General features: G+C 53.2%; 442 protein-coding genes, 8 tRNA genes, 3 pseudogenes and 2 riboswitches (1 of these 455 only partly in view). Of the genes and pseudogenes, 194 read left to right on the forward strand and 259 right to left on the reverse strand.

Features of this window, described 5'->3' with window-relative positions; genetic code table 11:
* The first annotated feature begins 135 nt into the window (after positions 1-135).
* Genes ABXG94_RS06770 through ABXG94_RS06780 form a run of 3 tightly spaced genes read left to right on the forward strand, consistent with a single transcriptional unit; the run spans position 136 to position 4,441 of the window.
* Complete coding sequence (locus ABXG94_RS06770; RefSeq protein ID WP_353533071.1) at positions 136-843, forward strand: ABC transporter ATP-binding protein; 708 nt, start codon at positions 136-138, stop codon at positions 841-843.
* Positions 840-3,203: an ABC transporter permease gene (locus tag ABXG94_RS06775; protein ID WP_353533072.1), complete on the forward strand. Its 2,364-nt coding sequence runs from the start codon at positions 840-842 to the stop codon at positions 3,201-3,203. The genes ABXG94_RS06770 and ABXG94_RS06775 overlap by 4 nt, the downstream gene beginning before the upstream one ends.
* Before the next feature lie 5 nt (positions 3,204-3,208).
* Positions 3,209-4,441, forward strand: a complete 1,233-nt coding sequence (locus ABXG94_RS06780) for an efflux RND transporter periplasmic adaptor subunit (RefSeq protein ID WP_353533074.1) — start codon at positions 3,209-3,211, stop codon at positions 4,439-4,441.
* A 334-nt stretch (positions 4,442-4,775) separates the two neighbouring features.
* Here the strand turns inward: ABXG94_RS06780 and nrtS are convergent, their stop codons facing one another.
* The 12 genes from nrtS to ABXG94_RS06840 all read right to left on the reverse strand — a co-directional run bounded on the left by nrtS (position 4,776) and on the right by ABXG94_RS06840 (position 15,045).
* The gene (nrtS, locus tag ABXG94_RS06785; protein ID WP_353533075.1) at positions 4,776-5,051 is read right to left on the reverse strand and encodes a nitrate/nitrite transporter NrtS; all 276 of its coding nucleotides are present in this window, start codon (positions 5,049-5,051) and stop codon (positions 4,776-4,778) included.
* Positions 5,052-5,064: 13 nt separating this feature from the next.
* Positions 5,065-6,246: an OsmC family protein gene (locus tag ABXG94_RS06790; protein ID WP_353533076.1), complete on the reverse strand. Its 1,182-nt coding sequence runs from the start codon at positions 6,244-6,246 to the stop codon at positions 5,065-5,067.
* A gap of 1 nt (position 6,247) precedes the next feature.
* Entirely contained in the window at positions 6,248-6,532 is a 285-nt protein-coding gene (locus ABXG94_RS06795; RefSeq protein WP_353533078.1) for a DUF2218 domain-containing protein, read from the reverse strand.
* A gap of 87 nt (positions 6,533-6,619) precedes the next feature.
* The gene (locus ABXG94_RS06800; RefSeq protein WP_353533079.1) at positions 6,620-7,084 is read right to left on the reverse strand and encodes a cupin domain-containing protein; all 465 of its coding nucleotides are present in this window, start codon (positions 7,082-7,084) and stop codon (positions 6,620-6,622) included.
* Positions 7,085-7,097: 13 nt separating this feature from the next.
* On the reverse strand, positions 7,098-7,853 hold the full coding sequence (locus ABXG94_RS06805) for an SDR family NAD(P)-dependent oxidoreductase (RefSeq protein WP_353533080.1): 756 nt from the start codon (positions 7,851-7,853) through the stop codon (positions 7,098-7,100).
* A gap of 14 nt (positions 7,854-7,867) precedes the next feature.
* Positions 7,868-8,689, reverse strand: coding sequence for a glutathione S-transferase family protein (locus tag ABXG94_RS06810; protein WP_353533081.1), 822 nt, complete (start codon positions 8,687-8,689; stop codon positions 7,868-7,870).
* Positions 8,686-10,125, reverse strand: coding sequence for an aldehyde dehydrogenase family protein (locus ABXG94_RS06815; protein ID WP_353533082.1), 1,440 nt, complete (start codon positions 10,123-10,125; stop codon positions 8,686-8,688). Before ABXG94_RS06815 ends, ABXG94_RS06810 begins: the two co-directional genes overlap by 4 nt.
* Before the next feature lie 18 nt (positions 10,126-10,143).
* Positions 10,144-11,502 carry a TRAP transporter large permease gene (locus ABXG94_RS06820; protein WP_502901696.1) on the reverse strand — a complete coding sequence of 453 codons (1,359 nt, stop codon included), beginning with the start codon at positions 11,500-11,502 and terminating at the stop codon, positions 10,144-10,146.
* The gene (locus ABXG94_RS06825; protein ID WP_353533085.1) at positions 11,502-12,041 is read right to left on the reverse strand and encodes a TRAP transporter small permease; all 540 of its coding nucleotides are present in this window, start codon (positions 12,039-12,041) and stop codon (positions 11,502-11,504) included. Before ABXG94_RS06825 ends, ABXG94_RS06820 begins: the two co-directional genes overlap by 1 nt.
* A 19-nt stretch (positions 12,042-12,060) precedes the next feature.
* Positions 12,061-12,822: a glutathione S-transferase family protein gene (locus ABXG94_RS06830; RefSeq protein ID WP_353533086.1), complete on the reverse strand. Its 762-nt coding sequence runs from the start codon at positions 12,820-12,822 to the stop codon at positions 12,061-12,063.
* Positions 12,823-12,953: 131 nt separating this feature from the next.
* Positions 12,954-13,973 carry a TRAP transporter substrate-binding protein DctP gene (gene dctP, locus ABXG94_RS06835; RefSeq protein WP_353533087.1) on the reverse strand — a complete coding sequence of 340 codons (1,020 nt, stop codon included), beginning with the start codon at positions 13,971-13,973 and terminating at the stop codon, positions 12,954-12,956.
* Between the two features lie 61 nt (positions 13,974-14,034).
* The gene (locus ABXG94_RS06840) at positions 14,035-15,045 is read right to left on the reverse strand and encodes a TRAP transporter substrate-binding protein (protein ID WP_353533088.1); all 1,011 of its coding nucleotides are present in this window, start codon (positions 15,043-15,045) and stop codon (positions 14,035-14,037) included.
* Positions 15,046-15,302: 257 nt separating this feature from the next.
* Between ABXG94_RS06840 and ABXG94_RS06845 the strand changes: the two genes are divergently transcribed.
* Entirely contained in the window at positions 15,303-16,055 is a 753-nt protein-coding gene (locus tag ABXG94_RS06845) for a GntR family transcriptional regulator (protein WP_353533089.1), read from the forward strand.
* Between the two features lie 191 nt (positions 16,056-16,246).
* Here the strand turns inward: ABXG94_RS06845 and ABXG94_RS06850 are convergent, their stop codons facing one another.
* Genes ABXG94_RS06850 through pcaD form a run of 6 tightly spaced genes read right to left on the reverse strand, consistent with a single transcriptional unit; the run spans position 16,247 to position 20,802 of the window.
* Entirely contained in the window at positions 16,247-17,305 is a 1,059-nt protein-coding gene (locus tag ABXG94_RS06850; protein WP_353533090.1) for a 3-carboxy-cis,cis-muconate cycloisomerase, read from the reverse strand.
* A gap of 39 nt (positions 17,306-17,344) precedes the next feature.
* Positions 17,345-18,190, reverse strand: coding sequence for a 3-oxoadipate:acetyl-CoA acetyltransferase (locus ABXG94_RS06855; protein WP_353533091.1), 846 nt, complete (start codon positions 18,188-18,190; stop codon positions 17,345-17,347).
* A 56-nt stretch (positions 18,191-18,246) separates the two neighbouring features.
* Positions 18,247-18,867 (reverse strand): protocatechuate 3,4-dioxygenase subunit alpha, encoded by a 621-nt coding sequence (gene pcaG, locus ABXG94_RS06860; protein WP_353533092.1) that lies wholly within the window; start codon positions 18,865-18,867, stop codon positions 18,247-18,249.
* 2 nt (positions 18,868-18,869) lie between these two features.
* On the reverse strand, positions 18,870-19,598 hold the full coding sequence (pcaH, locus tag ABXG94_RS06865; RefSeq protein ID WP_353533093.1) for a protocatechuate 3,4-dioxygenase subunit beta: 729 nt from the start codon (positions 19,596-19,598) through the stop codon (positions 18,870-18,872).
* A gap of 45 nt (positions 19,599-19,643) precedes the next feature.
* The gene (gene pcaC, locus ABXG94_RS06870) at positions 19,644-20,021 is read right to left on the reverse strand and encodes a 4-carboxymuconolactone decarboxylase (protein WP_353533094.1); all 378 of its coding nucleotides are present in this window, start codon (positions 20,019-20,021) and stop codon (positions 19,644-19,646) included.
* Entirely contained in the window at positions 20,014-20,802 is a 789-nt protein-coding gene (gene pcaD, locus ABXG94_RS06875) for a 3-oxoadipate enol-lactonase (protein ID WP_353533095.1), read from the reverse strand. The genes pcaC and pcaD overlap by 8 nt, the downstream gene beginning before the upstream one ends.
* Positions 20,803-20,911: 109 nt before the next feature.
* Here pcaD and pcaQ point away from each other — a divergent pair, with 109 nt between their 5' ends.
* Positions 20,912-21,826, forward strand: a complete 915-nt coding sequence (pcaQ, locus tag ABXG94_RS06880; RefSeq protein ID WP_353533096.1) for a pca operon transcription factor PcaQ — start codon at positions 20,912-20,914, stop codon at positions 21,824-21,826.
* A 14-nt stretch (positions 21,827-21,840) separates the two neighbouring features.
* On the opposite strand, the pseudogene ABXG94_RS06885 reads toward pcaQ, so the two are convergent.
* The 3 genes and pseudogenes from ABXG94_RS06885 to ABXG94_RS06895 all read right to left on the reverse strand — a co-directional run.
* A pseudogene (locus ABXG94_RS06885) lies at positions 21,841-22,182 on the reverse strand (Arm DNA-binding domain-containing protein); the annotation flags it as partial.
* Between the two features lie 244 nt (positions 22,183-22,426).
* A tRNA-Ser gene (locus tag ABXG94_RS06890) sits at positions 22,427-22,516 on the reverse strand.
* A 630-nt stretch (positions 22,517-23,146) separates the two neighbouring features.
* Positions 23,147-23,323 carry a hypothetical protein gene (locus ABXG94_RS06895; RefSeq protein ID WP_353533097.1) on the reverse strand — a complete coding sequence of 59 codons (177 nt, stop codon included), beginning with the start codon at positions 23,321-23,323 and terminating at the stop codon, positions 23,147-23,149.
* Positions 23,324-23,414: 91 nt separating this feature from the next.
* Between ABXG94_RS06895 and ABXG94_RS06900 the strand changes: the two genes are divergently transcribed.
* Positions 23,415-24,329 (forward strand): LysR family transcriptional regulator, encoded by a 915-nt coding sequence (locus ABXG94_RS06900; RefSeq protein WP_353533098.1) that lies wholly within the window; start codon positions 23,415-23,417, stop codon positions 24,327-24,329.
* 3 nt (positions 24,330-24,332) lie between these two features.
* On the opposite strand, the gene ABXG94_RS06905 is transcribed toward ABXG94_RS06900, so the two are convergent.
* Together ABXG94_RS06905 and ychF are read right to left on the reverse strand one after the other, a co-directional pair.
* Positions 24,333-25,259 carry a nucleoside hydrolase gene (locus ABXG94_RS06905; protein WP_353533100.1) on the reverse strand — a complete coding sequence of 309 codons (927 nt, stop codon included), beginning with the start codon at positions 25,257-25,259 and terminating at the stop codon, positions 24,333-24,335.
* A gap of 69 nt (positions 25,260-25,328) precedes the next feature.
* Positions 25,329-26,426, reverse strand: a complete 1,098-nt coding sequence (gene ychF / locus ABXG94_RS06910) for a redox-regulated ATPase YchF (protein WP_353533101.1) — start codon at positions 26,424-26,426, stop codon at positions 25,329-25,331.
* Positions 26,427-26,521: 95 nt separating this feature from the next.
* Between ychF and ABXG94_RS06915 the strand changes: the two genes are divergently transcribed.
* From ABXG94_RS06915 to trpA, 3 genes are all read left to right on the forward strand, one after another.
* Positions 26,522-26,932: a VOC family protein gene (locus ABXG94_RS06915; RefSeq protein WP_353533102.1), complete on the forward strand. Its 411-nt coding sequence runs from the start codon at positions 26,522-26,524 to the stop codon at positions 26,930-26,932.
* An 83-nt stretch (positions 26,933-27,015) separates the two neighbouring features.
* Complete coding sequence (locus tag ABXG94_RS06920) at positions 27,016-27,759, forward strand: alpha/beta hydrolase family protein (protein ID WP_353533103.1); 744 nt, start codon at positions 27,016-27,018, stop codon at positions 27,757-27,759.
* Between the two features lie 68 nt (positions 27,760-27,827).
* Positions 27,828-28,619 carry a tryptophan synthase subunit alpha gene (trpA, locus tag ABXG94_RS06925; RefSeq protein WP_353533105.1) on the forward strand — a complete coding sequence of 264 codons (792 nt, stop codon included), beginning with the start codon at positions 27,828-27,830 and terminating at the stop codon, positions 28,617-28,619.
* 403 nt (positions 28,620-29,022) lie between these two features.
* On the opposite strand, the gene ABXG94_RS06930 is transcribed toward trpA, so the two are convergent.
* Both ABXG94_RS06930 and phhA read right to left on the reverse strand, forming a co-directional pair.
* The gene (locus tag ABXG94_RS06930) at positions 29,023-29,340 is read right to left on the reverse strand and encodes a 4a-hydroxytetrahydrobiopterin dehydratase (RefSeq protein WP_353533106.1); all 318 of its coding nucleotides are present in this window, start codon (positions 29,338-29,340) and stop codon (positions 29,023-29,025) included.
* A gap of 2 nt (positions 29,341-29,342) precedes the next feature.
* Positions 29,343-30,143 (reverse strand): phenylalanine 4-monooxygenase, encoded by an 801-nt coding sequence (phhA, locus tag ABXG94_RS06935; protein WP_353533108.1) that lies wholly within the window; start codon positions 30,141-30,143, stop codon positions 29,343-29,345.
* Positions 30,144-30,260: 117 nt separating this feature from the next.
* Here phhA and ABXG94_RS06940 point away from each other — a divergent pair, with 117 nt between their 5' ends.
* The 4 genes from ABXG94_RS06940 to ABXG94_RS06955 all read left to right on the forward strand — a co-directional run bounded on the left by ABXG94_RS06940 (position 30,261) and on the right by ABXG94_RS06955 (position 33,549).
* The gene (locus ABXG94_RS06940; RefSeq protein ID WP_353533109.1) at positions 30,261-30,722 is read left to right on the forward strand and encodes an Lrp/AsnC family transcriptional regulator; all 462 of its coding nucleotides are present in this window, start codon (positions 30,261-30,263) and stop codon (positions 30,720-30,722) included.
* A 121-nt stretch (positions 30,723-30,843) separates the two neighbouring features.
* Positions 30,844-32,010 (forward strand): alpha-hydroxy acid oxidase, encoded by a 1,167-nt coding sequence (locus ABXG94_RS06945; RefSeq protein ID WP_353533110.1) that lies wholly within the window; start codon positions 30,844-30,846, stop codon positions 32,008-32,010.
* A gap of 114 nt (positions 32,011-32,124) precedes the next feature.
* Positions 32,125-32,742: a hypothetical protein gene (locus tag ABXG94_RS06950; protein WP_353533111.1), complete on the forward strand. Its 618-nt coding sequence runs from the start codon at positions 32,125-32,127 to the stop codon at positions 32,740-32,742.
* Positions 32,743-32,895: 153 nt separating this feature from the next.
* Positions 32,896-33,549: a 50S ribosomal protein L25/general stress protein Ctc gene (locus tag ABXG94_RS06955; RefSeq protein ID WP_353533112.1), complete on the forward strand. Its 654-nt coding sequence runs from the start codon at positions 32,896-32,898 to the stop codon at positions 33,547-33,549.
* 61 nt (positions 33,550-33,610) lie between these two features.
* Here the strand turns inward: ABXG94_RS06955 and ABXG94_RS06960 are convergent, their stop codons facing one another.
* A complete protein-coding gene (locus ABXG94_RS06960) occupies positions 33,611-34,282 on the reverse strand; it encodes an FkbM family methyltransferase (protein ID WP_353533113.1) in 672 nt (223 codons plus the stop codon).
* A gap of 131 nt (positions 34,283-34,413) precedes the next feature.
* Between ABXG94_RS06960 and pth the strand changes: the two genes are divergently transcribed.
* From pth to ABXG94_RS06975, 3 genes are all read left to right on the forward strand, one after another.
* Positions 34,414-35,151 (forward strand): aminoacyl-tRNA hydrolase, encoded by a 738-nt coding sequence (gene pth / locus ABXG94_RS06965; protein WP_353533114.1) that lies wholly within the window; start codon positions 34,414-34,416, stop codon positions 35,149-35,151.
* Between the two features lie 15 nt (positions 35,152-35,166).
* Positions 35,167-35,547: a DUF2237 family protein gene (locus ABXG94_RS06970; RefSeq protein ID WP_353533115.1), complete on the forward strand. Its 381-nt coding sequence runs from the start codon at positions 35,167-35,169 to the stop codon at positions 35,545-35,547.
* Between the two features lie 189 nt (positions 35,548-35,736).
* On the forward strand, positions 35,737-36,147 hold the full coding sequence (locus ABXG94_RS06975; protein WP_353533116.1) for a hypothetical protein: 411 nt from the start codon (positions 35,737-35,739) through the stop codon (positions 36,145-36,147).
* 36 nt (positions 36,148-36,183) lie between these two features.
* On the opposite strand, the gene trpB is transcribed toward ABXG94_RS06975, so the two are convergent.
* The 6 genes from trpB to ABXG94_RS07005 form a co-directional block, all read right to left on the reverse strand.
* Positions 36,184-37,422 carry a tryptophan synthase subunit beta gene (gene trpB, locus ABXG94_RS06980; protein ID WP_353533117.1) on the reverse strand — a complete coding sequence of 413 codons (1,239 nt, stop codon included), beginning with the start codon at positions 37,420-37,422 and terminating at the stop codon, positions 36,184-36,186.
* Positions 37,423-37,494: 72 nt separating this feature from the next.
* Positions 37,495-38,151 carry a phosphoribosylanthranilate isomerase gene (locus ABXG94_RS06985; RefSeq protein ID WP_353533119.1) on the reverse strand — a complete coding sequence of 219 codons (657 nt, stop codon included), beginning with the start codon at positions 38,149-38,151 and terminating at the stop codon, positions 37,495-37,497.
* An 83-nt stretch (positions 38,152-38,234) separates the two neighbouring features.
* Positions 38,235-38,585, reverse strand: coding sequence for a lipopolysaccharide assembly protein LapA domain-containing protein (locus tag ABXG94_RS06990; protein ID WP_353533120.1), 351 nt, complete (start codon positions 38,583-38,585; stop codon positions 38,235-38,237).
* On the reverse strand, positions 38,585-38,869 hold the full coding sequence (gene ihfB / locus ABXG94_RS06995; protein WP_353533121.1) for an integration host factor subunit beta: 285 nt from the start codon (positions 38,867-38,869) through the stop codon (positions 38,585-38,587). Before ihfB ends, ABXG94_RS06990 begins: the two co-directional genes overlap by 1 nt.
* Positions 38,870-38,953: 84 nt before the next feature.
* Positions 38,954-39,094 carry a hypothetical protein gene (locus ABXG94_RS07000; protein WP_353533122.1) on the reverse strand — a complete coding sequence of 47 codons (141 nt, stop codon included), beginning with the start codon at positions 39,092-39,094 and terminating at the stop codon, positions 38,954-38,956.
* 345 nt (positions 39,095-39,439) lie between these two features.
* Positions 39,440-40,501, reverse strand: a complete 1,062-nt coding sequence (locus ABXG94_RS07005) for a LacI family DNA-binding transcriptional regulator (protein ID WP_353533124.1) — start codon at positions 40,499-40,501, stop codon at positions 39,440-39,442.
* An 81-nt stretch (positions 40,502-40,582) separates the two neighbouring features.
* On the opposite strand from ABXG94_RS07005, the gene ABXG94_RS07010 reads away from it, so the two are divergent.
* Positions 40,583-41,764, forward strand: coding sequence for a phytanoyl-CoA dioxygenase family protein (locus ABXG94_RS07010; RefSeq protein WP_353533125.1), 1,182 nt, complete (start codon positions 40,583-40,585; stop codon positions 41,762-41,764).
* A 220-nt stretch (positions 41,765-41,984) separates the two neighbouring features.
* Here the strand turns inward: ABXG94_RS07010 and rpsA are convergent, their stop codons facing one another.
* Positions 41,985-43,664: a 30S ribosomal protein S1 gene (gene rpsA / locus ABXG94_RS07015; protein ID WP_353533126.1), complete on the reverse strand. Its 1,680-nt coding sequence runs from the start codon at positions 43,662-43,664 to the stop codon at positions 41,985-41,987.
* Between the two features lie 270 nt (positions 43,665-43,934).
* Between rpsA and ABXG94_RS07020 the strand changes: the two genes are divergently transcribed.
* Entirely contained in the window at positions 43,935-44,414 is a 480-nt protein-coding gene (locus ABXG94_RS07020) for a GNAT family N-acetyltransferase (RefSeq protein ID WP_353533127.1), read from the forward strand.
* On the opposite strand, the gene ABXG94_RS07025 is transcribed toward ABXG94_RS07020, so the two are convergent.
* From ABXG94_RS07025 to miaB, 11 genes are all read right to left on the reverse strand, one after another.
* Positions 44,411-45,016, reverse strand: coding sequence for a (d)CMP kinase (locus tag ABXG94_RS07025; RefSeq protein ID WP_353533128.1), 606 nt, complete (start codon positions 45,014-45,016; stop codon positions 44,411-44,413). The genes ABXG94_RS07020 and ABXG94_RS07025 overlap by 4 nt on opposite strands.
* Positions 45,017-45,031: 15 nt before the next feature.
* A complete protein-coding gene (gene aroA / locus ABXG94_RS07030; protein WP_353533129.1) occupies positions 45,032-46,384 on the reverse strand; it encodes a 3-phosphoshikimate 1-carboxyvinyltransferase in 1,353 nt (450 codons plus the stop codon).
* Positions 46,385-46,558: 174 nt separating this feature from the next.
* Positions 46,559-47,293, reverse strand: coding sequence for a tRNA (guanosine(46)-N7)-methyltransferase TrmB (trmB, locus tag ABXG94_RS07035; protein ID WP_353533130.1), 735 nt, complete (start codon positions 47,291-47,293; stop codon positions 46,559-46,561).
* 133 nt (positions 47,294-47,426) lie between these two features.
* Positions 47,427-48,608 carry a methionine adenosyltransferase gene (gene metK, locus ABXG94_RS07040; RefSeq protein ID WP_353533132.1) on the reverse strand — a complete coding sequence of 394 codons (1,182 nt, stop codon included), beginning with the start codon at positions 48,606-48,608 and terminating at the stop codon, positions 47,427-47,429.
* Between the two features lie 4 nt (positions 48,609-48,612).
* A riboswitch (SAM-SAH riboswitch) is annotated at positions 48,613-48,661 on the reverse strand.
* 36 nt (positions 48,662-48,697) lie between these two features.
* Positions 48,698-50,209, reverse strand: coding sequence for an apolipoprotein N-acyltransferase (gene lnt, locus ABXG94_RS07045; protein ID WP_353533133.1), 1,512 nt, complete (start codon positions 50,207-50,209; stop codon positions 48,698-48,700).
* Positions 50,196-51,092: a hemolysin family protein gene (locus tag ABXG94_RS07050; RefSeq protein ID WP_353533134.1), complete on the reverse strand. Its 897-nt coding sequence runs from the start codon at positions 51,090-51,092 to the stop codon at positions 50,196-50,198. Before ABXG94_RS07050 ends, lnt begins: the two co-directional genes overlap by 14 nt.
* Before the next feature lie 22 nt (positions 51,093-51,114).
* Positions 51,115-51,615 carry an rRNA maturation RNase YbeY gene (ybeY, locus tag ABXG94_RS07055; protein WP_353533135.1) on the reverse strand — a complete coding sequence of 167 codons (501 nt, stop codon included), beginning with the start codon at positions 51,613-51,615 and terminating at the stop codon, positions 51,115-51,117.
* A 64-nt stretch (positions 51,616-51,679) separates the two neighbouring features.
* Positions 51,680-52,696, reverse strand: a complete 1,017-nt coding sequence (locus ABXG94_RS07060) for a PhoH family protein (RefSeq protein ID WP_353533137.1) — start codon at positions 52,694-52,696, stop codon at positions 51,680-51,682.
* Positions 52,697-52,853: 157 nt separating this feature from the next.
* Complete coding sequence (locus tag ABXG94_RS07065) at positions 52,854-53,168, reverse strand: hypothetical protein (RefSeq protein ID WP_353533139.1); 315 nt, start codon at positions 53,166-53,168, stop codon at positions 52,854-52,856.
* A 12-nt stretch (positions 53,169-53,180) separates the two neighbouring features.
* Positions 53,181-53,762 (reverse strand): OmpA family protein, encoded by a 582-nt coding sequence (locus tag ABXG94_RS07070; protein WP_502901682.1) that lies wholly within the window; start codon positions 53,760-53,762, stop codon positions 53,181-53,183.
* Positions 53,763-53,959: 197 nt separating this feature from the next.
* Positions 53,960-55,282 carry a tRNA (N6-isopentenyl adenosine(37)-C2)-methylthiotransferase MiaB gene (miaB, locus tag ABXG94_RS07075; RefSeq protein WP_353533142.1) on the reverse strand — a complete coding sequence of 441 codons (1,323 nt, stop codon included), beginning with the start codon at positions 55,280-55,282 and terminating at the stop codon, positions 53,960-53,962.
* A 130-nt stretch (positions 55,283-55,412) separates the two neighbouring features.
* On the opposite strand from miaB, the gene ABXG94_RS07080 reads away from it, so the two are divergent.
* Positions 55,413-56,282, forward strand: a complete 870-nt coding sequence (locus tag ABXG94_RS07080) for a hypothetical protein (RefSeq protein ID WP_353533144.1) — start codon at positions 55,413-55,415, stop codon at positions 56,280-56,282.
* A gap of 51 nt (positions 56,283-56,333) precedes the next feature.
* Positions 56,334-56,705 carry a VOC family protein gene (locus ABXG94_RS07085; RefSeq protein ID WP_353533145.1) on the forward strand — a complete coding sequence of 124 codons (372 nt, stop codon included), beginning with the start codon at positions 56,334-56,336 and terminating at the stop codon, positions 56,703-56,705.
* A 35-nt stretch (positions 56,706-56,740) separates the two neighbouring features.
* Here the strand turns inward: ABXG94_RS07085 and ABXG94_RS07090 are convergent, their stop codons facing one another.
* The 3 genes from ABXG94_RS07090 to irrA all read right to left on the reverse strand — a co-directional run bounded on the left by ABXG94_RS07090 (position 56,741) and on the right by irrA (position 58,347).
* Positions 56,741-56,992 (reverse strand): GDCCVxC domain-containing (seleno)protein, encoded by a 252-nt coding sequence (locus ABXG94_RS07090; RefSeq protein ID WP_502901683.1) that lies wholly within the window; start codon positions 56,990-56,992, stop codon positions 56,741-56,743.
* 46 nt (positions 56,993-57,038) lie between these two features.
* Positions 57,039-57,461: a hypothetical protein gene (locus tag ABXG94_RS07095; RefSeq protein ID WP_353533147.1), complete on the reverse strand. Its 423-nt coding sequence runs from the start codon at positions 57,459-57,461 to the stop codon at positions 57,039-57,041.
* A gap of 469 nt (positions 57,462-57,930) precedes the next feature.
* Positions 57,931-58,347 carry an iron response transcriptional regulator IrrA gene (gene irrA, locus ABXG94_RS07100; protein ID WP_353533148.1) on the reverse strand — a complete coding sequence of 139 codons (417 nt, stop codon included), beginning with the start codon at positions 58,345-58,347 and terminating at the stop codon, positions 57,931-57,933.
* Between the two features lie 168 nt (positions 58,348-58,515).
* On the opposite strand from irrA, the gene fabA reads away from it, so the two are divergent.
* Genes fabA through ABXG94_RS07115 form a run of 3 tightly spaced genes read left to right on the forward strand, consistent with a single transcriptional unit; the run spans position 58,516 to position 61,104 of the window.
* Positions 58,516-59,025, forward strand: coding sequence for a bifunctional 3-hydroxydecanoyl-ACP dehydratase/trans-2-decenoyl-ACP isomerase (gene fabA / locus ABXG94_RS07105; protein WP_353533149.1), 510 nt, complete (start codon positions 58,516-58,518; stop codon positions 59,023-59,025).
* 43 nt (positions 59,026-59,068) lie between these two features.
* On the forward strand, positions 59,069-60,301 hold the full coding sequence (fabB, locus tag ABXG94_RS07110) for a beta-ketoacyl-ACP synthase I (RefSeq protein WP_353533150.1): 1,233 nt from the start codon (positions 59,069-59,071) through the stop codon (positions 60,299-60,301).
* Positions 60,302-60,312: 11 nt separating this feature from the next.
* A complete protein-coding gene (locus ABXG94_RS07115) occupies positions 60,313-61,104 on the forward strand; it encodes an enoyl-ACP reductase FabI (protein ID WP_353533151.1) in 792 nt (263 codons plus the stop codon).
* An 82-nt stretch (positions 61,105-61,186) separates the two neighbouring features.
* Here the strand turns inward: ABXG94_RS07115 and ABXG94_RS07120 are convergent, their stop codons facing one another.
* Positions 61,187-61,504: a YciI family protein gene (locus ABXG94_RS07120; protein ID WP_353533152.1), complete on the reverse strand. Its 318-nt coding sequence runs from the start codon at positions 61,502-61,504 to the stop codon at positions 61,187-61,189.
* Between the two features lie 88 nt (positions 61,505-61,592).
* On the opposite strand from ABXG94_RS07120, the gene ABXG94_RS07125 reads away from it, so the two are divergent.
* The gene (locus tag ABXG94_RS07125; protein ID WP_353533153.1) at positions 61,593-62,471 is read left to right on the forward strand and encodes a LysR family transcriptional regulator; all 879 of its coding nucleotides are present in this window, start codon (positions 61,593-61,595) and stop codon (positions 62,469-62,471) included.
* An 82-nt stretch (positions 62,472-62,553) separates the two neighbouring features.
* Here the strand turns inward: ABXG94_RS07125 and ABXG94_RS07130 are convergent, their stop codons facing one another.
* A complete protein-coding gene (locus ABXG94_RS07130) occupies positions 62,554-62,982 on the reverse strand; it encodes an FKBP-type peptidyl-prolyl cis-trans isomerase (protein ID WP_353533154.1) in 429 nt (142 codons plus the stop codon).
* Positions 62,983-63,117: 135 nt separating this feature from the next.
* Here ABXG94_RS07130 and ABXG94_RS07135 point away from each other — a divergent pair, with 135 nt between their 5' ends.
* The 9 genes from ABXG94_RS07135 (at position 63,118) to pdeM (ending at position 72,330) form a co-directional block, all read left to right on the forward strand.
* Positions 63,118-63,804, forward strand: a complete 687-nt coding sequence (locus ABXG94_RS07135) for a haloacid dehalogenase type II (RefSeq protein ID WP_353533156.1) — start codon at positions 63,118-63,120, stop codon at positions 63,802-63,804.
* Positions 63,804-64,652: an alpha/beta fold hydrolase gene (locus tag ABXG94_RS07140; RefSeq protein ID WP_353533158.1), complete on the forward strand. Its 849-nt coding sequence runs from the start codon at positions 63,804-63,806 to the stop codon at positions 64,650-64,652. The genes ABXG94_RS07135 and ABXG94_RS07140 overlap by 1 nt, the downstream gene beginning before the upstream one ends.
* A 42-nt stretch (positions 64,653-64,694) precedes the next feature.
* Positions 64,695-65,897: an endonuclease/exonuclease/phosphatase family protein gene (locus ABXG94_RS07145; protein WP_353533159.1), complete on the forward strand. Its 1,203-nt coding sequence runs from the start codon at positions 64,695-64,697 to the stop codon at positions 65,895-65,897.
* Positions 65,890-66,675, forward strand: coding sequence for an alpha/beta fold hydrolase (locus ABXG94_RS07150; protein ID WP_353533160.1), 786 nt, complete (start codon positions 65,890-65,892; stop codon positions 66,673-66,675). The genes ABXG94_RS07145 and ABXG94_RS07150 overlap by 8 nt, the downstream gene beginning before the upstream one ends.
* A gap of 63 nt (positions 66,676-66,738) precedes the next feature.
* Positions 66,739-67,512, forward strand: coding sequence for a lyase family protein (locus ABXG94_RS07155; RefSeq protein ID WP_353533161.1), 774 nt, complete (start codon positions 66,739-66,741; stop codon positions 67,510-67,512).
* 75 nt (positions 67,513-67,587) lie between these two features.
* Positions 67,588-68,805: a TCR/Tet family MFS transporter gene (locus tag ABXG94_RS07160; RefSeq protein ID WP_353533162.1), complete on the forward strand. Its 1,218-nt coding sequence runs from the start codon at positions 67,588-67,590 to the stop codon at positions 68,803-68,805.
* Between the two features lie 75 nt (positions 68,806-68,880).
* On the forward strand, positions 68,881-69,201 hold the full coding sequence (locus tag ABXG94_RS07165; RefSeq protein WP_353533163.1) for an ArsR/SmtB family transcription factor: 321 nt from the start codon (positions 68,881-68,883) through the stop codon (positions 69,199-69,201).
* Between the two features lie 9 nt (positions 69,202-69,210).
* Positions 69,211-71,622: a ligase-associated DNA damage response DEXH box helicase gene (locus ABXG94_RS07170; RefSeq protein WP_353533164.1), complete on the forward strand. Its 2,412-nt coding sequence runs from the start codon at positions 69,211-69,213 to the stop codon at positions 71,620-71,622.
* A 45-nt stretch (positions 71,623-71,667) separates the two neighbouring features.
* Complete coding sequence (gene pdeM, locus ABXG94_RS07175) at positions 71,668-72,330, forward strand: ligase-associated DNA damage response endonuclease PdeM (RefSeq protein WP_353533165.1); 663 nt, start codon at positions 71,668-71,670, stop codon at positions 72,328-72,330.
* Between the two features lie 66 nt (positions 72,331-72,396).
* Here the strand turns inward: pdeM and folD are convergent, their stop codons facing one another.
* The 16 genes from folD to ruvC all read right to left on the reverse strand — a co-directional run bounded on the left by folD (position 72,397) and on the right by ruvC (position 87,417).
* Positions 72,397-73,287 carry a bifunctional methylenetetrahydrofolate dehydrogenase/methenyltetrahydrofolate cyclohydrolase FolD gene (gene folD, locus ABXG94_RS07180; RefSeq protein WP_353533166.1) on the reverse strand — a complete coding sequence of 297 codons (891 nt, stop codon included), beginning with the start codon at positions 73,285-73,287 and terminating at the stop codon, positions 72,397-72,399.
* 33 nt (positions 73,288-73,320) lie between these two features.
* Positions 73,321-73,626, reverse strand: a complete 306-nt coding sequence (locus ABXG94_RS07185; RefSeq protein WP_353533167.1) for a chorismate mutase — start codon at positions 73,624-73,626, stop codon at positions 73,321-73,323.
* Between the two features lie 55 nt (positions 73,627-73,681).
* Positions 73,682-75,358 carry a formate--tetrahydrofolate ligase gene (locus ABXG94_RS07190; RefSeq protein WP_353533168.1) on the reverse strand — a complete coding sequence of 559 codons (1,677 nt, stop codon included), beginning with the start codon at positions 75,356-75,358 and terminating at the stop codon, positions 73,682-73,684.
* A 208-nt stretch (positions 75,359-75,566) separates the two neighbouring features.
* Positions 75,567-77,495, reverse strand: a complete 1,929-nt coding sequence (gene ftsH, locus ABXG94_RS07195) for an ATP-dependent zinc metalloprotease FtsH (protein WP_353533169.1) — start codon at positions 77,493-77,495, stop codon at positions 75,567-75,569.
* Between the two features lie 94 nt (positions 77,496-77,589).
* The gene (tilS, locus tag ABXG94_RS07200; protein ID WP_353533171.1) at positions 77,590-78,837 is read right to left on the reverse strand and encodes a tRNA lysidine(34) synthetase TilS; all 1,248 of its coding nucleotides are present in this window, start codon (positions 78,835-78,837) and stop codon (positions 77,590-77,592) included.
* Positions 78,828-79,643 (reverse strand): tol-pal system protein YbgF, encoded by an 816-nt coding sequence (gene ybgF / locus ABXG94_RS07205; protein WP_353533173.1) that lies wholly within the window; start codon positions 79,641-79,643, stop codon positions 78,828-78,830. Before ybgF ends, tilS begins: the two co-directional genes overlap by 10 nt.
* Positions 79,644-79,657: 14 nt before the next feature.
* Positions 79,658-80,179 carry a peptidoglycan-associated lipoprotein Pal gene (gene pal, locus ABXG94_RS07210; RefSeq protein WP_353533174.1) on the reverse strand — a complete coding sequence of 174 codons (522 nt, stop codon included), beginning with the start codon at positions 80,177-80,179 and terminating at the stop codon, positions 79,658-79,660.
* A 79-nt stretch (positions 80,180-80,258) separates the two neighbouring features.
* Positions 80,259-81,590: a Tol-Pal system beta propeller repeat protein TolB gene (gene tolB, locus ABXG94_RS07215; protein WP_353533176.1), complete on the reverse strand. Its 1,332-nt coding sequence runs from the start codon at positions 81,588-81,590 to the stop codon at positions 80,259-80,261.
* Positions 81,587-82,573, reverse strand: coding sequence for a cell envelope integrity protein TolA (tolA, locus tag ABXG94_RS07220; protein ID WP_353533177.1), 987 nt, complete (start codon positions 82,571-82,573; stop codon positions 81,587-81,589). Before tolA ends, tolB begins: the two co-directional genes overlap by 4 nt.
* A gap of 117 nt (positions 82,574-82,690) precedes the next feature.
* Complete coding sequence (gene tolR, locus ABXG94_RS07225) at positions 82,691-83,158, reverse strand: protein TolR (RefSeq protein ID WP_353533178.1); 468 nt, start codon at positions 83,156-83,158, stop codon at positions 82,691-82,693.
* Between the two features lie 3 nt (positions 83,159-83,161).
* Positions 83,162-83,836, reverse strand: a complete 675-nt coding sequence (gene tolQ, locus ABXG94_RS07230) for a protein TolQ (RefSeq protein WP_353533179.1) — start codon at positions 83,834-83,836, stop codon at positions 83,162-83,164.
* Between the two features lie 110 nt (positions 83,837-83,946).
* Positions 83,947-84,336, reverse strand: coding sequence for a tol-pal system-associated acyl-CoA thioesterase (gene ybgC / locus ABXG94_RS07235; protein WP_353533180.1), 390 nt, complete (start codon positions 84,334-84,336; stop codon positions 83,947-83,949).
* Between the two features lie 115 nt (positions 84,337-84,451).
* Positions 84,452-85,090, reverse strand: coding sequence for a hypothetical protein (locus ABXG94_RS07240; RefSeq protein WP_353533182.1), 639 nt, complete (start codon positions 85,088-85,090; stop codon positions 84,452-84,454).
* Positions 85,091-85,195: 105 nt separating this feature from the next.
* Positions 85,196-86,224: a Holliday junction branch migration DNA helicase RuvB gene (gene ruvB, locus ABXG94_RS07245; RefSeq protein WP_353533185.1), complete on the reverse strand. Its 1,029-nt coding sequence runs from the start codon at positions 86,222-86,224 to the stop codon at positions 85,196-85,198.
* Positions 86,225-86,227: 3 nt separating this feature from the next.
* Complete coding sequence (gene ruvA / locus ABXG94_RS07250; RefSeq protein WP_353533186.1) at positions 86,228-86,914, reverse strand: Holliday junction branch migration protein RuvA; 687 nt, start codon at positions 86,912-86,914, stop codon at positions 86,228-86,230.
* The gene (gene ruvC / locus ABXG94_RS07255) at positions 86,911-87,417 is read right to left on the reverse strand and encodes a crossover junction endodeoxyribonuclease RuvC (RefSeq protein WP_353534017.1); all 507 of its coding nucleotides are present in this window, start codon (positions 87,415-87,417) and stop codon (positions 86,911-86,913) included. The genes ruvA and ruvC overlap by 4 nt, the downstream gene beginning before the upstream one ends.
* 330 nt (positions 87,418-87,747) lie before the next feature.
* Between ruvC and ABXG94_RS07260 the strand changes: the two genes are divergently transcribed.
* Positions 87,748-87,939 (forward strand): DUF1127 domain-containing protein, encoded by a 192-nt coding sequence (locus ABXG94_RS07260; protein ID WP_353533187.1) that lies wholly within the window; start codon positions 87,748-87,750, stop codon positions 87,937-87,939.
* 67 nt (positions 87,940-88,006) lie between these two features.
* Here ABXG94_RS07260 and ABXG94_RS07265 read toward each other — a convergent pair whose 3' ends face one another.
* The 4 genes from ABXG94_RS07265 to ABXG94_RS07280 form a co-directional block, all read right to left on the reverse strand.
* A complete protein-coding gene (locus tag ABXG94_RS07265; protein ID WP_353533189.1) occupies positions 88,007-88,354 on the reverse strand; it encodes a hypothetical protein in 348 nt (115 codons plus the stop codon).
* Positions 88,355-88,541: 187 nt separating this feature from the next.
* On the reverse strand, positions 88,542-89,411 hold the full coding sequence (locus ABXG94_RS07270; RefSeq protein ID WP_353533191.1) for a 50S ribosomal protein L11 methyltransferase: 870 nt from the start codon (positions 89,409-89,411) through the stop codon (positions 88,542-88,544).
* Between the two features lie 78 nt (positions 89,412-89,489).
* Entirely contained in the window at positions 89,490-90,722 is a 1,233-nt protein-coding gene (locus ABXG94_RS07275) for an MFS transporter (RefSeq protein WP_353533192.1), read from the reverse strand.
* Between the two features lie 91 nt (positions 90,723-90,813).
* Positions 90,814-93,009, reverse strand: a complete 2,196-nt coding sequence (locus tag ABXG94_RS07280) for a primosomal protein N' (RefSeq protein ID WP_353533193.1) — start codon at positions 93,007-93,009, stop codon at positions 90,814-90,816.
* Between the two features lie 88 nt (positions 93,010-93,097).
* Between ABXG94_RS07280 and fsa the strand changes: the two genes are divergently transcribed.
* The 15 genes from fsa (at position 93,098) to ABXG94_RS07355 (ending at position 113,530) form a co-directional block, all read left to right on the forward strand.
* Positions 93,098-93,751: a fructose-6-phosphate aldolase gene (gene fsa / locus ABXG94_RS07285; RefSeq protein ID WP_353533195.1), complete on the forward strand. Its 654-nt coding sequence runs from the start codon at positions 93,098-93,100 to the stop codon at positions 93,749-93,751.
* A gap of 178 nt (positions 93,752-93,929) precedes the next feature.
* Positions 93,930-94,637 carry a DUF484 family protein gene (locus ABXG94_RS07290; protein ID WP_353533196.1) on the forward strand — a complete coding sequence of 236 codons (708 nt, stop codon included), beginning with the start codon at positions 93,930-93,932 and terminating at the stop codon, positions 94,635-94,637.
* Positions 94,634-95,548: a tyrosine recombinase XerC gene (locus ABXG94_RS07295; protein ID WP_353533197.1), complete on the forward strand. Its 915-nt coding sequence runs from the start codon at positions 94,634-94,636 to the stop codon at positions 95,546-95,548. Before ABXG94_RS07290 ends, ABXG94_RS07295 begins: the two co-directional genes overlap by 4 nt.
* A gap of 144 nt (positions 95,549-95,692) precedes the next feature.
* Positions 95,693-96,277, forward strand: coding sequence for an ANTAR domain-containing response regulator (locus ABXG94_RS07300; RefSeq protein WP_353533198.1), 585 nt, complete (start codon positions 95,693-95,695; stop codon positions 96,275-96,277).
* Positions 96,274-97,443, forward strand: coding sequence for an ABC transporter substrate-binding protein (locus tag ABXG94_RS07305; RefSeq protein WP_353533200.1), 1,170 nt, complete (start codon positions 96,274-96,276; stop codon positions 97,441-97,443). Before ABXG94_RS07300 ends, ABXG94_RS07305 begins: the two co-directional genes overlap by 4 nt.
* Before the next feature lie 266 nt (positions 97,444-97,709).
* A complete protein-coding gene (locus ABXG94_RS07310) occupies positions 97,710-99,074 on the forward strand; it encodes a CmpA/NrtA family ABC transporter substrate-binding protein (protein WP_502901684.1) in 1,365 nt (454 codons plus the stop codon).
* Positions 99,075-99,143: 69 nt separating this feature from the next.
* Entirely contained in the window at positions 99,144-100,226 is a 1,083-nt protein-coding gene (locus ABXG94_RS07315; RefSeq protein WP_353533202.1) for an ABC transporter permease, read from the forward strand.
* Between the two features lie 5 nt (positions 100,227-100,231).
* On the forward strand, positions 100,232-101,926 hold the full coding sequence (locus ABXG94_RS07320; RefSeq protein WP_353533203.1) for an ABC transporter ATP-binding protein: 1,695 nt from the start codon (positions 100,232-100,234) through the stop codon (positions 101,924-101,926).
* Between the two features lie 4 nt (positions 101,927-101,930).
* Positions 101,931-104,372, forward strand: a complete 2,442-nt coding sequence (gene nirB, locus ABXG94_RS07325) for a nitrite reductase large subunit NirB (RefSeq protein WP_353533204.1) — start codon at positions 101,931-101,933, stop codon at positions 104,370-104,372.
* Positions 104,369-104,701 (forward strand): nitrite reductase small subunit NirD, encoded by a 333-nt coding sequence (gene nirD, locus ABXG94_RS07330; protein WP_353533205.1) that lies wholly within the window; start codon positions 104,369-104,371, stop codon positions 104,699-104,701. Before nirB ends, nirD begins: the two co-directional genes overlap by 4 nt.
* Positions 104,698-107,310: a molybdopterin-dependent oxidoreductase gene (locus ABXG94_RS07335; protein WP_353533206.1), complete on the forward strand. Its 2,613-nt coding sequence runs from the start codon at positions 104,698-104,700 to the stop codon at positions 107,308-107,310. The genes nirD and ABXG94_RS07335 overlap by 4 nt, the downstream gene beginning before the upstream one ends.
* A 2-nt stretch (positions 107,311-107,312) precedes the next feature.
* A complete protein-coding gene (locus ABXG94_RS07340; RefSeq protein WP_353533207.1) occupies positions 107,313-108,335 on the forward strand; it encodes an NAD(P)-dependent oxidoreductase in 1,023 nt (340 codons plus the stop codon).
* 401 nt (positions 108,336-108,736) lie between these two features.
* Positions 108,737-110,671, forward strand: a complete 1,935-nt coding sequence (locus ABXG94_RS07345; protein ID WP_353533208.1) for a PrkA family serine protein kinase — start codon at positions 108,737-108,739, stop codon at positions 110,669-110,671.
* 7 nt (positions 110,672-110,678) lie between these two features.
* The gene (locus ABXG94_RS07350) at positions 110,679-112,001 is read left to right on the forward strand and encodes a YeaH/YhbH family protein (RefSeq protein WP_353533209.1); all 1,323 of its coding nucleotides are present in this window, start codon (positions 110,679-110,681) and stop codon (positions 111,999-112,001) included.
* On the forward strand, positions 111,998-113,530 hold the full coding sequence (locus tag ABXG94_RS07355) for a SpoVR family protein (RefSeq protein ID WP_353533210.1): 1,533 nt from the start codon (positions 111,998-112,000) through the stop codon (positions 113,528-113,530). Before ABXG94_RS07350 ends, ABXG94_RS07355 begins: the two co-directional genes overlap by 4 nt.
* A 6-nt stretch (positions 113,531-113,536) precedes the next feature.
* Here ABXG94_RS07355 and ABXG94_RS07360 read toward each other — a convergent pair whose 3' ends face one another.
* A complete protein-coding gene (locus ABXG94_RS07360) occupies positions 113,537-115,969 on the reverse strand; it encodes an ATP-dependent helicase (RefSeq protein ID WP_353533211.1) in 2,433 nt (810 codons plus the stop codon).
* A gap of 595 nt (positions 115,970-116,564) precedes the next feature.
* Between ABXG94_RS07360 and ABXG94_RS07365 the strand changes: the two genes are divergently transcribed.
* The 5 genes from ABXG94_RS07365 to hisB all read left to right on the forward strand — a co-directional run bounded on the left by ABXG94_RS07365 (position 116,565) and on the right by hisB (position 121,243).
* Positions 116,565-120,005, forward strand: a complete 3,441-nt coding sequence (locus ABXG94_RS07365) for a pyruvate carboxylase (RefSeq protein WP_353533212.1) — start codon at positions 116,565-116,567, stop codon at positions 120,003-120,005.
* Between the two features lie 268 nt (positions 120,006-120,273).
* Positions 120,274-120,348 (forward strand) — tRNA-Gly (locus ABXG94_RS07370).
* 22 nt (positions 120,349-120,370) lie between these two features.
* Positions 120,371-120,445, forward strand: a tRNA-Gly gene (locus tag ABXG94_RS07375).
* 22 nt (positions 120,446-120,467) lie between these two features.
* A tRNA-Gly gene (locus tag ABXG94_RS07380) sits at positions 120,468-120,542 on the forward strand.
* A gap of 113 nt (positions 120,543-120,655) precedes the next feature.
* Positions 120,656-121,243: an imidazoleglycerol-phosphate dehydratase HisB gene (gene hisB / locus ABXG94_RS07385; RefSeq protein ID WP_353533214.1), complete on the forward strand. Its 588-nt coding sequence runs from the start codon at positions 120,656-120,658 to the stop codon at positions 121,241-121,243.
* A gap of 50 nt (positions 121,244-121,293) precedes the next feature.
* Here hisB and ABXG94_RS07390 read toward each other — a convergent pair whose 3' ends face one another.
* Positions 121,294-121,905, reverse strand: coding sequence for a DUF2306 domain-containing protein (locus ABXG94_RS07390; protein ID WP_353533215.1), 612 nt, complete (start codon positions 121,903-121,905; stop codon positions 121,294-121,296).
* Positions 121,906-122,038: 133 nt separating this feature from the next.
* Between ABXG94_RS07390 and ABXG94_RS07395 the strand changes: the two genes are divergently transcribed.
* Together ABXG94_RS07395 and hisH are read left to right on the forward strand one after the other, a co-directional pair.
* Positions 122,039-122,584 (forward strand): TetR/AcrR family transcriptional regulator, encoded by a 546-nt coding sequence (locus ABXG94_RS07395; protein ID WP_353533216.1) that lies wholly within the window; start codon positions 122,039-122,041, stop codon positions 122,582-122,584.
* A 56-nt stretch (positions 122,585-122,640) separates the two neighbouring features.
* Positions 122,641-123,279 (forward strand): imidazole glycerol phosphate synthase subunit HisH, encoded by a 639-nt coding sequence (gene hisH / locus ABXG94_RS07400; protein ID WP_353533217.1) that lies wholly within the window; start codon positions 122,641-122,643, stop codon positions 123,277-123,279.
* Positions 123,280-123,371: 92 nt separating this feature from the next.
* Here the strand turns inward: hisH and ABXG94_RS07405 are convergent, their stop codons facing one another.
* A complete protein-coding gene (locus ABXG94_RS07405) occupies positions 123,372-124,112 on the reverse strand; it encodes a helix-turn-helix transcriptional regulator (RefSeq protein ID WP_353533218.1) in 741 nt (246 codons plus the stop codon).
* Positions 124,113-124,213: 101 nt separating this feature from the next.
* Here ABXG94_RS07405 and ABXG94_RS07410 point away from each other — a divergent pair, with 101 nt between their 5' ends.
* Both ABXG94_RS07410 and ABXG94_RS07415 read left to right on the forward strand, forming a co-directional pair.
* Entirely contained in the window at positions 124,214-124,750 is a 537-nt protein-coding gene (locus ABXG94_RS07410; RefSeq protein ID WP_353533219.1) for a peroxiredoxin-like family protein, read from the forward strand.
* A 30-nt stretch (positions 124,751-124,780) separates the two neighbouring features.
* Positions 124,781-125,119, forward strand: coding sequence for a WGR domain-containing protein (locus ABXG94_RS07415; protein WP_353533220.1), 339 nt, complete (start codon positions 124,781-124,783; stop codon positions 125,117-125,119).
* Here the strand turns inward: ABXG94_RS07415 and ABXG94_RS07420 are convergent.
* The gene (locus tag ABXG94_RS07420) at positions 125,116-125,511 is read right to left on the reverse strand and encodes a DUF2147 domain-containing protein (RefSeq protein ID WP_353533221.1); all 396 of its coding nucleotides are present in this window, start codon (positions 125,509-125,511) and stop codon (positions 125,116-125,118) included. The two genes, ABXG94_RS07415 and ABXG94_RS07420, sit on opposite strands and share 4 nt — an antisense overlap.
* 138 nt (positions 125,512-125,649) lie before the next feature.
* Between ABXG94_RS07420 and hisA the strand changes: the two genes are divergently transcribed.
* From hisA to ABXG94_RS07435, 3 genes are all read left to right on the forward strand, one after another.
* On the forward strand, positions 125,650-126,372 hold the full coding sequence (gene hisA, locus ABXG94_RS07425) for a 1-(5-phosphoribosyl)-5-[(5-phosphoribosylamino)methylideneamino]imidazole-4-carboxamide isomerase (protein ID WP_353533222.1): 723 nt from the start codon (positions 125,650-125,652) through the stop codon (positions 126,370-126,372).
* A gap of 197 nt (positions 126,373-126,569) precedes the next feature.
* Positions 126,570-127,331, forward strand: coding sequence for an imidazole glycerol phosphate synthase subunit HisF (gene hisF, locus ABXG94_RS07430; RefSeq protein ID WP_353533223.1), 762 nt, complete (start codon positions 126,570-126,572; stop codon positions 127,329-127,331).
* On the forward strand, positions 127,328-127,645 hold the full coding sequence (locus tag ABXG94_RS07435) for a phosphoribosyl-ATP diphosphatase (protein ID WP_353533226.1): 318 nt from the start codon (positions 127,328-127,330) through the stop codon (positions 127,643-127,645). Before hisF ends, ABXG94_RS07435 begins: the two co-directional genes overlap by 4 nt.
* A gap of 85 nt (positions 127,646-127,730) precedes the next feature.
* Here the strand turns inward: ABXG94_RS07435 and ABXG94_RS07440 are convergent, their stop codons facing one another.
* The 4 genes from ABXG94_RS07440 to rlmB all read right to left on the reverse strand — a co-directional run bounded on the left by ABXG94_RS07440 (position 127,731) and on the right by rlmB (position 130,046).
* Entirely contained in the window at positions 127,731-128,159 is a 429-nt protein-coding gene (locus ABXG94_RS07440) for a CoA-binding protein (protein ID WP_353533228.1), read from the reverse strand.
* 202 nt (positions 128,160-128,361) lie between these two features.
* The gene (locus ABXG94_RS07445; RefSeq protein WP_353533229.1) at positions 128,362-128,820 is read right to left on the reverse strand and encodes a YHS domain-containing (seleno)protein; all 459 of its coding nucleotides are present in this window, start codon (positions 128,818-128,820) and stop codon (positions 128,362-128,364) included.
* Positions 128,821-128,916: 96 nt separating this feature from the next.
* On the reverse strand, positions 128,917-129,207 hold the full coding sequence (locus ABXG94_RS07450) for a hypothetical protein (protein WP_353533230.1): 291 nt from the start codon (positions 129,205-129,207) through the stop codon (positions 128,917-128,919).
* Between the two features lie 56 nt (positions 129,208-129,263).
* Positions 129,264-130,046 (reverse strand): 23S rRNA (guanosine(2251)-2'-O)-methyltransferase RlmB, encoded by a 783-nt coding sequence (gene rlmB, locus ABXG94_RS07455; protein ID WP_353533231.1) that lies wholly within the window; start codon positions 130,044-130,046, stop codon positions 129,264-129,266.
* Between the two features lie 134 nt (positions 130,047-130,180).
* On the opposite strand from rlmB, the gene ABXG94_RS07460 reads away from it, so the two are divergent.
* Positions 130,181-130,264 (forward strand) — tRNA-Tyr (locus ABXG94_RS07460).
* 114 nt (positions 130,265-130,378) lie between these two features.
* Here ABXG94_RS07460 and ABXG94_RS07465 read toward each other — a convergent pair.
* The 3 genes from ABXG94_RS07465 to ABXG94_RS07475 all read right to left on the reverse strand — a co-directional run bounded on the left by ABXG94_RS07465 (position 130,379) and on the right by ABXG94_RS07475 (position 133,871).
* Entirely contained in the window at positions 130,379-131,674 is a 1,296-nt protein-coding gene (locus ABXG94_RS07465) for an O-antigen ligase domain-containing protein (RefSeq protein ID WP_353534019.1), read from the reverse strand.
* 1 nt (position 131,675) lies between these two features.
* Positions 131,676-133,133, reverse strand: coding sequence for a GumC family protein (locus tag ABXG94_RS07470; protein WP_353533234.1), 1,458 nt, complete (start codon positions 133,131-133,133; stop codon positions 131,676-131,678).
* 123 nt (positions 133,134-133,256) lie between these two features.
* Complete coding sequence (locus tag ABXG94_RS07475; protein ID WP_353533235.1) at positions 133,257-133,871, reverse strand: response regulator transcription factor; 615 nt, start codon at positions 133,869-133,871, stop codon at positions 133,257-133,259.
* A gap of 248 nt (positions 133,872-134,119) precedes the next feature.
* Here ABXG94_RS07475 and ABXG94_RS07480 point away from each other — a divergent pair, with 248 nt between their 5' ends.
* The 3 genes from ABXG94_RS07480 to ABXG94_RS07490 all read left to right on the forward strand — a co-directional run bounded on the left by ABXG94_RS07480 (position 134,120) and on the right by ABXG94_RS07490 (position 138,671).
* Positions 134,120-135,499: a WecB/TagA/CpsF family glycosyltransferase gene (locus ABXG94_RS07480; RefSeq protein WP_353533237.1), complete on the forward strand. Its 1,380-nt coding sequence runs from the start codon at positions 134,120-134,122 to the stop codon at positions 135,497-135,499.
* A 107-nt stretch (positions 135,500-135,606) separates the two neighbouring features.
* Positions 135,607-136,116, forward strand: coding sequence for a putative pterin-binding protein (locus ABXG94_RS07485; RefSeq protein ID WP_353533239.1), 510 nt, complete (start codon positions 135,607-135,609; stop codon positions 136,114-136,116).
* A gap of 23 nt (positions 136,117-136,139) precedes the next feature.
* Positions 136,140-138,671, forward strand: a complete 2,532-nt coding sequence (locus ABXG94_RS07490) for a hybrid sensor histidine kinase/response regulator (protein WP_353533240.1) — start codon at positions 136,140-136,142, stop codon at positions 138,669-138,671.
* On the opposite strand, the gene ABXG94_RS07495 is transcribed toward ABXG94_RS07490, so the two are convergent.
* Positions 138,672-139,877 carry a polysaccharide biosynthesis/export family protein gene (locus ABXG94_RS07495; protein ID WP_502901685.1) on the reverse strand — a complete coding sequence of 402 codons (1,206 nt, stop codon included), beginning with the start codon at positions 139,875-139,877 and terminating at the stop codon, positions 138,672-138,674.
* A gap of 191 nt (positions 139,878-140,068) precedes the next feature.
* On the opposite strand from ABXG94_RS07495, the gene ABXG94_RS07500 reads away from it, so the two are divergent.
* The 4 genes from ABXG94_RS07500 to ABXG94_RS07515 all read left to right on the forward strand — a co-directional run bounded on the left by ABXG94_RS07500 (position 140,069) and on the right by ABXG94_RS07515 (position 144,327).
* On the forward strand, positions 140,069-141,319 hold the full coding sequence (locus ABXG94_RS07500; RefSeq protein WP_353533241.1) for an oligosaccharide flippase family protein: 1,251 nt from the start codon (positions 140,069-140,071) through the stop codon (positions 141,317-141,319).
* A gap of 1 nt (position 141,320) precedes the next feature.
* Positions 141,321-142,238 carry a glycosyltransferase family 2 protein gene (locus ABXG94_RS07505; protein ID WP_353533242.1) on the forward strand — a complete coding sequence of 306 codons (918 nt, stop codon included), beginning with the start codon at positions 141,321-141,323 and terminating at the stop codon, positions 142,236-142,238.
* Between the two features lie 16 nt (positions 142,239-142,254).
* Positions 142,255-143,253 (forward strand): glycosyltransferase family 2 protein, encoded by a 999-nt coding sequence (locus tag ABXG94_RS07510; RefSeq protein WP_353533243.1) that lies wholly within the window; start codon positions 142,255-142,257, stop codon positions 143,251-143,253.
* A gap of 87 nt (positions 143,254-143,340) precedes the next feature.
* Positions 143,341-144,327 carry a glycosyltransferase gene (locus ABXG94_RS07515; RefSeq protein ID WP_353534022.1) on the forward strand — a complete coding sequence of 329 codons (987 nt, stop codon included), beginning with the start codon at positions 143,341-143,343 and terminating at the stop codon, positions 144,325-144,327.
* Here the strand turns inward: ABXG94_RS07515 and ABXG94_RS07520 are convergent.
* The 6 genes from ABXG94_RS07520 to ABXG94_RS07545 form a co-directional block, all read right to left on the reverse strand.
* Positions 144,286-144,362 (reverse strand) — tRNA-Arg (locus tag ABXG94_RS07520). The genes ABXG94_RS07515 and ABXG94_RS07520 overlap by 42 nt on opposite strands.
* Positions 144,363-144,468: 106 nt before the next feature.
* Entirely contained in the window at positions 144,469-145,050 is a 582-nt protein-coding gene (locus ABXG94_RS07525) for a DUF1190 domain-containing protein (RefSeq protein ID WP_353533244.1), read from the reverse strand.
* A gap of 19 nt (positions 145,051-145,069) precedes the next feature.
* Positions 145,070-146,236 (reverse strand): glutathionylspermidine synthase family protein, encoded by a 1,167-nt coding sequence (locus ABXG94_RS07530; protein ID WP_353533245.1) that lies wholly within the window; start codon positions 146,234-146,236, stop codon positions 145,070-145,072.
* Between the two features lie 98 nt (positions 146,237-146,334).
* Complete coding sequence (locus ABXG94_RS07535; protein ID WP_353533246.1) at positions 146,335-147,282, reverse strand: aldo/keto reductase; 948 nt, start codon at positions 147,280-147,282, stop codon at positions 146,335-146,337.
* The gene (locus tag ABXG94_RS07540) at positions 147,279-148,493 is read right to left on the reverse strand and encodes a UxaA family hydrolase (protein ID WP_353533247.1); all 1,215 of its coding nucleotides are present in this window, start codon (positions 148,491-148,493) and stop codon (positions 147,279-147,281) included. The genes ABXG94_RS07535 and ABXG94_RS07540 overlap by 4 nt, the downstream gene beginning before the upstream one ends.
* Positions 148,486-148,803 (reverse strand): UxaA family hydrolase, encoded by a 318-nt coding sequence (locus ABXG94_RS07545; protein ID WP_353533249.1) that lies wholly within the window; start codon positions 148,801-148,803, stop codon positions 148,486-148,488. Before ABXG94_RS07545 ends, ABXG94_RS07540 begins: the two co-directional genes overlap by 8 nt.
* Positions 148,804-148,943: 140 nt before the next feature.
* Between ABXG94_RS07545 and ABXG94_RS07550 the strand changes: the two genes are divergently transcribed.
* The 8 genes from ABXG94_RS07550 (at position 148,944) to ABXG94_RS07585 (ending at position 155,775) form a co-directional block, all read left to right on the forward strand.
* Entirely contained in the window at positions 148,944-149,723 is a 780-nt protein-coding gene (locus ABXG94_RS07550) for an ATP-binding cassette domain-containing protein (RefSeq protein ID WP_353533251.1), read from the forward strand.
* 7 nt (positions 149,724-149,730) lie between these two features.
* Positions 149,731-150,717 carry an ABC transporter permease gene (locus ABXG94_RS07555; RefSeq protein WP_353533252.1) on the forward strand — a complete coding sequence of 329 codons (987 nt, stop codon included), beginning with the start codon at positions 149,731-149,733 and terminating at the stop codon, positions 150,715-150,717.
* Positions 150,718-150,802: 85 nt separating this feature from the next.
* Positions 150,803-151,714, forward strand: coding sequence for a sugar ABC transporter substrate-binding protein (locus tag ABXG94_RS07560; RefSeq protein ID WP_353533253.1), 912 nt, complete (start codon positions 150,803-150,805; stop codon positions 151,712-151,714).
* Between the two features lie 74 nt (positions 151,715-151,788).
* Positions 151,789-152,814: a zinc-binding alcohol dehydrogenase family protein gene (locus ABXG94_RS07565; RefSeq protein ID WP_353533254.1), complete on the forward strand. Its 1,026-nt coding sequence runs from the start codon at positions 151,789-151,791 to the stop codon at positions 152,812-152,814.
* A 1-nt stretch (position 152,815) separates the two neighbouring features.
* Positions 152,816-153,595, forward strand: coding sequence for an SDR family NAD(P)-dependent oxidoreductase (locus ABXG94_RS07570; protein WP_353533255.1), 780 nt, complete (start codon positions 152,816-152,818; stop codon positions 153,593-153,595).
* 1 nt (position 153,596) lies between these two features.
* The gene (locus ABXG94_RS07575) at positions 153,597-154,268 is read left to right on the forward strand and encodes an RraA family protein (protein WP_353533257.1); all 672 of its coding nucleotides are present in this window, start codon (positions 153,597-153,599) and stop codon (positions 154,266-154,268) included.
* A 48-nt stretch (positions 154,269-154,316) separates the two neighbouring features.
* Positions 154,317-155,219 carry a GntR family transcriptional regulator gene (locus ABXG94_RS07580; RefSeq protein ID WP_353533258.1) on the forward strand — a complete coding sequence of 301 codons (903 nt, stop codon included), beginning with the start codon at positions 154,317-154,319 and terminating at the stop codon, positions 155,217-155,219.
* 118 nt (positions 155,220-155,337) lie between these two features.
* Positions 155,338-155,775, forward strand: a complete 438-nt coding sequence (locus tag ABXG94_RS07585) for an RbsD/FucU family protein (RefSeq protein ID WP_353533259.1) — start codon at positions 155,338-155,340, stop codon at positions 155,773-155,775.
* Positions 155,776-155,818: 43 nt separating this feature from the next.
* Here the strand turns inward: ABXG94_RS07585 and ABXG94_RS07590 are convergent, their stop codons facing one another.
* Entirely contained in the window at positions 155,819-156,130 is a 312-nt protein-coding gene (locus ABXG94_RS07590; RefSeq protein ID WP_353533260.1) for an ETC complex I subunit, read from the reverse strand.
* Between the two features lie 154 nt (positions 156,131-156,284).
* Positions 156,285-156,406: riboswitch (TPP riboswitch) on the forward strand.
* Between the two features lie 114 nt (positions 156,407-156,520).
* On the opposite strand from ABXG94_RS07590, the gene thiC reads away from it, so the two are divergent.
* The 3 genes from thiC to ABXG94_RS07605 all read left to right on the forward strand — a co-directional run bounded on the left by thiC (position 156,521) and on the right by ABXG94_RS07605 (position 161,891).
* On the forward strand, positions 156,521-158,323 hold the full coding sequence (thiC, locus tag ABXG94_RS07595; RefSeq protein WP_353533262.1) for a phosphomethylpyrimidine synthase ThiC: 1,803 nt from the start codon (positions 156,521-156,523) through the stop codon (positions 158,321-158,323).
* Positions 158,324-158,845: 522 nt separating this feature from the next.
* A complete protein-coding gene (gene uvrB / locus ABXG94_RS07600; RefSeq protein ID WP_353533263.1) occupies positions 158,846-161,035 on the forward strand; it encodes an excinuclease ABC subunit UvrB in 2,190 nt (729 codons plus the stop codon).
* 571 nt (positions 161,036-161,606) lie between these two features.
* Positions 161,607-161,891: a hypothetical protein gene (locus ABXG94_RS07605; RefSeq protein WP_353533265.1), complete on the forward strand. Its 285-nt coding sequence runs from the start codon at positions 161,607-161,609 to the stop codon at positions 161,889-161,891.
* Here ABXG94_RS07605 and ABXG94_RS07610 read toward each other — a convergent pair.
* Both ABXG94_RS07610 and ABXG94_RS07615 read right to left on the reverse strand, forming a co-directional pair.
* On the reverse strand, positions 161,888-162,292 hold the full coding sequence (locus ABXG94_RS07610) for a universal stress protein (RefSeq protein WP_353533266.1): 405 nt from the start codon (positions 162,290-162,292) through the stop codon (positions 161,888-161,890). The two genes, ABXG94_RS07605 and ABXG94_RS07610, sit on opposite strands and share 4 nt — an antisense overlap.
* Positions 162,293-162,319: 27 nt before the next feature.
* Complete coding sequence (locus ABXG94_RS07615) at positions 162,320-162,640, reverse strand: antibiotic biosynthesis monooxygenase family protein (RefSeq protein WP_353533267.1); 321 nt, start codon at positions 162,638-162,640, stop codon at positions 162,320-162,322.
* Positions 162,641-162,790: 150 nt separating this feature from the next.
* Here ABXG94_RS07615 and ABXG94_RS07620 point away from each other — a divergent pair, with 150 nt between their 5' ends.
* Positions 162,791-163,456, forward strand: a complete 666-nt coding sequence (locus tag ABXG94_RS07620; protein ID WP_353533268.1) for a hypothetical protein — start codon at positions 162,791-162,793, stop codon at positions 163,454-163,456.
* A 52-nt stretch (positions 163,457-163,508) separates the two neighbouring features.
* Here ABXG94_RS07620 and ABXG94_RS07625 read toward each other — a convergent pair whose 3' ends face one another.
* Positions 163,509-163,745: a hypothetical protein gene (locus ABXG94_RS07625; RefSeq protein WP_353533269.1), complete on the reverse strand. Its 237-nt coding sequence runs from the start codon at positions 163,743-163,745 to the stop codon at positions 163,509-163,511.
* A 287-nt stretch (positions 163,746-164,032) separates the two neighbouring features.
* On the opposite strand from ABXG94_RS07625, the gene ABXG94_RS07630 reads away from it, so the two are divergent.
* Entirely contained in the window at positions 164,033-164,998 is a 966-nt protein-coding gene (locus ABXG94_RS07630; RefSeq protein WP_353533270.1) for a LysR family transcriptional regulator, read from the forward strand.
* A 69-nt stretch (positions 164,999-165,067) separates the two neighbouring features.
* Here the strand turns inward: ABXG94_RS07630 and ABXG94_RS07635 are convergent, their stop codons facing one another.
* From ABXG94_RS07635 to meaB, 5 genes are all read right to left on the reverse strand, one after another.
* The gene (locus ABXG94_RS07635) at positions 165,068-165,499 is read right to left on the reverse strand and encodes a low molecular weight protein-tyrosine-phosphatase (RefSeq protein ID WP_353533271.1); all 432 of its coding nucleotides are present in this window, start codon (positions 165,497-165,499) and stop codon (positions 165,068-165,070) included.
* A 132-nt stretch (positions 165,500-165,631) separates the two neighbouring features.
* Positions 165,632-166,171: a copper chaperone PCu(A)C gene (locus tag ABXG94_RS07640; protein WP_353533272.1), complete on the reverse strand. Its 540-nt coding sequence runs from the start codon at positions 166,169-166,171 to the stop codon at positions 165,632-165,634.
* A 43-nt stretch (positions 166,172-166,214) separates the two neighbouring features.
* On the reverse strand, positions 166,215-166,496 hold the full coding sequence (locus ABXG94_RS07645; protein ID WP_353533273.1) for a hypothetical protein: 282 nt from the start codon (positions 166,494-166,496) through the stop codon (positions 166,215-166,217).
* A 180-nt stretch (positions 166,497-166,676) separates the two neighbouring features.
* Positions 166,677-166,967, reverse strand: coding sequence for a 50S ribosomal protein L28 (gene rpmB / locus ABXG94_RS07650; RefSeq protein ID WP_353533275.1), 291 nt, complete (start codon positions 166,965-166,967; stop codon positions 166,677-166,679).
* A 179-nt stretch (positions 166,968-167,146) separates the two neighbouring features.
* Positions 167,147-168,130 carry a methylmalonyl Co-A mutase-associated GTPase MeaB gene (gene meaB / locus ABXG94_RS07655; RefSeq protein WP_353533276.1) on the reverse strand — a complete coding sequence of 328 codons (984 nt, stop codon included), beginning with the start codon at positions 168,128-168,130 and terminating at the stop codon, positions 167,147-167,149.
* 144 nt (positions 168,131-168,274) lie between these two features.
* Between meaB and hrpB the strand changes: the two genes are divergently transcribed.
* Positions 168,275-170,716 carry an ATP-dependent helicase HrpB gene (gene hrpB, locus ABXG94_RS07660; RefSeq protein WP_353533278.1) on the forward strand — a complete coding sequence of 814 codons (2,442 nt, stop codon included), beginning with the start codon at positions 168,275-168,277 and terminating at the stop codon, positions 170,714-170,716.
* Between the two features lie 44 nt (positions 170,717-170,760).
* On the opposite strand, the gene argF is transcribed toward hrpB, so the two are convergent.
* The gene (argF, locus tag ABXG94_RS07665; protein WP_353533280.1) at positions 170,761-171,666 is read right to left on the reverse strand and encodes an ornithine carbamoyltransferase; all 906 of its coding nucleotides are present in this window, start codon (positions 171,664-171,666) and stop codon (positions 170,761-170,763) included.
* Between the two features lie 4 nt (positions 171,667-171,670).
* Positions 171,671-172,855 carry an aspartate aminotransferase family protein gene (locus tag ABXG94_RS07670; RefSeq protein ID WP_353533282.1) on the reverse strand — a complete coding sequence of 395 codons (1,185 nt, stop codon included), beginning with the start codon at positions 172,853-172,855 and terminating at the stop codon, positions 171,671-171,673.
* Positions 172,856-173,353: 498 nt separating this feature from the next.
* On the opposite strand from ABXG94_RS07670, the gene ABXG94_RS07675 reads away from it, so the two are divergent.
* A complete protein-coding gene (locus ABXG94_RS07675; protein WP_353533283.1) occupies positions 173,354-173,938 on the forward strand; it encodes a GcrA family cell cycle regulator in 585 nt (194 codons plus the stop codon).
* Positions 173,939-173,993: 55 nt separating this feature from the next.
* Here the strand turns inward: ABXG94_RS07675 and ABXG94_RS07680 are convergent, their stop codons facing one another.
* On the reverse strand, positions 173,994-174,764 hold the full coding sequence (locus tag ABXG94_RS07680; RefSeq protein WP_353533284.1) for a prephenate dehydrogenase/arogenate dehydrogenase family protein: 771 nt from the start codon (positions 174,762-174,764) through the stop codon (positions 173,994-173,996).
* A gap of 189 nt (positions 174,765-174,953) precedes the next feature.
* On the reverse strand, positions 174,954-176,885 hold the full coding sequence (locus tag ABXG94_RS07685; protein ID WP_353533285.1) for an AsmA family protein: 1,932 nt from the start codon (positions 176,883-176,885) through the stop codon (positions 174,954-174,956).
* 367 nt (positions 176,886-177,252) lie between these two features.
* Between ABXG94_RS07685 and ABXG94_RS07690 the strand changes: the two genes are divergently transcribed.
* The gene (locus ABXG94_RS07690) at positions 177,253-177,786 is read left to right on the forward strand and encodes a hypothetical protein (RefSeq protein ID WP_353533286.1); all 534 of its coding nucleotides are present in this window, start codon (positions 177,253-177,255) and stop codon (positions 177,784-177,786) included.
* 65 nt (positions 177,787-177,851) lie between these two features.
* Here the strand turns inward: ABXG94_RS07690 and ABXG94_RS07695 are convergent, their stop codons facing one another.
* Together ABXG94_RS07695 and rimO are read right to left on the reverse strand one after the other, a co-directional pair.
* Positions 177,852-178,370, reverse strand: coding sequence for a DUF2478 domain-containing protein (locus tag ABXG94_RS07695; protein ID WP_353533287.1), 519 nt, complete (start codon positions 178,368-178,370; stop codon positions 177,852-177,854).
* Positions 178,371-178,678: 308 nt separating this feature from the next.
* Positions 178,679-180,076, reverse strand: a complete 1,398-nt coding sequence (gene rimO / locus ABXG94_RS07700) for a 30S ribosomal protein S12 methylthiotransferase RimO (RefSeq protein WP_353533289.1) — start codon at positions 180,074-180,076, stop codon at positions 178,679-178,681.
* 157 nt (positions 180,077-180,233) lie between these two features.
* Here rimO and ABXG94_RS07705 point away from each other — a divergent pair, with 157 nt between their 5' ends.
* Positions 180,234-181,823, forward strand: a complete 1,590-nt coding sequence (locus ABXG94_RS07705; protein WP_353533291.1) for a pentapeptide repeat-containing protein — start codon at positions 180,234-180,236, stop codon at positions 181,821-181,823.
* 95 nt (positions 181,824-181,918) lie between these two features.
* Here ABXG94_RS07705 and ABXG94_RS07710 read toward each other — a convergent pair whose 3' ends face one another.
* The 5 genes from ABXG94_RS07710 to ABXG94_RS07730 form a co-directional block, all read right to left on the reverse strand.
* A complete protein-coding gene (locus ABXG94_RS07710) occupies positions 181,919-182,296 on the reverse strand; it encodes a hypothetical protein (protein WP_353533293.1) in 378 nt (125 codons plus the stop codon).
* A gap of 124 nt (positions 182,297-182,420) precedes the next feature.
* Entirely contained in the window at positions 182,421-182,666 is a 246-nt protein-coding gene (locus ABXG94_RS07715) for a DUF6455 family protein (RefSeq protein ID WP_353533295.1), read from the reverse strand.
* Positions 182,667-182,740: 74 nt separating this feature from the next.
* Positions 182,741-183,091, reverse strand: coding sequence for a YigZ family protein (locus tag ABXG94_RS07720; protein WP_353533297.1), 351 nt, complete (start codon positions 183,089-183,091; stop codon positions 182,741-182,743).
* Positions 183,092-183,823: a M48 family metalloprotease gene (locus ABXG94_RS07725; RefSeq protein ID WP_353533298.1), complete on the reverse strand. Its 732-nt coding sequence runs from the start codon at positions 183,821-183,823 to the stop codon at positions 183,092-183,094.
* Positions 183,824-183,971: 148 nt separating this feature from the next.
* Positions 183,972-184,682, reverse strand: a complete 711-nt coding sequence (locus tag ABXG94_RS07730; protein ID WP_353533299.1) for a M48 family metalloprotease — start codon at positions 184,680-184,682, stop codon at positions 183,972-183,974.
* Between the two features lie 138 nt (positions 184,683-184,820).
* Here ABXG94_RS07730 and ABXG94_RS07735 point away from each other — a divergent pair, with 138 nt between their 5' ends.
* The 3 genes from ABXG94_RS07735 (at position 184,821) to ABXG94_RS07745 (ending at position 186,723) form a co-directional block, all read left to right on the forward strand.
* The gene (locus tag ABXG94_RS07735) at positions 184,821-185,063 is read left to right on the forward strand and encodes a DUF8831 family protein (protein ID WP_353533300.1); all 243 of its coding nucleotides are present in this window, start codon (positions 184,821-184,823) and stop codon (positions 185,061-185,063) included.
* A gap of 371 nt (positions 185,064-185,434) precedes the next feature.
* Entirely contained in the window at positions 185,435-186,013 is a 579-nt protein-coding gene (locus ABXG94_RS07740; RefSeq protein ID WP_353533301.1) for a nitroreductase family protein, read from the forward strand.
* Complete coding sequence (locus ABXG94_RS07745) at positions 185,998-186,723, forward strand: EI24 domain-containing protein (RefSeq protein WP_353533302.1); 726 nt, start codon at positions 185,998-186,000, stop codon at positions 186,721-186,723. The genes ABXG94_RS07740 and ABXG94_RS07745 overlap by 16 nt, the downstream gene beginning before the upstream one ends.
* Before the next feature lie 21 nt (positions 186,724-186,744).
* Here ABXG94_RS07745 and ABXG94_RS07750 read toward each other — a convergent pair whose 3' ends face one another.
* Both ABXG94_RS07750 and mce read right to left on the reverse strand, forming a co-directional pair.
* Positions 186,745-187,026, reverse strand: coding sequence for a DUF1467 family protein (locus ABXG94_RS07750; protein WP_353533304.1), 282 nt, complete (start codon positions 187,024-187,026; stop codon positions 186,745-186,747).
* 84 nt (positions 187,027-187,110) lie between these two features.
* On the reverse strand, positions 187,111-187,515 hold the full coding sequence (gene mce, locus ABXG94_RS07755; RefSeq protein ID WP_353533306.1) for a methylmalonyl-CoA epimerase: 405 nt from the start codon (positions 187,513-187,515) through the stop codon (positions 187,111-187,113).
* 144 nt (positions 187,516-187,659) lie between these two features.
* Between mce and ABXG94_RS07760 the strand changes: the two genes are divergently transcribed.
* Positions 187,660-188,376, forward strand: coding sequence for a response regulator (locus ABXG94_RS07760; RefSeq protein ID WP_353533307.1), 717 nt, complete (start codon positions 187,660-187,662; stop codon positions 188,374-188,376).
* Here ABXG94_RS07760 and ABXG94_RS07765 read toward each other — a convergent pair whose 3' ends face one another.
* From ABXG94_RS07765 to aspS, 3 genes are all read right to left on the reverse strand, one after another.
* Complete coding sequence (locus tag ABXG94_RS07765; RefSeq protein WP_353533308.1) at positions 188,377-189,603, reverse strand: DUF1501 domain-containing protein; 1,227 nt, start codon at positions 189,601-189,603, stop codon at positions 188,377-188,379.
* Between the two features lie 11 nt (positions 189,604-189,614).
* Entirely contained in the window at positions 189,615-190,991 is a 1,377-nt protein-coding gene (locus tag ABXG94_RS07770) for a DUF1800 domain-containing protein (RefSeq protein WP_353533310.1), read from the reverse strand.
* Between the two features lie 153 nt (positions 190,992-191,144).
* On the reverse strand, positions 191,145-193,001 hold the full coding sequence (gene aspS, locus ABXG94_RS07775) for an aspartate--tRNA ligase (protein WP_353533312.1): 1,857 nt from the start codon (positions 192,999-193,001) through the stop codon (positions 191,145-191,147).
* Positions 193,002-193,117: 116 nt separating this feature from the next.
* On the opposite strand from aspS, the gene ABXG94_RS07780 reads away from it, so the two are divergent.
* Positions 193,118-194,515: a class I SAM-dependent methyltransferase gene (locus tag ABXG94_RS07780; protein ID WP_353533314.1), complete on the forward strand. Its 1,398-nt coding sequence runs from the start codon at positions 193,118-193,120 to the stop codon at positions 194,513-194,515.
* 4 nt (positions 194,516-194,519) lie between these two features.
* Here ABXG94_RS07780 and ABXG94_RS07785 read toward each other — a convergent pair whose 3' ends face one another.
* Positions 194,520-195,161, reverse strand: a complete 642-nt coding sequence (locus ABXG94_RS07785; protein WP_353533315.1) for an aminotransferase class IV family protein — start codon at positions 195,159-195,161, stop codon at positions 194,520-194,522.
* On the reverse strand, positions 195,116-196,237 hold the full coding sequence (locus ABXG94_RS07790) for an aminodeoxychorismate synthase component I (RefSeq protein WP_353533316.1): 1,122 nt from the start codon (positions 196,235-196,237) through the stop codon (positions 195,116-195,118). The genes ABXG94_RS07785 and ABXG94_RS07790 overlap by 46 nt, the downstream gene beginning before the upstream one ends.
* Before the next feature lie 286 nt (positions 196,238-196,523).
* Between ABXG94_RS07790 and carB the strand changes: the two genes are divergently transcribed.
* On the forward strand, positions 196,524-199,856 hold the full coding sequence (carB, locus tag ABXG94_RS07795) for a carbamoyl-phosphate synthase large subunit (RefSeq protein ID WP_353533318.1): 3,333 nt from the start codon (positions 196,524-196,526) through the stop codon (positions 199,854-199,856).
* A 61-nt stretch (positions 199,857-199,917) separates the two neighbouring features.
* Here the strand turns inward: carB and ABXG94_RS07800 are convergent, their stop codons facing one another.
* The 5 genes from ABXG94_RS07800 to ABXG94_RS07820 form a co-directional block, all read right to left on the reverse strand.
* The gene (locus tag ABXG94_RS07800; RefSeq protein WP_353533320.1) at positions 199,918-200,553 is read right to left on the reverse strand and encodes a hypothetical protein; all 636 of its coding nucleotides are present in this window, start codon (positions 200,551-200,553) and stop codon (positions 199,918-199,920) included.
* A gap of 53 nt (positions 200,554-200,606) precedes the next feature.
* On the reverse strand, positions 200,607-201,464 hold the full coding sequence (locus tag ABXG94_RS07805) for a DMT family transporter (protein WP_353533321.1): 858 nt from the start codon (positions 201,462-201,464) through the stop codon (positions 200,607-200,609).
* A 228-nt stretch (positions 201,465-201,692) separates the two neighbouring features.
* Positions 201,693-203,330: a chaperonin GroEL gene (gene groL / locus ABXG94_RS07810; protein WP_353533324.1), complete on the reverse strand. Its 1,638-nt coding sequence runs from the start codon at positions 203,328-203,330 to the stop codon at positions 201,693-201,695.
* A gap of 51 nt (positions 203,331-203,381) precedes the next feature.
* On the reverse strand, positions 203,382-203,669 hold the full coding sequence (locus tag ABXG94_RS07815) for a co-chaperone GroES (RefSeq protein WP_353533325.1): 288 nt from the start codon (positions 203,667-203,669) through the stop codon (positions 203,382-203,384).
* 144 nt (positions 203,670-203,813) lie between these two features.
* Positions 203,814-204,587: a helix-turn-helix domain-containing protein gene (locus tag ABXG94_RS07820; RefSeq protein WP_353533326.1), complete on the reverse strand. Its 774-nt coding sequence runs from the start codon at positions 204,585-204,587 to the stop codon at positions 203,814-203,816.
* A 108-nt stretch (positions 204,588-204,695) separates the two neighbouring features.
* Between ABXG94_RS07820 and ABXG94_RS07825 the strand changes: the two genes are divergently transcribed.
* On the forward strand, positions 204,696-205,514 hold the full coding sequence (locus ABXG94_RS07825) for a YncE family protein (RefSeq protein WP_353533327.1): 819 nt from the start codon (positions 204,696-204,698) through the stop codon (positions 205,512-205,514).
* On the opposite strand, the gene ABXG94_RS07830 is transcribed toward ABXG94_RS07825, so the two are convergent.
* Complete coding sequence (locus tag ABXG94_RS07830; protein ID WP_353533328.1) at positions 205,511-206,164, reverse strand: DUF2161 domain-containing phosphodiesterase; 654 nt, start codon at positions 206,162-206,164, stop codon at positions 205,511-205,513. The genes ABXG94_RS07825 and ABXG94_RS07830 overlap by 4 nt on opposite strands.
* 224 nt (positions 206,165-206,388) lie before the next feature.
* Between ABXG94_RS07830 and ABXG94_RS07835 the strand changes: the two genes are divergently transcribed.
* Entirely contained in the window at positions 206,389-207,309 is a 921-nt protein-coding gene (locus tag ABXG94_RS07835; RefSeq protein ID WP_353533331.1) for a manganese-dependent inorganic pyrophosphatase, read from the forward strand.
* 44 nt (positions 207,310-207,353) lie between these two features.
* Here the strand turns inward: ABXG94_RS07835 and ABXG94_RS07840 are convergent, their stop codons facing one another.
* Positions 207,354-208,181, reverse strand: coding sequence for a M48 family metalloprotease (locus ABXG94_RS07840; RefSeq protein ID WP_353533332.1), 828 nt, complete (start codon positions 208,179-208,181; stop codon positions 207,354-207,356).
* A gap of 167 nt (positions 208,182-208,348) precedes the next feature.
* Here ABXG94_RS07840 and ABXG94_RS07845 point away from each other — a divergent pair, with 167 nt between their 5' ends.
* The 5 genes from ABXG94_RS07845 (at position 208,349) to ABXG94_RS07865 (ending at position 212,466) form a co-directional block, all read left to right on the forward strand.
* Positions 208,349-209,224: a TIGR01459 family HAD-type hydrolase gene (locus tag ABXG94_RS07845; RefSeq protein ID WP_353533334.1), complete on the forward strand. Its 876-nt coding sequence runs from the start codon at positions 208,349-208,351 to the stop codon at positions 209,222-209,224.
* A 100-nt stretch (positions 209,225-209,324) separates the two neighbouring features.
* Positions 209,325-209,768: a MaoC family dehydratase gene (locus ABXG94_RS07850; protein ID WP_353533336.1), complete on the forward strand. Its 444-nt coding sequence runs from the start codon at positions 209,325-209,327 to the stop codon at positions 209,766-209,768.
* Between the two features lie 264 nt (positions 209,769-210,032).
* Positions 210,033-210,965: a bifunctional riboflavin kinase/FAD synthetase gene (locus tag ABXG94_RS07855; RefSeq protein ID WP_353533337.1), complete on the forward strand. Its 933-nt coding sequence runs from the start codon at positions 210,033-210,035 to the stop codon at positions 210,963-210,965.
* Positions 210,962-211,435: a YcgN family cysteine cluster protein gene (locus tag ABXG94_RS07860; protein WP_353533339.1), complete on the forward strand. Its 474-nt coding sequence runs from the start codon at positions 210,962-210,964 to the stop codon at positions 211,433-211,435. Before ABXG94_RS07855 ends, ABXG94_RS07860 begins: the two co-directional genes overlap by 4 nt.
* The gene (locus ABXG94_RS07865; protein WP_353533340.1) at positions 211,435-212,466 is read left to right on the forward strand and encodes a threonine aldolase family protein; all 1,032 of its coding nucleotides are present in this window, start codon (positions 211,435-211,437) and stop codon (positions 212,464-212,466) included. Before ABXG94_RS07860 ends, ABXG94_RS07865 begins: the two co-directional genes overlap by 1 nt.
* A 10-nt stretch (positions 212,467-212,476) precedes the next feature.
* Here the strand turns inward: ABXG94_RS07865 and ABXG94_RS07870 are convergent, their stop codons facing one another.
* The 4 genes from ABXG94_RS07870 to metZ form a co-directional block, all read right to left on the reverse strand.
* Positions 212,477-213,925 carry a TrkH family potassium uptake protein gene (locus ABXG94_RS07870; RefSeq protein WP_353533342.1) on the reverse strand — a complete coding sequence of 483 codons (1,449 nt, stop codon included), beginning with the start codon at positions 213,923-213,925 and terminating at the stop codon, positions 212,477-212,479.
* 56 nt (positions 213,926-213,981) lie between these two features.
* Entirely contained in the window at positions 213,982-214,371 is a 390-nt protein-coding gene (locus tag ABXG94_RS07875; RefSeq protein ID WP_353533343.1) for a lysozyme inhibitor LprI family protein, read from the reverse strand.
* 16 nt (positions 214,372-214,387) lie between these two features.
* Positions 214,388-215,488 (reverse strand): GTP cyclohydrolase FolE2, encoded by a 1,101-nt coding sequence (gene folE2, locus ABXG94_RS07880; RefSeq protein ID WP_353533344.1) that lies wholly within the window; start codon positions 215,486-215,488, stop codon positions 214,388-214,390.
* Between the two features lie 168 nt (positions 215,489-215,656).
* A complete protein-coding gene (metZ, locus tag ABXG94_RS07885; protein ID WP_353533345.1) occupies positions 215,657-216,844 on the reverse strand; it encodes an O-succinylhomoserine sulfhydrylase in 1,188 nt (395 codons plus the stop codon).
* A 342-nt stretch (positions 216,845-217,186) separates the two neighbouring features.
* Here metZ and ABXG94_RS07890 point away from each other — a divergent pair, with 342 nt between their 5' ends.
* Positions 217,187-217,867, forward strand: coding sequence for a glutathione S-transferase N-terminal domain-containing protein (locus ABXG94_RS07890; protein WP_353533346.1), 681 nt, complete (start codon positions 217,187-217,189; stop codon positions 217,865-217,867).
* Positions 217,868-217,893: 26 nt separating this feature from the next.
* On the opposite strand, the gene ABXG94_RS07895 is transcribed toward ABXG94_RS07890, so the two are convergent.
* The 5 genes from ABXG94_RS07895 to ABXG94_RS07915 form a co-directional block, all read right to left on the reverse strand.
* Positions 217,894-218,496: an inner membrane-spanning protein YciB gene (locus ABXG94_RS07895; protein WP_353533348.1), complete on the reverse strand. Its 603-nt coding sequence runs from the start codon at positions 218,494-218,496 to the stop codon at positions 217,894-217,896.
* Positions 218,497-218,534: 38 nt separating this feature from the next.
* Positions 218,535-219,437, reverse strand: a complete 903-nt coding sequence (locus ABXG94_RS07900) for an EamA family transporter (RefSeq protein WP_353533349.1) — start codon at positions 219,435-219,437, stop codon at positions 218,535-218,537.
* Between the two features lie 78 nt (positions 219,438-219,515).
* The gene (gene ftsY / locus ABXG94_RS07905) at positions 219,516-220,679 is read right to left on the reverse strand and encodes a signal recognition particle-docking protein FtsY (protein WP_353533351.1); all 1,164 of its coding nucleotides are present in this window, start codon (positions 220,677-220,679) and stop codon (positions 219,516-219,518) included.
* 43 nt (positions 220,680-220,722) lie between these two features.
* Positions 220,723-221,403, reverse strand: a complete 681-nt coding sequence (locus tag ABXG94_RS07910) for a hypothetical protein (RefSeq protein ID WP_353533352.1) — start codon at positions 221,401-221,403, stop codon at positions 220,723-220,725.
* A 138-nt stretch (positions 221,404-221,541) separates the two neighbouring features.
* Entirely contained in the window at positions 221,542-223,227 is a 1,686-nt protein-coding gene (locus tag ABXG94_RS07915) for an NAD(P)H-dependent oxidoreductase subunit E (protein ID WP_353533353.1), read from the reverse strand.
* 182 nt (positions 223,228-223,409) lie between these two features.
* Between ABXG94_RS07915 and ABXG94_RS07920 the strand changes: the two genes are divergently transcribed.
* Together ABXG94_RS07920 and ABXG94_RS07925 are read left to right on the forward strand one after the other, a co-directional pair.
* Positions 223,410-224,456: an alkane 1-monooxygenase gene (locus ABXG94_RS07920; RefSeq protein WP_353533354.1), complete on the forward strand. Its 1,047-nt coding sequence runs from the start codon at positions 223,410-223,412 to the stop codon at positions 224,454-224,456.
* A gap of 51 nt (positions 224,457-224,507) precedes the next feature.
* Positions 224,508-224,909 (forward strand): hypothetical protein, encoded by a 402-nt coding sequence (locus ABXG94_RS07925; protein WP_353533355.1) that lies wholly within the window; start codon positions 224,508-224,510, stop codon positions 224,907-224,909.
* Here the strand turns inward: ABXG94_RS07925 and xseA are convergent.
* Positions 224,906-226,396, reverse strand: coding sequence for an exodeoxyribonuclease VII large subunit (gene xseA, locus ABXG94_RS07930; protein ID WP_353533356.1), 1,491 nt, complete (start codon positions 226,394-226,396; stop codon positions 224,906-224,908). The two genes, ABXG94_RS07925 and xseA, sit on opposite strands and share 4 nt — an antisense overlap.
* Before the next feature lie 73 nt (positions 226,397-226,469).
* On the opposite strand from xseA, the gene purD reads away from it, so the two are divergent.
* Positions 226,470-227,732 carry a phosphoribosylamine--glycine ligase gene (purD, locus tag ABXG94_RS07935; RefSeq protein WP_353533358.1) on the forward strand — a complete coding sequence of 421 codons (1,263 nt, stop codon included), beginning with the start codon at positions 226,470-226,472 and terminating at the stop codon, positions 227,730-227,732.
* A gap of 82 nt (positions 227,733-227,814) precedes the next feature.
* Here purD and ABXG94_RS07940 read toward each other — a convergent pair whose 3' ends face one another.
* Positions 227,815-228,582: an FG-GAP repeat domain-containing protein gene (locus ABXG94_RS07940; RefSeq protein WP_353533359.1), complete on the reverse strand. Its 768-nt coding sequence runs from the start codon at positions 228,580-228,582 to the stop codon at positions 227,815-227,817.
* Between the two features lie 14 nt (positions 228,583-228,596).
* Positions 228,597-228,920 carry a 2Fe-2S iron-sulfur cluster-binding protein gene (locus ABXG94_RS07945; protein WP_353533360.1) on the reverse strand — a complete coding sequence of 108 codons (324 nt, stop codon included), beginning with the start codon at positions 228,918-228,920 and terminating at the stop codon, positions 228,597-228,599.
* Positions 228,921-229,201: 281 nt separating this feature from the next.
* Between ABXG94_RS07945 and ABXG94_RS07950 the strand changes: the two genes are divergently transcribed.
* Positions 229,202-229,756 carry a peptidoglycan-binding domain-containing protein gene (locus ABXG94_RS07950; RefSeq protein WP_353533362.1) on the forward strand — a complete coding sequence of 185 codons (555 nt, stop codon included), beginning with the start codon at positions 229,202-229,204 and terminating at the stop codon, positions 229,754-229,756.
* An 88-nt stretch (positions 229,757-229,844) separates the two neighbouring features.
* Here the strand turns inward: ABXG94_RS07950 and ABXG94_RS07955 are convergent, their stop codons facing one another.
* Positions 229,845-231,275 carry a Do family serine endopeptidase gene (locus ABXG94_RS07955; protein ID WP_353534024.1) on the reverse strand — a complete coding sequence of 477 codons (1,431 nt, stop codon included), beginning with the start codon at positions 231,273-231,275 and terminating at the stop codon, positions 229,845-229,847.
* A 394-nt stretch (positions 231,276-231,669) separates the two neighbouring features.
* Here ABXG94_RS07955 and ABXG94_RS07960 point away from each other — a divergent pair, with 394 nt between their 5' ends.
* Positions 231,670-231,999, forward strand: a complete 330-nt coding sequence (locus ABXG94_RS07960) for a hypothetical protein (RefSeq protein WP_353533363.1) — start codon at positions 231,670-231,672, stop codon at positions 231,997-231,999.
* A gap of 178 nt (positions 232,000-232,177) precedes the next feature.
* Here the strand turns inward: ABXG94_RS07960 and hflC are convergent, their stop codons facing one another.
* The 4 genes from hflC to rpiA all read right to left on the reverse strand — a co-directional run bounded on the left by hflC (position 232,178) and on the right by rpiA (position 236,395).
* Positions 232,178-233,050, reverse strand: coding sequence for a protease modulator HflC (gene hflC / locus ABXG94_RS07965; protein ID WP_353533364.1), 873 nt, complete (start codon positions 233,048-233,050; stop codon positions 232,178-232,180).
* Positions 233,050-234,177, reverse strand: a complete 1,128-nt coding sequence (gene hflK, locus ABXG94_RS07970; RefSeq protein WP_353533366.1) for an FtsH protease activity modulator HflK — start codon at positions 234,175-234,177, stop codon at positions 233,050-233,052. Before hflK ends, hflC begins: the two co-directional genes overlap by 1 nt.
* 65 nt (positions 234,178-234,242) lie before the next feature.
* On the reverse strand, positions 234,243-235,598 hold the full coding sequence (gene gor, locus ABXG94_RS07975) for a glutathione-disulfide reductase (RefSeq protein WP_353533367.1): 1,356 nt from the start codon (positions 235,596-235,598) through the stop codon (positions 234,243-234,245).
* An 8-nt stretch (positions 235,599-235,606) separates the two neighbouring features.
* Positions 235,607-236,395: a ribose-5-phosphate isomerase RpiA gene (gene rpiA / locus ABXG94_RS07980; protein WP_353533368.1), complete on the reverse strand. Its 789-nt coding sequence runs from the start codon at positions 236,393-236,395 to the stop codon at positions 235,607-235,609.
* Between the two features lie 222 nt (positions 236,396-236,617).
* Here rpiA and ABXG94_RS07985 point away from each other — a divergent pair, with 222 nt between their 5' ends.
* The gene (locus tag ABXG94_RS07985) at positions 236,618-237,991 is read left to right on the forward strand and encodes an L-serine ammonia-lyase (protein WP_353533369.1); all 1,374 of its coding nucleotides are present in this window, start codon (positions 236,618-236,620) and stop codon (positions 237,989-237,991) included.
* A 1-nt stretch (position 237,992) separates the two neighbouring features.
* On the opposite strand, the gene ABXG94_RS07990 is transcribed toward ABXG94_RS07985, so the two are convergent.
* Positions 237,993-238,814 (reverse strand): lytic transglycosylase domain-containing protein, encoded by an 822-nt coding sequence (locus ABXG94_RS07990; protein ID WP_353533371.1) that lies wholly within the window; start codon positions 238,812-238,814, stop codon positions 237,993-237,995.
* Between the two features lie 377 nt (positions 238,815-239,191).
* Between ABXG94_RS07990 and ABXG94_RS07995 the strand changes: the two genes are divergently transcribed.
* The 14 genes from ABXG94_RS07995 (at position 239,192) to ABXG94_RS08060 (ending at position 252,233) form a co-directional block, all read left to right on the forward strand.
* Positions 239,192-239,404, forward strand: coding sequence for a hypothetical protein (locus ABXG94_RS07995; RefSeq protein ID WP_353533372.1), 213 nt, complete (start codon positions 239,192-239,194; stop codon positions 239,402-239,404).
* 156 nt (positions 239,405-239,560) lie between these two features.
* A complete protein-coding gene (locus ABXG94_RS08000) occupies positions 239,561-239,773 on the forward strand; it encodes a Flp family type IVb pilin (protein WP_353533373.1) in 213 nt (70 codons plus the stop codon).
* A gap of 187 nt (positions 239,774-239,960) precedes the next feature.
* The gene (cpaB, locus tag ABXG94_RS08005; RefSeq protein ID WP_353533375.1) at positions 239,961-240,821 is read left to right on the forward strand and encodes a Flp pilus assembly protein CpaB; all 861 of its coding nucleotides are present in this window, start codon (positions 239,961-239,963) and stop codon (positions 240,819-240,821) included.
* 190 nt (positions 240,822-241,011) lie between these two features.
* Positions 241,012-242,430 carry a type II and III secretion system protein family protein gene (locus tag ABXG94_RS08010; RefSeq protein ID WP_353533376.1) on the forward strand — a complete coding sequence of 473 codons (1,419 nt, stop codon included), beginning with the start codon at positions 241,012-241,014 and terminating at the stop codon, positions 242,428-242,430.
* 18 nt (positions 242,431-242,448) lie between these two features.
* A complete protein-coding gene (locus ABXG94_RS08015) occupies positions 242,449-243,102 on the forward strand; it encodes an OmpA family protein (protein ID WP_353533378.1) in 654 nt (217 codons plus the stop codon).
* 285 nt (positions 243,103-243,387) lie between these two features.
* Positions 243,388-244,656 (forward strand): CpaE/TadZ family protein, encoded by a 1,269-nt coding sequence (locus ABXG94_RS08020; RefSeq protein ID WP_353533380.1) that lies wholly within the window; start codon positions 243,388-243,390, stop codon positions 244,654-244,656.
* 10 nt (positions 244,657-244,666) lie between these two features.
* The gene (locus tag ABXG94_RS08025) at positions 244,667-246,127 is read left to right on the forward strand and encodes a TadA family conjugal transfer-associated ATPase (protein ID WP_353533381.1); all 1,461 of its coding nucleotides are present in this window, start codon (positions 244,667-244,669) and stop codon (positions 246,125-246,127) included.
* A 5-nt stretch (positions 246,128-246,132) separates the two neighbouring features.
* Positions 246,133-247,101, forward strand: a complete 969-nt coding sequence (locus ABXG94_RS08030; protein WP_353533383.1) for a type II secretion system F family protein — start codon at positions 246,133-246,135, stop codon at positions 247,099-247,101.
* A gap of 10 nt (positions 247,102-247,111) precedes the next feature.
* Positions 247,112-248,101, forward strand: a complete 990-nt coding sequence (locus tag ABXG94_RS08035; RefSeq protein WP_353533384.1) for a type II secretion system F family protein — start codon at positions 247,112-247,114, stop codon at positions 248,099-248,101.
* Between the two features lie 43 nt (positions 248,102-248,144).
* Positions 248,145-248,684: a tetratricopeptide repeat protein gene (locus tag ABXG94_RS08040; protein ID WP_353534025.1), complete on the forward strand. Its 540-nt coding sequence runs from the start codon at positions 248,145-248,147 to the stop codon at positions 248,682-248,684.
* Positions 248,685-248,709: 25 nt separating this feature from the next.
* Positions 248,710-249,558: a tetratricopeptide repeat protein gene (locus ABXG94_RS08045; RefSeq protein WP_353533385.1), complete on the forward strand. Its 849-nt coding sequence runs from the start codon at positions 248,710-248,712 to the stop codon at positions 249,556-249,558.
* Complete coding sequence (locus ABXG94_RS08050; RefSeq protein ID WP_353533386.1) at positions 249,558-250,055, forward strand: prepilin peptidase; 498 nt, start codon at positions 249,558-249,560, stop codon at positions 250,053-250,055. The genes ABXG94_RS08045 and ABXG94_RS08050 overlap by 1 nt, the downstream gene beginning before the upstream one ends.
* Positions 250,056-250,161: 106 nt before the next feature.
* Positions 250,162-251,475 (forward strand): DUF8689 domain-containing protein, encoded by a 1,314-nt coding sequence (locus ABXG94_RS08055; protein WP_353534027.1) that lies wholly within the window; start codon positions 250,162-250,164, stop codon positions 251,473-251,475.
* A 65-nt stretch (positions 251,476-251,540) separates the two neighbouring features.
* Complete coding sequence (locus ABXG94_RS08060) at positions 251,541-252,233, forward strand: CDP-alcohol phosphatidyltransferase family protein (protein ID WP_353533387.1); 693 nt, start codon at positions 251,541-251,543, stop codon at positions 252,231-252,233.
* Here the strand turns inward: ABXG94_RS08060 and ABXG94_RS08065 are convergent.
* Together ABXG94_RS08065 and ileS are read right to left on the reverse strand one after the other, a co-directional pair.
* Complete coding sequence (locus tag ABXG94_RS08065) at positions 252,230-252,685, reverse strand: methylated-DNA--[protein]-cysteine S-methyltransferase (protein WP_353533388.1); 456 nt, start codon at positions 252,683-252,685, stop codon at positions 252,230-252,232. The genes ABXG94_RS08060 and ABXG94_RS08065 overlap by 4 nt on opposite strands.
* 107 nt (positions 252,686-252,792) lie before the next feature.
* Positions 252,793-255,723, reverse strand: coding sequence for an isoleucine--tRNA ligase (ileS, locus tag ABXG94_RS08070; RefSeq protein ID WP_353533390.1), 2,931 nt, complete (start codon positions 255,721-255,723; stop codon positions 252,793-252,795).
* Between the two features lie 273 nt (positions 255,724-255,996).
* On the opposite strand from ileS, the gene ABXG94_RS08075 reads away from it, so the two are divergent.
* Positions 255,997-256,410 (forward strand): group III truncated hemoglobin, encoded by a 414-nt coding sequence (locus tag ABXG94_RS08075; protein WP_353533392.1) that lies wholly within the window; start codon positions 255,997-255,999, stop codon positions 256,408-256,410.
* Here the strand turns inward: ABXG94_RS08075 and ABXG94_RS08080 are convergent.
* Genes ABXG94_RS08080 through ABXG94_RS08090 form a run of 3 tightly spaced genes read right to left on the reverse strand, consistent with a single transcriptional unit; the run spans position 256,407 to position 259,263 of the window.
* Positions 256,407-257,426, reverse strand: coding sequence for a YcjF family protein (locus ABXG94_RS08080; protein ID WP_502901686.1), 1,020 nt, complete (start codon positions 257,424-257,426; stop codon positions 256,407-256,409). The two genes, ABXG94_RS08075 and ABXG94_RS08080, sit on opposite strands and share 4 nt — an antisense overlap.
* Positions 257,402-257,851: a GNAT family N-acetyltransferase gene (locus ABXG94_RS08085; protein ID WP_353533394.1), complete on the reverse strand. Its 450-nt coding sequence runs from the start codon at positions 257,849-257,851 to the stop codon at positions 257,402-257,404. Before ABXG94_RS08085 ends, ABXG94_RS08080 begins: the two co-directional genes overlap by 25 nt.
* Entirely contained in the window at positions 257,848-259,263 is a 1,416-nt protein-coding gene (locus tag ABXG94_RS08090) for a YcjX family GTP-binding protein (protein ID WP_353533395.1), read from the reverse strand. The genes ABXG94_RS08085 and ABXG94_RS08090 overlap by 4 nt, the downstream gene beginning before the upstream one ends.
* Positions 259,264-259,403: 140 nt before the next feature.
* Between ABXG94_RS08090 and truA the strand changes: the two genes are divergently transcribed.
* A complete protein-coding gene (gene truA / locus ABXG94_RS08095) occupies positions 259,404-260,183 on the forward strand; it encodes a tRNA pseudouridine(38-40) synthase TruA (protein WP_353533396.1) in 780 nt (259 codons plus the stop codon).
* A gap of 5 nt (positions 260,184-260,188) precedes the next feature.
* On the opposite strand, the gene ABXG94_RS08100 is transcribed toward truA, so the two are convergent.
* Positions 260,189-260,647 (reverse strand): hypothetical protein, encoded by a 459-nt coding sequence (locus tag ABXG94_RS08100; RefSeq protein WP_353533398.1) that lies wholly within the window; start codon positions 260,645-260,647, stop codon positions 260,189-260,191.
* A gap of 369 nt (positions 260,648-261,016) precedes the next feature.
* Between ABXG94_RS08100 and ABXG94_RS08105 the strand changes: the two genes are divergently transcribed.
* Together ABXG94_RS08105 and ABXG94_RS08110 are read left to right on the forward strand one after the other, a co-directional pair.
* Positions 261,017-261,595: a thymidine kinase gene (locus ABXG94_RS08105; protein ID WP_353533399.1), complete on the forward strand. Its 579-nt coding sequence runs from the start codon at positions 261,017-261,019 to the stop codon at positions 261,593-261,595.
* 523 nt (positions 261,596-262,118) lie between these two features.
* Entirely contained in the window at positions 262,119-262,442 is a 324-nt protein-coding gene (locus ABXG94_RS08110) for a DnaJ family domain-containing protein (protein WP_353533401.1), read from the forward strand.
* On the opposite strand, the gene ABXG94_RS08115 is transcribed toward ABXG94_RS08110, so the two are convergent.
* The 3 genes from ABXG94_RS08115 to proC are packed head-to-tail and all read right to left on the reverse strand — an operon-like array spanning position 262,439 to position 264,538.
* Positions 262,439-263,395: a 2-hydroxyacid dehydrogenase gene (locus tag ABXG94_RS08115; RefSeq protein ID WP_353533403.1), complete on the reverse strand. Its 957-nt coding sequence runs from the start codon at positions 263,393-263,395 to the stop codon at positions 262,439-262,441. The two genes, ABXG94_RS08110 and ABXG94_RS08115, sit on opposite strands and share 4 nt — an antisense overlap.
* Positions 263,392-263,730 carry a tRNA-binding protein gene (locus tag ABXG94_RS08120; RefSeq protein WP_353533405.1) on the reverse strand — a complete coding sequence of 113 codons (339 nt, stop codon included), beginning with the start codon at positions 263,728-263,730 and terminating at the stop codon, positions 263,392-263,394. Before ABXG94_RS08120 ends, ABXG94_RS08115 begins: the two co-directional genes overlap by 4 nt.
* The gene (proC, locus tag ABXG94_RS08125) at positions 263,723-264,538 is read right to left on the reverse strand and encodes a pyrroline-5-carboxylate reductase (RefSeq protein WP_353533407.1); all 816 of its coding nucleotides are present in this window, start codon (positions 264,536-264,538) and stop codon (positions 263,723-263,725) included. The genes ABXG94_RS08120 and proC overlap by 8 nt, the downstream gene beginning before the upstream one ends.
* Positions 264,539-264,702: 164 nt before the next feature.
* Between proC and ABXG94_RS08130 the strand changes: the two genes are divergently transcribed.
* On the forward strand, positions 264,703-265,503 hold the full coding sequence (locus ABXG94_RS08130) for an RNA polymerase sigma factor (RefSeq protein ID WP_353533409.1): 801 nt from the start codon (positions 264,703-264,705) through the stop codon (positions 265,501-265,503).
* 23 nt (positions 265,504-265,526) lie between these two features.
* Positions 265,527-266,003, forward strand: a complete 477-nt coding sequence (locus ABXG94_RS08135) for a YybH family protein (RefSeq protein WP_353533412.1) — start codon at positions 265,527-265,529, stop codon at positions 266,001-266,003.
* Positions 266,004-266,052: 49 nt separating this feature from the next.
* Here ABXG94_RS08135 and ABXG94_RS08140 read toward each other — a convergent pair whose 3' ends face one another.
* From ABXG94_RS08140 to ABXG94_RS08155, 4 genes are all read right to left on the reverse strand, one after another.
* Entirely contained in the window at positions 266,053-266,553 is a 501-nt protein-coding gene (locus ABXG94_RS08140; RefSeq protein WP_353533414.1) for a type III secretion system chaperone family protein, read from the reverse strand.
* A 217-nt stretch (positions 266,554-266,770) separates the two neighbouring features.
* Positions 266,771-267,487, reverse strand: coding sequence for an RES family NAD+ phosphorylase (locus ABXG94_RS08145; protein ID WP_353533416.1), 717 nt, complete (start codon positions 267,485-267,487; stop codon positions 266,771-266,773).
* On the reverse strand, positions 267,465-267,845 hold the full coding sequence (locus tag ABXG94_RS08150; protein WP_353533418.1) for an MbcA/ParS/Xre antitoxin family protein: 381 nt from the start codon (positions 267,843-267,845) through the stop codon (positions 267,465-267,467). The genes ABXG94_RS08145 and ABXG94_RS08150 overlap by 23 nt, the downstream gene beginning before the upstream one ends.
* Before the next feature lie 197 nt (positions 267,846-268,042).
* Positions 268,043-268,285 carry an accessory factor UbiK family protein gene (locus ABXG94_RS08155; RefSeq protein ID WP_353533420.1) on the reverse strand — a complete coding sequence of 81 codons (243 nt, stop codon included), beginning with the start codon at positions 268,283-268,285 and terminating at the stop codon, positions 268,043-268,045.
* A gap of 105 nt (positions 268,286-268,390) precedes the next feature.
* On the opposite strand from ABXG94_RS08155, the gene lgt reads away from it, so the two are divergent.
* From lgt to ABXG94_RS08175, 4 genes are all read left to right on the forward strand, one after another.
* Positions 268,391-269,278 (forward strand): prolipoprotein diacylglyceryl transferase, encoded by an 888-nt coding sequence (gene lgt, locus ABXG94_RS08160; protein WP_353533422.1) that lies wholly within the window; start codon positions 268,391-268,393, stop codon positions 269,276-269,278.
* Complete coding sequence (locus ABXG94_RS08165) at positions 269,275-270,327, forward strand: class I SAM-dependent methyltransferase (protein ID WP_353533424.1); 1,053 nt, start codon at positions 269,275-269,277, stop codon at positions 270,325-270,327. The genes lgt and ABXG94_RS08165 overlap by 4 nt, the downstream gene beginning before the upstream one ends.
* A complete protein-coding gene (pgeF, locus tag ABXG94_RS08170; RefSeq protein ID WP_353533426.1) occupies positions 270,324-271,079 on the forward strand; it encodes a peptidoglycan editing factor PgeF in 756 nt (251 codons plus the stop codon). Before ABXG94_RS08165 ends, pgeF begins: the two co-directional genes overlap by 4 nt.
* A gap of 163 nt (positions 271,080-271,242) precedes the next feature.
* Positions 271,243-271,380, forward strand: a complete 138-nt coding sequence (locus ABXG94_RS08175; RefSeq protein ID WP_353533428.1) for a hypothetical protein — start codon at positions 271,243-271,245, stop codon at positions 271,378-271,380.
* A gap of 71 nt (positions 271,381-271,451) precedes the next feature.
* On the opposite strand, the gene ABXG94_RS08180 is transcribed toward ABXG94_RS08175, so the two are convergent.
* Positions 271,452-272,030, reverse strand: a complete 579-nt coding sequence (locus ABXG94_RS08180; RefSeq protein ID WP_353533430.1) for an NAD(P)H-dependent oxidoreductase — start codon at positions 272,028-272,030, stop codon at positions 271,452-271,454.
* A 111-nt stretch (positions 272,031-272,141) separates the two neighbouring features.
* Here ABXG94_RS08180 and ABXG94_RS08185 point away from each other — a divergent pair, with 111 nt between their 5' ends.
* Complete coding sequence (locus ABXG94_RS08185; RefSeq protein ID WP_353533432.1) at positions 272,142-272,729, forward strand: TetR/AcrR family transcriptional regulator; 588 nt, start codon at positions 272,142-272,144, stop codon at positions 272,727-272,729.
* On the opposite strand, the gene ABXG94_RS08190 is transcribed toward ABXG94_RS08185, so the two are convergent.
* Positions 272,730-273,230, reverse strand: a complete 501-nt coding sequence (locus ABXG94_RS08190) for an Lrp/AsnC family transcriptional regulator (RefSeq protein ID WP_353533434.1) — start codon at positions 273,228-273,230, stop codon at positions 272,730-272,732.
* Positions 273,231-273,436: 206 nt separating this feature from the next.
* On the opposite strand from ABXG94_RS08190, the gene trxB reads away from it, so the two are divergent.
* From trxB to ABXG94_RS08205, 3 genes are all read left to right on the forward strand, one after another.
* Positions 273,437-274,378: a thioredoxin-disulfide reductase gene (gene trxB / locus ABXG94_RS08195; RefSeq protein ID WP_353533436.1), complete on the forward strand. Its 942-nt coding sequence runs from the start codon at positions 273,437-273,439 to the stop codon at positions 274,376-274,378.
* 269 nt (positions 274,379-274,647) lie between these two features.
* Complete coding sequence (locus ABXG94_RS08200) at positions 274,648-276,723, forward strand: bifunctional sulfate adenylyltransferase/adenylylsulfate kinase (protein ID WP_353533438.1); 2,076 nt, start codon at positions 274,648-274,650, stop codon at positions 276,721-276,723.
* 111 nt (positions 276,724-276,834) lie between these two features.
* Positions 276,835-277,737, forward strand: a complete 903-nt coding sequence (locus ABXG94_RS08205) for a glycosyltransferase family 2 protein (protein ID WP_353533440.1) — start codon at positions 276,835-276,837, stop codon at positions 277,735-277,737.
* Between the two features lie 91 nt (positions 277,738-277,828).
* On the opposite strand, the gene ABXG94_RS08210 is transcribed toward ABXG94_RS08205, so the two are convergent.
* Positions 277,829-278,056, reverse strand: a complete 228-nt coding sequence (locus ABXG94_RS08210; protein WP_353533442.1) for a DUF1150 family protein — start codon at positions 278,054-278,056, stop codon at positions 277,829-277,831.
* A gap of 2 nt (positions 278,057-278,058) precedes the next feature.
* Positions 278,059-278,472: an Hsp20 family protein gene (locus ABXG94_RS08215; RefSeq protein WP_353533444.1), complete on the reverse strand. Its 414-nt coding sequence runs from the start codon at positions 278,470-278,472 to the stop codon at positions 278,059-278,061.
* Positions 278,473-278,629: 157 nt separating this feature from the next.
* Between ABXG94_RS08215 and ABXG94_RS08220 the strand changes: the two genes are divergently transcribed.
* The 3 genes from ABXG94_RS08220 to ABXG94_RS08230 are packed head-to-tail and all read left to right on the forward strand — an operon-like array spanning position 278,630 to position 280,469.
* Positions 278,630-278,866, forward strand: a complete 237-nt coding sequence (locus ABXG94_RS08220) for a YdcH family protein (protein WP_353533446.1) — start codon at positions 278,630-278,632, stop codon at positions 278,864-278,866.
* 45 nt (positions 278,867-278,911) lie between these two features.
* Positions 278,912-279,400, forward strand: coding sequence for a 5-(carboxyamino)imidazole ribonucleotide mutase (purE, locus tag ABXG94_RS08225; protein ID WP_353533447.1), 489 nt, complete (start codon positions 278,912-278,914; stop codon positions 279,398-279,400).
* Positions 279,393-280,469, forward strand: a complete 1,077-nt coding sequence (locus tag ABXG94_RS08230; protein WP_353533449.1) for a 5-(carboxyamino)imidazole ribonucleotide synthase — start codon at positions 279,393-279,395, stop codon at positions 280,467-280,469. The genes purE and ABXG94_RS08230 overlap by 8 nt, the downstream gene beginning before the upstream one ends.
* A gap of 94 nt (positions 280,470-280,563) precedes the next feature.
* Here ABXG94_RS08230 and ABXG94_RS08235 read toward each other — a convergent pair.
* The 6 genes and pseudogenes from ABXG94_RS08235 to tcuA form a co-directional block, all read right to left on the reverse strand.
* Positions 280,564-281,709 (reverse strand): annotated as a pseudogene (locus ABXG94_RS08235) (alpha-D-ribose 1-methylphosphonate 5-triphosphate diphosphatase); the annotation flags it as partial.
* Positions 281,710-281,781: 72 nt separating this feature from the next.
* Complete coding sequence (locus tag ABXG94_RS08240; RefSeq protein ID WP_353533450.1) at positions 281,782-285,123, reverse strand: error-prone DNA polymerase; 3,342 nt, start codon at positions 285,121-285,123, stop codon at positions 281,782-281,784.
* Complete coding sequence (locus tag ABXG94_RS08245) at positions 285,120-286,586, reverse strand: Y-family DNA polymerase (protein ID WP_353533451.1); 1,467 nt, start codon at positions 286,584-286,586, stop codon at positions 285,120-285,122. The genes ABXG94_RS08240 and ABXG94_RS08245 overlap by 4 nt, the downstream gene beginning before the upstream one ends.
* Positions 286,540-287,094, reverse strand: coding sequence for an ImuA family protein (locus ABXG94_RS08250; protein WP_353533452.1), 555 nt, complete (start codon positions 287,092-287,094; stop codon positions 286,540-286,542). The genes ABXG94_RS08245 and ABXG94_RS08250 overlap by 47 nt, the downstream gene beginning before the upstream one ends.
* Positions 287,095-287,135: 41 nt before the next feature.
* Entirely contained in the window at positions 287,136-288,212 is a 1,077-nt protein-coding gene (gene tcuB / locus ABXG94_RS08255; RefSeq protein WP_353533454.1) for a tricarballylate utilization 4Fe-4S protein TcuB, read from the reverse strand.
* On the reverse strand, positions 288,202-289,587 hold the full coding sequence (gene tcuA / locus ABXG94_RS08260) for an FAD-dependent tricarballylate dehydrogenase TcuA (protein WP_353533455.1): 1,386 nt from the start codon (positions 289,585-289,587) through the stop codon (positions 288,202-288,204). Before tcuA ends, tcuB begins: the two co-directional genes overlap by 11 nt.
* A gap of 78 nt (positions 289,588-289,665) precedes the next feature.
* On the opposite strand from tcuA, the gene ABXG94_RS08265 reads away from it, so the two are divergent.
* A complete protein-coding gene (locus tag ABXG94_RS08265; protein WP_353533457.1) occupies positions 289,666-290,559 on the forward strand; it encodes a LysR family transcriptional regulator in 894 nt (297 codons plus the stop codon).
* On the opposite strand, the gene ABXG94_RS08270 is transcribed toward ABXG94_RS08265, so the two are convergent.
* The 6 genes from ABXG94_RS08270 to ABXG94_RS08295 all read right to left on the reverse strand — a co-directional run bounded on the left by ABXG94_RS08270 (position 290,556) and on the right by ABXG94_RS08295 (position 296,848).
* Positions 290,556-291,530 carry a D-2-hydroxyacid dehydrogenase family protein gene (locus ABXG94_RS08270; protein ID WP_353533458.1) on the reverse strand — a complete coding sequence of 325 codons (975 nt, stop codon included), beginning with the start codon at positions 291,528-291,530 and terminating at the stop codon, positions 290,556-290,558. The two genes, ABXG94_RS08265 and ABXG94_RS08270, sit on opposite strands and share 4 nt — an antisense overlap.
* Positions 291,531-291,533: 3 nt before the next feature.
* A complete protein-coding gene (locus ABXG94_RS08275; RefSeq protein ID WP_353533460.1) occupies positions 291,534-291,725 on the reverse strand; it encodes a hypothetical protein in 192 nt (63 codons plus the stop codon).
* An 11-nt stretch (positions 291,726-291,736) separates the two neighbouring features.
* On the reverse strand, positions 291,737-292,555 hold the full coding sequence (locus tag ABXG94_RS08280) for a universal stress protein (RefSeq protein WP_353533462.1): 819 nt from the start codon (positions 292,553-292,555) through the stop codon (positions 291,737-291,739).
* Entirely contained in the window at positions 292,552-293,652 is a 1,101-nt protein-coding gene (locus tag ABXG94_RS08285; protein ID WP_353533464.1) for a 4-oxalomesaconate tautomerase, read from the reverse strand. The genes ABXG94_RS08280 and ABXG94_RS08285 overlap by 4 nt, the downstream gene beginning before the upstream one ends.
* On the reverse strand, positions 293,649-295,679 hold the full coding sequence (locus ABXG94_RS08290) for a tripartite tricarboxylate transporter permease (protein ID WP_353533465.1): 2,031 nt from the start codon (positions 295,677-295,679) through the stop codon (positions 293,649-293,651). The genes ABXG94_RS08285 and ABXG94_RS08290 overlap by 4 nt, the downstream gene beginning before the upstream one ends.
* An 80-nt stretch (positions 295,680-295,759) precedes the next feature.
* Positions 295,760-296,848: a tricarboxylate transporter gene (locus ABXG94_RS08295; RefSeq protein WP_353533467.1), complete on the reverse strand. Its 1,089-nt coding sequence runs from the start codon at positions 296,846-296,848 to the stop codon at positions 295,760-295,762.
* Between the two features lie 142 nt (positions 296,849-296,990).
* Here ABXG94_RS08295 and ABXG94_RS08300 point away from each other — a divergent pair, with 142 nt between their 5' ends.
* Together ABXG94_RS08300 and ABXG94_RS08305 are read left to right on the forward strand one after the other, a co-directional pair.
* Positions 296,991-297,659, forward strand: coding sequence for a response regulator transcription factor (locus ABXG94_RS08300; RefSeq protein ID WP_353533468.1), 669 nt, complete (start codon positions 296,991-296,993; stop codon positions 297,657-297,659).
* Entirely contained in the window at positions 297,656-299,041 is a 1,386-nt protein-coding gene (locus tag ABXG94_RS08305; protein ID WP_353533469.1) for a sensor histidine kinase, read from the forward strand. The genes ABXG94_RS08300 and ABXG94_RS08305 overlap by 4 nt, the downstream gene beginning before the upstream one ends.
* A 33-nt stretch (positions 299,042-299,074) precedes the next feature.
* Here the strand turns inward: ABXG94_RS08305 and ABXG94_RS08310 are convergent, their stop codons facing one another.
* Complete coding sequence (locus tag ABXG94_RS08310; protein WP_353533471.1) at positions 299,075-299,989, reverse strand: hydrogen peroxide-inducible genes activator; 915 nt, start codon at positions 299,987-299,989, stop codon at positions 299,075-299,077.
* Between the two features lie 100 nt (positions 299,990-300,089).
* On the opposite strand from ABXG94_RS08310, the gene nhaA reads away from it, so the two are divergent.
* Complete coding sequence (gene nhaA / locus ABXG94_RS08315; protein WP_353533472.1) at positions 300,090-301,319, forward strand: Na+/H+ antiporter NhaA; 1,230 nt, start codon at positions 300,090-300,092, stop codon at positions 301,317-301,319.
* 9 nt (positions 301,320-301,328) lie between these two features.
* Here nhaA and ABXG94_RS08320 read toward each other — a convergent pair whose 3' ends face one another.
* The 8 genes from ABXG94_RS08320 to ABXG94_RS08355 all read right to left on the reverse strand — a co-directional run bounded on the left by ABXG94_RS08320 (position 301,329) and on the right by ABXG94_RS08355 (position 308,358).
* Positions 301,329-302,186 carry a hypothetical protein gene (locus ABXG94_RS08320; RefSeq protein ID WP_353533473.1) on the reverse strand — a complete coding sequence of 286 codons (858 nt, stop codon included), beginning with the start codon at positions 302,184-302,186 and terminating at the stop codon, positions 301,329-301,331.
* Positions 302,179-303,342, reverse strand: coding sequence for a DNA cytosine methyltransferase (locus ABXG94_RS08325; protein ID WP_353533474.1), 1,164 nt, complete (start codon positions 303,340-303,342; stop codon positions 302,179-302,181). Before ABXG94_RS08325 ends, ABXG94_RS08320 begins: the two co-directional genes overlap by 8 nt.
* Positions 303,343-303,475: 133 nt before the next feature.
* On the reverse strand, positions 303,476-303,682 hold the full coding sequence (locus ABXG94_RS08330; protein WP_353533475.1) for an NnrT protein: 207 nt from the start codon (positions 303,680-303,682) through the stop codon (positions 303,476-303,478).
* An 8-nt stretch (positions 303,683-303,690) separates the two neighbouring features.
* Positions 303,691-303,858 (reverse strand): protein NnrT, encoded by a 168-nt coding sequence (locus ABXG94_RS08335; protein ID WP_353533477.1) that lies wholly within the window; start codon positions 303,856-303,858, stop codon positions 303,691-303,693.
* A gap of 1 nt (position 303,859) precedes the next feature.
* The gene (locus tag ABXG94_RS08340; RefSeq protein ID WP_353533478.1) at positions 303,860-305,743 is read right to left on the reverse strand and encodes a nitric oxide reductase activation protein NorD; all 1,884 of its coding nucleotides are present in this window, start codon (positions 305,741-305,743) and stop codon (positions 303,860-303,862) included.
* 6 nt (positions 305,744-305,749) lie between these two features.
* Entirely contained in the window at positions 305,750-306,547 is a 798-nt protein-coding gene (locus tag ABXG94_RS08345) for a CbbQ/NirQ/NorQ/GpvN family protein (protein ID WP_353533479.1), read from the reverse strand.
* 2 nt (positions 306,548-306,549) lie between these two features.
* Entirely contained in the window at positions 306,550-307,893 is a 1,344-nt protein-coding gene (locus ABXG94_RS08350; RefSeq protein WP_353533481.1) for a cbb3-type cytochrome c oxidase subunit I, read from the reverse strand.
* Between the two features lie 12 nt (positions 307,894-307,905).
* Positions 307,906-308,358 (reverse strand): c-type cytochrome, encoded by a 453-nt coding sequence (locus ABXG94_RS08355; protein ID WP_353533482.1) that lies wholly within the window; start codon positions 308,356-308,358, stop codon positions 307,906-307,908.
* Between the two features lie 132 nt (positions 308,359-308,490).
* Here ABXG94_RS08355 and ABXG94_RS08360 point away from each other — a divergent pair, with 132 nt between their 5' ends.
* The gene (locus ABXG94_RS08360; protein ID WP_353533483.1) at positions 308,491-308,733 is read left to right on the forward strand and encodes a DUF1858 domain-containing protein; all 243 of its coding nucleotides are present in this window, start codon (positions 308,491-308,493) and stop codon (positions 308,731-308,733) included.
* On the opposite strand, the gene ABXG94_RS08365 is transcribed toward ABXG94_RS08360, so the two are convergent.
* The gene (locus ABXG94_RS08365; protein WP_353534030.1) at positions 308,687-309,385 is read right to left on the reverse strand and encodes a Crp/Fnr family transcriptional regulator; all 699 of its coding nucleotides are present in this window, start codon (positions 309,383-309,385) and stop codon (positions 308,687-308,689) included. The two genes, ABXG94_RS08360 and ABXG94_RS08365, sit on opposite strands and share 47 nt — an antisense overlap.
* A gap of 242 nt (positions 309,386-309,627) precedes the next feature.
* Here ABXG94_RS08365 and nirK point away from each other — a divergent pair, with 242 nt between their 5' ends.
* Together nirK and ABXG94_RS08375 are read left to right on the forward strand one after the other, a co-directional pair.
* A complete protein-coding gene (gene nirK, locus ABXG94_RS08370) occupies positions 309,628-310,842 on the forward strand; it encodes a copper-containing nitrite reductase (protein WP_353533484.1) in 1,215 nt (404 codons plus the stop codon).
* A gap of 14 nt (positions 310,843-310,856) precedes the next feature.
* On the forward strand, positions 310,857-311,582 hold the full coding sequence (locus ABXG94_RS08375; protein WP_353533487.1) for a formylglycine-generating enzyme family protein: 726 nt from the start codon (positions 310,857-310,859) through the stop codon (positions 311,580-311,582).
* Between the two features lie 26 nt (positions 311,583-311,608).
* On the opposite strand, the gene ABXG94_RS08380 is transcribed toward ABXG94_RS08375, so the two are convergent.
* The 10 genes from ABXG94_RS08380 to cobT all read right to left on the reverse strand — a co-directional run bounded on the left by ABXG94_RS08380 (position 311,609) and on the right by cobT (position 322,347).
* Complete coding sequence (locus ABXG94_RS08380) at positions 311,609-312,823, reverse strand: NnrS family protein (protein WP_353533489.1); 1,215 nt, start codon at positions 312,821-312,823, stop codon at positions 311,609-311,611.
* A 128-nt stretch (positions 312,824-312,951) separates the two neighbouring features.
* Positions 312,952-313,878 (reverse strand): carbohydrate kinase family protein, encoded by a 927-nt coding sequence (locus ABXG94_RS08385; protein WP_353533491.1) that lies wholly within the window; start codon positions 313,876-313,878, stop codon positions 312,952-312,954.
* 67 nt (positions 313,879-313,945) lie between these two features.
* The gene (locus ABXG94_RS08390) at positions 313,946-315,424 is read right to left on the reverse strand and encodes a mannitol dehydrogenase family protein (RefSeq protein ID WP_353533493.1); all 1,479 of its coding nucleotides are present in this window, start codon (positions 315,422-315,424) and stop codon (positions 313,946-313,948) included.
* 25 nt (positions 315,425-315,449) lie between these two features.
* Complete coding sequence (locus tag ABXG94_RS08395) at positions 315,450-315,839, reverse strand: SDR family oxidoreductase (protein WP_353533494.1); 390 nt, start codon at positions 315,837-315,839, stop codon at positions 315,450-315,452.
* Positions 315,836-316,840, reverse strand: a complete 1,005-nt coding sequence (locus tag ABXG94_RS08400) for an ABC transporter ATP-binding protein (RefSeq protein WP_353533495.1) — start codon at positions 316,838-316,840, stop codon at positions 315,836-315,838. The genes ABXG94_RS08395 and ABXG94_RS08400 overlap by 4 nt, the downstream gene beginning before the upstream one ends.
* A gap of 12 nt (positions 316,841-316,852) precedes the next feature.
* Complete coding sequence (locus ABXG94_RS08405; protein ID WP_353533497.1) at positions 316,853-317,683, reverse strand: carbohydrate ABC transporter permease; 831 nt, start codon at positions 317,681-317,683, stop codon at positions 316,853-316,855.
* 11 nt (positions 317,684-317,694) lie between these two features.
* A complete protein-coding gene (locus ABXG94_RS08410) occupies positions 317,695-318,561 on the reverse strand; it encodes a carbohydrate ABC transporter permease (RefSeq protein ID WP_353533499.1) in 867 nt (288 codons plus the stop codon).
* A gap of 115 nt (positions 318,562-318,676) precedes the next feature.
* Positions 318,677-319,981, reverse strand: coding sequence for an ABC transporter substrate-binding protein (locus ABXG94_RS08415; RefSeq protein WP_353533500.1), 1,305 nt, complete (start codon positions 319,979-319,981; stop codon positions 318,677-318,679).
* Between the two features lie 115 nt (positions 319,982-320,096).
* Complete coding sequence (locus ABXG94_RS08420) at positions 320,097-321,128, reverse strand: LacI family DNA-binding transcriptional regulator (protein ID WP_353533501.1); 1,032 nt, start codon at positions 321,126-321,128, stop codon at positions 320,097-320,099.
* A 208-nt stretch (positions 321,129-321,336) separates the two neighbouring features.
* A complete protein-coding gene (cobT, locus tag ABXG94_RS08425; protein WP_353533503.1) occupies positions 321,337-322,347 on the reverse strand; it encodes a nicotinate-nucleotide--dimethylbenzimidazole phosphoribosyltransferase in 1,011 nt (336 codons plus the stop codon).
* An 80-nt stretch (positions 322,348-322,427) separates the two neighbouring features.
* Here cobT and cobS point away from each other — a divergent pair, with 80 nt between their 5' ends.
* Together cobS and ABXG94_RS08435 are read left to right on the forward strand one after the other, a co-directional pair.
* Positions 322,428-323,174 carry an adenosylcobinamide-GDP ribazoletransferase gene (cobS, locus tag ABXG94_RS08430; RefSeq protein ID WP_353533504.1) on the forward strand — a complete coding sequence of 249 codons (747 nt, stop codon included), beginning with the start codon at positions 322,428-322,430 and terminating at the stop codon, positions 323,172-323,174.
* A 15-nt stretch (positions 323,175-323,189) separates the two neighbouring features.
* The gene (locus tag ABXG94_RS08435) at positions 323,190-323,972 is read left to right on the forward strand and encodes a hypothetical protein (RefSeq protein ID WP_353533505.1); all 783 of its coding nucleotides are present in this window, start codon (positions 323,190-323,192) and stop codon (positions 323,970-323,972) included.
* A 6-nt stretch (positions 323,973-323,978) separates the two neighbouring features.
* Here ABXG94_RS08435 and ABXG94_RS08440 read toward each other — a convergent pair whose 3' ends face one another.
* Both ABXG94_RS08440 and ABXG94_RS08445 read right to left on the reverse strand, forming a co-directional pair.
* A complete protein-coding gene (locus ABXG94_RS08440; RefSeq protein ID WP_353533506.1) occupies positions 323,979-324,272 on the reverse strand; it encodes an AzlD family protein in 294 nt (97 codons plus the stop codon).
* Positions 324,265-325,008 (reverse strand): AzlC family ABC transporter permease, encoded by a 744-nt coding sequence (locus tag ABXG94_RS08445; RefSeq protein ID WP_353533507.1) that lies wholly within the window; start codon positions 325,006-325,008, stop codon positions 324,265-324,267. The genes ABXG94_RS08440 and ABXG94_RS08445 overlap by 8 nt, the downstream gene beginning before the upstream one ends.
* A gap of 186 nt (positions 325,009-325,194) precedes the next feature.
* On the opposite strand from ABXG94_RS08445, the gene ABXG94_RS08450 reads away from it, so the two are divergent.
* Positions 325,195-325,743, forward strand: a complete 549-nt coding sequence (locus tag ABXG94_RS08450) for a helix-turn-helix domain-containing protein (protein WP_353533508.1) — start codon at positions 325,195-325,197, stop codon at positions 325,741-325,743.
* A gap of 175 nt (positions 325,744-325,918) precedes the next feature.
* Here ABXG94_RS08450 and ABXG94_RS08455 read toward each other — a convergent pair whose 3' ends face one another.
* From ABXG94_RS08455 to ABXG94_RS08475, 5 genes are all read right to left on the reverse strand, one after another.
* Complete coding sequence (locus ABXG94_RS08455) at positions 325,919-326,428, reverse strand: CarD family transcriptional regulator (RefSeq protein ID WP_353533509.1); 510 nt, start codon at positions 326,426-326,428, stop codon at positions 325,919-325,921.
* Between the two features lie 288 nt (positions 326,429-326,716).
* Complete coding sequence (fdxA, locus tag ABXG94_RS08460; RefSeq protein ID WP_353533510.1) at positions 326,717-327,055, reverse strand: ferredoxin FdxA; 339 nt, start codon at positions 327,053-327,055, stop codon at positions 326,717-326,719.
* 50 nt (positions 327,056-327,105) lie between these two features.
* Positions 327,106-327,483: an RNA-binding S4 domain-containing protein gene (locus ABXG94_RS08465; RefSeq protein ID WP_353533511.1), complete on the reverse strand. Its 378-nt coding sequence runs from the start codon at positions 327,481-327,483 to the stop codon at positions 327,106-327,108.
* Positions 327,484-327,549: 66 nt separating this feature from the next.
* On the reverse strand, positions 327,550-330,393 hold the full coding sequence (locus ABXG94_RS08470; protein WP_353533512.1) for a helicase-related protein: 2,844 nt from the start codon (positions 330,391-330,393) through the stop codon (positions 327,550-327,552).
* 21 nt (positions 330,394-330,414) lie between these two features.
* On the reverse strand, positions 330,415-330,969 hold the full coding sequence (locus ABXG94_RS08475; RefSeq protein ID WP_353533513.1) for a tetratricopeptide repeat protein: 555 nt from the start codon (positions 330,967-330,969) through the stop codon (positions 330,415-330,417).
* Between the two features lie 89 nt (positions 330,970-331,058).
* Here ABXG94_RS08475 and ABXG94_RS08480 point away from each other — a divergent pair, with 89 nt between their 5' ends.
* The 3 genes from ABXG94_RS08480 to ABXG94_RS08490 all read left to right on the forward strand — a co-directional run bounded on the left by ABXG94_RS08480 (position 331,059) and on the right by ABXG94_RS08490 (position 334,200).
* A complete protein-coding gene (locus tag ABXG94_RS08480; protein WP_353533514.1) occupies positions 331,059-331,349 on the forward strand; it encodes an SCP2 sterol-binding domain-containing protein in 291 nt (96 codons plus the stop codon).
* Entirely contained in the window at positions 331,349-332,299 is a 951-nt protein-coding gene (locus tag ABXG94_RS08485; protein ID WP_353533515.1) for an alpha/beta fold hydrolase, read from the forward strand. The genes ABXG94_RS08480 and ABXG94_RS08485 overlap by 1 nt, the downstream gene beginning before the upstream one ends.
* Positions 332,300-332,379: 80 nt before the next feature.
* The gene (locus ABXG94_RS08490) at positions 332,380-334,200 is read left to right on the forward strand and encodes a M3 family oligoendopeptidase (RefSeq protein ID WP_353533516.1); all 1,821 of its coding nucleotides are present in this window, start codon (positions 332,380-332,382) and stop codon (positions 334,198-334,200) included.
* 100 nt (positions 334,201-334,300) lie between these two features.
* On the opposite strand, the gene ABXG94_RS08495 is transcribed toward ABXG94_RS08490, so the two are convergent.
* The 3 genes from ABXG94_RS08495 to ABXG94_RS08505 form a co-directional block, all read right to left on the reverse strand.
* On the reverse strand, positions 334,301-335,272 hold the full coding sequence (locus ABXG94_RS08495) for a Gfo/Idh/MocA family protein (RefSeq protein WP_353533517.1): 972 nt from the start codon (positions 335,270-335,272) through the stop codon (positions 334,301-334,303).
* A 120-nt stretch (positions 335,273-335,392) separates the two neighbouring features.
* The gene (rpoH, locus tag ABXG94_RS08500) at positions 335,393-336,289 is read right to left on the reverse strand and encodes an RNA polymerase sigma factor RpoH (RefSeq protein WP_353533518.1); all 897 of its coding nucleotides are present in this window, start codon (positions 336,287-336,289) and stop codon (positions 335,393-335,395) included.
* Positions 336,290-336,661: 372 nt separating this feature from the next.
* On the reverse strand, positions 336,662-337,693 hold the full coding sequence (locus tag ABXG94_RS08505; RefSeq protein WP_353533520.1) for an RluA family pseudouridine synthase: 1,032 nt from the start codon (positions 337,691-337,693) through the stop codon (positions 336,662-336,664).
* On the opposite strand from ABXG94_RS08505, the gene ABXG94_RS08510 reads away from it, so the two are divergent.
* On the forward strand, positions 337,692-337,985 hold the full coding sequence (locus ABXG94_RS08510; RefSeq protein WP_353533521.1) for a DUF6476 family protein: 294 nt from the start codon (positions 337,692-337,694) through the stop codon (positions 337,983-337,985). The two genes, ABXG94_RS08505 and ABXG94_RS08510, sit on opposite strands and share 2 nt — an antisense overlap.
* A gap of 120 nt (positions 337,986-338,105) precedes the next feature.
* On the opposite strand, the gene ABXG94_RS08515 is transcribed toward ABXG94_RS08510, so the two are convergent.
* Positions 338,106-338,182, reverse strand: a tRNA-His gene (locus tag ABXG94_RS08515).
* Positions 338,183-338,330: 148 nt separating this feature from the next.
* Here ABXG94_RS08515 and ABXG94_RS08520 point away from each other — a divergent pair.
* Positions 338,331-338,519: a DUF6324 family protein gene (locus ABXG94_RS08520; RefSeq protein ID WP_353533522.1), complete on the forward strand. Its 189-nt coding sequence runs from the start codon at positions 338,331-338,333 to the stop codon at positions 338,517-338,519.
* Here the strand turns inward: ABXG94_RS08520 and ABXG94_RS08525 are convergent, their stop codons facing one another.
* Entirely contained in the window at positions 338,520-338,984 is a 465-nt protein-coding gene (locus tag ABXG94_RS08525) for an MmcB family DNA repair protein (RefSeq protein WP_353533524.1), read from the reverse strand. It abuts the gene before it with no gap.
* A gap of 128 nt (positions 338,985-339,112) precedes the next feature.
* Here ABXG94_RS08525 and ABXG94_RS08530 point away from each other — a divergent pair, with 128 nt between their 5' ends.
* The 3 genes from ABXG94_RS08530 to ABXG94_RS08540 all read left to right on the forward strand — a co-directional run bounded on the left by ABXG94_RS08530 (position 339,113) and on the right by ABXG94_RS08540 (position 344,001).
* Positions 339,113-339,445 (forward strand): ArsR/SmtB family transcription factor, encoded by a 333-nt coding sequence (locus tag ABXG94_RS08530; RefSeq protein ID WP_353533525.1) that lies wholly within the window; start codon positions 339,113-339,115, stop codon positions 339,443-339,445.
* Positions 339,438-340,277: an SRPBCC family protein gene (locus ABXG94_RS08535; RefSeq protein WP_353533526.1), complete on the forward strand. Its 840-nt coding sequence runs from the start codon at positions 339,438-339,440 to the stop codon at positions 340,275-340,277. Before ABXG94_RS08530 ends, ABXG94_RS08535 begins: the two co-directional genes overlap by 8 nt.
* 559 nt (positions 340,278-340,836) lie before the next feature.
* Positions 340,837-344,001 (forward strand): valine--tRNA ligase, encoded by a 3,165-nt coding sequence (locus tag ABXG94_RS08540; protein WP_353533527.1) that lies wholly within the window; start codon positions 340,837-340,839, stop codon positions 343,999-344,001.
* Between the two features lie 69 nt (positions 344,002-344,070).
* On the opposite strand, the gene ABXG94_RS08545 is transcribed toward ABXG94_RS08540, so the two are convergent.
* The 3 genes from ABXG94_RS08545 to ABXG94_RS08555 form a co-directional block, all read right to left on the reverse strand.
* Entirely contained in the window at positions 344,071-345,468 is a 1,398-nt protein-coding gene (locus tag ABXG94_RS08545) for a M16 family metallopeptidase (RefSeq protein WP_353533528.1), read from the reverse strand.
* The gene (locus ABXG94_RS08550) at positions 345,468-346,826 is read right to left on the reverse strand and encodes a M16 family metallopeptidase (protein ID WP_353533529.1); all 1,359 of its coding nucleotides are present in this window, start codon (positions 346,824-346,826) and stop codon (positions 345,468-345,470) included. Before ABXG94_RS08550 ends, ABXG94_RS08545 begins: the two co-directional genes overlap by 1 nt.
* A gap of 130 nt (positions 346,827-346,956) precedes the next feature.
* A complete protein-coding gene (locus tag ABXG94_RS08555) occupies positions 346,957-348,900 on the reverse strand; it encodes a DEAD/DEAH box helicase (RefSeq protein WP_353533531.1) in 1,944 nt (647 codons plus the stop codon).
* A gap of 272 nt (positions 348,901-349,172) precedes the next feature.
* On the opposite strand from ABXG94_RS08555, the gene ABXG94_RS08560 reads away from it, so the two are divergent.
* From ABXG94_RS08560 to ABXG94_RS08575, 4 genes are all read left to right on the forward strand, one after another.
* Positions 349,173-350,276, forward strand: coding sequence for a pyridoxal phosphate-dependent aminotransferase (locus ABXG94_RS08560; RefSeq protein WP_353533532.1), 1,104 nt, complete (start codon positions 349,173-349,175; stop codon positions 350,274-350,276).
* Between the two features lie 94 nt (positions 350,277-350,370).
* Positions 350,371-350,547: a hypothetical protein gene (locus tag ABXG94_RS08565; RefSeq protein ID WP_353533533.1), complete on the forward strand. Its 177-nt coding sequence runs from the start codon at positions 350,371-350,373 to the stop codon at positions 350,545-350,547.
* A gap of 92 nt (positions 350,548-350,639) precedes the next feature.
* Positions 350,640-351,323, forward strand: a complete 684-nt coding sequence (locus ABXG94_RS08570) for a phosphatase domain-containing protein (RefSeq protein ID WP_353533534.1) — start codon at positions 350,640-350,642, stop codon at positions 351,321-351,323.
* 68 nt (positions 351,324-351,391) lie between these two features.
* The gene (locus ABXG94_RS08575; protein WP_353534032.1) at positions 351,392-353,215 is read left to right on the forward strand and encodes an ABC transporter ATP-binding protein; all 1,824 of its coding nucleotides are present in this window, start codon (positions 351,392-351,394) and stop codon (positions 353,213-353,215) included.
* A gap of 24 nt (positions 353,216-353,239) precedes the next feature.
* Here the strand turns inward: ABXG94_RS08575 and ABXG94_RS08580 are convergent, their stop codons facing one another.
* Positions 353,240-353,917 (reverse strand): TIGR04283 family arsenosugar biosynthesis glycosyltransferase, encoded by a 678-nt coding sequence (locus tag ABXG94_RS08580; protein WP_353533535.1) that lies wholly within the window; start codon positions 353,915-353,917, stop codon positions 353,240-353,242.
* Between the two features lie 67 nt (positions 353,918-353,984).
* Between ABXG94_RS08580 and ygfZ the strand changes: the two genes are divergently transcribed.
* Positions 353,985-354,728, forward strand: coding sequence for a CAF17-like 4Fe-4S cluster assembly/insertion protein YgfZ (ygfZ, locus tag ABXG94_RS08585; RefSeq protein WP_353533536.1), 744 nt, complete (start codon positions 353,985-353,987; stop codon positions 354,726-354,728).
* A 60-nt stretch (positions 354,729-354,788) separates the two neighbouring features.
* On the opposite strand, the gene ABXG94_RS08590 is transcribed toward ygfZ, so the two are convergent.
* The 5 genes from ABXG94_RS08590 to ABXG94_RS08610 form a co-directional block, all read right to left on the reverse strand.
* A complete protein-coding gene (locus ABXG94_RS08590; RefSeq protein ID WP_353533537.1) occupies positions 354,789-355,766 on the reverse strand; it encodes a glycerophosphodiester phosphodiesterase family protein in 978 nt (325 codons plus the stop codon).
* Positions 355,767-355,889: 123 nt separating this feature from the next.
* Positions 355,890-356,999: a TauD/TfdA family dioxygenase gene (locus tag ABXG94_RS08595; protein ID WP_353533538.1), complete on the reverse strand. Its 1,110-nt coding sequence runs from the start codon at positions 356,997-356,999 to the stop codon at positions 355,890-355,892.
* 180 nt (positions 357,000-357,179) lie between these two features.
* Entirely contained in the window at positions 357,180-357,452 is a 273-nt protein-coding gene (locus ABXG94_RS08600; RefSeq protein ID WP_353533540.1) for a type II toxin-antitoxin system prevent-host-death family antitoxin, read from the reverse strand.
* 108 nt (positions 357,453-357,560) lie between these two features.
* A complete protein-coding gene (locus ABXG94_RS08605) occupies positions 357,561-358,031 on the reverse strand; it encodes a DM13 domain-containing protein (protein WP_353533542.1) in 471 nt (156 codons plus the stop codon).
* Between the two features lie 47 nt (positions 358,032-358,078).
* A complete protein-coding gene (locus ABXG94_RS08610; RefSeq protein ID WP_353533543.1) occupies positions 358,079-358,960 on the reverse strand; it encodes a LysR family transcriptional regulator in 882 nt (293 codons plus the stop codon).
* Between the two features lie 87 nt (positions 358,961-359,047).
* On the opposite strand from ABXG94_RS08610, the gene ABXG94_RS08615 reads away from it, so the two are divergent.
* Positions 359,048-359,242 (forward strand): hypothetical protein, encoded by a 195-nt coding sequence (locus tag ABXG94_RS08615; RefSeq protein ID WP_353533544.1) that lies wholly within the window; start codon positions 359,048-359,050, stop codon positions 359,240-359,242.
* Positions 359,243-359,444: 202 nt separating this feature from the next.
* Here ABXG94_RS08615 and efp read toward each other — a convergent pair whose 3' ends face one another.
* Positions 359,445-360,008 (reverse strand): elongation factor P, encoded by a 564-nt coding sequence (gene efp / locus ABXG94_RS08620; protein WP_353533545.1) that lies wholly within the window; start codon positions 360,006-360,008, stop codon positions 359,445-359,447.
* Between the two features lie 215 nt (positions 360,009-360,223).
* On the opposite strand from efp, the gene ABXG94_RS08625 reads away from it, so the two are divergent.
* Positions 360,224-360,544, forward strand: coding sequence for a DUF6280 family protein (locus tag ABXG94_RS08625; protein WP_353533547.1), 321 nt, complete (start codon positions 360,224-360,226; stop codon positions 360,542-360,544).
* A 57-nt stretch (positions 360,545-360,601) separates the two neighbouring features.
* On the opposite strand, the gene ABXG94_RS08630 is transcribed toward ABXG94_RS08625, so the two are convergent.
* From ABXG94_RS08630 to ABXG94_RS08645, 4 genes are all read right to left on the reverse strand, one after another.
* On the reverse strand, positions 360,602-361,177 hold the full coding sequence (locus ABXG94_RS08630; RefSeq protein WP_353533548.1) for a cobalamin biosynthesis protein CobQ: 576 nt from the start codon (positions 361,175-361,177) through the stop codon (positions 360,602-360,604).
* A 21-nt stretch (positions 361,178-361,198) separates the two neighbouring features.
* Positions 361,199-362,218 (reverse strand): hypothetical protein, encoded by a 1,020-nt coding sequence (locus ABXG94_RS08635; RefSeq protein WP_353533550.1) that lies wholly within the window; start codon positions 362,216-362,218, stop codon positions 361,199-361,201.
* Between the two features lie 74 nt (positions 362,219-362,292).
* Positions 362,293-363,681, reverse strand: coding sequence for a TolC family outer membrane protein (locus ABXG94_RS08640; RefSeq protein WP_353533552.1), 1,389 nt, complete (start codon positions 363,679-363,681; stop codon positions 362,293-362,295).
* 54 nt (positions 363,682-363,735) lie between these two features.
* Positions 363,736-364,389, reverse strand: a complete 654-nt coding sequence (locus ABXG94_RS08645; protein WP_353533553.1) for a protein-L-isoaspartate O-methyltransferase family protein — start codon at positions 364,387-364,389, stop codon at positions 363,736-363,738.
* A gap of 141 nt (positions 364,390-364,530) precedes the next feature.
* Here ABXG94_RS08645 and ABXG94_RS08650 point away from each other — a divergent pair.
* From ABXG94_RS08650 to ABXG94_RS08700, 11 genes are all read left to right on the forward strand, one after another.
* Positions 364,531-364,604, forward strand: a tRNA-Cys gene (locus tag ABXG94_RS08650).
* A gap of 73 nt (positions 364,605-364,677) precedes the next feature.
* Positions 364,678-365,898, forward strand: a complete 1,221-nt coding sequence (locus tag ABXG94_RS08655; RefSeq protein ID WP_353533554.1) for a site-specific integrase — start codon at positions 364,678-364,680, stop codon at positions 365,896-365,898.
* A 141-nt stretch (positions 365,899-366,039) separates the two neighbouring features.
* A complete protein-coding gene (locus ABXG94_RS08660) occupies positions 366,040-366,888 on the forward strand; it encodes a BrxR family helix-turn-helix transcriptional regulator (RefSeq protein WP_353533555.1) in 849 nt (282 codons plus the stop codon).
* Positions 366,885-370,292: a DEAD/DEAH box helicase family protein gene (locus ABXG94_RS08665; RefSeq protein ID WP_353533556.1), complete on the forward strand. Its 3,408-nt coding sequence runs from the start codon at positions 366,885-366,887 to the stop codon at positions 370,290-370,292. Before ABXG94_RS08660 ends, ABXG94_RS08665 begins: the two co-directional genes overlap by 4 nt.
* Positions 370,292-371,812: a type I restriction-modification system subunit M gene (locus ABXG94_RS08670; RefSeq protein ID WP_353533557.1), complete on the forward strand. Its 1,521-nt coding sequence runs from the start codon at positions 370,292-370,294 to the stop codon at positions 371,810-371,812. Before ABXG94_RS08665 ends, ABXG94_RS08670 begins: the two co-directional genes overlap by 1 nt.
* Before the next feature lie 2 nt (positions 371,813-371,814).
* Positions 371,815-372,984, forward strand: a complete 1,170-nt coding sequence (locus ABXG94_RS08675; protein WP_353533558.1) for a restriction endonuclease subunit S — start codon at positions 371,815-371,817, stop codon at positions 372,982-372,984.
* 78 nt (positions 372,985-373,062) lie between these two features.
* Positions 373,063-373,548, forward strand: a complete 486-nt coding sequence (locus tag ABXG94_RS08680) for a hypothetical protein (RefSeq protein WP_353533560.1) — start codon at positions 373,063-373,065, stop codon at positions 373,546-373,548.
* Complete coding sequence (locus tag ABXG94_RS08685) at positions 373,541-374,461, forward strand: DUF5655 domain-containing protein (protein WP_353533562.1); 921 nt, start codon at positions 373,541-373,543, stop codon at positions 374,459-374,461. Before ABXG94_RS08680 ends, ABXG94_RS08685 begins: the two co-directional genes overlap by 8 nt.
* Before the next feature lie 2 nt (positions 374,462-374,463).
* A complete protein-coding gene (locus tag ABXG94_RS08690; protein WP_353533563.1) occupies positions 374,464-375,444 on the forward strand; it encodes a GIY-YIG nuclease family protein in 981 nt (326 codons plus the stop codon).
* Between the two features lie 47 nt (positions 375,445-375,491).
* On the forward strand, positions 375,492-377,171 hold the full coding sequence (locus tag ABXG94_RS08695; protein ID WP_353533565.1) for an AAA family ATPase: 1,680 nt from the start codon (positions 375,492-375,494) through the stop codon (positions 377,169-377,171).
* The gene (locus ABXG94_RS08700) at positions 377,171-378,109 is read left to right on the forward strand and encodes a hypothetical protein (protein WP_353533566.1); all 939 of its coding nucleotides are present in this window, start codon (positions 377,171-377,173) and stop codon (positions 378,107-378,109) included. Before ABXG94_RS08695 ends, ABXG94_RS08700 begins: the two co-directional genes overlap by 1 nt.
* Positions 378,110-378,131: 22 nt before the next feature.
* Here ABXG94_RS08700 and ABXG94_RS08705 read toward each other — a convergent pair whose 3' ends face one another.
* The 4 genes from ABXG94_RS08705 to ABXG94_RS08720 form a co-directional block, all read right to left on the reverse strand.
* Positions 378,132-378,764 (reverse strand): recombinase family protein, encoded by a 633-nt coding sequence (locus tag ABXG94_RS08705; RefSeq protein WP_502901687.1) that lies wholly within the window; start codon positions 378,762-378,764, stop codon positions 378,132-378,134.
* A gap of 182 nt (positions 378,765-378,946) precedes the next feature.
* Positions 378,947-379,351: a hypothetical protein gene (locus ABXG94_RS08710; protein WP_353533568.1), complete on the reverse strand. Its 405-nt coding sequence runs from the start codon at positions 379,349-379,351 to the stop codon at positions 378,947-378,949.
* Positions 379,351-381,087: a DNA polymerase gene (locus ABXG94_RS08715; RefSeq protein WP_353533569.1), complete on the reverse strand. Its 1,737-nt coding sequence runs from the start codon at positions 381,085-381,087 to the stop codon at positions 379,351-379,353. The genes ABXG94_RS08710 and ABXG94_RS08715 overlap by 1 nt, the downstream gene beginning before the upstream one ends.
* 14 nt (positions 381,088-381,101) lie before the next feature.
* The gene (locus ABXG94_RS08720) at positions 381,102-381,653 is read right to left on the reverse strand and encodes a hypothetical protein (RefSeq protein ID WP_353533570.1); all 552 of its coding nucleotides are present in this window, start codon (positions 381,651-381,653) and stop codon (positions 381,102-381,104) included.
* Positions 381,654-382,630: 977 nt separating this feature from the next.
* Between ABXG94_RS08720 and ABXG94_RS08725 the strand changes: the two genes are divergently transcribed.
* A complete protein-coding gene (locus ABXG94_RS08725; RefSeq protein ID WP_353533571.1) occupies positions 382,631-382,804 on the forward strand; it encodes a hypothetical protein in 174 nt (57 codons plus the stop codon).
* A 358-nt stretch (positions 382,805-383,162) separates the two neighbouring features.
* Here the strand turns inward: ABXG94_RS08725 and ABXG94_RS08730 are convergent, their stop codons facing one another.
* The 14 genes from ABXG94_RS08730 to ABXG94_RS08795 form a co-directional block, all read right to left on the reverse strand.
* Complete coding sequence (locus tag ABXG94_RS08730; protein ID WP_353533572.1) at positions 383,163-383,573, reverse strand: universal stress protein; 411 nt, start codon at positions 383,571-383,573, stop codon at positions 383,163-383,165.
* A 50-nt stretch (positions 383,574-383,623) separates the two neighbouring features.
* Complete coding sequence (locus ABXG94_RS08735; protein ID WP_353533573.1) at positions 383,624-385,405, reverse strand: thiamine pyrophosphate-binding protein; 1,782 nt, start codon at positions 385,403-385,405, stop codon at positions 383,624-383,626.
* On the reverse strand, positions 385,405-386,814 hold the full coding sequence (locus ABXG94_RS08740; RefSeq protein ID WP_353533574.1) for an aldehyde dehydrogenase family protein: 1,410 nt from the start codon (positions 386,812-386,814) through the stop codon (positions 385,405-385,407). Before ABXG94_RS08740 ends, ABXG94_RS08735 begins: the two co-directional genes overlap by 1 nt.
* On the reverse strand, positions 386,795-387,709 hold the full coding sequence (locus ABXG94_RS08745) for a sugar phosphate isomerase/epimerase family protein (protein WP_353533575.1): 915 nt from the start codon (positions 387,707-387,709) through the stop codon (positions 386,795-386,797). The genes ABXG94_RS08740 and ABXG94_RS08745 overlap by 20 nt, the downstream gene beginning before the upstream one ends.
* Positions 387,710-387,778: 69 nt before the next feature.
* Positions 387,779-388,993, reverse strand: coding sequence for a Gfo/Idh/MocA family protein (locus ABXG94_RS08750; protein WP_353533576.1), 1,215 nt, complete (start codon positions 388,991-388,993; stop codon positions 387,779-387,781).
* Positions 388,986-389,660, reverse strand: a complete 675-nt coding sequence (locus tag ABXG94_RS08755) for a hypothetical protein (protein WP_353533577.1) — start codon at positions 389,658-389,660, stop codon at positions 388,986-388,988. Before ABXG94_RS08755 ends, ABXG94_RS08750 begins: the two co-directional genes overlap by 8 nt.
* Positions 389,650-390,846 (reverse strand): Gfo/Idh/MocA family protein, encoded by a 1,197-nt coding sequence (locus ABXG94_RS08760; RefSeq protein WP_353533578.1) that lies wholly within the window; start codon positions 390,844-390,846, stop codon positions 389,650-389,652. The genes ABXG94_RS08755 and ABXG94_RS08760 overlap by 11 nt, the downstream gene beginning before the upstream one ends.
* Complete coding sequence (locus ABXG94_RS08765) at positions 390,836-391,660, reverse strand: citryl-CoA lyase (RefSeq protein ID WP_353533579.1); 825 nt, start codon at positions 391,658-391,660, stop codon at positions 390,836-390,838. The genes ABXG94_RS08760 and ABXG94_RS08765 overlap by 11 nt, the downstream gene beginning before the upstream one ends.
* Positions 391,657-392,514, reverse strand: a complete 858-nt coding sequence (locus tag ABXG94_RS08770) for a shikimate dehydrogenase (protein ID WP_353533580.1) — start codon at positions 392,512-392,514, stop codon at positions 391,657-391,659. Before ABXG94_RS08770 ends, ABXG94_RS08765 begins: the two co-directional genes overlap by 4 nt.
* Entirely contained in the window at positions 392,511-394,394 is a 1,884-nt protein-coding gene (locus ABXG94_RS08775) for a bifunctional sugar phosphate isomerase/epimerase/4-hydroxyphenylpyruvate dioxygenase family protein (protein WP_353533581.1), read from the reverse strand. Before ABXG94_RS08775 ends, ABXG94_RS08770 begins: the two co-directional genes overlap by 4 nt.
* A gap of 3 nt (positions 394,395-394,397) precedes the next feature.
* On the reverse strand, positions 394,398-395,693 hold the full coding sequence (locus ABXG94_RS08780; RefSeq protein ID WP_353533583.1) for a TRAP transporter large permease: 1,296 nt from the start codon (positions 395,691-395,693) through the stop codon (positions 394,398-394,400).
* Positions 395,690-396,250 carry a TRAP transporter small permease gene (locus ABXG94_RS08785; protein ID WP_353533584.1) on the reverse strand — a complete coding sequence of 187 codons (561 nt, stop codon included), beginning with the start codon at positions 396,248-396,250 and terminating at the stop codon, positions 395,690-395,692. The genes ABXG94_RS08780 and ABXG94_RS08785 overlap by 4 nt, the downstream gene beginning before the upstream one ends.
* A gap of 31 nt (positions 396,251-396,281) precedes the next feature.
* On the reverse strand, positions 396,282-397,295 hold the full coding sequence (gene dctP, locus ABXG94_RS08790; RefSeq protein ID WP_353533585.1) for a TRAP transporter substrate-binding protein DctP: 1,014 nt from the start codon (positions 397,293-397,295) through the stop codon (positions 396,282-396,284).
* A gap of 98 nt (positions 397,296-397,393) precedes the next feature.
* Positions 397,394-398,479, reverse strand: coding sequence for a Gfo/Idh/MocA family protein (locus ABXG94_RS08795; protein WP_353533587.1), 1,086 nt, complete (start codon positions 398,477-398,479; stop codon positions 397,394-397,396).
* 202 nt (positions 398,480-398,681) lie between these two features.
* On the opposite strand from ABXG94_RS08795, the gene ABXG94_RS08800 reads away from it, so the two are divergent.
* A complete protein-coding gene (locus tag ABXG94_RS08800) occupies positions 398,682-399,335 on the forward strand; it encodes a GntR family transcriptional regulator (protein WP_353533588.1) in 654 nt (217 codons plus the stop codon).
* 343 nt (positions 399,336-399,678) lie between these two features.
* Here ABXG94_RS08800 and ABXG94_RS08805 read toward each other — a convergent pair whose 3' ends face one another.
* The gene (locus ABXG94_RS08805) at positions 399,679-400,566 is read right to left on the reverse strand and encodes a hypothetical protein (protein ID WP_353533589.1); all 888 of its coding nucleotides are present in this window, start codon (positions 400,564-400,566) and stop codon (positions 399,679-399,681) included.
* Between the two features lie 1,467 nt (positions 400,567-402,033).
* On the opposite strand from ABXG94_RS08805, the gene ABXG94_RS08810 reads away from it, so the two are divergent.
* Entirely contained in the window at positions 402,034-403,497 is a 1,464-nt protein-coding gene (locus ABXG94_RS08810) for an aldehyde dehydrogenase family protein (RefSeq protein WP_353533590.1), read from the forward strand.
* Between the two features lie 43 nt (positions 403,498-403,540).
* Positions 403,541-404,869 carry an alpha/beta hydrolase family protein gene (locus ABXG94_RS08815; RefSeq protein WP_353533591.1) on the forward strand — a complete coding sequence of 443 codons (1,329 nt, stop codon included), beginning with the start codon at positions 403,541-403,543 and terminating at the stop codon, positions 404,867-404,869.
* A gap of 35 nt (positions 404,870-404,904) precedes the next feature.
* On the opposite strand, the gene ABXG94_RS08820 is transcribed toward ABXG94_RS08815, so the two are convergent.
* The 14 genes from ABXG94_RS08820 to ABXG94_RS08885 all read right to left on the reverse strand — a co-directional run bounded on the left by ABXG94_RS08820 (position 404,905) and on the right by ABXG94_RS08885 (position 421,325).
* On the reverse strand, positions 404,905-405,699 hold the full coding sequence (locus ABXG94_RS08820; protein ID WP_353533593.1) for an IclR family transcriptional regulator: 795 nt from the start codon (positions 405,697-405,699) through the stop codon (positions 404,905-404,907).
* A 65-nt stretch (positions 405,700-405,764) separates the two neighbouring features.
* Positions 405,765-407,105, reverse strand: coding sequence for a TRAP transporter large permease (locus ABXG94_RS08825; RefSeq protein ID WP_353533594.1), 1,341 nt, complete (start codon positions 407,103-407,105; stop codon positions 405,765-405,767).
* 40 nt (positions 407,106-407,145) lie between these two features.
* Positions 407,146-407,637: a TRAP transporter small permease gene (locus ABXG94_RS08830; protein ID WP_353533595.1), complete on the reverse strand. Its 492-nt coding sequence runs from the start codon at positions 407,635-407,637 to the stop codon at positions 407,146-407,148.
* 60 nt (positions 407,638-407,697) lie between these two features.
* Entirely contained in the window at positions 407,698-408,762 is a 1,065-nt protein-coding gene (locus ABXG94_RS08835; RefSeq protein WP_353533596.1) for a C4-dicarboxylate TRAP transporter substrate-binding protein, read from the reverse strand.
* A gap of 109 nt (positions 408,763-408,871) precedes the next feature.
* Positions 408,872-410,392 (reverse strand): class I adenylate-forming enzyme family protein, encoded by a 1,521-nt coding sequence (locus ABXG94_RS08840; protein ID WP_353533597.1) that lies wholly within the window; start codon positions 410,390-410,392, stop codon positions 408,872-408,874.
* Positions 410,393-410,411: 19 nt separating this feature from the next.
* On the reverse strand, positions 410,412-411,416 hold the full coding sequence (locus ABXG94_RS08845; protein ID WP_353533598.1) for an NAD(P)H-dependent flavin oxidoreductase: 1,005 nt from the start codon (positions 411,414-411,416) through the stop codon (positions 410,412-410,414).
* A gap of 12 nt (positions 411,417-411,428) precedes the next feature.
* Positions 411,429-412,208, reverse strand: coding sequence for an oxepin-CoA hydrolase, alternative type (locus ABXG94_RS08850; protein ID WP_353533599.1), 780 nt, complete (start codon positions 412,206-412,208; stop codon positions 411,429-411,431).
* Entirely contained in the window at positions 412,205-413,353 is a 1,149-nt protein-coding gene (locus ABXG94_RS08855) for an acyl-CoA dehydrogenase family protein (RefSeq protein WP_353533600.1), read from the reverse strand. Before ABXG94_RS08855 ends, ABXG94_RS08850 begins: the two co-directional genes overlap by 4 nt.
* Positions 413,354-413,366: 13 nt before the next feature.
* Positions 413,367-414,563, reverse strand: a complete 1,197-nt coding sequence (locus tag ABXG94_RS08860) for an acyl-CoA dehydrogenase family protein (protein WP_353533601.1) — start codon at positions 414,561-414,563, stop codon at positions 413,367-413,369.
* A gap of 10 nt (positions 414,564-414,573) precedes the next feature.
* A complete protein-coding gene (locus ABXG94_RS08865; protein WP_353533602.1) occupies positions 414,574-415,752 on the reverse strand; it encodes an acetyl-CoA C-acyltransferase in 1,179 nt (392 codons plus the stop codon).
* A gap of 11 nt (positions 415,753-415,763) precedes the next feature.
* Complete coding sequence (locus tag ABXG94_RS08870; protein ID WP_353533604.1) at positions 415,764-417,851, reverse strand: 3-hydroxyacyl-CoA dehydrogenase NAD-binding domain-containing protein; 2,088 nt, start codon at positions 417,849-417,851, stop codon at positions 415,764-415,766.
* A gap of 214 nt (positions 417,852-418,065) precedes the next feature.
* Positions 418,066-418,851, reverse strand: a complete 786-nt coding sequence (locus ABXG94_RS08875; RefSeq protein ID WP_353533605.1) for an oxepin-CoA hydrolase, alternative type — start codon at positions 418,849-418,851, stop codon at positions 418,066-418,068.
* Between the two features lie 175 nt (positions 418,852-419,026).
* Positions 419,027-419,686 (reverse strand): OmpW/AlkL family protein, encoded by a 660-nt coding sequence (locus ABXG94_RS08880; protein ID WP_353533606.1) that lies wholly within the window; start codon positions 419,684-419,686, stop codon positions 419,027-419,029.
* A gap of 232 nt (positions 419,687-419,918) precedes the next feature.
* Positions 419,919-421,325, reverse strand: a complete 1,407-nt coding sequence (locus ABXG94_RS08885) for a coniferyl aldehyde dehydrogenase (protein ID WP_353533607.1) — start codon at positions 421,323-421,325, stop codon at positions 419,919-419,921.
* A gap of 119 nt (positions 421,326-421,444) precedes the next feature.
* On the opposite strand from ABXG94_RS08885, the gene ABXG94_RS08890 reads away from it, so the two are divergent.
* Positions 421,445-421,762 (forward strand): 2Fe-2S iron-sulfur cluster-binding protein, encoded by a 318-nt coding sequence (locus tag ABXG94_RS08890; protein ID WP_353533608.1) that lies wholly within the window; start codon positions 421,445-421,447, stop codon positions 421,760-421,762.
* A 2-nt stretch (positions 421,763-421,764) separates the two neighbouring features.
* Here ABXG94_RS08890 and ABXG94_RS08895 read toward each other — a convergent pair whose 3' ends face one another.
* On the reverse strand, positions 421,765-424,515 hold the full coding sequence (locus ABXG94_RS08895) for a winged helix-turn-helix domain-containing protein (RefSeq protein WP_353533609.1): 2,751 nt from the start codon (positions 424,513-424,515) through the stop codon (positions 421,765-421,767).
* A gap of 119 nt (positions 424,516-424,634) precedes the next feature.
* On the opposite strand from ABXG94_RS08895, the gene ABXG94_RS08900 reads away from it, so the two are divergent.
* The 4 genes from ABXG94_RS08900 (at position 424,635) to ABXG94_RS08915 (ending at position 429,058) form a co-directional block, all read left to right on the forward strand.
* Positions 424,635-425,120: a styrene oxide isomerase gene (locus ABXG94_RS08900; RefSeq protein WP_353533610.1), complete on the forward strand. Its 486-nt coding sequence runs from the start codon at positions 424,635-424,637 to the stop codon at positions 425,118-425,120.
* Between the two features lie 39 nt (positions 425,121-425,159).
* Positions 425,160-426,062: a metal-dependent hydrolase gene (locus tag ABXG94_RS08905; RefSeq protein WP_353533611.1), complete on the forward strand. Its 903-nt coding sequence runs from the start codon at positions 425,160-425,162 to the stop codon at positions 426,060-426,062.
* Positions 426,063-426,113: 51 nt separating this feature from the next.
* The gene (locus ABXG94_RS08910) at positions 426,114-427,733 is read left to right on the forward strand and encodes a long-chain fatty acid--CoA ligase (RefSeq protein ID WP_353533612.1); all 1,620 of its coding nucleotides are present in this window, start codon (positions 426,114-426,116) and stop codon (positions 427,731-427,733) included.
* Between the two features lie 107 nt (positions 427,734-427,840).
* Entirely contained in the window at positions 427,841-429,058 is a 1,218-nt protein-coding gene (locus tag ABXG94_RS08915) for an NAD(P)/FAD-dependent oxidoreductase (protein WP_353533613.1), read from the forward strand.
* Between the two features lie 321 nt (positions 429,059-429,379).
* On the opposite strand, the pseudogene ABXG94_RS08920 reads toward ABXG94_RS08915, so the two are convergent.
* From ABXG94_RS08920 to ABXG94_RS08950, 7 genes and pseudogenes are all read right to left on the reverse strand, one after another.
* Positions 429,380-430,232: pseudogene (locus tag ABXG94_RS08920) on the reverse strand (IS3 family transposase); the annotation flags it as partial.
* A gap of 93 nt (positions 430,233-430,325) precedes the next feature.
* Entirely contained in the window at positions 430,326-431,072 is a 747-nt protein-coding gene (locus ABXG94_RS08925) for an SDR family NAD(P)-dependent oxidoreductase (protein WP_353533614.1), read from the reverse strand.
* A gap of 16 nt (positions 431,073-431,088) precedes the next feature.
* Positions 431,089-431,955 carry an SDR family oxidoreductase gene (locus ABXG94_RS08930; protein WP_353533615.1) on the reverse strand — a complete coding sequence of 289 codons (867 nt, stop codon included), beginning with the start codon at positions 431,953-431,955 and terminating at the stop codon, positions 431,089-431,091.
* 44 nt (positions 431,956-431,999) lie between these two features.
* Positions 432,000-432,392: a cupin domain-containing protein gene (locus tag ABXG94_RS08935; protein WP_353533616.1), complete on the reverse strand. Its 393-nt coding sequence runs from the start codon at positions 432,390-432,392 to the stop codon at positions 432,000-432,002.
* Positions 432,393-432,476: 84 nt separating this feature from the next.
* Positions 432,477-433,913: an aldehyde dehydrogenase gene (gene aldA, locus ABXG94_RS08940; protein ID WP_353533617.1), complete on the reverse strand. Its 1,437-nt coding sequence runs from the start codon at positions 433,911-433,913 to the stop codon at positions 432,477-432,479.
* Between the two features lie 157 nt (positions 433,914-434,070).
* Positions 434,071-435,375, reverse strand: coding sequence for an NAD(P)/FAD-dependent oxidoreductase (locus ABXG94_RS08945; protein ID WP_353533619.1), 1,305 nt, complete (start codon positions 435,373-435,375; stop codon positions 434,071-434,073).
* A 68-nt stretch (positions 435,376-435,443) separates the two neighbouring features.
* Complete coding sequence (locus ABXG94_RS08950) at positions 435,444-436,166, reverse strand: IclR family transcriptional regulator (protein WP_353533620.1); 723 nt, start codon at positions 436,164-436,166, stop codon at positions 435,444-435,446.
* 259 nt (positions 436,167-436,425) lie between these two features.
* On the opposite strand from ABXG94_RS08950, the gene ABXG94_RS08955 reads away from it, so the two are divergent.
* The 3 genes from ABXG94_RS08955 to ABXG94_RS08965 all read left to right on the forward strand — a co-directional run bounded on the left by ABXG94_RS08955 (position 436,426) and on the right by ABXG94_RS08965 (position 439,606).
* Complete coding sequence (locus ABXG94_RS08955; RefSeq protein ID WP_353533621.1) at positions 436,426-437,430, forward strand: taurine ABC transporter substrate-binding protein; 1,005 nt, start codon at positions 436,426-436,428, stop codon at positions 437,428-437,430.
* Positions 437,431-437,534: 104 nt separating this feature from the next.
* On the forward strand, positions 437,535-438,341 hold the full coding sequence (locus ABXG94_RS08960; RefSeq protein ID WP_353534034.1) for an ATP-binding cassette domain-containing protein: 807 nt from the start codon (positions 437,535-437,537) through the stop codon (positions 438,339-438,341).
* Positions 438,338-439,606, forward strand: a complete 1,269-nt coding sequence (locus ABXG94_RS08965; RefSeq protein WP_353533622.1) for an ABC transporter permease — start codon at positions 438,338-438,340, stop codon at positions 439,604-439,606. Before ABXG94_RS08960 ends, ABXG94_RS08965 begins: the two co-directional genes overlap by 4 nt.
* Positions 439,607-439,919: 313 nt before the next feature.
* Here ABXG94_RS08965 and ABXG94_RS08970 read toward each other — a convergent pair whose 3' ends face one another.
* From ABXG94_RS08970 to ABXG94_RS08980, 3 genes are read right to left on the reverse strand one after another with little or no spacing between them, the layout of a single operon-like run.
* Complete coding sequence (locus ABXG94_RS08970; protein ID WP_353533624.1) at positions 439,920-441,068, reverse strand: CaiB/BaiF CoA transferase family protein; 1,149 nt, start codon at positions 441,066-441,068, stop codon at positions 439,920-439,922.
* Positions 441,069-441,071: 3 nt separating this feature from the next.
* Complete coding sequence (locus ABXG94_RS08975) at positions 441,072-442,241, reverse strand: CaiB/BaiF CoA transferase family protein (protein ID WP_353533625.1); 1,170 nt, start codon at positions 442,239-442,241, stop codon at positions 441,072-441,074.
* 14 nt (positions 442,242-442,255) lie between these two features.
* Positions 442,256-443,065, reverse strand: a complete 810-nt coding sequence (locus ABXG94_RS08980) for an IclR family transcriptional regulator (protein ID WP_353533626.1) — start codon at positions 443,063-443,065, stop codon at positions 442,256-442,258.
* A 419-nt stretch (positions 443,066-443,484) separates the two neighbouring features.
* Between ABXG94_RS08980 and ABXG94_RS08985 the strand changes: the two genes are divergently transcribed.
* The 9 genes from ABXG94_RS08985 to ABXG94_RS09025 all read left to right on the forward strand — a co-directional run bounded on the left by ABXG94_RS08985 (position 443,485) and on the right by ABXG94_RS09025 (position 454,043).
* Entirely contained in the window at positions 443,485-444,600 is a 1,116-nt protein-coding gene (locus ABXG94_RS08985) for an ABC transporter substrate-binding protein (RefSeq protein WP_353533628.1), read from the forward strand.
* Positions 444,601-445,317 carry an SDR family NAD(P)-dependent oxidoreductase gene (locus ABXG94_RS08990; protein ID WP_353533630.1) on the forward strand — a complete coding sequence of 239 codons (717 nt, stop codon included), beginning with the start codon at positions 444,601-444,603 and terminating at the stop codon, positions 445,315-445,317.
* A gap of 12 nt (positions 445,318-445,329) precedes the next feature.
* Entirely contained in the window at positions 445,330-446,352 is a 1,023-nt protein-coding gene (locus tag ABXG94_RS08995) for a zinc-binding dehydrogenase (protein ID WP_353533632.1), read from the forward strand.
* Positions 446,353-446,378: 26 nt separating this feature from the next.
* On the forward strand, positions 446,379-448,010 hold the full coding sequence (locus ABXG94_RS09000; protein ID WP_353533633.1) for a GMC family oxidoreductase: 1,632 nt from the start codon (positions 446,379-446,381) through the stop codon (positions 448,008-448,010).
* A gap of 1 nt (position 448,011) precedes the next feature.
* On the forward strand, positions 448,012-448,968 hold the full coding sequence (locus ABXG94_RS09005; RefSeq protein ID WP_353533634.1) for an ABC transporter permease: 957 nt from the start codon (positions 448,012-448,014) through the stop codon (positions 448,966-448,968).
* 64 nt (positions 448,969-449,032) lie between these two features.
* The gene (locus ABXG94_RS09010; protein ID WP_353533635.1) at positions 449,033-450,070 is read left to right on the forward strand and encodes a sugar ABC transporter substrate-binding protein; all 1,038 of its coding nucleotides are present in this window, start codon (positions 449,033-449,035) and stop codon (positions 450,068-450,070) included.
* A gap of 55 nt (positions 450,071-450,125) precedes the next feature.
* Positions 450,126-451,097: an ABC transporter permease gene (locus ABXG94_RS09015; protein WP_353533637.1), complete on the forward strand. Its 972-nt coding sequence runs from the start codon at positions 450,126-450,128 to the stop codon at positions 451,095-451,097.
* A complete protein-coding gene (locus tag ABXG94_RS09020) occupies positions 451,097-452,599 on the forward strand; it encodes a sugar ABC transporter ATP-binding protein (protein ID WP_353533638.1) in 1,503 nt (500 codons plus the stop codon). Before ABXG94_RS09015 ends, ABXG94_RS09020 begins: the two co-directional genes overlap by 1 nt.
* 10 nt (positions 452,600-452,609) lie before the next feature.
* A complete protein-coding gene (locus ABXG94_RS09025; protein WP_353533639.1) occupies positions 452,610-454,043 on the forward strand; it encodes an aldehyde dehydrogenase family protein in 1,434 nt (477 codons plus the stop codon).
* Between the two features lie 235 nt (positions 454,044-454,278).
* Here the strand turns inward: ABXG94_RS09025 and ABXG94_RS09030 are convergent, their stop codons facing one another.
* Positions 454,279-455,038, reverse strand: partial view of an ABC transporter permease gene (locus ABXG94_RS09030; protein ID WP_353533641.1) — the 3' portion only. The gene runs 269 nt beyond the window's last position; only the last 760 of its 1,029 coding nucleotides appear in the window; its start codon lies off the right edge, out of view; its stop codon occupies positions 454,279-454,281.

Consider the following 455,038-nt stretch of genomic DNA (forward strand, 5'->3'; position numbering starts at 1 on the left):
GCCATTCAATGTCGAGGTTGCCAAACGCAAAGCCCACCGAGGGTGGACATATAGCGACATTGACATGTTTGGCATTGAGACCTTTACTTTCAGTCACGAGAAGTCAAAACCGAACAGCTCGGTGGCACAGATAAAATGACGCAAAACACATTTTCGACCAGAGGATTGACCAAAGTATATGGCGAAGGACGCTCAGCAGTGCACGCGCTGCGTGGTGTCGATTTGGACATTCCACAAGGAGAGATTGTCGTCCTGTTGGGGCCGTCGGGCAGCGGGAAATCCACATTGCTAAATATCATCGGCGGTCTGGACCAGGCGACAGATGGGCAGGCTTTTTTTCAGGATCAGGACTTGTCGCTGATGAGTGACAAGCAACTGACCCGTTATCGCCGTGACCACGTGGGGTTTGTGTTTCAGTTTTACAATCTTATGCCCAGTTTGACGGCGCGGGAAAATGTTGAGCTCGTCACAGAAATCGCGCGGGACCCGATGGATCCGGATAAGGCGCTGGAATTGGTTGGGCTGCGCGAAAGGGTTGATCACTTTCCGGCACAATTGTCGGGTGGCGAACAACAGCGTGTGGCGATTGCGCGCGCGGTTGCAAAGCAGCCAACGGTGCTGTTTTGTGACGAACCAACTGGCGCGCTGGACAGCGGCACCGGTCGCTCTGTTTTAAACGTCTTAAAAGACGTGAATGAAAAGCTAGGTGCCACAGTGTTGATCGTCACCCATGCAGCCAGCCAAGCCGCGATGGCCGACAGGGTAATTCATTTTGCAGATGGTGGCATTCGCGACATTGTGAAAAACCACACAAAACGAACCCCAGAAGAGATTGAGTGGTGAGCCCGCTGGATCATAAATTGCTGCGCGATTTGTGGCACATGAAAGGTCAGGTTATTGCCATTGGCCTGGTGATCGCCTTTGGGGTCGGCATGTTGGTGATGATGACGGGCCTCGTGACATCTTTAAACGAAACCCGCACGGCCTATTACGAGCGGTACCGACTGGCCGATATTTTTGCACCTGTCACACGCGCGCCCAACCGGCTGACCACCCGTTTAAGCACCATTGACGGGGTGCGCGCAGTAGAGCCACGCGTCAATGGTGGGGCACTGATTGATTTGCCAAATGTCGATTTACCGGTGCAAGCGCGCGCTGTGTCCTTACCAGACCTGCGCATGGCCCGTCTAAACGATGTGTTTCTGACCAGCGGCCGGATGATCGACAGCGACCGCACCGCAGAGATATTGCTTTTGCAGTCCTTTGCCAAAGCCCATGGGTTGCGGCCCGGCGATCAGTTACATGCCACAATGAATGGAGCACGACGCAGTTTTGACATTGTTGGGCTCGCCCAAAGCCCCGAGTTTCTGTACACAACCGCCCCCGGCGAAATGATCCCAGATGATGCGCGCTTTGGTGTGATCTGGATGAGCCGCTCTGCCCTTGCCGCAGCCCATGACATGGAGGGAGCCTTCAACGAAATCTTGTTGTCACTGTCGCGCGGTGCAAATGAAGCTGCGGTTTTGGATGCGGTAGACCGGATTTTAAAACCCTATGGCGGCACCGGAGCCTTTCCACTGGCAGATCAGATGTCCAACAGATTTGTCAGCGAAGAAATCGGCGGCTTGTCTGCGGCAAGCACCAGCGTGCCGCCGATCTTTTTGGCTGTGGCCGCGTTTTTGCTTTATATCGTCGTCAACCGGATGGTGCAGTCTGAACGCGAAGAAATCGGTCTGATGAAGGCCTTTGGCTACAGCAATCTTGAAGTTGGAACGCATTATTTCAAATTTGTGCTGGTGATTGCAGTGGGTGGGGCCTTGGCCGGATGCTTGATGGGCATCGCCGGTGGTCGGGCTCTTATTCAGGTCTATATCACCTATTTTAAATTTCCGTTTCTGGTGTTTCAGCTTGACCCGGCATCATTTGTGATTGGCTTTGGCGTCAGCATTTTGGCAGCCTCTGTTGGCGGCATTTTGGTTCTGCGCAACGTTTTTGCACTGACCCCTGCCGCGGCGATGCGCCCGCCTGCCCCCGCCGATTACAGCCGCACGGGTCAATTTGGTCAGGCGTTGAATGCTTGGCTGGATCAGCCTTCGCGCATGGTGCTGCGCCGCCTGATGCGACAACCAGGCCGGATGTTTGGGGCGATGATCGGCATCGCCTGTGGCATGGCCCTCAGTGTTTCTATGATCACGATTTATGCTGGATTTGACCGCACGATTGACCTGACATTCAACGTTCTGGACCGCAGCGATGCGACTGTAAGTTTCAATCACGCAGTGTCAGAGTCCGCAATATTTAGCCTGCGCCGCATGCCTGGCATGGCTTTGGTCGAACCGGTGCGCCACGTGCCCGCCGTGCTTTACCATGGACGCCACAGCTTTCGCGGGGTGGTCACTGGACTGACGCCCAAGGCGCGGCTACGGCGGGCTTTGGACGCAAACCTTACAGAGATCCCATTGCACAATTCGGGCATTGTGTTGTCGACGGCTTTGGCCGATCTGCTGCAAATAGGCCCCGGCGACATATTGACCGTTGATGTGCGCGAAGGGCGGCAGCCGGTGTTGCACATCCCGGTCACGGCCGTGGCTGAAAGCCTGCTTGGGTCTCCATCTTATATGGATCTTGCCGCGCTCAATCGTGCTTTACGCGAACCAAACCGGGTCTCTGGCGCGTATCTATCGCTTGACCAAACCAAAGCGCAAACCATCTTTGAACGGCTCAAAGACATGCCAACGGTCGCCGGCGTCAGTCTGAAATCGCAGGCCGAAGTGGCGTTTCAAACCCTGATGAACACCGGTGCCGGTGCCATTCGGTATGTTATGGGGCTGATCGCCTTTGTGATCACTTTTGGCATTGTTTATAATGCCGCTCGGATTGCCTATGCAGAGCGGTCTCGTGATCTTGCCAGCCTACGGGTCATCGGATTTTCCCGTTCAGAAACCGCTTTTGTACTGCTTGGCGAGCTGGCGGTTGTGACGCTCGTCGCTTTGCCGATTGGCGGTATCCTCGGTTATTATCTGTCCTTTTTGATTGCGGCTGGGTTTTCTAGCGAGCTGTACCAAATCCCCGCCATTTTTGACCCGGCCAGCTATGGGTTTGCTGCCATGGTGGTGATCGGCGCAGCTGTGATTTCAGGTTGGCTTGTGAAACGTGATATTGACCGAGCAGATCTTGTCTCGGCTTTAAAAACAAGGGAGTAGAGGTCATGGCCAAAGCAAAAAAACGGTCCAGACTGATCCTAACCGCGGTCTCCGCCCTTTTGGTTATCGGGACTTTGACGGCGGCTTTTTGGCCCAAGCCACTGTTGGTTGATATGGGCGTGGTCACACGTGAGAAATTACAATTAACCATCGCCGAAGAAGGCCGGACACGGGTGCGTGACGCCTATGTGGTTTCCACCCCAGTTGCGGGGCAACTGCAACGGGTCAGCGTACAACCCGGCGATCGGGTTGTACGTGGCGAAACCGTTGTTGCCCATATGCGGCCTACCAATCCCTCTGCGCTTGACGTGCGCACCCGCGAACAGGCACAGGCCGCTGTGACCGCAGCCGAAGCGGCCCTGCGGGTCGCCCGCGCTGATCTGAATGCGGCGCTGGCAAACCGCGACCTGAGCCAAGCAGAGCTTGCCCGCACAGAGCAGCTTGTAAAACGCGAGATTTCGAGTGATGCCGCGCTTGATCGCGCCCGCCAAGCTGCGCGGGTAACAGCGGCCAATGTCGATACAGCCGAAGCCGCAATATCCATGCGCGAAGCCGAAATCACCAATGCCCGCGCGCAGTTAATTGGCTTTGACAACCCCAGACTTGCCTCCTCGCTTGGCACGGCCTCTGACGATATCCCGCTTTATGCTCCGACCGATGGGCGGATCTTAAGAGTGGTGCAGCAAAGCGAAACATCGTTGCCTGCTGGTGCCCCCATCATGGAGATTGGCAATATTGAAAATGATCTGGAGATCGTGGTCGAATTGCTCTCGACAGACGCAGTTCAGGTGACGATTGGTGACCCGGTGCTCATAACCGATTGGGGTGGTGCAACCAAATTAAATGGCGAAGTGATCCGGGTAGATCCCTTTGGCATCACGCAGTTCTCCGCACTTGGCGTGCAAGAACAACGGGTCAACGCGGTGATTGGATTTGCCAGCAAACCGCAGGATTATACCGGGCTTGGGCATGGGTTCCGCGTGGAAACCCAAATTGTGGTCTGGCAAGAGCAGGATACTTTGGTGGTGCCCGCCAGCGCACTTTTTCGCAATCAGGATCAATGGGCTGTCTTTGTGGTCAAAGAAGGCCGCGCCGTGTTGCGCCCCGTGGAAATTGGACCAAACAATGGTTTCAAAGCGCAGGTTCTAAATGGTGTCGCAAACGAGGAACACGTTATCCTCTACCCAGCCTCCGGCCTCTCTCAAGACATGCGAGTGGCGGAACGGGTGATCAATTAGATCTGGCATTAATGATAAAACAGCTTAGTCGCGAGGGGGCAACCAAGGGGCAACAAAAAGCCAGAAAACTGTGACCCGACTTGCCATTTAAGCGGGCGATATTTGTCAAAATCGATCTTATTATTTACCGTCGGCACACAAATATTCCACCCCGCGAAACCACAATGGCACTCAAGGTGTCAAAGCGATTTTCGGTCTGTGAAAGTATTGGCGGAGACGAAGGCCTCCAAGCCTACCATTAAGGCGAAGCCGTTGGGCTGCCCGACGAATTGACTGGGATGCGGAGGTAAAAAAACAACCGAGATTTCCTAGTCGGCCATAGGCTGGTCTCCTCTCAACGTTTGCTTGGTAAACGATCTCCCTCAACGGATTGCATACTTTCGCGCACCGCTAGGACTGAAGAATAGGTCGACACGCAATATGGCACCAAGAACGTGAGTGCGATTTTGAGATATGTTGCCAAATCAATATGGCCTGAAAGCAATCGATCTCCGTGGTTCAAAAAGGCAAGCACAACGCCAACGACTGAGGCGACACGAACGGCACGCACAGCTACCGTTCGTGTCGTAGCAATGGCAAAGAACCCATTCTTAGATTTGGAAATCGTCATTATTTCCAAGCTCTTATACCCGTTTGACCCGCAGCTTAGTTTTCAAATCAGTGCGGCAGAAGGCGTGTAGGAAACAAGTCTGTTCAGAGATATCCAGCATCTCTTGAGCGATTTCATCAGACTCAGAGGTCAGCAGATAGACATGTGTTTCGATAGGGTCCGCCTGCCCTGCTTTTCCGGTGCCCCCAGATGCGCCTCCAAGAGAGAAATGTGTGTCCTGAACGATACGGTAGTCCGGCAGATCCAGCTTCAGCATACTCACAAAGCGTCCGAACTGGGTCATAAAGCAGAAACCAATACCCGCAGAAATGAGGGAATTGGCATCCGGCGCACGCCCATCTTCTGATGACAGAAAACGAAAGGATGTCCCATACGGAGAATATTGCATCTGCTGGATATCCTTGACCCCATCTTCACGCAACACCGCCACAGCACCGATATTCAACCGGCGATCTTGTTCGGCGGCCAAGGAAGACGCGCCCGCTGAAGTACCCAAAACAACATTTTTTTTCGGGGTCGGGCCTATGGGTTCCATATGCAGCAGATCATCAACCGTAGCGTCGGATTTGGCAAAGTGGTTGCCTGGGTCAGGAAAGAGCGACACGTCCAACTCTGCAACATTGGCAGTTGGCAGTTCTTGTCCGTTTTTGCCGAGCTTAAAGAGACTTTCCAATTGGCCGCGCATCAGCCCGTTCAAAGGCGATGCGTGAATTGCGTTCATTAGGAAAGTATTAAGTTCGCCATCCGGCAAGTCGCAGTCAATTTCTACGAGTAGCTCTACAGGCTCTGCCCCGCCAACCATGGTCCGCTTCGGCATAGAGCCTTTCATCGTGTAGTAGTTGTCTTGGATCAGTTTCAGTTTGCGGATTTCCACGCCCTGCAATTCAGCTAGTGCAATGATTTCGTTCATGTAACTTGCGACCATGCCTGACGATAAGAAAGCCAAAGGGCATGGCGCAGCGTCATGACCGTTCAGATAAGGGCCTTCATCGCTGACAAGGCGCCAAGTTTGGCCGGTTTTGGCAGAGCGAACAAGTGCTTCTTTCTGAAATCCACTCAGGCTGCGAACCCAGGTACGAAGTGCGTCCCCCTTGCGATTTTCGGGTGCGTCGATGCTGACTTCATCCGCATTTGCGACTTTAAAAAAGGGAGGAAGGTCACTGGTCCCGATCATATCTTCGCCGATTTTGGCCATCTCAGTTACTCCATTTGATTTGTAAGTCTTCACGAAACGCAAACCGTGTTAGGTGGCTGGACATCACTTGCTGTAGTTTGGCCAGGGCTTCAGCGTCTTCTGCGCGAAGAACCATCACCAGTTGGTCTGCCTTTGCAATCATTTCAGCGCTTCCAAATGGAAACAGGATCTTCCCCTCATGCGAGGAAAACACCACATCAATTTTGTGGCCAAAATGCTTGCACAACTGCTGAAGGTATCCGCTGGCATTGGGCGTAGTAATTTTTGCCGATGAAACGTGTTTCATAGGTTTCTCCGAATTTAATTGCGCTGAGTCGTGTTTGATCAGCGACTTGGAATTGAAGCCAACCCAACAAGGCTTAGCCCGGTGAGACTAGCGTGCTGGAACTGGTCCAACATTCACGATGTCGTATTTCTTGTTTAGTGCAGCCACTTTTGCATTGTTCTCAAAATCTGCGTCGCTGAATTTGACAAGCTCTTCGAGGTACTGATCAAAACCAGATGGCTGGTAGATCATCAGCATGCGTGCAGCGTCGCAGCCTTCAGATATGATGCAAGCGTGTTCGACCCCGGGCGGAACATGAAGACAGGTCCCTAGCGCTGCTGTCATCCAGTCTCCGTCAATGTAAAAATCGACCGAACCTTCTAATATATAAAAGGTCTCAGCATGGTAACAATGCAAATGAAGACCCAACTTGAAATTGGCTTCCAAGTTGTCCTCCATCAGAGTGTAATGTCCGCCGGTATCTGCGGACGAGACTTTGACAAATGTGTGGTCTGCGGACCATTCGTAATTTGTCCCGCCACCCGCCGGAACATATGAATATCGCTTGCTCATCACCTGCATCCGATCAGAGGTTTACTTTGCCACCGTCCACGTTCAACGTCTGGCCCGTCACAAAATTGCTGTCTGGCGTGATCAGGTACATAAGCGACCCTAGCAGGTCTTCAGGCAGCATTTCACGCTTTATCGAACGAGACTGGACAGTTGGCGCGCGCGCCGGATCAAAGCCAGCGTGGCCCTGAAGCGCTTCACTTTCAGTCAAACCCGGTGCAATCGCATTAACTTGGATGTTCTTGTCTCCAAGCTCGCGACCAAAGCAGCGGGTCAACGCAATGACCGCCCCTTTTGATGCGGTGTAATGCGACAAACCAGGAGGACCGTAAAAGAAGGTCCCTGAAGCAATATTAACAATTTTGCCACCGCCGGCTCGTAACATAGCTGGGACGACCGCCTTGGTTGCCTGATGCACACCACGAGCGTTTACGAGCATAACTTTGTCAAATTCGTCATTGTCGATCTGCATAAACGGTTTTGGTTCAAGCGCTGCAAAAATAGATGCGTTGTTGACGAGAATATCTAGCCTACCAAATTCCTTTTCGGTAGCTTGGACCATGGTGGCAAGGTCATCGTCCGAAGTGATGTTAACGTTTAATCCGATCGCAGAACCGCCCGTGCTTTTGATCGCCGCAACTGTGTCTGCGGTATCCAACACATCCGTGACCACAACATTTGCACCTTCTTCAGCCATGCGAGTGGCCATCACTGCGCCGATTCCGCGAGCTGCGCCGGTGATGACAGCAGTTTTTCCTTCTAGGCGTCCCATAACATCCTCCAGTCTCAAATTTCGATTTCAAGAATTTTGGCGACCTCGGGCCAGCTTTTGGCACCGTTTTCGCGTAAATCATTCGTCAAGTCTTCAGGCACCCAATCCAGGAAACACTTCTTGAAGTTAGGCAGAGCTTCGATGCGCGAAAACCAGTTTTCAACATTCGGCAGCCGGCCGTTCTCCCACATATCTCGCATCGACATCATTGCGAGGCGGTTCACGTATGGGGTCATAGCCACGTCGGCAATCGAGAATTTATTTCCAACCAGCCAGTCGCTACCATCACTCAGCGCATCTTCCATCTTATGCAGATAGGTGTCGTAAAGTCTTACCTTTTCGGTGGCCCCAGTTGCTTTGAAACCATAACGCGTGAACCCATCTTTTTGACTCTTCCAATCCGACGTCACAGAAATTGGTGGCGTTGAGGCAAGGAACTTTTTCACGCCATCTTCGCCCAAGTTCTTCAAAACCGTATGACGATGTGAACAAACGAAAGTCATCGCACCGCAGGCTGGGTGCAGATCTTCATCAACCGCCTTGGTCCAATAGCGAACTTGTGCATATTCCCATGGGTCAGACGGATGCATCGGGTTTTCAGGCACGATGTGATCTAGATACTCACAAATAACGGTGGAATCCGTTATCACAGTTTCATTATGGACCAACGTTGGAACAACTGCCTTTGGATTGAGTTTCATATACTCAGGATCAAACTGTTCACCTTTTAGAATATCGATATATTTGCCATCCCAATCGATTCCCTTCTCGTCCAAAGCAAAGCGTACTTTTGCAGCGCAAACCGAGGAACCGTGGTGATAAAGTGTAAAAGTCATAGCTGCACCGTAACCCATTTCAGTTCTGTCATTGCTTCCATATCGGCATCCGTGCCCTCCCGCCCAACACCGGATTCTCCGTTGCCTCCAAATGGCACATGCGCCTCGTCATGGATGGTCGGCCCATTTATGTGGCACATCCCAGCACCAATATTTTGCGCAAAATGGAAAGCTTTATTGATGTCTTTGGTGAAGATCGCCGAGGACAGGCCGTACTCTGAATCATTTGCCTTTTCGAGCCCTTCCTCATAGCTATCAATTGGATAGATGGAGCTCACAGGTCCAAAGGTTTCGCTTTTGCAAACCGTCATTTCTTCGGTCACGTCGGTCAAAAGCGTTGCCTGACAACGATTGCCTTCCCAATTGCCACCGGCAACGATATTCGCACCCTTAGCAACCGCATCTTGGATGTGATCGGCCACTCGCTTCCGCTGTCTCTCGGAGATAATTGGAGCAATAACAGTCTTTGGGTCACGAAGATCACCCATTCCAATTTTGGTTGCCACCATTGAAAAACGCTCGACGAACTCGTCATAGAGTGGACGTTCTACATAGAAGCGACTTGAGCCTATGCAGGCTTGGCCAGCAAACATGTAAATCGAACGCGCAGCGAGTGGCACTACTTCATTCAAGTCCGCGTCCGCGAGAATTACGGTTGGGCTTTTACCCCCTAACTCCAGCGTGTTCGGTGTCTTGTTCTTCGCACAAATCTCATTAATGTGCTGACCGACAACTGATGACCCGGTGAAGGTCACAAAATCCACGTCCTTATGCCCCGTCAGATCGTCGCCGATTTCGTGCCCAAAGCCCGTGACGACATTGTACGCGCCGGGTGGAAAACCGGCTTCGGCCACGATCTCAGCAAAGAGAACTGTTAGATGCGGTGCCATTTCGGAAGGGAGATGTACAACGGTATTTCCCACTGCCAGAGCATTAGCCACTAGCCGGGTGGTTTTAATCAATGGTACGTTGAACGGCGTGATGACAGCCACTACACCAAGCGGCTCTCGAATAGACATTGAAAACTTGCCCGGAGCATCAGAAGGAATGGTCTCCCCACGCACATTTCGGCAGATACCCGCCGCTGCACGGATCATAGTCAGGCCCTTGTCAAACTCAAACATGGCCTTTTGGAACGGAGAACCAATTTCATCCACAAGGCAGTTGATGAGTTCATCTTTGCGCTGTTCCATGATTTCTGCAACGCGGAGCAACCAAAGTTCGCGCTCTTTGGGCAGGGTTTTCTTATATCCTGGGAACGCCTCTTTTGCAGCTCCCACCGCTTTGCGCATATCTGCACTGCTCCCTTTGGCCGCAAGAGTATAAAGCCTGTCATCCAGCGGGTTTAAATCCTCAAACGTTGCACCATCTTCGGCATCGACCCACGCGCCACCAATAAAGTGTTGAAGCGAGGTAATTGTTGTTTTGGTGTCCATTTTTAGCTCCTAGATTTGCTATCCGCCGACAACGGCTTGCGGTAAGAACAGCGCGATTTGCGGGAAGAGGATGAGAAGACCAATCATCGCAACCATGGCGAACCAGAAAGGCCAGATTCCACGGAAGATGTGGCTCATGGGCACATCCGGGGCGATGGACTTCACAATGAAGACGTTGATTCCAACGGGCGGGCTGATCATGCCCATCTCGAGCACGATTACCACGATGATGCCGAACCAGATCAGGTCCCAGTCCAGGGCAACGGCGATTGGGATCACCACCGGAATGGTCAACACCAGCATAGCCATGGCTTCAAGGAACATGCCAAGAAACATATAGATTAGAACGACGATCAAAAGAATGCCGATTTCACCAATTGGAAGCGACGTCAGAATAGTAACCAATTGGGCGGGTAGTTCCGTCAGTGACATGAAAGGAATAAACACGAATGCACCGATGATGATCATGAAGACGGTTGCAGTTGCATTCATCGTTTCAACGATCACAGCCTTTGAAGCTTTCCATTTCAATGAACGGCGCCAAGCGGCCACCAGAAAGGTGAAAAAGGCACCAACCGAAGAAGCTTCAACAGGTGTAAAGAAACCCGTGTACATGCCGCCAATGGTCACGAGAACTACTGCGATAATTGGAACGGCACGCCACAATGAAGCGATTCTTTCTGCACGATCAAAGCGTTCACCACGCGGACCGGCCTCAGGATTGCGCACCACAACGAAATAGATCGCTCCGATGAACAGCAGGGTCAAGATGATGCCTGGGAACACTCCTGCCATGAAGAGCCGTCCAATCGATTGCTCTGTCAGCACCGCATAGATGATCATGCCCCCTGAAGGAGGGATCAAAAACCCCAGTGTGCCCCCTGCTGCAACAGAGCCAGTGGCGAGGCTATCGGAGTATTTATAACGTTTCATTTCCGGTAGAGCCACACGACCCATGGTGACTGCAGATGCCAGTGACGATCCCGAAAGCGCCGCAAATCCAGCACAGGCGGCGATGGTTGCTGAAGCTAAACCGCCACGCAAGTGGCCCATCCAACGATATGCTGCTGCGAACAAGTCGTTAGACATGCCAGAAACGCCTGCTAAGTTCCCCATCAGTATGAACATCGGGATAACCAATAGGTTATAGTTTGAAGCAGCCTCAAAGGTTTCACCAGCTATATTGGAGTATGCGACTTTAAATCCGCGCGCCCAAGCCTGGTCTTCAGCCATTCCCACGGCGATAAACTTGTTTGCGTTGGCTATGATTGTGCCAACAAATCCGACGCCTAGCATCGACAGCGCAACGGGCATCCGAAGTGCCAAAAGAACAAAAAGGCTCAGCAGGCCCAATAGGCCTAGAAGCGTCATGCTAATCACAGTTCGCCCTCCCCAATTTTCAATTTCACGACCTGGTCAGACTGCATTAGTTGCCAGATATCGAGCACCAGCACCAAGGCATAGAACGACGACGAGGCCGCTAGAAGGTAGTAGAATGGTTCAAACGAGATCAGAAGCTGCTGAGTGGTTTCGCCAAAGCGCACGGCGTTTTGACCAGCGTGCAATAGTTGTTGTGCCATCACGCAAAGAAGTCCAAAGCCAAGTAGCTTGACTGCTATCATGGACCATTTTGCGAAGCCTTTGGACATGCGCGCCTCAAGTACTTCTATCTCGATATGGGCCCCGGTTCGCGCTCCTAGAGGGATGGACAGCGCCACTATTACGACAAGCGACAAGATCAAAAGATCCTCTGCACCGACAATAGGAGAGTTCAGCGCCTTGCGCATGATCAGGACGTTCCAAACCGAGAAGCCAGTCATGAACACAAGGGTCAGCCCGCCACAGAACAGGGATACCCAAGTCAAAACTCGGTCAAGTTGCTCTATTAAGGGAAATTTTTCGATTTCGCTCGACATAAGTGCCTCGATTTCTTGGTCAAACTTGAGAAAAGTCAGGACACCACTTTAGGACGCCTTGTTGATAGCTTTCTTTGGTTTGGAATGCTGCAGCCCACTTTTGGACATTCGGAAATTTCCCGAAGTCATACCCACAGGCGTCGATAACGAAGTGGAGTGGGATCCACGAAATATCTGCCAGTGTAAACTGGTCGCCCATAATCCAATTGCGACCCTCCAAGGTCATTTCGAGCTTGGCAAAACACGCTCCCAAAATCGCCTTGGCTTTGTCGAAATCACTGGTACTGAAGCTTTTGTCTCCAGAGTGTTTGTCATGAAACTCTTTCAGTTCCTGATTCTTTTGTAGCGCGTCGTATTTTGCTTGTTCTTCCGCAGTTTTCTTAATCTTTGCGGCCATTTTTGTTGCATAAACGTATGGCTTGCACGCTGGCACGTGTATCGCTGCCGCTAAATGCAACCACTCCATCATTTCGTCATTGTTTTCAGCGCGCAACGAGGGCTCCGGATAGACATCATCCAGGTAGTCAATAATATCATTTGACTCGATGTGAACCACGCCGTTGTCGATCAAAGTCGGCACCAAACCATTCGGGTTAATACCAAAATACTCTTCGGTTATGTTCTCCTTTTTCAGTAGATCGAGATGATGACTTTCCCAATCCAGTCCTTTTTCGATCAAAGCTATCCGTACTCTCATTGAGCAATTTGAAATCGCACCGTGATAAAGGTGCAGCCCCTCAAAAGACTCTACCGATTTGTTTGAAGGAACAATAACGACCATTGCAGAACTCCCTTTCAGAATTGCCGTGCATGACACAAAAACATCTTGGAACTGGATTGCTTACAATCCGACGCCAAAAAGTTATTGGCGGATAGGTGCCGCGCTGTAACCCGCGACACCATTCCGGTACGCTACTGGTTCAGCGCTCCATATATTTCTCTAGCGTTAGAAACACCGCGCGAGGCGTAGTCGGCATAGATTTGTTCCATGCCCGCGGCGGCAGCGGCTTCCATTTTGGCGCGCTCCTCCGCCGAAACCTCGATCCACTCGACATTGAGCTTTCCTTCTGCGATCCGCTCGTCTTTCCACTTCAAGGCCGATTCATCCGCGTCTTGAAACGAGCGAGCGAGCTCAATCGAAAACGGCAATCCAGAAATTTCATCGATAATCGCTCTATGCGCGTCACTTAGATTTTGGTAACGCTCTTTGTTCATCACAAAAAAGACCGGATTGAATGTGGCTGGAGTGTTGACGACGGCAAAGTCAGCCACCTCATCAAGATTCCAGGGCGGCATGATATTGTTTATCGAAGAAATAGCTCCATCAATCGTTCCAGTGCTAAGCGCAGTGTAGTGTTCGGTTGGATCTAACTGAACAGGTACCGCCCCCATCCCCTTTATTACCGGCGCAGTCATCGCAGCCCAGGGTACGATTTTGGCCCCCTTCATACCTTCGATTGTAGAGACATTTTTGGTAGAGATTATCATCCCACCAGCGGGGTTTCCAACGGCAAGAACTTTCACGTCGGACCATTCGTCCGCCATGTGTTCTTCGAAGATGGTCCACATCCTCTCAGTAGAATCGATCGCATCAACCGCCTTTCCAGGCAAGATTGCCAACATCGTCTTTGGAAAGATCGTGGGTGTCGAAGCTGCAATTCCAAAAGTGATGTCCGCCACCCCTTCGACCGCGCGCTTGTATTGTTGCGTCGGGCCCGCACCAAGCTGTCCTGCGGGGTACAACTTCATGGTAAGCGTCCCCCCGGATCGTTCTTCGATCTCTTTTTCAAACCATGCCAACGCACCCGTTACAGTTTCATGACTTGGCGGTACAAATGTTGCCACGCTCAGCTCTTCAGCCTTTGCAGTTAAGCCAGTCAAGCTTAAGGTGCTGATCAAGGCTACAGTCAGCCCCAGATTGTTGAGTGTCATTGTATAATCCTCCTTCAGATAGCGCGCCGAGAGCCAAGCTCGGGACACAATACTTGGTGATCTACTGGTTAAGCGCTCCGTAGATTTCTTGAGCATTTGAGATCCCGCGCTTCTTGTAGTCGGCGAAGATGACCTCTAGCCCATCGGCAACAGCGGCATCCATTTTGGCGCGCTCTGCTTCTGAAACCACAATCCACTCGTAGTTTTTGCCGGTTGTTTCGGAGATGATCTTCTTGGACACCTCATCAGCCCCATCAAAGCTTTTCGCAAGTTCAAGCGACATAGGAAGGCCCGCCAACTCGTCGATTATCGCTCGATGCCCATCAGACAAGCTCATGTAGCGCTCTTTGTTCATCACGGCATAGGTCACAGCGAAAGACGTAGGTACGTTTTCTACGACATACCCAGAAACATCCCAGAAATTCCAAGGCGCAGTAATATTGTTGTAAGAGGCCGTGGTCGCATCAATAGTGCCAGTGCTTAGTCCGGTATACATTTCTGTAACGGGCATCTGCACAGGAACAGCACCCAACGCCTCGATGATTGGAGATGTCATCGCGGCAAAAGGCACGATTTTCGCACCCTTCATACCATCCAGCGTGGAGACATTCCGTGTTGCAGCAAGAAGACTGCCCGCAACGGTTCCAACTGCCAAAACCTTCACATCACTATATTCGTCTGCCAGGTGCTCATCAAAAATATTCCATATCGCACGGGTCGACTGATCTGCTGTATCAGCTGTCCCCGGCAGAATGCCCAGCATGGTTTTTGGGAAGAGCGTCGGCGTATACGCAGAAACACCGAAAGTGATGTCTGCGACGCCTTCTACAGCACGTTTATACTGTTGAACCGGGCCGGCCCCCAATTGACCTGCAGGATAGAGCTTCATGGTCAATGTGCCACCAGAGCGGCGCTGAACTTCTTCGCCAAACCATTTGAACATTCCGGTATTTGTATGATGTTGCGGCGGCAGGAAAGTTGCGACGCTAATTTCTTCACTTACAGCAGTTTGCGCAGTAACGCTCAGGCCCAATGCCAGCGTAACATTCAGTATAAAACGCGAAAGTTTCATTGTTGTCCTCCCTAGGGGTAAAGCGAGCCGCATTCCGTCTTGGGATCCCATCACAAATCAAGATTCCCAATTTTTTCGACTCACATCGAATGCTAGCGAGTTAACACGATTATGGGATCCCAAATCAAGGAAAAACTTCGAATAACTGTGATATTTACCGTTAAAATATCATTTCAGGATCCTTTAATGAGCGAGAAACCCGTTATGTAACTGCGTATTTCCAACATATTCAACCTCTTGACTTTGGGATCCCATGCATGATGAATGACAACATGGAATCTATTGACACAGCACTCGCCACGCGCATTCGGCGTGACATTATGATGGGCACCTTCGACGAAGGAGGTCGCCTATCTGAAGCACGACTTAGCGAAATCTACGAGGTTTCGCGTACACCAATTAGACTGGCTTTACGCATATTAGAGCGCGAGCGCCTCATCCGCCGAGGTGAAGGACGCGGCTATACAGTCGTGAGCCCGACCGTGGAAGAGATTCTACAAGCAGTACAGGTCCGCGGACACTTGGAAAGTCTCGCAGCACGCCTTATGGCGCAGTCCGAGACTCGCTGCCAGCACCTGCCAAACATGGCAAAAGCGATTGAGACAATAGATATCGTACTTAGAAATGGCCTATTAGGCGATTCCGCCAAACGTGAAGCTCAGGCAGCTAACAGGGTCTTTCATACTTCAATCTTAAATGCCTGCGAGAACGACTACGTGGGCTTTGCCTGCGAGCAGATCAGTCACTTGCCCATGCTTGCAGCTGGATCCATGGTCTTCGATCGCACCACAATTCAATCTTCAGATCCAATGGAGAGTGGGCTGTTCAGGCTCCATCTTGGAAATGCGCAACACCAGGTGATTTATGAGGCAATTGAAAAAGGTGATGCGGTTCGTGCAGAAGGTATGATGCGAGAGCATTCACACACAATGGTGGACTATATCCGTACCTTTGAACGGAAAGACGACAGCCTAACAGTTGCGGACTTGGTTGCATACTCAGAGGGCTAATCCACAATTACACTCATGTATATTGTGGCCAAATCCTCTTTTGGGACGAAATATCGACGCAAGGTCGCTCCATTGATGATTTTTTTCCCTTTGTCTGCGAAAAAAGCCGAAAGATCACTGAAGCTCAATGAGCTTTCTTTAGGTTATTAAGCTTACAAGACCAACTGGCTACCTCATAAGATTTTAAATGGCTACGACCCAACGCGAGAAATCTCGTCCAACTGCGAAACCGCAATCTGCAGCGCCCTGCCCGTAGTGCAAACCATGGCAGGGAGAACCATCCACTCCAATGTCCATGCGCTGCCCGAACGCTCCTGTTCGTGGATCAATGCATTGTGCATAAGAGCAAGCTGTCCAGCATTGTATTGCGCCAGAGCGATTAACATCTCGGCTTTTACTGGGTTTTGTTTATGCGCCATGGCAGAGCTTGTTCCGCCACCTGATTGGGTGATTTCCTCAATGCCCTGCTGTGCCATAAGACATATGTCTTGACCGATTTTCCCAAGACTCCCAGTGACCAGGGACAGCCAGCCTGCGTAGGCTACAAATCGCGTTCTATCATTGTGCCAAGCATAGCCTGGGTCCGTGAGCCCGAGCCTATTTGCCAAGTCGGCACCAATTTCCACCACCTTATCACGGTTGGCGCTCCGGTCCCCTGTAGCACCACCGAATTGCAGGACTTGCAAATCACTCCGCATACCTGCCAGGCTATCTCTGTGCCGATAAAGCGGAATGACCCAATTCTCCAGGCGGTGTCTCACTGTGATTGGTAGAGCGGCCTGCATGCGAGTCCGCCCCATCAGGCTATTGTTGCCTTGAGACTCAATTAGGCGTTCAATACCTGCAATCGCGGTTTCTAGCCGCGCTGTAAATGTGTCGTTCACTTCTTTCAACGCGAGCACCGTCGCAGTATCAATCAAATCCTGAGAAGTACTCCCGACATGCACCGCCGGGGTCAAATCAGCCCCTACATGCTTTCTAAGCTGACGCAGGAACTCTGGAACCGGAACACCGTCGATGGGACTAGCCACCTTGATGGCATTCATATCCGGCGAAAAGCTGTGCATCTTTTTTATCGCAGCCTTCGCGGTACTGACATCCACAGCACCACTCGCAGCAAGTGCTTCACTCAGAGCAATCTCAAAAGCTAAAAAGCGCGCGAAGGTCCGCCCTGTTTCGAACACTGCTGTCACTTCGGGGTCTTCAAAAAGGGAAGAGAAAAATAGATTGGATTGAGTCAGCGGATTCACAAGGTACTCCGAGGTTGTCTGCCCGATAGTCAGGGAAAATCAGGGATTTGTCGAGTTAGGTTGTGGAAGGCCCAAAATGTCCCGAGCCTGTCGCCAACTGGCAACGGGTCGTTTGTATTGATTACAGAACTCAGTGACGCGCTTGACCAGAGCAGCATTTGATGGTGCAAGCCGATCCTTATCAATCCGAACATTGTCTTCCAATCCCGTCCGGCAGTGTCCGCCTTCAGCAACGCACCATTCATTAACGGTAATTTGATGACGTCCTATCCCCGCAGCACACCACTCTGCCCCAGGAGATAGTCGATTTACGGTTTCAATGAAGAAGTCAAAGGACCGTCGATCAACGGGCATAGCGTTTTTTACACCCATTACAAATTGGATATATAAATCCCCTGGTACACGCCCGTCCTTGTTCATCTGTGCTGCCTGATGGATGTGGCTCAGGTCAAAAGCTTCGATCTCCGGTTTGACGTTGTGGGTACGCATTTCGCTGGCCAGCCAATCCACCAGATCAGGACTATTCTGGTAAACCCGTGTAGGAAAATTGTTAGACCCAACCGAAAGCGAAGCCATATCAGGCCCCAATGGCAACATGCCACCTCGTTCTTGGTTAGCACCTGAACGACCTCCTGTCGAAAATTGGATGATCATACCGGGGCAGTGTTTCTCCAGTCCCTCTTTTAGGCGCGCAAACTTTTCCGGATCTGACGTTGTGGACTGATCGTCGTTGCGCACGTGAGCGTGTACGATACTTGCGCCCGCTTCAAAGGCTTCCTGAGTAGATTCAATTTGCTCATCAATGGTGATCGGAACCGCAGAATTGTTTTCTTTACGGGGTAATGAGCCCGTAATTGCACAGCAGATTATGCAAGGTTTCGTCATGTCACGTGTCCTGTTGGTTAGCGACGTCATACCTAAATGGCACAACGTCGAATTTTTTAAATATCAAAGAAAACAGTTTCGTCTTTGCCCTGCAGCCTAATGTCAAAACGATATACGATTTCGCCGTCGCGCTCTGAACGCTTAGCGATCAAAGTCGCCCGCCGGTGTTCCCACTCAATGATGTTCAGCACAGGGTCTTCCGAGTTTGCAGCCACTTCATCCGCAAAATAGACGCGAGTATTCAGGCCGATATTAATGCCGCGCGCGACAATCCACAGGTTGATGTGCGGCGCTTGTATTCCGACATTGCGCCCCCGCGTGCGGCCTGGCTTAACCGTCTCAAAAGCCCATTCACCGGTCTCGAAATTGGTGATCACACGTCCCCAGCCCCGAAAGCCCTCTTCCACTTCGCCACCACCTTCTGGGTGCGCGTAATGACCGTTGCAATTAGCCTGCCATGCCTCTAGCAAAACATCTTTAACCGGGGCCCCCATGCCGTCAAACACGAGACCTTCTACTCGGATACGCTTGCCTTCTGCATTCGGCCCGGCAATGTCCCAACCCAGCTCTTGCTCATAGATATCGAACCCAGCAGCACCTGGAGCCAAGCCGATATGTACATATGGACCCGCAGTTTGAGAGGGGGTTTCCTTGAGATAACCAAGTTTTTGTACCATGATTAGTTCCCCTCCAAACGGTTTTCAAAGAGCGTGGAACGTCGGCCGCGCAGGACAATATCAAATTTGTAGGCAATCGAATCCAGCGGGATCGTTGCGTTGAGATCCAACGCGGCAACAAGGCTGTCACGACCATCTTGCGAAGGAATGGTTTTCACAATCGGACACTTATCCAACAGCGGATCACCTTCGAAATAGCATTGCGTGATTAGCCTCTGAGAAAATGCAGTACCAAAGATCGACATGTGAATGTGAGCCGGTCTCCAATTGTTTACCCAATTGCGCCATGGATAGGCTCCCGGTTTCACGGTGCGGAAAAAATAGAACCCATTTTCGTCAGTCAGTGTCCGACCGCAACCACCAAAATTTGGGTCAATCGGTGCAAGGTAAGTGTCTTTCTTGTGACGATAACGCCCACCCGCATTTGCCTGCCAAGCCTCCACGAGGGTATTGGGGACTGGGCGACCATTCTCATCAAGCACACGTCCGTGTAATATGATACGTTCACCAATCGGGCTTTCACCGGGTTTCGCGTAGTTCAGGATCAAATCGTTGTCGATGGGGTTAATGTCGTTGTGACCAAAGACCGGCCCAGTGATTTCGCTTACCGAATTTTGCAACGAAATCATCGAGTATTGCGGCGACCGCGCTACGGAGGTCTTGTAATCAGGGGTAAGAGCGGCAGGCTGCCTTTCTCTGTCCCTCTGGTAGAATTCGCCCATTGTTGACATAAGCGGGGTCTCCTTTTTTGCTGGGGGGATAGCGCGTTTCCTTGGCTATTCATTTTCCAATTCGGCGTAGGTTTTTTTCGCCAGTTTCAGCGCGTGGTTCGCGCGTGGAACGCCTGCGTAAATTGCAACGTGTTGAAAGGCCTCCAAAACGTCTCTTTTACTTGCACCTGTTCGTGTACAAGCGCGGATGTGCATTGGAATCTCTTCGAAATTCCCAAGCGCCGCCAACAAAGCCAATGTCAACATTGACCGTTCGCGCTGGCTTATTCCGTCGCTTGCCCAAACCGTTCCCCAAGCACTTTCAGTGATCAGCGTTTGAAACGGTACATCAAAATCCGTCTTCTGCAATTCCGCACGATCAACATGGGCATCACCCAAAACAGTGCGGCGAGTTTTCATGCCCAGTTCGAGCCGTTCAGACATGTCCGTTCTCCTTTAGGAAATTTGTCAAAATTGCCGCATATTCGGCGGGCTTTTCGACGCATGGCAAATGGCCAGCGCCCTCAATGGTACGAAAAGACGCGCCTTCGATCATAGCAACGGTGCCCTCGACCAGATTAGCTGGACTAGCACCGTCCACCGAACCGGCAATGCCAAGGGTCGGCTGTCTAATCGCCCGCGTCTGGGCACTCAGATCGGCAGCCGCTATTGCATGACAGCAGCCGATATACCCCTCCTTTGGGGTTCGAATTAGCATATTGCGCCATGCGTTCAGTTCGTCATCACGTCTGAATTCCTCTGAGAACCAACGTTCTAGAATTGGCCCAGCTAAGGACTCGACACCTCCTTCTTGAATGGCTGCAATGCGGTCGTTCCACATTTGCTGGTCGCCCAACTTGGCCGCAGTGTTAGACAACACCAAGGCAGAAATTAGATCGGGTCGCCGCACCGCCACGACCTGCCCAATCATACCGCCGATAGAAAGCCCTACGAATGCGCAGCCTGAAATGCCAAGTTGATCCAAGAGATCCACGGCATCATTTGCAAGCTCATCCATAGAATAGGGAGATGGCAAACAATCAGACAAGCCGTGCCCACGTGTATCAAAACGGATCACTCTCAAACCACCTGGCAGCAGTGCCACGACCTTGTCCCACAGCTTCAAATCCGTTCCCAGGGAGTTTGAAAAAACCACAGGAAATCCGGTTTCAGGGCCCTCAATTCGGACATGCAATGCCAAATTTTGCAATTTTACGATTTGCATTATGTATCCTCAATGGTTGGGCTCTATCCTCCGTCCAGAAATTAACATATTGCATTTCGCAACAAAAATGACTTATTGTGCCATTTAGTTTCCCTTTTGAATAACTAAAATGATCGATCGCCGTATTAAATTCCGCCACATCCAGTGTTTCGTTGAGATAAGCCGGCTCAGGAGTATGAAGTCGGCTGCAGAGCGATTGCTTTTGACCCAACCTGCAATTTCCAAAACCCTTAAAGAGTTGGAGACGTTGCTTGGGGCTGATCTAATGACCCGCAGCCGAGCCGGAATTTCGCTGACGAAACAGGGGGAAGTATTCCTGCACTTTGCCGAGATGAGCCTTGCCGCCTTGCAACAGGGGATGGATGGCGTGGAAAGAGAGGGCGAGGCTAGATCCGCACGAGTCAAAGTGGGTGTACTACCCTCGGTTGCGGCTCGCTTGATGCCGCTGGTGGCGCAGGAGTTTTCGGAGCTTTCAAACAGCAGTAGGTTGGAAATCTCGGATGGCCCGGTTAGTTATCTAATTCAAAAACTGCGGAATGGTGAGCTAGATCTTGTGGTTGGACGTCAAGCGCCTCCTGACACGATGAAAGGGATCGCATTTACGCAGCTTTACAACGAGACCGTCGATTTTGTAGTGCGTCCAAAACACCCACTTCTGCAAGCCCCCGATCTCGCCCGTATCGGTGAATGGCAAGTGATCTATCCCTCAGAACACTCGGCCATAAGACCGCTTGTTGAGCGGTATTTGATTGCCAATGGCGTAGGCGAACTTCCAAACAAACTGGAAACAGTTTCAGGCGCATTTGGGAGAGTATATACACCAAGAAGCGACGCCGTTTGGATCATTTCGTCTGGTGTTGTTGCAAATGAAATCGATAATGGAATGCTTTGCCGCCTACCATTTGATACGACTATGACAAATGGTCCAGTCGGATTGATGATGAAAGCCAGCACAAACCCGTCCTCCGAACAAAAGATTTTCTCTATAGCTGTCGATAATATTGTTCGATCGCAAGGTTTATAGATAGTTGCACAACCTTACGTCGGCTGTTGATGCACCTTCAATTGGCTGCCAATCTTGGGAAACGCATAGTCAAGCAAGGTGTTGTTCCATAGCTGCCCATGCTTGGCGTTTTTACATGTAGGCATTCGATCCATATGCACCTGCTCTTCAAAGGTCGGCACCTCTTGGCGGGCATTGAAGCGCGAATTCAAACCTTGCTTTGCCATGCTCCGATATTCCAGCGCGCGTTCTCTTGCTTGGTTGATCGTGACAATATCCGCACCACCCAAACCAAAATCCGTGCGCAATGGAGCACCCTTCCTATTTTTCTGCCCTTTAACGACCACGCGCACGATCCAACGACGAGCCGCGGATGGATCAACGACAAGCTACTATCCATTGCTGTCGCCATGTGGCCCCGGTCCAAGATTCTCTGCTAGCTTCTTTGTTAGCTTTCTGCCCAGCGCCGCCAATCGACGTGCCACCTTTCATAACACACAATGAAGGCGTAGCGAGGCGACCGAATAAAATCCAGCAAGCCTTAAATAAGGCGATCGTTCAGGAAATACTGAGGTTTAGGCTATTCAAAGCAGCCTCACAAAACCTCAGAAAAAGTGTGGGTGGCGGAGACGAAGGGATTCGAACCCTCGATACCGTTTCCGGTATACTCCCTTAGCAGGGGAGCGCCTTCGACCACTCGGCCACGTCTCCGCTGACCCGTATATTTAGCAAACCTCCGAGAAACAAGGGACTTTTTACAAAATATTTGACCCTTTCGAAAATAGCCATTTTCCCGCGAATTCGATGGGAGTTAATTCAAATAACTCGCAAATTTAGCGCAATGGCCGCGCGGTCAGTTTATGGGTATTTTGGCTCAAACCACCTCCCATACAGAGCGACGGATTCTTGATTCTCCATAAGCACACGGCCAGGCAAAATTGCGGTCCATTACCGTCAACGCAAATGCTATCCGCAGTTATAGGGCAACGCGCGTGTCAGTCCGGAACGGCACGCTCAAAGTGAAACTCCTAAGGTTTCATCACGTCATATTTCACACCGATCTAAGGGTGACGCCCCACACAACAGTAGGCCCAATTAACCTGCAATTGCACGAGGCGTCATCGCGCTATTCCCAAAGGAATGAAGCGATCAGCAAATGTTTTACACTGGGGGATGCGATGACGATCCAGGGCAAAGCATTCGCCTTTAGGTAAAGTATCACAATGATACTTCAATGCAAAGCTGAAATAGCCACTTTTTCAGGCCGTAAATGTGTAGATGGGCAGGAATCCAGGCGCAGAAAAACTAGGACGTGAAATAGAAGTCCACGACCTTAAAATCTCAAGAATCTTCTTCCTCCAAACTGCGCAATGCAGCTTCGAGGATAAACTGAGTGGCCGAAAACTCATTTTCTTTGGCGCACCCAATCGAATATTCTATCAAATTTTTCAAGGCTTCCATGTCCGCAGCACGCTCGTCTTCAGCGCTGCAAACCAGCCTAATTTGATCTTTGAGCATAAGCCCTATTTTCTACAGTGCCAGGGAATGACTGTGTGTTAAACTTACTCTGGCAAGCAGCATCAATCCATCGAGAATCGCAAGTAAATGCATGAATAATCTAAATGTATATAAACTCGACGCCCATACCCTACGGATCTTTCTAAAGGTCTGTGAGTTGCAATCTGTAAGCCGCGCCGCAGAACACTTTGACCTCAACCAATCCACGGTCAGCAATCTGCTTGAACGTTTGCGGCAGATGCTGGGTTACAAACTGTTTGAAAAAGCGGGCCGCAATATTGTGCCTACCGAGAATGCTAAAAACCTGATCCCCCGTGCTGCGCGCATCGTGTCCGCCATCGAAGGGCTTCCAGAAACTGGCATTTATGATCCGCTCGAAGACACGCGTCCCATAAGTATTGCCGCCAACCTCAATTCGATGATGGGTGCGCTGCAAACCATTCGCGATGCCATTTGGGCGATTAATCCCGACCGTCATGTTCATTTTGTCGAAATGGGTAGCCGCGACCAGATGGAAGGCGTTCTGGAATCGGGGACTGCTGATGTACTTATTGCGGTGCGCGTAGCCAAATACCCGCCGGCTCTGCAATCACAATCGCTGTTTCGAGACCAGTCTGTGGCCTTTTATGATGCGGAGGTGCGCACCGCGCCCGACACAACTGAAGCGTATTTTTCTGCGCGCCACGGTGTTTTGGACTTTGGCGGCTATGTGCGCAGTTCCGTTGCCAATGAACTTAAGCGGCTGGAGGGGCACCGCAATATCGTGTGCTCTGCGTCAAATGCATCGGTACTGGCCGAAATGATGCGTGGCACTGATCTAATATCCAGCATGCCGAGTCGGTTGCGGCACGACGTTTTTAAGGGTTTTTCCTATTGCGCCCTGCCCCTTTTAAGCAACGTTCAGCTTGAGTTTGACCTGCTTTGGCACAAGCGAAACTCTGACAGTTCACGCCACAAATGGTTGCTAGGCATCATCCAATCGCTTGATCTTACCCAAGATCAATAGGCTTTAAGCCAGGCTTGCCAATCGCTCTAGAAACAGGTCTTTGACCTTTTTTGACGCCACAGAGGTGTATACTAAACTTGCTGGGCGTTTGTCCCCGGCATCCAGCGTTGCACCAATTGTTTCCCCCGCACAAGACACCGATATTTTTACCCGGTGCCCGTCAAATAAATCAGGGTGCGTACAGGCGATGACCGCAGCCGGATCATGCAGGCTACAGCCCTCGAACTTGCCAACGCTGGCATAGAACTTCAGATAAAAATGGCTCATGTCCTGCAGCATGCCGCCCAGTTTTGGCGCCGCTTGGGCAATCGCCTCAAAGTCTTGGGCGGTACACAGTATTTGATGCGTGACATCCAAACCCACCATTTCAACCTGCGCATCAGAGGCAAAGACAATTTCAGCTGCATGCGGGTCATGATAGATATTGGCCTCGGCGTGAGGGGTGATATTGCCACCTTCGCGGTAAGAGCCCCCCATTAAGACAATGCGATCTACATTGGTGGCAAAGTCCGGGTCCAGCTGCAGGGCTTGGGCGATGTTCGTCAACGGCCCAATTGGGCACACCACCAGTTCGCCCTTGTGTTCACGTGCCATGCGGCACAGAAATTCGGCGGCAGTTTCACCAATTTGCTTACCTTTTGGCGTTGCGGCCGGAATGTCACCGAACCCTGCATCTCCGTGCACGTGCGACGAGGGTTTAAAGGGGGGCATCGCGAGTGGTGTATGCGCCCCAGCAGCAACCGGAGCATCAACGCCGGCCGCTTCAAGCAGGCGCAGCGCGTTGCGCGTGGCGGTTTCAACGGTCACATTGCCAAAGATAGAGGTCAGCCCTAAAAGTGCGATGTCCGGCGCTGCGGCTGCATAGAAAATAGCCATCGCATCATCAATGCCTGGGTCCGTATCGATGATCAATTTGGTGACTTTGCGCATACCCTACCTCATTAAATGCAAAAGAGAGGCACAATGGCCTCTCTCATTAAACCATAGTTTCAACAAAACCTATGTGTTGAACAAGAAATGCATGACGTCCCCGTCCTGCACAATATAACTTTTGCCTTCTGCGCGCATCTTGCCCGCTTCTTTGGCACCTTGTTCGCCATTAAAAGAGATAAAGTCATCATAGGCAATGGTTTCGGCGCGAATAAATCCACGTTCAAAATCACCATGAATAACACCCGCCGCCGCTGGGGCGCTGGTGCCCTGACCGATGGTCCAGGCGCGCGCTTCTTTGGGGCCAACCGTGAAATATGTCTCTAGCTTCAAAAGCTCGTGCCCAGCGCGGATCAACCGATCCAGACCTGCTTCTTGCAAGCCCATTTCACCCAAAAACATTTCGGCTTCTTCTGGGTCCAACTGGCTGATTTCTTCTTCGATTTGGGCCGAAATAATCACATGAGAGTTGCCCTGTGCGGCAGCCATTTCGGCAACCGCTGCGGAATGTGCGTTGCCATCAGCCGCTTCAGATTCCCCAACGTTACAAACATACAATACAGGTTTAGTCGACAAAAGTTGCAGACCTTTCCAAAGCTTTTCATCCTCTGGGTCAATCTCACATGTGCGCGCTGGTTTTTCGTTTTCAATGGCCTCTTGCGCCATCGCCAACAGGCGGTCTTGCTCTTTGGCTTCTTTGTCATTGCCCTTGATCTTGCGCACCAGACCCTGACGGCGTTTCTCAATGCTTTCCAAATCAGCCAGCATCAATTCGGTCTCGATGGTTTCCGCATCGGCCACCGGATCAACGCGATCATCCACATGGGTCACGTCGTCATCGTCAAAACAGCGCAGCACATGCGCAATCGCATCGGTTTCGCGAATGTTGGCCAAGAATTGGTTGCCCAGACCCTCGCCTTTGGATGCGCCTTTGACCAGTCCAGCGATATCGACAAAGGTCATGCGGGTTGGGATGATCTGTTTGGAACTGGCAATGGCCGCCAGCTTTTCCAAACGATCATCAGGCACAGCCACGTCGCCAACGTTTGGTTCGATTGTGCAGAACGGGAAATTCGCCGCCTGCGCAGCAGCCGTTTTGGTCAATGCATTAAATGTCGTAGATTTCCCAACATTCGGCAGACCGACAATACCAACTTTAAAGCCCATCTCGGCCTCCAATCACATGTTCGAGCCGCTTCTAGGCAGTGTTGGGGCCTGACGCAAGTCGTGTTACCCTTGCAGCATTCAAATTGGAGGCCGTCATGTCGTTCACACCCTATATCTTTTTTAACGGAAACTGCTCTGAGGCGATTGATTTCTACGCAGATGTCTTTGGCGCGGATAATGTTTTGAAAATGCCTTTTTCAGAGGCCCCGCCCGAGGTAGGCCTGCCTGCTATTGATGACCGGTTGATGCACGCACAAATCGATGTTGGCGACACAACGCTGATGTGCAGTGACAACCCCGAAGGCATGGAACACCCAGCGCAGACCGGCATCGCAGTTGCCCACCAAACCAAATCCGTAGCCGAAGCGAAAACCAAATTCGAAAAGCTATTAGACGGCGGAGAAGTCACTATGCCTTTTGAAGCCACATTCTTCTCTTCAGGCTTTGGCATGTGCAAAGACAAATTTGGCACCCATTGGATGATCATGGTGGACGACGAAGCCTAAAGGACCGACCAAGAATGAACTTTAGGGACTGGCGAGGCATCTGTGCCGCAGCAATTTGTTTCGCCGTGCAGACAAGTGGCGCTATGGCTCAATCCATTGCGCCAATACCCTATGTATTTGGGCAAGGTGACACCATCTCTGGCGCTCAGGCACTTATTTTGCAGATGTACGGCCCATCATCGCAGTGCAAAGCAATGCGCCCCACCGTCGTTTGGTTTGGCACCGCGCCGCAGGGCACAGATGCGTTGAACACTGAACCAAGGACGCTTTCAAAGGAACTGGTGCAGCAAGGCTATAATCTCGTCGTCCTTAATGAACTTAAAGGCCATGTTGGCAACTCTGATGCTGCCAAAGACGCCTTATTCTGGTTGTCTGAAAATGCAGCGACGCTTTGCCATGATCCTAACAAGACCATCCTTTGGGGAAAAAACATGGGCGCTGATTTAGCGCTTGAAACGGCCTATGCAAAAGATCTGCTATCCCGGCTTTATCCTGCCCCTATTGCAGTGGTGGCGATCTCTTCTGCCGGGATTCGCCACAGCCACCTAAGACGCGGCGACCCTGCCCTGTTTCTGGTACAGGGCAGCAAGTCGAAAACCCTGCCGCCACCCGACGCCAAAGCCCTAGCCAAAGCCGCACATAGCCGCGCCATTCCGGTTCATTCACACCAAATCATCGGTGGCGATGCCTCCAGCCCGCATCTGAATGTCTTTGATGTCCGCCTGATCAACCGCCCACTGATCGACCACATCCAGTTGTTTCTAGAGGCCGCGATTGACCGCAAACCCTATAAATCGCGTGCGACCCAGTCCCAAATCCCGAAATAGTCACTGCCGGGATTGATTTTCAGCCGTTCATCCGGCACATCGGGCAAGACGTAATAAAGGAATGCCCGATGACACGCATCGATGCCAAATTTGCCGAATTGAAAGCCGCCAACAAAAAGGCATTTGTGTCCTATGTCATGGCCGGTGACCCCAGTTATGACGTGTCGCTAGAAGTGGTCAAAGGTCTGCCTGCCGCTGGCGTTGATATCATCGAGCTTGGCCTGCCTTTCACGGACCCCATGGCAGATGGGCCAACCATCCAGCTTGCCGGGCAACGCGCCCTTGGCGCAGGCATGACCTTGCAGCGCACCTTGGATCTGGCAACAGAATTCCGCAAAACAGATGACACAACACCGATTGTTCTGATGGGCTATTACAACCCGATTTATAATCGCGGCGTCGAAAAATTCCTGGTCGACGCCAAAGCTGCGGGCATTGATGGTTTGATTGTTGTGGATCTGCCACCCGAAGAAGACGAAGAGCTGTGCATTCCCGCCCAGGCCGCAGGCCTGAACTTTATCCGTCTTGCCACCCCAACAACCGACGACAAACGCCTGCCCAAAGTGCTGCAAAACACCTCTGGCTTTGTCTACTATGTCTCTATTAATGGCATCACCGGCTCTGCCGAAGCCCAAGCCACCAATGTTGGCCCCGAGGTCGCGCGCATCAAAGCATCTACCGATCTGCCAATCATTGTGGGCTTTGGCATCAACACGCCCGAGAAAGCTGAAAACATCGCCTCTGTCGCAGATGGCGCAGTTGTTGGCTCGGCCATCGTCAGCCAAATCGCAGCAGGCAAACCGGTAGCCGAAATACTAGATTTCGTGAAATCCCTAGCAGATGGCGCGCATCGAGGGTAAGCACAGCGTTTACTCAAAAAATCACGGATCGTGGTTCTTTTGCGAACGACCGCTTCGAGCCGAATTTGACAGTTTGATGCCTCGCATCCCTAAAGAAATTACTGAAACCATTAGAATTACAATGAACGCCTTATGGAATGCCTGAATGACACATCTTGGCCAGTGGTTTTGTATTGGTGTCTCGCAATTGTGACCACGTATGTTGTTGCAAAGCATAATCGATTTGGCTTCAAGGATGCTCTTCTTGCCGCGGTTGGGATTCGGAAGTTCGAGAGAAACTTGATAATCTATCTTCTCGCAGCAGCGACGATATTGTTACCGTTGGCCTCAATTTATTGGGTCATAACATCGTGTGGAACCTAACAGGCTAAGCGACGCTCTGTCCGCAAAGCAGCCCCGCTCTTCACCCAACCAAAGCCTCCAACCGCATCGCGCACAGAAAGTCGTTTTCGGTCAATCCACCGGCCTCGTGGCTGGTATAAACCACCTCACAATAGCCCCAGCCAAAGCTGATATCAGCGTGATGGCCCATTTTGTCAGAATGCCAGGCCACCAGGTTTGCCATCTGTGTGGCCTTGGCAAAGCCCTTAAATTCGAACCGCTTAAAAATAGTTGTCTCGCGCACCGCCCAGCCCGGCAATCCAGCCAATCCTTCTTGCACCATGTCATCACTTAAAACGCCGCTGCCTTCTGCGCAAGGCACACATTCTGTTTGGGTCATTCTTAAGACGCTTTCTTTTCAATTGGGGGATACAGGGGGTCAAACAGCCCTTTGGCCTGAGCGTGTTTGATATCGGCCATCAGATCACGATCTGCCGCTGCAAAAAGATCATCCAAATTTTCGATGACAAAATACACAGGCTGATGAATATCAATCCGGTAAGGCGTGCGCAAAATATCTATGACATCAAAGGGCCGCAGCACTGGCGCGCCAGATAAAACCGCATGCGGCAACTCGGTTTTAGAAGATGCCAGACCTGACCCAAGCGCCTTAAGCTTGCCAGCCTCTCGGGTCAGACCAAATTCAATGGTGAACCAATACAGCCGGATCAGCCAACTATAGTCTTGTTTTTGCGCCTTTAAACCTGCCAGACCAATCGCATGGGAAAACCCTGCAAACCGCGAATCTGTCAGCAACGGTGTGTGCCCAAATATTTCGTGAAAAATATCCGGTTCTTCGATGTAATCAAAATCCTCGCGCGAGCGGATAAACGAGGCCGCCGGAAACGTCCGATCTGCGAGCATGCCAAAAAAGGTTTTAAACCCAATCAGCGCGGGCACCGGGTCCACTTTCCAACCGGTTTCGCGCATCAGTACCGCGGAAATGTCCGGGCATTGCGGCACCTTGTCTTTGGGCATGTTCAAGGTAGCCAAGCCTTTCAGATAGGGTTTGGCCATATGGGCCTGCACCGGCCCCTGTTGGGCGGCATAAAGATCTCGCCACACCGCGTCTTCCGCAGCGCTATAGGCGATATACCCAGATGCATCCGGGGTCTTTGCTGAATACTTTGTTGATTTTGGCATGTCGCGTCTCCTTGCCTTATGGTCGGCCACCAACGCAGAAAAATCCGCCCCAATCGGTTTGAAAAACCCAGGTTTTAAGGTATGATTACGTTAAATTTAACAAATTATTGGTAAAAAATGCCCCAACTTGAACAGAAAGACCGTGAAATTTTGCGGGTACTACAAACGGACGGAAAAATCAGCCTTCAAGCGCTTGCAGAAAAAGTCAACCTGAGCTCGTCCCCGTGCTGGCGCCGCGTCAAACGCATGGAGGAAGCGGGATTAATCGACCGCTATGTCGCCATATTGAACCCCCGCGCCCTTGGCTTGCACGCCCAGGCCTATATGCACGTCAGCCTGCTGGATCATACCGAAGCCACCATCGAGGCCTTTGACCGCTTTGTACAAAACGAACCGCAGATCATCGAATGCGCGTCTATTACCGGCTCTGACGATTATATGCTCAAGGTTGTTGCAGAGGGGCCCGAGGCACTGGAAACCTTTATTATGCAACGGGTTTTGCGTCTGGGGCTGGTGCGTAGCTCACATACGAATTTTGTTTTGCGCAGGACCAAATCGAGTTCGGCGTTGCCGGTGTGAGTTGGTCAAAACCCGCCCAACGAGGCAGTCACCACAGCCAAAATCCCCTCCGCAAACTTGGGTATTGCACTTTAGGTCGTAAATTGGTTAATAAAGATTACCAATACAGAGAGTTTACCCCATGCCAGTCATCACCTGCATTGACGATTTAAAGAGAATCTACGAACGCCGTGTCCCACGAATGTTTTATGACTACGCGGAATCCGGCAGTTGGACCGAGCAAACCTTCCGCGAGAACACCTCAGATTTTGAAAAGATCTATCTGCGCCAACGTGTAGCAAAGGACATGACGGGTCGCAGCACGCACTCTCAGATGCTTGGCCAAGATGTCGCCCTACCCGTGGCGCTTGCGCCCGTTGGGTTGACCGGCATGCAATCTGCAGACGGTGAAATCAAAGCCGCAAAAGCCGCTGAAAAATTCGGCGTGCCCTATGCGCTTTCAACCATGTCGATATGCTCGATCGAAGATGTCGCCAGCCATACAAACAAGCCGTTTTGGCTTCAGGTCTATACGCTCAAAGACGATGACTTCATGCAACGTCTGTTTGACCGCGCCAAAGCCGCGAAATGTTCGGCGGCGGTTATCACCGTGGATCTGCAGCTTTTGGGTCAACGCCACAAAGATCTTAAAAACGGCCTATCCGCTCCGCCAAAACTGACCGTGAAATCCATGGCCAACCTTGCAACCAAGATTCCATGGGGGCTGCAAATGCTGGGCACAAAACGGCGCTTTTTTGGCAATATTGTTGGACATGCCAAGGGTGTCAGCGATCCGGCCTCGCTCAGCACATGGTTTGCCGAAGCCGCCGATCAGGCGCTTGACTGGGATCGTATTCGGGTGTTTCGCAAAATGTGGGACGGCCCGCTCATCATCAAGGGCATCATTGATCCACGCGACGCGATCCAAGCCGTGAATGTCGGCGCAGACGCCATAATCGTTTCCAACCATGGAGGCCGCCAATTGGACGGCGCTCTCAGCTCGATCCGGGCACTGCCTGCCATTTTGGACGCAGTTGGCGACAAGATCGAAGTTCATATCGACTCTGGCATCCGCTCTGGACAAGACGTTCTAAAAGCCATTGCCATGGGGGCCAAGGCCGCCCATATCGGCCGCGCCTATATCTATGGGCTTGGGGCCATGGGCGAAGCTGGCGTCACCAAAACCCTCGAGCTGATGCACAAAGAGTTTGATACCTCTATGGGACTGTGTGGCTGCAGAACTGTGGATCAGCTCAGCCGCGATATTTTGATGGTTCCCAAGGGCTTTGAGGGCGACTGGCAAGACTAAATAAACGGCCAGCAGCGGCGTGAATACCAAAGGGTGCGGGATCCGCACCCTTTCTCCTTTGACACCATCACATGCAGTGCCATACTTGGATCAAACTGGCAGGCGATCGGATCTATGCAAATCTATTTCAAACAGAATCTGGCTTTTTTGGCGACACCAAAAACCGGGTCAACTGCCTATGAAATGACCCTGCGCAAACACGCAGACATCGTCTTTGCAAAGCGCCGAAAACATATGACCGCCGGTCAATTTCAACGCAAAATGACCCCGTTTCTTGATGATTTCTATGACATTGCCCCAGAACGTCTGGCTGTAATGCGCCACCCAATCGAACAAATTCGCAGTTGGTATCGCTATCGCACTGCCCCCAAAAGCGGGCGTCAGGATGCCAGCACCGCAGAGCTTAGCTTTGACAGTTTTGTCATGGCGGTTCTGCAAGACCCGCAACCAAAATTTGCCGCGATCGGCAGCCAATATGGATTTTTATCCATGATGGATGGCTCGGTGCCATTGCATCATCTGTTTGCTTATGAATCGCAGCCCCTCTTGCGCAGCTTTCTGGAAAACCGCTTTGAAGAAAAACTGACTTTTTCTGACAAGAATGTATCGCCACCCAAACCCGCGCCGCTTTCTCCAGAAGTAGAACAAAAACTGCGCCAGCATCGCGCGCCTGAATTTGCGCTTTATGACCGCATTCTTCAGGCAGATGGCCATCTGCGCCCGCAAAGCTGACATCACCGAAAAAAAAGGCAGCATTTTAGGTCAAATCAGCACTTTTTCAGCTATTTTGCATCTTCCAAGATCAGCGAATCTAGGCTATGGCCAGCGCTTCACGTGGGGTTACAGCCTTGGAGGAACCCCACCCTAACATATTGGAGAATTCAAATGGCTGGACAGATCCCTGATCTACACGCCGAAGTCCGTACGGGGACAGGCAAGGGCGCCGCTCGTCAGGCACGTCGCGATGGCATGGTTCCTGGTGTTGTATACGGCGGCGACGCTGAACCACTGGCAATCAACATCCCTTTCAACGTTCTGTTGAAAAAACTGAAGCAAGGCCGCTTCTTGTCAACGCTTTTCAACCTCAAAGTTGAAGGCGAAGAAGATGTACGTGTGATCTGCCGTAACGTGCAGCGCCACACTGTAAAAGACCTGCCAACACACCTCGACCTGCTGCGCCTGCGCCGCACATCGAAAATCAACCTGTTTATTCCGGTTGAATTCATCAACGACGAAGAAGCACCTGGCATCAAAAAAGGTGGCGTTCTGACCGTTGTACGTAACGAAGTTGAGCTGCGTGTGACTGCGGGCGATATCCCAGAGAAGCTGGTATTTGACCTGACAGGCAAAGACATTGGCGACACCATCACCATCTCGCAGATCGAACTGCCAGCTGGTGCCAAGTCGACAATCGACCGTGACTTTGTCATCGCGAACCTCTCTGCACCTTCCAGCCTGCGTTCTGCAGATGACGAAGATGATGCGGATGCGGCAGAAGCAGATGCACCAGAAGCAGAAGCAGCGGCAGAAGACGCATAAGCGTTCCTGTCTTTGTCCAAAAAATCAAGAACGGCTCCAAGACAATGGGGCCGTTTTTTTGTCAGGCCCGCATAAACCCCAACGTGCGGCCACGCGACGAAACCGGGTCATAGGTCAGCCCCGAGGCCGACATGCAATCCACGATCTGTTTGACCGTTGCGGGCGCATATTTGCGCGGATGCAATTCAAGCACCACAAAACGCACGTATTTGGGCCAGGGCGTTGAAAACAGCGCCGCCTCGCCGCCCTCGACATCCAGCATTACAAATCTTGGGCGATGCATTTCCAACAAGGCCCCGATTGGCAATGCAGGCACTGAAACCATGTCCGTATGGCTTTGCCCCTCGTCCAGAACAGATCCGCCCCAAAACAACGCACCGGCGCGAAAGTTGACCACCAAATCGCGGTAAGCATCTCCGACGACTGCCCCATGTATCACCTTGACCTCGCCCAATTCATTTTGGTTCAGGTTGTTTTGCAAAGGCGCAAGCATCTGCGGGTTGGCCTCAACCGAGATCACATTCTCTGCGCCTGCAGTCTGGGCACAAATCGCGCTGACAAACCCAAGCCCTGCCCCGATCTCTAGCACCCGCATTCCAGGCCGAATGCGTTGTCGCGCAGCATGGGCTTCAGAGCCTTCATACTCGCCCGCCAGTATCTTTTCTTCAATGGCCGTCCCCTGCAGCCAGTCCGGCAATTCAAGACGAACGCCTGCTAAATTATGCACACTCACTTGCTCGCTCCGTCTCACAGCAATGTTGTTGTCGCTCTTTTGACGCTTATCAACCAACGGCAACAATTGCACTTTTTTGACCTGCGGCATAGGTTGCGTCACACTGCAGTTGCACTAGAGAATGATCAAAGATGAAACTTTTTGTCGGCCTGGGAAATCCAGGTCCAAAATACGCTGGCAATCGCCACAATATCGGCTTTATGGCTCTGGATCGCATTGCCGAAGACCACGGGTTTGCCCCATGGCGTAAAAAGTTTCAGGCCGCAGTGACCGAAGGGAAATTTGGCAGTGACCGGGTTGTACTGCTCAAACCTGAAACCTTTATGAATTTATCAGGTCAAGCGGTCGGCGAAGCCATGCGGTTTTATAAACTCGACAGCACTGATGTGGTGGTATTTCATGACGAATTGGATCTTGCACCGGGCAAATGCCGGGTGAAATCTGGCGGCGGGCATGCCGGCCACAACGGGTTGCGCTCAATTCACCAACATCTGTCACCACATTATGACCGGGTGCGGCTGGGCATCGGCCATCCGGGTCACAAAGACAAGGTGGCCGGATATGTGCTGCGCGATTTTGCCAAGGCAGATCAGGACTGGCTGGATGACCTTCTGCGTGGCATCAGCGATGGGGCCAAACACCTTGCCAAGGATGATCCCGGCAAGTTCATGAATGCAGTGGCCCTACGCGTCGCGCCTCCTCGGTCTTCAACGGGCACCGAGCGCAAAGCGGCCAAGGGGCCGCAAAAAGAAGTCAAAGCAACAGACGCGCCTAAAAAGCCCAAAAGTCAAAAGCCTGAAATACCGGTCGTGTCTGACCCCGAGGATACGCGGACATCGATGCAGAAATTGATGGACAAATTCCGGTAACCGCAAAGGAACACCATGCAGAAAGACCCAAATATCAACGTTTTTGGCACAGCGCTTAGCATCTGTTCTGCTGATCCCCTCACCGGGTATTTCCGCGACGGCCAATGCAACACCTGCGCACAAGACCAGGGCAACCACACCGTTTGCGCAGTGATGACGGCTGAATTTCTGGCTTATTCCAAATACGTCGGCAACGACCTGACAACGCCCCATCCGGAATTCAATTTCCCCGGCCTGAAACCGGGTGACAGTTGGTGCCTCTGTGCAGGACGCTTTTTGCAGGCCTATGACGAAGGCTGCGCACCTCAGATCAACCTAACAGCGACCCACAAGCGCGCCTTAGAGGTTGTTTCTCTTGAGATTTTACAGGCTTGCGCCGTTGTTGGCCCTGCCTAACGGGCGTGATGTTCACCCAAGCCAATAAGGCCTTTGACGAAGCACACGCTCGTTTCTAGGGTCCGAAAGCCCAAATATACAGCCGAAATTCACCAATTCACCCATCTCTCGCCACAAACACGTCAACAACTTTAAGTATATTTCTCTCAAGCACAGTAATTTGGAAGTGTTTTATAAGAGAGACCCATTATGTATTTTGAGCATTTGAACCAAAAGCAACATCGACCCAGCCTTGGCGACATCCTTAGAAAACTTGTCCATAAAGAAACCGATTGGCGTCCCAAGGACATGAATGGCGCAGTGCTTCAGCGGATCATGACCAACATCGGCGCACGCCCTCAGGCCACGTACCAAATACGCTCTATGGCGCGGCTGTTTGGACTGAATGCCCAGCAACTTTCCACGCCCAAACTGCGTGCTGAAACCCTGGCGCAAAACTGCAGCGCATGCACCCTGGCCAAGACCTGTTTTCGCACGAAAACTGGTGCGCCGGATACAACGCCAAACATTGCCCCGCAAAAGTGTCCGAATTTTAAGACTTTTCAAACCCTTGCCCGCGATAGCGGTTCACGCACGGCCATTCACAACAAGCTGGTTTAGAAAAACGGGCCTTTGGCCCGCTTTAATGACCAGTCTCTATTCCGCGTCGCTCATGTCAAAGCCAAGGTGCCGTGCGACGGTGAAAATATCCTTGTCGCCGCGGCCACACATATTCATCACCAAGATATGATCTTTTGGCAAAGTAGGCGCCAATTTCATCACATGCGCCAAAGCGTGGCTTGGTTCCAGTGCCGGAATAATGCCTTCGGTACGGCAGGAAAACTGGAATGCCTCTAGCGCTTCTTTGTCGGTGATCGCCACATATTGCGCGCGACCAATCTCATGCAGCCAAGCGTGCTCTGGTCCGATACCCGGATAATCCAGCCCCGCAGAAATCGAGAAGCCCTCTTGGATCTGGCCATCATCATCCTGCAACAGATAAGTGCGGTTGCCATGCAGCACGCCCGGACGGCCCCCGGTCAACGAAGCGCAATGCTCCATTTTCTGGTTCACGCCTTTGCCACCTGCTTCGACGCCAATGATATTGACGCTGTCATCATCTAGGAACGGAAAGAACAGCCCCATGGCGTTTGACCCGCCACCGATGGCCGCAATCACGGTATCCGGCAAACGGCCTTCGCCTTCTTGCTCTTCCAACTGCCAACGGACTTCTTTGCCAATGATCGCTTGGAAATCCCGCACCATCGCCGGGTATGGATGCGGCCCAGCGACAGTGCCAATGCAATAAAACGTGTCGTCGACATTGGTCACCCAGTCGCGCAATGCATCGTTCATCGCATCTTTCAGCGTGCCTCGACCAGAGGTCACAGCGACAACTTCAGCACCTAACAAACGCATACGGAACACGTTTGGGGCCTGACGCTGCACATCATGCGCGCCCATATAGACGACACATTTCAGGCCAAACTTGGCACAGACCGTAGCCGTGGCAACACCGTGCTGCCCTGCCCCGGTTTCTGCAATAATGCGGGTTTTTCCCATGCGTTTTGCCAGAATGATCTGACCCAACACATTGTTAATCTTATGCGCGCCCGTGTGGTTCAGCTCGTCGCGCTTTAGATAGATTTTCGCGCCACCCAGCTCTTCGGTCATACGTGGGGCAAAATACAGCGGGCTTGGACGGCCCACATAGTGTTTCCACAAATCATCCATCTGCGCCCAGAACGTTGGGTCGGTCTTGGCCTTTTCGTATTCTGCTTCCAGATCCAGGATCAAGGGCATCAGGGTTTCGGACACAAACCGCCCGCCAAAGTCACCAAAGCGGCCCTTTTCATCGGGACCATTCATGAAGCTGTTGAAAAGATCGTTGGCCATGTATGCCTCTTGCTAAAACTGTTGCCATTTGTCTTAGGGCGCTTAACCCCAAACTTCCATCCCAAAGTGTATTTATAACTTAGGAACCGGCTTTTCTTTGGCTGCGGCGACAAACGCGCGGATCAGATCTGCGGACTTCTTACCCGGCGCACTTTCCACACCCGAAGAAACGTCCACCTGCCGCGCGCCGGTCATTTGCACAGCAGTCGCCACGTTCTCTGGCGTCAGCCCCCCGGCCAGCATCCAGGGACAGGGCCAGTATTTGCGGTTCACCAAGCGCCAATCAAAAGCCAGACCGTTGCCACCGGGCAAGTCGGCGTTTTTTGGCGGCTTGGCATCCACCAGCAATTGATCCGCAACGCTGCCATAGACATCAATCTGCGCAACATCAGCTTGATCAGCAATACCGATGGCTTTCATCACAGGCAGCCCATAGCGCGCCTTAACCTCGATCACCCGCTCCGGGCTTTCTGCCCCATGCAATTGCAGCATATCTAGCGGCACGCGCTCGCTCAAGGCATCCAGAAAAGCGTTATCGGCGTTCACCGTCAAAGCCACTTTGGCAACACCGATCGGCACCTCTAAAGCCAGCGCACGCGCTTGCTCGACAGAGACATTGCGCGGTGATTTTGCAAAGAACACAAACCCAACATAGGCAGCCCCCGCCTCGGTTGCAGCCACAACATGATCAAGCGTGCGCAATCCGCAAATCTTTACTCTGGTATCCATAACTCTGGCATCCACTGGGTTTTCTTAAACGCAAAACGCCCCGGATCATCTCCGGGGCCGCATGACGATCAATGTGTCTGGATTTAGCTGGCTTCTTCTAAAAGCACCAGCACCTCGTCTTTGTCCTCGGCGCGCGCGCCCTTGAGGCGACGCACCTCACGCTGGGTGGTTTTCAACGAGCGTTCAGCGCGTCCCGCTGCGGCACGGTGCTTATGCTCCCGCATCCACTCCCAGAAAAAGCCGATCAACAGTCCCGCCACGATGCCAGCAAAGATCACAACAAATAACGGCAAGCTGATGGAATAGCCTAGCCCCAAAAGTTCTGCCAATGGTTCCGGCAGCAAGTTCAACGTGACCATTCCCCGGTTGGCCAAAGCCACCGAAACCAGCACCACGCCAAGTGCCGCCAAAAACCCATATCTGATGTAACGCATTACGCTTTTCCGTTCAGCCGATCTCTAAGAAGTTTGCCGGTCTTAAAGAACGGCACATGTTTCTCGTCAACCTTAACAGCTTCGCCGGTGCGTGGATTGCGACCAACCCGCGCATCGCGCTGTTTCACAGAAAAAGCACCAAAGCCGCGCAGCTCTACCCGGTCGCCACGCGCCATCGCATCGGTGATCTCTTCAAAGATGGAATTCACAATCCGCTCAACATCACGTTGATATAGGTGCGGGTTCTCATCGGCAATTTTTTGAATCAATTCTGATCGGATCATCGACAGCTTCTCCCCAGAGCAAAGCGGTTACTTTTTACATTTATCTTGCCAAAATATAGGGACAAAGTGGTGAAAACGGAAACACTAAGATCCGCCAAACCCCTGATTTACCGCACTAATGTGGAAAAACACCCCAGATTGGGCAAAGCGACGCCGATCCTGCGCCATTCCTTCTGCGAGCGCAAACAACGCCGCGATGCAGAAAGTGCTGTGATTCGCGGTCATTCAAATCGTTCTCTAGGTGGCCATTTACCGTTCTCGCGCTCCCATCAGCCCCTGGGCATCCCCTGAATGCGACATGAAATATGTGGCGGCAACGGCGATGGCCCAGCGCCATTAACCTCATTGGCCCCCGTGAGCACGCAACCCTACAATGGCGCTTGGCGGCTGAACTTCGCCTATCAGCAGGCGGTATCGCAGGGAGCGTTCGTTGGGGAAACCTAACGCCAAAAGAAAAAGCTTACCCCACTTAGCACACTGAATTGGGTCAAAAATGCTGGTTTCTGTGAATCTTCGCAGCCTTTACTGTGGCTTAATACCAACGGCAGCTATGCGGGACAAAGCGGTAGCTCAGTACGTGCTCGCGGACGTCCGCTTTTGGAAACGCCTATTGAAAGGTGGAATATTCTCGGGAGTGACAACCTGAATATGAGACATGGTTGTTTGAGGTGGCATGACCATGAGCTTGTGATGATGCAAGAAAGCTTGGAACACGTTGAGTAAATCCACGCGCAGATCATGGTGCAGTACAAAACTAAGTCGCCCATCTTCGATGAGCCGTATATTTTCGTTATCCAGATCGTGGGCGACATATATGTCAGGCAGTGACCCGTTCTGGTCGAGAGCACGCAAAATCGCCGAGTTACCGCCGCCCATCGAATATACGGCACGTACTTTGTTCAGACCTGCAACAACACTTTGCATGATGCGTGATGTTTCACCATATACGCCGCTGCCCCCACTTGCATCTATGATGCGTAGGCTTGGGCACAGCCGGACCAGAGTCGCCTTGAACGCAACTTCTCGTTCTTCCTCTCCCAAAAAGCGATCACTGCTTCTTGATATCAGGACCGTTCCGTCACCGTCGCAGATTGTTTTCGCAATCAGGTAGGCTGCTGTACGACCTGCGCTTTGATTATCAAGGCCGACATAGGCAAGGCGCTTTGTCGTGTTCAGGTCAGTGACCAACGTAACAACAGGAATGCCTGATGCGATCAATTGATCCACAGCTGCTCGGATGGCCGGCAAATCACGCGCCTTGATGCAAACGCCGTGGCTGCCCCGTTTGGCGATGCGCGACAAAGCGGCGGTGGCATCATCTTCCGTCATGATCTCTTGGGCCTGGAACCTTGGACGGCACACGGCGTTTCCAATAGATGACAAAACTTGTTCCGCAGCTTGCTGGACTTCTCGGCTAAAGCGCGTTGGTGCTTCAATCACAAAGTCGAAAAACAGACGCCGCCCACGGGCGGCCAATTGCGCCTCTTGGCCCTCAAGTTCTGAAATGGCAGCGGCAACACGTGCCTTGGTTTGCGGACTGACATTGGCACGATTGTTGATCACGCGATCGACTGTCGCGGTGCTGAGCCCCGACTGTCTGGCAACTTCTTTGATGGGAAATCGATGCGTCATTTGATGTGTTTCTGATTTGTTTTGATGGTTTAATCAAGGTCTCGATGTTGCACACTCAGTGAAACAAAGGGAGATTGTTCTATGAACGACCATATCGAAACCGAACTCGGGTATTTTGATAGCGCGGCATGTGACCTCAATGTGTTCACTGCGCTTATCGATCAAACGGCCAACTCATCAACCGTTTCGCACGCCGAAGACATTCAAAAGAATGTCCCAATCTATGATATGTCCGGGCTACGTCCGTCGCTTGAGGATAAAGAGCAACGTCGCGCTATCATGGCCGAATGGGCGCATGTTCTTAGGGCGGGCGCAGGTGTTCTCGTTCTGCGCAAGGCCTATGAGGATACTACCGTTCTGGATGAGGCCACTGCGATCTATGAACAGATCATTGCCACCGAAAAGTTGGCGAGCGGTGGCGGCGGTGACCACTTCGCAGCATCGGGATCCAATGACAGGATATGGAATTCCTTGCAGAAACTCTGCGAAGAAGCCCCAGAGGTGTTTTTGCGTTACTTTGCCAACACCTCCATCGCTGCAGCCTGCGAAGCCTGGCTTGGTCCAAACTATCAAATGACTGCGCAGATTAATCTAGTTCATCCCGGTGGTGCAGCTCAGCAAGCTCACCGAGACTATCATCTCGGCTTTCAGACGGCTGAAATCAGTGCGGAATATCCCGCACATGTTCATGATCTTTCGCCTGCTCTGACGCTACAAGGAGCCATCGCGCATTGTGACATGCCGATTGAAAGTGGCCCGACGAAACTTTTGCCATTCTCACAGCTCTACCGCGCGGGCTATGCCGCGTGGAGACGAGATGATTTCAGGGCGCTGTTTGAAGAGCGATACATTCAATTGGCACTCGCAAAAGGGGATGCTCTTTTCTTCAACCCAGCGCTCTTTCATGCGGCGGGCGCAAATTCGAGCCGTGACATTCACAGAATGGCCAATTTGCTGCAAGTATCTTCAGCATTCGGGCGTGCCATGGAAACGGTAGATCGCACAAAGATGTGTAAACTGCTGTATCCTCATGCGTTGGCCGCACACTACAACAGCACGTTAGGCGTTTCAAACCTGAGGGCTGCAATCGCTGCGTCCGCAGAAGGATATTCATTTCCGACCAATTTAGATCGAGATCCTCCAAAGGGCGGCCTTGCTCCCGAAACACAACAAGCGCTGTTTGGGCGCGCGCTGGCTGAGGATTTTGATCTTCAGAGATTTGACGCGGTTCTAGAAGAGATGCGCATCAAACAATTACCATAGCGTTACACTACTTAAACAGAAATATCTGACGAATTTTTGGAACCAGACTTGCAGAGCGGCCATTCGCCGCTCCGCAGAAATCCGGCAATGTGGGCTCAAACCAGACATTGCTATGCGCGCCGTGCATTAGCAGCCTAAACAGCGAGCCCAGAGAACTTACAAAAAAGCCCCGCTTTCTCAAGCGGGGCTTCAATTTTTCAAGCGTCAAGCAATCTAAAGATTACTCGTCACCTTTCAGGGCTGCGCCCAGGATGTCACCCAAAGATGCACCAGAGTCAGAAGAACCATACTGTTCGACGGCTTCTTTCTCTTCTGCAATCTCACGTGCTTTCACAGACAGACCCAGACGGCGTGTTTTGCCATCTACGTTGGTCACGCGCACGTCAACTTTGTCGCCAACATTGAAGCGCTCTGGACGTTGGTCCGCACGATCACGGGCCAGATCAGAGCGACGGATGAAGGATTTCATGCCTTCATAAACCACTTCGATGCCGCCATCTTCGATCGCAGTCACTTCAACAGTCACGATAGAGCCGCGCTTCACGCCGCCTGTCGCTTCTGCGAATTTGTCACCGCCAAGGGCTTTGATCGACAAAGAGATACGCTCTTTTTCAACGTCAACTTCAGACACAACCGCTTTGACAACATCGCCTTTGCGGAAGTTCTGGATGGCGTCTTCGCCGCGCTCGTCCCAAGAAATATCAGACAGGTGAACCATGCCGTCGATTTCGCCAGGCAGACCGATGAACAGACCGAATTCAGTGATGTTTTTAACTTCACCTTCAACTTCGGTGTTCTCTGGGTGTGTTTCTGCAAACACTTCCCATGGGTTGCGCATAGTCTGTTTCAGACCCAAGGACACACGACGTTTTGCACCGTCGATTTCCAGAACCATAACTTCGACTTCTTGCGAAGTGGAAACGATTTTGCCTGGGTGTACGTTTTTCTTGGTCCAAGACATTTCGGACACGTGAACCAGACCTTCAACACCTGGCTCCAGCTCAACAAATGCACCGTAATCGGTGATGTTGGTGACGCGACCAGTGTGTGTGGATTCCAGTGGGTACTTGCCCGCAACCAGATCCCATGGGTCGTCCATCAGCTGTTTCATGCCCAAAGAGATACGGTGTGTCTCTTTGTTGATCTTGATGACCTGAACCTTAACGGTTTCACCGATCGACAAGATCTCAGATGGGTGGTTCACACGGCGCCATGCCATGTCGGTGACGTGCAGCAAGCCATCAACGCCGCCCAGATCAACGAATGCACCGTATTCAGTGATGTTCTTAACAACACCGTCAACCGCATCGCCTTCTGCCAGCTTGCCGATAACTTCAGCACGCTGTTCTGCACGAGACTCTTCCAAGATCGCACGACGGGACACAACGATGTTGCCACGACGACGGTCCATTTTCAGGATTTGGAATGGCTGCTTCAGACCCATCAATGGGCCCGCATCTCGTACGGGACGTACGTCGACCTGAGAACCAGGCAAAAACGCAACTGCGCCACCCAGATCCACAGTGAAACCACCTTTGACGCGGCCAAAGATCGCGCCTTCGACGCGTGCATCGTCTGCGTATGCTTTTTCCAGGCGGTCCCAAGCTTCTTCACGACGCGCCATCTCACGAGAGATAACCGCTTCGCCGCGCGCGTTTTCAGCGGCGCGCAAGAAGACTTCTACTTCGTCGCCAACAGCAACTTCAGGAGCTTCACCAGGATTTGCGAATTCTTTAAGCTCAACGCGGCCTTCCATTTTATAACCGACGTCGATGATGGCCTGACCCGCTTCAATCGCGATGATCTTGCCTTTAACAACGGAACCCTCTTGAGGGGTGTCCATTTCGAAGCTTTCATTCAGAAGGGCTTCGAAGTCCTCCATAGATACGTTTTGAGCCATGAGGTCTCATGTTTCCTTTACAAATCGTTTTATCTGGCCGCGCGGTTGTCTCCGCCGGTCTTGGTTAATGCCCCATTTTTGGGACGAATTGGTCCTGACGATACGCAAAACAAAGAGGGCCGGTTTACCCCAGCCCTTGCTCGTTCTCTTTATTCCGCGGCTGTATCGCCGTTTCGACAGGCGCTCTATAGCTCCAAACCCCTTGTAACGCAAGGTGCAAGAACCAAATTACAACGGCTTCAAAACTTTCAACCGCACCTTAGATCGCCTATGCATCAAAGCCATAGCGACTTTGGAAAGCCCAGCTTTATGCCCGTACATCAACAGCAAGACTCACCCAAGGTTCTAAAGCTTGGCGCGGCCGATGTTTTGCCCCTGCGACAGGCCGTTCTTTGGCCCAATCACCCAATTGCATTCAGTAAGGTGACCGGAGACCAAGACGCGTTGCATTTCGGCATTAAAAAGGACCAAGCCCTTGTGTGTGTCGCGTCGTTGTTTTGGCACGATGACAGCCTCAGGCTGCGCAAATTCGCGACCCACCCAGATCATCAGGGCCAAGGATATGGCAGCGCAATGTTAATACACCTCGTGGCGCTGGCGCGGAATTTGCAAGCCCAGACATTCTGGTTTGATGCCCGCCAGTCCGCGCTTGGATTCTATGAGCACCATGGGTTTCAAGCCACAGGAGATATCTTTTATAAACAAGATATCGCCTATCTACGTATGTCCCGCAGGCTAGACGTCCGTTAGATTGCCGACGATACCTGCCGCACAGCCGCGGCAATTGCCGCCGCAATATCCAGATCGGTGGTATCAATCAAAACCGCATCCTCTGCCGGTTTCAAAGGGGCCTCAGCGCGAGTCATATCACGCGCATCACGGGCTTTGACATCTGCCAAAACATCCGCACGCGTCACATCTCCATCTTTGGCCGCCAGTTCCAAATACCTGCGTTCGGCGCGCACTTCTGCGCTGGCTGTCACAAACAGTTTCACCTGCGCCTCTGGGCAAATCACGGTGCCAATGTCGCGCCCATCCAACACAGCCCCGCCGGACCGCTGCGCAAAGGCGCGTTGAAAATCCACCAAAGCGGCACGCACCTCAGCAATCACCGCCACTTTCGAGGCGGCCTGTGCCACCTCTGCAGACCGCAAGTTTGACGCATCCAGATCTTCGGCTTGCAGGCTTTGCGCCGCTGCTATCGCTTCAAATCCCGCCAAGGTCTTGGCCCCAACAGCGCGGTACAATAGGCCCGTGTCCAAATGCGCAAAGCCAAAATGCGCCGCAACCGCCTTGGAAATCGTGCCCTTACCGGCCGCCGCAGGCCCATCAATTGCAACTGTAATACTCATGACAACCCGCTAATTTCAGCTTTCAGAGCGCTCAACCCGCGCCCCAAGGTCCGCCATCAACCTTTCAAAAATCGGGAAAGATGTGGCTATTGGCCCGCCATCATCCACGCTCACCGGATTTTGTGCTGCCATGCCCAAAATCATAAAGCTCATGGCAATACGGTGATCAAGCTGGCTGGCACAGGTCGCCCCACCCGGCACATTGCCATGGCCCAGACCTTTGACAACCCACCAATCATCGCCTTCTTCTACGGTCACCCCATTGGCACGCAGCCCCTTGGCCATCGCATCAATGCGATCAGACTCCTTGACGCGCAATTCCTTGACACCCTTCATCACCGTGTCGCCCGCCGCAAAGGCCGCCACCACAGACAGCACCGGGTATTCATCAATCATAGAGGCCGCACGGGTCGGATCAACGGCAATCCCTTTCAGGTCCGGCGAAAACTTCGCGCGCAAATCTGCAACTGGCTCGCCACCTTCTTCACGTTCATTTTCATAAGTCAGGTCGGCGCCCATTTCACGCAACGTGGTAAACAGACCGGCACGCGTTGGGTTCAAGCCAATATTGGGCACCAATACATCAGAGCCTGGGGTGACAACCGCGGCACAAACCGGAAAGGCCGCACTGGATGGATCCCGCGGCACCACAATGTCTTGCGCTTTCAACTCCGGCTGCCCGGTCAGTGTAATTACACGGCCCGCATCCGTCACTTCGGTGGAAATCTCTGCGCCAAACCCCGCCAACATGCGTTCGGTGTGATCGCGCGTCGCTTCTTTTTCAATCACCACGGTTTGCCCCGGCGCATTTAACGCCGCCAACAGTACCGCGGATTTCACCTGCGCCGAGGGCATCGGCACCTCGTAATGCACCGGCACCGGATCCGCCGCCCCGACAATGGTCATTGGCAAACGCCCACCAGCCCGGCCTACAGATTGTGCGCCAAACAAGGCAATCGGGTCCGTGACCCGCGCCATGGGCCGCGAATTTAGCGACGCATCGCCGGTAAAGGTGGCGGTGATATTGCTCGAGGCCATGCAGCCCATGATCAACCGCACCCCGGTGCCGGAATTGCCGCAATCAATCACAGTGTCAGGTTCCGCAAAACCGCCAACGCCCACCCCATGCACAGACCATGATCCGCCACCGTGATTGGTCACCTCAGCGCCAAACGCCCGCATCGCCTTGGCGGTGTCCAATACATCTTCGCCCTCAAGCAGGCCCTGAATGCGGGTTTCCCCAACCGCCAAAGCCCCTAAAATCAAAGACCGATGCGAAATCGACTTGTCTCCGGGCACATGGGCTTCGCCTTTCAGGGGCCCACAGGGCCGAGACGTCATTGGAATGGGGGTGCCGTGGCCAGACATATGCGCAATCCTCTTCTGCTCTTGGCAAAAGCTGTTAGCGCAGAACATCCCCAAGGTCCATGGCTAGGAAAGGCTCCTGCCCACAAAACCCCAATCTTCATCTTTCAATAAATACTCCGGGGTGAGCGGTGAAACTACAAGTTTCACAGCGAGGGGCAGCGCCCCTGCGCCGCCTTAGCCTTTGCGCACAAACGTCAGATAATGCGGCGTGCGACCTTCGCGAAAGGCTTTCTGTTCATAGCGGGTTGAAATCCAATCATCCCAAGGCGTTTGCCAATCCCCCGGGCGCTCGGCCAACCAATCAAACCCTGCACGCGGCACCTCTTCCAAGGTCTGGCGCACATAGTCCTCGATATCCGTCGCCACCCGAAAAATCGCACCGGGCTTCAACACCCGTGCCAGCGGCTCCAAATGCTCCTGGGTGACAAACCGCCGACGATGATGCCGTTTCTTTGGCCACGGATCAGGATAGAGCAAAAACGCTTTTGAAATAGAGGCTTCGGGCAGAACATCAAACATATCGCGCGCATCCCCCGGATGCACTTTGATATTCCCTGCTCCGCTGTCGCGGATCTTGCCCAAAAGCATCGCCACCCCGTTGATATAGGGTTCACAACCAATGAAGCCAACATCGGGGTTTTGGCTGGCCTGATGCACCATGTGTTCGCCACCGCCAAAGCCAACCTCCAGCCAGACATCGCGATCCCCAAACAGCGCTTTCAAATCAATATTGTCACGCTTTGGGTTTTCCTCCCAGCCCACCTTGCCAGGTGCCAATTTGGCCAGATCTTCTTCCAGCCAAGCCTCTTGAGACTTGCGCAGCCCTTTGCCCTTAAAGCGGCCATAAAAATTGCGCCAAGGCGCGCCCGAAGGGTGCTGGTCAGGAGTATCAGAGCGATCGTCAGACATTGTGGTCTCTCATTTTGGATGGCGCCCATGTGCCGCAGGTCACCGCTTGGGTCAAGTCTCGTTGCGCCGACAACAAAAAGGGCGCGGCAATCCGAATTACCACGCCCCACTTAAAATCGGCAAAACCCTCTGATCAAACCGCCGCTTTCAACGCCTCGACCAAATCGGTCTGTTCCCAGCTAAAGCCGCCGTCCGCATCTGGTGTGCGGCCAAAATGGCCATAGGCGGCTGTGCGTTGATAAATCGGTTTGTTCAACTGGAGATGCTCGCGAATGCCGCGCGGTGTCAGATCCATGATCTGCCCAACCGCCGCTTCGATGGCCGCGTCGTCCACCTGCCCCGTGCCATAGGTGTCGGCATAGATCGACAGAGGCCTAGAGACGCCAATCGCATAGGACAGCTGAATGGTGCATTTGTCGGCCATGCCGGCGGCCACAACATTCTTTGCCAAATAGCGCGCCGCATAGGCCGCAGAGCGGTCCACTTTGGTCGGGTCTTTGCCAGAAAACGCACCGCCACCATGCGGGGCAGCGCCGCCATAGGTATCCACAATAATCTTGCGACCGGTCAGACCCGCGTCACCATCTGGCCCCCCAATGACAAATTTCCCCGTAGGATTCACATGCCATTCGGTCTCGGCGGTCAGCCACCCTTCTGGCAGAACTTCGGTGATATAGGGCGCAACAATGCCGCGTATGTCCTGGCTGGTCAGGCTTTCATCCAGGTGCTGCGTAGACAAGACCAACGACGAGACCCCCACAGGCTTGCCATTTTCATAACGCACCGAAAGTTGGGTTTTTGCGTCTGGCCCAAGCACCGTCTGTTCGCCGCTTTTGCGCACCTCGGCAAGACGCCGTAAAATGGCATGGGCATATTGGATCGGCGCAGGCATCAGATCCGGTGTTTCGCGGGTCGCATGTCCAAACATGATGCCCTGATCACCGGCCCCTTCTTCTTTGTCAGCGGTCGCATCTACACCCTGTGCAATATGCGCAGATTGCGCGTGCAAAAGATTGGTGATCTCAACCGTTTCGTGGTGAAACTTGTCTTGTTCATAGCCAATATCTTTGATGCAGGCGCGCACGATGCCGTCGACATTCTGCATATACTCTTGCAGCTTTGCTTGGTCAGACAGGCCAACTTCGCCGCCAATCACAACGCGATCTGTGGTGGCAAAGGTCTCGCAAGCCACGCGGGCTTCTGGCTCTTCTGCCAACAAAGCGTCAAGCACGGCATCAGAAATGCGGTCACACACTTTATCTGGATGGCCCTCCGAAACAGACTCGGAGGTGAAAACGTAATTCGATCTGGCCATGAATTGCTCCATTAGATTTCATCTGCCACGCCAGGAAGCCGTTGTGACAGTCATGATTGGCATCGACTTAGGGTGGCAACCGCCCCGGGTCAATTGCTATTGCGTCGCTTTCTGACCCAAAGGCCCAAGGAACTCAGCAAAAGTAACATAAATATCGGCAAATCGCCGGTTTCGGCATAAATCGTCTTTGGATTTGGCACCGGCAACAACACATCCAAATAACCAGCCTGGTTCAACGGCAAGGCCGCAACGATCTGCCCCTTGGCGTCAATCATCGCAGAAACACCGGTGTTGGCAGCCCGTACAAACGGCAGACCTTGTTCGATTGCCCGCATACGGGCCTGCGCCAAATGCTGATAAGGCCCCGAGAAATCGCCAAACCACGCATCGTTGGTGATTTGCAGCAAAAAATCAGGCCGATCGTCATAGCCAGCCACATCTTGGGCAAAAACTGCCTCATAACAAATCAACAACAGCGCCTTGCCCAGGCCCCCAAGATCCATTGTCTTGGGCCCCGGCCCGGCGGAAAACCCCTGCCCCTCGCTGGCAGCCAGTCCATGAATGCCAAACCGCGCAAGCAGCTCGCCAAACGGCAGATATTCGCCAAAGGGCACCAAATGGTGCTTGTCATAAATGTCTGCGATCTCGCCCGATGCATCCAGCAAAACAGCGGCATTAAACAGCCGTGCGCCTTGCAGTCGATTGGCCCCCACAATCACCGGCACTCCCTGGGCCGCCTCCGTCACCATACGCAATGGGGTCTCGGCGTAGTTCAAAGTATCGGGCAAGCTGGTTTCAGGCCACAGGATCAAATCAGGTCTTTTTGAACCGGTGGCGGTGTATTCCAAGCCGCGCTCAAAGAACACCCGCATATAGGCGATGTCCCATTTTTGATGCTGCGGCGCATTGGGCTGCACCAGCCGAATAACGGGCGCGTCTTTGGAAACCACTTGCGCCTGTGGTGCCATTGCAATCACGACAACGCCCAAAACCGCGCCCCCAGCAAAGCCCAGCCGCAGGGCACCCGTTTTCTGCATCACAGCCCAAAGCGCATAGGCCAGACCAAGCCAGATCACATTCAATCCATGTGCCCCAACCCAAGCTGCCCCTTGCCCCAATTGACTGTTTACCACCCCATAGGCCGGCATGCCCCAGGGAAATCCAGTAAAAACATAGGCGCGTGCCAGCTCTGCTAGGGGCAATGTTATAATAAGCGCGGCAACAGATCCAAAGCGCCGTGCTACACCAAAAGCTGCCGCCCAAAACAACGCCAATCCGCCCGCCATGAAAAGCAATGCAAAGGGGGCCATCCAGCCATGACGCTCAGGCTCGACCATAAATGGCGACACCAACCATTGCAGACCCAGCGCGAAATATCCCAACCCAAATGCCCAGCCAAACCAGGCAGCCCGCACCGCCAATTCCAGCCGCGACAACCAAGCCAAAGCGATCACAAATCCCAGCAATGACAGAAATGTCAGCTCAAATGGGGCCTGCCCAAGGCTGGCAATCGCCCCCAATGCAAGCGCCATGGCAAACCGTAAAAAACGCCCCAAACCTTTGGGACGCTCTAGGCTGTCCAGCGTTTTATTCAGCCACATGCGCCTGTGCTTCGGTCAACAAAACACGCAGGCGTTTGATGCGCCGGGGATCCGCATCAATGACCTCAAATTCCGTGCCATCCGGGTGCACCACCACTTCGCCACGGGCCGGCACCCGTCCTGCAAGCATAAAGACCAACCCGCCCAGCGTGTCGATTTCATCGTCGTCGATCTCTTCGCCGTCGGTCAAAGACCGGCCAATCACATGCTGGAACTCATCCAGCGGCGTTTTGGACCAGGCAAGATAACATCCCGGTGCCTCTTCGGTCCAAAGCGTCACTTCTTCCTGGTCATGCTCGTCTTCGATTTCGCCAACCACTTGCTCAATCAAATCCTCGATGGTCACCAAGCCGTCAACGCCGCCATATTCGTCAATCACCAGCGCCATGTGGCGACGCTCGGTCTGCATTTTTGTCAACAGAACGCCCAGCGGCATCGATGGTGGCACAAACAACAACGGGCGCAGCATTTGACGCAACGCAAACCGTCCGCCAGCGCCATTAAACCCATGTTTCAACGCCAGATCTTTAAGGTGAATAAATCCAATGGGCGTATCCAAAGTGCCGTCAAAAACCGGCAGGCGAGTAAACCCGCTTTCCCGGAATTGTTCGACCACCTCGGCGCGGCCCATGGTGGCCGAAATCGCAGTGATGTCCACTTTGGGCACAGCGACGTCCTCGACCCGCATACGGCGCAGGTTGATCATCCCATGTGTCGGGGTCTGGATCCGCTCTGCCTGTGGAACCGCCACGCCATTTGCCGCGTCTTCAGGGCTAATGGCCTCAATCAATCTTCGGAAAAATCCGCTTGATTTCTTTTTATCATGGGCCTCGAGCTGCGCGCTTTGCGCTGCGCTAGAGGACCCGTCGGTGCTGTCGCCCATCGTACCTTTCCAAATTGGGGGATTACCCCGTTATATCCCTATATGGGTCAGCCAGACCCATTTTGCCAAGTATCTGTGTTTCTATATCTTGCATCAAAGTGGCATCTTGGTCACGGATATGGTCATAGCCCAGCAAATGTAACACCCCGTGCACCAATAAATGTGTGACATGGTCTTGCATGGACTTGCCCAGTTCCGTGGCTTCGCGTGCGCAGGTCTCATAGGCAATGGCGATATCGCCCAGTTCGGTGTCGGGCCCTTTTGGCAATTCTGGCCGCGCACCGGGGTCTAGCGCCGCGCGTTCTTCGGAGGGCCAGGACAAGACATTGGTGGGTTTGGGCTTGTCGCGAAAATCGGCATTCAACCCTTGAATCCGCCCATCATCACAGGCCAATACGCTGATCTCCCAGTCTTGGGGCTGCAGACCAAGGTAGGTCAAGCTGGTATCTGCTGCCTGATCTGCCAGCGCCTGTATGCCAAGATCCTGCCAACGCGGGTCTTCAAAATTGATATCTATTGTCATTGCGCAAACGCATGGGGGCTGACAGCCCCCAAACCCCCGTGGGTATTTTCATCAAGCACAATTATTATGCTTCTTTGGAGTCCGCGTCATAGGCCTTGATGATCGCGGCCACAAGCGGATGTCGCACAACATCATCTGCGGTGAAGTAGTTAAAGCTGATGCCTTTGACATCTGACAACAGCCGTTCGGCATCGCGCAAGCCCGAAGTCACGCCACGCGGCAAATCCACCTGACTGCGATCACCGGTGATGGCCATGCGCGAGCCCTCGCCCAGACGGGTCAAAAACATCTTCATCTGCATGGTTGTGGCGTTTTGCGCTTCGTCCAGCACCACAAATGCATTAGCCAGGGTGCGGCCGCGCATAAAGGCCAAGGGTGCAATCTCGATGCGCTTTTCTTCCATCAATTTCGCCAATTGCTTGCCGGGCAAGAAGTCATTAAGCGCATCATAAAGCGGCTGCATATAGGGATCGACTTTGTCTTTCATGTCACCAGGCAGATAGCCCAGCTTTTCACCGGCTTCGACCGCTGGTCGCGACAGGATGATCTTGTCGACCTCTCCGCTGATGAACATGCTGACCGCCACGGCGACAGCCAGATAGGTTTTGCCGGTGCCCGCCGGGCCGATCCCAAAGGCCAATTCCTGTTGAAACAGGCTTTGCACATAGGCTTTTTGCGCGTCTGTTCGCGGCTCTACCAGTTTTTTGCGGGTTTTTATTTCAACCTTACCGCCCCGGAACAGCTCCATCTGATCGCCATCGCGGGTGCCGGTGTTTTTTTCCGAGCCACCCATGCGCAACTCGCGGTCCACATCCGCTTTTTCGACGGATTTACCAGTTTCAAGCCGTTCGTAAAGCGCGTGCAAAACCTCTGCGGCCTCAATCCGGGCTGGCTCTTCGCCCAGCAATGCCAATTGATTGCCGCGTCGGATGATCTGAACACTCAGCTTCTGCTCTATATCCGCCAAATTGCGGTCATATTCGCCACAAAGATCTATCAAAAGTCGATTATCAGGAAACTCGAGCAAATTTTCAGCAACGGTTTCGCTGGCGGGCGGTGGGGTCAGGGCGCTGGTGGCCAAATAAGTCTCCTAGGTTGAATGTGTCTGAGTCTTAGCGTGACAAGTTGTTGGTGCAAGTGCAAGTATTGACAGGTATAATTTCACGCAAGCGTTACAAAAATTGGCCACATGAATCCCATGTGGCCAACCTGCGTTGTACAATTTTTTAGCGTCTCGCTTACGCAGGATCGTTAAAGAATGTGCCAGCCTTATAGGCTCCTGTCGCTGTTGAAGGCGGTGCAATTGGGGCGCAGACTGGTTTGCCGTAGCGGTCAAGCCGCGCATCCATGTAGCCTTCGTTGCCATCATCGATGATCCAGTGGTGGCAGCCATTCGGATCAACCCAAACACCAGCAACCAATTGGCTTAAGTGCTTTTTGTCATAGCCGCCGTCCACAGTTTTATCGGTGATTTCACCACCGGATTCTTCGCTAAAACACCCCGCTAGGGCGGTGGCAGCTGCGAGTGCGGCAAAGAGTTTAACAACTTTCATGACCCAACTCCCTTAGCGGATACACATGATTTCGACACGCCGGTTTTCCGCCCGGCCTTTCGAAGAACGATTAGAAGCGCGTGGATTACGTTCGCCATAGGCGCGCACATCAGCAATATCTGCCCCGGCGCCTGCCCCAACTTTCGCAACCGCTGCGGCGCGGCGGAAACTCAAAGCCATATTGGCTTCGTCGCTGCCGCGATTGTCCGTATGCCCGGTGACAATATAGAATTGCGCATTGGCGCTCTTGAAGAATTCAGCGATCTTTTTGCGACCTGCTGCGCCCAGCGCGGAACTGCCAGAGGCAAAGAACTGATCAGAGTTCAATTCGCCACACAGATAGCCATCGCGGCAGACCGGCAGACCCTGACGTGTGAGATGCGGGCTCATATAGCCTTCGGCCCCATCATCCATCACCCAATGTTCACACCCATCCGGGTCAACCCAAATGGTTGGCACATAATCCTGTGCCCGAACGGTTTTTGTACCCTGTGAGAATGCCGCGCCAGTCAATGTGGTCAAGGTCAATGCTGCCACTGCAGCGCCTCCCACCATTTTGCGCGCGGTCGCAATAAATCTGTCCGCCACGATCATGTCCTCTGCTTGCCTCGTCTCCCGCGCTTCACTTGGCGACGGGTTATGCGAAGTCCTGTAATGGGCTTACTTTAGCAAATTTCTGGGGCATGTGAAGGATTAATCACAATATATGGTAGCCTGACCAAGGATAATCAGCGGTAGTGACTTTACAAGCACGCGCGCTGCCACAGCGCATGGGGCGGCGAATTACAGATCTAAACCAAAACGCCCGTCAATGAATTGGTCATGCTTTGCACAACCTTGACCCGCACGATTTCGCCGATCTGGTGATTTGCCGCATCCAAATGCACCGAATGAAGATACTCGGATTTGCCCACCATCTGACCTGGGTCGCGTCCCTGGCGTTCCAGCAACACAGAGACTTCGCGCCCTACCATCCGGTTTTGCACGTCGCGCTGCTGTTGGGTCAAAAGCGCTTGCAAGCGCTGCAAACGATCGGTTGCTTCTGCGTCATCCACCAGAGGGCGCTCTGCCGCCGGGGTGCCCGGACGGGTGGAATATTTAAACGAATAGGCTTGGCCGTATTCCACCGCTTTGATCAAATCCAGCGTGGCTTGAAAATCTGCTTCGGTTTCTTCGGGAAAGCCCACGATGAAATCGCCGGACAGCAAGATATCAGGTCGCGCCGCACGAATACGTTCAATCACCCGCAAATAGCTTTCGGCCGTATGGCTGCGATTCATGCGTTTTAAAATCTTGTCGCTGCCAGATTGCACGGGCAAATGCAGATAAGGCATCAGCTTTGAACAGGTGCCATGGGCTTCGATTAGATCTTCTTGCATGTCATTTGGATGGCTTGTGGTGAAGCGAATACGTTCTAATCCGTCCACCTTATCCAACTGCCAGATCAAATCGGCCAGAGTCTTGCTGCCACCATCGCCCCCTGCCCCATGATAGGCATTCACGTTTTGCCCCAGCAATGTGATTTCTCGCACGCCGCGTTCTACCAAATCGCGCGCTTCGGTCAAAATCCGATCCACCGGCCGTGACACTTCGGCCCCACGGGTATAGGGCACAACGCAAAAGGCGCAGAACTTGTCACAGCCTTCTTGCACGGTCAAAAATGCCGCCGGGGCACGTTTGGCCTTTGGGCGCGATTTCAGTTTTTCGAATTTGTCTTCTTCTGGAAAATCCGTATCCAGCGCCCGCGCGCCACTGCGGATCTTTTCTTCCATCTCAGGCAGCCGATGATAGGCTTGTGGCCCTACCACCAAATCCACCGCGGGCTGACGCCGCATGATCTCTTCGCCCTCGGCCTGCGCCACACAGCCCGCAACGCCAATTTTCAAATTCGGGCGGTCGGTCTTAAGCGCCTTCATGCGCCCCAGTTCTGAATAGACTTTTTCGGCCGCTTTTTCGCGAATATGGCAGGTATTCAGCAGGATCATATCCGCGTCTTCCGCAGTTTCCGTGGCCTCATAGCCCGCGCCACCCATGGCTTCGGCCATGCGCTCGCTGTCATAGACATTCATCTGGCACCCATAGGTCTTGATGAAAAGTTTTTTGGTCTCGGCCATGGTCCTGCCCCTTGGAAATCAGGCTGCGGTTTCAAGCCGCTGTCTTACATCAGTTTTGCACTGGCTTGCAATGCACGACAATTTAACCGAGTCTATGTAAAAAACACCAAATCAGAGCAGTGGTAAGATCATGAGTTTCGCGTCGTTTGAACATCTACAGACCTCCAAAGAAACCTTGGATACCAAGGGGCCCTTGGCGCTGATTTTTGTCGAGGATGAAGTCGAAATAAACTCGACTCTGCGCCACCATATTGCCTTGGGTTTTAAACAGGTTGTCGCCTTTATGCCCAAAGGCTTCAAAATGCATTACGAGCTCGAAGAAGACATTCTGCGGGTGGATATGGAAAACACCACGGGACAGGCGATGATCGATATGGTCAATAAAGTGGCCCAGGCCGTGCCCGGTGCATGGATCTATTACTGCTTTAACGCCGAATATCTGATGTACCCGTTTTGCGAATCTCGCACCGTTGGCGAATTGCTGTCCTTTCATAACGAAGAGCGGCGGCGCGGCATGCTCAGCTATGTGGTTGATCTTTACGCCTCTGACTTGGCTACCCACAAAGACGCGGTGTCTATCGAAAACGCGCTGATCGACAAAACCGGTTATTACGCTTTGGGCCGCAATGACCCAGACAATCACAACCACCCAAAAGAACGGCAATTGAATTTTTACGGCGGTCTTCGGTGGCGCTTTGAAGAACACGTGCCCAAAGACAAACGCAAGATCGACCGCATTTCGATTTTCAAGGCCACGCCGGGCGTTAGCCTGCGCGATGATTTCACTTTGACAGACGAGGAATTCAACACCTTCGCCTGCGAATGGCACAACAACATCACCGCCGCCGTGTGTTCGTTCCGCACGGCAAAAGCCCTGAAAACCAACCCCGGCAGCACCTTTGATATTCCCAGCTTTAAATGGCACAATTCCGTGCCGTTTGAATGGCACAGCCGGCAATTGCTGGAATTGGGGCTGATGGAACCGGGGCAATGGTTTTAGGCACCCACCACCCCCTTTTCGCCCCCCTTTTGAAACTTCAGGAGCACTATTTTGATTGGCTACGTCACGATTGGCACCAATAATTTTGATGCCGCGCTTGCGTTTTATGATGCTCTGTTTGCGACCATTGGCATCAACCGCCTGTGGAAGCACGGCCAGATGGCCGCTTGGGGGCCTTCCAGAGAGGCCCCGGCCTTCTGTATCACATCACCCTTTGATGGCGCCGCCGCAACCAAAGGCAATGGCAGTATGATCGCGCTCAAAATGGCGGACAAAGCACAGGTCGAAGCAATGCATGCGAAATGCCTTGCCCTGGGCGGCAGTTGCGAGGGTGCCCCTGGCCCGCGCGGCGAACATGGGTTTTATGGCGGATATTTTCGCGATCCAGAAGGCAATAAACTCAACGCCTACATTCCCGGCTAGATCATCTGGCACAGAGTAAAAGCGTCAAACGCCCCTCACCCGCAACATGCCCCGCCTTGTTGGATAGGCGGGCACGGCACGGTGGCATAGGAACAAAACACACAGCAGTCACCCTCTAAAGGTTTCAGAACGGTGTGGCAGGATTTGCATTCGTAAAACCACTGACAGGCATCGGTTGGCATTGTCTCAACCGCGACGTGACCACAAGACGGACAGGTCAGTGCTGACCTTAGTTCAATCTTTGTAATCTCATCACCCATGTCTTGGCTCCATGGCAAAGGCGTCATCAAAAGTCATTCGCCGCCAAATTGCTTATTCGACGGCGAACGCTGGTTATGTTTTCTTATTAAGAGCTTTTTGGCAAGCGTCTGCCAACTCTCTATCCGGCTTTTCGGCACCAAGTGGCGTCGCCCATCCAGCTTTCTCGACAACGCCACGACGTTGAAAAGAACTGGCTTTATCAAGCTCCAACATCACATCAGCGGACATTGGGTCGTCTTTCGAGTTTTGAACACAATAAGGCGTTAGCGCCATAGCGACAGCTGCCCGAGAGTCTAGTTTCGACAATTGCATTGCTGAACCGCCGGTTACCCAACCACCCCAGTTAAAACCAACGATTGCCAGAGCAATGGCACCTGCACCCGCGCCCATGAGGGCAGGTTTCGTCCATTCTGGAATTTGCATATTAAAACCGATCTGTATGAGGGAAAACACGCATGATTGCGCGCTTAACCATTGATAACACACAATTCCCAATATTGGGCATGCTTAATGCCAAAGAACCAATTCAACCAAACACCAACTGACGTAGCTTATATTGCCTCAAGGCAAAAAAAGCTCTACACCATAGATATCAGAACGCCGGGTCCACGGCGCTGATAACAAGAAAGTTCTTACATTAATGACGCTTATGACGTTTGCTGCCTACGAGCAGCCGATGAAATGGGTCGCTTTTGTTCTGGGACTGGGCAGCGCTATTTGCGTGGTTCAGGGCTGGCAACTCGCGGCCATGCTTTGCAGTCTGCCATTTTGCCTTATTTGGGTTTATTGCGGCTGGTTGCGCAGCGAGCCACAATTAAAATACATCAATGTATTGTTCACCGGGGTCTATATTTACGGCCTCACCCGATATTGGCTCTTAAGCAGCTAAGAAACAGCGCGGTGCCTATTTGGGGCCGCGCGTCACGCTGAGCACTTACAATCAGATTAGCCTAGCCGTCGTGCCCTATTTGCGCCGCAGACGAATAACCACATCTACCTTGGAAATCTCTGCCCCCTCTGGAGCGTCTGGCAAGGCCACAATATTCAGCTGATCCGCCGGCGCATCTGTCAAGATGCGATCATCTTCCCAATAAAAATGTGGGTGGTCCGCAATATTGGTGTCAAAATAGCTTTTAGAGCCATCCACCGTGATTTCCTGCATGAGCCCCGCATCACAAAAGGCCCGCAGAGTATTATAGACCGTGGCCAAAGAAACGCTTTCACCCTCTTTGCACACATCGGCAAACAGACTTTCTGCAGTGACATGCCGGTCCAGCCCATCGCCCACCAAAAGCGATGCCAAGGCCACGCGTTGACGCGTCGGGCGTACGCCACTTTGGGTCAACCATCGGGTACCGACTATTTGGGATTGTGCTGTCATTTTGGCCTGTCGCTTGTCTCTGATACGACCCTAGGCAGATTCCGCGCGGAATTCAATTCAAATCCATGTGCCACCCCCGGCGCAAACCCAGCCTCCAGCCCTTGCAGGACACACGATCTGGGTGATAGAGGAGGGTAAGAACACAACATGACAAGGGGGCGCGCCTGCATGGCCGATTATCCAACCAGCTTCGACAAAGACGGACTTCTGAAATGCGCGCGCGGCGAATTATTTGGACCCGGCAATGCGCAACTGCCCGCTCCTCCGATGTTGATGATGGATCGTATCAGCGAAATCTCGGCTGACGGCGGCGCGCATGGCAAAGGTCATGTGTTGGCAGAATTCGATATCACGCCCGACCTTTGGTTCTTTGAATGCCACTTCCCCGGCAATCCAATCATGCCCGGCTGTCTGGGTCTGGATGGCCTTTGGCAGTTGACCGGTTTCAACCTGGGCTGGCGCGGCTGGCAGGGCCGCGGCTATGCGCTGGGTGTGGGCGAAGTCAAACTCAAAAGCATGGTGCGTCCGGAAAACAAACTGCTGACTTATGAAATCGACTTCACCAAAGCCATCCAAACCCGTCGCCTGACGATGGGTGTTGCGGATGGTGTTGTGAAAATCGACGGCGAAGTCGCCTATGAAGTCAAAGACATGAAAGTCGCCCTTTCAGAAAGCTAAGCCCTCCCCGACGAACATCGCGGCCAAAATCAGGAGAACGCATATGCGTCGAGTAGTTGTCACCGGTTTGGGCATCGTGTCCTCAATCGGCAATAATGCAGAAGAAGTCACCACCGCGCTGCGCGCAGGTAAATCTGGCATCGAAGCCAGCCCCGAGATGATCGAACATGGCTTTCGCAGCCGTGTTGCGGGCACGTTGAAAATCAACACTGCTGATCACATCGACAAACGCACGTTGCGTTTCATGGGAGACGGCGCGGCCTATGCCCATATCGCGATGCAACAAGCGATTGCGGACTCTGGCCTTGCCGAGGATCAGATTGTCAACGAACGCACGGGCCTTGTGGCTGGCTCTGGTGGCCCGTCCACATCTGCCATGCTGACCGCACATCAAACTGTTGCCAAAACCGGGGCGACCAAACGCATCGGGCCATTCGCCGTGCCAAAATGCATGAGCTCGACGATATCAGCAAACCTGGCAACTGCCTTTAAAATCAAAGGCATCAACTACTCGATTACGTCTGCCTGCTCGACATCTTTGCACTGTATCGGCAACGCCGCCGAACAGATCATGATGGGCAAACAAGACGTGATGTTTGCCGGTGGCGGCGAGGAACTCGACTGGACTCTGTCCTGCCTGTTTGACGCCATGGGCGCCATGAGCAGCAAGAAAAACGACGAGCCCACCAAAGCCTCCCGCGCATTTGATCAAGACCGCGATGGGTTTGTCATCACCGGCGGCGGCGGCATTGTTGTGCTCGAAGATCTAGAGCACGCCAAAGCGCGTGGCGCAAAAATCTATGCCGAAGTCACAGGCTTTGCAGCCACATCCGACGGCCACGACATGGTGGCCCCTTCTGGTGAGGGCGGCGAACGCGCCATGCGTCTTGCTCTGCAAACCCTGCCAGAGGGCCGCAAGGTCAGCTACATCAACGCCCATGGCACATCTACGCCCGTTGGCGACGTTGGCGAAGTCGAGGCTGTCCGCCGCGTCTTTGGCGAAGGCAACACGCCTCCGATCAGTTCAACCAAATCCATGACCGGTCACGGCCAGGGTGCGGCTGGCGCGATGGAAGCCATCTTTTGCCTGTTGATGCTTGAAAATGACTTCATCACCAGATCCATCAACGTTGATACGCTTGCAGAAGGCATCAACGAGGGTGAAATCGCCCGCGAACACGTCGAAAACGCCGGTCTTGATAGCGTGATGACCAACAGCTTTGGTTTTGGCGGCACCAACGGATCAATGATCCTGTCTAAATACAACGGCGAATGAGGGAGACCCACATGTCGGATCAACTAAAGGGCAAACGCGGCCTGATTATGGGCGTTGCCAACGAACGTTCCATCGCTTGGGGTATTGCCAAAGCCATGTCCGAAGCCGGTGCAGAGCTGGCGTTTTCTTACCAGGGCGACGCCTTTGGCAAGCGCCTGGCACCTCTGGCCGAACGGGTTGGCAGCGATCTGATGGTTGACGTTGATGTCACCGACGACGCCTCGCTGGACGCGGCGTTTGCAGCGCTGAAAGCGCGTTGGGACAGCATCGATTTTGTGGTGCACGCCATCGCCTTCTCCGACAAAAACGAGCTGACAGGCCGTTTCCTTGACACAAGCCGGGCAAATTTCAAAAACTCGCTCGATATCTCGGCCTATAGCTTTATCGAAGTGGCGCGCCGCGCCTATCCCATGATGAAAGACAATGGCGGCACCTTGCTGACATTGACCTATCAGGGCTCTAATCGCGTCACCCCCTATTATAATGTGATGGGGGTCGCCAAAGCCGCACTCGAGGCCACCACCCGCTATTTGGCCAATGATCTTGGTCCGGACGGCATCCGTGTGAACGCTATTTCACCCGGCCCCATGAAAACCCTGGCTGGGGCAGCCATCGGTGGCGCACGCAAGACCTATCGTCAAACCGAAACCAACGCCCCCCTGCGCTCAAACGCAACGCTCGAAGCCGTGGGCGGCACAGCCGTCTATCTGGCTTCGGACGCCGGGGCCTGTACCACAGGTGAGATTCTGCGGGTTGATGGCGGGTATCACGTGCTGGGCATGCCGCAGCCGGAAAACCTGTAAACCGACCCAACCGCAAACAAATAAGGGCCCTGCACCGCAGGGCCCTTCGCGTTTTCAGAGAGGTCAAAACGCGCTATAATTCTTAGGCAAACGCCGGTTCTGCCTGGGCGATCCGGGCCCCATTTGCAAAAACCTGACGCCACTTCATAATCTGAAACGACTTGCGCAGCCCCGTGGGCCAAAACGGGTCTTCCCGCACATAGCGCGCCACCTCGTCTTCATCCTCTGCGGTCAACACCCACAGATCGCCCCGCCCAATATCATCTGCATCCGTCAGCCCCCCAACCGCAGAAATGCGATCGGCGTTTTTTTCCAAATAGGCCAGATGCAGGGGAAGATAACTCAGACGCGTACAAAGATCAGTCTCTGGATTGTCTTCAAATAGAACCACATATTTCACGGTGCACCCTCCCTGTTCCGTCACGAAATTTTATAACACAGCAAAATAGCAGGTTGCCCCAGCAAATTAGCCAAGTTAATCTGCAAAAATGCAGGATCATGATTGGAACGACCTCAGATACCTCCTGGCGATACACCGCACCGGCTCTTTTACCGAGGCAGGCCGCAAGGCCGGTGTCAGCGAAACCACCGTTTCCCGACGCATCGCAGCCCTAGAACGCAAGCTTGATGTCAAGCTCATCCAAAAGGGCGGAGACAACGGCTATGAACTGTCAAATATCGGCCTGACAATCCTCGAACACGCCGAAATCATCGAACAGCAAAACACCGAGATCCAGGAACTTTCGGGCAGCGCTGGCCTGTCCACAAGCGGCACCGTGCGCGTCAGTGCCGTGCCTCTGGTCATCAATCGCATTCTAGTACCTGAATTAACGCGCATTCAAAGGCGTCATCCCAATATCACCATCGAACTGGTGCCCGAGACCCGAAATATCGATCTGACAAAACGCGAAGCAGATCTTGCGATCCGTTTGGCGCGTCCGGTAGCTGGCGGGCTGAAAACCACCGCGCGCAAGATCGGGCAATTGCACTATGCTATTTTTGGCCCGGAACAAACCACCAGCGACAAATCTGACACCTCAGCCTGGATCGGTTACGACGATTCCCAAGCCACCTTCCCTCAGGCCATCTGGCTAAATGCCGCCATCGCGCAAAGTCCCCAAGGGGCTTCTTCGCTGACCGTGCTGGATGCAACCACCGCCTTCGAAGCCGTCGCCGCCGGCATCGGCAAAACCATTTTGCCAAGACGCGTCGCCGCGATGGACCGTCGGCTGCGCGAACTGGTGCGCCCCAAAGGTCTGCCCCCCCTGCCCAAGCGTGACGTCTGGCTGCTCTCGCACAGCAGCCAATCAGCCAATGCCGCCATCAATGCGGTTAAAGAATGGTTAGCAGACATCAAATGGCAATAGGGCGCGACCCATGCCACGCCCTACTCGAATCGTACGTTTCAAGCTCTGAAACGTACAAATTGTACAATTAACGAAAGATGACCTAGGCGATCGCAACCAGCTCCAAAGCAAAGGTCAGATCCTTGCCCGCGAGCTCGTGGTTGGCGTCCAAAGTCACGGCTTCATCCGTGATATTCATCACCTTTACCGGGATAACTTGGCCATCCGGGCCCTGCATTTGCAGCATCAGACCCACTTCCAACGGGATTTCTGCTGGGATCTGTTCGCGTGGCACATCTTGGATCATTCCCTCGTGGGATGGGCCATATGCGTCGGCACAAGGGATGTTGACGGTTTTCTTTTCTCCAACCGTCATACCGGTCACACCATCGTCAAAGCCCTTGATAACTTGGCCAGATCCCAAAGTGAACGCCAATGGATCACGCCCTTCAGAGCTGTCAAAAACACTTCCGTCGCTCAATGTGCCAGTGTAGTGAATTTGAACGTTATCGCCAGACTTTGCAGCCGTCATGAATTTTCCAATCTTAGTTTTCGCCCTGATCGTCAAAGCGGTCGCTTGGCAACTTAGAGTTTGACGTTAGGAATGGCAAACCGATCAATTGACTTTACCCGATGCCTGCGCATTCTGGTCGCGTGGAGGACACCGATGTCGATTACAACCTGCATTTTTGACGCCTATGGAACGCTGTTTGATGTTTCCGCCGCCGCCCGCCAAGCCGCTGCAGAGCCAGAGCACGCTGCCTTTGCAACCCATTGGGACAAGGTTTCAGCCGACTGGCGCAACAAGCAGCTTCAGTACACCTGGCTGCGGGCCATCACCCACAATCACACGGATTTTTGGCAGGTGACACAAGAGGCTCTGGATTGGTCACTGCAAGCCTCTGGGCTTGAAAACGACACAGATTTGCGCCGCCGCCTGTTGCAGCTTTATTGGGAGTTATCCGCATATCCGGAAGTGCCGGAAATGCTAAAAACTCTTAAATCTCAAGGACTTAATACCGGAATTCTGTCCAATGGATCACCCGATATGTTGGATGGTGCCGTGAAAAGCGCGGGCCTTTCTACTTGGTTGGATGACGTTCTAAGCGTTGAATCCGTGGGCGTGTTTAAGCCCGACAGCCGGGTTTATGATTTGGTCCTCAAGCGTTTCAACTGTACTGCGGACGAGGTGCTGTTTGTGTCTTCCAATGGCTGGGATGTTGCTGGCGCATCTGGGTTTGGTTTCCAAACTGTCTGGGTTAATCGTGCCGCCGAACCGGTGGACTGCCTGCCCCATGGCCCGGACCATCAACTGAAAAACTTGACTGAAATAACTAAAATTGCAGGTATTTAATGCCCCATTTTGAAACATCCGACGGCCTGACGCTTTATTATTCTGACGAAGGCCAGGGAATTCCCATTCTTTGCCTTGCCGGATTAACCAGAAACTCTAGTGATTTCAGTTATATAAATGGAAAACTGGGCGAAGTCCGTTTGTTAAAAATGGATTATCGTGGCCGTGGAAAATCTGATTGGGCCAAAGATTTCACCACCTATAACATCCCACGCGAAAGCCAAGATGCGCTGGAGCTTATGGATTTTCTGGGAATAAAGAAATTCGCAATTATCGGTACCTCCCGCGGCGGCCTCTGCGCCATCACCATCGGGGCCATGGCCCCGGATCGCCTGCTTGGCGTGGCGTTTAATGACATCGGCCCTGATCTAAATCTGGAGGGCTTAAAAGTCATCATGAATTACATCGGCCAAAACCCACCTTGGCAAACCATGGCGCAAGCCACAGAGGCAAGACACAGCGTCATGGCCGGTTTTGAAAACGTGCCGCAAAGTCGCTGGCGCGAAGAAGTCGAGAAGTTTTATCACCAAACAGAGAAAGGATTGGTGATCAACTATGACCCCAAATTGCGCGATAGCGTGCTGGCTGTACCTTTAGACTCTGCTCCAGATTTATGGCCTTTTTTCAAGGCACTATCGAACCTTCCTCTTGCGGTTTTACGCGGTGAAAATTCTGATTTGCTTGCGGCAGATACATTCCAAAAGATGCGCATTGCCTTGCCTCAAGCGATTATGGCCACCGTTAAAGATCGGGGTCACGTCCCGTTTTTGGACGAACCGGAATCCTTAGAAACCCTGCAAAACTGGGTCACACAGCTTGAGCAGGCCCCTCAAAATCAAGGCGCTTGATCAGAAGGTTGGGTTTGAAATACTTGGAAATACGGGGGCTCTATGACACGTTTCACCATCGCATCATTTAATGTCAAAAACCTGATTGGCGCAGACAAAGAATACTACAAATTTCAGTCTTACACCCCAGAGGAATACGCTTGGAAAGTGGACTGGATGGCCGATCAATTGTTGGCGATGGATGCCGATGTGATCGGATTTCAAGAAGTTTTTGAAGAAAAAGCGTTGCGCGAGGTGTTGCGCGAAGCCGAAACCCGAGGCAACGAGCTAAACGCCGCAGTCATCCCCCCAAAAAATAAACGATATCATCGGAAAGCCATCTTCAAAAAGCTTGGGTTTTCAGGCTACAAAGACGCCGCTTTGGCCTTTGCTGCAAACACCAATGATACGGCAACACCCGGCCAACGGCGACCCGGAGTGGCGATCCTGAGCCGCTATGGGTTTTCTGGGGCACCCGAAATCATTCAAGACCTTGATGAACCAGTGAAAATTCCACTTAAGGAACTAGGTGGGGAAAGCGCCGGATACTTTGAAATCAAAAGGCTTTCGCGCCCCATCCTAAAGGCGAAGGTGCCAATTGATGGCCAAGACATTACGGTTTTTACCTGCCATCTGAAATCAAAACTCGGAGAATTTATCACGCCTGCGGGTGCCGCGTTTGCTGTCGAAGCGGACCTGAACAAATATGACCCCATGGGCCGCGCAATGGGTGCCATGCGCGCTGCAATTCGGCGTATGGCCGAAGCTTGGGTGTTGCGCCGCGAGATTGTTGCAGAGTTGCGGGCCGGCAATCCCGTGATCGTGACTGGCGATTTTAATGACGGAGAACATGCGGTTAGCTCTGAAATCATTTCTGGGGAAGTACCCTTTAAGAACTATGCTTGGATGCTGCGCCATGATGCCCAATCCCCGCGCGACCGGTATAGCGCTGAACAGGATCTCGCCATTCGGAAAAATATGCAGGAGATGCGCCTTACATCGGCGGAAAAGCTGTTTGTTCGTAAAAGTTTACGTGATGTCGTATATACAACGGCTTTTGGCGGTGTGTATGAAAGCATTGATCAAATTTATTTGTCTCATCATTTTCATCCAGACAATTCCAAAAAACTTGGAGAAATGGAATATTTCAGCGTTCTCAACGACCATTTGACAGACGGCAGCCACCCCGAAGCACCTTACAACAAACTGGCCAGCGACCATGGACAGATCATGGCACATTTGCGTTTGGGGTTGGAGAATGACTGACGCAAAGAATTTCGTGATGTTGAATGCGACGATGCGCGGGCCAGATGACGCGCCACCAATTGTTTTTCTACACACCATCGGTACTGATGCTGGCATTTGGTCTGATGTTTTAGATTTGTTGCCAACAGAATTGCGTTTGATATGCCTTGATCTTCGGGGACATGGCCAGACCGATTGCCCTCCCCCACCCTATGGCATGGGTGCTCTCATCAAAGATGTCGAAGTAATGCTAGATCATCTAAATATCAAAGACTGCATTCTTGTTGGTCTGGGATTGGGCGGATTGATCGCGCAGGGATTGGCGATCAAAAGACTTGATCAAGTGCGCGCTTTGGTTCTGTCTGGAAGCGCTGTAAAAATTGGTTTTGCCCCACATTGGGAGGCCGACATAGCAGAAACGATGGACAACGGTACCATGCATATTTGTGAAAAAATGATGCGCGCGTGGTTCAGCCGCAAAGCACATGAAACAGACGCCCGCCTCGCGCACCAATCTCTGTTTCTTGCAACCCCCACAAATGCCTTGCTAGGCGCAATGCACGCGATCAAGGGGGCCGACTTTTATACACCAACCAGCGGCCTGCGATTGCCAACACTAGGAATTTCCGGCAGCGAAGATGGTATGGTTCCGCCTGATCTTATGCGCGAAACTCTGGCGCTTATTCCGGCCTCGGAATTCAAAATTATCCGCAAGGCCGGACATCTAAGCTGTGTTGATCAACCCGAAATCTTTGCGCATCACATCACTGAATTTGCCCAACGCATTGGCCACGCTTGATATACGCTTTGCCTAGGCTACGACTTGCGTTATCCGGATTGGGAAAAACTCTCTGAGGACACAATGGCCGCATCAATTTTTGAAAGTCCACTCCTTTCCAAGCGCTATCCGACGGGCGAAACAGGACGTCTCTTTACCGACGCAGCAGAGGTTCGCGCCTTGCTTTTGGTCGCTGGGACGCTCGCCAAGGTACAAGGAAAATTGGGGCATATCCCTGAAGATTCAGCCTTTTTTATCCATCGGGCTGCGATGGAAGTGCAAATAGATCCAGCCGGATTGGCCGTAGACATCGCAAAATCTGGGGAAATCGTCACTGCGCTGCGTGATGCCTTTGCCAGGGCTTTGGAGGCACCTGAACATAGCGGTTATATCCTAAACGGGATGGCATCACAGAACGTGATAGATACGGCGATTGCACTTCGATTGCGTCAGTTTCTTAGCATCAGTGAAAAGGCGCTTACAAATCACATGTTGCCCGAGGCAGACGTCTTGCTTGCAGAGCTCATGGAAGTTCGCAAAAACGTGGTTTCCATTGCTTTTGACGCCAAAGGCCCAGAGCAAAATGCGACCAGATCTGCATTGGCCAAAGCGCTGCGTTTGGGTACGGTCGAAATTGCAGATAGATCTGGCGTGCTAAGCTGCGCCAACTGGGCCGTACGAGTTTGCGGCTTGCTGGCCAAGCAAAAGGGTGCAGAATTCGCGCAACTTGCGCAACTGACAGCGCTTGCATCTGCGTTATATGACGCTTTGGAGACTGATCATGCGAAAATGGTTTCGCCTTGCCTCGCACAAATTTGCCTATGTGCTGCTGCTGCCTTAGAAATTTCAAAACCATAGACATTTCTGTTCCATTGTTACCGCAGTTCCTCAGCGATGACTGCATTGCTGAATTACCAGTTCGGGAAAAGCCAAATGACCTCGCGCTTGCCAATTGTATTTATTATTTTGACAGTCGTGATCGATGCGATGGGGATCGGCTTGATCATGCCGGTGATGCCTGACCTTATTGGCGAAGTCCAAGGCGGTGACATCGCAAATGCCGCGATCTGGGGGGGACTACTGACCACCGCTTTTGCTGCGATGCAATTTCTATTCAGCCCATTGATTGGCAATCTGTCAGACCGCTATGGGCGTCGACCAATCTTGTTGACTTCTTTGGTCATAATGACAGCAGATTACTTGGTCATGGCGACAGCTGGTACGATCTGGTTATTGCTAGCCGGGCGGATTGTTGGGGGCATAACTGCAGCGACGCATTCCACGGCTTCGGCCTTTATGGCAGATATCAGCGCCCCAGAAGAAAAGGCAAAAAACTTTGGCTTGATAGGCGCGGGATTTGGCATCGGATTTGTTTTGGGCCCCGTCATTGGCGGCCTTTTGGCCAGCTATGGAACACGCGCCCCATTTTATGCTGCCGCCGCATTGGCTGCGATGAACGGTTTCTTGGGATGGTTGGTGTTAAAAGAAACGGTAACCGACCAAATACGGCGCCCTTTCACCTGGGCACGCGCTAATCCGCTTGGCGCATTTTCTGCAGTGACTAAAATGCCGGGCTTGACCGCGCTTTTGCTGGTTTTCTTTTTCTATCAGGTTTCAAGTTTCGTGTACCCGGTCACCTGGCCGTATTTCACCACAGAGCGTTTTGGTTGGGGGCCTGGCATGATCGGCGTGTCACTTGCCGTTTTTGGCGTTTTCTTTGCGATTGTTCAGGGCGTTTTGGTGCAGCCATCCATCAAGCATTTGGGCCACCGAGGAACGGTGATTGCAGGGCTTTCGATCGAAGTGATCATGTTGATATTTATGGGGTTTGTATCGTCTGGCATGTTTGCGCTTGGTTTTACGCCATTCGCTGCATTGGCCGCCATCGGCGTTCCTGCATTGCAAGGCATCATGTCGCGGCGCATCCCAGATGACGCACAGGGTGAATTGCAGGGCGTTTTGGCATCAGTAACCTCTGTGGCGATGATATTCTCACCCTTGCTGATGACGCAAACCTTTGCTTATTTTTCCGCTCCAAACGCGCCAATCTACTTGCCTGGTGCTGCTTTTTTGCTGTCTGCAATCTTGATGGTCGTCTCACTGATGATTTTTATTGGGCGCAAACGCAAGCCTGCAGCAAAGGTGTACTAACGCCTGTCATGGATCTCGCACTTAGAGATTTGACGTGTTAATAAATACCAAAATAACAAGGCTCCGTCACAGATCATGCAGAATGCAGCAATTTCCACAGAGGCTATGGCAAGCAACGCAGAGGCCGCCGCCGCTTATTTGAAAACCTTGGCGCATGGCGGTCGCTTGATGATACTTTGCCACCTAAGTTCAGGCGAAAAATCGGTTAGTGAGCTCGAAGCACTCTTGGATGTGCGACAAGCCGCGGTCAGTCAGATGCTCGCGCGATTGCGTGAAGACGGACTTGTGGCGACGCGGCGCGATGGCAAGGCAGTCTTTTATACGCTTGCGGACCCAAATACAGCCCAAGTCATTGGTTTACTTTATCAATTGTTTTGTGCGCCTGCCCAGGACTAACAACAGCTTATGAGCGACTTCCCGCAGCAATTCCAAAACTGGTTTCGCTCTAAAGGCTGGGAAATACACCCGCATCAACGTGAGATGTTGCAAAGGCACAATGACCCTGCCCTTTTGTTGATCGCGCCAACCGGAGGGGGCAAAACACTTGCAGGCTTTTTGCCAACACTTGTTGATCTATCGGCAACCCCGCATGCCGGAATGCACACGCTGTATGTCTCGCCATTAAAAGCCCTCGCGACCGATATTAAACGAAATCTGCGCAAACCTGTCGAAGAAATGGGGCTTGATGTGCGCATAGAGGATCGCACCGGTGATACGTCAAATTTTCACAAGAAAAGACAGCGCGCCGACCCACCTCATATCTTGCTGACAACACCTGAAAGCCTGGCACTATTGATCAGCTATCCTGATGCAGCCCGAACATTTGCAGGGCTTAAGCGGGTGATTGTTGACGAAATACATGCACTTGCAGAAAGCAAACGTGGCGATCAACTGATGTTGGCACTTTCGCGCCTTCAAAGTCTTTGCCCCGAGCTGAAGCGCGTTGGCTTGTCCGCCACCGTAGATGATCCCGAAGAGATCGCGTATTTGCTCGCAAAAAACCCCGATCCCTGCCCCATCTTGCACGCAGACCCCGGGCCTGCGCCCGACATTCAGATGTTGACGACTTTAGAGGCACCGCCTTGGTCAGGAGGCGGTGCAGCCTATGCGATTCCAGCGGTTTTGGAACAGATCAAGAAACACAAAACGACATTGGTGTTTCACAACACACGCGCGCAGGCGGAAATATTTTTTCACAAGCTTTGGTTGGCAAATGATGAAAGCTTACCCATTGGCATCCATCACGGCAGCCTAGACCGCACACAACGCGAACGGGTTGAAGCCGCAATGGTACGCGGTGAGCTGCGGGCTATTGTCTGCACTGGCAGCCTTGATCTTGGCATCGACTGGGGCGACGTTGATTTGGTTATCCAGATTGGCGCACCAAAGAACGTAAAGCGGCTGGTTCAGCGGATCGGGCGCGCCAATCACCGCTATAACGCCCCGTCCAAGGCGCTGCTGGTGCCCGCGAACCGATTTGAAGTTGTTGAGTGTGTGGCAGCGCTAGGGGCCGTCTATGCCCACGACCTTGACGGGGAAACCCGAGCGGCTGGACCGCGTGATGTGTTGTGCCAGCATATTCTGCTTTGCGCATCCTCTGGACCGTTTGATGCTGATGCACTGTTTCTTGAAGTGACCTCCGCTGGAGCCTTTCGCACATTAACGCGCGATGAATTTGACGCATGTTTGCAATTCTGTGCAACAGGTGGCTACGCGTTAAAGGCCTATGATCAATGGCAACGATTGCAATTGCAATCTGGCGGAAGTTGGCAACTGCGAGATCCACGTCTCGCGGCGAAAATCAGGATGAATGCGGGAACTATTCAGGACAGTGACCTATTAAAAGTGCGTATGAAACGTGCCCGCGGGGGCAAGCTCCTTGGCGAAATTGAAGAGAATTTTGCAGCTTCATTGACCCAAGGAGACACTTTTTTGATTGGTGGCCAAATCGTTCGGTATGAAGGGTTGCGGGAGCTGACAGTTGAAGTTTCAAAAACACCCGGACGAAAACCGAAAATTGCGGTTTTTTCCGGCACCAAATTTGCTACATCTACGCAACTATCAAACCGGATTTTGCAGCTGTTTCAAAACAAAACATGGCCCGGCTTGCCACAGCACACCGTGGATTGGTTGGAGCTGCAGCGTAAGACCTCTCAGCTGCCGCAACCAAATCGCCTGCTCATTGAAAGCTTCCCCCATGATGGGCGTCATCATATTTGTGTATACGGGTTTGCCGGCCGCAATGCCCAACAAACACTTGGACTTTTGCTGACCAAGCGCATGGAAGAGCTGGGGCTGGCCCCAATGGGGTTTGTCGCCACCGACTATGCCACGTTGATCTGGGGACTGGACGCTGTCACCGACCCTACGCCCCTCTTTGAAAGGCAGTATTTGCGCGATGGGCTGGATGGCTGGCTGTCACAAAATGCGCTTATGAAACGCAGCTTTCGCGGAGCAGCGACCATTGCCGGTCTGATCGAGCGAAACAACCTGGGAAAGCGTAAATCAGGCAGGCAAGCGACGTTCTCTAGTGACATATTGTATGACACCTTACTCAAATATGATCCCGATCATCTGTTGATGCAGATCACACGTGACGAAGCAATGCGCGGGTTGGTGGACTTTTCTCGTATCGAGGAAATGCTGGATCGTGTTGAGGGGCGCATTGACTTGGTGTTATTGGACAGAGTTTCCCCCTTGGCTGCGCCCCTATTTTTGGAAATGGGCAAAGTGTCGGTGTCCGGCGGGGCCGAGGAACGCTTGTTGCAGGAAGAAGAGGCCGCGATTATGCAAGCTGCCGGTTTGGAACAAAGCTGACATTTAGCGGTTGATTGGCCTTTAGAATCACGCCACCAATTGGCTATGAACTTTTTGGATTTCACCCTAGCCGGTACCCAGCTTACAGCGCTTGGATCTGGTGCGCTTTGGTGGCGCGCAAAGAATTTGCTCTGTGTCTCTGATTTGCATCTTGGTAAGTCCGAAAGGATCGCACGCAATGGCGGTTCTATTTTGCCCCCATATGACACGCGCGACACGTTAATTCGGCTGGAAAATGACATCCGACAAACCGCTGCAGAAACCGTAATTTGTTTGGGTGATAGCTTTGATGACTTACAGGTGCTGGATGCCCTGCCAGAGGCCGAAAGCAATTGGATCAATCGCATGCAGGCTGGTCTGCGTTGGGTTTGGATCGAAGGCAACCATGATCCTGGACCTATCGAATTGCCGGGGGCGCATTTAGCAGAGTTGCCTTTACCACCCTTAGCGTTTCGCCATATTGCAGACCCGCGACAAAGCGGCGAAATCTCTGGGCACTATCACCCCAAAGTACGGGTACAAACGCGTCTACGCGGCATTTCGCGACCGGCATTTTTGTTTGATTCTGACCGTGTCATTATGCCTGCATATGGCACCTACACCGGCGGATTGCGCAGCACTGACAAGGCGCTCAGAGCGTTGATGCGCCCCGAAGCCATGGCAATTGTCACAGGGCAAACACCCCGAGTGGTCGCACTTCCCGGTTAAGGGAATTGACCATCGGCGCGAGGTGCCTCGCGACGATAAGGTTTGCCTGATTGGAACGCCCTAAGATCAGGCTGTCAGCCCTTCTGGCTCTGCAAGCCCATTGGCCCGGCTACAGGCCGTGACGGTATTTGCCAGCAAGCACGCGATTGTCATCGGACCCACGCCACCTGGAACTGGTGTAATAGCGCCAGCGTTTTCAGAAGCAGAAGCAAAATCCACATCGCCAACCAGCTTGTTCTTGCCATCGCGTTCAATTCGGTTGATGCCAACGTCAATAACCGTCGCACCTTCTTTGATCCAATCGCCTGGCACCATTTCAGGCCGGCCGACTGCGGCCACTACAATATCTGCACGACGCACGACATCAGGCAGATCTTTGGTGCGGCTATGAGCGATTGTTACCGTGCAGCTATCACCAAGCAACAACTGCGCCATTGGCTTGCCCACAATGTTTGAACGGCCAACGACAACCGCATTTAGGCCCGACAAAGAGCCATGGTAATTGCGCAGCATCATAAGGCAGCCAAGAGGCGTACAGGGCACCATGGATTTCTGGCCCGTGCCCAGCAACCCAACGTTGGAAATATGAAAGCCATCAACGTCTTTCTCTGGCGAGATCGAATTTATAATCAAATCCTCGTTCAGATGACCGGGCAAAGGCAGCTGCACAAGAATTCCGTGCACTGCAGGATCGTTGTTTAGCTTGTCCACAACGTCAAGCAAATCGGCCTCTGATGTGTCCGCGTCAAGCTTGTGTTCAAAAGAATTCATGCCGACTTCAACAGTCTGCTTTCCTTTCGATCGGACATATACTTGGCTTGCAGGGTCTTCGCCCACCAGCACAACGGCCAAGCCAGGCGTAATACCGTTTTCTTCTTTCAGGCGCGTCACATGCAGCGCGACCTTTTCGCGTACCGTTGCCGCAAAGGCCTTACCGTCAATAATTTCCGCCGCCATGTTTTTCTCCAGCAAATATCAAAGGGGTCACAACTATTCTTGTGAAAGCCCCTGCTCTTCTCGATCTATGGACCACTCAATCAATTGTCGCCAAAGGCAATCTACAAGATTCGGGTCCAGCCCCTGTCGCGCCGCTTCGGCGCGCACATTTTCAACAACTTCTTCAACACGATCCGGAATTCGCGCCGGCCAACCATTGCCCTTTTTGAGTTCGAGCGCACGGTCAATAAAGCCCGCGCGCTGGACCAAAAGGGTCACAAGTTCCTGGTCGACTGCATCAATGCCATGCCGCACAGCGGTCATGTCGTGACAATTCTCGGGTCGTCGTGTTGCGGTCATCTCTACTCTCCTGCGGCCCTTGGGCTTCAGGAATGCAGAAACCCTATTTTTGAGGTTAGAACAACCCTTCTATCTGCCCTTCTTCGTTAAGCTTGATGAATTCCGCCGAGGGTGCGCGTGGCAGACCCGGCATTGTCATAATCTCTCCGCATACAACAACGATGAAACCTGCACCGGCAGACAATCGTACTTCTCGAACCGGAACTGAATGGCCGGTTGGTGCACCGCGCAGATTCGGGTCGGTAGAAAATGAGTATTGGGTTTTAGCCATACACACTGGCAGGTTGCCATATCCGGCGTCTTCCCATTCCCGCAGCTGATTGCGGATTTTTTTGTCGGCAAGTACTTCGTCGGCTCGGTAAATGCGCTTTGCCACTGTTTCAATCTTCTCAAACAAAGGCATATCATCGGCGTAGATCGGCGCAAAATGCGCGGAACCAGACTCGGCCAGATCAACAACCTTTTTGGCAAGGTCTTCTGAGCCTTCCGATCCCAGCTCCCAGTGGCGGGACAAGATGGCCTCGCATCCGTGAGTTGCGACAAACGCTTTGATGGCGTCTACTTCGGCGTCCGTATCGGTTACAAAGTGGTTAATTGCCACGACAACCGGCACACCAAACGACTTTACGTTTTCGATGTGACGTCCAAGGTTTGCACAGCCTTTTTCAACGGCTTCAACACTTTCGGTTCCTAGGTCCGCTTTGGCCACGCCACCGTTCATTTTCATCGCCCGCACAGTAGCAACCAGAACAACCGCAGAAGGTGCAATGCCAGCTTTGCGGCATTTGATGTTCATGAATTTTTCTGCGCCTAAATCGGCCCCAAACCCGGCTTCGGTCACAACATAGTCAGACACTTTTAAGGCTGTCTTGGTCGCGATCACAGAGTTACAGCCATGGGCGATGTTTGCGAAAGGCCCGCCGTGTACAAAGGCTGGGTTATTTTCCAGCGTTTGAACAAGGTTTGGCTGCATCGCATCTTTCAAGAGCACTGTCATTGCACCCTCGGCTTTGATGTCGCGGCAATAAACCGGACTTTTGTCACGACGGTAGGCAACGATTATATCACCAAGGCGTTTCTCAAGATCTTTCAAATCTGTCGCCAAGCACAAAATCGCCATGACTTCAGAGGCTACCGTAATATCAAACCCAGCTTCGCGTGGGAAACCGTTGGAAACCCCACCCAAAGACGCGGTGATTTGGCGTAAGGCACGGTCATTCATGTCAACAACACGTCGCCAAGTGACACGCCGTGTGTCGATGTCTAGTTTGTTGCCCCAATAGATGTGATTGTCGACCATTGCAGAGAGCAAGGAATGCGCGGATGTGATCGCGTGAAAGTCACCGGTAAAGTGCAGGTTCATTTCTTCCATGGGCACGATCTGTGCATAGCCGCCACCTGCTGCTCCACCCTTCATACCGAAGTTTGGCCCAAGAGACGCCTCGCGAATACAAATCGTGGCATTTTTCCCGATGCGGTTCAGACCATCGCCCAAACCAACTGTTGTCGTCGTTTTGCCCTCACCAGCAGGTGTTGGGTTGATCGCTGTGACCAGAATCAGTTTACCGTCATCATTTGACTGAACAGAGTTGATATAGTCTTGGCCAACCTTTGCCTTGTCGTGGCCATAAGGCAAAAGATCTTCTGCGCTCATGCCAAGCTTGGCGCCTATTTCCTGAATTGGACGCTTTTTGGCTTCGCGCGCAATATCAATGTCAGACTTATAACCCATGGCGAATTCTCTCCGATCGCAAGCATTTCATGGCTAAATCTTACATAAAGTTGCCCACCCACAGCGCGTATTTCCGACATATTCCCCCTTAGGAGCGTCGCTCGAGCATGTAAGGCCATTCAGTGAACGCTAATTTCAGGGTAAGTGATCCCACAAAAAAAACCCAGCGCCACTTTGTAGCGCTGGGGTTCAATTTTAAACAAGTCAATTATGCTGAGGGTTCTGGTTCTAAATCACTGTCACCAGAGGGCTTTGTCCGTGGCTTGGTTTTTGGAACCGCCGTCAGACTTGGCGCATTGCCTTCGTCCTTGTTATCTTCGTCATCATCATCAGACGCATGTGGAGGCTCCCCTCTGATAACGCGGTTAATCTCTTCGCCCGTCAGCGTTTCATATTCCAACAAGCCTTGTGCAAGCCGCTCAAATTCATCGCTTTTTTCGGTTAGAATTTCTGCCGCGCGCTTATAGCCTTCGTCAATCAAGCGTTTTACTTCCGACTCGATCATCTCTTTGGTTGCCGCAGACACAGAGAACCCACCGGCCCCACCGTTAGCTTGATACCCGGCAGCAGCCTCTTGGTAATCGATGTTGCCAACTTTGTCGGACATGCCCCACTGCATAACCATCGCGCGTGCCAGGCCAGAGGCTTGCTGAATGTCGCCCGCCGGACCGTTAGACACTTCGTCCTCACCATATTTGATGATTTCGGCTGCTTTACCAGCCATCGCCATTGCCAAGCGCTGATGACATTCTTCTTTGAACATATTCAGACGATCCATTTCTGGAAGGCTCATAACCATGCCCAATGCGCCGCCGCGTGGAATGATGGTTGCCTTATAAACAGGATCACATTTTGGCAGAGTGATGCCGACAATCGCGTGGCCTGCTTCGTGATAAGCGGTCATTTCTTTTTGCTCTTGGGTCATAACCATGCTGCGGCGCTCTGCACCCATCATGATTTTATCTTTCGCAAATTCAAAATCGACCATTGTCACAAACCGGCGTCCAACACGGGCCGCCGTCAATGCAGCTTCGTTTACGAGGTTCGCAAGATCGGCACCAGAGAAACCAGGTGTACCACGAGCAATAATGCGCAGATCAACATCTGGGCCAAGCGGTGTCTTGCGCGCATGCACGCCCAAAATCTTTTCACGACCTTTGATGTCCGGGTTACCCACGGTCACGTTCCGGTCAAAACGACCTGGACGCAACAATGCTGGGTCCAGCACGTCCTTGCGGTTTGTCGCCGCCAGAATGATCACACCTTCGTTGGCTTCAAAACCATCCATCTCAACCAGCAATTGGTTCAATGTTTGTTCGCGTTCGTCGTTGCCACCGCCGTAGCCGGCACCACGATGACGACCGACTGCGTCGATTTCATCGATGAATACAATGCAAGGTGCGTTCTTTTTGGCTTGTTCAAACATGTCACGCACACGGGATGCACCGACACCTACGAACATTTCGACAAAGTCAGAACCAGAGATTGTAAAGAATGGAACGCCAGCTTCACCTGCGATGGCGCGGGCAAGCAGTGTTTTACCAGTGCCCGGAGGCCCGACCAACAAAGCGCCTTTTGGAATTTTACCGCCGAGACGCGAGAACTTTTGCGGGTTGCGCAGAAATTCTACAATTTCCTCAAGCTCTTCCTTGGCTTCGTCGATGCCAGCGACATCATCAAATGTAACGCGGCCATGCTTTTCTGTTAGCATTTTGGCTTTGGATTTCCCAAAACCCATCGCGCCGCCTTTGCCGCCCCCTTGCATACGGTTCATGAAATAAATCCAAACACCGATCAAAAGCGCAAATGGCAAAAGGCTTAGCAAAAAGGACTGAAGTCCTGACTGCTCTTGAGCTTCGGCCTGTACAGGCACGTTCTTTGCCAGCAAAAGCTCTGTTACTTTTGCGTCGTCTGGCGCGATGGTCACATAGTCTTTACCATCGGCTCCTCGATAAATAACCTTTTCGCCGTCCAGCGTTACGCTGGTCACCGCGCCGTCATCAACAGCTGCTACGAAATCTGAATACCCAATTTCGCGGCTCTGTAGCGCGCTGCTGTTGCCACTGAATAAATTAAACAGGGCGACAACCAGCAGGAAGGCCACCAACCAAAAAGCAATATTGCGTGCGTTGCCCAAAGCAAGTCTCCTAAAAGTCGATTGGAGCTGTCTCTAACACAGCTGCCATCTGTGTTAAATAGACATCAATCACTAAGGTTCAATCCACAAAAGATTATTCTGGCGAATTTGCGTCATGAAAAGAACCGTTTATCAGATTTGCCTGCCAACCTTGGCCAAATTGCGCCAATGGAGCCGCTAAAAGTTTGTCTTTTTGCCAGACAGAGGGCGACGCCATTAAAGTTTGTCTTGGAATCTGCAGCGCTCTCCAGTCTTCTAGTATTGCTAGCGATGGTTCACCCAATGCACGCACGGCCATGCCAACCCGCCAAGGTCCCTCTATGGCCCAGCGATCCCACATGGGTGAGTATTCTACAAGATCGCGAACCGCATTGTATTCCCGTGCAATGCGAATTTCCTTAGAACCCACAAACACCATACACCCCCCAAGCGAAAAATTCCGCTGTTCTTGGATAGAAACCATCAGGTCAGCAATCGGCGCGCGGCGGACAGGGTAAGCGCGGTTTGAAATCCAACTCAGAATATCGTTAAGAAGACGGCGTTGGATCTCTGGGTTTTCTGCAAGAAACCCAGCGCGTTGCACAATGAGATCTCCATGGCGTTGCGCCACAAGACTCGAGCTTACACAATGGGTCACTGCCCGCAATGCATCTCGGGCTTGAGACATATTGCGCGAAACAGCGGCCAATGCGCTGATAGAAATGCCGCTATTGTCTAAAGCTTTCAACGCGCGCCGTGCGCGCACACGCTCAAAAGCCTCGTTTCTATTAGAAGGATCTTCACACCAATCGATGTTTTGGTGCCTTAAGAAGGATCGCAACTCACTTCGAGAAACATCAAGCAATGGGCGTAGAAAGTGCATCCCAGATTTCTGAAAGTCCGCAGACATCCGTGACAATCCATCGACCCCGCTTTCACGGGCAACGCGCATTAGAAAAGTCTCTGCAACATCGTTTTCCGTGTGACCCAAGCACACAAAGGATAGTTGTCGCGAAATTGCCCAGTCAGCGATCAGTCGATACCTTGCACGCCGCGCCTCGTTTTGTAGGTTTCCATCCCCTTTCCAGCCCGCCCAGAGCACCGACGCATGCCGCACACCAATGCTGTTGCACATTGTTTTGACAAATTCGGCCTCTGCAGCTGAACCATCCCTTAGGCCATGATCAACGGTTATGGCCTCTATGGTTTTGCCGGAATTTCTGCAAATCTGGTGCAGCAAATGCAGCAAACCGACAGAGTCCCCGCCACCCGAAACCGCAACGCCAATTTTTTCGCCTTTATGAAGCGCTAGTGCGGTAGAAACCGCACTAAAGATTTTCACTTCGTCCTTGCCTAAGAGCATCCCAGGCTCTGCATCTCTGCCTTGGCTTGTCCTGCAAAAACATGCCCTGGGTGGCGAATTTCGACTTCACTAAGGGTAACACAAGCTTCGTTAACCTGCCCCAGCTTTCCAAGAGAAGAACCCAGACGAAACAATGCTTCGGGTGCAACAAAGCTTTGTGAATACCCGGAATAGCTTTCCAAATAGGCACGCGCGGCATCCGTCATGACACCGGCACCTTCCAGTGCTTGCCCTCTACGCAAATGCGCCTCAGCTTCAAGCGGGCTTCCAGGGTAGGCCTGCGTGAACGCGGAAAACTGTTCAGCCGCAGCTCTGAATTGCTGTGCCTCCAGCGCATCTTTCGCACGCTGAAAATCTGTCTCCTCACCTATGGCAAGCTCACTTTGAGAAGATTCGATCCGGGTTTTAACGGTTGATGTATCTAGGTTCCCACCCAATGTGGTCGTTTCACCAAGTTGACTCAGATCGCCACCCTCTAGTTCGACCAGGCGAAATTCGAGATCGCCTATCCTGTTAGTCCCATCAGCGACGATCTGTTCGATGCGAAACTCGATTTGCTCGCTCTTACCGGTCAGGCTTTGTAGTTCGCGTTCGATTGCATCCATTCGAGATAAAACAGAACCACCCGAAACAGAGTTTTGCGGAGCGCCTGTGGTTGAAAGTTCGCGTTTCAGTCGTTGTACATCGACATAGAGGATGGACAATTGCTGGCGTATATCTGCCAGGGTCTCTTCTTTTGTCTGTGCGACGGTTGCCAACGGTGAAACGCCAGCCAATAAAAACACAGTAACTGCAAGCGCGCGCATCGCAATTTCCTCCTTTAGCTCGTGAGTCCGCCTGAAATAATTGTTACGGCTCGCCGGTTCTGCGCATAGCAATCTTCCGCAGAACAAATTTCAATTGGTCTCTCTTTTCCATAGCTTAGAGTTTTCAAGCGCACCCCGGCCACACCCTGAGAAACAAGAAACTCGCGTACCGCATTGGCACGGCGCGCGCCTAAGGCCAAATTGTATTCACGCGTGCCCTGTTCGTCTGCATGTCCCTCAATAATCGCGACATAATCGCCGTTTGCCGCAAGCCAAGCGGCTTGAGCCCGAAGCGTGGCGCGCCCTGCATCAGTCAATGTGGCTTGATCAACCAAGAATAACACACGGTCGCCCACCGTCTGCTGAAAATATGCAGGGCTGGTCGGATCACTTGCGCTCCCGCTTTCAAAGGTTTGTCCGCTGCCGTTGTTGCTTCCGCCCCCAAACAAACCGCCATTGCCGACGCCGTTTGGATTGGTGCATGCGCCCAAAGCGACAACCGCTAAAACTGCTGTGGCCATTTTAAAATTCAGCATTATTAATTCTCCGCCTGATCCGCATTTATACGTGTTGTTTAATTTGCAAATTACCATAGGGCTGCCTGATTTGATATCGCTACTGTTGCAAGGGTGACCAACTAGGATCAGATCCACCACCTTGGGTACGCACCGGTTTTAAATTCCGCCCAGAGACATCCACAGAATACAGCGATGCAGATCCTTTGGCTCCCTGCGTTTCTCGGGTAAACATAATGACACGGCCGTTTGGCGACCACGTGGGGCCTTCATCCAGAAAGCTGGCTGTTAACAGGCGCTCTTCACTGCCATCTATCCGCATTACGCCGATATGAAACCGACCTTTATTCTGTTTAGTAAATGCAATCAAATCACCCCGCGGGCTCCAGACCGGTGTCCCATAACGACCTTGACCAAAACTAATGCGTTGTGCTTGCCCGCCAGTCGCCGACATAACATACAGTTGCTGAGTCCCGGATCGGTCGCTTTCAAATACGATTTTATTACCGTCAGGGCTGAAACTTGGGGCTGTCTCGATTGAAGGTGCAGAGGTCAAGCGCGCGCGCCGTCCACTTGCGATATTCATGCGATAGATATCAGAATTACCGCCTTCGGTGATCGAAAAGACAACATCATTGCCGTCGGGGGAAAATCTAGGGGCAAAGCTCATTGTGCCAGCTTGGTCCTCTAACGCTCTGCGTGTCACGCTGCCGACGTCCAAAACAAATACGCGTGGAAAGCCTGTTTCATAAGAGGTGTAGAGTACTCGATCACCAGTCGGCGAGAAGCGCGGCGCAAGCACAATACTGTTGCTGTCTGTCAAAAACTTTAAACCTGCACCATCATAATCCATGATCGCGAGACGTTTTTTCCGATCATTCTTGGGACCAGTCTCGCTGACATAGACCACGCGGCTGTCAAAATAGCCGCTTTCGCCGGTGATGCGGCTATAAACGGCATCTGCCACTTTGTGCGCCATCCTGCGCCACCCGTCGCGCGTGCCTCGAAACCGCAAGCCATTGCCAAGTTCCTGTCCTGAAAACACATCATATACGCGGAATTTAACCGAGATGTTGCCACCTCCGTCGACGCTTACAGCACCAGAAATCAATGCCTGCGCATTTATCGCCTTCCAATCCGCGAACTGCACCGGCGACGCAAAATTTGTAATCGTACTGATAAACGCATCTTTTGGAATCTGGCGAAACAATCCAGTTCCGCTAAGATCGGCAGCCACAACATCAGAAATATCCTGCGCAAGTTGTCCTGCGCCGCTGGTTTCCGCAATGAATGCCGGAACTGCATAAGGAATGGGTTCAATGACGCCCTTAGTGATCTCAATACGCAGAGGACCGCTTTGGGCAATGGCCAAACCTGCAAATTGCAAAGATCCTAAAAGCCCGATTAAGAGCGTCGCAATAATTTTTTTCATCTGCGCCTCATATTCTCCGGATTAAACGTTAATTCAATTTCGCGCCAACTGTCATATTTTTCAGCTGGCAAATTAAAACCACCACGCTGGCAGCGTAAAACGGCGCGACGCACAGCTTCAAATGCTGCACGCGCTGAAGCCTCATCTCCGCCATGTGTACTGATGCGTCTGATTGAGTTTCCGACGATGCTGCCGTCGCGATCAAGTGACATCCCAACCACGACAACGACGTTCGCTGATAGACTGCCAGGATCGATCACCCAACATTGTTCGACCGACACGCGAAGCGCATCTTTTTCACCTTGAGCTAACGGTGGACCGCTTGGTGTTGCGGGTAGATCGGCCATTGCCGCAGCCATCGCTGCGTTTACCGCTGCATCAGTATTGGTTGTTGCACCAGGTTCGCTGGAGACATCAGCTTGGCTTGTACGAGTAGCCGCAGGACGCGCAGCGGGGCGTAGTTTTGGTCGGATTGACTTTATAGGAGCCGAAGCAACCTCGGTTGGCTCAGTGGGTATTTCTGTTGCTGTCTCAGGTCTTGCGGTCGCGTCTTTCTCTTCGACGACCTCTGCGGGCGTGTCCGCAGGCGTTGTCGACACCTGATCCAGCTCTGACAACTGCGCATCAGGTTCGGGTGCGGCCACAGGTTCGGGTGCAATGCGCCGGACTGGTCGCGCAACGGGCCGCACAGAAGAGACCGGCGCGGATGGCTCCGGCTCAATGACTGGATTTTCAACTTCAGGCGGCGTTGCTTCAGGAATAAACACCGGGCTTGGCGCAGAAATGTTTGGTGTCTGATCCGGAAGCGAGGGTGTAGCTTCGTCAGGTTGTTGCAGCTTTGCTGGGGGCACTATCGGCAAAGGATCTTGCGGGGGTTGCGCATCCACTTCGGGAGCCACTGGTTCGTCAACGCTGGTCTTTGCAGAGGGCGGACGTTGTACCGCCTGGATCGCATCAAATTGCTCGGTCGTGATGATATCCACACCAGTCACCTTTGCCGGCTCGGGTTCTGACCGAAAAACACCGCCAAACAGCACCCAACCGATTAAAACCGTGTGGGCGCCAGCTGATATGTAGTGACCGAAATGCAATGGCCCTGCCTACCCGCCCGAGCCGTCAAAAGCAGGCCCACCAATATCAGTCACCAATCCGATATCGGAAAAGCCTCCAGCATTGAGCGCGCCCATGACTTGGACAACAGTTTCATAGGGAATGGACCCGTCAGCGCGCAGATAAACCCGGTCTGACGATCTTTCTGTCGCAATCGCGCGCAGTTTAGGAATCAATTCGTCAAATGGCGTTTGTGTGGTCTGGATTAGCACGCTACCCTCTGCAGTCACCGTGACCGTCAGGGGCTCTTCTTGCTCTCCTGGCAAAGCACTTGCCGCAGTCTTGGGTAGTTCAACAGGCACACCAACCGTAAGCAAAGGTGCTGCCACCATGAAGATAATCAGCAAGACCAACATCACGTCCACAAAAGGTGTTACGTTGATTTCAGCCATTGGCTTAGAGCGTGTTCGGCGGCTTTTTCGCCCCCGGCCCTGTTTTCTAACAACCCCGGCCCCCATGATCTAACTGTCCAATTGGCGGCTAAGAATCGTACCAAATTCATCCGCAAATGCTTCGTATCCCGCGACAATGCGGTCGCTGTCAGCGCTTAGCTTATTGTAAAAAATTACTGCGGGAATCGCCGCCAGCAAGCCCAGCCCAGTCGCCAATAGCGCCTCTGCAATACCCGGTGCGACAACTGCTAGATTGGTATTCTGTTGTTCTGCAATTTCAATAAACGCATTCATGATGCCCCAGACCGTACCAAATAAGCCCACAAAAGGCGCTGTAGAGCCAATCGTAGCAAGCACCGGCAGGCCTTTTTCAAGCTCTTCAGATTCCTTGGCAACCGCCACATCCATGGATCGGTCAATTCGGCTTGTGGCGTTTGCAATCAAACCGCCGTCTTGTCGATGACTGCGCCGCCACTCCATCATTCCAGCAGAAAAAATACGCTCGGCACGCCCATCTGGTTCTGGCCCCAATTCGTCAAACAAACCATCCAAGGGTTCACCCGACCAAAAGGACCGGTCAAATTCGTCTGCCTCTTTTCGGGTTTTCCGATACAGAATGAGTTTTTGTATGATGACAGACCATGACCAAAACGATGCGATAAGTAATACCACCATCACAAGTTTCACGGTCAAAGTGGCGCGCGCAAAAAGCGCCCACATCGAGAAATCGACTGCTGCTTCCATAATGCCTGCTCGTATGTTGCGGCCTTTTCGTGGCCTCTTTTGCGACAAAACTATAGAAGATCCACGGGGAAAGCCATAAGATCTCTCTCAGAAACGCGTTTTTGCCTAGATCAATGCAGCATTAAGCGAATATTCGCCGGAAGTCGCACAGGCTGGCCAGCTTCGTTAATGCAAACCAATGTAACGACAGCTTGAAACAGCAACTCAGCATCACGCTTGACGATCTGCTCCATGACCAATCTTGCAGCGGTTACTGTTATTGGGCGTGTCTCAACCACAAGCTCTTCATCAAATCTTGCGGGTGCCAGATAGTCAGCTTCGACGCGACGCACCGCAAATACCAAGCCTTCTTGCGCCTTTAGGTCCGCCTGATTTATCCCCTTGCCACGCACCCAATCACTGCGCGCACGCTCAATATACTTTAGGTAATTGGCATAAAAGACGATACCAGCCATATCAGTGTCTTCATAATATACCCGCACCGGAAACGAATGCTGCATCTGCCCCTCCTAGGATGTTCCCCTTGGGTTACGAAACCGATTGACCAAATTCAACAGGCATTACTTTCCGGCGACAACCAGATTTTCGGGATTTCCCGCCAGTAACGAGCTTGTTTTAAGCGCCCTGCAATCGTGCAAAAAGCCTATGCGCATGACTGGCATCATCCGAAAACAATGGCATCATGCGATCATATCCAGCCGCAATAACTGCCGAAATCTCTGGCCTTAATATCGTTGCTCCGCTTTCGGGGATCACAGCCAATGGAGATGTTTTTGCAAAGGCGCTGTCGCCCCAAACGACAATTGTTTGCGCTGCTTCCGTCAGTGCAATGGTTTCCGCGGGCATATCGCCCAATGGACCTGACATGCGCAAAAATACAAATGCAGCTTGAATGGCACCATGCTCATCAAATCTAAAGGCACGGTACTGATTGGCATCTGATGCTTTTAAACGCGCCACAATTGCGGGCAAATCCGGAATCAGTTTTTCAAGGTCTGGCACTGCCAACAGCTCGTCCCACTCTTGAAAGAAAAAGAGCATTTGGTTGGCACCCAGCTCTGGGTCTGTCTCTGCCATACGATGACCAGCAAGAGTTACAATTGCCTCGATCGCACCCTTCACGGTCTTTAGGGTGTTTTCTTCGACGCCAAAAACAACCGGAACAATCGGGCGTCCCCAACGGGCAAATCGATATGATCCATCAGAATTAGTAAACAGTTTTTCGATGTGATCTGGCGAGGCGAACAAGCCCATCTATGAAACTCCGATTGGTTATTGTGTGGTTCAAAAAAATCAGAATGCTAATGCCTTGCAATGCTTACTTCTGCAAGCGCAAGAACAGCATCAGGCGCAATTTCTTTAATCAAACATTTTTGCCTGGATGTCGCCAACATCAGGCACGGCAAAACCGAGATGCTTCCAAGCTTTGCGCGCAAGCATTCTGCCCCTTGGTGTACGCTGAATCAGGCCTTGCTGTAACAAAAACGGCTCAATGACCTCCTCGATGGCGTCGCGGCTTTCGCTTAGCGCAGCAGAAATGGTTTCCACACCTACCGGACCACCCGCATAGTTTTCAGCAATAAACAGCAGGTAGCGCCGATCAGCGCCATCTAGCCCCAAATTATCAACACCCAACCGCGTCAGCGCGCTGTCAGCCAAAGCCGTGGTGATCCGCCCGTCCCCCTCAACCAAAGCAAAGTCAACAACGCGGCGCAGCAACCGACCCGCTATGCGCGGCGTTCCTCGCGAGCGGCGCGCAATTTCTCTCGCCCCTCCCTCATCGTCCGGCACCCCAAGTTTGCGCGCGTTGCGCGTTACAATCTCATTCAATTCGTCTTCTGTATAAAACTGTAAACGAGTTGGAATGCCGAAACGGTCCCGCAGCGGCGTTGTTAACAAGCCAAGTCGAGTGGTGGCTCCAACCAGCGTAAAAGGCTGCAGCTCGATCCGAACGGTTCGGGCAGCGGGTCCTTCGCCAATTACAAGATCCAGCTCGAAGTCTTCCATTGCTGGATAAAGCACCTCTTCAACGGCTGGGTTCAATCGATGTATTTCGTCAATGAACAATACATCGCGCGCTTCAAGATTTGTGAGGATTGCAGCCAAGTCACCAGCTTTGGCCAATACTGGCCCAGATGTCAGTCGAAAATTTACACCCAGCTCTCGCGCCATAATCTGGGCAAGAGTGGTTTTTCCCAAACCTGGCGGGCCGTGAAACAATGTATGATCCATTGCCTGACCGCGCTGTTTCGCGGATTCAATGAAGACTCGAAGATTTGCGCGCGCCTCAGCTTGACCGATGAATTCACCAAGACCCTGAGGTCGGAGCGCGCGATCTGCGTCTTCTGGTTGTGGTTCAGGTCGCAAGGTAGGGTCTGGTGTTTGCATCTCTTACCCCTTTGGTGCGAGCAATTGCAAAGCAGCTTTAATCAAAGCAAGCGTATCAAGCTCATTCTCCCCGCTGGCGGCCTCGGCCACCGCTGCGGCTGCATCGCTTGGCCCATACCCTAAATTAGACAAGGCAGAAAGAGCCTCGGCTTGTGCAGCCGCACTAGAAGATGCAACTGAAGTCGTCGCATTTGACTTTGCTGGCTTGGCGATTGATTCAATCACATCTATATCTTGAGCAATGTCTTCTCCGGCCGCTTGTTGCAGCGTGCCGCCAAGTGCCATTACTGCAGGTGCCTTGTCCTTCAACTCAAGCACAACACGCTGGGCGGTTTTAGGGCCAATTCCTTTGGCTACCTTGATCGCAGCAACATCTCCCAGCGTTATTGCCCGACCAACACCTTCTGGACCCAATGCACCTAAAATGGACAGTGACGCCTTGGCCCCAATTCCCTGCACCGATGTGAGCAACCGATGCCATTCTTTTTCCAGCAAAGTCGGAAAGCCAAACAGCTGCAGCAAATCTTCGCGGACAAGCATTTCGGTATAAAGCGCTGCTATTTCACCATTTCCTGGCAGCCCCATCAGCGTGCGCTCCGAACAATAAACAATATAGCCAACGCCGCGCACATCGATCAAAATATGATCAGCGGTGCGATACTCTATCCGGCCCGATAACTTACCGATCATGAATTCGCCTTCCTTAAAGCCCGCTCAAGGCTGTTTGATGCTTTGGCATAATGCGCATGACAAATTGCAATCGCCAACGCATCTGCTGCGTCAGCCCCTTTTATTTGAACCCCCGGCAATTGAAGTTTTACCATATGCTCCACCTGGTGTTTCTCAGCGTGACCGACACCAACAACGGTCTTTTTAACTTTGTTTGGTGCGTATTCACCAATGGAAAGGCCTGCTTGGGCTGGCACCAACAATGCAATGCCGCGTGCTTGCCCCAATTTCAATGTTCCAGCACCATCCTTGTTAACAAATGTTTGTTCGATTGCCGCGTGATCGGGCTGATGCAGGGCCACAACATCGGTAAGCTGCTCATGAAGCGACAACAAGCGCGCAGCAAGATCTTTTCCTGTTGAATGACATATGCCGTTGGCTACGTGGCTAATTCGGCTTCCGCTTACGTCAATGACCCCCCAGCCCATATTTCGAAGCCCGGGGTCAATTCCCAATACACGCATATAAACTGCTCCTGCCTTTATCTGGCTTTTTTCATCGATAGCACAAAACAAGAACGAAGGCCAAGCCACCTTTCGAGCTGATGAGTCGCGATCTACACGCTGAAGTGATATTTTTAAGACGACAATTTCGGCTATCGGCCCGATGCCAAGCATAGCCGAAGCAAACATCCTCAAGTATTTTCTTTTACTTTCAATAGCTTAAATCAAAAGCAAGCTATGCAATGCAGTCATAGCCGACATGTTCTAATTATGCTTGCGAATTAAGCAACCCGCTACTAAATCAGGCTCAAGACACACACAGACCATAACTCAGACAAAAGGAAAAATGATATGGCCGCTATTGAAAATACTTACGCACCTTCCGCTTTCGCTGGCCGTTTCGGAAAAACGTTTGTCTCTATCGTCTCCCGCTTTTTCGCATGGAACGAAACACGTAAAACACGTGCAGTTTTGGCTCAGCTGACTGACCGTGAGCTTGCAGACATTGGCTTGTCTCGCTCTGCGATCATCGAAATCCAATAAGCCTATTCAAAAAAACAAAAAAAAGCCGCGGTCGAGATTTCGACCGCGGCTTTTTGTACTTATTACCCTAGAAAAGCCCGCGAAGGCTTTGCGCAATCGTTAATGAAATTCGGTCAGGTTGCATGGTCCATCCGCCAACCGTTGCGACCAGCGAGTTTGAAGCTGATAGCTCCTCTATCTTCGCTGAATAATTGCTGGTTCCAATCTCTGCAATCATAAGCCCTTTAAGGCCAAAGAACCCGATTGCAATCAACAACATTCCGATCATTGGAAAACCACGACGCCGTCGATATCCACGCACTATCACATAGCCGTCCGTATCAATAAATGCCGAACGGGGCACGCTAGATGCTTTGTTACGCTGCTTGGAAAGGCGGCGGAGGCGGAGATCAAAATCAACTTGTTGATCGGTCATGGCAATTCACTTCGTTTGGCCCCCACCAAACAAGGCCACAATCCCTCTAAAATGTGGCGAAACTATGGCACTTTGGGAAAATCTTCACAAAACCGCCCGATTTCCACCGCGATGCAGTCTGATTTCAAACCCTTGAAACAAAAAAAGGCGACCCTTTGGTCGCCTTGGGAAGGGCCTAGGTGCCAAATTAATGACGGCGCAGGGTTAATGTTGTCCATTCGCCAATTTCTTCACGCACATGCACTTCAAATCCTTGCTCAAGATATGCGGCGACCACATCCTCGGCTTGCTCATTCAAGATTCCTGACAATATCGCGAAACCGTCTTTCATTATGTTGCGCCCCATGTCCGGGGCAAGCATCACAAGAGGTGCCTTCAGGATATTTGCAAAAACCAGATCAAACGGCGCTTTCTGCAATAGTTCGGGATGATCAAATCCTGCAGCCTCATAGCAAATAACGCGGCGCTGCAAATTGTTAGCTCTAACATTGGCCTTGGCCACGTCGACCGCGACCTCGTCGATATCACTCACAAAAACGGTATTCGGCCAGACGCGTGCAGCCGCCATGCCAAGGACCGCTGTTCCGCATCCAATATCGGCCACCTTTGTGCCTTCAAAGCCTTGGCCTATCAAACGATCCACAGCTTTTAAACAGCCAAGAGTGGTACCGTGGTGCCCTGTGCCAAAAGCCATAGCAGCCTCAATCAAGAGAGGCTCACACTCTGCGGGCACTTTGTCGGCATCATGGCTACCATAAACAAAGAACCTTCCTGCCTGAACCGGCGAGAGTTCGCGCTTCACTTTGGCAACCCAATCCTCGTCAGGCAGCTCTGAAATTGCAAAGGGCTTCGCACCCAAAGCAACTTGCAATAGTGTTAGCGATGTTTCATCAGGACGCTCGGTGAAATAGCCGCCAACTTCCCAAAGCCCTGATCCATCTTCGATCTCAAATACCCCGACCCCGGTGGGCTCTGGGTCAAGGTTTTCCATTGCAGAAGCCAGGCGGTCGGCACTTTCTTTGCCTGTCACAGTGGTCAAAGCGGTGAAAGTTGGCATTGTCCGTCTCCTATTGGGTTTAATGCGGCCTAGTCACCCATGCCCTAAAGGTCAAGCAGAGGCAGGTAACCGTGCGTATTATTCTGCGGCAACCCCAGCAAACCATGACATACGCGTTTCGTTGCCTTTTTCAGGGTGACGCGGGATCAAAAGAGCCAGCGCAAACGATACAAACGCCATACCGGCGGCAAGGACGAAGACCGCCCCGGGTGAGAACAGCCAAAGCAAACCAAGCAATGCCGGCAAGAAAACCGCTGCAATATGATTGATGGTAAAAGCTACTGCCGCAGTGGGCGCTATATCTTGTGGATCGGCAATTTTCTGAAAATAGGTTTTAAGCGCTAGAGCCATCGAAAACAAAAGGTGGTCTACGACATAAAGACCCATCGCCAACACAATGCCCCAACCAAAATAGTAAAGCCCGCCATACGCTAGGAACACGGCGACAAGCCCTGCATACTCCACTAGCAAAGTGCGCTGTTCACCAAAGCGCGATACGACGCCACCAACGAGAGGCGCAAATGCCATATTAGCCACCAAATTGATCAGATATAACCCTGTCAACTCATGCACATCAAAGCCGAATTTCTCGACCATCATAAAGCCCGCAAAGACAACAAATATTTGGCGGCGCGCACCAGCCATAAACTGCAACGCATAATACAGCCAGTATCTGCGTTTAAGGACAATTTCTTTGACTTGAATCGTTGGGTTTTCAAATTGCGGAAAGACCAATAACGCCACTAATGCGATTAAGGCTGTCACACCACCGGAAGCCAAGAATACAAAATTGTAGCTAAGTCCAAGGCTTTCCCAGGTCATAACAATCAAGACATAAACAACCAAGGTGCTCGCAGAAGCGGTCGCTGTGATCCACCCTAACATCTTGGGTGCGCGTTTTTTATCCAACCATTGTAGCTGAAGGGACTGATTGACGGTCTCGTAGTAGTGAAAGCCAATCGAGCTAAGAAGCGTTATCATCAAGATACCGCCAAAGGTGGGGAACCAGGCGGTAACCGCCGTTGCGCCGCCCAGCAAGATCAGCGAAACCAATCCGAGTATCTGCTCACGTATTATCAGTATTACAAAAATCACGCCAAATGCCAAAAACCCTGGAATTTCGCGGACTGTGTGCAACCAGCCAATATCGGCACCATCAAAATTTGCGACTTCGATGACAAAATTATTTAGCAGCGCAAACCAAGTGGAAAACGCGATTGGCAGGGCTGCGGCAAGGACAAACAGCAAAATTGTCGGCTGTCTCCAGCGGGGCAACTCTGCTACGTCGCTTAGTGAAATCTTTTCAAACATAACCTGCGAGTACGCTTGTTTTTTGCAATTTGCGAGGAAAAACCAACTGCGCAAATGCTGCAAATATGCACAATAAGGTCGCGCTTTTGTTTTAATAAAAGTTTTGCGGGTCAATATCGACGGCTAATCGCAAATCTCCTTTGATCGGAAATTGAGAAAGCCATTTGGTTAGTGCAGGCTGTAGCTGGGCTGTTTTATCTGCTTTGACCAACAACCGCACACGATGTCGTCCTCGAACACGGGCAATTGGTGCCGGTGCTGGTCCAAAGACTTGAGCCCCAACTTGCCGAAGGGCTTGATCGTTCCTAGCAAGTGCGTTTCCCAGATCGAACGCTAATTGCGGATCTGGCGATGATAAAATAATGCCCGCCATACGGCCATAGGGGGGCACAACAGCATGCCTGCGCGCGGCCGCCTCTGCTTTCCAAAATGCCTCTTCGTCGCCTGCAAGAATTGCGCGAATAACCGGATGTTCAGGCTGAAAGGTCTGCATCATTGCGATGCCCTTGCGCTCAGATCGACCAGCACGCCCAGCAACCTGGCGCATCAACTGAAAGGTGCGCTCTGCTGCACGTAAGTCAGAGCCTTGTAATCCCAAGTCCGCGTCAATGACCCCAACAAGTGTTAACAGCGGAAAGTTATGTCCCTTGGCAACAAGCTGGGTTCCAATGATGACATCCGCGCCGCCGTCGGCAATCGCCGCTATGCCCTCTTTTAATGCCCGCGCCGACCCAAAAAGATCAGATGACAATACTGCTAGGCGGGCATCAGGGAATTTCGCTTGCGCTTCTTCTGCAAGCCGTTCAACGCCCGGTCCAACCGGTGCCAATTTGCCCTCGACATGACAGCTTGGGCACGCTTCGGGCATGGGTTTGCTCTCGCCACATTGATGGCAAAGCAAGCGCTTTTGAAACCGGTGCTCTACCATCCGCGCATCGCAGTGGTCGCACCCGACCTGGTGACCGCACGCCCGACATATTGTCACTGGCGCATAGCCGCGCCGGTTGATGAACAACAGCGATTGTTCACCCTTGGCAATACGTGAATTAACCGCGGCTTGGAGGCTTGGTGATATCCAATTGCTAGACGGCAGTTCCTCGACTCGCATATCGATAGCGGTCATTTCAGGCATGACAGCGGGGCCATAGCGCGATGTCAACTCTATCCGATGATACTTGCCAGCATCCGCATTTGCCCAACTTTCCAAACTTGGAGTTGCGGATGCCAATATCACTTGTGCGCCACAAATACTTGCCCGCAAAACCGCCATGTCGCGAGCGTTATAAAGCACTCCGTCATCTTGTTTATAAGAGGTATCGTGTTCTTCGTCGACAACAATCAATCCAAGATCTTGATAAGGCAGGAACAAAGCTGACCGCGCACCAATCACAACCTGTGCGCCGCCTTGGCCCACCATCTTCCAGATACGCCGACGTTCTGTCATCGTAACACCCGAGTGCCATTCAGCAGGTTTTGCCCCGAACCGTGCTTGAATGCGGGTTAAAAACTCGGCGGTTAGGGCGATTTCAGGCAACAACACCAGAGCTTGCCGCCCCTTTCGTAGGCACTCTGCGACTGCTTCCAGATAGACTTCTGTTTTGCCCGAGCCGGTAACACCGCGCAGCAAAGTAGTGCCATAAGTACCTGTTTGGATACGCTCCCGGATGTTTTCTGCAGCAGCCTTTTGGTCCTTCGTCAATTCCTTGCCGCTATGCTCTGGGTCCATTTTTAGAAAAGCCGTATCGCGGGGCGAATCTTCTTCAAGCACCACGCCTTGCTTGACCAGCCCTTTGACAACTGATGACGTCACACCCGCCATTTCGGAAAGTTCTTTTAGAGTGAACGAAAGGCCACCATATTCAGTCAAAGTTTCCATAACGCGGCGACGCGCATCGGTTTGCCTGTCGGGGGTGCCGGAACCCAATCGAAAAACTTTTCGCATCGAAGGTGGGTCTGAAAGGCCCGGTGCACGAGTCGCCAGTCGCAACATCGATGGCAATGAAGTCAGAGTGTACTGTGCAGCACGTTCGACAAAGCTCCGCATTTCAGAGCGCATTGGGGCCACTTCAAGAACACGAATCACAGAGCGCACTTTGGCAGGATCCCAGTCACCACGACCTGCCCCCCAAACCACGCCTAAAACCTTGCGTGGTCCCAGCGGCACCTCGACAAAAGCGCCAAGCCAAAGCCCACCAGCCGGTGCTTTGTAGTCAAGCACACGGTCCAAGGGCTGAGTTGTCAGTACACCGACAAGCGCCCCTTCATCAAAGAAGTCAACTTCTCCCAATTCAACCTCGGCTATAGGGGTTTCAGCACCTCATACAATGAGATAAACGATCTGCAATAGAAGGCTAACCCATCAAAGGATGATGTCCATGAAATTCTTCGTTGATACTGCGGAAATCGATGCAATCGCTGAGCTTAATGATCTGGGCATGGTGGATGGCGTCACAACCAACCCATCTTTGATCAAGAAATCCGGTCGCGACATTATCGAAGTGACCAAAGAAATCTGCGCATTGGTCAAAGGGCCTGTATCTGCTGAGGTGACCGCAACCGACGCAGAAACTATGATTGCCGAAGGTCGCAAACTCGCTGAAATTGCTGAAAACATTGCTGTCAAAGTACCACTGACTTGGGATGGGCTCAAAGCGTGCAAGACGCTGACTGACGAAGGTAAAATGGTCAATGTGACGCTTTGCTTTTCGGCCAACCAGGCCATTCTTGCGGCCAAAGCCGGTGCCACATTTATCTCGCCATTCATTGGGCGTTTAGATGATATCAACTTAGACGGTATGGATCTTATCGCGGATATTCGCAACGTTTATGACAACTATGGATTTGAAACTCAGATCTTGGCCGCATCCATCCGCAGCGCAAACCATGTTCTGGAAAGTGCGCGTATTGGGGCAGATGTTATGACAGCACCACCTGCCGTAATCAAAGCCATGGTCAATCATCCGCTAACAGACAAGGGCCTTGCGACATTCCTTGACGACATCAAGGCGGCAGATATTAAAATTCTGTAATATCGCGCTTCGCCCAAACGATTAATTCATATTTCCAGTTCGGGCGCGGCGATACCATGGCCGAGGGGCGAAGCCCCTCGCCCACCCTCAGAAGCGGTTCGCCGCTCTTTTGCCAAAAAACTGCAGAAATCCTCGGGGCCTTCTGATAAGGTTTCACAAAAGACAGATGGCACGAGCAATGACCAACACCTTAAAAATTGAAGAAACGCTACGCGACAAGATCATTTCCCAACCGGAAGCGATTCTTGATGATCCTGATCTAATGAACGCGCTGATTGCAGCTAATGAACGCGCGATGGGTGGAAATATTGTGGATCTACGCGGTATCGCCATGGAGCGTCTTGAAGCGCGCCTTGATAGGCTCGAGGACACCCATCGGAGTGTGATCGCGGCGGCCTATGAAAACCTAGCGGGCACAAATCAAGTTCACCGCGCGATATTGCGCATGCTGGACCCTCTCGAATTCGAAGCGTTTCTAACGGATTTGGATGGAGAAGTTGCAGAGATTTTGCGCGTCGACTGCGTGCGACTTGTTTTGGAAACGGAACAAAACGATCAAGATGCCGCGTTACGCAAGCTGGGCGACGTTTTGTCCGTCGCCGACCCTGGTTTTGTGGACGCCTATTTGACCTATGGGCGAAACATTCCTGCCAGACAAGTCACCTTGCGGCAGGTCGACGCGGGCAGTGACAGTATTTATGGTGAAAAAGCCAGTTTCATGAGGTCCGAAGCCTGCTTAAAGCTTGATTTCGGTGAAGGCCGGCTTCCGGGTATGTTGGTGATGGCATCCGAGGATCCTCACCATTTTTCACCGCAACAAGGCACAGATCTGCTCACTTTCTTTTCCGGCGTTTTTGAACGTGCGATGCGACGCTGGTTGTCATGATATCTGCAGCGGCCTCTGACGCACGCGACACTTGGCTCGCGTCAGAGAAAGCGTTGAAAGGCGCTTCAGAGAATACACTCAGTGCATATTTTGGTGATGTAACGGAATTCTTGGCCTTTATCACGGAGCATAAGGGAGGCCAGCAAGGACTAGGTCCCCTTTCTCAGCTGACCGTGTCTGACATGCGATCTTGGATGGCGCGGATGCGCTCCGCAGACATCGGCCCGCGCTCTTTGGCCCGTAAACTTTCCGCTGTAAAAAGCTTTTTTAGGTGGCTTGCTGAACGTGAAGGCTTTGATCCTACTGCGGTTTTAAGCACCCGCGCACCTAAATTTCAAAAAAAGCTGCCTAGGCCACTCGCACCTGATGCGGCGAGAGCCGTGATCGAAAACGCTGAACTCCAATCTGAAAAAGGCTGGATTGGCGCCCGTGATACAGCCGTAATTACGCTTCTTTACGGCTGTGGATTGCGCATTTCAGAAGCTTTGGGCCTTAACGGCTGCGACGCACCTCTGCCGGAGGTTCTTCGCATTTTGGGTAAAGGTGGCAAAGAACGGATCGTACCTGTCATTCCTGCGGCACGCCATGCGGTTCAGTCATATCTTGAGCTTGCGCCGTTTGAGAACGAACCCACTGGACCGCTTTTCCGAGGAGCACGTGGCGGCAGACTGAATGCCAGGCAGATACAAGGTGTAATGCAAAAAATGCGTGCGCAATTGGGGTTACCCGCCACAGCTACGCCACATGCCATGCGCCACAGTTTCGCCACCCATTTACTAGAAGCTGGCGGCGATCTACGCGCTATCCAAGAGTTGTTGGGGCACGCGTCACTCTCAACCACGCAAGCTTATACAGCGGTCGACACGGCGCGATTGATGGAAGTCTATAACAAGGCGCACCCAAAAGCATAGAGCGCCTAGAATTTCCGCAATATTGCAAATATCCGCACAATAATTAGCCTTTCCGCATCAAACCCGCACATGTCTAACGCACTAGCTCGCCATTTGCGCACTGGTGCCTAAGGGTCTCTCTGTTCTAGTAAACCGAGACAGCCCGTGGCAAAGACCCTGACAATAGTGATCGTTGAAAACGATAAAGCCCGCGCGATGGCAATCGTCGACGGATTGCGTGAAACTGGTGATCACAAAATTCATGTTCTTGCAGAACAAAGTGGGCTCGCCCGCTCAATAGCAAAACTGTCACCAGATGTTGTCCTAATTGATGTAGCCAATCCTTCGCGCGATTCAATCGAGGAGCTGGCGCTAGCCTCGGGTCCGTTAGACCGCCCAGTTGCTTTCTTTGTCGATCACAGCGACGCGCGTATGACAAAAACCGCTATCGAAGCTGGCGTCTCTGCCTATGTCGTAGATGGGTTGCAAAATGATAGAATTAAGCCGGTTCTTGATGCTGCAATCGCTCGGTTTCAACTTTTTCAACGCATGCGAATTGAGCTCGAGACCACAAAACGAGCCTTAGAAGAGCGCAAAATTATCGATCGAGCCAAAGGCATGCTCATGAAAGCGCGTGGGCTATCGGAAGACGAGGCTTATGCGTTGTTGCGAAAAACGGCGATGGATCAAGGCAAACGCGTGGCAGATATTGCGGTCGCTTTAGTCACAGCAGCGGATCTACTCTCATGACACAATATTGTGTCAAAGCTGGCTACATGCCGTTGGTTGATGCCGCCCCCTTAATCGTTGCTAAGGAGCTTGGTTTTGCGAACGAAGAAGGCCTGCGCTTAGATTTGCAGCCCGCACCAAGTTGGTCGACCCTGCGTGACAGATTGCTTTTTGGCCAAATTCAAGCGGCGCATATGCTCGCCCCTGTTCCTATTGCTTCTGCAATCCAAGACAATTCGGGATTGCCAAAATTGGTTGTCCTTTCTGGACTTTCATCAAACGGAAATGTTTTTGGCGTCTCGAAAAAATTGCGGACGCGATTGAGGGCCAACGGACTGCTATTTGACTTTGAAAATGCTAAGCTCGCTGGAGACGCATTGGCAGACCTGCATGTGCCCCTGAAAATCGGTGTGCCCTTTGCACTGTCAATGCACGCAGAACTCGTCACGTTTTGGCTCACAAAATCAGGCCTGCAACAGGGGCAGGATTTTCAAATTATAGCGGTCCCACCTCCTTTGATGGCGCAAGCAATGCAAGATGGTATATTGGATGCCTTTTGCGTCGGCGAGCCTTGGGGCTCGGTGACCGTTGCAACCGCAGATGCAGGATTAATGCTACCTAGTGTGGCCATTTGGTCCAACGCACCTGAGAAGGTCTTATCAGCGCGCGATGGTTGGGTTGGCGAAAACCCTGAGTGCGTGAAGCGGTTGATGCGCGCCGTCTGGCGCGCTGGCGAATGGCTCGCCAACCCAGATCATCTTACAACTACAAGTGAAGTTTTGGCGCGTTCCGAATATTTGGGCATCCCTGCGGAAACCATTGATTGCGCACTTTGGGGACGCATGATCATCAATCAAAACAACGATATACGTACAACGCCGAACTTCCTTAAGTTTAATGGTGTTGACACCTGCTTCCCATGGAAATCCAGAGCCAGCTGGATTGCAGAAAGACTGGCCAACCGCTTAAACCTTGACCCAACCGCTTCTATTGCGAAATCGCGAGAAATCTACCGCAGCGACTTATACCGTGAAAATCTGGGGGCTTTGGGGGCTGACCTGCCACTGTCGTCATCCAAAATTGAAGGCGCACTGGATGGACCTGTCGAAGTATCTGGCGTCAGCAAAAGCCTGATTCTCAACCAAGATCAATTTTTTGACGGCACAATTTACGACCCCGGTCAGTAATTCTGCCCATTTTTTTTGCATTACAGAGAATTATTGCTGCAATGCAGCAAGGAAAACTCTCCTAAGGTTCGCATTTCAAAAATATCACAGCATACTCAACTCAGCAGCGTGACAACGAAGTCGCGCCAATCTGTGAAATTCCCAATGTTTGGGAACTCCTGAGCAAAGCCGCTCGACACCTTGGCCCCTCCTCCTCCCTGGGCCCGGACTGTCGGCGGTTTTTTTTTGCCCATTAACCTGGATGGGCCCAATAAAGGACGAAAATGATGAAACCTATTGCTTCCTTCCTTGCTGCGACAACGATGATGGTCAGCCCCGCACTTGCCGAATTGGCACTAGAGAAAGACGAGCTAACCTTCGGATTTATCAAGTTGACTGACATGGCGCCTCTCGCCGTTGCTTATGAGCAAGGTTTTTTTGACGACGAAGGTCTCTTTGTGACGCTCGAAGCACAGGCCAATTGGAAAGTGTTGCTGGACGGTGTTATTGATGGCCAATTGGCGGGTGCACATATGTTGGCAGGACAGCCGATCGCAGCCACCATTGGTTTCGGCACCAAAGCACACATCATCACACCATTCTCCATGGATCTAAACGGCAATGGCATCACCGTATCCAACAAGATCTGGAGTGAAATGGAACCATTTGTTCCCAAAATGGCAGACGGACGTCCACAACATCCAATTTCAGCAAGCGCTCTAAAACCTGTAGTTGAACAATACGCCTCCGAAGGTAAGCCCTTTAATATGGGAATGGTCTTTCCTGTTTCGACCCATAACTACGAATTGCGCTATTGGCTCGCTGCCGGCGGAATTGAACCTGGCTTTTACAGCCCTGAAAACATCACAGGACAAATTGGTGCAGACGTTCTATTGTCAGTGACCCCCCCTCCGCAAATGCCTGCGACAATGGAAGCCGGTACAATTTTGGGCTACAGCGTGGGTGAACCCTGGAACCAACAAGCAGTTGCCAAAGGCATTGGTGTCCCGGTGATCACCGACTACGAACTTTGGAAAAACAATCCAGAAAAAGTTTTCGGCATTTCTGCTGAATTTGCTCAGGAGAACCCCAACACCACATTGGCGGTGGTAAAAGCTTTGATCCGCGCCGCCATGTGGCTTGATGAAAACGACAACGCCAACAGAGAAGAAGCTGTGACCCTGCTGAGCCAGCCAGAATACGTCGGTGCTGATAGAGATGTCATTGCCGCTTCAATGACTGGGACTTTCGAATACGAAAAAGGCGATGTGCGAGCTGTGCCCGATTTCAACGTTTTCTTTCGTTATAACGCAACTTATCCATTCTATTCCGATGCGATTTGGTACCTCACGCAAATGCGCCGCTGGGGTCAAATCGCAGAAGCAAAGCCAGACAGCTGGTATGACGAAGTTGCAAAATCGGTATACAAGCCCGAAATCTACTTAGAGGCAGCAAAGCTATTGGTAGACGAGGGTTTGGCAGACGCCAAAGACTTTCCGTGGGACAGCGATGGCTACAAAGCTATGACGCCCGCAGAAGATATCATTGATGGTATCCCTTATGATGGTCGCGCGCCCAACGCTTACCTTGAAAGCTTGCCTATCGGTTTGAAGGGCAATCAAAAAATCATTGCATCAGAAATCCAAGGCTAACCCCTTGTGTGACAGCGGACCAACCCTGCGTTGGCCGCTGTCCACACTCTTAATACACAGGATCCCAAAATGACCGCCACCGACCCGCAAGCCGTCGCAAGCCACGAACGCGAAGCAAAGCGCGCGCGCCTCTTTACTCGAATTAACAAGGCTGATTCATGGTTTCAGGTCTTTGGACTTTCCTGGATTACGCCAATTTTGAAAGCCGCCGCCGGGGATAATCCCAAAGCCCAGCTAAAAGAAATCTGGAGATTACTATGTGTTCCATTGATCGCGATTGCATTGTTTTTAGCGCTTTGGGCGACGCTGGCCCCTAAGGTTCAAACTTCCTTGGGTGCGGTTCCCGGCCCTGCTCAGGTCTGGAGCGAGGCTGTTGGTCTGCATGAAGATGCAAAAATCAAAGCGGCAAAAGAAGCGAAGTTCAATGATCGTGTGGAAGCACGTAATCAAAAGTTCATTGAGAAAGGCGAGCCCGAAAAAGTTAAGCACATCGCTTATACTGGAGCTCCGAGCTATTACGCGCAGATTTGGACATCTATCAAGACGGTCTTTTTTGGCTTCTTAATCGCCACCGCCATCGCTGTGCCTGTCGGAATTATGGCGGGACTGAGCCCAATGGCAAACTCGGCTATCAATCCAATAATCCAGATTTTCAAACCCGTCTCGCCCCTAGCTTGGTTGCCTATCGTGACCATGGTCGTTTCGGCGACCTATACTGCAGATGACGGACTTTTCTCAAAATCCTTCCTGAACTCTGCAATCACCGTAACGTTGTGCTCGCTATGGCCAACACTGATCAACACAGCTTTGGGTGTGGCAAGCATCGACAAAGACCTGGTGAGCGTTTCTAAAGTATTGAAAATGAACACTTGGACAAAGATCACCAAGCTGGTGCTGCCTTCGTCGCTGCCCCTGATCTTTACAGGGTTGCGCTTGTCATTGGGCGTGGGTTGGATGGTTTTAATCGCCGCTGAAATGCTCGCACAAAACCCGGGTCTAGGAAAATTCGTTTGGGACGAATTCCAGAATGGATCCTCTAGTTCACTCGCGAAAATCATGGTTGCGGTTTTCACAATCGGCATCATCGGCTTTATGCTGGATCGTTTGATGTACGCGGTGCAATCCCTGTTCACATTTAGCGCGAACCGGTGACCGACATGAGCATTTTAAAATTCGAAAGCGTAAGCAAAAGCTTTGGTGAGGGAACTGCCCGTACCGACGTGCTCAAAAACATCAACCTCGAAGTCGTGGAAGGCGAATTTCTCGTTTTGCTTGGGTTTTCCGGCACAGGTAAATCAACACTCATCAATTTGATGGCAGGCTTGGAGAAACCGTCAAAAGGGAAAGCTACCTTTAAGGGCAAACCAATCATCGGACCTGGCCCAGAGCGTGGCGTTATTTTCCAAAGCTACTCATTGATGCCGTGGCTGACTGTGATGGGCAACGTGATGTTAGCGCTCGACTCTGTGTTTCCCAAAATGTCAAAAGCCGACAAAGCTGAAAAGGCCACACACTACATCAAAATGGTGGGGTTAAGCCACGCCGCAACGCGGCGCCCAGCGGAATTATCAGGTGGTATGCGACAACGAGTGAATGTGGCGCGGGCGTTGGCCATGAATCCTGAGGTGTTGTTGCTGGACGAGCCATTGTCCGCGCTGGACGCGTTGACGCGGGCAAACCTAGCCGATGAAATCGAGGAAATCTGGCAACACGACAAAAAGACCTGCGTGCTGATTACAAACGATGTGGACGAAGCGATTATTCTTGCAGATCGCATTATCGCGCTGAACCCAGACGGCACGCTTGGAAATGAATTCAAAGTCGATATCCCACGGCCCCGCGACCGCATCGAAATGAACGACAACGCAGATTTTAAAACACTGCGTGTAGACGTCACTAAATATTTGATGGACGTAGGCATTGAGGGAAAAGTCGAAAGCACTCGCCAGCTGCCAGATGTTACGCCGATACATGGCACCCCAAAGGCCGTTTCCGATGCGCAAAAGGGACTAATTGAAAAGAACTTTCTGGATTTCTCACAACTCCACAAAGTTTACCCAACCCCAAAGGGTCCTTTGACCGTTGTCGAAGATTTCAATTTAAAACTTAACCGCGGAGAATTCATTTCTTTGATTGGCCATTCTGGTTGCGGCAAGTCAACGGTTCTAACGATGGCCGCGGGCTTGAACGAAATCTCAAAGGGCGCAATTCGACTTGATGGGCGACATGTTGAAGGGGCTGACCCAGAACGCGCGGTTGTTTTTCAATCCCCTAACCTATTCCCTTGGCTGACGGCGAAAGAAAATGTCGCGATTGGTGTCGACAAAGTTTTTCCCAAAGCATCAATGGCAGAGCGACAGGATGTTATTGAATACTATCTTGAACGTGTCGGTCTGGCAGAGGCCATGGATCGCCCGGCCCATTCCATGTCAAACGGTATGAAACAGCGCGTCGGTATTGCACGGGCATTTGCCTTGTCGCCAAAACTTCTGTTGCTTGATGAGCCATTTGGAATGCTTGACAGCTTAACCCGCTGGGAGCTGCAAGAAGTTTTGATGGAAGTTTGGGATCGCACCAAAGTGACAGCTGTCTGCGTCACACACGATGTCGACGAAGCCATCTTGTTAGCAGACCGTGTTGTGATGATGACCAACGGACCACAGGCAACAATCGGTAAAATCGTAGACGTTGATCTGCCACGCCCGCGAAGCCGTAAAGCCCTGTTGGCCCATCCGGACTATTACAAATACCGCCAAGAAGTTCTCGATTTCCTGGAAGAATATGAACATGGCGCAAAACCAAAATCCAAAACGGCTTCTCAGGAAACCAAATCCGAAGTAGCGGCGGAGTAATACAATGAAAAAGAAACTTATCGTCATTGGCGCTGGCATGGCATCTGGCCGCGCGCTTGAACATCTCATTGATGCTGACAAAGATGCTTATGACATCACATTGTTCAACGCTGAACCGCGCGGCAACTACAATAGAATAATGCTCTCTCCGGTTCTTTCTGGCGACAAAGAATTCCAAGAAATCGTGACGCATGACGCTGCTTGGTACGAAGAAAACGGAGTGACCTGCCGGTTTGGAGAGCAAGTTGTCTCGATCGATCGGGACCGCAAAGTTGTTGTAGGTCAGAATGCCGAAGTTGCTTACGACAAGCTGTTGATTGCAACAGGTTCTGCCCCTTTTATCATTCCAGTCCCCGGCAAGAACTTACCAGGCGTTATTGCCTATCGTGACCTCGAAGACACCAATGCGATGATCGACGCCAGCGCAGCACCGCAAGCAAAAGCTGTGGTCATCGGTGGCGGGCTTTTGGGATTAGAAGCTGCCGCCGGATTGAAAGCCCGCGGTATGGATGTGACCGTTGTGCATTTGATGGGGCATCTGATGGAGCGCCAGCTGGATGAAGCTGCTGGTTACCTTCTGCGCCGCGCCCTTGAAGACAAAGGTATTGAAATCAAATGCAATGCGTCGACATCGGCTATCCTGGGTGAAGACAAGGTCGAAGCAGTTTTGCTTGACGACAAATCTGTCATTCCTGCTGATCTTGTTGTGATGGCAGTGGGCATCCGCCCGGAAACGCGCCTTGCAACAGATGCAGCGATCGAAGTTGAGCGCGGTATTACGGTCAACGACGCAATGCAAACATCTGACCCTGATATTCTGGCTGTTGGCGAATGCGTAGAGCACCGTAAACAATTGTTTGGCCTTGTTGCACCACTGTATGATCAGGCAAAAGTTGTCGCCAAGACACTGCTAAAGGAAGACGCTGTCTTTGCTCCAAAAGAAGTTGCCACCAAATTGAAAGTCACCGGATGTGATTTGTTTAGCACAGGCGACTTTGCAGAGGGTGAAACGCGTGAGGACATCGTTTTCCGCGATCCGGCTCGTGGCGTCTATAAGCGCTTGGTTCTTGAAGGAAATCAGCTGGTTGGTGCTGTCATGTATGGCGATACAGCGGATGGAAATTGGTTCTTTGGCTTGATCAAGGACAAGACCGATATCTCTGAAATGCGGGAGACTTTGATTTTCGGACCTGCCTTCCAAGGGGGGGCCTCTCTGGACCCCATGGCGGCCGTTGCAGCCTTACCGCTTGATGCGGAGATCTGCGGTTGTAACGGTGTATGCAAAGGGCAGATCGTCGATGCCATTAACGCAGGTGCTACAGATCTTGGTGCAGTGCGCTCCACAACAAAGGCAAGTGCCTCTTGTGGCACTTGCTCAGGGTTGGTCGAGCAAGTTCTAGCGACAACTTTGGGTGATGACTTTGTGCTGCCAACTGCACAGCCAGTTTGCGGATGCACAGAGCTTACGCATGAAGATGTGAGGCGTTTGATCAAATCAAAGTCACTCAAATCTCAGCCAGCCGTGTGGCAAGAACTTGGGTGGTCAACCCCAAATGGATGCCATACCTGCAGACCTGCCCTAAACTACTATCTGTTGGCAGATTGGCCACTCGAATACGCAGATGATCCGCAAAGCCGTTTTGTCAACGAACGGAAGCACGCGAACATTCAAAAAGATGGCACTTATTCCGTTGTCCCGCGCATGTGGGGCGGAATGACCACTCCAGACGAATTGCGCGCAATTGCCGATGCAGCTGATAAATTCAATGTGCCAACCGTGCATGTCACGGGCGGGCAGCGCATCGACCTGTTGGGCGTAAAGGGCGAAGATTTGCCAGCGATTTGGGCTGATCTCAATCAGGCAGGTATGGTTTCTGGTCATGCGTATTCAAAAGGCTTGCGTACTGTCAAAACATGCGTCGGTAAAGATCATTGTCGATTTGGCACGCAAGACAGCACTGGCCTGGGCATCAAATTGGAAAAACACCTTTGGGGATCTTGGACGCCGCATAAACTGAAACTTGGTGTTTCGGGGTGCCCAAGAAACTGTGCAGAAGCGACATGTAAAGACATCGGCATTGTCTGTGTTGATTCAGGATACGAAATATCGGTTGCAGGTGCAGCAGGTATGGAAGTCAAGCAAACAGAGTTTCTTTGCAAGGTGACCACCGAAGAGGAAGCCATCGAGATCATTTCAGCCTTTACACAGCTGTATCGCGAGAATGGCAAATATCTGGATCGTATCTTTAAATGGGTCGCTAAAGTTGGCCTAGAGTGGTGCATCGAAAAAGTGGTCGACAATATTGATAACCGTAAGGCACTCGCAGAGCGGTTTGAAATCTCACAAAGCGTTTATCGCGATGATCCTTGGGCAAAACTGTCAACCGTTAAAGAAGCGCCAAAATTTGGACCTCTTGCAAATCTAACATTGGAGGCCGCAGAATGAGCTGGCTTGATATCGGCACAATCGACGAAATTCCGGTTCGCGGTGCCCGCATCGTAAAAACAGTTTTGGGATGTGTCGCAATTTTTCGCACGGCAGAAAATGAAGTCTTTGCCACATCCGATCGATGCCCCCACAAAGGTGGTCCTTTGTCCGAGGGCATTGTACACGGCCGAAAAGTAACATGCCCGTTACACAATTGGGTTTTTTCATTGGAGAACGGAGAAGCACAGGGCGACGACGACGGACAAATAGAAACCTATGAGGTCAAAATAGAAGCAGGCCGTTTGTTGTTAAACTCTGAAGAGTTGCAAGCCAGGAGCGCTGCATGACCGTCAAAACAACCTGCGCTTATTGTGGAACGGGCTGCGGGATCTTAGCAGACAAAAACGGCCAGGGTGTTACAATCAAGGGTGATCCAGAGCACCCAGCAAATTTTGGGCGTTTGTGTTCCAAAGGGTCAGCATTGGGTGATACCCTCGGCACCGAAGGACGGCTCTTGTACCCACAAATCAATGATCGCCGTGTGAATTGGGAAGAAGCGCTCGATCTTGTCGCGAGCAAGTTTTCAGACACGATTTCGACCTATGGCCCTGATTCAGTTGCATTCTATGTTTCTGGCCAGTTGCTGACCGAAGATTATTATGTGGCAAACAAACTGATCAAAGGTTACTTGGGCACAGCAAATATCGACACAAATTCCCGATTGTGCATGGCGTCGACTGTGGCAGGGCACAAACGCGCATTTGGAACTGATACAGTTCCTGGCACGTATGAAGACCTTGAAGAAGCCGACCTGATTATCCTCGTTGGCAGCAATCTGGCTTGGTGCCACCCGGTGCTATACCAACGTATTGCCGCTGCCAAGGCCGAGAAGCCGTGGATGAAAGTCGTCAATGTCGACCCACGCAAGACTGCCACAAGCGACCTGGCCGATTTGCATCTTCAAATCGCCCCGGGCGGTGATGTCGCCTTGTTTAATTACCTGCTTGCAAACACAGCAAAGCATGGCCAGCAAAACACAGGTTTTGTTAACGCACATGTAGACGGCTATCAGAGCGCCTTGGATGCGGCAGCGGCCGACGATGTTAATCTGACGGGTTTAAGCGAACAAGATCTCGCCGACATTCTTGCGCTTTGGCTAAAGACCGAAAAAACCGTGACTGTTTTCTCTCAAGGTGTGAACCAGTCTTCTAGCGGTACTGATAAAGTTAACGCCATTATCAACTGCCATTTGGCAACCGGGCGCATAGGTCGCAAGGGTATGGGGCCACTTTCTGTTACCGGGCAACCCAACGCTATGGGCGGTCGTGAAGTCGGTGGCCTGGCCAATATGCTAGCATGTCACTTGGACATCGAAGATAGCAACCATCGTGATGCGGTCCAATCATATTGGCGCTCGCCAACAATGCCCAAACAGGCTGGTCTCAAAGCCGTCGACATGTTTGATGCCGTCGAAGATGGTAAAATCAAAGCCATTTGGGTGATGTGTACCAATCCAGCGCAATCCATGCCTGATGCCGACCGCGTTAAGAGCGCGCTTCAGAACTGCGACTTTGTTGCGGTTTCTGAAATGTACTCCAACACAGAAACTGCCAAGACCGCAGATGTTTTATTGCCAGCGTCGGGTTGGGGCGAGAAACATGGTTCCGTGACCAACAGTGACCGGATGATAAGCCGCCAGCGTGCGATTGCCCCCCCTCCGGCAGAAGCGCGGCACGATTGGCAGATCATCAGCGATGTCGCCAAACGCATGGGGTTTGCGGACGGTTTTGACTATGAACACCCGCACGACATATTTATCGAGCACGCGAAATTGTCAGGCATCGCAGCGGCGCTCGGCAAAGATTTTGATATCTCTGGGCTCGATAGCCTAAGCCGTCAGGAATACGAGGCGCTAGGCCCTACACGTTGGCCATTTCCAAAATCGGGCGGCAAAGAACGTTTTTTTTCGGACGGGCATTTTTACACTCCCAATCACAAAGCTAAAATGCTTGCCCTCACTCATACAGAACCAAGTGTGCCTCAAAGCGCAGAACTCCCCTTCACGCTCAACACCGGGCGGGTTCGCGACCATTGGCACACGATGACACGCACCGGTTTAGCAGCACAGCTTAACCAACATACTGGCGAGCCATATATTGAGATCCACGCGGCTGACGCAGAACTATTGCACCTGCCCCCGGCTTCATTGGCAGAGGTGACCTCACCCAATGGTCGCGCCATCGTTCGGGTTTTGATTTCTGACAAAGTGGCAAAAGGATCGGTTTTTATGCCCTTGCATTGGACCGAAGAGACCGCAGCGCTCGGTCGGGTTAATGCCTTGATTCCATCGCATGTAGATCCGGTGTCTGGCCAACCAGAAAGCAAAGCTGCTAAAGTATGCATTAAGAAGTTTACCGCACAGTGGTTTGGCTATGCGGTGTCTCTTCAGAGCTTCCAACCAACCAGTGCTTATTGGGCCAAAGCTAAAATAGTCAAAGGATGGCAAGCTGAGTTTGCAGACATATCGGTCCCTTCGGACTGGGAAAGCTATGCTACGTCGTTATTTGGCCTAGGCGAAACCCAAATCATTTCTGTGACCAGCACGGATAAATCCAGCGCAAGAATTGCACTGATGCAAAACAACAAGTTGGCGGCAGTGTTTTTCGCATCGCAAAACCCCGTAGCGCTTTCACGCAGTTTTGTAAGCTCGGCGTTGGGTGGCGACAGCCCCGTTTTGGCTGGACACGCTGGACAAGGCGTTCCCGACCCCGGCACCACGCTTTGTGCGTGCTTTAACGTTGGTATCAACACAATTCTGAATGCCATACAGTCACAGGAATTGGTATCAGTTGAACAAGTCGGAAATGCCTTGCAGGCCGGAACAAACTGCGGGTCATGTCGCCCTGAAATCTCTGCTTTGTTGCACCGAAACATAGTATTGGAGGCGGCGGAATAGTCATGCAAAGTTTTCCGATGTTCTTTAAAACGTCAGGACGCCGCTTTGTGATCGTCGGGGGTGGAGAGCAAGCCGCGCAAAAATGTCGGCTGCTTTTGAAAACAGATGTCACAATCGAAGTCATTTCCCGCACTCTAGAAGATGAACTTGCCGCGCTAAAAACCGCTGGCAAGATCCAGCACGACCATGGCCAGATTTCGCTACAAAGTTTTTCCGAGGCAACATTGGTTTTTGTGGCAACTGGTTGCCCGGCGGTTGATCGCTGTGTTCACGCAATCGCCAAGGATGCCGGAGTTCTGGTGAATGTTGTCGATCAACCCCACTTGTGTGATGTCACCACCCCCTCGATTGTAGACCGCGATCCCATCGTGGTTGCGATAGGTTCCGAAGGCACTGCCCCGGTCCTAGCACGCCGGATCAAAAGTCAAATGGAACAGATCCTGAGCCCAAAGATCGGTGGATTTGCGGCCTCTGTTGGGTTGCTTCGCTCAATGGTGTCGCAATATGTCCCAAAGTCTCAGAGACGTGAGTTCTGGCGGAATGTCTTTACCGGCCAAATCTGGAAGGATTACGAAAGCGGGTTGGAACGAAAGGCACTAGCAAACCTAAAGGAATACATCAAAGGCATGCATCAGGGCCTCACGAGCGGCGCGCTCACTATAATTGATACCTCTGCTGGATCGGCCGACCTGATTTCTCTACGCGCCGTGGAACGCTTGCAAGAAGCGGATGAGATATTCTACGAATCTCTTGACGACAAAGCGATCCTAGAATTGGCGCGCAGAGACGCTGAAAGACATATCCTCGCCGCATCTTCAGGTGCCAATCCATGGCCTTCTAAGATGTGTGTTTCATTTGTGAAACGCGCCGCGAGCGATGGTCGCAACGTCGTTTGGTTAAAAAATATCAACAAAACACCGGACAGTTTTTCATCAATGGCTACCGAGAACTTCAAAGATATTAGTTTTGAAATTCTACACGCTCCGCAATCGCCAAATATAGGAATTCAAGCGGTTTACGCCTGATTTTCAGCCAAACGTAGCGTGAAATCAAACCAGGAAAATAAAAAATTTGAAGAACATTAACCGAAAGTTCTGACCTTTCTGTTTCTATTAATCTGAACACATTTTTATGAGCGGTACTGGCAATTTGCCGGTAACACCACAGATTCATATAGAAAGTTCGGAATTTTTGATGTATCCTACTATCATAACTACCGACGAAAAAGGCAATGCCTTCAATGACTTCCCCTCAATCGGGGAGATAATACACGTCGGACCTAAGTGGCAACATCGAGCCCATTCTGAACATTCGCGCAGACTGCGGTTGCCATGACTGACTTGAACACTCTGTCGAATTGCGTCTGCGCACAGCCTGAAACCCGAGGAGGACTCTGGGCTAATTGTCAGTAGGAGGTTTTGACCAGATGAAGGACATCGTCGAGCTATTTGCAGAGCAATATTCGCAAACGCAAGAACAGGAAATGTCGTTGCAAGAGTATCTTCTTGGATGCCGTGACGACCCCAGCATGTACGCCAATGTCGCCGAACGAATGCTAAAAGCCATTGGCACTGAAGAGTTGGTTGATACATCAAAAGATGCCCAGCTCGGGCCTATTTTCCAGAATCGCACAATCAAACGATACGCCGCATTTCAAGACTTTTTTGGTATGGAAGACACGATCGAGCGTATTGTTGGCTACTTTCGTTATGCCGCACAGGGTTTAGAAGAACGCAAACAAATCCTATATCTTTTGGGTCCGGTTGGTGGCGGTAAATCTTCGCTTGCTGAACGCCTAAAGCGCTTGGTCGAAGAAGAACCGATCTATGTGTTGAAAGCTGGTGAGCAGGTCAGCCCCATTTTTGAATCTCCACTAGGGTTATTTGATCCAAGCACCTTGGGTCCCATGCTGGAGGATGAATACGGCATTGCCCGCCACCGGCTACCAGCTTTGATGTCTCCCTGGGCTGTGCGTCGTCTTGACGAATTTGATGGAGATATTTCAAAGTTCTCTGTTGTCAAAATTCACCCCTCGCGATTGCGCCGAATTGGCATCACCAAGGTCGAACCCGGCGACGAAAACAACCAAGATATTTCCACGCTTGTTGGAAAAGTTGATATTCGAATGCTGGAGCATTTTAGTCAGGATAATCCTGATGCTTACAGTTTTTCGGGTGGTCTAAATCGCGCAAGCCAAGGCATTTTGGAATTTGTCGAAATGTTCAAAGCCCCGATCAAAATGCTGCATCCCCTGCTCACTGCGACGCAAGAGGGCAACTATATGGGCACCGAAAGCTTTGGGGCGATCCCATTTGGCGGTTTGATTTTGGCGCATTCCAACGAAAGTGAATGGCAGCAATTTAAGAATAACAAAAACAACGAAGCTTTCATTGACCGGGTCAGTATCGTCAAAGTGCCCTACTGCTTGCGGGTCTCGGGCGAAGCGCAGATTTATGCCAAACTGCTTGAGAACAGCGAACTGCGTGACGCGCCATGCGCTCCAGAAACCCTCAAAATCCTAAGCCGGTTCTCTGTACTATCGCGCATCAAACCTCATGAAAACTCTAACCTTTACAGCAAGATGCGGGTTTATGATGGTGAATCACTAAAGGACACCGACCCAAAAGCAAAAACTGTCCAAGAATACCAAGATGCCGCTGGTGTTGATGAAGGAATGGATGGCGTTTCGACCCGCTTTGCCTTCAAAGTTCTAAGCAACGTCTTCAATTACGACACCAAAGAGGTCGCAGCAGATCCGGTTCATCTAATGTACATCTTGGAACAAATGATCAAGCGCGAACAGTTTCCACCGGAAACCGAAACGCAATACCTTGAGTTCATAAAAACCGAATTGGCCCCACGCTACGAAGAGTTTATCGGCAATGAAATTCAAAAGGCTTATCTAGAAAGCTATTCAGAATACGGCCAAAACGTCTTTGACCGCTATATCTCTTACGCCGATGCTTGGATCGAAGAACAAGACTATAAAGATCCAGATACAGGCCAGCTTTATAACCGCGAAGTTTTGGATGCTGAACTAAGTAAGACTGAAAAGCCGTGCGGGATTGCCAACCCAAAAGACTTCCGTAATGAAGTCGTTAAATTCGCCCTCAGACATCGCGCCAATACCGGCGAAAACCCGGTTTGGAATAGTTATGAAAAGCTACGAGACGTGATTGAAAAGCACATGTTCAGTCAAGTCGAAGAGCTGTTGCCGGTCATCAGCTTTGGCAGCAAGAAAGACGGTGACACAGAAAGCAAGCACATGGAATTCGTCAAACGGATGAAGGGCCATGGCTATACCGAGCGACAGGTCCGCCGCTTGGTAGAATGGTATATGCGTGTCAACAAGGCGGGGTAAACGCCGGATGCATCACTTTATTGACAGACGACAGAACCCAAAGGGCAAGAGCTTGGGAAACCGGCAAAGGTTTCTCAAACGCGCCCGTGAAAACATCAAAGAAATGGTTGATAAATCGGTGCGCGATAAATCCGTTGCCGGTGCCGACCGAGAGGGTGGCGAGCAAGTGACCATTCCCGCCAAGGGGATCAAAGAACCACAATTTGTGCATTCGTCCAAAGGCGGCCAGCGTGAACATGTGCTGCCTGGAAACAACGATTTTGTGGTCGGCGATAAAATCCCGCGACCCCAGGGTGGTGCTGGTGAGAACGGCAAAAAGGCCTCTGAAGATGGCGAAGGTGAGGATGGGTTTTCCTTTACTCTAACGCGCGAAGAGTATTTGGAAATCTTGTTTGAAGGATTGGAACTCCCAGACCTTGTTAAAAAGACTGCTGTGGAAACAGAAACCGTAGGAACGCGCCGCGCGGGGCTGACCACGGCTGGCTCTCCAAATAATTTAAATTTGGTCAGGACCATGCGTAATTCCTTGGGCCGCCGAATTGCGCTACAGCGACCAACCCAACAGCAAATGAAGGCCTTGCAAGCAGAGCTGGACGAGCTTTCCAATGTGCTGTTACCCAACGATTCTCAGCAAGCGCGGATTATCGAGCTTGAAGAAAAGCTGGCGCTGCTTGATAGGCGCCGCAAAGTTGTCGGCTATATTGACCCAATCGATTTACGCTATGACACCCATACTCCCGAAAAGATTAGAAACTCCAAGGCCGTTGTCTTTTGCCTCATGGATGTCTCTGGCTCGATGCAAGAACGCGAGAAAGACTTGGCAAAACGCTTTTTTATGCTGCTGCATCTGTTTCTGGAACGCAGCTATGAGCGTACAGAAATCGTCTTTATCCGCCATACCCATCATGCCCAAGAAGTTGACGAGGAAACATTCTTTTATGCCCGTGAAACGGGCGGAACAATTGTCAGTACGGCACTAACAAAAATGAAAGAAATCATCGAGGAACGTTTTCCGATTGATGAATGGAATATCTACGGTGCCCAAGCCTCGGACGGTGAAAACTTTGGCAGTGACAGTAAGAAGTGCAAAGCATTGATGTCAGAGTTTATTGCACCAATTTGCCAGTACTATGCCTATGTCGAAATCGTTGGCGAAGAAGACCAAAACCTGTTGTCTGATGATACCGCTGGTGCTGATCTTTGGCAGGAATTCCGCAAGGTACACGAAATCTGCCCACAGTTTGAAATGCGCAGAGTAGCGCAAGCCAGTCATATCTACCCAATTTTTCGTGATCTCTTTTCAGCGAGCCATGCCAAGGGGGGCACATGACAAAAAAACCATTATTGTTTGATGGCCCTGAGTGGTCCTTTGAATTGCTTAGTCAGACGCATGACGCCATTGAAGAAATTGCTTTGGGCGAACTTGGGTTAGATGTTTACCCAAATCAAATTGAGATCATCAGCTCTGAGCAAATGCTGGATGCATATTCTTGTGTCGGCTTACCCTTGATGTACCAACATTGGTCCTATGGAAAACGTTTTGCGCGGGACGAGGCGTTGTACCGAACGGGGCGACAGGGGCTCGCCTATGAAATTGTCATCAATTCCAACCCCTGCATCAGCTATAATATGGAAGAAAACACCATGGCCATGCAAACCCTGGTGATGGCGCACGCGGCCTTTGGGCATAATCATTTCTTTAAAAACAACTATTTGTTCAAGAACTGGACGGACGCGTCGGCCATTCATGACTATTTAGCCTTTGCGAAGAATTTTGTCGCAAATTGCGAAGAACGCTATGGATTGGAAGCCGTTGAAACAATTCTTGACGCGGCACATGCGCTTCAAACGCAGGGTGTTTTTCGGTATGGCCGCCCTCCCCGGCCCTCAGCCGAAGAATTGCAGGCCATGCAGCGCCAGCGCGATGGGTTTGTCAGCCAGCAGAGCGTGCTGGACCTGTGGACCGATAATACCATGGGAAATACCCCCGCTGCACACACCAGCGCTGATACAAATGCCCAGGACCGCAAGCAGGCAATGAACCTTCCACAGGAAAATATTCTGTATTTTCTGGAAAAGCATAGTCCCAGCCTGAAATCATGGGAGCGCGAGCTGATCAGAATTGTGCGCTATCTCGCCCAATACTTTTACCCTCAAAAACAAACCAAGGTGATGAACGAAGGTTGTGCAACTTTCACGCACTATTTCATCGTCAATCGGCTGTTCGAAAAGGGGTTGATTTCCGAGGGCGCATTTATGGAAATCATGCACAGCCATACCAATGTTGTTCTGCAACCGGACTTCAACGACCCAAGATATAGCGGCCTAAATCCCTACGCTTTGGGCTTTGCGATGATGCAAGACATTCGCCGGATATGTGAGCAGCCTACACAAGAAGACCGTGATTGGTTTCCAGGCCTGGCCGGTGAGCCCGATTGGAAAGCCGTGCTGCGTGACGCCTGGGCCAACTTCCGCGATGAGAGCTTCATTTTGCAATTTCTCTCTCCTCATCTGATGCGCAAATTTAAGCTGTTTATGTTATCTGATGATGCCAAACAGCCAAATTTCATCGTCAGCGATATCCACAACAGTCGAGGTTATAAAAATATTCGATCGGCGCTGGCTCAATCCTACAACCTATCTTACCAAGAGCCCGATATTCAGGTGAGTGATGCAAACTTGCGCGGCGACCGAGAGCTAAAACTGACGCACACAGTGCGCAACGGCATCAATCTGGACCCGAAGAACCGTGACGCTGTGCTAAAACATGTGCGTCGTCTTTGGGGTTATGACGTTAGCTTGACCGCCAGAGACCAAATCACCGATGCACGCATTTCCCACACTTCGACTGCGGCCTAATGGCAGCTAGAACGGCACATCAGTTGAAACACTTACGAATTTGGCCACGACCTTTTTTTCACCGGCCTTGTCAAATTCGATCACGAGCTTATCGCCTTCGATCTCCATAATCTCGCCATAGCCAAATTTTTGATGAAACACCCGATCCCCAATCGAATGGCTCGATACGGCCTCTAGATCGATGATCGTGTTTTTGCTTTCCTTTGGCTGGCTGACGCCCCGGACGCCAGATCTGGCTTGCAGCCTTTTCCAACCTGGAGAGTTATAGGTATTGGCTGCGTGAACTTTGGACTGCACGCCACCGCCAAAATCGCCAGCCGTATTTGCATAGCCACCGCCATACAAACCAGGTGCCGTTAGCACATCAACATTACTTTCCGGCAATTCATCAATGAAGCGACTTGGCAATTGGGATTGCCATTGCCCAAACACTTGTCGGTTCGCCGCAAATGAAATTGTGCACACTTCTTCAGCACGGGTGATGCCAACATATGCAAGCCGCCGCTCTTCCTCTAGGCCCTTCATACCGCTTTCGTCCATCGAACGTTGTGAAGGAAACAAACCATCTTCCCAACCCGGAAGAAAGACAGCTGGAAATTCCAAACCTTTGGCTGCATGCAAAGTCATTATGCTAATTTTCGCGTCTGAATCTTGGCTCTCGTTGTCCATTATCAAACTTACATGCTCGAGAAATCCTTGCAAGTTTTCAAATGTTTCCAAAGCCTTGACCAGCTCTTTTAAGTTCTCCAACCTACCGGGGGCCTCGGGTGTTTTGTCGTTTTGCCACATCGCGGTATAGCCGGATTCGTCCAATATCACTTCTGCCAATTCCATGTGGCTCAATTGGTTCTGCGCCGGCTGCATACGCATCGCCGTTTGCGTCAACCCAGTGTCAATGACGTCCTCGTCATTGCTGGGCACTTCAGCCATGCGCTGCACCGCAAGCCCGCGCCAGCGATCGATGGCATCCACCAAAATGGCCAATTCCTTGGCCCCTTTGCCGCCGATGCCCTTTTCACTTAATAAGATGCGCGCCCCTTCCATAAGCGACACACCATTGGCACGGGCACAGGTTTGAATTTTTTGTTGCGCCACATTGCCAAGCCCCCTTTTGGGGGTGTTCACAATGCGCTCAAACGCCAAATCGTCATCCGGGCTGGTGACAACGCGAAAATAGGCCATGGCATCGCGGATCTCTAGGCGTTCGTAAAATCGAGGACCGCCGATGACACGATAGGGAAGACCAATCGTTAAAAACCGGTCCTCAAATGCGCGCATCTGATGGGACGCGCGAACCAAAATTGCCATGTCTTCTAGGCTAAACCCACGCATCCCACGGGTACCACTCTGCATGGCTTCGACTTCTTCACCAATCCAGCGGGCTTCAACCTCGCCATCCCAATGGCCAATCAGCCGCAGCTTTTCGCCATCTTCGCGCTCAGTCCAAAGTGTTTTGCCAAGCCGGGTTTCATTTCCAGAAATAACCGCAGATGCCGCAGCCAGAATATGCTGCGTAGAACGATAATTCTGCTCTAGCCGCACCACTTTGGCGCCGGGGAAGTCTTTTTCAAACTTAAGAATATTCCCGACCTCGGCACCACGCCAACCATAGATAGATTGATCGTCATCGCCCACACAGCAAATGTTCTTATGCCCGCCTGCTATCAGACGCAGCCAAAGATATTGCGCAACATTGGTATCCTGATACTCATCCACAAGCACATACCGGAACCATCGTTGGTATTGCCGCAGCACATCCGGGTGCGTTTGAAAAATCGTCACGACATGCAGCAACAAATCACCAAAATCAACGGCATTGAGCTCTGACAATCGTTTTTGATACTGCGCGTACAACTCACCACCCCGGTGATTAAACGACCCTGCATCTGCAGCAGGCAGCTTCTCCGGCGTAAGCGCCTTATTCTTCCAGGCGTCAATCAAGCCCGCAAGTTGGCGCGCAGGCCAACGCTTTTCGTCAATGTCAGCCGCTTTCAAAAGTTGTTTCAGCAACCTAATTTGGTCATCCGTATCAAGAATTGTAAAATTTGATTTTAAGCCAACCAGCTCTGCATGACGGCGCAACAATTTGACACAGATCGCATGGAACGTCCCCAGCCAGGGCATGCCTTCCACCGCGTGCCCAAGCATTTGCCCGACACGGTTTTTCATTTCACGGGCGGCTTTGTTGGTAAACGTCACCGCAAGCACTTCGTTAGGTTGCGCGCGCCCCGTGTTCAACAAATGCACAATGCGCGATGTCAAAGCTTTCGTTTTACCAGTGCCGGCCCCCGCCAACATCAAAACCGGCCCATCAAGCGCCTCAACAGCTTCTCGCTGCGCGGGATTCAACGCATCTAAATAGGGAGTCGGTCGCGCCGCCATGGCACGAGCGGAAAGCGAGGCGCTCTCAAAGGCGTCATTTTCGTCAAAACTGCTCATGGCCGACACCGTACCAACTAGGTACACCAATGAAAAGACACGTTCTCTTAATGTTCCTCTATTTCCAGCAGGCCAACTCCGCTCATTTAGTATTGCAAAATTGCCATTTGAATATTTAGCAATAACTCATGCATCTTGAGCTCGGCCTTACTTTACGCCTTGCGCTTAAACGAAAGTCCTATGCATCGGCATCTTCCCAGCTTAGCAAGCTACCCATTTTCAGGCTTAACTTTCAAATGTATCGAATTTAAGTCAGGGAAAGGGGACAAATCCAGCGTTCTAGATTCGTAAATTTTATCTGTTAGCGCTACACAGTTTTTGTCATGAATTACCCCCGGTTTGCAATCCAACACACTTAACTGCTCCCATAACGCGAATGAATGACATTAATACTGACCTATTTTGATCCACTTTCTAACAAATTGTTACCGAAATGAGCAATTGTCCAAAAAAAATTGACATTTAGGGTGGTAAACGGATCAGATTTTCACGCAAATGCGCGTGACATCCGTATTGCTTGGTATTGATTCAGGCGGTTTCCATGCCGTAGCCAGTGCACACACAAAAGCAGGTTCTCTAAAGGGGCATCTACCCGATGACAGACTTCAAAAAGATTCTTATTGCCAACCGCGGCGAAATCGCGATCCGCGTTATGCGCGCAGCCAACGAAATGGGAAAAGCCACGGTTGCGGTCTTTGCCGAGGAAGACAAGTTGAGCTTGCACCGTTTCAAGGCGGACGAAGCATATCGAATTGGTGAAGGTATGGGGCCAGTCGCGGCCTATTTGAGTATCGAAGAAATCATTCGTGTAGCACGTGAAAGTGGCGCAGATGCAATCCACCCGGGCTACGGGCTTTTGTCTGAAAATCCGGATTTTGTGGACGCATGTGCTGCCAACGGTATTACATTTATCGGCCCAAAAGCTGAAACCATGCGCGCGCTTGGTGATAAAGCAAGCGCACGACGTGTCGCGGTTGAAGCAGGCGTGCCTGTAATTCCGGCCACAGAAGTCCTTGGCGACGATATGACAGCCATTAAGAAAGAAGCCAAAGAGGTCGGCTACCCATTGATGCTTAAGGCGTCTTGGGGTGGCGGGGGTCGCGGTATGCGCCCTATCTATGGTGAAGATGAGGTTGAAGAGAAAATCCTGGAAGGTCGTCGCGAAGCAGAGGCTGCTTTTGGCAATGACGAGGGTTACCTGGAAAAGATGATCACGCGGGCGCGTCACGTCGAGGTGCAGATTTTGGGTGACAAACATGGCGGCATGTATCACCTATATGAGCGCGATTGTTCGGTTCAACGGCGCAACCAAAAAGTTGTTGAACGCGCCCCTGCCCCCTATTTGACCGAAGCGCAGCGCACCGAGATTTGCGAACTTGGCTATAAGATTTGTAAACACGTCAACTATGAGTGCGCCGGCACAGTTGAATTCCTTATGGATATGGAAACCGGCAAATTCTATTTCATCGAAGTTAACCCGCGCGTTCAGGTCGAACATACTGTAACTGAAGAAGTCACCGGCATCGATATTGTGCAATCACAGATTCTGATTGCTGAAGGCAAAACCATTGCCCAAGCCACAGGCAAAGCAGCACAAAGCGATATCTTCCTGAACGGCCATGCTCTGCAAACACGGGTCACAACCGAAGATCCAAGCAATAACTTTATTCCAGACTACGGACGTATCACCGCGTATCGCTCTGCGACCGGCATGGGCATCCGTCTAGATGGCGGCACGGCCTACGCAGGCGGTGTTATCACCCGATTTTATGACAGCCTGTTGACCAAGGTGACTGCCTGGGCCCCCACACCTGAAAAAGCCATCAAACGAATGGATCGTGCTCTGCGCGAATTCCGTATCCGGGGTGTGTCTACCAATATCGCTTTTGTCGAAAACTTGCTTAAACATCCGACATTCCTCGATTATTCCTATACCACGACCTTTATCGACAACACGCCGGAATTGTTTCAATTCCAAAAACGTCGAGATCGCGGCACTAAGGTTTTGACATATATTGCCGACATTTCCGTCAACGGACATCCAGAGACCGAAGGCCGCGCAGAACCCTCTGCAGATCTGAAAGCCCCAGTACCTCCACAGAAGCGGGCCGAGCCCGCGATGGGCACGCGAAATCTGTTGGAACAGAAAGGGCCACAGGCTGTGGCCGACTGGATGAAACAGCAAAAACAACTGCTGCTGACAGATACAACCATGCGGGACGGCCATCAGTCTTTGCTGGCCACGCGCATGCGGTCTGTAGACATGTTGAAAGTGGCCCCAAGCTATGCCGCGAATTTGCCACAGCTGTTTTCAATGGAATGCTGGGGTGGCGCGACTTTTGACGTGGCTTATCGGTTCTTGCAGGAATGCCCGTGGCAACGCCTGCGCGATCTTCGCACCCGTATGCCCAACCTGATGACCCAAATGTTGCTGCGCGCTTCCAACGGCGTCGGTTATACAAATTACCCTGACAATGTGGTTCAGGGCTTTGTAAAACAGGCGGCAACATCTGGCATTGATGTCTTCCGCGTTTTTGACAGCCTGAACTGGGTTGAAAATATGCGTGTGGCTATGGACGCGGTGATTGAATCCAACAAGGTTTGCGAAGGCACAATCTGTTATACCGGCGATATTCTTGATCCAAGCCGCGCCAAATACGACCTAAAATACTATGTGGGCATGGCAAAAGATCTAGAATCCGCCGGTGCACATGTCTTGGGCCTTAAGGACATGTCAGGTCTGCTGAAACCAGCGGCAGCAAAGGTTTTGATCAGCACGCTGAAACAAGAAACCGGCTTGCCCATTCACTTCCACACGCATGACACGTCAGGAATCGCTGGCGCAACCATTCTGGCAGCTGCAGATGCCGGTGTTGACGCAGTTGATGCGGCGATGGATTCCTTTAGTGGTGGCACATCGCAGCCTTGCCTTGGCTCTATTGTCGAAGCTCTGCGTAACACCGACCGCGACACAGGCATTGATATCAAAGCCGTACGTGAGATCAGCGATTACTGGGAAGGGGTGCGTGCCCAATATGCCGCCTTTGAAAGCGGTATGGCTGCCCCGGCCTCGGAGGTCTATCTGCACGAAATGCCAGGTGGTCAGTTTACCAACTTGAAAGCCCAAGCCCGCTCACTGGGGCTTGAGGATCGCTGGCACGAAGTGGCGCAAACCTATGCCGACGTGAACCAGATGTTTGGCGATATTGTCAAAGTTACACCATCCTCCAAAGTGGTCGGAGATATGGCCTTGATGATGGTTAGCCAAGGATTGAGCCGTGCGGAAGTTGAAAATCCGGAAAAGGATGTCGCCTTCCCAGATTCAGTGGTTGATATGATGCGGGGCAACCTGGGACAACCTCCTGGCGGCTTCCCCAAAGACATCCTGAGCAAAGTGCTCAAAGGAGAAGCACCAAATACTCAACGCCCTGGCGCACATCTTGAGCCTGTCGATATCGAAGCGTCGCGCGCGGAATTGTCCAAGGAATTGAATGGCTTTACCGTCGATGACGAAGACCTGAACGGCTATCTGATGTATCCCAAAGTCTTTTTGGACTATATGGGGCGTCATCGTCAGTATGGGCCGGTGCGCACCCTGCCCACCCGCACCTTCTTTTATGGCATGGAGCCAGGCGAAGAAATCACAGCAGAGATTGATCCAGGCAAAACACTGGAAATCCGCTTGCAAGCCATTGGCGAAACCAATGAAGATGGCGAAGTCAAAGTGTTCTTTGAACTTAACGGTCAGCCTCGGGTGATCCGTGTACCAAACCGCTTGGTCAAAGCGTCGACCGCACAAAGGCCAAAAGCCGAGGTGGGCAACGTTAACCACATTGGGGCACCTATGCCGGGCGTCGTTGCTTCTGTTGGCGTCAGTGTCGGCCAAAAAGTCAGCGAAGGCGATCTGCTTCTCACCATCGAAGCGATGAAAATGGAAACCGGCATCCACGCAGAACGCGATGCGGTTGTCAAAGCCATGCACGTCACACCCGGAGGCCAAATTGACGCCAAGGACTTGCTGATCGAGCTTGAATAATAATTCGGCACATCGTGTCGAAGAAGAGCCCTCTGAAAATTCAGGGGCTCTTTTTTGTGCAACTTCAAGGGGCTATCACGCACAGATACCGAATTCATTTCGCAAACTCTATGGGTCGACAAGAAATCTGTGTGCCCATATGACAACGAATTCCAGAAACGCAACGCATTCCAATCGCACCACAAGCAGACGACATTTTTTTTCAGTTTGGGTCATTTTCCACTTGCGGGAAACCGGCATTGTTTATATCTCCGCCTCACTCAACGGTGCGGGCGTAGCTCAGGGGTAGAGCATAACCTTGCCAAGGTTAGGGTCGGGCGTTCGAATCGCCTCGCCCGCTCCAGAGAGTAACTAGAACTGACGGTGCGGGCGTAGCTCAGGGGTAGAGCATAACCTTGCCAAGGTTAGGGTCGGGCGTTCGAATCGCCTCGCCCGCTCCATCGGTTCCAGACATTTTGAAGCGCGGGCGTAGCTCAGGGGTAGAGCATAACCTTGCCAAGGTTAGGGTCGGGCGTTCGAATCGCCTCGCCCGCTCCAAAATGTTGATTTACCTGATAGAAATGCCACGGCCGCGAAGGGCCAATCTTAGGATCTTGGCGTTTGCGCCCTGCCCGCCTATAAGGGCGCAATCAGATTAAAAGGATACAGGTATGCGGACGGGAAGCGTCAGTCGCCAAACGGCAGAAACTGAAATTTCAGTAGAAATAAACCTGGATGGCTCAGGGACTTACGACAACCAAACTGGTGTTGGTTTTTTTGACCACATGCTTGATCAATTGTCGCGACATTCCCTGATTGATTTCACCATTCGCGCCAAAGGTGACTATCACATTGATGATCACCACACCGTTGAGGACACCGGCATCGCCCTTGGGCAGGCATTGGTACAAGCCCTTGGTGACAAACGCGGAATCAACAGATACGGCGATTGCCACTTGGCTATGGATGACGCCCAGGTGCGCGCAGCTCTTGATCTTTCTGCTCGGCCGTTTTTGGTTTGGAATGTCAACATCCCAACCCAGAAAATCGGGACCTTTGACACCGAGCTGGTGCGGGAGTTCTTTACCGCATTTTCGACCCACGGCGGCATCACATTGCACATAGATCAAGTGCATGGGGTCAACAGCCACCATATTGTCGAAGCCGCCTTTAAAGCAGTTGCGCGCGCGCTGCGCACGGCTGTGGAGTCCGATCCGCGCAAAGCTGGTGAGATCCCCTCGACCAAGGGTGCTCTGTAAAAGGTAGCAACATATGCGAATGTGTTAAAGGCCTGCAATGGGGGCCTTTTTTATGCCGCCAAAGGTTTTGCCCGTCGTCTTATGATCCATTCTATGATCAGCAGATTGGGCACCCAACACAGCCAGGACACAAGACTGTATCCGGTTTCAAACCCAAACGACATTGCCAAAAACGGCAAATAGAGCCGCAAAGTCACTGCGGCGAATGTCAGCGCAGCAGAGCGCATCATCCAGACCCGATGCTGGGCAAACTGACCTTGGGTTGCGAACCAGACGGCATTGGCCGTAACGCAAAGCCATATGACGGCAAGCAGCCCAAATCCCCATGCAGCCACTTGCCCCGCCTGCGTGCCCAAGGCCATGACCAATCCGCCTGTTCCAGAGAGCAAAATGGCAACCGCATACAGACGGCCCAACCAGCGGTGTATGAATGGGCGACGCATTCTTAGATCTGACCAGAATTGAAACGGCAAGATCGCCAAGGCAACAGGTGCAAAGCCCACGTGCAAATAGAATGACAGCGGCCTTTCAAGGGCATGATACAGCATATGCTCCATCATTTCCTCCACGCCTCCGACCATAAAACGCCATGAAACCAAAGCGATAACCAGCGGAAAGACCCAGATAATCAAAAATCTGGGGAGTTTGGAAATGTGTAGCATACGGGGTCTCCAGTGTTAACTTGACACTGTAAAGATACGATTCACTTGACACTGTCAAGTTCCTAAGTAATGTCGCGATATGACCCTCGACAAAAAATCACCTCACCATCACGGCGACCTCAAGAATGCTTTAGTGCGAGCAGGATTGGAGCTGTTGGAAAAGGACGGTATCGACGGGCTGAGTTTGCGGAAATGTGCAGCAAAAGCAGGGGTTTCGCACGCGGCACCGGCGCATCATTTTGGTAACCTCGCGGGCCTCAAAAGCGCCATCGGTATCGAAGTTTTCACCATATTTTCGAAATATATGCTGGAGGCATCGCAGCGCGAGGGCGAGTCAGATATCGCGCGCCTAAAGGGCATTTGCCGCGGGTATGTACAGTTTGGCATCGACCATAAACCCTGGCTGGATATGATGTTTGGAGTTGCGCCAATCGAAGTGGCAAAATTGCGTGGAGATCTTGGAGATTCCAATGCATATCAAGTCCTTAGGGATGCTTGCGCACCATTCATTCCCATAGGAACCGCGCCAAATATTGTCGAATTTCAGGTTTGGTCTTTGGTGCATGGTTATACACAGCTGTTTCTGTCTGGGCGTCTCAACCAAGGGACGGTTGCGCAGATTGATGACGGGCCGTTTGATCAAGTGATGTCGATGCTGGACCTGCTTGCCAGCTCTTGACCCCAGGGCGATTTGGCGTCAGGTGAAAGGCGTCTTGGAACGACTGGGTAAATAATATGCTTACAGCCATCATCGATTATGAAAGCGGTAACCTGCACAGTGCGGAAAAAGCCTTTCAGCACATGGCCTTAGAGGTTGATGCCGGTGACGTGGTGGTGACCTCGGACGCGGATGTGATTGCCAAGGCCGACCGGCTTGTCTTGCCCGGTGATGGGGCCTTTCCAGCCTGTGCGGCTGAATTGCGCGGTCACAAGGGTATTTATGACGCCATGGTCGAAGCTGTAGAGCAAAAAGGCCGGCCATTTTTGGGAATTTGCGTTGGCATGCAGTTGATGGCCACTGCGGGCCACGAGTACGAAAAAACCGCGGGCCTGAATTGGGTTGCCGGGGATGTTGTTAAAATTTCCCCTAAAGATCAAACTCTTAAGGTGCCCCACATGGGGTGGAATAACCTGATCATTGATCAGCAACATGCCCTGCTAGACGGTGTGGAAGACGGCCAGCATGTGTATTTTGTCCACGGTTATAAATTTGATGTTGCCAAGCCCGAAGACCGCATTGCGCATGTGGATTATGGCGGTGATATCACTGCTATTATTGGCCGCGACACCATGGTCGGCATGCAATTTCACCCGGAAAAGAGCCAACATGTTGGCCTGCGGATGATCGGCAATTTCCTGCGCTGGACGCCCTAAGTTGCCTGCCTGGCGCGCGCCAGCTTAATCTTGCGTTATTTGTACAATTTGTACGTTTCAAGCCCTGAAACGTACGATTCGTGTGGGCAAAATCATGCAACCGCAGCCCCTAAGTTTCGCAGTGAAATCGGCGCGACCGCATAGGCTTTGCGGAAGGCCCGGCTAAAGGCCTCGGCAGAGGAATAGGCGTAGCGCCGGGCAACCGCTTCCACCCGGTCACCTTTGAGTAAATCTTGATGCGCCAGAATCAATCGCCAGCGGCGCAGGTAACTCATTGGCGTTTCACCAACCTGGCGCGCGAAGAGTTCATTGAATCTTGACAAAGATAGGCCAGCCTCTTGGGCAAGATCACCATTTGTCCAAAGCCTGCCGGGTGTGTCGTGCATTGCCACAATGGCGCGGCTTAGGCGTTCATCGGCCAGTCCGGCAATTAGACCCGGTTCGGTAGAACCTTTTTGCAATTGATCCCGCAACAGACGTACCAAAAGCACATCGCCTAGCCGATTCAAAACCCATTGTGCACCGCAACGCGGTTCGCCGCTCTCTTGTTGGATCACACTGACCAAAGCCTGGGTTTCGAGGTCTTGGGTCAGATCAAATTCGACCACCGCTGGCAAAGCGGTGCGCATTGGGTTGTTGTCCCCGGCCCAGTCGACACTGGCGGACCACAGCTCTGCCCCGGTGGGGGCATGACCGCCTTTGGTGCGGGGGTAAAACAAGATCTGGGAGGGCTGCCCGCTTGCGTCCCCCATGATCACCAAATCGGCCTCTGACAAGGGGACATGTCGAACGCGACGGTGAAAGCGGTTCATCAGTGTTGTGATGCGATCCATGCTGCTCGGATGTCTTTCGGCTTTTAAGTTAGGTAAATCGGATTTTTCTGACTTTAGTTTCTGACATACCCCATTGCAAGCACTTAACAGGAGAAACCAAAATGCTGATCCCTCGCGAAAAAACCCCTGGATTGTCCCTGCCCCTGGTAGGGGGTGGCACATTTGATCTGAGCACCGAAGCCACAGAACGCGGCACCGTGATTTGCTTTTATCGCGGTTTACACTGCCCGATCTGCGCCAACTATCTGAAAGAGTTTGAAAAGCTTGTCACTGACTTTGCTGAACGCGGCGTCAGCTGCATTGCTGTCAGCTCTGACACCCAAGAACGTGCGGCAGCGATGGCAGAGAAAATCGAGGCCAAGAACCTTCGGTTTGCTTATGACCTGCCATTGAAAGAGGCAAAGGACTGGGGGCTATATATCTCGACATCGCGGGGGAAAACCTCGATCGGCATCGAGGAGCCAGCGCTGTTTTCCGAACCGGGCCTGTTCATGGTGACGCCAGAGCAAACATTGTATTACGGCGCAACCCAGACGATGCCGTTTGTGCGACCACATTTCAAAGAATTGGTCGGGGCTTTGGATTTTGCAATTGCGAACAACTATCCAGCACGCGGTGAATACACCGGAGCCGTATAAACGCGCTGTTACCAAATCGCGACGCTGCCCATGTTGCATAAACTGCAGCATGGACAGCGGGTTACCAGAAAGGCATATGGGCCGGACCTTTGTAAAAACGACGGGCCAGCTGTGCATATCCGCCTTGAGAAAATCAACCACACGCGCAAGCAAAAGCGCTATTACGCGCTGCGGCTGACCCGCACGCTGTTTGGCGAATGGTGTTTGCAGCGCGAATGGGGAGTGATTGGTGGCACTGGGCAACAAAAATATGACTATTTGCCCGCCGCAGAAATGGCTGAAAAAGAGCTTGAGCGGCTAAAATCGCAAAAACTGAAAAGCGGCTATGCGGTGATCCCGGTGCAGCTGGGCATGTTTGCCGAGGTTTAGGGTGCGCGCCGCCAGGTTTGACTGCGGCAGATCAAGCCGCCCGCAACACAGCCTTTGACCGTCAGCACATTGCCTTTCAAGCTTAGTTTTGACGCATAGGTTTTGTCTTTGTCCGGGGCCCAGATTTTACCATTGCCATAGCTGCCGGTGCCGGTTGCGCGCATGTCCCAGATCATTTTCTTACCCAGATGGGCATAGCCCTTGGATGGCGCACCGCTGGCGTCAAAGGCCTTGGCTATGGTACCGCACAGCGCCGGGCCACAAGCATTTAACGTGACATGGAGATAGCCGCCGCTGTCACCGGGTTCTGTTTTCCAAGTTCCGTGTACAGGCTCGGCCGATGCGGCGGTGGCCGCAATACAAAGCGACAACGCAAAAATAATAGGTTTCATCAGGTCTCCTCCCAGTGATGTTGCCTTAAATTGGCGTCTGGCGGAGGTTTGGATCAAGATTGACTTGGGGTCACATTGCAATTTGCGTTGCGTCATGCATAAGGGCGCTTAAACCACGTCAAGCCAAAGGAATGCGCCATGATCCTCTATCCTGCAATCGATCTGAAAGACGGCCAAGCGGTGCGTTTGCTGCATGGGGATATGGACAAAACAACGGTGTTTAACGACAACCCGGCCGCTCAGGCGCTGGAGTTTGTGCAGGCGGGGTGTGAGTGGTTGCACCTGGTTGATTTAAATGGGGCATTTGCCGGCGAACCGGTGAATGCGGCCCCGGTTGAAGAGATTTTGAAGCAGTGCAATGTGCCCGCGCAACTGGGCGGTGGTATTCGCGATATGGCCACCATCGAGCGTTGGATTGATCGCGGATTGGCGCGGGTGATTTTGGGCACAGTTGCGGTGGAAAACCCCGATTTGGTACGCCAAGCAGCACGTGAGTTCCCCGGCAAAGTGGCGGTGGGCATTGATGCCCGTAACGGCAAGGTGGCGACCAAGGGCTGGGCCGAGGAAACCGACGTTATGGTGACCGATTTGGCAAAATCCTTTGAAGACGCAGGCGTTGCGGCGATTATCTACACCGACATTCTGCGGGATGGCGCGATGAAGGGACCCAATGTGCAATCCACAGCCGACCTGGCCAATGCGGTGTCAATTCCAGTCATTGCCTCTGGTGGCGTGTCCTCTTTGGATGATCTGCGAGCGTTAAAATCCTGTGGCGCGGATTTGAACGGCGCGATTTCTGGCCGTGCACTTTATGACGGAGCAATTGATTTGCGCGAAGCGCTGGACCTGCTGCGCGCCTGACCGCGCAGCGCGATGCCTCGCTGGGGGATTTGATCAGCCTGGCGGCCGCGGGTGATACCGATGTCATACCTAAGCATTTTACAGTCACATTTCTGGCATTCCCGCCCGACGCCCAATCGCGATTTCTGGCGAAGTTCAACACAAGCCATTGGCGATGCTCTCATAAGCCGCTATGACAGCGCCCAAGAGGTGCCCAAATGCTAAAAACCCGTCTGATCCCCTGTCTGGATGTTGCTGATGGCCGCGTGGTCAAAGGTGTGAATTTTGTTGGCCTGCGCGATGCCGGTGATCCGGTCGAGGCCGCGCGCGCCTATGATGCGGCTGGGGCCGACGAAATCTGTTTTCTGGATATTCATGCAACCCATGAAAACCGCGGCACAATGTTTGACATGGTGCGCCGCACCGCAGAACAATGCTTTGTGCCACTGACCGTTGGCGGTGGCGTCAGAACCAAAGAGGACGTGCGGGCGCTATTGCTGTCAGGCGCTGACAAAGTCAGCTTCAATTCCGCAGCTGTGGCCAACCCGGATGTGATTGCCGAGGCCGCCGATCAATTTGGCAGCCAGTGTATTGTCTGCGCGATAGACGCCAAAACCGTCAGCCCCGGCAAATGGGAAATCTTTACCCATGGCGGACGCAAGGAAACCGGCATTGATGCCGTGGAATTTGCCAAGCTGGTGGCGGCCAAAGGCGCGGGTGAAATTCTGCTGACCAGCATGGATCGCGATGGCACCAAATCTGGCTTTAACCTGCCCCTGACCAAAGCCATTTCAGAGGCCGTCAATATCCCGGTGATTGCCTCTGGCGGGGTTGGCACGCTGGATCATCTGGTCGAGGGCGTCAACAAAGGCGGTGCCTCGGCGGTACTGGCAGCGTCGATCTTTCACTTTGGCGAATACACCGTGCAAGAAGCCAAAGAACACATGATTGCCAATGGCATCCCGATGAGGCTGATATGAACACGCTGAATGATCTCGCACAAACCATCGCCGAGCGCGCTAAGGCGGACCCTGACAGCAGCTGGACCGCCAAACTATTGGCCAAAGGCCCGGAAAAATGCGCCGAGAAATTTGGCGAAGAAGCAATTGAAGCCATCATTGAGGCCATCAAGAACGACCGCGCCGGGTTGATTTCAGAAAGCGCCGACGTGCTGTTTCACCTTCTGGTGATGCTACAAAGCCGCGGCGTCGCCCTGGACGAGGTGCTGGCGGAACTGGCGCGGCGCCAAGGCACCAGCGGTATTGCGGAAAAAGCCGCTCGGCCAAAACCCTAGTTCATCTTTCGACAAATACTCTGGGGGTGAATGGCGAAATCCCATTTCGCCAGAGGGGGCAAAGCCCCCTGCCCGGCACATAGGCTTAAATCCCCAGCATCAATCGCGGATACTCGATTTTCGGGCATCGGTTCATCACAACGGTGACGCCTGCGGCGCGGGCTTTTTTTGCGGCGGCCTCATGCGTCACACCAAGTTGCATCCAAATGGTCTTAAGCCCCTTCAGATGGGTCAAAGCCTGTTCCACCACCTCTGGCACCGCCTCAGAGCGGCGAAACACATCCACCATATCCACAGGTTCGTCGATATCGGCAAGCGTGGCGCGAATGGTGGTGCCAAAAACCGTGGTGCCCGCGTGGCCGGGGTTTACCGGGATTACATTATAACCCTGGGCCACCAAATATTTCGCCACATAGTGACTGGCGCGTGAAGGATTCATTGAAAATCCAACCACGGCAATTGTTCTGGTCTGCGAAAACACGTCTCGCAAGTCATCGTCTGAGTAATTTTCCATAGGGGCACGCTACTCAGATTCGGCACAGAAAAAAAGCGCCCAGGACGTACCTGGGCGCAGTCACGGAACGAGGGACAGTGAAGTAGGGAAAAGAGTTCCGGTCTTAACCCTATACAAATGAGATAGTACACATCCGCCTTCTTTAAAGAGGATGTAATAAACCCGTGAACAAGACGTTAAGTCCCGTGATGTTTTTTCAGGGTCACGCCTCCAGCACGGTTGGCCAGTTTTGATCCGCACGGCTGACAAAACCGGGAATGTCTTTGCGCCATTTTGTGCGCACGGAAATATTAAAGTTCAGATACAGTTTGCCCTCATGGATGGTCCAGGCATCCGGATCAGTTTTTGCGGTGGCCCCATGGGCGACAGCAAAGGCGCAATAGCCACCGTATTGCGGCGCAAATCCTGCGGGGTTGGCCTGGAACGTGGCCATGGTGTCAGCCGAGGCAAAGCGCCATTCTGCGCCCTTCCAGTTCAGGCTGTGCTGCGCCAGACCTTTGACATGGGTGGATTGGGTAAAATAGCCAACCGGATCATAGCCTTTGATGGCCAGCCCTTGGGGCGCATAGATTTCGGGTTTGGCGGCCAAGGCCGGGGTGGCCAGACTGGCGACCACAGGGCTGCTGAGGGCGGTGATCAAAAAACTGCGGCGGTTAAACATGTCGGGCTCCATCGTTGGTGATGATGGAAGAATAGGTAAATATTTGCGCCACCCTAGCCCAACCAACGCGGATGTGATGAGCCGCGAGCGATTGTTTCAATCAAATAGGTCAAAGATGTCATCCAGATCATCAAACAGTTTTTTGCCCCAACTCTTGCGTTTTTTCTTGTATTTTTTCTTTGTTTTCTTTGGCTTATAATGGCTACGTGCGGTTTCGAAATGCTGGGCTTTCTCCACATGTCGCGCGGGTATCGGCATGTGTTTGAGTTCATGCAATGGTGCGCCACAAGACGCGCAGGCCAATTCATGTTGCAATTTGCCGCGCAATGTCAGCGCGGCGCGGCTGCCGCAATAGCAGCATGTGGCGATTTTTGTTCCCTGCGGCATCTGCTCTCTCTTGATTATGCCGTTGATATTTGCCGCCGGGACGGCAAATTCAAGTCTTACGGTTTGGGCCGAGCCGCATAAAGCGCGACAGCGGCGGCGTTTGAAACATTCAGCGAGCCAAAGCCAGCGGCAAAGTCGATTTTCACCAGCTGATCCACGGTTTCTTTGGTTTTTTGCCGCAGTCCTGGACCCTCGGCCCCCATCACCAAGGCGATGGCGCGGTCGTTTTTGCCTTCGAGGGCCTGGTCGATGGTCGTTTCAGCTTCGCCATCAAGGCCCAGCACGATATAGCCCATGCCCTGCAGCGCCACGATGGTGTCAGACAGGTTGCGCAGACGCAAATAGGGTTGGCGTTCCAGCGCGCCCGAAGCGGTTTTGGCTAGGGCCCCGGTTTCTGGGGCAGAATGGTGTCGGGTGCCAATCACCGCCTGCGCGCCGAACACTTCGGCGGACCGCAAGATCGCGCCAACGTTATGCGGATCCGTCACCCGGTCCAGCAGGACCAAACGTGGTGGCGTGTCGCCTGCCCCGATGGCGCAATCCTCTAGGCTGCCCCAGTTCAGAGGTTTGACCTCGAGCGCCGCGCCCTGGTGGACCGATTGCGGATCAAGCACTTTGGGAAATTTGCGCGGATCGACCTGCTCGGGCTCGATGCCCGACTGGGCGATGGCCTCTGCCAATTTGTCCTGCGCGTTGCGTGTCACGATCAGCCGCAGTTTTTCGCGGGCCGGATTTTGCAGCGCATCACGCACCGCATGCAGGCCGAAAAGCCAAACAGTTTCCGCCGCAGCCACTTTTTTGGCCTGCTCTTTTTCGACCACCCACTTGGGTTTTTTCATTGTCTTATGCCTTATGTGAACGCGCGTTGTACCAATGGGCAAAGCGGCGGCAATCTTCAAGCTATTTTCTTGTTGACGGGCCTAGGTATCGCCTGTAATCAGCGCCTCACGTTCAGCAGAGATGCCGAACAAGTGGGCGACAGGCCGCAAGGTGTGGCAGGGGACTGTAACTCCCTCGAGGCGACTCACGCCTGGTTCGATTCCAGGGTCGCCCACCATTTTGACTGACCTGACAATGGGTTAGAAGAAAGTGCACAAGACGGATCCTTCGGGGTCCGTTTTTGTTTTTCAGGGCATTTTGTGCGTGCGTTCAACGTCAACCCCATGCCAATTCAGGCCACAGTGCTGCGTCGTTTTTGCTGCATAAACGGTGCTTTGTCAGTGGCGAGTTCGCGGGCGTGGATGCCCAGAACCATCAGGCCGGGCCACAGCAGATAGGCCTCGATTTCGATATTTTCGCCAAAGGACAAAAGGATAATCACAAAGACGATGCCCAGGGGCAAGCGGCCCCGTTTTGAGGCGGTGGCATCCAGGGCGCCAAGCAGAAGCTGAAAAACCAGTGGGATAAACAGAGCCAGAAAACCAGCCACGCCTTTGACAAACAACAAACCAAACCAAGTGTGGTGGCTACCGATGGGCATATATTCCACGATGTGGCTGCCGGGGGCTGGGCGTCCGTGGCCAAACCACACCGCCTCTTCCCACCAGCGCTCTTCGGCGATGCGCTGCAATGTGGCGCGTACGCGCGTGCTGTCCGCGCGGGCGTTCTTAAAAGTTGAAATGGCGGCGGTCACCGCGTTGATCAATTTGTCAGCGGTCATTGCCAGGCTGGCTGTAAGCCCTGCCAAAACAAACCACGCCCATGTGCGCCCCATCAGTGGCAGCAGGCGCGGCGGGATCGTGCAAACCACAAGGCCCACCAAGCCCATGCGTGATTTACTGGCAAAGATCATCAGAATACCCGCAGCTATGCCAATAGCGCGCCAACGATTGTTAGGCTCTTCCAGGGCAAAGAGCACCATGCAGACCCCAAGCAAGGCAGCGAAGGGCGACCATGGGGCAAAGAACTGCCAGCGGGGCGTCCAACTGGCGGGATCAAATGTATAGAAATAAACCGAGAAATATTGTGGACCGGGACCGCCAACAACCTTGAGAGGCGAGGTGAATATGCGTTCTGGCAAGCCAATGTAGGGCGCGGCCAAAAGGATTGGCGCGAGGATCAGAACCCAAAGGCCAACGTGGCATTGACCGCGCACTAGAATCTCTCGGCGGATTGGCAGAACTGCACCTGCAAGTGGGAATAGCCCCATCAATGCCCAACCTTTGGCCCAACCGATCGAAGAGCGGATGGTGGTTTTGGCGGAAAAATCCCAATTTACGTGCCCAACCCAAAGGATGGGCAGCATCAGAGCCATGCCAATCACCCAGGTCCAGACCACGGGCGGAATGGGATGTGGTTTGAGGTCTCGACGCATGGCAGGGCCAAAGTAGAGCGCTGTCAGCGCCAGACCGCCCAACAGCCAGCCCAAGACAGGGCCAACAATATAGAGCGCGCCGAGACCATAGAGAGGCCAAGTCCACAGGAGGGTTTTGTAGACCAAGGCCTCTGCTGGGTTTTGTGGCTGAATATCAGACAAGGTCTTGTTCCTTGCGCAGACCAATCAGCCAATTGATCAACCCACGGCGCACCCAGCCCAGCGAGAGCGCCAGCAGGATCATCAGAGTGGCGGCTACACCAGCCGCAATAGCGATCTTAGTGCGCGGCGAACTGGGGGCGTCAGGTAATGACGGGTTTTCAAGGACTTGCACCAGCGGATACGAGGCAAAAACATCAACCTTGGAGGACTGTCCGCGCGCAATGGCAGAGGCAAAGACCGCCTCGGCCACCTGAAAATCGCGTTGCAGGTCTTCGAGTTGGGCGGCGGCCTGAGCGGCCCGTTCTAGGCGGTTCTTTTCGCGTGAAAATCGACGGTTTAACGTGTTGTAGCGCGCGTCCAGACCGGCGCGTTCTGCCGCGTTGCGCACCAGTTCGGCCAACAGAGTTGTGCGGTCGCCAAATTGCGAAAGGTTCAGTTGCGCGGCCTGATTGGAGCTTAATCCGGTGACCGCGGTTGCTTTGGTGAAAGTTGCTCTTTGGGCTTCGTCATAGGCGGTTTGTGCTTTGATCATCCGGGGATGGCGCGGCCCAAAGCGCGACCTTGCCTGCGAGACATCAGCGGCTTTCTCTGCGGCCTCTTGTACCAGGGCGAGGTACTGGCGGTCTGAATAAAGATCCAGCGCACGGGCGGCGTATTCTGGAGACAGGCCCAGCGCTGTTTCTAGGGCTTGGACATAGGCGGTTTTGTCTTCGAGCTGGGCGCGCATTTTAATCAGCGTGGCATAGCGCGTGTCATTTTCGGTGACCTGTGCGGTGAATTGATCGCGCGACAGAAACCCGGTTTCATTTTGCAGCGAGGTCACGGCAAGACGGGTGGCCTGTACAGAGTCGCGGTATTCTTCGATGGCAATAACCGCACCGGCCTCGCGGACCAGTTGGTCATCGGTGCGCAGGGCGGTGATTTCGGTAAAAAACGCCTCAAGAACGGCTTGTGCCCGGTCTTTGGCCTGCTGCGGCGACGCGCCAGTCATTTCTAGATGGATCAAGCCGGTTTGATCCACAAGGTCGACTTTGGGGCGGGGCAAAGCGTTGCGATGCACCTGAAGCGAGGCGGCGGCGGCATCTAGGATGCGATCTGCGCGCAAAAGACGTTTGTAGGTTTGGGTCGGGCTGATGGAATTGCTGGCAAAGGCCGAGCTGGCATAGCTGCTGGCCTGCCCGATATTGTCGATGTTCACGCTGGCAGAGACGCCCGCGCCGGGCAGAATGAGCGACAGGTGAGACGTATAGCTGGGCGGCGTTGAGGTGAGGTAGCCAACAATGGGAGTCCAGATGATAGCTGCCCACATCAGGAAAACGCCGGCATAGCGGCTGATGCGTTGAAACAGATACCCCGCCTGCCCCGGTTGTTTCTTGCGCAAGATGCGATCAAAGCGCGGGAGAAAATCCGCATTGGGTGGGGTTTTGGAAATGTCAGAATGGAATGCCATGGCCTGCCTCGCAGTGTGAACTGATCTTAGGCTAGGCGAATGCGATGGCGGTTTTGTGGGAGAGAAAGGGTGGATACGGGGGGCAAGCGTGTTGCCCCCTATCCGAGCGGGTAGCAGGTTTGCTTAGAACACACCTTCGTCGCGGGCGATCAATGCGGCCTGGGTGCGATTGGCAACACCCATTTTGCGATAAAGCGTTTTGACATGCAGTTTGACCGTTGGTTCGGAGACATCCAAGTCGCGGGCGATTTCCTTGTTGGATTTACCTTCGGTCAGGCCGCGCAGCATTTGGGCCTCACGTTCTGTGAGGTTTTCCAGCAGCGGATGATTGTTTTCTTCGGGTTCTGCCGTCATGAAATCAAGCGGCGCGTATTTTTCACCCATGGCCATGAATTTGATGGCATTGACCAGCGATTTAGCGGGCAAGGTTTTGGGCACAAATCCGATGGCCCCCATCTCGAGCGCTTTTTCGGCAATTTCACGGGTTGCTTCGCCAGACATCAGGGCCACGCGATGCACCCCGTTGCGCTCAGAGGCGATCTTGAGCCCTTCCAGCCCGTTCATGCCCGGCATGTTGTAATCAAGCAGCACCAGATCATAAGTATACATACCGTCAATCAGCTTACATGCCCCATCCAGATCAGCGGCGGTGTCTGTTTCAATGTTGTCTTCGTTGGCCATAAAGGCAACCAAAGCGTCCCGTAATAAATCATGGTCGTCTGCAATTAAAATGCGCACTGTTAAGCCTCGCTCGATGGTTCTTAATACCCGGTAAGTATCGCGACAACTGTGGCTCAATTGCGAACTTTCCGAGGGAAACTTTGGGTTATTACTCTACCCAAAGGGATAAACATGCAAACTTTCGCATGAATTCATTGGCAATTTTCGCCAAATTTATTCCGAATTTGTGACGTTCCAGCCGAATGGGCCGCCCTGCCTCTGTGTGTTTTATCACAGTATCAAACGCAGCATCTGGAGGCAAAATCATGCAATATCAATCGTTTGAAGCGTTTTCACAGGGGTCACAGCCAATTTCTCCGCTGACGCGGATTCGTGTCATGGACCGGGAATTGGTGAACACAGGCCCCGCAAGCGCCATAGAGGCCATTTTGGCACCGGGTCGACGCTGCGTCTTTTTCCTGAATGCGCATTGCGCCAATATAGCGGTGCGTGATCCGCAGTATGCGGCGGCACTGGCGCGGGCCGAATTGGTGCTGCCGGATGGCATTGGGATCAAACTGGCAACACAAATGACTGGGCAAAACCTGGTGGCGAACCTGAATGGCACCGACCTGGTGCCTGCTTTGATGCGACGCGCCGCTCAGGAGGGCTTGGGTGTTTACATGTTGGGCGGAAAACCCGGCACCGCAGAAGCGGCCGCGCTGGATATTTGCACCAAGGTCCCAGGGTTACGTATTGTTGGAACCCGCGACGGTTATGCGGGGGCCAAAAACAAAATGGCGGCCATTCGAGATATCAATCGTTCTGGCGCGGATATATTGCTGGTCGCGATGGGCGTGCCGATGCAGGAAAACTGGATTGACGCAAACTTTGCCGCCCTAACACCCAGAATTGCATTGGCGGTGGGGGGGCTGTTTGACTTCTGGGCGGGCAATGTGAGGCGTGCGCCAAAACCGGTGCGCGCGGCCAAGTTGGAATGGGCCTGGCGTCTGGCGATGGAGCCGCGCCGCATGGCCAAACGCTATTTAATCGGAAATGTCACCTTTCTGGGGCGGGCCGCAAAATCTGCGCACCAGACCTTGGATAGATTTGCCGTCGTCAAGCGGGTGATGGATATAACATTAAGCGCTGCTGCTTTGGCTGTGCTGGGACCCTTGCTGCTTTTACTGATGCTGGCGATCAAGCTAGAAAGCCGTGGCCCAGCGCTTTTTAAGCAAGTGCGGGTCGGGCAAAATGGGGACAGGTTCACCCTGTATAAGCTGCGGTCGATGTATAGCGATGCCGAAGCACGTCGGGCAGACTTGTTGTCGACCTCTGACCGCAACGGGATTTGTTTTAAGTCCAAACAGGACCCTCGGGTCACGCGTATTGGCCGGGTCATGAGGCGCTATTCATTGGATGAGCTGCCGCAAATCTTCAATGTTCTGCGGGGCGAGATGTCTGTTGTTGGCCCGCGCCCTGCCCTGCCCGAAGAAGTTGCCGCCTATCCGGCCCATGCGCTGGGGCGTTTGGCTGCCAAGCCAGGGCTGACTGGCTTGTGGCAGGTTTCCGGGCGGGCAGATATTGGATTTGAGCAAATGGTGGACATGGACTTGGCCTATTCCAAATCCAAAAGCCTGTTGTTGGACGTGTTGCTGATTTCACTGACCTTTCGCGCGATCTGGTCGGGGCGCGGCGCATATTAGGGATAACGGGCTTCAAACCTATCCATCCGGATAGGTCCCTACTCTGTGGTTATGAGGACCAGCCAAGCAATTACTGGCACATTCAAAAAAAAACACTGGAGAGAGCTATGCGGTTTTACAGAGTTATGCGGCGCAGTATCCTGGCGATGGGATTGGCGGTTTGGGCCTTGGGCAGTGCTCCGGTGCTGGCGGCGGGCGCAGCAGATCCCATAGTCTTGGAGGTAACGTCGGCTGGACCGGGGTCTGAGATGGTCAACTTCGATTTGGCAAGTTTGCGCGCGATTGGCACAACGGAAATAGTAACATCGACGATTTGGACAGATGGGGTGCATCGATTTTCCGGGGTCTCGTTGCACGATCTATTGGCGCATTTGGGTGCCACGGGCGGCACCATTCAAGCCACGGCCATAAATGATTATGCTATTAAGATCCCCGTAAGCGACGCCACCCAAGATGGCCCCATTGTGGCCTTTGAAATGGATGGGGAATTGATGCCCCGGCGCGCAAAAGGACCGTTGTGGATTGTCTATCCCTTCGACAGTTCTGCACAATTTCGCACAGAGGCCATTTACGCGCGCAGCATTTGGCAGCTTAATAGGCTGCACATAATAGAATGAATTAAATTAGGCGGATTGCCCCTGTGACATCTGATGCTTTGGCAAGTGAGGCTGCAAAAACACGTTATGGATTTACGGGATGGGTTATTCCGACGGCGGCGGCAGTCTGTGTCGCTGCTATTTTTTGGTTGGCCCAAAGTGTCATCGCTGATTTGCGTGAATTGCGGTCTGCTAAATCTGACACGGTGCAATGGACCCTGTCTCAGGTGGAAATTGAATATCTGAATTTCACGCTGTCGCTGTATGATGCGGCCAATAGTGACGATCCGGATCTGGAACGGCTGCGCAAAGATTTTGATGTGTTTTTCAGTCGCCACGACATCATTGCAAATGGGGCGGTGTTTGAAAGCGCCCGTCAGGAAACCGATTTTCATCTGTCCGAAAAGGACATTCACGCGTTTTTGCAGCAAGCGGCGCCTTTGATCGACGGTTCTGACGCCGCCTTGGTCACGGCCCTGCCGACGTTGATTGCTGACGCGGGCCGCCTGCGCAAGGCGGTAGGCGGCTTGTATGTCACGGGTTTGGCGCATTTTGCCGAAAGCGCTGACAATTTGCGGCAAAGGCTTTCCTCGACATTGCTGCAACTGTCGGCGGCAACCGCGGCCTTGGTAGTATCGCTGATATTGCTGACGCTTTATTCGCGTTCTGCCAGCGCAAAAAGCCACGCGAGGGGGCGCGAGTTGGCGCGCGCCAATGCCCATATGGAAACCATTCTGGCCACCTCGCTTGATGCCGTGATTGTGTCAGACAAGGCGGGGCATGTTCTGGATTTCAATGCGGCCGCTGAGGCTATTTTTGGGTACAAACTAAGTGAGATACGAGGCAAATTGATCCGGGACTTGATTGTGCCGCCGGACTTGCAAGCCGCACATCAGGCCGGGATGGACCGGATGCTGCGAACCGGCGAGAAAAAGCTGGTGGGCAAAGGTCGCGCACGACTTGACGCCTGTCGCGCCAATGGCGACCGCTTTCCTGTCGAACTGGCTTTGCAAATGGGCAATAGCGCGGAAGGTGAGATCATCGTGGCTTTTTTACGCGATATCTCTGTGGAGATCACCAAAGAAGAAGAGTTACGGCAAGCGCGCGACCAGGCGCTGGCAGGCGAAAAAGCCAAGGCTGAATTTCTGACCGTCATGAGCCACGAAATTCGCACACCCCTCAGTGGGCTGTTGGGCAATTTAAGTTTGCTTGAGAAAACCCAAATGTCTGCGGAACAACGCCAATTTAGCGAAAACATGGAGATTTCTGGCCGTCAGCTGATGAAACACGTGAATTCCGTTTTGGATATTGCGCGATTTGAGAGCGGCACCTTTAGGGTCAATAAAGCCCCGTTTCATTTGGGCCATCTGTTGCAGGACATCATTGATGCCCAAAGCGGCCAGGCCGAGCAACGTGGCACCGCGATTGGTTGGCAATGGGTGGGGGACGCATTGGACTGGGTGAGCAGTGACAAAGACCATATAGAGCAAATCTTAATGAATTTGGTTGGCAATGCGATCAAGTTCACAGAACATGGCCGAGTTGATGTTGAGGTCGAACAGATTTCCGCGGCGGATGCACTGATACCAACCGTCGAATTTCGCATCAGTGATACCGGGATTGGCATTGCAGAGGCGCAGCAATCCACAATCTTTGATGACTTTGTAACCGCAGCACGGGCGGGTGGAGAGACAGGCAGTACCGGGCTAGGGCTTGGGATTGCAAAACGGCTAGTGGCCCGTTTGGGCGGCGAGATCGGAGTGGAGAGCATTCTGGGGGAAGGCAGCGTGTTTTGGGTGCGCTTGCCCATGGCCCAAAGTTCGCCGCTTGAGGTGCCCAAACACGTCAGCGCTGAGGCAGAAGAAGCCCCGCGTCTGCATTTGCTTTTGGCTGAAGACAACGACATGAATGCTTTTGTTGTTCAGCGTATGCTGGAAACGGAAGGCCACAGCGTTGTTTGGGCAGAAGATGGGCTTCAGGCGGTTGAGATGAGCAAAGGCGAAGACTTTGACGCCATCTTAATGGATATCAACATGCCCCGGCTGGGCGGGCTTGAAGCCACCAAGCTCATCAGAACTGAGGTGGCGCGTGCCAAGCAAACCCCAGTTTTTGCGTTTTCTGCCAATGTGTTGCCGGAACAGACCGAGCGTTTTCGCGAAAGCGGCATGGATGGCTTTATCGGCAAACCCGTACAGATCGAAGAATTGCGCGCAGCGTTGCGTTCTGTCGCCGGTGGGCGGTTGGGCGTGATTACAAAGGCGCGACAGCCCAAGGCCAAAGATGGTGCCAAAGCGATGTTTGGGGATCAATATGACGTGTTCTTGGCGCGCTTTATTGGCGAAGGCGACGCATTGGTGGATTGGCTTTTACAAGACCAAACCAGCGCGTTGAACGAGGTTGCGCAGCGCTGCCATATGGCAAGCAGCACCGCTGCATTGTTTGGCGCAGCACAAATGCACAAGGCTTTGCAAAACATAGAAGTTGCGGCGGCGCGCGACGACGCAGCCACGGTTAAATCTCTGGTCGATAGCCTGGCGCAAGTCTGGGCTGAGGCCAAGAACAGCCTTGAATTGTGATCAATTCAGTGCTGCCCCAACGGTGATCAGGCCCAAAACTCTTGCCGCCTCGGCAACATTTGTGATGGTACTGTCATAACATGCAATCGCGTCACCGGGCAGAATAAAGGGGTCGTAGTCATCCCGATCCGCGCGCCGTAACATGTTTTCGATGTCGCGCTCGATGACCACCGATACATTGGTTTCCGGGTTGCGGGACATCAGTATGGCGGATCGGTGCGCACTGGTCACCCGTGACCCACCAACGCAGTTGGCATCTACTACAGCCTGTAAATACCGCGTGCCATAAGGCATTTCGCGTACGTCACGACCAATGGCGGCAGGCGCGTTTGCGGTTGCGGGTTGGGTCAAGTTGGACAGGAACATTGTGACGCCCGGGGGGCTGATTGGGCTTGGGCGCATCAGGTCATCTTGGAAACATCCTCGGGAGGGAACCCGAATTGTATCCCCTGTCAGCAACATGACATCCACCATGTTTTGGCCTTCGAACACCCCGCGCAGATCAAGCTTGTAGACCTGGCCATTGCGGCGCAGCTCGATGGCAGAAATATCTGCATCTGGCCGAATGCCCCCCGCAGCGCGCAAGGCGGCAGACAAGTTTCGGGCTTCGGTAGACGCCCCAAGCGCCTGCGCGCGATTGTTGTCTATCTGGTCGCCAGACACGGTGCCAATTTCGATTTGATGCGGCTCAAATACCGCGCCAGACACCCCAACGGTCACAGAGGCAAAATCGGCAACGCGCACAGAAACCGGCGGCGCATCTTCGTATAGCCCAGCGCGCAGCAAAGCGTCTTTGAGCAGCCATTCGACCTCTGGGCCAGAGCGGCCTTGCGCCTTTATCGGTGGTAAAAAAGGTAATTTGATTGTGCCATCACGCGAGATGACATAGCGCCCCGTCAGGTCTTTGTCCTCGTTGATCCGAATATCAACAAGGTCGTTGCGGGTCAGTTTTTCACCCACAAGCCCATAAGCCCCGGTGTTTTTGCCGCCCTGACCACCGCGATAGGGCAAGCAGGTGTCCGCGTTCAACCGCGCCGAGGTCAAAAATTGATCAGCGTCGCGGCTTACCACATCGCGGTATTGCGCCTGATAGCCATCGCCGCGCGCAATGGGTTCTAAGTTATTTGGATTGCCTGTCGTGGCGCAGGCATTCAACATTGCGAGCGACGTGGACAGGGCAAATATTTTTGCCGTTATAGATTTCAATGCCTGCGACCTGATTTGTTTTCTGACATCAAACCATAACGAAATATTTTTTCCAGCCACACACCCTTAGGTGGATCACATTCCTATCCGATTGGGTCAATTCTGCACCAAATGCGCTTGGTGTTGGCCAATCGTGCCCCGGTTTTTGCAGCGTATTCGCGGCAAATTGAATTCAACAAACGGGATTTAGAATGATGCGTGCCACTGATTTGCTTAGAACCAGCTTTCTTTCCAACCTATTGGCCTATGGTGCCTCTGAGGTGGTTGCCAAGTTTTCGCGGCTGTTTGTGGTGATTGTGGTGGCCCGCACATTGGGGGTCGCCGAAATTGGCGTGGCTGCTGCGGCACTGGCGATCTGTGAGATCTTTAAGGGGTTGACCGAAAATGGCATTGGGCAGCGCATTATTGCCGCGCCTGCGCAACAACTGAACGCGATCTGTGTCAAAGCACATCAGCTGTTTTGGGCAAGTTGCCTAGGTCTGTTTGCTTTGCAGGTGGCTTTGGCGGTGCTTTTGGCAGGCCTTGGCTTTGTCGAGGTCTCGCTGTTGGTTGCCCTGGCCGCGCTGGAATATTTGTTTATGCCGGCTGGTTTGGTTCAGGCCGCACTGGCGGTACGCGAGGGCAAACTAAAACAAACTGCGGCCATCGCGGGTGTTCAGGTTTTGACCGCAAACGCCTTGTCGGTTGCCCTGGTCTTTATCATTCCCTCGGCCCTGGTCCTGATCTTGCCCCGTGTTCTGACTGCTCCGCTTTGGCTGCTATCGATGCGGCGTCTGCGCCCCTGGTCGCGGCCCTCTGAGGTGACTGCCTCCCCTACCCGCCCGTTTCTGCGATATGGCATCCCAGTGTTGGGTGTTGAGCTGGTCAAAATGCTGCGTCTGCATGCCGACAAGCTGATCGCAGGGGCCTTGCTCGGTGCCGAAGGGTTGGGACTTTACTTTATGGCGTTTAACGCCGGGCTTAGCCTGGTCACCAGTTTTATTGCCGCCTTTGAAAAAGTGGTTTTTCCGCAGCTTTGCACCACACAAAATGGCCGTTTCGGCCCTAGGTCAATCGCCGTGGCCGGGCTGGCGTTGATTGCCCCATTTGTGATTGCGCAATCGTTGTTTGCCTCGGTTTATGTGCCGCTTTTGTTGGGCCCCGGTTGGCAAGAGATTGTGCCGGTTGTGCAAATCCTTTGCCTCACCGCGTTGCCCTTAACAATTTGGTCGGTTGCCGCCGCGCAGCTGCGCGTCACAGGCCAGCCAGAGATAGAGTTTCTGGTCACCCTTGCAGTGACATTTGGCTTGGCGGTCAGCGCCTGGGTATTTGCACCCTTCGGCGTGCTGGCCATGGCGATGGGCTATGTCGCCGCGCTGAGCATCACTTTGCTCGTGGCCTCGGTCTTGGTGATGTTTTCAGGCGTGACCTTCCCAACAGTTTTGCAAAATCAGGAGATCTAAGATGCCTCAATTCACGATCATTATTCCGTGCCACAATGCGGTTGAGACCATCGAGACAACATTGAATGCTGTGCGCGCCCAAAGCGTGACCGAATGGGAAGCGATCTGCGTGGATGACGGATCAACAGACGCCACAGCGCGGATACTTGACCAAGCTGCTCTGGCAGACGATCGGTTTCGGGTGTTGCGCATTGCCAACCGAGGCCCCTCTGTGGCCCGCAATCTGGGGGCGGCTTTGGCCAAGGGCGAGGTGCTTTGTTATTGTGACGCCGACGACTATTGGGAGGCGACAAAGCTCGCGCAATTACAATGCGCCTTTGCAGATCCTGACGTGGATGGCGTGTTTGCCAAAGTTGCTTTCTTTGCCTCTGCGGGACAGGCAAAGACCTATTCGAGCGTGCCGAAATCTGCGCTGACATTGCCTATGTTGATGGGTGAAAACCCGGTGTGCTGCATGTCAAACCTGTCCATTCGGCGCGGGCTTTTCACGTCTTTGGGGGGCTTATCTGACGGGTTTGTCCATAACGAAGATTTGGAATGGTTGCTGCGGTTGGTGGGGAATGGCGCCAATATCGTCGGGTTGGACAGCCTGCAAGTTTGGTATCGCACCTCGCGTGGCGGCTTGTCTGCCGACCTGTCAAAAATGGCAATGTCGCGCAAGAAGGCGCTGCAGGTGGCTATGGGTTTTGGTTGCCCGCCGACTCGTGAAAACGAAGCTGTCTATCTGCGGTATCTGGCGCGGCGTGCCCTGCGTCTGGACAATGGTGGCGCGACTGCCCTGCGTTTTGTTTTGCGCGGGATCGGTCTGGCTCCGCGTGCCTTTTTGATGCCACCACGCCGGGGGGCTGCGACGGCTCTGGCAGCCCTTTTCGCGCCAATTCTGCCACTCCCCATGCGCCGCGCGTTGTTTGCGCGTTAAACAGAGGATCTTGATCATGACACAGCACACACCCCCAATCGCTAGCGTGGTTGTTCCGGCGTTTAACGTTGCCACAACCATCGAAGAAACATTGATAGCCTTACAGGAACAAACCCTGCAGAATTTTGAAATTCTGGTGATCGATGATGGTTCAACCGATCAAACATCCGAGGTTGTAAAACCGTTCTTAGGCGATCCGCGCCTGCGCTATATCCGGCAAGCCAACCGCGGCTTGGCTGGGGCGCGCAACACTGGAATTTCTGCGGCCAAAAGCTCTTATATCGGGTTTTGTGACGCGGATGACCTGTGGACACCCGATAAATTACGTCTGCATGTCAAACACTTATCTGACGCGCCGACGGTTGGCGTCAGCTATTCCGGATCTATATTAATTGATGATGCTGGCGCACCGCTTGGGGTGGCGCAAAGCCCAAAATTGGGTGGGATCACAGCAGCAGACATCTTGAAACGCAACCCGGTTGGCAACGGATCAGCATTTGTACTGCGCCGCGCAGCACTTGATGACATTGCCTATCAAACCCCAGGTGCTGACCAAAGATTGTCCTATTTTGATGAAAGCTTTCGCCAATCTGAGGATATTGAATTTTGGCTGCGATTGGCGCTGTCCACGGATTGGGATTTTGCTGGCATTGCTGGTCACCACACCCTGTATCGTGTCGCCAAGGGTGGGCTTTCAGCCCATACGGAACGGCAACTGGCCTCTTGGGAGAATGTCATCGCCAAATTGCGCCCTTTGGACCCAGAGTTTTTTGCGGCCCACGAATGCGCTGCCCGTGCCTATCAGTTGCGGTATCTGGCCAGACGCGCGGTCAGTGGCGATGACGGTCGGGCTGCGATTTCCTTTCTTGCGCGGGCTTATTCAGCGTCAAAAGAGCCCCTGTGGGCCGAGCCGAACAAGTCGATTTCAACCGGGCTTGCGGCGGTGTTCACCCTGATTTTTGGCATCAATCCCATGACCGTTCTGAGCACGTTACGTACAAGACCCATCCATTGAGAAGCGGATTTCATTATGCATACCCCTGTTATTATTCACCTTTTGGACGATGCCACCCCTGGCGGGGTCACCAATGTTATTGACACGATGCTGGCGTCAGCTCACTTGGCAAAAAACGCCCAGCACAAATTGATTTCGGTGCCGAAAAACAAATTTTCGGTGCCGCGTTTAAATGCAGATATTATTGTGTCCCATCTGAGCGTGAATTGGCGAAGCTTGCCGCGGTTGATTGCCTTACGTGCCTTGCACCCGCAAGCAAAGCTGATCCATGTTGAACATAGCTATACCCAGAAATTCGCAGCGCTGAATGTAGGCAACCGCAGGCGTTTCTTTGGCCTTTTGGGCACCGCCTATGCATTGTTTGATCATGTGGTGGCCGTGAGTCACGCCCAAGCGGGTTGGTTGTCACGCAGAGGTCTTGTGGCTCCGCAAAAACTGTGCGTGATCCACCCGGCGGTGGATTTGTCGCGCTTTCGGGCCTTGTCTGCCCCGGTTGCACGGCCAAAGGTCTTTGGGGCAATTGGACGATTGCACCCGCAAAAAGGCTTTGATGTGTTGATACAGGCATTTGCACGTTGTGCCGATCCGGACCTGCGCCTGAAAATATTTGGCGATGGGCCACAGCGCGAAGAACTGGAGGTTTTGGCGCGCAAAGATCCACGTGTCAGCTTGGAAGGCTACCGGCCAAATGCGGCGCTTGCGATGGCAGAGGTGGAGGCTGTTGTAGTGCCGTCGCGCTGGGAGGCCTATGGGCTTGTTGTGCAAGAAGCGCTTGCGGCGCGGCGTCCGACTTTGGTGGCCAATGTCGATGGGCTGCGCGACCAGATTGCTGACGGTGCTATTCTGGTCAAAGGACAGAGCCTGCGCGATTGGGCATTGGCCATACAAACCGCGCGTTCTGCACCCGCCAAACGACAGACGGGCTTTGCCAAGTATCAGGCTCATGATGGCCCAACGCAGTTTGAACGCGACTGGCAACAATTGCTTAACACCTGTTTGCCCGCTGGCGCGCAAGTTGATGCATGGAAGTCATGGCGATCCCGGGAGGACTCGAACCCCCAACCCTCTGCTTAGAAGGCAGATGCTCTATCCAGTTGAGCTACGGGACCGCTGGGGACCTGATAAAACACAGGATGCGATTTGCCCAGAGCCATTGCGCTGATCCGCCAAAAAAGTGGTCTGCGCGGTGGCTTTTTATTTGGCAGATATGATGGCCTAGCCACCAAGGCTGCGGCCGCCGGTTTTTGATTTGCCAAACCCGCCGCGCGACGCAACCGAGGCTTTTGTCATCGGTGGTTTGCCTGCGGTTTTTGTCGGCTTGGCAAATTGCGATGTGTTCAGCTTTGCCTTGCCAGCGTTGCTGGAATAAGCGCTGGTGCCCGCCGCATTGGTAAAGCCGCCGCCAGCCTTACGATACAAGGGTTGCGCGGCAGACATGCCATTGCGTCCACTTAGCATATTGCCGATCAGATAGCCGGTGAGCAAAGGCATGAAGATGCCGCCAGATCCGCCTTGGACCGCTTGCTGTTCGTTGCCGCAGGCCCCTGCCCCGTGTTGATCTTCGCAGACCTGAAGGCTGTCATACCGTGGGGCCGATTCAACGTGCAATTGCTGGGCTTCGGCAAAGGCGATTTCACATTCTTCCGCCGAAAGGAACTGATTGAGGTCAGCCCCCGCTTTACAGCTTTGCAGATCTGGGAATGCTTGTGCATCGATTTGCTCTTCTTGGCAGCCTGCCAGCGTAAAGGCGGCGGCACCTACGATACAAAGAGCGACGGATTTGGAACGTTTTTTCATGATCAAGCCCTAGCAGAATTTATGAGCGGATAAAATGCGGTTTAAAGCGTGACATATTTTGGGTGATGCGCGCCCGGTCTTCACGAATGCCAATCCCTGCGCATTCTTGTCCAATGATCCAAGCGCCGATAACTGGGTGAAAGCCGTCAAAATTAGGCAAAGGCGTATAGGCCTGAAGGATTCGTGCATGGGCGGCATAGTCGTTGTTGGGCGAGGCTTCGGTTTCAACGCCTTGTTCGACAATCTGAATAGAGGCCCCTTCACGCGAGAAAAGCGGTTTGCGCACAAAGGTTTCGTTCAGCGCAGATTTGGCGGCGTCGTCTTCGAAATAGGCGGGCAGCAAATTTGGGTGGCCTTCAAACAATTGCCAAAGGACTGGCAAAAGCCCTTTGTTTGACAAGACAGATTTCCACGCGGGTTCGAGCATTAAACATTGGGCGGTCTGAAGGTGTTTTGCATAGTCGTCCCGCAGCAGGTCTTCCCAGGGGTACAATTTAAACAAGGTTCCAATAACCCTGTCTTCATCATCCAGAAATTGCCCTTTGTCGCTGAGCCCAATTTTTTCAAGGTCCGTATAATGCGCGCCAAGCCCTGCTTCGCGGGCCGCCCAGCCCATGGCCTCGACGGTGGCATAGTCTTCGGGATCACCACCGACGGCGGTAAAATGCAGATTGCTATCGGGCGCAAAAACCGCGCGAAACCGGTCTACCAGCGCCTCGTGGATGCCGTTGAATTGATCATCGCCGGTCTGCAATACACCAGTTTCTAGTTGGTCCTCTAGCCAGCTCCATTGAAACGAGGCGCTTTCATAAAGCGAGGTAGGTGTGTCCGCGTTATATTCCAGCATCTTAGCTGGCCCGTTGCCATCATAGGCCAAATCAAAACGACCATAGATTTCCGGCTCTTCTTGCTGCCAGCTGTTGGCCACATAATCACGATGTTCTTCGGGGATCGCCAGACGTTCCATCAGCTCTTGGCTTTGGATGATCGTTGCAACAGCGTCACGGCACATCGCGTGCAGTTCTGTTGACGGGTCTTCGATGTCATCTTCGATTTGACGCAAGGAAAACTGATAGGCCGAGGTTTCGTCCCAATAGGGTTCACCGTGCATGTCCGCAAAGGTGAACCCAACTTCTTGGGCTTTGTCGCGCCAACCCGGGCGCTCTGGCAATGAAATCTTTTGCATATCTTCAATCCTTTGGCTGGATCTGACTATGCCAATTGTGCCGTAAACGCCATGGGCTGATGCGGGAATTTTAGCCAGCTACCAAACCTTATCAGAGATTAGAGTGACTCGAGGTTGCGGGCCAATGAACTGACCTTTCCGGTACCAATCAAAACACTTGCAACACAGTCCTGCGCGACCGCAAATCTAAGGGCGGCGGTGGCCAATGAGATGTTTTGCGCCGCGCTTTCCGCCTCTAGGGCTCGGGTGCGCTGCAGAATGTCCTGGCTGGCTGGTGCATAATCAAAATGGGCCCCGGGCACGGCCCCGGTGGCCAGAATGCCCGAGTTGAAAATGCCACCCAGCACCAGACTGACGCCCAGAGACTTGCAAAGAGGCACCAGAGTTTGCTCGGCTGTGCGATCAAGCAAGGTCCAGCGGCCTGCCAGCAAGATAACATCCAGCGGATGATCTTGCAGCACATCAATGCAGACCTCGCATTCGTTAACACCAAGGCCATAGGCCCCGATGCGCCCCTGTTGTTTCAGGTTGGCAAGCATGGGCAGGCCGGTTTCCATAAGGTCTTGGAAATGCTTTTGGTTGTCCGCGCCGTGGGTGGCCCTGCCAATGTCATGCACATAAAGGATGTCGATATAGTCCGTGCCAAGTCGCGCGCAGCTGCCATTGAAACTTTCAAGGATCCCTGCGCCGGAATAATCATAATGCACATCATTGGGCAGCGGATTTAGAAAGCCATCTGCCTCTGCGCGGACAGCCCCCGGCCGCAACACGCGCCCAACTTTTGTGGATAAGGTGATGGCGTCACGCGGCACGGTGCGCAAGAATTCCCCCAAGCGCGCCTCTGACAAGCCGCGCCCATAATGTGGGGCCGTGTCAAAATAGCGAATTCCGCTGTTCCACGAATAAGTTAGCAGCGATTGCGCATCGGCGGCAGTTACAGTGCGGTACATATTGGCGAGTGCGCTGCAGCCAAATGAAATTTGGCTGACAGAAACGGGCGTTTGCGCAATCTTGTTCGTTGGAAAATCAAAGCGATGCGCAGTCATGATGCCGCCTGTGTTGCTGGAAGGCAGTTGGGGCCCAAAGGGTCAAATGTCTTATAGGTCAATACAAACTCTTGATGGCCAAGTTTTTCTGATGCGGTGCGACCGCCCTTGGCAAGACCCAGGATTTTGGCAAAGATTTCTTCTCCGACAGAGGCTAAAGAGGCGTCTTCGCTGAGAATACGCCCGGCGTTCACATCCATGTCGCCGGCCATATGTGCATAGGTTTCTGGATTGGCGCAGACTTTGACAACCGGCGAGATGGCAGAACCCACAACTGACCCGCGCCCGGTGACAAAAATCACCGCATGTGCGCCACAGGAAATCATTTCGATAATTTCGGCGTTGTCGTTGATGTTCGGGAAGCCAAATATTGGTGTACCATCAGGCACCACATCCAATAGATAAAGACCGCCTTTGGGGGGCTGGATGCAGGGTTTTACGATGCCGGAAATCTGGCTATCTCCGGATTTGGCATAGGCCCCCAGTGACTTTTCTTCGATCGTGGACAGGCCACCTTCGGCGTTGCCTTGCGAAAACGACCCATAGCCCATGTGTGCATAATACTGTTCGGCTTTTTGAACGGTGTCGATCAGGCTTTTGGCCAATTCGGGCGTGGCGGCGCGGCCTGCCATGATGTGTTCACATCCAATCAATTCGCCGGTTTCCTCAAAAATACAGGTTGCGCCCTGCTGGATCAGCAAATCAAACGCCCGCCCTGCAGCGGGGTTGCCGGTGATACCAGACGTGGCGTCGCTGCCACCGCATATTGTGCCCACCACCAGTTCAGAAGGATGCATTTCGACCAGTGGCTGCTGCGCCAGCGATTTGAGCTGTTGCGCAACCCAGGCGCGGCCAGTTTCGACAGAGGCCATCGTTCCACCTGATCGCTGAATTGTCAGCAGCTCTGCTGGTCGGCCGCTTTGTTCTATCACGCTTGTTAACTGAGCTTTGCGAAAGTTCTCGCAGCCCAAAGAAACCATCAGCACCGCGCCCACATTGGGGTGGGTGCAAAGGGTTTCCATCATGTTCTGGGCATAGTCATTTGGAAAACAGCCCGGAAAGCCAATGACATGCACGTCAGCGTCTTCGAACGGGCGTATGATCTGGCGCGCCACATGGTGGGCGCATTCCACCAAGTAGGCCACAACAATGGTATTTCGAATGCCTTTACGGCCATCCTTGCGCGGCCAAGCCGTCATTTTTTCAGTCATTTTCTTGTGCTTCCATATCTTCGATTACGGTGTAACGGCTGGAGAGGTTATGAAGATGAACATGATCACCTCGGGCGATATCCTGTGACGCCACGCCAATTGGCACCCCGTATTTGAGCACGTCTGAACCCTGTGGAATCGGTGTAATTGCCACTTTGTGGCCCATGCCCAACGCCTCTGAAATGGTGATCTCGCCATGGGGTGATTGCAAGGTGCTCCCCTTGGTCACCGATTTTTTTAGGACAGAAATATTGTCTGAGGGATGCAGCTGCAAAAGCCCTTGGGATAAGGTTTTTAGGGGATCAGACACGCGAAAAACTCCTGGCTCAATCTATGCATTTTGGAATTATATGCAAAAAAAACATTTGACGGCAAGCCCAAATGTTTTTAATGGATAAGTAACAGAAGCGCAGAGGCAAGCCCTCTTTCCGCTGACCGGAGGAAGAAAAAATGACACAGACGGCGCACGCCAAAACAATTCTAGAGGCCCGGGGGATCAGCAAGCACTATGGCGGTGTTGTGGCCCTGGACAGCGTGGATCTTGATCTGCATGAGGGTGAAGTTTTGGCGATTGTAGGCGACAATGGCGCAGGTAAATCGACCTTGATCAAAGCCTTGACCGGGGCCATTCCTAAAACCCATGGCGACGTGACAATGGATGGCAAGCCGGTGCAAATCGACACACCTGCTGACGCAAAAAATGCAGGTATTGAAACGGTTTACCAAGATTTGGCATTGGTGAACGAACTGTCGATCACCAAAAACGTCTTTCTGGGCCGCGAACTCGTGAAGTCCAATGTGTTTGGGCGGGTTTTTGGGGCGCTGGACTTTGCAAAGATGGACGCTGAAATTCGGGCGCTGTTTGCAAAACTCGACATTCGCATCGCGGATATCTATCGCGAAGCCGAAGCCTTTTCAGGCGGGCAACGCCAAGCTGTTGCGCTTTCAAAAACCGTAATGTTTGGCAAGCGAATTGCCATTTTGGATGAACCTACTGCCGCACTTGGAGTGCGCGAAAGCAAGATGGCGATGGATCTGGTGCGCTCTTTAAAGGACCACGGGCTGTCAGTCATTATGATCACCCACAATATGCAACATGTGCTGAATTACTGTGATCGCGTCATGGTTTTGCGGCTCGGGAAATTGGCCGCAGTGCGGGACGTAAAAGACGTGGATGGCGACACATTGGTGGGGCTGATCACCGGCGCAACAGAAACCAAGGCAGCGTGAGATGACCATGACAAACCAAAATAGCGCGCAATCCGTTTCTATTCCCGCAACTGGCACAAGTGGGTGGCAAATCCTGAAATACCAGTTCTTACAAATTTGGCAGGTGCTGGCGGCGTTGGCACTGATTTACGCGGTCTTTTTTGTGCTCTCCCCGCCCTTTCGCAGCGTTGACACTTTGTTTTCGATTTTCTCGCAAGCCTCGATCCTTGCGGTTCTCGCTTGCGGCACCACGGTGGTGTTGATCTCTGGTGGGTTGGATTTGTCGGTTGGATCAATATTTGCCGTCGTAGGCGTGGTCGTCGGGATTTTGCTTAAGGAATACAACCTTGGTTATCCGCTGGCGATCCTAGGCGGTCTGGCTGTGGGCACGATGCTGGGTGCATTAAACGGCCTGATCCAAGTGCTTACAAAAGTGCCGGCTTTCATTGTCACCCTAGGCGGGCTGACGGCCTATAAAGGCTTGGCGGAATTACTTGGAAGTGGCAAGGACCTTTCCAGGTTTCCCGAAGGATTTCAAGCTCTTGGCTCTGGTTACATGGCGCCGATGGCGATCATGTTTGGGGCCGCAGTTTTGACCGGGCTTTTCCTGACAAAAACCCGTCTGGGCAACCATGCATTTGCGGTTGGCGGCAATGAAGAAGTGGCACGACTGTCTGGGGTGAATGTCGCCCGCAGCCGGGTTTACTATTACATGATTGGCGGCATGTTCGCAGCTGCCGCAGCCATCCTTGAAGTGTCCAAATTGAACTTTGCACAAAGCTCGCGCGGGCAAAGCTATGAGCTGTTTGCCATTGCGGCGGTGGTCATTGGCGGCACCAGTCTGTTCGGTGGCCGAGGCGGCGTGGGCAAGACAATCATTGGCATGCTGATCATGCAAACCATCATTGTTGGGCTGGCCTATTTAGGTGTTGGCACATCTTTCCAGCGCATCGCGATCGGGGCCATCATTATCCTGGCCGTCTATTGGGACGTTTGGCGACGCCCAGCGCGATAAATCCACAAATAACAAGCCCGTAAATGGGTGACCAACACAAAGCCCGCTTGGGGTGTGTCTAAAATCAACGGAGGAGACTATGACTATGAAATTTAAGACTTTTAAGGGACTGATGGCGGCCAGCATGACCGCGGTTTTGGTCACAGGCGCAGCCTATGCGGATGGCCTGCGTATTGCCTATACCGGGTACTCAACCGACCAGCCATTCTGGGTTGGTGTGGGCGATGCCGCCGCTGCAAAGGCCGGTGAGATGAATGTTGAATTTATCGATCTAACGGCCACTCAGGCGGATGCCGCTGCTCAAAAAGACGCTGTGGATCGCGCTATTAACATGGGTGTGGATGGCATTATCATTGGCTCAGTGGACAACCGTGCCTTTGGGGCCTCGCTGGACATGGCCGCTCGCAAGGGCATTCCGGTTGTTGCAGTGGACACCGGCATTGAACACGACCATGTGGCAAGTCTTGTTCAAACTGACAACCTGGCTGCGGCCGGAGTGGCAGGCGACTATATTGTCAGCCAAGTCAGCGAAGGTTCTGTTTTGATCCTGGGTGGCTCTGCGGGGCACCAAACCGGCAACGCACGTCGTGATGGCGTTAAGAATGCAGCAGAAGCTGCAGGTCTGGATGTGATCTTTGTAATCTGTGACTGGGCAGAAGCCTGCGGTTACGACACAACCATCAACCGTTTGCAGTCCAATCCAGACATCAAGGCGATTTTTGCAGCGTCTGACCCGATGGCATTAGCCGCCGTTTCAGCTGCCAAAGAACTAGGCAAGCTGGATGACGTAGTCATCGTTGGGTTTGATGGGAATCCGGGCAATCTTGAATCCATTGCAGCCAGCGAGCAAAGCGCAGACATCAAGCAGGATAACGCCAGCATGGGTGCCATGAGCGTGGCCAATCTGGTTGGCTTGATCAAGGGCCAAGAGGTTGCTGCCTTTACACCTATCGATGGCATTCTGATCACCGCTGAGAATGTGAACGACTACCGTTAATCTGATCTCCCTGAGGGTCGCCGGCACTGCTGGCGGCCCACGTTTACTGACCATTTCAAGGAATAACTGCCGCTATGAAAGCCCTCGTGATCGACCAGATCGGACATACAGAGTTTCGAGAAATCGAAACGCCGCAGCTTGGGAACAATGACGTTTTGTTGCGCGTGCTTCATGTTGGGCTTTGTGGCAGCGATTTAAACACATTTCGGGGTGCCAACCCGCTTGCCGCACTACCGCGTATTCCCGGCCACGAAATTGGCGGCGAAATTCTGGAAATTGGCCCGAATGTGCCAACAGATTTCCAACCGGGCAAACGTGGCATTGTCATTCCCTACTCCACCTGTGGCACCTGTATGGCCTGCCGATCTGACCGCCCAAATGCATGTAAAAACAACCAGACCTTGGGCGTGCAAAAAGACGGCGGCATGTGTGATGTAATTTCTGTGCCCTATGATCGGCTGATCCTAAACACCACTCTTCCTGCTCCGCATCTGGCCTTGGTCGAGCCCTTGTCGGTTGGCTTTCATGCTGTTGCACGCGGTCAAGTTTCAAAAGACGAAACTGTGGTTGTTATGGGCGGCGGTATGATTGGGGTTGGCGCGATACTGGGCGCAAAAGCGCGCGGTGCACGGGTGATCGTGGCAGAGGTGAGTGATGCCAAGACCGACACTTTGCTGGCGCTGGGTGTGGAAACCGTCATTAACCCGCAAACACAAGACTTGAACGCAGAGATCATGCGGTTGACAGATAATCTAGGTCCAAATCTGGTGATCGAAGCGGTTGGTCTGCCAGAGACGTTTCGGGCAGCGGTTGACTTGGCCAGTTTTGCCGGTCGTGTTGTTTATGTGGGGTATGCAAAGTCAGAGGTCAGCTACAACACGTCGCTGTTTAACCTGAAAGAGCTGGATATTCGTGGATCTAGAAATGCCACACGCGTGGATTTTGAGACGGTTATCTCGTTTCTGACAGGTCAAGAAAAACTGGCTAACACATTGATTTCAAAAATATTTCCTTGGACTAAAGCGGATCAAGCCTTCACCTATTGGGAGGCCAACCGGAACAAGACCTTTAAGGTCATGATTGATTTACAGGACGCTTAAGATGACCCAACCAAAAGACCTGTCTAAAGAATTTGGGCTTGCTGGAAAAACAGCACTTATCACCGGAGGCGGCACTGGATTGGGCAAGGCGATCGCCCAGTGTTTTGCCGAAAGCGGTGCCATTGTCATCATCGCGGGGCGCCGAGAAGAGGTTCTGAAGGCCACCTGTGCAGAGATTGGAATGGGTTGTGACTATGTCTTGCTGGACGTGACAGACATCGACAACTTGCCTGTTTTTGAGACACAGGTTTTTGAGAAATTTGGCATGATTGATGTGCTGGTCAACAATGCAGGCAACACCATCAAGAGGCCGTTTGAAGAGTCATCATTGGCGGAATTTGACGCCGTCTTTGACGTGCATGTGCGCGGCGCTTTGGAGCTGACACGCCTGGTCGTGCGCCGCATGTTGGCGGCAGATCACGCCGGGTCAGTGTTGTTTACCTCTTCGATGACGGCCTACATTGGCCAGCCTTTGGTCTCTGGCTATACCATTGCCAAAACGGCCATAAACGGTGTGGTTCGGGCGCTGTCCGCGGAATTTTCCAATCGCGGTATACGGTTCAATGGAGTGGCACCTGGATGGATCGACACCGATGTTTTTCGCAAAGCCACAAAGGGTGACGACGCTCGCAAGGCCAAAATCATGAGCAGAATTGCCATGGGCAAATTAGGGGACCCAAAAGATATCGGTTGGGCCTCGGTTTTTCTTTCTTCCCCAGCAGCTAGCTATATCACCGGCCAAGTGCTTTTGGTTGATGGCGGCGCAGCCACAGGATTTTAATATGACTGATCAACAGCTCTTTGAGCAAATCACCAACAATCTGTTCACCGCAGTTGTGGGCGATGTACTGGACGTGATGGGCTATCGCAAACAATTCTTGGCGCAACCGATCAAGCCATTGGTTCCGGGCACAAAAATCGTTGGACGGGCGATGACGGTACTGGAAGCCGACTATTTGGAAGGAGCGGGAAATGGCCCCTTGGCAGACAAACCATTTGGGGTGATGTTCAAGGCCCTAGATGATCTGAGGCCGGGGGAAATCTATATCGCGTCAGGCGCATCGCTGGACTATGCGCTTTGGGGCGGGTTGATGTCGACACGCGCACAACATTTGAACGCTGCGGGGGCCATTCTCAATGGCTATATCCGCGACACTGATGAAATCAAAAAATTGGAATTCCCGGTGTTTTCGCGCGGCAGTTATGCGCAGGATCAGGGCGTGCGCGGCAAAGTTTTGGATTATCGCGTGCCAATCATGGTCGATGGGGTTTTGGTGACCCCTGGGGATTTGATCTTTGCCGACGACGAGGGTGTGCTGATCATACCTCGGGCTGTCGAAGCAGAGGCCGTAGCCGCAGCTTTGGAGAAATGCGCAACTGAAAATCAAGTGGCCGTTGCCATACGGGGAGGCATGTCGACGCAAGAAGCGTTTGAAACTTATGGCGTCATGTAGGTATACCAGTGTAACGGAGTTTAATGGATAAAGTACTAAAGGCGCGCCATGTCCCGCAACAATTCGATGTACAAAGAAGCATTTAACCGCAGCCTTGATTATATTTCAATGCTAGGGGTAAAGGCAAAACTACCTGCCGAAGTCGAATTGTCTGAAAATTGGGGCATCAGCAGAACCACGGTGCGTGCCGTCTTGCACCATTTGGATGAAACTGACGTTATTCGCTGGTCTGGCCGCAGCAAGATCATCTTGCGCAAGCCCAAAAAGGCCGACTATTTCGCCCAAGCCGAAACCATTTCCAGCAGTGCCAAAGTGGAAACCCGCTTTATGGAGTATATCCTCGGCGGGGATTTGAAACCCGGTGCGATTTTGCGCGAAAGCGAATTGGTGCGGGAGTTTGATGTCAGCACATCGGTGGTGCGGGAATTCCTGATCCGGTTCTCGCGATTTGGGCTGATCGAAAAAGAACCCAACAGGCATTGGGTTTTGCGGGGATTTACACGAAATTTTGCCATCGAATTGTTTGACGTGCGCGAGATGTTTGAGTTCCGCGCCTTTCGGCATTTGCTTACTCTTGACCCAAGCCATGACACACGCGCACGCTTGGTGGGTCTTGAAACCGCGCACCGCGCAATCATTGCTGACATCGACGGCCAGTATCTGAATTTTCCGCGGCTGGACGAACAATTTCACCACATAATGATCAATGAATTAGACAACCGCTTTATTGTCGATTTCTTTGAATTGGTTTCGGTGATCTTCCACTATCACTATCGGTGGAACAAGAAAGACGAACCAGAACGTAACCTGCACGCAGCGCATCAACATCTTGATATTATTGCCGCGATTCAGGCCGGTGACAACGACCAAGCACTTACGGCGTTTCAGACGCATTTGAACGATGCCCGCGCTACTTTGTTGAATTCCGTGATCTGGGACAGCGAAAATTGAGTATGCGCCCGGTTCCTGGGGCATCTGTGTATGCCTCCGGTTCTTTGGGCGAGTCGCAAGGTAGCCTTGCAGCCGCATTCACAAGCACAGATGACCTCTTGCCAGAAAGCCCTAGCTGATGTTGAAAAACATAGATCCGATTTTGTCCCCTGACCTTTTACATGTTTTGCGCAGCATGGGGCATGGCGACGAATTAGTCGTGGTAGATGCCAACTTTCCGGCGACCAGCCATGCCCAAAGGATGGTGCGTCTTGAAGGTGTCTCGGCCACGCATGCTGTGCAGGCCATCCTGTCGCTAATGCCGCTGGATACATATGTTGATGCGGCGGTTTTCTCGATGGAAAATGCCGCCGATGTCACAACACTGCCCCGCGTGGTGCAGGAGTTTCAGGACATTGTGTCGATGGAAACCGAAAATGAAATGCAGATACAACCCATTGAACGGTTTGGGTTTTACGATCGAGCAAAGACCGCGTTTGCAATTGTGCAAACCGCCGAAACCCGCCATTTTGGCAATCTTATTCTTAAAAAAGGCGTGCTGGCGGACACCGCATAGCGTCAAATTCTGGGACTATATTAACGCCGCAGGTGTCGAAAACTTAGTGCGTCCACGCGCCCTTGCGGTTTGTGGCAAAGTTTTCGCCATAGCCGCCAGCGCGCACATTTGGCTTGCGCTTATGCGGTTCAGTGACCTGTGCCTGGATGCCGCGTTCCTGGGCATAATCCAATGCGGCTTCTTTCGAAGAAAACCGTAATTTAACCTGCGATTGCGTATCATCGGTCGCGGTCCACCCCATCAGCGGATCGATATCGCGCGCTGAAGATTGGGTGAATTCCAGAACCCAAATCTTGGTTTTGGCTTGGCCCGATGTCATGGCATTGCGGGCAGGCTGATAAATACGAGCGATCATCGCAAACTCCTTGGTCTTGGTGCTTTATCCGGGATTTGTTCCTCTCGGGCAAGGCCTGAATCGTCGCAGCGCCGCCTCTGCACACCAGATTCTGGTCTCGTGTCAGTCCAAATCGGAAAATGCATTGACCAAACAACCCTAGCGAGAATATCGTGTCCGGACGCAGGGGGGTCTCGCTTTAGAGACTGAGAGGCGAATATGGGCATTAGCCCAGTGTCGCGACCCTTTGAACCTGACCCAGTTGATACTGGCGTAGGAAGCTAGGTGCGCATCGGCATTGGGTCTGTACAGCCCGTTGCACTGCGATTTCTGAATAAGGGTTGTACACCCTTTGTTTCCCGTTCCGACTTCACCTGGTGGCCTTTTGATTAATCGCTGAGGAGCACCATTTTGAATATTCCAAACCCCACCATCACAACGGGTGCCCTGCCCGCTTCGCGCAAAATCTATGTCAATGGTGACATTCATAAAGACATCCGTGTGCCGATGCGGGAAATCGCGACCCACGTCAGCGCAGGCGAACCGCCCCTGCCAGTTTATGACAGTTCGGGGCCGTATACTGACCCGGATTATCTAACAGATATTCGCCAGGGATTGCGCGCCCTGCGTGAGGATTGGATTTTGGCGCGCGGCGACGTCGAGGCCTATGACGCCCGTGCTGTCAAACCAGAGGACAACGGGTTTGTGGAAGGCGATCGCCTGGTCGCCGAGTTTCCACATCTGCGCAAGCCGTTGAAAGCAAAGGAAGGCAAGGCGGTCACGCAATATGAGTATGCCCGCCGAGGTATCATCACGCCGGAAATGGAATTTGTAGCCATCCGCGAAAACCAGCTGCGCGAAACATCCCCATGTCACCGCGATGGCAATGATTTTGGGGCCAATATCCCAGACTATGTGACACCTGAGTTTGTGCGCAGTGAAATAGCCGCGGGTCGCGCGATTATCCCGGCCAATATCAACCACCCGGAATTGGAACCGATGATTATCGGGCGCAACTTTCTGGTGAAAATCAACGCCAATATGGGCACTTCGGCCGTAACCTCTTCGATGGAAGAAGAGGTAGACAAGCTGGTGTGGTCGATCCGTTGGGGCGCGGATACGGTGATGGATCTGTCAACCGGTCGCAACATTCACAACACCCGCGAATGGATTATTCGCAATTCTCCGGTGCCTATCGGGACCGTTCCAATTTACCAAGCGCTGGAAAAAGTGAACGGCATCGCCGAAGACCTGACTTGGGACGTGTTCCGCGACACGCTGATCGAGCAGGCCGAGCAAGGTGTTGATTACTTTACGATTCACGCAGGCGTGCGCCTGCATATGGTGCCCATGACCGCTGAACGCGTCACCGGAATTGTCAGCCGAGGTGGTTCGATCATGGCCAAATGGTGCCTGCATCACCACAAAGAAAGCTTTCTATACGAGCACTTTGACGAGATTGCTGACATCTGCCGCCAATATGATGTTTCCTTCTCTCTGGGGGATGGCCTGCGCCCAGGCTCGATCGCGGACGCGAATGACGAAGCGCAATTTGCCGAGCTGGAAACCCTGGGGGAACTGACCAAGATCGCGTGGGCCAAAGGCTGTCAGGTGATGATTGAGGGACCGGGCCATGTTGCAATGCACAAAATCAAGGAGAACATGGACAAACAGCTGGAGTGCTGCCACGAGGCCCCATTCTATACGCTTGGACCTCTGACCACCGACATTGCGCCGGGATATGATCATATTACATCCGGAATTGGCGCGGCGATGATTGGTTGGTTTGGCTGCGCGATGCTGTGCTATGTGACCCCCAAAGAGCATTTGGGATTGCCAGATCGAGACGACGTAAAAGTCGGCGTCATCACGTATAAAATTGCGGCGCATGCCGCGGATTTGGCCAAAGGATTGCCAGGTGCGCAACGCCGAGACGATGCTTTATCACGGGCAAGGTTTGAGTTCCGTTGGGAAGATCAATTCAACCTGTCGCTAGACCCGGATACAGCGCGCGAATTCCACGATCAGACCCTGCCCAAAGAAGCGCATAAGGTCGCGCATTTTTGCTCGATGTGCGGGCCAAAATTCTGCTCTATGCGCATTTCACACGACATTCGCGCCGAGGCTCAGAAAGAAGGCATGGAGGCCATGGCAGCGAAATTTCGAGAGGGAGGCGCGTTGTACGTGCCCATCAAAGAAGACACCACCGACTAAAAAAAGTGCCTCTGCCTAAGTGGGGGCATGCTTTCTAGGGATTTTCAAGCGCCTTGGTTGCCGGACGTTCCACGGGGAGCGAGGGGTATTAGTGTGGGTCGCTCAGCAACCAAGCGCTGCTTGCCTCATAATGATACCGAAATTGTGAATTATTTAGCAAGCTTTTGGATCAATTATTGAAACACGTTAAAGTGGTGCGCACGATTTCGACTTCGCCTAAGAATTATAGTTCAAGGAAACAAACCACTTAGGCTATTCCTTAAATGACCATTCAAGTATTGCTGTCCTTACCTAGGGTAAACTTGCATCACACATTTGGTAAAATGTCACAAAACTGCGACAAACCGTCTCAATTTATTTGATTGTCTGGTCACAAAATAGATGATTGAGCCCCAGAATCACCCTGCTGCCAATTTTTGACAGCAGGGTAATGATATATTCGCCCCGATGGCAAAAGATTTCCCGGCACGGGTTGCAAGAGAACAAAAACAGATCAAATTAAGGGCAACAAAGGGAATCTCTATGCAGCTTGTCGACACAGATCAGACCACACCCAAGGCAAATTCGCCGCGCGCGGCGCGTGAAAAGCTAGAGGGTGGGAAGAGGTTTGTTCTGCATACAGATTTTGACCCTGCCGGAGATCAACCCACCGCAATCGCAGAGCTTTCAGCGGGTGTGGAAAATGGGGAACGCGATCAAGTTCTGCTGGGGGCCACGGGCACTGGTAAGACATTTACGATGGCCAAACTTATTGAAAAAACCCAAAGACCGGCGATCATTCTGGCCCCTAACAAGACCTTGGCAGCGCAGTTGTACGGTGAATTCAAAGGATTCTTCCCAGAAAACTCTGTCGAATACTTTGTATCATTCTATGACTATTACCAACCCGAAGCCTATGTGGCCCGCAGCGACACATTCATTGAAAAAGAAAGCCAAATCAATGAACAGATCGACCGTATGCGACATGCCGCAACCCGGTCGCTCCTAGAACGCGACGACGTGATTATTGTGGCCTCTGTCAGCTGCATTTATGGCATCGGCTCGGTTGAAACCTATTCTGCCATGACCCAGGACTTGGTTGTGGGTAAAGAGTATGACCAACGGCAGGTGATGCAGGACCTGGTGGCCCAGCAATACCGCCGCAATGATCAAGCCTTTCAACGCGGCTCGTTTCGGGTGCGCGGCGACAGCCTAGAGATCTTTCCGGCCCACCTTGAGGATCGCGCTTGGCGGCTCTCGTTTTTTGGCGAAGAGCTTGAAGGCATCACTGAGTTCGATCCGTTGACCGGCGAGCGCACGGATACTTTTGAAAAGATACGCGTCTATGCAAACTCACACTATGTGACACCCAAGCCAACTTTGCAGCAAGCGGTCATCAGCATAAAAAAAGAACTGCGGATGCGACTGGACCAATTGGTGAGCGAAGGCAAATTGCTAGAGGCACAACGGTTAGAGCAACGCACAAATTTTGATGTCGAAATGATCGAAGCCCAGGGGTTTTGTAACGGCATCGAAAACTATTCTCGGTATCTGACGGGGCGCGCACCGGGTGAACCGCCCCCTACCCTATTTGAATTCATCCCTGACAACGCTTTGGTCTTTGCTGATGAAAGCCATGTGTCGGTGCCGCAGATTGGCGGGATGTACAAAGGCGACCATCGTCGAAAATTCACCTTGGCAGAGCATGGGTTTCGCCTGCCGTCTTGCATGGACAACCGCCCCCTCAAGTTTGAGGAATGGGACGCAATGCGGCCTCAGTCGATTTTTGTATCGGCGACCCCCGCGGCCTGGGAGCTGGAACAATCTGGCGGCGTGTTTACCGAACAGGTGATCCGGCCAACTGGACTATTGGACCCAGAGGTTGAAATTCGCCCGGTTGACATGCAAGTTGACGATCTTCTGGATGAAATCCGCAAGGTGGCAGCCGACGGGCTTCGAACTTTGGTCACCACCTTGACCAAACGCATGGCAGAAGACCTGACAGAATATCTGCACGAACAGGGCATCAAAGTCCGCTATATGCACAGCGAAATTGACACGCTGGAACGGATCGAAATCCTGCGTGATCTTAGACTTGGTGCGTTTGATGTGCTGATTGGTATTAACCTGCTGCGCGAAGGACTAGACATTCCGGAATGCGGGTTGGTGGCCATACTGGATGCTGACAAAGAGGGTTTTCTGCGGTCAGAAACGTCTTTGGTGCAAACCATCGGCCGTGCCGCACGGAACGCCGATGGGCGGGTCATTATGTATGCCGACAAAATCACCGGCAGCATGGAGCGCGCATTGCGCGAAACCGAAAGACGACGCACAAAACAAATGGCCTATAACGAATTGCACGGGATCACCCCGGCAACCGTTAAAAAGAACGTCGAAGATGTATTGGCGGGCCTTTATAAAGGCGACACAGATATGTCGCGTGTGACGGCCACAATCGACAAGCCATTGCATGGTGCCAATTTGGAGGCCCATCTGGACGGGCTACGTCAAGATATGCGCAAAGCTGCCGAGAACCTAGAGTTTGAAGAGGCGGCACGTCTGCGTGACGAGGTAAAGCGGCTGGAAGCTGTTGATCTGGTCATTTCCGATGACCCATTGGCGCGACAGTCTGCGGTTGACGCAGCGGCAGAGCAATCGATCAACTCAAAAGGGCGATCAACGGCAGGCCGCCCCGGCCAACGCGGTGGCAACGTACGGCGTCGCGGGCGGTAAATTTCTGCGATATTGGTGTCTCGGGAGGCTCTCGCAGTGCCAAATCGCCATATTTGTGCGGTGAAACATCACCCGTCAAATAACTTGCGCCGAGGTTCTTAGATGAGCTGCAGCACCCAAATTCTTGTTATTTTGGTATAAACATCGTTGATCGTCAGCGCCAGTTTATTAGAATTCTCAGTTTAGAAAGCCGTCCGTATTCCTAAAAACAATTTGTCAAAAACACTTTATAATTCTTGCAAAGTCACTTGAGAAGTGGGCTTTACGGGCTGTGAGCAATTATCCAAATCGAATATTATACTGTAGTAGATCCTAAAATTGTCAGAATAGTTATCCTTTCTTGATATATCAAAAAAATTCAGAACCTCAATTCTGGCAATTTGTAAGTTCTTGTTCAAATCCGAAGTTCTATCCACATCGACCTGTGGAAAAGCTGTGAACAAATTGTATCGTTTTAAGTTCACTTTGAAAGGGTGACAGAACTCACTGAAACGACTAGTTTTTCAGAACCCATGCGCGCTTGGGCCATTTTCGCCATGCGCAAGGCAGAAACCTTGAAAGTCGAGGACCTATGAAACAGTTCGTGCACATCCTGATTTCGATGCAAATCATAGGTTGGGTCCTGTTTATGTCCCTTGCGCTTCTGACGGCAGAGAGTGCAAACAATTCTGGAAACGCCCGCGGCTATTTGTTTTTGGGCATCATCTCGATGATCGTTTGTTTCATTCCGGCCATGCGATATTCTTATCGGTATGACCGCCAGCCCATCGCCTTTTTCTTGGCGGTGATACCTGTGCTGGTGCTGATGGGCGTTGTTATTGCAAACAATCTGACAGCTGCTGCCCTATTGCCCTAACGCGCAATATGTACTCCGCAGGTGGCGTGACGAACGACCTGTGCAGCCGTTGAACCAAGCAAGAATTCAGGCGAGCCTTCGCGGTGAGCGGACAGCAAAATACAATCAACCGCGTGATCTCTGGCCCATTCCAAAATCGTACGACCGGGCTGTCCCTCGGCGACCACGCCTGACGTATTTGGCAGGTCTTTTGCCATATCCCGAAGCGAGGCCTCGATCGTGGTTTGCGCTTCGTCTCGGTAACCCTTGGGGAAATAGCTGGAGGCGTATTTCGGGATCGCTCCCATGACGTGCAACAGCGTCACTTTGGCGTCATGATCCGCCAAAGCCGCCGCTGCGCGCAGCACACCTTCGGTGCTGTCTTCGTCAAACGAGATCGGAATCAGAATGTTCTTATACATTTCTCATCTAGCTCACATTATGTAGCGTCAATCAAACGTGTCGATCACGTCGTACATAACAGGCTCAAAGCTCTTGCACAGTTCGTTTATGCGCCGATTGCGGTCGCGCATTTCGGGCGTCCGCAGCATAGCTTGAAACGCTTCCCGGTTTTCCCATTGGGAATAATTTGCGACCCGAGTCTGAGCGTCGTTTACATGCAGGCCCGCAGCGATAAAGCCTGGTTGTTTTGAAATGATCAAATCATAGGCCTCGGTCAAAGCTTCGATAACGTCCTGACATGTGCCAGGCGTTACATCCAGCGTTGTGATAACGGTTTGGCGGGCTTCGCCTTTTTTGATCTGTGGCATGCTGGCTCCTTCTTGGCTTTGCTTTAGCCTAGCGCCCTGTTTGGGAAAAGCACGCGAAAACTTTAACAATGTCACCAGACATCGCAGAGCCACGCGACGTTAAGCAATTGTTTACCAATCTCTTTTGAAATTAGACTCTGGGGGGAAAACATGCGGTGGTTCTGTTTATTCTTGATTTTGCTTTTGCCGTCTGAAGCACGCGCAGGCCCTTGGTTGCGCCCGGTCAATCAGGGATTTGTCTCGGTGCGAGGTGCATTGGCTTGGCCATCAGGCACCCAGCTGATGACGCAAAGCCAGTCACTTTTTGCGGAATTCGGAGCGACAGAAAAAACCACCGTATTTATAAAGATCGACAAAGGATCGAACCGGGATATCTCGGTGTTAGTCGGGGCCAAGCGCATGTTGAGACATGCGGAAAATGGCTGGCGCGCAAGCTACACGCTTGGCATTGGACAAACCACGCAGGGCACCGACGCACCGGCCACCTTGAGCGCCGGGCTGTCTTTAGGCCGGAATATTACAGCTTTTGGGACGCCGGGTTGGCTTTCATTGGATGCCGATATTTTTCTTTATGAAACGCGGCTTCCAACCGGTGGCAAACTTTTGGGTACTGCGGGTATAACCTTGAAGAACCAAGTAAAACTGATGTTGCAGCTTAGCGCCGAAAGCCAAGCTGGCCAAGCTTGGTTTTTTGGTATCGAGCCCTCTTTCGCCCTGCCAATATCTGATCAGCAGCACTTGAAAATCGGACTATCAAAACAAACCTACGGTAACGGAGCACTTGGCGCGTCACTGGAAATTTGGACAACGTTCTAAGACCGTTCACATTTTTTGCGCGACCTTTGAATTTTTCAAAATTTGCGGCATACTACAAACAGGGCAAGAGGGCCGCATCCAAGTGTTGGCCAAAAGAGGCAAAGATGAAAACATCAATTTTGACAGTGGTGATTGCGGTATGCATGGTTTCAGTGCCCGCAATCCAGGCCCATGCCGGGCCCATTTCCAGCGCATGTGTGAAATCAGATCGCAAGGCGGCGTCCCGCAGGCTTTGCAACTGTATACAAAGCGTTGCCAATGACAAACTTTCGCGTGCAGACCAACGCATGGCCGCGAGCTTTTTCAAAGACCCAAGCAAAGCTCAGGAAATCCGTCAATCCGACAGAAGATCTCACGAGATCTTTTGGAAGCGATATAAGAAATTTGGCGAAGCCGCGTCATCGGTTTGCGAGCGTCATAGCTGAGACAACCAAAGGGAAAGCCGGGTTTCCAACTGGGGCGCACCGGCGCATTCTCGAATTTGAACGCGCTATTTTCGCCTGGCTGACCGTTACGAATTTGATTGACCCAGCATCGCGCTACATTCACAAAAGGCAAATCTAACAGGAGATTTGCATGTTAAGCAAAGGCGTCACCCTGCGCGGCCTAGAAGTGTTTGAATCTTTGGCGGGTACGGGATCGGTTGCTTTGGCTGCCCAGAGCACAGGCCTAAGCCAACCGGCCGTCAGCCAGCAAATGCGCAATCTGGAAACAGCACTGGGCGCCGATCTGTTAGACCACACCAAACGCCCGATGCAATTGACTCCGGCTGGGCGAAATTTCTTGGCGCGCACGCGGGCAGTCCTGTCTGAATTGCGCCTGGCCCAATCAGAACTTAGCGTCGTTGACCTGACACATCTGCGCACCTTAAACATGGGGATCATTGATGATTTTGACGATGATTTGACCCCAAGATTGGTGACTGAGCTTGCAGAAAGCTTGACAAAATGCCGGTTCAAATTGGTCACCGCCTCGAGCCATGACATTACCGCAGCGATGAAGGATCGGCGATTACACATTGGCGTTGCCGCCTCTACCGGTGAGGTAATGGACGGGATTGTTGAACATCCATTGGTGAGAGATCCCTTTATTTTGGTGACCCCGACTTCACATGCGCCTGCCGGTGCCAACACTGACGATGTGATGCGCGACTTACCGTTTTTGCGATATGATCGTGATCAATTGATTTCTCGGCAAATTGATGCGCATCTCTCGCGACTTAAACTTGAATTCACAGAACGGTTTGAAATTGGCAGTCATTTGGCTTTGATGGCCTGCGTGGCGCGCGGCATTGGCTGGTCCATCACCACGCCTCTTGGGTTTATGCGCGCGGTTCGCTTTCACGACAACGTCACAGCACATCCGCTGCCATTTGCGCATTTTTCGCGTCAAATCTCGCTTTTTGCTGGCACGGACTGGGCCGACCAGGTGCCACGAGAAGTTGCGCAAACCATCCGCCGATTGGTCAACAGAAACGTGATCTCGCCGGCGCTGCGCAGTCAGTCGTTCTTGCAAGGCGAATTGCGGGTCTTGTCCGAATAGGTCTGGCAAAACTCTGATTTCGAGGGTGTCAGTATTTGCCGCTATATTTCAATTTTCTTAAAGAAGAACTTAGCCGATATCTGCGACCAATCCATTTGCGCACACCTCTATCAGATCCAAAGCCCCCGAAAAATCACGGGTATAATAAGGGTCTGGCACATGGTCCATGCCCGCTTCGGGCGCATAATCGGTCAGCAACCGTACAGGTGTTTGATTGCCATTTGGCCGCAAATTTTCGATGTCAGACACATTGCTTTCGTCCATGCCGATGATCAGATCAAAATCAACAAAGTCTTGTTTGACGAACTGCCGAGCGCGCAAATCTGAAAAGTCATAGCCCCGTTGCTTGGCAGCGTCGAGCATTGGCCCGTACGGCGGCTTGCCAACGTGCCAGCCAGCTGTGCCCGCACTATCGGTCTCACAGGCTGTCAGGGCGCGAAAAACTCCCTCGGCAGAGGGGCTGCGGCAGATGTTGCCAAGACACACAAATAGGACCTTCATTTTGACTCTTCTTTCGGGTTTTGGGTACGCAAACTTGCTGATGCGGGTTGCTCAGAATGACTGCAACTATAGCGGCACATAAAAAGGGGCCAAGCAATCGCTCGGCCCTGATATGGTCTTATGCCTGGGACATTAGTGATGTGCCTTGTGCGCATCGTCTTTAGACATTTCCTTGTCACCATGTTTCATTTTGCCATGGTTCATGTCGCCGTGCGCCATGCCGTGATCTGGCTTGCGCTCGAGATCGACAGGGATTTCGACAGAGATTTCACCCGCATTTTCAAAAACCAATACGGCCTTGACGATGTCACCATGCGCCAGGGACCGGTTAAGGCCCATCATCATCAGATGATCGCCGCCACGCATCAAAGTATAAGTTTCACCAGCTGGCACGCTGAAACCTTCTTCGACATGCATCATTTTCATGACGCCATCACCCATATCTTTGTGGGTGTGCAGCTCGGATTTTGCGGCAACGTCGGTGCGCACGCCAACAAGGCGGTCGTCCTCGGACCCCATATTGTGCAGGACAAGAAAGGCAGCGCCAGCTTTAGCAGCCTTAGACGAGACTCGCGCATAGGCGTCTTTGATCATGATATTGCTGTCCGCAAAAGCAGGCGCAGCAAAAGAAAGAGCAGCAATGGCTGCAAATGCGATAGATTTAAAAGACATGGTTTGTTCCTTGGTATCGTATTGATTTGAAATGTTTTTCGATTCAAATCAGTGCCGGCGGCCCGCGCGCATGCAAGCTAAACGTTACCGAAGAATAAGGGGGTGATGCAGATGTCCAAGCAAGCTTTTGCGAGAAACGCTTGATGGGCACCAAGACAGCCGGTGCGGTTTCAACGTTGTCCATCACAGCCAAAGCACATTCGGGGCAAAGATGAGATGGCCCTGTCGGTTCGCCCTGCGCATCAACCGCGACAGTGACCGCTCCAGTTCCGGTACAAAGCTCCATATATCCGGCCGCTGCGGGCAAGCCTCGCGCGATCGCCATGCTGTTTCCGGTCAGCACCAGCAAAACTATCAACAGCCCAGAAATATGTAATCGAATCCGCTTCATAATTGCTTGATATAACCGCTCTGCTCAGAAAATGAAAAGCGGCAAAACGAAACAGCCCCGCCTGAAATCAGACGGGGCCAAAATCACTGTCCAGTGACGAAAGATGTACGGCGATTAGGCTTGTGCCGTTTGCGCTTTGGCTACATCTTTTTTAATCTTCAGAGCGTTTTCAGACAGCTCGACGTCTTTGGCTTTTGCCAAGAACGCGTCCAGACCACCACGGTGATCAACGGTGCGCAATGCAGCAGCAGAGATACGCAGCTTGAAGCCACGACCCAGTGACTCTGATTGCAGCGTCACGTCGTTCAGGTTCGGCAGGAAGCGACGACGTGTTCTGTTTTTAGCATGGCTGACATTGTTGCCAGACATTGGGCCTTTTCCGGTCAGTTCGCAACGTCGCGACATAGGATCATCCTCGTTTTACGGTCTGCGGGAAGCAGTCCCGCTAAAGCACAAAGGGCACCACCACTGGCAGCACCCAGAAATTCGTTGGGCGTCTTTAGGCCTGAATTCAGCGGGCGTCAAGTGATTCACGACAATGAAATGACTTTCGCCCCGCCTGAATGGTCATTATTTTGCGGGTTTCATTCAAGTCGCAAATTCAAACCGGTCAGGATCTGCTCTGCGGCAGAAGATGGCGTAATTTCACCGGCCTCAACAGCTTTGGACAATCCGCCAATCTGGGCCTTGATGGCACCGGTTTGGAGCTGCGCCAAAACGCCTTGCCGCAGTTCTTCCAGAAACCAATATTGGGCCTGAGACGCTCGACGACTGTCCCAATGCCCCTGCTGTTTTCGCCAAGCGACCAAGCCTGTCATGTCTTCCCAAGCCTTGGCAAGGCCTTGATTCTCAAGCGCTGAAACCGTCATCGCCTTGGGGAAACCATCTGGATCTTGTGGCCTTCGGCGCAACAGACGCAACGCGCCAGAATAGTCAGCGCAGGTCCGCATCGCTGCGGATTTCAGATCGCCATCTGCTTTGTTCACAAGGATCATGTCCGCCATTTCCATGATGCCGCGCTTGACGCCCTGTAACTCGTCGCCCCCCGCCGGGGCCAACAGCAACAAAAACAGATCCGACATTTCAGCGACAACCGTTTCAGATTGGCCAACGCCGACGGTTTCTACCAACACGATGTCATAACCCGCAGCCTCACACAGGGCCACAGCTTCACGCGAGCGCCGCGCCACGCCGCCAAGGTGGTTCTGGCTCGGCGATGGGCGAATAAAGGCGTTTGGGTCTCGGCTGAGCAAATCCATACGGGTTTTGTCGCCCAAGATAGACCCGCCGGAACGCGCGGATGAGGGGTCAACCGCCAAAACGGCGACCCGTTTGTCCAAACCCGTCAAATAGAGGCCAAAGCTTTCGATGAAGGTTGATTTACCGACGCCTGGCGTGCCCGACAGACCGATGCGCAGCGCTTGGCGACCCGATCCGCGTAACTGTTCCAGAAGCTCGGCCGCCTGATTGCGGTGATCGGCGCGACCGCTTTCAACCAAAGTGATGGCACGCGCAAGCGCGCGGCGGTCTTGGTTCAGAATTTTGCCACTAAGATCTGCGATGTCCATGTGTTGGGCCCTTGTGAAAGCAAACCGAAACTGAACAACTTAATGCCTGCTATGCGCGTTGCTTGTCTAGCCCAGTGCCTGCGCCAAATTGCCGTGTTGAATGGTGGCTTTACGCGGTGCGCCGCATATCCGATAACGCAAGACATGACACAGCTGCCGATCCACCAAGCCCTTCCCGAATTGATTGCAGCGCTTAAATCGCGTGGTCGCGCGGTACTGCAAGCGCCGCCCGGTGCTGGGAAGACCACGGTTGTGCCGCTTGCAATGCGTGATGCCGGATTGGTTGCTGGCAAGATCTTGATGCTGGAACCGCGGAGGTTGGCGGCGCGTGCTGCTGCCGAACGCATGGCGCAGACCCTAGGGGAACAGGTGGGAGATACCGTTGGTTACCGGGTGCGCGGCGATAACAAAGTGTCTGCGCGCACCCAAATAGAGGTCGTGACCGAGGGAATTCTGACCCGAATGATCCAAACTGATCCCGAATTGCGGGGTATTGGGGCGGTGATTTTTGACGAATTCCACGAAAGATCGCTGAATGCGGATCTTGGCCTTGCGCTGTGCCTAGAGAGCGCGGGCGCGTTGCGCGAAGATCTGATGCTGCTTGTCATGTCAGCAACACTTGACGCAGAGCCTGTGGCCGCGCTGATGCAGGATGCACCGGTCATAACATCCATGGGGCGCAGCTATCCGGTAGAAACTATCTGGCTTGATAAGCCGTTGGGCAAAACCACCCGGATTGAAAACGCCACAGCGCAGCTGATCGAACAGGCTGTTAGCGAACATCCTGGCGGCGTGTTGGTTTTTTTGCCCGGTGAAGGCGAAATTCGGCGCACAGCCAAGCAGCTGAACCTGCCTGCTGATTGCAAAGTTCATATGCTGTTTGGCGCGATGGATTTCAAAGCCCAGCGTGCGGCCATTCAACCTGCAACCTCGGGCCGGAAAATCGTTCTGGCCACGTCGATTGCCGAAACTTCTTTGACCATTCAGGACGTGCGCATTGTGGTTGATGCCGGCCGCGCCCGTCGTGCCCGTTTTGATCCGGGCTCTGGCATGTCCCGGCTGGTGACAGAGCGCGTAAGCCGCGCCGAAGCCACCCAGCGTCAGGGCCGCGCAGGGCGGGTTGCAGAAGGCGTTTGCTATCGATTGTGGAGCAAAGGAGAGGAAGGCGCGCTTAGGGCCTTTCCACCTGCGGAAATCGAAGCCGCGGATCTAACAGGGCTGACTTTGGAGTTGGCCGCATGGGGGGCGCAGCCTGAGGAGCTTGGCTTTTTGACACCCCCGCCGCAGGGCACCATGACCGAGGCTAAAACCCTATTGCGTAATTTGGGGGCGTTGGACAACAAAAATCAGATCACACTGCACGGCCAGAAAATCGCCAAGACGCCCCTGCACCCCCGGCTCGCCCATATGCTGATCAAAGCTGGCAAGCAGGCCGCCCAGCTTGCCGCGCTTTTGGCATCTCGGGACCCGCTGTCGCGCCAAGCACCCTGCGATATTTCGCTGCGCATCGAAGCAATCAACGACCCGGCAGGGTTTCAGACGCGCCGCTCATTTGAGGCTAATCGAGGTGCCATTCACAGCATTCGCGATGAGACCAAGCGACTTGCCCGCGGATTTGCCAGCCACAAGAACCCGATGTCTTTGGCGGAAATGGCCGCCCTGGCCTATCCGGATCGCATCGGTCTGCACCGCAAGGGGGACGCGCCGCGGTTTGTGTTGTCTGGCGGCAAAGGGGCGCTGCTTGATAGTGCTGATAACTTGGCGGGGGCACGTTTGATTGTAGCGACAGATCTGGACGGCAACCCACGCGAGGCCCGCATACGTCAGGCGATATTATTGACCGAAGCCGAGCTGCGCGACCTTTATGGGGCAAAGATTGCATGGCACACGCAGTGTGAATGGTCAAAACGCGAGCGGCGGGTGGTCAGCCGACAACAGGAATGTTTTGGGGCCTTGGTTTTGCAAGACCGCATTTGGAAGGACGCACCGGAAGAACAAGTCGCGCGCGCGATGCTGGACGGCGTTGCTGAAATTGGTCTGGTGCCTTCAGCCGCTGCAAAGCGATTTTTGGCGCGTGTGGCTTTGGCACGCGATGCGGGGCATATGTTGCCTGATATGTCAGAGGTCGCACTTATCAGTTCGCTGGAAGACTGGCTTTTGCCGCATATTCTAGGCATCAAATCCGAAGACCAATGGCGTAAATTTGATATTCTTGAAGCCTTGCGCGCAATGTTGGATTGGTCGCAATCCCAGATGCTCGACAAATTTGCTCCGGCGCATTTCGTGACACCGCTAAACCGCAAAATTCCGATTGATTACAGTGGAGAACACCCCGAAATTACTTTACGTTTGCAAGAAATGTTTGGGCAAACCACCCATCCGATGGTTGGCAAAGCCCCCCTAAGGGTCACGCTGCTTTCGCCAGCTCAGCGGCCCGTGCAAACTACAATGGATATTCCGGGGTTTTGGAAGAATTCCTATGCGGATGTGCGCAAAGACATGCGTGGACGTTATCCCCGACATCCCTGGCCAGAAGACCCAACACAGGCCGACCCAACCTTAAGAGCCAAGCGGCGCGGTTCTTAAGCGCGATGGCGCGGGCAAGCCAAAGCCTGCCCGCCTCTCTTGTCTTAGACGCCGAGACACCAGCGCATCACAGCCTTTTGTGCGTGCAACCGGTTTTCGGCTTCGTCAAAGATAACTGAATGCGGTCCATCCATCACCGAGGAAGTGGCCTCGTCATCGCGATGTGCAGGAAGGCAATGCATAAACAGCGAGTCTGGCTTTGCCTTGGACATCAACGCATCATTCACCTGATAGCCACGCAATTGATTGTGACGACGTTCACGCGCCGATTGCGGATCATGCATCGACACCCAGGTATCAGTGACCACTAGGTCCGCGCCGTCTACCGCCGCATCTGGGTTGCGTTCGATGGTATAAAGCCCATCAAGAGCCGGTTCCGGGTCCAGAGGTTTGGGGCCGGTAAAGACCAGATCGAACTCAAATTGTTTGGCCGCATGTGCCAAGCTGGCAAAGACGTTGTTGCCATCCCCAGACCAGACCACTTTCTTGCCTTTGATCGGGCCACGATGCTCTTCGAAGGTCAGTATATCGGCCATGATCTGACAAGGATGCGTGCGATCTGTCAGCCCGTTGATCACAGGCACAGTGGCGTATTCTGCCAGTTCCAGCAGGGTTTGTTCCTCAAATGTGCGGATCATGATCAAATCGACATATCGGCTCAGGACACGGGCGGTATCTGCAATGGTTTCCCCATGGCCAAGCTGCATTTCTTTGCCGGACAACACCATCGATTGACCACCCATTTGACGCACACCAACATCAAAAGAGACCCGCGTGCGGGTGGATGGCTTTTCAAAAATCAATGCCACCAAGTGGTCTTTGAGCGGCTGCTCTGCATCCAAAGCACCGCGCAGCTTGCCTGCGCGCGCCTCTTTCATAGAGCGTGCAGAGCCAATGATCTTGCGCAGCTCAGAGGCATCCGTTGTGTGAATATCGAGGAAATGGTTCATCTGATTAGTCCTGCATCTTGGCGGCGACGGCTTGCGCAGCTGTATTGAGTCGATCTACCGCCGTAATCATGTCTTGGTCGGCAATGTTCAGTGGGGGCAAGAGGCGCACAACATTATCAGCAGCTGGCACCGTCACAACAAGCGCATCATAGCCAGCGTTCACGACATCCATGTTCACGGCTTTGCACTGCAATCCAAGCATCATGCCAGAGCCCCTAACCGCCTCAAAGACATCAGGGTTTGAGGCTACCAATCCTTCTAGCTTTTGCCGCAGAAATGCAGATTTTCGGTTCACCTCATCCAGAAATTCCGGGGTTGCCACTGTGTCCATGACCGCATTGCCAACCGCACAGGCCAAGGGATTGCCACCATATGTTGACCCATGCGTTCCGGCGACCATGCCGCTTGCGGCCTCTTCGGTTGCCAAAACAGCGCCCAGTGGAAAACCGCCACCAATGCCCTTGGCCACCATCATAATGTCAGGCGCGATCCCTGCCCATTCATAAGCAAAGAGCTTACCGGTCCGTCCGACGCCGCATTGCACCTCGTCTAAGATCAGCAAAGTATTGTTGGCGTCGCAAATTGCGCGAATTTCGCGCAGATCAGCGTCAGCCATGGGCCTGATGCCTCCCTCGCCCTGAACGGGCTCCAGGATAATTGCCCCAGTTGTCTCGCTGATTTCAGCCTTCAACGCCTCAAGATCGCCCCATTCTACTTGGGAAAATCCGGGCAGTAAGGGACCAAAACCTTTGGTCATTTTTTCACTGCCGGCCGCGGCAATCCCGGCTGAAGAACGGCCATGAAACGACCCAGAAAATCCAATGATATCCGTCTTTTCCGGCTGATCTTTATCATACCAATATTTCCGCGCCATCTTAATGGCCAATTCACAGCATTCTGTACCTGAATTGGTGAAAAAGACCGTGTCGGCAAAGCTGTTATCCACAAGCTTGTCCGCTAAGGCTTGTTGCTGCGGAATCTCGTACAAATTTGAAACATGCCAAAGGGTGTTAGCCTGCTCTGTCAGAGCGCTGACCAAAATGGGGTTGGCGTGGCCAAGCACATTTACAGCAATCCCGGCCCCAAGATCCAGAAAACGTCGGCCATCTGCCTCGATCATCCAGCTGCCTTCGCCTTTGACGAAATTCAGAGGGGCCCTGTTATATGTGGGCAGAACAGAAGAAATCATGGTCCGGTCCTTTTGGTTAAGCCATTGGCGTGCAACACGCGGGCTTTCAAGTCAACAATCTATAAAATGGATACGCACATTCTGCGCTGTTTTAACGCTTACAACTGTGTTGCAGGCAAAAGATTACAATTGGGCCGCCAAGGCCCGTGATGTTAGCGTCGGAGTCGTCGGACGCGAGTGTATGTCATCTGTGTAATCATTCGCTGTCTTTAGCGGCCTATCTTTGGCTTGAGAACCCCCAATTCGCTGAAAAGACGGGTTCTTTGCACCAATGTGCGCGCGCGCCAAAGGTTGATCCGATTGAAAAACATTGCCAAAAAGGCTGAAACCAAGGCCAAGCACAGCGGAATTTCGGGTTTTTTGCCGCTTTCAGGCGATCCGATCAAAGACAAATGATTCTGCGCCTTGTAACTGGCGGTGGGGTGTTTAAAATAGGTGCCTGACCAAGAAATGCAGAGGCGGGCCAATTGGACCGCTTCTTTTGCTAAGGAAGTGCGAATGTCCTGGACCGATGAGCGCGTCGAGCTGCTAAAAAAAATGTGGGGCGAAGGCCAATCCGCGAGTCAAATTGCCAAAGAACTGGGCGGTGTTACACGCAACGCCGTGATCGGCAAAGTGCACCGTTTGGGCCTGTCTAACCGGGCGGGATCCGGAGGAGCCAAGGCGGATGCAAAACCGAAGGCAGAGCCAAAACCCAAGGCACCGCCCAAACCCAAGGCAGAAGCCAAACCCAAAACGCCGATGCCCGAGATGAAGACCGAGCCAGCAGTCCCGCCGCGGGTTGCAGGGGCCCCGTCTACGCGCAAAGCCATTATTCCTGCCGGGCAACCGTTGCCGCCGCAACCTTCGGCGAATGAAATTAGTCCAGAAGCATTGGCAAAAGTGAATGAAATCGAAAAGAAAGCCAAAAAGCTTTCCTTGATGGAATTGACCGAACGCACTTGCAAATGGCCTGTTGGCGATCCAGCGACCGAACACTTTTGGTTCTGCGGCCTGCCGACACAATCGGGCAAGCCATATTGCGAAGCCCATGTGGGCGTGGCCTTTCAGCCCATGTCGTCGCGGCGCGACCGTCGGCGCTAAGCCGGGTCAATTGAAATTTTCCTAAGCCCGGTCATTTGATCGGGCTTATTTGTTTTTAAGTCTCAAACTGTGCACCGATTTCAGCGGCCTTCGCAAAGAACGCGGACCGCACGTCTGCAGCATATGGATTGGCGCTCTCAATTGCGTGTAAAACGCTGGGTGGATCATCTTGAACCATGGAAACCGCCTGCATTAACAAATCAAAGCTTGCTGTGGTCATTTCGGTCGGAAGCGGACCGATTTCGGACAGCACTTTGGCAATCAAATGGGTAAGCCCCTGGACGGTCGCTGCATCACGGTCGTGATGATTTGCGCTGCAAACATAGACCTTTAGCCCAAGTTGACGCCTTAAGAACACGCGCAAATTACGCCACGCGCTTCCGCGCACTGGACAAAGCGACAGTTTAAGACCAGCCACGCCATTTGCCGCGCTTTGCGGGCCAAATAGGGGATGGGTGCCAATAATCTGAACGTGGTCTGGCAGGCATTCAATCATGTCTGACACTGGCGCGATTTTGACCGACCCAACGTCGACCACTACCGTCCCAGGCCGCAATAGTGGGGCCAGCTTTTCGCAACTGGCGCGGATCTCTGATACGGGCACCGCCAGCACCACAACATCACACAATGCCACCTGTTCAAAACCAACAATAGCAACCTCTGGCAACGTCATCATACGTGCGTTGGGGCGCAAGGAGTCATAGGCGCAAATGTCAAAATAGGGCGACAGATGTAGCGCTGCGAGCTGGCCAAATCCGCCATACCCCACAAAACCAAGGTGAGGTTTGCCAGGTTTCAACGGCAATTCGTTCAACGTTTGGGGCATTTCGGCCTCGATCTATTTCGGCCACGTTGCTGGAAATATTGGGAAAAACCCTGTAACCGCCAGCCACGCGACGGTTACAACACAAAAACCCGCCGTTATTTTGGCAGGTGATAATAGGCGGCAAAAAAGACATTTGCTGGTTTCATGACGCCATGGGTGTCACGGCGTCATGATTATGTCAACGCAGAACTAGCCGCCGCCCAACAGGTTTTTCAAAGCATTTCCAAGTTCTTCTTCCAGCTTCTTTTCTATTTTTTCTTCGACAGCTTTTTCGATGGATTGACCTTCTGTGGGGCTTACACCCAATTTGTCGGCCACAGCTTGTTTGGCTTTTTCTTCCAAAGCCTTTTTCTCTTCGGCAAGATTTTGATTGATCACCGCTTCTAGGTCAGGCCAAATCTTGGGGCTGGACCAGGGACCTTTGATACGCACTGGAACGGCCACGCCTGTTTCCGTGTCGTTGCGCAATTGCGGGGTCAATGTGTAATCGATATCCTGGTTGCCCAAGCCGATAACACCGGCGCCTTTGGCAAGCACGCTGGGCAGTTCAAGGCGTAAATCATCATTGCTTAGAATGCCCGCTGAAATTGTCCAATTGGCAGACATACTGTCAAAAACGGTGGTACCGCCGCCGGGTGTGCCCCGAAACAGCTTGTCCAGATCAACACCAGAAATCGTACCCTGGCCAACGTTGAAGCTCCCATCCCCTTTCAAGGATTTCATGATGGCATCAACAGAGTCCCCTGCACCTAAAAATGCAATGTTTGCATTGGCTTGTCCGGCAAACCTATTGATATCAACAAGATCAGTCAGCAACTCTTTGAGCTGTAAATTTGCAAGATCCATTTTGCCACCAACCGATAATCCGTTGCGGTTGTTGACCACAAATTGCCCGGTAACCGCGCCCTCATAGCCGTTCAGTTCATGCAAGGTGGCAACCGCACGCGCGCGATCAATATCGACGTTCAGGCGCGAGGCACCGAAGGTCAGAAAGCCCGTTTCAATAGAAGAGGCAGACAGCGCGATAGAACCGTCAAAAAGCGAAAGTGCGCTGGCATCAATACGGCTTGTTGACCAGCCTGAACTTGTCTCAGAAGTGCTGTCTTTGCTGGCTAAAAACGGGCTAAGGTCCAGATCGCCCGCCTGAATATTGGCGGTGACATTGGGTTTTCCCGCAAGGTCTATGTCAGCTTCGGCCAGCAGCGCGTTGCCAGCAAGGGTGAGATCCCCATTGCGTAGGCTAAACAACTGCGCTTTGGTCAGGGTCACGTCGCCTTTGAAATCAGCGCTGGGCAAATCAATTTGTCCCAATCCCAAGGCCGCCATCAAGGCTGCGGATTTGGGCAGTTTTGCCTCTAGCAAGCCTGCGATTTCGGGCGCGATCGAAGCTCGACCGTCAAAAACGACTTTATTGCCAACACTTTGAATTTGCGCTGTAATTTCGGTTATGTCACCAACTAAAAGGTCATTTAGATTGGCGATTGTCGCGGTCAGTTCTACCTGATCAGATACCGGCACCACAGACAGGGAAATCTCTGCTTTGTCCCCACCCCAGGCCAGATTGGCGTCAAGTTCTTTGAGCTCGTAGGCGCTGCCTGCGTGATCGACATAGCGCAGCTGTGCATTGCTGATTTTCAGGCGATCCAGGGTGAAACCAGAGGCTGGTTCAGCGGCGTGGTCTTGGGGCTCTTTGGTTTCGGCATGGGCGGCGTCGCCGTGGGTTTCAGAGGCTGGCTCTGCAAACAAATCCCAATTCACACGTCCATCTTTTGCCTTTTCTAACAATATGTTAGGAGATTTAAGTGTAATATCCTTGACCTGAATACCGCCCCCAAGCAACGCCAATAGATCTACGCCGATTGTCGCGCCCTGCGCTTGAAACATCGGGCCACCGTCAGACCATTGGGCATTGCTTAGCGTCACAGGCCCAGTGGAAACACCAAGATCCGGGAAGAAACTAAAATTCACTTCGCCCTCAAATCCAAGGCTGCGGCCGGTTTGCGCTTTGACTTGGTCAGCGGCAATTTTGGCAATCTTTTCATCGGGTAACAGCAAAAACAGCGCGATAATACCCACGACCAAAACCACAACGACCAGCATTAGAAATTTGAGTATGCGCATCTTTTTGACCCTTACCTAAACCTGACACCCAAGGGGTACGCATTGCAGCGCGGCGCTGCAAGCTTGGAAGTTCCATGGAGCCCCAATTGAGAGGGACAACGGTGTTGCCCTGACCAAACCCGCAGGCTAAATTCCTGATTATTTGTACAATTTGTACGTTTCAAGGCCTGAAACGTACGATTCGCACCCCAGTTTTCGCGCGGCCGGTATAAGCGTTCGAAACTTCGCTTCAGAGCAAATTCACATCAACACATTGCGCACCGACGAAGTTGTGATTTTGGCGAGAGGCCAAGCGCAGATAGACTGTACGCACACCCCGTCACTCAGCCCCGGCACACAGCCCTGTGACCCAATTCAGGAGATCCCTTTGAAAGCGCTTGGTCCTCTGGCCATATCCGTCTTGTGTATTTTGGCCCAGCCCGCTGCCGCGGAACCTTGTTTGACGCTTGGCGATTTGACCCCAGACATGGATGCGCGGCATCTGGCGGGGTCGGTGCGTGGCTGTGTACAAGAACAGCGATTTGAAGACGCCATCCAGGTGTTTTGGGCCTATTCAAATTTCGCCCTGTTTGATCAGCAGCGCGTGCGAGACGAAAGCGCCCATGTGGCGGTGCAGGAATTGCACGGCTGGATTTTTTCTGGCTATTCGTTTGAGACCATCAATCAGCTGAAATTGGTGATCACACGACTGCGCGACCCAGAGGGGGCGTTTTTGCATGAGACTTGCCGCGCAGTTGCTTTGAACGGTCCGCCGACCTATCGGCCCAGCTATATGATCAAGCGCGGCATGATCCCGCGTAAATCAGATGACGATTGGCAGGTTGCCGGGTTTGACGCCCAAAAGGCCTGGGAAAACGCTTTGATCAATATCAATGGCTGCCCGGCCAGCACAGTTCGCTAGGGCGGCGGCAAGGTCGGGCGCAATTGGCAAAGGCCCAGCGCTATGTTGGGCGCGTGGGTATGTCGTCAGGCGGCGTTGGTTTTGGTCGTCAGACCGCTGACCCAGCCCAGCAAGTTGTTCTGTTGTGGCTCAAGGAACGTGGCCAGCCCCTGCGTGAAATCCAGAAACGCTTGCAGGTTCTGTTGATTGACGCCGACAATCACCGGCACGTCTTGCACCAAAGCCTCGGCGATCAAATCGCGAAAGCCCCGGCCCTCGGCTTCGTGTTTGCCAAATTTGTTCACAATCAACACATCTGCGCCCTTGGCCAATTCTGCCGCCGAAGCCGATACGGATTGTTCGAGTGCTGATGGGTTCAACCGACAGCCGCGCGCATGGGCCCCCAAGGATTGCGAAATGCGAATGGTTGGGCCGCCCGGCAGAATTTTCACATCCATGTCACAGCGATGGTCGCCTTGGGTCTTGGTGTTGATCTGCACGATCCCACAAGGCCGCCAACCGGCATCGGTCAGCTGCTGCGCCGTATCGGCCAACAGCATATCTGTCGCCCCGTGTTCTGTCGCCATCGTGTAGGCAATGTTCATGAAGTCACCCGTCGTGTGGTTGGTTTGCGCTTGTGTAGCAGAGCAGCGGCGTGCCCGACTTTGATCTAGCGCAGGGTTTGGGGAGAATGTGGGGGGGGGAAGAGTTCGGCGTGCTGGGTAGGAGGGCGCATTGCTTCCTCCCAGGGTCGGGCGCTGCCCTGTGCGATTGGGGGGATAGTGCTCTGCGATGGGCAGAGCAGTGGCGGGCTTGCCTCGATGGCAAGCTTGGCACTCGTGCGATGGCGCGGGTCACTTGGTTGGCTTAGGGCTCCGCCCGTGCAGTCCTGAAACTCTCTCCCAGAGAGTTTTTATTTCGGAATGCACCCCCACAGATCATACTCCCCCGCCTCATCGACAACCACGTCTACCAGATCACCAACCTTCAGCCCGTCAGTGCCTTCGTCAATAAACAGATTGCCGTCGATTTCTGGCGCGTCGGCTTTGGTGCGGCAGGTGGCGATGCCGTCTGCGTCGATGTCATCCACGATGACCTGCTGGGTGGTGCCGACTTTGGCTGCTAATTTGGCCTCGGAAATCGCCTGGGCTTTTTCCATAAAGCGTTCCCAGCGGTCTTGTTTGACTTCGGGGGCGACGTGGTCTGGCAGGTCGTTTGACCGCGCGCCGTCGACGTTTTCATATTGAAAGCAGCCGACGCGATCCAGTTGGGCCTCGTCCATCCAATCCAGCAGATGTTGGAATTCGGCCTCTGTTTCGCCGGGGTAGCCAACGATAAAGGTCGAGCGCAGGGTGATGTCTGGGCAGGCGGCGCGCCAGCGGGCGATTTCGTCCAGGGTTTTGGCGGTATGGGCCGGGCGGGCCATGCGTTTGAGCGTGTCTGGGTGGCTGTGTTGGAACGGGATATCCAGATAGGGCAGGATCAACCCCTCTGCCATCAGTGGGATCAGGTCGCGCACATGCGGGTATGGATAAACATAGTGCAGGCGCACCCAGATGTCGGGGTCGATTTGGCCCAATTCACGCGCCAAATCGGTGATGTGGCTGCGCACCTCGCGGTCTTTCCACGGGTGGGTGGAATATTTGCGATCCAGCCCATAGGCCGAGGTGTCTTGGCTGATCACCAGCAGTTCTTTGACGCCTGATTGCACCAGCTTTTCAGCTTCACGCAGGATGGCGTGCACCGGACGGCTGGCGAGTTTGCCGCGCATGTCCGGGATGATGCAGAATTTGCATTTGTGGTTACAGCCTTCGGCGATTTTCAAATAGCTGAAATGGCGCGGGGTCAGTTTGACGCCGGCGGCGGGCAGCAGATCCACAAAGGGGTTTGGCGATGGCGGCACGGCGGAATGCACGGCATCCAGCACCTGTTCGTATTGATGCGGGCCGGTGACAGCCAGGATCTTGGGGTGGTGTTCGCGGATGTAATCGGGTTCGGCCCCCAGACAGCCGGTGACAATCACTTTGCCGTTTTCCTTGAGCGCCTCGCCGATGGCATCTAGGGATTCCGCCTTGGCTGAATCCAGAAACCCGCAGGTGTTGACGATAACCGCATCAGCGCCCGCGTATTCAGGAGAGATGCCGTAACCCTCGGCGCGCAGACGGGTCAGGATGCGTTCGCTGTCCACCAAGGCTTTGGGACAGCCCAAAGAGACCATGCCGATGTTGGGCTGGTCTTTGCGGAGGTCAGATTGCACCTGTGCGTTTGCAAGATCAGGGCGGAGGCTGGGCGGGTTCGCTGGCTGTGACATGGGCGCGGTGTAGCGGGATTCTGCGGGTTTGGAAATGGGGAGATTGGTGAGGTGGGGTTTGGTGGGGCCAAGGTGGGGTAGAACCCCACCCTACGGTTGTCATTGGGCGGTGTGGGCGTAAGGTGGTGGGGGCGTATTTTGATGACGAGATGGATTGATGGCTGATGTTGCGGATGGGTTGAAGCCCGCGAATGAGAACCCTTGGTATGTGCTGATGACGCTGTATGGGGAGGAAGGGCCCGATTTGGGACCTGTTAACCGTGAAAAAAACCGCGAAGTCTGGAATGCTTGGGCCTGCCAAAATATACCCCCAGAACAAAAGGTAACATTAGCAGAACAGACTGGCCTTGAGTTAGTTGAATTAGAAGGTTGGCCACGTCTCGCAAGCGAAATACACCGGAAGTTCAAAGAACGTTGGCTGAAAGAGAACCCAAAGTCAGGTATATCCTTAACCTCAGAAGGCTTATCCTCACTTCTAAACCCTGCAGATAATATAGAAATGTCTGGCACTCGTTTTATAGCGCCTCTCGAATTCCGGAAATATATTTTCCCCGCCGACGTCAAAATGGGAAATTCAGTTTTTCGGAGCGTCGCTGATTTTCACAAATCACACTTCACTTGTGATCTATCTCTCATTGGAACTGAATTTAAAAAGGTTTGCATATTTTCAGGTGTAAGAATTGCGGGCAAAACAAACTTCGAAAACACGACCTTTTATGAACGGGCCTTGTTTCACAAAGCTAACTTTGAGCAAGAGACGTATTTCAATTTTTGTTCTTTCAATGATGATGTTAACTTCAGTGAAACTGTCTTTTTGCATAGTTCATTCAAAAATGTAAATTTCGCCACTCGCACCAATTTTCAAAAAATTAGATGTAAAAACAAAGCAAATTTCCGAGGTGCCCAATTTCGTAGTGAAACCAACTTTAGCGCTGCGACATTTGAAGGAGAAACAAACTTTTCAAGCTCTAATTTTGAAGGAATAACAAACTTCAAAGACGCTACATTTAAACAGGGTGTTTCGTTAAGTCGAACTGTCTTTCGTGAGTATTCTTACTTTGTTAAATCCAAGTTTGGAACAATATCCAAGGGAATTTCCGGATACGTTGATTTTTCCGATAGCCAATTTGAAAAACCAACAAGTTTCCGAAATGCTTTTTTTCTTGAGTACTATCCAAATTTTAGAGGTGCGCTGCTTCATGAGAGCTCAGTCTTTACGGCAGATAAAGCTCATTGGCCCCGAGAAACCCACCAAACCGCAGCGCAGGCAAAAGATTCTTGTGCTATAATTCGGCAAGTGTTGGCCAAACAGGGCCTACCAGAAGACGAGCATTTCTTTTTTCGCCGCGAAATGAAATTTCTTCGCCAATCACAATCCATTTCTAATCGCCCCCTGTACACCCTCTATTGGTTACTTTCAGATTACGGGCATTCGCTCCGGCGACCTACGATCGCTCTCTTTCTTTTGTGCCTTTTACCAGCGTTCTTCTATGCCGGAGGGAAGTTGGGAGTTTCATCAAACTCGTTAGATGTCCTGTTGCCTTCAATAAATGACTATTGGAACGCAACAGGGTTTTCTTTTGCCAACATATTTAAGTTCTTTGGTTTTCAGCGCGTATATTTCGAACAACATGTGGCGACACTGACAAGCCAACTCAAGCTCTTATCTGCTGTTCAAACCGTGTTTGGCTATGCATTGCTCTTCTTCCTAGGTCTTGGGCTGCGGCAGCGGTTTCGGTTGCGTTAACGCGCGCGTTTTGCCGGGCTGAAGCCCGGCCTATGGTGGTTTCTGCGCGCGCGTGAATGGGGGGTGGTTGTGGTGGGGTGGACCCCCACCCTACGTTATGTGGCGTATTGCGCGGCGCATTGGGCGGCCACTTTACTGGCGCGGGCGCGTTCCTGGGTCAGGCGTTTTTGGGCAGAGGCCAATTTGCGGCGCTCTTCGGCCAGATCAAGCGCCACGGGTTTGGTTCTGACGTCGGTGCGGTTTTGCAGACAGGTGGTGAGCACACCGGCTTGGTTGCAAATGCCATAGCGAAAGGTTGTTCTGGGCTCGCGCTGCAGCCCATAGCCGCGGTCAATATTGGCCTGGGCTGTTGCCACGGCTTGTTCGAGCGCTTTGACATTTTTGAAAGCGTCCCGCTGGCATTGCTCTTGCGGAGTGGCGCAGGCTGACAGCGTCAGTAGGCCAAGCAGCAGGTAAGTCGATTTGAACGTCATAATCATGCCTCCGATCAAGGGTCAGAAAGCATCCCCGCAGGCAGAATAACACAATCTGCGCTGCGGGTCATCTGACCTGTTGGTCAGGGGAGGAAACGCTTGGTCAAGGGGCAAAAGCCGGAGTTCAGAGCTCTTGAAACAGGGGGATATTCTGGCAATAGCTCGGCGGGTTTTGCAGGGATTTCTGCGCGGCCAGATTGTTGGCGCAATTGTCTGGGTTGCTGCAATTGGCGCAACGCAACACGGCATCGGCGACCTCGGACATAGAGATGTCGTGGTCCTGGACGTGTTTTTGCATGTCATGGCCGAGTTTTTCAGCCATTGTATCAAAGAGATAGGTATGTTTTTTTATTGTTGCGCGCTCGGGCATGTTTGTCCTCCGGTTTTACCAAAGGGTGACATGGGGTCTGTGCGGCTGCTTTGACCTATGTCAAGTCGACGGCGCTAGGGGCTTTCCAAGTAGGCGCGCACGCAATCCTGCACCCGCCGAAAACGGTCGCCGCCCAGCTTTGTGCCGCCATACCAGCGGGTGACCACAATCATGTGATCGCGCAGATCGGCGCGTTCAAGCATGCGCATGATTACCATGCCGGCCCCGCTTTCGCCATCATCGCCTTTGATCGGCGCGCCTTCGGACAGAAGAACCGCCCAGGTGTTATGGGTGGCCTTGGCAAATTTTTTGTCTTTTTTAAGCTGCTTAAGCGCTGCGTCGACGTCGGTGCGACTGGTGACGGCAAAGCCGGTGACCGCGTATTTGCTGCCGCGGTCGGTCACCACATTCAGGATCTGGCGCATCTAAAACCCCGTCCCGGTTTGGCCGACGGTCTGCCGCACGATGTCGATGCGCTGGGCATTGGGCGGGTGGCTGCCCAGAAACCGATCTCCGGGATCTGGAATGCGTTGGAAAAAGGCCGCGCCGCGCAGGGCGTCATAGCCAGCAGCCTGAGTGATCTGCGCGCCCAAAGCGTCGGCCTCCAGTTCGTGATCTTTGGAAAACGCCCGCGCCCCGACGGTGCCCCCCAGATCAACCCCGATATCTACGGCGGTGTCGCCTCCGCCCAAAAGCAGCGCAACGGTGCCGCCAACCAAGGCGCCAACGGTTGCTGTTTTGCGAGTCTGCGCGATATGGCCGGCAATGTGATGCGCGGCTTCATGGCCCAGCACAAAGGCCAATTCGTCATCATTTCGAAACTCTGCAAGAATGGCCGCCGTAAAGGTCAACACCGGCCGACCTGTATTATCTTGCGATTGATAAGCGTTTGACGGGGCCCCTGCCCGCTTGTCCAACACGATCTGATAGTCACAGTTCTCCGCGCCCCCAGTGTGGTTGTGGCAGATGCGTTCTGCGATGGGTTCCATACGGGCAATGACGCGTTGAAAGCGCAGTGCCTGTGGACCAGTGGCATCAAAGGTTGGCGCGGCAGAGGCGTTGCGTTGTGGGTTTTGCGACGTGGGGCTTGGGGTGACACAGCCTGCCATAACAGAGGCCACAAGCAACAGACTGGCGATGGGTTTGATTGAAAGCATGTGATGGATCCGCAGGCAGTGTTGAAGGTGCGTTTGATGCCCTGTGACATTACCCAAGGCAAGGCCAAGCTGCCAGCGCGCAGTTTGGATCAGCGGGCGAGGCCGAGCTCGTTCATTGGGGCATTCTGGTTCATTGGGGCATTCTGGTTCATTGGGGCATTCTGGGCAAACGCCCGTATTTCAGTGCACGGGTAATGGCAGCCAAACGCTGTTTGTTTGACGGGTGGGTGCTGAGCAAATGTCGGCCAGGGTCTTCGATACGTTCGATAAAACGCGCGCCCCGCGCCGCATTATAACCCGCTTCGCGCGCCAACAAGGCCCCTAATGCATCCGCCTCTAGTTCCGCATGCCGCCGTGCTGAGCGATCGCCAAACAACGCCCGCACCATCTGGGCCTGCGCTTCTGATTTGATTTTGCCATCCTGGGCTTGCAGAACTTTGGCCAGTGCGCGCGCTTCTTTTTCTGTGACATCGCTGCGCATGTGCAAATGCCCAAATACCGCATGTGCGGCCTCGTGGCCCAAAACCAACGCCACCTCATCAGCATTTTTGGCCTCGTCCAGCAATTCTGGTGTCACCAAAAGGAAGGGGCGGCCCCGGTTGTCAAAGGACTGGAAGGCATTTGAGGTTTCGGTTTTGGTGGAGGCAAGAAAGATCTGAATGCGGCAGTCTATGGCAAGGCCAAAGGCTTCGCAGGTGTGTTGCGCCACAGGCGCGATGCGAGCGGCGATGCCCTCAAAGCTGTTTGCATCAGGCAATTCCGCTGCGTCCTGCGCTGCAAAATCAATCGGCGCGGCACAGGATGTCAGCACGCAAAACGCCAGAACCCTTAGGGCCGTTTTACAGATATCGACTGGCATTGCAGGCTCCTTTGCGCTCAGATTAGGGGCTTCGTCTGCACAAAGAAAGACAACAGCGCAGCTATTTGAAATTTTTTTCGTAATTTCAACGTGATCTCAGGGGCTTGCCAATTTTCCCTTGTCGGTTAGGCTGAGAACATGTTCAGCATCGAGCACGAGTTTGACTCGACCATCGTCACACTGGTGGATGAAGGCAGCGCCCATCTGCAAGAAGACATCGCCATCAATCTTTTTGAAGATTGTATCACAATTGAGCAACTTGACCCGCGCACCGACAAGGTTGAGAAAATCACCCTTTCGATGCGACAGGCCGAAGACCTGGCCGCCGCCCTAGATTTGCCCGAAGGGGTTTATGTGGTGGCGCGCGACGACACCGCTTAGCTGGCTTTTGCAGCGGCTGGGTTTGATTGTTGCAAGCGGGCTGTGCCTTGCTTTGCTGCGCTGGTTTTGGACCTAGGGTGCGGCCTGTAAAGGCGCGGCGTGCTCACGCGTATAGATTTAGGGCAAACAATGGTCTGGGTCCGTGAAACAATGACAAAAGCCCCAGACGATGCCGCCGGTAACGGCCTGCGTGATTTGACCAAAACCTTCAGGTCACTGAATTAATTTGTGCAGAAAGGTTGCGAGCCTGCCCCCCTGTACCTATTTGAGGGCCAAGACAGCCCGGAGATTGCCAATCGCGCAGCAGCCCAGCCAATTACGCGAATTTTGACTTTGCGCAGATCACATGCGCAGACGCACCGGAGAGACATATGCCGACCCCAAACCCTGCCGCGCTTGAATTTCTGCTGACCCGCCGCTCGCGCCCTGCCAAAACCCTCACCTTGCCAGTGCCTGAGAAAGCTGCGCTGATGCCAATTCTGGAGGCTGCGTTGCGCACGCCAGATCATGGTAAATTGGAACCCTGGCGGCTGATCGTGCTGGATCAGGCCAAGCTGGCGCAATTGGGTGATCTGGCCGGTCAGCGCGCCCAGGCGCTTGCGCTTGACGCGGCCCAGACGGAAAAGGCGCGCTTTCAATTTGACACGGGCCAACTGGCGATTGCGGTGGTGTCAAGCCCGGTAGAGGTGGCGAAGGTGCCCCAGATAGAACAGGTCTATTCAGCCGGTGCCGTTTGTTTGGCGCTGTTGAATGCGGCGCTGGCCGCCGGTTGGGGGGCCAATTGGCTCAGCGGTGTGATGTCACATGATCGCGGTTTTTTAAGCGCGGGACTGGGGCTGCAAGACCACGAGGCCTTGGCTGGATTGATCCACATTGGAACCGAGAAATTCGCCCCGCCGGACCGCCCACGCCCCAACCTTGAGGAGAAAGTCATATGGCCGTCGGCCTAATCCTAAACGCTTTTGTCAAAGCCCTTGGGCAATTGGGAGATCACCGGTTTCGCAAAGTTCTGATCACTGGCATTGGCCTGACGCTGGCGCTGTTGGTCGGTGCCTATTTGCTTTTGCTGGGCGTGCTAGATTGGTTTAACGTCAAAGAGACGCTGGCCGGGTTTGTGGGCAGCTCTGATGGCTTGGGGTTGGTGATTGGCATCGGGTCTTTTCTGGTGGTTTTGGTGCTGTCGATCTTTTTGATGGTGCCAGTGTCCTCGGCCTTTACGTCGCTGTTTTTGGAACAGGTGGCTGATGCGGTCGAAGACCGGCATTATCCGGGCCTGCCCGCCGCCACCCCGGTGCCGCTGTCAGAGGCGATACAAGACACGCTCAGCTTTCTTGGCCTGCTGATCGTGGCCAACATTGGCGCGTTGCTGCTCTATTTGGCGCTGCCGCCGCTGGCCCCGTTTATTTTCTGGGGACTGAACGGATTTTTGTTGGGACGAGAGTATTTCACCATTGCGGCGATGCGGCGCGTGGGTCGTTTGGGGGCAAAAGATCTACGCCGCGAACACCGTGTGACCATTTGGGCTGCGGGTGTTTTGATGGCGATCCCGTTGACCATTCCGCTGGTCAATCTGCTGGTGCCGGTCTTGGGCGCGGCAACCTTCACCCATATTTTTCACAAACTAGAGCAGCGCAAAGGTTTTTCAGCCCATTTGTCCTAAGCCAAATACCCTTAAAAAGCCTTAGCTTTCAGACACTGGCGGCAAACGATCCATCCAATCAAAATCCCGCACGGTGATCTGGCCCGTGGTGATCACCCAGAATAAGATGCCCCATAGAACCGCGCTCAGCGCAGTGGTGATCCATGCTTTTTTCTTGAGGTTATGATGTTCAGGTGCCCCCGCCTGGGTGCCCGGCACAACAGAGCCCATATCCCCCTGGGTTTTCAACCGAATGGGAATAACCACCAAAAACATCATAAACCAGATGACGGCAAATAAGACGATGGCAGAGGTGATGGACATTGCAATTCCTTTGAGAACACGGGTGTCAGGGCGCTTGGCCCTGACTTAGCATCAATTTAGGGGCCTACAAGGCCAAGATTGGCTTTAGACCTGTTCAAGTTCGACGAGACAACCGTTGAAATCTTTGGGATGCAAAAACAGCACAGGCTTGCCATGCGCCCCGATCTTTGGGTCACCGCTGCCCAAAACGCGCGCACCGGAGTCTTTCAACTTATCGCGGGCTGCCAGAATGTCTTCGACTTCATAGCAGATGTGGTGAATGCCACCAGCTGGGTTTTTGGCAAGAAAGCCGTTGATTGGGCTGTCCTCGCCCAGCGGGTACAACAGCTCGATCTTGGTATTTGGCAATTCGATAAACACCACGGTCACGCCATGATCCGGCTCGTCTTGTGGTGCGCCCACGGTGGCCCCTAGGGCATTTTTATATTGCGCCACAGCGGCGTCTAGATCAGGAACAGCGATTGCTACGTGGTTCAGGCGGCCGATCATCGGTCTCTCCTTTGTGTATGTCTTAAGTGCTGTCGTTATGGGCAAAGCCTGCGCAACACACAAGCGACACGCCGACGCGGGCTTTTAACCTGCTGTTAGCACTTGCTTGCTTAGCCTAGCCCTATGAAAATGCAGGAGGAGGCAATGGACGAGTTCAACAGTCTTGGATATCTGGGCAAGCCCACAGCCCGCCGGCCCCTGTTGGGGTTGACGGTTTTGGTGGTCGAAGACAGCCGTTTTGCCAGCGAGGCTTTGCGCTTGATTTGCCTGAAAAGCGGGGCCCGCATTCGGCGTGCTGACAGTTTACGATCTGCACGGCGACACCTGCGGGTGTACCGGCCGTCTGTCGCGGTGATTGATATTGGGTTGCCAGACGGGTCCGGGCTGGATCTGATCCGGGATCTTAACCAAACTGACCCGCGGGTCTCGGTGCTGATTGCCACCTCGGGGGACGACACATTAGCGCGGGCTTGCCGCAGCGCCGGTGCGGATCACTTCCTCTCTAAGCCTCTGGAATCATTAGTGGCATTCCAAACTTGCATCTTAAGTCATTTGCCCACCGAACGGGTTCCCAGCGGCCTGCGCGCTTTACATGATGAAAAAATCACCCCCGATCCAATGGCCTATTTGGATGATCTGGCCCACGCCGCCGAGGTTTTGGCCCAGCCCGAAGATGATCAGATGTTCAGCTATGTTGTGCCATTTTTATGCGGCATCGCCCTGAGCGCTGGGGATCTGGCATTGAAATCTGCCGTAGATGCGCTGCGCCTGTCCCATGAAAAGGGCAAGGCTTTGGATCAAAAACAAGCACAACTGACCTTGATGCTGCAGCAACGATTGGTGAGTCGACAGGCGATGTGACTAGCGCAACAGCCCCGGGGAAACGCCCATATCCAGCCCGGCAAACACCTCGCTTTGCAAGGCTGTGCGCGAAATGCCAATGCTGTCGTGCATCGCCCAGGCGGCCCATGACCGTACGTCACTTGTGGGCATCAGGTCGCGTGCCTGATATAGATCCGGTTCTGACAGACCGGGCCAGTCGCCCAGCACCCGCCCCCCATTGATGGCACCGCCTGCCATAATCATCGTGCCACCGGTGCCGTGATCGGTGCCTTTTGTGCCATTTTCGCGCACGGTGCGGCCAAATTCCGTCATGCACAAAACGGTGGTGTCCTGCCAAATGGGCGCACCCAATTGGGTCTTTAGGCGCAAAAGGGTTTCTGACAGACGCTTGAGCGGCGTATTCAGTGCGCGCTGTTGTTGGGCATGGGTGTCCCAGCCGGAAATCGAAAACGACGCAATGCGGGTTTCTGCCTTGAGCTGCTCGGCGGCAAAATCCGCGATTTTCAGATGTGGACGACCGGTGCGGGCGTCTTTGGCGTCGGCCATCATTTCATCCATCATGCCCTGGGGTTCCAGATCAAAGGTCACTGAATCCCCGTCAGAGCCCGCAAGGCGAATGGCCTCGGCCATGGCGGCCGCCATTTCAGGATCATTTTGCATGGTTAATTCCAAGAGGCGTAAACCCTGAGATGAGAGGGTCAAGTCCACTTCTGGCGACCAATTGGACACCGGCGCGGAGCCAGCCAACAACAGCATATCTTCGCGGCCCAAGGCAAAGGCCGTATGCTCCTTGGCCCCTTTAAGGTGCGGCAACATGCGGTTCAGCCAGCCCGTGCGACGGCCCAATGGGGCCAGGTCGGCGGTGCCCGCTTCGAGCAAGTCTTGACCGTCAAAATGGCTGCGCTTGTTTCGATAAGGCGTTGATGTGGCTTGTACAAACCCCAAATCGCCCTGCCTCCAAAGTGGCAAAAGGTCTTTTAAGGCTGGATGAATTCCGTGAAAATCTGTGATTTGTAGATTGCTGTTTTGGTCTTTGGCAAGATTTGGACGCAACGCGCCAAATTCGGCATCCCCCCAGGGGCGCAATACATCGATACCATCCATGCCGCCACGCAGGATGATCACCACCAGACGACGATCGCCAGGGGCTGATGCCAGACTGATCGGCGTCAACAAGGGGCTGGCGGCAGCGGAACAGCCAAGCAATGTGGCTTGCGATAAAAACTTGCGGCGGGACAGGCTCATCAGCGCGGCTCCTATTGTCGTTGAAACGCGGGCGAGGACAACACAAGCGCAATGCCCTCCCAACGGTTTTCTGCGGCCTCGGCGGCGAAACGAATTTCCTGGGTCAAACGGTTGCCCAGCGCAGCGGAGGCAAAGGTCCGCGGATCGGGTAACGTGCGTCGCAGCGCCTGCGGGGCGGCCAGCGCCCATTGCAGACGCGCCGCCATGAATTGCGGGGTGATCCAGTGGCTATTTTCTTCGGGCCAGCCGTCTGGACCGTTAGGCTTTTCCCAGGGTTGCCCCATGATTTGTAACGGGATGTACAGGATATTGCGCAGATCTTTTTCGCGGCTACGGGTCAAATAGGGTTCGCCGATGTCCAACGCACGCAGGGCGCTGGCTATGAAATCAATTGGCAGTTTGACGTTTTGCGCTGTGGTGGTCCAGCTGGCAGGGTGATCCAACATCGCCTGATAGAGCGCCATCAGGTCACCACCGGTTTGCAAAAAGGCAGTTTCGACAGCTTTGACCTGATCTGGATCTGGCTGATCGCTGATGAAATGCCGCACAAGCTTGGTGGCGATATGTTTGGCGGTCACCGGATGGTTGGCCAGATCGCGTAGCGCCGCCTGGATGTCGCGCAGACCGCCGTTGCTACCATAAGATTTGCCCAAAACCGTCTCGTGCCCCGGTTCAACCGCGCGCGGATCAAATTTAAACGCCCCTGCCCGGTCATAGCCCATGCCGGTGAACAATTCCGCGAGCTGACGTACGTCGGCTTGGGAATATGGACCATCCACGCCCAAAGTGTGCAATTCCAACACTTCGCGGGCGAGGTTTTCGTTTAGACCGCGTTGGTTTTTGGGAGTTGCGCGTTTGCTGTTTGGGCCAACCGATTGCTGTTGATCCAGATAGTTTAACATCAGCGGATGGGTGACCGCGCTGATAAGAAGATCCGCGAAAGTGCCGGTGATATTGGGGCGAATGGCCTCTTGCACATAGGGTGAGGTGGCCCATTTCACGATCATGACTTTGCCATGGGCGGTGAAGTGATCGGCCCAGAAAAACGCCAGACGCTCGCGCAGTCCGGTTTCAGAATGGACGCGGCGCAGCAGTGCGTTGCGGAATGTGGTTGCATAGGTGGTGCGGGCATCTTTGACCAAAGATTTCCGTTCTTTGGCCATGCGTTCGGCCAGTTCTGTGCCACGGTTTTTCCGTTCAGTCCGGCGCACATCGTTAAAGGCCGCGACGCGGTGACGGAATTGGTCATAGGGTTCGATTGGAAAGCGGGTGGCCATATGATCCGGGCTCGTTAAACCGTTCAGCATGTCTTGGATGCTTTGTGGCGGTTGGGCTGTGGGTGACAGACCCGTGCCAAAACGGATTTCTGCAATATGCGGATCAAACATGACTGCCTCTGGTTTGCTTTTGGCCCAAGATACACAAGTTAAACGCAACAGTTCAGGCTTTCCGTCGAATTTTGTAAATTGCGGCGGGGCCTTGCCTAAAACGCAAAAAGGGGGCCGCCTAGGACCCCCTTTTCTAATTTTCATGAAGCGCGTTTAGTCTTGTGGAATGACGCGCAGGCCCAGTTCCATCAACTGATCGCTTTGCGGATCATTTGGCGCGTTCATCATCAGGTCTTCGGCGCGTTGGTTCATGGGGAACATCACAACTTCACGGATGTTCTGTTGATCAGCCAACAACATCACGATGCGGTCAACACCAGCGGCGCAGCCCGCGTGTGGAGGGGCACCGTATTGGAAGGCATTCACAAGCGCACCAAAACGTTTTTCGACTTCGTCTTTGCCATAGCCAGCAATTTCAAAGGCTTTGAACATGATTTCTGGCTTGTGGTTCCGTACCGCGCCAGAGACCAATTCGTAGCCATTACACGCCAAATCATATTGGTAGCCAAGGACGTCCAGCGGATCGCCGTTCAGCGCATCCATGCCGCCCTGTGGCATCGAGAACGGGTTGTGTTCAAAGTCGATTTTGCCGGTTTCTTCGTCTTTTTCATAAATTGGGAAATCAACGATCCAAGCAAAGGCAAAGCGGTTGGTGTCGGTCAAGCCAAGTTCGTTGCCGATCACGTTACGGGCGCGGCCTGCAACCGGTTCAAAGGCTTTGGGTTTGCCGCCAAGGAAGAAGGCTGCATCGCCCACACCCAGACCAAGTTGCTGACGGATGGCTTCGGTGCGCTCTGGGCCAATGTTTTTGGCCAGAGGACCGGCCGCTTCCATGCCGCCTTCGACTTCGCCGGATTTCAGCTTGGCTTGGGCTTCTTTGACTTTGATGCCCAGCTCTTGGGCAACAGCATCAGCTGTTTTTTCGCGCCAGAAGATATAGCCCATGCCGGGCAGGCCTTCTTGTTGGGCGAATTTATTCATGCGGTCACAGAATTTGCGTGAGCCGCCGGATGGCGCAGGGATCGCGCGAATTTCGGTGCCTTCGGTTTCCAGCAATTTTGCAAAGATGGCAAAGCCAGAGCCTGCGAAATGTTCGGAGACAACTTGCATTTCGATTGGGTTACGCAGGTCAGGTTTGTCAGAACCGTATTTCAGCGCGGCCTCTTTATAAGAAATCTGTGGCCAGTCGTTTGGTGCGTCGACTTTTTTGTCACCACCGAATTCTTCAAACACGCCTGCCAAGACTGGGGCGATGGTGTCAAACACGTCTTGCTGTTCAACAAAGCTCATTTCCAGGTCGAGCTGGTAGAAGTCGGTTGGCGAACGGTCGGCACGTGGGTCTTCGTCGCGGAAGCACGGTGCGATTTGGAAGTATTTGTCAAAACCCGCAACCATCATCAGCTGTTTGAACTGCTGTGGGGCCTGTGGCAGGGCGTAAAATTTGCCCGGGTGCAGACGAGATGGCACCAAAAAGTCACGCGCGCCCTCTGGGGAGGATGCGGTGATAATCGGCGTTTGATATTCGCGGAATTCTTTGTCCCACATGCGTTTGCGCATCGACATCACCACGTCAGAGCGCAGCTTCATGCTGTCTTGCATCTGCTCGCGGCGCAGGTCGAGGAAACGATACTTTAGGCGGGTTTCTTCGGGGTATTCCTGATCGCCAAACACCATCAATGGCAGTTCTTCGGCGGCACCCAATACTTCGAGACCCCGGATAAACACCTCGATCTCGCCGGTTGGGATATTTTTGTTCACAAGGCTTTCGTCACGTGCCAGCACGTTGCCTTCGATCTGAATGCACCATTCGCTGCGCACTTTTTCAAGGTCTGCAAACACCGGGCTGTCGGGGTCCGCCATAACCTGAGTGATGCCATAGTGATCGCGCAGGTCGATAAACAGCAAGCCGCCGTGGTCGCGAACGCGGTGTACCCAACCTGACAGGCGAACGGTTTCGCCCACGTTGGATTTGTTCAGATCTGCGCAGGTATGGCTGCGATATGCGTGCATGTCTTTGCCTTTCATCCAAGCCCACGTTGGGGCCGTCAGAACAGGGGCCGCTGGGCGACCCGTTCTAAAAAATTCGTCCGGGCCGATACACCGTGTGCGTGGCAGGAAGTCAAGCAATGACTGCTGTGAAGGTGCGAAATCGCGGTGTGTGGGCGCATTTTGACCCACCATTTGAGGGACGAAAGACAATTCTTTACAAACCGGCGTTTGGTTTTGCAGACTATGGGGCAATTCTATCTGCGCGCTGTGCGCCGGACAATCGGAGGAAAACGCTGGAGGGACGCATGTGGACGACCCTGTTTTTGCGGATGATGCGACAGCTGATCCGCACTGGAGTTTTAGAAATCACCCTGCCCGATGGGCGGGTCGAACGCATGGGGCAGCGCCGCGCCGATGACGCGCCGGTAAAAATTACGCTCCATGACACGTCATTGCCCCGGCGCATAATCTTAAGCCCGGAGCTGGCCGTTGGCGAAGGCTATATGGACGGCACGCTGACCATAGAAAATGATGATCTGTATGGGTTGCTATCGCTGGGCATTCGTAATTTTTCATTGGGACGTGGTCATGGGGTTGAGCGTTTTTTGGGACCGCTGACCAAACGCGTGCATCAATTTAATCCGATGGGCCGGGCGCAAAAGAATGTCGCGCATCATTATGATTTATCCGGCGCGCTGTATGATTTGTTTTTGGATGACGACAAGCAATATTCCTGTGCCTATTTTCGCGAGCCTGACATGTCGCTTGGCGCTGCTCAGCGCGCCAAAAAGGCGCATATCGCTACAAAACTGTGTCTGGAGCCTGACCAACATGTTTTGGATATCGGCTGTGGATGGGGCGGCATGGCGCTGACCTTAGCGCAGGATTATGGGGTACAGGTCACAGGGGTGACCTTGTCACAAGAACAGCAGGCGGTTGCCAAACAACGGGTGGCCGAGGCTGGGTTGACCGACCGCGTCAGCATTTTATTGAAGGATTACCGCAGTTTAAACACACGGTTTGATCGCATTGTATCGGTTGGGATGTTTGAGCATGTTGGCGTGCCGCATTACCGGGTGTTTTTTGATCAACTGCGCAAACGGTTGTCGCGCAACGGGGTTGCATTGGTTCACACAATTGGACGCGCCGCGCCCCCCAGTCGCACCAGCCCCTGGGTGAATAAATACATTTTTCCGGGGGGATATGTGCCGTCGATGTCAGAGGTGCTGAAAGCGCTTGAAAAAGAGCGATTGTGGGTCACCGACGTGGAGGTCTGGCGATTACATTATGCCGAGACGCTGCGGCATTGGCATGATCGGTTTTCCAACCACATTGAAGAGGCAGAGGCGCTGTATGATGCGCGGTTTTGCCGGATGTGGCGGTTTTATCTAGTGGCCGCAGAGCTGACATTTCGGCTGCATCGACAATGTGTGTTTCAGTTTCAGATCACGCGCGAACAGACTGCGGTGCCTTTGACACGCGACTATCTGTACCGGGCCGCAGAAAGCTCTGTGATGGATCACGCGGCGCAATAGGCGATTAGGGGGATATCAGATCAGCTTTGATCAATCCGCGCAGCGAATTGCCCATATGAATTGCAGAGGCGCTTTGCAGGTCTTGCAGGGTAACAGGGCTTTCGATCACCCTGCCCTGATCAAGCAGCATCCCGCGCAGAATGCCGGGCAGGACACCGGCGGTTATGGGGGGCGTGATCATTTGGCCGTCGGGCCGGGTGACAAAAAGGTTGGTGATGGTGCCTTCGCAAAACTCGCCGTCCTGGTTGGCAAAGAGCCATTCATCGGTGCCTTTGGGCAAGGCGGCGCGTTCGGCGTCATACAGCGCGCGTTGGGTTGTTTTGTGGCGCAGCCAGATGTCGTTGGCGTCCAATCGTTTGTTCGAGATTTGAACGGCCCATTGTTTGGGCGTGCTGCCCAAGGGGGCTGAGGTAAAGTCAAAACCGTCTTGGCCCAGAGTTAAGCGACACCGCAGGCCCGCATTCCCTGCCACCCGTATGGCCGAGAGTGCCGCGTCTTGCGCGAAATCGAAACCAAGCGCATGGGCAGAACGCGCCATGCGGCTGAGGTGGCGATCAAGGTGGCGAAATCCGGTATCGGGATGCCAGCCAAAGGTTTCAATCAATCGCGTTCCTGCTGGAACGCCGCTGCGTAGCGGGCTTTCCATAGCGCTTCCTCGTATTCTGATGCGGCCGTGCTATCCCAAACTACGCCACCGCCGACATTCAACGTCGCTTTGCCGTCTTGCGCGGTCAGGGTCCGAATGGCGACATTGAATTCGCTGCGCCCATCTGGTGCGGCCCAGCCGATTGTTCCGCAATAGATATCACGCGCCCAGGGTTCCAGATCATTGAGAATTTCCATCGCCCGTAGCTTTGGGGCACCGGTGATAGAGCCACAGGGAAACAAAGCCTGGAAAATATCGCCCAAAGAAGTTTTGGGGCGTAGTTTGGCGCGCACCAAGGACACCATTTGGTGCACCGTGGCATAGCTCTCGACCTTGAACAATTCCGGCACCTTGACCGAGCCAAGTTCAGCCACACGGCTGATGTCATTGCGCAGTAGGTCGACGATCATCAGGTTTTCGGCGCGGTTTTTTTCATCCGCTTGCAGCCAAGCGATCAAACGCGCGTCTTCCTCTGGGTTTTCAGAGCGCGGCTGCGTGCCCTTCATCGGGCGGGTTTCTATTGTGCCATCAGATGTTGTGCGAAAAAACAGTTCTGGTGAGCGACTGAGCAAATCCGGGCCGTTGTCTTGCAACACAAGGGCACCTTGCCCAACCGGTTGTCGCGCGGTGAGGGCCGCATAAAGGGCTTGGGTTTCGCCTGAATAGGTCACGTCGAGCGGAAAGGTCAGGTTGGCCTGGTAGATATCACCGGCGCCAATAAACCCATTCACAACCTCAAAGGCGCGTGTGTATCTTTGTTCATCCCAACGGGGTGTCGCGTTTTCCAACCGGCAAGACCCGTGGCGCAAGGCTTGCAGGCCAGGCGCGCCATAGACGCCAAAGCATATCAGCGGCAAGGCGCGATTTTTTGGCATGCGTGGCAACAATCTGGGTTCAAGCGCATAGCCCAGTTCATAGCTGGCGTAACCCGCAACCCAATAGCCCGCATCCCGAGCAGCTTGCAGCGCATCCAAGGCTTGGGGCACCTGCGATGCGTCCTCTGCGATGATCATGTCAGAGGGGGCGCTAAAACATGTGCCGGCCCCAAGTGGGCCCTGATCAAAGCGAATCTTCACCGGTGTTCCTTTACATCCATTACTTCGGTATAACGCTAAGTGGCGGAGTTCACAGGCCACAAACAAGTCGCCCTACAGAGATATAACGACAGAGGCTTTTGGGGGCACGTATTGGTTGCGTCGGGGGAGGCTGCCAAAGACCTTTAGGGGAAAGCTTACCAAATGGTCTAAAATGTCTGGTCTGCAATTGCTGAAAGCCCCTTGCACCTCGTCTTCTGATGTCTATAACCCACGACAATTTGCGCCCGCGGCGAGTCTGCCCCGCCCCCTACCTCTGAGGTCTGCCATGCCAAAAAGAACTGACATAAAATCCATCATGATTATCGGTGCTGGTCCAATTGTAATTGGACAGGCCTGCGAATTTGACTATTCGGGTGCTCAGGCCTGTAAGGCGCTGCGCGAAGAAGGCTACCGGATTATTCTGGTGAACAGCAACCCGGCAACGATCATGACCGACCCGGAATTGGCTGACGCAACCTATATCGAGCCGATCACCCCCGAGGTTGTGGCGAAAATCATCGAAAAAGAGCGCCCCGATGCGTTGTTGCCGACCATGGGTGGGCAGACCGGATTGAACACCTCTTTGGCGCTGGAAGAAATGGGTGTGCTGGACAAGTTTAACGTCGAGATGATCGGCGCGAAACGTGAAGCGATTGAAATGGCAGAAGATCGCAAATTGTTCCGCGAAGCGATGGATCGTCTCGGCATTGAGAACCCGCGCGCGTCCATTGTGACCGCCCCCAAGAAAGGCAATGGCGACGACGATCTGGACGAAGGCGTGCGTCTGGCATTGGAAGAGCTGGAAGACATCGGGTTGCCAGCCATCATTCGCCCGGCCTTTACCATGGGCGGTACCGGTGGCGGTGTTGCCTATAACCGCGAAGATTACATCCATTTTTGCCGCACCGGCATGGATGCATCCCCGGTGAACCAGATCCTGATTGATGAAAGCTTGCTGGGCTGGAAAGAATTCGAAATGGAAGTGGTCCGCGACACTGCGGATAACGCCATTATCGTTTGTGCCATCGAAAACATCGATCCGATGGGCGTGCATACGGGTGACTCGATCACCGTGGCCCCTGCCCTGACACTGACGGACAAAGAATATCAGATCATGCGGAACCATTCGATTTCGGTTCTGCGCGAGATTGGTGTGGAAACCGGTGGTTCCAACGTGCAATGGGCTGTGAATCCAGCGGACGGCCGTATGGTTGTGATTGAAATGAACCCGCGTGTGTCGCGGTCGTCTGCCCTGGCCTCTAAGGCGACCGGTTTCCCGATTGCCAAGATCGCGGCGAAATTGGCCGTCGGCTATACGCTGGACGAGCTGGACAATGACATCACCAAGGTCACACCGGCATCGTTTGAGCCGTCAATTGATTACGTGGTTACCAAGATCCCGAAATTCGCTTTCGAGAAATTCCCAGGCTCTGAGCCCTATCTGACCACGGCAATGAAATCCGTCGGGGAAGCCATGGCAATCGGACGTACGATCCATGAGTCCCTGCAAAAAGCACTGGCATCGATGGAATCTGGTCTGACCGGGTTTGACGAGATTGAAATCGAAGGGGCGCCGGAAAAGGCCGCGGTGATCAAAGCGATCAGCCAGCAAACCCCTGACCGGATGCGCACCATTGCCCAAGCGATGCGCCACGGCCTGACCAACGAAGAAATCCACAATGTCACAATGTTTGACCCGTGGTTCCTGGACCGGATCCGCGAGATTGTGGAAGCCGAAGAAGGCGTGCGTAAAAACGGCCTGCCCGTCACCGAAGATGCATTGCGCCGCCTGAAAATGATGGGCTTTACCGATGCACGCTTGGCCATTTTGACAGGCCGTGATGAAGACAATGTGCGCCGCGCCCGTGTGAACCTGGGTGTGACAGCCAGCTTTAAGCGTATCGACACCTGTGCTGCGGAATTTGAGGCCCAAACGCCTTATATGTATTCCACTTACGAAGCACCGGTGTTTGGTGAAGCCGAATGTGAAGCGCGCCCAAGTGATCGCAAAAAAGTGGTAATTCTGGGGGGCGGTCCAAACCGGATTGGCCAAGGCATCGAGTTTGATTATTGCTGCTGCCACGCCTGTTATGCGCTGACAGAAATTGGTTACGAAACCATCATGGTGAATTGTAACCCTGAAACGGTTTCAACAGACTATGACACCTCGGATCGTCTGTATTTTGAGCCGCTGACCTTTGAACATGTGATGGAAATCATGCGTGTCGAACAGGAAAACGGCACATTGCACGGTGTGATTGTTCAGTTTGGTGGGCAGACCCCGCTGAAACTGGCCAATGCGCTGGAAGAGGCTGGCATTCCTATTCTAGGCACCTCGCCAGACGCCATTGATCTGGCCGAAGACCGCGAGCGGTTCCAAGCCTTGGTCAATGATCTCAAGCTGAAACAGCCAGTGAATGGCATTGCGTCCACCGACGCGCAAGCGCTTGAAATCGCAAGCGACATTGGTTTTCCTTTGGTGATCCGCCCGTCTTATGTTTTGGGGGGCCGCGCGATGGAAATCGTGCGCGATATGGCACAGCTTGAGCGTTATATCAAAGAGGCTGTTGTGGTGTCCGGCGATAGTCCGGTTCTGCTGGACAGCTATCTGGATGGCGCAACCGAACTGGATGTTGACGCCCTATGTGACGGTGAAAACGTGCATATCGCGGGCATCATGCAACATATCGAAGAAGCCGGTGTTCACTCTGGGGATTCTGCCTGTTCCTTGCCGCCTTATAGCCTGTCCACAGATCTGATTGACGAGATTAAACGTCAAGCCGTGGCACTGGCCCTGGCGCTGAATGTGAAGGGTCTGATGAACGTTCAGTTCGCGGTGAAGGACGGCGATGTTTACCTGATCGAGGTCAACCCACGCGCCTCGCGCACCGTGCCCTTTGTGGCCAAAGCCACCGACAGCGCCATTGCCGCGATTGCCGCTCGCCTGATGGCGGGTGAACCGCTTAGCAACTTCCCAGAGCGTCCACCCTATGAAGAGGGCGCAGATATTTCTGCCCCACAGCCAATTGCCGACCAGATGACTTTGGCGGATCCGATCATGCCGTGGTTCTCTGTCAAAGAAGCCGTGATGCCGTTTAACCGCTTCCCCGGCGTTGATACGATTTTGGGGCCAGAAATGCGCTCTACCGGCGAAGTCATGGGTTGGGATCGTGACTTTGCAACCGCTTTCCTAAAGGCGCAAATGGGGGCTGGCATGGTGCTGCCAAGCGCGGGCAAAGTCTTTGTGTCCATCAAGGATGCAGACAAAACACCCTTGGTGCTGGAAGCAACGCAAATTCTGACTGGTCTGGGCTTTAGCATTGTGGCCACGGCGGGCACCGCAAGCTGGCTGGAAGCCCAAGGCGTGACCTGTGAAAAAGTCAATAAGGTCTATGAAGGTCGCCCGAATGTGGTGGACATGCTGAAAAATGGCGAAATTTCACTGGTAATGAACACCACCGAAGGCGCGCAAGCGGTGGAAGACAGCCGCGATATTCGCGCGGTCGCATTGAATGATCGCATTCCATATTTCACCACCGCTGCTGGGTCGCATTCTGCGGCTTTGGCCATTCGCGCCCGCGAAGAGGGCGAGATCGAAGTGCGCGCCCTGCAAGGCTGATAGGCTGAAATACACAATAGCAAAGGGGGGCTTTTTGCCCTCCTTTTTTTATGGCGCGTGCTCAAAGCGGGCGGTAGCCCAACAGCATCACCAGGACTGGGATTGGGGCCACTGCAAGGGCGGTTGCCAACATATAGCCACCAACACTGAACAGGCGGCTTAGCCCAGCCACCAGCGCGATACCGCCGCCACCGCCAATGATCGCATTGCCCGGCAGATTCAACACCACGATCAAAGCTAAGTATCTGTTATTTAACAGATATGGCGCGACACGGCCGGGCAGTCTGGCCAAAAGAAAATCGCTGCGTTCCTTTGGAGACAGCACCGTTGTCTGGCGCACCAAATCAGCCGCACGCACCATATGCAGAGCTGAAAACAAACCCAGCAAGTGCCGTTGTGGCACAAGGCGCCCCACGCCAAATGCCAGCCAAAGCGCAATCACCATACAACCATAGACCACAAGCGCGACACGCACGCCAAAGACCATCATCAACCCAAGGCCAATCTCAGCCCCAGGCACAAAGGGCAAGGCAGAGGTCAACAGGTAAATAGCAGCAACGGCCAACACCATGGGCGACCAGATCGAGCCTTGACCCGCGGACAGTTGCACCGAATGAGACAGGCTCTGTCCCAACCAAAACCCGCCGCCCAACAGCAGCGCATATAGGCCAAGGCCAAACATCCATTTGCGTTTCATAGCAAAACCATAGACGCATGCGGGCTCAAATAGCGAAATGTTTTTGGGGTCCTCTAGGCACGCCGCATGGACAGGGAGACACCGCTCAGCACCAAGACAGTGGCAAAGGCAGCGCGCAGACTGACGTCTTCACCCAGAAATACCAGACCTGCCAACAGGGCAATCACCGGCACAGTCAGCTGCGCAACGGCCCCGCGGCTTGCGCCCAATTGCGGCAGAACGCTGTACCAAAGCGCATAGCCAAGGCCCGAGGTCAGTACACCTGAGGTGGTTGCCAAGAGCACACCGGTAGCAGAAAGCGTAGATGCATCCACCGACACCGCACCCAGAACCAGCATACTAAGAGGTGCGGCCAGAATGAAATTCATTGCCGTCGCTTGGGTCGCATTGGCTTCACGACGGCCAGCGATTGAATAAATGCCCCAGCCTAGTCCGGCCAGCACCATCATCGCCACATGGGGCAAGGAGATCCCGCCCTGCCCTGCGCTGACGTCTATGGCGCTCGCAGGCCACAACAGCCAAGCCAAGCCTGCAAAAGCTAGCCCAGCCCCCATCCAGCGCAGAAAGGGCATCTGTTCTTTGCTGTGCACCGCCGCACCAAACATGGTGATCTGTACCACAGCAAAAAGTATCAATGCGCCAATGCCAGCATCCAGCTCTTGATAGGCATAAGAAAAGCCAAAGATATAAAGCAACAGGGCTGCCACCCCCCAAACGCGGCGCGCACCACCCAGCTCAAAGCCTCGCCGCTGCACTGCCAGGATCAAAGCCAGCGCCACCGCACCGGTCCCCAGACGGATCACTGCAAACAGCACCGCATCCATGCCCTGATCAACCAAGGCAAGCCGATTTAGAATTGAATTTGCGGCAAAGGCCAACATGGTGAGTACGGTGAGAACAAACAAACGCATATAGGCAAGCTTTCCAAAGATCGTGCTGCGCCAGATATGGCATATATCCCTGCCTGCCCTAAAGCCCAAGCCACTGACGTTTTCGCGATGTCTCGGCCATAAGCTTTCCAAAGACCAACTTTGGCTTTGTTCTTGACCAAAATACCCGCGCCGCAGGCTTGTTTGCCCCGCAAACAAAAAGGGGCTGCGCAGTGCGCAACCCCAAATCTTCCAAATGGAAGGCGATGATTACATCATGCCGCCCATGCCGCCCATGTCAGGCATGGCTGGTGCGCCGCCGCCGTCTTTGGATGGTTTGTCTGCAACCATGGCTTCTGTTGTGATCAACAGACCCGCGATGGATGCCGCGTCTTCCAGTGCAGTACGTGCAACCTTTGCAGGGTCGATAACGCCGAATGCGAACATGTCACCATATTCTTCGGTCTGGGCGTTAAAGCCAAAGTTGCTGTCTTCGTTTTCACGAACTTTGCCAGCAACAACTGCGCCATCAACACCAGAGTTTTCAGCAATCTGACGCAGAGGCGCTTCGATGGCTTTGGACACGATTTTGATGCCTGCGTTTTGGTCGGAATTTGCGCCTTCCAGCGTATCCAGAGCTTTACCGGCCTGAACCAGTGCAACACCACCACCAACAATCACACCTTCTTGAACCGCTGCGCGGGTCGCGTTCAGTGCATCGTCAACGCGATCTTTGCGTTCTTTAACTTCGACTTCAGTCATGCCGCCAACGCGGATAACAGCAACACCGCCAGCCAATTTGGCAACGCGTTCTTGCAGTTTTTCACGATCGTAGTCAGAGGTTGTTTCTTCGATCTGGGTGCGGATCTGGCCAACACGTGCTTCGATCTCAGCTTTTTCACCAGCGCCATCCACAACTGTGGTTTCGTCTTTAGTGATCGTGACTTTTTTCGCAGTACCCAGCATGTCCATTGTGACGTTTTCAAGCTTCATGCCGATGTCTTCGGAAATCACTTGGCCGCCAGTCAGGATTGCGATGTCTTGCAACATGGCTTTGCGGCGATCGCCGAAACCAGGTGCTTTGACAGCTGCGATTTTCAGACCACCGCGCAATTTGTTCACAACCAAAGTTGCCAGCGCTTCGCCTTCAACATCTTCAGCGATGATCAGCAAAGGTTTCTGGGACTGGATCACTGATTCAAGCAGTGGAACCATTGGCTGCAAAGAAGACAGTTTCTTCTCGTGCAACAGGATCATGCAGTCTTCGAGGTCTGCAATCATTTTGTCAGGGTTGGTGACAAAGTAAGGAGACAGGAAGCCACGGTCAAACTGCATGCCTTCGACAACATCAGTTTCTGTTTCCAGACCTTTGTTCTCTTCAACAGTGATGACGCCTTCGTTGCCAACCTTTTGCATCGCGTCTGCGATTTGGTTGCCGATTTCAGCTTCGCCGTTTGCAGAGATTGTACCAACCTGAGCAACTTCCGCAGAGTCTTTGACTTCGCGTGCCATGTCTTTGATGCCAGCTACAACAGTGGCTGTCGCCAGATCGATGCCGCGCTTCAGATCCATTGGGTTCAGGCCAGCAGCAACCTGCTTGAGACCTTCTTTGACGATGGCTTGCGCCAGAACAGTCGCAGTTGTTGTACCGTCGCCTGCTTCGTCATTGGTGCGAGAAGCAACTTCTTTCACCATTTGTGCGCCCATGTTTTCGAACTTGTCTTCCAGTTCGATCTCTTTGGCCACGGATACACCATCTTTGGTGATGCGTGGTGCGCCAAAGGATTTGTCCAGCACAACGTTACGGCCTTTTGGGCCCAAAGTTACTTTAACTGCGTCTGCAAGAACGTTGACGCCGCGCAGCATTGCATTACGCGCGTCGGTGTCAAATTTGACTTCCTTAGCCATTGTAATAGCTCCTAATTCTTAGAATTCTTGTGGTGTTCAGGGTCGACGGACTTAGGACAGGATGCCCATAATGTCAGACTCTTTCATGATCAGCAGCTCTTCACCGTCAACGGTGACTTCTGTGCCAGACCATTTGCCGAACAGAACTTTGTTGCCAGCAGCTACGGCTGGTGCAATCAGTTCGCCGCTGTCTTTGCGGGCGCCTTCGCCAACAGAAACAACTTCGCCTTCAGCAGGCTTTTCCTTTGCGGAATCTGGAATGATCAGACCGCCAGCGGTCTTCTCTTCGCTTTCGGTGCGACGTACGAGGACGCGGTCGTGTAGCGGTGTAAATGCCATTGTTAGGTTTCCCTATTAAGTTTCTCCCTCACTCCGAGCGGAGCGATTAGCACTCCCTGACGGCGAGTGCTAACAGCGAAATAGCTAGGGTTGGTTTCCATAGGAGTCAACACGCAGCTCAAAATAATTTGAAAGAAATCTGACTTAAGGAAGGGGCATCGCAGAAGGTGCGGCCTGCTGAATTTTCAAAAATTGCGGATAGTTGACGATACCCGCTGCCGCGGTCAGTTTGAATGACACCAAATCCTGCTCGCTTGCGATCATCTGATCCTGACGCGCAAGGTTGGCCAGTTTGGCGTTCAGCGCCTTGATATCCTGCAGGATCAATGTGACCGTGTCCGGCAAAACCCGTCGCCCCATGGTGTGAAAGCTGGTGTCTAGGTCATTAGACCTGTCGATGGCATGGCGCAAAAATTGTTGATTGATCGCCTTGACCAATTGGTGCAGAGGCCCAAATTGCCGAAACCGAATGGGCTGGGACAGCTTCAGGCGCACATCCCCCTGCGTATGCAGTTCTGCCAATCCTAGATGTTCGAGTTGACGCCCATAGTGGTCAATATCAAGCGGACCAAGCTGATATACATTTGCGATATCACGGGCAGAGAAATCTTCGCGCAGCAAGATCAGAAAGTGAAACAAAGATGGGTCTGCGGCGAGTGCCATTTCAGTTGCCACAGGCAAATGCTGAGACGTAGGCTCGGTGCGTCGGGCCCGCTGCAGCACCTCTTCGGGCGGCAAATCAAGCAGATCACACAGCTCAAACAACCGCGACATTTTGCAATCTCGCTGGGCAAACATGCGTTTTACTGAAACCTCAGAAAGCCCCAGTATGTCCCCCAACTGCGCATAGGTCATGCCGCGGGCCTTTAAGGCACGTTTCAAAATGGCAAAAGCATCAGCCAACAATCGATTTTCCACCTTTAACCTCAAATTAGGTATCGATTTATGATACCAAATTTAACATGAGTTGAAAATTATTAAAAAAAAGATCCTTTTGAGGCCATATCAGTCAAAAGGATACCTCTGATGAAATTGTTAACAGCCCTCTTTGTATGCGCAGCCACCGCCGCCCAAGCCTGGGAAACCCAAGGGTTTGACATGCCCGAGTCCATTATTACGGACCTGGCGCACAATAGAATTTATGTCTCAAATATCGTTGGCAGCCCGATGGAGGCCGACGGCAACGGCTATATTTCGCTGTTAAACGCCGATGGATCCTTAGCACAGCGCCAATGGGCCACAGGCATGGATGCCCCCAAAGGCATGGCGCTTTTCCAAGGCCAGCTTTTGGTCGCGGACCTGACCAAATTGCATTTGGTGGCGCTTGATACCGGCCAGGTCACCCAAAGTTTCACCCTGCCAAACACTGTGTTTCTCAACGACATCGCGGCCAGCGACAACGCGGCCTGGATCTCTGACTTTATGACCGGCACCATCTGGAAGTTTGACGGCCAACAGGCCAGCCCTTGGTATGCCTCCGATGATTTGCCGCACCCGAATGGGCTTTGGACCGATGGCACCACCTTGGTGGTTGCGGGCTGGGGCCACAACATGCAGCCTGATTTTTCAACCAGCAAGCCGGGCGATTTGGTGGAAATCGATATCAAAACCCAAAGCACCACACTATTGGCCAAAGACCTGGGTAACCTGGATGGTCTGGTCGCCTCTGCCGATGGATTTATCGTCAATGACTGGATGAATGGCGCGGTCTATCAGCTGCGAGGCGACCGTATAGATAAAATTTTGCAAGCCCCGATGGGCACCGCCGATCTGACGATTTCCGGACAAACCCTATATCTGCCACATATGTTGGACGGCTCCGTCAGCACATTTGACCTGAACTAGGGTTTGGCGCGGCTCATGCCCGCGGGACTTAGGGCATAGATCCCCCTGCCCTGTTTCTCAAACCAGCCATAATGGTTGTCATACATAATGCGCGTGGCCAGCGGCACCTTTGCCCCCTTGGCCACGTTCGCCCCACGGCTAGCCCCATGGTTTGCCAGATAATCCGCACAACGTTCGGCCTCTTGCTGATAGCCCGTGACGACTGAGCCGCGCGTGCCACCCTGATTTGGATCCCCATTGCGGCGCTCAAATTCTTTCAACAAAGCGGCTTTGCGCGGCTTGGATTTGCGCGGGCGATACATAGCCGGGTCTGAATGCACCTGAATTGTGCCCTTGGTGATATCCACCGACATCACGCCAATCCCAAGCCGCTTACACAAACCAACATTGGCTTTGAACCGGCGCCATCCGGCCTTGCCCACCCAACGCGGCACTGCAACATAAACCGCGTCTGTCAGCCGTTGGCGTGCCACAGCCTGCTGTAATAGCGTCAGGGAAAACCCCAGCTTTAACTCAACAACCACCGGATCTTCGCCATCTTCACCGATGCGACAGGCCACCACATCCGCGGCACCAATTTCAGCTTTGGCCTCAAAACCCTGCGCCTCAAGCCAGGCTTTCACTGGCGGATATAAATCAGTTTCCTTCATCTGATCAAAAATCTAGCGCGGCAAAAGCCAAACCGCCAGCCCCTTTGTTCTTGAGAAAAATACCCGGGGTGAGATTTGAAACATCGTTTCAAAGCGAGGGGCAAAGCCCCTGATTTTGGACCTTTGTCGTCCCATTGTCACAGATGGGCTTTGTCAGGGTGACAAGGTCAAATCCCCATCTTATAAGGCGCTCAATTCGTATTTTTCCGCATGAGGGACAGTTCATGACAACACTGATTTTTGGCCATAAGTCACCTGACACCGATTCCACCGGCTCACCTATTATCTGGGCCTGGTATCTCAACGAAATCAAAGGCCAGCCCGCCGAAGCTGTTTTGCTCGGCGAGCCAAACACCGAAGCCCTGTTTGTGATCAACAAATGGGACTGCCCCAAACCCCGCATCGTGACAGATTTTGCCGATGGCCAAGCCGCGATCATCGTGGACACCAACAATCCAGCTGAGCTGCCAGACAACATCAACGCACTGGATGTGACCGCCATCATTGACCACCATAAATTGGTTGGCGGCCTGGAAACCAAAGGCCCGATTGATATCACCATCCGCCCCCTGGCCTGTACCGCAACCATCATGCATGACCTGATGGGCGACGACGCTGACAAAATGCCCGCGTGGGTCAAGGGTCTGACCCTGTCTTGCATCTTGTCTGACACTTTGGAATTCCGCAGCCCGACCACCACAGCGCATGACAAAGCTTTGGCGGAAAAACTGGCCGCTGATTTGGACCTGGATATGGGGGCCTATGCCAGCGAGATGTTCGCGGCAAAATCTGACGTGTCTTCCTTCTCTGATGCTGAGCTGATCCGCATGGACAGCAAAGAATATGCAGTCGACGGCACAAAATTCCGTGTTTCTGTTCTGGAAACCACTGCGCCAAGCGTTGTGCTGGATCGTCAGGCCTCGATTATGACCAGCATGACAGCGGTTGCCGCCGAAGATGGCGTTGATCAGGTCTTGTTGTTTGTTGTGGATATTCTAAACGAAGAAGCCACTTTGTTTGTGCCAAACGACGTTGTGAAATCCGTTGCGGAAAAATCCTTTGGCGCGTCGGTTGACGGCGACAAGGTGGTCTTGCCTGGTATCATGAGCCGCAAAAAGCAGATCATTCCGAACCTCAAGGTCTGAATTCGTTCTGTAAGGCTGGGGCACTCGAATGTGCCCCTGCTACCTCACTTTGATATTTGCAATCCGATGTTCGCATTAATCTGGTCGACGGTCGCCAGAACTGTTGCAAGACGCTTTGCATCCGGCGGGTGGGTTCCCCAGAATGAAAGTGTTCCTGCCGCCGTATGCGCCTCTTCAGGTCGGGCAAAGAACTGTGCCCCTTTGACAGGATCATATCCTGCAGCATGCGCAATTCTCGCCCCCAAAGAATCGCTCTCGAGTTCAAAGGACTGAGAATAAGCCATTGACCCAATTGCTGCTCCAAGATCCATACTGTTACTCACGGCGTCGTGATCATGATAGGTTCCATAGGGGCTGCTCTGTGCAGTTGCCGCTGCGGCTACGGCCCCCAAAATTAGAGCACCGGCAAGCGCTTGCTGTTGTTGTTTTTCCAAGTGTCGCCCAATGAGATGACCATATTCATGGCTCAAAACAAAAGCGACCTCATCATCGCTCCCTGTATCCTTGAGCAAGGGGAGCGAGATCCGGATTACTGGCTTCCCTGAGACTCTGGTAAAATAGGCGTTGCGACTTGCCAGTTTCCGATCAATCTTAATATCTACGTCACAATCAAATCCTGCCCTCTCTACCATAAGAACCTTACAGTAAGATTCTCCTGCCCGTTTCACGCGAGGAGAAACACGGGCAAAACGTCGTTGCGCGGCGTCTTGTGTGAGACTTGCGCGGGCGTGTTCCGAATTTGCTTTTGCAAACATTTTGTTCGCCGAGGCGACATGGATATCAGCGGCTTTGGGGATTTCAAAGGTCGTGCCACAAGCGCTTAGCATAAACGAAGCGGAGAAGGCCGCGACAATTCGAATGGTTTTAATCATGATATTCCAAACTAGTTTTTCTTACTCAATTCATGCATATTCTACCTTCGATTGAAACAACTATCTCACTTTCGCGTGAAGTCACGTCGGAATGCTCAATTCATGTGTGTCCTATGATTCTGATTAAAAATTTGTCATATCCTTTGAAAAAACTTTAAAGGCCTCAAATGACCCAAATCATCAATACCCTTTCCGAAATCTCTGATCGTTATGACGCTTTGTTCGTTGATCTTTGGGGCTGCATGCACAATGGCATTCAGGGTTTTCCAAGCGCGATCAAAGCAATGCAGGAATATCGTGAACGCGGCGGTATTGTGGTGCTGCTGACCAATTCGCCCAAACCACGGGCGGGGGTTGCGGTGCAGCTTGAAGAATTTGGCGTGCCCAAGGATACCTATGACACGATTGCCACCTCTGGTGACTCTGCGCGGTCAGCGATGTTGCGCGGGGCTGTTGGCCAAAAGGTCTATTTCATGGGTGATTGGCAACGGGACGAGGGTTTTTTTGAGCCCCTGAGTTTGCTTGAGAACCCCGTCAACATTGAGCGCGTGCCTTTGGCACAAGCGGATGGCATTGTCTGCTGCGGGCCAAATGACCCCTTGGCGCATCCGGACACCAACCGCGCTGATTTTCTGTATGCCAAGACCAAGGGCATGAAACTGTTGTGTGCCAATCCGGATATCGAAGTAGATCGCGGTGAGGTCCGTGAATGGTGTGCGGGTGCTTTGGCAAAGCTCTATGCCGAAATGGGCGGCGAAAGCCTGTATTTCGGCAAGCCGCATCCGCCAATCTATGATCTGGCGCGCCGCCGTTTGCAATCTTTGGAACTCGATATCCCAGATCGGCGCATTCTGGCGATTGGCGATGGGGTGCTTACGGACATCAAAGGCGCGATGGGAGAAGACATTGACTCATTGTTCATCTCGGGCGGTCTTGCAGCCAGTGAGACAAAAACATCAGTCCAGCCTGACGAAACTTCGCTAAGGGCTTACTTGAAAAAGGAAAAATCCAACCCAACCTTCACAATAGGTCACCTACGCTGACTTAAAAAAAGCTTGATTTTCTGCACCTGCAAAGTAATAAAGTTGCAAGATCGAGTGAATCATCGCTCGATTATTTCAAGCCCGATCACTGGAGGGTCGAATGTTGGATAATCTGCCACGCGGAACGATCTGCATCGAAGACATCGAAATGGGGATGACCCGTTACCTGCGCAAAGTTGTGACCGACGAGGATATTCAAAAATTCTCGGAGATTTCGACGGACCGCAATCCGGTGCATCTGGATGACGACTATGCGCAAGAGACCATTTTTCAGGGACGTATTGCACATGGCATGTTGACCGCTGGTTTGGTCTCTGCAGTTATCGGCGAGCAATTGCCCGGTCACGGCACCATTTACATGAGTCAGAATTTGAAATTTCTGGCCCCTGTGCGCCCCGGTGATCTGGTGCTGGCAGAAGTTGAAGTGACAGGCATCGAAATCGCCAAGCGCCGGGTAAAACTGGATTGCCGCTGCATTGTGGACGGCAAGAAAGTGTTGATCGGGGAAGCCACGGTTATGGCACCGTCGCGCAAATTCGATTAGGCAATTGCCAGCGTCGGGCAACTTTTTAGGTACCTTGTGAAAGTGTTAGCCAAAAGAACCGGTTTGTCCGTTGGCCCAAACGAAGGCTTTGGCCTGCTACCTTAATGGCGGCTATTGCCCGGTTAGTCTAATGGGGGCTTTGCCCCCCGGGGCAAATCGAAATTTGCCTCTCCCCCCAGAGTATTTATAGAAAAGTGAATATGCAGTGCGCGCATTGCTGCAATGCTGCTTGCATGGCGATGCACACAAAGCTAACCCTTCGCCATGCGCATTATCCGTGATTATCAATTTGTCGCCAAAGAAAACCGAGGGGCAAGCGCCGCCATCGGCAACTTTGACGGTGTCCACATCGGGCATCAAGCCGTGATTGCATTGGCGCAGGCGGCCGCCCCGCAAGCCCCTCTTGGGGTGATGACGTTTGAGCCGCATCCGCGGGCTTATTTTGCACCCGATGCCGCACCGTTTCGCCTGACCAACGCCGATGCCCGCGCCCATCGCTTGGAAAAGCTGGGGGTGCAGCGCTTGTTTGAACTGCCGTTTAATGCGGCCTTGGCAGGTTTGACACCTCGGGAATTTGCCGAGCAGGTTATTGTGCGCGGCCTGGGGCTGAGCCATGTGGTGATTGGCGCAAACTTTTGCTTTGGCAAAGGGCGTGCTGGCACAGCCAAAGATCTAGAGCGCTTTGGGGCCGAATTGGGTTTTGGCGTGACAATTGCGCCCTTGGTCTTGGCCGGTGACGGGCAAGTGTCATCAACCAATATCCGCAATGCTTTGAGCGATGGACGGCCTCGTGACGCCGCTGATATGTTGGGACATTGGCACCGTATCGAAGGGCCGGTCATTGGCGGCGAACAACGCGGGCGCGAGTTGGGATTCCCAACGGCAAATATGTCTATCCAGGGGCTGCATCCGCCAAAGTTCGGGGTTTATGCGGTTTTGATTGATGTGTTAGAAGGGCCGCATAAGGGCACATATCATGGGGCGAGCTCTGTGGGCGTGCGACCGATGTTTGGCCAGAACACCGCCAATATTGAAACCTTTTTGTTTGATTTTTCTGGCGACCTTTATGGCACGCCCTTGTCGGTTGGGCTGGTAGAATACCTGCGGCCAGAATTGAAATTTGACGGGCTTGATGCATTGATCGCCCAAATGGATAAGGACTGCGCAGCATGTCGCGACATATTGGCAGACCTATGAGCAAGGACCCAATTGAGCGCGATGGCTTGGGCAAACGGTTCTGGGAACGCAAACCCCTGACAAAGCTGAACCAGCAGGAATGGGAAGCGCTGTGTGATGGGTGCGGAAAATGCTGTTTGAACAAATTAGAAGACGAGGATAGCGGCGAAGTTGTGCTGACCCGCGTGGCCTGTCGATTGCTGGACGACAGCACATGTCGTTGTGCCCAATACGACATTCGCCATCAATTCATCCCAGAATGTATCGTGATGACGCCAGAGAACCTGGAATCGCATGCCTATTGGCTGCCCAAAACCTGCGCCTATCGCTTGATTTGGGAGGGAAAACCGCTGTTTGGCTGGCATCCATTGATCACAGGCGATGCTGACACGGTGCATGCGGCGGGTGTCTCTGTCAAAGACATGACGGTGTCGGAATTTGAAACGCCGCTTGAGGAATGGGAAGACTATTTGATCGAGGAACCCAGCTGATGCACTTTGCCTCTGACAATGCCGGAATTGTTCATCCGCAGATACTGGCGGCGCTTTCAGAGGCCAATCAGGGGTTTGCCATGGCTTATGGCAATGATGAGGTCACCAAGGCGGCGCAAGAGCGGCTGCGGACATTGTTTGAATCCCCTTTAGCAGAGGTATTTTTTGTCCCAACGGGCACCGCGGCGAATGCCTTGGCCTTGGCCAGCTTTACGCAGCCGTTTCAGACGGTATATTGCACGCCGCTTGCCCATATTCAGGAAGACGAGGCAAACGCCCCTGAGTTTTTCACCGGGGGTGCCAAGCTGACATTGGTAGGGGCGCAAGACAAGATGCAGCCGTCCGACCTGAGGGCCGCGCTTGAAAGATCGGAACAACGGGGCGTTCATGGCGCACAGGCTGGCCCAGTTTCTATCACCCAGGTCACCGAATTTGGGCAGGTCTATACGCTGGATGAACTGTCTGCGCTTACAGAGATTGCAAGAGCTTTTGGTGTGCCGGTGCATTTGGATGGCGCGCGATTTGCAAATGCCTGTGCAACGCTGAACTGCAGCGCGGCGGATATGACATGGAAATCGGGCGTTGATGTCGCTTGTTTTGGCGGAACCAAAAATGGCTGCATGGGCGTCGAAGCTGTGGTGATTTTTAACCCAGATCTCGCGCAAAGCTTTCAGTTGCGCCGGAAACGCGCCGGGCATCTTTTTTCAAAACAAAGGTATCTTGCAGCGCAAATGCTTGGGTATCTGGAAAACGACCTGTGGCTTTCACTTGCCAAACAATCCAACCAGAATTGTGCCTATTTGGCGTCCAAGCTGCGCGGGGTCGCAGGAGTTGAATTTGACTATGCGCCAGAGGCCAATCTGATATTTTGCAACTTCCCAACTGACATGCATACTCGATTGATGGCAGCTGGGGCGCAGTACCACGTAACCACTGCGCCGGCAGATGCGCGGCAATCTGCGCGGTTGGTTTGTGATTGGTCGATATCAACAGCGCAAATAGATGCATTTGTGGCCGCAATGACTGACTAAGGCTGGTCGTTTAAGCGCGCCAAAAGTTGGGTGTCAACATCGCGTAAACTGCCAATAATTCGAGCCGCCCAATCAGCATACCAATCGACAAAAGCCACTTAGCGGTATCATTTAGCGGTGCAAAATTTCCGGCTGGCCCGATGGTGTCGCCCAATCCAGGGCCGATATTGGCAATCGCGGCTGCTGCCCCGGATAGTGACGTGACAAAATCCAATCCCGTCATGCCCAGTAAAACCGCGAGAACGCCGAGCGTCACAATGAAAAAGACGAAAAACACCATCACAGAGTTCAGGACATCTTCGTCAACTTTTCGGCCATTGTAGCGCGGGGTGAATATGCCGCTTGGCGAGTGGATTTTCTGGATCTGAACTTTGATGGCAGAAAACAACAGCTGATAGCGGAAGATTTTTATAGAGCAAGCGGTTGAGCCAGCGCAGCCACCGATTAGCCCCACAAAGAAAATCAAAGCAATGAGGAAATTGCCCCAAGTCATGTAATTGGCACTGGCATAGCCGGTACCTGTGGTGATCGAGGTGATGTTAAATAGTGCTTGGCGGAAAGCCGGTTCAATGTCACGACCCTGCGCAAGGGACAGCACCAACGAGGTGGTCACCACCAGAACAATAATGGTGGCAAAAAACATCTGCACTTGGCGGTCACGAAACAGCGGCTGCGCGGAGCCGTTGACCATTTGCACATAGCGTACAAAGGGCAATGCGGCGAGCAGCATAAAGAGTGACGCAACATATTCCCCGCCGCCCTTGAACGCGCCAAACGAGGCGTCGTAATTCGCAAACCCCCCGGTGGCGATGGTGGTGAACGCATGCACTGTGGCATCAAATGAATTCATGCCAGTCATCAAGTAGGCGAGAAAACACACAAAGGTCAGCGTGACATAGATTACGGAGATTTGGCTGGAAATCGCTGTGGCGCGCGGCAGGATTTTCCCAAAGGTATCAAAGCCTTCTGATCGAAAAATCTGCATGCCGCCGACACGTAGTTCGGGCAAGAAAACCATGGCAACAACAATAATGCCAATGCCACCAAGCCATTGCAGAATACCGCGCCACAGCAACAGACCTTTGGGCAATTCGTCAAGACCAGAAAAGACGGTTGATCCAGTGGTTGTCAGGCCGGACATGGCTTCGAAAAACGCGTCAACAAAGCGGGCCTCTGTGTCACCCAACATAAAGGGCAGCGCGCCAAACAACGGCAAGGCCAGCCAGACACCAGTGGTTAATAAAAACGTCTGTTGCAGGTTCAAACCAGTCCGGTTGCCACTTTGACAGGACAAAGAAACAAGCCCGCCGACGAGCACTGTCAAAAGCGCGCTTTGCAGGAATGCGGGCCAATGCCCCCGCCCCTCGGCAATATCAATCGCCATGGGCATCAACATGGTGAGCCCAAGCATCGCGACCAACAGGCCAATCACATATCCAACGGGTCTTAGATCAAACATTCTGTGCAGGGTTGGCGTGGTTGCCGTGCGGTGTCAAGCACTGGCGGGGGCACGGCTTAGTTAACTTCACCAAACAAGCGCAAGCTTTCGGTGCGTTGCCGAGTTTCCCGGGCAAAACAGGACCAATACAGCAAGGGTTGCATCGACCCGCCTCTCGCGATGGTGCCTTCAAGCGCACAGGCTTTGTCACGGAAATCGATCCATGCGCGTTGAGCGTTCCTCAGCAGCGTTGCGGCGGGAATATCGGTTTGACTGATGTAGGCGTCCTGAGACTTTGCCTGGGCCATAGCTATGCCATAGGCCAGATTCAGATCTTGGTCAGCAGCCTGCCATTCCAAATGGGCACATTGATTCATTGCTTGTTGCGTCATCGCGTTTTCGCAATCAATATCCTGTGCAAACACCGGGGTAGCGCAAAGGGCCACAAGACAAAGAATGCGATGCATAGGGCGCTCCGGGAATTTAGCCGACGTGGAACAGCGTGGTGAATAATTTTGGATCAATCGAATTGCCAACAAAAGTGTCGCCCTCTGTGAGGATCGACACCGCATCATGGCTGTGCAGGCTTTCTTGATGGCTGGCAATCACCCGAAAATCGCCAATGCGATCATCTTGTTGCAACTCGTGGCAAAAGAGCCGCGCAGCATCCTCGACAAAAATTGGGTTGGCCGCGTTAAGCTCTGCGAATGCCTGTTCGTCTTCGCGTTTCACCATGACTTGGGTTTCGGTTGGCACCGCGCAGCGGGCCATTTCGATCAGATCTTCAAACCACAGCCGTTGAATGGGGGTTGTTACTACTGAAATGCGCGCCACTGACCGCTGAGAATGCGGTGTCGCAAGCTGGCCACGTGATTGACGCGCGTGTTCGGACAATTCCAATGAACACGGACAGGTCGAGGAATAGACGTAATCAAGATGCATGATTTTCAGCGCCTTGCCGTCGACTTCGACCTTTTCCATGGCCAGATCATAATACTGGTAGCCTTCTAGACCCGAGCGTAAAGATTCAATTTTCATGGGATAGCGAAAGCGCATCTGAATACGGGCATCAAAGCTTTCCAGATCAGCTTTGTAATCAGCCAGCGCATGTTCCAGCACCTCGAAACTGAAGGTCTTTTCAGCATGTTTGTAAAAAGACCGCATGATCCGGGACATGTTGATGCCCTTTTTGTCCTCTTCTAGACTGACTGTGCCGGTCACCGAGGTTTCCAACGTAACATCGCCACCTTCGCGCGTGCGGTAACTTATGGGCAGCCGGAAATTTGAAATGCCAACGTGTTGGATTTGTTTTTTGGCCCCTTTAATCAGGCTTGTGGGGCCGTTCTGCAGGTCAGGTAAGCTGGCCTTGTAGGCATCGGTAACGGTAAAATCATCCGTGTAGGTGCGCGACAGTTCAGGGTAATTCATAACCTCGCGCCCCGGCAACAGGCGCGCGATAGCGGGATCAAGCTCTGCGATTTCAGTAGGCGTGGCCGTTTTGGCCCAAACACGCAATTGCTCTAAGGCGCTTTTGGCCTCGGTCCGGCTGACCGGCGATCCACCTTTGGGTGACTGAATGTTCATGGAGATACCCTTTTGCCGACCTACGCATTCCTAGCTTAATGGTAAGCGCCATAAAATGCCAATTTAGCCACAATGGGTAGCGGAAAACGACAAAAACGGCCTCATTGGCGGAAACAAAAAAACACCCACCCAGAGGGCAGATGTTTTCTTGTCGCTAATCGAATTGTCTTAGGCCTGAGAGGCTTCTAGCGCCTGTAGAACATCGGCAATCAGATCGCGGTCATCTTCTAAGCCAACCGAAAAGCGGATCAAACCCGGGTTGATGCCCAGATCGACTTTTTGTTCGTCACTTAGTCGTTGATGGGTTGTGGTCGCTGGATGTGTCACGATGGTTTTTGCGTCCCCCAAATTGTTGGAAATCACCGGGATTGTCAGCGCGTTCAAGAACTTAAACGCCGCATCCTTGCCGCCTTTGATGTCCAAAGACAGAACCGTGCCGCCCTTGCCGCCCAGTTGGGTCTGAACCAAGGCGTTTTGGGCATGGTTTTTCAGACCGGGATAAATTGCACGCAACAGCGCTTCGTTGCCTTCGACGGCCTCGGCAATTTTTTGAGCCGTTTCAGCTTGCGCGCGCACCCGCAAGTCGATGGTTTCAAGGCCTTTAAGCATCACCCAAGCGTTAAATGGCGACAGAGAACCGCCGGTGTGTTTCATATAGGGTTCAAGCGTGCCACGGATGTAATCCTTGGTACCAAGAACCACACCGCCCAGAGCACGCCCCTGCCCGTCGATATGTTTGGTGGCAGAATAGACAATGACATCGGCGCCTTGTTCCACAGCCTTAGAAAACACTGGTGTGGAAAAAACATTATCGACCACAACGGTCGCGCCAACCGAATGCGCGATTTCAGCAACTCCAGCGATGTCAATGACTTCAAGTGTCGGGTTGGACATGGATTCAAAGAAGCAGACCTTGGTGTCAGGCCGCACGGCCGCGCGCCATTCGTCCAGATTTGTGCCGTCCACAAAGGTGATTTCAACGCCAAAATTTGCGAGAATATTTTCCAAGATATGCAGGCAGGATCCAAACAATGCCTTGGCAGACACCACATGATCGCCAGACTTCACCAAAGAGGTCAACGCACCATTTACCGCCGCCATACCGGAAGCTGCTGCAAAAGCATCTTCTGTGCCTTCAAGCAGGGCGATACGCTGTTCAAACATCGATACAGTTGGATTGCCGTAGCGCGCATAGATGAATTCGTCAGGGCCGGATTCGATAAACCGCGCCTCTGCCTGTTCCGCGTTTTCATACACAAAGCCCTGCGTCAGAAAGATCGCTTCGCTGACTTCGTTATACTGACTGCGACGAATGCCGCCGTGCACAAGCTTTGTACGTTTGTTCCAGTCGCTCATCTCATCTCCTATGTGCGCATTTGCGCAACAAAAAACCCCATTACGGCCAAGCGTAAGGGGGTCCTTATCGTCCTGACCTCTTTAGCGGTATTTGGGCATTTAACAGCCACGTGGCCCGCAATCCGGTAAACAAATCGCCACACTGCTGGCTTTACTGCGCTGCGCGGTCAGGGTCAATACTGTTGCGTCTTTGGTCCTTTAGCATTGGTTTGAACGCAGGGCGGTCAAAGTTAGAAAATGGGATCAAAAAGAAGTTAGCTTGGCATTGTCAATCGCAGGGCCGTTGCGCAAACATATGGCTGACGTACCAAACAATTTTAGACCGTCTACCCAGGAGCCACTATGCCCCCGATTGATCTTTACTATTGGCCAACACCCAACGGCTGGAAAATCTCGATAGCGCTGGAGGAGATGGGGTTGCCGTATCATTGCCACTTGATTGATATTGGCAAGGGGGATCAATTCAAGACGGCCTTCCTGAAGATGTCTCCTAACAATCGCATGCCTGCAATTGTGGACCCCAAAGGCCCAGATTCAGCGCCTATATCGGTATTTGAGAGCGGCGCTATTCTGCAGTACCTCGCACGGAAAACCGGCAAGTTCTATGGCGCAACCGAGCGCGAGCGCATCCAGGTTGACCAATGGCTGATGTGGCAAATGGGCGGGCTTGGACCAATGGCTGGGCAGACGCATCACTTCTTGAAATACGCACCACATGATATCGCCTACGCCAAGGACCGCTACCGCAACGAAACGGCTCGGCTTTATGGCGTTTTGGACCGGCAGCTCGCAAAAAACCAATATGTCGCTGGTGCGGAATTCTCCATAGCCGACATGTCGATCTGGACCTGGGCCTCGTTGTGGCAGGGACAAGAACAGACTCTGGATGACAAACCGCATATGCGGCGTTGGTTGAACGACGTCTGGGCCCGACCGGCAGTGCGCGCAGGGCGGGCGCTGCACGCAGATTTGCGTGCAGATCGCTCTGACAGCTGGGTGGTTGACACTTTGTTTGGCGATTAACCCTTTGAAAAAGGACTATCCAGATGTCAGCCTTGCTCTTTGTCGAGGGCGTATTTGGTAAAAATCCCACTTTGCGTCATGAAGAATACAAAGACCGCAGCGCTGAGACCAAATGTTTTGAAATAAACCCAAGTGTCGGTGGATTGGGTGCGCCAGACGATCTCGTTGAGGATCGCCAGACCAATAAAGAACGTCGTGACGCGCTTGGTTAGCAACATCCATCCTTCGTCCTGCAACGGAAGGACTTCTTCCATTACATATTTCAAATAGCTTTTGCCGCGCAAAAGACCCAGGCCCAAAGCGCCCCCAAATAACAGATAGATCATGGTTGGTTTCATCTTGAAAAACCGATCATCGTTCAGCCACACTGAAAGCCCGCCAAACACTGTCACCAGAACCAGGGTGGCGATCTGCATTTTTGAAATATGCCCCGTAAGACGCCACAAAATCAGTGTTGAGAGGGCTAGCAGTGGAATGAAAGCAGCGGTGACGACGATAAAGCCTTCATATTCTGTTCCACCAATGACAAAGTTTTGCGCGCGCAATTTGATATAGCCGACAAAGAACAGGATAATTGGCCCAAGTTCGAGCGCTGATTTGAGCATTGGGTTGATTTTCTTGCCGGCCATTTTGCATTCCTTGTCGCGCGTATTTGTCATGTGGGTATTTAACCGCCGAGTTCAACTATCACGGCACCAACCGCGATCAAAGCCATCAATGCGATACGCCTTGGCCCAACCGTTTCTTTTAGCACCAACCAACCAATAAGAGCCGCAAAGACCGTCGAGGTCTCGCGCAGGACTGCCGCTTCGCCCACTTTGTCCAGCCGCGTGGCCAGCATGATCGACCCAAAACTTGCAAAAGCCACAAGCCCGCCAATAAATCCACGCAACATCAACGGTGGCAACGCCGGAGGATAGGCCATTTTCCGGTATTTCAGCACGGCAATTGGCGGCATCACCAAGCCGTCGATCAGAAAGAACCATGCTAGAAAGGTAAAGGGGTCCGCCGTGGCGCGAATGCCATAGGCGTCATAGGTTGTGTAAAGCGCCACAAATACACCAGTCAAAAGCGCCAGCATCAGCGCGGCAGGCAATGTCGCGCGCTCGGCTTGAAGAAATATTAAATTATAAACTGCCAGCCCAAAGATACCTGCCAGCAAAACGCCTACACCCAACCACTGCACGAGGCTGAAGGTTTCGTCAAAAATCAGATAGGCCCCGATGACGGCAAACAACGGGCCGGTGCCGCGCACCACTGGGTAGACAACAGTATATGAACCTTTTGTATAGGCAAAGGCCTGCAACACCTTGTAGGCAACATGAATGACAAATGCGCCAAAAAATATTGGCCACATATAGGGTTCCGGCCAAGGCACCACAAAAAGTGCAAAGGGTGCAGCCATAAGAGCATAGCTGAAATCAATCGCCCCGCGCGTCAGCCAGGGATCGTGCCGCCCCTTTTGCAATGCGCCAAAAACCGCGTGTAAAAAGGCCGCGGACACCGCAAGGATAAGCGCCAATTGATGGCCGGCTTCAGTGCCTTCCAGTGAGATCAACCAATCGCTCATTTGTGCCTCTTTTGGGGGCTGCCCTAACCCAGAGTGTCAAGACCAGGGGAGGAACAGTGGTATTTTGATCAGCACAAATCAGCTGCTGCTTTGACCTGTCAGTGCCGCAGCGAATTCCTGGGGATCAAAGGGCGACAAGTCATCGATTTTTTCCCCAACACCGATGGCGTGAATGGGCAGGCCAAACTTATCAGCCAGCGCCACAAGCACACCGCCTTTGGCTGTACCGTCAAGTTTGGTCATCACCAAGCCAGACACATCGGCAAGGTCTTGGAATGTTTTGACCTGATTAAGCGCGTTTTGACCCGTTGTTGCGTCCAGAACTAGTAGCGTGTTGTGCGGCGCGGTCTCGTCTTTCTTACGGATCACCCTGACGATTTTGGATAGTTCTTCCATCAAATCCGCACGATTTTGCAAACGGCCCGCAGTGTCGATCATCAAAAGATCTGCGCCCATGTCCTGGGCTTTGCTCATCGCATCAAAAGCGAGGCTCGCAGGATCTGAGCCTTCGGGAGCGGTGAGAACTGGCACACCCGCGCGGTCACCCCAGACTTGCAATTGTTCGACAGCAGCGGCGCGAAAAGTATCACCAGCGGCAATCACAACCGATTTGCCCGCCTCTTTGAATTGGCTTGCTAGCTTTCCGATCGTGGTGGTTTTGCCAGACCCGTTGACGCCAACGACCAAAACAACTTGGGGTTTTTGCGGATAGAGCGGCAGAGGTTTGGCAACCGGCTCCATGATGCGCGCGATTTCCTGGCCTAGAATTTGCTTGATTTCCGCAGTGGACAGACGTTTGCCAAAGCGCCCCTCGGCGATATTTGCCGTGACGCGCAATGCTGTGTCTACGCCCATATCCGAGGCAATCAGCAACTCTTCGAGCTGCTCGAGCATATCATCGTCCAAGATACGCTTTTGCACGGGTTTGGCAGGGGTTGTTTTACCTGCAAGACGCCCCAAGAAACCGGGTTTTGCTGCGGTGGGTTCAGGATCGCTTGCCACGCTTGTGGCCGGCTCTGGATCTGCGTTTTTGATCGAAGCTGCATCCAAACTTGGTTCCGGGGACACTGGCGCTGTTAGATTGCTAACGGTTTCGTCTGGTTTTGGTTGCGCAGTTGTCTCGCTTTGCGATGCCTCTTGCGGCTCGGGCTCTCCACCGTCTTGCACAATGGCATCAAGCCCTTCTTCCAGACGGGAAGAGGATTTAAACAGCCGGTCTTTGAGCTTTGAGAAAAACGCCATTTGTATCTCCGGTAGTGGGTTATTCCCAAGTAATGTGGATTGATCAGATTGAAAAGAGTGGCTGAGCGAAACCTGCACCTGCAAGGATTGCGGCATTTGCCACAAAGGTCAGAAACCAAAGGGCCATGGCTGTAGGAATGAGGGCGCGGTTGGGACTTGTCAAACGCAATTGAATGACTGCGCGCAACTGGACAGACAATAACAATGCGCCCGCACCCAAGATCGCTAGTGGGTTGTTAGGCAGGCACAAAGCTGCAAGCAAAACGCCAGCAGCAAGAGCCCCTTGCACCCGCAAAGGATCCTTAAGGTCACATCCAAGTTTGCGCAGGTTGATGTCGAGCAAAAGCGCGACACCGATCACAACACCCGCGGGTAAAACATGTAAGTCTTGAAAGCTAGATCGCGTCAAAAAGTGAATAAAATAAAGCGCTTGCAGTACTAGAATCCCGATAGATGCGCTTTGCCAGCCAGGCTTAGATCTGCGACTAAGAGCAGCGTCGGTGAGCACCGCAATGCCGAGGGCAATCAGGATGAGCGGCGCGGCGAAATTTGCAAATGCCGCCACCAAAAGCCCCATCGTTGGCAACACAACCGCAACAGATCTATGGATCGAGGTCGGTCGATAGCTCAGCAAACCTGCGTAAAGCAGTGCAAGCACCGCCGCCGTTACAAAGCCTGCATAAGTGAGGCTTTGCCGCAGCGCAATTTCTTGAAGAACAGTCATCTAAGCCCTTTTGCATGTCTGACCTTAGACTATGCAAGTGTATAAAGATTCGCGCGCCAAAAAGTAACGCGCGGACTGTTTGGTTTTGGCAGGTGCCGCGAAGCACCGGTGCCGTGCCGTCCGGATTAAGTGTGGCGACTATATTTCATCCGGGAAATGCTTGATTGTCAGCCGGATTGGGTTCGGAGCAGCCTGCCCCAAGCCGCAAATCGATGTATCGATCATTGCGACAGAAAGCTCTTCGAGCAGTGCGGTGTCCCATTTATCCTTGGACATCAACTTGACCGCTTTTTCACAGCCCACACGACACGGTGTGCATTGCCCGCAACTTTCATCTTCAAAGAAGCGCAGCATATTCAAGGCCGCCTGTTTGGCGCTGTCTTTGTCGGACAGGACAACAACTGCTGCGGACCCGATGAATGTGCCATGCGGCTGCAGCGTGTCAAAATCCAATGGAATGTCATGCATGCTGGCCGGAAGCAGCCCCGAAGACGGACCGCCGGGTTGGAAAGCCTTGAAGGTATGGCCATCTAACATGCCACCGCAAGCCGCAATGATATCGGTAATGGTCGATCCTGCCGGCAATAGATGGACGCCTGGATTCTTCACACGGCCCGAGACCGAGTAGCTGCGCAGGCCAGTGCGGCCATTTTTTTCAATGCTGTTTAGACACTCTGGCCCATCACGGTTGATTTTTGCGACCCAATGCAGAGTTTCAACGTTATGCACCAATGTTGGCTGACCAAAAATGCCAACTTGCGCCACAAATGGCGGACGATGCCGCGGTTCGCCGCGCTTGCCTTCGATTGATTCAATCATGGCGGATTCTTCGCCACAGATATAGGCACCTGCCCCACGGCGTAGGTCGATATATCCGGGTTCGACGATACCTGCATCTTCTAATGCCTTGATTTCACGGCGCAGGATTTCGAGCACGGCTGGGTATTCGTCGCGCATATAGATGAAAGCTTTTTCTGCTTCGACGGCCCAAGCGGCGATCAACATGCCTTCGAAGAAGAGATGTGGCGTGCGCTCTAGATAATAACGATCTTTGAATGTGCCGGGCTCGCCTTCGTCACCATTCACTGCCAGATACCGTGGCCCGGAATTGGCGCGCACAAATCCCCACTTTGTACCGGAAGGGAACCCCGCGCCGCCAAGACCGCGCAGACCAGCCTCTTTCAACTTTGCCTGTACATCCTCCCAATCGCCGTTTTCACGTAGATCGCTCAGGCAAGCATAGCCGCCCTTTGCCACATAATCTGCAAAAGGTTCGTAAGCTGGGATTCGCGCATGGGTGTCGGCGCTCGAGATTGCGTCCTGCACTTTGTCGACGGTTGCGTTATCGATATGATTGTGGCCAATTTCAAGAACAGGCGCAGTATCACAGCGCCCCATGCAGGGCGCGCGCAGCACGCGCACTTGGGTTGGATCCATCCCGTCTTGAAGCGCATTTTTTAGCTGCTCTGCACCGGCCAATTCGCATGACAAGGAGTCGCAAACGCGGATCGTTAAGGCGGGTGGTGGGGTCTCTGCTTCTTTAACAACGTCAAAATGAGCATAAAAGCTTGCAACTTCAAATACTTCGGCTTGCCCGATGCGCATTTCCTCGGCCAAAGCACGGATGTGCGCTGCGGAAATATGTCCGAATTCGTCTTGTATCAGGTGCAAAAACTCGATCAGCAGATCGCGGCGACGGGGTTGGTCCGCCAGCAGAGCTAAGACCTCGGAATGTGCTTGGTCATCAAGCTGACGTCCCTTGGGCGTATGACGCCCTTTGCCTTTGCCAGATTTCCAGACGCCTTTGCGTTCGTCGAGTGCCATTCAGATGTCCGCCTTTGTTTTTTGGGTATTATAGGCAACTGATTTTACGACCGAAGGCAAAAAACGACAAACCTGCGTGCAAATGCGTTGCAATACCTTGCAGAGACCATTTACACGTCGCAAAATTTCCTAAATTACACGTCAAACCTATATCGGAACGCGCACTTTCGGAGGTCTTGCTTATGTTGTGGTTCAATCTAGCAACAGTTGTCCCGGTCATCCTGCTGGCGCTGTCCGGCTTTTTGGGTGGCCCGGTGAGTTTGGTCGCGTTGGTCTACATGACAATTTTCGTCTTTACGATGGATAAACTGATCCACGGGGCCGCTGCGCGCAAAAACGCAGACGGCGAGTTTCCGGCAGGCGAATCTTTGTCGATCTTTCTGGGGTTTACCCATTTGGCACTGGTGTTCATTGCTGTATTAGCCTTGTCAGGCATGACCGGATTGAATTGGTGGGAACGCATTGTGTGCTTCGTGCTGTTTGGCCAGTTTTTTGGCCAAGTGTCCAACGCCAATGCGCACGAGCTTATTCATAAGAACTCGCGTTGGATGCGCCGCTTGGGCGTGGCGATCTATACCACTTTGTTGTTTGGACACCATGCTTCGGCACATACCAAGGTGCATCATATCTTTGTGGCCAGTTGGAACGACCCCAATACGGCGCGTCTTGGCGAAAGCGTTTATCGGTTTTGGCCTCGCGCCTGGGTCGGTTCGTTTCTGCGTGGCTTAAAAGCTGAAAACAATGCGCGCGCCAAAGCGCAGACACCGCGGGCTTGGTGGACCCATCCCTATTGGGGCTATTTGCTTGGCTCTGGTATCACTGTGATCTTATCGTTTATCGTGGCTGGGTGGGCAGGCTTTGCGGCGTTGTTGGCAGTCTGCCTTTATGCCACGCTGCAGCATCTTGCGAGTGATTATATCCAGCACTATGGCCTGCAGCGTCGACGTCTGGCGAATGGTAAACTGGAACCTGTTGGCCCCAAACATTCTTGGAACGCACCACACACATTTTCCTCTGCAATGATGATGAATGTGCCGCGTCATTCGGACCATCACATGAACCCAAACCGGAACTTCACCGCGTTGCGTTTAGATGATGACATCATGCCTGTGTTGCCCAAATCTTTGCCGGCCATGGGACTTGTGGCGCTTGTTCCGCCATTGTGGCGGCATATGATGGACCCACGCGCCAAAGAGGTTACAGGCATTTCCGAAGTGGTGAGTGACTGATGACTGCAAGAAAGGCTGGCAATTGGTTTTGCTCTTTGGCAGCATAGGTGCATGCGCAATCTAATACGCTTACTTGTACTGACGGTTATTGCAACACCCGTCGTTGCGGAAACCCCAATGACCGCCGATGCCTTTGATCTTTATACCCGTGGCAAAACGGTATTCTATTCATCCCAAGGACAACGATACGGGGCAGAAAAATACTTTGATCGCCGTCGCGTGCGCTGGTCGGATTTTGGCGACCAGTGCCAGGAAGGCCATTGGTATGCGGATGGGTCCGAAATCTGCTTTGTCTATGAGGCCAACCCGTCGGTGCCGCAATGCTGGCACTTTTTTCTGGATGACGGTGGCCTGACCGCCAAATTCACTGGCGAGGGCCCGCAAACCACTTTGCAAGAGGTTCAAAACTCTGCAGATGAAATGCTGTGTTTTGGGCCCGAGATCGGTGTTTAGAACAGGCTGCCTTGATCTGGTTTCTTCGGTTTCTTTGTCTTTTTCTTGACAGCAACTTGCGCGCCTTGTTCTAGGGCAAAGCGCCCATCTGCAAATTGAATTTCAATCGCCTTGGCCTTGGCTGCGGCCTTTGTAGATTTCACAATCTCGTCACCGTCCCAAACGACCGCATAGCCGCGCTCTAAAGTTGCCTCATAGCCCAGTGTTTTACGCAACCGCTCTAGAGCGTCGAGCCGATCCGCCCAAGCCTTGGTTTGGGTTTTAGCAGCCCCCTCAAAGCGCTGCACCAAAGCGTGCAGGTTTTTCTGTTTTTGATCAATGTCGCGCTGGATCGGACGGATCGACAAACGGTCAGCGCGCCGGCCCAAAGATTCGCGCTTTGCAGCAACGGCTCGTTGTAAGTTGGCAGGGCGCAAGGATGCTGCCGTTTCAGTTAATATCAAACGTCGTTTGTCCACCATGGCGCGCAGAGCTACTGGCAGTTTTTCACTGGCTCGATCCAGTCTTTGGTTTGGTCCTTCCAGCAAAGTGTCAGCGCGCGGCAATGCCCGTGACAGGTCGCGCAAACGCTGACCGCGCTGCGCGACGCCTGACGTCAGCGCCCGCGTCATACGGGCGGTTTGTTCATCCACCCAACTTAGCAATTCAAGACGCACAGGCACCGCAAGTTCGGCTGCTGCGGTCGGTGTCGGCGCACGTTTGTCAGACGCAAAATCTATCAGTGTGGTGTCTGTTTCGTGCCCAACCGCAGAGATCAGCGGAATTTCAGAAGCAGCCGCAGCCCGAACAACGCTTTCTTCGTTAAACCCCCAAAGGTCTTCGAGGCTGCCGCCCCCCCGCGCCACAATTATCAGATCCGGACGCGGCAAGGCCCCGCCTTTTGACAGGGCATTAAAACCCTGAATGCCACGGGTGACTTCCGGGGCGCATTTATCGCCCTGCACTGCCACGGGCCAAATCAGCACTTTGCGCGGGAACCGATCGCGTAGACGATGCAGAATATCGCGAATAACCGCGCCAGAAGGCGAGGTTACAACGCCGATTACTTCGGGCAAATAGGGCAACGGTTGTTTGTGTGACGCATCAAACAAGCCTTCGCCAGCCAATTGCAATTTGCGTTTTTCCAACATTGCCATCAAAGCGCCGACGCCCGCTGGTTTCATGTCTTCGATGACCAGTTGGTATTTGGATTGCCCGCCAAACGTCGTGATCCGCCCTGTGGCCACGACTTCCATGCCCTCTTCGGGGCGCATGGGCAACTTGGAAGCCACCCCTTTCCAGATCACAGTGGCAATGACAGATTTTTCATCTTTGAGGTCAAGATAGATGTGACCGGATCGCGGATAAGACACGCGCCCAATCTCGGCACGGATTCGCACATGGCCAAAATTGCCTTCGATCACCCGTTTTATTGCACCAGAAAGCTCTGTGACAGAAAATTCCGGGGCATTTTCGCCCTCTCTAGGGTCGTCAAACAAATCTGACATCCGGCCTCGCTTGATGAATGTGCTTTACCAGCTTAGAACGCCCGGAACGGAAGGCCAAGCGGAAGGGCACCTGATGAACATTCTTATCCTCGGTAGCGGCGGTCGGGAACATGCTTTGGCATGGGCGGTCAAGCAAAATCCAAAATGCGACCGACTGATCGTAGCGCCCGGTAATGCCGGTATTGCCCAGATCGCTGACTGCGCAACCCTTGATATTGAAAACGGTGGAGCGGTTGCTAACTTCGTCGAAGAAAACGCCATTGATTTTGTGATCATCGGTCCTGAAGCACCCTTGGCAAAGGGCGTTGCCGACCGTTTGCGTGACGCAGGGATCTTGGTATTTGGCCCCTCGGAAGCCGCAGCAGAACTAGAAGCGTCAAAGAACTTTACCAAAGAGATCTGTGTTGCGGCCAATGCCCCAACAGCCGGGTACGGTCACTTTACGGATGCTGAGGCTGCCAAAGCCTATATCCGCAAAGAAGGCGCGCCAATCGTGGTAAAAGCAGACGGGCTTGCCGCTGGCAAAGGCGTCATCGTTGCAATGCAAGAAGCAGAGGCGCTGGCCGCTGTTGATGATATGTTTAGTGGCAGTTTTGGCGGAGCCGGTGCCGAAGTTGTCATCGAAGAATTCATGGATGGCGAGGAAGCTTCCTTGTTTGTATTGGTTGATGGCGAAGATATATTGTCGATTGGCACCGCCCAGGACCACAAACGCGTTGGTGAAGGCGATACTGGCCCCAATACCGGTGGCATGGGGGCCTATTCACCCGCGCCGGTTCTGTCAGCAGAGATAGAACAAAAGGCTCTGGATGAAATCGTAAAGCCGACAATGGCCGAAATGGCCAACCGTGGCACCCCATATCAGGGCGTGCTTTACGTGGGATTGATGATCAAAGACGGGCAACCACGGCTTGTGGAATATAACGTGCGCTTTGGAGATCCAGAATGCCAGGTCTTGATGATGCGTCTGGGCGCACAAGCGTTTGACCTGATGCATGCCGCCGCTGAAGGGCGGTTGTCTGACGCGCAAGTGAACTGGGCACAGGACCACGCGATTACCATTGTGATGGCGGCCAACGGATATCCTGGAGCTTATGAAAAAGGCTCTGAAATCAAAGCACTGGCAAGCTTGCCGGAAGACAGTAAGAACTATGTATTCCATGCGGGTACAAAAGAAGATGCTGGCAATATTTTGGCTGTAGGTGGCCGGGTTTTGAATGTGACCGCCCGCGGTGACACGTTGCAAGAGGCACGGGATCGCGCCTATGCCATGGTTGAGAGCATTGACTGGCCGGGCGGATTTTACCGCCGCGATATTGGTTGGCGTGCTTTGTAAACTTCAGATTTGGTGCGGGGCTGTTGCGTCGCGCCAAAAAAAATGGGTATTTAGATCAAGAACAAGCCAAATTTAGGCCCGGCTATGGGCAGCGCATAAGCTGCGCAACACTGTCTGGCCCCTCAAAAGATCCTAGAACCTTTGTCTTAAGTTGGCCCTGTTTGCTCAGGCTCAGTGACAGAACCTGTGACCAATCACCTTTAAGGACCACCATTTCAGGACGCTGACCGCAGTCACGTATGCCACCGGTGATGAAATCTTGGCCGATGCGATGATTGGTGATGTTCTTCTGCGTGGCAATCTGGGTAAGCGTGGTGTTCTTAAAGCGCCAAACCCGCAAAGTCTTGGCGAGATGCGGCCGGTCGACATAGGCGATCTCAATCAAGCCATCGCCATCTAGATCTGCCGCCCCAACGGGTGCAAGCCACCGATTGCGTTGCCCGATAAATGGCGTGGCTGCGATCAGCCCATCCGCGCCATAAATCGCCAGACGCGCGCCCTCGGTCTGACTGCTTTCAACCACAATGACTTCGGGAGCGTTGTCGCCATCAACATCAACAAGTCTTGGGGACAGGTCTTCGAAAACTCGGTTTTTGGGTAAAACAAGACGGCGACGCGCACCGTTGCTGAGGCGCAATTCCAAAGTGCCCCATTCAACCGTGTCCCCCAACACGCCATGGGCGTAGCGTGTCGTTGGGTCGGTATAGCGCGCGCTGGTGATGTCGGCTGACGCGGTCTGCCCAAAGAGAGCCAGCGTCAGGATGACTGCCAAGCCGAGCGGTTGCGACCACAGCTGCTCTCCACGGGTGGCACGGCACGCAGTGCGTGACCCCACTAGGATTTGCAACATGTGGCGCAGCCCCATCAGATTTGTTTTTCGGGCATGAATACTTTCAGGCCATCAAGCTCTGCTGAGACTTTGAGCTGGCAGGTTAGGCGCGAGCGCGCCATGTCCGGCTCAAAGGCAAAATCCAGCATGTCTTCTTCCATATCGTCCATGGATGGCAGCTTTTCGACCCAAGCCGCGTCGACATAAACATGACAGGTTGAACAGGCACAGGCACCGCCGCAATCGGCTTCGATGCCTGGAATGTTGTTATCTCTTGCGCCTTCCATAACGGTCAGACCATCGGCCACGTCCACTGTGTGCTCGGTACCGCTAAATTCAACGTAGGTGATTTTTGCCATCGCTCGTTTCTTCCCTTGCAAATCTTGCAATCTACCTAATGGCGCTCTGGGTGCCACGCCAGCCCTTTTAGACAGTTTTTGATAACGCTTGCGACATGAAGGTCTTTTTTTTACGGTATTTCGACCATGCCTTTGACCACACGCAGGCATTTTCCGTGCCGAACGCCGTCAATCAAAGCCGAATGCAGGAAATCTGCCTATAGGCTTTTGAGAGGTTGCAAAACCCGCTACAAGTGTCACAACATTCGCAACCATTGCACGGGCCAAAAACAGGGCACAGAATGACAGATCGTCTCTTATTCGCTACTGCCATCGTCTTGGGACTGAATGCCTGTACGATAGCGTCTGTCGCGCCACCTGATCTGGCGGCATTTAACGAGCCTGACATAGTGCAACGATTTGAAAAGGGGCCGCCTGGCGCGCGGCCTGGGAGTTGTTGGGGTAAATCAGTCAGCCCTGCGATCTTTGAAACTGTGACCGAGCAAATATTGTTGCAACCGGCAGAGATATTGTCTGATGGCAGTGTCTTAACACCGGCGGTTTACAAAACCGAAACCGTGCAACGCATTGTGCGCGAGCGTCGTGAAACTTGGTTTGAAACGCCTTGCCTCGATGTGTTGACGATCGATTTCACCGAAAGCCTGCAACGAGCATTGAAGGCTCGAAAATACTATCGCGGGTCCATCTCGGGCAATATGGATGCAAAAACCCGCGCCGCCATTCGCCGCTATCAAAACGAACAGGGGTTGAATTCGGGTATTTTGGCGCTTGAAACAGCACGCCAGCTTGGGCTTGTCGCCGTGCCCCGCAGCCCTGACAGCCCTGACAGCCCATAAAAGGCATCAAATGCACGCCGTCAAAAATACAAAAGGGGCACCACTTGGATGCCCCCCAGATCTGTTCAAAGTGCGCTAGATCTTTGCCTTATTCATCAAGTGCGAGCGCAACAAACCGGGGCTCACCACCGCGGCGCACCAGCAAGAGGATCGACTTGCGCCCCCCATCCTTGGCGTCTTGAATGCGCGCTTCAAGATCGGAAATCGACAGCAGTTTTTGCTGGCTGGCTTCCACTAGAAGATCACCTGCCCGCAATCCTTTTTCATAGGCTTTGGACGTTTCTGAAACGTCTTGCAACACCAATCCGGTTGCATCCGCATCGAGCCCAAGTTCATCGCGCAACGCTTGGGTGACCGGGGTGACTGTCAACCCTAAGACTTCTTTCTGGATTGGCTCTTCTGGTGTTACCTGAGCAACAGCTGGTACGGCTGTTTCGGCTTCTTCGCGACGTCCCAAAGTTACCTTTAGAGTTTGCGTTTTTCCGTCGCGCAGGACAACAACCCGCACGGCTTTGCCAACCTCTGTGTTGCCAACTTCGCGTACAAGGCCACGTACATCTGCAACATCTTTGCCATCAAAACTAAGGATCACGTCCCCCGCTTCGATGCCGGCCTCCTCTGCAGGGCCTGTGGGGACATCTGTTACCATCGCGCCAGCGGCCGCTTCCAATCCTTCAACGGCCTCAACCATGTCTTCGGTGACATTTTGAATGCGCACGCCCAACCAGCCGCGCCGTGTCTCGCCAAATTCCTTCAGCTGATCAATAACCCGGGTGACAACATTAGACGCCATTGAAAAGCCAATCCCGATGGAACCTCCATTAGGAGACAAGATCGCCGTATTCACGCCGACGACTTCGCCATCCAGATTGAACAGTGGTCCACCAGAATTGCCACGGTTGATGGCTGCATCTGTTTGAATGTAGTCGTCATAGGTGCCTGAAAGCGCCCTGTTGCGAGCGGACACAATGCCCGCAGAAACAGAAAAACCCTGACCAAGTGGGTTGCCAACCGCCATGACCCAATCCCCAACCCGGGACAGATCACTATCGCCAAAACTGACAAAAGCCAGAGGCTGTTCGCTCTCTACTTTTAACAAGGCAATATCTGTATTCGGATCTTTGCCAACCACTGTCGCCGGAAGTTCTTCGCCAGAGAAGAATTCGATTAGAATTTCGTCGGCCCCGTCAATCACGTGGTTGTTAGTGACAACATAGCCATCTTCGGAAATGACAAATCCCGATCCCAGCGCGGAGCTACGGCGTGGTCGGTTACCATCTCCATCACCTTCGCCTTGGCGGTCCTGAAACTCTCTGAAAAAATCTTCAAACGGGCTGCCTTCGGGGACAATGCCACGCGGGCCAGTCTGGCTGGCAACAACGGTCGAGGTGGTGATGTTGACAACTGCAGGGCTCACTTGTTCTGCAAGGTCCGCAAAACTGTCAGGCCGGGCCTGAGCAGCTACGGCCTGTGCAATCAGGAACATAAGGCCCAATGCTGATAGCCACATAGCGCGCATTTGCTGTTTACTGAATTCTGGAACGGAAACGGCGTATGATCTCACTCCCAAATCTCCTTTGGTTTGATTGTTTTTTCGACCGCGCCCCCAATACGCCGTCGACTATACATTAACATAGGGCGCATCATGCCCATCGCAATATCAAGTGAAAAGCTTCAAATGCTTGTGAATGGATTGTGATGCAGAAAAGTAGTCGATTTCAAACAATAAGCCAAATCAGGCAATGAATTCCTGGTGCTGAAACCTCGATATATCAAAGGTGTAAATAAAATTTATCAATAATTAACTATTTTAATGTTGCTTTGGGAAACATATTTGGAAAGGATCAAATTGAAACTATTTCATAATTATTAATAAATGTTCAATTTCCTCACATAACAAGTTGGATATTCCCATGCACAGCTGGTTTACTAAGAAATTAGACGACATGATTGAATTGGCCAGATACTGTAATTTTCCGATATTACAGGCACATTTTCTAATGTCGCAACGGGCCGTCGAAACGATGTACCAATCAAAGTCCGATCCCAAAGACGCCCTGGCTGAGATATTACCTTTGCTCATCAGCCATGCAAAATTGACTGGACAAGTTGACGTACAAAACCATTTAGAAAGCGCACTCAGGGCGACGAAAACGCAACCTCTGAACGCCTCGAAGGTGATTTCAATAGATTTTCGCGCGGGCTCGCATGAAACAAAACCGGATCACAGCGCGCGAAATTAATCTGTCGCAAGCAGCGTAAGCCGCCGATTTGCCCATTTTGTAATGGCAGGCAATCTAATGCCGTGAAGCACATACCATTTCTGAGACGGTTACAGACAATTTCATAAACAAAGGGGCCAGCCCATTGGCCAGCCCCCTGCTAATCATTTACAGCCCTATGGCTAGGAAATTGGCGCGATTATTGCGCTCCTGTGTCGGACTTCAAATAGTCGAAAAATTCACTGTCTGGCGACATAACCATAGTTGAATTGCTTTCTAGCAATGACCCACGATAGGCTTCCAAAGACCGGTAGAACCGGAAAAACTCTTGGTCTGATCCATAGGCTTCCGCAAAGACCGCGCTTCGTGTCGCATCTGCTTCACCGCGGATGATTTCCGATTGACGCTTGGCGTCTGACACCAGCTCTACAACGGTACGATCCGCTTGCGCACGAATACGTTGCGCCGCTTCTTGACCGCGCGCGCGCTCATCAGTGGCCTCGCGTTCACGTTCTGCGCGCATACGAGAGAAGGTTGCATCCAGGTTTTCGCGTGGCAAATCGGTTCGCTTTAGACGAACGTCGATCACTTCCAACCCAAGGTTTTTCGCTTCGAAAATTGCGCCGTTCCGAATGCGCAACATCAAAGCTGCCCGGTCAGAACTTAGAATGTCATTGGATGACACCGAGCCTAGAACCGCACGCAATTCATCGCGCAAAATGCCGTCTAGACGTCGTGCGGCCAACGCTTCGCCACCAGTACCAACAGCCAAACGGAACTGTTCAGCATCTTCGATCCGGTAACGGGCAAAAGCATCGACAACCAAACGACGGTCGTCCAACGGTGTGACTTCAAGCGGTTCAACATCGCGGCTTAGAATACGGTCATCATAGGTGACCACCTCTTGGATGACCGGAATTTTGAAATAGAGACCAGGCTCTTCTTTCACATCATCCACACGACCGAATTGCAAAACCAGCGCGGTTTCACGTTCGTCCACAATAAAGATAGAAGACAAAAGCCCAGCAATTGCAGCGACCAGAACAGGCAGGAAAAAAGCAGATCTACGCATCAGTTATTCCCCTTTTTCAGTTCGTTGAGCGGCAGGTAAGGTACGACACCTTGACCAGAGGACTGTTCGTCTATGATGATTTTGTCAACGCGTCCAAGCACTTCTTCCATAGTTTCCAGATACAATCGCTTACGTGTTACTTCAGGGGCTTTGCGGTACTCTTCCAGAATCGCGGTAAAGCGGCTCGCTTCACCTTCGGCTTGGTTCACAACTAATGCGCGATACCCTTCGGCTTCTTCTAAAACCTGCGCGGCTTCACCACGTGCGCCAGCAAGCACTGAGTTCGCGTAAGCATCCGCTTCTTTCTGGGTTCTGTCGCGTTCTTGCTCTGCGGCCTGAACGTCACGGAACGCATCGATCACCTGCTGCGGTGGATCGGCTTTGTCGAGGTTCACACGCACGATGTTCACGCCAGAATCATAACTGTCCAGAGTAACTTGGATCAGCTCTTTGAGGCGGTCAGCAATGGATGCACGATCTCTGTTCAAAATCGGAGCCAGTTCTGATTGCGCAATAATCTCGCGCATCGCGGATTCAGCAACAGCACGGATCGTCAATTGTGCGTCACGCAGATTGAACAAAAACTGCGCTGGATCATTGATGTTCCAAACCACTTGGAAATCAATATCAACAATGTTCTCATCGCCGGTCAGCATCAGGCCAGCATCAGATCCACGTGCACCCACGCCAATCGCTTCGGTTTGTTCGCGCGTCACCGGGATAACTTCAGCAGTCACCAAAGGCCACGGCGCGAAGTTCAGGCCCGGGTTGCCGGTTGCCGAATACTCACCCAAAAACAATTCAACAGATTGCTCTGATGAGTCGACGCGGTAGAAGCTGGCGAATCCCCAAGCCACAACGGCCGCCACAAGGGCGATGCCTATGGTGCCTTTACCAAGACTGGGCCCCTGCCCGCCACCAGAATTACCGCCGCCTGACCGGCCACCGCCATCGCGGCCTCCCATCAGAACACGCAGCTGATCTTGACCTTTTTTCATCAGATCGTCGATGTCAGGTATCTGGGGGCCGTCGTCTTTCGGACGACGCCCATCGCCATTATTGCCGCGCTTGTCATCGCCGCCCTGATTTCCGCCGCCGCCCCAAGGACCGCCACTATTGCCTGCCATAAAGGTTTATCCCTTTCCGTAAATCAATCACGCACCACACTAACCTGTGTGGTGCGCAAAGAAAATCAACCCGTGCGGGTCGGTGTTTTCATTGTAACCAGTTCCTCAGACATTGTTGGGTGAACCGCAACCGTCCGATCAAAATCTTCTTTTGTTGCGCCCATTTTGACGGCGATGCCAGCCAGTTGGATCATTTCACCTGCACCAGGGGCGACTATGTGGCAACCAAGAACTTTGCGATTTTCTTGGCTGACAATCAATTTCATCAGTACGCGCTCGCTGCGGCCTGCAAAGCTTTGCTGCATCGGTTTGAACGATGTTGCATAGACTTCGATTGGCTCTTGATCGCGTGCTTCTTCTTCTGAAAGCCCTACAGTGCCCATTTCCGGCTGCGTAAAAATCGCTGTTGGAATCAACTCGTGGTCTGGCTTTGTTGGGTTGCCATTAAAGACAGTTTCAACGAAAGCCATGCCTTCGCGGATCGCTACAGGGGTCAGATTAACCCGGTCGGTCACATCACCAATTGCGTAGATCGAAGGCACAGCCGTTTGGCTATAATCATCCACCACAATCTGACCTCTGCGGCCCAGCTCGACACCTAGGTTTTCAAGCCCAAGGCCATCCGAATTAGGTGCGCGCCCAGTTGCAAACATCACCTGATCGAACAGGTTCTCTTCGCCGTTGGTTGCCTTCACCCAGATCTTGTCGCCTTCTTTGCGCATTTCCAAGATGTTGGTGCCCAAATGCACGTTTACGCCGCGCTGACACATTTCTTCGCAAACCAAGCCCCGAGCTTCGTCGTCAAAGCCACGCAGAATCTGTGCGCCGCGATAGTATTGCGTGGTGTTCACGCCCAAACCATTCAAGATACCGGCAAATTCAGACGCGATATAGCCCCCGCCAATGATCAGGATCGACTCGGGTAGTTTTTTCAAATGGAAAATATCGTTAGAGGTGATTGCAAGCTCTGCACCGGGCAGATCTGGTTTGACGGGTCGGCCGCCTGTCGCAACCAACACATGTTTCGCAGTTTTCCGCGTCCCGTCGGCCAGCTCAACCGTATGCGCATCAGCAAGTTTTGCACGTTGATCAAAGGTTTCAACGCCATTGTTCTTAAGAATGTTGCGATAAACGGCTTCGAGCCGGTCCAACTCTGCGTAAAGCTTGCCGCGGAAAGTTTCCCAATTAAACCCGCCAGGTTGAATATCCCAGCCATAAGACTGAGCATCTTCAACCATTCCGGCGTATTCGCTGGCAAATACCATTAGTTTTTTGGGCACGCATCCGCGAATAACACAGGTTCCACCATAGCGGTCTTCCTCTGCGAGCGCCACTTTGGCACCGCCTTGTGCTGCCACGCGCGCCGCTCTAACACCACCAGAGCCACCGCCGATGACAAATAAATCGTAGTCAAAATTCATATTAATCCTCAGTCCGTCAGGTCAGAGAACAGATTTTCGTTTTCGACGAAATCCATCATATTCTCTTCTATCGTTCCTGCATTTATGTCTCGCACTTCGACCTTGCCATCCCCATAGCCGATCACAACTCTGTCACATATGTCGATAAACAGGCCATTTTCAACAACGCCGGGCATTTGATTCATAATCATAGCCATCTGACGGGCATCACCGATCCGCTTTAGATGCAAATCCAATATGTGATTGCCTTCGTCTGTCACAAAGGGACGATCACCATTCATCCGAAGCGAGGCCGAGCGCCCTAAGACATCCATGGACACCAGCGTTTCTTCGATCAGGGCTTGTGTGGTTTGCCAGCCAAAGGGAATAACCTCGACCGGCAAAGGAAATGCACCAAGCGTTTCGACTTCTTTGGCGATGTCCGCAATGACAATCATCTGGTCGCTGGCTGTCGCAACAATCTTTTCCTGCAACAAAGCACCGCCGCCGCCTTTGATCAAATTCAGATCGCCGTCAAACTCGTCGGCACCATCAATTGTGAGGTCAAGCCACTTCGCAGCATCCAAGCTCACGACCTCGATCCCGACGTCACGCGCAAGGTCCGCAGTGCGGGTTGAGGTGGGAACGCCTCGGACTTTCAAACCCTCTTCACGCACCCTTTCACCAAGGCAGCGCACCATCCAAGCTGCCGTTGACCCAGTCCCCAATCCAACGCGCATTCCGTCTTCAACGAATTCAACGGCCTTTTTGGCGGCCACAAATTTGGCTTTGTCTATAGGAGAGAGTTCTGAGCTCATGAGACGACTCCGTAAATTCAGGTTGCAGTGGTTATAGGTAAGAAGCGGTGAACACGCGAGAGAGATTTGCCATCTTGGGCTGGATAAAGTGGATAATGCCAGAATCCTCCCCTGACAGCGGCCTGCCAAAGTCTATGCTTGCCGCTCGCATCAAGTTTCCTATAGGAAACAGGTTAAGAATCGCACAGTTTGTGACGGGTCGGATTGTTGTAGGGGAAAACCATGTTCTTGTCTGTTTTTGATATGTTCAAAGTTGGCGTTGGCCCGTCGTCGTCCCATACAATGGGCCCGATGGTTGCCGCGGCTCGTTTTCTAGACATGATGCGATCCAGCCCGTTCCATTTCCATGGAGTGAAGGCAAGCTTGCACGGGTCCTTGGCCTTCACTGGCGTGGGTCATGCTACAGATCGGGCCACTATATTGGGCTTGGCCGGATTGTCACCAGACACCTATGATCACGACAAAGCAGAAAGCACACTAAAAGATATCGCAGAGTCCGCTACAATCACACCGGATGGATTGAGCGTTTTGCAGTTTGATCCAAAAGAAGATTTGCGGTTTGATTTTGGCCCTGCATTGGAAGGCCATGCAAATGGCATGATATTGATGGCGACAGATTCCCAGGGCGACATCATTCTGCAAGAAACGTATTATTCGATTGGCGGCGGCTTTGTGGTAACTGCCGACGAATTGGCGGACGGGAAGACCACCGACGAAGGCGCGCCAGTTCCCTACCCCTTCAAATCCGCTGTTGAAATGCTGCAAATGGCCGAACGTTCGGGCAAAAGCATTGCTCAAATGAAAAAGGCAAACGAAGTGTCTCGCAGTGGCGCAACCGAACTTCAAGCTGGATGCACCCGTATTTGGCAGGTCATGAATGACTGTATTAATCGCGGCCTTGAGACCGGTGGTATTTTGCCCGGTGGGCTAAACGTAAAACGGCGCGCCAAAGACATTCATCGATCCCTTCTGGCAGAGCGCGGCATGAACTTAACAGCACCGCACACGATCAATGATTGGATGAGTGCTTATGCGATGGCCGTGAATGAAGAAAATGCTGCTGGCGGTCAGGTTGTCACTGCCCCAACAAATGGTGCCGCTGGGGTTTTGCCATCGGTGATCCGTTACTGGCTGGATCACGTGCCAGGCGCAACGGTCACGCGGATCGATGAGTTTCTTTTAACCGCGGCGGCTATAGGCGGGCTTGTCAAATTCAATGCATCGATTTCCGGTGCAGAAGCCGGTTGCCAAGCGGAAGTTGGCTCGGCCTCTGCAATGGCAGCAGCTGGGTTCTGCGCTGTTTTGGGGGGAACGCCCGAACAAATCGAAAATGCCGCCGAAATCGCACTTGAACACCACCTAGGCATGACCTGTGATCCGGTCAAAGGTTTAGTGCAAGTCCCATGTATCGAGCGCAATGGCTTGGGCGCGATCAAGGCCGTCTCGGCGGCTTCTTTGGCGATGCGCGGAGATGGACAGCATTTGGTGCCATTGGATTCGGTGATAGAAACCATGCGCCAAACAGGGGCCGACATGCACGAAAAGTATAAAGAAACCTCCCTAGGTGGGTTGGCGGTGAATGTCCCAAATTGCTAGGTTATTTATTCAAGGCCGCAAACACACAACCATCACTCGCCAAAAGAGGTGGCGTAATACACAGGCCTTTTGCCACGGAATAGGCGCTTAGGACTTTTGGCACATAGGCCCGCGTTTCAGGGTAAGACGGCACGCCCCCTTTTTTCATAACGGCGTTCTCTCCGGCATTATAGCCGGCAAGTACCAAAAGTGGGTCGCCTTCAAAGTGACGCATCAAAAAGTCCAGGTAAGCCACGCCCCCTTTGATGTTTTGCGACACATCTAACGCATCGACCACGCCAAATCGTTCCGCAGTAGCTGGCATCAATTGCATCAACCCCTGCGCGCCAGCCGAACTGATCGCATCCGCTTTACCCGACGACTCGACATAGATGACCGCCAAAGCTAAGGCCGGTGACACTTCTGTTCCTACGGTCGCAATCAAAACCTCTGTGCCGACGCTTTGGGCGAGTTGCTGCATCTGTTGTAATCTTGGGGCGGCGATTGCGGCGCGTCCAACTTCAGACGACAACACCTTAAGGGCTTGTTCTAATCTAAAGGGACCTGCTGAGGCGTCCTTGAGCAGTGGCGCACCCCAAAACCAATTTGCGCCATCCGTTGCGCCAACTTCGCTTACATTTGGCTGATCGGGCGTTGGTGTGGAGGGGGCCGTTTTTTTGACTTCGTCTATCTGCACCTGAATCAATTTGGTACTGCCAGCTTGAGGCGGCTTTAGGCGTTTGGCCTGAAACTTGGGAAATGGCGAAGGCGACTCGGCAAGCGCGACGCCTGCTGCGCCGAAAAGACTCGCCAAAACCAATATAAGCCCAAATTTTTCAATCATCTCTCAACGATTCACCATGTTCCTTGTGCAATGAATACAGAAATTCGAACCAACAACTAGAAAAAGTACATTCTAATGCGGGCCTGTGACCGATTTGACTCTACTTTAAGCGGTGATTTCCACCTTGTTTTCGGGGTGATGCGCGCCTATTAAATTTTTAATTATAAAAATTACACAACAAAAACAATCCCTTAATCAGAAAAATGCGTAAAAAATCTAGCCTCGCAAAATCGGTCCATTCCTGCCCAATTCGTGCCCCAATCTGGGGGCTATATATGCTCATACCAAGTCGGGAACAGGCCAACAGAGAGAGACGGCCAATACGGGACTGACACGGTCGAAACTGAAAATCAGATGATCCTATGGAGGGACACACCATGATGAAATTTATCAAAAACTTCCGCAAAGACGACAACGGCGCAGTAACAGTTGACTGGGTTGTTCTGACAGCCGCAGTTGTTGGCCTGGGTGTTGCAGCTTACTCTGCAATCGACCAGCAAACACAAAACTTGACAGCTGACATCGCAGCAACAATCGGCAACGAAGACGTAACCGGTGCAACAGCAGCAGCTGGTACAGTTGGCGGCTAATCGCTGAACGACTTAGCGTAGAGATTAGGGCCGCGCCGTTATCGGCACGGCCCATTTTTTTGGCTGTCTAACCGTCATGCCAAAACAGCCCGCAAGAACTGTAGGCTTTCAGCAGAATTACTGCATTTCCTAAAAGAAACGTGAAGGAACGAGCAGATGAAAAACTTTTCAAAAACCTTCCTTAAAGAAGAAAACGGCGCGGTTACCGTTGACTGGGTGGTCTTAACAGCCTGCGTAGTTGGGCTTGGCATCGCTGCGGCAACGGCTATCGAAACTGAAACAGTCAATATGTCGGCAGATATTTCTGCGACCCTTGCAGACCAAGACGTAACCGGCGCAACCGGCGCGGCTGGTACAGTCGGCGGCTAACAGCTTTTACAGAACGAAAACGGTTTGACCCCATTGCGTTTCTCGCTTGGGGTCTTTCTGCATCTTTCCAAAATCATCGAAATTGCCGTGAAACCGACGACGGTGGAACTCAATTTCGCCTCAATTTTCCGACATTCTTAGGGTCAATGACAGGCGAAAATGCCTGTTTCTATCTTGAGGTATCATCATGCGAGCGATGTTTGCAGTCGTATTATTAGTGGGTTTGGGATTGGCAGGCTTTGCTGTGCACATGGCACAGAACTACGTCGAGAAATATCAAGCTGCTCTGGCCAACGAACGCCAGACCCGCAAGCCCGAAATTGAAACCGTTGACCTATATGTCGTTAAGGCAAAAGTGGAATACGGTGAAAAACTGGTTCCAGAAAACGTTGTAAAAATCAAATGGCCAAAGAATTCGGTGCCTGAGGGCACGTTTCAGTCCGAAACAGCCTTGTTTCCAGACCAAGAGTCTCGCCCTCGTTATGTTCTGCGCCCAATGGAACCTGGAGAGCCGGTCATGGCAATCAAAGTTACCGCTCCGGGCGCTGACGCGGGTCTGACTTCGCGTATTGCCAAAGGCTCCCGTGCCTTTGCCATTCGCGTTGACGTTGCCAGCGGCGTATCTGGGTTTTTACGCCCCGGAGACCGCGTTGATGTTTATTGGACTGGGTCAGTCGAAATCGGTGACTCGCGTGAAGATCGGGATTTTACCAAACTGATTCAAGCAGGCGTTGACTTGATTGCAATTGACCAGACTGCCAATGCCGAGGGTGTGCAGGGCACAATCGCCCGCACTGTCACCGTCGCCGTTAAGCCGCAACAAGTTGCAGCGCTGGCCCAAGCCCAAAACACAGGCCGGTTGTCGCTTTCACTTGTTGGGGCCCAGGACGACACAGTTGCAGAAGCGATAGAAGTTGATCAGCGGTCGCTGTTGGGGCTGACACGCGAGCAAAAAGTGGTTGAAGCCGTGCAAGAAGAACGCGTTTGCACCATTCGCACCCGTCGAGGTGCCGAAGTTGTTCAAATTGCGATCCCCTGTTCAAATTGAACGAATTCAGATGATTAGCATGGCTCACCCCTGCGGGTGGGCCTTTTGCGCGTTGATGAGTGTTGCCATTGGTCCACATGCAGATTCGTTCAGAAGCCATTGATTCTTGCAAAAAAATGCGAATTGGCCCATGGTGAAAAAAAGTGGGCGACAGACCCGCACCTGAGGCGTGATCGGAGAGGCAGGTCACATGACAAACCGACAAATTCTTAAGGCGGCCCTATTGGGAATGACCGTCGCATTTTCGCCCATGGCGAGTACAGTTGTTTCCGCTGAAACATTGCGTGTTGTGCGTAATGGCACAGGATCCATGCTAAGCGTTCCTATGAACCGCGCAGTGGTCGTGGAAAGCGACACGCCCTTTGCTGAACTGAGCATTGCAAACCCCAATATTGCAGATATTTCGACCCTGTCTGATCGCACCATATATGTTTTGGGCAAGGCACCGGGCACAACAACCCTAACCTTGTTGGATGCAGCTGGCCGCCTGATCACAAATGTGAATGTCCGTGTTGCCGCTGATATCAGCGAATTCAAAGAACGCCTGCGCCAGATTTTACCCAATGAGAAAATCGAAGTGCGCACTGCCAATGATGGCATCGTGCTTTCCGGAACAGTTTCAAGCTCTCAGCGCCTGCAGCGTGCCATCGATCTAGCAGAACGCTACGCGCCTGAACGCGTATCTAACCTGATGACTGTCGGCGGCGTGCAGCAAGTGATGATGAAAGTGCGCTTTGCGGAGATGGAGCGCAGCGTCTCGAAAGCCCTAAATTCATCTTTAAATCTGACCACAAGTAATGGTCGGGTAAGCGGCGGGTCTGGCACATATATCGCTGCGGGTAACGCTGCTGCAATTGCGGCTGGCGACCCAATCACCCTTTCAGATGGCACCAATGGTGTGCTTGGCTTTAGTATTGGCGGCGGTGCTGTTCAGTTGGATGTACTGCTAGAAGCGCTGGAAACCCGCGGTATGGTCCGATCGCTAGCGGAGCCAAATCTCACAGCGCTATCGGGCCAGCAAGCAACCTTTCATGCCGGCGGCGAATATCCGGTTCCAGTCGCCCAAGATGATGGCAAAGTAACCGTCGAATTCAAGCCTTTTGGCGTTAGCTTGCAATTTGTGCCACGCGTCGTGGACGGCGACCTTATTAACCTTGAAATGAACACAGAAGTGTCGGCACTTGACCCGACAAATGGCTTCACAAACGGCTCTTTCACAATCAGCGCCTTTACGTCGCGAAAAGCATCGACCACCGTCGAATTGCGTGATGGAGAAAGCTTTGCGATTGCTGGTTTGCTTAAAGACGATTTTCAGGACCTGAATTCACAATTGCCGTGGCTGGGGGATATCCCGGTTCTTGGTGCTTTGTTTCGCAGCGCCTCTTATCGGCGCAGCCAGTCTGAATTGGTGATCATAATCACCGCCCATTTGGTAACACCTACCCGTGGCGAAGCCCTTGCGCTGCCGACGGACCGTATCAAGCCTCCGTCGGAACAAGAGCTGTTTCTCTTTGGGAAAATCTCAAAAAATGCCAAGAAACAACGTGGCGCAGCTGGCGAAGTTGCCAAGCAGGATTTTGGCGGCTCTTATGGCTATGTTTTGGACTAAGATCGGGAGATCAGGCAGATGAAATACAGCTTATCAGCGACAGTTGCTCTGGTTATTTTGGCGGGCTGCGACAATGCCAATCAAACCTTCCCGTCATTTTTCAGCGAAGCGGGTGCCGTTGTTGATGCGCATCAAGAGTTCGGCTCTGCAACAACACATAATGCGGCCATCCAAAACGGTTCAAAGAGCTATACCGTCAGTTTGGCAAAACGCTTTGCAGAAGAAGTGCAAAGCACTGTAAACTTTGCATTTAACTCTTCGCAATTGGATGAGAACGCGCGGGCGACACTGCGTCAGCAAGCCACTTGGATCCGTCAGTTCCCAGAAATTCGCTTCCGGGTCTACGGCCACACAGATGCTGTCGGTTCAAATGCCTTCAACAAACGCCTTGGCATGCGCCGCGCGCGCGCTGCAGTGTCTTATCTTAGCACGCTTGGGATTAACCGCAGTCGCCTAGAAGCTGTTGTTTCCTTTGGTGAAACCCAACCTCTCATTGTCACACAGGGCCGGGAACGTCGCAACCGTCGCACGGTGACAGAGGTTTCAGGATTCGTTGAAGCCAACCCCAATTTGCTGGATGGTAAATACGCGCAAATCATCTATCGCGAATATATCACAAGTGGCGTTCCGTTACCCACCGGTGCCGTGCCAACAATCAACGCCAGCGAATAACAATCGTCTTAATTTACAAATTCTAATGGGCCCGCTACTGCGGGTCTTTTCTGTTTTGGAACAGGTTATTGTTCTCTATTTCGCAATAACCAGCCCTCCGCCCCGACAAAGTCGCAGGTTACCGCACAATTACGGTTTTTTGGCCCCAATGTTGCCCAACTTAGAGGCGACAACTTCTCCAACAGGACGAGTGTGTTTGACGTGAGTCGAACTAGGTTGTCCGAAGAAGCCTAAAGGTTTGTGGTTTTTGGCAAGCTTATGGGTTGGTCTAAGGATGTTAAGGTAATGACGAGTAGTAAAAAAATCGAGTCTGACCCAAACGCGATACTGGCCTGCACGGTCTGTCGCGATGTACAGAATTTCGATCTTTTGATTGTCGACATGGAAGAAGTCATGGGTGAGCAATGGGGCGACCTGGGCTTTGACGATGCGCTTCAGTTCTTTGATCAACCAGAAGCCGCGTCGCTTGAGTTTATTGCATTGGCCATTGACGATTTTGACGAAGACGATCCCGAAATTTTGAAACGCGTCGTTATTGCTGCCAAGGAAAAAGGCATCAAAACGCTTTTGATCGCCGAAGATGTTACTCCGTCGTTGCTACACCAATTGTTGCGGATGGGCGCGGATGAATTCATCCCCTACCCTCCGCCATCTGGAGAATTGCTGGAAGTGGTTGAGACTCTGCGCAGCAAACCAGAAGAAGTTGCGGCAGCGACAAGCCCTGCCCTGGCAGAACCAGAAACCGCGAAAGTTGAACTGGCAAAATCTGCGCCAAAGCGCCACGGGGTTATCATTGCCACGCATGGTTTGGCAGGCGGAACCGGCTCAACCACACTTGCAACCAACCTCGCATGGGAATTGGCGGCCTCGGGCAAGGGCAAAGCACCGTCGGTCTGTCTTTTGGATTTCGATCTACAGTTCGGGTCCGTTTCAACTTTCTTGGATTTGCCACGACGCGATGCCGTGTATGAATTGTTGTCTGATACCGAAAGTATGGACAGCGAAAGCTTTGGCCAGGCCCTGCAAAAATTCGAAGACAAACTGAATGTCTTGACCGCGCCAACAGACATGTTGCCTTTGGATCTGATTGCAAGCGAAGACGTTGACCGCATCTTAGAAATGGCAAGCCATCACTTTGATTTTGTCATCGTCGACATGCCATCAACAGTGGTTCAATGGACCGAAACAGTTCTGACACAGGCCCATGTCTATTTTGCAATGTTGGAAATCGACATGCGTTCCGCCCAAAATGCGATGCGTATGAAGCGTGCATTGCAAGCAGAAGACCTGCCGTATGACAAATTGCGCTATGTGCTTAACCGTGCACCGAAATTTACGGACCTAACCGGAAAAGCCCGCGTTAAACGCATGAGCGAAAGCCTGGATATCTCTATTGATATCCATCTTCCGGACGGCGGAAAACAAGTTATGCAAAGCTCTGACCATGGGCAGCCTTTGGCGCAATTGGCAGGCAAAAACCCACTTCGAAAAGAAATCGCGAAATTGGCGCAGTCTTTGCTCGATTTGGACGAAGACAACACAAAGGCGGCTTGAGGGAGCACACATGTTTAGCAGGTATAAGAAAGACGCCTCGGCAAAGCCCGTCGCAGCGGTACAAAAAACACAAAAAACCGAAAAAGACGTTGGTCAGGCGGAATTGGTTTCTGCGATGCAAGAAGCCGAAAGTGCCGTTTTGCGCAAACCGATGCCTAAGGCGCGCGCGCAGGCAGCGGCCTCTGATAAAGATCGCAAGCGCAAAGAGCGCTTGGGTGATATCAAGTTGGAATTGCACCGTGAGTTGCTGGACAACTTGAACCTGGCGGCACTTGAAAACGCTTCTGAAAATGACCTGCGAAACGAAATCAATTCAATTTCGACTGAAGTGCTACAAGAACGCAGCATCGTCCTGAACCGCCAAGAACGCGCACAGCTCTTTCAAGAATTATACAATGAAGTAAAAGGCTTAGGTCCTCTTGAAACCTTGCTGCAAGATGACACTGTCAACGATATCTTGGTCAACGGGCCGCAACAGATTTTTGTTGAACGGTCTGGGCAGCTAGAACTGACAGACATCACATTCAAGGACGAAAAACACCTTTTGCGGATCATCGACAAAATCGTTTCTGCAGTTGGCCGTCGCGTGGATGAATCCAATCCCTATGTTGATGCTCGGCTGGCAGATGGCTCGCGTTTTAATGCCATGGTGCCGCCAATTGCGGTTGATGGCTCTTTGGTGTCCATTCGGAAATTCAAAAAAGACAAACTTGGCATTGATGATCTGGTTGGGTTTGGCGCGTTTTCAGAAGAAATGGCCGCCTATTTGCAAGCCGCGGTGGCAACCCGCCTGAACGTGATCGTTTCAGGCGGCACGGGGTCTGGTAAGACAACCACCTTGAACGCTTTGTCCAGTTTTATCGACAACAGCGAACGCATTTTGACCATCGAAGACACCGCAGAATTGCAGCTGCAACAAACCCATGTGGGCCGTATGGAATCGCGCCCGCCAAATGTTGAAGGCAAGGGCGAAGTTTCACCACGCGACTGTATGAAAAACGCCCTGCGGATGCGCCCGGATCGCATCATTGTTGGCGAAACTCGTGGCGAAGAGGTCATCGACATGTTGCAAGCGATGAACACGGGTCACGATGGCTCAATGACAACCATCCACGCCAACTCTGCACGCGATGGCGTGTCACGCTTGGAAAATATGATTGCAATGGCTGGGATTGAAATGCCGCTTAAGGCGGTGCGTTCGCAGATCTCTTCGGCGGTGAACTTGATTGTGCAGGCCAGCCGTCTGCAAGATGGCTCACGTCGCATGACTTCGATCACAGAAATTACCGGCATGGAAGGCGACGTCATCTCGATGCAGGAAGTCTTTCGCTTTCAGCGCACGGGTTTGACACCAGATAACAAGATTATCGGCCACTACACGGCGACGGGCGTGCGCAGCAACTTTTCAGAGCGCTTCCGCATGTGGGGTTACGATCTGCCACATCATATTTATGAACCGACATTGGGATAACAGATATGCCTATCAGTCCTGAACTTTTAATCTATGGTCTAATATTTGTCGGCGTTGTCGTTCTGGTCGAAGGGGCCTATCTGACGGTGTTCGGCAAATCCATCAGCCTGAACAACAAAGTTAGCCGTCGACTAGATATGTTGAACCGCGGCGAAGCACGTCAGGATGTGCTGGAACAGCTGCGCAAGGAAATGGCGCAGCATGCAAAATCACGGTCTATTCCGCTCTATTCGCTTTTGGCCTCAAAGGCCCAAAAAGCTGCCATCGCATTTTCCCCCACGCAATTGATGATGCTGATGGCGGTTGTTTCAGCGATTGCCTTTATGGCGCTGACGGTTGGAACCCAGACAGGTGTCGCCACAACATTCGTAATCTCTTTGGCAATGGGTGTTGGGGGCGTCTACGCTTGGGTCAGCATGAAGGCCAACAAACGTACTTCTATGATCGAAGAACAGTTGCCGGATGCCATTGAATTGATGGTGCGCAGTCTGCGCGTTGGGCACCCGTTTTCGTCTGCCATTCAGATTGTCGCCAAAGAAGTTGATGACCCGCTTTCAACAGAATTTGGGGTCATTGCTGATGAGAATGCCTATGGCCGCGACATCGGCGAGTCTTTGAAAGAAATGGCGGAACGGTTGGACATGCAGGATATGCGGTTCTTGGCCGTCGCTGTCACCATTCAGCAGCAATCTGGTGGTAATTTGGCAGAGATCCTGGCCGGATTGTCAAAGGTCATTCGAGCACGGTTTCGTCTGTTTCGCCGGGTCAAAGCGATCACCGCAGAGGCGCAATGGTCTGGTAAATTCCTATCCGCCTTCCCGGTTGCCGCACTGATCTTTATCAACGTCAGCGATCCGCACTATTACGACGAAGTCAAAACACATGCCTTCTTTATCCCCGCATGTGTGGCCGTTGGCATGTTTCTTGCCGTCAATCTGTTTGTCATGCGCGTTCTAACGAACATCAAAGTGTAAGGACCCAATCATGGACATTTTTGCAACCCTCACACAAATGACCACCGGCGCGCTTGGCCCGTTTGGTCCCATTATTCTTGTTGGCGGTCTGGGGGTTATGATCATCCTAGGTGCCATCGTGCTGTTGTTGCGCGAAAAATCCGATCCAATGGCGAAATTGAAGTCCGCCGGGCGCGAAGGCACAAACACCCTTGATAGCACCGCCAAATCAGAAAAACTGCGCCGCGCCTCAGCCAATGAAAAGCTGGCGAAATACAAGGCGTTCCTAGAACCACAAAGCGCTGAGGAGCTGTCATCGATCCAGATGAAGCTAATTCGCGCGGGGTACCAATCGCGCGATGCTGTACGGGCTTTCTATCTTGCTCAATTTGCGTTGGGTATCATCGGGTTGGTGTTGGGCGTTAGTTACTTTCTGACCGCAATAGACCCTGAAACCGCCTCGACCCAGCAAACCTTGATGTATGTGCTTGGGCCGGGTGCTGTTGGATACTACCTGCCAAAATACTGGGTCACCCGTCGTGTGGAAGAGCGCAAAGAGGAAATCATCAAAGGCTTCCCAGACAGTCTTGATATGATGTTGGTCTGCGTTGAAGCAGGCCAGTCCTTGGACCAAGCCATTATCCGCGTTGCAAAAGAATTACATTCCTCGTTCCCCGCATTGGCCGACGAATATGAAATCGTGGCGCATGAAATGAAAGCCGGCAAAGACAAATCGTCTGTCCTAAGTGACATGGGCGAACGGTGCGGCGTGCAAGACGTTTCAAGCTTTGTCACCGTCATGAACCAATCGACCACATTTGGGACCCCGATTTCGGATGCCTTACGGGTCTATTCAGCAGAAATGCGCGACAAACGCGTGATGCGCGCTGAAGAAGCGGCAAACAAGTTGCCAACCAAGATGACACTTGCCACTATGATGTTAACGGTCCCGCCACTTCTGATTATTTTGGTTGGGCCGTCGGTCATGAATATCACGCAAATGGGTCAGGCGGTTCCGTAACACTGTGCCAATATCACAATTTAGGGCAATACGATTGCCCAGCATGATAATCTGTCTTGTCTTAGCCGCCTGTTCTTCAGGCGGCTTAGACCTTTCTGGCGACGATGCTTTTGCCCCTGCCCGCGACACCAGCGGCCAATCTGTAAGCGGTTTGACGGTTGGCCAACGCTTGATGGATGCTGGTGAATACGAGCTCGCGCTTAAGGCCTTTTCACGTGCGGCGGCCTATCAGGGCCTGACTGCCGATATTCTTGCGTCAATTGGAACCGCGAACCTTGGCCTTGGTCGCCTTGGCCAAGCTGAAAGAAACCTGCAAGACGCCATCGAGAAAGATGAATTTCGACCCGAATTCTGGAATAACCTGGGTGTCGTGCTGATGGAGCAGGGCAAGATTTCAGAGGCGGCGCAAACCTTTAAAAAGGCCTTTGCGCTCGACAATGGCGAAAGTGACTCAATCCGCGATAATTTGCGCTTGGCACTCGCAAAATTGAAAAATCCTGCCTATGATACCAGCCAACAGGATGAAAAATTCAAATTGGTGCGAAGAGGCAGCAACGACTATTTGCTTCAAACGACACCTTAGGCAAGAGCAGAAAAGGACGCATAAAATGCGCCAAACAATCCTTGTGAGCCTGGGGATCAGCATGGCCCTATTGGTGTCAGGTTGTGAAACAGCTGAAGATCGTGGTGTGGGTCGTGCCATCGATGCGGTGAACGCAGAAGATGAAGCCAACCTGTCAGACATCATGTTGACAGTTGCAGACCCAAACGAAGCGGTCATATATTTTACGCGGACGCTAAGCGAGAACCCTGGCAGGATCGACTTGCAACGCAGTTTGGCAATATCCTTGACCCGCGCAAAACGCTCTGAACAGGCCGTGTCGGCGTGGCGCAAAGTCACCAAAAATCCAAAGTCCACAAATGATGATCACGTCGATCTGGCTGACGCTCTGATCCGTGCTGGGAAATGGCAAGAAGCCGACGAAGCGCTTGATGCTATTCCGCCCACCCACGAAACCTTTAAGCGCTATCGTCTAGAGGCCATTGTCGCGGATTCCGCCAAACAGTGGAAGAAAGCCGACAGTTTCTATGAAATTGCAGTTGGCCTAACGACACGTCCTGCTGGGGTATTGAACAATTGGGGTTACTCCAAGCTGACGCGCGGAGATTTCACCGAAGCCGAACGTCTGTTTTTGGAAGCGATCAATAATGACCGCAGCTTGTTCACCGCAAAGAACAATCTTGTATTGTCACGTGGCGCGCAACGAAATTACAGCTTGCCCGTCATGCCGATGGAACAAACAGAGCGCGCGCAATTGCTGCACACGCTTGCTTTGTCAGCGATTAAGCAAGGCGATGTAGAAATCGGTAAGGGCCTGCTGCGCGAAGCAATTGACACGCATCCACAGCATTTTGAAGCTGCGGTGCGCAGCCTTAGGGCTTTGGAAAAAGCATAATGCATATCTCGGCATCTGCTGCGCTTTGGTTTTTGCCCTTTGTGCTGCCAATTTGTTTCTATGTTGCCTGGAGCGATATGCGGGCAATGCGCATTACCAATTATGCGGTCATGACGTTATTTGCGGTTTTTGTTGTAGTCGGGATCGTCGCATTGCCGTTTGACGCCTATCTTTGGCGGTTTCTGCATTTGGCTGTGGCGCTTGTGATCGGCATTGCATTGAATGCGGGCGGAGTTGTTGGTGCGGGTGACGCAAAATTTGTGGCGGCCGCAGCCCCATTTGTACCGATTGCTGACCTATCGCGGCTCTCTATCATATTTGCCGCAACTTTGTTGGCCGCTTGGGTCACCCATCGCGCAGCAAAACATAGCCCAATTCGAAAAATGGCCCCAGAGTGGGAGAGCTGGAATAAAGCGAAAGAATTCCCAATGGGACTGGCATTGGGTGGCGCGCTGTCGATCTATCTTGTTTTGGGCGCGCTGAACGGGGCCGCCTGACGGCAGTTCTTAGCAAATCCCTTGCGCTGCCCAATTGCTGCCACGATATCCTGCATCATGGGGCACAACTTATGAATAGTGTTGTGTCAAAGGGTCCACCATGAATATGCATGCACAAACCGTCGCCCCTACGGTAATCGCCCCCCCTGCCCCAAAACGGCTCGAGGACATGCGGCTGCCAATTGTGATGATGCGCGACATCTTGTTGAAAACAATGTTTCGCAAGAATGTCGACATGGTATCGGATGTGGCGCACGCAGTTTGCCTGCCTACCGCGGTTACCCAAGAGCTTATTGACATGGCCCGCGAGCAACGACTGCTTGAAGCCACTGGGACGCTGAACGCAAACAGCGGCAACGAAATGGGATATCAGCTTACGGATGCTGGAAAGGCACGCGCATTGGATGCGCTAGCCCAGTCCGAATACTTTGGCGCAATGCCGGTTCCGCTGCCGGTCTATTCAGAACAAATCAAGCGCCAGTCCATTCGTGACATCCAGATCAGTAGACAGCAATTGACCGATGCCATGGGACATTTGGTATTGCCAGACAGCCTGTTGGGCACGCTTGGTCCCGCAGTTTCTGCTGGGCGTTCGATCCTTATGTATGGCCCCCCGGGAAATGGAAAATCTTCTATATCAAACGGCATTCGCGATGCGATGGGCGATAAAGTGTATGTGCCACGCGCCATTGAATACGCAGGTCAGGTGATCACGGTCTATGACCCCATCGTGCACTCCAAGGCCGAAGCAGAAATTGATGACCCAAACAGCTTGCGCCGCAAACGCGGTTTTGACCGTCGTTATGTGCGCTGCGACCGACCCACGGTGATCACAGGTGGAGAATTGACGCTAGACATGCTGGACCTTGTCTATAACCCGACGGCGCGCACCTATCAGGCCCCTCTACAGCTCAAAGCCGCTGGCGGGATTTTTATTGTTGACGACCTTGGACGCCAACAAGAGCCACCGCAGGCCCTGATCAACCGCTGGATCGTGCCACTGGAAGAAAACCGCGATATTCTGGCGCTACAGTCAGGCGAAAAATTTGAAACGCCTTTTGATACACTGGTGGTGTTTTCAACAAACTTCCATCCCAACGAGATTTTTGACCAAGCGGCCTTGCGCCGGATCTTTTATAAAATCAAAATTGACGGCCCTGATCAAAAGAATTTTCTAAAGATCTTTTCCCTAGTCGCACGCAAAAAGGGCATGCCGCTTGATGAACCGGCATTGGTGCACCTGTTGAAACGCAAGTATCCAGAGATCGACAATGTCTATGCCAATTATCAGCCGGTTTTTCTGATCGATCAGATGATTGCTATTTGTGAATTCGAGGGAATCCCGCTTCAGATGACACCCGATTTGATAGACCGCGCTTGGGAAAATATGTTCGTGAAAGACGAGCTGATTGTAAAATAGCACCTATCTTGACGTGCTAGATCGAGGCCATTGCAAGTAATTGCCTTTTGCGGCATGACGGTCAAATGAGCCCACAGATCAAAGCCCTTTCCGTCCATCTATTAACAGCAACCGGTGCCGTTTTTGCGATGCTTGCAATGCTGGCTGCTGTTGATGAAAAATGGAGCTTGATGTTTCTGTGGTTGGTTGTGGCTTTTGCGGTTGATGGTATCGATGGGCCGCTTGCCCGCCACTATAATGTCAAGAAATACGCGCCTGAATTCAACGGTGTATTGCTTGATTTGATTATCGACTACTTGACCTATGTGTTTATTCCAGCATTTGCCTTGTTTAAATCAGGGCTCATGGATGGTTGGACAGGCTGGTTCGCTATCATTGTGATCACCTTTGCGAGCGCTTTGTATTTTTCTGATACACGCATGAAAACAAAAGATAATTCGTTTTCCGGCTTTCCCGGATGCTGGAATATGGTGATCCTGGTAATTTTTGCCATTGAGCCAAACTTTTGGGTGAGCCTGGCCTTGGTGACGGTTCTGGCCCTGGCTATGTTTCTACCTTTGCGCTTTATCCATCCTGTACGTACAGAGCGCTGGCGCAACGTTTCTCTGCCTATGGCATTGGCCTGGACTTTCTTTGCCGGCTGGGCTGCCTGGGTCGACTTTCACCCGGAAAGCTGGGCGCATTGGGGTTTGGTTGTGACGTCGATCTATTTGCTGTTGGTAGGGATAATTCAGCAAATTCTGCCAGTACGGCGCTAGATCAACAATCCCGCCGCGCCCTCGTGACGCAAAAGCGCCACCTTGGTTTCTACGCCACCCTTTCCTGAAAACCCCACAAGCTTGCCACCTGCCCCCATAACACGATGACATGGGATGATGATGGGAATGGGGTTCAAGCCACAGGCCCGGCCAATTGGCTGGGCAGCACATCCTAAAGTCTTGGCAAGATCACCATATGTAACGGTATCACCAAACGGAATTTTGCACATTTCAACACAGACCGATTGCTGAAATTGAGAACCTGCAACATGTAAAGGCAAATCAAACACCCGCAGCTCGCCAGCGAAATAGGCTGTAAGTTGCTTGATTGCTTCGTCCAATAAATTGGATTTTGCCAGCGGGCTGGCTTCCCACAACAAACGCACAATGGCCCCATCTTCTTGGCAAATAGTCAGCGCACCAAGGGGGCTATGAAAACAGGTGCTTATCATAATAAACCGCGCACTTTTCTTTCTCTGCCATGACCCATCTTATACGCGGGCCCAAACGCAAACGGGCCCGCGATGCGAGCCCGTCTAGAGAAACAGATTCCTAGGCCTTAGCCAAGCGCCTCATTGCAGCGCGAGCAGGTTGCCGCGTGCGTGTGATTTCCAACGTCTGGCAAGATCTTCCAGCACCGTTGGCACTTCTCGCCATCTGCCTTTTCGAAGACTACGCCAACGCCCTCTGCTTCTGGCAAACGGAATGCTTCTGCTGGGCTTGGGTCGTTGGTAAGCACGATATCAGAAGTGATGCAGATGTCATCAAACGCCACAGATCGCAGTGCCTCCAGAACATCCTCGTCGCGCACATGCACAACTGGTGCTGCCTCAAGCGAAGCCCCGATAACCTTATCTGTCCGTTGGATTTCCAGCGCAGCGGTCACAACGCGGCGCACTTCTCGCACCTTGGCCCATTTTGCGGCCAGGGGTTCATCAAGCCAATCAGCGGGTGTTTCAGGCATATCTGTCAGGTGGATCGACGATTTGTCACCTGGGTAGCGTTCCAACCAGACTTCTTCCATCGTGAACACCAAGATTGGTGCCAACCAAGTTGTCAGACGCTCAAACAAAATATCCATTACAGTGCGCGCCGCACGACGGCGCAACGTGTCGCCATCGCAATACAGTGCGTCTTTGCGGATATCAAAGTAAAACGCCGAAAGCTCAACGGTTGCAAAATTAAACACAGCGCTGAAAACACCTTGGAAATCAAAGGTTTTATAGCCAGTGCGCACACGGTGATCGAGCTCGGCCAAACGGTGCAGAACCCAACGCTCCAACTCTGGCATGTCAGAGGGATCTACGCGCTCTCCTTCGGAGAAATTACCCAATGCCCCTAGCATATAACGCATAGTATTGCGCAACCGCCGATAGCTATCAGCCACGCCTTTCAGGATTTCAGGCCCGATGCGCTGATCAGCTGTATAGTCGGTTTGTGCAACCCACAGGCGCAGAACATCGGCACCATATTGTTGCACCACTTTCTCTGGCACAATGGTATTGCCCAACGACTTGGACATTTTGTTGCCCTTTTCGTCCAGCGTAAAGCCGTGCGTTACAACATTACGATAAGGGGCTCGCCCGTTTGTCCCGCAGGATTGCAACAAGGAAGAATGGAACCATCCACGATGCTGGTCGGTGCCTTCCATGTAAACATCTGCAATGCCATCCTCGGTGCCGTCTTCGCGGTCACGTAGTACAAAGGCATGGGTTGAACCAGAATCAAACCACACATCAAGGACGTCAAAGATCTGATCGTAATCATCAGGGTTTGCGGCATCCCCAATAAAGCGTTCCTTGGCACCTTCGGCATACCAAGCATCCGCCCCGTCCACTTCAAACGCGGCAAAAATCCGTGCGTTGATGTCGGCATTGCGCAGCAAAAAGTCTGGATCCGTTGGCAAAGCGTCTTTTTTCACAAAACAAGTCAGCGGCACGCCCCAGGCGCGCTGTCGTGACAAAACCCAATCCGGGCGCGTTTCGATCATGGAATAAAGGCGATTGCGACCTTTTTGCGGAGTCCACTTCACCTGTTGATCGATAGAATTCAGCGCCCGCTCGCGAATGGTGGTGCCCATCTCGTCTTGGCCATCACCAACGGCTTTATCAACACTTGCAAACCACTGCGGCGTATTGCGGAAAATGATTGGCGCTTTTGACCGCCACGAATGCGGGTAGCTGTGCTTGACGCGGCTGCGCGCGATGATCCCGCCTCCCTCGACAAGCTTAGCGATCACAGCGTTGTTTGCTTTTCCTTCTTTGCCCTTGCGGTCAAAGACCTGCAATCCGGCAAAGAAAGGCACATGTGACAAGAATTCAGATTCCTCGCCCACGTTGTGCGTCATGCGGTCAATCCAGTTGCGGGCCACAAAGCATTCATAGTCATCCGCACCGTGTGATGGCGCTGTATGCACGAAACCAGTACCCGCATCGGCCGTAACATGGTCGCCATCAATCATTGGAACATCGTAATCCCAAAACCCATCAGCACCTTCCATCTCGGCAAATGGGTGGCGGCACAGTGCCCCATCCAATTCATCAGTGGCCACGTCGCGCACTTTGCTAAACGAGGTCACACGCGCCTTAGTCAACACGTCTTCGGCCAATGCGTCTGCCAATAGATAAAGGTCGCCTGGTGTGGTCCAGCTTTCCTCTTCAGTCTGATCAACCTGATAAAGCCCATAGGCAATCTTTGGGTTGAACGCGATCGCTTTGTTGCTTGGAATTGTCCAGGGCGTTGTGGTCCAGATGACAACGCGCGCATCGAGAAGATCGGTAGACACAGCCTCCTCGTCAGTCTCGCCCTGTCCGGCCAAAAACTGAATTTCAAACGGGACCCAGATCGTATGGCTTTGGTGATCATGGTATTCAATTTCGGCTTCGGCCAGCGCGGTCTTCTCGACCGGAGACCACATCACGGGCTTGGATCCCTGATACAGCGTTCCGTTCATCAGAAATTTCATGAATTCATCAGCAATGACCGCTTCGGCGCGATAGTTCATGGTCAAATAGGGATTTGCCCAATTGCCGGTGATGCCTAGCCGTTTGAACTCTTCCCGTTGAATGCCAACCCATTTGTCAGCAAACGCACGGCATTCCTGACGGAAGTCGACAATATCGATGTCGTCCTTGTTTTTGCCTTTCTGGCGATACTGCTCTTCGATTTTCCATTCGATTGGCAGGCCGTGGCAATCCCATCCAGGAATATACCGCGCGTCAAATCCCATCATTTGGTGGCTGCGCACAATCATATCTTTGATGGTTTTGTTTAACGCATGACCGATGTGCAAATGCCCGTTGGCATAAGGAGGACCGTCGTGCAGCGTGAAAGGTTCGCGTCCCTGCTTTTCGCGCAGGCGATCATAGATTCCAATTTTTTCCCACCGATCCAGCCAATTGGGTTCGCGTTTTGGCAACCCCGCGCGCATTGGAAAATCGGTTTTTGGCAGGTTCAAAGTCGTCTTATATTCAGGCGTATCGGCGCACATCACAGGCGTCCTTCGGTCAACAAGTATGAGGAATAAGTGAGAGGCGGCGCGGTTTTCCATGCGCCTTTTCCCGGCGACTCGTCTGAATCAGAGCGCCGGGCATGTAATTCGAATGATAATCGCCATTACACCAGTCATAGGCGCGTTATAGGCCGCGAGGTTCAGAGGGTAAAGCCGCAACTGACGATAAACTAAGCAACGCAGCGCGACCCCGTGTAATATTGCAAGTTTCGCCAATAGCTGCGAATGCAAGGGTCAAATCAAAGGTGTAATATGGAAAACCCACTGCAGCTATTTGACATAACGCCAGCGCAAATTGATCAGGTGGTGGCACGTTTTTACATGCGCATTCGGCAACACAGCGTGCTTGGCCCGGTATTTGCGGCTCATATTCAACACGAAGAATGGCCTGCCCACGAAGAAAAAATCGCGCGATTTTGGCGAAATGCCATTTTGAAAGAGCGCTGCTATGCAGGAAACCCTATGCGGGTTCACATGCAGACAAGTGACGTGCAGCCAGCGCATTTTGATGATTGGCTTGCGTTGTTTGACGAGGTGTTGCACGCCCAATTACCGCAAGACACTGCAAGATCCTTTTCCGCATTGGCCCATCGCATTGGGCGCGGGTTGCGCCTGGGTCTTGAACAGGTCCGTCAGCCCAAAGATGCGCCCCCGGTTCTGTCTTAATTACCAAATAACCCCGTCAACGACCGCTTGATCAGATTACTGACTGAAGGGCGCGTCTCTTTGGTAAAGGGCAACGGGCGGCATACTTCCATCGCTGCTATGCCAACACGCGCCGTTAACGCGCCGTTCACCATGCCCTCGCCAAATCGGCGACTGATCTTGCCAAGCACTGATCCGCCCGCCAACGAGCCCAGCAGATCATCCCCAACCGCAACAGCACCAGTTGTCACCAAATGCGCCATGACCGCGCGCGTCAGCCGCCAACTGCCCAAGGTGCCGGATCGACCGCTGTAAATCTCTGCAATGCGACGGATCATGCGCAGGTTGGATACAAGCGCCGCAACAACATCCGCCAAAGCCAAAGGAACCAAAGCCGTGACTGTCGCCACCTGGCGCGCGGCTTGTTCGACTTCGCGTTTGGCAGCTGCATCCAAATTGGCCATCAGCTCACGCTCTACGGTGCTTAGAACGGCAGAGGCATCAAAAGCATCAGGCAGCATTTCTGACAGGCGCTGCTGGCCCCAAGCAACATCTTCACGGGCTCGGTACAACCCGCTTAGATCTTGTGCAACTTTGCGGGCGGCATTCAAATCATTTTCAGACAAAGCATTTTCCGCAGCGCGATGCAGATGATCTACCCGGCGAAGTCTTGCAAAAGCGGTGAGTTCTTTTGCAACAATAAGAGCTGACACGGCCAAAAATGCGGCAAATAGCCCTGTCATCAGCCACCCGACTGTCGGATAGCTCAGCATCAATCCATTCACAAAATTCCAAGCGGTTATTGACACAACTGCCCCCAGCAGCGCAAGCAACAGCCCCCAAAACCATCGCGACAAACGTGACGGACTGCGGGCCGCAAATTGAACCGCGCCTTGCATGGCCTGCCCTTGCGGCGCGTTCACCTCTGGCACATCCGGAGCTGCATCAACCTGCGGTGCATCCGCTTTATCCATGTCAATTAATACTGGGCCAGAACCGGCGTCGTGTTTTGTCAAAGCAGCGCTCCTCTTGCCCATTGAAACCGCACATCGGGCAAGCCGCCGTCATTGTGCAACCCGTCAGTTCTTTCAGTCGCCTGAAATCCCTCGCGCATGTAAAATCGGTGGGCCGCGTGATTGCGCTGAAATGTCCAAAGGTCCAGCGACATCTCTTGCATCTGGGCATGCCGCAAGAGCCGGTGTCCTATCCCCTGCCCGCGCGCGCAACTCCTGACATAGAGCGCATGTACGTAGTTGTTTTCCTTGGCCAAAAAGCCCGCAAATTTGCCATTTAATGACGCAACTGTCATCCATCCGCGCGCAATCATGATCGCGCAAAACTTCAACGTTTCAGGCAGATCGTCATACTGGGCAATCCAGCCTGTGCTGGAATGAAACTCGTGCAAGATTTCCGCCGCTTTCTCAGCGTCAGGCGCTCTTCCAAGGCGTAATTCGATGCTCATAATCTGTCACCAATCAAAAACTGAACGGCACGATCAAGACGAATATGGGGCGGACCAAACCCCGGTTTCAGATCAAGCACAGAGGGCGCGAAGTTCATGATTTCATAGCTTTCGTCCAGCCATTTTTCGGCACCCTCTTTTGCAGGGACCAAGAGTTTAGAGGGGTCATCCGGTAATTCCCCGGGATAAAACGCTGCCTGTTTACCGCCATTCAGCAGAGTGCCCCGGACACAATCCAGGCTGCGCCCATTGTGATCCAACGTTTCCTCAACAGTGGTGCGCAACGCCGCAAGCGCTAGCGATTGTGTCTTGGCACCAGCAAATTCCGCACGGTCGTGCGCATCCCGGGTCAGCGCATCCATGATAGCCGTCAAACGCCCATGTTGGCGATGATGCAGGTGATCTGCCTTTGTCGCGGCAAATAGAATTCTTTCAACGCGTTTGCCGATGAGCAACCGGTTCAAAAACGCGTTTCTACCAGGGCGGAATGTCGCTAGGATATCCGTCATTGCCCCGCGCATGTCTTCGACCGCACGCGGCCCCTTGTGGATCGCCCCCAATGCATCAACCAAGACAACCTGACGATCTATTCGGGCAAAATGGTCTCGAAAGAACGGCTTGATGACACGTTGCTTGTAAGCTTCAAACCGACGCTCCATCTCGCGCCACAAAGACCGACGCATTGCGCCAGATTGTGCAGGAAGCGGTGCAAAGGTAAGTACTGGTGACCCTGCAAGATCTCCCGGCAACAAAAAACGGCCGGGTGTGCAATCGTAATACCCCGCGTCGCGCGCGCTGGTCAGATAATCGGTGAAAGACTTTGCAAGTGCTTGGGCAACAGGTTCTTCAAGCTTAAGCGCCGGATCTGTGTTCTGCACCGCGGCCAAATAGTCGGCCCCCAAAGGGCGATTTTGCAGCCGCTCGATAACCTCGGCGCTCCACTGGGTATAGGATTTGTCCAACAACCCCAGATCAAGCAACCATTCGCCAGGGTAGTCAACAATATCCAAGTGCACCGTGCGCGGCCGCTGCAGCCCCGCCAATAGTCCGGCTGGCTGCACCTTTAGCGATAGCCTTAGTTCTGAAACCGCGCGGGTGCTGTCAGGCCAATGCGGCGTTGGCCCCACGAGGGCTGCCAGATGGTTTTCATAGTCAAAGCGCGGCACGGTGACGTCAGGTTGGGGCTGAAGATAGGCCGCCATAATGCGCCCCTCACCGATGGCACTGACCTGAGACATACGCCCCCGATCCAAAAGGTTTGCCACCAAAGACGTGATAAAAACCGTTTTTCCTGCGCGCGCCAATCCGGTTACGCCAACACGAACCACCGGCTCAAACAACGCTTCAGAAAGTCCATCGCCAACCGCTTCGACGCGACGCGATACTTCGTTTGCCAGATCGGTAATGATCACTGCTGTCCCCTTGGTTCTGCATTGAAAATAGGGCCTGCAATTTGATTTTGCTATAGGCGCAGACGCAATGATCTTGGGAAATCCGCAATTCTTTTCCCCCAAACCGTTGCCATGGTCTGCTTGTCTGGTTATGGCGAGACATGGTCCGGATTGCACTAAAAGTTGAATATGATGGCGCGCCTTTTGCCGGTTGGCAGCGACAGGCCGATCAACCATCGGTCCAGGGGGCGATAGAAGCTGCTCTGGCTAAACTGGAACCGGGAGCCCATACCATCGCCGCTGCGGGCCGCACCGATGCCGGAGTGCATGGGCTGGCGCAAGTCGCCCATTGTGACCTGAAACGCGACTGGACCCCGTTTCGTTTGTCCGAAGCACTCAATTTTCATCTGAAGCCCGCGCCGGTTTCCATTGTGGATGCGGCGGTAGTTGATGATGACTGGCACGCCCGTTTTAGCGCTGTTGAACGTCGCTATCTGTTCCGGATTCTGATGCGGCGCGCGCCTGCGACCCATCAATCAGGTCTGGTATGGCAAGTCAAAAACCCGTTGGATGTGCAAGCGATGCAGCAAGCAGCGCAGCATCTTTTGGGTCTTCATGATTTTACAACCTTCCGGTCTTCGATCTGTCAAGCTGCGAGCCCCGTGAAAACTCTGGATGCTTTGGAAGTGAAAGCAAAGGAAACGCTTTGGGGAGACGAGGTGCATTTCCGCGTCCGAGCCCGGTCGTTTTTACACAATCAGGTGCGCAGTTTTGTTGGGACATTGGAAAGAGTTGGATCCGGTGCTTGGGCACCGGATGATGTAAAAACGGCGCTTGAAGCCGCCGACCGCGCCCGCTGTGGGCCAGTCTGCCCGCCACAGGGACTGTATCTTGCTGGCGTCAAATACCCGCAAGATCCATTTTCAAAATCAGTTACTTAGACCCTTTAACCGCTCTCGTCTTCAAGATGCAGCTTCATATCTAGCAGCACTTGCTGCAACGCCAGGGTTTCTTTCAGCAGGCGCTTGGCCTCGTTGATAGTGATGATGCCGTCTTCAATGGATTGGTTATATTCCCCCATCAGCATCGCAAACCTTTGGCTTAACGCGATAACATCCGCATTGACGCCGCCTTTGTCTTCTTGATTGCGACGGCGTTCGTCAAACGACAGGGTTATGCCACGCAATTCTGCAAGGGCTGAAGTGACATGAGGATAGCCCGCAGCCTCTTCGAGGGCGGCGACGGCATCAACGGGCATAAAGCGATCAGAATGCTCTTCATGATCAGAATAATAGCGCCCAAGAGTCGCTTTTGACTTACCGGTTAATGCACAGGCCGCTTCTATACCCACATCTTTAACCAATGCTTCTGTATGCTTCTTCAAATAACTGCCGGGGGCGGGCATGGGGCTCTCCTTTATGCACCCCTCTGGGGGGAAATCACTAAGTCTTTTCCCATTAAAGACTTTTCCTACATTTGTCATTTTTAAATTGTCCTGCGGAGATCAGGAAACGCGGTTCGACGTGAGTGTGATCGGATCAAGGGTGAGGGACAGGGTCAAAGGCTACAACCTCGGGTAGCTGATGGGCCAGTCTTTGAGGGAAGTAACAAGTTATCCAACGAACAGCCACCTATCCCCAGGGGCTTTGCCTAATTGGCTGTTCTTTTTATGAGTATCCAATTCAAATCCGGGCTGTCACTGTTGACAGCTCGGTCCTCGCTTTTCCCAGAATGCGTCTTGATTTTTTGCCTGTGCTCGTCTTATCAGCAGGACATGGCTAAGCTCTATTTTCAGTATTCGACCATGAACGCCGGCAAATCGACGGTTTTGCTGCAAGCGGCGCATAACTATCGCGAACGCGGCATGGATTCTTATCTTTTGACAGTGGATTTTGACGACCGCGGAGGCGAAGGAAAAATTGCCTCTCGCATAGGAATTTCTGAACCAGCAGAGACCTTTAGCGCAAAAACCGACCTGTTTCAAAAAATCGAAAACCGGCTTAAAAAGGGCCATGTGGCCTGTGTCTTTATCGACGAGGCACAATTCCTGAGCAAAGCGCAGGTTTGGCAATTGGCCCGCGCTGTTGACGACCTGAAAGTGCCCGTCATGTGCTATGGGTTGCGCGTCGATTTTCGCGGCGAATTGTTTCCCGGTTCCGCAGCACTTTTGGCGCTGGCCGACGAAATGCGCGAGGTGCGCACAATCTGTCATTGTGGAAAGAAGGCCACCATGGTTGTGCGCCAGGACGCCGAAGGCAAGGTTTTACTAGATGGGGCGCAAGTGCAGATCGGCGGCAACGAAACCTATGTTTCCCTGTGCCGCAAGCACTGGCGCGACGCGATGGATATGTAGCCAGCCGGTTTGGGTTTTTGCAGTCCTCAACCCGGAGATGATCGGCGATGATCGCGTTGCTCCCGCTATTTTTTTGAAAACTGCAACACCACGACCGCAGGGTTAAGTCATTGATCTTTGCGCAAATCTGGCTTTTGGGCTGCAAAATCCCGGCAAAACGGCCCCTAGATGGTGGGGCGTTGCGTTATTTGATCACAAAGTACGCCGCATTCATCTTTGTTAACTTGTACAAATTGTACGTTTGGCGCGTTGAAACGTACGATTCGTTTCCGCATTTAAAAAGTGTTAATGCCCAACTGAGCGCCTTCAACGCAATGGAAACGTTAATGAAAACTTACACAGATATTAACCTTGGTTAATTTCGCACCAAGCCTGAAGGCCTGTACAGAAGCTCTCAAAATGACCGTTTGGAGCATTGATTTATGCCCATAACTGCTTAGATTATTTGTGACGGTTGGCGACAGAAATTTGCGCAAATTAGCTGATCCTGATGTGCCGATCTGAAGCGTTGTCGGAGGCTGCGATGAAATTTTCAACACTGAGTGAATATCAAATCCGCAAAGCTGAAGCTGAAGGTCAATTTGACGATCTGAAGGGCGCAGGCAAACCGCTGGGTCGGGCGGATGATGGTGATTTTTCGGAAAACGTTGGGTTTCGCATCATGGCCGAGGCCGGTGCCCTGCCCAAGGAAATCGAATTGAAGCTGGAAGAAGAAGCGCAATTGAAAGTGTTGAAGGACACGGCAGACCCCAAAGCCCGCAAAGAGGAAATGCGCCGGTTGGCAGATATTCAATTGCGACGCGCCATTCAGGAAGAAGCGCGCCGCAAGTATTATTCGCAGGGCTAGTTCACGCCGTTTGGCAAGGCCAAGCCCTGGTCAAAGGCCAACAGATTGTCGACCGCCATCAAGCCCATATCGGTGCGCACTTCGAGGGCGGCGGTACCAAGGTGGGGCAATAAGGTGGTGTTTTCCAACGCCATCAGCGCGGTCGGCACATCGGGTTCAAATTCATAGACATCCAGACCAGCCCCGGCGATTGAGTTAGACTGAAGCGCGGCGATCAGCGCCTGTTCGTCGACAATTTCACCGCGCGCGATATTGATAAAGATCGCGGTGGGCGACATAGCATCAAACACCGAGGAGCCGATCAGATGGGTGGTGTCTGCGCCGCCGGGCACCGCGACCACCAAGATATCGACCTGCCCTGCAAGGCTGTTCAGATTGTCGACCTGTTGGGCCGGAAAATCCATGGGTTTGACGGAACGATTGACGTATTTCACCGTCATGCCAAAGCCAAAATGGCAGCGCTTTGCAATGGCCTGACCAATGCGCCCCATGCCGACAATGCCGACGGTTTTCCCAGACATATGCAAGCCTAGAAATTGCGTGGGGTGCCAGCCTTGCCAGTTCCCCGCGCGCAGAATGCGTTCGCCTTCGCCGGCGCGCCGGCAGGTCATCAACATCAAGGTCAAAGCAATGTCGGCGGTGGCATCGGTCACAGCCCCCGGCGTATTGGAAACCCGCAGGCCCGCTTTGGTGGCTGCATTCGTGTCGATGTGATTATAACCCACCCCGAAATTCGCCAAGACTTTGGCGCGAGGGTTGGGCACATCGGCAAAGACATCAGCGGAATAGATATCGCCCAAGGTTGGCAACACTGCATCATAGCGGCGCAGGCTGTCGCGCAGTTCGGTTGCGGTCAGCGGCGTGGTTTCTTGGCGCACGGTGACCGCAAAACCGGTCTGAGCTTTGCTGATCACCGGATCTGGCAGCGGGCGTGTGAGCAACAGGGTTTTCAATGCATGCGTCCTCCGCTTGGAACGGGTTGATCAGGGCTGATCAAGACAATCTCGCCGTTTTCGTCAGGCAAGCCCAGCACCAGAATTTCGGACATGAATTTGCCGATCTGGCGGGGTGGAAAATTGACCACGGCCATGACTTGTTTGCCGATCAGATCCTGTGGCGTGTAATGCGCGGTGATCTGAGCCGAGCTTTTGCGGATGCCAAGCGTATCGCCGAAATCAACCCAAAGCTTGATCGCGGGTTTACGGGCTTCGGGATAGGGCTGAGCGTCGACAACGGTGCCGGTGCGAATATCGACTTTCAGGAAATCGTCAAAGGTAATGTCAGCCATTGGCAAGCTCTTTTGAACGGTTGGTTGCTGCGGCAACAGTGTCGGTGATCACTTTGGGCAATCCGGTTGTTTGCTGCATCAAGACTTCTAGCCCGGCCTGGGTGGTGCCATTGGGGCTGGTGACATTGATGCGCAGTTGGCTGGGGCTTTCGGATGCCGCCATGGCCAGGGCACCAGAACCTGCCACCGTGGCTTTGGCCAGAGTCATCGCGAGTTCAGGGGCCAGACCCTGGGCTTCGCCTGCCTGGGCCAGACATTCGATCATGTGAAACACATAGGCCGGGCCAGAGCCTGACACGCCGGTGACTGCATCCATTTGGCTTTCAGATTCCAGGCGTACCACCTGGCCGACGGCAGATAAAAGCTGATCGGCAAGGTCAAGATGGGCGGTGGTGCTGTGGCTGTTGCCGATGATGGCGGTGATGCCCTGACCGATGGCGGCCGGGGTGTTGGGCATGGCGCGGATAATGGGTGTTTGGGCCCCCAGAATGTCTTGGTAATTTGCGATGGAAATGCCTGCGGCCACGGATAAGAACAGGGTCTTGCCATTGCCCATTTGTTGCAAGATTGGCAAGGCATCTGCCATCATTTGCGGTTTGACCGCGATCAGCACGATGGCAGGGGTTGCAGGTAGGGTGGCGTTGATATGCACGCCGGTGGATGTCACCCAGTCAGAGGGAAAAGGGTCTTGCACATAGACTGACTGAGGCGGCAGCCCGTCGTTCAGCCACCCCTGAAGCATGGCGGACCCCATTTTGCCACACCCCAAAAGAACCAGGCCGTTTTTGGCCAAATATTGCATATCCATGAGCGCTCCTATTCGTTGTGGGCAATGTGGCGGGAATTTTATGGGGCGTCGAGGGAAAGTTGGCCGCAAATGTCTGGGACTTTGATTTTTTCTGTCACACATTTGGGTGCGCAACTGTCTAACTTAATAACGGCGCTTGAGAGGATGACAGGACAATGGCCAAAATGACGACAGCAATTATCGACGCGGCAAAAGCCGGTGACAAAGATGCGTTGCATGCTTTGGTGGTTGCGGTGCAGGATCAGGTGCATCGATTGGCCATGCGCATGCTGGCAGATCCGCAGTTGGCGCAAGACGCCACCCAGGAAATATTGATCCGGGTGATCACCAAGCTTTCACAATTTGAGGGACAAAGCCGGTTTGAAACTTGGGTTTATCGTGTGGCGACGAATTATTTACTGACCGCGCGCAAAGTGATTGCGCGTGATCCGGGGCTGACGTTTGCCATGTTTTCAGAGGATTTGATTGACGGGTTGGTTGATGAAACCGCTGCGGCCCCCGAGGACCATGTCATGCTGAATGAATTGCGGATAACCTGCACAATGGCGATGCTGTTGTGTTTGGACGCAAAACACCGCGCCAGCTATGTTCTGGGCGATATTTTAGAGTGTGATCACGCGGAGGGCGCTGAAATCTTAGAGATAACCACGGCTAATTTTCGCAAACGCCTGTCACGGGCGCGGACTTTGGTGCAAGACTTTACCGCTCGGTCCTGTGGCCTGGCCAATACATCTGCCAAATGTCATTGCCCGCGACGATTGCCTGCGGCTATGTCAATGAGACGCCTCGGCGAATGCCCCTCTAAGATGCTGCAAGACGCCCCGGATTACGCGACGGTCAAAGTCGCAGCACAGGCGTTGGAAACTCAGCTTTCCACCTTAAAGCTGCAACAATCCGTTGGCGGTTTAAAAGCCCCTAAACACATCGCGCAAGAGGTGGTGGACCTTGTGACCATCCACCCATAACCCACTATAAAATGGAGATTTTAATGAAACATGCAACCGCATGTCTGATGATGCTTGCCTTGACCATTCCAACAGTTTTGTTTGCAGAAGGACACAAAATGAACGATCAGAACACCGAGGTCTTAAAGACCATTGAAACCATGACAACAGCGTTTCAGCTTGGGCAGATTGATGCTGTCATGCAGTCCTATGAACCGACCGCCACTGTGGTTTTTGAACCCGCAAGCCCGCTGTCTGACCCAGCTCAATTGCGCGAGATGTTTAAGGGCATGTCCGCGTTGAAGCCAAAGTTTTCCTATGATGCAGAACATGAGGTCATCGTGAGCGGGGATATTGCGCTGCATATCGCGCCCTGGGCAATGACAGCAAAGACCCCTGAGGGGCAACCAATAGAACAATCAGGGCTTTCGGTGGCGATTTTGCGCCGGCAATCAGACGGCAGTTGGAAGATGGTGATTGATAACCCGCATGGCAGCCGATTGATCGCAAACAAGACATAACACGGCCAGAGCCGCACACGGCGGCTCTAACCTGACTCCCACACATATCTTATGCGCGGCCGTAGGCCTCGGCGATGGCCACCTGCATGGCGTCGTCGACCTTGCGGCCGCCCCACGTTGCCAATTGGATCGCCGGGTAAAACCGTTCTGCGCTGAGAATGGCCACATTGATCATCGTGTCGATCTGCTCGGGGCTGGCATCTGCGCCACCCGCCAAGACCAAACCATAGCGATAGATCATCAGCTTTTGTTCATTCCAATAGGTATATGCCCCTGCCCAGCACTGATCGTTGATGGCGTTCAGAACTTCGTAAAGTTCGGGCAATTTATCTTCGGGAGGTTCCATTTCAAAGGAACACACCATCTTGAGGGTTTCGTCATAGCTAGACCATGCCAAAGTGATGGAATAGGTCCGCCATTGACCCTCGACAGACATCGCAATTTGGTCATCTGCGATGCGATCAAAGGTCCAGTCGTGGCTTTCTGCGATATTTTCGACAATGTCGATCGGATGTATCTCGTCTTCGAGATACTGCTCGGATAATGCCATAGCGCCACCTCTTTCTTATTGTGCGCCTGGACGTGGCAGCGTCGCTCGCGCTTGGTGCCTGCTCGAAGGGCTGTGGATAACTCCACTTACCCTACTACATATGGTGGTACGCTTAGAAAGATTAGTAAAGTGAAATATTTGTGGATAACCCAATAAGTTGTGGATTAAATTGTTGCGGCCACAAGATTTAAGGCGGTTTTAACCTTGGTGAACAAGATCACTTGACCGGTTCGAAGCGTTGCGGCCCCACAAGATATTCGAAACGCTGACGCAGGGTTTCATTGTCGATGATCACCCGATCTGGCGTGTGAAACAGATGCCAGGTTTGGGTTTGAACTGGCGCAGGCTGGGCAAAGGCGCGACAGGTCAAGATAGCGAAATTGGCGCGAGCGTCTGGATCACGCACCGATTGATAGCGCAGCAGCTCGCAGTTTTCGGTGCGCACCTTCTCTGCCAATTCAAGACAGTCGTGGTATTCTGTGGCATGGGTCCAGTTGCCCTGCCCGGCCATCTGAGGATCGGTCAAATCCAGCGCCACGGGCACCTGGATATCGGCTTGAATGGCCGTGTGGTTACGGGCGGTGCGGGGAATGGCGGTATCTGGCGAGGCGCGATAGAATTTCACCGTGATCCAGGCCGCCTCGAGCGCCGCGGTCAGCGCATGTTCAGAGGCATAAAACACCCCGGGGGTTGGACCCTGACGGCGAAACCGCGAGTTGTGCGGGTAGCAGCCATAGCGAAAGGGCGCGCTGAATTGGTAATCCAGATGCGCACAGTCAGGTGGAATAGTGGGTTTGCTGGCCTCGAGCAGATGTTCGAGCGCTTCCTGCTCGGCGCTGGTGTCGACGATCTTTTGCGTGGCCGGGCGATATTGGCCTTCGATCAGACGCCAGACATTTTGGCGCGCGGACTTATAGGGGCGCACGTTGGGCATCAAGGTAGGCCATCACGTTCACCAATCCGGCCACCGATTTGGCAAGATCTGCGGGGCTGCCACGCAGATCGGTGTTGTCATTGCGCATCCATGTACGGTTGGTTTCTGCGTCTCCCCCAGTGATGGCATCCAGCGAGCGAAAGACCCGGATCAGATAAAGCGCAAGTTCATAGGGTTTGTCGACCAAAGTCGCGCTGCCGGATTTGAATTTCGAAATCTGAGAGGGGCTGACGCCAATGATCTGGGCGATTTCAGCCTGCGACAGGCCCAGCGCGGCCCCGGCATTGATCACCGCTTTGGCAACAAGCCGGCCGGGATCGTGGCTGGTGTCTTGCATCAATGTGACGGTTTGAACCATGGGTTACCCTTTCCTCTGACAGAAATTTAGCAATTATTTCCAAGGAAATCAAGTCGCACGGGTTTTCAGACTGCCCGGAGTGGCGAAGAAGTGGCGCGCCGGGCCAAGGTATTGCGCCCAAAACAAAACGGCACCCCAATTGGAATGCCGTTTAAACGATCAAACGTACAGAATGCGCGAAATTTGGCAAACAGCGCTTAGGATTTCGCCTCAAGCGCTTCGAGGCGGGCTTTCAGCGCTTCGTTTTCTTCGCGGGCTTTTTGGGCCATGGCGCGGGTGGCGTCGAATTCTTCGCGGGTGACAAAATCACGCTCGGCCAGCCAGCGGTCCATCCAGGATTTCAAAGCATTGTCTGCCTCGTCCTTGGCCCCCTGTGCCACGCCCATGGCGTTGGTCATCATTTGCGAAACATCGTCCATAAATTTGTTACGGGTCTGCATTTTCTGCACTCCGGCTAGGTCACACTGTTATTGATCCCTATATGGGGAGAAACAACGGTCACCACAAGGTTGACTTCCCCTAGGCGCGCACGGCAGAGAGACTTTATGCAGTCCATGATCCCCTTCCCCGACATTTCCCCCGAAATTTTCACGCTAAGCCTTGGAGGGTTTGAATTTGCGCTGCGCTGGTATGCGCTGGCCTATATTGCGGGCATCCTGATCGCCTGGCGCATTTCACTGCGCGCCATCAAGACAGTGCGCCTGTGGCGCGACGAGACTGCGCCTTCAAGCGCGGATCAAATCGAAGACCTGATGTTCTGGGTGATTTTGGGCATCATACTGGGGGGGCGTCTGGGCTATGTCTTATTCTATCAACCGGATGTTTATCTGAGTGACCCCATGGCGATTTTGCGCGTCTGGGAAGGCGGCATGGCTTTTCATGGTGGCATGCTGGGCGTGGTGATCGCGGGCTGGTTCTATTGTTGGCGTCACGGGCTGCCCAATCTGTCGATGGCCGATGTTATTGTGTTGGGGGTGCCGGTTGGTTTGATGCTGGGGCGGATCGCCAATTTCATCAATGGCGAGCTGTGGGGGCGCGCCACTGATTTGCCCTGGGGCGTGGCTTTTCCGGGTTATGACGCGCAGAATTGCGGCGATGGTTTAGCTCTGTGCGCGCGCCATCCATCGCAATTATATGAGGCGTTGTTAGAAGGGGCGGTTCTACTGTCGCTATTGCTGTGGCTGGCTTGGCGACGGGACGCGCTGAAACGGCCTGGATTGATCACCGGTGTATTTTTTGCGGGCTATGGCTTGGCACGGTTTCTGGTGGAATTTGTGCGCCAACCAGATGCGCAATTTGTCACCGAGGGCAATCCGTTAGGACTGGCGTTTCACATGGCCGGGCTTGGGCTGACGATGGGGCAAATTTTGTCGCTGCCGATGGTGTTATGCGGCTTGTGGCTGATGGCACGCGCTGCAAGAGTGACATCATGACTTTGAAAGACGCTCTGATTGAACGCATTCGCACCGTTGGCCCGATGTCGCTGAACGATTATATGGCCGAATGTTTGATGCATCCACAATTTGGCTATTACGCCACGCGAGATCCGTTTGGCGAGGACGGTGATTTCATCACGGCACCAGAAATTTCGCAGATGTTTGGAGAACTTATAGGCCTGAGCTTGGCGCAGGCCTGGATGGACCAAGGGGCACCTGATTCCTTTGTGCTGGCCGAAATCGGCCCCGGTCGCGGTACGTTGATGGCAGATTTGCTGCGCGCGACCCGGCGGGTGCCGGGATTTCACGAAGCGCTTGATTTGCATCTGGTGGAAGCCTCGCCCGCGTTGCGTCGCAAGCAACAAGAAGTGCTGGGGGATGCCACTTGGCATGACAGCATCGAAAGCCTGCCCGAAAAGCCGTTGTTTCTGGTGGCCAATGAATTTTTTGACGCACTGCCCATCCGGCAGTTTATCCGCGAGGGCCAAGCCTGGTGTGAACGGCTGGTTGGACTGGATGAAACCGGCTTGTCTTATGGGCTGGGCGCGGCCATGGAACAGCCCGCGCTGGTCGATCGGCTGACAGATACCAAAGAGGGCGACATGGTGGAACTTTGCGCTGCGGCGGTGCCAATTGCGCATCACATTGGCGCGCTGATTGCCCGCAATGGCGGGGTTGCCTTGATTGTTGACTATGGGGACTGGCGTTCGCTTGGGGATACGTTTCAGGCCCTGTCCAGCCATGCCGAAGTGGACCCGCTGGATGCGCCCGGCCTGGCTGATCTGACGGCCCATGTGGATTTTGAATTGTTATGTGCAGCCACACCCAGCCAGTTCAGCCGGGTCACGCCTCAGGGGGTGTTTCTAGAGCGGCTTGGCATCACCCAACGGGCACAGACGTTGGCCAAATTGATGGAGCCTGTGCAGCTGGAACAGCACATAACTGCACATCGGCGCTTGACGCACCCGGAAGAAATGGGAAATCTGTTCAAGGTTGTTGCTTTCTATCCAGAGGGCGCGACGCCACCTCCCGGAGTAGAAGCATGAGCCTAGAGATTCTGACATCCGCCACGCTGTCGCCGATGCGTCATGGATTCTTCACCCGAAAAGGTGGCGCATCCTCTGGAGTGTTTGAAGGGTTGAACTGTGGCAACGGCAGCAGTGATCAAAGCGAAATCGTCAACATCAATCGCACGCGTGTGGCCAAAGCCCTAGAGGTCGCCAGTCTTGCGGGCGTGCATCAGGTGCATTCCGCAGCTGTACATGTGGTTTCAGCCGATACGGATCTGTCCGCGCGGCCCGAGGCCGATGCATTGGTGACCAATGTGCCCGGTATTGCCTTGACCGTCTTGACGGCAGACTGCCAGCCAGTGCTGTTTGCGGACCGCTATGCCGGTGTGATCGGTGCCGCGCATGCGGGCTGGCGTGGCGCGCTGGATGGGGTTCTGGAAGAGACCATCGAAGCGATGATAAAGCTAGGATCCAAGCGCGAAGATATTGTTGCGGTCATTGGGCCAACCATCAGCCAACGTGCCTATGAGGTTGGGCCAGAGTTTCTGGACACCTTTATGATGCATGATCGCGACAATGCGCGGTTCTTTGGCCAAGGCACAGGCGACCGCTATTATTTTGACCTGCCGTCTTATGGGCTGCACCGGTTGCGCAACGCGGGCATTGATCAAGCGGAATGGATTCGCCATTGCACCTATAGCGATGCGGCGCGATTCTATTCCTATCGCCGCAGCACCCATGCAAATGAAGCCGATTATGGCCGATTGATCTCTGCGATCAAAATGTAGGCCTTAAAACAAGACATTTGCAGCGCAACCGGTGCTGACTGCCCCAGCTTTTCCCAAGCAATTTCGTCAAATCTTGCGATTCCCGCCGCAGATTGGCCCCATTTGGGGATCAGATTGTTCTCAGGATACGAACAATACGTGTCGTGGCAAAAGGAGCAGTCACATGTGTAAACAACGATTTCTACAATCGATTTTGAGCCAATCAAAATCACAAGAAAACATCACACCATGGGCGCTTAAGCGTGCAGGCGCGGGTGCGGTTTCCTTGAAACCAGCGATGGTTCTGAAAAAGACCGCCTAATCTGACGTCAGAGATGGTTTGAAAAACCCCCGCCAGTTGTGCTGGCGGGGGTTTTCCGTGCTGCACGGGCCTTATGCGGCTTGATGCCCCTCCCTTTTGACCTGTTCAATCCACTGCGCCACCTGCCCTTCTTTGGGATGGCTGGCCTGAGCAAAGGCCGTGACCTTGGTTTTAAGACCAATGAATCCTAGGATCTGACGGCGTAATTGCCATTTTAGGGCGTTTTTCAAAACAAAGCGGAAATACCAACCGGGGCTGTCAGAAGTGAGAAAGACCCGCGCGGTGCGTCCGCCAAGCATGGGTTTGGGCATTTTACCGCGGGTGTCAAAAGTGCGACCGGGCAAGAACGATCGGTCAATCATGCCCTTGAGTTTTGCAGGCAATCCCCCCCACCACATCGGCGTGGCCAGCACAACGTGTTCTGACCATTCAATATTTTGCAAAACAGCTTCGAGATCGGGTTCCAGCGGTTTGCTGTGCTTATAGCCGCCAAATTCATAATCCATATCAAAGGTCAGATCCCGCACATGCGAAACACGCACATCATGCCCCGCGGTTCTGGCGGCGGCTGCATAGGCCTCGGCGAAGGTGCGCGACAATGAGGTTTCGGCGGGATGCCCATTGAGGACAAAAATGCGTTTCTGTGTCATGGGGGTCTCCGGATTTTCAAAAAATGACTACGGTCAATTTAATAATCCACAAAAGTGACCGCAGTCAATTACTAAATTTGACCGCAGTCAAAAAACATGCAAGGAACACCTATGGCAAAGGCAGTTCAACAACGCACCCTAAAGACACGCGCCCGGCTTATTGCGGCGTCAGAAACCATTGTGGCCGAGGCTGGTTATGAGGCTTTGCGGGTGGAGGATGTCGTGGCCCGTGCGGGTGTGGCCAAAGGCACGTTCTTTGCGCATTTCAAAGACAAAGACGCGCTGATGGAACAGTTGATCGGCGCTGTGTTGAATGGGTTTCTGGATGAAATTGAAAACCACCCTGCCCCTGACAGCGTCACTGGCCTGATTGAAGCGCTGTCACCGATACTTGGGTTCATGACGTCTGAACGCTATGTTTTTGACGTGATATTGAGACATTCGGGCGCGGCCGCCAAAGAAGAAATCGGCGCAATTGCCCAGACATTTTGGCGCACGGGTGAGGTGATGGGGCCTTGGTTGGCGCGCGGACCGTTTCGCAAAGACATCTCTGCCACATTACTGGCCGATGGTGTTGGGGCGTTTATGATCCAGGCAATGGCGCTCAATTTCTGCGCGCTGCACAACGAAGAGCCCCTTCACAATCAGCTGGAGCGCTATTTGACAGCGTGGTTATTGCCAACTGGTCAGGCCGTTTGATCAGGCGGTGCGACCGACACGTTCTTCGAGAACATCAAACGGCACGCCCGGCTCGTCCTTGGCGTCGCGGATCACCAAAGAAGTTTTCACACTGGCGACATTGTCTGCTTTCAGCAGGTCATCGGTGAGAAAGTTCTGGAATGTCGACAGGTCCGGCGCGACGCATTTCAAGATGAAATCCACTTCGCCATTTAGCATATGACATTCGCGCACAAGCGACCATTCACGGCATCGTTGTTCAAAAGCTGACAAATCAGATTCTGCCTGACTGACCAACCCAACCATGGCAAAGACCTGCACTTCGAAACCCAGTTCCCGCGAATCGACATCGGCGTGATAGCCGCGAATAAACCCGGCGTCTTCCAAAGTGCGCACGCGGCGCAGACATGGCGGGGCTGAAATACCGACTCGCTTTGCCAGCTCTACGTTTGTCATCCGACCATCCGCTTGCAATTCAGCGAGAATTTTTCGGTCGATGGGATCAAGCCGGGTGCCGGGCATGCAGAAAGTCTCCGTCAAATTTTCAGTTCTTATAGCACCAAGATGCTTATACGCAATAATATTTCGCAAAGCAGGCCTAGGCTTTTCAGGAACTGTCGCCCGTTTGATATGCACTGCATGCAATACGTCTATGTCAGGGGTTTAACGGAACGATTGGGAAGGCTATATCCCCGTCTGACGACTAACTGCAAGCACATGGGTGGGATATGGGCGATACGAAACACACAAAGGTTCTGATTATCGGATCGGGGCCTGCGGGCTATACGGCGGGCGTTTATGCGAGCCGCGCAATGCTCAGCCCAATTCTTGTACAAGGCATTGAACCGGGTGGTCAGCTGACCACAACAACCGAGGTCGAGAATTACCCTGGCTTCACCGAAGTTCAGGGCCCGGATTTGATGATCAAAATGCAGGAACATGCACAAGCCATGGGCTGCGAGATCATCGGCGATATTATCACCGAGCTGGACACCGAAAGCCGCCCCTTTGTGGCCAAGGGCGACAGTGGCACGGTCTATACGGCGGATGCGGTGATTTTGGCGACAGGTGCACGGGCAAAATGGCTGGGTCTTGAGAGCGAAGAAAAGTTCAAAGGCTTTGGTGTCTCGGCCTGTGCGACCTGTGACGGCTTTTTCTATCGCGGTCAGGAAATCGTGGTGATTGGTGGCGGCAATACTGCGGTTGAAGAAGCGCTGTTTCTGACGAATTTTGCCTCTAAGGTTACTTTGATCCACCGTCGCGATGAATTGCGCGCCGAAAAGATCCTGCAAAACCGGCTTGAGAAAAACGAGAAAATTGAGACTCTGTGGTTCCATGAACTGGAAGAAGTTTTGGGCACCGACGCGCCGTTGGGCGTGACCGGCGTTAAGGTGAAACACACCAAGACCGGCGAGATTTCAGAAATTCCTTGTGCAGGTGTGTTTGTTGCCATTGGCCACGCCCCTGCAACCGAATTGGTGAAAGACACGCTAGAGACCCATAACGGCGGCTATGTCAAAGTAGAGCTGGGCAGCACCAAAACCTCGATCCCGGGTGTTTTTGCTGCTGGGGATCTGACAGATCACGTCTATCGTCAGGCGGTAACTTCAGCAGGCATGGGCTGTATGGCCGCGCTGGATGCAGAACGGTTTATCGCCGAACAGGACTAATCGGCCCAAAAGAATCATTCGCGCAAGCGGCAAGGTCCAGGCCCATTGATTTGGGTCTGGATTTTTTTTGAGGTAGCCAATTGTTCGCCCCAAATTGAACAAACTTCCCGCTTAGCAGGGCTTTGTTTCGCGTTTCGACGCTTATAACTGCGTTTTCGTTGTTTTTTGACCACGAGGGTGCAATTCGCCTGCAAAGATCATTTTTTTCTTTGCTGCACGTGCAAAATATGTGAAGTGTTCACGCATGAACACACTTTGAGACAAATTGAATGCCAACCTCAACTGCTAAAATAAGCCTGCAAGGCGAAGACTTGCTCTTCCGACTATTGCGTCAGCTTGATCTGGCACCGGGGGCACCTCAGCGTGCCACCGCCGAGGCGCTTGGCATTTCGCTTGGCCGCTTGAATGCTTTGTTGCGGTCAGCAACAGATGCCAAGTTTGTAGAAAAAAGCGACCGCCCTGGGCCTGATAATCGTCAAAGATTTGCCTATGGGCTGACGCTGAAAGGCGCGACGGAAAAGACGCGCCTGACTGACCAATTTCTGGCCCGAAAGCTTGCAGAATACGATGCGTTACACGCAGAGCTGACTGGGTCTTCCAGCCCCCAATTCCCCCTAAAACATAGGACCAAAAACATGCAAAATAGTTTTGCACCTATCCCCGAGCTATATGTCTCTTATGAGAGCGCGCAGAAACTGAAGGTTGAAGCCGCTGATCTGGTCAGCCACGACCTGACGCCGCGCCAGATTTGCGATCTAGAATTGCTGATGAACGGCGGCTTTAACCCCTTGAAAGGGTTTTTGAGCGAAGCTGATTATAATGGCGTTGTAGAAAACATGCGTCTGGCAGACGGCCAACTGTGGCCAATGCCGATCAACCTGGATGTATCGGAAGACTTCGCTGCAAAGCTGGAAATCGGCCAGGACATCGCGCTGCGCGACCAAGAAGGCGTTATTCTTGCGACCATGACGGTCACAGACAACTGGGTGCCAAACAAAGCCCGCGAAGCTGAAAAAGTCTTTGGCGCGGATGATGATGCGCACCCTGCTGTGAACTATCTGCACAACAGCATGGGCAAAGTATATCTGGGCGGCCCTATCACCGGTCTGCAACAGCCGGTACATTATGATTTCCGTGCCCGCCGCGACACGCCAAATGAATTGCGCGCCTATTTCCGCAAATTGGGCTGGCGCAAAATTGTTGCGTTCCAAACACGTAACCCGCTGCACCGCGCGCACCAGGAACTGACTTTCCGCGCCGCAAAAGAAGCGCAGGCCAACCTGTTGATCCACCCAGTTGTGGGCATGACCAAACCGGGCGACGTTGATCACTTTACCCGTGTGCGTTGCTATGAGGCGGTTCTGGACAAATACCCAGCGGCGACAACAACCATGTCTTTGCTGAACTTGGCAATGCGTATGGCCGGCCCACGCGAGGCGGTTTGGCACGGTCTGATCCGTAAAAACCACGGCTGTACCCACATCATCATTGGACGCGACCACGCAGGCCCAGGCAAAAACAGCCAAGGCGAAGATTTCTATGGTCCATATGACGCTCAGGAGCTGTTCCGCGAGAACGCCGAAGAAATGGGCATCGAAATGGTCGACTTTAAGCACATGGTTTATGTGCAAGAGCGCGCCCAATACGAGCCTAACGACGAGATCGAAGATCGTGATAACGTCACCATCTTGAACATCTCTGGCACTGAATTGCGTCGCCGTCTGGCCGAAGGTCTGGAAATTCCAGAATGGTTCTCTTTCCCAGAAGTTGTAAAAGAGTTGCGCCGCACCAAGCCTCCGCGGTCTGACCAAGGTTTCACCGTGTTCTTCACGGGCTTCTCTGGCTCTGGCAAATCCACAATCGCCAACGCTTTGATGGTGAAATTGATGGAAATGGGTGGTCGTCCAGTGACTTTGCTGGATGGTGACATCGTGCGGAAGAACCTGTCATCTGAGCTGGGCTTTAGCAAAGAACACCGCGACTTGAACATTCGCCGTATCGGTTATGTTGCCTCTGAGATCACCAAAAACGGTGGTATCGCGATCTGCGCGCCAATTGCACCCTATGCCACAACCCGCCGCGCGGTGCGCGAAGACATCGAAGCCTTTGGGGCCTTTGTCGAAGTGCATGTTGCAACCAGCATCGAAGAATGTGAACGCCGGGATCGCAAAGGCCTGTATAAACTGGCGCGTGAAGGCAAAATCAAAGAGTTCACAGGGATCTCTGACCCCTATGATGTGCCTGCAAACCCAGAGCTGAGCATCGAGACTGAGAATTCCGAAGTCGACAACTGTGCACACCAGGTTCTGCTGAAACTGGAAAGCATGGGTCTGATCAAAGCGTAAGCTTGCCGAGCACACCTAAAAACTGGCAGCTAATTGCCGATTTTGAGACGCGCCCTAATTTGGGCGCGTCTTGCGTTGAAAGACCAACATTCGGCGCGGTATCACCGTTATATGACCCGCGTAATTATATCCTTAACCACCATCCCACCTCGGTTTGCAAAAATCGGGCCGACCCTGCGTGATCTGCTGGCGCAAGACATTGAAATCGCAGAAATTCGTTTAAACTTGGCGCGCCAATACCGCCGGTTCCCAGGGGAGTTGCCCAGCCTGCCAGCCCTGCCCGAGGGCATCACGCTGCATTGGAGTCCCGAAGACTTTGGCCCAGCTACAAAATTGCTGCCCACTTTGTTGGATCACCGGAATGAGGACAGCACAGAGATCTTATTTTGTGACGACGATCAACGCTATGGCACTGATTGGGCACGGCAGTTTTTAAGGCACCGTCGCCTGCAGCCTGACAGCTGCATTGTTGGCAAAGGTTATGATTTGATCCATCGCCCTCTTGGCCATCGCTATGACCGCATTTTCACGCGGTTTCCGCGGGCGCAAAAGCGTGTCAAAGGCGCGGGCTATCGCCTGTTTCGGGCAAGTACATTGTGTATGATCAAACCCCGCCCTTATGAAAAGGACGGTTATGTCGATGTGCTAGAAGGATATCGGGGCGCAATGGTACGCCCGAATTTCTTTCCTTCCGAAGTTTTCAACATTCCAGAGATATTATGGACCGTTGATGACCCATGGTTGTCGGGGCACTTGGAACGCAATGGGGTGCCTATTTGGCTCATGTCAGATGTTGACCTGCCAGCTCAGCCTTATCGCGCGCATTTTAGCGATCGGCTTGGTGCCTATGTCTATCGTGACCACGGCAGGTTAGCGGCCGATACTGCCTGCCTTGATTACTTTCGAGAAACCTATGGCATTTGGCAGGGCGCAAAAGAGGATTCCCCCACCACGCCCCAAGGCAGTCTGCAACATTGGTTGGGAAAACCGCCACCTATCAATGGCCACCCCTAGGCGGTTTTAAATAGTTGTCGCTAGGATAGGCTTTACATCACACGTGAAAGGCATACCGCTGACTGAATTGGGGTCAGGATATGCCTAGTTATCAGTGAACTGTAACGGGCGCATAATCATTTTGCCGCGCCAGAACAAAGGCGAGCTGGCGGTCTTTGACCACTGCAAGGCGCTGGCCGTCGGTAGCGCAGACTGCAAACAGTGTATCTGCCCCTTCGACTTGCTCTTGCATGTCCTCGGGCAAATCTGCGGCGTCAACTTGTGTGACATAGACCATGCGATCATCCATCAGGTCTTGGAAGTTAAATTTGCTATGCATTTTCAGCCCTTCTTGATCTGGATGGTTTGCACGATGGTTTCGGGTTTTGAGCGTGTGAGATCCACGTGCAGCAGACCATTTTCCATAGTGGCCTCGCCGACTTCCACCCCGTCAGCCAGCACAAAGGAGCGCTGAAACTGGCGCGCAGCTATGCCGCGATGCAAAAACACGCGTTCGGCGATATCTTCGCTTTGGCGTCCGCGCACCACAAGCTGCTTGTCTTCGACAGTGATCGAAAGGTCATCCTCGGCAAAACCGGCCACCGCCAGGGTAATGCGGTAAGAGAAGTCCGAAGTTTGTTCAATATTAAAAGGAGGATAGCCTTCGTTTCCGCCCTTTGCGGTGCGTTCCAAGAGGCGTTCCAGTTGCTCAAATCCGAGCATGTGGGGATAGGACCCCAAGGTCAATTTACTCATCGACACGTCCTTTACGTAAAGCGACAGTCAGGTTTCAAGGCCCCATTTAGGCGACCCAATCGGTATTAATATGGGCAGCACAGCTGCAGAGTGCAAGGGCTTTGCTAAGCGCTTCGAATTGGGTAGTGTGGGACAATAAATAACCCAGGAATTTGCCATGAATGCGCCCAGTGATCCCAAAGCTGATTTGTCGATGAAAACAGATGATGTTTTGCGGGTGGAGCTAGAGGTGTTCCGTCAAGAACATCGTGACCTGGATGACGCGATTCACGCCTTGGTTGAACGCGCCACTGGCGACCAACTGACGATCCAGCGGCTGAAAAAGCAGAAACTGCGGCTAAAAGACAAAATCGCCCATATCGAAGACCGTTTGACCCCAGATATCATTGCCTAGACAGGCAATCCGGCTATAGTGCGCGCTCCTAATCAGAGGCAGGTTATGACGGATATCAAAGTGGGCATTATCATGGGGAGCCAATCTGATTGGCCGACGATGAAAGAAGCAGCAGATGTTTTGGACGAATTGGGCGTTGCTTACGAAACCAAGATCGTTTCGGCGCACCGTACCCCTGACCGTCTGTGGGCCTATGGCAAGACAGCGGTTGAACGCGGTTTGCAAGTGATCATTGCCGGGGCCGGAGGCGCGGCGCATCTGCCGGGCATGATGGCCAGCAAAACCCGTGTGCCGGTTGTGGGCATTCCGGTGCAAACCCGGGCCTTGTCCGGTGTGGATAGCCTGTATTCTATTTTGCAAATGCCGCGCGGTTTTCCGGTGGCCACCATGGCGATTGGCGCGGCGGGAGCCAAGAACGGCGGCTTGATGGCTGCCGGCATTCTGGCCCTGCAGGACACAGATCTTGCGGCGCGGTTGGATGCCTGGCGCACCGCCCTTTCGGACTCTATCGCGGATGAACCTGTAGATGACTGAGACTTTGAAACCTGGCAGCACCATTGGTATTTTGGGCGGCGGGCAATTGGGCCGCATGCTGTCTGTGGCCGCGGCGCGTCTGGGCTATAAAACCCATATATTTGAGCCCGGGGCCAATCCGCCTGCCGCCGATGTAGCCCATCAGGTCACAACCGCGGCCTATGAGGATATCGATGCGCTTTTGGCCTTTGCTAAATCGGTCGATGTCATCACATATGAGTTTGAGAACGTTCCGACATCTGCCTTGGACGCTTTGGAAGCGCATTGTGAAATTCGCCCGGGTCGCGAGGCCCTGCGCATCAGCCAAGACCGGATCACCGAAAAGAATTTTCTGACAGATCTTGGCCTGACCGTTGCGCCGTTTGCCGAGGTACAAACCGCTGAGGAACTGGAGGCGGCGCTTGCAGAGATTGGCACGCCGTCGATCCTGAAGACCCGCCGGTTTGGCTATGATGGCAAAGGGCAAGCCCGGTTGAATTCTGCAGCCGACGCCAAGGCCGCCCTGTCAGATATGGCGGGGGCCCCGTCGGTTCTGGAAGGGTTTGTGAATTTTTCCCACGAGGTCTCTGTGATCGCGGCGCGCGGCGCGACCGGGGAAGTCGCCTGTTTTGACCCCGGTGAGAATGTGCATATCGGTGGCATTTTACGCACTACCACTGTGCCTGCGAATTTGCCGGGCATGATGCGCATGGATGCGGTGCTGATCGCGTCTAAGATCCTGAATGCGCTGTCTTATGTCGGCGTCATGGGGGTCGAGCTGTTTGTCACACCCAAGGGTCTGGTGGTGAATGAAATTGCGCCACGGGTGCATAATTCGGGGCACTGGACGCAAAATGGCTGTGCCGTGGATCAGTTTGAACAGCATATCCGCGCCGTGGTTGGCCTTCCACTTGGGGATGGCACGCGCCATTCGGATGTGGTGATGGAAAACCTGATTGGCGAAGACATGCAGCGGGTGCCCGCGCTTTTGACAGAACCCCATGCCGCCTTGCATCTATATGGCAAGGCCGAGACCAAGCCTGGCCGCAAGATGGGCCATGTGAATAAGGTGGTTGCCAGCGTCAAATGACCGGAGGCGGCGGGGCAACGCTGTGTGTTCTGGCAAAGTTCTGCGCCCGCCGCCGTGCGGGCGTTTGCTGTTTGGCACCGAGAACTCCAAGCGATCAGGCCAGAAAACGCTGTGCGGCTTGGCCGGTCAAATAGGTCACATGACCCTTGCTGAATGTGGCCTCGATGCGACGGGTATTTGGATCAAGAACAATCAAATCAGCGCGTTTTCCGTTGTCGAGCGTGCCGCGGTCGGTCAGGCCAAGCAGTTTGGCTGGCCCGCTAGAGACCAGCGCCCAGGCCTTGGCAAAACTGAGCACCGCTTCGTCTGATAGTTTGAAGGCCGCCTGCCTGAGCGCCGGGTAGTGATAATCTGACGCCAGCGCGTCACACAGACCATTGGCGATCAGATCCTGAGCCGCCACATTGCCGGAATGAGAGCCACCGCGTACCACATTCGGGGCCCCCAATATGATATGACCACCAAATTCATGGGTGGCCTTGGCGGCCTCTGAGGTTTCGGGGAATTCCGAGAGGGTCAGCCCCATGGCCTGAAAGGCCTGGCGTTGATCGCGGGTGGCGTCATCATGACTGCCCAGACAAATGTTGCTTTGCGTTAGGCGCGCCGCCAGGGCCGCCAATGCGTCTGGCACGTCGGCGCGACGCGCATAGAGCGCTTGTAACAGGGCCAGATGGGCTTCGGGGTTGCGGCCGCCTTTGAGGGCCTGCCCGGTCAGACGCGGGGGGCGTTTGCCCTTGGCCAGAGCGGCGTGAGGCAGATGATCGTTAAACACCACATAGGGGATCTGGTGCTGCGCCACCAGGGTTTCAAAGGCCGCGTAATGATCCAGCATATGGGTTTCAAACCGCAGTTGGATACGCGTGTCGGTCAGCATGTGGCGCTTGGCCGTGTCGTGGGCCTTGAGAAACCGCGTGGCAAATTCCGGGCCGCGCATGCCGCCTTCCCAGCTGTAAAACTGCGCGAGTATGGCGGTGGCGATGCCGTTGCTGGCGAGTTCCGCATCTGCTGAAATCAAGCCCTGTCCAAGGTCTTTCATTGCGCCGCGCCTTGGGGCCAGATGGCGTTCAAAGCCATCTCCGTGAATGTCGACAATGGCGGGCAGAACCGCAAAGCCAGACAGGTCAATGTCGCGCGATTGCTGCTGGTCGCTGATCACCCCGTCTGCGATGTTCAGCTCTTGGTTTTGCATGGTATCTGCGACAAGCACCTGTGCGCCGGTGAGACGAAATTGCATTGGCTGCCCCTGTTTTACTGCGCTGGCCTAACCGATTTTCAGCGCGAGGAAAAGTAACCCTGCTGGCCAAACGGGGTGCTAGTGGAAATCACGGCTGGGAAAGAGCCGCTTGGCCTGTTCGCGCGGGTGCCTTGCGCTGGCGGCGGGTTTGCGGGGGCGCGGTGTGTCATCGGCCTGTGGCTGGGTTTCGCCAATCACCTCGTCCATCGGGTGCCCAAGGCTGGCCAGACGGTGCGACATGTCTTCGATGTTCTGGGCGATCAGGTGCACCACAATGCCTTCGCGTTGCAGATAACCGGTGACGCGCAACAAGCGCCCCCCCATGACAACCCGCCGGAAATGTTCATAGACCTTGGGCCAGACCACCACGTTGGAGACGCCGGTTTCATCCTCGAGCGTCAGAAACACCACGCCCGAGGCGGTGCCGGGACGTTGGCGGGTGATGACCAAGCCGCACACCACGGTGCGCGCCAAGGGGGCGGCGGCAAGATCGGCATGGGGGGTGAGGCCCGGCAGCGAAGGCCGCAGCAATTCCATGGGGTGGGCGCGCAGGGTCAGCCGCATGGCCACGTAATCCTCGACCACCTCTTCGCCCAGATTCATCTGTGGTAAATCCACCGCAGGTTCGCGAATGCTTTCGCCCTCGATCGGGTCATTAAACAACGGCAAGGGCTGCTGGCCTCGGATGGCTTTGACCTGCCAAAGCGCATCGCGGCGTGTCAGCCCCATGGTATTAAAAGCGTCCGCTTCGGCCAGTCGCTCAAGGGTTGGCGGGGACAGACCGGCGCGCAGCCACAGGCCTTCGGGATCCGGGTAGCCATTGCCACGGGCGGCCACAATCCATCCGGCGTCTTCTTCTTTGAAGCCTTTGATCTGGCGAAAGCCAAGGCGCAGGGCCAAGGCCCCATCCGCGCGGCGTTCAAGCGTGTTGTCCCAAGTGCTGCTGTTCACACAGATCGGGCGGACTTCGACCTGATGCTCGCGCACATCGCGCACGATCTGGGCGGGCGCATAAAACCCCATGGGTTGCGAGTTGAGCAGCGCACAGGCAAAGACCGCCGGATGATGACGTTTCAGCCAGGCCGACACATAGGCCAGCATGGCAAAGGCGGCGGCATGGCTTTCGGGAAAGCCGTAATCTGCAAAGCCTTCGATCTGGCTGAAACAGCGTTCGGCCACCTCGGTGCTATAGCCATTGTTCAACATGCCGGTGACAAATTTGTCTTTGAAAGTGCCAATGGTGCCCATGCGGCGAAACGAGGCCAGCGAACGGCGCAGATGGTCGGCCTCTTCGGGCGAGAACCCTGCCCCAACCACCGCAATCTGCATGGCTTGTTCCTGAAACAGCGGCACGCCAAGGGTCTTTTTGGTGACCTCTTCTAGGGCCGAGCCAAAAGGCTCTGCCTGTTCCAGCCCTTGTCTGCGTTTGATATAAGGTTGCACCATGCCGCCTTGGATCGGGCCGGGGCGCACAATGGCCACTTCGATCACCAGATCATAGAATTCACGTGGTTTCATGCGCGGCAGAAAGTTCATCTGCGCCCGGCTTTCCACCTGAAACACCCCAACGGCATCAGCAACACACAGCATGTCATAGGTGGCTTTGTCCTCTTGGGGAACGGTGGCGATCGACAGGGTTTTGTGGTCGTGCTGTTTGAGCAGATCAAAGGACTTGCGAATGCAGCTGAGCATGCCCAGCCCCAGAATATCAACCTTGAGAATGTTGAGCGTGTCGATGTCGTCTTTGTCCCATTCGATGATGGTGCGATCATCCATGGCGGCGTTTTCAATGGGGCACAGTTCGTCCAAGCGGCCCTTGGTGATGACAAAGCCGCCCACGTGTTGCGACAAATGGCGGGGAAAACCGATGATTTCGCCGATCAGCTGAATGGTTTGGCCCAAGCGCCGCTCGGAGGGATCAAGCCCCAGCTCGCGCACCCGATCCAGATCTGCGCCGCCATTGGATTGCCCCCAGATTTGCCCGGACAGGCTGGCGGTGACATCCTGACTGAGCCCCATGACTTTGCCGACTTCGCGAATGGCCGCGCGCGAGCGGAAATGGATCACTGTGGCGCAAAGCCCTGCGCGGTGCCGGCCATATTTTTCATAGATATGCTGGATGACCTCTTCGCGGCGTTCATGTTCAAAATCAACGTCAATGTCAGGCGGCTCGCCACGGTGTTCAGACACAAAACGTTCCACCACCATGGCGATGATTTCGGGGCTAACATCGGTGATGCCCAGCAAATAACACAGGACGGAATTGGCCGCAGAACCGCGCCCTTGACACAGAATGCCTTGGGAGCGGGCAAATTGCACAATGTCGTGCACGGTCAGGAAATAGGCGGGGAACTTGAGCTTTTCGACAAGGCTCAGTTCCTTTTTGACCTGCGCAATGGCTTTTTCTGTTGGGCCTTTTGGGTAGCGTCGTTTTAAGCCTGCGTGGGCCAATCGTGTCAGGCGTGCCTGCGGGCTCTCGCCATCCGATATTTCATCTGGGTATTCATAGGACAGCTCGCTGAGGCAAAAGCTGCAACGGGCGGCAATGTCCATGCTGCGCCGTATGGCGGCGGGATGGTTGCGATAGAGCCGCGCCATATCCTCATAGGGTTTGAGGCGGCGTTCGGCATTGGGCAAGGCGCGGGTGCCGATGTCATCAATGGTGATATGTTCGCGCATACAGGTCAGCACATCGGCCAATTGGCGACGACTGCCCCGGTGCATCAAGACATCACCGGCGGCCACCATCGGGGCGGCGGTTTTGCGGGCCAGATAGGCGCAGGCATCAAAATAGGCCTGATCGCTGCCATCATAACGCGGCACGGCTCCGACAAAGACAAAGCCCGGATAGCGCCGTTGCATGGCCTGAATATGCAAAGCCCCTGCCCGCAGATGATCGCCGGGCAAAGCCATCAAGATCATGCCCTGACAGCCCTCTAGCAGGTCCGCATGCTGTAAATAGCACGCGCCTTTGGGCGCGCGACGTTTGCCCAATGTCAAAAGCCGTGTCAGCCGGGCATAGGCGGTGCGGTCACAGGGCAAGGCCACCCACTCTACTGGGCTGTCCGTCAGGCAGAGGCGACTGCCCACAATCAGCTTGGGCAGTTTGATCACCTCTGGCTGAGAGATCGGTTCAGGGTGGCCAACTTCTTGGCGGGAACAGCTGTCGATGCGGTGTTGCGAGCGAATACGGATGTCTTCTGCGGCCTCGTCTTTGAGGATTTTCAGCGCGGAATAGGCGCGCACCACCCCGGCCAGGGAATTGCGGTCCGTGATGGCAATGGCTTCCAACTTTAATTCGGCGGCGCGGGTCACCAATTCTTCGGGATGAGAGGCCCCGGTCAGAAAGGTAAAATTGCTGGTCACGCAAAGTTCGGCATAGCCTGCCGTGGGGCTGACAAGCGCAGGATCATGGGTCATGCAAATTCCCCCTGCACAAACCAGCCGGGATTCTGTGGCGTGTAAAACAGCCACAGCCGCCGCCCCTGTTTGGTCTCCACCTTCCAATAGTCGCGCAGGCCAGACCGCCAGTTTTCGTCAGACAACCACCACTCTGGGGCAATGCGTTCCGGGCCGGTGATGCGCCCGGCGGTCAGCGCCATGCGCCGCCAGCGAAATTGTCTGGGCGGGCGGGCACCCCGGCCCTGGATCGGCTCTGGGGGGAAAAGTTGCAGGGGGCGTTGGCGCTGGGGCGGGGCAAATTTAGCCGGGTCTGACCAGGCCGCTGGCGCAATCAGAAAGCTGCGTTCCGGGATATGGCTGTCGGCCGGCAAAAACCGTTGGATATTTTCCAGACCAATGCGGTTGCCAATCCGGGTGATCAGATCATCCAACCTGTCGTTTGGTGCCCCTTGCTGATGCGTGGTTTGCCGCACCTCTAGGGGTTCCACCTGCAGCGCGGCAAGCCGCAGCTGATCAATGCCAAAGCCCGCATCTGCCGCCGCGATGCCACGTTCAAACAGCGGCAGAATACGCGCTGGGTTGCGCATCGGGCGCGCCAAGCGCAGCTCGACGATCTGGCTGGCCTGATCCACGCGCCGCAGGGTCAACTGCAACAGTCTTGCCCCCCTCTCGTGGGTTTTCAGACGGTCACATAATTGCACAAGCAGACGCTCGGTGCCCGCCATTACATCAGCCGCCAACCCAATCGGCTCTGGCAGGCTGAGGCGCATTTGATAGCGCGGCGGATCGGGCAGCGGCGAGATGCTTTCCGGCACTTTGCCAAGCGCCTGATCCAGCCGCAGGATCACATCTGCATCAAACCGTCTTGTGAGCGTGGCGCGGGGCAAGGCAATAAGATCTGAAATGGTTCGAAGGCCCAATCGTTGCAGGGCCACGGTGGGTTTGTCCGGCAAGCGTAGGGCCGCCACTGGCAAGGTACCAATGGCCCGTAACGGTTGCCCAACCGCGGCTATGCCCGGGCCATAATGGGCCAGCGCCCAGGCCGCGCCGCGGGTGTCGGCCAGACCAGTGCGCGCGGTCAGCCCGGCGCGCGTCAGCCGCAGATGCATGTCTTGCAACAAAGCCTCTTCGCCGCCAAACAAATGTGTGGCCCCGGTGACATCCAACACCAGCCCGTCCGGCGCGTCCAGCCCCACCCAGGGGCAATAGCGTTTTGCCCAGCGCGCCAAGGTTTGTAAAAACTGCTGATCTGCGGCCAGATCAGCCGGGGCGCTTTGCAATTGGGGACAAAAGCTGCGGGCATCCGCATAGCCCATGCCCGCCTGCAGCCCCTGCTTAAGCGCCGCGTCGTTCAAGCAATACACCCGGTCTGTGTTGCTGTGCCTATGGGTCAGTACAAAGGGGCCATCCATCGGGCGCGCCCGAAGAAACCGGTCACTCGCCAGTCTTGGAAACCACAATGATACGATGCGTCTTGGCATCCCAACGGACATCCCAACTTGTCAATGTTCCTGATTTGTTCTTTTTAAGCTGCCAACGCTGCAGAGTCGAGTCGCTCTGATCAAAAAGCGGCTCGCACTGCCAACGGGTTTCTGCGGCATTGCTGCCCATACCATCGGCAATCAAGCACAGCCCGGTGGACTTGCCGACCTCTGCCGCCAGCTGCAAACGCCGCCCGGCTGTCAGGCCAATGGGTTTGCTCAGTTCAATCACCGTCAAGACAACGGCACCCGATCGCAAAGACTCTTCGGCAGCAGCCAAAACATCCGTTTGCTCTTTGCCCTTCACCACCAGCACCTGAGCCGGGTCCACATAATCGCCAAACCCCGAGGGGTTGATCTGATCAGCCAGCCAAGCCTCTCTGATCCACAACACCGGGCCACGCAACTGCCCAGCCAAAGCAAAAGCCATGCTTTTGGCATTGGCCCCAAAAGCTTCATGGGTGCGGCCTTTGCGCAGCGGAAAATGCTTTGAAAATTCACGGGTCATACGGCAGCCTACCAAGCTTGAAAAAGGATTTGAATGCAAACCTAGGAGTCCGCTTGTGCCTTAAACTGCCTTTGGGCGTCAAATATCAAAGCCGCCAAGCGAAAGAAACCATGCGCCATTTTACTGAAAGGCAGCAGCAAGAAAAACGCCAGAACCAATCCCAAATGTAACGCCAATACCGTTTCTGCCCCTTTGGCATCCTGCCAGATCCAGAGTAACAAGCCGGAAAATGCCACGCTGCCCAACAGGGCCGTAAAACCGAACTCGGCATGCCAGGCTTTGGCATCCCCAAGGGCCCTGTCGGAACGTCGTTTGAGCAGGATCATCCAGCCGCAGCCAAGCGTCAGCATAATGCCCCCCGGCACCCCCAACAGTTTGGGCAATGACAGGCTGGAATAGGGCGCGGGAAGGTCCAGCAGGTAATGTAAAACCGTACCCGCGCTGGTGGCGGCAAAGCACAGTAGAAAACCGTACATGATGGCTTGATGTGCGTAGCGACGTTGATGACTAAAGCGGTCTTGCTCTTCAAAATTACAACCGTCCCCGTGCCCACCAGACAGGTTTTTCAATGCCAAAGCGCTGGCAAAGGCATGTTTGATATGCACCCATTTGATCCGTGCGCCGCCAATGTCTTGCCAGTATCGCCGCAGGCCAATGCCCAGTCCAAAGATTGGCAGCAGAAATGCTGGAATAAACAAAGCGATCATAGCGTTATGAGACAGGTGTGCATAAAAGCCGTCGCCCTCGGCATCCATGATTTTCACGAATAAAATCAAACACGTAAGGCATATCGCAAGTATGCTGCAAAACAGAGCGGCATTTGTCTGAAAACGACGTGCCAACGCCTTTGGCCAAACATAATTTTCCCAACTCTCGCGGCGCACTTCGGCCAAAGCGGCTGGCAGGTTCAGATCAAATTCATGCGGGGCTGTATACTGACAGGCGTAATAGCAACCACGACAGTTGTGGCAAAGATTTGCAAACTGGGTGATATCACCGTCAGAAAAGGCGCGTTCCGCGTGCATCGCAGGAAAAACTGCACAAAAGCCTTCGCAATAGCGGCAAGCGTTGCAGATTTCGACCTGTCTGCGGGCTTCGTTCAAATGTTCAATTTGCATAGGTTGCGGCCTCCTGACCTGCGATGCGGCCAAAAACAGTTCCGATGGTCATGCCAAAACCAGCCAGATAGCCCTGCCCTAAAATGGACCCAGCCATGGTTTCGCCTGCGGCCCATAGATTTCGGATGGGTCCATGCGCCGTGGCACATTGGGCGGTGCTGTCCACCTGCAGCCCCAAATAGGTAAAGGTCACGCCCGTGCGCAGGCTATAACCATAGAATGGAGCTTCAGAAATGGGCCGCGCCCAATTGGTTTTCTCTGGCTCTAGCCCGGTGGTCGCGACGCTGTCCAATGCGTTCGGTTGAAACCCTGTACCGTCACCGCAAGCCGCATTGAAGCGTTCAACCGTGTGACAAAGCTTTTCCACAGGCAAACCCATCTTGGCTGCCAATTCGGGTATCGACTGGGCCTTGATCGGCGGAAAAACCGAAGGCATGAATTTGTCCAAAGATTTGGAATCAATGATCGCATAGCCCACTTGATCTGGTTGCGCGGCCACCAGACGGCCCCAGATCGCATAGCGTTTGGGCCAGACGTCTTCGCCTTCGTCATAAAAGCGGTCGCCGCGATTATTAACGACGATAGAAAACGGCACGCAATCCAGTCGCGTGACAATGCCGCCATCAAATTTGGGGGCGCGACCGTCGATTGCCACGGCGTGGCATTGGGTTGGATCGCCAACCTGCGTTACATCTTGCTTAAGCAGATCAGCCAATACCACCCCTTTGTTGTAAGGGGTTCCACGGATTAGGAAATTCTTGGCTGCCGGCCCCCAAGCACGCGCCAACCAATCTGTGTCAGCCTGAAACCCACCAGAGGCGACAATGACAGCTTTTGGCGTCAGGCGTTTCTTGCCGCCGTTTTGTTCATAATCAACCCAGTCGATATGGCCGTCATTTTGATTTAGATGCGTTACTTTTGTGTCGTAGAATACATCCACTCCAAGCGCCTCAGCTGTGCGGTAATAGGCGTTCACAAGTGCCTTGCCTCCGCCTAAAAAGAAGGCGTTGGTTTGCGCCAACGACAGCGTACCAGACAGCGAAGGCTGAAACCTGACCCCGTGTTGCTGCATCCACGGCAAGCATTCTTCGGACTGGCAAATCGCAAGCCTTGCCAATTTCTCGTCAGTTTTTCCCGCTGTCACCTTTAGCAGGTCATCAAAGTATTCTTGCTGACTGTAACTGCCGGTCAGCGGCCCCAGTGGACCAGAATGCATACAGCGAAAGTTACGGGTGTGGCGCGAGTTTCCGCCGCGATAGGCTTTGGGTGCGGCCTCTAGTATCACAACTTTTGCGCCGGCCTCTGCGGCGGTGATTGCCGCACATAGGCCAGCATTGCCACCGCCAACAACCGCTATGTCATAATGTGTCTTCATCTGGGTCTCCACGTTAAAACCAGTGTAGAGATCCGCATTTAATTTGACGAATGCAGGTTTGTGTGAATTTAATGCGAAATGCGCATTAATTATGATTTTGGTGATCTTCAAGCCTTTTTGGTGGTGAAAGAAACTGGGTCGTTTCATCTGGCCGCGGCGCAGTTGAACCTGTCGCAATCTGCCATCACGCGCCGCATTCAAAAACTAGAAGATGCGCTTGGCACTTTGCTGTTTGAGCGCAGCACGCGTCAGGTCCGACCCACCTTGGCAGCCAAACGTTTGCAAGGCCGCGCCGAGGCTATTCTGGCTGACGCCTGGGAAACCACGCAATCGATGCGCGACGACAGCGTCGCCTTTGCCCATCAACGCAACGCTGTTGTGACGGTGGCGCTTGTGCCAACCACTTTGACACGGATTTTCCTGCCTGCATTGTCGCGGTTTCAATCAGATGGCGCACAGGCGCGTGTCCAGCTACTGGATGGCTCTGCCAACGAGGTCGCAGAAGCCGTCAGCGAAGGATTGGCAGACTTTGGCATTTGCCCCACACCACCTTCTGAACCCTCGGTTCTGTTTGACCCCCTCTTCCAAGAGCGCATTTCTCTGGCGCTACCTGTTGGTCATGCCCTAAGACATGAAAAGAATGTTTGCTTGGCACACTTGCATTCCGAACCGCTTATTTTACCTGCCAAAGGCACCGGGAACCGGCTGTTGATTGATGACGCGATGGCAAAAGCATCTGTGCAAATTCCCTGGACATTTGAGGCAAATCGCTCGTCAACAGCATTGGAGTTGGTGGCGCAAAGGCTGGGTGTGGCCCTGTTGCCCGATTCTGTTACGGATGATCCACGCATCGTCATGCGGCCCATCAGTGACCTGAAAATCGCGCGCTCTGTTGGGCTTTTGACACGGAATGGTCAATCAGAGACCAAGGCGGCACTGACACTAAAGGCCATGATCCGCGAGAGTGTTTAGCCTGTCCAGATAGAGGGGTTGATCATGTGAATAGGCGCTTTGTCTGCAAAGGCATTCACCTGATCAAAGATATCAGAAAACTGCAGTTCAAACTCGTCTTCGGTCACAAATCCAATATGAGGGGTCGCAAGTAGCTTGGGATGAGACAACAAAGGATCATCTGGATCTGTCATCGGTTCCGCATCAAAGACATCGATCGCCGCTTGGCTTGGATGCCCTGCGTTCAAAGCAGTTAGCAAGGCACCCGGTGTAATCAACCCAGCGCGTGACGTGTTGATAAAGACTGAAGTGCATTTCATAGCAGCAAAGTCCTGGGCAGTGATAATCGCGCGCGTACTAGGCTTGAGACGCACGTGCAGGGAAACGATGTCACTTTGGCTGAAAAATGCATGGCGGTCCTCAGCCACATAATGGCCATCAGCACGCGCCCTTGCGCGGCCCTCGGCGGAAGACCACCAAACTGTGTTCATGCCGAAAGCCGTTGCATAATTGGCCACCGCCTTTGCGATGCGGCCATACCCGTAAAGCCCGAGCTGGCGACCGCGCAGGGTTTTCCCAACCCCCATCTGCCAGTGCCCAGATTTGGCTGACGCCATTTGCGCAGGCAGGTCCCGCATTGCCGCCAGGATCAAGGCCCAGGTCAATTCGGCAGCCGCAAAAGACGGTGTGCCGGCGTGCATATTGGAGCACAAAAGCACGTTTTGATCGGTGCAGGCCTGCACATCCACATGAGGATAAACACTGCGTTGGCTTATCAAACGCAGGTTTGGCAATTTTTGCAGCAAACTGCGGGTGATTTTTGTGCGCTCGCGAAACAGCACAAGACATTCTGCCTCGTGCAACCTTTGCGCCAAAACCGCCTCGTCTGTCACCTGATCCGTCCACACTGTGACGTCATGCCCTGATAAGCGCGCAAAGCATGGCAAATGGCGCAGCGTATCAAACCAGTCATCCAGAATGTGAACTTTCAAACTTTAGCGTCCTTTGTAATAGGCATTAATTGCCCGTGCGGCGCGATCATGCAGATCAGAAATATTGCGCGACTCGGCCTCTTGCGCGCTGCCATTCTTTTCTGTCTGGCACATCTGACTGCCCAACCCATCTTGGACCGATTTTAGCAGATCCAGTGCTTGGTTCAATTTGTGTCTTGCATCTTGTGAGGTCATTTTTCGCGTCCTTAATGCGATAGGAGAACTGGAATGGGCGTTGCCCGGATGACCCGTGCGGTCACTCCACTTAGAAAATCTTCTCGGAATTTTGAATGCTCGTAGGCCCCCATGACCAACAGATTGGGGCGCTCTGACTTGCAATAGGCCAACAGCGCGCGCGCGACGCCGGGTATTTCGGCGATGTTTTGATGGCTTGCTGTCACGTCATGACGCTTCAGGTTCAACAACAGTTCGGCTTCGGGGCGCGGCAGTGCCTGATCACCGACCGTCAGCACCGTGAGTTTGCTTTGAGCATCCACCAATCTTAGCCAATCAGCAAGCGCACGCGCAGAAGCGCGGCCCCCATCCCATGCGAGTACCGCAGAGGCATGTTTTGCAGGGGCCTTGGTGCCAATGGGCACGATCAATACCGGTCTGCCGCTCATCAAAGCTATGCGGTCTGGATGCAGGGATACGTGACTGTCCACTGCATCATCTTGATCCTGCCCGACGATCAGAATGTCATAGCTGCGCGCACTTTCAGAGAGCACCGCATCCACCCGTCCCGCGCGACGTTGAAAATGCAATCGCTCCCCTAGATCCAGCTCGGCCTTCAGAGCGTTAAAGCGGGTTTCTATCTCATTCAAAATATCCGAATTGGCCTGCGTGATGATATCGCGCGCGCTGGCAGGCACCCAGGCGGCGCGACTGTCGACAACTTCGTGTTTTGTGTGCGCCAAAAGCGCTGTAACGTGGGCTTGGTCCCCGGCCAAGGATTTGGCATATCGTAACGCCGAAATCGCAGCATCAGAGCCATTGAATGCGACCAGTATATTGCGGAGGTTCATGCGGTTTCCTTTGGTTGCGACCAAATAGTGTGCGGGACATAGACAAAGCCGTCTGCCAATTTTCGCGCGGTGCGCACCAAGCCCGCTGCCTTAAGGTTAAACCCGTTGTTTGCATCAAAATCGATCAAAACGTCGATGGTTCCGGCGGCATGCTCTAGCACGACATTTGTTGGGCTTTCGTGGCTGCGCGCCAACAAGCCATCAGCCACTGTGCCAGGTGTTAAGGCGCAGGAGGCAAGGCATTGTGCCCCCGTCACGGCCATGGTTGGGTGAGTATTCCACGGCATAAAGTAGCGCACTGCAATCGAGCCTCCATTTTGGGCCTTTGCTAACAGCCCAAATTTTGGCGTGACCGATTTTGAGACATCGCCCATGCCCATACGCTTTCCCGCCTCAATGCGGATGCCTTCCATGCGCTTGAAGAAATCTAGATTACTATCAAGCTCTTGTACGCTTTCATGCCCCGTAAGGCCAAAGTCCTGCGCCCGCGCAATCACCATTGGCATCGCCACATCCATGCAAGTCACATCAATGCCGCCGATGTTTTCCTGCAGTTTGTCAGAAGGCAAAAACGCACCGGTTGACGAGCCTACCACACCCATAAAAGTCAATTGCACCGGGGCTGCCGAGCCGGGAACGCCGGCGATCTCTGTCTCTCCGGCATAGGCCAGTTGGCCGTTTGGTGTTTGCACTTTGGCGATCACGCGCGCGCCGGTATTGACCGCGCGGATTTTTATCTCGGTGACGTCGTCCTTCGCATTGACCAAGCCCATTTCGAGGGCTGCAGGGGCGACACCAGACATGATGTTACCGCAGGTTGGTTTGAAATCGACCCGTTTTTCAGTGACCGAAACCTGGGCAAAGAAATAGTCTACATCCGCCCATTCGTCCTCGCTTGGCGATAACATCGCGACTTTGGTGGTCACGGCGGCCCCGCCGCCGATCCCATCGATATTTAGCGCGTGTCCCGAGCCCAGCACCGCGATCAGAACTTCCGCGAGTTGGTCCAGATCTTCGGGCAGATCGTCGCGTCTAAAATAGGGTCCACGCGATGTTCCGCCCCGCATGAACAAAAAGGGAATGGCTGTCTGGCTCATTTCAGCGGCCATGGCAAATCAGCTGCCCCCTGCAAAAGACCCGGAGGAAAGTCGCGGTTAAGTGCCCCCGCCATCAGGCACATAAAACCAATACCACAGGCCGTCAGCACCAGTGTTTTGCCCCAGCCCGCCCCCGCACGCACGCGCAAGAACGCAACAAGAAAACCAATCAAAGCCAAGATAAAACCAACAAACCAAGTGCCGGCAATCAGCGCTGCAAACCATGCCAATGTTGACCACAAACCATAGGGTGCATCCGCATCTTCGCCAGCAACTTCCTTATCCGCAAAGATCACATCACCTTCGGGGCGGCGCATCATTTGCACCATCAAGATAAGGCAACACAGAACTGAGAATGTACCGATCGCCAGAGGGATGACTTTGTCTGTCATGTTAAAATCTGGGATCATGTTCGCGTTTATGACTGCCACCAGAAGATAACCGGCGATGACCAGCAAAAATACCATTGGTGCGCGCTTTGAGCCTGATTGCACATCGCCTTCGGCCATAATGGTTTTGGCCTGACGAATGCCCAGAACCACCGACACCACGGTGATGATGATCAACACAATCACGATAGGGCTAAAGATATAGTCTATGCCTTCTTCAAAGCTTTTGCGAAACCGGAAACTGGCGATTTGAAAGGCTTGGTTGGTGAACTTTTCGACCGGGTTTGACAAAACGAACCCAATCAAGAACGCAGGGCGCGACCAGTCAAATCGACGCAAGAAAATCCCGATCAAACCAATGACAAACAGCGCCAGAAGATCTTCGAAATTTTGGCCGGACTGAAAAGCCGCAAAGCTGATCAGCATGAACAGGAATGGCGCGAGATAAGTAAAGCGAATGGTCGTCAGTTTAGCGATGCCACCAGACAGGCCAATGCACAGAATAGTGCCAACCACATTGGCCAGCGCCAGCAACCAAACGATCGAATAGGTGATATCCAGATTGTCCTTGAGCATGCTTGGCCCAACTTCGATCTCGCCGGATCCCAAAAGCGCAACAGCGCCAATAAAGATCGCCATCGAGCCAGATCCCGGAATGCCAAACAGCAAAGTTGGCACCAAACCGCCCCCTTCTTTGGCGTTGTTGGAGCTTTCTGGCCCAATCACGCCGCGCACTTCACCCTTGCCAAATTTGGATTTGTCTTTGGTGGTTTGCACAGCGTGGCCGTAGGCAATCCAGTCGACAACCGAGCCGCCGAGACCTGGGATAACCCCCACAACAACGCCGATGATAGAGCAGCGCACAGACAGCCAAATATTGCTGGCCCAGTCTTTGACACCATCCATCCAACCGGACCCAAGGCTTGCGCCTTTGGCGATCGATCGATCTTGCCGCAACAAGGAAACAATCTCGGGGATCGCGAAGACGCCAAGCCCAACAATAACCAATTTCAACCCATCGGTCAGATAGGGAATGTCATAGGTGGCCATACGCAGGCTGCCACCCGCGTCTGCCTCGCCGATTGTGCCGATCATCAGGCCAAGACCAGCTGCCGCCAGACCTTTGAGGGCGATACGCCCCGCCAAAACAGCAACCATCGACAGGCCTAAAACCGTGATCATCAACATCTCTGGCAGGCCAAAAGCCAAAACGATCGGCCTGGCAATCAAGATGAACATTGTCAGAAATGTTGCCCCAACCAAACCGCCAAACAATGAGGATGAAAAGGCCGCAGACAGCGCACGCGCGGCCTCGCCATTCTTAGCCATGGGAAACCCGTCAAGCACTGTTGCTTGAGACGCTGAAGAGCCTGGAATGCCCATTAAAACAGAGGCGAATGTGTCAGATGTTGGCACAACGGCCACCATGCCAATCATCAGAGCCAATCCAAGAATGGGATCCATCCCAAACATGAACGGCAACAAGAGCGACAATCCGGCGATCCCACCAAGGCCGGGAAAAACACCAACGGCAAGCCCCATCACAACCCCAAGCACCAAATAGCCCAGGACAATAGGTTGCAGGATAAGTGCCCACGCTTCACCAAGCGCAGGAAGAGCGGTGGCGAAAACCTCCATGGGAGCCGCCTTTCATGTAAGTTACTGAAATTATAAGGTTAATCAAGGTGAGGCTGATTAATCAGCCCCACCTTTGGTCGTTACTTCAGCGAAACGCCGTAAGCATCTTTAAGCCAGCCAACAACAAATCCCTTGGCAGACGCAGGCACTTTCGTGGCTGTTGCCAACGCGTCTTGCGACCCAGCACCCGTAAAGACAGGGTATTTACCAACCCGCTTGGATGAAATCTCGGCAAAGTCTGCACGGGCCACAACTTCATTGAATGCTTCGATGTAAGTATCAATCACGTCTTGTGGTGTGCCTGCTGGCAGGAAGGCCAGTTTTTGCACCGGAAAGCCTGCAACGAAGAAGGCTTTCCAAGCATCCCAAGCGTCTCCAGAAGTCTCACAACCCTCAGTGGCCTCACAAACTTCTTTGAAGGTCGCGATGTCTGGGAATGTTGGATCACGCACAATGTTGCCATCCGCATCAAGCGCGCCCCAAGTCATCATCGGCACTGCTTGGCCGGCTTCGACCAGTGGCGCAGATCCACCTAGGTACCCGGACGAGGTCTGATAGTCGATGGTGGCTTCGCCACGCTCAAACATCAAACGCCCATCGCCGCGTCCCTTGATGCCAAATACCGGTTCAACGTTCATGCCCAGCATTTCCCATGCCAGCAAAGGCACCAGATCCAGACGGGTTGCCCCCTGAGAACCATAAATGAAATCGATGTCTTGTAGGCCATTGGCCGAGCCATCAAATTTGGCACCATCTTCGGCATTCAAATAGGCCACACCACCTGTGCCCGACGCCATAACGGTGTTCCAATCGTTATATTCATAACGCACACGCGGGTCGCCCAGCAAATAGGGGAATTGCGTCGAGCCAGACGTTCCAAACAGCAGTGTGCCGTCTTTGTGTTTTTGCGACTGGAACCAGTTTGCCCCTTTGGTGGACCCTGCCCCTGGCATGAATTTCACGACAACTGTCGGTGCGCCTGGCAACGCTTCTGACAACAATGGCGCAAAGAAGTTAGCCCATTTGGCAGACCCCCCAGTTTCAGAAAATGGGATCACCCACTCGATGGTTTTGCCTGAAAAATCGACCTCTGCCGCAGCTGGGGCTGCGAGCCCTGCGGCGGCAATTACACTCAACGCAGCGCGGCGTGTAAAATCAAATTTGGTCATTGGTTCCTCCCCTTAAGACCAGACAAACACGGCAACGTCCTCCTCGCCAAGTTGTTTGTCTATTTGAAATGAGGGATTGATTCCCTCTTTCGATAGTCCAATCATGAGAGCCCAACCTTGCGGCAAGCTTGCAGGAGACAGAATGCGCATCGCAGTCATCGAAGATAACGAAACCTTGGCCAATGCCATCGCCTATCGATTGCGGGATCGTGGGCATTCGGCAGATGTGCTGCTTGATGGCGATTTAGCGCACACTTTTTTAACGCGAGAAGGCGCGGATCTTGTGGTCCTGGATATCAATTTACCGGGCCGGTCAGGGTTGGACATTCTGCGTGCCCTGCGACGTCGCAATGATGGCACGCCGGTGATCTTGCTGACCGCCCGGACAGAAACCAAAGATCGGGTGCAAGGCCTGGACGCTGGCGCGGATGACTATTTGATCAAACCATTTGAAATGGACGAATTAGAAGCACGGATCAGAGCCTTGTCGCGCCGCAAAGAGCTTGATTACGGCGAGAAAGAAACCATTGGCGATCTTGAATTCAACCGTACCGCGCGGCAAGTCAGCGCGCAGGGCCAACCCGTGGAAATTCCACGCCGCGAATTGGCGGTTTTTGAGTGTCTGCTTGAACGCAGAGGTCGCATTGTTTCAAAGGCGCATTTGACTGATCACATTTATGGAGTTGGCGCAGATATCGAGGAAACTGCTGTGGAGCCTCATGTCTCTAGGTTACGGAAACGTTTAGCAAAATTTGGTGTGACGATCAAAACGGCGCGCGGTCTTGGCTATATGCTAGAAGCAGAATTATGATGCGGTTGGCCTCCCTGCGCATTCGGCTTTTTGCACTTATTTTGACGCCCTTGGTTTTGATGGCAGTGCTCCTTGGGTTTTGGCGGCTTACGGCGGCACAACACACGGCCGAAGCGTTGTTTGATCGCGGGTTGTTGGCCTCTGCTTTGGCCATTTCTCGCGACGTTGCGGTGTCCGGCGGCGATGCCTTGTTGCGTTCGACAAGTGATCTGATCGATGATGCGGCTGGAGGGCAGGTTTTTTATCATGCGACAGGTCCCGGTGGCATCTATGTAACTGGCTATGCCTATCCGCCAAATCCGGACGTATCTGGGGCTTTAGCCCAGCCAATTGTCGATGGTGGACCGGATGTTTTTGAAGCAAACTACCGCGGCGAACCCGTGCGGGTGATGCGCCTGACAGAGCGGATATCGGTCGATGGGCTAACCGGTGATTCAACCGTAACTGTCTGGCAACGGCTGGCGGAACGACAAGCTTTCGCCAACCAATTGGCCATTCGTGCCATAAGCTTGATGGGGGCATTGTTACTGACCTTGGCCATCGTAGTTTGGTTTGGAGTCGGATGGGGACTTTGGCCGCTGATTGACCTGAGAAATGCAATTGCCGAACGTTCCCCAAATGACCTAAGTCGCATAAAAAGACCCGTGCCGGCCGAAGCAAAAGGCATCGTCAACACGCTCAATTCGTTATTCTCGAAACTTGAAAGCAACCTGCAAGCCCATCAGGCGTTTATTTCTGACGCCGCCCATCAGCTTAGGAACCCGGTTGCGGCGGTGCAATCTATGACCGAAGCCGTCAAAGATGCCGGTACGGAAATGGACCGCAAACAACGCACACGGGATTTGGAAAAAGCCGCCAGAAACGTCACCCGGATTACCGAACAGCTTTTGTCCATGGACCGGTTGCGTCACACAACCGATATTGACCAATTTACCAAATTTGATCTGCGCGCCCTGATACAAGACTTATGTGCAGAACAAGGTTCTGCTCTTTTGTCTGCGGATATTGCGTTTGAATTTGACGCGCCGCCACAGCCCATCATGATTGAAGGCGACGCGCTGTTTTTGTCAGAAGCGGTCAAAAACCTGATCGACAATGCCATGACACACGGCGGGGCAGACCTCAGCACTGTTGGCGTGCGTTTGCGCACCAAGGCTGACGTCGTTTGCATTTCGGTCCATGATGATGGCAAAGGCCTGTCCCCAAGTCAGCAAGACGCGGCATTCAGGCGATTTTCACAGCTGGAACCTTCTAGCGGCAGCGGTTTGGGGCTGGCAATCGCGAAATCCGTGGCAGAAAAACATGGTGGCAAGCTGGTGATCGACACGGTTGAAAACGGTGCAAGTTTGACACTGACCTTGCCTGTGACCCAGCTTTCTTGACCTAAGGTATCCGCCCCTGCACAGCGGCCAATCTCAGTCTGTTTTATGATCGGTCAGCCTTTTGGAGACATCCAAGAGGATCTCTTCCAAGGCGGTGCCGCCTGGACGCCCTGCCCCCGCATGGGGGTACATCAACGCAATCTTTCGTGTGGCTTCTGGCTCTGCCAAATATCGCAGAGCCACATCCGTGCCGCGCCGAGCCTCTGTGCGGGCATAGATTTCTGGCAGCAGTGCAATGCCTGCGCCTGTTGCCGCCATCAACCGAATGGCGTCCAAACTTGTGCCCTCGTATTCATCTGAAACCTGAGCTTTTGACCGATGCGCGATTTGCATGACGATATGAGACAGCCGGTGCTGCGCGCCAAGTGTCAACAAGAGCTGACCTTCTAAATCCGTGAACTTTGCCGGTTCTGAGGTGCTTGCCAAAGGATGATCAAGCGCAGTTGCGGCCCAAAACCGTTCTGTAAACAGCAAGCGATAAGAGTTGTTTGGATGATCCTCGGGTGTGGAAATGATCATATCCAGCCGACCGCTGCGCAGTCCTTCTTCAAGATCGCGCGTGGTTTCTTCTCGCACCACCAGCCGAATGCCCGGGTGTTGGATATGCAATCTGCGGGCCACCTCGGGCAACAAATACGGCCCCACAGACGGTAATACCCCGAGCCGCAACCGGCCTTTGAACAGACCCGCTGACTTGGTCAATGACCGCAAATCTTCGTGATCTCTCAATAACATACGCGCGCGGCGCACAACCTCTTCTGCCTCGGGTGTGACCTTGGCCCCAGATCTGCTGCGTGCAAACAATGTCACCCCAAGATCGGCCTCGACCTCGGAAATTTGTGCGGACAGACTGGGCTGGCTGACATGAAGCAGTTTGGCGGCGGAACCGATGCGGCCCGCATCTGCTACGGCGACAATATACTCGAGCTGACGCAATGTGGGTCGCATATATAGCCTCAGACTATGCAAACTACAGTTTATATATATTTTCAATTAACACAGAACAAGCCAAATATAGCGAAACCCACTTTACCTGTCGGAGCCGCCCGTGGAAAAATCGCTGCAACGCATTCAGACCTTTATGAAACTCGAGGCCAGCGCTGGATTGGTGCTTATGGCCGTGGCATTGCTAGCGATGTTGGCTGCCAACAGCATCGCCGCCCCGCTGTATGACGGATTTTTAAACACCAATGTGCGCGTGGGCGCCGGTGCCTTTGAAATATCCAAACCGCTGTTGCTTTGGATCAACGATGGCTTGATGGCGATATTCTTCTTTTTGGTGGGTTTGGAAATCAAACGAGAGGTGCTGGTTGGCGAGCTGTCGAGTTTTGACAAAGCGGTATTGCCGATATTTGCCGCAATCGGCGGCATGGCGGCACCGGCACTGGTGTTTATCTATTTCAACTGGGGCAATGCTGTCACCCTGTCCGGCTGGGCCGTGCCCACCGCCACCGATATCGCCTTTGCATTGGGTATTCTGGCACTTTTGGGCAAGCATGTACCGGTGGCACTTAAAATCTTTTTGCTGGCAATCGCAATCATCGATGACTTGGGGGCGATTGTCATTATCGCGGTGTTTTATACCTCGGAATTGTCGGTGAACGCGCTGACGCTTTCGATGCTGGGCTTTGCACTTGCGGTTGGATTGAACCGGATGGGCGTACAGCGCATCGCGCCCTATCTGCTGATCGGGCTGTTCATGTGGGTTTGTGTTCTGAAATCAGGGGTACATGCGACACTGGCCGGTGTGCTTATAGCGATGACGATCCCGTTGAAAGAAAAGCAGGGTAACAAGGCGCTTTTGTTACGGGCTGAACACGCCCTGCACCCCTGGGTCGCGTTTCTGATATTGCCGCTGTTTGCCTTTGCAAATGCCGGGGTGAACCTGACCGGGCTTTCGCTTGCTGATTTGTTGACCCCCATGCCGCTGGGCATCGCGGCGGGCCTGTTTGTTGGCAAACAAATTGGTGTATTCGGAGCCACTTGGATCGCCTGTAAATCTGGCATTGCGCGCCTGCCAAAGGATGTCACGTGGCAACATGTTTACGGCGTGGCCTGTCTGACCGGAGTCGGTTTCACCATGAGCTTGTTTATTGGATCGCTGGCGTTTGACTCTGTTGAAATGATGAACACCGTACGTCTTGGGGTTATCAGCGGGTCTGTCTTGTCCGGGATCCTTGGGTTTGCGGTATTGCGGATGACATCTTTCAAACCTGCATTACAGGCTGACCCGCCCAACCTGGGATCAGAGCAGGCCAAAGCAAGCACGCAGGCCTAAAAAGACCTGCTATTTGCGACGAATGGGGGTTGGCTCTGTTGTTTTCTGGAGCACCCCGTCTCTGCAAATTGACGTAGAGCGCACTGTGTCTGCATCACGGTGTGCCACCTCGAAAGAAACCGTGTTCAATTCGCTGTCATGGCCCCCAAAACAAAGATGCATTGCCTCTAGAATGCCGACATCCGCCAAGGTGTTGACCCGAGGTTTAGGATTATTGCGGGGGCTGGGAACCGTGCCCGGGAAAAGATAGATACAGGGCGGCGGCAACCGGTATGGGCCAATATCAGTGACCCGGTCTGGGGCCAGCGCAAGCTTGGGGCAAGGCCGCGCCGTCGTGCCGCAAATCCAATCCCAGACAATCAAGCCATCAATGCGCTGATCGCGGTCAATCATTTCAGCGCTAAGGCGGGTGTGAATGCCGGACCAGACATTGTGGCGCGGATCAGCTCCCGGATTGCTACAGACGCTCCAGATGATAAATTCATCGGCATGCGGTGGGCGCTCAAAAATGTTTGTGTTGTTGCCATCCAAACAGCCCTTGAGTTCGATGATCGCCGTGCGGCCATTGTTAAGCGTCACAAAGTAATCGTGGCGATTGGCCTCGCCTGCAGATCCCCAGGCACGCACAAAGCCACGCGCTTGCATATGGGTCAGAACCAACGCCACAAAACTGCGCTTTTCCTTCATCGATGCCGAAAACTGGCCACGAATACGTTCTATGGTGCCGCGAAACAGGCCAGATTGATAAAAATCCTGTTCATCAAGCCCGTGATCCCCAAGCTTATGCGCTTCGGTCTTTAGAACCTCGGCAAATTCCAGAATTTTTTGGCGTAGTTCGGCATTTTTTTCGCAGGGAATTTCAGACAATGGAAGCGCGCCTATTGTCGATCTTGGCACGATCGAGCAGTTTTTCCAGCAGGTTTTTAGCAATAAATCGCACCACAGGAACCGCCACGCCATCGCCGGTCAAATGGTAGGCCTCGTTGTAGCGCTCTGGCAAAATATAACTATCTGGTAGGCCCATCAGGCGCGCGGTTTCACGGGTGGAAATCAAACGGGACCGGATGTTTTTACCTTCGACAACCATAATCGATTGCCGCGACGAACCGCCCGCCGGCGTGCGCAAGCAACCAGCGATATCGTCAAACCGAATTTCGGCACGCTGTACTTTGATGCCATGTTCGTGGCGCGTGCGTTTGTAAATTGCACCAACCATGCGGGTTTCTGACGCCACTGCTGTCTCAACTTTTGCCAGGTTTACTTCGGACATCATCGATAACAGCGCTGTGGTTTCTGCCTTGGTGTGCCATTTTGTCGATGACGGGTTTTCTTCGATGAGATCCGCAAATTTTGAAATCCTCGGCGGCGGGGTCGGCAGATGCCACCAAAACCAGTCTTTTTGCAGCTTGCGTGACAGCCCCTTGTGGGCTTTTACAATTGCGGCGGAATGCCATGGCGCAACCGGCCCGGTTTCAAGCATCGGTGCATCTGGGGTCAAAGATTTGTCAACCGCGATGATAAAAAGCCGAGGCCGCGACTGGGGCACAAAATGCGCCGCATCCACCACAAATGCACCAAATTGATACCCCAGCCGCGAAAAGGCCTGACAGATGGCGGCGAAATCCTTGCCCTGATGCGAGGTCAACGTTCCAAGCACGTTTTCCAAAGCAATTAATGCTGGCGCACGGCCTTCTTCCCGCAGGGCACCGAGATGGGACATAAACGGCCAAAACGTAGCTGATCTATGACCTTTCAGCCCCGCGCCACTGCCTGCCAACGACAAGTCCTGACAAGGAAAAGACCCCCAAACGAGGTCAGGTTGCCCGGGCATTTCTTCGGGGGAAATATTGCGAATATCGTCTGTAATTAGCGCGTCACCACCCCAATTCAAACGATAGGTTTCTGCTTTTTTGCGATCAAAATCATTGGCCAAAAGGCAGGTCCATGCCTGCCCTAGCCCGGCGCGCGCCATGCCACCGCCTGCAAAGAATTCGTAGTATGTTCTTATCTTGTTCTGATCCATGGTCTATTCCATAGAACATATTCGGCGTCTCGGCTCAACAAATTCTCGTGCATTTTTTGCGCGATAAATATGGCTGCACTAACCGGCTAAGCACACCGGCTGTGATGTGGCACGGTGCCTGCGTTCGGATATATCAGGGCGCGTCGATTTCTTGGGCCAGCCTGTAGATGTATTTTGCAAAATACCAAGTCGCGGGCACGGCAACCAAAGCGCCAAGCACAAAGGACTGCCCCATCGACAAAACCGGCAAACCAACCCAGCTGCCCAGCAAAGAGGCGAAAAACGCATTCACCGCCATGGCCCCACAGCCAAAGGGATAAAGCGCCAGCATGAGTTTCATATGGCCGTTCATCTTTTTGCGACCACCCGCCCAACAGCAAACAAGGCTGCAATCAGCAAAATAGAGGCCAAGGCGAACCAGAGTTCCGCTGTGGCCGATTGCGCGTTGGGAATGGGGCGGTCAAATTCCGTGGCTGCTGCCGGGCTGGCCAAAAATAGTAAGATCAAAAAGCGCATGTCAGGTCTCCTGTGTCAAAACGCGGTAAATATCGGGCAAAGCGCGGGTCAGACGGCTGGGGTTTGGCAAAAGGGTAAATCCGCCTTTGCCAAAAATCCGCGCAAACCAATCTTGGCCGTCTTCGTCCACCACAATGCCGTGCACGGTTAACCCCATCCGGCGGGCTTCGCGCACCGCCATATGGCTGTCTTCGATGCCATGCTGTCCCTCGTAGTGGTCCAAGTCGTTTGGCTTGCCATCCGTCAGCACCAACAGCAATCGGCGACTGGAACTTTCGTCAGCCAAGCGCATTGCCGAATGGCGGATTGCAGCCCCCAACCGGGTGTAATGGCCGGGTCTTAGAGCACAAATGTTTTCGGTGACCTTGGCAGACATCGGGTCATCAAACCCTTTGCATTTGCTTAGAAAAACCCGATTTCGTTTCAAAGACGAAAATCCCCAGATGCCCAGACGATCACCGCTGGCGTCAATGCCGGTAGCCAGCGCAGCAAGCGCATCGCGCGCCACGTCAATCACGCAGGTTTCACCAATGGCGGCCTCGGTGGAGCGCGAGGTGTCTACCAGCACCGCAACCGACAGATCGCGTTCTATTTGGCGGCTGGCCATATAGATCCGGTCACTGCCACGGCCTGTGGCTTGCAGTTCTGCACGTGCGGAAATCACCGCATCCAGATCAAGTTCTTGGCCGTCAATTTGCCTTGGCGTTAGGATGCGACGTGGGCGCAGGGCATCAAACTGCCGCCGCACCTCTGCGACGCGACGCGCGTCTGGCTTAAAAACGTAGTTTGGGTCGTGTTGCACTGGCGCTTCCAGAACCCGCACATGATCTTGCATATAGCTGCGCGCTCGGTGGTTCCATTCCGGATAGGTAAACTTGCCAGAAAGCCGTTCATGCTCGGCTTCCAGAGGCGAAAGATCGAGATGTAACCGCAACCTGGTCGCGGCCTTGCGGTCGTGACGAGACAGGGTCACGCTGTCCTGATCTTCGGCGGCTTTCTTGGCGTTCTCGTCATCGTCATCATCAACGCTGCGGTTGATGTTCATGCTTTCCACCCAGGACAGGATGGATTCAAAGCGGTGCACAATAAAGCTGTCTTTGCGATTGGTCTGATCCAGATCGCGCCGTTCGCCCATTTTACGGGTCGAGGTCGGAACACCAGGGGCCGAAGATTTTTCTTGTGCGCTGTCTGGGCTGAGTTTGCTGGCACCGGCTTGTCTGAAATCAAGCCAAATCGGCACCGGTGCAAAAGGCCGGTAGCTGCGTGTCGTCGCAGACATGTCCACCTGTGCCAAGGTGCCATTCAATTGATCGCGCACCGCTCGTTCCATTGCCGCCTCGGCGGGTGGCAGGGTGGCGGTGAGGCGTTGCGCCAAGATACCGGCGCAAAGCGGGTCATAGGCACTGCGCAGTCCCGGGCAATTTTTGAAAACCCGATCGGAGGCCTGCACATTGGCCCGGATTTGCGCGCAGTCTCTGGCTTGATCAGCCAAGGGCAAATCCAACTGACAAACATCGGTCAAGGCAGCCGAGGCCGTTAGCCACATATAAGCAGCCTTGTTCAACGCAGGGTCAGCAAAACAATCCAAAACTGGGGGCAGACGCAGCCGCTCACCGTCGTAGGTGGCCTGTGTGATGGTTTCCCCGCCTGATCCAAAGGCAAGACGCAGTCGCGTGCGATGACGTGCTTTGCAAACCGGTGCCTCTGCAATATCAACGCCCGCCGGTCCGCCCAGGGCGCGAAACAACACCGCCAGGCTTGTGCGGATCTGTGACAGATGAACAGCGGCCTGTTCAAACAGCTGATCAGCAGCAATGCGGCTGGCAATGTCATGCCAGGCATTGCCAACGGTCTCTTCTGGTTCAAACAGGTTAAGAAGTTCCATTTTTACTTATCCGTATGTAACCGCAATCAAATCGCGCAGGGCCGCTTTGGTATCCACGTCATCACTGAGCGGTTCGATAACGGCGGCTTCAAGCGCTTCCAGCAGCGGCATGCCGCCTGCAATCAAACTGGCCGCATAGATCAAAAGCCGGGTTGAAACGCCCTCTTCCAGATCCATACCGGACAGGCCCCGAATTTTACCTGCCAAACGGATCAAAGGCCCTACGCGCTTGGCATCCAGTCCACTTTCCTGAGCCACAACTGCAGTTTCGATTGAGGCTTCGGGAAAGTCGAAACTGGCAGACAAAAACCGTTGCCGTGTCGATGGTTTGAGCCGTTTGAGCACGTTTTGGTAACCGGGATTATACGACGCCACCAGCATAAATCCTTTGGGGGCCTGCAGCTCTTCGCCGGTGCGATCAATCATCAAAGTGCGCCGGTTGTCAGTCAGCGGGTGTAAAACCACGGTCACGTCTTTGCGTGCTTCGACCACTTCGTCCAGATAACAGATTGCGCCCTCGCGCACCGCGCGCGCCAACGGACCATCCACCCATTCTGTTTCGCCACCGCGCAAAAGATATCTGCCGATCAGATCAGCCGCAGACAGGTCATCGTGACACGCGACGGTGTACAATTTGCGCCCGAGCCTGGCGGCCATATGTTCGACAAAACGAGTTTTGCCGCAGCCAGTCGGCCCCTTCAAAAGAAGGGGCAAACCGTTGTTGTAAGCTGTTTCAAACAGCGTGCACTCGTTGCCGGTCGGCGCATAGTGCGGTACATTTTTGGGGTCAGTCATCATATTCATGCCTATTCTCCCGGTGCTGTCTCTGGACCTGGCGCGATGATTTCACGCCGCACAATAGCCAGCCCATAGATGAACATCAGCGCACCTATGACCACAGCCACACCGGCACCAAAGCGCATCATGTAAAAGACCGACAATCCGTCCTGCACATCCATAAAGTAGTCACCAACCACCCGCTGCATGTGGGTTTGAATGGTGCCTGCAAATGTCAGCACAAAGGTCATAAATGCCATACCGCCGGTCATCAGCCAGAACGAGCTCATGTTGATCACCTGATTATAAGGGTCACGGTTGCGCAGAATTGGCATCGCATAAGAGAACATCGCAAGGTTCAAGGCTACATAGGCGCCAAAGAACGCGAGGTGACCATGTGCTGCGGTGATCTGAGTGCCGTGACTGTAAAAGTTCACGCCGTGTAACGTGTGCAAAAAGCCCCAGACACCCGCGCCAAAGAACGCAACGGTGCTAGATCCAAGCGACCACAGCAAGGCGGCTTTGTTGGGGTGATTTCTGCGACCTTTCCAAACCATCACAAAGGCAAAGCTCATCATCAGGAAGAATGGAATGACTTCGAGAGTTGAAAAGATCGAGCCGATCCATTGCCAGTACCCGGGAGTCCCAATCCAATAGAAATGGTGGCCAGTGCCCAAGATGCCGGAAAACAACGCGGTTCCGCAGATCACATAAAGCCATTTTTCAACAACTTCCCGGTCAACGCCTGTCAGTTTCAGCATCAAGAACGCAAGGATAGCCGCCATGACAAGTTCCCAGGTCGCCTCGACCCAAAGATGCACAACAAACCACCAGTACATTTTATCAAGGCTCAGGTTGTCTGGATTGATAAAGGCAAAGATCCACAGCAGCGACAACAGCCATAGACCCAAAAGCAACACATTGGTGATTGCGGTTTTGCGTCCAGCTAGAACGGTCAGCGTGACGTTTACTAGGAAGATCACAGCAGCGACAAGAATGCCGAATTTCACCCAAAGCGGTTGCTCTAGGAATTCACGGCCTTCGTGCACGCCCATCAGATAAGAGCCAACGGCCCCTAAGGTGCCAACCATCAGAATGATCAACTGTAGATAGGCCAGCTTAACCGAAAAAATCTCGCGCTCCGCTTCTTCGGGAAGCAAGAAGTACGCTGCACCAAAAAAGCCAGTCAGTAGCCAGACGATCAAGGCGTTGGTGTGCAACATACGCACAATGTTAAACGGCAGGAGTTCAGACAAGAAATTGGGTGCAACATAGATCCACCCGGCGAGAAGCCCCCCAAGCACTTGAATGGCAAAAAGGGCAAGTGCGCAGGCGAAATACGCCAGTGCTACTTTTTGGGATTGATATTTCATGGTTGTTTCTCCTTATCCCGCATCATTTGGCGGCCAACCTTGACGGTCGGTCTGATCAGCCCAGCGCAGAAATTCGCTCAGACCGCGAATATCTTCGTCGGACAGATCAAAATTCGGCATTTGGCGGCGGCCTTGGACCCCAGATGGTTGGCTTTCCATCCAAGATTTCAGAGCATCAAACGACTCTTCTTTGTCCTCCAGCACGCCCCAACGGGTCATCACATTGCCAACTTCGGGCGCGAAATACGCGCCTTCGCCGTGCAAGGTATGACAGTTGATGCATGAATGTTCTTCCCAGACACGCTTGCCATGCACGACCTCTTCGGTCAGCGGCGCGCCTGCGGTGGATGTGTTTACGATGTATTTGTGGCTTTGCACGGTCAGCGCAATGAATATCAGGACGAAGAACACCGAGCCCCCGTAAAAGATATTCCGCGCCCGCGTCTTGGTCAGAATCTCTGCCATTTTTGGGCCCCTCCTTCTAAACGTTTTAGGATGGTTCCTCAGTACCTTGCATGACGGCGACAAAGTTTGCGTCAGCGCAACGTTCAGATGGAATATTGATCTAATTTGGAAGGAACCTGATAGGAGTAGCCAATGCACCAATCGACACTCGATCCGGATATGCCCCTTGATGCGCTGATGAAACGCTGGCCGATGACCATTTCGGTTTTCATCAATCACGGCATGCTGTGTGTGGGCTGCATGGTCAGCCCCTTTCACACGGTCTTTGATGCCTGTGAAGAATATGCGCTAGACGAAGACGAATTTCGCAATGCACTACTAGAGGCTATTAACGCAGCGGTGCCACCGTCAATTCCACCAAGGAATGTGGCTTGAGCACCGAAATATGTTTGCGCCGGCTTTGAACAATACCTGATTTTTCCCAGGCACTGAGCAATCTGCTAACCGTATGCAGTGTTGTGCCGGTCATCTCGCTTAGGTCCTGCCGGGTGATAGGAAAATCAATTTCCACCCCGGCCCCCACCCGTCGCCCGGTTTGGTTGACCAATCGCAACAACGCATTGGCGACACGTTGTTCCACCTGCTGCGTTGCAAGCTCGACAATACGCAGATTCATTTCACCAATGCGGTTGCCAACGGTCTTGTAGCTTGCCGTCGCAAACCCGGTGTAATCCGCGCAGAACTTCTTCCAGAGTGACATTTTCCAGCTGAGCGCCAGCCCCTCGGACGCGGCCACGGCGGTAGCCGGATAGGTCGTGCGTTCCAGGGCTCGTGCAATGCCAAACAACTGCCCCATTGGGATGTGCAGCGCGATGACCTGCTCGCCGCTTTCGGTGATACGCACCACGCGAATATAGCCATCCAACAACAAATAAAACCGATCAGCCGTGGCCCCTTCTTCGAATACGGTTTGGCCTTCGGCTACACGACGCACGTCGGCCTTATCCAGAATTTCCCGGATCTGTTCGCGCTGAAGCGCTGCAAAGGGTGGCAGTTGCGCGATCAGGCTTTCATCGAGACGATGCAGCGTCTTGTTTGGCGGTGACGTGTCCATATGCATGTCATGATTGCCAAATTTCTAACGGTCGTGCCAGCACAATCGACCAAAGCGGCATAGGGCGAAGTTTGCTTAAGCACAAAGAAGCCTTGCTTTCTCGGCGCTAAACTGGGGCTGAGTTTCGAAAGTTGAAAGGAAACCCACCGCGAGATCACCGCATTTGGGACCTCGTTTGCATCAACTGATCACCTTACCTGATCCAGGAGGAATAAATGTCTAAATACATCAATCCCGGCCTCATCCCAACAAACCGACGCAACGTTTTGCGCGGATCATTATTGGCTGGTGCCGCCGCTGTTGCAGGTGGGTCGGTGACAGCCGCAGCTCGTAAACCTGCCATGGTAAATCCACGTCCTATGCCCCTCACGCGGGTAGCAGAAAAGACCGAAGCCGCGACAAACGCCAAACCGGCCAACCTTGCAGGCTATACGCGGGTTAAGCAGGAATTGGTCGCCCCACCTTTTGCACCTGTGCATGATCAGGTCGCAGTTGGCGGTCCAAAAATCATTGAAATCACCATGGAGACCAAAGAGGTTCTCTTGACCGTTGATGAGGACACCGGCGCTGAAATTTGGGCGCTGACTTATAACGGCTCGGTTCCCGGTCCTCTGATCATCGCCCATGAAGGCGACATGGTCGAATTGACCCTGCGCAACCCGGTCGACAGTGTAATGGAACACAACATCGACTTCCACTCGTCTACCGGTGCCCTTGGCGGTGGCGGCCTGACACATGTTTTCCCAGGCGAAGAAACTGTGCTGCGCTGGAAAGCCACTAAACCCGGCGTCTTTACCTATCACTGTGCCCCCGGCGGCGCGATGATCCCCTACCACGTGTGCCACGGCATGAACGGGACCTGCATGGTATTGCCACGCGAAGGCCTGAAAGACGGGGACGGCAACCCAGTTCGGTATGACAGCATTGCCTATATCGGGGAGCAGGATTTCTATCTGCCGATGGATGACGAAGGCAACTATAAGACCTACGAAACAGCCGGCGACGACTATGCCGACGCCTTGGATGCCATGCGGACGCTGACACCCACCCATTCGGTCTTTAACGGTGCTGTTGGCGCTCTGACCGGTGAAGGTGCGCTTAAGGCAGAAGTTGGCGAAACCGTACTCATGATCCACAATCAGGCCAACCGCGATACCCGACCTCACCTGATCGGCGGGCACGGCGATTATGTTTGGGAAGCAGGCAGCTTTACCGACGCGCCACAAACCGGTCTGGAAACATGGTTCATTCGCGGTGGTAGCTCTGGTGCCTCGGTCTATACCTTCAAACAGCCCGGTGTGTACGCCTATGTGAACCACAACCTGATCGAAGCAACATTGCTTGGGGCCGCCGCGCACTTTGTGGTCGATGGCCAATGGGACAACGAGCTGATGGAGCAAGTTGTCGCGCCGCGCGATTTCGCCACCTAATCGGAGTAGAAAGCATGACCATCGCCAGAAAAACCAAAACCGCCTTAGGTGGATCGCTGGTTCTGGCGGTGATCGCCGCAATTGTAACAGTTGCCAAGGTCAATCAGCCCGCTGACCTGACCCTGGTGCCTGAAATGGCAAAAGCCCCGGTCATCCTTGCGGATGGCCGGAATTTGCACGTGCAAAAATACGAAGTCACCATTGCAGAGTGGAATCTTTGCCATGCGGCGGGTGCATGCAGTTTGAAAGTGCGCACACGCCCCAATATGGACCCACGGACCACCCCCGCAACCGGGCTCAATTTTGTTGATGTTGGTGAATATCTGGCTTGGATTAATGCCCAGTCCAATCACCCGTTCCGGCTGCCAAGTATGCAGGAATGGGATGAATTTGCCGCCGACGTTTTGCCTGAAGCACCCGGCCCGCTGTTTACCGATCCCGCCCTGTCTTGGGCCTCGGCCTATCTGGTGGAAAATCTACCTTCGCGTGGCCTGAAACCCACTGGCAGCTTTCCAATGTCAAAGGCCGGCATAAGCGATCTGACGGGCAGCGTCTGGGAGTGGACACAGGATTGTTACGACAATGAAGATACCGAAAGATGCGCCGCATTTTATGTCGCTGGAGAGCATGCGGCCGCGATCCCGTTTCTGGTGCGCGACCCAGCCCGCGGCGGCTGCGCTGTGGGCGCGCCACCTGCCCACCTTGGGCTGCGATTGGTCAGCGACAAGCCCGTAACCTGACGGACCTTTAAGGTCAGACACCCAGATTATCCCGGCTGCGACACCCGTTTTTTGGCGCGCTTTGGTTGCAACAGCTTTGGTCCAAACACCACAGCAAAGCCGCCAAAGCTCAAAAGCCACAACAGGGCAGAGATCACGTGGTACAGATGCGGATCCCCCGGAAGCACTGCTGAGAGCACCCGAAAGATCACCGCCCCCAACAACATGACAAACAGCGCAACCGTTTTGCCGTTGGCATCCAAGGCGTGACCCGTATGTCCTAATGTGGCGCGCGCCATCACTGCCAATGTCATCAGGCCAACGGCACCAACCATCCAAAGATGCTGCGCCGAGACCTCAAAGGCGGTATCAAAACTTTGGGCCCAACCCATTGTCAAAGCCCCCAGCGGCACAAATAGATAAGCAAGATGCAACACCCAAAGCAACGCATTGCTGAGGGTCGCCAACCCTTTCCACCTGACAAGCCGAACGAGGTGCAAACCGCCAGCCAAAAGCAGGGCTGGCCCGGCACTTGGAAGATCAAAACACCACAAAACCAGCGCAGCCACCAACACAAGCAACGCAATTTTATCAAACCGTTGCATCGGTGGTGCTGGGCGTTCTGCACGCCCCTGTGCCGCAAGCCAATTGCGCGTGAACGAGGGCACAATGCGCCCGCCTACCACGGCAATCATCATCAGGGTAGACCCCAAAAGAAGGCGAAACCCAATCCCCTGATAGGGCACAGCGTCTCGCATAATATCCAGGTGAAACAAGGCGTTGCCAAAGCCGAAAACCGCCACCAAGGCCAAGATCATCAGATTGCGCCAATTGCGCCCAGCCAAGATTTCACGAGCCAAAAACCCGAACAACGACAGCGGGAAACTTAGGTCAATCAGCGCGACGATTTCCGCGGGCAATAGCGCCGAGAAAAGCAGCGCCAAGCGGCCCAGAACCCATAGGCAAAACAATGCCATCAAGGGCCAGCCCACAACCGGCAATCGTCCGGTCCAATTGGGCACAGCAGTCAGCAAAAAACCCGCCAATACGGCGCTGACATAGCCCACCATAAAGGCATGCGCATGCCACGAGACGGGATCAAGCGCCAAGGGCAACTCAACCTGACCACCCAACATCAATACCCAAAGTACCATCGCAACGGCAGCCCAAAGCGCTGCCCCCAGAAAAAAAGGGCGAAACCCATAAGAGAACACGGCTGGTCCTTGCCAGTTTCTTATGCGTTCGGAACTTGTCTGCGTCATCATTGCACTCCTAGTTGAGCACATGAAACATGCGACGCACATATAGGTCTTTGCGCTAGCGCAAATCCTTAGATTGAGTAGCGGCATTCAGATCTCGTAAGACCCTTAAAAAACGCATCTTTATACGCCTAAAGGTCTTCAAGCCACGGGGGATTGGCCCCTGCCCGCGACACAGTCACAGCGGCAATTTTCGCCCCATAGTGCAAGGCTGATTGCACATCCGTAACAGACAACCGGTGAATGCCTGATTTCGTTAGCATCGATGATTGCGCCAAATTGGCCAAAACGCCTGCGTTAAACGTATCTCCGGCCCCGACAGTATCAACCACATCCACCAAATGCGCCGGCGCTATGACTTCGTCGCCATTGGCCAAAAACCCTTTGGCACCGCTTTTGCCGCGCGTCAGGATCACAAGCGATACCCCCTGATCCAAAATCATATGCGCCTTTTCTTTCTGCGACAAAGGCTCTTGGTAAATCCAGTCCAGATCTTCGTCAGAAACCTTTACGATGTCTGCATACTTGAAAATCATCGCAAGTCGCGCCCGGTATCGCGCATGGTCCTGGATAAAGGCTGGGCGAATATTTGGATCGACAATGATCGCCCGCTGATTACTTTGCGCTGCCATAAGCTGCACAAAGGCATCGGCCGCAGGTTCTACCGCCAAACTGATCCCACCAAAATACAAGGCATCAACCCCTGGCGGGACAGCAGGGAAATCTATGGCAGTCACCATGCGACCAGCAGAGTTTTCGTCAAAAAAGGTATAGGTCGCATGCCCGTCTGCCAAATGCACAAAGGCAAGTGTTGTTGGTCGATCAGAGGTGACAACAAAAGACGTATCTACATGACTTTCATGCAGCCTGCTTACTAACAACTGACCGAATAAATCACGTGAAACCCCAGCCAACATACCCGTTGATACGCCCAATCGCCCTAATGCAATGGCCGTGTTAAAAACCGAACCACCCGCGTGGGGCACAAATCCATCTTGCCCCTCAAGGGATGTGGACGGAATCATATCGATCAACGCCTCACCGCAACACAAAATCATTATTTAAACCTTTGATTGGTCAGCAGATTTCCTCGTCTGCCCGCATGGAATAATGTGCCAGCGCAGGTCATTTGACCGCTGTTTGGCCCGTATATTTGGTCAGCGCGGCCTCGCATCCATTTTCCCAAATTTCGCTTAGCCAGACTTCGAATGCAGAAACAAACAACGCATTCTGGTCCAAATCGCCATAGATTTGCTGTTGTTTCAGCCAACACCTTGGATCATCGCGCGCAGCCAGTGCCGTTTTAACCAAACTGCCCCACTGCGGATCGTTTGGCGCAATTTCGGTACCGTCTTGGCGGGTGCCTGCGCACATGCGCGCCCAAAGCGCCTCAACCAACGCCAAGCCCTGAATCTCACCACCTGCTTCAAGTGCATCTCGCAAGATCGGCAAAACAAAGCCCGGATGTCGGGACGATCCGTCAAAGGCCACTCGACGCGTCGTATCTAAAATATAGGGGTTGGCAAAGCGCTTCTCGATCAACGCCACGTAGTTAGAGGGTGACATGCCCGGAACAGGTTTTACATATGGCGCGATCTCTTCGTGCTGCACCTTGTGAAAAAAGGCGGCAATCAAAGAATGTTTCAGGCTGTCAGCAATGGTCTCAACTGACAAAAGCTCTCCGACATTGGCAACCACCTGATGACCCGCATTCAATACGCGCATTTTCATTTTTTCATGATCATGCACCGTTTCCGTAAGCGTTGCCCCTACCAGATCCCAGTCCGGGCGACCTGCACAAAAGTCATCTTCCATGACCCATTGACGATAATTTTCATGGGTTACCGGTGCCATATCCTCGATGCCCAGCGCCTGCGCCCGCGCAATTTCTGTCGGCCCGGTCGCAGGCACAATGCAATCCACCATCGAATTTGGAAATGACACGGTTTCATCAATCCAAACTGCGAGCTTTGGATCAGTCTGTTTGGCTAAACCAACGACAGCTTGTCGGGTGATATTGCCATTGCCTTGCAAATTGTCACAGCTTTGCACCGTGAACGGGCCAGATCCCGCAGCTCGTCGTATTTTAAGGGCAGCCACAATCGCCCCGAACACCGTGCTCGGTTTTGCAGGGTTCGCCACGTCGAACTGCAAATCTGGATGGCCCAAATCTAGTGCGCCCGTGGCACTGTCGACAAAATACCCGCTTTCAGTGACCGTCAACGACGCAATTCTAATGGCCGGATTTGTCAGCGCATTGATAAGCGGCCCATTGCCATCTTCAATCGGCACATAGTCGATCATCGACCCAATGACTTCGGCCGAGGTGCCTGCAGGGTCCAACTCTATGAGAGTGGTCAAGCAATCCTGGGTCTTCAGTTTATCATGCATGGCAATGTCATTGGCGCGCACGCTTGCACCGATTATGGCCCAATCCAGCGCACGGCCCATTTGCATCAGGCGATGAAGATACCAAGCCTGATGTGCGCGGTGGAAATTTCCCAATCCGATGTGCACGATGCCCGGTCGTAAAGTCGCGCGGTCATACTGCGGACGCTGAACCGTATCTGGCAGGCTTGCAACTGTGTCATTCGTTAACTTCATAGTCATTTCTCCGCGCGAACGCGCCTCAGCTCATCCATTGGCCGCCATCCACATTGTACGTCTGTGCAACGATGTAGTCGGCCTCTCTGCTGGCCAGAAACACCGCCATGCCAGTCAGGTCCTCGGCGCGCGCCATCCGTCCATAGGGAACGGCATTGCCCACTTCGCGTTTCTTTTGCCCAAAGGCTTTGACCGTTTGAACCACCGCCGCATCAATGCTGGCCTGCGCCGACACATCCATTTTTGCGGCAAGCGCATTTGTACCGAGGTCTGCGGCTGTTTGCTGGGCCTGCCCAAAATCAATTTCGGCAATGGCAAACCGCGCGCCTTCTTGAATGTACGCCTGGGCAAAGGCGCGCCCGATACCTCGGGCGCCGCCAGTCACAAGGGCTGATTTGCCAGCCAAACGCATCATTCGACCCGCAAACCCTGGGCGTCAAATTTATGCAGTTTGTCCATCTGTGGGTTCAGATAGATCGTGTCACCGTGCCGGGCTTCGATATCGCCGGTGATACGCACCGTTAACATGTCAGCCAGCCCTGTGTCGTGCACATGGATAAAGGTATCAGATCCAAGATGTTCAGCGACCCCGACGCGGCCTTTCCAAAGGCCTTCGGTTTTGCTGACATCAACATGTTCCGGACGAATACCAATCGAAGTCACGCCATGCTTTTTGGCCTCTTCCCCAGAAATGATGTTCATTTTCGGAGATCCGATAAAGCCTGCCACAAAGACATTGCGTGGCCGGTGGTACAGCTCGAGGGGCGAGCCAACTTGTTCGATAAACCCAGCGCGCAACACCACAATCTTATCGGCCATTGTCATGGCTTCGACCTGATCATGCGTCACATAAATCATTGTCGTTTTCAGACGTTCGTGCAGTTCGCTGATCTCAAGCCGCATACCCACACGCAAAGCCGCGTCCAGATTGGAAAGAGGTTCATCAAACAAAAACGCTGCGGGCTCGCGGACAATGGCACGGCCGATGGCCACCCTTTGCCGTTGACCACCTGAAAGCTGGCCAGGTCGACGTTCCAGATAATCGGTCAGGTTCAGGGCCTTGGCCGCAGCTTCGATGCGACGATCTTGTTCACCCTGCTCGATTTTTGCCATCCGCATTGGAAAGGCAATGTTCTTACGCACCGACATATGCGGGTAAAGCGCATAGGATTGGAACACCATGGCTAGGCCGCGTTTGGCTGGGGGCACATCCGTAGCATCGCCGCCATCAATCGCAATATTGCCCGAGGTGATATCTTCAAGGCCTGCAATCAGGCGCAAGAGTGTTGATTTACCGCAGCCCGAAGGTCCGACAAAGACTGTAAACTCTCCGTCTTCGATGGTGAGGTCCAGAGGTGGAATGACCTGGACGTCGCCGAAGCTTTTGGTCACTTGGTTCAGTTGAATTTGTCCCATTGGTCTATTTCCCTATTTGACGGCGCCGAAGGTCAGGCCGCTGACAAGTTGTTTCTGGCTAAACCAGCCAAGAATGAGGATTGGCGCGATGGCCATGGTGGATGCCGCACTAAGCTTTGCGTAAAACAGGCCTTCTGGGCTGGAATAGCTGGCGATAAAGGCCGTCAGCGGGGCCGCTTTTGCAGCGGTTAGGTTCAGCGTCCAGAAGGCTTCATTCCAAGCAAGGATGACGTTCAATAGAAGGGTCGACGCAATTCCGGGAATGGCCATCGGTGTAAGAACATAGATGATCTCTTCCTTCAGCGACGCCCCGTCCATACGCGCGGCTTCCAGAATTTCACCTGGGATTTCGCGGAAGTAAGTGTAAAGCATCCAAACGATGATCGGCAGGTTGATAAGCATCAAAACCACCATCAAGCCAATCTTTGTATCCAGCAGTCCCATGCGAATGAAGATCAGATAGATCGGATACAGCACACCAACAGCTGGCAGCATTTTGGTGGACAACATCCAAAGCAGGATATCCTTTGTCCGTTTGCTAGGAACAAATGCCATCGACCAGGCGGCAGGCACCGCGATGATGATGCCAAGTATAGTTGAGCCCCCGGCGATAAAGATCGAGTTCCACAGGAACCGCATATAGTTTGACCGTTCCATGACCGCGGAATAGTTTTCCAGCGTCCAATTGAACCCCAAGAAAATGGGAGGGTCAGCGATGGCCTGAGCTTCGGTTTTGAAGCTGGTTAAGATGGTCCACAGGATCGGAAAGAAGATCAGCAGACCAAAACTCCAGGCAAAGACCGTGTTGATGGTTTTGCGTTGTGTTGTGACAGAGCGAGCCATAATGAAATTCCTTACTTGTCCAAGTTCTTGCCGACGATGCGCATCAGGAAGATCGCAACGATATTGGCAAGGATGATGGCGTAGACGCCGCCCGCAGATCCAAGTCCCACGTTTTGGCTTTCCAGCACCCGCTGAAAGATCAAATAGGTGAGTGTTTTGGTTCCAAACGCGCCCTGGGTGGTCACGAAGATTTCGGCAAAGATCGACAGTAGAAAGATTGTCTGGATCAAAACCACAACGGTGATCGCACGGCTCAGGTGAGGCAAGGTGATAAAGGCAAAGCGTTTGATGGGCGGGGCACCGTCCATTTCTGCGGCTTCCAGCTGTTCACTGTCCAAAGACTGGATCGCGGTCAGCAGAATAAGCGTTGCAAAGGGCAACCACTGCCAAGACACAATCATAATGATGGATTCCAGTGACGCCTGACTAAGCCATGACACCGGCTCTGCACCAAAGAATTTCCAAAGATGCGCAAACAGACCGTTCACTGGATCCATGAACATATTTTTCCAGACAAGTGCGGAAACTGTCGGCATTACAAAAAATGGGGCAATAACTAATATTCTGACAACGCCCTGCCCCCACATGGGTTGGTTCAGCAGAAGTGCCAGAAGCACGCCAAAAATGATGGTGATAACTAAAACGCCGCCAACAACAATCAAAGTTGTCAGAACACTTGGCCAAAAGGCGCTTGATGAGACAAACCTGACATAGTTGTCAAAACCGACCCATCCCAGATCACCACCACGCAGCGGCAGGTATTTCTTGAACGAGAAGTAGAGTGTCATCGTGAGGGGGACCAGCATCCATCCCAAGAGCAGTATGACAGCAGGTGCCATCATGATCCTGGCAGCAGATCTGGAGTGTTGAGTAGCCATAAGTACATCTCCTCCGTTGACGGTCGCAATGCCGCCTTGGACGATTATTCGCTTTTCTAGGTGAGTTAGGCTAGAGGGCGGCGGCCTGCGCCACCCTCGTTGTCAGTCTGAAGGCTTAGTAACCCGCAGCTTCCATTTCTTCTGCTGTCAGCGCCTGGGCTTTGGCCAGAGCCTGTTCAGCAGTCTGTTGTCCTGCAACGGCAGCCGAGAATTCCTGGCCAACTTGGCCCGCGATACCCGCGAATTCCGGAATTGCCGCAAATTGCACGCCAACATAGGGCACCGGCTTAACGGTGGGTTGGTTTGGATCTGCAGACAAGATGCTGTCGAGCGTCACTTTGGCAAATGGGATCTTCTGGTACTCAGGGTTCTCATACAGCGATGTCCGCGCACCCGGAGGCACATTTGCCCAACCTTCGTTTGCAGCTACCAACTCGATGTAATCCTTAGACGTGGACCACTCGATAAACTGTTTGGCCGCATCGACATTTTGCGTTCCCGCAGGGATCGCCAGCGCCCAAGCCCACAACCAGTTGCCGTTTTTGGACACACCTTCTTTATGGGGTGCAAGCGCAAAGCCCACTTTATCCGCAACAACGGAATCATCTGGGTTTGTCAGCTTCGAGGCCGCCACGGTGGCGTCAATCCACATGCCGCATTTGCCTTGGTTAAACAGCGTCAGGTTTTCGTTAAAGCTGTTTCCAGACGAGCCTGGAGGGCCAGCTTGCTCCATAAGATCCAGATAGAAAGTTAGTGTTTCTTTCCACTCTGGGGAATCAAACTGCGGTTTCCAGTTTTCGTCAAACCAACGTGCACCAAACGAGTTGGCCATGGATGTGACAAACGCCATGTTGTCGCCCCATCCCGCTTTTCCACGCAGGCAAGCACCATAGATTTCGTTTTCTTTGTCCGTCATCGCCAAGGCCGCTTCACGAATAAAGCCCCAAGTCGGCGAAGCTGGCATTTCAAGGCCGGCTGCTTCCATCAGATCGGTACGATAAAACACCATGGATGATTCACCATAAAACGGTGCTGCATACATGATGCCATCATGGGACAAGCCATTGCGCATCGCTGGCAGCAAATCGTCGATATCATATTCGGCAGACAGATCATTCAGCGGGACAAGCCAATCCTGGGCACCCCAAATCGGTGTCTCGTACATGCCGATCGTCATGATGTCGAACTGACCACCCTTGGTGGCAATGTCCTGTGTCACACGCTGGCGAAGAATATTCTCTTCCAGGGTAACCCATTCTACTTCATGGCCGGTTTTGGCGGTGAAATCGCTTGTCAGACCCTGCATTCGGATCATGTCACCGTTGTTCACGGTGGCGATTGTAATCGTGTCAGCAAAAGCCGCTGTCGTTGCAAGCACCGACATAGCCGTGGCTGCACGAAGTGTGTTCTTCAAAGACATCCGTTTCCTCCCTTAATTGGATGTTGTCCTAGAAAACTAGCGCCAACGGTCCCTCGCGTCAATTTATTTTTTACGCGCGTAAAGTTTTAGATTTTTAATAAACATTCCTAGATACTTAAGCAGACCCCCTCATGATCAAACTGCCTTCAAACAAAGTGACGCTCTTGGCTTCGGCGGCATTTCCCGACTCGATCAAGCCAATAAGCGTGGCCGCGCTTTGAGCTGCAATCGAGACATAATCTTGGGAAACCGTCGTCAAAGTTGGGCAGCTATAGCGCGAAAACGGGTGATCATCGTGCCCGGCAACGCGCAATGCGCAATTGTCGGCGATCCCAATACGCAACCCCAACTGATAGGCCGCGGACAAAAATCCAATCGCCAAACGGTCATTGCTGCACAAAATTGTATCTGAGGGCAGGCTGCGTTCTGAAATAACGCGTGTGCCTTCGCGAAAACCAATTTCTTCAAAATCCCAGCCCTCGCCCGCCGCCTGCACCAAATGCGGCTTGTGCCCCAAGCGCTGCATCGCTGTCACATAAGCAGTGCGCCGTTTCAGAGCATTCGGGTTTGCGGGTGTTTTCATTTCAAAAAATGCCGGCGGTTCGCCTGTCCGGCACAGGTACTCCACAATCAAATTCACGCTTTGATCATTGTCTGATCCAATAAAAGCCTCTCCCAGATCCTCTATATTGGCATCAAACAACACGGTTGGGACGTCTTTGCAAAACGCTTCAATACGCGCCGGATCCGAGCCGCGCCCCAAAGGCGCGAGCAACACGCCCGCTGGTTTCATCAAGCGCAGGTTCTCGAGGTTCTCAATTTCACTTTCCGGATCCCCATGCGACCCCAGTAAAACCGGACGGAACCCCGCTTCGAGCACGTGATTTTCAATATTGCGTGCCATTTCAGCAAAAAATGGGTCAGCCAGATAGGGCACAACAATACCAATGTTCTTGGTCAGCCGCCGGTTCTGGTTCATCGCATACATATTTGGGCGATACTCAAATTGCTCCAGCGCCCGCTCTATACGCTCGCGCGTTGTTTTGCGCACGCTTGATGGGTCATTGAAGTATTTTGAAATCGTTGGGCGCGAAATCCCACTTACGGATGCAAAATCATCCATGTTCTTGATTTTTGGGTCGCTCATCTTTGGACTGTTCCTTCTCGCCGCGCTGAAATCTGACACCGAAATCCCAGCAACGGTGGTGCTTTTGAAGGCATACTAATTGACGCGCGTAAAATTTTCCAGCTTTACGGTAGCGGATACCCCACACGCCCAGCGCGGCAATAGGTCAGCTGCAATAACGGCCTGTTGAAAAGCCAATTATGTCCTGGTCAGTGGCAGATGCCAGCGCTTAGCTATCAGACACCCCGGCCTCGGCAAAAGTCGCCATGCCCGAATGACAGGCAACTGCGCTTTTTAAAACATTGATCGCCAACGCGCCGCCAGAGGCTTCGCCTAGGCGCATGTTCATGGCCAAAAGCGGTTCTTTTCCCAGCTTCTTTAACACGTTGAAATGCGCAGCCTCGGCGGACACATGCCCGGCAACCGCGTGGTCAAGTGCCCCGTCTTGGGCCTCTAACAGCGTGACGGCGGCAGCTGTGCAAATAAACCCGTCCAAAATGACCGGTATTTGATCGACCCGAGCCCGCGCAATAGCGCCCGCCATCGCGGCAAGCTCGCGGCCACCTAAACAACGCAGGGCCTCAAGACCCGTCACACCAGCGTTGGTTTTCAGCCCTGCGCGCACAACATCGGCCTTAAGGCGCAAACCAGCATCATCAACCCCGGTGCCACGACCAACCCAATCTTCGGCCTCGCCGCCATAAATCGCATTCAAGACCGCTGCGCCGCTGGTGGTATTGCCGATACCCATTTCGCCAACCACCAAGAGATCGGTGTTGTCGTCCACAGCGTCCCAGCCAGTGCGCAGGGCCTCAACAACCTCTGCCTCGGTCATGCCTGGCCCCTGCGTGAAATCCGCAGTTGGAGTGTCAAGATCAAGCGCATGCACAGAAAGCTTGGCCCCTGCTGCACGCGACAATTGATTGATTGCTGCGCCGCCGTGTTGAAAATTCAGCACCATTTGTTCGGTGACCTCAGCTGGAAACGCTGAAACCCCCTGTGCTGTGACGCCGTGGTTCCCGGCAAAGACGATCACCTGAGGATTGGCGATTTCAGGGCGCGCCGTGCCACGCCATCCGGCATACCATATCGCCAAATCCTCGAGCCGCCCCAAAGCCCCCGGTGGCTTGGTCAACTGCCCATTGCGCTCTTCCGCCTCGGATTTTGCCACTGCATTTGGGCCTTTTGCCCCTGCAAGTTGGGTGCGAAATTCATTAAGCGTAGAAAATGTGGCTGTCATGGCGGGCTCCTGTTGTCTCGCGCGTCCGCTCGGTGTTTACCTGACCCACCGCTTTCGGCAAGTCTGGAAAGGACATTCAGATGCAAAAGGACGACACGTCGCTGGCCAGACCGGGCGATATTCTAACAGCGATTGCGCTATTAACCCGTCTGCCCGTGAAAGCTGAGTTTGCGCGCAGTGCCAATGCGGTCTGGGCTTACCCACTTGCTGGCCTAGCTGTCGCGCTGATCGCTGGGATCCTTACAGGTGGCGCGCTTTGGCTGAACATCGCAACGCCGCTGGTCGCAGGTATCTGGCTTGTCACCACAATCCTGTTGACCGGCGCAATGCACGAAGACGGGCTTGCAGATTGCTGCGATGGGTTCTGGGGCGGCTGGACCACTGAACGCCGCCTAGAAATCATGAAAGACAGCCAGATCGGCACATACGGCGTTTTAGCCCTGTGTCTTTCGATTGGCTTTCGCTGGCTTGCAATCTGGCTGATCCTAGAAACCAGCCACTGGTTTTGGCCACTGCTTGTGGTCGAAGTATTGTCGCGCAGCTTTATGCCCGCGCTGATGCATGCCTTGCCGCACGCCCGCGACACCGGCCTTAGCCATGCACAGGGCCGTCCTCCGTTGGGCGCGGTTGGGCTTGGACTGGGTCTTGCGCTTGGATTTGCCTTACTGTGCCTGGGCTGGGCCGGCCTAAAGCTTGGGCTGATCGCAACACTGATAAGTTTTGGCACCGCATGGCTTGCGCAACGCAAAATTGGCGGGCAAACCGGGGACGTACTTGGCGCGACCCAACAGGTGATCCTGATCACACTTTTATTGTCGCTGGCATAGATAGAGGATGATTTGATGCGGATTTTTGCATTTGTCGCGTGTTTGGCTTTGGCGGGATTTAGCGCATGGTATTTCCTCTATCGTGATACCGCCCCCACCGATCAAGACTTAACCCAAATCATGCGCTCCGCCGTACCAGGTTTGCTCGAGGCGGACCTGACCGTTCAGGATTGCCAGCTGTCGATATCGGTTGCACAGCTCAACGCAGATCAAACACATTTTACCCAAGCTCTTTTGCGGGCCGACCTCAGCCTATTTGATTTTTCCGAAATTCGCATTCTGCCGACCAAAAAGGATCAGGCCATCCTGATCATCCAGCGCAGTCCGATGACCTTGCCAATGGTGCATCAAGCAGAACGCTTATTATCCGAGGTCCCAAGCCAATTTACCCAAAAAGCCGGCACATTGGTTCTGCGTGATGGCAAGGGAAACCAAGTGACCACCCAGCTTGATACCCAGGAAAACATTCGCAATTTGCTGCGCGATCCAACCCGGTCCCTCACCATCTCATTGGCCAGTACGCGCATAGGCAGCACCCAGGAAGAGACTCCGGCACTCTCGCCCCATGCTGACGCACCAGCTTTTTTTGATTATTCCGAACGCCTTGTTGATTTATCCCAACCAATGACATTTCACATGACCCGGTTCTTTGAAGGTAAAACCGCACGCCGCGACACCCTGCTATCCGCCGCTGTCAGTATGCCCGAAAAACTGCAATTTCAGGTCCTTTCGCAGGATGTGGCAGAGGCGCTGGCAGAGACCCTTTATCGCTATACCAATGGCCATTGTCGCGGCTAGTTCTGATCACGACACTGCGCGGAGAACCGCCAGGGTGACCACGCCCAGGGTGACACTGGGCAGCATTGGCAAACGCAGCGACAAAAGACAGACCAAGACCAAAGCAAGCGCATCATACAGTGCCCCCTGAACCACAAACGGGGCCACCAGTGCCGATAAAACAGCAATTGGCACCGCCTCCAGCCCTGCTGCAACCCGCGCATGAACCGTGCCAAAATAAGACATGATGACAAAACCAGCGCAGCGCGTTGCATAGGTCACCAGCGCACAGAGCAAAATTAGAACAAAACTATCAGGCATCCAGACCTCCGCCCTTGCTTTTTGGCGCATTGCGCAGCGCGGCCGTTGCAATTCCTGCAAACCCGCCAAGGGTGATATGCCACGGGCTGCCAATCAGATAAAACGCGGCCAAAGAAACCATAACGCTGACCGTCAAAACCCAGGAAAACCCAGGTCTGTGCCGAAAGCCAATCACGAGGCTGGCAAAAAACATCGGCAACAGAAAATCCAGTCCAAACCGGCTCAGATCTCCGAGCCAGCGCCCGAAATAGCTGCCCAGGATATTGGCGCAGATCCAAACAAAATAGACCACCAGCGCATAAGAGAAATAATAGCTTGGGCGTAGCTTTTGCCGGGTGGCCCGCGCCGCGCTGCTGGCAAACTGCGGATCGGTCAAAAAAAAGAATGCCAGTGCTTTTTGGGTGCCGCTAAAAGCCTGCAGGCTTTGCACCAATGACGCAGAATACAGCACATGCCTGAAATTCACCGCCAGAACAGCCAATAGAATTGACCAGATCGGCACATCCTGCCCCATCAACTCGACCATCACATATTGACTGGCAACCGCAAAGATCGTGGCCGATGCCAAAAGCACTTCTGTCGACGACATCCCCTGATCAATGCCATAAACACCAAAGACCAAAGCATAGGGTGCGATGGCCAACAAGATCGGCAGCGCATCGCGCAACCCTGCTTTCACCTCTAACCCCCTGCTCTGCGGCAAGCGTGCTGCGTGATTTACACTTTCGGCAGACATAGGCCCTCTCAGATTTTTCAGAACACATATTTTTTCAATTCGACACCCGTGCATGCAGATAGGCAGGCAGGCCTGAAAGTCGAAATATCGAACGTTGTTCATGATAATGGACAGCGTTGCGCACAAAGTCAAATCAAACTATGTTCGCTATAACGAACGACGCCCCATTGACACCATAGGCCCTTAATGACCCCAGCTGCCCTAATTGCCCGCGCCATCCAGCGCGAACGACACCGTGTCGGACTAAGCCTGTCTGCCTTGGCGCAGCAGGCCGGTTTGGCAAAATCCACCCTGTCCCAACTTGAATCAGGTCAAGGCAACCCCAGTATTGAAACGCTTTGGGCCATCGCTAATGTGCTTGGGGTTCCATTCAGCCATCTATTTGAAATGCCCGCAAACGAAATAAAACTAATCCGTGCTCAGGATGGCCAAGGCGTGGCCTCGGAAATGGCGGATTATCAAACCCAGTTGCTGGACAAATCCCCCCCTGGCCGCATCCGTGATCTTTATCGCGTTCAGCTGCGCCAGGGCTCCACCCGAAAAGCCGAGGCCCACCCCAACGGCACGGTTGAACATGTTTTTGTGATATCCGGCGAGGTCAAAACCGGGCCAACAGACCAAACAGAGATCCTCAAACCCGGCGACTACTACCGCTTTCCCGCGGATGTGCCGCACGCCTATGAACCCTTAACCGCAACGGCGGTGCTGGCCGTGGTGATGGAAAGCCCGGCCTAAGCGATCACCAACATTCGGCGACACGCCAGCAGCCCCCACCAACCCCCGGCTTTGTTCTTGATCAAAATACCCTGGGGGAAGGGGTGAAACCCTGTTTCGCCACTGGGGGCAAAGCCCCAAAACAAAAGCCGCCCAGAGTATCTCTGCGCGGCTTTTCATTTAGATTTGATTAGGCTTATGCCGCGCGAGCGGTCAATACCTCGTCGACTTGTTTGGCAGCCAACACTTCATCGCCACCGGCAACCGCCGCCACTTCGCGTGTCAAGCGCTCCAGCGCCGCTTCATACAGCTGACGTTCCGAATAGCTTTGCTCGCGCTGATCATCAGTGCGGTGCAAGTCGCGCACCACTTCTGCTATTGCAATCAGATCCCCAGAGTTGATCTTTTGCTCATATTCCTGCGCGCGGCGCGACCACATCGCCCGTTTGACCTTGGCTTTGCCCTTCAGAGTCTTCATCGCTTGATTGATCACATCCGGAGAACTCAGCCCACGCATGCCAATCTCTGTGGCTTTGTGGGTTGGTACCCGCAAAGTCATCTTGTCTTTTTCAAAAGAAATCACAAAAAGTTCTAGCTCGATGCCGGCGATTTCTTGTTCTTCAATAGAGATGATCTGCCCCACGCCATGCGCTGGGTAGACAACAAAATCGTCCGGGCGAAACTCATTTTTCTTCGACTTGCTCATGTCGTCCTTCCTAACAGAGCGCACCCAAGTGCAAAAAACCCAGCGCGCGGAAAATCAAGTTTCCCGTGGTGGAGGTCACTTTGGCGCAAAAAACCATCCTTGGCCGGGCAAATCGCCGTAGCTCTCGGGATGGCATCAGATGTTCATATTCATTTGTAAGGCAAACATAGCATAAAAATCGCCACAATAGAAGCACCTCAGGGGAAACGCCGTGTTTCCCCCTAAAGATCAGCATTCTATGCCGCTTTTACACCGCAAAAGCCGTGCTGCACAGTCGAATCGCTGGACTTACCCGCCTTCGCCAGGCGCTTCAGAGAAATACTTCTCCATTTTACCCGCTTCACCATCGCGCTCTTCGGCCTCTGGCATTGGATCTTTTTTGGAAATGATAACCGGCCACAGATCCGCGTATTTACGGTTAAATTCCACCCATTTTTCCATATCCGGCTCGGTGTCCGGGCGGATCGCATCAGCGGGGCATTCAGGTTCACATACACCGCAATCGATGCATTCATCCGGGTGGATCACCAGCGTGTTTTCGCCTTCGTAAAAACAATCCACCGGGCAGACTTCAACGCAGTCAGTGTATTTGCAAGCAATGCAGTTGTCGGTAACAACATAGGTCATGGGGCGTCTCAATATACAGAATTCTTAAAGCCTAGCTAATTCAAGGCGGACTAATCTTCAAGCTGCCTGTTTTTCATAAGAGTGAGATTGCGACGATCCCGCTTGCTGGGGCGCCCTTTTCCTTCAAATCGCGGCGCAGCTGGAACTTTTTCTTTTGGTTCGCTCATATCAAAGTACAAAAGCTGTGCTTCTGGGGCCGGACCACGTCGGGTTCCCAGCGCCTTAACCCGCACGACTCGGATCTCTTTGGCCTGAGAAAACGTCAGCACGTCACCTGGACTTATCGAAAAGCTGGATTTGGCTATCTTTTGGGCGTTCACCCGCACGTTTCCCGCCGTGACCACTTTGGCAGCCAGGCTGCGTGTCTTAAAGAATCGGGCCTGCCACAGCCATTTGTCGATCCGCAGTTTTTCTGCTGCCTCACTCACGCGTGGGTGTCCCCTTACCCAGAATAGAAAAAGGGCGTGTATCCTCTGATACACGCCCAATTTTGATCACTTGGTCTTCAAACCCATCAAAGCCGCAGCAAACGGATTGTCCGGGTCGATTGGCTTTTCTTTTTTCGGTGGACGTGCCGTAAATTGCTTGGCACCCTCATTGCGAGGCTTGCCCTTGCCACGGGGTTTACCGCGTGGTTTTCCCTGAGCTTGGCCACCTTCACGACGCCCACCCTGCTGACCGCGATTGCGGTTGTTTTGGCGGTTGTTGTTGGCGCGACCACCCCAGGTAAAGGTGTAAAAGACTTCGGCTTCGGGCTCTGCGGACTCTACAGATGCATCTGTTGTATCCGCTGTGGCCTCTTCGGCCAGAGCGTCTGTCGCAACCGTTTCGACCGCAACTTCTTCAGCTGCAACCACATCGGCAACGGCCACTGGCGCGTCTTCGCCTGCGGGTTCATCAGCTGCCTCTGCTTCTGCCTCTACAGCGGCTTCTGCAACAGGTGTTGGCTCCACAACCGGTTTCACTTTGGCACGTTCGCCTTTCTCGGCCTTATAGCCAAGTCCGCCCATCAGGGCCGCGAATTGCTCTAGCGTCATGCCGGTGATCGACAACATGTCCGGATTGGCCTCAAAGCCGCCTCGGCTGTCCTCTGACCGCAGCATATCTGCCAGACGTTCCAGCATATCAATGCGAATAGCGCGTTCGCCCGCCGCACGATATCCCGCCATCGCGTGATAGCCTGCTGGGGTTTGCTCGCCTGCGGGCACGGTCACCAAACCTGGGGGAGGAGATTCTGGGAAGATGTCCAGATTCTTGTGCAAAGACCACAGCACCAAGCGCAAACGCGTTGGTGCCGGCTTTAGCAGCAAAGGCATAAAGATGGTGAACTGACCAAAACGAATGCCATGTTTGCGCAGTGCACCACGGGCATCCTGATCCAGCTCTTTGACTTCGACCGCCACGTCACCGCGTGGGATCACACCCAACGCCTCGACCATGCGGAATGCAAAGCCACGGGCCAGTCCCGACAATTCTTCGTCACGCGACAGGTTCAAAAGCGGCTCAAACAACGCCGCTATTTTGCGGTCGATGAAATGCTGCAAACGACGTTCTACTTTCTGTGCAACGTCAGGCCCAGCTTCATCATCAACAAAAACTTGCACAGATGGTTTCAACGGGTCCGCGCCGGCCACTAATTTGCCAACCGCATGTTCGCCCCACATCAGGCCACCTTGTTCGGTATAATCAATTTCGGTGTCGGGTGCGTTGTAAAAGCGATCCGCCCGCAAATGAAACTGCGGTGCCAAAGCCGCTAGGCTTGCTTGGCGTAACGTTTTAGCTTCGGTGCCTTCAGCGCTTTTGTCAGCCTGAAACCGGAACCCATCCAAGCGACCCACGAATTCACCTTCGACGGTCACTTCACCTTTATCATTCACATCGGCCAAAAGGGCCTCCTTCTGTTTGAGCCGCCGGAGCAATACAGAGGTTCGGCGGTCCACAAATTTTTCCGTCAGCTTCGCGTGTAAAGCGTCTGACAGGCGATCTTCTACAGCGCGCGTCTCGCCGCGCCAATGGTTTTCGTCATCGACCCAACCATTTCGCTGCGCCACATAGGTCCAAGTTCGGATAAATGCCAATCTTTTGGACAAGGCATCTATGTTTCCGTCAACCCGATCGATTCGCTTAACTTGGCGCGCAAACCAATCAAATGGCACAGTTCCTCGTTGATGTAGGTATCCAAACAGGCTCTGCAAGAGGCTGGCGTGTTCATTATGGCTGATCCCACGAAAATCCGGGACACGACAGACATCCCATAGCAATCGCACGGATTTGGACTCATGGGTGCGGGCCCGAATTTCAGCGTCACGCGCCAATGTATTAAGCACCATCAGGTCGTCAGCTTCGCGTGACTTCATCAGCATGATGTCTTGCGGAGCCACTTGTAAGGAATGGATCAACCCATCAACGGATGCAAATTTCAACGCGGCATTTCGCCAATTCAACTTGTTCAGCGGTGTAAAGCGATGGTCCATGATCGCCTGCGCCACCTCGTCCTCCAACGGGCGCGCTTCACCGGTGACCCCAAAGGTTCCGTGGCTCATGCCGCGCCCAGCGCGGCCTGCAATCTGGGCCAATTCGTTCGGCATTATTTCGCGCATGCGACGGCCGTCAAATTTCCGGGTGCTGGAAAACGCCACGTGATCGATATCCAGATTAAGGCCCATGCCGATGGCATCCGTGGCCACCAAATAGTCAACATCACCGTTTTGATACAGTTCGACCTGCTTATTGCGCGTGCGCGGACTAAGCGCCCCCATCACCACAGCCGCACCGCCCTTTTGGCGTTTCAGCAATTCGGCGATGGCATAGACGTTGTCCACTGAAAACCCAACAATCGCCGAACGCGGCTGCATACGGCTGATCTTGCGGCTGCCGGAATAGCTGAGGGTCGACATGCGCTCGCGCCGATCAAATTGCACGCCCGGCACCAGCGCAGCGATCGCGCCGCGCATCGTATCAGACCCCATAAACATGGTTTCATGCTGCCCCCGCGCCCGCAACAGCCTGTCGGTAAAGACATGCCCGCGTTCCGGATCAGCGCACAATTGGATTTCGTCAACCGCCAGAAAATCACAGCCCATGCCCTCTGGCATCGACTCCACAGTACAAACCCAATATTGCGCGCGCGGCGGAACAATACGTTCTTCGCCTGTCATCAGCGCCACAACGTTAGGCCCCCGCGCCGCAACAATCTTGTCATAGACTTCGCGCGCCAACAGCCGCAGCGGCAGGCCAATAACCCCCGTGCGATGCCCCAGCATACGTTCAATCGCCAGATGGGTTTTACCTGTATTGGTCGGCCCCAAAACCGCTGTGATCCGCCCGTTCAGGGACATGTTCATGCGCCTTTTAATTTCTCAGAGTTTTTGGCCTTTGGCCCTGATCTCTAGACGTTGCAGAGCCTCTGTTACGACCGGATGGGTCGGATGTATAGCCATCACCAACAGATAGGCCTCATAGGCCTCTACGGGACGATCAATCATCTCAAGGATCACGCCCAAACCATTGATCGCTTCAAAATGCTGCGGGTTTAGCTCCAGCGCCTGCTCCAAATCCGCAACCGCGGGCCCAAACAGGCCAACCTCGACATAGGCTCTTGCCCGCGCGACGCGACCTTCTGCAAAGTCAGGCGCATGATCCACCAAAGCCGTAAAATGCTCTATGGCGTCCTCAAAATCGCCGGTTTCTGCGGCATCCCGCCCACGTTTCAGCAACAGATCCGCCGCAGCAGAGCCCGATTTTTCCCACTCCAGCCGGATTTCTTTGGCAATGGCAACTGCTGCGCTGGGTTCCGCCGTCTGCAGCTCTGTCAAAAGATCCGCCAAACGATCACTTGCAATCGCGCTGCCTGCCCCGCACATAAATGTGACGACGGCTGCCGCAACGATAGGTTTGAGATTAATCGATAACATGCCCATAACACTCTTGAATGTAACCTGCACGTCAGGATTTACTAGTCTGGTGCCGGGTAAATGAACGGCAAATCAAAGGAAGTTTATAAATGAGCGATATTGTAGCAGCAGCGGTAGAAGCATTGGGCGCGAAACTCGGGGACGCCGGAATTGATGGCTCTGCGAAATTCGTGATCGAAGGCGAAGGCGCGTTGATCATCGACAGCGATGGCGTGCGCGCCAGCGACGATGATGCAGATGTCACCCTGACAGCGGACGCCGACGTGTTTCAATCGATCCTCGAGGGCGATATCAACCCTACTTCGGCCTTCATGAGCGGCAAGCTGAGCGTTGATGGTGATATGGGCATGGCGATGAAACTTGCCTCGGCCCTCGCCTGATGACCCTAGAGCGCGCACCGTTTTACCCGATCATTCCTGATGAACCCGAGGCCCAAGCCTATTGGGTTCTAACCACAGATGGGGTGCGGCTGCGCGTTGCAGCCTGGGACCACGCAAGTGCCAAAGGCACTGTGTTGCTGTTTCCCGGGCGCACGGAATACATCGAAAAATACGCGGAAACCGCGGGCCGTCTGGCAGAGCAAGGCTTTGCGACCATTTCGATTGACTGGCGCGGCCAAGGGCTGGCGGATCGCTTGACTGAAAACGTTCAGTCAGGCCACGTCATTCACTTTCAAGATTATCAATTGGATGTGGCCGCCATGCTACGCAGCGCTAAGGCCCTGAACATACCAGAGCCGTATTTTTTGCTGGGCCACTCCATGGGCGGTTGCATCGGGCTGCGGGCGCTGCATGACGGGCTGCCAGTGCGGGCTGCTGCCTTTACCGGCCCGATGTGGGACATCGGCCTCAATCCGATTTTGCGCCCCATCGCCGTGCTGCTCAGCGGTATTGCCAGCCTCATCGGCATCGGGCACTGGCTTACCCCCGGCACCAAACATGAAACCTATGTTCTGGACACAGCCTTTGAAGACAACCAGTTGACCAAAGATCGGGACATGTATGCGCGCCTGCAAAGCCAAGCCCGCGCAAAGCCCGAACTGATGATCGGCGGTCCAACCCTGCGCTGGCTGTCCGAAGCGCTCAAAGAATGCCGCAAATTGCGCCGTCTGCCTGCCCCAGATCTGCCCGGCTTGACGTTTTTGGGCACTGACGAAAAAATCGTATCCACCGCGGCCATAAAAACTTGCATGGCTGGCTGGAACAACGGCACGCTCGATATGGTCGCGGCTGGCGAACACGAAGTGCTGATGGACAATCCAAAGATACGCGGTGATGTGGTTGAAAAGACCGCACAGCTTTTTAACGCACAAACGCTGTCCACTGACTAATTCAAACCAACCCCCCTTGCACCACCCCCCTTGCTCTGCCTATCTGGCATGCAACAGAATTCATTGATAACGAGGCCCCCATGCTCAACCTGCCCTTCCCCGTCCGCGACGCCAATGCCACTGCCGGAGGCGAAGGATTGGGAGGCCTGCCAGAATGGGATCTCAGCGATCTATACACCTCCCCCGAAGCCCCAGAACTGGACAAAGACCTTGAGTGGCTCGAGGCGGAATGCGCGTCATTTGCCGCAGATTACGAAGGCAAACTGGCAGATCTGGATGCCCCGGCCCTGCTGACTTGCGTGCAGCGCAACGAAAAGATCAGCCAGATCTCTGGCCGCATCATGTCATATGCAGGCCTGCGTTATTATCAGGTGACGGTGGATGCAGAGCGCGCGCAATTCATGTCAAACATGCAAGAAGCGCTGACCGATTTCTCAACCCCGCTGGTGTTTTTTACCCTGGAACTGAACCGCATCGAGGATGACAAATTGGACGCGATGTTTGCGCAAAACGCAGACCTGGCGCGCTACAAGCCAGTCTTTGATCGCATTCGCGCCATGAAACCACATCAATTGTCAGACGAGCTGGAAAAGTTCCTGCATGATCTTGGCGTTGTGGGTGACGCCTGGGAGCGTCTGTTTGACGAAACCATCGCTGGGCTGGAATTTGAGATGGAAGGCGAAAAGCTGAACATCGAGGCAACGCTGAACTTTCTCACCGAACAAGACCGCAGCAAGCGCGAAGCCGCCTCGCGTGAAATCGCCCGCGTTTTAGGTGCCAACATCAAAACCTTTGCCCGCGTGCACAACACCCAGGCCAAAGAAAAAGAAGTACTGGACCGCTGGCGCAAGATGCCGTCGCCTCAGGCGGGTCGTCATTTGTCAAATGACGTTGAACCAGAGGTGGTCGAGGCACTGCGCAACGCCGTAGTCGCAGCCTACCCCAAGCTCAGCCACCGCTATTACGAACTGAAACGCAAATGGCTGGGTCTGGACGTGATGCAGGTCTGGGACCGCAACGCGCCGCTTCCCATGGAAGACACGCGCACCGTGCCTTGGGATGAGGCGCAGAAAACCGTAATGGAAGCTTACGCCGCCTTTGATCCGCGCATGGCCGACATCGCTGAACCGTTTTTCACCAAAGGTTGGATTGATGCCGAGGTCAAACCCGGCAAAGCCCCCGGTGCCTTTGCACACCCAACCGTGACCAACGTACACCCCTATGTGATGCTGAACTATCTGGGCAAACCACGTGACGTCATGACCCTTGCGCATGAACTTGGCCATGGCGTGCATCAGGTTCTCGCCGCAGAACAGGGCGAAATGCTGTCCTCCACACCGCTGACCTTGGCTGAAACCGCTTCGGTCTTTGGTGAAATGCTGACCTTCCGCAAAATGCTCGACAAGGCTGAAACGCAGGAACAACGCAAAGTGCTGCTGGCGGGCAAGGTCGAAGACATGATCAACACGGTTGTGCGGCAGATCGCGTTTTATGACTTTGAATGCAAATTGCACGACGCCCGTGCTGATGGCGAATTGACCCCCGAAGGCATCAACGCGCTCTGGATGTCGGTGCAGGCCGAAAGCCTTGGGCCGGCGTTTGAATTCATGGATGGCTATGACACCTTCTGGGCCTATATTCCGCATTTCGTGCATTCGCCGTTTTACGTCTATGCCTATGCCTTTGGCGACGGCCTGGTGAACGCGCTTTATGCAGTTTATGCCGAGGGCGGCGAAAACTTCGAAGAGAAATACTTTGATATGCTCAAGGCTGGCGGCTCCAAACACCACAAAGAACTGCTGGCCCCCTTTGGGCTGGACGCCAGTGACCCCAAGTTCTGGGACAAGGGCCTCAGCATGATTTCAAGCATGATCGACGAGTTGGAAGCCATGGAGGACTAGGGGCCTTAGCCCCAAGCCTTGCAGATTGTGCTTGATCCAAATACCCAAATCGAACCTGCCAAAGCCAAACAGCGTTTCGGCTTTGGCAGAATTCTGGCCTTTATAAATCCACAGCACTCTCAAAAACCCGGTCCATCATCGCCTGGGTGCCGCGCGAAAACTCCAGAGGACAGGGATAGGCAACGCGCTCTCTGACGGATCGGCCAAAGGCTTCGACCTGCAACTTATATTGGTTCACCCCTGTAAAGCGCCGCAGCACGTCATCTTGTCCGTCCCGCAACAACGCCACCTGCCCTTCGGCAAATACCCCGGGATTGAACGGGGCGCTGAGCCGGATCAACCCGGTGCTGCCGTGAAACACCATCTCCTGATGCAGCTTCATCCGTGTGCTGACATAGGCCGCATAGGTAAAACCCGCAAACTGCGCCTGCACGTCAGAAAACACATCAACGCCATTTTCCCAGCGCACCCTTGCGGCCACATCCAATGGCTCTTGCCCTGTCGCCAGCCGCACCGAGCCCAGCGTGTAAACCCCAATATCGCGCAATGCACCGCCCCCCGTGGCGCTTTGGTTACGAATATTTTCCGGCTTGTCGCGATTGTTATACGAAAACGCCCCGGTCACATGACGCAGGTCGCCGATGGCCTGATCGGCCAACAATTGCTGCACATACTGCCACTGTGGATGATGCGCGATCATATAGGCTTCGGCCGCCAAAAGCCCCGAAGCCTCACGCGCGGCGATCAATTTATCAAATTCATCCGCGCGCAGGGCCATCGGTTTTTCACACAGCACATGTTTGCCCGCTGCCATCGCTTTTAGGGCAAACTCCACATGCAAGTGATTTGGCAACGGAATGTAAACCGCGTCAATCTGCGGGTCCGCCAACAAAGCGTCATAGCTGTCAAACACCGCCAGCCCCGGACACATCGCCTGAAACGGCGACGCTTTTTCAGCCGAGGACGTGGCCAGCCCAGCAAGCTGAGCACCCGAGGCCGCGTGAATGGCTGGCCCCATATGTTCGCGGGCAAATTTTGACGCCCCTAGAATTCCCCATTTTACCGGCTGCATAGCGCGCTCCCCATCCTGAATTGTTTGCGCTAACGTATCAGAGCACCAAAACGGAACAACCCAAAAGAAAAGCCCCAACCAAAAGGTCAGGGCCGTTCTCGGAGGTAACTTGGGGCCGTGTTAGGCGCGTGACAGCATGCCTTTGTCGCTTGCTAGGGCGCGCATACGCACCTGCAGTTTTTCAAACGCCCGCACTTCGATCTGGCGGATACGTTCACGGCTGACGTCATATTGACCGCTCAACTCTTCCAGCGTCACAACTTTGTCTTGCAAACGGCGTTGCACCAGAATGTCTTTTTCACGGTCGTTCAACACATCCATCGCTTCTGCCAACAGCTCGCGCCGCGCTTCCAGCTCGTTCTTGGCTTCATAATCGCCCGCCTGATCAGCATCTTCATCTTCCAGCCAATCCTGCCATTGCATCGTGCCTTCGCCTTCGGACCCAACGGTCGCGTTCAGCGACGCATCCCCGCCAGAAAGCCGGCGGTTCATGCTGATGACCTCTGTTTCGGTCACCCCTAGATCATGTGCGATACGCGCCACGTTTTCTGGCCGCAGATCGCCCTCTTCCAGGGCACCGATTCGGGCTTTGGCTTTGCGTAGGTTAAAGAACAGCTTTTTCTGGGCTGACGTTGTGCCAAGTTTGACCATCGACCAGCTGCGCAGGACATATTCCTGAATGCTGGCGCGGATCCACCACATGGCATAGGTCGCCAGACGAAAGCCCTTTTCAGGGTCAAAGCGTTTCACCGCCTGCATCAGGCCAACGTTGGCTTCGGAAATCACTTCGGCTTGTGGCAAACCATAGCCACGATAGCCCATGGCGATTTTGGCCGCCAAACGCAGGTGAGATGTCACCATCTTATGCGCCGCATCCGTGTCTTCTTTTTCAGCCCAGGCTTTGCCCAGCATGTATTCTTCTTCGGGTTCCAACAAAGGAAACTTGCGAATTTCTTGCATATAGCGGTTCAAGCCGCCTTCCGGTGTTGGAGCCGGTAGATTTTTATAGTTACTCATAACGTGTCCCCTTAATGTTTAAAGGCTTAACATCCAGATAGGTTGGCGCTAACGGGCTTTCAAGCGGGCTAGCAAGATTTTCTTAATTTATTGTGAACGCGGGGCTGGCTATTGGCCAGTCACAGGGCTGTGCGCTCACGTCGCTGTGCAGTTTGTGACATTTTTAAACATCGTGCGAAAGTGCAGAGTCTATGCGTAAACGCATATTGCTTACGCATTTTTCAACACTTAGGGGATTGGGCTGCTTAAAACTTCAGGCCCGCCATTTCGGCTTTGAGATCAAAAAACTGTAACAAATCAGACAATTTGACCGAAAACTCCCCAGCTCGGCGGGATACTCACCGCAGACTGTAACATATGCGGGGCATTTTGTCAGGCTGGTTTGCGCAGGGCCTCGATCAACTTGGTCATGTCTTCAGGCAGCGGCGCTTCAAATCGCAGATCTTCTTTGCTGACCGGATGAACAAAGCCCAAAATCGCCGCATGCAGGGCTTGACGCGGAAAATTCCGCGCCGCCTGCACACCCTGCGTGTTCAGCGCTTTTTCAGATAATTTCCGTCGACCGCCATAGGTTGGATCGCCAATCAGACTGTGGCCCGCATGGGTCATATGCACCCGAATTTGATGCGTGCGCCCAGTTTCCAGCCAGCATTCAATCAAGCTCGCAACTTCGGGCGTGCCAAATGGCTCGACGATGCGAGACCTGGTAACCGCATGGCGCCCCCCCTCAAACAACACCGCCTGACGCTGCCTGTCGGTTTTGTGGCGCGCCAAATGGGTGGTGATTTTCATGATATTGCTGGTCTCGAAATTCACGCCCCGTACCCCGCGCAGTCGCGGATCATGCGCATCCGGCACCCCATAAACCACCGCGTTATAATAGCGTTCCACCGTGTGCTTCTCAAATTGCGCCGCCAATCCGTGGTGCGCAAGATCAGTTTTTGCCACCACCAAAAGCCCAGAGGTTTCTTTGTCGATCCGGTGCACAATACCCGGACGTTTTGAGCCCCCAACCCCAGACAGCGTGTCGCCGCAGTGATGCAGCAACGCATTGACCAACGTCCCGTTCGGCGTGCCGGGGGCCGGATGCACCACCATGCCAGCGGGCTTATTGATCACAATCAGATCGTCGTCCTCAAAGATCACTTCCAAGGGAATGTCCTCTGGCCCGATATGGCTTTCATCGGCAACCGGCACCACAATCACAACTTCTGCGCCCGCTACTGTCTTTGCTTTGGGGTCCGTCGCTGTGACGCCGTTCACGGTCACATGACCCTCGGCCATCAAACGCCCCAATCTTGTGCGGGACAAGGCGGCTTCTGCTGGCACATCGCGCGCCAAAGCTTTATCAAGGCGCGCAGGCGGGTTATCCGCAATTTGAAACGTAACGCGAGCGGTGCTCATGGATGACACTCCTGAACCGGTAGAACCGGCTAATCTGCGGTTTTTACGCCAGTTGATCACAGTGCTGACGGTGGTGATGATTGGCGGGCTTGTAGTGGTGGTTGGCCTGCTTGTCACCCGTTTCTATGGCGCAGGCCCAGAAATGCCCACAGCCATCGATTTGCCAGACGGCTCCAAAGCCACAGCCTTTACGCGGGGCGATGATTGGTATGCTGTGGTGACCGAAGACAATCAAATCCTGATATTTGACGCGCTGACCGGCAGCCTCAAGCAAACCATCACGATAAACTAATCTTCAGCAGAGGAATTCAGGGGCTTTGCCCCGGCTGAAACCCAGTTTCAGCCTCCCCAGGGTATTTGTTTCAAGAACAAATAGCGGTGTGTCTTCAATGGATTATGCTGGGAGAAAAAGTGGTACCACCACCCCGGCTCGAACGGGGGACCTCCTGATCCACAATCAGGCGCTCTAACCTACTGAGCTATGGCGGCACGCTGGGGCGATGTACATTTCCCCTGTGGCAAATGCAAGCATGAAAATCGCAAAAAATCGGGATTTGCTTTGCAAATGTCGTTCAGGCCTGCACCTTGCAAAAGCCAGCATATACCGCTAGGCCCAAATCAGGCAAGGAGAGATGAAATGGGCATTAATACCGAACGCGACGTCGAAGCAAATCTGCAGATTGGGCCAACCGACCAAGGATTTGTGCGTATTTTCATCGAAGCGGGCACGCTCGAAATCCCGATGGACTTTTCGCCAGAAGAAGCCGAGGAAATCGCCGAAGAAATTCGCGCTGCGGCTCAGACTGCGGCTCAGATGGGTAAATAATCAGCTTTCGTCCGGCAAAGGCAGCAATTTGGGATCGCGAAACCGCTGCAATCTCCGGGCGGCATCCATGGCAAACTTTTGAATGACCTTTTTACGCCGGGCGGCGGCTAACTTGGCCTCCGGCCCCATGCGAATAAGCTCTGCATCATAAGAATCGGCAATGATCAGCCCTGTGCCATCCGGCAATATCTCTGTCGGAAACGCAGTATCAACCGCCCAAAAATAACGATCACACCACTCCAGATAACCCTGCCATTTGTGGTCTGATTGAAAATCCGCCAGGCTGGATTTGCATTCGATCACCCATAATTCGCCTTTCGGCCCCAGCGCCATTACATCGACGCGCTTGCCACGTTCTGGCACGAATTCTTCTATGGAAACAAAACCATGGCTGCGCAAATGGCGGCTGACACCACGGGCCAACAGCTGACCTGCCTGTAGCGGATTGGATGTGTTCTCTATCATGGACAGCAACGTGAACAATTCATGAACAAATATCAACCCCCCAGCGCTGCGAGACGCATTAACTTGACATGATACCAAATGGTGACATTAAATACACCACCAATTGGTATCACTTCAGGAGCCCCCCAATGCAGATGCAGCCCATATTTCGCGCCCTGGCCGACCCGACCCGGCGGGACATACTGCTGATGTTGTCCAAAGACAGCCTGACCATCGCGCAGATATCAGACCAGTTTGAAATGACCCGAGGGGCCGTCAAAAAGCACCTGACCGTATTGGAACAGGGCAACTTGATCCAGGTTCAAACCCGCGGGCGCGAAAAACTGAACCGGTTGAACCCAAAGGCCCTACAGCCGGCATTTGACTGGCTAGGCTACTTTGAGAGCTTCTGGGATGAAAAGCTCTCAAATTTGAAGACCCTTATTGAGATCGACACAACCGAAAGACCCCGCCATGACTGATGTACACATCAAAAAACACCTCTTTCTGGCCGCACCACGCGCAAAAGTATGGGATTATTTGACCAAAGCAGACCTCGTGGCACAATGGTTTAACCTGCCCAACGCGGATTTTGTCCTGCATCAGGAATTTGAACTCACAGAACGCGACACCGGCGAGATCCTGTGCTGGGGCAGCGTGTGCGCAATGCGCCCGTTGGAATATATGGCGTGGGATTTCACGGTTGGCCCGGCAAATGGCCATATGTCTCGGGTGGAATGGCATTTGTCTGACCATCAATCCGGCACGAAACTCACGTTGATCCACAGTGGGCTGCCCGAGACCCCGGCGGGCTTTGATCTGCTCTTAGCACTCGACAAAGGTTGGCATGGATTCCTTGACACTCTTTATGTGGCAAGCGCCCCAAGCGATTATCACGCCAGTATTTCCGTGCCGGCAGATGCACAGGCCGCACGCGCGGCTCTCTTTGACCAAATGCCGCTCTGGTGGAGCGACCGCGTGGAGCCAGCAGGCAATGGCTTTACCATCCGCTTTAACAACAGCCATGTGACATTTGCATTTGATGCAAAGGACCCTCTGGTCTGGCATTGCACCCAGGCCCATATGATCATCGAGGACGTTGCAGATGCGGGCGAATGGCAAAACACCCGGCTTATCTGGCAGATCCAAGAAACCCCCAAAGGCTGCGACATCACCCTGATCCACAAAGGGCTAAATGAAACCCTGGCCTGTCTGGATGTCTGCACCCGCGGCTGGCAACATTTCTTTGAAACCAGCCTCAAAGCCCATCTTTCTGGCCAGGAACCCGCGCCCCAAACCCATGAAACCCCTTAACCCCCTTGTCGTCTGCCCATCAGAGGCCTAAGTAAGTGAGTGGCGGGTTCTGCCCTTCTCGTGATCCGGTAGCAATCCAGTGGCCTTAAGCAATTCCAAGGGAGCTGGCTCTGTTTGGATCCTGGTCCATTTACCTGGCGCCCACCTGTACATACAGGTCCCCGGGATTGAGATTACCCCACGGCTGCGTTTGCGGGCCCGCCACAATTACCTTGCAAAGACGCGCTTATGACCGACAAATGGGCAAAACCTGTTTGAAAGCACGCCCCGATGACCAAAGCCCTTTGCGCCCTCTTCTTTTTAACAATTCTGACCGCATGCGGCGTGCCGTTTATTCCGATCATTTAGGGTTGTTCTTGATCCAAATACCCTCGCCGAAGGCCATGGCCCGCCAAATCGTTCGGTCCTTTGGCCAAGCGCGACCAAGCCGCCACGCGCGCAACGAAGCCAACAAAGCCTGCGCCAGAGGCGCAGACCGCATAACAACACCTTTCCCTTAGGCGCGCCATTCGCTAAACCTCGCTGCAACTTGATATGACCGCACGCAGGAAACACGCACATGGCGATGGAAAAGACCTTTAATGCTGCCGAAGCCGAAACCCGGCTATTTGACGCTTGGGAAAAGGCGGGCTGTTTTACCGCTGGGGCCAATGCAAAACCCGGCGCAAGCACCTATAGCATTATGATCCCCCCCCCCAATGTCACCGGCGTTCTGCATGTGGGGCATGCGTTTAACAACACGCTGCAAGACATGCTGATCCGCTGGAAACGCATGCAAGGCTTTGACACGCTTTGGCAAGCAGGCACCGACCATGCGGGCATCGCAACCCAGATGGTGGTGGAACGCGAGCTCGCCAAAACCCAACAGCCAAGCCGCGCCGAACTTGGCCGCGAGGAATTCCTGAAAAAGGTCTGGGAATGGAAGGGCAAATCCGGCGGCACCATCATCAATCAGCTCAAGCGTCTTGGGGCCTCCTGTGATTTTGACCGCACGGCGTTCACCATGTCGGGCGCGCCCGGTGCCCCTGCGGACGAAGCGGACGGCAATTTTCATGACGCGGTCATCAAAGTCTTTGTGGAAATGTACAACAAAGGCCTGATTTATCGCGGCAAGCGTCTGGTCAACTGGGACCCGCATTTTGAAACAGCCATTTCGGACCTTGAAGTCGAGAATGTGGAAACTCCCGGTCACATGTGGCACTTTAAGTACCCCTTGGCTGGCGGCGCGACATATGAGTATTTAGAGAAAGATGAAGACGGTAATGTCACTCTGCGGGAGGTCCGCGATTACATTTCCATCGCCACAACGCGGCCCGAAACCATGCTCGGTGATGGCGCGGTGGCGGTACATCCGTCTGATGAGCGTTATGCGCCGATTGTGGGCAAAATGGTTGAAATTCCGGTCGGTCCAAAGGAACATCGCCGGTTGATCCCGATCATCACTGACGAATACCCCGACAAAGACTTTGGCTCTGGTGCGGTGAAAATCACCGGTGCGCATGACTTCAACGACTATCAGGTGGCCAAACGCGGTGGCATCCCGATGTATCGCCTGATGGACACCAAAGGCGCGATGCGCGCCGATGGCGAAGCTTATGCGGATGAGGCCGCCAAAGCCCAAGCGCACGCCAATGGCGCAGCGTTTACCGAAAACGAAGTCGACGCCATCAACCTGATCCCAGATGATCTGCGTGGTTTGGACCGCTTTGAGGCGCGCAAACGGGTGGTGCAGCAAATCACCGACGAAGGCCTCGCGGTGATGGTAACGGACATCAGCAAAGTCACCGATGAGGACGGCAATGAGACCGAGGTTTCGGTGCGTGTGCCTTATGTTGAAAACAAACCCATCATGCAGCCGTTTGGCGACCGTTCTAAGGTTGTGATCGAGCCGATGCTGACCGACCAATGGTTTGTGGAAACCGACAAGATCGTCGGCCCAGCGCTGGAGGCTGTACGCAATGGCGATGTGAAAATCCTGCCTGAATCGGGTGAGAAAACCTATTACCACTGGCTAGAGAACATCGAGCCGTGGTGTATCTCGCGTCAGCTTTGGTGGGGGCACCAGATCCCGGTTTGGTATGGTTTTGATCTCAGCAGCCAAGGCACCTATGACGATGAAAACGACGGCGCGCTTGATCTGGTTGAAATGAACCGCTTTCTAGCGGATCAATCCTTCCCACTTGGTGGTGAACGTCACTATTGTGCTGACAGTTTCAGCGCTGTCACCTCACTGGTGAAAGACGCAGAGGCCTCTTTGCCAACGCCCATCAACCACGCGACTGTGGTCGAAGTGGCAGATCGCGCCGAAGCCATTCGCGTGTTTGCGGCGGGGCTCGCTGCTTACGAAGCATCGCAGGATCTTACCAAATTGGTCTATCCTGTCTGGCGTGACCCAGACGTTCTGGACACATGGTTCTCTTCCGGCCTTTGGCCCATCGGCACTTTGGGCTGGCCAAATGACACGCCAGAAATGCAAAAGTACTTCCCAACCTCGACCCTGGTCACGGGCCAAGATATCCTGTTCTTCTGGGTGGCCCGCATGATGATGATGCAGCTTGCAGTGGTTGACGACATCCCGTTTGACACCGTCTATCTGCATGGCCTTGTGCGTGATGCCAAGGGCAAGAAGATGAGCAAATCCACCGGCAACGTGATTGATCCGCTGGATATCATCGACGAATACGGCGCGGATGCGATGCGCTTTACCAATGCGGCCATGGCCAGCCTTGGGGGCGTGCTGAAACTGGATATGAAACGCATCGAAGGGTACCGGAACTTTGTCACCAAAATCTGGCAAGCCTCGTCTTATGGCGACAGTCAAATCGATGCCTTTAGCGCGAAACGTGGCGCAATGCCGCCCAAGGCCACCCTGCCCCTGAACCGTTGGATCATTGGCGAGGTTGCCAAGTTGCGCGAGGACGTCGATGCGGGCTTTGACAGCTTCCGCTTCAACGAGTCTGCCAATGCGATCTACAGCTTCTTCTGGAACACATTCTGTGCGCGTTTCCTGGAATTCACCAAGCCGATCTTTCATGGCGACGACCAAGCCGCCAAAGACGAAACCCAGGCAACCTATGCCTGGGCGCTGGATCAAAGTTTGATCATGATGCACCCCATCATGCCCTTTGTGACCGAAGAAATTTGGGACGTCACCCAGGGGCGCGGTGTGTCCACGGGCGAGGCCTCTAAGATGTTGGCCCATGCGCCTTGGCCAACCTATACGGCCGCTGATCTGGTGGATGCCGAGGCCGAGGCTGAAATCTCGTGGGTCATCGCGGTCATCGACAACGTGCGCTCTGCCCGTGCGCAGGTAAATGTGCCAGCAGGTGCCAAAGTGCCGATGCTGGTCACAGACATCGATGCGGCCGGTCAGTCCTATTGGGATCGCAACGAGGCACTGATCAAACGCTTTGCGCGCATCGACAGCCTGACAACAGCTGATAGCCAACCAAAAGGCTGTGTCTCGGTCCCTGCCCCCGGCGCCTCCTTTGCCATTCCGCTAGAAGGCATCATTGACGTGGCCGCTGAAAAGGCCCGCCTTGAAAAGAACCTGGGCAAATTGGCCAAGGAACTGGGCGGTCTGCGTGGCCGATTGAACAACCCGAAATTTGTGGCCTCTGCACCAGATGCGGTTGTGGTCGAAGCCAAGGCCAATCTGGCCGCGCGCGAAGAGGAAGAAGCCAAGTTGAAAGGCGCGCTCGCGCGTATTGCAGAAATCGGCTAGTTCTTTCAAAAGACAACAAAAACGCCCGCTCAAATTGAGCGGGCGTTTTTGTTTTAACGTCGCTCCAAATCAGGACCCATGCACAACCGGACACAGCGCAGCCTCGGCGATTTCAGTGATAACGCAAGCCCCGGGCCACTGGCTGGCATCAGGTCCCGCCGCCACCAAAATAAGATCCTCTGCCGCCGGAAAGGCATTTTGCAGACGCAAAGCCACCGCCTCGGTGCTCGCGTCGACAAAAAGCGCATCCAAGCTTAACGCACCAGCCGGATCGCGCCCATCCAGCATATGTTCGGTCATGGCCCGGGCTGCGATGTCAAAATACGCAATATTTTTGCCGACATCCTCGCCAAATTTCACTTGAAAGGCTTCAAACCCAGTAAAGTCTGGCTGCGCGCGAAACTGCGCATAGGTCTGCGCGGCCAAATCAAAAGCTTGCCCCAGTTTTTCCGCACCAACTTCGCTATAGATGTAAAACACCCGCGTCGCCCGGTCATAGTTGACCAATCCAGATTGCGCGACATAGCTTGCACGCAACTCGTCGCGCATCGCCTTGGTCAAAACCCCATCTTGCCGCCCAAAGAAATGCAGCGCCAGCAGGTCCTTTTCCTCGCCTGGCTGCGTGGTATCAGGCATGCGTCCCAACAGACCCATGGTGGTTTTGGCCGCCTCCGGCAGATGCAAAAAGATCCGGCGCGGCGCGAAATTCACCTTGGCTGTGGCCATTTCACCAGCAACCGCAGATCCATTTGGCCTGCCCTCGGGCAATCCTGCCAACAGTTGATCAACCGCCGCTCCGGCCTCTGCCTCTGAAAGGCCACCAACCACCGACACAACCGCTTGTGCCTTGGTGAACACGCCGCGATGCCACTCCAACGCCTCTTGCCGCGTGACCTGGTTAGGTGCGGCCTCTACCCGCAATGACAAATACCGATCCAGAGGGTCCTCAGCCAAAATCGCCTTGCGCGCGGCGGTCCACATCTGGGAATTTGTCTCGGTGTTCTGGTTGGCCACCTGATCTAAAACGCCTTGTTGCGCCCGCTCCAGCCAAATCGGATCATAGGTAGGATCTGCCAAAGCGGCGCTGGCCACATCCAACACAAATGCCATATGTTCCTTGGGAAAATTCAGTTCCCCGCGCGCATGATCCGGGGTCACATAAACCAAACCACGGGCGTTCTTCTCGTCAAAGCCGTTCATGATCTCGCTGGCTGAATACTGCTTTGTGCCGCCGTTCAACAAGGCCTCACTGGCCACCAAAGGCACCATCGGGTTCAACGCAGCATTGCGCGCCCAATCTGTAGGCCAAGCCACATTGATCGCAACATCTGTTTTCCCCTCCTCGTCAACCTGCACAAATGCAAATTGGTGCCCATCCGGGCTCTCTGCCATAACAACTGCCCGTTTGGCCTCGTCCTGACAGGCAGCAAGCCCCAAAACGCACATCAAAAGTACTACAAATTTCATCAATTTAATCTCTCATTCAACGGATTTATCTTTAAAACAACAACACGCCCCGGCACGGACATATCCTGAGCAATCGCCTTTAATGGCCCAGCCCTCACCAGCTCTAATGCCGCCCCATAGTCTGTGCGCCCAATTGGGGTCAGCCCACGCGCATATCGATCCACAGCCCATCCGGCCTCATAGGCGGCAATGTTATCCACGTATTTTACATCGGACATGGCATCGCGGCGGGCGTTCAAATACCTGTCGGAGCTTCCTGCCAAGGCCAAAGCACCCTCTAGCGATGTTTCAAAGGTGCTCAACAGTTTTTCCAGCGACACGCCCCTGTCTGGGCGGGCCTCAAACCAGATCTCTGCAACCTGTGGGCCCATCATCGTAACATCCACAGCAAATTCGCGCGCCACAAAGGCGTCATAGCGCAAAGGACCCGCAAGCCCCCCCTTTTGGGCAGAATCCAGCAACCTGCGCAAAACATCCACTGCCGCGCCACAAACATGTTGATCCGCACAAGAGGGTAGCCGAACCAATTTACCATAAAGCAGCACCGGCCCCGGCACTTCATCCGCGTGGACTGTTGTCTCAAAGCGTCCCTCTGTGAATTCAGTCACCAAAGGTGCAACGGGGCGCGCCACATTCACAGGGACCCCATCACTATCTACCCGCCCCAGCAGCGCCGCTACCGCTTTTGGCGAAATATCACCATGCACAACCAAACTCGCCTCTGACAAATGATGGCTTTCTGCATGCAAGGCCTGGGCCGCTACAAGCGTATAGGTCGCAATGTCAGCAGGCGTGCCGCCAACGCGCTGGCTAATCGGCCCGTTTTCATAAAGGTCTGAAAGCAGGCGATATTTTTGGTCTTCCAGCGCCTTATCTGCAAAGCGATACTCGTATTCTCGCAACACAATATCGCGCTCACCAACGGCAAAATCCTCGGTCACATCCAGCGGTTTGGCGGTGTCCACCAAAGCTTGCAGAGCCTCCTCCAGGCCGGTTTTCTTTGTGTTCAGCCAATAGCCCGTCGACGTGCTGTTGGTCCAAGCGTTTGCGTGCTGCGCCTCTTGCCGAGAAACCCTAACAACCTTCTCTGCGGCCAAATGCTCCACATAATGCGCCAGGCCCTCTTGCCACCTGTTCTGCCCTTCTCCGCGCGGATAAATCAAATATGCTGTGATGTCGGGCTTTTGGTCATCTGGAAAAACCAGCACCTGTGCCAACCGCTCCGAGGGCAGCTGGAAAACACCCTCGATATCCGTGTCAAACCGGGTTTGGTGCCACCCAAAAATCGACAGACCTATCACGCCTACCACGGCAAATACTGAATAACGGAATAGCACAATCAGGCTCCAATGCGTCATTGAATACCGACTGCATACGCAAAATTGAGCACCTTGAAAACGAGATTCTCACAACCCTAAGGCGAAAACACAAACGCCCACCAAATGGCGGGCGCTTGCAGACTCTGAACTTGGACGATGGTCGTCTCGATTATTTGGCGCGGCGCGGCGTGGCGTTGCCACCTTCTGCGCGCCGTGCACGGTTCTTTTTGCTATTGGCTTTGCCTGCCGGAGGCTTTGGCCCTTTGTTTGGCTTACCACCCTCTGCTGATTTGCCCAGCGCTTTCACCGGATGATCTTTACGAGGGGCGCGCTCAGGACGTTCAAACCGCTCCTTGCGATCGCCACGAGGCTTGTCGCCCCATGATTTTTCGCGACGGGGGCGATCACCACCTTCAGAGTCGTCTCCGCGTGGGGATTTGCCCTTATAGCCACCGCCCGGCTTGCCACCAAACTTGCCACCAGGTTTGCCGCCAAATTTACCACCTGGCTTGCCACCAAACGACTGACGCGGCGCGCTGGCAATCGCCGGAGGCGTATCCAGCTGCGTCAGCACAGTGCCGTCGTCCAGCTGCATCGACGCGCCCAGTTTCGCCAAGAACCCGTCCACACTGTCAACGCGAACCTCAGCAAAGCTCTCGCCCTGTTGAATGCGGATCGCACCAATGTCATCGCGGCTGATGTCGCCCGCACGGCACAGCATCGGCAGCAAGCGGCGCGGATCTGCGCCATCATCGCGACCACAATCCAGCGAGAACCAGACACTTGGTCCAAACGGTGCGCGCTCTTTTGGCTTGGCATCGACCACGCTCAATTCTTCTGGCGCGGACCGGTTGCCTTTATAGCTGCGCAAAAAGGCCACAGCCAATTGTTCAGCGCCGAACTTCTCCAGCAGATCCGCCACAGCAGCCTGCTCTTTAGGGCCTACTTCGTTCAGCAAAACTGAATCCGACAACATACGCTCTGTGTCGCGACCGCGCACTTCATCCGCAGAAGGCGCACCGCGCCAGTTGGCTTCCAGTTTGGCCATCTTCAGCAAACGCTGTGCCTTGTTGCGCGACTTTGGAGGAATGATCAAAGCGCTGTCGCCTTTGCGGCCCGCGCGCCCAGTCCGACCGGAACGGTGCAACAATGTCTCGTGGCTGTTTGGCAAATCCGCATGGATCACCAAATCAAGGTTCGGCAAATCAATGCCGCGCGCCGCCACATCGGTGGCCACACAAACCCGCGCACGCCCATCGCGCATCGCTTGCAAAGCATGCGAACGCTCGTTTTGGGAAAGCTCGCCTGACAAAGCCACAACCGAAAATCCCCGGTTGGACAAACGCGTCACAATGCGGCCAACCATGGCGCGGGTGTTACAAAACACAATCGCATTTGGCGCTTCATAAAACCGCAACACGTTGACAATTGCATTGTCGACATCGCGCGGTGCCACGGCCATTGCATGATATTCGATATCGGCGTGCTGCGATTTCTCAGCCACCGTGGAAATGCGCTGCGCATCTGTTTGATAGCGTTTGGCCAACTCGCCAATGGAACGCGGCACAGTGGCCGAGAACATCAAAGTGCGGCGATCGTCCGGCGCTTCATCCAGAATGAATTCCAGATCTTCGCGGAACCCAAGGTCCAGCATCTCGTCAGCTTCATCCAGCACCACGGCCCGCAGGTCGCTCAGATCAATTGATCCGCGTGTGATATGGTCGCGCAAACGACCCGGCGTGGCCACAACGATATGCGCGCCACGGTCCAGGCTGCGACGTTCGTCGCGCATATCCATGCCACCCACACAAGAGGCCACGACCGCCCCCGCTTCACCATACAGCCAAGCCAATTCGCGTTTGACCTGCAAAGCCAATTCACGGGTTGGGGCAATCACCAAAGCCAGAGGCTGCGCCGCTGATTTGAACTTCGCATCCTCTCCCAGCAGTGTTGGGGCAATGGCCAGGCCAAATCCAACGGTTTTCCCAGAGCCCGTCTGGGCAGATACCAAAAGGTCGGCGTCATTGAGGGCTTCGTCTGAGCACGCGATCTGAACCGGTGTTAAAGACGTATATCCACGGCGCTCCAGCGCCTTTGCGAGTGAGTTATGCAAGTAATTTCTGCTTTTTTCTGAGGCGCGCGTCCGAGCGGGCCAGGGCCAATCTGCTCTGTAGCCTTCATGACCAACGCGCAGAAAGGGCGCACTTAGACCATTTTTTGCGACTTGTATAGCACCTGCGCGACAATGGACTAGCACGGTTGCATGAATTGCATAGCTCATCCGCCAGATTTCGCCCTTTTCAACGCCCCTCCCAACGCAGGCCCAACGCAGGGTCACACCCTTTGCCCCTTGAACCTGCCTCTGGCCTCAGGCAGGCTTTTATCATGACAGAACCGCCCTATACCCCGCTGATCCAGGCCCTGCCGCACTCTTCTCCATTCACCAGCCCAGAAACGCTGGAACGCGCCCGAGGCGCGCCTTTCACAGCACGGCTTGGCGCAAACGAAAGCCTGTTTGGCCCCAGCCCCAAAGCCCAGGCGTGCTTTGCGGACACCGCTGCCGAGATCTTCAAATATGCGGATTCAGAAAACCATGACCTGCGGCACGCGCTTGCCGAATTCTACGCAGTGCAAGCCGACAATGTTGTCATTGGTGAAGGCATCGACGGTCTATTAGGCTATACCGTGCGGCTTTTCATTGCGCCCGGCGATCGGGTGGTCACCTCTGCGGGGGCTTACCCAACTTTCAATTTTCACGTCGCGGGCTATGGCGGTCATATCGAAACCGTGCCCTATAAAAACGACCAGCAAGATCTGGCCGCACTGATTGCCAAAGCCAAACAGGTCGACGCCAAGCTGATCTATTTCTGCAATCCCGACAATCCCATGGGCAGCTGGCATGACGGAGAAAAAATAGCAGCACAGCTGGATGACATTCCAGAAGGCTGCTTGCTGATCCTGGACGAAGCCTATGTCGAACTGGCCCCGCCGGGAACCTCGCCAAGCTACGACATAAGCCACCCCAAAGTGATCCGCATGCGCACCTTTTCCAAAGCCTACGGCATGGCCGGGGCACGGATCGGTTATGCGCTTGGTAATGCCGCCCTGATCAGGAACTTTGAAAAAGTGCGCAATCACTTTGGCATCAACCGCGCCAGCCAAGCCGCCGCCCTCGCCGCCCTTAACGACCAAGGTTGGCTGGCCAATGTGCAGGACAAAACCCAGATCGCGCGTGCGGAAATTGCCCGTATCGGCAAGGCCAACGGCCTAACGGCCCTGCCCTCTGCCACCAGCTTTGTCACCCTGGATTGCCACCGCGACGCCGCCTTCGCCCAAGCCATTGTCGCAGGCCTGGCCGATGCGGGCGTTTTCATTCGCATGCCCTTTGTCGCGCCGCAAAACCGCTGCATCCGGGTCAGCTGCGGCCGCCCCCAGGATCTGGCCCATTTTGAGAACGCATTGCCAAAGGTGCTCGCAGGGTTGCGCTGAACCCTGCCTGCGATCATCAGGCCTGACCACCGCTAACGAAAATCTTACCATTGCGGCGCAAAATTTGGGTTATACTTGCCGCAAAGGAGTTCTCATGTCGCGCAACGTGCAACCCGCCCCCAATTTCACCAATGCCTTTCTGGTTATGGCGCTGGTGAATTTGCTTTGGATTTTCCTCGCCCTTTGGGCAGTTTGGGGCCTTGCCGCTGTTCTGGCCGTTTCCGCCGCCATCAACGCCGCCATCAACCGCCTAAGGCGCAAGCCGCAATAGCCCCCCGTCAGCAGCCGCTTGCCAGCGCTGTCTGCGCAGACTAAATGAAAGCGTCCAGGCATCCAGCGTGGCATCAAGGCAAGGGACCCAGGATGAGCCTCGGCAAACGGTTAAAACACTGGGAACGTAACTGGCGCCACAGTTTCAATGTGGACCCGCGCATCGCGGGCAACGAACGCCGTGCACAAATCTACAACGATTGGTTTGACCATGCGATCCTGCGGCGCGTCTGGACCAATTTTTTTCAGATCGCGCCTGGGGTCTATCGCTCTAATCAACCCACCCACCGACGCTTTGAAAAGATCAAATCCATGGGCATCACCCATGTGCTTAATCTGCGCGGCCAAGGCACTGGGGCCGCACATCTGACTGAAAAGAAAAGCTGCCAAGACCTGGGCCTGACGCTGATCAATTGTCAGCTCAGCGCCCGCCAAGCAGCCCCCGCCGAAAATATTCTGCAGGTGATCGAAACGTTCAAAACCATCCCGCACCCCTTTGTCATGCATTGCAAATCCGGGGCCGACCGCGCGGGCTTTGCCTCCGCGATCTACCTGATCACCATGCAAGGCCAATCGGTACAACAAGCGCGCAAAATGCTGGCGGTGAAATACGCCCATCTCAGATTTACCAAGACCGGCGTGCTGGATTATATCTTGCGCAGCTATGACGCAAGCAACAGCCAGCAAGAAATCTCATTTGAAGATTGGATCCGCACGGCATACGATCCCCAAAAGCTGCAGACTGATTTCAACAACAGGGTGCCCATTTTATCGTGACCACTAGCACTGACAAGGCGGTCACCGACCCCGCCGCAAACCCGGCCCCAAAAGAGTCAAAACCTCTGATGAAATGGCTGTGGCGCAACTTCATGCGACGCTATTCCTTTGCGCTATTTGTGGCGTTTGTTCTGATGTCGCTCGAAGGTTCGATGCTTGGCGCGCTCAGCTATATGATGCAGCCGATGTTTGACATGGTGTTTGTACAGGGCAATCAGGACGGCCTGTGGATTGTGGCCATCTCTATTGCTGGCATCTTTGCAATCCGCGCCCTGGCCTCAGTCGGGCAACGGGTTCTGTTATCTTATATTTCGCAAAATGTTGCCGCAGATCTGCGGCGTCGCTTGCTGGATCGCATGATGTTTCAGGACAACGCGTTTCACCAATCCCACCCACCGGGCTATCTGATCCAACGGGTGCAAACTGATGTGCTGCAAATCAACACCATGTGGAACACCCTGATCACCGGGGCTGGCCGCGATGCCATATCGCTCACGGTTTTGCTGGGTGTTGCGGTCAGCGTCGACTGGCGCTGGACGCTTGTGACCTGTATCGGCACGCCGCTTTTGGTGCTGCCATCGGTGCTGGCGCAGAAATATGTGCGCCGCCAGGCCCGCATGGCACGTGATCTTGGGGCGCGTTTGGCCACCCGTCTGGATGAAATCTTCCACGGCATCGTCGCCATCAAACTCAACCGGCTTGAAAAATACCAATCCAAGCAATTTGGCGAACTCACCGATCATCTGGTGCGCACCGAGATCCGTTCGGCCGCGGGCACAGCCGCCCTTCCCGGTATGATCGACATTATGGCAGGCCTCGGGTTTCTGGGCGTGCTGGTCTACGGCGGCGGCGAAATCATCGCCGGAGAAAAGACCGTAGGTCAGTTCATGACCTTCTTTACCGCCATTGGTCTTGCCTTTGATCCGCTGCGCCGACTGGGCTCTGTCAGTGGTCAATGGCAAGTGGCCGCCGCCAGCCTTGAGCGCCTCAAAGAGCTGCTGGAAATGGTGCCAAAATTGCAGTCCCCCAATAACCCCAAACCTGCGCCAATTGGCAAAACGGATATCGTTTTATCCGATGTCCACCTGTCCTATGGCGAAACCAAAGTGCTAAACGGCACCAGTTTCACCGCCAAAGCAGGCGAAACCACCGCCATTGTTGGGGCCTCTGGTGCCGGGAAATCCACCATTTTCAATGTGCTCACCCGTTTGGTTGACCCGCAATCCGGTCAGGTTTCACTCGGGGGTACGATCACCCGCGAAATGTCGTTGGAAAATCTGCGCGATCTGTTTTCCGTGGTGTCCCAAGACGCCATGCTGTTTGACGAAACCCTGCGCGAAAACGTGTTGCTCGGGCGCAGCGATGTCACAGAAAAACAGCTAATGCAGGTGCTGGATGCAGCCCATGTCAGCGATTTCGTCAAGAAAATGCCCGAAGGTCTGGACACCCATGTTGGCCCACGCGGCAGTGGCCTGTCAGGCGGTCAACGGCAACGGGTGGTCATCGCCCGCGCGCTCTTACGTGATACGCCTGTTCTGCTGCTGGACGAAGCCACCAGCGCGCTGGACGCCCATTCCGAAGTGCTGGTACAAAAGGCCCTGGACAAACTGTCCAAGAACCATACCACCCTGGTCATTGCTCACCGTCTGTCCACCGTGCGCGAAGCTGACAAGATTGTGGTCATGGACAAAGGCCGGGTGGTCGAAGAAGGCACCCACGACGCGCTGCTGGAAAAAGGCGGCGTCTATGCTGAATTGTACCATTTGCAATTTGCCAGCGAAGGGCCCAGCGCCGAAGAAAGCGCTCGCCGCAAAACCCTGCCTGCAGTCAAACAAGCCAAGCCAAAGCGCGGGTTCTGGGGCTCCTTATTTGCGCGCCTGCCTCGGGTTTAATGCTCAATCAAGACCCGCATCGGCTTATTTTCGATAAGACTGCGCCAGCCGCTCTGGCGACACGCCCATAAAATACCGCGCCAAGGTCCACAGGTTGCGGCTACCACGGCGCAGCCAGCCGCCGTGCTGATAGCGCGCGGCGCTGGTGGTGGCGACAATTGGCAAAGCCACCAACCGCCCCTTGAGGGCGCGCGCCATCGCCACATCTTCCATCAATGGCATATCCCGATAACCGCCGGTGCTTTGATACAGCTCCTTTGACAAAACCAAGGCCTGATCCCCATAGGGCAAGCCAAACAACGCCGACCTCAGGTTGGCCCAACGCGCCACCCATCGGCCCTGCCAACCGCCATCGGCGAACTGCAACCGACAATAGCCTGCCTTGTCAGACGGCAAATGTGCCTCGACCGCCGCACTCCATCCCGGAGCCAAATTGGTATCCGCGTGTAAAAACATCACCCAATCCGCCTTGGCCGCCTCGGCACCGCGCCGCAGCTGCCCCCCCCGAGACGCCGCCCCTGACACAACCACAGCCCCGGCTTCATCCGCAATCTTCAGCGTGCGATCCTGTGACCCGCCGTCAGAAACAATCACCTCGCGGATCAACCCAGCCGACAATCCTTCCATCAAAGCCATCAGCGTCGCAGCCAAATCCTCTTCAGCGTCGAGCGTTGGAATTACGATAGAAAGCGGTGCGCGCATAATTGCCCCCTGTTGCTTGGCCCGCGCCTCTCTATATGAGATGGTAGGAAAAATACAGGACTTAGCCATGACCAGCGCGCGCAATCTTTTTACCATCACCGGATCAGACGCAGAAAGCTTTCTGCAAGGACTGGTGACCAACGACATCAACAAGCTCGACGACGGGCTGGTTTATGCGGCGCTTTTGACGCCACAGGGCAAATATCTGGCCGACTTCTTTTTAGCGCGTCGCGACGGAGATATCCTTCTGGACGTCGACGCCGCTTTGGCCGAAATGCTGAAAATGCGCCTCACCATGTATAAATTGCGCGCCGATGTGACCCTTCAGGACTGCCCACTGCATGTACACCGTGGCCTTGGCGACAAGCCAGATGACGCCATGGCAGACCCACGTCACACGTCACTCGGCTGGCGCGCATACCGTGACACGCCACAAGACAGCGACACCACCGATTGGACCGCCCTGCACATCGCCGCTGGAGTGCCGCAAACCGGTGCCGAACTGACCGCAGACAGCTACATCCTTGAAATGGGGTTCGAGCGCATAAATGGCGTCGATTTCCGCAAAGGCTGTTATGTGGGCCAAGAGGTCACCGCACGCATGAAACACAAAACCGAACTGCGCAAAGGTCTGGCCACGGTCACAATTCAAGGCGACGCCGCCCCCGGCACCGCCATCACCGCAAATGGCAAAGCCGTCGGCACCCTGCACAGCCGCGCCGGAGATCAAGCCCTTGCCTACCTGCGCTTTGACCGCGCCCAACCTGAAATGCAAGCCGGCGACAGCACAGTGTTTTGGCAGCAGGTGTAAGTCAAAAGTCGGCTTTGAGCCCGTTTTGGCTGATGCTGCAGCTACAACGGATGCCCGATCTTAGCGTCCAGAAGAAACCTTTGGACCGACACGTTCGATCCGATTTGTCCAAATAAATCCGTCGAAATTCTCTGGAACTTTGGCAAGGGTATCCAAATCGTCAATGCCGCTTATGAAACCAGACCCATCATACGGCCCGGCCAAAATAACATCTGTGCCTGCATCACCAAGGCGGCGGGTGAAACGGTGCGGCCAACCCCACAATAGCCCAGCGTAATTCTGCGGAACCACAATCATCGTGTCTCGGCAAACCTCTGGCACATAGCCACTCCAACCGATTGCAAGATACTTGAGAAGACAGCTTTTTATCATGGCTTTGTCAAAACCTCGCAGACCAAGGGGTGCATCGATCACGGCTTGTGTCGGGGGGCTTCCTCCATAGACTCCGTAGACCCTTTCACGCAACTCTGGGTTTTCAAGCATTGCCAACAAAGCAACACCGTCACTGCGCCGCGTGCTTTTGAAATTCACCAAGAATGCGCCACCCATATCTTCGGACAAGACGGTGTGCAGATCAGACATTTGCCCGATTGCCTTGCCCCGGAGTGGAAACGTGCCGCTGCCATCATCGATACGATGGCCAAGGTCTAATGCTTGGAGATCCGCAAAACTTAATTTGTGCGTGATGCCAGTCCCGTCGGTCCGGCAATCTACCGTCCAATCATGAAAAACTGCAAAAACCTTGTCGTTCGTCAGGTGAACATCAATTTCAACAACGTCTGCACCAAGACGAAAGGCTTCGCGCATCGATGGAAGTGTGTTCTCGATAAAGCCATGTTCGATTGGTTCCACCGGAGAGGCATGGCAAGAGTCGACCGACCTATCTGATCCTGTGTAAATGTGATGAATACCGCGATGAGAGATGACACGCGTTTTGTGGTTCTCAAGGTGCCCAATGAATAATGATGTGTTTGCGCCCCAAAGGCCGAGTCCAAGCACAAATAATACAAAAACGAAACGTAAAAAAAACTTTGACATGTTGGTTGGTTACCGCGTGTTTCAGCGTTTCAAAAGCAAGATTTTTGGGACGCGGCGAAGACTCGCTAGGTCCGCAAAAAAGTCCCCCCAACCACGGCGACGCGGTGGGGGCGACCTTATCCCTTAAGCGCGTGCCATCACCCGCAGACGGCTGTCCCATTCGCCACGGTCAACATAAAACCCGTGTAAATGGCGATAGCCGGTTGAAGGGTCAAACGAGGCGCGCCCATGCAACACCGCGCGGTTGTTAAACACCACCATTTCGCCGGCATTCAGTTTCAGCGAAATTGTGTATTCATCGCCGCGCATCATTTGCATAAACACCCGGTAAGCTCGGTAGAACTCAATCATCTGATCAGCAGGCAGATCCAGAATATCGGCAAGATGGGCGTTAAAGCAAATCTCAGACACAGCGCCTTTTTCATCCAGCACAATCACCGGCTTGCGCGATCTCAGATCTGTCTGCGCGTCATGAAACCGAAACGGCACTGTGACCGTTGTCAAAACCGCAAAGGCTTCTGGATCAGTGCGACGCAGATCCTCGGCGACAGCGCGGCCATCACAAAACGTCGAGCCGCCGCCTTTTGCCTCATTGGCCAGGCAATGCAAAAATTGAAAGCCCGGAGGCACTTCTTGGTTTGGCAAATCCGTGTGCAGCGGCAGCGCGTCAGCCGTATAGGCCAGATTGTTCGGGTCCGGCTTGGTCTCAACTTCAAAGCCCAGCCCAAAGTTGGTTTCCCTCAGATGCCCAATACGGCGGCCAATCTCTTTGCCAGCCCCAGTGTCATCCGCCAGCCCCTCGATGATCGAAAGCCCATATTGCTTGGTCACCCGCAACCACGAGGCAAAAACATCCTCTGAATCTGCCATAGCTTTTGCCGAGACCCGCGGCACCCCAGCCGCCCCCGCCTCTGCACGCCATAGGGTCGGCACAAGGTCCGCAGGATCCGCACGCCCCACTCCAGGCCGATGGGTCCACAGCCAGTCCAACGCAAACCGGCTGGCCTGGGTCTGCTCGGGCCATTGCAGCAGCAAATCCGCGCCATCAACCTCTGCCGAGGTCGGCGCAATATCCAGCGGAACGCTGGTCAGGTCAAATGCACGCTCGCCGGTCAAAGGGTGAAATCCGGCCGGATCCGTGTCGCGCAGCCAAATGTAGGGAAACTGGCCTTCGGTTCCGTCCGGCCAGCGAATATCAAGGCGCTCAGCGCCCATTTCAAGTGTCAGTTGCATCAACTGCTCCGTTGTACTGGAAATTAGAAAAGTGGAAAGCACGCCTATTGCGGCGGCGGCCACCAAACATAGGCCTTCGCAAAGGGGTGGCCCGGGTTTCTTCCAATCACGGCAAGCATCTGTGCTGTCGGCTCCGAAAAGTTGCGGCACATAAGCACGCGTCTAGACGACAAACAAGCGTTAACGCACCAACACCCCGCGCGCGGTGCCTTCTGGCACCAATGCGGCCCGTCGCCACTCTTCCATGGCCATCTGCAACTTCAGCTCTTTTTGCGCCAGCGAACTGCAATGCATCTCGGCAATACGCTTAAAATCCACTGCGGTGACCAACCCAGCAACAGCCACGCCGCGCCGGGTAATCAGCAAGCGCGCCGGCCCCCGCTCGATCCGCGCCAATGCCTCTGCCAAGCCTCCGCGCAACGCGCTTACACTTATCTGGTCCTGCTCAAACATCGCGCCTCAAACATCCTGCGTTTGTCACCTTCACTGCGCTTACAGAATGCCCGCTCGATGTTAATGCCGCCTTACAGCCCCGCACGCTGCCCTGCTCTGGCCAGGTGCTCAGCGGTATTTTGCAGCCGTGATGAACTCACCAAAACTCTCACACCAAATAACCACGCTGGTATAATCCGCCACCGCAATCCCCGCAGGAACCTCTAGCAATAGACCATCAAAGGTCTTCACATCCCCCACCAAAACCGCCTGATCCTTAAGCGCAAAAAACTCTTCCTCGTTTTCCACAAAAGAGGCCGTCAAATACAGCTTGTAATCCGGCCCCGGTGCCAGCTTGCCCTCATGCACAATATTGGTGGCGGTCACAGACACCGTGCCCTCGCCCCAATGCAAAAAGTCGCTGCCCCTTAGGTCGCGCGTAAATTCCCCGGAAAACATCGCGCCTTGCGCCTTTTGCTGCAACATCGCCGCATCCGGCGAGGCAGGTGCCACCAGGATCGGCAGAAAATACACCCCCAAACCAAAGCCCACCACCAAAGTCACAACATGCGACACCGTCAAAGCCATCAATCGAAACATTATGGTCTCCTTTGGAAATTACAGCAAAACAATACGCCCCCTTAGCACTATCCCGAAGAACTTTCGCTGAAACCCTTAAGGTTCCGCGCAATCCGAGATGCTGCAAAGTCAGTAAAGCGGCGCACTTCAGGTCGCTTATGCGCCGCTGGGGACACAACCAACCAAACCGCCAGGTCCGAGCCAGGCGGCGGATCAAAACAGCGCACAAGATTGGGGTTTGGATCGCCCACCGTCACGGGAAACGGGCCAATACCCTGCCCGGTCTGGATGGCCATCAACAGATCGTTGGGCGTTGCACATCGCACAAGATTGCGTCGATTGCTCGGGAAATGGTTCAAAAGATGAACACGATGCTCTTCCATATCCGGGCTGAATTCTGCCGGAAGTGTATGGGTGGCGGCATAGGCCTGCGAGGCGTAATAGGTCCATTGCAAATGTCCGACCTTGCGCGCGATTAACCTGTCGTCAGAAACAGCCGATGTCATGCGCAAAGCGATATCAGCCTCGCCCTTCATCAGATCTAACTCTCTCTCGGTGAACACAAATTCGAAACTGACACCCGGGTGTTTCTTAACAAACTCCGCAACCACAGCCCCAATATTGCCATTCATCTCGTCTTCAAAGGCGGTGACACGGATTGGCGCGCTGGCCCGTCCACTTTCATTTTCGGCTTCCAGTTCAAACGCCGATGCCGCCGTTTCCAGAGCCTCTGCAAAAGGCAAAAGCGTCCTTGCCTGTGCGGTGGGCTCTGCGCCGCGCGTGGTTCTTTCAAACAGCGTCAGGCACAATGTATGCTCAAGCACGTCGATCCGCAGTGCAACCGTTGTCTGATTAATGCCCAACTGCCGCGCAGCCCCAAGGGTAGACCCCTCGCGCATCACAGCGAGGAAGACCCGAACGTCTCCCCAATCCCTAAAACGGTTCTGCATTTTTGCATAACAGCACGGCGTCGAGCCAGATACCAGAAGAACTTTGTACGGCTTAGTCTGTTTCCAGCAGCACAACGGAGACCCGCCATGACCACCCTGTCCATTTCCCCATTTTCATTTTTTACCCGCCCTTTTTGGAAACCCGAAGCCACTGCCGTCAACGGCGCACAGAAGACCGAGATCCAACGTCGCCAAATTCTAAGCGAGATGATTGCAGCGGGAGCTTGCGACAGCGAATACGGTGTCCAAATGCTGATGTCTGTCTATCCAGATCAGTTTTGACACCTGGACCACCAGAGAACGCCACACCAAACAGGTGTCGAATCGTACGTTTCAGCGCTTGAAACGTACAAATTGTACAAATAATGAAAAATTGCCCATGCGTGCGCTGCAAGCGCAAAAACCGTTGCATTCTGGGGCTATGGCCGAACGGACGCGACACCCCCATATCTGGTGGGGATGTCTGTAAGAAAAGGGCGCGGGCTTAGGCGCGCTCGGAATATTCCATCGAAATTGTGTCGACGATGATCATTTCATCCTGGCCCACAAATGGGGGCACCATAACTTTCACGCCGTTGTCCAAAACCGCTGGTTTGAAAGAGTTGGCGGCCGTCTGGCCTTTGACCACTGGTTCGGTTTCGACGATCTTGCAGGTCACTTTTTGCGGCACAGCGGCATTCAGCGCTTCATCGTCATAAAACTCGACCTGAATGGTCATGCCGTCTTGCAGAAACGGGCGGCGATCGCCCAGCAATTCGGATGGCAATTCAATCTGTTCGTAGGTTTCTGTGTCCATGAACACCAGCATACCGTCAGATTCATACAGGAACTGCTGGTCTTTCTGCTCCAGGCGCACACGTTCGACTTTATCCGCCGAGCGAAAGCGTTCATTCAGCTTGGACCCATTGCGCAGGTTGCGCATTTCGACCTGGGCAAAGGCGCCGCCCTTGCCGGGCTTTACGTGATCGACTTTGACCGCAGCCCAAAGACCGCCGTTATGTTCCAGCGTGTTACCGGGACGAATTTCATTTCCGTTGATTTTAGGCATGTGACAAAACCACGACAAAAGGTTGATAGGAATTTGAAAGCACCTATATATCGCTGGTTGACAGGTGACAAGGTGGCCTATCTCGTTCGCGCTCTGCCCAAGTTATGCACAGACTGCAAGTTAGCTATGCAAAAATAGGGTACCCGAATCGATTAAAGTAGTCCATAAGCCCCCTCACGCCCAAAAGACAAGACCAATAATACAAGGACGACGAGATGAGAGATTTCGTTGACGGCACGGCTTTTAATAACGAACAGGGAAACCGCGCACGCAAGCTTTTTGCTGCTGTTGTTCTCGCCGCGCTAGATGATGCGATTGCTGACGATAAAAAGTACGGCAATGGCCCTGAACAAATAGCCCGCTGGGCACGCTCGCGTGACGGGCGCGAAGTCCTGTCCTGCGCTGGGATTGACCCTAACGAACGGGTTGTTTCCGGCCTTATGGACTTTGTTGGCAAAGGTGTACGGACCTCTGTCGCGCTGTCACGCGAAGAGAGCGAACGCCGTCATGCGGCTCAGGAAAGCCAAGCAGCTTAAGCCTGCCTTGCTTTGCCGTATTGTAAAAACGCGTGTCCCTGCGGGGCGCGTGTTTTTTTATGGGAACATGAAAAGAAAGCCCGGCAGCACGGCGATCAACTCAAGCACCAACAAAAGTGTGACCACTATATGTTGCGGTCGAAAGGTAAACCCTTGGTAAAGCGCCAGCCCGCAAGCCAAAGCCGCGAGCGCTTCAAGTGGGGCCACCCACTGGGCGTAATGTTGGTGATCCCAATAGCTGACAGGGCTTTCAAACACCCAGTTGGTCAGTGGCCAAAAATGCGCTCGGCCGTCGTCATGATGTAGTGGAAAATCAAATGCCAAATGTAACAACGCGGCCGCTGTAAATATCATGCCCACCTGACTTGATCTAAAATAAGCCAGCAAAAACAATGCCGTCCAGACAACAAACGAGTTGTCGACCGCAAAGATGCCCTGCCAAAGCGGGGAGAAATACAGTTCCCCAAAGACAACATTCGGCTCTATTTGCAGCACAAACAGCGACACGCTGGCCAAAAGATAAAGCGATAGGTCGGGAAAGACTGCGCCCAAAATGGCAACCCTAGAGAGCCTGGCGTGGGCTCCACGGGCCAAAACTGCCCAACCAAATAAGATGTGAGCCGGCGTGTTCACTTAACCCCCTCTTAAGACGGGTTAATAATCCCCATTTAGATTGCGCGCTGCCATTGCACGATTGATTTCGCGGCGCACAAGCTTGCGCACATTCCGCGTAATCCGCTCCCCCAATGGCCCTTGCAATTCTTGCCGCACGATCTCTCCAACCAACTCTCGCAACATCTGCTCGTCCAGCACAGTTTCTTGGGTCAGGTCTTCGATTTCGGGTTCGGTTTCAATAGGTTGCGCAGAGATGTCGACAACCTCAACCTCTGGTAAATCCGCGCGCTCCACCGGGTCAAGCTCTGCTTCCGAGGGGTCCTCTCCCTCCGAAACAACTTCGGCAATCGGCTCGTGATCTGCGTCGACTTGCGTTGCGTTTGCCTCGTCCCATTGCAAAGCAGCAACCTCGGTCCCCGCATAGTCACTGTCACCCGCCGTATCAGGCTCGTAAGTGTCAGCGATCTGAGAGGTCTCAGAGCGCCAATCAGACAGCGTTTCACCCTCGATTTCCCAAGGGCGCACAACATTTTGGCTGGTGTCGGTCGTTTCGTTAACATCGGTCGCTGAACGATCAGCAAGGTCAAATTGCAATTCGTCAGAAATAGCTTCAAACGATAATCGGCGCGATTCAAAACTCAGGTCGATGGCACGCTCTTCACGTTGTGGCTTGTCCGCTTCCTGAGCGGGGGCTTTTGGGAATTCAATAGGCGACGCTTCGCGATGATGAAAGCCCAAAAAAGACGCATCAGAAGCTATTGAGCTCGGCTCGTTTTCGCGCAAGTCCGCACTGCCGTGTGCGGCACTGGATGCGTCACCCTGATCTGAAACACTGTTATCACTAGGATTTTCAGCTACTCTTAGCGCCTCGGTCAAAACCAGTTTATTTGCACGCAATTCAGCTTGCGGTTCCGGTTCGGTCACCTCTAGCTCAGCACCCACTGCAAATTCGTTAAGCGCCGGAGCTGCTGCGGTAGGCGCTCGGCCATTTTCAGAAACCAACCGTCGAATCGAAGACAGAACATCTTCAATTTCGACATTTGTTACAGGATCAGACATATTTATTTAACCACTCACACCTTAATGCTCAGCTTAGCCGCAGAGGCCTTTTCGCACAACAGAAAGCGAGAATGTTATTCTTTTCCAATGCTCCGCAGTACTTTGTCCAACTGACGTCCCCGCTTGCTCAGAATTGCCGGCGCTGTTTTGACCTTTTTATAATAGGCCTCAGGGTCATATTTTTCGACAGCGAGGTTAAGATGGTCAACGTTCAAAAGGCCCATTGCCGCAAGCAGACGATACGCAGCGACAAATTCTCTGCTGACAGCAGAAATCTGGTTGGCTTGCGCATCTAAAAGCTCTTGTTCAGCATTCAATACATCCAGCGTTGTGCGTGCCCCAAGCTTGGCCTCTTCACGAACGCCGTCAAATGCGATCCGCGCTGCGCGAATTTGACGGGTGCTTGCTTCACGCTGAGCGCGCGAGGACAAAGCCAAAGCCCAAGCAGAACCAACCCCCAATCGAACAGTATGACGTTGCGCATGCAAAGCACCACGGGCAGCATCTCTTTGTGCCATGGTTTGTCGAAGGGCTGAACTTAGCCTGCCCCCCTGATAGATCGGTCCACTGGTGCCAAAAGTGATCGATCCAGTTTGGCGATTACTGTTGCTAGACAGATTTTCTGTCGCTGTCACATTTGCAGAAAGATTAATTGTTGGCAGCATGCCAGCTTCGGCACGTCTCACCAGATGCTCTGCAGCAGCGACCGAATATTGCGCGCCAAGCATGTCAGGGTGAGTGCGAACCGCCACGGCTTTGGCTTGGTCCAGTGTTTTGGATGTGTATGGCAAACGCGATGGTGGCGTCAGCACACCATGCGCCCGTCCAACCACAGCTTTGTAAGATTCCTGCGCTTGCATCAGGTTCCCCTGGGCCACACCAAGCTCTGCGCGAGCTCCGGCCAGTCGTGCTTCGGCCAATGCCACGTCTGTACGTGTGACCTCGCCCACATCAAACCGGTCTTTGGCCGCACGCAGTTCTCGGGTAATCAAGCGCAAGTTGTTTTGGCGTAGCGATACGATTTCAGAATGCTGCCGCACATCCATGAAAGCCTGGACCGCGCTCAAAAGCACAGCCTGCTCAACCGATAGCAAGGACTGACGCGTCGCCATTACGGTTTGCTCTTGTGCGGCCATCAATGCTTTGGAAGCGCCACTGTCCCCCAGCAACCAGCTGAGCGTGAGGCCGACATTTGCCGTGTTGCTGGCGCTGGTGACTGACCCACTGGAAAAGGTGCGCTGGTAATTTGTAAGCCAACCCAAAACCGGGCGCATCGCGGCCGCAGCCTGGGCCACATTTTCATCCGCAGCTCGCAGCAAAGCCCGATTTTGTTCGAGCAAACCGCTGTGGGTATACGCACTTGCCATCGCATCAGACAGGCTTTCAGCCTTGGCTTGCTGCCCAGCGAATGGCGATAGAGTGGCCGTTACAATTGCCGCAAGAAAAATCTGTTTAACACCCATCTGCACACGTCCTTAATACCTAAGAAGAAAGCGAATTTGCGCTTTCTTTAAGATTTACAGTTCAAATTCTGCAACACGCTCGAATCCCGCGAGCAGCGGTGCGCCGGCATTGAAAACAGGGCGCCACGAAATGTTTTCAGCCTCTTTTAGTCCAATTTTGACAACACCAAGCTTACCTTGCATGAACAAACATGCGATGCGACCGCCGTTTTTCAACTGGGCTGCAAGTGCATCAGGAATAATTTCGATTCCCCCCTGAACGATGATCACGTCATAGGGCCCATGATCTGCGGCACCTGCTGGGAGCGCGCCTTGATGCACCACCACGTTGTCAACATTCTGGTCTGCCAAAAGCACTTGTGCTTCTGATGCTTGGTCTTCGTCTGACTCTACTGCAACAACCGCTTCGGCCATGCGGGCAATCACCGCTGCAGAATAACCGAGCCCAGACCCGATATCCAAAACAAGCTCATCTTTGCGAATATCCAAGCCATCAAGCATTTTTGCCAATGTACGAGGCTCTAAGATAACACGGTCGGGGCCCAAAGATAGGTTTTCACCGATATATGCAGCGTCGCGTTTCTCTAACGGCACGTAAATTTCGCGCGGCACAGACAACATGGCTTCAATAATTGGAAATTTGGTTACATCAGACGGGCGCACTTGAGTGTCAACCATGGCGATACGGCGGATTTTATTATCAGACATACTAAACTCGTTCGTTCAGATTTCGGTCTTTGACGTCTTGCCATAATATTTTGGGAACAGCAACGCTCTACAGGACGAAAATCCCTGCTTCGCCCTTGCAGCGGTGAAAGAGTTCAGTTATTGCGCCTCTACCACCACGGCGGCGAGTTGGTAGAGTGGTTATGCAGCGGATTGCAAATCCGTGTACACCGGTTCGATTCCGGTACTCGCCTCCATCTTTCCCCAATTGACGGTTTCCACTCCAAACCATATGGTTTTAAGGCGTTAGCTTCAAAATCAGGGAACTAAATGGGAACTACCTCCGACACTAAATACCACCCGACAACACTGGTCCAGCTACCATCAAAAGGTAACCGCTGGTTTGTTCAGGCAACGCTCCCCAAGCCCCTACAGGGCAAGAATAAGCAAAAGCGAGTAAGCACTGGGACGAGTGACCGGAAGTTAGCCGAACGCTTACAGCATGAAATCACTAAACAGATTTACGATGGGTTTGATGAGCAGCTTGCAAAGCTAACCGTCGATGATAGAGGCGGAACGCTTCCATTCGCCAGTTTCACCATGACCGAAGAACAGTCGCAAATTTACCGCCTGATGCACCCTGAAAAAGTTCTGGCAGCCATGACCCTGCACGAAAAAGAAAAGCTGGGGCCACAGCTTGGTGAACTTCTGGAGCAATTTTTGGCCTCTCGCGAATGGGCGCGATTGAAGACACGAAAAGAGCACGAGACCTACATCAAACAATTTGTTGAGTTGATAGGGAATTACTCAGTCAGCCACATAAGAAAAGTTCATGCATACGACTACGCCCAGATTCTCTCGGATCAGGGATATGCCAACAAAACGATTGGGAGTCGTATCTCCAAGGTTACCGCGATTTTGAAATATTGCGAAAGAAAGGGATTGGTAGAAGCCAACCCCTTTGTAAACCTTGATTTAACAAGTTACGGCCGCCCCAAGGTCTCATATATCCCCTACGACTTGGACGACCTCAAGACGATTTTCGCTCAAAAGATACCACCCCGTGAAAAGCTCCTTTTCACCCTGCTGTGCACCACCGGTGCTAGGCTCGACGAAATTGCGTTACTCCGATGGGATCAAATCAAAAAGCACGGCAGGGTCACCTACCTGGACCTAAGAGACGCTGAGTTGATCAAGAACGATAGTTCGAGGCGGTTAGCCCCTCTTCACCCCAAGCTTGGCCTGCCGAAGCAAAACTCCGAACGGGTTTTCAACTATTCCCTTGATCAAGATGGCAAAGCCGCCACGAACGCTGGGTACAATGGAAGACCGTACCTGGAAGTGATCAACCACCCCTTGAAGGTTATCCACTCTTTCAGGGGGACCTTCAAAGACATGATGAGAGATATCGAGTGCCCAGAGGACGTTCATGATTGGATCACTGGCCACGGGGCCGGAGATGTGAACAAAGGCTATGGTCGTGGCCCATCCCTAAAGGTGCGACACGATTGGGTATCGAAGTTGGACTTAGGATTTATCGGTGAAAGCTGAAGTGCAACAAAGGTTGTGGCAAGATTTCTTGTCGGGCTGACCTCAAGCTCAAGTCGTCCTAAACAACCTTAATATCTTTCAAGCTTGACCACCGTGCGAATATTAAGTATTCGTATATTTAATATTCGAACGGTGATTCTTATGGATTCGACAAATATCAAATGGGCAACAGAGCAAAGGTTCCAGTATTTGGAGCAACGAGCTTTCTGGCATGGGAGTCTGAACCGCAGCGATTTGATTGAGAAATTTGGAATATCTGTGCCGCAGGCATCGAAAGATTTGGCCTCGTACCAAAAGATGCATCCTTCTAATTTGTCCTACGACGCAAGCAAGAGGCAGTACTCACCAACCAAGGGTTTCACCCCGCACTTTGCTTCCAACAATGTCGATGATTACTTGTTTTCTCATGCGGATGCTGCTGAGAAGTCGGGCGAAACTAACATGTCCGAGATGTTGCCGCGACCAGTCCGCATCATTTCCACCCGCGCAATCCAGCCCGTTGTCGAAAGCATTTATCGAGTTGCATCAGTGGAAATTCAATATCAGTCAATGAATCCTCAAAAACCCGTACCTGTGTGGCGGAGAATTACACCCCATGCGTTCGGGAACGACGGGCTAAGATGGCACGTTCGGGCCTTTTGCCATGAAGATATGAAATTTAAGGATTTTATCGCATCCCGAGTTCTGGAAGCGCGTAACCTCGGCGATGCTGGAGAAACAGCAGGCAGTGATGCGAATTGGTCCAGCACTATAGATGTCCAACTGATCCCAAACCCAGAACTCTCCAACTCACAACAGGCGATTATCGCATCTGAATACGGCATGGAAGACGGATCACTTGCAATCACGGTGCGGAAGGCAATGCTATACTATTTCAACAAGCGGCTCAGGCTTGATGTAGCGTCAAAACTCGACAAGCCGCACGAAACACCTTTGGTTGTATCCAACCGCAGTGAGTTCACCTCAGCGATGATGGAGGCAGCGAAATGACCTCCACAAACTTTGAGTTCTTGAAAGAAGATTGGCCCGAACTGGCCGGATTGGGGGCATTGGCCGAGTCCTATGCACACACTGACCCAACAAGTTCGGTGTTTAATCTACGTCTTCTGGCCGAGAACTTGGTGAAAGACATTTACCGAGATTTGAAGCTACCCAAACCAGTTCGGGCAAAGCAAATCGACCTGCTCGAAGGCGGCTCATTCTGCACCATTACACCCAAGGTGGTCCGCGATAAACTTCATGCAATTCGTGTCCAAGGCAATAAAGCTGTCCATGGTGAAGGAGCTTCGACTGCCACCGCGATCTGGCTTCTCAGGGAAGCCTTCGACTTGTCGCGTTGGTTGACTGTTTACTTCAAGAAGTCAGACATCCAATCGTTACCGAAGTTTTCCAAACCCCTTCCCCCAGCCGACGCATCAGAGGCGAAAGCAGAAACAAAGAAAGTACTTGACCGACTGGCGGCTCAGGAAGCTGAGATGGCATCATTACTGGAAGAGCTTGATGTCGCTCGACAACAGGTTGAGACCTCAGAGAAGAAGGCCGCTGAACTCGAAATTTTGGCTAAATCAGCATCTGAGACCGCTGACGTACTAGAATTTGATGAATCAACCACGCGGACTAGAATCATTGACTCTATGATCGCAGCAGCAGGTTGGGACATCGCCGGTGGGGATGCTTCCACCTCGGAGGTGGCTAAGGAATTCGGGGTTCTCGGACAACCGACCTCTACTGGAAAAGGTTTTGTAGATTATGTCCTTTTTGACTCTGACGGTTCGCCACTTGCGGTGATCGAAGCCAAAAAAACGTCAGTTGACCCCGAACGCGGTAGAAAACAAGCTCAGCTTTACGCCGACGCGTTGGAAGAACAAAGTGGGCAACGCCCGGCCATCTTTTACACCAATGGCTACGACCTTTGGCTGTGGGATGATGCCGGTGGGTATCCGCCCCGAAAAGTCTACGGCTACTACTCCAAAGACAGCTTACAGTACCTCGTGAAGTTCCAGCGAAAGAACAAAAAAGACCTCTCAACACTGGTGCCGCAAGAACGCATCGTAAACAGACTTTACCAGATCGAAGCCATAAAAGCCGTAGCAGAGCGTTTTTCTGATCACTACCGAAAGGCTTTGGTCGTACAGGCGACAGGGACAGGTAAAACAAGGGTTGCTATCGCTCTCGCTGAACTCCTTATCCGGGCGGGTTGGGCAAAACGCGTTTTGTTTCTTTGTGATCGCAAAGAGCTTCGTAAGCAGGCCAAGAATTCTTTCACCGAGTTTTTGGAAACCGAGCCTGTGAGAATTGTGAACTCTAGAGCAAGTGGGGAATCCACTGAACGAATATTCATCGCCACCTACCCCGCGATGTTGAAAGTATTCCAGTCGTTCGACGTAGGCTTTTTTGATCTGATTATTGCTGATGAATCCCATCGGTCTATCTACAATATTTATGGTGATCTCTTTCACTACTTCGATAGCTTGCAAATTGGTTTAACCGCAACGCCAGTAAACTTTGTCACACGCAGCACTTTTGGCCTTTTCAACTGCGAGGGCCAACTCCCAACGTTCAATTATGACCTCGAACAGGCGGTCACATCGGAGCCCCCGTATCTGACACCATTTGAAGTATTTGAACACACTACACAATTTCTAAGAGATGGAATTCGTCTTGAAGGTCTGACCGCCGAACAAATCGCGGAACTCGAAGACCAAGGTGAAGACCCAAACAACTACGACTTTTCCTCCGAGCAGATCGATCAAGGCATATTCAACCGTGACACCAACCGGGTCATAATCAGGAACTTGATGGAAAACGGTGTACGTGAAGGCTCCGAACAGTCTATCGGTAAGACCATAATATTTGCACGCAACCACGTGCATGCCATATTGATGAGCAGCTTGTTCGATGAAATGTATCCGCAATATGGCGGGAAGTTTTGCCGTGTCATCGATAATTACGACCCAAGGGCCGAACAATTAATCGACGACTTCAAAAGCTCCACTAACGAACTGACCATCGCGATCTCCGTCGATATGCTCGATACTGGCATAGACGTTCCTGAAATCGTCAATCTTGTATTCGCAAAACCAGTCAAGTCTCCAGTGAAGTTTTGGCAAATGGTTGGACGTGGCACTCGCCTGTGTCCTGACCTGTTTGGTCCAGGTCTCGACAAAAAGGTTTTCCGGATATTTGATCATTGGGGCAACTTCCAACGGTTCGAAGATGGGTACCAGCCAGCAGAACCACAGCCATCCAAGTCTCTGCTTCAAGTGTTGTTCGAGCAACGTCTAACCTTGGCTGAAACAGCGTTGCGCAAGAGCGAAATCGCTACCTTTGATGATATAGTCGCTCTGATATCAGCCGACATCGAAGCACTGCCGGAAGAATCGATTGCAGTACGTGAACGATGGAAGGAAAAACGATCAGTGGGCGCACTGGATAACCTTAATAAGTTTGAACCAAACACGGTTGCAGTACTTCGAAACACCATCGCACCACTCATGCAATGGCGGAATATCAGGGGCGCGACCGACGCTCATGCATTCGACTTGCTTGTGTGCAGGATTCAAATCGCCACGCTTATGGCATCGGCGGATGTTGCCGATCTACGCATAGATTTTATGGAGCGGTTGGATCGGCTCCAGATGAATCTGAACCCAGTGCGAGAGAAAGCCGAAGTCATAAAACGTGCTAAGTCGGACACTTTTTGGGAGAATCTGACGGTTGCAGCATTAGAGGATGTTCGTACGCCATTGCGCGAGATCATTCATTACCGTGAACCTGGGGTTAGCCCGGGTATCGGTCCTAAGATCATAGATGTGACGGAAGACGAGTCACTGGTCCAAACCGGGCGTCGCAGTGCAAGCCTACATACCGTTGACATGGCAGCCTACAAGAGCATCGTTGAAGGTGAGTTGCGGAAGCACTTCGATACGAACCCGACGCTAGTCAAAATCCGCAACGGTGAACCGGTTACAGCGGAGGACCTCAACGCAATAATTTCTCTGGTCCTGACACAGAACCCCGATGTTGGCCGTGAGGCACTGGAGGAGTTCTTCGAGACGACAGCCCTGCCGCTGGACCTGGCGATCCGCTCCATGGTGGGCCTTGATGCAGAAATGGTACGGGATCGTTTCTCGACTTTTGTGCTCAGCCACCCAGAGCTTACAGCCAAACAAACTCGGTTCTTGGGCATGCTCCAAAACCACATTGTCAAATTCGGTTTCATCACTATCGACAAACTCTATGACCAACCATTCACCGTGGTGGATGCAGACGGGCCTGAGGGTGTGTTCGACAAACCCGAAGACATCGATCAACTCATGAAAATCGTTAATCTCTTTGCGCCCCCTTCTCGGTCCGGCGATAGCGACGGAACGGATAAAGGAACAATTCACTAATGATAACCGGCGATTTAAAACGTAGCGTTGACGCGCTTTGGACGGAATTTTGGCAGGGTGGTATCACCAACCCGCTGACTGTGATCGAACAGATCACATTCCTGATCTACGTCCGGCTCCTCGATGTGGCTGAAACCCGTGATGAAAACCGTCTGCGTCGCAGCGGCACAGAATTCAAGCGTCGCTTCTCTGATGCCGACCAAGACCTACGGTGGTCGCACTTCCGCCATCTTGGGGGGGACGCGATGCTGCCGTTGGTTCGTGATCGGGTGTTCCCACATTTCCGCAAATCATCGGTTGGTGGCACGACTTTCTCGGAATTCATGAAAGACGCTCAGTTGATGATCCAGAAGGAGAGCCTTCTGACCAAGGCTGTCACTATGATCAACAACCTGCCACTGACCGAAGGCGACACCAAGGGTGACCTGTATGAGCATCTGCTCAGCAAACTCACCACGGCGGGCATCAATGGTCAGTTCCGCACACCTCGTCATATCATCCGGCTCATGGTGGACATCCTGGAACCCAAGCCGACCGAGGTGATCGCTGATCCCTCCTGTGGCACCGGCGGCTTCCTAGTTCAGGTGATGGAATACCTGATGGAGACTTACACCTCACCCGAGGCGGTCATCACCGAAACGGATGAGGACGGGAAACCGTACAACATCTACACCGGTGACCTGCTGGAGGATCATCGCGAACACATTCGTTCAAACATGTTCCACGGCTTCGACTTTGACGCCACCATGCTGCGGATCGCGGCGATGAACATGATGTTGCACGGCGTGGACGACCCCGACATCCATTACCAAGACACGCTGTCCAATAACTTCCCTGAGCGGTTCCCGAAGGCGGCAACCGAAGGGTTCGATGTGATCCTGGCCAACCCACCCTTTAAGGGCAGCTTGGACTATGAAGACGTGCATGCAGGGTTGCTGCGGCAGGTGAAGACCAAGAAGACGGAACTGCTGTTCCTGGTGTTGATCTTGCGGATGCTCAAGATTGGTGGTCGTTCAGCAACTGTTGTGCCAGATGGGGTGCTGTTCGGCTCCTCTACAGCCCATGTAGCCCTTCGCAGGCAGTTGCTGGACGAGAACCAACTAGAGGCCGTCATCTCGCTACCCTCGGGCGTGTTCAAGCCCTATGCGGGTGTCAGTACAGGAATTCTGGTGTTCACCAAGGGTGGACGCACTGATGACGTGTTCTTCTACGATGTCCAGAACGATGGTTTTTCATTAGACGACAAACGCGACCCAATTGAAGCGAACGACCTGCCGGGATGTCTCTCCGCCTGGAAAAAGCGTGACATCAGCAAAGATACGGACCGAAAGAGCAGTGCATTCTTTGTTTCAGCAAAAGAGATAAGGGACTCAAACTACGATCTCTCGCTGGGCCGTTACAAAGAACGGACATATGTGTCCCAAACGTACGATGCTCCAAAGAAAATCTTGGACCGTATGAAGAAGCACAACAATGAGTTGGCGGATGACCTAACAGAACTTGGGGACCTGTTGGGATGATAATGACTAAGGACACAGCGAGTGCCCACTACCCAACTAAGGACCTCGGAAGTTTAGTCGATTTTTTTGATAATCGCAGGAAACCAATCACAGCATCGAAGCGGGAAAGTGGCGATATACCATACTATGGTGCTAATGGCGTTCAAGGTCATGTTAAGGATTACCTGTTCGATGAACCTCTCATACTTTTAGCGGAGGACGGGGGACATTTCGACGACCCTGCGAGAGGGATTGCCTACGAGATCACTGGAAAGTCATGGGTGAATAACCATGCTCACGTGCTTCGAGCCAAGGAAGGTGTCAGTCAAAGGTATTTGCTTTGGGTACTGCGGCATTACGACGTAACACCCTTCATTTCTGGTTCAACGCGGGCAAAACTCACCAAGGGGCAGGCTGAAAGAATTCCAATTCCAGTCCCTGAATCCCTCGCGGAACAACGCCGGATCGCTGCGATATTGGACAAGTCGGATGCCATCCGCCGCAAACGCGAACAGGCGCTCACCCTCGCCGATGATTTCCTGAAATCGGTGTTTTTGGAGATGTTTGGCGATCCTCACACCAATTCCGGCGGCTGGGATGTCGGAGTAATCTCCGATTGCCTGACCAGCACCGTCGGTGGTTGGAGTGCTAAGGGTGAAGCTCGGCCTGCTCGGTCGGATGAACTAGGCGTTTTAAAGATCAGCGCAGTGACTTCCGGCGAGTACATTCCTGAAGAAAACAAAACCGTTTCCGTAGTGCCTGAGGGCAAAAAACTTGTGGTCCCCCAGGTTGGTGACCTGTTGTTCAGTCGTGCCAACACTCGTGAACTGGTCGCTGCGACCTGTATCGTCTTAGACGCCCCGCAGAACGTGTTCTTGCCAGATAAACTTTGGAGCCTCGAAGTTGATCCTGACGAGGCCACGGCACCATACCTTAAATTCGTGCTGACTGACCCCGGTTATCGCTACGCTCTGTGCTTACGTGCATCCGGCACCAGCGGATCGATGCTGAATATCTCCAAGGCGAAACTACTCGATCACCCAATCCCCATTCCACCGATACAAAAGCAGAAGGATTTTGAGAAGATATGGTGGAGAACTCAGGAAACCGTCAAACGGCTGAAGTCAGAGCTTGAGATGTCAAACGAACTATTTGGATCGCTCTCCCAACGTGCATTCAGCGGTGGTCTGTAGGATGCTGAGATGAACCTTACCGGCAACCGAAACCAACTTATAAACGTTAGCCCAGCCGTTAGGCCGGAACTTCACCAAATGACGTTGCCCGGTCCGATGCTTCAGCGGGGGTTCTGGCTCTATGTCTGGCGTGTCGAGACACCCAACCGTGAACGTCTTTATGTAGGCCGCACCGGTGATAGCAGCAGCCCCCATGCCACTGCACCGTATACTCGCATGGGTCAGCACCTTGGCTTCGCAAAGACGCAAAACAGCCTTAGGCGATTGCTTGGTGAAGCTGGTATCGAACCTGAATCTTGTGCTCGATACGATTTGGTTTCGTTCGGTCCCATGTTCCCAGAGGTCGGTCTGAAACCAGATCAAGACCGTGACGAGCAGATGGCCCTGCACAAACCGCTGCGCGATCAGATGGCCGGATTGGAAAAGAAGCTGCGCGATGCACTGGTCGCATCCGGATACGACGTGTTGAATGTGGTCCACAGCAAAAAGCAATTTGATGACGCCCATTGGGCAATGGTGCGTAACGCATTTTCAATACATTTCCCGGAGTTGATTGATGAGTGATTTAAAGCTGTTCCACCTAAACGGCTCCGATGCCGCCGAAATTCCCGGCAGCGGCCTGGCCCTTGAAAAATCCTTGCAGACGCTGATCGAGCAAAACCTGGAAACATTCCTTGGTGTTCGTTTTCTGGCGTCAGAATTCTCAACCGGTGCGGAACACGGTGGGCGGATGGACACGCTGGGTTTGGATGAGAACGGTTACCCCGTGATCATTGAATACAAACGGTCCACAAACATGAACGTCATTAACCAAGGGCTGTTCTATCTTGATTGGTTGGTCACCCATCGCGGTGATTTCGAGATGTTAGTGCTCAAGACCTTTGGTGCCGAAGCCGCGCAATCGGTTGAATGGTCATCCCCCCGTCTGATCTGCATCGCCGGTGATTTCAGCAAATATGACGAACACGCCATCAAGCAGATGAACCACAACATCGATCTGATCCGGTACGTGAAATTCGGCGACGATTTGGTGCTGCTCGAACAGATCAACGCGGCGGTTGCTCCGACGAATGGAGTCCTTGCACCGAGCGGACCGAAACCGGCTGCTGGCAAGGCCAAGTATACCACGGTGTCAGAGCATCTGGAGAAAGCGGATGATGACCTGACCGACCTTTACGAAGCCGTGAAGGAACATCTGCTGAGCCTTGGAGATGATGTCCAACACAAAGCACTGAGGTTCTATTTCGCCTTTAAGCGGATCAAGAATTTTGCCTGTGTCGAGATCAAGAACCAGGACAAAAAGGTCATGGTTTACCTGAAAGTTGATCCGGATAGCGTCGATCTGGACGATGGTTTCACACGTGATGTTCGAAAGATCGGTCATTTCGGGACTGGAGATTTAGAGGTCACAATTCGATCTATGGATGATTTCGAACGAGCCAAGCCGCTCATCGAACGCAGCTATGAGGTTGCCTGAGCATGATGGACGAGGCTGAGTTCAAGGATCGACAAATTTGGGTGCGTGCATTCTATGGCTTTGACCCGGAACATGACGGGCTGATCGGCTTCACGCTCGAACAAAACCGCACCACCATGATGGAAAAAATGCGTGATGGCGATTTGGTTCTCATCTACGGTGCGGTTGATAGTCTGACAGATCAAGACCTCCGGCGGCAGGCCCTTGGGTTCCTAGAGGTAAAGCTAGAGGAATGTCGTGATCACGAGAGAATGAGTCCATTATCCATTCAATGGCGCAAAGACCGAGGTTTCCAAGATCGCTGGAACTACGGCATCAGAGTAACTCGTGCATGGCGGGTCACTAACCGCGTCCATATCAAAACTATTGCGCCCGAGTCTTACAAAGGTGTCTACAGGTTTGACCGCACTACGAGAGCCAAACTGTTGGAGCCTGATGAGCAACGCAGAGCACTCAGCCACCATGTGCGTCAGGTTAACGTTTTTGGTGAAGAACCCATAGAACTGGATGACTTGGAAACCGGAACGTTGGAACACGTTCTGATACCTTCGAAGGGCATTCCACCTTCATTTGGTGAACGAACATCAACCATAGTCGATGGTGAAAACCACGTATATTTGATGAGGTTCTCCGGAGGAGCCAGTTTTTTGTTTGGGCGCACTGGATACAACGATGGTCAAGCACTGGTGAAGGTAGGAAGGTCGAACGATCCTACGCGTCGGCTGGCCGAAATCAACAACGGATTTCCACAACGATCAGTGGAAAGATGGGCGCTTGAGAACTTCCAAAAGTTCCCAAATGGCGAAACTGCCCACCGTGTTGAAACCAACATCAAGTCGGCGTTCGATGCCGAATTCACTTCTGAAGGTGGCGAATTCTTTAGCGGTGAATGGGCTTCCATGCAGAACAAATTTCAGAACATTTGTATTTCTTCGATGCCGCACATTCTCGGTGCCCCTGCAAAGGCCAAGGGTGTAAAGTGAACGTCCAATGGTAGCCAATACCACAACAAAAATAAATAGGATCAAGAATGCGACTAAGCCGAATTGAGATCGAGAATTTTAAGGGCATCGCCGCAAAACAGGTCATTGATCTGGCTCCAATAACATTGCTCTTTGGGGCAAACTCGGCTGGCAAGAGTACGATTTTACAAGCTCTGCACTATCTCCGTGAAGTCTTGAGTCGAGCCAATCCTGATCCAGACCAAACCCTAGCGGGTGGTTTGATCGATCTCGGCGGCTTCGCGAATTTGATCCATGCGCACGATCTGAACCGAACCATGACCGTAAAAATCGTAATCGATGGTGTGGATGGGTTTGGAACAGACCATTTACCCTTGAACGGTGGTGGCTCGGTGAGCGCACCGGAGTTTGAGCAACTCCCTATTCGCTACTTGCTTGGTGAAAACACAGACGTGAAGGACTACGCGGTGGTTCAAACCATCGGAGTTAGCGTGTCTGTCGCTTGGAGCGAACTGAACGCTCAACCATACGTCTCCTCAATCTCGGTTGAACTTGACGACGAAGATGTGGCGACAATTTCGTCACCGCCTCAATCCGGGCGGGCAACCCTTTCAGACATCAACTTCGAACACAAACTATTCCACCGGATCGTCGAACACGACGAACCTGATGAACAAGACGAAGGGCTATCTAAGTTCCCGCTTGCCGATGAAGTGGCGGAACTGTCACGGCAGATGGCCGACTCCGATGCCGTCCCAGAATCCAGCTATCGCGTTGCAGTAAAGACAATCAGCGGGGCGTTGCCCGATCTAAATTCTACATTGACCAGCGATATACGCGACCCAGACGTGTCGAAGGTTGAGTTTGAGAGGACTTCGCCGAGGGTCCGTGGCCTTGAGAACCTTCTCGACGAACTTGTTGTCGGTCCAATGAGAGTAGCCCGCGACTACTTGAATGAAACAACCTATATCGGTCCACTTCGAGAGATTCCACCGCGCGGCTTTCAGCCGAAGCTTTCACCGGACGAAGCGCGTTGGGCGCAAGGTCTGGCGGCTTGGGACTTGCTGTTCACCGACCGGAAGGGGGAATTGCTGAAGCGAGTAAATCTCTGGCTGAGCGGAAAGGACAAGCTGGGAACCAACTACGAAATCTTGCGCACAGAACGTCGGGAAATTCCAGCCACCAGCCGTATGCACCATTTATTTGCAAGGGGTATCACCGAAGATGATTTGCCAGAACTCCAAGATGCATATTCAGATTTAAACGCGACTAACGAGATCGTTCTGCGGGACTTCGCCCAGAATATCACTGTCTCGCCAATAGATGTTGGGGTTGGTATTTCGCAGATGATACCTGTTGTCGTAGCTTGCTTGAAAAATGGCTCCGGGGTTGTAATGGTTGAGCAACCTGAGTTGCATATTCATCCCGCCATCCAGGTTGGACTTGGCGATCTATTCTTGGCTGCAATCAGTTTGGACCAGACCTCGATCTCTGGCACAAAGACTTTGCTCATAGAAACACACAGTGAGCACATAATGCTGCGGCTACTTCGACGGGTTCGTGAAACTTCAAATGACGAACTCCCACCTGGCGCACTCGGTACATCTGTGAACGACATAGCGGTAATTTACGTCGAAAACCGTGATCAGACTGTCGAATTTTTCAGGATGAGTGTGGATCAGGATGGCGATTTCAGTGACCGCTGGCCGCGAGGGTTTTTCACGGAACGCGCTGAGGAACTGTTCTAATGCTCAATGAATACGCGATTGAGCCTCGCATTATGGGTTCAGATTTCCACTTGTTCAGTTTGCTTCACGGATATTTTGGAATCGAACGCGGCCGGGTTATTGCCCAGTTTCCGAAGCAGTGGAGTAGGCTGGTATTTGAGGCAGCAAAAACTGCGGAAATGAGAGAGGTTGATTATCTTCGACTAGTTGAACGCCTAAAATCAATCAAGTCCGAGACCTTGTGCCGGAGTGGAAGAAGCTATGACCCCGAACTTGGAGGATGGCTGGCAAATGCCATAAATGCGCACGCCACCAAGCCGTTTCATGCCATAATTGCTCCTGATAATGCTGTCTCGCACCCCTCAATAATCGACATGTCTGAATTTGATCCTGCGTCTGATTTGATGGTGGCCGAGGCGTCGCAAGAGGTTAAGCGAACCGCAACCGATCTGACAGAATGCTTGGCTACCTTGCTGAGAATGGCCAACGACGTGACTTTAGTTGATCCTTACTTCGAGATTTTTAGCCCGAGGTATATTGAACCGCTAAGACATTTTCTTGGCACACTTTCAAACGTGGCAAGTCCAGCCAAAAAAATAAAGATACATCGGCGGTACGACGGACAAGCGAATGATCTCAATGTAATCAGAGCAAATGCAGTGAATGAGCTTCAAGGGGTTATTCCACAAGGCTACAGCGTCGAGGTATTCGAGTGGGAACAACTTCCAGGAGGCCATGATATTCACGACCGCTATCTTCTGTGTGATTGTGGCGGAGTATCTATAGGCGCGGGCTTCTCCGAAGAGGGTGACCATGAATTGGCTTTAGTTTCGCTGCTTTCAAATACCGTCGTTCAAAACCTAAGGAACAGATACCGAGAAGGTAGCGGGGCCTACCGCTTGGCTAAACCAGTGCTGCTGATTGACGAAAACTGCAACGTAGTTGAACGCACGAACTAGGAGCCCACCCGTTCAACAGAGTTCACATCCCCCATCGTAGAAGTGCCGCTTCAACGCCCAGGCGATTATCCCTGATCCGCAATACCGCTTGCCGAGACAACCCTGTCAACTTGGCTACTGCGGTAGTTCCATTGCCCTGTTCAATCAGTTTGCAAACAACTTCAAATTTATCCCTGTCAAACGATGGTTTTCGACCCGGATACTTTCGTTCATCACGCCTTGCAGCATCGATCCCAGCCCGTTGCGCGATCTTTGTTGCTTCTGACTGAGCCTGAGCAGTTGCGGCGAGAAATGAGATCAAGGCGTCTCTGACTGCTTGTTGTACAGGGTCCTTGGTTGCTCCGTCGAAGACCATGCCATTGATAACTGTCTTTACGACCACGCCAGAATTCATGAATTCCCGAACCGTTGAGGTTACGTCTTCGTAAGACCTTCCCAATCGATCCAACCATCTAACAACCAGAACGTCTCCGGCCCTCAAGATATCGAAAAGTCGCCGTCCTTGGGGGCGGTCAATCAAACGGTGTTTAACGCCCGAGACTCCAACATCAGAAATTACTTCATCTATCACGAATCCTGCTTTTCGTGCTTGAGTCACCTGATGTTCCAACGTTTGGTCAAGCGTCGAAACTCTAGCATAAAATACTGTGGCCACTACCCCTCCTATATGTCCGTATGGGTAATGTCCGTTGATACAGGTGTACATTGATTGATTGAAGCCCTAACGGACACAAAAACTCAGTAGAGCGGCCCGTCCGCAACAGTATACCCTAGCGGACAATGCCTATAGGTCCTCAATAAAAGACCAATGTTGGACTGAGGTGACGGCTAGTATTTTCAATCTCCGATTGGCCGGACTCGAGGGGCACAGCCAGAACGGCGATCTTGAACTTCAATTAGACCTGCACCCTCCAGCACAACCACGGCACGGGCCTTGGCACTGGAAGACACCCCGAAGCGTCTTACAGCCGCGTTGCTCAGAACCACCCAGTCCCGTCCGCGCATCACATGAAGATGCCGCACCGCCAATGCAACAGGCAGCGCCGCACCGGGCAAATTGGCCGCAGCTTCAATCCAACCTATACGGATCGGCCCAGCCAGGAACTCCCCATCATTGACCTGCTGACCCACAGATGTCGTGGTCGAAGGCAATGTCGCAGGCTGTTCGGCAGCTAAAGATGAAGAAGCATCCCCCAGGGTCTCAGGCAAGGTGAACAGGCTCAGATCAAACGCCTTGCCCATTACGCAGCCCACTCCGACACATAAGACCACAACCCCACACCGCGTTTGTCCATGAACCTATCTGGATACTGGCAAACCTGTTCCACACCTGCCGTAATCACAAACCCGTCCAGCACCACACGGGCGGCGTCCGTCATGATCTCTTTCATCAGATCAATGTCAGCCTCCAGGCGATCCACAGCACCATGTATCAGCACCGCATCATGCACGGGTGCACAGACCTCAATCCCAGCTTCCGTCGCATTGATACAAGCTAGACGCAGCATTTCAGCGCCATTGGCCTGCATCGGGAAATTACGGATCGACCTCTCGTTCGGTTGCACGGGAAGATGACAGCGCCACCCAAATACCGTCTCGATCCATCCCCGCATCAGCGCCGTCTCCAACATCTGATCCGACCATGACCAGAACTGGTGATACGTTCGCCGATGCAGCGTCAACAAGTCCTGTGCCGCAATGGCAGGCTGACCAATCCGCCCACCAAGAGATTCAGCACCCATGCCATATTGCACGGCCAGCACACAGGCTTTGAACATATCCCGCTCTGCGGGGTGGCTGTCCTTGGTTCCAAATTCAGGTACTGCCCCAGCCTGTTTGGCAAATGCCAGATAAGGATCGCCTGACTGATACGCCGCCATCATCGCTGCATCCCCGGACAAGGCCGCCGCGATCCCGAACTCCTGTTGATCCCAATCCAGATAGGCCAGACCGCAGCCAACATCAGAGCGGATAAAGCTACGCCACCAAGCCGACTGACCAAAAATGAACCGACTGTTCGATGGCTGATTGCGCCCAGTTCTGGACGCAAAGGGCATCAGGGCAGCACGGTTACGACCATCGTCACCGATCTGAAGGCGGTTCGTTCGCAGCCCTGATAAGCTCCGGCGCAACTCATGCAAGGGTCGTAACTGCGGAAAGGCCAATGCACGGTCTTTGAACGTATCATTATCAAGCTTCAGTTTGCCAGATGGCAGACGCGGCCATGCAATCCCTTCCCGCATCAAATACCATTGGAAGGCAGCGGCATTGAACGTGCCATCCACATAGACCCCGTAATCCGCATCCACCTTCGCGATCAGAGCATCCCGCACATCATCATGATGGTCTAGAACATTCCTCAGACCAGAATGGTCCATCGGGATGCCTGTCCACTCCATCCGTGCCGCTGCCGCCATATACCGACCACGCACCAGTGCACGATCCAGATCGATGTGGTCCAACGCAACCATCGCCGAAAATAGATCACCAGTACCGACAACATCTTCCGCGCAATAGTCCAAAATACGCATCTGATCGTCCGCATCCCACGGTCCACCCGCCATGATCAAATCACGGCAGGCATCTTTCACGCCCGCCGACATCGATCCCAATCCATAAGAGGTCAACGCACCCAAGAGACCCGTACCATACGCCCGATCCCGGCCATTCGTGATCCGCAGATGCTCCACGTAAAGGTCCAGCACATTGCACGGCATCTCCCAGCCCTGCGCCAGATGCACACCCAGTTCTGCTGACGCCATGAACGACACAAACAGCGCATCCTCCCCCAGATCATACGGACATGGGATTGGATGGATCGGATGGGCTGGAGCATTCCCCAACCACGCCCGCTCTTCGCGCCCGCTGCGAAGTTCATGGGCCACCACGCACACAGGTTTAGGACGACACCCATCTGGGGCTACATATTCAGTATCCAAAACCCAGATCGTGGCAAACCGATCATAGACTGATGGCAATGCAACGCCCTCCATCAGGCATAACCCATCAGCTTACGCACCACAGGATGCTCCACCTCCATGATCTGTTTACCCTCAAAGGCAATCCCCAGAAGCTCATCCATCGGTTGGTCAGGCCATTGCGGATCATCGTCAATCCCTTTGGCCTCAGGGGTGATATACATCCCCTGATCCATATCAGACATCACACGCACCCACGCATCCTGCGCTTTACGTGCAGCCATCATCGCGGATTCGTTCCACATATTCGGGCGACCATCCCCACGAGGCAGGTTCAACGGCCATAGGAATGGAACGACACCACCCCGCGCAACAGCCAGGTGTAACCGCACAGCGCGGTATTCTCCCTCCAAAGCCGCCAGCATCGACCCCGCAACCAGATAGGTCTCCCCCTCGTAAGGCAGGACCGCAGCGTCGTATGTATATGCGGGATCAGGATGCGTTCTGATGAACTGCTGACGGTTCGGTTTCTGGACCGGGATATTGGTCAGCAATGTTTCGGTGACCAATGTCGGGTCAACCAATGTGTCCAGCTTAAACTGGGACGGATCAAAAGTGTTTTGCATGATTGGGGTTCCTTCTTGCCATGCGTTTCCAAATCCAACGACAAGACGACCCGAAAGAGGCTACGTACGCAGCCCAGACGATCACCGATGTCATTGGCACGCTGTGCAAGTACGACCCTGCATCACCAAGCAACCTCTCTATCGGTCACCGTGACAGCGCAAAACGCGGGCAAGAATGCGGCCCACTCGCAATCACATGAGAGTGGCATAGTCGGATTGCAAGTGGCACACCTCAAAAAATTGCCACACCGTTACCCACACCGATATTTAGCTATCCATGTCCCCCAGGACCCACAGTTCTGACAGGGCGCACAAAAAGCCCAGTAAAATATGAGCTTCGGAGGAAGAGTAACGTCTGGATCAGAGCCAAATACATCTGCGTAGATAAGCAACATCGGTCAAAGACACGGATCGCCTTCGCGTGGAAGGTAGATTAGGCCAAAAGGATCAATGCCGCAAAATCCGTACTTGATTTAGAGTATTCAAGAAACGCTCATATAGCCCAGTCACCGGACAATCCGCGCCCAGGATAGCGCCCAAAAGTTATTACACAGTCACAGGCGCACAGGATCGATCTTAGCCACATCCCACGATCAGTAGTGGCACTGATGGTGGCGGGATCGGCAAGCTGTGCGATCAGACCAAACGGGCAGAGGATGCAGTCACATACCTGCTCAGTTATCATCCTGGATCGCGATCACGCAGATAATCACATCACGATACCCTGACAGATTGACTGGTGCGTCGAGATCAGAACCAGTTTGTTCTAGCAGTCCAATCTTCTACCCATAAACAATACTGTACAGGTCACCACCAACGGGAAGGTACCGAACCAACAGTGGGATGGTTCATCACAATCGCAAACAACATGAGGCGGACATTGCGACATCAGCCAACATGCCCCCAAAGTCACACAATCCAAACACCAATCGCATAAATACCAACACTGGGGTCAGCCAAGAGAAGGGACATCCACAATGAACAAAACATCGATCCGCAACATCAATCCAGATACGCTATGGGACGCCAAGATTTATGCGGCGCAAACACGGCAGACCATGGGTGAAGTTGTCACCGAAGCGTTGGATAAGCTCATCAATGAAGATTACGAATGTGATACAGAAGAAAACCAGGCTCCGCTGCCCAAATAGGCACTACCTTCGACACTAAATACCCTCAATCTCTGCGCTTTTATGATTTATTTACAGTAACTTAAAAAACAGCTGTCGTGTCCGGTACTCGCCTCCATTTATTTTGAAGCACTTAGGTGAACTCTCGAAGCAGAGCGCGAATTTCAAACACGGATATTTGAAACTATTATTCTGCAAAGTAGGAATCTCTTCCTGCTGGCTCTGGAACGCGGCAAGAAATTGCAATCCAAAGAACTCATTCGAAATAAGGCAAATGCTGCGGGTCCAGACTCAAATCTGGACGTTTAGTCGAGCCTTGCTTTAAGAGCACAGCAACCACTCGCAATACGCCGTCATATTAATAAATGTTGCGAAATTGCTATCGCACGACCATCACTGAGCAAGTAGCACGCCTCGTCAGCCGAGACGAAGTAGAACCAAGAGCGTAGCCGGAACTTCCCGGGCGGCTTGCACAGGCCACGATCAAGTCAGCTCCTGTTTTCTCCGCGTACTCAGCCACAACAACACCCGGTTTTCCTGTGAGGACCTTTCGACCGATGTCTGGGTCATCCGCGAACAAGCGGTCCAGCATTTCGAACGCGCGCTTGGTTATCTCTTTCTGATCCGGGCGTACTACCATGTACTCTGCAACATGTGTTGGGAAGTCTTCGACTACTGAAACCGCAGAAATTTTTCCGCCTTCCGCTTTTAATCGTTGCGCTATTTCGATCTGCTCAGGCAAGAGCGCTTCGTGATCAGGTGTGATCGGGATCAAGATATTTTGGTACATGTGTCCTCTCCAAAGGAAACCGGGGCCTACTGGCCCCGACTGCTTTTGTTTTAAGTGGCGACGTGGCTGACGTCTTTGTCTGGCGAGTAGATATCCAGAATGTTCCAATGACCCGTCGTTGGCGTTGGGTTGTTGATCATCGGGACATTGAGAACCGTTGGCTTACCACTCGCAATTGCCTCTTGCAGCGCCGGAAGCAGCTCTTCAGCAGAAGTGATGTTGCGACCCACCGCGCCATAGGCCTGCGCAATCGCTGCATAGTCCGGTCCATTGGTTGGCTCTGCCGCAGATCCGGGGAATGTGGTGCCATAGGTCAGGCCGTAATGCGCTTTTTGCAGGCCGGCGATCGTGCCGAAAGCGTTGTTGTTCATCACAAGCCAGATGATCCCAAGATCAAGCTCCACAGCCGTTGCCAGCGCCGCAGGGTTTTGACCAAAACCGCCGTCCCCAACCAAGCTGATGACGACGCGCTCCGGTGCAGCAAGCTTTGCGCCCAGCGCACCCGGAGGACCAAAGCCCATCGTGGCAAACCCGCCCGGCGTCAGAACGGAGCCCGGTGTCAGAATATCAAACTGCTGTCCGACCCCGTTTTTGTTCCATCCCACATCCGTTGTGATGATGGCGTCATCCGGCAGCGCATTGCGCGTATCCGCCAGAATGCGTTCTGGCATCAACGGGAAGGCCGCCGAGGTCTGCATTTCGACATTGGAAGCCTTGAAAGCAATCCGGAAGGCAGCAATTTCCTCGCGTTTTTGAGTGCGAGGGAAGCCATCAGGATACATTTCCTTGGCAACCCGCGTCAGCACACGCAGGGCGGCTTTCGCATCTGCCACGACACCAATTTCGGTCGGGTAATTGCGGCCGATTTCCTGTGGTTCGATGTCGATGTGAATGACTTTGGACCCTGGAATGTTGAAGGTATAGCCCGGATACCAAGACGAACAGTCTGCTTCTTTGAAGCGCGTGCCCACGGCAAAAATGTAATCGGCATTCAGGCAGCTCTGGTTCACCAATTCCGTGCCCCAGAACCCGGTCATGCCCATGACCAACGGATGATCGTCCCGCAATGCACCTTTGCCCATCAGGGAGTGCGCAACAGGCAGACCCATGTGATCCACAAACTCACGCAGTTCTTCGCTGGCCTGAGCCAGAAGAATGCCGCCACCAACGTAGGCAACAGGCTTTTCTGCTTTGGCCAGACGCTCGACAATCTGACGCGCGGTTTCGTCGTCAATCGACGGTTTCACCAGTGCGCGGGTGTTGTCCAGAATACGGTCAAAGCTGTCAGATGGGATCACTTCAGAGAAAATGTCCATTGGCACGTTGACCAATACAGGACCCGGCTGACCGCTTTCGGCCAGATGGAAGGCTTTTTCCAGGATCTCAGCCATCAGGTCCGCTCGATCCACGCGCCACGCACGCTTCACGAAGGGACGATAGATTTCATATTGCTGCGCATCCGCGTGCAGGTTCACCTCTTGGTGCGGATGTTTGCCGTAGTAATGTGTTGGAATGTCGCCCGCGATCACAACCATCGGGATACAGTCCAGCGCCGCATTGGCGACCCCGGTGGCGCAGTTGGTCAACCCAGGAGACAGGTGTGACAGCACCACCGAGGCCTTACCGGTCACGCGCGCATAGGCGTCCGCCGCGTGGCTGGCGATTTGTTCGTGACGCACTGTCACAAATTCAATCGGGCTTTCGGCGAGGGCCGCGAGCACAGAGATGTTAGTGTGACCGCAAAGACCAAAGACGTGTTTGACTTCGCGCCGCTCCAGAAAGTCGACGATATGTTCGGCAACTGTTTTGCCGTCTACTTGTGTGCCGTCCATCACGCGACCTCCTGTCCAAAGAACTCACCGAACAGCTCTTCGTCCGAAGGGCGGTCTTCCGGGATTGGGCGGCTGACCCAGGTGTAGTTCATCATGTGTTTCATGGTGACGTTTTCATTGATGATGTTGCCGCCCCAGATGCCGCAGCCCAGAGAGCTGGTCATCGGCATGCCATTGGTCCACGCACCAGCGTTGGCTTTGGACTGAGGCTGACGCACCATCATGCGGCTGACCGGTGCCAGACGCGCGAGACGGTCAATGTTCTCGTCATTGTGGCTGTAGATGCCGCAAGAGTGGCCCTTGCCGCCCACAGCGTAGATTTTGGACACGGTGTCCAGCGCGTCATCAAAGGTCTCAAAGTGGTAAAGCGCCATCAGTGTGGTCAGCTTTTCTTTGGAGAATTTGTGCTCGGTGCCAATCTTGCCTTGGTTTTCAACCATCAGGAACTTGCGATCTTCCGGGATTTCAAAACCTGCCACCTTGGCGGTTTGCTGTGGACGGCAGGCGATGGTTGGGAAGGTGCGGTTGCCCTTCTCGTCCCACATCGCTGCTTCGAGCATTTGCTTTTCTTCCTCAGAGCAGAGGTAACCGCCTTCAGCTTCCAGCGCCTTGACCATGTCCTCATAGATGGATTTCTGGATGATGATGTTGCCATCAGCAGAGCAGCCAGAACCAAAGTCAGAGGTCTTGGAAATGCGCGTGTTTATCGCGGCGATATAGAGATCTGCGGTCTCGTCGATCACAATCGAGGAATTACCCGCGCCCACACCATAGGCAGGTTTACCGGACGAATATGCCGCCTTCACCATCGGCTTGCCGCCGGTGGCCAGTGTGAGGTCGGCAATTTCCATCAGGTGCTGTGTCAGCGGAATAGATGGCTTTCGAATGGACTGGAACAGGTCTTCTGGTGCGCCTGCCGCGCGACAGGCAGCCCGCATCACTTCGACGATTTCATACGTTGTTTGCGCGGTGCGCGGGTGCGGAGAGAAGATCACAGCGTTGCGCGCATTTGCAGAAGACACGCCCGTGACAGGGGGTGTCATCGCAGGGTTGGTCATGGGAACCAAAGAGGCGATCACACCAGCCGGTTTGGCGTATTTGACCAGACCCTTGGCTTCGTCGACTTCGACAACACCAGTGGACGGGGTCCGCAATACATCGCGCAGCACCATGTGGATTTTGAACCGCTTTCCCGGGCGGCCATTGCGGTCACCGATGCCGCTTTCATCCACGCCCTGCTCTGCCAACCGCGTGAATGTCTTTTCGTTGCCCGCGTACCAAGCGATGGCTTGGGCCAGGCGATCAAGCTGTTCCTGCGACCAGTCTTCGATTTCCGCCATAGCTGCGCGTGCGCGTGCCAGCATGTCGGCCGCCAGCTGGCGGTCCTCTTCAGTGAGCTCTTTGCCCATGATGTTCCTCGTGCGTTTTCAAGAGTTGTGGTTCCGGCACTCGGCGCTGAGAGCGCGCCTCACCGAAGGTTCGTTTCGCGTGTTGCAAGCAACGCCGCGCGTGTTCTTCGTAACCAAGCTCTGCCACCCGGCTTTGGTTAGGCAGCTCAATGGAATAATCCACCGTTGGCATGCGTTCGATAATCCCGGCGAAATCAATCCAACCTTCGCCCGGATAAAGACGCGCATCGCGCGCCAGTTGGATCATACCTTCGCGGGTATCGGCGATGCCCGGCAGGCAATCCGAAATGTGGAGAAAATGGAAAAGTTCTGACGGCACGTGCAGCAGCTCACCCAGATCAACGCGCGAGAGGTGCAGATATAGCGTGTCCACAAGAATGCCGCCGTTTGGACGGTCAGCTGCGCGCACAATATCGAGGGTTTCATCGAGCGTGCGTAGTCGGGAAAAGGACGGAAATTCCAGATCAACGGTGATGCCGTAAGGCGCTGCCAGATCGCAGGTTTCGCCAAAGACATCGACCAAAAAATTGCGATCATCGCGCGACTGGGTCCATGCCGACATGATCATTCGCTTGGCGCCAAGTTCACCGCCGAGTTCAAGCGCGCGTTCGAAACTGCGTGGATCCACATCCTCGGTGATACGAGCGAGCTCTACGTCCAGAACTTTGAGCCCCGTGCTGGCCAAAGCCGTCTTAGTCGCATGTACCTGGCCTTTATCGACCGGCTTTTCTTTGAACTCTCCGGGGACCTTCATCGGGATAAAACGCGGGCTGACGGCATCATATCCAGCCCGCGCGGCAATATAGACCAGCTCCGGAGGTGTGGCCCCAATCAACGTCAAATGGGCCAACGAATAAAGTGGCTCAACTGGCGTCTCAGGCGTGCTGTTCGGCATTTTGACGGCTCCGGATTACGTATGTGAGTCGCAAGTCTGTCTTACGTAATAAAAAATATCTGATATTTTTTAAAATGTCAACCGTCGATTTCGCAAGTCGATTTTTACCCAGTCCCCTGACGCATTGGAACGCACTGAGGCGTCGATGAACTGCACACCTGCCGCACCATCAGCAACGCGTGGGAAACCGACCCAGCCAACCGGTGGGATGACACCGTCTTTGCGCGCAGCGACAGCCATTGCGAATTCCATGTAAAGATTGGCCCAGGCTTCGATAATGCCTTCCGGGAAACCCCGCGCGGCGCGCACTAGGCGTTCGGTGGCGGCGCTGACGCCGTGGCCATGCCCGCGGCTGATCACCCGATCCGGTTCGCCGTAACGGTTGAGCTTCAACTGCTCGGCGTTTTCCAAATCCCATTCCACGCCGCCTTCGGAGCCATAGACCCTAAGCCGCAATCCACCCCGATTGCCCGGCGCCAATCGGGTCGCCATTAGCGTCCCAGGCACCTCTCCTTCGTAGCGGGTGAACATAAACGCCGTGTCTTCCAGCGGTTTCGGCGCGCCGCACACGTGGAATTCCGCGCGCAGATCCGTCATGTCTAAACCCGACACAAAGCTCGCTAGATGCGCTGCGTGCGTGCCGATGTCGCCCACGCAACTGGTTGGGCCCGAGATTTTTGGGTCCAGCCGCCACTTCACATGCGGGGCATCGCTGACATCCTCCGGCGTCATCCAATCCTGAAGAAATTCGACGTGGATCTGATTGATCTTGCCAATGCCACCTTCAGCCACGATTTCGCGCGCCTGGCGGATCATTGGAAAACAGGACATGGCATAGCCAACCGCGAAAACCTGCCCGGTCTGTTCGGTGAATGTGATCAGTTCCAGCGCTTCTGAGACTTTATTGGTCAGCGGTTTGTCACAGAGCACATCGATTCCCGCCTCCAGAAACACTTTTGCTGCCGCAAAATGCGCGTGGTTTGGCGTTGTGATCATGACGGCATCGACGCCATCCGGACGTTCGGATTCCGCCTTGGCCATGTCCTCAAATGAGGCGTAACAGCGATCTGCAGGTAGAAACCAATCCGCACCACGCTCAGCTGCGCGCTGGGGATCAGACGACAGAACCCCCGCGACCACTTCCCAACGATCGGTGAGACGGGCAGCCGTCGCTTGCGTTGCAGAGATCCGGCCACCGCCGACAACGCCAAGCCGCAGGCGGCGGGACAAACGCGGGTATGCGCCATCAAAATCAATGTTTTCAGGAAGAAGTCTCTTAGTCATTTTGACCTCCGACATCAGGAATCTCGGCCCCTTCAGGTAGTATTTCGAGCGCCAAAAAGATGCTGGGCGTCGTGGTTTCGAATTGATGCCAAGGGTAATTGCCCTCAGCGTCATACATCGGGCGATGGGTTATTCCGGGGGCCATCGGCTCTTCGAGGTAAAGCGTTGCCGGATCGCGTTCCTTGCACTGCTGCATCTTTCCATACCCGACAAGCTGGGTGTGTACTTCGCGGAAACCCGGCACCGGACAGAAGGGATGCTCATTGTGCAGACCGACATTCAACGGCACAGAAGCTGAGTGATAAATACTCAGACCGATGTTGCCGACAAATGTCTTTGGGGACATGTAATGTTCAACACCGCGCAACCGCTCTTCGCCGCGCTTTTCAAAGGCGGTCGGCCAAGCCTTCCGCACCTCTTCGCAAAGCGCATCATCGCTGTCATGGCTATCAAAACGATCAATCACAATGGCCCGATCAACATCGCGGAGTGTGACATTGGCAAAGATCGCAGATTGCAAAGGTTGCAACAGCTGCGCCTCAACCTGAATGGCGCGATCGGCAACGTTCAACACAATCGCACGCTCGTTGATGTCGACGGTAGCCTCGTCAGAGATATGACGCAGTCCGAAGAATGGTTCACCAATTGTGATAACTTCAGTTGGCATGGGCTGGCTCCTTAGACTGCGCACCTTCACTCGCAGGGAAATCCTCGGGCAGTGGCGCTGGCACCGGGCAAGAACTTGAAATGTTCTGATATACGCCATGCACTGGCGCCCGCGCGATGGCATCCATGACCTCAAACACGTGGTACGAGAGCGCTCCGCTCGCACGAACCGGCCGACCATCGCGGACCGCATAAGCCAGATCCAACAGACCGAGGCCTCGGCTGTCTTCGTTGAAACCGTGATGATTTTCGGAGACCTGCCAATCATCCCGCCCAGTCGGACGGGGCTGATGGGACCACCGAGAAGTTTCGCGAGTTCTGTACCAGACCGGACCTTCGAACCGGTTTGGTCCATTGACCGGATCGGGATCGTTCACAGTGATCACGCCCTTTTCGCCATAGATCTCAAAGCGCGGTGTTTCACTGTCCCAGACATCAAAGCTCATGGTCATGGACCCAATCGCGCCACTCTCAAACTGCAGCAGGCTGAGGGAATGCGTGTCGACTTCAACGTCAATATACTCTCCGTTGCGTGGCCCGTTTTCGATCAACCTCTGATCCGACACCCGGTTGGACATGCCTGCGACCCGTGCAATCGGGCCAAGAAAGAAGATCATGGCCGTCAGGTAGTAGGGCCCGAGGTCAAGCAGCGGGCCGCCACCTTGCTGATAATAGAAATCTGGATTGGGGTGGTGCCGTTCCGTCCCATGGGTCCCAACATGGGCAAAAACCCCCGTTGGGCGTCCAATTGTGCCTTCTTCGATCAAACGCCGCATGGTCTGCCAGCGCCCGCCCAGGAATGTATCTGGCGCATTGCCAAGCTTCAGGCCTTTGGCCTCTGCCAAATCAAGAAGTTCCTGCCCTTCAGACATATCCGTGACAAACGGCTTTTCTGAATAGACGTGCTTGCCAGCGCTCAACGCGCGACGCGTGATGTCGGCGTGGGCGGTGGGAATTGTGAGGTTCAGGATGCAATCTATCGATGGATCGACAAGCGCCTCTTCCACCGAACAGGCGCGCGCGATGCTGTGTTGTTCTGCTTTGGCCCGACTTTCCTTTAGATCGAGACTGGCGCAAGCCACCACCTCGATCTCAGGAAATTTTGCAAGCGTTGTCAAATAGATGTCGCTGATGCGACCACAGCCAATCAGGCCGACCCGGAAGGTTTTCGGGTGATTACTGGTCATCTTCTTTCTTTTCATAAAGTGGAAGGTATTTCGGAGGCATTGGCCCCTTGTTGCGACCACCCTGCTGCATCTGTTCCCAGCCATGGGCCAGAACGCCAACAGAGCGCGAAAGACAAAACAATCCGCGCGACAAAGGCGCGGGAAACCCGAGCTCGCAAAAAATCACAGCCGTCGCTCCGTCGATGTTCATCGCAATCGGACGACCGCCGCGTTGCACACCCAGCTCTCTTTGGACGGCTTCACCAATCTCGGCATAGCGCCCGGAAACTGTTCCGTTGGCAGCGGCATCGCGTACAAGATTCATCAACCGTGGTGCGCGAGGATCAACCGGTTTGTGGAACCGATGGCCAAAACCAGAGACAATCTTCCCATGCTCCCGTCGCCAGGCCGCCAGACCCGCACCAACGGCATTTTCAAGGGTTGCGCCCTCGTCCATGCGCGCAGCAATTGAGAAGTATAGCTCAGCACATTGTTCACCTGCGCCGCCATGTACGTCGCCCAACATGTTGACCCCTGTGGCCATGACGTTGTTCAGCCCTAATCCACAGGTCGCCGCCATACGTGCGGCTGCAATCGATGGCGCTTGTGGCCCGTGATCAACCCCTGCGACCAAAGCAGCTTCAAACAGGGCTGCCTGTTCTGCGGTTGGCAGATCGCCTCGCACCATCAGCCAGATCATTTGTGGGAATGATACACTGCCAATTAACTCTTCAATTGGGTGATCGCGAAACGAGATGCGCCCCGGGGCCATGTCTATGATAGAGGTGCGCCACCATTGGCGGACATTTTGCGCGTCGGTGAGGACCTCTGTCATGTTGAAATCTGTTCTTTAGACACTAGGTTCTGAAAACTCTGTTTCATGCGCTCCGGTGAAGCCATTTTTCCAGTGATAAGGTGAAAGGCTGCCGCAGCCTGGAAAATCGCCATCCCGCTGCCATCCATGGTGCGCAGCTGTTGTGCCTCAGCTGCGCGCAGAAGTTCCGCTTTTCGCGGGAAATAGACAATGTCAGCGACCCAGCAGTCCGGGCCCAAGTCCTGAGGATCAAGCGCCTTTCCCGGATGATCAACCATGCCCATCGGGGTCGCATTCACGACGCCATCGAGTGACCGCAGATCAAAGCGTGCCAGTTCTGAGACGCATTGAATGGAAACACGTGGGCGCGCTGCTTGCAGCTGTTTAGCAAGTTCTTCAGTAGCCGCTTGCGATTGGTCGAACAGACAGAGTGTCTGGCAACCTTGATCGATCAACGCCATTGCTGTCGCACGACCTGCCCCCCCAGCGCCGAGCAAGAGAACCTTGCGTACCTGCCCACCAGAAAGCCCATTCCTCAGAGCAGACCTGAAACCAACATAATCAGTGTTGTGACCAATACGTTGCCCATCTTTGAACAGGATCGTGTTCACGGCCCCCAAAAGCTGGGCAGACTCAGAAAGCTCATCCACCAGAGCGACAGCGTCGCGCTTGAATGGATGCGTGACATTTACTCCGGCAAAACCTTCAGCTTCTGCCATATCCAATAGCGCGCTAAGGGGTTTGTCGCCAAAAGGCGCAACTGCAGTGTCAAACCGCAGGTACTCGTAGGCAAACCCCTGTACTTTTGCCTCGGCCATATGCATGTCCGGGGTCAGTGATTCACTGATAGACAATCCTATCAAAGCAGCTTTCATATTTTCGGCATCCCAACTGGTCGTTGATATTTCATTTGCGCGGCCAAGCGCGCGGAAGCATTGCGTGCACCGTAGCCGGAATAACCGCGGCGGCGTTCGACAATTTCAAAGAAGAAACCGTTAAAGATCGGCTGACTGTAGATCTGGAAATATTCCGTGCCGTTCTGACGGTCGTAGAGGATATTTTCAGCCTGCAGTCGCGCAATCAATTCGTCCTCCAGGCCGAACTGCGCCTGCAGATCATCATAGTAATTTGCGGAGATCGCTAATCTTGGAAACCCGTGACTTTCAAGCAGATCCGAGGTCTCAAAGATGTCATCGCTCAGAAGAGCAATATGCTGAACACCGGCACCGAATTTGTCTTCTAGGAAAGACGCCGCAAAGGTTCTACGACCCTCGGCCCCATTCAAATTTAGACGCACCTCGCCTTCTGGGCTTTCAATCGCCTGACTGTGCACAACACCGGACGGGTCCGCGACATCCACAATTGGGGACTTCGCCATTTCAAAGGTGGAGGCATAGTAGAGCAACCAGCTCTGCATTTCCTCATAGCGCATGGTCTGCGCCACATGATCGATACGTCGCAGCCCAGCTGGCTGTGTTGCTTCTGTGCGACTGGCAGGTTGAAATTCTATGTCCCAGACCCTGTGCAGATCCGACTTTTCGTCAATGAAATGGACAACATTGCCACCTACACCACGAATGGCAGGGATATCGAGCTCCCCGCTGCCTACGGTTTGCGAAAAGCGCGGAGTGCCAAGAATATTTGCCCGCGCAACGGTTTGCTCCGCGTCTTTGACGCGCAATCCCATGTCGCAGACAGAGGGTCCGTGACCGACGAATGCGGTATGGGCGTAGCCTTCTTTCGAGGTGTTGACGACGATGTTGATCGCACCCTGCCGCCACAGCTCAACCTGTTTGGAAACATGCCGCCGTTCCATGCGGAAACACATGCTGGATAGAAGGCCCGTCAGCACCTTCCCGCTGCTTTCATCTGCGGTGAATTCAATAAATTCAAACCCGGATGTGTAAACGCGTGGCGGCATGTCCGGGATGTCAAACGACAGGTCTGGATCACTTTTTGAAACTTCATCGAGAAGGTTCACAAGCGCGCGGTAGCCGTCGCGCGCAAGGGTGCGTCCCCCGGGTCTTGGGCTTTGTTCATTGACACGGGCCACGGACCAAGAGCCCGCGTAACCACTGCGCGCGAGGACCTTCACAAATCCGGCAAGATTAAGCACCCCCTGCCCCGGCAGGAGGCCAAAGTGGCGTTTCAATCCGCGAATATTGCGCTCAACAAATGGGGCGTCCGAGAGCTGGACGTGAAATACCATTTCACCCGGGATATTGCGCAGCTGGGCCGGCATGGTGCCATCCACCAGCGAAAAATAACTGTTCAGAGCCAGCCCGAGGTGTGGGTTATTGATTTCTTCCACCAATGAAAGCGCTTGTTTGTCTGTTTGCGTGCTCCCGGCCCATGGCAAGGCAAGATAAGCAAGTCTGACCTCACGCTTGGCGGCCCGTTCAGCCGCTTCCGACAAATCGGCCAGCGACGTTTCTCGGTCGGTCGGCACACTTGATGCGCCAACCAAAAGTGTTTTCGTTCCAAGCGTTTCCATCAGATCGAACTTGCGTTCCAGCCGATCAAAGGCCCGGTTTCGTTCCTCTCCCTGCCAGCCTTCCAAATCAATGAAAGGCTTCAGCAGGCTGATCTTCAACCCAAGGTCCTTGGCGAGCTTTACCAGCTCATCCGCAGAGCCATGAAAGCCGGTGAAGTCGGGTTCATGCAGTTCGATATGCGAGAACCCTGCTTCAGCAATGGCGTTCAGCTTCTCCCCTAAATCGCCGGGGATGGAAGTGGTTGAAATCGCGAGTGACATGCATCAGCCTTGGTAGCCAAGCAGCCGTGGCAGCCACAGAACCAGATCAGGGACCAGCAGCATGAGAAGCAATGCAGCAACAAGGACAGCAAGAAAGGCCCAGATTTCAGCAATGATCTCGCGCAGCGGGATGTCCGTGACCGCGTTGATGACGAATAGCAGGATACCATAAGGCGGTGTGATCAAGCCGATCATGGAATTCACCACAACCAGAACACCGAAGTGAACAAGGTCGATGCCCAGCGCCGCACAGGTCGGAATAAACAGCGGCACAATCACCAGAATGATGGTCGTCGCATCCAACACACACCCGAGTGCTAGGATCAATAGGTTAACAAGGATCAGGAATAGGATCGGGCTAATGTCTGAACCTTCCAGCATTGCCGAAATCGCCTGAGGAATCTGTTCCTGGATCACGATGAAATTCAAAATAAAGGCCCCGCCGATCACGATCCCAACTGAAGCTGAAGAGCGCGCACTGTCTACGAAGACGCGGTAAAGAGTACCCAATGAAATGGCCCGATAGAACATTGCAGCCAGCATTAGGGCATAGAAGGCAGCTACTGCAGCGGCTTCGGTTGGCGTGGTGACACCGCCATAGATGCCATAAAGCAGGATCACAGGCATGAGCAGTGCCGGGAACGCATTCGCGGTTTTCTTCGGCAGTTCATTCAGAGGAATAGGCTCTTCCAGTGCGAAGTCTCGTTTACCCGCAATATAGGTGTTCACGGCCATTAGCACAGCCCCCATCATCAAACCTGGCAGGATGCCCGCGAGGAACAAAGAGCCGATGGAGGTATCAGACACTAGAGCATAGAGAACCATTGGAATGGATGGTGGAATGATAGGGCCGATGGTCGCCGATGCTGCTGTGATGGCAGCGGCATATCCGCGAGGGTAACGACCATCTTTGGTCATCATGGAGATGATGATTTTCCCGATACCAGCGGCATCCGCCACGGCAGATCCTGACATGCCCGAGAAAATCAGCGACGCCACAACATTCACGTGGCCCAGACCGCCTTTGAAGCGACCTACCGCAGCGACACAGAAATTGAGCAGCCGATCCGTGATCGACCCGGCGTTCATGATATTGGCAGCTACGATAAACAACGGTACCGCGAGAAGAATTGTACTTTTGTAGAAGCCCTGCAGGATCTTTTCACCTGCAAGCGCGATATCCAGACCAGCAACGCCGAGGTACGCCACAGACGCAAGAAGAATTGAGTACCCGATCGGCGTTCCGATTCCAGCTAGTAGGAACAGCGTCACCAGCAGCGAAAGCATTTCCACGCTCATTTGTCGTCTCCTTCGGAGGCTTCTTTGTCCTCTTCGTGCATCGCCTCTAAGACAAGCTCGAGTTCAGTTTTCGGTGGGCCATTTTTGATGATATCAAAGAAACTCCACGCGTAGCGCACGGCCACGGCCACCATGAAAACAGCGTAGATCGAAAAGATCGTGCGCATCGGGATCTTGTCGCCTGTAAACGGATTTCTAACCGTTGTGGTTTTGCGGATTTTCATCCAATCGATGTAATCCCAGGTCGGTAGCAACGTGTAGAGCATGCCAATGACGAGGGCCGCGGCGGTGATAAGCGCAAAGATTGCTCGTGTACGACGACTAACAGCCAGATAGATGATGTCAAAACGGACGTGGTCTGATTCACGGACATTGAAGGCACAGGCAAAGAAAATCACCCAGACCCAGAGAATGCCGATCAGTTCCAGCGTCCAACCTGCTGGGGTAAAGAAATAGCGCAGCAGGATTTGGAAAAGGAAAATCGCGAAGATTGCCGCCAGCATCCCGCCGGCAATCGCTTCTGAAAGACGGGAGAACCCCTTGAATAACTTGATCATATTGGTTCTCCCTTTCCTATTACCTGCAGGCTTAGTTGCTGCCCAGCGCGTTGATTTTCTCCAACACCCCTTCAGGCCAGCTTTCTGCAAACTCGGACCCAATATACTGCGCTTGGACGTGTTCGCGGAATGCTGTCAGATCAGGCTCGTAAACCGACATGCCCTGCTCTTCGAGGAACGCGACCAAGCTGCCCTCCAATTCCAACTGCTTCGTGCGGCCTGCCTCCGCAGCTGCATCAGCGGCTGCTTGAACGGTCGCTTGCTGTTCAGAGGTCAAGCTATCCCAAACGCCTTTGCCGATAGCGATATAATTCAGGTCAACAAGATGCGACGTCAGAACGATCTGATTGGTCACCTCATAGAACTTCTTGTCCACTACGGTTGGCAGCGGGTTGTCTTGGCCATCAACTGCGCCTGTGGCCAGACCTGTATAGACCTCTGAGAAGGCCATTGGTGTCGGTGCTGCCCCCAAAGCCGCTCCCAGGAACTGCCACGCATCGGTGCCCGGCATACGCAAGTTCACACCCGCCAGATCAGCAGGAGTCATTACCGTCAGCTCGTCTTTGGATTGACGCAGGTTTACCTGACGACGACCCAGATACATAACGGACAGCAATTTAACGCCGAGATCGTCTTCAGCAGTCTTTTTGAATGGGTCCATCAGCGGGTCGTTGAATACCGCGACCTGGTGGTCTGCACTTTGATGAACGTAACCTGTTGCGAAGATCGAAAACTCTGGGAAGAACTGTGCAAGTTCCTGCGCAGAAGCAATGGACATTTCAAGGTTGCCACGAGAAATCGCGTCAAGTTCAGTACCCTGAGCAAAAATAGTACCGTTGTAGCTTGGCTGGAAGTCGGCAAATGCCGCAACTGCTGGTCCGAATACTTCCGCCATTGCCACAGAACGCTGGTCCGTTTCGGAGCCAGAGGTCGCAAGACGCAGCTGGATCTTGTCTGCTGCGAAACTACTTCCCGCAGCGCTGGTCAGCATACCAGCAGCGAGAAGTGCGGACATTGCAGTCCGACGTGTGAGTTTATTGATCATTTGTTTCCTCCCATGGATGACATATGTGTCAGCTCGATCATAAGATTGCCTGATTTTTAGGATATTGCAATATTTTTTACAAAATATCTGGTATTTTTTCAAGTAACCCCTTCTTCCTCTTTAATTTCAGTGTTTTGCGTTCCATTTATCTTAACCAATCCGCCTGTCCTGCAGGCTGTCTGGATAGCCTCCAGCACTTTCAGGGTGCGCAAACCTTCTTGCCCGGACACCAGTGGTTCGGCTTTCTCAGCAATGATATCAGCGAAGTGGCGCATTTGATTCACAAGCGGATCAGACCCACCCCGGATCAAGGTTGTTGCCGCGATTGGCGTCCACCAATCCCGCACCTCACCCTGATGTTTCCAAAGCCGCAGATCAGGCACCGAGAGCGAGCCGTGTGACCCCCCTATCAAATAGCAACTTTCCTGCGTGGGCGGGTAAATCGGGTATTCGCTAGACGTCAGCTCCCAGCTCCAGGGTGATACGATGCTGTCTGAAACTGTGATTGTTCCGATGGCGCCGCTGCGGAAGCGCAATACAGCGGCGGCTACATCTTCGTTTTCGAAACCACGCACTGAGGGTGCCGCCTGTGCTTGAACGGTTTCGACCTCTCCACACAGGTGACGAATGAGATCAACGTCATGGGCAAGGTTGACGGAAATAGGCCCCGCGCCTGCTTTTTTTCGCCACGGCGCTTCATCGAAGTAATGGTCCGGTTTGTAGAACCAACACTGAATATGAGCGGATCGAACATCGCCGATCTCACCCGCCGAGATCGCCTCATACGCCTTGCGGATCAGCGGATTGTGTCGTCTATGATGCCCCACCAACACGGGCACACCCGCCGCCTCTGCTGCCACAACGAGCGTTTCAGCTTCCTGAGCGGAGGTGGCCAGAGGTTTTTCAACAAGCACCGGACACCCGTTACGAATGCAGGTCAGGCCCTGTTCAACATGCAGCAACGTGGGCGTCGCTAAGACGACCCCATCCGGCTGCTGTGACCCGAACAGCTCCTCCAACGTTTCAAAACACGGCACCCCGCGTTCTTCGGCAAATTTGCGCCCTGTATCGCTGGGGTCAACCACACCGCAAAGGTTCACATTTTTGATCTGGTTGATGGCGTCTACGTGTCGTCGGCCGACAAGCCCGACACCCGCAATTGCAACCTGAACTTCCTGAGACACCCGGTCCCTCCTCACTTGCGCTTACGCGCCCTAATTCTACGGGGCTCAGAATCAAATCCACCCTCTGCGGCAAGTCTAGGTGAAACAAATGCTATTTGCAATAATGTCTGATATTTTGCCTTTTGACTGATTTATTCTATTATTGTTGCTGTTAGCATAAGGTGATAATTAGATGGCAAATAGAAAATCACCGGACAAAATCATGACCGAGCAATTCACCACAGTAGGATCCAGCACCTATCAGCGCATCAAGCGCGACATCATTTTTGGTGAGTTGAACCCGGGCGCGAAGCTGAAACTCGCGGGTTTGAAGCAGCGCTATGAAACCAGCTCTTCCACCCTTCGCGAAACGCTGAACCGCTTGGCCAGCGAAGGCTTTGTCGAAGCGCCAGAGCAGCGAGGATTCTTCGTAACCCCAGTGTCGCGCGAAGATCTGACCGAGATCACAGAGCTACGTGTATTGCTGGAGTGCCATGCCCTAGAGCAATCCATTGAAAACGGGAACACAGATTGGGAAGGCAATCTTGTCGCAGCACACCACAAGCTCAGCACCATGGAACAGCGCATGCTGGCCGGCGACCATTCAGAAAAAGAGCTATGGAAGCGTTACGATTGGGAATTTCACCTCGCAATGATCGAGGCCTGCAATTCACAGAATCTACTGTCCCTGCACTCGACCCTGTATAACAAGTATCTGCGTTACCAAATGCTGGTTCTGACCTACCGTGGAGAGGAGGCTGTACAAGAACACAAAGCAATGTTTGACGCTGCTCTTGCACGGAACTCTCAAATGGCCAAGAGCTTACTGGAACAGCATATCCGTAAAGGTTTAGACCATACGCTCGCCGCTATGTAGCAGCTACCTTCTGCAACATAGACCCGCCCGTAAGCACAGATTGTCAACCTCCCTATACCATTTTCTTACCGCAAAATGGTGATTTTGGCGCGACAAGCATGAAGTCCAAAAAATTGAGAAGCGGCATTCTATCGTACGACCAAGTTTCTAGGGGCGGTCTCCTCTAAACCAAACTCTAGCCCCTACGCGGACTAATCATCATCACAGGATGAATTTTGAACTTCTCAGCACTTAAGGTGCGTTCTGTTGTATCGAAACACCACTACCGTTACACCTTGCTCCGGCTCGAGTCGGACCTCCCAACTGCCTAGACTAAATGTTAACCAAAACGCCTTGCGGATTCCTATGCCCTTCTAGCTAGGCCAGCTAAGACGTTAGCCCCGCAGCGCCCACCTGTTCGGGGCGTCACTAGCTGTGATGCAATCAAATCCTCGATCTGCCGGTTGGTGATGTGGCGGCATAGAGGATGGCGCTCGTGGATCCATTCGGCAAGGCTGGCACGCCCTTTGGCTTCGGCCTCTCGCGCCTTCTCTCGGTCCGCCCTTACCTGGGCAAGCCCCTTCTCCCATCGGCGCATCTTGAACCAATTGTCCGAGAAACAGACCTTGCTGCGTGTATAGCCCTCGCTTTCCTTGGCATAGGCTTTAACCGCCTGACGCAGGTCATCGGGCTCCACACCGGCTTTCACAGCCGCTGCAATCAGGCGCAGAGTAGTCCGCCGGTCTCGGATTCTGTCTTCGGGATAGGCCGCCAAGATCTTCTCAGATTTAAGATCTTCAACCTCCTCCGCCGCCTCGCGCCTGCGCGTAGGTGGTTTATGGATGGTTTTAGGATGGTTTGGGGTCCACGGTGAACCCCGTACCCCGTTCACCGTGGACCCCGTACCGGGTTCAGGCTGGACGGGGTTCACAGTGACCCCCGTCTCAATGTCGGGCTCTGCAGTGAGTTCGATAGCGGCCACGCGCTCCAGAACGATGCGGTAAATGACGGTGTAGCCATTCTTGCATTGCCGTCGCCCTGTCTCGATCAGAATGCCTTCTCGCAAGAAGTCGATGATGCTGCGCTTGACCGTGCTCTCGCTGAGCTCTGTGTGGCGCTGGATCGTCCCCTTGGAACACCAGATGCCCGAACCGTCATCGCTCGCCTTGTCGGCCAGAAACATGATGATCTGCTTGCGCGCGGCGTTGCCAAAGCGGCGCTCGGCGCATTCGTTTGCAACCGCCCAGCTCATTGAAACGCCCCATGTGGCTGAGCGGCTCCTTCTACAAAAAGGTCGTTCAATGACTTTGAAACCTTCGCTTTTTGTTCACTTTTTGTCAGCGTGTGTTTTGTACCCTTAAGTCGTTGTTTTCGCTGCCCCTCTTTCTGGATTGCAAATCCGTGTACACCGGTTCGATTCCGGTAGTCGCCTCCATTTTAAAACAATTACTTAGATCATTCCTTCCCATGTTTGGGCCCTACCGTTTACAGGGCCGTTTACATTCTAGTGTTTTCAGACCGCGATTTGGCCTAATTGAGTTTGCGCGAAACAGTGTCACTTTCGTCCGGGCTAACCTGCACATAATGCTCGATAACCTGCGCCGCGTAGCGCACCGACTACCCCATTAGCACCGCAATTTGGCGCAACGACCGATCGCCGGTCAGCAATCTTGTCGCCACTGTCCCACGCGTATCGGACAAAGTCTTCTCGCGCCCATCGCCCCATGGGGGTAGCTGCGCTTCGCGCCGCCACTTGGTGATTTGGTTCTATGCCCAACGGGCGGTCAAAGGCCTGCCAAGCTCTGACACCAGAAGCAATTCTTGTTCCTCGGGTGTCTCTTCGATCAGTTTCTCAAGGGCTGATGTGGCGGGGATATAAGCGACCTTCCCACGTTTACTGGTCCGAAAACGAAGGCGTCTACCGTGCAGCGTGTCTTCGAATTAGTCCATTTTAACTTTTACCAAGTCAGCCCCTAGCAAGCCGGTTTCCCATCCTGCGGTCAGAATCCTCTGCACCCATTTCGGCGCAAACTTGTTGAACTGGGCGATATTGCCACTCGTCCAGATGATCTCTGTCCGGTTCGATTGGTCGAGCTTCTTGAGCTTGTGGCAGTGGCGCTCTTCGAGCTTTCTGCAATGAGGGCGAGCTTCATTCCAATGCGCGGTTCTGAATCTCCAAAACCCGTGCGTAATCTTCCGTGATCTCGCGCGCATGTTCTAAGACCTAGCGTCGCTCCTTATCCGTAAGCATCCGGTCTTGGGTCGTGCTGCTCTGATGCATCATAGAGTGTGCTGATAGTGTCCACCCTTGATAGTGGACATCTTGAGGGTTGATATGGCGGGACAAAAGACAGAAGAAACGGTTCTGGTCGGATGAGGAGAAGGTGCCGATCTGCGCGCAAATATGCGCACCGAGGCTTGCAATACGACGGCTGTCGAAAATTACAGAAACACGTATTTTTTTACCGACCTTAACCTCTGCACTCGGAAAGTTACGATCAGGAATGGTCTAGGGAAACTAATTGTAACTAATGCTCCCCGAATCCTAACGCTGTGGTGTTGCACCTTCAGATACTGAACACGAAGCGAAGCTAGGCCAGTATGCTCTTTAGGTTCAAAGGCCGCTAAATCGGCAAAGCGCCGCGACGTCGCTGATTTTCCACCTACACATTTCTATTTAATAGAATATGATTCCATTAAATAGAATTTGGAGGACTCTGTGAAGCATTCCCAACCGCAAAGCGGCCTGTTTATCGATGGCGCATGGTGCCCGGCCGGTTCAACTTTCCAATCAGTTGCGCCACATGATCAACGGACCGTGGCCGATGTCGCAAACGCAACAATCGCCGATACCCAAAACGCGATTGCAGCGGCACATCGTGCGTTTAGCACCTGGTCGCAGACCTCTTACGCAGAACGCGCAGGGTTGCTGCTACGTGCCGCTGATATCTGGGAAGCCCGCAAAGCTGACTATGTGGCGTTGCAACACAAAGAATGTGGCAGCACCCTAGCAAAGGCCTATTATGAAGCCGCCAATGTCTCCGAAATTTTCCGTACCGCCGCCGCAATGTGTTATGCGCCAACGGGCCACATTTTACCTTCAAAACTGGGCAAACACTCGACAGCGGTACGCGTTCCAATTGGCCCGATCACTGTCATCAGCCCATGGAACTTTTCTGGCATCTTGACCGCGCGCGGCTTTGCCTTTGCATTGGCTGCTGGCAATACCATTGTTCTTAAACCTTCCGAAGAAACCCCCATTACAGGCGGCGTATTCTTTGCAGAGGTTATGCAAGCCGCAGGCACTCCCGAGGGTGTTTTCAACCTCATCACGTGTGACCGTAATGGCGTGGCCCAAATTGGGGACCTGCTTGTTAACGATCCACGCATCGCTGGCGTCTCGTTTACCGGGTCGACCAATGTCGGGCGTCAAATTGCATCAAGATGCGGTCACATGCTTAAAAAGTGCTGCTTAGAACTGGGCGGTAAGGACAATCTAATCATTCGCCAAGATGCGGATATGGACCGGGCGCTAAACGCAGCGACCTTCGGCGCGTTTTTCCACCAAGGCCAGATTTGCATGTCAGTTGAACGCATTCTGGTGCACGTTTCCTTGTACCAAGAATTCCTCGCTAAGTTCAAAGAGCGCACAGCAAAGATCACTTATGGCGATCCAACTGTCGCCACAAATGCGATCGGCCCATTGATCAACGCGCAACAAGTGCGGCGCATTCAGGCGCAGCTTGACGATGCGATTGCCAAGGGCGCAACATTAGAAACTGGCGGCACCACCGAAGGCAACTACTTCGCCCCCACTATCCTGACAGGCGTCACACGAGAGATGGAAATCTATGGTGATGAAACCTTTGGCCCAGTCGTTCCCGTCTTGAAATTCAGCGACGATGCCCAAGCGGTTGAGCTGGCAAACGACACCGCCTTTGGCCTATCTGCGGGTATTATCTCCGCCGATGAAGAGGCCGCGCTGGCTGTCGCCGCACAACTAAAAACGGGCATGTGTCACATCAATGATTCATCTGTAAACGATGAACCTCATGTCCCTTTTGGTGGGTCCAAAGATTCAGGCGTCGGACGTCATGGCGGACAATGGTCGATGGAAACCTTCACCGAAACCCGTTGGATTACCTGCGAACGGGGTGGGCGTCAGTATCCTCCGGGGTTCTAATTCGCCTTCGCCATTCAGTCGTCGTTTAATAAGGAATATTTTTATGCTCCGATCCATTTTCTTCGCGGCCACAGTTGTCGTCGGCAGCGCTGCGATTGCAGAGAACCGCATCGACACACAATTGCCAAACGCACCGGAACTTGCCGCCTACGGCTCCCATACTGTCGGCGTGCGCACGCTTGAACTGACCAACCCCGATCAGGTTGACGTTCTGGCGCTGGACGCTATGAGTGAAAAGCCCAAGACACTGCCGCGCTACGATCGTACCCTGACCGTCGAAATATGGTACCCCACTGCACAAGACGCGGCTGGGGATACCGCAGTGCAAGCCTTTCTGCGTGATGGTAAAACCAAAGTCACACTAACGGGCCAAGCCATACGCGACGCAGCGGCCTCTGACGAAACCTATCCTTTGGTTGTCATGTCGCACGGTTGGCCTGGAAACCGGTTCCTCTTGTCACACCTTGCTGAAAACATCGCCTCCAAAGGTTATGTGGTTGCCTCAATCGACCACCTAGAATCCACCTACCGCACATTTCAGGTGTCCGACCAATACTTTGCGAGCTTTGGCTCAACCCTTGTGAACCGTCCGCAAGACCAGATCTTTGTTATCGACGCAATCGAAGCCCTCGCCCAAGATGAAAACTCTTTTCTGAGCGACCTGGTCAATACATCTAATTCTGCGTTGGTCGGGTATTCTATGGGCGGCTATGGCGCGATTGTGAATGCAGGGGGTAGTGTGACGCAAACCGCTGTTGAACTGCCATTTGGCGCAAGACATGGTGCTTTGTCTGTACATCAGCGTGACAGCGCAGATTACATTACTGCCCCCGATCCACGTGTGAAAACGATTGTCGCGATTGCACCATGGGGTCAAACCATGGGCGTTTGGGACAGTGACACTCTTAAAGGTATCTCTATTCCAACCTTGTTTGTGGCAGGCTCTCAGGATGACGTGTCTGGCTATGAAAGCGGCGTACGCAAAATGTGGCAAAACTGCGTAAAGTCTGATCGCGCGTTGCTGACATTTAACCATGCCAATCACAATGCTGCCGCGCCAATTCCAGTTCCGTCCGAAGCCCTAGCGTTGGATCAGGCAAACGGATCAGACATCAGCGATCATTATATGGATGCGGTTTGGGATACAGCACGGATGAACAACATCCTGCAACACTTCGTCACCGCTTGGCTAGGCCAAGAGCTGAAACAAGAGGCCGACAAAGCGGCGTATTTAGATTTGATTGCAGAATCAGATGCTGGCGTGTGGTCCATGGGCGAGGACGATAAAGCAACTGCACAGCATACCTATTGGAAAGGGTTCTCAAAACGCTGGGCCAAAGGCCTGCGCTTTGAACGACTAGCAGCTGAATAATACAAAAGAAAAGGCGCTGGTTTCAGCGCCTTTTCTTAAACGCCTTCAACAACAGAAAACGGTTGGCCCGTTGCAACACACAACGCTCTGACCGCTTCTGCCAATGCAGGGCCAACGGTTTCAACAATCGCGGTTTCGCTTAATGTCTCAGACGCAGCACCACACAGAATAGAAACCGGCTCGCCGAATTCAGACGGACGATAGGGCGCAGCAATCGCATTGATAGATTGTGTAAACCGTTGCTCGCCACTGATCAAAGCATAACCTTTGGACACGATTGAATCACGTGCTGCCTTATGAAAATCAGCTAGGTGCGGGGCATCAATTTCGGGCAGCTTATCCTTAAGCGATCCCAGTTCTGCCTTCGATAGCGCCCCAATAAAGCTGGCTCCTGTCGAAGAGCTAAGCATTGGCATACGATATCCAACATCAAGCCAGATCGTCGGCGACCGAACAGGGCGCCACGTCTTAACCATCAACATCTCACCGTCGTCTTGCAGTGCCACGCCCACCAATGCGGATGTTTCATCCGCAAGCTTCTGCATAATTGGTCCAGCAATATCGACAAATGCAAACGACGCTGCGGCAATATTCCCAAGGGCCAAAGACGCAGGCCCTAAGCGATAGCGTTCGTGGTGGCGCCCATGAGACAAGTACCCCAAAGCACACAGTGTAAATGTAAGCCGCGAAATGGTTGAGCGCGGTATGCCCGTGCGCTCAGACAATTCCATGTTTGTCAGCCCGTTATCAGTGGGACGAAAGGCCCGCAGAATATTTAATCCGCGGGCCAACGTATTGGCAAATCGTTTGTCGTCCGTCAGTTGCGTCATGCGGTACAATTATCTCAAGTGTTAAATTATTCCGTATAGAAAGCACTATTTGCATTAAATCGCAATCACTTGACGGCTTGTGACAACACCAATGATATCCAAGGGAACGAGATGATTAAATAAAGCACAACGATATCCGCACAAAGGAAACGCCAGATGCCCGAAAAGATCATCCCGACCGGCGCGGTTTTACCCACAACATTGGAAAGAACAAAGACGTTCAAACCAACTGGCGGCGTGATCAATCCGATTTCAAGCAGCTTAACCACAACAACGCCGAACCAAATCAGGTTCATATCATAGGCTTCCACCAACGGCAGCATCAATGGCAAGGTCAGAACCATAATCCCAATCGGATCAAGGAACATGCCCAGCACCAAATAGGCCGCACAAATTGCCAACAACAATGTTGTTTGTGACAGTTCAGCTGCACTGACCGCATCTACCAGCGCCGGCGCCATACCTGTTAGGGCAATCGCCGCCACAAAAATCTTGGCACCCGCCGCAACAATAAAAATCGCTGAGGTTTGCAAACATGTTTCGCGTACCGCCTCCCAAGTGTCTTTGATCGTCAGCTTACGGCTTGCAAAGCCAGTGGCTGTGGTAACGACCACACTTACAGCTGCAGCAGCTGTTGCGGTGAAAAAGCCACCATAGATGCCTACAACAACGATCAAAAAGATCATCAAGGCTGGCCAGGCTGACCGCGCCGCCGCCATCTTTTCCCTAAACGGAATGGCTTCGCCACGCTCTGGCACGACCTTTGGGTTGACCCACATCCAGACCCAGATCGTCAGGGTAAAACCAGCCAAGGTCAGCAAACCCGGCAAAACGCCCGCAAGGAATAGTTTGTTGATCGAGGTCTCGGTAAAGATCGCGTAGATAATGAACAGAACACTCGGCGGGATCAAAGATCCCATCGTGCCACCTGCAGCAACACTGGCAGTCGCCAGCCGTGGGTCATACCCTAGTCGCATCATCTCGGGCGTACAGATTTTACCCATAGTCGACGCACAAGCGATGCTTGATCCAGTGATGGCCGAAAAGCCACCGCAGCCAACAATAGAGGCCACCGCAACGCCACCCCGCTGACGCATCATCCATACTTTGGCAGCATCATAAACAGCCGTGGTGATTCCCGCGCGATAAGCGATGTTCCCTAAGGCCACAAAGAGCGGGATCATCGAAAGGTCAAACGTATGCACCAAATCAAAAGAATTCGAGAACACCAAAGAGGCGGTCGCTCGAAACGCGCGTTCGGGCAAAAAAGTACCTGTACGGAACGCGAAAATTGTAAACGCGGCTAAAGTGGCGATCCCGATCAGGGAAAATGCGATCGGCACGCGCATTGCCAGCAAAACCAGCATAATGCCGAACGCGATCAGACCAATGGTTGCAGGATCCATGACGCCCTCTTGAGTTGCAAATTAACGGATTAGGGATTGATTAGGACAGATCTAGCTGACCCTTGGTGACGATCGTGTGGATGTCTTGGAAAACCATAATCACAAGACGGATCCAACACAGCAGAATACCCATGACAAAGGCCAGACGGCCCGGCCATTGCGGCAATCCAAGATCGCCGTAAAACTCACTGCCGATGCGCATTTGGTGCATCAGGTCTTTGTAGCCAGAAAGGATCATTGGCAGCAGAGCCAAAACAGCGAAAACCGTGCCAAAAACAATAAACCAGCTCACCAATCTAGGCGGCAGTTTATTGGTGACGAATTCCACAGAAATATGCGCCCGTTGCGCCGTCGCTGCCGCCAGTGGCATCAGAATGGCAACAACCATCAACTCACGCACAATGATAACAGTATCAGGCACTGACACGTTGAATAGGTTCAGTGAAACCACATCAAAAAAGATCATCAACGCAAGGACGACAACGGCCATAGTGGCCACATCCAAAAATAAGCTCTCCAAGCGACGCATCATGTTTCCTTTCCGATGGCAAGTTGGGCCCGCCCCCAATGACACGGGCCCAATGCTGATAAGTTACTCACGAGTCCAAGGGTAACCTTGCTCTTCCAGCTCTTTAGAGAACTCGGCAACTGCGGAGGTATATATCTCAATCAGCTCATGCGCATTCAGACCAACGCTTGTCGCGTTCTCTTTCCAAGTGTCTAGGAAAGGCTCAGTCGCTGCGGTCAAAGCTGTAGATTCTTCCGCTGCAACTTCGATCAGTTTCACTTCGCTGTCCAACTTGTTTTCTTTCATTGCAGTGACCGCTTTAGAGTTCGCACCGATAACGATTTGCGCAAACTTATCCGCCAGCTCTTCACCCGTTTGGGTTAGAACTGCCCTTTGGTCATCGCTGAGGCTGTCATAAGTGTACTTGTTCATGAACATACCGTAGCCACCGATCTGGCCCCAATTTAGCAGGGTGTAGTTGTCGATAACTTCGAACCATTTCAGTGCAGGAACGATATAAGAATAACCTTGTGTACAGTCGATCAAACCTGTGTCCAGCGCCTGATAGGCTTCGTACACATTCAGGTTCACCATGGTCGCGCCTAGCTCGGCAAAGACTTTACCATATACGCCAGCGCCGCGAACTTTTTTGCCCGCGATGTCATGGATCGAGTTAATCTCAACACCTTTACACGCAACGTTCACGTCAGATGCTGTAAATGTACCGATATAGACAAGGCTCTGCTGTTCTAGGTGCTCTTTGATGCCCGGTGCTGTGCGCATCAATTTATCTGTCGCGCGCAAACCAACCCATGGATCAGGGCCACCCAGTGGCAAATCAGCAAGGCTATATGCCGCCATTTCTTTTTGGAAATAGGCTGCAATCACGGAACCCGCATCCGCCACGCCATCGCCAATTGCTTGGACAGAACCAGTCGCTTTAAACAGCGCGCCGCCCCATTGAACGTCAAGCATCAAATCGCCAGCTGACAATTCCTCAATACGACCACCGAACCACTTCAGCGCCGCTGGCACTGTGCCGCGGTCTGGACCGCTGTGGCCATAATAGATCGTGGTTTCTGCAGCTGCAGCGGTTGCAAGACCAGCTGACAAAAATGCACCTGCCAGTACATTCTTAACAATTTTCATTACGCATCTCCTCCAAGCGTGTTTATTTCACTATGTAAAATGGTATTCCATTATTGGAAATATCACCCCTACTTTCGTCAAACGAAACCCCAGACCTTATCTCTTAGTTTCACTCAGACGCCTCTAGCTCGGCCGCAAAAGTGTCTAGCAGCTTAGCTTTCAACAATTTCCCTGTTGGTGCCGCTGGCAAATCCGTCGCAATCACAACCCGAGTTGGGCGTTTGTACGGGGCCAGTTTGTCGTGAACAAAAGCCTTCAGAGTGTCTTCCGTCACAGAATCCACCGACTCGACTTTCACAAATCCAATGACTTCTTCGTTGCCAGTCACTTTGCGCCCAACCACACCTGCAACAATCACATCAGGATGTTCGATCAGCGCGGCCTCAACCTCAACCGGATACACGTTAAACCCAGACCGAATGATCAGCTCTTTCGACCGGCCCGTGATATGCAGACGGCCTTCTTCGTCAAAACGCCCCAAATCACCTGTGCGGAAATACCCATCAGCGGTCAATGCTTTGGCGGTCTGTTCAGCATCACGGAAATAACCCTTCATGACCTGCGGACCACCGACATGGATTTCACCAATGCCCTTGTTTGGCTCTGACCCAAACGTGTCAAATTCGATGCGGATCAGGCAATCATCCATAGGACGTCCAACACTAATGTCCGGATCACCGAATTCATTCAATGTTGCACAAACCCCGGCTGAGCCTTCTGTCAGCCCATAACCATTCTGCAACGGCAAACCATAAAATGCCTCCGCATCGCGTTTCCACATCGGATCAAGCGGCGCACCACCTGACGACACAAAACGCAACAGGCCTTTTTCATACTTGGGCTTGTTCTGGCTTTGCGCGTAATGGAACAAATGCGCGTGCATCTGAGGCACGGCAGGCAAATGGGTCACATCCGTATGCAGCGCTTCATACAGGCGCTCGACACAGAACTTCGCCTCTAGCCGCACAGTCGCCTGTGCCGCAAAGGCCGCCAACAAAGTCACCAGACCAAACACATGAGACAGCGGAAGTGCGAGGAAAGAAATCGCTGTATCATCCACCCGGCGGACTTTTGCAGTGGCATGAGAGGCGGCAATCAGATTGCCATGCGTTAGCATTGCCGCTTTTGGCAAACCTGTGGTGCCAGAAGTATACAACAATACGGCAATTTGTTCATCGCTGGCCTTATATACCGGCTCTGGCGTCCCACCTGGACGCCGCATAATCGCAATGTCGCCAAAGGCACCGCTTGTGTTTTCCGCCTGTAAACGCTCGCCGTGGGCCGCGGCCGCTTTAGACGCCTGCGTACACATCACCACAACCCGTGGCTCGCTGTGATTAAACACGCGCTCTAACTCAGGGCCAGCCATACGCGCGTTCATCAGAACGGAAATGGCGTCCAACCGGCTAGCTGCAAACAAAAATGCGGGAACCGCAATGCAGTTTTCAAACACCAGCACCACACGATCACCAGCGACAACGCCAGCATCTATCAGAATAGCCTGAGCTTGATCCGTCGCTTCTGCTAAATCTGCCCAGCTATAGCTGCGATCGGTAAAATCAACGACAGCGGATTTCCCACCAACCTGTGCCGCTGCTTTATCTAGAAACTCGTGAATTCGCTGTTCCATGTTCCCCCAACCTGCGCAATCAGGCCGCGCAACCAAGGCGATCAAGCGCCTTAAGTGCATCTACCTCGAAATCCGCAACGATTTCTGCCATCGGCTGAACCTTGCGAATAAACCCAAGCGCATGGCCGGCACTTAGAATGCCGCGTGAAATATCGCCGGTCGCATAAGCCTTGCGGCCAATCGCGCCGGACACATGTTCCAACAGGCCCTTGATCCCAATATCAGGATTTTCTTGTTCCAGCTTTGACACCAAATCCGTGGTTTCATTGCGCAATGACCGCACCGTGTTTCGCACCGATTGCATACAAAGCGCCGTGTCTGTTTCTTTGGCAACAATCAGCGCCTGCTTATAATCGCCATGCGCCTGCAGCTCTTCTGAAACCAACATGCGCGTGCCCATCACAACGCCCGAGGCCCCCATGCCAAGCGCTGCAACCAATTGCGCGCCGCGCCCAACGCCGCCGCCAATCAACCAAGGAATATCCAAACGCTCTTCGGCCAGCCCCGCGTTAACCATGCTGCCGATCATATCCAGACCTGGATGCCCACCGCATTCCGCGCCAACGATCGAAACCATATCAACGCCAACAGACTGAGCCTTAACCGCAAACCTCAAAGATGGCACCTTGTGCAACACCTTGATGCCTGCCTCTTTCAAGATCGGCATAAACTCTTCTGGGCTACGCCCAGAGGTTTCGACAAACTTCACACCACTATCCGCGACTAACTGGAATATCTCAGCCGTACGTTCGCCCTGCACCAGTTTCGGGATCATCGAAATGTTCACGCCAAAAGGAGCGCCGTCACACATCTCGCGACATTTCTCGATTTCCGCTTTCAGGTCTTCTGGCTCAGCAAAGCTGGCAGCCGTGATAAACGAGATAATACCCGCCCGACCCGCAGCAGAAACATACTCCGCCTTAGATAGCCATTGCAGCCCCCCAGCAACCACTGGCACCCGCGTGCCAAAGGTCCGCGTGACAGGAGTGTCAAAGATCGTTGGAAGTGGAGTTGAATCTTTCATCGTCGCAGCCTTTCAACGAAAAATAGGTGTTTGTTTGTTTAAGAAAGCCGAGATGCCGATTTGTGTCTCACCCCCGCCCAAGGCCCGCGCCATGGCTTCGCATTCTGTATCCAGATGCGCCTCCATCGTGGCGTCCTCAGCCTGATTCATCAGTGTTTTGATAGAGGCGATTGCCCGTTCTGGCCCCGTGCTCAGCTCAGCGGCCAATCCACGTGCCGTATCCATGGCTGCGCCTTTGGCCACAATCTCAGTGATCGCGCCCAAATCATACAAACGCTCGGCCAGCAAAGGCTTGGCCATCATCGCCATTTTCGCCACCGTGGCGCGAGGCAACATCTGCATCAAAGTGCGCGTAACACCACCATCTGGAACCAAACCGGCACGCACATAAGCCAATACAAACTTGGCCTTTTCAGCACTCACCACCATGTCACAAGCCAAAGCAATGCTTAGACCCGCGCCAGCAGCACCGCCTTCAACCGCCGAAATCACCGGTTTTGGGCACGCGCGGATTGCACGAATGATGTCATGCAGACGGTTGATGTTGGCATACCGCTGTTCAAGCGTCATATCGCGACGCTCTTTCAACTGGTTTAAATCACCACCAGAGCAAAAGAACCCGCCTTCGCCACTTAGGATGACAGCAGTGATTGCCGGATTTTCCGACGCTTCGCGCAGCCCATCAATGACACCTTGATAATACTCAGGCGTCAACGCATTCCGGGTTTCTGTGAAAGTGTTCCACAGCTCCAAATGCCGGTCGTGCAAATCGCGTCGGAAAAATTGGGTCACAGCTGCCCCCCCGACGCTGCGCTCAGAGCGATAAAGCGTTCGAGGTGGTGGTCCACATCACCAAAGAGGTGGTCGATCATGGTCAGACGGCGCGCAAAATGCGACAGCGCATATTCATCCGTCATTCCGATACCACCGTGCATCTGAATGGTCTCTTCTGCAACCAGCGTCCCCACGCGGCCAATCAGGTTTTTGGTGGCGCTGACATGCAAGTCACGGGTCGCCGCATCTGCTTCCATATGCCCCGCCAGATTCACAACCGCGGAACGCGCCTGTTCGATCTCGATCAGCACATCCGCCATACGGTGCTGCAGCGCTTGGAATTTACCAATCGGAACACCGAATTGTTTGCGCTCTTTCAGGTAACCAACGGTCAGGTCTTTCGCCGCGTCCATCGCACCAAGCGCCTCGGCGGAAACGGCCAACGTGCCGCGTGCGATCGCTGTTTCGATCGCCTCAAAAGCAGCGCCCGCATCACCCAAACGATCTGCCGCTGACAGACGAACATCGGTCAAATCAACCCGTGCGGCCGAGGTGCCATCGACGTTCTGATAGGCATTTATCGATACACCCGGCGCATCGCTGGACACCATGAACAATGAAATGCCGACGTGATCCGTATCCGCGCCACTCTCGCGTGCGGACACGATCAGTTTGCCGGCCTGACCACCGTTGATCACATGCGTTTTGGTCCCATTCAGAACGATCGCGTTGCCATCCGCCGCAGCAGTCGTGCGCACATCACTCAAGTCATAGCGTGCCGTAGGCTCGCCATGCGCCAAAGCCAACACCGATTGCCCGCCGACGACAGCCTCAATCAATTCTTTTTGCTCGTCATTACCCAAAGCAGCAACAAGCGATCCACCTAATACAGCCGAGGCCAAAATAGGCTCGATCACACCTGCACGGCCGAATTCTTCGAAGACAACCGAGATGTCAAAACCTGCGCCGCCAAAGCCGCCATCCTCTTCCGAGAAGATCGCACCCAGAATGCCCAGCTCTGCCAGTTCATTCAAAATATCCGCATCATATGCGGTACCAGACTCCAGCAACTTGCGCCGCGCTTCGTGGTCGTAACGTTCTGCCAGAAACCGCTGCAACATGTCCTGCAGCATTGTCCGTTCTTCGGTCAGATTAAAATCCATATCAAACGGCCTTTCAGAGTTCCAAGATGGCTTTGGAAATGATCGTGCGCTGAATCTCGTTGGCACCGCCAAAGATCGAGAGCTTACGCATATTGAAATAAGTCGGTGCTGCCGAAGCCGCGTGTTCCGGCCCCATGGCGTCAACGTTGTCGCCGCCCTCTAGGTAATCAGGCAGATACGGCATGGCATCCGGTCCTGCTGCGCGGCGCAGCAACGATGTCAGCTCTTGGCGCAACAAGGTGCCTTTCACTTTCAACATCGAGCTTTCCGCACCCGGTGCCTGCCCTTTCGCAGCCGCACTAATAACTCGCAAGTTGGTGGTACGCATCGCCATCAAATCGATTTCAACCTGCGCCAAGCGCGCTGCGAAATGCGGGTTCTGATTCAGCGGTTTGCCACCCGATGCTGTATTGGCCGCAACGTGTTTCAACGTTGCCAGAGCCGCATCAGAAAAACCAACGCCTGCAATATTAGTACGTTCGTGCGTCAGCAGATACTTGGCATAGGTCCAGCCCTTGTCCTGTTCACCCACCAAATTTTCGACAGGCACGCGCACATCGTCGAAAAACACCTCGTTCACTTCGGCATCTCCATCAATCAATTTGATTGGGCGCACGGTGACACCCGGCGTATTCATGTCGATCAACAGAAAGGAAATACCCGCCTGATTTTTGACTTCGGTATTTGTCCGCACAAGGCAGAAAATCCAGTTGGCGTGTTGACCCAGTGTGGTCCAAGTCTTTTGGCCATTCACGACGTAATGATCGCCGTCCAACACAGCACGGGTTTTCACCGCCGCTAGGTCAGAACCAGCACCCGGCTCTGAATAGCCCTGACACCACCAGTCTTCGCCACTTAAGATACGTGGCAAGAAACGTTGACGCTGCTCTTCGCTACCGAAGGCCAGCAAAACAGGCGCTAGCATCGTCAGGCCAAAGGGCACCAGACGCGGAGCATGGGCCAAACAAGCCTCTTCTTCAAAAATCTGACGCTCCACCGCGTTCCATTCAGCGCCTCCATAGGCTTTTGGCCAATTGGCAGCCAACCACCCACGGGCATTCAGAATGGCATTCCATTCTTCCGTATCCGCCTTGGTCAGCTGTTTCCCCAACCGAGTTTTTTCGGCAATGTGGTCCGGCAGGTTATCAGCCAAAAAGCTGCGCACCTCGGCGCGAAACGCCTCTTGTTCTTCGGTGTAGTTCAGATCCATCACCCGCTCCCTAGAAAATTTCGAACAGGCCAGCGGCACCTTGGCCACCACCGATACACATCGTCACAACACCCAACTTGGCACCACGACGTTTGCCTTCGATCAGCAGATGCCCCGTCATACGCGCACCGGTCATGCCAAACGGGTGACCAATCGAGATAGAGCCGCCGTTCACATTACAAATCGCAGGATCAATCTCTAGGCGGTCACGGCAATACAGCGCCTGGGACGCAAAGGCCTCGTTCAATTCCCACAAATCGATGTCATTCACGGTCAAACCATGACGTTTCAACAGACGTGGCACGGCAAAAACCGGACCAATGCCCATTTCATCTGGCTCACAACCTGCAACAGCAAAACCTTTGAATGCACCCAACGGTTCTATGCCTTCGCGTGCCGCTGCATCTGCGTCCATCACCACCAATGCGGCTGCACCATCAGACAATTGTGATGCGTTACCCGCAGTGATGAAATGACCTTCGCCCTGAACGGGCTTCAAACCAGCCAAGCCTTCCAAAGTGGTGTTCGGGCGGTTGCAATCATCCATGCTAAAGGTCACCTCCCTATGGGTAACCTCACCAGTTTCACGATCTTTGAACGCCTGCGTTACAGTGATTGGGACAATCTCATCGTCCAGCTTACCGGACCCCTGCGCTGCTGCTGTCCGCTTTTGGCTTTCCAACGCCAACTCATCCTGCGCTTCGCGGCTGATGTTATAGCGTTGCGCCACAATATCCGCGGTTTGAATCATCGACAGATAAGTCTCTGGCTTGTTTTCAACGATCCAGCTTTCTTTCGCCTGCGGAGGACGTGACGGAGGCATCTGGCTGATGCTTTCAACACCACCAGCAATCGCCGCGTCCGCACCTTCGGTGGTGACCGTATTCGCCGCCATCGCGATCGCTTGCAAACCGGACGAGCAGAACCGGTTCACAGTTGCCGCCGCAACCGTCACAGGCAGGCCTGCACGGATGACGGCCTGACGCGCGATGTTGCTGCCTGTCCAAGCTTCAGGATAGCCGCAACCAATCAGAGCATCTTCGATCAGATCAGGGTTCACACCAGATCGTGCGACAGCATGTTCAATCGCATGGCCAGCCATAGTCGCGCCATGAGTTTCGTTGAAGGCACCTCGGTAAGACTTTGCCAGACCTGTGCGTGCCGTAGAGACGATAACCGCTTGTTTCATTGCTATTTCCTTTACCCGTTCAGATCGGCAAATGTTTTGCCTTCAGCCACCAGTCGCTCCAACAATGGGGCCGGTTGCCACATGAAATCGTCCTCTTGGGACAGGCGTTTGATGTCGTTCAGAATTTTGTCCAGGCCTACAGTGTCCGCATATTGCATCGGACCACCGCGCCAGCGTGGGAAGCCATAGCCATTCAACAGCGTCACATCGACATCTAGCGGACGCAGGGCAATGCCCTCTTCCAAGACGCGCGCCGCTTCGTTGATCATGGCGGCCATATAACGATCGACGATCTCTTGATCGCTGATCTCTTGTGCCTTCACGCCATTATCCGTGCGCTCAGCAGCAATGATCTCCAGAACCTCTGGGTCTGCCGACGGCTTGCCATCTTCGTAGATATAGAAACCACGGCCAGTCTTACGGCCAAAACGATCTTTCTCACAAAGACGATCCGAGAATTCCGCATACATCTCACGCGGATCACGGGTTGGTGCCAAACGCTTGCGTGTCGCCCATCCGATATCCAGGCCAGCAAGGTCAGCCACCGAAAATGGCCCCATCGCCATGCCGAAATTCACCAATGCACGGTCAACGTCATATGGGCTTGCACCCGCAATCACGACGCCGTCCATTGCTTGACGGTAATGCGACAACAAACGGTTGCCAATGAACCCATCACAAACACCAGACCGTACAGCAACTTTGCGCAGCTTCTTGGCAAAGGCAAAACCAGTCGCGACGACTTCGGCAGAGGTCTTATCCGCCACAACCACTTCAAGCAGCTTCATCACATGCGCTGGCGAGAAAAAGTGCAGGCCAATCACATCCTCAGGACGTTTTGTCATCTCGGCGATGGCGTTTACGTCCAGATAAGAGGTGTTAGAGGCCAAAATCGCGCCCGGTTTACAGATCGCATCCAGCTGGCCAAAGACGTCTTTTTTAACCTCAAGGCTTTCAAAGACAGCCTCAACAACGATGTCCGCATTCGCCAGATCCTGATAGTCAGATGTGGCCGCAAAGCGGTTTGCCAGAATGTCGTCAAACGCAGCTTGGCTTAGCTTGCCGCGCTTTACGGACCCTTCCAGCATTTTGGAAACAGATGAGGTCGCTCGATCGGCCGACGCTTGGTCCCGCTCGATCAAGGTCACGGTGAGCCCAGCAAGGAGAGAGCTAACAGCAATGCCGGCACCCATCGTACCGCCGCCCACGACCCCAATCGCGGCGATGTCACGTGGTGATACATCTTTGATTTCGGGCAACTTGCCCACCTGGCGTTCTGAGAAGAACGCATGGATCAACGCAGAACGCTGATCGCCATTCATAAGGTCTTGGAAAAATGCACGCTCTTGCGCCAAACCTTCGGTGATTGGCAGCTTGGTTGCATTTTCAATCGCGTCAACGCATTTCTGCGGCGCGAACTGGCCACGCATCTTTTTCGCCAAAGTTGCGCGGGCTGTGTCAAACAGACCATCTTCAGCGCTGTTGCATGGCAACGCACCGGTTGGACGCGCCAGCTTACCTTCAGACAACAATGTCATCGCATAAGCGATACCAGCAGTACGCGGATCATCTTGATCTGCAACCGCATCAACCAAACCAGCCTCTTGCGCCTCAGCCACTTTGATCTGACGGCCAGAGGTGATCATGTCCAAAGCCATCTTCACGGGAACAACACGTGGCAAACGCTGCGTGCCCCCTGCCCCTGGCAACAGACCCAAAGTCACTTCAGGCAGGCCAAAACGAGTGTTTGGCTGTGCTATGCGATAATGCGCACCCAATGCAACTTCTAGACCACCACCCAGAACGGTTCCATGCAGAGAAGCAACCACGGGCTTTGCAGAGGCTTCGATCGTTTCGATGACCGCAGGCAAGGATGGTTCCGCATGCGGCTTACCAAATTCACGAATATCCGCACCGGCAATAAAGGTGCGACCTTCACAGCAAATAACGACCGCTTGCACAGTTTCATTGGCATTTGCCTGAGCAACACAATCGGCCAGTCCGGCACGAACAGCTTGAGAAAGCGCGTTCACCGGAGGGTTCGACACCTCAATGACAGCTACATTTTCTACAGTTTCAATTTTTACGGCGTTGGTCATGTGTCACCTGAGTCGTGAATTGTGTGGGAAAGTCATCGCATCAATCTTCATAAATTTCAATATGTAGAATTTATTTCTGTTAAATGGAACCTAAGGTTACTTCGAATAACAGGCGAAACGCGGAAATTTTCCCGGTTTAGGCCCGTGAAAACAGCGGCATGCGCTGACCATCAGCAAGTCCGGCACACCACTTAGGCTAGCTGTTCAACTTTGATTATGATGAGCGGAACTTTGGCGCTTCCTTATTCAAGAATGCAGAAACGCCGATACTGGCCTCTTCGCCAGCCAAAGCCTGCGCCATTGTGTTGCATTCCAGATCAAGCTGAGCATCCAAGCCATTCGTTTCTGCGGCTTCCAACAGTGCCTTAATGCTACCAATCACTTTATCCGGCCCTGCGTAAATCCGTGCGGCCAATTTCTGCGCCTCCTCTAGAGCTTTCCCCTTCAAAGTCACTTCAGAAATTGCGCCCAATTCAAACAGACGCTGCGCCGAAATCGGCTCACCCAGCATAGCAAGCTTAGACACTAATGCTCGCGGAAGTGCGGCGCGCAGCGAATGGGTCACCCCACCGTCAGGCACAAGCCCAGCATTTACATAGGCCAGAATGAGCTTACTCTGCTCAGCAGCGACGATCATGTCACAAGCCATCATCAAAGACAGCCCAGCACCCGCCGCGCCACCTTCAACCGCACAAATCACCGGCTTGGTACAGGTGCGAATGGCTTTGATTACATCATGCAACGCATTGATGTTATCAAACCGCTCTTGCTCAGAAAGGCTGTTATTTTCTTTCAAAAAGTTCAGATCGCCACCCGAGCAAAAGAAATCCCCTTCTGCCGCAAGGATCACGCTTCCAATAGCAGCATCGGCACTGGCCTCTTCCAACGCCTCAATCAGTGCAAGGTTGTAGGACTCGGTCAAAGCGTTCTTGTACTTTGAGTTCGTATTCCAAAAGACGACATGCCCTTCTTGCACGTCCTTACGGAAAGTCTGCGTCATGCGCTCACCTTTCATGGCGGCACAAGGCGTGCCGTGTAACGTCAAAAATGTTAAAATACCCCTCAGAAGGCAGCGAATATGCTAACTGGAGAAGCCTTAGGATTTTCGAATTCTTCGACCGAGGCATGGGGTCCACATATGAGAGGCGCTGGGAGTGCGGGGACATTGTGGATAGCTAAAAGCGGTATGTGTAACCGGCATGCAAGATCCATGGATTTAAGTCGACTTCAGCCACAACAGGCGCACCGCCAAAACCAGGTACGGCAGGACTCACAGTGCCTGTGATCGTCGTCTTAGTGATAAGCTTATTGGCAGAGAAAAAGACGCCCTGCTTGTCATCAATCAGATAATCAAACCCAGCACGCAACACGCCACCAAAGGCGTTATCAATTGATAGGTCATTTACCGAGCCGTCGCTTTCATCAAAAACCATCGTATAGCTGATGCCAGCACCGACAAATGGCTGGAGACGCCCTTGTGGATTGAAGTGATAGTTAGCCGCCAGAATAGCCGGCCCATAGGTAACCTCACCAACATCCAAACCGGCAATTGTTCCTTCGCCAGTAATGCTACTTGTTGGGGGCGTACCGATGATACCGATCACGGAAACATTCGGGTTAAAAAAGTAACCAATGCCAACACCCAAAGCTAACTCACTGGAAACGTCGACGTTAGATGACGGCACTGCGCCACCTGCTGCCGTCAGCGATGTGCTTTCATTGAAAGCGACGCTCGCGACACCGGCTTGAACGTACCAACCACTATCACCCGCATGGGCAGCCGTAGCAGTTACCGCAACCAGCGCCAGTGCGCTGCAAAGCATTTTTGAATTCATTCTGTCCTCCCGTTAAAGCGCGATTTCCGATCAGATATCTCGCTGATGTCGCGAGAAATGCGCTATACTGAGCCTCTTCTGGGCTCGTTTCTTCGTCTTCCCCCAAAGCCTTTTTGCTTTGAGGGTCGCATTCGTTGTTATGTTCGAAAGCAACCATTTCTTAGCTTGGCAAATCCGATTTGAACCAACCCCAGCCTTTAGGCGGGGTCGGTTGGATTTTTTTATTTAGGGCTTAGGCCCCCATCAATTTCAGAACCAATTTCGAGATCGGCCCATACGGCGGATACAGCAACTTCACCCCAGTGAAATGCCCAAGCCCCTTTTGCTCAAAGACCGATTTATAGTGGCTGAACGTATCAAAGCCTTCTTTGCCGTGATAAGCACCCATGCCACTTTGACCGACACCACCAAAGGCGAGGTCTTCTTGGATATATTGCAGCAAGGCTTCGTTCACACCCATGGAACCCGAATGCGTTTTCCGCATCACTTCACGGCGCACCAATTGGTCACCGCTAAAGCAATACAGCGATAGCGGGCGTTCATTGGCGCTGATATAGGCAATGGCGTCTTCGATCTTATCGTAGCCAACGATCGGCAAAATCGGACCAAATATCTCTTCCTGCATCAGCGCACAATCTTGTGGCGCATTCAGTACGATGGTCAGAGGGAACTTATAGGTGGAATCCACCACGCTTTCCGTAATGCCATCTGGCTGAATGATCGTCGCGCCTTTTTCTTCGGCTTCTTTCAGCAGGTCCTTCAAACGGCGGAAAAAGCGTTCCGAAATGATCGCGGTATAATCGTAATCCAAGATCGAATTGTAGAACTTCTTAAAGTTCTTCAGCACCTCTTGGCCGAATTCCTCGACATGTTTGTTTGGCACCAATGCATAGTCTGGAGCGATACAGGTCTGGCCTGCATTAAACGACTTACCCCAGGTGATCCGCTCGGCAGCTTCTTTCACCGAATAATCCGGTGCAACAATTGCCGGGCTTTTTCCCCCCAGCTCCAACGTGACCGGTGTCAGGTTTGGCGCAGCAGCCGCCGCGATCAATTTACCCACACGCGTCGACCCAGTGAACAGCAGGCGATCAAATGGCAGGCTCGAGAAATGTGGCGCAAGCGAAGGGTCACCCTGCACAACTGTGACAATCTCAGGCTCAAAAGTGTCTGCCAACAAATCCGCCAGATACTTGGCAAGATTTGGTGTTTCTTCAGAAAGCCAGAGCATCACAGTATTGCCCGCAGCCAATGCGGCCACCAAAGGCGCAATACTTAGGTGCAGCGGATAATTCCAAGGCGCCATAATGCCAACCACGCCCAAGGGCTGCGGCATCGCATAACATTTCGCTGGCAACGACCAGAAAGAGGTGTGGCGTCTCTTAGCCTTCATCCACTTCTTCAGGTTCTTCTCAGCATAGTGAATGGCCCCATGGCTACCAAGGATTTCAGCAATCAACGTCTCAGAGCGCGCACGGCACCCGAAATCCTTGTTAATCGCAGAGATGAGCCCTTCCTTGTGTTTCCCCAAAGCGCCAGCCAATTTGTGAAGACGATCCAAGCGCGTCGCGAGGCTGGGGTAAGGGTCAACTTCAAAGGCCGCCTTTTGCTTTTCGAATATTGGACGAATGTGGTTCATGAATCTTCTCCCTTAAAATCTCATTAAAGGAAGCAATTCGACCATCGCCCGAACTTAAGGATGGGTTTTCCCATTCGTTTCGTAATTAGAACGTACAATAACGGAAATTGGAGGAACCAATGGTCAAGATTATCATTGTCGACGCTGATAAAGCAGCTCATGAACTTGAAGTGACCGCAGGCACCACGCTGATGGAAGCGGCAAAAAACAACTCGATTCGCGGCGTTGATGCAGACTGCGGCGGCGCAGCTGCATGTGGCACCTGCGCCATGTCGTTTTCACCGGACTGGTTGCACCTTCTAGAGAGCCGCAGTGAAGAAGAAGACGACATGTTGGAATTCTCTGTCGAATCCCCAGAAAAATGCCGCCTGACCTGTCAGATCACCCTAACCGACGAAATGGACGGCCTACACGCGACAGTCGAAACAGAACAATAAGCCTATAAAAGCCCGCATTTGCGGGCTTTCGCCAAAGCACCCATGCGGTTCTTAACACCAAGCTTTTGAAACACGTTGTGCAGGTGCCACTTAACCGTGGCGACTGACAGCACCAGATGAGCTGCCAATTGCGCATTGGTCATGCCGCTTTCAATAAGTTGCAACAGTTCGACCTCGCGATTGGTCAAATCCTCTACAATCCATCCGTCATCCGCATCGGCCTCAGCCTCACTCGCTTTCGGGTCGCACGGATCCACCAGACGCAAAATTTTGAATTCTGGCGCTTCCAGAATCAAATCTTCCGACGTCCCGACCTTACGTCGCATTTCAACGATGCTCTTCAAAATGGGGCGCACATACCCAGCGAATTCGATAAAGGGAACGTAGATTCCATGCTTGTCTGCAACCTGCGACGTGCGCGACAACTCGCGTGCTGCGTCGTTGTGCCGGCCAGCCTGAAAATAGGCGTGTGACTTTAGAATGCTAAGGGTCAGCAGCTCTTCCTGCGGCCAGCGGTTTTTCAACCTGCGCTCAAGATCCTCAACCGTTTGCGCGGCCTCATCAAATGCCCCTTCGGCAATTGCCACCTCGGCCATAATGCGGCGCTGACACACAGCAATAATCTCATTGGGCTTGCTGAACCGTGTACCCCAACTGCCATCATATACGCCCCATTGCTCTGCAATTCGGCGTGCAGTCTCGGCCTCTTGTCGACGACTGTAATGTGAAATCTGCAAACACACCGTCATAAAGGCAAGACTTGGCAATCCGTTGCGTAAACCCAGCGTTTGACCGCGCTCTAGAATCTCAAGCGCCCGCGCCGGGTTGCCATTGATTGCCGCCGTTCCGGACCGAACTTTGTGCGAAATTAGCAGCGGCTCCAACGGCCCGTAGGTCGCCGAATACCCTGTGCCAGAAGCCAACTCGATCTGTGCCAAAGGCACATCACCGCTAAGATAGGCTAGATTGGCTGCCAACATATGCACCATCAAACCAAGCAAGGTGTTTTCACCCTCTTCGCCCGAGGCCTCTAGCGCACGTTTCAACGGCGCCTTGGCCGCATCCAAGTTGCCCATGCGGCAATGCACCATAACCTCGATGCAATCGGCCCAAAGCCAGACATATGGCAACCCGGCCTGCATGCCCAAAACACGTGCACTCATCGCTTCTTTGATAGCGGCGCCCGCACGGTTGTTGGCCATCTGACAATAGGCCGTCACATTGGCCATAATACCCTGCACCCCGGCTTCACACGCAGGCCATCGCTTACGCGTTTCCGAAATCATCTCTAGCGCTGCTTCCGTGTCATCCTTAGCGGCCCGCGCCAGCGCTTCGACGGTTTCCGCATAGGCCAGCGTCTCTGCCACAGCTAAATCGCTGGTATCAGCGCCCTGCATGGCGTCACGAATACGGGCAACAATTTTCAAAGCCGGATCGGTGGAATGTGTGAACGCCAGTGAAAACGCATAATCCAACATCATCGCCGGATAGCGCTCCTGATGCTCAGAGGGCAAACGCTCGATCCAACGGATCAGCAGATGATTATCACCATTCTGGCGCGCGATACGCGGAGCAGACTCGCTGATAATCCGGGCAGCCTCGTCAAAATCTTTGATATCCAGCAGGTAATTTACCGCCTCATCCAGAAATCCATTCTCTAGGCACCATTGGCTTGCCTTATGGTGGATGTCGGATTTCGAAAAATTCGGATCATTTTGCGCTGTCTCAAGGAGAAATTCCGCAAACAGATGGTGGTACCGATACCAAGTCGCGGTTTCATCCAGCGACACAAGAAACAGGTTGGTATCCATCAGCCATTGCAGAATAGCCTTATTGCCCTTTTCCCCGCGCACGAATTCACACATCGGCACGCAAAACCGGCTTAGCGGCGCTGTACTTAGCAAGAAGTCCCGAACGCCTTCGGGCACGCGCTCCATCACATTGTCATAAAGATAGCGCGCCACGCGCTCTTTTGATCCGCTGAACTGTGACGGAATCGACGATATGCGCTTGGTCGACGTATTCATCGAAATCGATGCAATCTGCAGCCCGGCAACCCAGCCTTCTGTTGAATTCAGAATCTCAGAAACATCCGAAGGCAAAAGCGAACGCAGTTCTGACCGTTCAAAGAATGTCTCAGCCTCAATCTGCGAAAACTTCAACTGTCCTGCATCAACAACGACAAAACTACCTTCCATCTCCCGCCGATCAAATTCCAAACGCGGCACAGTACGAGACGAAATGTACACCCGAAGTGAGTTAGACTTAGAATCCAGAAAGCGCCCGAAACCACGCATCAGGCTGGGATTTTTAATAAAGTGGAAATCGTCAAAGAACAGGGCAGTTGGTTCAGATACACGCGCCGCCGCCTGGCTGATCAGCGCAAAGGCAACGTCAAATTCTTCTTCTTCAGCAAAGCTGGTCTGCTGGAACAACTCACGCCGGTCGATAACTCTTGCCTCAGACAGCATCTGAACAAAATATCCAAAAAAGGTCTGTGGTTGATCATCCAATGTATCAAAACTCAACCAAGCAGTGCGCTGACCTGCGGCTGTCACCGTATCAAACAACTGTCGCATGATCGTTGTTTTGCCGTATCCTGTTGCGGCAACAAAAAGCGCAGACTCTGATGACAGGGCTTTGAATCGCGTGACGATCTTGCCGCGCGTGACGTTCGACTTTGTTAACTTTGGCGATTGCAGCTTGGTATCAATCAAGATGCTACCATCTTGGTTCCCTTGCTTCTCATCCATGACCTTCTCCCTACAGTCTTTCTAACAGACTGAAATCACGAGCTCCCTAACCTAAAGTTTGGGGTCGCTTTCGATCAGTTGCCCTAAATATCGAGAAAATAAAACACTGGGAGGACAGTATGTCAGATCACCTGCATACGAACAGACTGATTAAACACGGAATTCTCGTGATGATCGTGGGGCTATTTAGCGGATTCGGACTAACGTTTTCGATTCTAGGCCAAATCAGCCTATCGCCAATTCCATTCGTCATCGACTACGAGCTACCGGGCACCACGTCCGCATGGGCACGGATGCACACCGGCTGCCTAATGAATGGTCTGATGCTTTTGGCCTTTGCTGCATTGCGTCCACGTTTCACGCTCAGCAGTAGTCAAGAATCCTCAATCAGCAAAAGCCTAGTCTTTATCGCCTGGGCGAACGTGCTGTTTTATTTTTTCGGCGCGTTCTCTCCAAACCGGGGTCTAGCGTTGAACGAAACACCGGCAGGTGGCGCAAACTGGGCATCTTATGTCGCCTATGTTCCCGCGGTCATCGCAGCAGTTCTACTTTTGCTCGTTCTGATCCGCCTACTGGCGAACCTACCGAGCAAACGACATCTGTAAGCGGCATCTACCGCGACACAGTCAAAGGAGGAGGAAGTCATGACTAAGATCACTGACGAACACCCAATGGACAACATAAAGGTGCGTACCCTGAAGTTTGAAACTTCAGAGATGGAGTCACCAGTTTGGAGCAAATCTTGCCCAGAATTCGCGATATTTATCAACGCTCTAGGGGTCCATATCCCCTATTTCGAACGCTACTTGATCGCAGCCCTTGGCAAAGCCAAGAAAGAAATCACCGATGATCAGCTGCGCAGCGATGTGTCAGACATCATCGGACAAGAAGCGCATCACGCTAAGAACTTTATCGACTTCAACAAGTACTTGGCGGATTGCTATCCAAAAGGCGACGCGCTGGACAAACACGCCAAAAAAGACTTTGCCACTATGGCACGCAAAGACGATTTGCGCCGTCTTGTCGGCTTCACTGCGGGGTATGAAACCTTCACATTTCTCGCGGGCATGATCATCTTAGACAACTATGAAAAGTGGATGCACGACGCCAATCCGATCGTGCGCGCGCTTTGGGTCTGGCATCAGGTCGAAGAAGTGGAACACGGTGCCGTGGCCTTTGAGGCCTATCAACACCTCTTTGGCGAAGATGAATGGTACCGCCGCCGCATGGTCGGCGAGGCCCTTTGGCACATCACCAAAGAAACCTGCAAAGCCTACTTCCACATGTGTAAAGTCGAGGGTTACTTCAAATCCGTTCGTGGCACTTGGAAAAGCATCAGCTTCTTGACCAAAACCATGGCGCAAATGGCTTGGCTCGCAAAACCGGTATTGAAACGCAACTATACTCCTCGCGACCACCCGCTCGTGAACCAACGCAAAAATCCTGTCGGTTTTGCATGGCGCAACTGGGAAAGCGATGGCGGCGAAGTGCTCTCTATTGATCACAGCCGTATGGCGCGAATCCTCATGTACGAAATGCCTGACTAAGATCATCCGAACCTAAAACTCGAGAGATCGCTTCAGTCCAAAGGAAAAGAAATGCTTGGAAAAATGATGGCGCAGCAACTGACTATCGGTTCTGCGATCGACCACGCTGAAAGATACCACGCCGCAACCGAAGTTGTCGGCATCGAAACCAATGGCACCAAGACAAAAAGCAACTGGAGATCAGTTGCTAAACGCGCGCGCCAATTGGGCAGTGCCCTCACAAAGGCCGGCCTAAACAAAGGCGACCGCATCGCGACCATCGCTTGGAACAACCTGCGCCACCTAGAGATTTATTTTGGTAGTTCTAGTGCTGGTTATGTCTGCCACACGATCAACCCTCGCCTTTTCCCGGCGCAGTTGGAATATATCGTAACCCACGCAAAGGACCGCATCCTGTTTGTGGATGAAACCTTTGCGCCCATCGTGGCCAATTTGGCTGACAAGTTGACCGTGCTAGATCGCATCGTCATCATGGCACCAAAAACCGATGCTTTGGCAGAGCTGTTGCCACGGGCCGAGTTCTACGAAGATTTCATCGCCACAGGCGATTCTAATTTCACTTGGCCAAATTTCGAAGAAAACCATGCCTCCAGCCTGTGCTACACATCCGGCACAACGGGTAATCCCAAAGGCGTGGCCTATACGCACCGCAGCACCATCTTGCATTCCATGGCTTTGATGGCTGCAGACGCGATGGCCATCAGCGCCAAGGAATCTGTGCTGACCGTGGTGCCAATGTTTCATGTGAACGCATGGGGTATCCCATATGCTGCGGCAATGTCTGGCTGTAAGTTGCTATTGCCGGGTCCAAAACTGGATGGCGAAAGCCTGTTGACCTTGATCAACGAAGAACAAGCCACATTTGCGGCTGGCGTTCCAACGATTTGGGGCGGGTTGTTGCAGGCCTTGACAGCGAACAAACCAGAAAACCTATCGCTGAAACGCACTGTCGTTGGCGGCGCGGCTTGTCCACCGTCGATGATGGACACATTCCGCAAAGGCTTTGGCGTCGAAGTCATTCACGCTTGGGGCATGACCGAGACTAGCCCGCTGGGGGTCATAAACCAGCTAAAAAACGCGCAGCTTTCGTTGTCAGAAGATGAACAAAATCAAATACGCGTCAGTCAGGGCCGTCCCCCCTTTGGCGTGCAGCTTCGTCTGTTGGATGACGAGGGTGCCGAGATCAAAACAGGTTCCGGAGGCACCGGTATTCTGCAAATCAAAGGCCATTGGATCGTGCAGCGATATTTCAACGCAGAAAACGACGCGACCGAAGACGGTTGGTTTGACACTGGTGATATTGCAGCAATGGATCAGGACGGTTTCATCACCATCTTGGATCGCTCCAAAGACCTGATCAAATCGGGTGGTGAATGGATTTCCTCGGTAGAATTGGAAAACATCGCAATCGCTCATCCAGAAGTCATGGACGCTGCCGCAATCGCGGTTCCGCATCCAAAGTGGGACGAACGTCCAATTATTCTGGTGAAACTGGTCGAAGGTGCATCTCCCTCCGAGGCAGACATCCTAAGCATCTACCGCGATAAAATTGCCAATTGGCAAATCCCTGATCGGGCGATCTTTGTGGACGAAATCCCACGCAACGCGACAGGCAAGATTGTTAAAAATCAGCTGCGCGAAAAATTTGGAAGCGTTTCCTTAGACCCCTGATTTGAGGACATTCCGAACAGACTGTCAGGATTAGGTGCAATCCCTTCTCCTCCCAAGATACATCCTGACAGTCGCTGTTTACCCGCCCCTCAAATGAAAGACATACAATGACTGGAACCCTGGTAATCGGCGCCGGCCAGGCCGCCGCGTCCTTGGCAATCAAACTCCGCGCGCTGGGGTATGATGCCGATATTACGATCATCGGCCAAGAGCCCACGCCCCCCTATCAGCGCCCTCCCCTATCCAAGGCCTTTCTGCGTGGCGATCTAACCGAAGATCGCCTGTTGCTGCGCCCGGCTGCGTTCTGGGCGGACAACAATATTTCGCTACTGCTGGAAGAAACGGCCACCCAAGTGGACGTCGCAGGCAAAACCGTCACCACAGACAAGAGCGCAACGCTTTCGTTTGATCATCTGGTTTTCGCCACCGGTGCCACCCCGCGCCACCTACCGGATGCAATCGGTGGCGCGTTGGGTAACGTCTTTTGCATACGTGGCAAAAACGACGTGGCCCAGCTCGCCCCACAATTGAAACCCGGCAAGAAACTGGTCGTGATCGGTGGCGGCTACATCGGACTAGAAGCCGCCGCAGTGGCGCGCAAGCTCGACATGGATGTCACCCTGATCGAGTCGCAACCTCGCATCTTGCAGCGCGTCGCCGCACAAGAAACCTCGGACTACTTCCGTAAGTTACACCAAGACAATGGCGTCAACGTTCTAGAAAACACCCCTATTCAGGGTCTGGTTGGTGATCAGGATGTGTCAGGTGTTGCGCTTCAAGACGGCTCTGTCCTTGCGGCTGATCTGGTCATCACTGGCATCGGCGTCACACCCAACTCCGAGATCGCCGACGCCGCGGGCATCAAGGTGCTCAACGGCATCATAACCGATGACCATTGCCGCACCTCTGCGGACAACATCTGGGCCATTGGAGATTGCGCCTCTTTCGCCTATCGCGGCGAAACGATCCGCCTAGAAAGCGTCGGAAATGCTATTGATAGCGGCGACTGCGTGGCCGCCAATATCGCAGGCACGGACACGCCCTATGTTCCAAAACCGTGGTTTTGGTCTGATCAGTACGACACCAAACTACAGATTGCCGGCCTAAACCTTGGATACACCGAAGTCATCACCCGCAATGACGCAGCAGCCGCAGGTTTGTCGTTTTGGTACTATCAGAACGACACGTTGATCGCCGTGGATTCCGTAGGAGATCGCAAAGCCTATCTCGGTGGTAAGAAGATGATAGAAACCGGCATCTCCCCCCTGAAATCAGACGTGGCCGACGTCACCAAATCTGTAAAAGAGATCATGTTAGCAGGTTAATTCCGCCAAAATCTCAACACAAAACAATACACCATAATCAAACTAAAAAGAGCACGGAGTTAACTCGACCCCGTGCTCTTTTTAGTTCATTTCATTCTGAAATGGCTCGCCACAGCCGCCGAGCAATGTGGTCATCTTGACTTTTCCCGAGTGAAATCCTGATAGCCGGGCTCAAGTCCTTTTTCCGGGGTAGAAACCAAACCTACACAAGATCTACTTTTTGCCCGTTCCGGCTGAGCTACGCGTACTCTATCCCAGCCCTTGCAGGTTGGGCCTGAACGCCTGGACGTGTCGCGGAATTGTGCCGCCGCAAGTGCTCGCTTAAGCCACCTTACGCTCGAATGCGACGGGGCTTTTCCAGCCGAGTGCTGAGTGTCGGCGGCGCGGATTGTAGATGCCGTTGATGTATTCCACCGGCCGGCAGTTGATACGCAATATCAATGAGAGTGGGAGATCGCCATTTCAGCTTTTCGTCGCGTATCCCATTGATGCCGCCAGATTAGCTCAGCCTTGATGGTTTTGAAGAATGTCTCAACAACCGCAATATCGTAGCAATTACCTTTGACAGACTTCAATACCTTGAACCCATGCAGGCGCGGGAGTTTGTGGTAGTCGTTTGAACAATATTGCGACCCGCGACCCGCGCTCCGTGTGATGAATGCAGCCTTTGGGCCGTTGCGGGAACGCGATGGCTATCTCCAATGCCCGGACCGCGAGGTCGCGTTTCATGCGGTTTCTCACGGCCTAGCCGATGACGCGCCGGGAATGCAGATTAAGATCACGGCCAGATACAACCAGCCCTCACGCGTCCAGACATAGCTGATATCACGCGCCCATTTCTGGTTCGGTTCATCTGCCGTGAAGTTTCTACCAGGCAGGTTGAGGGCGATGTTGAACTTATGATTGCTGTCAGTCGTAACTTTGTTTTTGCGTGTTTTGACCATGGATATGCGTTCTGGCGCATCAAGCGTCCGACACGGTGGTGCCCGACATCCAGACCAAATCTCTTTAGCTCTTCAGTCATCCTTGGCCGATCGTAGCAGCCAAGGCTGAGACACGATTGTTCTTTGATGTGAGCCAACGTGACCAGATCAGACCGCTGCCTGCGGCTGACAGGTCGACTGCGATACGCCCGTAGTCCACGCGTGTCGACGCCAACGACATCACACAACCGATTTGGGTGAGCTGCTGTTCAGCCTTGCTGCAACCGCCAGACTGCTCGATTGCTAAATCAGGAAAGGCTTGTTGTTTGTTCTAATGCGCAGGATTAAGCCGCTAGAAAGCCCCCATCCACTACCAATTCCGTTCCTGTGACAAAGGAGCTCTCATCAGACAACAGAAATAGAACAGCGTTTGCAATTTCTCTCTCATCTGAAAGCCTCCCCATTGGGTATCTTGCTATTAAACTTTCTCGCAAACCCTGTGTATTGCGAAACAGCTCTTGTACCAAAGGTGTCTCACAATGTCCCGGGCAGACCAAGTTAACTCTTATGGAAGATTTTGCGTAGTCCAACGCCATGTTACGCGAAAAGCTAACCAGTGCTGCCTTCGATGCCGCATATGCGCAACTTTTTGACACCCCTGTGAACGACGTAATCGATCCGGCTGGGACAATCGAACCACCGCCCGCTCTTTCCAGAAATGGAATAGTCTGTTTGCAAGTTAAGAACACGCCTTTCAAATTTACTTGCATGATCCTGTCCCAGTCACTTTCAGGCATATCCACGACCGTGCCATTCGTCGTGATCCCGGCGCAGGCAAATACGCCATCTAGCTTTCCAAATCGCTCCACGGACTTTTGCACCACAGCTTCAAGACTTTCATGGCATGTTACATCCACTTCCTGAGCATATGCGATATAGCCATCGGCGTTAATGGCATTCGCGACTTTCTGCGCGGCACTAAAATCTAAGTCGCCAACCACAACCCTTGCACCCTCTATTGCAAGGCGTTGCGCAGTGGTCGCCCCTAACCCGGAACCACCACCTGTTACAAAAACGGAACGTCCATTCATTCTCACTTTCTGATCCTCACACTTGTATTTCACTAAGGTCAAACAAAACTCGACCCTCTTTTCCGCCAACGAGGCGAACAATTTCGCCCGTAATATGGCCACTCAATTGGCCGGAAATCAGAAAGGCCACAGCGTTTGCAACATCTTCAGGTGTAGCAAACTTCCGGAGGCTTGCAGTTTGGAGTACTTTTTTCATTTCTTCCTCCGCATCAAGTTTTGCCTTGATCATTCTTGTGCGAACAAAACCAGGCGCAACCAAGTTTACGCGTCCTTGAGGAGCAAGCCGGATAATTTCATCCTTGAGAGTAGGCAGAAGGCCGTTTGTCATAGCACTTTTCGCGGCCGAATAATCAGCGAGTCCAGGTTGTCCCCAAACGCCTGACATAGAACCAATCAAAACAACTGAAGGGTCTTGAACACTCGCATTTTTCAGTTGGCCCAAATATCCTCGAGTGCTTAAGAAAACAGATGTCAGATTCCGATCAACGGTCGTGTTCCACTGACTAAGCGACATGTCCACGAGAGGAACCTGCTCCTCCTGCAAATAGCCCGCGTTGCATACAAAATCATGAATGATCTTGTCAGAAGAGATGTTTGCAAACATGTCATTCACATCCTCCTCAACGGTCAGATCAGCATGTACTATAGTGGCTCCGTTAGTTTGGAACGCATCTTCGCGCGCTAATGCTTCAATCCGATTTCTGGAGGACTGATAGTGTAAAAAACATGGGCGCCGGCGGACGCTAGAATGCGAGCTGTTGCTGCGCCAATGTCCCCGGATGCGCCGGTAACCAATACGTTTCGACCATGCATAGTGGTGTCCATTTTTGCTGCCCTCAATTTTGATGGGTGCTGCACCGCAACAGCTCAATACTGTTCCCACGTGGCACTACTTAGAACCAAAAAACTTTGTTTGGCCGAGCGCGGTTAGAAACCAACTTTACTGATTGCAAAGCATTTCTTGATATAGATAGGCACGTGCCATTCGGTGCGCAGCCCGGCTTCCATCACAAATGAATCCCCAGCTCTAATGATACGGGTGGAGCGGTCTGCCAAGTTTGTGACTTCGGCCTCGCCTTCAAGTATATGGCAAAATTCAGTGATGCCTTCCATCGTCGCACGAAACCGGCCCGCATTAGATTCCCAAATGCCAAATTTTGAGCCACTTTGGGTGTCATCACTGTAGAGCCAAACGCCCTGCTCTGCTTTTCCGGCAATCAGATTTACCTCGTCATTTTTGACGACGCGCGGCACTTCCGGAGCACCGAACAGGATGAAACTGGGTTGCACCGTTGTGTGAATGAAGTTCTGAGCGTTCATTAGGGTCACTCCCGTTTTTTGAAGGAAAAGGACCGGGCTTTTGAAAAGCCCGGTCTAGTGAAAGCTAATCCATTACACAGGAGATCAGCTTTGAATGTAGACCATATGAGTTTGAGTAAATTCATAGAGGCCATGTTTACCGTCCGCCCCGCCGATTCCGGATTTGCGAACACCGGCGTGGTAGCCCTGCATGGCTTCAAAATTGTTGCGATTGATGTAGGTCTCGCCGAATTTCAGTTCGCGGCAAGCCTGCATCGCGGAGTTGATGTCGCGCGTGTAGATAGATGAGGTCAGGCCATAATCACTGTCATTAGCGCGTGTGATAGCTTCGTCGATGTCTTTAACTGTATTGACGGGCAAGACTGGGCCAAAGACTTCTTTTTGAATGATCTCGCTGTCCTGAGCACAGCCTGTTAGAACTGTCGGCTGATAGTAGTTACCCTGACCCAAGTCAGCCACTTCGCCACCTGTCACAACCGATGCACCGGCCGCTTTTGCACGTTCAACAAGACCAGCGACCTTATCCAATCCGGCCTTATTGATCATGGGTCCGTAGGCGACGGTAAAGTCCTCTGCCGGGTTACCAAATTTCTGCTCGGACATCTTTTGGGACAACTTAGCAACGAATTCATCCTCGACGCTTGCTTCCACGTAAACACGCTCAGCACAATTACAGACCTGTCCAGAGTTGATGACACGTGAAGCAACGATTGCATCAGCTGCCAAATCCAAATCCGCGTCTTTCAGGACAATCGCGGGAGCCTTCCCGCCGAGTTCAAGATTTACCTTGGTAATATTCTTTGCTGCCGCGCCCATGATACGAGAACCGGTCTCAACGGAGCCCGTGAAGCTCAACAGGCCAACATCTGGGCTTTCGCAAAGTGCGGCACCTGAAACAGCACCGCGGCCGTAAACCATGTTCACAACACCTTTTGGCATGTCGGTTTCCGCAAGCAGATCCATGAACATCGCAGCATTGTTAGGTGTTTCCTCAGACGGCTTCAGAACAATGGTATTGCCTGTCAGAAGCGCAGGCGCGAGTTTGCGGGCGATCAGGAAGAACGGGAAATTCCAGGGCAGGATACCACCCACGACGCCAATAGCTTGCCGGAACAAAAAGATGCTTTCTTTCGGGTTATCAGACGTGACAATTTCACCTTCAAGCCGGCGTGCCCACTCAGCCATATAGTCGATGTAGTCGGCAGTGAAGTTCACTTCGACTTCCGCCAGACCCATGGTTTTGCCCTGCTCAGCCACGATTGCCTTTGCAAGGGCAGGTACGTTTTGACGAATTTTTGCGGAGATCTGACGGAGGTAACCCGCCCGCTCAATTGGAGCTTTTGCTTCCCATGATTTCTGTGCTGCCTTGGCAGAGGCAATCGCGTCTCCGACGGCTTCAGGCGAGGTTTCCGGAATTTCCGACAAAACCGCACCAGTCGCTGGATTGAGCACTGGGATCATACCCTGAGCCTTCGCATCGACAAATCCGCCATTGATGAAGTTGCGGTGTTGAATTGTCATTCTTTTCTCCCGATCATTCCCTGTAACAGTTCTGTAATTCAGAACAAATCTATTGCAATACGATACTTACTCCCAAATTCGATTCTGTCAACCGTTGAGGTCAGAAACGAAAAAAGGCGCGGAAAAACCGCGCCTTTATCAGGAATACAGCTCAAAATCATCGCGTTTCGAGATAGTCCAGAAGCCGCATGAACCAGATCGCAGTTCCCATTCCAACCATTTTGGTTCGCCTAAAAGAGAAGTTCTTTATCTGTGTAACAGGCAACGCAAGCGCGCCAGGATCTTTGCCCAAAACACGTTCGGCCAAAACGCGCCCCACCACAATGGACATCGCGACGCCCCGTCCATTGTAGCCGAGACCCGCCAAAATACCCGGTTGTGGTTCATGAAGGTGCGGTAGGTGATCATCTGTGATGGCGATATGCCCCCCCCATTCATGCGTCCACTGAGCACCATTGAGTTGAGGGTACACGCGCTCAGCGTCTTTCCTAAGCCAATCATATCCTGCCATACTGCCATCAGATTGTGGTTTACCGAGCCCACCATAAACCAAGCGATTGTCGGGCTCCCGTCGCGCATACATTATGACACGCCGGCTGTCAGAGATTGTATGACCTTCAGGAAGAATGGTTTGAATGATACTTTCGGGAAGCGGAGCCGTTGAAACTTGAATGGGTGTCATAGGCAAGATACTATTTGAGAGCCCCGGCAACAGATCATCTGAATAAGCATTGGTTGCCACAATCACCCAATCCGAAACTACGGATCCAGAAGGCGTTTTTGCAATCCACTTCTGCCCGTCTTTGCTGATTTCAAGCACTGGGCTTTTTCCGTAGAACCTAACCCCTTGATCACTGGCGGCCTTGGCCAGACCCTGCGCAAGCATCTTTGGATGAACCGCACCACCTTTATGTGCGATGACACCAGACAAATAGGAAGATGTTCCGGCAAGCCGGTGTAATTCGCCCCCTTCAACAACCTCAGCCGTCGATCCATATTCGCGCCAATTCGCTATATCTTGTAACGAACTGCGGTGGGCGCGGTTGCTGTGGTTCACACGCAACCACCCTCTTTGACGGGCTTGGCAATCGATTTGATGGGTGCGCACAAGATCAAACAACTCATCAGCGGAGTTTAGGGAAGCCTGTGTGATCCTCTCAAAATATTTGTTTCCCAAAAGCTGCCGAAGTTTCTTTGGCGAATTGAACGGAAGCAGCGGATTAACTTGCCCACCAGTTCGACCGGACGCTCCACGAGCAACGTCTGCCGCATCGAGAACCACAACGTCTGTTCCAGCCGCTGCCAGCTTCAGCGCCGCCCGTAGTCCTGTAAACCCTGCACCAATGACTGTGACATCCGCCGTGATCGCCTCCTGTAGAGGGGCGTGTGGTTTATCTGGCGGAGCAGTGGCCTGCCAGAGCGATGCTGTAGCGTCGGGAGAAGGCGGCGTATTGTGAATCATTTTAATCTCGCATTGCAGAACTCACCTATCAATATGCGAGACTATGGTAGGCCTGGTCAAGATGGGGATTAACTTGGTCGCCAACCAATGATTTTCGAAATCCCCTGAGCAGCTTCAATTAAAAGTTCAGATTGTGCGATGACTGAATCCGTATCTGCCGTATGCTCAAGCGCCCAAAGAGAAAGGCAGGCAACAACATCGTCTTGCTCGTTGAAAATTGGCGCTGCAATGCCAGTCACCTGTAAAAACTCCTCTTTTATGGCTTTTCCGAAGCCATTGTTCTTTGTCTCCCAAAGGGAACGCTTCATCTGATCCAAAGAGGTAAGCGTGAATTCGGTGAACTTTTCGAAATCCAAGTCATCGAGCAATTCTTGCCTCCGTGCGTCCGACAGATGAGCCAGAAACACTTTGCCAGCCGCTGTACAATGAAGCGGTGCATGATCTCCAGAATGCGCAGCATAACGCACGGGCGTCTGTTCGACGGTTCGCAAATAAAGAATCGTTTGGCCATCTAAAATCGACAGGGCCGCGTTCATTTCTGTGGTTTCACTCAGGCGGTTCATGGGCTCTGCAGCGACTTGTTGCAGATCGATTCTTCGCCAGGCTGAGCGTGCCCATTGGTGCAAACGGCTTCCTGTACGATATGTGCGGGAAGGCTTGTCATATTCGATAATCCCTTCGCCTTGAAGTACTGCAAGAATGCGGTGGCAGGAACTTTTCACAAATCCTGTGCTTTCAACAATCTCTGAAAAAGCAAGAGGTTGGCGCGCCTCGGACAAAACATCCAACACAATCGCGCATTTCGTGACAATCGAACTCTCAGTGGGTCTGCCCATGTTTCCTCACATTAGCCTATTGCAATGTAGAACTATCCGGTGCCTGTGCACTTGGCAACCTCTTGGCAAGAGCGCCAAATTTCCCAGCACAAATAAAATATTGACGCAGCATCGTAGCTTTGCCTACTATCGTCTTGCGGAACTAGTGTTCTGTAATGCAGGATTTCTTAAAAATAGCCGTGACGAACGGCATCGATCCAACAGGAGACAAAAGATGAAAAAGTTGATCACGGCACTTGTCGCTGGAACGGCATTGAGCGCCTCTATGCTCCCGGTCCAGGCTGGTGGGCACCTTGAAGAAATTACGGTCGCCTATTTCTTGGAGTGGCCGCTACCTATGATGGAATCCAAAGCAAATGAAACCTATGACGAAGCGCTTGGGCTAAAGGTCAATTGGGTAAGCTTTGATACTGGGACAGCCATGAGTGCGGCTATGGCGTCAGGAGACGTTCAAATTGCAGTCAGCCAGGGCCTTCCACCATTTGTTGTCGCAGCCTCCGCAGGCCAGGACCTGCAAGTTGTTGATGTGGCGGTGACTTATTCAGAGAATGACAACTGTGTTGTATCTTCAGATCTTGAAGTTGACAAATCCAACGCGTCTGAGCTTGCTGGTAAGAAAGTGGCCGTCCCGTTGGGAACCGCTGCACACTACGGCTTCCTACGTCAGATGGATCACTTCGGCATCGACCTCGCCAGCCTTGAAGTTGTCGATATGGCACCACCAGAAGGTGCAGCAGCACTGGCTCAAGGTGCTATCGACTTTGCATGTGGTTACGGCGGTGGCCTGACGCGAATGAAGGAACACGGCAACGTTCTTCTAACCGGTGCTGAAAAAGAAGACCTAGGCATTCTGGTGTTTGACGTGACTTCCACGACTGCGTCTTTTGCGGCTGAAAACCCAGATGTGGTAGCAACATTCCTGAAAGTTACAGCTGATGCGAACGCACGCTGGACTTCTGGCGAAGGTGGCGATGAAATGCTAGCAGTTCTGGCAAAAGAAGCCGGTATGGATCTTGATGCAGCACGCGGCGCGATTGCTACCATGGGCTTCCCAAGCCTTGATGAGCAGCTCAGCGGTAAATGGATGGGCGGCGGTATTCAGACCTTCATGAAGGGTGTGGCCGATGTATTCGTAGCTGCGGGCAGCATTGGCGCAGCCCAAACGAGCTACGAGGACAACGTCAACATCGAAACCATGCAAATCGCCAACGAAGGCTGATTTACATGACGGCAGAGCCACCTCCCCGGCTCTGCCTATTTCACCCCCCCAATTTTCCAATTGAGGTCAATCAAAACCTCAATCCATCCTTTTCAGGAGGGAACATGACAGGATTATCAATCGAGAACATCTCGATGCGCTTTGACTTACCTAACGGTGGTCACGTTCAGGCGCTTCAGGATGTCAGCCTTGATCTGAAGCAGGGCGAGCTCATGAGTGTGCTTGGCCCATCAGGTTGCGGTAAAACCACACTCCTCAATATCGTCGCAGGATTTCTTGCACCAACTTCAGGCCAGATGTTGCTCAATGGACATTCAGTTCATGGACCTGATGCTGAACGCGGCATGGTTTTTCAAAGAGGCGCGCTGTTTGAATGGATGAACGTTCGCGAAAACGTCAGTTTTGGCCCTCGCATGGCAGGCCAATCTGAAATGCAATATGGCGCTGAAGTTGATCATTTGCTGGAAGTTGTTGGTCTTCAAGACTTCAAGGAAAAAGCCATTTATGAACTTTCAGGTGGTATGCAGCAACGTGTGGCCTTAGCGAGATGTTTGGCCAATCATCCTGATGTGATCCTGATGGATGAGCCGCTCGGTGCCCTGGACGCGTTGACGCGCGAAAAGATGCAGTCTTTGGTGCTGAAACTGTGGAAAGAGACTGGCAAGACCATCATCTTGATTACTCACTCCGTTGAAGAAGCACTCTTGTTGGGTGAGCGCCTCTTGGTGATGGCACCTCGTCCAGGTCGCATACATACAGAATATCGTCTGCCCTTTGCAGATTTAGGTGTTGGTCAAGATTTGCGCGAAGTAAAGAAACACCCTGACTTCGCCTTAAAACGCGACGAAATCCTCAGCATGATTTGGGACATGGAAGAAGAAATCATGGGTCGTACGGAGGATGCAGCGTGATCCCTATTCTGATTTATGCAGGCATCTTCATAGCCTCTTTCTTAATCGCGAAAACCATTTCAGGCCAAGCGACCAAGAGCGGTTTCAACTCGCTTAAGACAGTCACATTCGGTGACGAGAGCGCGGTAACATCAGACCGCAAAGCCTCTGTCATCTCAATCCTGACGATATTCTTGATCTGGGGTGCGTTCACGGGGTCCAATATGCTGCCCGGATTTTTACATGCGCCAGGTCCATTCACTGGCGAAGCCAGCTTCAACTATACAGTTGAGGCTTCTGATGGCCAACAGGATGACGCATCTGTAGCGGTCCTGGTCTACGAAGGGACAATCAAGCCTGAGGTTCCGGAAGTTGAAGCCGGAGACGGCTTTGCCAAAAATGACTCGCTGATCATCGCGGCCTACCGCAGCAATTTGGCTCGTTTAGATCGCAATGACGAGCAAGGTCGCAAGGAAGGTGCAAAAATCATCGCTGTAAACGGCCAGGCAATTGCCCCGAGCGAAGAGATTGAAACCGATTTCGGTCGCATCGCAATGTCACAGCGAGGCACATTGAACATCGTGCCCAAAAGCGGCTGGCAGATGGAGCCGATCTGGCTTCCAGCTCCAGAAGCTGTGTTTAAACGCCTCGGTGAGATCGCCAGCGAAGGCTTTCGTAACTATACTCTAGGTGAGCACCTTGGGTACTCTCTGTTCCGCGTTATCGCAGGCTTCATCTTAGGCGCGCTCGTCGGGATTCCATTGGGCTATGCGATGGGCCTGTCCAATTGGTTTCGCGGATGGTTCGATCCGATTGTCGAGTTCATGCGTCCAGTCCCTCCATTGGCATTGATTCCGTTGGTCATCATCTGGGCGGGCATCGGAGAATCTGGTAAGATAATCCTTCTCTTCCTGGCCGCTCTCTGGATCATGGCGATTGCGGCAAGATCTGGTGTGTCCGGTGTGAATATTTCTAAAGTTCATGCCGCCTATTCTCTTGGGGCTTCTAAGGCGCAAATCATGCGTCATGTCATCATACCAAACAGTCTGCCGGAAATATTCACCGGCGCGCGGGTCGCCATGGGAGTTTGTTGGGGTACAGTTGTTGCTGCGGAACTAGTTGCAGCGGAAAAAGGGGCAGGCATGATGATCATGGTTGCATCCAAATTCCAAAGTACCGACATCGTCCTTATGGGCATCATCCTGATTGGTGTAATCGGTTTTGGCATTGACGTTCTTATGCGATGGGCTGAACGAAAGCTCGTCCCTTGGAAAGGTAAAAGTTAAGTAATGCAGCGAGTATCTGGTCGCCGCAGTCCAAAGAAAATGAATTTATTCTGAGTGCAAACGGTAACTTTGGGCCGTCCGTCAAGGATGGCCCTTACTACTAGATACCAACGGTTTCGACGTAGCAAGCGCATCGTGAAGCGAACGCCTATGGCAATTTAATCGCTGCCTTTCCAGGGCAGTTGGTGTCATTGCACGACTGCCCCCGAAACAATCAACAGACGGTAATCACAAAACTCAGCTAGCGGCTGAATTTTCGATGAAGTTCTAATGATATGCTCTGCGAATGAGATCAAACACGGCAAGCACTCCGTTATTGTAGAAATTCGGATATGACAGCCGACTTATTGGCATCTAACTTTGGGCCTTGTCGAGAGACAGGCGACCGAACCCCATCCAATCGCAGAGGTGAGCGCATGAGAATGCGGCTGGTATTTGCGTTGCTGCCAACATCCGAAATCATGTTCAGTGCCTGAAATGCCTTAGACTCCAAGAGTTCAGGCCATTTCAAGACGCGCGCGCACCAAATTCCTTGGGCTGTCAAACGTTCTTCCCAAGCCTGAGCATCTCGTGTTTTAAGTTGTTTAGAAATGAGTTTACGAATTTCTAAACGATGCACAAATTCCGCCTGAGGGACTTGCGCATAAGACAATAGCTCCGTTGATTGCATCACATCAGCCAGCTCTTGGAGCGGCATCATGGCAAGGGCCAACTGCCCGTCAAATGTGTCATAAACCCCATAGGGTGCCGCTAAATAGCCATGTGCCGACCCTTCCGCTTCGCGCTGGGGCATTTTCCGGCCGTTATTTAAGTATGTGGTCAACAACTCAAACTGGGCGTCAGCAAGACATTCAAGTAGGCTGGTTTCTACCAGCGTCGATGCATTTTGAGAGTTTTGCTTATAAAGCCCAGCAAGCAATCCCTGAGCCAAAGTCGCACCCGTTAACAAGTCGGCCAAAGGCAAGCCAACAGGCACTGGCCCGGCATCGGCATTACCGCTGAGCCACATTATTCCTGACCTGGCTTGCGCGAGTAAATCTTGGCCTGGCAGATTGCTCCAAGGTCCTTGGCTTCCGTAACCAGACACAGAACCATAAACCACGGTCGGGTTTAGGGCTTTGACGTCCTTATGCCCCAAGCCCAATCTCTCTATCACGCCCGGTCTGAAGTTCTGGATTACAACGTTTGCCTTTGCAGCCAAGCGCCGCGCCGCCAGCTGACCGTCCGAGGTTTTCAAATCTAGCGCAATACTCTCTTTACCCCGGTTGATCGCATGAAACAGAGTAGAATCTCCATCTATCATGGTATCGGAAAGATAAAGGCTGCGACAAAGGTCACCTCCACTGGGGTTTTCCACTTTGATAACCCGTGCACCAAGATCCTGAAGACGCAAAGACGCATACGGGCCCGCCAAAAATTGGCTGAAGTCGACGACCAAAACGCCATCTAGAGGAAGGGTCAAAGCCTATGCCTCCTGCCCGACCGCGATTTCCCGGAAAACTTCTCGGGTATCGCAGCCCAGTTTTGGAGCCAAGGCCGATGCGGATGGCGCAACCCCATCGAGACGGATCGGACACTTAGTTGTCAGAGCCTCTGAACCCGTATCTGATTTTAGTGTCTGAACAAGATTGGCTGCTTTGAAACCCTCTGTTTTTACAAAATCCACCCAGTTCGAAACCGGAGCACACCAAATTCCCGCGGGTTCTAAAATATCCAGCCAATGTTTTGTTGGTTCTTTCAGAAAGACCTCTGATACCAACTTTTTAATCTCATTTAGATGACTGAAGGCCTGGTCCTGACCAAACTCGGATATCTCTGGTTTGTCCAAAAGATCCGCCACAACGCTAAGAGGTGTCATGGCAAAGGCCAAGAATCCGTCTGCCGTTTTGTATATCCCATAGGGCGCTGGTTGATAGGGGTTTGCATTGCCAACTTCGTGTCGTGTTGGCTGGTGGTTGTTATCATTAAGGAAACAAGTGAATTGCTCAAAGGTCAGATCGATCGCAGTTGTCAAAAGGTCTACTTCAACTAGCCCCCCCGTCCCGGTTGTTCCGCGGCGCAAAAGGCATGCCAAGATGCCTTGCACCAAGTTACCTGCTGTTGCCACGTCCAACATCGCAAACCCGGTTGGCACTGGGCCGTCTGTCGCGTTTCCATTCAACCATGCAATTCCAGACAGTGACTGCACCAAAAGGTCCTGCCCTGGCTTTTTCGCCCAAGGCCCTTCTGTTCCATAACCAGATACTGCGCCATAGACCAAACCTGGGTTCAGCTTTTTGACGGTCTCAAAACCCAACCCGATCCGTTCCATAACGCCGGGACGAAAATTGTGAATCAACACATCAGCGGTTTTAATCAACCGTTTGATGGTCTCTAGATCGCTTGGTTCTTTCAAATCCGCGACGACACTTTTCTTACCGCGATTAAAAGTATGGAAAACCAGACTGTCGCCCTCGAGTTTTTGGTCGTTGACAACCATAGAGCGACAAAGATCACCACCTCGGGGACGCTCGACCTTGATCACTTCAGCACCCAAGTCCGAAAGGCGCATCGCTGCCACGGGCCCCGCTAAAAATTGCGCAAAATCAAGAACGCGCAAGCCGGAAAGAGGGAGAGAAAGTGCGTCGTCAGACATGAAAATTTCCTTCGTTATTCAGTGAGGGTCGACTCAAAAGAACTTTCGCTGAGGCGAAAGCCAAGAGATTGAGAGAGTTCAATGGAAGAAGCACGCAGTGTCGCCAATGTTTCTTCGGCCGAAGCCGCATCACCCATTTGGCCAATGAAACCAGAAGTTATTGCACCTACAACACCTCGCGCATCAAACACAGGAACACATAGGTTGCGAACACCAAGGATCATCGTGCTTGGGGTGTCTTCAAAACCCAATTCTCGGATTCGTTTAAGCCGCTCCCGGATCTCTGGTCGATCATTACTTGGCATACGCGCAACATATCGTTTCTGAACTTCTTCGTCCGAAAAGGCCAAAATCACATGCCCTGAACTTGTTTGATCAACGGGAAACAGCGCCCCGGTGCGCACCGCATAGCCTGCAGGCAACGGGCTATGAACAGAACTAATGACCAAAATGTTAGAGCGGTTAAGAACCCCAAGGTGGCAGGACTGACTTGTTCGCGCAGCAATACGCTCCAAAATTGGCGTAGAAGCGTGGATCAGCCGTTCTGTTGGATCATGACGATGAGAGAGTTCAAACAGGCGCAGAGTTAAAGCATACCGCCCTGTCCCTATGTCCTGCTGAAGATAGTCTCTGTCACTTAGATACACCACGACTCGATAGATTTCGCCCATAGTACGCCCTAGCGCGTCAACGATTTCGTTCATCGTCAACCCATCTGGGGCTCCGGCCAGAAGTTCCAAAACATCAAGTGCTTTTTCAACCGCTGGGACCGAGGATTTCTCCTTTTTCGGTGATGTCTTTGTGTCGCTTCCTTGCTCTGCCATACTCAAAATCCCCTGTTCCAAGGCCTCCAACTTAGCAAGTTCATGCTTAGCAAAACAGAGTTACATCCAATCATTTTCTTAGCGCATTCCCTGTTTCATCATTAATGCGATTGCACTGTCTAAAGCAGGCTTGTTCGCTAGAGTCACCGCAGTTGAACGGCCATAAAAACTTGCCATCCAGCTAGAATTTTTTACTCAGCGCACCGCAAGGCACATGCTCCCGTCATAGCCCATCGGTCATTTCATTTTTTTGGACCAATTAAGCTCCCCACCCGCAAGCCTCCGATTCGGATTGAATTCGCATTTGGTATTAAATTGATAACAGTAATATTTCATATTTAAAAGTTAATTTTATACTTGAAATATCTATCAGCTCCATGTCAGTACTAGAAGCGCACAAAATAGCAGAGGAGCGAGTGATGAATTTGAAGGGCATGACATGGGACCACCCTCGAGGGTTTGATCCAGTTGTCGCTGCATCTCGCGCCTATTCTGCGACAACTGACGTTCATATCTCATGGGACAAGCGATCCCTTCAGGCCTTTGCAGATGCATCGATCCAGCAGCTCGCCGCAGAATATGACTTTATTATTCTGGATCACCCACACGTGGGTCAGATCTCAGAGCAAGGCGCTCTCCTGCCGCTTGAAAACAATATTAACCCCGAGGCTTCTATTGGCGGCTCTGCGGAAAGCTATGCATGGAATGGCCAAGTCTGGGCCTACGCTATTGATGCGGCATGTCAGATGGCGGCTCATCGCCCTGATATGAAAGCGCCAACACCCACTACATGGGAGGAATTTCTGAACGATGATGCATCAAAATTCCGCGCGCTGACCCCGCTTTTGCCAGTTGACGCTTTTGATATGTTCATGACCCTCGTAGCGGGACGCGGCGAAGAGAACATGCCGCAGAACCGCGAAAAATTTGTTACAGACAAAAACGGATTATATGCGCTGACCGTCCTGCGGGCGCTTTATGACCTTGGGCCGGATGAACAGGTCGACATGAATCCAATTGCGGTTCTTGAAACATTGAGCACCACCAACGAATTTGCCTGTTCACCTTGCCTCTTTGGCTATGTGAACTATGCGCGTCCCAATTTTCGCGAACATCAAATTGCCTATTTCGACTTACCGCTTTGTGCAGGCCACAATATGCCGCGCGGCATATTGGGTGGTGCTGGTATTGGCGTGTCTGCAAAGACAAAATTCCCAAAGGATGCGAAAGCCTTTGCAAAATGGATCACCAGCGCCCCCGTGCAATCTGGCCTTTATTTGCAAAACAATGGCCAGCCGGCCAACCGCCATACCTGGATTGGACAGCGCAAGGACATCGAATTTGCCGGTTTCTTCGACGGCGGGTTTCACACAATGGCAAACGCTTGGACCCGTCCACGCGATGTCTGGTTTCTAGGTTTTGTCGACGACGTCTGCGAAATCTTTCCCTCCTTTTTCCGCAAAGCAATCCCTGTCGAGACATTCCTCGCTCAGATCAACGCATTGTTTCAACAGCACGTAAAGAAGGACACATAAATGCCTGTTGCCGTCATCACCGGAGGAAACAAAGGATTGGGTCTCAGCCAATCACAGCGGTTTCTCGACGCAGGGTTCGACGTTTGTGTCGTTGCCCGCAGCCAAGGGGATTTTGCCGATCTCAAAGGTAGAGCGCATTTTATCGAATGCGATATCGCCTCAGATCGCACCGCGACATTTGTCGGTGACATCGTGAAGGATATGGGGCCGATTGCAGCACTTGTAAACAACGCCGGGGTCCACCTAAAGAAACCGATCTGGGACGTCGCTCCGAACGAATTGGACAAGGTTCTGGACATCAATGTGCGGGCTATGTTTGCCATTTGTGGCACATATATTCGCCTACACAAAGATCTGGGCGGTGCAATTGTGAACGTCGCTTCAATGGGTGGCATCATGGCCCTGCCCTCGGCTGCGGCTTATGTGACTGCAAAAACCGCCGTTGTTGGGCTCACGCGCTCTATTGCTGTGGACGCTGCACAGTTTGGCATTCGTTGCAATGCGGTTAGTCCGGGTTTCATCGACACCGATATGACCCGCGCCATTCTTGCCAAAGACCCCGCGCGACGCGCCAAAATCGAAGGGCGCATTCCAACTCATAAATTTGGTTTGCCCAAAGATGTTGCCGATGCAATCTTTTACCTCGCCTCGGACCAAGCCGCCTATGTGAATGGAGCAAATCTGCCGATCGATGGCGGTTATGCCGTTGGTTTTTAAGGAATAAATTTCATGTCACCATTTGAGACCAAACTCACAGCGGCCAAAACGATCAAAGTAAATGATCAAAACTTGACTAGCGAAATCCCCGAGGGTCACGCGCGTTTGCAACTCGCTGTTGGCTCTCTTTGCGGCACCGATCTGCACTACTATTCGCATTTTGCCAATGGCATGTTTGTTTTGCAAAATCCAGTCACATTGGGTCACGAAGCCTGCGCCTATGTTGTCGATTCAAATGGCACAAATTTGCAAAAAGGTCAGCTGGTCGCGCTCAACCCAATTATGAATTGCCAGACTTGCGACGCGTGCCAAAACGGCGAAGAAAACCTCTGCACGAATAAGAAATTCCCGGGGTCGGCCACTACCGTGCCACACCTAGACGGTTTTTTCCGAGAGACCATTGATCACCCAGCGCGTTGCTGCCGGCCAGTCAGCAATGACGTGGCCCCCAACCACTTAACTTTCGCCGAACCTTTGGCATGCGCCCTGCATTCTTTGAATAAGGGTGGTGTTGTTGCTGGACAAAAAGTGTTGGTTACAGGCTGTGGTCCGATGGGGCTTTTGGCAATCGCGGGTGCCGCGTCGCGCGGCGCGCATGTTACCGCGTGTGATTTGCGGCCCAAGGCCGTGGAACTTGCACAAAAAATTGGTGCCCAAAATGGTCTCATCGTCGGGCAATTTGATGATCAGGAAATAGAAGGCCGTTTTGACGTGGTCATCGAAGCCAGCGGTGCCATTCCTGCTTTCAATTCGGCGCTGAAGGCAGTGCGCCGGAAAGGCACTGTTTCGATCCTTAGTAACATTCAAATGGGGAAGGCAGAGGTTTTACTGAATCTCATCATGTTGAAGGAAATTAGGGTTGTCGGATCGTTTCAGTTTAACCGGGAATTTGAAGACGCAATTCAGCTCATTGAAACAAAGAAAATTGATTTTGATGCGCTGACAGCGGCAAGTTTTCCGTTGAACCAGACAGGTCAGGCTTTGGAATTAATGGCGTCTGGCGGCGCCATCGGAAAGATCATTCTGCTCGGCTAGCCGAGCAAACATTGGGGGGGGGAGGAATGCAAGAAACATTTGATCACATCGTGATTGGCGGCGGTTCAGCGGGCTGTGTCGCGGCATCACATCTAGTCGAATCCGGCAACAAGAATGTCTTATTGCTAGAGGCTGGTCATCATCACCGTCACCCGCTTTTGGACATGCCACCAGGCGTGTTCAAACTGCTGAAAAACGGCTCAAAATTCTTCAAAACCCATGAATCCGTTCCACAAGATCACCTCGGCGGTCGCAAGTCTGAGATCCCTCAGGGCAATGTCCTTGGGGGTGGCTCGTCAGTGAACGGTCAAGCTTATGTACGTGGGCGTCCCTCTGATTACGAAGAGTGGAATAAAATTCTGCGCGGCAATAACGACACTGTCAGTTGGGCTTGGAAAGATGTCCTGCCTCACTTTAAGACACTGGAAGGAAACCATAAATTTAATGATGATCTGCATGGGGTAGACGGTAAGCTAACGGTGTCCGATCCGGGTTATATTGATGATATGGCCAGGTGGTTTGTGCAGGCACTGCAAGCGCAAGGCGAACCTTTCAACCCCGACTTTAACGGCAAAGAACAGCGCGGCGTTGGTTACTTCCAGTTCACCTATAACCAAGGCCAGCGGGTCTCTGCGGCTTATGCTTTCATCGAACCTCTGATGCGCGCAAAAGACAAGCGTCTCACCCTGTGTCTGAACGCCTGTGTTCAGCGCATCATTATTGAAAATGGTCGTGCAGTAGGTGTTGCGTATAAAGACAAATCAGGAGCGCTTAAAATCGCGCGCACCAAGGGCGAAATAATCCTGTCGTCCGGTGCGTTGATCACACCCAAAATTCTGATGCTTTCGGGCATTGGGCCAGCCGATCACCTCAAAGAGCACGCCATCGATGTGGTTTCTGACCTACCCGGTGTGGGCCAAAACCTTCAAGATCATCCCGATGTGCCCATCGTCGCCCGCGCAAATGGACCCTATGGCTATTGGGGGCAGGATCGCGGTTGGAACATGATCCGCAACGGTATCGAATTTAAGCTTTTCAAGCGCGGCAAAATCACCACAACAGGGTTGGAAGCCGCAGTATTTTTGAACCCCAGAGATCCAGAGGCTCCGCCAACACACGAGGCGTATTGCATCCCGATAATGTATTTGGATGACGAGAAGCTCAAGGAAATCGGCGACGGGCATGGCGTATCAATCCAGATTGTCTTGTTGAAACCACACTCGCGCGGCGAAGTGAAACTGGCCTCTGCCAATCCCGACGATATGCCTTTGATTTCCCCAAACTTCCTAAAGGACCAGCGGGATCTAGAAGCCATGGTCACCGGCTTACGTTATTTCCGAGAAACACTGGCTACCAAGCCATTGTCGGCTCGGGTTCAGGAGATTGTTTCCCCTCAGCCCGAGGCGTTCACAGATGAGGGTCTGAAAGACCACTGCCGTGATTTTGTCAAAACCAATTACCATCCAGCGGGCACTGCAAAAATGGGTGCTGATGGTGACAAAATGGCCGTTCTGGATGCCCGGATGCGCGTGCGCGGTGTCCAAGGGTTGCGTGTTTGCGACATGTCAGCCGTTCCTGAAATCCCTGCCGGCAACACAAACGCACCCGCCATGATGCTCGGCCATCGCTGCGCAGAAATGGTGCTCGGAGACCTTTAATATGACCAATTTCCCCAAACTTTTCCGAGAATATAACATCGTCTTCGTGACGATTGCCCTTTGCCTGGTGTTCTTTTTGATAAGCCCCCGCTTTCTGAGCGTGGATAATATGTCTGCAATTTCGAGACAGATCGTGCCGATTGGCCTGATCGCGCTAGGTCAATTCTTCGTCGTGGTTTCTGGCAATATCGACCTTTCGATGGGCATGGGCTCCGTGCTTTTTGCGATTGTTCTAGGTGTTGTATTTGGCATCACCGGAGGCGTTGCCCTTGGGATCGTTGCCGTTATTGTTTTTTCATTGGCTTTAGGCTTTGTGAATGGGCTTTTGGTGGCCAAGCTAAAGCTGCCCTCGTTCATCGTGACTCTCGCCGGGCTTTTCATGGCGCAGGGCCTTTCAGGCCTGATCATCCCGCGCGGACAGCAGATCTTTTTGATGGGTGGCTTTTTTCGCTTCGTCGGAGCCGAAAAATACCTCGGACTATATGCAAGCTTCTTGTTCCTCCTTGCGCTCTTCGCTTTGGCCTATGTGGTCTATAACCACACTCGTTGGGGGGCCTATGTCATTGCGATAGGTAACAGCGAGGAAAACGCCAAACTTGCCGGCATCAACGTTGACCGCGTCAAGATTGGTATCTTCATGTTCTCTGCTCTTTGCAGTGGCTTTGCGGGTGTGATCCTGTCGTCCCGCATGGGTTTTGTGCAACCGGGCCTGGATGGCAATGGTCTGCTCTTGGACGGGATTGCAGCAATTATCATCGGCGGAACTCTTATCCTCGGAGGACGCGGCACGATCACCGGTGCCTTCTGGGGGCTCTTGTTCATCGGCGTCACCAACAATGCCCTGAATCTGCTGAATGTTACCGACGTGTGGCACCAGGTTTTTAAGGGCTCAATCATTCTAGCAGCACTCGGCGTCAATTGGCTGCTGTGGCAGTCCCGCCAAGCCGAAGCCCAATAGGCATCACCAACGAGGGGTGGGCCCACCACCTCCAACACATTTTAACAACTAGGAGGAAGAACCAATGAAAACATTGACCAAACTTACCGCAGGACTGGCTATGGCCGGGACCATGATGGGGACGACAGCGCTGGCCGATGATGGCACGCTAGATGTGGTCTTTATCAACGATGGCCACGTCGCGCCTTATCACGTTGCTTGGCTGACCGGTTTTGAAGACGCCATTGACGCATATGACAAGGCTTTTGGTGATCTGAAAGTTTCTGGTCGTTGGTTGTCCGCAGAAGGCTCGTTGGAAAAAATGATCCAGCAGACAGAAGTGACCATCAATGAAAAGCCTGACGTCATGTTTGTGAACGCGATCAATGTTGACGCCTTCGAACCGCTGGTCGCAAAGGCGCAGGCTGCTGGCATTACTTGGATTGCGGTGCACTCACCAATGGAGAGCGCTGACTACAGCTTCACCCTGGGCGACGTTGTGAACGGTCGTAATCAGGGCATGGCGATGTGTGCCCTGTCAGGTGGAGAAGTATACAAGGTTGGCATCATGCTAGGCCAGGCTGGTAACCCATCGGGCGAAGCACGTCGCCAGGGCATTCTCGAAGGTATCGCAACCTGCGACAACATCGAAATCGTCGCAGAACAGCCCGCAGATTGGGACACTGTTAAGGCCCAGTCCATCACCGAAAACTGGCTGACCCAATACCCAGATCTTGACGCCATTTCCGGCGTGACTGACGGATATATGTACCCTGCGATTGCTGTGTCTCAGAACAGTGGTCGCGATGATATCGACTTTTACGGCTATGACGGCGATATCCCGATCATTCAGCAAATGGACGATGGCAACGTCAAAGCCGACATCCTGCTATCTGGAACCAGAGAAGGCTGGAACTTTGTCCAAATGGCCTATCGTATTCACAAGGGCGAAGAACTTGAGAAGCTCTATGACTTCTTTACTCCGCTGGTCCTAAGCAAATCCAACTACGAAACAGCATTGGCGAACGGATTCCCGAACAACATTCAGGTTTATCACGTGGAAGATGCACTTGAAGTGGCCGCCAAAGGCTATCTCGAGTTTGGTCCTGACTCTGTGAAGTAAGAACTTTGCCTTGGCACCCCTTTGGGTGCCAAGGTCAACTCAAAGGATTTCTGAGATGGCAGACATTCCGGCAACACCCCGCCGCAGCTTTTCACTGGACGGCCTGACGCTGCGCTACGCAGTTTTGGCCGGTTTGATTATTATAGCGTCTATTGGCTTTAGTTTGGCCAATGATAATTTTTATTCTCTTACTAACATCGGCATTCTGCTGCGGTCTATCTCAGTGCTGTTTTTGGTGTCGATGGGCATGACCTTTGTTATGCTGACAGGCGGCATTGATTTGTCCGTTGGCTCTAACGTTGCCTTTTCCGGCGGCGTCGGCGTGGTGACTCTCGTGGCCACCAGCAGCCCTTGGCTTGGGTTTGTCGCAGCAATTATGGCAGGCATGGCAATTGGCTGGCTGAATGGGTTCTTCATCGGCAAGTTGCAACTCTCAGCCTTTATGGTCACGCTGGCAACTTTTGCCCTGGCCCGCGGCTTGGCGCTGGTGATCTACGATGCCAATTCGATCAACGTACACAACCCGGTCTTTTTGTGGCTTGGCGGCACCAGCTGGGGCAACCTGCCCGTGGTGATCCCCTTTGTAGCCCTGATGTTCGCAGCGCTGTCGATCCTGCTTTATAAAACCACATTTGGGCGCGACATTTACGCGGCGGGCTCGAATTTTAACACTGCATTCGTGTTGGGTCGTCGTCCTGGCAGGAAACTGATCTGGGTCTATGTATTGACCGGTTTCCTTGCTGGTCTCTCTGCAATCATCACAGTTGGCCGTGTTTCTTCTGGTCAACCCTGGACAGGTCTTTACCTAGAGTTTGACGCCATCACAGCGGTCATCCTTGGCGGCACGGCGTTGGCCGGCGGGCGAGGCAAACTCTTGGGCACGATCCTTGGTGTGCTGCTTTACGGCATCATCATCAATGGGCTCGTCCTTACCGGCACAAACCCATACCTGCAAAGCTTGATCAAAGGTGCCATTTTACTCGGCGTTGTCCTTCTGGACACCTATACCCAGAAAGGCAAAGCGTAATGCGCAACCAAATTGATATGAAGGGCATCGACAAGAGTTTCTTTGCGACCCGCGCCCTTAACAACGTGAATTTCTCGTGTGTCTCGGGCGAAGTGCACGCGCTGGTCGGTCTGAATGGCGCAGGCAAGTCGACTCTGATGAAAGTTCTAGGCGGAGTGATCGAACGCGATTCAGGCACCATCGAAGTGAATGGTGCTCCTGTCCAGATAAATGCCCCCACCGACGCCAACGCGCAGGGCATATCAATGATCCATCAGGAATATTCCCTGATCAACGAACTAACCGTCGCAGGAAATATCTTCCTTGGCCGTGAGTTGCGCAAAGCAGGCACGCCTTTCCTGAACAAGGTCGAAATGGCACGCCAAGTGACGGAACAACTTGACCGTTTTGGTCTCGACCTCGATCCCAACAGGCCTGTGCGGGACCTGAATTCTGGCGAAAAGCAGATCGTGGAAATCATCCGCGCGCTAATGTCTGACAGCTGGCTCATCGTGATGGATGAGCCCACCTCTGCCTTGTCAGAAGAAGACAAAGGACGGCTATTTGACTTCATCCGACGCATGAAAGCCGAGGGTATCTCGATCATCTATATCTCACACCATATGCCCGAAATCTTTGGTATCGCTGAACAAGTCACCGTTATGCGTGATGGGCAGATCGTGTTATCAGAACGCACCGCGGAAACCTCCGAAGACGCGGTCATTCGCACCATGACCGGCTCCGAACTTGAGAACTTTGTGAAGCCCCACAAAGATGTGTCGAGCGAGGTTTTGGTCAATGTGTCTGACCTCTGCAAAAAAGAGACTTATCAAGATATTTCCTTTGAAGTTCATCGCGGTGAAATTTTGGTGATGACCGGCCTACGCGGCTGTGGAGCCCCAGAAATGGCAAAAGCGATCTTTGGTTTAGATGCAGATTACACAGGTGCCATTACCTATCGAGACAAAACTCTCAAACCAGGTCGAGGCCCCGCGGTTGCTGTCGGTGAGGGCATGGGGCTAGTGACGGAAAACCGCGACAAAAACGGCATTCTGCCGCAGCTTTCCGTGCGTGACAATATCGCCCTGCCCTACCTTGAAAAATCGATAAAAACCGGCATTTTGGATGGGCGCGCCATCGAAAATGTTGTGACCAAAGCCATTGCCGACACTTCAACCAAAACCTCCAGCCCCAACCAAGAGATCCGATTTCTATCCGGCGGTAATAAACAGAAAATCTGTTTCTCTCGCTGGCTTGATCCCGATCTTGAATTCCTTATCCTACTTGAACCCACTCGCGGCATCGATGTGCACGCCAAGGCCGATATCTACCGGATCATCGAAGATCTCGCGGAACGCGGCGTGGGCATCCTGATCCTGTCATATGAAATTGATGAGGTCATCATGCTCGCGGATCGAGTGATCACCCTCTATCAAGGACAATGCGTATCAGAGTTCACCTATCCAAAATTTGATAAAGATCAGATGCTTGCAGATATCGCTGGCGTTGGTCAGGCTCATTAAAGGACCTCATATGTACTATCAGTGTTTTATCGACAACAAATTCATCGACGCCTCAAACGGCGCGCGCATGCCGGTTATGAACCCCGCCACCGCAGAGCAGTGGGCCGAGGTTCCCGCCTGTACTGGTGACGATGTGACCCGTGCCTTGGAAAGCGCCCAGAAAGCGCAAAAATCTTGGGCCTTGCTGCCACCGATTGAACGCGCAAAACACATCTACGCCATTGCTGAAGGCCTTGAAAAGGAACGAGACCTCTTAGAAGAGTTGCTGGTCAAAGAGCAAGGCAAACCCCGCGCTGAAGCCGCTGGCGAAGTCACCGATACCATCCGTTACCTGACCTATTCTGCCGAGGCCGCCCGCCGTCTGCGCGGCGATATACTGCCGTCAGATAACCCGCGCGAACAGCTCTTTATCTATAAAGTGCCCTATGGGGTCACGCTGGGGCTTATGGCTTACAATTACCCGCTGGCTCTGATCGGTCGCAAAGTTGGTCCAGCGCTGGTGGCAGGCAACACAATGATCATCAAACCCCATGAAGCAACGCCGGTCACGGCCTCGTTCTTTTGCCGCATTGTGCAAGAAGCTGGCGTGCCACCAGGTGTAATCAATATGCTGACGGGCACCGGGGCCGAGGTTGGTGCTCCCCTGACTGAAAGCCCAATTGTGCGTATGATCACTCTGACCGGATCCATCCGCGCAGGTCAGATGATCGCCGAAGCATCGGCCAAAAACATCACAGCACTCTCGTTAGAACTTGGAGGCAGCGCGCCGTTCATAGTCTTAAAAGATGCCGACATCGATGCGGCCGTCGAAGCCGCCGTTGTAGCCCGCTTTGCTAACGCCGGTCAGGTTTGCATTTGCAATGAGACCGTTTTGGTAGAGGAAGCCATCGCCGATGAGTTCACTGAAAAACTTTTAAAGCGCGCAGCCGAGGTCAAATTGGGTGACCCTGCTACCAATGGTGGTATGGGGCCGGTTACCACACCAAGTGCCTTGCAACGCATCGAGAAAATCGTTGCCGACTCTGTTGCGGGTGGGGCCAAGGTTGCTTTGGGTGGGCGACGCCCAACTGACCCGGATTTTGCTGCCGGAAACTGGTACGAACCAACGGTTCTTGTCGATGCGACTGCGGAAACCGCGGCAGTTCAGCAAGAGATTTTTGGGCCCGTGCTGCCCATCGTCCGGGTTAAAGATTATGAGGACGCCTTAAACATCGCCAACGGCCGCCCCGATGGGCTGTCGGCCTATCTCTGGACGCAAAACCCCACCGTGTACATGGATGCAATCCAGCGATTGGAAACTGGCACAATCTTCCTGAATTCAGGCATCGTTGGCTATGTCCAAGGTTATCACAATGGCCACAAGCTCAGCGGTGTTGGTGGCGAAGATGGCACCCACGGCATCGAAGGCTATTTACAAAAACGCACGGTTTATCAGAAATTCTAATCTCCCTAAAAATCCCGGGCCCAGCCCAGAGCTGCCCGGGACCCATTCTTTTGTTTTAATTCAATTCTCCCAAGACCAAAGAAGCATTGTAGTCAATATCTAGCCAAGTTCTCTCGATATTACGCCCAAGCGACATCGCTCAAACCTTTCGAATTCGGCTTTACTTTGGTTTGTCAAACCATGCTTGGCACTAAGCACAGAACCCATTGCCTTATACGCTTGTTCCGCCAGAACATTATTTAGCCGCAACTTCAGAACTGCTGTCGAACCCCGTAACCACAACACGACTAGGCAGTGACGTTTCAAGACCAATCCGTTCAGCCCTTTGCGCTTCAAGTGAAGCTTTCTGGCGCACCGCTGAATATCGATCGATGCCAACCGCTGCGAGCAAGACCGATCCACGCACGATGTCATAAATATAGGGTGAGGCGTTCATCAGATTGAGACCGTTGTCAATTAACACCAGAAACACCGCCCCAATGACCGAGCCAACCACAGTGCCGGAACCCCCGGTCAATTTGGTGCCCCCAAGGATCACCGCGGCAATCACCGTAAATTCGATGCCGATGCCAATGCCGGACTGCAACCCACCAACCCGCGCCAATAAGATCAGCGCAGCGATGCCCGTCACCAAACCACTGAATGCGTAAACCAGGATCAATACCTTATTCACCGGTAGGTTGGTTTCTTTGGCAGAGCGTTCAGAATTGCCAATCGCACGGGTGTAAACGCCAAGCCGTGTGCGGTTTAGAACATAGACACCGACGATCAGCACCACGAGTAAAACCAAAATCGGTACGGGAATCCCAAAGATCCGCCCATTGCCCAAAAAGCCCATCTCACGCGGCACGGGAATATTCTGTGCTCCCGTCAAATGGATCGCGGCCCCACGATATATCGAATAGGTGGCTAAGGTGGTGATCAAAGGCGAAATCTTGAATTTCACAACCAAAAGCCCATTCAAGGCACCTAACAATGTGGCGCAGGTCAAAGTG

The sequence above is a fragment of the Cognatishimia sp. WU-CL00825 genome (assembly GCF_040364665.1).
GTDB lineage: Bacteria > Pseudomonadota > Alphaproteobacteria > Rhodobacterales > Rhodobacteraceae > Cognatishimia.

Bases quoted from the DNA above. Each gene is read 5' to 3' on its own strand.
- ABXG94_RS06920 (WP_353533103.1), top strand. From the start codon at position 27,016: ATGGCTCAATCCATTGCGCCAATACCCTATGTATTTGGGCAAGGTGAC.
- ABXG94_RS08955 (WP_353533621.1), top strand. From the start codon at position 436,426: ATGAAAAAGTTGATCACGGCACTTGTCGCTGGAACGGCATTGAGCGCC.
- hisF (WP_353533223.1), top strand. From the start codon at position 126,570: ATGCTAAAAACCCGTCTGATCCCCTGTCTGGATGTTGCTGATGGCCGC.
- ABXG94_RS07680 (WP_353533284.1), bottom strand. From the start codon at position 174,764: ATGCCCCAAACGTTGAACGAATTGCCGTTGAAACCTGGCAAACCTCAC.
- ABXG94_RS07830 (WP_353533328.1), bottom strand. From the start codon at position 206,164: ATGAAGGAAACTGATTTATATCCGCCAGTGAAAGCCTGGCTTGAGGCG.
- ABXG94_RS07090 (WP_502901683.1), bottom strand. From the start codon at position 56,992: ATGACGCCTTTGCCATGGAGCCAAGACATGGGTGATGAGATTACAAAG.
- hrpB (WP_353533278.1), top strand. From the start codon at position 168,275: ATGACACAGCTGCCGATCCACCAAGCCCTTCCCGAATTGATTGCAGCG.
- ABXG94_RS07345 (WP_353533208.1), top strand. From the start codon at position 108,737: ATGAAGGACATCGTCGAGCTATTTGCAGAGCAATATTCGCAAACGCAA.
- ABXG94_RS08975 (WP_353533625.1), bottom strand. From the start codon at position 442,241: ATGTCTGACGACGCACTTTCTCTCCCTCTTTCCGGCTTGCGCGTTCTT.
- ABXG94_RS06790 (WP_353533076.1), bottom strand. From the start codon at position 6,246: ATGGCCAAAATCGGCGAAGATATGATCGGGACCAGTGACCTTCCTCCC.
- ABXG94_RS07950 (WP_353533362.1), top strand. From the start codon at position 229,202: ATGACAGATCGTCTCTTATTCGCTACTGCCATCGTCTTGGGACTGAAT.
- ABXG94_RS07160 (WP_353533162.1), top strand. From the start codon at position 67,588: ATGACCTCGCGCTTGCCAATTGTATTTATTATTTTGACAGTCGTGATC.
- ABXG94_RS08275 (WP_353533460.1), bottom strand. From the start codon at position 291,725: ATGACCTCACAAGATGCAAGACACAAATTGAACCAAGCACTGGATCTG.
- ABXG94_RS08545 (WP_353533528.1), bottom strand. From the start codon at position 345,468: ATGAAATTTGTAGTACTTTTGATGTGCGTTTTGGGGCTTGCTGCCTGT.
- folE2 (WP_353533344.1), bottom strand. From the start codon at position 215,488: ATGAACATTCAGTCACCCAAAGGTGGATCGCCGGTCAGCCGGACCGAG.
- ABXG94_RS07675 (WP_353533283.1), top strand. From the start codon at position 173,354: ATGTCCTGGACCGATGAGCGCGTCGAGCTGCTAAAAAAAATGTGGGGC.
- ABXG94_RS08660 (WP_353533555.1), top strand. From the start codon at position 366,040: ATGGATTCGACAAATATCAAATGGGCAACAGAGCAAAGGTTCCAGTAT.
- ABXG94_RS07265 (WP_353533189.1), bottom strand. From the start codon at position 88,354: ATGACCGATCAACAAGTTGATTTTGATCTCCGCCTCCGCCGCCTTTCC.
- ABXG94_RS07605 (WP_353533265.1), top strand. From the start codon at position 161,607: ATGAAACAGTTCGTGCACATCCTGATTTCGATGCAAATCATAGGTTGG.
- ABXG94_RS07735 (WP_353533300.1), top strand. From the start codon at position 184,821: ATGTTCAGCATCGAGCACGAGTTTGACTCGACCATCGTCACACTGGTG.
- fdxA (WP_353533510.1), bottom strand. From the start codon at position 327,055: ATGACCTATGTTGTTACCGACAACTGCATTGCTTGCAAATACACTGAC.
- ABXG94_RS07730 (WP_353533299.1), bottom strand. From the start codon at position 184,682: ATGCCAGTCGATATCTGTAAAACGGCCCTAAGGGTTCTGGCGTTTTGC.
- ABXG94_RS08435 (WP_353533505.1), top strand. From the start codon at position 323,190: ATGCGGATTTTTGCATTTGTCGCGTGTTTGGCTTTGGCGGGATTTAGC.
- tcuB (WP_353533454.1), bottom strand. From the start codon at position 288,212: ATGCAAATTGAACATTTGAACGAAGCCCGCAGACAGGTCGAAATCTGC.
- ABXG94_RS08595 (WP_353533538.1), bottom strand. From the start codon at position 356,999: ATGCAACTGACACTTGAAATGGGCGCTGAGCGCCTTGATATTCGCTGG.
- ABXG94_RS08635 (WP_353533550.1), bottom strand. From the start codon at position 362,218: ATGTCTGATCCTGTAACAAATGTCGAAATTGAAGATGTTCTGTCTTCG.
- ABXG94_RS08755 (WP_353533577.1), bottom strand. From the start codon at position 389,660: ATGCCAACTGAAGTTATCACAATTGGTGAACCATTCTTCGGACTGCGT.
- ABXG94_RS07705 (WP_353533291.1), top strand. From the start codon at position 180,234: ATGGCTGATGTTGCGGATGGGTTGAAGCCCGCGAATGAGAACCCTTGG.
- ABXG94_RS08335 (WP_353533477.1), bottom strand. From the start codon at position 303,858: ATGCGCTTTTTGATCTTACTATTTTTGGCCAGCCCGGCAGCAGCCACG.
- ABXG94_RS07420 (WP_353533221.1), bottom strand. From the start codon at position 125,511: ATGAAACCTATTATTTTTGCGTTGTCGCTTTGTATTGCGGCCACCGCC.
- rimO (WP_353533289.1), bottom strand. From the start codon at position 180,076: ATGTCACAGCCAGCGAACCCGCCCAGCCTCCGCCCTGATCTTGCAAAC.
- ABXG94_RS07635 (WP_353533271.1), bottom strand. From the start codon at position 165,499: ATGAAGGTCCTATTTGTGTGTCTTGGCAACATCTGCCGCAGCCCCTCT.
- ABXG94_RS07290 (WP_353533196.1), top strand. From the start codon at position 93,930: ATGACCAACACCTTAAAAATTGAAGAAACGCTACGCGACAAGATCATT.
- ABXG94_RS08285 (WP_353533464.1), bottom strand. From the start codon at position 293,652: ATGAGCCAGACAGCCATTCCCTTTTTGTTCATGCGGGGCGGAACATCG.
- ABXG94_RS07855 (WP_353533337.1), top strand. From the start codon at position 210,033: ATGCGCATTATCCGTGATTATCAATTTGTCGCCAAAGAAAACCGAGGG.
- ABXG94_RS08525 (WP_353533524.1), bottom strand. From the start codon at position 338,984: ATGATAGAGAACACATCCAATCCGCTACAGGCAGGTCAGCTGTTGGCC.
- ruvA (WP_353533186.1), bottom strand. From the start codon at position 86,914: ATGATCGGTAAGTTATCGGGCCGGATAGAGTATCGCACCGCTGATCAT.
- ABXG94_RS06815 (WP_353533082.1), bottom strand. From the start codon at position 10,125: ATGGACACCAAAACAACAATTACCTCGCTTCAACACTTTATTGGTGGC.
- ABXG94_RS08780 (WP_353533583.1), bottom strand. From the start codon at position 395,693: ATGAGCGTGGAAATGCTTTCGCTGCTGGTGACGCTGTTCCTACTAGCT.
- ABXG94_RS07915 (WP_353533353.1), bottom strand. From the start codon at position 223,227: ATGGCACTCGACGAACGCAAAGGCGTCTGGAAATCTGGCAAAGGCAAA.
- ABXG94_RS07445 (WP_353533229.1), bottom strand. From the start codon at position 128,820: ATGTTTAACCGCCGCAGTTTTTTGATCACCGCCCTCAGCAGCCCTGTG.
- ABXG94_RS08415 (WP_353533500.1), bottom strand. From the start codon at position 319,981: ATGTCTTTGAAGAACACACTTCGTGCAGCCACGGCTATGTCGGTGCTT.
- ABXG94_RS07710 (WP_353533293.1), bottom strand. From the start codon at position 182,296: ATGACGTTCAAATCGACTTACCTGCTGCTTGGCCTACTGACGCTGTCA.
- ABXG94_RS07165 (WP_353533163.1), top strand. From the start codon at position 68,881: ATGCAGAATGCAGCAATTTCCACAGAGGCTATGGCAAGCAACGCAGAG.
- ABXG94_RS08600 (WP_353533540.1), bottom strand. From the start codon at position 357,452: ATGTTTGAGCAGGACCAGATAAGTGTAAGCGCGTTGCGCGGAGGCTTG.
- ABXG94_RS08150 (WP_353533418.1), bottom strand. From the start codon at position 267,845: ATGGTTCAAACCGTCACATTGATGCAAGACACCAGCCACGATCCCGGC.
- ABXG94_RS08925 (WP_353533614.1), bottom strand. From the start codon at position 431,072: ATGAATGGACGTTCCGTTTTTGTAACAGGTGGTGGTTCCGGGTTAGGG.
- ABXG94_RS06770 (WP_353533071.1), top strand. From the start codon at position 136: ATGACGCAAAACACATTTTCGACCAGAGGATTGACCAAAGTATATGGC.
- ABXG94_RS07800 (WP_353533320.1), bottom strand. From the start codon at position 200,553: ATGAAACGCAAATGGATGTTTGGCCTTGGCCTATATGCGCTGCTGTTG.
- rpiA (WP_353533368.1), bottom strand. From the start codon at position 236,395: ATGAGCTCAGAACTCTCTCCTATAGACAAAGCCAAATTTGTGGCCGCC.
- ABXG94_RS08910 (WP_353533612.1), top strand. From the start codon at position 426,114: ATGCTTGGAAAAATGATGGCGCAGCAACTGACTATCGGTTCTGCGATC.
- ABXG94_RS08400 (WP_353533495.1), bottom strand. From the start codon at position 316,840: ATGGGACAAATTCAACTGAACCAAGTGACCAAAAGCTTCGGCGACGTC.
- pcaD (WP_353533095.1), bottom strand. From the start codon at position 20,802: ATGCAAATCGTAAAATTGCAAAATTTGGCATTGCATGTCCGAATTGAG.
- ABXG94_RS06950 (WP_353533111.1), top strand. From the start codon at position 32,125: ATGCAAATCTATTTCAAACAGAATCTGGCTTTTTTGGCGACACCAAAA.
- ABXG94_RS06800 (WP_353533079.1), bottom strand. From the start codon at position 7,084: ATGAGCAAGCGATATTCATATGTTCCGGCGGGTGGCGGGACAAATTAC.
- ABXG94_RS07715 (WP_353533295.1), bottom strand. From the start codon at position 182,666: ATGCCCGAGCGCGCAACAATAAAAAAACATACCTATCTCTTTGATACA.
- ABXG94_RS07780 (WP_353533314.1), top strand. From the start codon at position 193,118: ATGACTGCTGTGAAGGTGCGAAATCGCGGTGTGTGGGCGCATTTTGAC.
- ABXG94_RS08540 (WP_353533527.1), top strand. From the start codon at position 340,837: ATGGCGATGGAAAAGACCTTTAATGCTGCCGAAGCCGAAACCCGGCTA.
- ABXG94_RS07125 (WP_353533153.1), top strand. From the start codon at position 61,593: ATGCAGGATCATGATTGGAACGACCTCAGATACCTCCTGGCGATACAC.
- pgeF (WP_353533426.1), top strand. From the start codon at position 270,324: ATGAGCCTAGAGATTCTGACATCCGCCACGCTGTCGCCGATGCGTCAT.
- ABXG94_RS08720 (WP_353533570.1), bottom strand. From the start codon at position 381,653: ATGCAAAACACTTTTGATCCGTCCCAGTTTAAGCTGGACACATTGGTT.
- ABXG94_RS07010 (WP_353533125.1), top strand. From the start codon at position 40,583: ATGAACGACCATATCGAAACCGAACTCGGGTATTTTGATAGCGCGGCA.
- ABXG94_RS08165 (WP_353533424.1), top strand. From the start codon at position 269,275: ATGACTTTGAAAGACGCTCTGATTGAACGCATTCGCACCGTTGGCCCG.
- ABXG94_RS08230 (WP_353533449.1), top strand. From the start codon at position 279,393: ATGACTGAGACTTTGAAACCTGGCAGCACCATTGGTATTTTGGGCGGC.
- ABXG94_RS07115 (WP_353533151.1), top strand. From the start codon at position 60,313: ATGTCGGATCAACTAAAGGGCAAACGCGGCCTGATTATGGGCGTTGCC.
- irrA (WP_353533148.1), bottom strand. From the start codon at position 58,347: ATGACAGCACAATCCCAAATAGTCGGTACCCGATGGTTGACCCAAAGT.
- ABXG94_RS06955 (WP_353533112.1), top strand. From the start codon at position 32,896: ATGGCTGGACAGATCCCTGATCTACACGCCGAAGTCCGTACGGGGACA.
- ABXG94_RS08530 (WP_353533525.1), top strand. From the start codon at position 339,113: ATGCAGATGCAGCCCATATTTCGCGCCCTGGCCGACCCGACCCGGCGG.
- ABXG94_RS08155 (WP_353533420.1), bottom strand. From the start codon at position 268,285: ATGCAGACCCGTAACAAATTTATGGACGATGTTTCGCAAATGATGACC.
- ABXG94_RS08775 (WP_353533581.1), bottom strand. From the start codon at position 394,394: ATGTCACTCGCGATTTCAACCACTTCCATCCCCGGCGATTTAGGGGAG.
- ABXG94_RS08185 (WP_353533432.1), top strand. From the start codon at position 272,142: ATGGCAAAGGCAGTTCAACAACGCACCCTAAAGACACGCGCCCGGCTT.
- tolQ (WP_353533179.1), bottom strand. From the start codon at position 83,836: ATGGAAGCAGCAGTCGATTTCTCGATGTGGGCGCTTTTTGCGCGCGCC.
- ABXG94_RS07515 (WP_353534022.1), top strand. From the start codon at position 143,341: ATGCTGGCGTCAGCTCACTTGGCAAAAAACGCCCAGCACAAATTGATT.
- ABXG94_RS08800 (WP_353533588.1), top strand. From the start codon at position 398,682: ATGACCGAGCAATTCACCACAGTAGGATCCAGCACCTATCAGCGCATC.
- ABXG94_RS08325 (WP_353533474.1), bottom strand. From the start codon at position 303,342: ATGGATCAGAACAAGATAAGAACATACTACGAATTCTTTGCAGGCGGT.
- uvrB (WP_353533263.1), top strand. From the start codon at position 158,846: ATGCAGCTTGTCGACACAGATCAGACCACACCCAAGGCAAATTCGCCG.
- ABXG94_RS07415 (WP_353533220.1), top strand. From the start codon at position 124,781: ATGTTGCATAAACTGCAGCATGGACAGCGGGTTACCAGAAAGGCATAT.
- ABXG94_RS06930 (WP_353533106.1), bottom strand. From the start codon at position 29,340: ATGACCCAAACAGAATGTGTGCCTTGCGCAGAAGGCAGCGGCGTTTTA.
- ABXG94_RS08495 (WP_353533517.1), bottom strand. From the start codon at position 335,272: ATGCAGCCGGTAAAATGGGGAATTCTAGGGGCGTCAAAATTTGCCCGC.
- ABXG94_RS08685 (WP_353533562.1), top strand. From the start codon at position 373,541: ATGAGTGATTTAAAGCTGTTCCACCTAAACGGCTCCGATGCCGCCGAA.
- xseA (WP_353533356.1), bottom strand. From the start codon at position 226,396: ATGTCAGATTTGTTTGACGACCCTAGAGAGGGCGAAAATGCCCCGGAA.
- ftsY (WP_353533351.1), bottom strand. From the start codon at position 220,679: ATGGCGTTTTTCTCAAAGCTCAAAGACCGGCTGTTTAAATCCTCTTCC.
- ABXG94_RS07540 (WP_353533247.1), bottom strand. From the start codon at position 148,493: ATGACTGAAAAAATGACGGCTTGGCCGCGCAAGGATGGCCGTAAAGGC.
- ABXG94_RS07845 (WP_353533334.1), top strand. From the start codon at position 208,349: ATGACCCAAATCATCAATACCCTTTCCGAAATCTCTGATCGTTATGAC.
- ABXG94_RS08840 (WP_353533597.1), bottom strand. From the start codon at position 410,392: ATGGAACAGCGAATTCACGAGTTTCTAGATAAAGCAGCGGCACAGGTT.
- ABXG94_RS07240 (WP_353533182.1), bottom strand. From the start codon at position 85,090: ATGGGCTTGTTCGCCTCGCCAGATCACATCGAAAAACTGTTTACTAAT.
- ABXG94_RS06825 (WP_353533085.1), bottom strand. From the start codon at position 12,041: ATGTCGAGCGAAATCGAAAAATTTCCCTTAATAGAGCAACTTGACCGA.
- ABXG94_RS07955 (WP_353534024.1), bottom strand. From the start codon at position 231,275: ATGCGCGCTATGTGGCTATCAGCATTGGGCCTTATGTTCCTGATTGCA.
- ABXG94_RS07260 (WP_353533187.1), top strand. From the start codon at position 87,748: ATGGCCGCTATTGAAAATACTTACGCACCTTCCGCTTTCGCTGGCCGT.
- ABXG94_RS07740 (WP_353533301.1), top strand. From the start codon at position 185,435: ATGCCGACCCCAAACCCTGCCGCGCTTGAATTTCTGCTGACCCGCCGC.
- ABXG94_RS07485 (WP_353533239.1), top strand. From the start codon at position 135,607: ATGCGGTTTTACAGAGTTATGCGGCGCAGTATCCTGGCGATGGGATTG.
- ybeY (WP_353533135.1), bottom strand. From the start codon at position 51,615: ATGACAATAGATATCAATTTTGAAGACCCGCGTTGGCAGGATCTTGGC.
- ABXG94_RS06970 (WP_353533115.1), top strand. From the start codon at position 35,167: ATGCAGAAAGACCCAAATATCAACGTTTTTGGCACAGCGCTTAGCATC.
- ABXG94_RS08580 (WP_353533535.1), bottom strand. From the start codon at position 353,917: ATGCGCGCACCGCTTTCTATCGTAATTCCAACGCTCGACGCTGAAGAG.
- ABXG94_RS07625 (WP_353533269.1), bottom strand. From the start codon at position 163,745: ATGCGTTGGTCTGCACGCGAAAGTTTGTCATTGGCAACGCTTTGTATA.
- ABXG94_RS08710 (WP_353533568.1), bottom strand. From the start codon at position 379,351: ATGGGCAAGGCGTTTGATCTGAGCCTGTTCACCTTGCCTGAGACCCTG.
- tolB (WP_353533176.1), bottom strand. From the start codon at position 81,590: ATGAAAAAAATTATTGCGACGCTCTTAATCGGGCTTTTAGGATCTTTG.
- ybgF (WP_353533173.1), bottom strand. From the start codon at position 79,643: ATGCGCGCGCTTGCAGTTACTGTGTTTTTATTGGCTGGCGTTTCACCG.
- lgt (WP_353533422.1), top strand. From the start codon at position 268,391: ATGCAGTCCATGATCCCCTTCCCCGACATTTCCCCCGAAATTTTCACG.
- ABXG94_RS07945 (WP_353533360.1), bottom strand. From the start codon at position 228,920: ATGGCAAAAATCACCTACGTTGAATTTAGCGGTACCGAGCACACAGTG.
- ABXG94_RS07765 (WP_353533308.1), bottom strand. From the start codon at position 189,603: ATGAGCCTGTCCCGCCGCAAGTTTTTATCGCAAGCCACATTGCTTGGC.
- ABXG94_RS08695 (WP_353533565.1), top strand. From the start codon at position 375,492: ATGCGACTAAGCCGAATTGAGATCGAGAATTTTAAGGGCATCGCCGCA.
- ABXG94_RS08665 (WP_353533556.1), top strand. From the start codon at position 366,885: ATGACCTCCACAAACTTTGAGTTCTTGAAAGAAGATTGGCCCGAACTG.
- ABXG94_RS08905 (WP_353533611.1), top strand. From the start codon at position 425,160: ATGACTAAGATCACTGACGAACACCCAATGGACAACATAAAGGTGCGT.
- ABXG94_RS07410 (WP_353533219.1), top strand. From the start codon at position 124,214: ATGCTGATCCCTCGCGAAAAAACCCCTGGATTGTCCCTGCCCCTGGTA.
- ABXG94_RS08455 (WP_353533509.1), bottom strand. From the start codon at position 326,428: ATGAGCAAGTCGAAGAAAAATGAGTTTCGCCCGGACGATTTTGTTGTC.
- purE (WP_353533447.1), top strand. From the start codon at position 278,912: ATGACGGATATCAAAGTGGGCATTATCATGGGGAGCCAATCTGATTGG.
- ABXG94_RS08085 (WP_353533394.1), bottom strand. From the start codon at position 257,851: ATGAGCATCGAATTACGCCTTGGAAGAGCGCCTGACGCTGAGAAAGCG.
- ABXG94_RS07900 (WP_353533349.1), bottom strand. From the start codon at position 219,437: ATGAGCGATTGGTTGATCTCACTGGAAGGCACTGAAGCCGGCCATCAA.
- ABXG94_RS07340 (WP_353533207.1), top strand. From the start codon at position 107,313: ATGCAAAGTTTTCCGATGTTCTTTAAAACGTCAGGACGCCGCTTTGTG.
- ABXG94_RS08410 (WP_353533499.1), bottom strand. From the start codon at position 318,561: ATGGCTACTCAACACTCCAGATCTGCTGCCAGGATCATGATGGCACCT.
- ABXG94_RS07575 (WP_353533257.1), top strand. From the start codon at position 153,597: ATGACTGATCAACAGCTCTTTGAGCAAATCACCAACAATCTGTTCACC.
- pcaQ (WP_353533096.1), top strand. From the start codon at position 20,912: ATGATCGATCGCCGTATTAAATTCCGCCACATCCAGTGTTTCGTTGAG.
- ABXG94_RS06845 (WP_353533089.1), top strand. From the start codon at position 15,303: ATGATGAATGACAACATGGAATCTATTGACACAGCACTCGCCACGCGC.
- ABXG94_RS08000 (WP_353533373.1), top strand. From the start codon at position 239,561: ATGAAAAACTTTTCAAAAACCTTCCTTAAAGAAGAAAACGGCGCGGTT.
- ABXG94_RS07550 (WP_353533251.1), top strand. From the start codon at position 148,944: ATGACACAGACGGCGCACGCCAAAACAATTCTAGAGGCCCGGGGGATC.
- ABXG94_RS07470 (WP_353533234.1), bottom strand. From the start codon at position 133,133: ATGGCATTCCATTCTGACATTTCCAAAACCCCACCCAATGCGGATTTT.
- ABXG94_RS08680 (WP_353533560.1), top strand. From the start codon at position 373,063: ATGACGTTGCCCGGTCCGATGCTTCAGCGGGGGTTCTGGCTCTATGTC.
- ABXG94_RS08675 (WP_353533558.1), top strand. From the start codon at position 371,815: ATGACTAAGGACACAGCGAGTGCCCACTACCCAACTAAGGACCTCGGA.
- ABXG94_RS07450 (WP_353533230.1), bottom strand. From the start codon at position 129,207: ATGCCGCAGGGAACAAAAATCGCCACATGCTGCTATTGCGGCAGCCGC.
- ABXG94_RS08885 (WP_353533607.1), bottom strand. From the start codon at position 421,325: ATGAACCACATTCGTCCAATATTCGAAAAGCAAAAGGCGGCCTTTGAA.
- ABXG94_RS07525 (WP_353533244.1), bottom strand. From the start codon at position 145,050: ATGAAAAAACGTTCCAAATCCGTCGCTCTTTGTATCGTAGGTGCCGCC.
- ABXG94_RS08470 (WP_353533512.1), bottom strand. From the start codon at position 330,393: ATGTCCCTGAACGGGCGGATCACAGCGGTTTTGGGGCCGACCAATACA.
- ABXG94_RS07335 (WP_353533206.1), top strand. From the start codon at position 104,698: ATGACCGTCAAAACAACCTGCGCTTATTGTGGAACGGGCTGCGGGATC.
- ABXG94_RS07500 (WP_353533241.1), top strand. From the start codon at position 140,069: ATGATGCGTGCCACTGATTTGCTTAGAACCAGCTTTCTTTCCAACCTA.
- ABXG94_RS08310 (WP_353533471.1), bottom strand. From the start codon at position 299,989: ATGCGACCCACATTGCGTCAGCTCGAGTATATTGTCGCCGTAGCAGAT.
- ABXG94_RS08025 (WP_353533381.1), top strand. From the start codon at position 244,667: ATGTTTAGCAGGTATAAGAAAGACGCCTCGGCAAAGCCCGTCGCAGCG.
- ABXG94_RS08655 (WP_353533554.1), top strand. From the start codon at position 364,678: ATGGGAACTACCTCCGACACTAAATACCACCCGACAACACTGGTCCAG.
- ruvC (WP_353534017.1), bottom strand. From the start codon at position 87,417: ATGCGTGTATTGGGAATTGACCCCGGGCTTCGAAATATGGGCTGGGGG.
- ABXG94_RS07190 (WP_353533168.1), bottom strand. From the start codon at position 75,358: ATGGGTTATAAGTCTGACATTGATATTGCGCGCGAAGCCAAAAAGCGT.
- ABXG94_RS07615 (WP_353533267.1), bottom strand. From the start codon at position 162,640: ATGCCACAGATCAAAAAAGGCGAAGCCCGCCAAACCGTTATCACAACG.
- dctP (WP_353533585.1), bottom strand. From the start codon at position 397,295: ATGATCAATAAACTCACACGTCGGACTGCAATGTCCGCACTTCTCGCT.
- ABXG94_RS08190 (WP_353533434.1), bottom strand. From the start codon at position 273,230: ATGCCCGGCACCCGGCTTGATCCCATCGACCGAAAAATTCTCGCTGAA.
- ABXG94_RS08075 (WP_353533392.1), top strand. From the start codon at position 255,997: ATGGAAAACCCACTGCAGCTATTTGACATAACGCCAGCGCAAATTGAT.
- rpoH (WP_353533518.1), bottom strand. From the start codon at position 336,289: ATGAGTAACTATAAAAATCTACCGGCTCCAACACCGGAAGGCGGCTTG.
- ABXG94_RS08440 (WP_353533506.1), bottom strand. From the start codon at position 324,272: ATGCCTGATAGTTTTGTTCTAATTTTGCTCTGTGCGCTGGTGACCTAT.
- ABXG94_RS06840 (WP_353533088.1), bottom strand. From the start codon at position 15,045: ATGAAACTTTCGCGTTTTATACTGAATGTTACGCTGGCATTGGGCCTG.
- metZ (WP_353533345.1), bottom strand. From the start codon at position 216,844: ATGAGCGACTGGAACAAACGTACAAAGCTTGTGCACGGCGGCATTCGT.
- tilS (WP_353533171.1), bottom strand. From the start codon at position 78,837: ATGCTCTTAGGCAAGGACGAAGTGAAAATCTTTAGTGCGGTTTCTACC.
- ABXG94_RS07645 (WP_353533273.1), bottom strand. From the start codon at position 166,496: ATGGCGATCGCGCGAGGCTTGCCCGCAGCGGCCGGATATATGGAGCTT.
- trxB (WP_353533436.1), top strand. From the start codon at position 273,437: ATGGGCGATACGAAACACACAAAGGTTCTGATTATCGGATCGGGGCCT.
- lnt (WP_353533133.1), bottom strand. From the start codon at position 50,209: ATGTGGCTGAATAAAACGCTGGACAGCCTAGAGCGTCCCAAAGGTTTG.
- ABXG94_RS07405 (WP_353533218.1), bottom strand. From the start codon at position 124,112: ATGGATCGCATCACAACACTGATGAACCGCTTTCACCGTCGCGTTCGA.
- hflC (WP_353533364.1), bottom strand. From the start codon at position 233,050: ATGCGTAGATCTGCTTTTTTCCTGCCTGTTCTGGTCGCTGCAATTGCT.
- ABXG94_RS06810 (WP_353533081.1), bottom strand. From the start codon at position 8,689: ATGACTTTTACACTTTATCACCACGGTTCCTCGGTTTGCGCTGCAAAA.
- ABXG94_RS08765 (WP_353533579.1), bottom strand. From the start codon at position 391,660: ATGACAGAGGTCCTCACCGACGCGCAAAATGTCCGCCAATGGTGGCGC.
- ABXG94_RS08570 (WP_353533534.1), top strand. From the start codon at position 350,640: ATGAGCCTCGGCAAACGGTTAAAACACTGGGAACGTAACTGGCGCCAC.
- carB (WP_353533318.1), top strand. From the start codon at position 196,524: ATGCCAAAAAGAACTGACATAAAATCCATCATGATTATCGGTGCTGGT.
- ABXG94_RS08520 (WP_353533522.1), top strand. From the start codon at position 338,331: ATGGGCATTAATACCGAACGCGACGTCGAAGCAAATCTGCAGATTGGG.
- ABXG94_RS08375 (WP_353533487.1), top strand. From the start codon at position 310,857: ATGACCATCGCCAGAAAAACCAAAACCGCCTTAGGTGGATCGCTGGTT.
- ABXG94_RS08145 (WP_353533416.1), bottom strand. From the start codon at position 267,487: ATGCCCAACGTGCGCCCCTATAAGTCCGCGCGCCAAAATGTCTGGCGT.
- ABXG94_RS08390 (WP_353533493.1), bottom strand. From the start codon at position 315,424: ATGAAGTTAACGAATGACACAGTTGCAAGCCTGCCAGATACGGTTCAG.
- trmB (WP_353533130.1), bottom strand. From the start codon at position 47,293: ATGTCTGACGATCGCTCTGATACTCCTGACCAGCACCCTTCGGGCGCG.
- mce (WP_353533306.1), bottom strand. From the start codon at position 187,515: ATGATCGGCCGCCTGAACCACGTAGCAATCGCTGTTCCTGATCTAGAC.
- ABXG94_RS07875 (WP_353533343.1), bottom strand. From the start codon at position 214,371: ATGCATCGCATTCTTTGTCTTGTGGCCCTTTGCGCTACCCCGGTGTTT.
- ABXG94_RS08575 (WP_353534032.1), top strand. From the start codon at position 351,392: ATGAAATGGCTGTGGCGCAACTTCATGCGACGCTATTCCTTTGCGCTA.
- ABXG94_RS08050 (WP_353533386.1), top strand. From the start codon at position 249,558: ATGCATATCTCGGCATCTGCTGCGCTTTGGTTTTTGCCCTTTGTGCTG.
- metK (WP_353533132.1), bottom strand. From the start codon at position 48,608: ATGGCCAGATCGAATTACGTTTTCACCTCCGAGTCTGTTTCGGAGGGC.
- ABXG94_RS08350 (WP_353533481.1), bottom strand. From the start codon at position 307,893: ATGAAATATCAATCCCAAAAAGTAGCACTGGCGTATTTCGCCTGCGCA.
- ABXG94_RS07850 (WP_353533336.1), top strand. From the start codon at position 209,325: ATGTTGGATAATCTGCCACGCGGAACGATCTGCATCGAAGACATCGAA.
- ABXG94_RS07130 (WP_353533154.1), bottom strand. From the start codon at position 62,982: ATGACGGCTGCAAAGTCTGGCGATAACGTTCAAATTCACTACACTGGC.
- ABXG94_RS08360 (WP_353533483.1), top strand. From the start codon at position 308,491: ATGCACCAATCGACACTCGATCCGGATATGCCCCTTGATGCGCTGATG.
- ABXG94_RS08825 (WP_353533594.1), bottom strand. From the start codon at position 407,105: ATGGATCCTGCAACCATTGGTCTGATCGCGTTCGGCATTATGCTGGTT.
- aldA (WP_353533617.1), bottom strand. From the start codon at position 433,913: ATGACAATTCAACACCGCAACTTCATCAATGGCGGATTTGTCGATGCG.
- ABXG94_RS08240 (WP_353533450.1), bottom strand. From the start codon at position 285,123: ATGACCCATGATCCTGCGCTTGTCAGCCCCACGGCAGGCTATGCCGAA.
- ABXG94_RS07610 (WP_353533266.1), bottom strand. From the start codon at position 162,292: ATGTATAAGAACATTCTGATTCCGATCTCGTTTGACGAAGACAGCACC.
- ABXG94_RS07185 (WP_353533167.1), bottom strand. From the start codon at position 73,626: ATGACCGCAACACGACGACCCGAGAATTGTCACGACATGACCGCTGTG.
- pcaG (WP_353533092.1), bottom strand. From the start codon at position 18,867: ATGGTACAAAAACTTGGTTATCTCAAGGAAACCCCCTCTCAAACTGCG.
- meaB (WP_353533276.1), bottom strand. From the start codon at position 168,130: ATGGACATCGCAGATCTTAGTGGCAAAATTCTGAACCAAGACCGCCGC.
- trpA (WP_353533105.1), top strand. From the start codon at position 27,828: ATGACACGCATCGATGCCAAATTTGCCGAATTGAAAGCCGCCAACAAA.
- ABXG94_RS08745 (WP_353533575.1), bottom strand. From the start codon at position 387,709: ATGCCGAACAGCACGCCTGAGACGCCAGTTGAGCCACTTTATTCGTTG.
- ABXG94_RS07150 (WP_353533160.1), top strand. From the start codon at position 65,890: ATGACTGACGCAAAGAATTTCGTGATGTTGAATGCGACGATGCGCGGG.
- ABXG94_RS08865 (WP_353533602.1), bottom strand. From the start codon at position 415,752: ATGAAACAAGCGGTTATCGTCTCTACGGCACGCACAGGTCTGGCAAAG.
- ABXG94_RS07760 (WP_353533307.1), top strand. From the start codon at position 187,660: ATGGACGAGTTCAACAGTCTTGGATATCTGGGCAAGCCCACAGCCCGC.
- hisB (WP_353533214.1), top strand. From the start codon at position 120,656: ATGCGGACGGGAAGCGTCAGTCGCCAAACGGCAGAAACTGAAATTTCA.
- ABXG94_RS07320 (WP_353533203.1), top strand. From the start codon at position 100,232: ATGAGCATTTTAAAATTCGAAAGCGTAAGCAAAAGCTTTGGTGAGGGA.
- ABXG94_RS08985 (WP_353533628.1), top strand. From the start codon at position 443,485: ATGAATTTGAAGGGCATGACATGGGACCACCCTCGAGGGTTTGATCCA.
- ruvB (WP_353533185.1), bottom strand. From the start codon at position 86,224: ATGCAAACACCAGACCCTACCTTGCGACCTGAACCACAACCAGAAGAC.
- ABXG94_RS08490 (WP_353533516.1), top strand. From the start codon at position 332,380: ATGCTCAACCTGCCCTTCCCCGTCCGCGACGCCAATGCCACTGCCGGA.
- fsa (WP_353533195.1), top strand. From the start codon at position 93,098: ATGAAATTCTTCGTTGATACTGCGGAAATCGATGCAATCGCTGAGCTT.
- ABXG94_RS08420 (WP_353533501.1), bottom strand. From the start codon at position 321,128: ATGAGCGACCCAAAAATCAAGAACATGGATGATTTTGCATCCGTAAGT.
- ABXG94_RS08915 (WP_353533613.1), top strand. From the start codon at position 427,841: ATGACTGGAACCCTGGTAATCGGCGCCGGCCAGGCCGCCGCGTCCTTG.
- ABXG94_RS08265 (WP_353533457.1), top strand. From the start codon at position 289,666: ATGCGCATTAATTATGATTTTGGTGATCTTCAAGCCTTTTTGGTGGTG.
- aroA (WP_353533129.1), bottom strand. From the start codon at position 46,384: ATGTCTGGCCACGGCACCCCCATTCCAATGACGTCTCGGCCCTGTGGG.
- ABXG94_RS07505 (WP_353533242.1), top strand. From the start codon at position 141,321: ATGCCTCAATTCACGATCATTATTCCGTGCCACAATGCGGTTGAGACC.
- ABXG94_RS08770 (WP_353533580.1), bottom strand. From the start codon at position 392,514: ATGAAAGCTGCTTTGATAGGATTGTCTATCAGTGAATCACTGACCCCG.
- ABXG94_RS08980 (WP_353533626.1), bottom strand. From the start codon at position 443,065: ATGGCAGAGCAAGGAAGCGACACAAAGACATCACCGAAAAAGGAGAAA.
- ABXG94_RS08805 (WP_353533589.1), bottom strand. From the start codon at position 400,566: ATGAGCTGGGCGGTTGCAAACGAATGCGCCGAGCGCCGCTTTGGCAAC.
- ABXG94_RS08295 (WP_353533467.1), bottom strand. From the start codon at position 296,848: ATGACCAAATTTGATTTTACACGCCGCGCTGCGTTGAGTGTAATTGCC.
- ABXG94_RS07155 (WP_353533161.1), top strand. From the start codon at position 66,739: ATGGCCGCATCAATTTTTGAAAGTCCACTCCTTTCCAAGCGCTATCCG.
- ABXG94_RS08020 (WP_353533380.1), top strand. From the start codon at position 243,388: ATGACGAGTAGTAAAAAAATCGAGTCTGACCCAAACGCGATACTGGCC.
- ABXG94_RS07725 (WP_353533298.1), bottom strand. From the start codon at position 183,823: ATGCTTTCAATCAAACCCATCGCCAGTCTGTTGCTTGTGGCCTCTGTT.
- ABXG94_RS07750 (WP_353533304.1), bottom strand. From the start codon at position 187,026: ATGTCCATCACCTCTGCCATCGTCTTATTTGCCGTCATCTGGTTTATG.
- ABXG94_RS06975 (WP_353533116.1), top strand. From the start codon at position 35,737: ATGTATTTTGAGCATTTGAACCAAAAGCAACATCGACCCAGCCTTGGC.
- rlmB (WP_353533231.1), bottom strand. From the start codon at position 130,046: ATGAAAAAACCCAAGTGGGTGGTCGAAAAAGAGCAGGCCAAAAAAGTG.
- ABXG94_RS08140 (WP_353533414.1), bottom strand. From the start codon at position 266,553: ATGGCATTATCCGAGCAGTATCTCGAAGACGAGATACATCCGATCGAC.
- ybgC (WP_353533180.1), bottom strand. From the start codon at position 84,336: ATGCAGCATTCGTTTCCGGTGCGGGTATATTATGAAGACACTGATATG.
- ABXG94_RS08605 (WP_353533542.1), bottom strand. From the start codon at position 358,031: ATGTTTCGATTGATGGCTTTGACGGTGTCGCATGTTGTGACTTTGGTG.
- pth (WP_353533114.1), top strand. From the start codon at position 34,414: ATGAAACTTTTTGTCGGCCTGGGAAATCCAGGTCCAAAATACGCTGGC.
- ABXG94_RS07555 (WP_353533252.1), top strand. From the start codon at position 149,731: ATGACAAACCAAAATAGCGCGCAATCCGTTTCTATTCCCGCAACTGGC.
- ABXG94_RS07685 (WP_353533285.1), bottom strand. From the start codon at position 176,885: ATGCGCATACTCAAATTTCTAATGCTGGTCGTTGTGGTTTTGGTCGTG.
- ABXG94_RS07305 (WP_353533200.1), top strand. From the start codon at position 96,274: ATGACACAATATTGTGTCAAAGCTGGCTACATGCCGTTGGTTGATGCC.
- pcaC (WP_353533094.1), bottom strand. From the start codon at position 20,021: ATGTCTGAACGGCTCGAACTGGGCATGAAAACTCGCCGCACTGTTTTG.
- ABXG94_RS08080 (WP_502901686.1), bottom strand. From the start codon at position 257,426: ATGGGCAAGAGGAGCGCTGCTTTGACAAAACACGACGCCGGTTCTGGC.
- ABXG94_RS08210 (WP_353533442.1), bottom strand. From the start codon at position 278,056: ATGCATAGCAAATTTAACTTCCAAGACCTGATGGATGATCGCATGGTC.
- ABXG94_RS08690 (WP_353533563.1), top strand. From the start codon at position 374,464: ATGATGGACGAGGCTGAGTTCAAGGATCGACAAATTTGGGTGCGTGCA.
- ABXG94_RS08815 (WP_353533591.1), top strand. From the start codon at position 403,541: ATGCTCCGATCCATTTTCTTCGCGGCCACAGTTGTCGTCGGCAGCGCT.
- ABXG94_RS07580 (WP_353533258.1), top strand. From the start codon at position 154,317: ATGTCCCGCAACAATTCGATGTACAAAGAAGCATTTAACCGCAGCCTT.
- hflK (WP_353533366.1), bottom strand. From the start codon at position 234,177: ATGGCAGGCAATAGTGGCGGTCCTTGGGGCGGCGGCGGAAATCAGGGC.
- ABXG94_RS08215 (WP_353533444.1), bottom strand. From the start codon at position 278,472: ATGAGTAAATTGACCTTGGGGTCCTATCCCCACATGCTCGGATTTGAG.
- ABXG94_RS08860 (WP_353533601.1), bottom strand. From the start codon at position 414,563: ATGGATCTGAACTACACCGAAGAACAAGAGGCGTTTCGCGCCGAGGTG.
- ABXG94_RS08475 (WP_353533513.1), bottom strand. From the start codon at position 330,969: ATGTTATCGATTAATCTCAAACCTATCGTTGCGGCAGCCGTCGTCACA.
- ABXG94_RS07560 (WP_353533253.1), top strand. From the start codon at position 150,803: ATGAAATTTAAGACTTTTAAGGGACTGATGGCGGCCAGCATGACCGCG.
- ABXG94_RS07960 (WP_353533363.1), top strand. From the start codon at position 231,670: ATGCACAGCTGGTTTACTAAGAAATTAGACGACATGATTGAATTGGCC.
- ABXG94_RS08030 (WP_353533383.1), top strand. From the start codon at position 246,133: ATGCCTATCAGTCCTGAACTTTTAATCTATGGTCTAATATTTGTCGGC.
- groL (WP_353533324.1), bottom strand. From the start codon at position 203,330: ATGGCTAAGGAAGTCAAATTTGACACCGACGCGCGTAATGCAATGCTG.
- dctP (WP_353533087.1), bottom strand. From the start codon at position 13,973: ATGACACTCAACAATCTGGGGCTGACTGTAGCCTTGATCAGCACCTTA.
- ABXG94_RS08485 (WP_353533515.1), top strand. From the start codon at position 331,349: ATGACCCTAGAGCGCGCACCGTTTTACCCGATCATTCCTGATGAACCC.
- ABXG94_RS07530 (WP_353533245.1), bottom strand. From the start codon at position 146,236: ATGCAAAAGATTTCATTGCCAGAGCGCCCGGGTTGGCGCGACAAAGCC.
- ABXG94_RS08055 (WP_353534027.1), top strand. From the start codon at position 250,162: ATGCATGCACAAACCGTCGCCCCTACGGTAATCGCCCCCCCTGCCCCA.
- ABXG94_RS07720 (WP_353533297.1), bottom strand. From the start codon at position 183,091: ATGCGCCAGATCCTGAATGTGGTGACCGACCGCGGCAGCAAATACGCG.
- ABXG94_RS07295 (WP_353533197.1), top strand. From the start codon at position 94,634: ATGATATCTGCAGCGGCCTCTGACGCACGCGACACTTGGCTCGCGTCA.
- hisH (WP_353533217.1), top strand. From the start codon at position 122,641: ATGCTTACAGCCATCATCGATTATGAAAGCGGTAACCTGCACAGTGCG.
- ABXG94_RS07895 (WP_353533348.1), bottom strand. From the start codon at position 218,496: ATGGCCGGCAAGAAAATCAACCCAATGCTCAAATCAGCGCTCGAACTT.
- ABXG94_RS06855 (WP_353533091.1), bottom strand. From the start codon at position 18,190: ATGACGAAACCTTGCATAATCTGCTGTGCAATTACGGGCTCATTACCC.
- ABXG94_RS07785 (WP_353533315.1), bottom strand. From the start codon at position 195,161: ATGGAAAGCCCGCTACGCAGCGGCGTTCCAGCAGGAACGCGATTGATT.
- ABXG94_RS08875 (WP_353533605.1), bottom strand. From the start codon at position 418,851: ATGACGCAGACTTTCCGTAAGGACGTGCAAGAAGGGCATGTCGTCTTT.
- ABXG94_RS08760 (WP_353533578.1), bottom strand. From the start codon at position 390,846: ATGACCAGTAATCACCCGAAAACCTTCCGGGTCGGCCTGATTGGCTGT.
- ABXG94_RS08175 (WP_353533428.1), top strand. From the start codon at position 271,243: ATGTGTAAACAACGATTTCTACAATCGATTTTGAGCCAATCAAAATCA.
- ABXG94_RS07350 (WP_353533209.1), top strand. From the start codon at position 110,679: ATGCATCACTTTATTGACAGACGACAGAACCCAAAGGGCAAGAGCTTG.
- nirB (WP_353533204.1), top strand. From the start codon at position 101,931: ATGAAAAAGAAACTTATCGTCATTGGCGCTGGCATGGCATCTGGCCGC.
- nrtS (WP_353533075.1), bottom strand. From the start codon at position 5,051: ATGACGATTTCCAAATCTAAGAATGGGTTCTTTGCCATTGCTACGACA.
- ABXG94_RS08340 (WP_353533478.1), bottom strand. From the start codon at position 305,743: ATGGAACTTCTTAACCTGTTTGAACCAGAAGAGACCGTTGGCAATGCC.
- ABXG94_RS08560 (WP_353533532.1), top strand. From the start codon at position 349,173: ATGACAGAACCGCCCTATACCCCGCTGATCCAGGCCCTGCCGCACTCT.
- ABXG94_RS07360 (WP_353533211.1), bottom strand. From the start codon at position 115,969: ATGAGCAGTTTTGACGAAAATGACGCCTTTGAGAGCGCCTCGCTTTCC.
- ABXG94_RS07070 (WP_502901682.1), bottom strand. From the start codon at position 53,762: ATGATCGTGGCGGACAGATTTATTGCGACCGCGCGCAAAATGGTGGGA.
- ABXG94_RS06990 (WP_353533120.1), bottom strand. From the start codon at position 38,585: ATGCGTTACATCAGATATGGGTTTTTGGCGGCACTTGGCGTGGTGCTG.
- ABXG94_RS08730 (WP_353533572.1), bottom strand. From the start codon at position 383,573: ATGTACCAAAATATCTTGATCCCGATCACACCTGATCACGAAGCGCTC.
- ABXG94_RS08450 (WP_353533508.1), top strand. From the start codon at position 325,195: ATGACCCCAGCTGCCCTAATTGCCCGCGCCATCCAGCGCGAACGACAC.
- ABXG94_RS07910 (WP_353533352.1), bottom strand. From the start codon at position 221,403: ATGACTGTTCTTCAAGAAATTGCGCTGCGGCAAAGCCTCACTTATGCA.
- ABXG94_RS06940 (WP_353533109.1), top strand. From the start codon at position 30,261: ATGCCCCAACTTGAACAGAAAGACCGTGAAATTTTGCGGGTACTACAA.
- ABXG94_RS08135 (WP_353533412.1), top strand. From the start codon at position 265,527: ATGAAACATGCAACCGCATGTCTGATGATGCTTGCCTTGACCATTCCA.
- ABXG94_RS08045 (WP_353533385.1), top strand. From the start codon at position 248,710: ATGCGCCAAACAATCCTTGTGAGCCTGGGGATCAGCATGGCCCTATTG.
- ABXG94_RS08750 (WP_353533576.1), bottom strand. From the start codon at position 388,993: ATGACTAAGAGACTTCTTCCTGAAAACATTGATTTTGATGGCGCATAC.
- ABXG94_RS06805 (WP_353533080.1), bottom strand. From the start codon at position 7,853: ATGGGACGCCTAGAAGGAAAAACTGCTGTCATCACCGGCGCAGCTCGC.
- ABXG94_RS08250 (WP_353533452.1), bottom strand. From the start codon at position 287,094: ATGACCCGTGAATTTTCAAAGCATTTTCCGCTGCGCAAAGGCCGCACC.
- ABXG94_RS08725 (WP_353533571.1), top strand. From the start codon at position 382,631: ATGAACAAAACATCGATCCGCAACATCAATCCAGATACGCTATGGGAC.
- ABXG94_RS08345 (WP_353533479.1), bottom strand. From the start codon at position 306,547: ATGAATATGATGACTGACCCCAAAAATGTACCGCACTATGCGCCGACC.
- ABXG94_RS07815 (WP_353533325.1), bottom strand. From the start codon at position 203,669: ATGGCATTTACACCGCTACACGACCGCGTCCTCGTACGTCGCACCGAA.
- aspS (WP_353533312.1), bottom strand. From the start codon at position 193,001: ATGCACGCATATCGCAGCCATACCTGCGCAGATCTGAACAAATCCAAC.
- ABXG94_RS06895 (WP_353533097.1), bottom strand. From the start codon at position 23,323: ATGCTCAAAGATCAAATTAGGCTGGTTTGCAGCGCTGAAGACGAGCGT.
- ABXG94_RS08405 (WP_353533497.1), bottom strand. From the start codon at position 317,683: ATGGCTCGCTCTGTCACAACACAACGCAAAACCATCAACACGGTCTTT.
- ABXG94_RS07170 (WP_353533164.1), top strand. From the start codon at position 69,211: ATGAGCGACTTCCCGCAGCAATTCCAAAACTGGTTTCGCTCTAAAGGC.
- ABXG94_RS07440 (WP_353533228.1), bottom strand. From the start codon at position 128,159: ATGGAAAATTACTCAGACGATGACTTGCGAGACGTGTTTTCGCAGACC.
- ABXG94_RS08830 (WP_353533595.1), bottom strand. From the start codon at position 407,637: ATGATGCGTCGCTTGGAGAGCTTATTTTTGGATGTGGCCACTATGGCC.
- ABXG94_RS08110 (WP_353533401.1), top strand. From the start codon at position 262,119: ATGAAATTTTCAACACTGAGTGAATATCAAATCCGCAAAGCTGAAGCT.
- ABXG94_RS08960 (WP_353534034.1), top strand. From the start codon at position 437,535: ATGACAGGATTATCAATCGAGAACATCTCGATGCGCTTTGACTTACCT.
- ABXG94_RS08395 (WP_353533494.1), bottom strand. From the start codon at position 315,839: ATGATGCGTTTGGCTGGCAAATCAGCCCTTGTGACTGGCGGCGCCCGA.
- phhA (WP_353533108.1), bottom strand. From the start codon at position 30,143: ATGCCAAAATCAACAAAGTATTCAGCAAAGACCCCGGATGCATCTGGG.
- ABXG94_RS07270 (WP_353533191.1), bottom strand. From the start codon at position 89,411: ATGCCAACTTTCACCGCTTTGACCACTGTGACAGGCAAAGAAAGTGCC.
- ABXG94_RS06795 (WP_353533078.1), bottom strand. From the start codon at position 6,532: ATGAAACACGTTTCATCGGCAAAAATTACTACGCCCAATGCCAGCGGA.
- ABXG94_RS07805 (WP_353533321.1), bottom strand. From the start codon at position 201,464: ATGCGTTTGTTTGTTCTCACCGTACTCACCATGTTGGCCTTTGCCGCA.
- ABXG94_RS07050 (WP_353533134.1), bottom strand. From the start codon at position 51,092: ATGGGCGACAGCACCGACGGGTCCTCTAGCGCAGCGCAAAGCGCGCAG.
- ABXG94_RS08060 (WP_353533387.1), top strand. From the start codon at position 251,541: ATGAGCCCACAGATCAAAGCCCTTTCCGTCCATCTATTAACAGCAACC.
- ABXG94_RS08385 (WP_353533491.1), bottom strand. From the start codon at position 313,878: ATGATTTTGTGTTGCGGTGAGGCGTTGATCGATATGATTCCGTCCACA.
- ABXG94_RS09000 (WP_353533633.1), top strand. From the start codon at position 446,379: ATGCAAGAAACATTTGATCACATCGTGATTGGCGGCGGTTCAGCGGGC.
- nirK (WP_353533484.1), top strand. From the start codon at position 309,628: ATGTCTAAATACATCAATCCCGGCCTCATCCCAACAAACCGACGCAAC.
- efp (WP_353533545.1), bottom strand. From the start codon at position 360,008: ATGCCTAAAATCAACGGAAATGAAATTCGTCCCGGTAACACGCTGGAA.
- gor (WP_353533367.1), bottom strand. From the start codon at position 235,598: ATGAATTTTGACTACGATTTATTTGTCATCGGCGGTGGCTCTGGTGGT.
- ABXG94_RS08100 (WP_353533398.1), bottom strand. From the start codon at position 260,647: ATGCCCGCCCCCGGCAGTTATTTGAAGAAGCATACAGAAGCATTGGTT.
- tolR (WP_353533178.1), bottom strand. From the start codon at position 83,158: ATGGGGGCCGGGGTTGTTAGAAAACAGGGCCGGGGGCGAAAAAGCCGC.
- ABXG94_RS07770 (WP_353533310.1), bottom strand. From the start codon at position 190,991: ATGTTTGATCCGCATATTGCAGAAATCCGTTTTGGCACGGGTCTGTCA.
- ABXG94_RS08880 (WP_353533606.1), bottom strand. From the start codon at position 419,686: ATGAATTCAAAAATGCTTTGCAGCGCACTGGCGCTGGTTGCGGTAACT.
- ABXG94_RS07870 (WP_353533342.1), bottom strand. From the start codon at position 213,925: ATGTTTGATCTAAGACCCGTTGGATATGTGATTGGCCTGTTGGTCGCG.
- ABXG94_RS08355 (WP_353533482.1), bottom strand. From the start codon at position 308,358: ATGGCAGAGATTCTGACCAAGACGCGGGCGCGGAATATCTTTTACGGG.
- ABXG94_RS08565 (WP_353533533.1), top strand. From the start codon at position 350,371: ATGTCGCGCAACGTGCAACCCGCCCCCAATTTCACCAATGCCTTTCTG.
- ABXG94_RS06945 (WP_353533110.1), top strand. From the start codon at position 30,844: ATGCCAGTCATCACCTGCATTGACGATTTAAAGAGAATCTACGAACGC.
- ABXG94_RS07825 (WP_353533327.1), top strand. From the start codon at position 204,696: ATGAAATTGTTAACAGCCCTCTTTGTATGCGCAGCCACCGCCGCCCAA.
- ABXG94_RS08480 (WP_353533514.1), top strand. From the start codon at position 331,059: ATGAGCGATATTGTAGCAGCAGCGGTAGAAGCATTGGGCGCGAAACTC.
- ABXG94_RS08670 (WP_353533557.1), top strand. From the start codon at position 370,292: ATGATAACCGGCGATTTAAAACGTAGCGTTGACGCGCTTTGGACGGAA.
- ABXG94_RS08700 (WP_353533566.1), top strand. From the start codon at position 377,171: ATGCTCAATGAATACGCGATTGAGCCTCGCATTATGGGTTCAGATTTC.
- ABXG94_RS09010 (WP_353533635.1), top strand. From the start codon at position 449,033: ATGAAAACATTGACCAAACTTACCGCAGGACTGGCTATGGCCGGGACC.
- ABXG94_RS08505 (WP_353533520.1), bottom strand. From the start codon at position 337,693: ATGAGCACCGCTCGCGTTACGTTTCAAATTGCGGATAACCCGCCTGCG.
- ABXG94_RS08890 (WP_353533608.1), top strand. From the start codon at position 421,445: ATGGTCAAGATTATCATTGTCGACGCTGATAAAGCAGCTCATGAACTT.
- pal (WP_353533174.1), bottom strand. From the start codon at position 80,179: ATGCTGAATTTTAAAATGGCCACAGCAGTTTTAGCGGTTGTCGCTTTG.
- ABXG94_RS08855 (WP_353533600.1), bottom strand. From the start codon at position 413,353: ATGGATTTTAATCTGACCGAAGAACGGACAATGCTGCAGGACATGTTG.
- ABXG94_RS08245 (WP_353533451.1), bottom strand. From the start codon at position 286,586: ATGCCAAGACGCATCGTATCATTGTGGTTTCCAAGACTGGCGAGTGAC.
- ABXG94_RS07995 (WP_353533372.1), top strand. From the start codon at position 239,192: ATGATGAAATTTATCAAAAACTTCCGCAAAGACGACAACGGCGCAGTA.
- ABXG94_RS08380 (WP_353533489.1), bottom strand. From the start codon at position 312,823: ATGACGCAGACAAGTTCCGAACGCATAAGAAACTGGCAAGGACCAGCC.
- ABXG94_RS08590 (WP_353533537.1), bottom strand. From the start codon at position 355,766: ATGTCAAAGTTTTTTTTACGTTTCGTTTTTGTATTATTTGTGCTTGGA.
- ABXG94_RS07000 (WP_353533122.1), bottom strand. From the start codon at position 39,094: ATGACCGCGAATCACAGCACTTTCTGCATCGCGGCGTTGTTTGCGCTC.
- ABXG94_RS08820 (WP_353533593.1), bottom strand. From the start codon at position 405,699: ATGACGCAACTGACGGACGACAAACGATTTGCCAATACGTTGGCCCGC.
- ABXG94_RS08740 (WP_353533574.1), bottom strand. From the start codon at position 386,814: ATGGGCAAAGAGCTCACTGAAGAGGACCGCCAGCTGGCGGCCGACATG.
- ABXG94_RS07315 (WP_353533202.1), top strand. From the start codon at position 99,144: ATGACCGCCACCGACCCGCAAGCCGTCGCAAGCCACGAACGCGAAGCA.
- ABXG94_RS07310 (WP_502901684.1), top strand. From the start codon at position 97,710: ATGAAACCTATTGCTTCCTTCCTTGCTGCGACAACGATGATGGTCAGC.
- ABXG94_RS07435 (WP_353533226.1), top strand. From the start codon at position 127,328: ATGAACACGCTGAATGATCTCGCACAAACCATCGCCGAGCGCGCTAAG.
- cpaB (WP_353533375.1), top strand. From the start codon at position 239,961: ATGCGAGCGATGTTTGCAGTCGTATTATTAGTGGGTTTGGGATTGGCA.
- ABXG94_RS08845 (WP_353533598.1), bottom strand. From the start codon at position 411,416: ATGAAAGATTCAACTCCACTTCCAACGATCTTTGACACTCCTGTCACG.
- ABXG94_RS06985 (WP_353533119.1), bottom strand. From the start codon at position 38,151: ATGGATACCAGAGTAAAGATTTGCGGATTGCGCACGCTTGATCATGTT.
- ABXG94_RS07005 (WP_353533124.1), bottom strand. From the start codon at position 40,501: ATGACGCATCGATTTCCCATCAAAGAAGTTGCCAGACAGTCGGGGCTC.
- ABXG94_RS07565 (WP_353533254.1), top strand. From the start codon at position 151,789: ATGAAAGCCCTCGTGATCGACCAGATCGGACATACAGAGTTTCGAGAA.
- ABXG94_RS07745 (WP_353533302.1), top strand. From the start codon at position 185,998: ATGGCCGTCGGCCTAATCCTAAACGCTTTTGTCAAAGCCCTTGGGCAA.
- ileS (WP_353533390.1), bottom strand. From the start codon at position 255,723: ATGTGCGCCGATACGCCTGAATATAAGACGACTTTGAACCTGCCAAAA.
- ABXG94_RS08200 (WP_353533438.1), top strand. From the start codon at position 274,648: ATGCCAACCTCAACTGCTAAAATAAGCCTGCAAGGCGAAGACTTGCTC.
- ABXG94_RS06780 (WP_353533074.1), top strand. From the start codon at position 3,209: ATGGCCAAAGCAAAAAAACGGTCCAGACTGATCCTAACCGCGGTCTCC.
- ABXG94_RS07990 (WP_353533371.1), bottom strand. From the start codon at position 238,814: ATGATTGAAAAATTTGGGCTTATATTGGTTTTGGCGAGTCTTTTCGGC.
- ABXG94_RS07025 (WP_353533128.1), bottom strand. From the start codon at position 45,016: ATGAGTATTACAGTTGCAATTGATGGGCCTGCGGCGGCCGGTAAGGGC.
- ABXG94_RS08835 (WP_353533596.1), bottom strand. From the start codon at position 408,762: ATGAAAATTGTTAAGAATGTACTGGCAGGTGCATTTTTGTCAGCTGGT.
- ychF (WP_353533101.1), bottom strand. From the start codon at position 26,426: ATGGGCTTTAAAGTTGGTATTGTCGGTCTGCCGAATGTTGGGAAATCT.
- ABXG94_RS08290 (WP_353533465.1), bottom strand. From the start codon at position 295,679: ATGGAGGTTTTCGCCACCGCTCTTCCTGCGCTTGGTGAAGCGTGGGCA.
- ABXG94_RS08065 (WP_353533388.1), bottom strand. From the start codon at position 252,685: ATGATAAGCACCTGTTTTCATAGCCCCCTTGGTGCGCTGACTATTTGC.
- cobS (WP_353533504.1), top strand. From the start codon at position 322,428: ATGCAAAAGGACGACACGTCGCTGGCCAGACCGGGCGATATTCTAACA.
- ABXG94_RS08180 (WP_353533430.1), bottom strand. From the start codon at position 272,030: ATGACACAGAAACGCATTTTTGTCCTCAATGGGCATCCCGCCGAAACC.
- rpsA (WP_353533126.1), bottom strand. From the start codon at position 43,664: ATGGCTCAAAACGTATCTATGGAGGACTTCGAAGCCCTTCTGAATGAA.
- ABXG94_RS07835 (WP_353533331.1), top strand. From the start codon at position 206,389: ATGACAACACTGATTTTTGGCCATAAGTCACCTGACACCGATTCCACC.
- ABXG94_RS06905 (WP_353533100.1), bottom strand. From the start codon at position 25,259: ATGCGCAAAGTCACCAAATTGATCATCGATACGGACCCAGGCATTGAT.
- ABXG94_RS06915 (WP_353533102.1), top strand. From the start codon at position 26,522: ATGTCGTTCACACCCTATATCTTTTTTAACGGAAACTGCTCTGAGGCG.
- ihfB (WP_353533121.1), bottom strand. From the start codon at position 38,869: ATGATCCGATCAGAATTGATTCAAAAAATTGCCGATGAGAACCCGCAC.
- ABXG94_RS08120 (WP_353533405.1), bottom strand. From the start codon at position 263,730: ATGGCTGACATTACCTTTGACGATTTCCTGAAAGTCGATATTCGCACC.
- ABXG94_RS06830 (WP_353533086.1), bottom strand. From the start codon at position 12,822: ATGGTCGTTATTGTTCCTTCAAACAAATCGGTAGAGTCTTTTGAGGGG.
- ABXG94_RS07890 (WP_353533346.1), top strand. From the start codon at position 217,187: ATGCCCCCGATTGATCTTTACTATTGGCCAACACCCAACGGCTGGAAA.
- ABXG94_RS08615 (WP_353533544.1), top strand. From the start codon at position 359,048: ATGACCACCCTGTCCATTTCCCCATTTTCATTTTTTACCCGCCCTTTT.
- ABXG94_RS07065 (WP_353533139.1), bottom strand. From the start codon at position 53,168: ATGAAAGTTGTTAAACTCTTTGCCGCACTCGCAGCTGCCACCGCCCTA.
- ABXG94_RS07480 (WP_353533237.1), top strand. From the start codon at position 134,120: ATGCAATATCAATCGTTTGAAGCGTTTTCACAGGGGTCACAGCCAATT.
- miaB (WP_353533142.1), bottom strand. From the start codon at position 55,282: ATGGCCGAGACCAAAAAACTTTTCATCAAGACCTATGGGTGCCAGATG.
- ABXG94_RS07620 (WP_353533268.1), top strand. From the start codon at position 162,791: ATGCGGTGGTTCTGTTTATTCTTGATTTTGCTTTTGCCGTCTGAAGCA.
- ABXG94_RS07640 (WP_353533272.1), bottom strand. From the start codon at position 166,171: ATGTCTTTTAAATCTATCGCATTTGCAGCCATTGCTGCTCTTTCTTTT.
- ABXG94_RS07920 (WP_353533354.1), top strand. From the start codon at position 223,410: ATGTTGTGGTTCAATCTAGCAACAGTTGTCCCGGTCATCCTGCTGGCG.
- ABXG94_RS08625 (WP_353533547.1), top strand. From the start codon at position 360,224: ATGAGAGATTTCGTTGACGGCACGGCTTTTAATAACGAACAGGGAAAC.
- ABXG94_RS07985 (WP_353533369.1), top strand. From the start codon at position 236,618: ATGTTCTTGTCTGTTTTTGATATGTTCAAAGTTGGCGTTGGCCCGTCG.
- ABXG94_RS08035 (WP_353533384.1), top strand. From the start codon at position 247,112: ATGGACATTTTTGCAACCCTCACACAAATGACCACCGGCGCGCTTGGC.
- ABXG94_RS07355 (WP_353533210.1), top strand. From the start codon at position 111,998: ATGACAAAAAAACCATTATTGTTTGATGGCCCTGAGTGGTCCTTTGAA.
- ABXG94_RS08015 (WP_353533378.1), top strand. From the start codon at position 242,449: ATGAAATACAGCTTATCAGCGACAGTTGCTCTGGTTATTTTGGCGGGC.
- ABXG94_RS08990 (WP_353533630.1), top strand. From the start codon at position 444,601: ATGCCTGTTGCCGTCATCACCGGAGGAAACAAAGGATTGGGTCTCAGC.
- ABXG94_RS08550 (WP_353533529.1), bottom strand. From the start codon at position 346,826: ATGACGCATTGGAGCCTGATTGTGCTATTCCGTTATTCAGTATTTGCC.
- rpmB (WP_353533275.1), bottom strand. From the start codon at position 166,967: ATGTCGCGACGTTGCGAACTGACCGGAAAAGGCCCAATGTCTGGCAAC.
- ABXG94_RS08300 (WP_353533468.1), top strand. From the start codon at position 296,991: ATGCGCATCGCAGTCATCGAAGATAACGAAACCTTGGCCAATGCCATC.
- proC (WP_353533407.1), bottom strand. From the start codon at position 264,538: ATGGATATGCAATATTTGGCCAAAAACGGCCTGGTTCTTTTGGGGTGT.
- ABXG94_RS08305 (WP_353533469.1), top strand. From the start codon at position 297,656: ATGATGCGGTTGGCCTCCCTGCGCATTCGGCTTTTTGCACTTATTTTG.
- ABXG94_RS07135 (WP_353533156.1), top strand. From the start codon at position 63,118: ATGTCGATTACAACCTGCATTTTTGACGCCTATGGAACGCTGTTTGAT.
- ABXG94_RS07590 (WP_353533260.1), bottom strand. From the start codon at position 156,130: ATGATCGCTCGTATTTATCAGCCTGCCCGCAATGCCATGACATCGGGC.
- purD (WP_353533358.1), top strand. From the start codon at position 226,470: ATGAACATTCTTATCCTCGGTAGCGGCGGTCGGGAACATGCTTTGGCA.
- ABXG94_RS08280 (WP_353533462.1), bottom strand. From the start codon at position 292,555: ATGAACCTCCGCAATATACTGGTCGCATTCAATGGCTCTGATGCTGCG.
- ABXG94_RS06900 (WP_353533098.1), top strand. From the start codon at position 23,415: ATGAATAATCTAAATGTATATAAACTCGACGCCCATACCCTACGGATC.
- ABXG94_RS08995 (WP_353533632.1), top strand. From the start codon at position 445,330: ATGTCACCATTTGAGACCAAACTCACAGCGGCCAAAACGATCAAAGTA.
- tcuA (WP_353533455.1), bottom strand. From the start codon at position 289,587: ATGAAGACACATTATGACATAGCGGTTGTTGGCGGTGGCAATGCTGGC.
- ABXG94_RS08105 (WP_353533399.1), top strand. From the start codon at position 261,017: ATGGCTAAGCTCTATTTTCAGTATTCGACCATGAACGCCGGCAAATCG.
- ABXG94_RS08640 (WP_353533552.1), bottom strand. From the start codon at position 363,681: ATGGGTGTTAAACAGATTTTTCTTGCGGCAATTGTAACGGCCACTCTA.
- ABXG94_RS08945 (WP_353533619.1), bottom strand. From the start codon at position 435,375: ATGATTCACAATACGCCGCCTTCTCCCGACGCTACAGCATCGCTCTGG.
- ABXG94_RS07275 (WP_353533192.1), bottom strand. From the start codon at position 90,722: ATGTTTGAAAAGATTTCACTAAGCGACGTAGCAGAGTTGCCCCGCTGG.
- ABXG94_RS08010 (WP_353533376.1), top strand. From the start codon at position 241,012: ATGACAAACCGACAAATTCTTAAGGCGGCCCTATTGGGAATGACCGTC.
- argF (WP_353533280.1), bottom strand. From the start codon at position 171,666: ATGAACCATTTCCTCGATATTCACACAACGGATGCCTCTGAGCTGCGC.
- ABXG94_RS08040 (WP_353534025.1), top strand. From the start codon at position 248,145: ATGATAATCTGTCTTGTCTTAGCCGCCTGTTCTTCAGGCGGCTTAGAC.
- ABXG94_RS07145 (WP_353533159.1), top strand. From the start codon at position 64,695: ATGACACGTTTCACCATCGCATCATTTAATGTCAAAAACCTGATTGGC.
- ygfZ (WP_353533536.1), top strand. From the start codon at position 353,985: ATGACCAGCGCGCGCAATCTTTTTACCATCACCGGATCAGACGCAGAA.
- hisA (WP_353533222.1), top strand. From the start codon at position 125,650: ATGATCCTCTATCCTGCAATCGATCTGAAAGACGGCCAAGCGGTGCGT.
- ABXG94_RS08900 (WP_353533610.1), top strand. From the start codon at position 424,635: ATGTCAGATCACCTGCATACGAACAGACTGATTAAACACGGAATTCTC.
- ABXG94_RS08445 (WP_353533507.1), bottom strand. From the start codon at position 325,008: ATGTCTGCCGAAAGTGTAAATCACGCAGCACGCTTGCCGCAGAGCAGG.
- ABXG94_RS08205 (WP_353533440.1), top strand. From the start codon at position 276,835: ATGACCCGCGTAATTATATCCTTAACCACCATCCCACCTCGGTTTGCA.
- ABXG94_RS07080 (WP_353533144.1), top strand. From the start codon at position 55,413: ATGAGTTTCGCGTCGTTTGAACATCTACAGACCTCCAAAGAAACCTTG.
- ABXG94_RS08330 (WP_353533475.1), bottom strand. From the start codon at position 303,682: ATGAAACTCATGCTGGCGCTTTATCCCTTTGGCTGTGGGGCCATGGCG.
- ABXG94_RS08870 (WP_353533604.1), bottom strand. From the start codon at position 417,851: ATGACCAACGCCGTAAAAATTGAAACTGTAGAAAATGTAGCTGTCATT.
- ABXG94_RS09020 (WP_353533638.1), top strand. From the start codon at position 451,097: ATGCGCAACCAAATTGATATGAAGGGCATCGACAAGAGTTTCTTTGCG.
- trpB (WP_353533117.1), bottom strand. From the start codon at position 37,422: ATGGCCAACGATCTTTTCAACAGCTTCATGAATGGTCCCGATGAAAAG.
- pdeM (WP_353533165.1), top strand. From the start codon at position 71,668: ATGAACTTTTTGGATTTCACCCTAGCCGGTACCCAGCTTACAGCGCTT.
- truA (WP_353533396.1), top strand. From the start codon at position 259,404: ATGGTCCGGATTGCACTAAAAGTTGAATATGATGGCGCGCCTTTTGCC.
- ABXG94_RS07630 (WP_353533270.1), top strand. From the start codon at position 164,033: ATGTTAAGCAAAGGCGTCACCCTGCGCGGCCTAGAAGTGTTTGAATCT.
- fabB (WP_353533150.1), top strand. From the start codon at position 59,069: ATGCGTCGAGTAGTTGTCACCGGTTTGGGCATCGTGTCCTCAATCGGC.
- ABXG94_RS07670 (WP_353533282.1), bottom strand. From the start codon at position 172,855: ATGATTTCTTCTGTTCTGCCCACATATAACAGGGCCCCTCTGAATTTC.
- ABXG94_RS08610 (WP_353533543.1), bottom strand. From the start codon at position 358,960: ATGCAGAACCGTTTTAGGGATTGGGGAGACGTTCGGGTCTTCCTCGCT.
- ABXG94_RS07365 (WP_353533212.1), top strand. From the start codon at position 116,565: ATGACAGACTTCAAAAAGATTCTTATTGCCAACCGCGGCGAAATCGCG.
- ABXG94_RS09025 (WP_353533639.1), top strand. From the start codon at position 452,610: ATGTACTATCAGTGTTTTATCGACAACAAATTCATCGACGCCTCAAAC.
- ABXG94_RS08510 (WP_353533521.1), top strand. From the start codon at position 337,692: ATGGATGACACTCCTGAACCGGTAGAACCGGCTAATCTGCGGTTTTTA.
- ABXG94_RS07860 (WP_353533339.1), top strand. From the start codon at position 210,962: ATGAGCAAGGACCCAATTGAGCGCGATGGCTTGGGCAAACGGTTCTGG.
- ABXG94_RS07925 (WP_353533355.1), top strand. From the start codon at position 224,508: ATGCGCAATCTAATACGCTTACTTGTACTGACGGTTATTGCAACACCC.
- fabA (WP_353533149.1), top strand. From the start codon at position 58,516: ATGGCCGATTATCCAACCAGCTTCGACAAAGACGGACTTCTGAAATGC.
- ABXG94_RS08220 (WP_353533446.1), top strand. From the start codon at position 278,630: ATGAATGCGCCCAGTGATCCCAAAGCTGATTTGTCGATGAAAACAGAT.
- ABXG94_RS08735 (WP_353533573.1), bottom strand. From the start codon at position 385,405: ATGGACGGCACACAAGTAGACGGCAAAACAGTTGCCGAACATATCGTC.
- ABXG94_RS08535 (WP_353533526.1), top strand. From the start codon at position 339,438: ATGACTGATGTACACATCAAAAAACACCTCTTTCTGGCCGCACCACGC.
- ABXG94_RS07140 (WP_353533158.1), top strand. From the start codon at position 63,804: ATGCCCCATTTTGAAACATCCGACGGCCTGACGCTTTATTATTCTGAC.
- ABXG94_RS08935 (WP_353533616.1), bottom strand. From the start codon at position 432,392: ATGAACGCTCAGAACTTCATTCACACAACGGTGCAACCCAGTTTCATC.
- ABXG94_RS07865 (WP_353533340.1), top strand. From the start codon at position 211,435: ATGCACTTTGCCTCTGACAATGCCGGAATTGTTCATCCGCAGATACTG.
- ABXG94_RS07585 (WP_353533259.1), top strand. From the start codon at position 155,338: ATGTTGAAAAACATAGATCCGATTTTGTCCCCTGACCTTTTACATGTT.
- ABXG94_RS08895 (WP_353533609.1), bottom strand. From the start codon at position 424,515: ATGGATGAGAAGCAAGGGAACCAAGATGGTAGCATCTTGATTGATACC.
- ABXG94_RS07940 (WP_353533359.1), bottom strand. From the start codon at position 228,582: ATGTTGCAAATCCTAGTGGGGTCACGCACTGCGTGCCGTGCCACCCGT.
- ABXG94_RS07840 (WP_353533332.1), bottom strand. From the start codon at position 208,181: ATGATTAAAACCATTCGAATTGTCGCGGCCTTCTCCGCTTCGTTTATG.
- cobT (WP_353533503.1), bottom strand. From the start codon at position 322,347: ATGACAGCCACATTTTCTACGCTTAATGAATTTCGCACCCAACTTGCA.
- ABXG94_RS08130 (WP_353533409.1), top strand. From the start codon at position 264,703: ATGACGACAGCAATTATCGACGCGGCAAAAGCCGGTGACAAAGATGCG.
- ABXG94_RS09015 (WP_353533637.1), top strand. From the start codon at position 450,126: ATGGCAGACATTCCGGCAACACCCCGCCGCAGCTTTTCACTGGACGGC.
- ABXG94_RS07510 (WP_353533243.1), top strand. From the start codon at position 142,255: ATGACACAGCACACACCCCCAATCGCTAGCGTGGTTGTTCCGGCGTTT.
- ABXG94_RS07695 (WP_353533287.1), bottom strand. From the start codon at position 178,370: ATGAACATTGCCTACACGATGGCGACAGAACACGGGGCGACAGATATG.
- ABXG94_RS07390 (WP_353533215.1), bottom strand. From the start codon at position 121,905: ATGCTACACATTTCCAAACTCCCCAGATTTTTGATTATCTGGGTCTTT.
- ABXG94_RS07535 (WP_353533246.1), bottom strand. From the start codon at position 147,282: ATGACTGCGCATCGCTTTGATTTTCCAACGAACAAGATTGCGCAAACG.
- nirD (WP_353533205.1), top strand. From the start codon at position 104,369: ATGAGCTGGCTTGATATCGGCACAATCGACGAAATTCCGGTTCGCGGT.
- ABXG94_RS08645 (WP_353533553.1), bottom strand. From the start codon at position 364,389: ATGTCTGATAATAAAATCCGCCGTATCGCCATGGTTGACACTCAAGTG.
- ABXG94_RS09005 (WP_353533634.1), top strand. From the start codon at position 448,012: ATGACCAATTTCCCCAAACTTTTCCGAGAATATAACATCGTCTTCGTG.
- ABXG94_RS07020 (WP_353533127.1), top strand. From the start codon at position 43,935: ATGCATCAAAGCCATAGCGACTTTGGAAAGCCCAGCTTTATGCCCGTA.
- folD (WP_353533166.1), bottom strand. From the start codon at position 73,287: ATGGCGGCGGAAATTATTGACGGTAAGGCCTTTGCGGCAACGGTACGC.
- ABXG94_RS07570 (WP_353533255.1), top strand. From the start codon at position 152,816: ATGACCCAACCAAAAGACCTGTCTAAAGAATTTGGGCTTGCTGGAAAA.
- ABXG94_RS08785 (WP_353533584.1), bottom strand. From the start codon at position 396,250: ATGATCAAGTTATTCAAGGGGTTCTCCCGTCTTTCAGAAGCGATTGCC.
- pcaH (WP_353533093.1), bottom strand. From the start codon at position 19,598: ATGTCAACAATGGGCGAATTCTACCAGAGGGACAGAGAAAGGCAGCCT.